Genomic DNA, 450,748 nt, shown 5'->3' on the forward strand with positions numbered 1-450,748 from the left:
GCGGCACTCGACGCGGGCGACGCGGTGGAGGCCCGGCGGCTGCTGACGGAGTGCGTGGAGATCAACCACGCGTTCCACGACCTGGTCGGGCTGGTGCTGGCCCTGGAGCTGCTGGCGCTGGTGACGGTCGCGGAGGGGGATCCGGCCGAGGCCGCGGTGCTCCAGGGCGCGGCCGAGCGGATGTGGGGCGGGGTGGGCCTGCAGCTCTTCGGCTCGGGCTACTTCAACGCCCCGCGGCTGATGTGCCGGGAGCGGGCGGGCGAGCTGCTGGGCGCGCAGTGCTACGAGGCGTACGCGGCGGAGGGGCGGGAGCTGAGCCGGGAGGCCCTGGTCGGGCGGGCCCGGTTCGGACGCGACGGCCGCGGTGGTGCGGGGCCCGTGCAGCGGCCGGTGCTCCGGGGCGGCGCGCGCGGGTCCCGGGCCGCGCGCCGTCCGGCGGCCGCGGACCAGCCGTGAGCCGTGAGCCGTGAGCCGTAGCGGACGCTCCCCGGGAACGGGAAAGCCCGCCGCCCCCCGGAGGGGACGGCGGGCCGACGGTCGGTGAGACCGCGCCTGCGTCAGCGGGCGTAGTACTCGACGACGAGCTGCTCGTCGCAGATGACCGGGATTTCCTTGCGGTTCGGGTCGCGGTCCAGGCGGAAGGCCAGGGCCTTCAGGTTGACCTGCAGGTAACGGGGGGTCTCGCCCTCGCCTGCGTAGCCACCCTCACGGGCGACCTGGAACGGAACCTTCTCGCGGCTGCGCTCGCGCACGGTGATGACGTCGTCCGGGCGGACACGGAACGACGGCTTGTCGACCTTGGCGCCGTTGACCTCGATGTGGCCGTGAACGACCATCTGGCGGGCCTGGTAGATCGTGCGGGCGATGCCCGAACGCAGGACCAGGGCGTCGAGACGACGCTCGAGCTCGACGACCAGCGCCTCGCCCGTCTTGCCCTCGGCCTTCTTGGCGCGGTCGTAGGCGCGGGCCATCTGGCGCTCGGAGATGTCGTACTGAGCGCGCAGACGCTGCTTCTCGAGCAGACGGACCTTGTAGTCCGAGTTCTGCTTGCGGCCACGGCCGTGCTCGCCCGGCGGGTAGGGGCGGGCCTCGAAGTACTTGACGGCCTTCGGCGTCAGGGCGATGCCGAGGGCACGAGACTTCTTGACCTTGGGTCGCTTCTGGTTCACGGGGAACCTACCTCCATGTAAGTTAGGTGAGGCTTACCTTAGCGAGGAGGACGTAATGTCTCGACCACATGGGATCCCCCTGCCCAGTGCGCAACGCAGTTCGGATTCCAACGAAACAGAATCCGCTTGCGCCGACGATAAGCAAGGTCAGCCGCGTCCCAGGGAAGGCGTTCGGCAGCTCACCGGAGCCGAACGCGTACGAACCCTCGTAGAGTCCAACGCCTCAGTATCCCTCACGGTCATCGGTGCTCGTGACAGTCACGGCTCCGATGAGTTCGGGACAGGGATGCCGGTCGCTCGGACCGTCACCCCGGACGGGGACGTGATTCTCCTTGTTTCCGGGGAATCCGCGGCTGCCAGGGCAGCCGCTCACGCCCAGGACGACGACCTCACCGCCGTGATCGAGATCACGGACGTGGCGCCGGTGTCCGTGCCCCATCGTATCCGAGGCCGCGCCTGGCTCGCGGGGTGGCTGACCCCCGTCCGCGGGGACGACCGGCCCGTGTGCGCCGCCCTGCTCGCGGAGCGCCAGCCGGTGGGCGAGCTGCTGGGCCTCGGCGAATCCCTCGACTCCCCCGCCGATCTCCGGCGGGGCGGCGGGCGGCCGGCCTGGATGATGCTGCGCCTGGAGGTCGGGGAGATCTCCGTGGACGACCTGTGGGGCGCCGAGCAGGTGGAACCGGACGACCTGGCCGCCGCCGAGCCCGACCCGGTCTCCCCGCACGAGGCGGAACTCCTCCAGCACCTGCACGCCGCCCACGGCGACCGGATCGGCGAGCTGTGCGGCCTCCTCGGGGCCCGCGAGGCCCGGGGGATGAGCGCCGTGCCGCTCTCCCTGGACCGGCTGGGCCTGCGGGTCCGCTTCTCGGGCGGGGCCGCCGGGTCCTTCGACGCCCGCTTCGACTTCCCCGAGCCCGTGGCCGACATCTGCGGCCTGCGCCGGGCGATGCGCACCCTCTTCGCCGCCGCCTCTCACTGAGGGCAGGTGGCGAGCATGTCCTGGAGGGCGGTCTTCTCCGGCGGGGTCACGGACAGGCCGTACCGGGCCTTGATGCCGGTGTAGCGGCGCGCGTACTCGCACCAGTACGCGCGCCGGGGCGGCTTCCACTTGTCGGCGGTCCGGCTGCCCTTGTCCTGGTTGGTCTGCTTGTCCACGGCGAGCAGGACGTCCAGGTCGTTGGCGTACTCCAGCCTGCGCTGCGCGGTCCACGCGTACGCCCCGGCCCGCCAGGCCGCGCCGAGCGCGACCACGTGGTCGGTCTGGATCTGCGACGCACGCCGGTAGGTGTAGGCGAGCCGTTTGCCGGTGTACGGGTCGTCCAGCACCCCGGAGAGCACGACGCACGGGTTCCGGTCCCCCTCGCGCAGCTCGTCCAGGTCCCGGCGCAGCACGTCGTCGCGGGTGTCGCAGCCGTTGCGCCCGCCGACGGCGTCGGTGTCGTCCGACCAGTACCGGCCGAACTCCTCCCGCCGGTAGGTCTGCCAGTTCCTGCCCCACTCGACCCTCAGTCCGGCCAGCAGGGCCTTCGCCGTGGCCGCGCCGGGCGGGAATCCGGGCCCCGCGAGCGGCACCCGCGCCACCGTCGCGGCCGCGCCGGCCCTGGCCGCCGGGGTGTCCCGGTGATGGCAGCCGGCCGCCGCGGGACCGGCGAGGACGAGGGCGAGGACGGCGGCGAGCGGCCGGGACGGACCCATGCCGGGAGCCTAGGACGTCCCCGTCCCGCGCCCCGGCGGGCACGCCGGGGCGGAGGAGGGCTAGAGGGTGTTCACGGCGTGGTCGAGCGAGCGCCAGATCCGCTGGGCCCAGGCCAGGTCGGCGGGGTCCTCGAAGGAGCAGAAGAGCCCGGCGGCGATTCCGGGGGTGACCGCCATCCCGTAGAACTCGTGCCGCGGGCGGCCGTTGTCCTGCGGGGTCAGCCAGAACGCGTACCGCACTCCCCCGCCCAGCGGTTCGCGGACGCGCTGCGCGGGCCGGGTGTCGGGGGCGCCGGCCAGCAGCTCCGTGAGGAAGTCGGCGGGGGCGCGGCCGGGGACGTCGTCCCGCATCAGGCTCACGGAGGCGCTGCGGTCCTCGGCGGTGAAGTGGTCCGCCCCGTCGGCGAAGGAGGCGCTGAGACCGGCGGTGCGCAGGACCGACCAGCGGCCGCCGAGGTCGGTGCGGACGTCCACCGGCAGCGGGGACGGGAAGCGGCTGAGGACGTGGTCGCGGTCCCAGGTCCGGGTCAGGATCCGGGCGGCCACCGGGTGGCGCACCTCCACGACGCAGGGCAGTTCCTCCGGGTCGGCGACCTTCGCGGTGACCGGGGCGCCGAGCAGGTCGTCGCCCCAGGGCTGGACCCGGTTGGCGAAGGTGCCCTCGACGGCGAGCTCGGCGTAGCCCGGCTGCTCCCACAGCTCGTGGGCGCGCCGCAGGGTGGCGTCGTCCACCTCCACCCAGGCCCCGAGGACCAGCTCGGTGTCGTGGCTCAGCCGGACGGGCAGCAGGCAGCGGATGAAGGAGCCGACCCCGTCCACCCGGAGCAGGGCGCGCACGCCGAGCCGGTGGAGGGACTCCTCCGGCACCCCGAGGGCGGCGTCGGGCAGGTCGAAGCCGAAGTCGATGCGGCGCCCGTCGGCGAGGGCGTCGCCGCAGCAGGCGCAGGTGGGGAGGTCCTTGGTCACCCGGACAGCCTAGTGTCGCGGCCGGGGCGCCCTTCGTGGGGCCGCCCTCAGCCGCGTTCGGTGCCCCGCAGGCGCTCGCGGACCTTCTCCACCACGTCCGCGTAGCGGGCCTCCGCGCCGTAGCGGGTGGGCTCGTAGTACCGCTTGCCGTGGATCTCGTCCGGTGCGTACTGCTGGGCGGCGATCGCGCCGGGCACGTCGTGCGGGTAGACGTACCCGGCCGCGTGGCCCAGCTTGGCCGCGCCCTTGTAGTGGCCGTCCCGCAGGTGCGTCGGGACCGCTCCGGCCAGGCCGGCCCGTACGTCGGCCAGCGCCGCGCCGATCGCGGTCGTGGCGGTGTTCGACTTGGGGGCCAGGGCGAGGGCGATCGTCGCGTGCGAGAGGGTCAGCGCGGCCTCGGGGAACCCGATCATCGCCACCGCCTGGGCCGCGGCCACCGCGATCGGCAGGGCCGTCGGGTCCGCGAGGCCGATGTCCTCGCTGGCGGAGATCATCAGGCGGCGGGCGATGAACCGGGGGTCCTCGCCCGCCTCGATCATCCGTGCCAGGTAGTGCAGCGCGGCGTCCACGTCGGAGCCGCGGATCGACTTGATCAGGGCGCTCGCCACGTCGTAGTGCTGGTCGCCGTCCTTGTCGTAGCGGACGGCCGCGCGGTCGACGGCCTCCTCCAGCGTGAGGAGGGTGATCTCGTCCTCGCCCTTGGCGATGGCCGCGCCGGCCCCGGCCTCCAGCGCCGTCAGGGCCCGCCGGGCGTCGCCGCCGGCGATCCGCAGCAGGTGCGCCTCGGCGTCCGGCGGGAGGGTGACCGCCCCGCCCAGGCCGCGCTCCTCGGTGAGGGCACGTCCCATCAGGGCGCTGAGGTCCGCGTCCGTCAGCGGCTCCAGCGTCAGCAGGAGGGAGCGGGAGAGCAGCGGCGAGATGACGGAGAAGTACGGATTCTCCGTGGTGGCCGCGATCAGCGTCACCCAGCGGTTCTCGACGGCGGGCAGCAGGGAGTCCTGCTGGGCCTTGCTGAAGCGGTGGATCTCGTCCAGGAAGAGGACGGTCTCCTTGCCGTACCCGCCGGCGGCGCGCCGCGCGCCCTCGATCACCGCGCGGACCTCCTTGACGCCCGCGGTGATGGCGGACAGCTCCACGAAGCGCTTCTGCGTGGCCTGGCTGACCACGTAGGCCAGGGTGGTCTTGCCGATGCCGGGCGGGCCCCAGAGGATCACCGAGGAGGCCCCGGCGGGACCGCCCGCCCCCTCCCCGACCAGCCGCCGCAGCGGCGATCCGGGCTTCAGCAGGTGCTGCTGGCCGACGACCTCGTCCAGGGTGCGCGGGCGCATCCGGACGGCGAGCGGGGAGCTCGCCGGGTCCTTCTCCTGGCGGTCTTCGGCAGCGGCGGTGAACAGGTCTGGTTCCACAACGGAAGCCTAAGCGAGCTCACTGACAGGGTGTGCTCGGCCGCCGGTGCGGGTCAGGAGGTCCAGAAGTCCCACCAGCGGGTCAGGATCAGCATGCCGATGATCCCGATGTGCAGGGCCGGCAGGACCCAGGTGAACTCCTCGAAGAAGGACCTGAGCCAGGACGGCGCCGGCAGGATGCCCGCGCGGACGTTGTGCGAGGTGACGTACCAGAACATCAGGATCGTGGCGACCCAGGCCAGGCAGCACCACAGGCAGAGCGCGTTGATGTTGTAGAGCGACTGGTAGGTGAGCCAGGCGCAGAAGACCACGCCGAAGAGGGTTCCGGCGTTGAGGGTGAGCCAGTACCAGGGGCGGAAGCGGGCACCGGCCAGGATGCTCATGCCGACGCAGACGACGATCCCGTAGGCGACCAGGCCGAGCATGGGGTTCGGGAAGCCGAAGACGGCCGCCTGGTCGCTCTTCATGATGTTGCCGCAGGAGACCACCGGGTTCAGGCTGCAGCCCGGCGTGAAGTTCGGGTCCTCCAGCAGCTTGAACTTGTCGATGGTGATCACCCAGGCGGCGAGCAGTCCCGCGGCTCCGGTGATGACCAGCAGCAGGGCCAGTGCCCTGCTCGCGCCGAAGGTCGTCCCCCGGGCGGTGTCCGCGTCAGTGTCCCGTGTCGTCATGCCGCCCGCTCCGCATCTGCCAGGTGATCAAGCAGGGAACATTGTGCCGTACCTGCCTGTGCGTCCACCGTTCGGCGCACATAAAGAGCCGGGGCGGGGCACCGGACCGCTCGGCTGTCCGGTGCCCCGCCCCGGCGGGCGGCTCGCGGGGAGCCTCAGGCCAGACGGGCCCTGACGGTCTCGACCAGGTCGGCCACGGCCACCGGGGACTGCTCCCCGGACTCCATGTCCTTGAGCTGGACCAGGCCCTCGGCCAGGTCGCGCTCGCCGGCGACCACCGCGAAGCGGGCTCCGGAGCGGTTCGCGTCCTTCATCGCGCCCTTGAGGCCCTTGCCGCCGAAGGAGAAGTCGGCCGCGACGCCCGCCCTGCGGAGCTCGGTGACCTTGCCGAAGAGCACCCGGCGGGCCTCCTCGCCCAGCGCCACCGCGAACACGGACGTGGCCGCCGGGATGTCGAGCTCGACCCCCTCCGCTTCCAGGGCCAGCACCGTGCGGTCCACGCCCAGCGCCCAGCCCACCGACGGCAGCGCCGGTCCGCCGATCATCTCGGACAGGCCGTCGTAGCGGCCGCCGCCGCCCACCGCGGACTGCGAGCCGAGACCGTCGTGCACGAACTCGAAGGTGGTGCGGGTGTAGTAGTCGAGCCCGCGCACCAGCTTCTCGTCGTCCTCGAAGGCCACCCCGGCCGCCGTGATCAGCGCCCGCACCTCCTCGTGGTACGCCTTGCACGCGTCGCACAGGTAGTCGCGCAGGACCGGTGCGCCGACGAGCTGCTTCTGCACGTCGGGCCGCTTGTCGTCCAGGACGCGCAGCGGGTTGATCTCGGCCCGGCGGACGGTCTCCTCGTCCAGGTCGAGGCCGCCCAGGAAGCCCTGCAGCGCCTCCCGGTACACCGGGCGGCACTCCTTGTCGCCGAGCGAGTTCAGCAGGATCCGGAAGTTGCGCAGGCCGAGCGAGCGGTAGGCCTGGTCGGCCAGGATGATCAGCTCGGCGTCCAGCGCCGGGTCCTCGGCTCCGATGGCCTCGGCGCCCACCTGCGAGAAGTGGCGGTAGCGGCCCTTCTGCGGACGCTCGTAGCGGTAGTAGGAGCCGGAGTACCAGAGCTTGACGGGCAGGTTGCCCTGCTTGTGCAGACTGGCCTCCAGGGCCGCGCGCAGCACGGAGGCGGTGCCCTCGGGGCGCAGGGCCAGCTGGTCGCCGCCCTTGGTCTCGAAGGCGTACATCTCCTTGGAGACGATGTCGGTGGACTCGCCCACGCCGCGGGCGAAGAGGCCGACGTCCTCGAAGCCGGGGGTCTCGATGTAGCCGTAGCCGGAGTTGCGCAGGGGCGCGGAGATGGCCTCGCGCACCGCCAGGTACTTCACGGAGACCGGCGGGATCAGGTCGTACGTGCCCTTGGGGGCCTTGAAAGTAGCCACGAAACTCTCGTCACATTCCTCGTCGTGGAGCGGCGGTCGGGTCCGCTGCCAGGCCGGCGGCGACTTCCCGCAGGTACGGGTTGGTCGCGCGCTCGCGGCCGATGGTGGTCTGGGGACCGTGGCCGGACAGCACCACGGTCGAGTCGTCGAGCGGCAGGCACACACGGGCCAGCGACTCGAGCATCTCGGCGTGGGAGCCGCCGGGCAGGTCGGTTCGTCCGATGGAGCCGGCGAAGAGCAGGTCGCCCGAGAAGAAGACCGGCGGGATGTCGGCCAGCTCGGGCATCCGGAAGGTCACCGACCCCTTGGTATGCCCGGGCGCGTGCGCGACGGAGAAGTCCATTCCGGCCAGTTTCAGGGCGGCGCCGTCGGTCAGCTCGCGGACGTCGTCCGGCTCGCCCACGGTCAGCTCGCCCATGAGCGGCATGCCGATGGAGCGGCCGAGGGCCTTCTCCGGGTCGCTCATCATGTAGCGGTCCTCGGGGTGGATCCAGGCGGGAACGTCGTGTGCTCCGCACACCGGGACCACCGAGGCCACATGATCGATGTGGCCGTGGGTCAGCACGACCGCGACGGGCTTGAGCCGGTGCTTCCTCAGCGTCTCCTCGACGCCCTGGGCGGCCTGGTGGCCCGGGTCGATGATGACGCACTCCTCGCCGGCGGCGGGGGCGACCACGTAGCAGTTGGTGCCCCAGGCGCCTGCGGGGAACCCGGCAATCAGCACGTTCGTCCTCAATCGTCGTCCGGTGGGGAGGCAGCAGGTCGGAATCTGCTGATCAGAGCCTACCGGCGCCCCTCATTACACAGCGAACCCATATACGGTACGGCCTATCCCAGCCCGGACAGCAGTAGCAGACACGTACAAGGAGACGACCCGGTGGTCACGAGCGATCAGCGGCGGCGACAGCTCGCCAGGGAGAAGTTCGAGCGCCAGCAGAAGCGCCGCGCCGAGGCCCGGAAGAAGAGCCGACAGCGGACGGCGGTGATCGGCGCGGCGGTGGCCGTGGTGGTCGCCGTGCTGGTGGGCCTGGTCGTGGGCGGCGTCTTCGACTCGGACAAGGACACCAAGGACACGGCGGCCGACCCGTCGGCGTCGGCGACCCCGCCGGAGCCCAAGCAGTCCCCCTCGCCGGAGATGGCGATCGACCAGAAGGCGAAGTACACCTTCGGGCTGAAGACCAGCGCGGGTGACATCAGCTTCACGATGGACGCGGCGAAGACCCCGCAGACCGTGAACTCCTTCAAGGCGCTGGCCGACAAGGGCTACTTCGACAACACCAAGTGCCACCGCCTGACGGCCGGCGGCATCTTCGTGCTCCAGTGCGGCGACCCCCAGGGCACCGGCACCGGCGGTCCGGGCTACACCATCCCGGACGAGAACCTCGACTCCCTGGGCAAGCCCAACGAGCAGGGCCAGGTCGTCTACCCGGCCGGCACGGTGGCGATGGCCAACACCGGCCAGCCCGGCTCGGGCGGCAGCCAGTTCTTCCTCGTGTACAAGGACAGCCCGCTGACCCCGACGTACACGCCGTTCGGCAAGATCGACGCGGCGGGCATGAAGGTCCTCGAGGAGATCGCGAAGGCCGGTACGGTCGACGGCGGCCAGGACGGTGCGCCCAAGAACGAGGTCAAGATCGAGAAGGGCACGGTCACCCAGAGCTGACCGGCTCGCGGCGGCCCCGGTGCCGGCCCGCGTCCCGCACGCCGATTATTGCGTCGTGCGGGATGCGGACAGCCGGCCCGGCGGTCGCCTATGTTGGCGTTGTGCAGGGCGGGCGATGCCCGCCCCAGGAAACTGTGGACGATGCCCAGGGGGTGAACCCCCCTCGCAGGCATCAGGTGGAGGAGGCGCTGTGAGCAGCGACCCGTGGGGCCGAGTCGACGAGACGGGCACCGTGTACGTGCGTACTTCCGATGGCGAGCAGGTCGTCGGTTCGTGGCAGGCCGGCACCCCCGAGGAGGCCCTGGCCTACTTCGAGCGCAAGTACGAGGGCCTGGTGGTCGAGATCGGCCTCCTCGAAAAGCGGGTGCGGACCACTGATCTGTCCGCCAAGGACGCCCAGACGGCCATCGACCACCTGCGGACGCAGGTGGACGAGCACCACGCCGTGGGCGACCTGGACGCTCTGCGCGTGCGGCTGGACAAGCTGGTCGCGACGGTGGAGTCCCGGCGCGAGGAGCGCAAGGTCCAGAAGGCCAAGCAGGCCGACGAGGCCCGGGCGGCCAAGGAGGCCCTGGTCACCGAGGCCGAGCAGCTGGCCCAGAGCGACCAGTGGCGCAGTGCCGGGGAGCGGCTGCGCGCCCTGGTGGACATCTGGAAGGGCCTGCCCCGGCTGGACCGCAAGTCCGACGACGAGCTGTGGCACCGGTTCTCGCACGCGCGTTCCGCCTTCTCCAAGCGCCGCAAGGCGCACTTCGCCTCGCTGGACGCGCAGCGCGAGGACGCCCGCAAGGTGAAGGAGAAGCTGGTCGCCGAGGCCGAGTCGCTGTCGAAGTCGACCGACTGGGGTCCGACGGCCGCCCGCTACCGCGAGCTGATGGCGGACTGGAAGGCGGCCGGGCGGGCGCAGCGCGACGCCGAGGACGACCTGTGGAACCGCTTCCGCGGTGCGCAGGACGTGTTCTTCGCGGCCCGCAGCGAGGTGTTCGCGGAGCGCGACGCCGAGCAGATCGAGAACCTGAAGCTGAAGGAGGAGCTGGCCGAGGAGGCCGAGAAGCTCGTCCCCGTGACGGACCTGAAGGCGGCCCGCGCCGCGTTCCGCTCCCTCAACGAGCGCTGGGAGGGCATCGGCCACGTGCCGCGCGACGCCCGGCCGAAGGTCGAGGGCCGGATGCACGCGGTGGAGCGGGCCATCCAGGAGGCCGAGGAGGGCGAGTGGCGCCGTACGAACCCGGAGGCGCGGGCTCGCGCGGCCGGTCTGACGGGTCAGCTCCAGGCCGCCGTGGACAAGCTGCGTGAGCAGATCGACGCGGCGCGCGCGGCCGGCAACAACGCGAAGGCCGACAAGCTGTCCCGGGAACTGGAGGGCCGCCAGGCCCTGCTGGACCAGGCGCTGAAGGGCCTGGAGGAGTTCGGCGGCTGACCGTTTCCGGTCCGCCGCCCCGCAGCGGGCGAGGGCCCCGGTACGGATCCGAGGATCCGTACCGGGGCCCTCGTGCGTGCGGGCCGGGCCGGCGGGGGGTCACAGCGGCGCGCGGCTGCCGTCCTCCAGCAGGTCCAGGGCGTGTTCGAGGACCACGCAGGCCTCGATGTGGTTGCCGGACTCCTGGAGCAGCCCGGCCAGCCGCCGGCACACCTGCACCGACTCGGGGCCGTAGAAGCGGTGCACCTGGTGGAAGGCCTGCTCCAGCACCTCGATCGCCTCCCGGGTGCGCCCGGTCTCCTCCAGCATCTCGGAGAGTTCCAGCTGTACGGCGAGCAGGTCGCCCTCGCCGTCGGGCGCCCGCTCCTGGAGGGCCAGGCGCAGGACGGGCAGGGCGTCGCCGCTGCGGCCCGCGGCGCGCAGGGAGCGGGCCAGCCCGATGCCCGCGGCGACCATGGCGGCGCGGACGTCGGCGTCCAGGACGGGGCCGGCCGGGGTGCCGGCGACGGCGCGCGCCCGGTTGCGGACGAGGCGCAGCCGTCCCATGCCGCGTTCCTGGGCGCTCTGCGGGAGCGGCCGGTTCTTGCTGCGCAGCCGGGCCTCCATCGTGCGGCACAGGGTGTCCAGGTCGAGGAGTTCGGGCCCGTCGTGGACCCCGTCGCGCAGGATCCTGAGCAGTTCCCCCGTGAACGCGGTGTGGCGTTCGCCGTCGGGGGCCAGCGCGGCCCGGTCGCGCGGGGACGCGGTGAGGACGTAGGCCCCTTCGACCGCGGCCTGCTCGGCGAAGGCCTCCTCCTCGGGCCCGAGGGTACGGGCGGCCCGGCCGCTGAAGCAGCAGTCGAGGACGACCACCTTGCGCTGGGCCCGGGAGTCACGCAGGGCGGACCGTACCTGTTGGTAGGCGACGGCCGTGTAGCCGATGTTCTGGCGGGAGCCCTGGAGCGCGAGGTACAGGTCGTCGGTGGCCGTGTCGCGCATCCCGTGACCCGCGAAGTAGACGAGGAGGGTGTCGGTGGCCTCCTCCCCGGCGCGGTGCACCGGGTCGAGCAGCTCGGCCGGGTGCTGGGGGTCGAGCACCGTCGTGCAGTGCTGGCCGGGGAGTCCCCAGATGGTGGCGTCGCACAGTTCGGCGGCGAGGTCCTTCACGTTGGCCTCCACCGCCGGGAGCGCCGCGAGGTGGCGGTATCCGGCGGTGCCGATGAGCACCGCGCGGGAGGTGGACGGGTCAGGCAGTCCCGTCATCGTCCCCGCCCTCCGGGGACGGTTCCAGCAGGGCGACGATGCGGCGCAGGGCTTCGGGGTCGTCGGCGGCCTCGCCCGTGAGTCTGACCTCGTAGCCGCCGCGGCTGACGGTGAGGGAGGGCGCCGGGCGGCGCGAGGCCTGCCACTGGAGCACGGAGAAGACCAGCGACCCGGTGGACAGACCGGAGCCCACGACCAGTTGGACGAGGTCCAGGCCGGTGCCCATGAGGGTGCCGGAGGTCGGGGTGCCGGAGGCGGGCGGCTCCGGGTCGGCGGCGAGGGTGCCGCGCAGGTCCCGGCCGAGGGATTCGTCGGCGTTCAGCCAGCGCAGCAGCGAACGCAGTTCGTCCTCGGCGTCGCCGCCCCCTCCGGGCGCGTCCACCCGTAAGGCGTACTCAGTCATCCGTTCCGTCCCTTCCGTCCGCGTGGTGTGCGCTGACCCGCGCGAAGAGCTCCAGTGCCTTCGCCGCCTCGCCGAGCCGGGCCATGCAGACAGCCTGCCAGTACTGGCAGGCGAGGGTGGTGGGATGGCCCGCACCCAGTGATTCGTGGCAGAGGGGGGTGACCCCGTCGAGGAGCTGGGCCGCCGCGTGGATGTCGCCGCGCAGGATCAGGCCGACGGCCTCGCGCTGGCGCGAGAGCGCGGTGCGCTCGGTCATCCGGCTGTGCACGAGGCGCCGGGTGACCTCGCTCAGGGTGGGCTGCTGCGGGCCTTCCTGGGCCTGGTCCGGGGACGTGGGGGCCGGCCGTGCGTCGGTCTCCGGGAGATCCTCCGCGTCCTGCTCCTCCGCGGCGTCCTCGTACGCTGCGTCCTCCTCCGCCGGGATCTGCGGCTCTGGGACGGGCACGGGGCGCGTGAGCGGCTCCCGGTCCGGGCCGGGCAGCCGTACCGGCGCCGGGGCGGGCTCCAGGACCGGGTCGCCGGTCGTGGTGTCGACCGCGTGCCAGGCGACGTGGGCCGCCGCGTCGAGGAAGACCGGGCCGGAGGCCTCGGGGGGCCGCTCGCGCGGTTCGGGGCGGGGGCTGCCCAGGGTCCGCCGCGCGAGGTGCCGGCCGACCAGCTCGGCGACCTGCTCCTCCCCTCCGCGTGCCCAGGGCCGCAGCAGGTCCGCCGCCTGCCCGGCGGCCGCCGGCCGGTCCTGCTGCTCTGCCGCGCCGAGCGCGTCCAGGACCTCCACCAGGGCCCGGGGGAAGGGGGGCCGCACGTCCCGCAGCGAGGGCAGTCCGTCGGCGGCCCGCAGCACGAGCACCCCGAGGTCCACGGGCACGTCCCCGAAGGGCGGGCTCCCGGTCAGCATGAAGTGCAGGCAGGCGCCGACCCCGTAGAGGTCGGTCGCGCCCGAGGGGGCCAGGCCGCGGATGCGTTCGGGGGCCATGTACTGGGCGGTGCCCAGCAGCCGGTGGCCGGCCGCGGTGGTGATCCGCGGTTCCTCGGTGACCAGCGCCAGGCCGAAGTCGTAGAGGACGACCCGGCCGTCCGCACGGACCCGGACGTTGCCGGGCTTGACGTCCCGGTGCAGGACTCCGCTGCGGTGGGCCTCTTCGAGGGCTTCGAGCATGTCGACGGCGATCCGACAGGCGGCGGGCGTCGGCAGCGGCCGCCCCGCGCCGAGGACCGCGAGGTCCTCCCCCTCCAGCAGCTCCATCACCAGGAACGGGGTGCCGCTGCCGGTGTCCACGCCGGAGTCGTGGATGACGACCACTCCGGGATGGCTGATCCGGGCCAGCGCGATGGCCTCGGCCACGAAGCGCCGCTGCATCTCGCGCGAGAGGCCCGGACCGGAGCTCGACAGCACCTTCACGGCCACCCGGCGGCGCAGCCGGGTGTCCTCCGCCTCGAACACCACGCCCATGCCGCCCCGGCCGAGGACGTCGAGGGGCCGGTAGCGGCGGGCGAGCCCCGCGGGGAACACGTCGGTGCCGGCCATGCGGTCCCCCCGGGGCGGCGGCGGAGCAGCGGTCAGGGTCTCCTTGCAGAGGTCACACGGTAGACGTCGTACACGCCCTCCACACCCCGTACGGCCTTCAGGACGTGGCCGAGGTGCTTGGGGTCGCCCATCTCGAAGGTGAACCGGGAGGTGGCCACCCGGTCGCGGGAGGTCTGCACGGCCGCCGAGAGGATGTTGACGTGCTGGTCCGAGAGGACCCGGGTGACGTCCGACAGGAGCCGGGACCGGTCCAGCGCCTCGACCTGGATGGCGACCAGGAAGACGGAGGACTGGGTGGGCGCCCATTCGACCTCCAGCATCCGTTCGGGCTGCTGGGAGAGCGAGTCGACGTTGACGCAGTCCGCGCGGTGGACCGACACCCCGCTGCCCCGCGTGACGAACCCGATGATCGGGTCGCCGGGCACCGGGGTGCAGCAGCGGGCCAGCTTGACCCACACGTCGTCGACGCCCTTGACGACCACGCCGGGGTCGGCGTTGCTGCGGCGCTTGCTGCGGGCGCGCGCCGGAGGGATCGATTCCTCGATGTCCTCGTTGGCCGCCTCCTCGCCGCCGAGGGCCGCCACCAGCTTCTGTACGACGCCCTGCGCGGCCACGTGGCCCTCGCCGATGGCGGCGTACAGGGAGGAGATGTCCGGGTAGCGCATCTCGTGCGCGAGGGTGACGAGCGAGTCCCCGGTGAGGATCCGCTGGATCGGCAGGTTCTGCTTGCGCATGGCCCGCGCGATGGCGTCCTTGCCGTGCTCGATGGCCTCGTCGCGGCGTTCCTTCGAGAACCAGGCGCGGATCTTGTTGCGGGCCCGGGGCGACTTGACGAAGCCCAGCCAGTCGCGCGACGGACCGGCCCCCTCCGCCTTGGAGGTGAACACCTCGACGAGGTCGCCGTTGTCGAGGTTCGACTCCAGCGGGACGAGACGGCCGTTGACGCGTGCGCCTATGGTCCGGTGGCCGACCTCCGTGTGGACGGCGTACGCGAAGTCCACGGGGGTGGCGCCGGCGGGCAGGGCGATGACATCGCCCTTGGGGGTGAAGACGAAGACCTCGTTGCGGGAGAGGTCGAAACGCAGCGAGTCGAGGAACTCCCCCGGGTCCTCGGTCTCCTTCTGCCAGTCCAGCAGCTGGCGCAGCCAGGCCATGTCGTTGACGGTGTCCTGGCCGGCGCTGCCCTTGGCGGCCTGGGGGACGTCGGTGCGGACCTTGGAGGTGCCGGCGACGGTCTGCTGCTTGTACTTCCAGTGCGCGGCGATGCCGTACTCGGCGCGGCGGTGCATGTCGAAGGTGCGGATCTGCAGCTCGACGGGCTTGCCGCTGGGTCCGATGACCGTCGTGTGGAGCGACTGGTACATGTTGAACTTGGGCATCGCGATGTAGTCCTTGAACCGGCCCGGGACCGGGTTCCACCGCGCGTGGACCGTGCCCAGGGCCGCGTAGCAGTCCCGGACGGTGTCGACGAGGACACGGATGCCCACCAGGTCGTAGATCTCCGCGAAGTCACGGCCGCGGACGATCATCTTCTGGTAGACGCTGTAGTAGTGCTTCGGGCGGCCGGTGACGGTGGCCTTGATCCGGGCGGCCCGCAGGTCGGTCTGCACCTCGTCGGTGACGACGGCGAGGTACTCGTCCCGCTTGGGCGCCCGCTCGGCGACCAGGCGCACGATCTCGTCGTACATCTTGGGGTAGAGGATCGCGAAGGAGAGGTCCTCGAGCTCCCACTTGATCGTGTTCATGCCCAGCCGGTGGGCCAGCGGGGCGTAGATCTCCAGGGTCTCGCGGGCCTTCTTCTCCTGCTTCTCCCGCTTGAGGTAGCGCATGGTGCGCATGTTGTGCAGGCGGTCGGCGAGCTTGATGACGAGGACCCGGGGGTCCTTGGCCATCGCCACGACCATCTTGCGGACCGTCTCGGCCTGGGCGGCCTCGCCGAACTTCACCCGGTCGAGCTTGGTGACACCGTCCACCAGGAGGGTCACGGCGTCGCCGAAGTCGCGCCGCAGGTCCTCCAGGCCGTAGTCGGTGTCCTCGACGGTGTCGTGCAGCAGGCCGGCCATGAGGGTGGCCGGGTCCATCCCGAGCTCGGCGAGGATCGTGGTCACCGCGAGCGGGTGGGTGATGTACGGGTCGCCGCTCTTGCGCTTCTGGCCCCGGTGCCAGCGCTCGGCCACCTGGTAGGCCTGCTCCAGCTGGCGCAGCGTCGCCGTCTCGATCTTCGGGTCGTTGCTGCGGACTATCCGGAGCAGCGGCTCCAGCACCGGGTTGTACGGGTTCGAGCGCTGTACGCCGAGCCGCGCGAGGCGGGCGCGCACCCGGTTGGAGGAAGCGGCCGACTTCGCCTGCGCGGGCTTGAGCGGCGCGGGCTTCACCGGCGGTGCCGGAGGGGGCGTCGCGGGGGCCGCCGTGGCCGGCTCGGCCTGCGGGTCGGGCTGCGCGGCGGAGATGGGCTGGACCTCGTCTGGCAAGAGCGCTCCTCACGGGGGTCCCCCCGGACGGAATCAGGGGGAGGGTCCGGTGCCCGTGTCCGGTCCGGACAACCCATCGTAGCGAGGGTTGCGCCACCTCGTTCGCCGAGGTTGCGCTACGGCCCGTACACGCGAGCGGCGGGCACCCGGGGAGTCCCCGGATGCCCGCCGCCCCGTGTCGGGGAACGCGGTCAGACCACGATCAGCGCGTCGAGCGGGGCCCCCGCCAGGGAGGTGACCAGCTTGGCCCGGCCCGGCAGGAACGACAGCTCCATGAGGACCGCCACGCCCGCCACCTCGGCGCCCGCGCGCCGGATCAGCGAGAGGGAGGCCTCCGCGGTGCCGCCGGTGGCCAGGACGTCGTCGATGACCATGACCCGGTCACCGGCGGACAGGTCCTCGGCGTGCACCTCGATCTCCGCCGTGCCGTACTCCAGCTCGTACGACTGCGCGAGGGTCGCGCCCGGCAGCTTCCCGGCCTTGCGGACCGGCACGAAGCCGATCCCGGCCTGCACGGCGACCGGGGCCGCGAGGATGAACCCGCGGGCCTCCAGTCCGACGATCTTCGTCGCGCCGTACCGTCCGGCCAGCTCCACGAGCGCGCCGGTCAGGGCGGCGAACGCCTCGGGGTCGGCGAGCAGCGGCGTGATGTCCTTGAACATCACCCCGGGCTTCGGGTAGTCCGCGACGTCCTTGATCCGGCTGACCAGCAGGTCCCGTACGCCGTCGGACAGCTGCCCGGTCAACGCCGCCGCCCCGGACGGCCCGAGACGACCTGCGGTTCGGCCGCGGAATCCGTGGCCGCGTCCGCGGAGTCGCCCTTGGCGGCCGCCGCGCGCTTGGCGAGGACCCGCTTCTTGAGCGCCTTCATCGCCGGCTCGCGCTCCTTGAGGTCCACGACCAGCGGGGTCGCGATGAAGATCGAGGAGTACGCACCGGCCGCGAGGCCGACGAACAGCGACAGCGAGATGTCGTTCAGCATGCCGGCGCCCAGGAAGCCGCCGCCGATGAACAGCAGGGCCGCGACCGGGAGCAGCGCGACGACCGTGGTGTTGATCGAGCGGACCAGGGTGCCGTTGATGCTGCGGTTGGCGATCTCGCTGAAGGTGAAGCGGGTCTGCTTGGTGATGTCCTTCGAGCCCTCCTTCAGACCGTCGAAGACGACGACGGTGTCGTAGAGGGAGTAACCGAGGATGGTCAGCAGACCGATCACGGTGCCCGGGGTGACCTCGAAGCCGACCAGCGCGTACACGCCGACGGTGATGGTGAGGTCGTGGATCAGGGCGATCAGCGCGGCGACGGCCATGCGCCATTCGAAGGCGATGGCGAGGTAGATCACCACGAGGACCATGAAGACGCCGAGGCCGGTCCAGGCCTTGTTCGCGATCTGCTCGCCCCAGCTGGGGCCGACCAGGTCGGCGTTGATGTCGGCCTCGGTCACCTTGAGGTCGGTGGCCAGTTCCTTCTTCACGTCGGCCGCGGCGTCGGTGTCCAGACCGGAGATCTGGATGCGCATGCCGCCGGTGCCGAGCTCCTGGACGATCGCGTCGTGCCCGGAGGCCTCTTCCGCGGCCTCCGTGACCTTGGCCACCGAGGCGGTCGTCTTCGGGGTGGTGAAGACGGCTCCGCCCTTGAACTCGATGCCCATGTTGAGGCCCTGGACGGCCACCGCCACGATCGCCGTGATGGTGATCAGGATGGAAACGCCGTACCAGAGAAAGCGCTTGCCGACGAAGTCGTAGCCGACCTCACCGCGGTACAGCTTGGCGCCGAGATCTCCCAGCTTCGACATCTCTCACGCCTCCTTTGCTTCGACGGGGGCGGGTGCGGCCGCGGTACGACGGGAGCTGCGCAGCGGGGGCTTGGCGCCCAGCCGCTTCGGGTCCAGCCCGGACCACGGGTGACCGCTGGAGAAGAACTTCGTACGCGCCAGCAGGGTCATGATCGGCTTGGTGAAGAGGAACACCACGACCACGTCGAGGAGGGTGGTCAGACCCAGCGTGAAGGCGAAGCCCTGCACCTTGCCGACGGTGACGATGAAGAGCACCGCGGCGGCGAGGAAGGACACGAAGTCGGAGACCAGGATCGTGCGGCGGGCACGCGGCCAGGCGCGCTCGACGGCGGGACGCAGGGTGCGGCCCTCGCGGATCTCGTCGCGGATGCGTTCGAAGTACACGATGAACGAGTCCGCGGTGATGCCGATGGCCACGATCGCACCGCAGACGGCCGGCAGGTTCAGCGCGAAGCCGATGCCCTTGCCGAGCAGCGCCATGATCGTGTAGGTCAGGATCGCGGAGACCAGGAGGCTGACGATCGCGATGAAGGCCAGGCCGCGGTAGTAGACCAGCAGGTAGATCACCACGAGGAGCAGACCGATCGCACCGGCGATCAGGCCGGCCCGCAGCTGCTCGCCGCCGAGGGCGGCGGTGACGGTGGTGACGCTGTCCTCCTGGAAGGACAGGGGCAGGGCGCCGTAGGAGAGCATGTTGCCCAGGTCCTGGGCGGACTGCTGGGTGAAGCCGCCGGAGATCTGCGCGTTGCCGCCGGTGATCGCGGTGCTGACGGACGGGTCGGAGATGACGTCGCCGTCGAGGACGATCGCGAACTGGTTCTGCGGCATCTGCTTGGCCGCCAGCTCGCCGGTGACCTTCGCGAAGGCGTCGGCGCCGTGGTCGTTGAAGTTCATCGTGACGATCCACTGACCCGACTGCGGGTCGATCTCGCCCTTGGCGCTCTTCACGTCCTTGCCCTCGACCGCGGCGGGTCCGAGGATCCACTTGCCCCACTGCTCACCGCGCTGGCCGCAGGCGAGCGTCGGGTCGGTGGGCTTGACGCCCTTGCCGACGTTGGCCCGCTGGGCCTCGTTCGTGCAGTCGAGCGCGGCGAACTTGGCCTGGAGGTCGGCGGCGGCCGGGTCGGGCGCGGGGGCGCTCGCGGAGGGCGAGGGGGCCGCGTTGTCGTCTGCCTTCTTCGACTCGCTCACCGAGGGCGAGGGAGTGGGCGCGTTCGGGGCCTTGAGGCCCTCGCTGAGCGCGCGGCCCTGGGAAGTGGCGCTGGACGACGGGGTGGCGGACGGGCTGTTCTTGTTCCCGTCCTGGGCCTTGGGAGCACCGGAGCCGCTCGCGGAGGGGCTCGGGCTCTGGGTGCCCTCGGGAGCGGCGGGGGCGCCATCCGCGAACGCGATGACCGGGCGGAAGTAGAGCTGGGCGGTGGTGCCGACCTGCTCGCGCGCCTGCTTCTCGTTCATCCCCTTGGGGATGTTGACGATGATGTGGTCGCGGCCCTGCGTCTGGACCTCGGCCTCGGAGACGCCGAGACCGTTGACACGGCGCTCGATGATCCCGACGGCCGTGTTCATGTTGGTCTCGTTGACGGCGTTCTCTTTGCCCGGTTCGCTCTTGGCCTTGAGCGTGATGCTCGTGCCGCCGGCGAGGTCGATGCCCAGCCGGGGAACCGTCTGCTTGGAGAGGAACATCCCCGCGGTCAGCGCCACCATCGCGATCAGGATGATCGCCAGGGCGCGCCCCGGCCTCCCCTGAGCCCCCGTGGGCCGCCGGCCCTTCTTCGGTGCTGCCACCTTGTCGTTTCTCCCTGTCCAACCGCCCCGCGCCGGGTCAGCGCGCGGACGGCCACGAAATGTGTGGTGGGGACCCCTGCCCCCCGCAGAAGTGTCACTGACGGCAACCGCGCCGGGCGCCGGTCGGGCGCCCGCACGGTCCCCGGCCGCGCGCTACTTCGCGCCGGCCTCGCCGTCGGTCTTGCCGTCCTCGGGCTTGTCCTCACCCTTGGGCTCGTCCTTCTTGCCCAGGTCCAGCTTCGGCGCCTCGTCCTCGTCCTTGGTGAGGGAGGAGGCGTCGTCCGGGACGACGGGCGTGTCGGTCGTCACGTCGTCGATGCCGTGGACGATGCGGTTGTACTCCGCGTCCTCCAGGACGGCACCGATGGCGTTCTTCGCGTAGATCGCGTGGACGCCCGGAGCCACCTCCAGGGTGACGGTGTCGTCACCGATCTCCTTCACCGTGGCGTACATGCCGCCGATGGTGCGGACCCCGGTGCCGGGCGTCATCTGGTCGCGCATCTGCGCGGCCTGCTGCTGCTTCTTCTTCGCGGAGCGGGTCATCAGGAACATCGCCCCGATGAGCACGATGAACGGGAGGAGTGTCACGAGATTCACGGGACGGAAATCCTTCGCACGACCGCGCGCGGACGGCGGCCTTTTCTACGGGGGTGGGCACACCGACCCGAAGGGTCGGCATCGGCGGAGTCTAGGCGAGTCCGCACCGATGGAACAACGCCCAGCATCCCACCGGCGTTCCCGACGGTGCCAACCTCCGCGCCGTCAGGCCCCGAACAGGCCCTGTTGTCCACTTGATCCGTTCCCGGCCTGCTGCGGGGGGACAAGTCCCAGGTGAGCCCATGCGGCGGGGGTCGCCACCCGCCCGCGCGGGGTCCGCGCGAGGAGTCCCTCGCGGACGAGGAAGGGCTCCGCGACCTCCTCCACGGTCTCCCGCTCCTCCCCGACCGCCACGGCGAGGGTGGACAGCCCCACGGGGCCGCCCCCGAACAGCTTGAGCAGGGCTTCCAGCACGGCCCGGTCCAGCCGGTCGAGCCCGCGCGCGTCCACCTCGTACACCTGGAGGGCGGTGGCGGCCACGTCCCGGTTGATCACCCCATCGGCCCTCACCTGGGCGTAGTCGCGGACCCGGCGCAGCAGCCGGTTGGCGATGCGCGGGGTGCCGCGGGAGCGTCCGGCGATCTCGGCCGCGCCGGCGGCGTCGATCTCCACGTCGAGCAGGCGGGCGGAGCGGTGGACGACGCGTTCCAGCTCCTCGGGGGCGTAGAACTCCATGTGGCCGGTGAAGCCGAAGCGGTCGCGCAGCGGCGGGGGCAGCAGGCCGGCCCGGGTGGTGGCCCCGACCAGGGTGAAGGGCGGCAGCTCCAGGGGGATGGCGGTGGCCCCGGGCCCCTTGCCGACGATCACGTCGACGCGGAAGTCCTCCATGGCCATGTAGAGCATCTCCTCGGCGGGCCGCGACATGCGGTGGATCTCGTCGAGGAAGAGCACCTCGCCCTCCTGGAGGGAGGAGAGGATCGCGGCGAGATCGCCCGCGTGCTGGATGGCGGGGCCGGAGGTGATGCGGATGGGCGCCCCCATCTCCGCGGCGATGATCATGGACAGAGTGGTCTTGCCGAGGCCCGGGGCGCCGGACAGCAGGACGTGGTCGGCGGTGGCCCCGCGCTGCTTGGCAGCCTTCAGGACCAGGTCGAGCTGCTGGCGCACCTTCTCCTGGCCGACGAACTCCCCGAGGTCCTTCGGGCGCAGCGCCGCCTCGACGGCGGTGTCCTCCCCGTCGGCCGCCGCGGCCACCAGCCGGTCCGGCTCGGTGGTGTCGGTCTCGTCGTCCCAGTTCACGGTGTCAGTCTGCCTTCTGCGTCGGTGCGGTGGTCGGTGCGGGGTCCGTGGCTGCGCGCGGGCCGCCGCGCGGCGGTGCCGGCCCGCGCGGCGTCCGGGGCGCACCGGGCGCGCAGCGGCCCGCGCCGCGGCGGAACGGTCAGCGGGCGCGGTTCAGGGACTGGAGGGCCGCCCGCAGCAGCTGGGGCACGGGGGCCGAGCCGCCGGAGGCGATGGCGGCCTCCGCCTGCGGGGTCACCGTCACCACGGCCTCCTCCGCCTCCCGGGAGGCGTAGCCGAGGCCGATCAGGGCGGCCGTGAGCTGCTCGGTCCAGGGCGCGGGCCCCGAGGCCACCGCACGCTGCGCGCCCACGACCGGGGCGGGGGCGCCCAGCTTGCCCTTGAGCTCCAGCAGCAGCTTCTGCGCGCCCTTCGGGCCGATGCCGGGCACCGCCGTCAGCGCCTTCGCGTCCCCGGCGGCGAAGGCGACCCGCAGGGCGTCCGGGGTGTGCACGCCGAGCATGGCCTGCGCCACCCGCGGCCCGACGCCGCTCGCGGTCTGGAGCAGCTCGAAGACCTGGCGCTCGTCGTCGTCGGCGAAGCCGTAGAGGGTGAGCGAGTCCTCCCGCACCACCAGGGAGGTCGCCAGCCGGCCCGGCTCGCCCACGCGCAGGCCGGCGATGGTGTTCGGCGTGCACTGGACGGCCATGCCCACTCCCCCGACCTCGATCACGGCGAGCGTGGGGGTGAGCGCGGCGACCACGCCGCTGACGAAGGCGATCATCGGGTACGGCCTTTCGGAGCGTGCTGGGCGACCGCCTGCTGGAGGCGGTTCTGGGCGGGGGCCCGCCAGATGTGGCAGATGGCGAGGGCGAGGGCGTCGGCGGCGTCGGCGGGCCTGGGCGGGGCGGCGAGCCGGAGCAGCCGGGTGACCATGGCGCCCACCTGGGCCTTGTCGGCGCGCCCGCTGCCGGTGACGGCCGCCTTGACCTCGCTGGGGGTGTGGAGGGCGACCGGTATGCCGCGCCGGGCGGCGCAGAGCATCGCGACGGCGCTCGCCTGGGCGGTGCCCATCACGGTGCTGACGTTGTGCTGGCTGAAGACCCGCTCCACGGCGACGACCTCGGGCCGGTGCGTGTCGAGCCACTCCTCGATGCCCCGCTCGACGGCGACCAGCCGGTCGCCCAGGTCGGCCTCGTGCGGCGTCCGTACGACCCCCACCCCGAGCATGGTCAGCGGGCGGCCGGCGACGCCTTCGACGACACCGACACCGCACCGGGTGAGCCCCGGGTCCACGCCCAGTACGCGCACCGCGCCCCCTTCTGCGGCTGGACCGCCGCCGCTCCCGCGGAGGTGGCCGAGCACCGTCGTGGCTGCTCAATGGATGGCTGCAGTCCGAGAACGGGCGCACACCTGGTTGACGCCGTCAGGCTATCCGCCCGCACCGACAATGCGACGGCGGGCCGACGGGGTGTGTCCCGTCGGCCCGCCGGTTCCGCTCGGCTCGCGGCAGCGTTACGCGTCGACCTTCTCCATGACCTCGTCGGAGACGTCGAAGTTGGCGAAGACGTTCTGCACGTCGTCGCTGTCCTCGAGGGCGTCGATCAGCTTGAAGATCTTGCGGGCGCCCTCTTCGTCGAGCTCGACCTGCATGGTCGGGACGAAGGAGGAGTCGGCCGAGTCGTAGTCGATCCCGGCCTCCTGGAGGGCGGTGCGGACCGCGACCAGGTCGGTGGCCTCGCTGATGATCTCGAAGGTGTCGCCGTTGTCGTTGACCTCTTCGGCACCGGCCTCCAGCACCGCGCCGAGGACGTCGTCCTCGGAAAGCTCGGCCTTGGGCAGGATGATGACGCCCTTGCGGTTGAACAGGTACGAGACCGATCCCGGGTCGGCCATGGAGCCGCCGTTGCGGGTCATGGCGACGCGGACGTCGGAGGCGGCACGGTTGCGGTTGTCGGTGAGGCACTCGATGAGCACCGCGACACCGTTGGGGCCGTAGCCCTCGTACATGATCGTCTCGTAGTCGGCGCCGCCGGCCTCGAGGCCGCCGCCGCGCTTGACCGCGGAGTCGATGTTCTTGTTCGGGACCGACTGCTTCTTGGCCTTCTGAACGGCGTCGAAGAGCGTCGGGTTGCCGTCGATGTCGGCACCGCCCATACGGGCCGCGACCTCGATGTTCTTGATCAGCTTCGCGAAGAGCTTGCCGCGCTTGGCATCGATCACGGCCTTCTTGTGCTTCGTCGTAGCCCATTTAGAGTGGCCGGACATCCGCCTGTCTCCTTCGCGTAACCAACAGTGTTCGGTCCCGATCCTACCGGGAGCTCGTCACAGACCCGCGCGCACCATCTCGACGAAGTACGCGTGGACGCGGTCGTCGCCGGTCAGTTCGGGGTGGAACGAGGTCGCCAGCACGTTGCCCTGGCGCACGGCGACCGTGTGGCCGTCGTAGGTCGCGAGGACCTCGGCGGCGCCGCCGACCGACTCGACCCACGGGGCGCGGATGAAGACGCCCTCGACCGGGCCGCCCTCGATGCCCGCGAAGTCGACCTTCGCCTCGAAGGACTCGTTCTGGCGCCCGAAGGCGTTGCGGCGCACGATCATGTCGATTCCGCCCAGGGTCTCCTGGTCCTCACGGCCGTCCAGGAGCTTGTCCGCCAGCATGATCATGCCGGCGCAGGTGCCGTACACGGGCATGCCGGCGGCCACGCGCTCGCGCAGCGGCTCCAGCATGCCGAAGAGCACGGCGAGCTTGGACATGGTGGTGGACTCGCCGCCGGGGATCACCAGGGCGTCCACCTCGGCGAGCTCCTCGGGGCGCCGGACCGGCCTGGCCACGGCGTCCGCCGCGGCCAGGGCGATCAGGTGCTCCCGGACGTCGCCCTGGAGGGCCAGGACACCGATCACTGGGGGCGCCCCCGCCGAAGGCAGGGGGAGGGTGTTCGTCATGTCGGGACTACCAGCCGCGGTTGGCGTAGCGCTCGGCCTCGGGCAGGGTGTCGCAGTTGATGCCGACCATGGCCTCGCCCAGGTTGCGGGAGGCGTCCGCGATGATCTTCGGGTCGTCGAAGAAGGTGGTGGCCTTCACGATGGCGGCGGCGCGCTTGGCCGGGTCGCCCGACTTGAAGATGCCGGAGCCGACGAAGACGCCCTCGGCGCCGAGCTGGCGCATCAGGGCGGCGTCGGCCGGGGTGGCGACGCCACCGGCGGAGAACAGCACGACCGGGAGCTTGCCGAGCTCGGCGACCTCCTTAACGAGCTCGTACGGGGCGCGCAGCTCCTTGGCGGCGGCGTACAGCTCGTTGTTGTCGAAGCCGCGCAGCTTGGCGATCTCGTTCTTGATCTGGCGCAGGTGGCGGACGGCCTCGACGACGTTGCCGGTGCCGGCCTCGCCCTTGGAGCGGATCATGGCCGCGCCCTCGGCGATGCGGCGCAGGGCCTCGCCCAGGTTGGTGGCACCACAGACGAAGGGGGTGGTGAAGGCCCACTTGTCGGAGTGGTTGACCTCGTCGGCCGGGGTCAGGACCTCGGACTCGTCGATGTAGTCGACGCCGAGGGACTGGAGCACCTGGGCCTCGACGAAGTGGCCGATGCGGGACTTGGCCATCACGGGGATGGACACGGCCTCGATGATCTCTTCGATCATGTTGGGGTCGGACATGCGCGCGACGCCGCCGTCCTTGCGGATGTCGGCGGGGACCCGCTCCAGGGCCATGACGGCCACGGCGCCGGCGTCCTCGGCGATCTTCGCCTGCTCGGCGTTGACGACGTCCATGATCACGCCGCCCTTGAGCTGCTCGGCCATGCCGCGCTTGACGCGGGAGGTGCCGATCGCCGACTCGGCGGACTGGGGGGAGGTGGGAAGCGTGCTCACGGATTGACCTCACTCGAAGGGAAGACGGGTACTACAGGGCCGAGGAAACCCGAACCGATCAGTCCACTACAAGGGCCAATGTGGAGCCTGTGGCCCCTTCTTTTGTCCCTCGCGGCCCTATGGACCCACCCGCCAACGGAGCCGCGCGCCCCGCCCGGGCCCCGGCGACACGGCTCAGGCGGGCCGTTCGGCCAGGTCGGCCGGGGGCTCGTCGTCCATCTCGAAGGCCAGCGGGAAGGGCGCGTGCCCGGCCAGCCGGAACCAGCGCACCTTGCGGTGGCGGCGCAGGGCGCGGGCGGCCCGTACGGCGTCGTTGTGGAAGCGGCGGGCCATGGGCACGCGGCGCACGGCCTCCGCCAGCTCCTCGGTGGCCTGCGCCCCGCCCGGGGCCGCCTTCAGCACCTCCACCTGGTCGGCGTCGGCGAAGACGGCCCGCAGTGCCTGGCTCAGCTCGCTCTCGGCGACCTCGCGGTGGTCCTCCTCGGCCTGCCGGGCGGCGTGCGCGGCCTCGTACAGCACCAGCGAGGAGGCCGGGTCCAGCGCCCCCGAGGTGGCCACCTCCACCACCACGGAGGCCCGCCGGACGAGCTGGGCATCGAGCGCGGCCCGCGCGGCGTCCATCCGGGAGTGCAGCCGGTCCAGGCGGCCGGCGGTCCAGCTGAGGTAGACGCCGATGACGGCGAGGGCCAGGGCGACCCACACAAGGGTTTCGATCACGCTGCGCGACCCTACCGCTCCGGCGTCCGCGGGCCCCCATCGGGCCTGGCCCCCGGCCGGTCGGCCCGCTTAGGCTGCGTGGTCCGCATCGTTCGGGGGGACCATGGACTTCACACGCTTCCGCAGGCCGTCGGCCTACCTGCTGCTGGCGACGGCCGTCGCGCTCGGCTGCACCGTCGTGGCCGCCGTGGAGGCGGCCGACGACGGCGGACTGGTGCTGCTGCGCCGGCTGGACGGGCACCTCGTCCCGCTGGCCTGGCTGGCCCTGGCCGCGCTGACCGGGGCCGTCCTGCTCGGGCCGCCGAAGTCCCCGCTGCGGGTGCCGCTGGCCGGCCTGGTGCTCGTCTTCGGCGTGCCGGCGCTGCTGCTCGCAGGCTTCCTCGCGGCGGTGACCGACGGCCCGGAGCCCCGGGTGGACACGGAGGCAGCCGCCCCCGGCCGGGCGGACCGGCGGCTCGTCGTGGTGTCCGTCCCGGGCTATCTCGACCCCGTCCGGTGCGTGTACATCCACGACGGGGGCCGGCTCCTGGAACGCAGCTGGCTGGCACGCTGCTTCAACGGTGACGCGCAGGAGAGCGGGCTCGCCGAAGCCGTCTGGGCGGCGGGCGACCGGGTGCGCATGACCACGGCCGGCGGGGCGGTCCACGAGCTGACCGTCGGCCCCGACGGGCGGCCGTACCGGACGGCCGGCGCCGGCTGACCCCGCGCCGTCAGGAGGGTGACGAGTCCTTCGAGAAGCCCAGACGGGTGCGGAGGGGGATGCGTTCGTCCGCGCCGACCGCCGCCGCGCCGTCCGTGACCGTCTCGTAGACCGCCAGGATGTCCGCGCCGACCGTGGACCAGTCGAAGCGGCGCACGTGGGCCGAGCCCCGCTCGCTGAGCCCCGCCCGCCGGTCCGGGTCGCGCAGCAGGGCGATGGCGCCCGCCGCGAGGGCGTCCGCGTTCTCGTTGGCGAAGAGGTCTCCGGCGCCGCCCTGGTCCAGGACCTGCGCGAAGGCGTCCAGGTCCGAGGCGAGCACGGCCGCGCCCGCCGAGAGGGCCTCGACCAGGATGATGCCGAAGCTCTCGCCGCCGGTGTTGGGGGCGACGTACACGTCCACGCTGCGCAGCAGCCGGGCCTTGTCCTCGTCCGAGACCATGCCGAGGAACTCCACCCGCGAGCGCAGCTCGGCGGGCAGCGAGGCCACCGCCTCCACCTCGTCGCCGCGGCCCGCGACGAGCAGCCGTACGTCCGGACAGGCCTCCACGATCTTCGGGAAGGCGGCCATCAGCACGGGCAGGCCCTTGCGCGGTTCGTCGATGCGGCCGATGAAGCCGAGGGTCTGCCCGGACCACTCGGGGTTGGCCTCGGCCTTGGCGAAGAAGTCCACGTCCACGCCGTTCGGGATCACCACGGCGTCCCCGCCAAGGTGCTCCACCAGCGTCCGCCGCGCGTACTCGCTCACCGCGATGCGGGCGCTGATCTTCTCCAGCGCGGGCTGGAGGATCGGGTACGCGGCGATCATCGCCCGGGAGCGCGGGTTCGAGGTGTGGAAGGTGGCCACGATCGGCCCCTGGGCCGCCCAGCAGGACAGCAGTCCCAGTGAGGGCGAGGCGGGCTCGTGGATGTGGATGACGTCGAAGGTGCCGTCGTGCAGCCAGCGCCGGACCCGGGCCGCCGACAGGAAGCCGAAGTTCAGCCGGGCCACCGAGCCGTTGTACGGGACGGGCACGGCCCGACCGGCGGACACCACGTACGGCGGCAGCGGGGTCTCGTCGTCGGCCGGGGCCAGGACGGAGACCTCGTGGCCGAGGCCGATCAGGTGCTCGGCCAGGTCCCGGATGTGGAACTGGACGCCGCCCGGCACGTCCCACGAGTACGGGCAGACGATGCCGATCTTCACTGTGTCCGCTCCCCCGCGTCCGTGCGCTCCTCCAGGTCGTCCAGCCAGAGGCGCTGGAGCATGTGCCAGTCCTCCGGGTGCTCGGCGATGCCCCAGGCGAAGGCGTCCGCCACCTGCTGGGTCATGGCGGTGGTCTTCTCGGCCCGGGTCCCGGTCTTCGGGACCTCCACCTCGGGGTGGATCCGGCCGTACATCTTCGGCGTCTCGCCGTAGGACAGGGTGGCGGGGAGCAGGACCGCGCCGGTCTGCTGCGCGAGCAGCGCCGGCCCGGCGGGCATCCGGGCGGTGGAGCCGAAGAAGTCCACCTCGACGCCCGAGGCGGACAGGTCCCGGTCCGCGACCAGGCAGACCAGGCCGCCGGAGCGCAGGCGCCGGGCCAGGGTGCCGAAGGCGGCGCCGCCGCTGTGCGGGAGGACCTCCATGCCCAGGCTCTCGCGGTAGGCGACGAAGCGGTCGTAGAGGCTCTCGGGCTTGAGCCGCTCGGCGACCGTGGTGAACGGCACCCCGACGTGGCCGATGGCCCAGGCGCCGGCGAGGTCCCAGTTGGCCAGGTGCGGGAGGGCCACGACGACGCCGCGCCCGGAGGCGAGCGCCTCGCGCAGGATGTGCTCGTCCTTGAACTCGACGTCCGTGCCGAACCGGTCCGTGGCCATGGTCGGCAGCCGGAAGGACTCCATCCAGTACCGCATGTACGAGCGCATGCCGGCCCGGGAGAGCTCGCGCAGCCGCTCCGGCCCGGCGTCGGGCACCACCCGGGCCAGGTTCGACTCCAGCCGGAGCACGCTCTTGCCGCGGCGCTTCCACGCGAAGTCGGCGATGCGGCGGCCGAGGGCCACGGCGGCCGGCTCGGGCAGCTTCTTGACCCCGGCCCAGCCGAGCCCGTACAGGGCGTCGACCAGCTTGTCCTGTGCGGCACCCATCAGGCCGCTCCCCCTTCGGACGCGGCAGCGGCGTCGGCCTCGGCCGCTTCGCGCCGTACGGTGACCACGCGCTGGATCAGCGTGACGAGCGAGCCGGCGGCGACGGCCCACAGGGCGATCGGCAGCAGGACGCCGATCCAGGACGGGACGCCGAAGGTCTGCAGGCCGGACAGGCCGGCCGCGACCAGTGTGATCACGAGGCGCTCGGCGCGCTCGACGAGCCCGTTGACGGCGACGGGGAGTCCGATCGACTCGCCGCGCGCCTTGGTGTAGGAGACCACCTGGCCGCTGGCCAGGCAGAAGATCGCGACCGCGCAGAGGGCGTTGTCGCTGCCGGTGCCCGCGTACCAGAGCGCGAGGCCGCCGAAGATCGCCGCGTCCGCCACCCGGTCCAGGGTGGAGTCGAGGAAGGCGCCCCAGCGGCTGGACAGGCCGGCCTGGCGGGCCATGTTCCCGTCGACGAGGTCGGAGAAGACGAAGAGGGTGATGGTGATGGTGCCCCAGAAGAACTCGCCGCGGGGGAAGAAGACCAGCGCGCCCGCCACCACTCCGGCCGTGCCGATCAGGGTGACCGCGTCCGGGCTCACCCCCCGCCGGAGCAGAAATGCGGCGAATGGCGTGAGAACACGCGTGAAGAATGCACGCGCGTACTTGTTCAGCATGGCCTTCCCGGAGGGTCGCTGGGCCGCACGGCCACCACGGCCACCGGCTGGCCCATCGTAGCCAGCACGCCGCCGCCCGGGCGCCGCGCACCCGCCGGTTCGCGCGGCCGGGACGCTCTTCGCGGCACGGACGGCGGCCGGGGCGCGCGGGCGGAGTCCGCCGAGGGGGTGCGCGGCGGGGGGTCCCCGAGGGAGCGGCGGGGGGTCCGCGAGGGAGCCGCGGGGGCCGTGACCGGAACGACGTATGGACGCGGTGTGACACCGGTGCAAAGCTCGAAGGACCGCGGAGCAGCACGTCCCCGTCGCCGCCGGGGAACCGATCAGCCCGTCGATCGCACCGCCGATCACGCCATCACAGGGAACCCATCCTCCTCACCGTCACCACCGGGAGGCACGATCATCATGGGAGCCACATCACACCACGCCGGAGCCGCCGGGAGGGCACTGACGGCCGACCGCCCCTCGTCCCTACGGAACGTCGTGCTGGTCGGCCACAGCGGATCCGGCAAGACCACCCTGGTCGAAGCCCTGGCCCTGACCGCGGGCGCGGTCAACCGGGCCGGGCGGGTCGAGGACGGTGCCACCGTCTCCGACTACAACGAGATAGAACACCGCCGACAACGCTCCATCCAGCTCTCCCTCGTCCCGGTCGAATGGGACGGGATCAAGATCAACGTCTTGGACACCCCCGGATACGCCGACTTCGTCGGGGAACTCAGGGCCGGTCTGCGCGCCGCGGACGCGGCCCTTTTCGTCGTCTCGGCCTCGGACGGGATCGACGGCGCGACCCGCATGGTCTGGGACGAGTGCGAGGCCGTCGGGATGCCCCGCGCCATCGTCGTGACGCACCTGGAGGCGGCCCGCTCCGACTACGCGCAGATGACCACCGTCTGCGGCGAGATCTTCGGCGCCGACGACCCCGACGCGGTCATCCCCCTCTACCTGCCCCTGCACGGCCCCGCCGGCCCGGACGGCCACGCCCCCGTCACCGGCCTGCTCGGCCTGCTCTCCCGGCGCGTCTACGAGTACGCCTCGGGCGAGCGCGTCGAACGCGACCCCGACCCGTCCGAGCTCGCACTGATCACCGAGGCCCGCGCGCGCCTCATCGAGGGGATCATCGCCGAGAGCGAGGACGAGACCCTCATGGACCGCTACCTCGCCGGCGAGGACATCGACCTCGAGACCCTCGTCGACGACCTGGAGCGCGCCGTCGCCCGCGGCACCTTCCACCCCGTGCTGATGGCGGCCCCAGCCGCCGAGGGGGCGCGTCAGGGCCTGGGCACCGTGGAACTCCTCGAACTGATCACCGGCGGCTTCCCGACCCCCCTGGAGCGCGCCCCCGTCCCCGTCACCCGCCCCGACGGCTCGCCCCGGCCGGACGCCACCTGCGATCCGGCCGGTCCGCTCGTCGCCGAGGTCGTCAAGACCTCCTCGGACCCCTACGTCGGGCGCGTCTCCCTCGTGCGCGTCTTCTCCGGCACCCTCAGCCCCGAGGCGACCGTCCACGTCAGCGGGCACGGCCTGGCCGACCGCGGGCACGAGGACCACGACGTCGACGAGCGCATCGGCACGCTGACGGCCCCGTTCGGCAAACAGCAGCGCGCCCTGTCCCGCTGCATCGCGGGCGACCTCGCCTGTGTGGCCCGGCTCGGCCGCGCGGAGACGGGCGACACCCTCTCCGCCAAGGAGGACCCGCTCCTGATGGAGCCCTGGACCATGCCCGATCCCCTGCTGCCCCTCGCCATCGAGGCCCACAGCAAGGCCGACGAGGACAAGCTCTCGCAGGGCCTGGCCCGGCTGGTCGCCGAGGACCCCACGATGCGGCTGGAGCAGAACCCGCACACCCACCAGGTCGTGCTGTGGAGCCTCGGCGAGGCCCACCAGGACGTCGCCCTGGAGCGGCTGCGCACCCGCTACGGCGTTCAGGTCGACCCCGTTCCGCACAAGGTCAGCCTGCGCGAGACCTTCGGGGTCAGGGCGGCGGGACGCGGCCGGCACGTCAAACAGTCCGGCGGGCACGGCCAGTTCGCCATCTGCGAGATCGAGGTCGAGCCGCTCCCGCCGGGCAGCGGCATCGAGTTCGTGGACAAGGTCGTCGGCGGCGCCGTGCCCCGGCAGTTCATCCCCTCGGTGGAGAAGGGCGTCCGCAGCCAGGCCGCCCGCGGGCTCGCCACCGGCTATCCCCTGGTCGACGTACGGATCACCCTCCTCGACGGCAAGGCCCACTCGGTGGACTCCTCCGACGCCGCGTTCCAGACCGCCGGGGCCCTCGCTCTGCGCGAGGCCGCCGCGGAGGCCCGCATCGACCTGCTCGAACCGGTGGCCGAGCTCGACGTCCTCGTGCCCGACGAGTACGTCGGCCCCGTGATGAGCGATCTCGCGGGCCGCCGGGGCCGGGTCGTCGGCACCGACCAGGCAGGTTCCGGACGCACCCGGGTCCGCGCCGAGATCCCCGAGATCGAGATCGGCCGCTACGCCGTGGAGCTGCGCTCCGTCTCGCACGGCACGGGCCGGTTCGCCAGGTCCTACGCCCGGCACGAGCCGATGCCGCCCCAGATCGCGGAAAAGGTGCGTGAACAGGCCCAGAAGGGAACCTAGTTGCTGTGAGGCACGGGAACGGCCGCCCACCCGAACGGCTTGCGGTGGGCGGCATTTCCCTGTCCCATGACCATGGGGCGAGATGCGCCGATAGGCTCTTCGGCGCACCGAATGAGCACGGAGGCACGGCGATGGGGGTGGGGACAGCGGTGGCGGACGACGGATTCGACTTCAGGCCCGGCGCGCAGATTCCTCTGCAGGGCGGCGGGGGCCAGACGGCGGCGACCAACGCCCTCGCCTCGGCCGCGTACCGCGACGGCGGCGCGGACAGCAAGCTCGAGGCGATACTCGGGGCCAACAGCGAGAACCACCCGGCCACGGTCAAGGCGCCGAGGATCTCCCTCTTCGAGCCCAGCCTCGGCGAGGCCTTCTGCCGGGCGGTCGAGGCCCGCACCCTGGGCGCGGGCCGCAAGCCGCTCATCCAGTCCTTCGGGGCCGATCCCCAGACGGTTGTGGAGCACTGCCTGTCCGCCTCCCGCATCCGCAAGGAGCGCGACCGCAGGCTCCGGGTGATCATGCTGGTCTGCGGCGTGCTCTTCCTGCCCGGCCTCCTGCTGTGGCTGGGCCTGTTCCAGCTGCGCAAGTCCCTGGCCTCCCGGGAGGGCCGCGGCTCCTGGCTGGGCACCGCGCTGCTGGTCGGCGTCGGGATCGTGGTGGCCGTGCTGATGTTCCGGCTGCCGCTCACCGGCTTCCTCGGCCTGTACGTGCGCGCCATGATCATCGCCCCCGCCCTGGGCTGGCTGCTGGCCCGCCGGACCTGCGAGGCCACCGCCCGGGACCTGCGCGCCCGCTGGGACGGCCTGCTCTCGGGCGACGGCGTGCCGGCCAAGATCCCGGAGGCCGTGCCCGGCAACCCCGACGAGAAGGCCCGCGAGGACCTGCGCCACCAGCTCGCCAAGCTCACCGCGGAGGACCGCAGCAACCAGGTCTTCTACGCCGGCCCCAAGGGCATCCTCGGCATGGGGACCCGCTGGGGCAGCTGGCAGATGGCGGAGGAGCTCGCCCCCCGCGACGAGGGCTCGGAGATCCACCCGTTCCGCAGCTGGGACGTCGTGCGCGCGATCGACGCCCAGCTGCGCAAGCTGGAGCGGGGCCCCCTGCACACCGGCGGTTTCCCGCCGGCCGCGATCCAGCACTGGATCGTCACCCCGGTCGGCGAGGGCGCCGGCGAGGTGGCCCGGCCCGCCGGCGAGAACGTCGACGCCTTCCTGATCAAGCCGCACGAGGTCACCCGGATCTGCAACGAGCAGCAGTTCAACGCGGGGAACCGGCACTACCTCGGCATCCAGTACCCGCTGTGGGACGGCCAGTTGGTCATCAACATGCTGGTCACGGTCACCGTGCTCTACAAGACCCTGCGCGTGGACGTCACCGCGCACGCCCTCGGCCCCGTGCACGGGCTGTTCACCACCAAGTCCAAGGCGCCGGTGGTGGAGGTGCCCAAGAGCATCCGCTTCTGGGAGACCGTGGAGCGGCCGCTGCCGCTGGTGGACGCCCAGGAGGTGGTGCGCCTGGCCGTGCGGGCCCCGCTGACCTGGTACCCGCCGCTCCTGGAGTACTTCGGCGGCAAGCTGGTCCTGCCCGAGCCCTTCGGCCTGCGGCACGTCTGGGCGAGCTCGATGTGGCGCCACCGCTTCATGGCGGACGACGCCCTGCGCACGGTGGCCCCGGTCCTGCGGTCGATCCACGCGGCGACCTTCAAGGTCCTGGAGGAGAACGGCGTGGACACCGAGCGCTTCACCAACCGCTCCTCGATCATGAGCGGTCTCATCCAGGAGCCGGCGCCGCGCAAGGCCGACGTGTACGACGCCTAGGGAGTGTCCCCTGCCTTCCCGGACGGCACCGGTCCGGGCCCGTCCGGGAAGGCAGCGCCCTGGTTAGGGTGGAGGGACCAGGAGACGGCTGGAGGAGGCGACCGTGACCGAGCGCAAACCGCCTGGCGTCGACTTCGAGTCCTTCGTGGACCGGCAGATCAGAGAGGCCACCGCACGCGGCGACTTCGCGGAGCTGCCGGGCTTCGGCAAGCCGATGGCCTCGCTGGACGCCCCGTACGACGAGCTGTGGTGGATCCGGGGCAAGATGCACCGGGAGGGCTTCGCCGTGCTGCCCGCGGCGCTCGCGCTGCGCAAGGAGGCCGAGGACGCCCGTGCGGCGGCCGCGGCGGCGCGCACGGAACGCGAGGCGCGGGCCCTGCTCACCGAGGTCAACGAGAAGATCCGGGCGGCCCTGCGGATGCCCCCGCCGGGCCCTCCCCTGAACCTCGAGGAGTTCGACGTGGAGGCCGAGCTGCGGGCACGGCGCGAGAACGGCGCCGCGTAGCCCCCGAAGGTCAGCCCTGGGGCCAGGCGTCGGCAAGCATCTGCCGCGTGTCCGCGAGGAGTTGCGGCAGCACCTTGGTGTGGCCGACGACCGGCATGAAGTTCGTGTCCCCGCCCCAGCGCGGCACGATGTGCTGGTGCAGGTGGGCGGCGATGCCGGCGCCGGCGGCGGCGCCCTGGTTCATCCCGATGTTGAACCCGTGCGCGCCCGAGGCCTTGCGCAGCGCGACCATGGCCCGCTTGGTGAGGTCGGCGAGCTCGGCCGTCTCCGCGGAGTCGAGCTCCGTGTAGTCGGCGACGTGGCGGTACGGCACGACCATCAGGTGGCCGCCGTTGTACGGGTAGAGGTTCAGCACGGCGTACACGTGCGTGCCCCGCGCCACGACCAGGCCGTCCTGGTCGGACATCTCCGGAATCCCGCAGAAGGGGCAGCCGTCCCCGGCCTCCGGGCCGGTCGGCTTGTTCTCCCCCTGGATGTAGGCCATCCGGTGGGGCGTCCACAGACGCTGGAACGCGTCCTGCGTGCCCACACCGATCTGCTGCTCCGGCTCAGTCGTCATGGCATGCAGCATATGACCTTGTCCGAGCGGACGAGGAAGGCCCCCGGAAAGTGATCACTTTCCGGGGGCCCTGATGGCCGGGTCAGACCTGGACGCGGTCCGCGACGACCTTCGCCAGCTTGGCGAGCGCCTCGTCCTTGGGGATGCCGTTCTCCTGCGAACCGTCGCGGTAGCGGAAGGAGACGGTGCCCGCGGCCATGTCCTCGTCGCCGACGATGATCATGAACGGGACCTTGAGCTTCTGGTGGTTGCGGATCTTCTTCTGCATGCGGTCCGAGGAGGCGTCCACCTCCACGCGCAGGCCCTGCTTCTTCGCGGCGGCGGCGAACTCCTGGAGGTACTCCACGTGACCGTCGCCGATCGGGATGCCGACGGCCTGGACCGGGGCCAGCCACGGCGGCATGGCGCCCGCGTAGTGCTCCAGCAGCACGGCGAAGAAGCGCTCGATGGAGCCGAACAGCGCGCGGTGGATCATCACCGGGCGCTGGCGGGAGCCGTCCGGGGCGGTGTACTCCAGGTTGAAGCGCTCGGGCAGGTTGAAGTCGAGCTGCACGGTCGACATCTGCCAGGTGCGGCCGATGGCGTCGCGCGCCTGCACCGAGATCTTCGGACCGTAGAAGGCGGCGCCTCCCGGGTCGGGGGTCAGCGGGAGGCCCTGCTTCTCGGCGACCTGCTGGAGGACCGCGGTGGCCTCCTCCCAGACCTCGTCCGAGCCGACGAACTTCTCCGGGTCCTTGGTGGACAGCTCCAGGTAGAAGTCGGTCAGGCCGTAGTCGCGCAGCAGGTTCAGCACGAAGGTGAGGGTGCGGTCGAGCTCGTCGGCCATCTGCTCACGGGTGCAGTAGATGTGCGCGTCGTCCTGGGTGAAGCCGCGGGCCCGGGTGAGGCCGTGCACGACGCCGGACTTCTCGTACCGGTACACGGTGCCGAACTCGAACAGGCGCAGCGGCAGTTCGCGGTAGGAGCGGCCGCGCGCGTCGAAGATCAGGTTGTGCATCGGGCAGTTCATGGGCTTGAGGTAGTAGTCGGTACCACCGTCGAGCTGCATGGGGGGGTACATGCCCTCCGCGTACCAGTCCAGGTGCCCGCTCTTCTCGAAGAGGGCGCCCTTGGTGGCGTGCGGGGAGTAGACGAACTCGTAGCCCTCCTCCTCGTGCCGGCGACGCGAGTAGTCCTCCATGACCCGGCGGATGATGCCGCCGCGCGGGTGGAAGACGGCGAGGCCGGAGCCGATCTCGTCCGGGACGGAGAAGAGGTCCAGCTCGTTGCCGAGCTTGCGGTGGTCGCGCTTCTCGGCCTCGGCGAGGAAGTCGAGGTGGGCCTTCAGCTCCTCCTTCGACGGCCACGCGGTGCCGTAGATGCGCTGGAGCATCGGGTTCTTCTCGCTGCCGCGCCAGTAGGCGGCGGCGTTGCGCATGAGCTTGAACGCCGGGATGTTGCGGGTGGTGGGCAGGTGGGGACCGCGGCAGAGGTCCTTCCAGCACAGCTCGCCGGTCTTGGCGTCCAGGTTGTCGTAGATGGTCAGCTCGCCGCCGCCCACCTCGACGTTCGCGCCGTCGTCGGTGGACGCGGAGCCCTTGATGCCGATGAGCTCGAGCTTGTACGGCTCGTCGGCGAGCTCCTCGCGGGCCGCCTCGTCGGTGACGACGCGGCGGGCGAAGCGCTGGCCGCGCTTCTGGATCTCCTGCATCTTCTTCTCGACGGCCTTCAGGTCCTCCGGGGTGAAGGGCCGGGCCACGTCGAAGTCGTAGTAGAAGCCGTCGCGGACCGGCGGGCCGATGCCGAGCTTGGCCTCGGGGAACAGCTCCTGCACGGCCTGCGCCATGACGTGCGCGGTCGAGTGGCGCAGGATGTTCAGGCCGTCTTCGGAGGAGATCTCCACGGGCTCGACGGTCTCGCCGTCCTGCACCGCGTACGAGAGGTCCTTGAGCTCGCCCGCGACGCGCGCGGCGACGATGGTGCGCTCGCCGGCGAAGAGCTCCGCCGCCGTGGTGCCCGTGGTCACCACGCGCTCGTCCCGCTCGGAATCGCGTTGGATGATCACACGGACGTCTGACACCGGTCTCTCCTGACTCAGGGGGCGCGCAAGCGAACGCTGCGCGCATGAATCGTACCGAGCCGACCGGCCGCGCCGCGAAACGGTTACCGACCGGTGCGGGGAACCCCTCTCCCGGGGCGGGCCGCGCGGAAGGGGGCCGGCGCCGCCGTCCGCCGCCCGTCCTCCGGTCAGCCCTTCGCGTCGCGGACGTCCTTGCCCTCCTCGGCGAACGCCTTGAAGTCGCGCATGTGCCGCAGCGACTGCTTGCGGAAGGAGCCGGGCATCAGCCGCCCCACCAGTCGCATCGGCAGGCTGCTGAACCGGTACTCGTTCTCGTTCTCCCACAGCGTCCGCCCGGGACCGGCCTCGGTGAGCCGGTCGCTCACGGCGCTCCACATGCCCTCGGCGACGATCTCGCGCTCGAAGCGGACGACGCCGCCCTCCGGGATCCGGTGCAGGTCCGCCGGTTCCCGGCGCGTGATCGTCTCGATGCACTCGAACGAACGCCGCCCCATCTGCATCACGACCCGCGAGGTGGTGCCCAGCTGCCCGTGCGCGCCGCTCACCGGTTCGTGCAGCACCAGGCCGCGCAGCCACTTCGGCAGCTGGGCCGGGTCGGCCAGCAGCTGGGCCGTCCTCTCCCGCGGCAGGGCGATCTCGACGGAGACGGTGTACTTCATGGCGGAGCCCTCCGGGTCCCTGGGTGAACGGGCGACTCCGAGATCCCTCACCCGCCCGCGGGGCGTCCTAACCGGCGCACCGCCGTTCGCCGCGGGTAGCGTGGGCCGGGCCGCCCGTCCGCGGGCCCCGCCGCCGCCCCGCCCCGCGCCCGTCCCCGGAGGGAAGCCCGCATGCCGAACCCGTCCCGCCCCCGGATACTCCCCCTCGACCTCGCGAGCGACCCGGGGGCCGCGGCCGCGGTGCACGGGATCGGGCGCGCCGCGTACGCGGTCGAGGCGGAGCTCATCGGCTTCGACGGGATCCCGGCCCTGCACGAGGACCTCGGGGAGATGCTGGCCCGGCCGCTGCACTGGCTCGGCGCGGTGCCGGAGGAGGGCGGGATCGCCGGTTTCCTCGCGTGGGAGGAGGCGGAGGACGGCGGCGTCGCGATCGACCGGCTGTGCGTGGCCCCGGCCTGGTTCCGCCGGGGCGTCGCCTCGGGCCTGCTGCGCCACGCCCTGGCCGAGGCTTTCCCCGGCCGGCGCGTCGAGGTCACCACGGGCGCGGCCAACACCCCCGCGGTGACCCTCTACACCCGCTTCGGCTTCGTCCGCGGCGCGGACTTCTCCCCCGCCCCTGGCCTGCGCATGGCCTCCTTCACCACCGGCCCGCGGCCCGGTCCCTGAGCCCGCCGTCCGGGCCCCGGGGCGACCGGCTCAGTCCTCGCCCGCCAGGACGTCCGCCGGGTCGAAGGAGTCGTCCAGGGACTTCATCAGCCGGTCCCGCTCGACCTCGTCGAGGGGTACGGGGCTGACGTCCGAGGCGTCCGTCAGCCGCCGGAAGCCCCCGCGGCGCTGGAGGTGTCCGCTGAGCCGGATGGGCAGGCCCACCAGGTGCGCGTGGCCGGCCACCCGGTACGCCTCCTCGTCGAGGGCCGCGCGGACGTACGGCACCTCCGCGCCGCCGAGCACCCGCAGCCGGACCGTGCCCCCGCCGCCCGGCGCCGAGCGTCGCATCCGGACCACCGCACCGGCCACGCGGACCCGTACGGTCGGTTCGTCGCGGGTGTAGCGGGCCGCCGCCTCGCGCAGCGCGGGCAGGTCCCCCGGCGAGAACTCCACCGGCTCGGGACGTGCCGCGCACCCGGTGGGGACCCCCGCCGCGGGGGCCCAGGCGAGGGCGATCCGGGCCCCCTCCGAGCCGCGGACCAGCGCGATCAGCGCCTGGGCCAGTTCCCTGCTGACCCCGGCCTGCACCGCGGCGTCGAAGGCTTCGGTGCCGCCGGTCGCCCGCTGGTAGTCCACGGCCTCGCGGGCCGCGTGCAGGGCGTGGTGCAGCCGGGTGACCACGCCGCGTCCGCCGTCCACCGGCACGTACGCGCTGAGCCGGCGGCCGCCCGGATGGGGCCCCACGAGCACGGGTTCCAGGGCGCGTTCGGCCTGCGCGCGGTGCCGCGCCCCGTAGTAGCCGGCCGTGGCGCGGGCGGCGAGCGCCCCGGCCAGCAGCAGTTTCCGGGCCGCGGTGCGCAGTTGCTCCTGGGCCGTCCAGGCGGCCTCGCCCCGGATCCCGTACGCGCCCTGCGGGGCCTCCCGTTCCCAGCGGACCTCGTCGCTGGGGACGCTGAGCCCGTAGAGCACCTCGCGGGCGGAGGGCAGCGCGCTGTGCGCGAGCGCGGCGAGCGCCTCCTCCAGCAGGTCCGCGCAGTCGGGGAAGGCCCGGCTCTCGGGGACGAGGAGGCTGGTGGCCGCGTGGCCGGGTGGCGTCCAGCGCCCGTAGCGGCCGGTGGCCCCGCCGCGGCGCAGCCAGCCGTGCCGGTGCAGCAGGGCGCCGAGCACGGCGGGGTCGATCTGCGCGGGGTCGGGGGCGGCCGGGCCGGCGGGGTGCGGGAAGCGCCCGTGGTCCGGGGACGGCAGTGGTTCGAGGTTCGGCGGGTGCCGGTGCATCAGGGTGTCCCTCCCGACCCGACCCGGGTCATGATCTCGCACAGCGCCCGGTCGTCGAAGATCCGCGTGGTCGGGATCCGTACGGTGGTCCGGCGCCGGCCGGTCACGGGGTGCCCGGCGAGATTGGTCCAGTAGCAGCAGTGCCGCAGGTCGAGCCGGTCGTGCCCGGCGGCGAGCCACTGGTCGCGCTCCCGCGGGACGAGCATCACGACGAGGATCTTGTGCACGGCGACCGGGGTGCGGGCCAGCTTCACCAGGTGCTCGTTGTCGAGGGTGAAGGCGAAGGTGGGCCCGGCCGGCCGGGGTGGTACCTGGTAGGTCGCCTTCAACTGCACCTTGATGGTGACCTCGTCGTCGACGACGTGCTCGGGGGCGCCGTGGCTGACGTGCCAGTCGACGCCGTTGTCGGGGAAGGGCTGGGACAGCGAGCAGCCGGCCGCGGCCGCGACGGCGTGCAGGTATCCCACCTGAAGGGTCTCCATGCATGCGGTGGTGGCGAGTGTGCCGCGCAGCGGTACCGCCCGCGTCCCGTCCGGCGCTCCTGCGCCCGTGGCGTTCCGCGGATCGATCTGCCCCGCCAGCACCCCGCCCTGTTCGGGCTGTGCGAGCGCCATGGCCGGCTCCCCATGCCTTCCGGGCTCTGCCGTGGTGGTGGGTGGATGGGGTGACGACCGGTCATGTGTGCGGTCCCCCAAGGTTGTTGTCTCCGCGCCCGGGTCGCCGCAAACGGCGTACGGGGCAAACAGCCCGGGTATCACCGTTTCGGGCAGGGGCAGCACGTTCCGCGGCGAGGCGCCCGACTGCACCCCGACTGCCGACCGGGAACGAGGAGTTCGCCATGACACGCTGGTACGAGGGCCCGCTGGCCGCATTCGACACGGAGACCACCGGGGTGGACGTGGAGCAGGACCGGATCGTGTCCGCCGCGCTCATCGTGCAGGAGTGCGCGGGCGGCCGGGTCCGCACCACGCGCTGGCTGGTCAATCCCGGCATTCCGGTGCCCGTGGGCGCGACGGAAGTGCACGGGCTCACCGACGAGCACCTGCAGCGTCACGGGCGCTGGCCGGCGCCGGTGGTGGAGGAGATAGCCAGGTCCCTCGGGGAGCAGCAGGTCGCGGGGCGGCCGGTGGTGGTGATGAACGCCCCCTTCGACCTGACGCTGCTGGACCGCGAGTTGCGCCGGCACCGGGCGTCGTCGCTGTCGAGGTACCTGGACAACCGGCCGCTGACGGTGCTGGACCCGCGGGTGCTGGACAAGCACCTGGACCGCTACCGCAAGGGCCGCCGGACGCTGACGGACCTGTGCGCGCACTACGGGATCGAGCTGGAGGGGGCGCACGACGCGGCGGCGGACGCGATGGCCTCGCTGGAGCTGGTCCGGGCGGTGGGGCGCCGGTTCGCCTCGCGGCTGGAGCGGCTGACCCCGGCGGAGCTGCACACGCTGCAGGCCGTGTGGCACGCGGCGCAGGCGCGGGGCCTCCAGGCGTGGTTCGCGCGGCAGGGGACGCCGGAGCCGGTGGATCCGCACTGGCCGCTGCGGCCGGACCTGTCGACGGCGGCCTGAGAAAGCGGGCGCGGCTCCCGGAGCCGCAGGGCCCGGGAATGCGGAAGGCCGGTCCGTCGATGACGGACCGGCCTGACCCGGTGGGCGATACTGGGATCGAACCAGTGACCCCTTCGGTGTGAACGAAGTGCTCTCCCGCTGAGCTAATCGCCCGGGAACGCACTGAACAATACAGAAGCCTCGGGGCTGGTTCAAACCGCTTCCCCCACGAGGTCCGTCGGGCCGCGCACCCGTGCGTACTCAGGGCGCACCTGAGTACGCACACCGATGTACCGGCCGGGTGGCGGGGGACACACTGCACCCATGAACGCGCCTCTGCCGCCGGCCGAAGAGCTGGCGCTCATCGACCGTGAGCTGGTCCAACTCGATTCCCGGCGGCTGTACTTGCTCGCCCGGCGGGACTGGCTGCTGCGCCTGCTGCAGCAGTCGGGACCGGCCCCCGTCCCGTGGGGGGCGGCCGTGCCCGGTGCCCACGGGGCTCCCGGCGGGCCCGCGAAGGACGCCTCCGCCCCGGGGGCGCAGAACGTGCTGCTGACCCTGGGTGCGGTGCTGCTGGCCGTCGCGGCGCTGGCGTTCACGCTGGTGAGCTGGGGGTCGATGGGGATCGCCGGCCGGTCCGCGGTGCTGTCCGTGGTGACGGCGGCCGCGCTGGGCGCGCCCGTCGTGCTGCTGCGCCGGGGGCTGCGGTCCACGGCGGAGTCGGTCGCCGCGGTGGGTCTGCTGCTGACCGTGCTGGACGCGTACGCCGTGTACGCGGTCGGCCTGCCGGACACGGACGGGACGGCCTACGCGGCGGGGGCGGCGGCCGTTCTCGCGGCAGCCTGGGCCGGGTACGGCTCGGCGCTGCGCGGGCTGCGGCTGCCGCTGCCCGCCGCGGTCCTGGCGGCGCAGCTGCCGCTGCCGCTGGCCGCGGCGGCCGCGGACGCGGGTGCGACGGGACTGGGCTGGGCTCTGCTGGTGACGGCCGCGCTGGACGCGGCGCTCGCGCTGCGGCTGCGGATGGCGGCCGTGCCGGCGGTCCTGCTGGGCTCGGCGGCACTGCTGACCGGGGTGGCCCGGTCGTGGTCGGCGGACTCCGCCGGCGGGGCGCTGGCTCCGGCGGCGCTGCTGCTGGCGGTGGCCGCCCTCGGGGTGGCGGTGGCCTGGCGGGAGCCCCGCGCGTGGGGGGCGGCCGTGGCCGGCGCGGTGGCGGCCGTGGTCGCCGTGGGCGGTGTGGCCCGTCCGGAGCTGACGGGCTCGGTCCGGGAGGCCTCCTGGACGGTGGTGGTCCACCTGCTGGTGGGGCTGCCGCTGCTGGCGGCGGTGCGGGTGTCCGCGCTGCCGCGCGGGGTGCGGCGGGGGCTGGCCGGCGGTGGCGCTCTGGTGGGTGCCGTCGGCGCGCTGGTGGCCGGTTCCGCGGCGGCGGTGGCCTTCCTGGCCCCGGTGCGGGTGCTGGGCGAGGTGTGGGGGGCGGGCAGCCCCGCGGCCATGCCGTACGCGCCGGTGGCGGCCGTATCGGTCGCGCTGCTGATGACGGCGGGGGCGGCGTGGTGGCTGTCGCGGGCGCTGGGGCGTTCCGAGGGCACGGTGGTGGCCGTGGTCCTGGCCTGGGCGGGTCTGGTGACGGCCCCGGTGCTGCTGGGGCTCCCGATGGCGGTGGTGCTGGTCGCGCAGCTGGTGGTGACGGCCGCGGTGGGCGTACTGGCGCTGCGCGCGCCGGGGCGCGGGATCCGGATCGCGGCGGCGGTCTGCGCGGCGGCCGGCGCCGCGGGGGTGTCCGTGGGGGCGCTGGACGGCCGGGCGGCGACCTTCGCGGTCTGGGGCCTGCTGGGTGCGGGCTGTGCGGCGGGAGCGGCGTACGGGCCCGCGTCCCGGCCGGTGCGCTCGGGTGCGGGCGTGTGCGCGGTCGGGTACGCCACGGGGCTGCTGGTGGCGGCGTCCGCGGCGGTGGAGCTGCCGGTGTCGCGCTGGTCGCTGCCGGTGCTCGCGGTCCCGGCCCTGGTGGCGGCGCTCGGTCCGCGTCTGGGCGTCGTGCGGACGCCCGTGGAGATCGCGGCGGCCTGTTCCGGGGTGCCCGCGCTGGCCTTCGCCGCGGGATCGCCGACGATGCTGGCGCTGGTCCTGGCCCTGGCCGGGGTGGTGTGCGCGGGAGCGGCGGTGCGGCCGGAGCGCCGTACGGCGGGCTGGGCGGCCGGCGCGCTGTTCACGGCGGCGACCTGGGTGCGCCTGGCGGAGGCCGGGGTGACGGCGCCGGAGGCCTACACCGTGCCGGTCACGGCGGCGGCCCTGGTGGTCGGGGTGCTGCGGCGCCGCCGGGACCCGGGAGCCTCCTCGTGGACGGCGTACGGTCCGGGGCTGGCGGCGACCCTGCTGCCGAGCCTGGTGGCCGCCTGGGGCGACCCGGGCTGGCTGCGGCCGCTGCTGCTGGGGGTGTCCGCGCTGGCGGTGACCCTGGCGGGCGCGCGGTGGCGGCTCCAGGCGCCGCTGCTGCTCGGCGGCGCGGTGCTGGCGGCGGTGGGACTGCACGAGCTGGCCCCGTACGTGGCGCAGGTCGCGGGGGCGCTCCCCCGGTGGGTGCCGCCGGCCCTGGCGGGCCTGCTGCTCCTGGTGCTGGGTGCGACGTACGAGAAGCGGCTGCGGGACGCCCGCAGGCTGCGCGACGCGATCGCCCGGCTCGGGTGACACCGGATAACGCCGAGGGCCCGGAGACTGTGACAGTCTCCGGGCCCTCGGTCCGGGTGGGCGATACTGGGTTCGAACCAGTGACCCCTTCGGTGTGAACGAAGTGCTCTCCCGCTGAGCTAATCGCCCGGACGCACCGCAAACATTACCCCATGTCAGCGGTGCTCTTTGACCATCACTGGTCCTTGAGGTCCCAGGGCAGGACGAGCCCGTACTTCCACAGGTAGAAGCCGATCAGCGCCGCCGCGATCACGAGGCCGGTGGTGGTCAGGATGAGGTTGCGCCTGCGCACCTTCGGGTCGAGCGCCTTCTGCGCGGCCTCGGTGACCTTGCGCTTGGTCCAGCGCAGCACGAGGTGGGCCCAGGCGAACTCGGTCGCCCAGATCGCCAGGCCCGCGAAGATCGCGACCCAGCCGGGGCCGGGCAGGACCAGCATGGCGATGCCCGCGGCGATCACGGCCAGGCCGACGATGAAGACGCCGACCTGCCAGCTGAGGTGCAGGCTCTTGTTGGCCTTGATGAAGGCGGGCGCCTTCGATACGTGCGGCGTCTGCTCGGCGGCTTCCGCCGCTGATGTGGCACTGGACTCCGCGCCGGACTCCCCTGCGGTCCCGGCGGCGGATCCCGCGCCGGTCGCGGTGGTGGTTGCGTCGGCGGCGGACTGGTTGGTTCCGCGGTCACTCCCCGTATTCATGTCCCCGAATCTACCCGAGCGCGAAGCACACGGGAACGGCCGTTTGGATCCGCCGTCCGAGGGACCCAGAGGTCCGCAAAACGGTCAGAGGGGTTTACAACGACACCGTAGGTGGCATGTCGATTTCGCCGACGTGCGAATCCCCGAGCGCACACTGAGCGAAAGGCCCTGGCGCTTATGAACACCACGGTCAGCTGCGAGCTGCACCTGCGCCTCGTTGTGTCGAGCGAGTCCTCACTGCCTGTTCCCGCGGGCCTGCGGTATGACACGGCCGACCCCTACGCCGTGCACGCCACCTTCCACACCGGCGCCGAGGAAACGGTCGAGTGGGTGTTCGCCCGCGACCTCCTCGCGGAGGGTCTCCACCGGCCCACCGGTACCGGCGACGTCCGCGTCTGGCCCTCCCGAAGCCACGGTCAGGGCGTCGTCTGCATCGCCCTGAGCTCACCGGAGGGAGAAGCGCTGCTCGAAGCACCCGCCCGAGCACTGGAGTCGTTCCTCAAGCGGACGGACGCCGCGGTCCCACCCGGGACCGAGCACCGGCACTTCGACCTCGACAAGGAGCTCTCCCACATCCTGGCCGAAAGCTGAGCCAGCCCACACAGCGGTCCGCCACCGTCCGACTCGGGGCGACGGTGCGTGCCGGACAACCACATATGCCTGCGCCGGCGCTGTTCCCGCGGAAGCCACCCGCGCGGACGGCGCCGTCGCGCTGTTCGGGGACCGGCTATTGTCGGGCGGCATCGGCGCCACACGTCGCCGCAGGCCCGGCCCCCGAGGGAGACACCGTGCAGATCCCACACGACACCCGTCGCGCGCTCGACGTCGTCGTCGCGCTGGTGAACACCGCGGCCGAGGCCGACCAGCCGGACGGACTCTCCGACGTCGGCGCGCTCCGCGGCTTCGTCCAGGAGTACTCGATCAGCGACGTGGGCGAACTCGGGGCCCGCGACCTGGCCGGCGTACGGACCGTGCGCGGCAAGTTCGCCCAGGTCTTCGCCGCGCCCACCGCCCGTGCCGCCTCCGTGCTGATCAACGAGCTCGTGGCGACGGCGGGCACCACCCCGCAGCTGACCGACCACGACGGCTACGACTGGCACGTGCACTACTTCGCCCCCGGGGCCTCGGTGGGCGACCACCTGGCGGCCGACGGCGGCATGGCGCTGGCGTTCATCGTGGTCTCGGGCGAGCGGGAGCGGCTGCGGCGCTGCGAGGCACCCGACTGCCGCCGCGCGTTCGTGGACCTCTCCCGCAACCGCTCCCGCCGCTACTGCGACAGCCGGACCTGCGGGAACAGGCTGCACGTGGCGGCCTACCGGGCCCGGCGCAAGGGGGTCGACGCCGGGACGTCAGAGCAGGAAGAGATCGTGCACGGCGGCGAGCAGCAGCAGGATCCCGATCACCGCTAGGAAGATCATCAGCGGCGGTTGGGAGAGCGCGAACAGGCAGCCTCGCGGCTCGTCGGCGACAGGGGCGGGTACCGGCACGGGAACCGCGGGATCACTCTGCGATGTCTCGAACATGTCGGGGCGATGATGGCGCAGGCCGGAACCGCGCAGCCCTCAACACGCCAACAACCGCGCGGCAGTTCGCTCGATCTCGTGGACGTACCGCGATCTCCGGGCCACCGCGCCGCCGGGCGTGCTGGGGCCCGGCGGCCGTAAGACGCGGCGCAGGACCTCAGAATGCCGTGCTTCTTGAGGATGGCCTCGATGTCCGAGAAGTCGTCCGCGGGAGCGGCCTCGGGCCGGCCGCCGCGTCCCTGGGCCGCGGGGCCGGTGGAACCGAGCGAGGGCCGCGAGGCCGCCGGGGCCACGGCGTCCGCGGGCGCGCCCCGGACCTTCTTCGCGGGCTTCCCGGACCCGCCGGACCTGCGGCGTTCGACGGCACGGGTGGTCACGAGGAGCAACGCGGCCAGGGCCAGCATCCCGAAGCCGACCCAGACGGCGGGGTCGAAGACGATGCCGGTCAGCCACTGGACGACCCCGGTCAGCGCCAGGCCGGCCGGCACGAGCGCGTACGCGGCGGTGCGCGCGGCGGCCAGGAAACGCCGGCGGTAGGCGGTCAGCGCGGCGATGCCCAGGCCCGCCGCGGATGCCGCGTAGCAAATGGTCTCGGCGAGCATGCGGTCCTCCGGACTCTCGGCGGGTCGACGATCCGTCCCTGTCCATCCTGCACCGCCCCGCGCCGTACGGGCCAGGTGCGCGGGCCCCGGCGGACGGATCTCCGGGAGATCTCGGGGTCGGCCCTCCTCCCCAGGTCCCGGTCGGTGCGGCGGGCGGGGGCTGGGAGACTGTCCGTATGACCGATTCCGTGATCCTCGACGTCTGGTGCGAACTCCAGTGCCCGGACTGCCACAGCGCGCTCGACGACGTGCGCGCCCTGCGGGCCCGCTACGGCGACCGGCTGGACGTCCGGCTGCGCCACTTCCCCCTGGAGAAGCACAAGCACGCGTTCGCCGCGGCGCAGGCGGCCGAGGAGGCGGTGGAGCAGGGACAGGGCTGGCCCTACGCCGAGGCGGTCCTCGCGCGCACCGCCGAGCTGGGCGAGCGTGGCGAGGCCGTGCTCCTGGACGTCGCCCGGGAACTGGGCCTCGACGTCGAGGAGTTCGACACCGCGCTGATCGACGGGCGGCACATCCTGATCGTCGACGCGGACCAGGCCGAGGGCAAGGCGATCGGCGTGACGGGCACGCCGACGTACGTGATCGACGGGCAGCGCCTCGACGGGGGCAAGAGCCAGGAGGGCCTGCGCGCCCGGATCGAGGAGATCGCGGACCGGCTGCTCGGGGCCTGACCGGCCCGGCCGGGGGGCCGTCCTCCGATCAGATCAGCTCCTTCGTCGCGTTGACCGCCGTGTCCCGGTACCCGAGGGACTCGTAGAGCCGGCGGGCCGGGGTGTTGCCCTCGGCCACGTGCAGGGCGAGGTGCCGGGCGCCGGCCTCCAGGGCGGTGCGCTCGGCCAGCAGCATCAGCGACCTGCCGTGCCCCCGGCCGCGGTGCGCGGGGTCCACGGCGACGTCGTAGACGTACGGGACCGGGCCGAGGCCGGGCAGGTCCCGCCGCCCCGTCCACACCGAGCCGAGGACGGTGCCGTCGGAGGCCTCCAGGAGCTGGAAGGACTGCTCCGGGGTGTCCGCCCCGTCGGGCAGCAGCCGGGCGTGCTCGGCCCGGGAGGCGGCCAGGCCCTGCTCGGCGGTCATGCCGGGCGCGGTGGTCCTCGGCGCGTACCCGACGACGGCGGTCTCCAGCCAGGTGTCGAACTCGGCCGGGGTCATCGGCCTTCCGGTGGTGCCCGGCGCGGGGGCGGGCGGCTCCTCCCCCAGTTCCTTGACCATGACCCGGCCGGTCTCCCGGTAGCCGAGCGCGGCGGCCAGCCGCAGCGCCGGCCCGGCGTCGGCGGGCACCGTCACGGCGATCCCGGTGCAGCGCCAGGAGCGCAGCACCTCCTCGGCGGCGAGGGCGGCGACCGTGCCGCGTCCGCGGCGGCGGTCGGGTTCGTCGATCCGGAGTGCCCGGATCACCCCGAGTCCCGGCCGGTCCGCGGATCGCGTGGCCAGTTCGAGGCTGCCGACGCGACGGCTGTTGACGCGGACCTCGTAGGTCCGCGACCGGGTGCCGTCGCCGTGCTGCTGGAGCGGCTGCGCGGGCCGCAGGGTGGTGGTCATCACTGTGAGTTCTACCTGCCCCGCGGCCCCGCGTCACCGGTGTGCGCGGACTTCGGCGCTCCGCTCGCCGCGGGACCCCGGGCAGCGGGCCTCAGGGATCGATGTCGGCGGCGGCCTTCACCTCGAAGATCCGCATGACCTCGGCCGTGACCGGTCCGGGGGCGCTGCCGAGCTCCCGGCCGTCGAGCCGCAGGACGGCCTGGGCGTCGCGCAGGGAGGAGGTCAGGAACACCTCCTCCGCGCGTTCCAGCACGTCGAAGGGCAGGTCGGTCTCCTTGGCACCGGCCCATTCCACGACGAGGGCGCGGGTGATCCCGGCCAGGCAGCCGGACTCCAGGGGCGGGGTGTGCAGTTCCCCGTCGAGGACGACGAAGACGTTGGAGCCGGTGCCCTCGCAGAGCCGGCCGGCGGTGTTGGCCATCAGCGCCTCGGAGGCGCCTTCCCGCTGGGCGGCGGCGAGGGCGACGACGTTCTCCGCGTACGAGGTGGACTTCAGGCCCGCCACGGCGGAGCGTTCGTTGCGCACCCAGGGCACCGTCACCGCGGCCGTGGTGTCCGGCCGGGGGTCGGACGCGACGACGGCGGCGATCAGCGTGGTCCCGGCGTCCCCGCGGTCGGAGCCGAGGGGGGCGACCCCGCCGGTGTAGGTGACGCGCAGCCGGCCGTGCTCGACCGGGTTGGCCTCCAGGACGGCCGCGCAGGCCCGGCGCACCTCGTCGAGGTCGGGGTCCGGGAGGCCGAGGCCCCGGGCGGAGCGGGTCAGCCGGTCCAGGTGGCGGGTGAGGGCGAAGGCCTTGCCGTGCCGGGCCTTCAGCGTCTCGAAGACGCCGTCGCCCACGGTCAGCCCGTGGTCGAAGACGGACACCCTGGCGCTGTCCGCGTCCCGCAGCTCTCCGTCGAGCCAGATCCTCATGCCGTGGTCCTTCCGGTGGTGCCGTCCGCTCCCTGGGGGCGGATCTCCTGGTGGCCGGCGGCCACCCGCAGCAGGCGGGCGGCCTTCAGTTCGGTCTCGGCCCATTCGCGGTCGGGGTCGGAGCCCCAGGTGATGCCCGCTCCGGTGCCGAAGAGCAGGCGCGGGCCGCCGGACGCCGAGCGGTCGATCCAGAACGTACGGATCCCGACGGCGAGCTCGCCCGTGCCCCGGTCCGCGTCGACCCAGCCGATGCCGCCGCAGTACGGGCCGCGCGGGGCGGTCTCCAGCGCTTCGATGATCCGCAGGGCGGAGGACTTGGGCGCGCCCGTAACGGAGCCGGGCGGGAAGGTGGCGGCGAGCAGCTCGGGCCAGCCGGCGCCGGCGGAGAGTTCACCGCTGACGGTGGAGACGAGGTGGACCAGGCCCGGGTGCTCCTCGACGGCGCACAGGGCGGGCACGGTGACGGAGCCCGTCGCGCAGACCCGGCCGAGGTCGTTGCGGACGAGGTCCACGATCATCACGTTCTCGGCGTGGTCCTTGGGGAGCAGGTCCGCGGCCGTGCGGCCGGTGCCCTTGATGGGTCCGGACTCGACGTGGCGGCCGGCGCGGCGCAGGTACAGCTCGGGCGAGGCGGTGGCGATCTCCACGCCGTGGGCCACGAGCCGAATCGTTCCCGCGAAGGGTGCCGGGTTGCCGCGCGCGAGGAGCGCGGTGAGGGCGTCGACGTCGGCGTGCTCCGGTCGGGGCAGCGGCGCGGACAGCACCCGGCAGAGGTTGGCCTGGTAGACCTCGCCGGCGGCGATGTGCTCGCGGATGCGGCGTACGCCCGCGACGTACGCCGCCCGGTCGAGCGAGGAGGTCCAGTGGTCGGCGTCGGGGCCGTGCCAGGCGCCGGGGACCGGCGCGGGGACGGGGTCGGGCCGTACGTCCCCGAAACGCGCGCAGACGAGGCGCCCTTCGAAATCGGCCGCCACGGCCCAGAAGCCGGTGGAGTCGAGGGCGGCGGGATCACTGGTGACATCCCGCAGGTCGGTCGCGAGGAGGCCGCCGAAGCGGGCCATGGGGGGCAGGTCGTGCACGGCTGCGAGTCTATGACCGGCGGCGCGCGGGCGCCGGTGCGGTCGGTCCGCGGGCGCCGGTCGCGGTGACGCCGGGGTGACCTGTGGTGATCGAGCGGCAGCACGCTGCGGAAACGCGTTTTTGAGCTGGCCCGGGAATCCGCTAGAGTTCAACACGTCGCCAGGGAGCGAAGGGGGAAAACCCCGGAGCGAACAAGGTGACCTGCGGACGTAGCTCAGTTGGTAGAGCACCACCTTGCCAAGGTGGATGTCGCGAGTTCGAGTCTCGTCGTCCGCTCGAAGTGGGGGATCTTCCCGAGAACCCCTGCAGCTCCATGGTGGAGTGGCCGAGAGGCGAGGCAACGGCCTGCAAAGCCGTCTACACGGGTTCAAATCCCGTCTCCACCTCCAAGGACGATTAGCTCAGCGGGAGAGCGCTTCCCTGACACGGAAGAGGTCACTGGTTCAATCCCAGTATCGTCCACTGATCCGCGAGGATCCCCGCGCGATTAGCTCAGCGGGAGAGCGCTTCCCTGACACGGAAGAGGTCACTGGTTCAATCCCAGTATCGCGCACGCAGTATCCGCACCACCTGCACGACCTGCGGCTTCCGAGCCGTGGAGCCCGCGCGATTAGCTCAGCGGGAGAGCGCTTCCCTGACACGGAAGAGGTCACTGGTTCAATCCCAGTATCGCGCACAGTCCGGAAGCCCCGGCCGTCCATCGGCCGGGGCTTCCGCGTTCCCCCCGCAGGTCCCACGTCGGGAAGCCCCACGTCAAAAAGGGTGCTGCCCGTGCGACTCCCCAGTCGCACGGGCAGCACCCTTCACCTGCCGTCCGTCGCTCCCCCGTCCCCACGGGGTGCTCAGGCCGATGTCCCGGTCCGGACCGCTCTCCCGGACCCGGGGCGCCGCTCAGCGCCCCGGCATCATGCCCACGGACGACGCCTGCGCCGCCAGCTGCTCGAACCCCCCGAAGAGGAAGAGCAGCAGGGCGGCCAGGGGGAGGACCATCGCCGCCGCCACCAGCGGGTGGCGGGTGCCGGACTCATGGCTGTTGAACGCGAAGGCCTTGCGTCCCTGCCGTGCGATGTCCGCCATGGTCCTCTCCCTGTCGTCTGGCAGCGGCGGGCTTTTGACCTCGGGGGACGAGTGCGCCACCCGCCGCTTGACCTCAACCCTAGGCGGGCGGGCGGCACGGGTCCTCATGCCCTCGTACCCATTGCCGGGCCTCCAGGAGGATGACGGCGACCGCGTGGCGTACTCCCCTGGGTGGAGACCTCTCCCCCGCAGTGGGGGTCATCCCGGAGGGGATGACCGGAGGGTGGTGACTTCCCTCACTTTCGTCACTCCCTGTTCGCACGTGTCCGCACAACGGGAACCCGCATGATCGACTCGGCCCCGCGGGGCCCCGTGCCGCCCCGCGCGCGCCCCCGGGCCGACCCCGGAGTCCAATCCCCTTGACCGGAAGGCCGTTTGGGCCGGACACCCCGCCGGGCCGGGCTCCCGGGCCGGTCCGCTGAGACTCCCTCAAGTGTGCTGCGCCGCACAGACAATCGAATCCTGCGGCGAGGGCGCGGCCTCTGAGCACGCATGCCGGATCGTCCGTAAGCTGTGCCAGGTCAACAGGACGAGCGGCCGGCGGGGTGGACATGGCGATGATGCGGCTCCGGCGCGAGGACCCGCGTGTCGTCGGCTCGTTCAGACTGCACAGGCGGCTCGGCGCCGGCGGCATGGGTGTGGTCTATCTGGGGTCCGACCGGCGCGGGCAGCGCGTCGCACTCAAGGTGATCCGCCCCGATCTGGCCGAGGACCAGGAGTTCCGCTCCCGGTTCGCCCGCGAGGTGTCCGCAGCCCGGCGGATCCGCGGGGGCTGCACGGCCCGCCTGGTGGCCGCGGACCTGGAGGCCGAGCGGCCGTGGTTCGCCACCCAGTACGTCCCCGGGCCCTCGCTGCACGACAAGGTGGCCGAGGAGGGCCCCCTGACGGCCGCGCAGATCGCCGCCGTCGGCGCCGCCCTCTCCGAGGGGCTGGTCGCCGTGCACGAGGCGGGAGTGGTCCACCGGGACCTGAAGCCCTCGAACATCCTGCTGTCGCCGAAGGGCCCCCGGATCATCGACTTCGGGATCGCCTGGGCCACCGGCGCGAGCACCCTCACCCACGTGGGCACGGCCGTGGGCTCCCCCGGCTTCCTCGCCCCCGAGCAGGTGCGCGGCGCCGCCGTCACCCCGGCCACCGACGTCTTCGCCCTCGGCGCCACCCTGGCCTACGCGGCCACCGCCGACTCCCCCTTCGGGCACGGGAGTTCCGAGGTCATGCTGTACCGCGTGGTCCACGAGGAACCGCACCTGCAGGGCGTTCCGGACGCCCTGGCCCCTCTCGTACGGGCCTGCCTGGCCAAGGACCCCGAGGAGCGGCCCAGCACCCTCCAGCTGTCGATGCGGCTCAAGGAGATCGCGGCCCGCGAGGCCCAGGGGCTGTCGGACGGCCGCCCGCCGGCCCAGCGCGCGCGGACCGACCGGCCCACGGGGCGGCTCCCCGAGGCGGCCGGACGCACCGGGGGCGTGGACCACGCGGAGCAGCGCACGGAGCGGCGTACGGGCGGCGGCAGCGCCCCCCGGCCGCAGGGCGGCCCCGGCTCCGTCGGCGGGCCGCAGTCGCGGCCGTCCTCGCCGCGCAATCCGCGCAGCCAGGGCGGTCCTTCGTCGCGCCCCACGGCGGGCCGTACGGGCGGACGCCCGGCTCCCCGGACGACGGGTACGGGCCGCCGGCCCTCCCGGCCGGACCCCCGGCTGCTGCGCCAGCGGCTGATCGTGTTCGTGGTGGTCACGCTGATCGTGGCCCTGGGCATCGCGGCGGCCCAGAAGCTCTAGGCCGGGAGCGGCGGCCGCCGGCCACGGCGGGCCGACGGCCGGGGCCCGCCCGGGCTAGGAGCGGCCCTGGGCCACCGCGTAGAAGGCGACGGCGGCGGCCGCGCCCACGTTCAGCGAGTCCACCCCGTGGGCCATCGGGATGCGGACCCACTCGTCGGCGGCGACCAGCGCCTGCGTGGAGAGCCCGTCGCCCTCGGCCCCGAGCATCAGCGCGACCCGTTCCAGGGACTGCGGGGCCGCCACGTCGATGGGCGAGGCCTTCTCGTGCGGGGTGAGGGCGAGCAGCTTGAAGCCCGCCTCGCGGACCGAGTCCAGGCTCTTGGGCCAGGCCTCCAGACGGGCGTAGGGCACGGAGAACACCGCCCCCATGGAGACCTTCACCGACCGGCGGTAGAGCGGGTCGGCGCAGTCCGGCGACAGCAGCACGGCGTCCATGCCGAGGGCCGCGGCGCTGCGGAAGATCGCGCCGATGTTGGTGTGGTCGTTGACCGCTTCCATGACCGCCACGCGGCGGGTCGTGGCCAGCAGCTCCTCGGCCGTCGGCAGCGGCTTGCGCTGCATGGAGGCCAGGGCGCCGCGGTGCACGTGGTAGCCGGTGACCCGCTCGGCGAGGTCGGGGCTGACGGCGTAGACCGGCGCCGGGAGCTCGTCGATGACGTCGCGCATGACGTCGACCCACTTGGCGGAGAGCAGCATCGAGCGCATCTCGTACCCGGCGTCCTTGGCGCGTCTGATGACCTTCTCGCCCTCGGCGATGAAGAGGCCCTCGGCGGGCTCGCGGCGGCGCCGGAGTTCGACGTCGGTCAGGCCCGTGTAGTCGCGCAGGCGGGGGTCGTCGGGGTCGTCGATGGTGATGAGATCAGCCACAGGGTGATACTGCCTTGTCCTGGGTGCGGTGCCAACGGCCTGTCAGGCGCCGGTGGCGGGGAGCTGCGCGGTTCCGACGCGGACGACCTCGCCGATGACGATGACCGCGGGAGGGCGGACCTCCTCGGCGCGGACCCGCTCGGCGACGGTGGCCAGGGTGGCGTCGACCCGGCGCTGAGCGGCCGTGGTGCCCTCCTGGACGACGGCGACGGGGGTGTCGGCGGACCGGCCGTGCCGGACCAGGGCCTCGGCGATCAGGCCGATCTTGTCGACGCCCATGAGGACCACCAGGGTCCCGGTGAGCTTGGCGAGGGAGGCCCAGTCCACGAGGGAACGCGGGTCGTCCGGGCCGACGTGTCCGCTGACCACGGTGAACTCGTGGGCCACGCCCCGGTGCGTGACCGGGATGCCGACGGCCGCGGGCACCGAGATCGAGCTGGAGATGCCGGGCACCACCGTGCAGGGGATGCCCTCGGCCGCGAGCGCCTGGAGCTCCTCCATCCCCCGCCCGAAGACGTACGGGTCCCCGCCCTTGAGCCGGACGACGGCCTTGCCGGCCTTGGCGTGCTCGATGAGCGCGTTGTTGATGGCCTCCTGGGCCATGAACCGGCCGTACGGGATCTTCGCCGCGTCGATGACCTCGACGTGCGGGGGCAGCTCGTCGAGCAGGTCGCGGGGGCCGAGCCGGTCGGCGATGACCACGTCGGCCTCGGCGAGCAGCCGGCGGCCGCGCACGGTGATCAGGTCCGGGTCGCCGGGACCGCCGCCGACGAGCGCGACGCCGGGGGCCGAGCGGTGGCGGTGGCCGGGGGCGGTGAGGGTGCCGTCGCGCAGGCCCTCGACGACGGCGTCGCGGACGGCCGCGGAACGGCGCGGGTCGTTGCCGGTGAGCACGGCGACGGTGACGCCCTCGACGCGGCCGGTGGCCGGGGTCCACGCGGTGGCCGCGGAGGCGTCGTCGGCCCGCACGCACCAGACGCGCTCCCGCTCGGCCTCGGCGGAGGCCAGCTCGTTGGCGTCCCGGTTCTGGGTGGCGATCAGCGCGTACCAGGCTCCGGCGAGGTCGCCGTCCTGGTAGCGGCGGCGCTCCCAGCGGATCTCGCCGGTCTCCGCCATGGCGTCCACGGAGGGGGTGGCGGAGGGCGACACGAGCAGGACGTCGGCGCCCGCGGCGACCAGTGCCGGGAGGCGGCGCTGGGCGACCTGGCCACCGCCGATGACGACGACGCGGCGGCCGGCGAGGCGGAGACCGACGGGGTAGGCGGGGTGTTCGGCCATTGCGGTGCGGCTCCTGGGGGCGGCGGTGCGTTCGTGCCGCTGCGACGGCGGAGCGGCGGTGTACTGACGTGCGGGTTCTTGGTGCGGGTCCACCATACGGCGCGGGCCGTCCCGCAGCGCGGACGGGGGCGTGCGGGGGGCTGTGCAGGGCTGCGGGGTACCGATCCGGCCGGAGGCGGGACGGGGCGAACCGGGGCGGGCCGGCTCGTACCGGGGAGGCCGTCGGGCGGGGTGCGGCAGGATCCGGCCGCGGGCGGTGATGGCTTCGGGGTGGGGAGGGGTCCCCCGGGATCTCTCCTCGGCTCGCGAACCCCGAGCCGGACCGGTCCGGCGCCCGGCGGTGGGTTCGCCCGGCCTGCGGGGAGACCCCGGTGTGCCCCCGCCCCACGGCAGTGCGCATCGGCGGCCCGCGCCGTTCCTGAGGAAGGGGCGCGGGCCGGTGGGCGGGCTACTTCTCGGTGACGCCCGCCGAGTCGAACGTGGCGACCTCGTGCATCGCGCGGGCGGCGCTCTGCACCAGCGGGAGGGCCAGCAGGGCGCCCGTGCCCTCGCCGAGGCGGAGGTCGAGGTCGACCAGGGGGCGCAGGCCCAGCTTGTTCAGGGCCGCCACGTGGCCCGGCTCGGCGCTGCGGTGGCCCGCGATGCACGCCGACAGGGACTCGGGCGCGATGGCGCGGGCCACCAGGGCGGCCGCACCGGCGCTGACGCCGTCCAGGATCACCGGGGTGCGCAGCGAGGCGCCGCCGAGGAGGAGCCCGACGATGGCCGCGTGCTCCAGGCCGCCGATGGCCGCGAGGACGCCGATCGGGTCCGCCGGGTCCGGCTGGTGGAGTTCGAGGGCGCGGCGGACGACGTCGACCTTGCGGGCGTGGGTCTCGTCGTTGATGCCCGTGCCGCGGCCGGTGACCTCGGACGGGTCGACGCCGGTGAAGACGGAGATCAGGGCGGCCGAGACGGTGGTGTTCGCGATGCCCATCTCGCCGGTGAGGAGGGCCTTGTTGCCGGCCGCGACCAGGTCGCGGGCCGTCTCGATGCCCACCTCGATGGCGGCGACGGCCTCCTCGCGGGTCATCGCCGGGCCGGTGGAGAGATCGGCCGTGCCGGGGCGGACCTTGCGGGGCAGCAGGCCGGGGGTGGCCGGGAGGTCGCCCGCGACGCCGACGTCGATCACGCAGACCTCGGCGCCCACCTGGTTGGCGAAGGCGTTGCAGACCGCACCGCCGCCCAGGAAGTTGGCGACCATCTGCGTGGTGACCTCCTGGGGCCACGGGGTGACGCCCTGGGCGTGGACCCCGTGGTCGCCCGCGAAGATCGCCACGGCGGCGGGCTCCGGGATCGGCGGCGGACAGACCCGGGAGAGGCCCGCGAGCTGGGCGGAGATGATCTCCAGCATGCCGAGGGCCCCGGCGGGCTTGGTCATGCGCTTCTGCCGCTCCCAGGCCTCGCCGAGCGCCTTCGCGTCGAGCGGGCGGATGCTGGCGACCGTTTCGGAGAGCAGGTCGTGCGGCTCCTCGCCGGGCAGCGCGCGGCGGCCGTACGTCTCCTCGTGCACGACCCAGGAGAGCGGGCGGCGCTGGGACCAGCCGGCCTGGGCCAGCTCGGGCTCCTCCGGGAACTCGTCGACGTACCCGACGCACAGGTAGGCGACGACCTCCAGGTGCTCGGGCAGGCCGAGCTCGCGGACCATCTCGCGCTCGTCGAAGAAGCTGACCCAGCCGACGCCGAGGCCTTCGGCGCGCGCGGCGAGCCAGAGGTTCTCGACGGCGAGGGCCGAGGAGTACGGGGCCATCTGCGGCTGGGTGTGCCGGCCGAGGGTGTGGCGGCCGCCGCGGGTGGGGTCGGCGGTGACGACGATGTTCACCGGGGTGTCGAGGATGGCCTCGATCTTGAGTTCCTTGAACTGCTTGGCCCGGCCCTTGGGCAGCGACTTGGCATAGGCCTCGCGCTGGCGCTGGGCGAGCTCGTGCATCGTCCGGCGGGTCTCGGCGGAGCGGATGACGACGAAGTCCCAGGGCTGCGAGTGGCCGACGCTGGGCGCGGTGTGGGCCGCCTCCAGGACACGGAGCAGCACCTCGTGCGGGATCGGGTCGGTCCGGAAGCCCTTGCGGATGTCGCGGCGCTCGCGCATGACGCGCAGGACGGCCTCGCGCTCGGCGTCGTCGTAGCCGGGGGCCGGCTCGCCCGGGGAGGGCTCGGCGGTCTCGGCGGGGGCCACGGGCTCGGCAGCGGCGGGCGCGTCGGCCGGCTCCGGCTGTGCGGCCTCGGGCTGCGACGGCTCGGGAAGAGCGGGCTCCGGCTGTACGGGCTCCACCACGACGGCCTCGGCCGCGGGCACCGGCTCGGGCTGCGCCTCGGCCGGGACGGCCGTCTCGGCGGGAGCGACGGGGGCGGCGGACTCGGTGGGCACCTGCGCGGCCTCGGCCGGCTGCGGAGCCTCGGCCGGGGCGGCCGGGGCGGGCTGCGCCGACTCGGCGGGGGCCACCGGCTCGGGCTGCTCCTCGGCCGGGGCCTCGGCCTGGACGGCGACCGGCTCCGGCTCGGCGGCGGGCGCGGGGACGGGCTCGAAGAGCTCCGGGGCGGCCTCGGCGGGCTCCGCCGGCGCAGCGGGCTCGGCGGCGGCGACCGGCTCGGCGGGAGCCTGCTCGGCGGCGACCGGCTCGGGACCGGCGGGGATCGGCTCGGCGGCCGCCCGCACGGGCTCGGCGGTCTCGGCGGCCGGGGCCGTCTCCTGCGCCGGGACGGGCTCGGCCGGGGCGGGCTCGGCCGGAACGGGCTGCTCGGGCTGCTCGGGCTGGGCGGCCTCCGGCTGGGCCGGCTGCTCGGGCTGGCTCGGGGCTTCGGGCTGGCTCGGGGCCTCGGGCTGGGCCGGAGCCTCGGGCTGGACCACCGTTTCTGCGGCGGCGGGCGCGGCGGGCGGCTGCTCCTGCTGCTGCTCGGCGGCGGGCTGCACGGGCTCGGCGGCCGGCACCGCGGCCGCCGGGTCGGGCGTCCACGGGGCTCCGGCCTGCAGCGGGATCTCACCGAGCTGGGCGGGGGCCTCGGGGGCCTCGGCGGCCTCCGTACGGGGTGCGTCGAGGTACTCGGGGCCCGGGGCGAGGGGACCGGCCTGGTGGAGGGGGGCCACAGGCTGGGCCACCGGCTGGGCGCCGAGCGGGGCGACCGTCACGGGGGCCGGTGCGGGCGCCGCGGCCGGGCCGCGGTCCGCGAGGGAGCGCACCACGCCGCCGGTGGCGTCGGGCACGGGCGGGCCCATGTGCAGCGGGCGGCGGGCGGGGGCCGGGGGTGCCGCCGGGGCGGCGGGCGCCGCCGGGGGCGGCACGACGAGGCCGCCGAGGTCGAGGGCGCCGGAGTCGCGGCCGCCCGCCTCGTGCGCGCCCGCGCTGTAGGAGTCGGCGAAGGAGGGTTGTGGGAACTCCTGGTAACCGGCGGGCTCGGGGTAGGCCTGCTGGGCGGCCGGGTAGCCGGGCTCGGCGCCGAAGGGGGCGTCGGCGTACGTCTGCGGCTCGACGGGGAAGGCGGGGACCTGCGGGACGACCTGGGGGTCGCTCCAGGAGCCCTGGGCGCTCGGCATGAGCAGCAGTTCCTCGTCCTCGGGCTCGGCCGGGTCGTCCACGAGGTCCTGGAAGGCGTAGCCCGTGGACATCGGTGCCTGCATCGGGACCGGGGCGGGCACGCCCTGCTGATCCACCATGCCCGTGTTGTCCGGGTGACCCTCGCCCGGGACCCGGCCGGTGTCAGTCATGCGTACCCCTCGCCCATCGGTGTTGCCTCTTCGTTCGCCCGGGGGCCCACGAGGCCGACGGGCGGTCCGCCGTGCCGGATCCCGGTGCGACGTACTCGTCCCACCTGCACCTGCACGACAACCACTAAGCATTGTCGCGCCCGTTAGCGATCGTGGCGGCCATAACCACCACGGTCCACTGTGGACTGCGCCACGTCGCGCGTCCGAGCGGTGTCGCCATGCCCCGAATCGTCCGGACAGTACGACGATCGGCCAGCCTACCCCCGCCCCGGTCTCACCGGTTCACAGGGCGCTGACCTGCCAGGAGGAACACCACGGAACGGTCCTGTTCCGCCCAGGTGCGGGTGTCCAGGCCGACGGACTGGAGCAGTGCGCATTCGACGGCGTAACCGTGTTCGGTCAGTACCCGGCCGATGGCCTCCGCCTCGTCGCGGGTGGAGGCGTGGCTGACGATGCGTTCGGGGCGGCGGTCGGCGACGGCGGCGACCACCTCGGCTCCGCCGCCGCCCACGCGGACCACGTCCGGTTCGGGCAGTCGCTCCAGTACGTGGGGGGCGCGTCCGGCGACGGCCTGGAGCTGTACTCCGCGGGCGCGGGCGGCGGCAGTTGCGCGCTCCAGGGCGGCCGGGTCGGCGTCGACCGCGATGACGGCGGCGCCGAGGGCGGCGGCGTCCACGGCGATGCCGCCGGATCCCGTGCCGATGTCCCAGACGAGGTCGCCGGTGCGCGGTCCCAGCCGGGCCAGTTGGGCGGCGCGCAGCAGGCCCGACTCCCCCTCCCCCGCGTCGGCCTGCGGGCGGGCCCAGCCGCGCTCGGCGGACAGGGCCGGGCTCTGGCCGAGGAGCCAGCCCGGGTCGGCGGAGAGGGTCTGGCCGCTGCCGCCGATGACGATGACGACGTTCGGGTCGCGCCAGCTGTGGTCGGCCGCCTTGTCGGAGGTGAGGACGCTCACCTGCTCCCGGTCCGTGCCGAGTTCCTCGCAGACCACGAAGGTGCGGTGGACCCCGTCGAGGAGCAGGGCGAGTTCGGCGGGACCGGCGCCGGGCGAGGTGAGCACGGCGACCTTCGGGTGGGCGCGGCAGACGTTGACGGCGCGGCGCAGAGTGCGGGGGTGCGCGACGACGACCCGGGCGTCGTCCCAGGGCATGCCGGCGCGGGCGAAGGCCGCGGCCACGGAGGAGACGGCGGGGACGACCTCGACCTCCAGGCCGTGCTCGGGGGCGCGCAGGGTGCGGACGACTCCGAAGAAGCCGGGGTCCCCGTCGGCGAGGACCACGGCGGTACCGCGATGGCCGGCGATGCGGCGGGCGGCGAGGCCGAGGCTGCCGAGGCGGATGCGTTCGGCCGCGGGCGGGATCTCGGGGAGGGCGAGGTGGTGGGCGGCACCGGCCACGAGGGTGGCGGCGGACAGCGCGGACCGGGCGGCCGCGGTGAGGGGCGAACCGTCCCAGCCGATCACCGTGACCCGGTCGGCCATGGTCGTCAGTCTCCTGGGGTGGGGCGGGCGGGAGGGGCGGGCACGGTGAGACTACCGGGTGACCGGTTCACTTCCGGTCGGCGCCCACGGGGTGGCCGGTCGCGTCGGGGCGCAGGCCGAAGGGGCTGCCGGGGGCGTGCCCGGCGGGGGTGGTGTAACTGTCGTAGCCGCCGTACGCGTCGAAGCCGTCGGCCTCGTCGAGGTCCTCGGGCAGCAGGCTCCAGACGATCAGGTCGGTGCGGGCGTCGGTCCAGGAGCCGTCGGCGGTCTGCGTGCGCACGATCCAGGCGTTGCGCAGGACGCCTTCGCTGATGCAGCCGATCTTCTGGGCCACTTGCTGGGAGGCGGTGTTGTCGGCCGCGGTGCGCAGTTCGAGGCGCTCGAAGCCCTGTTCGCGGAAGAGCCACTGGGCGACGGCGAGCACGGACTCGCTGGCGTAGCCCTCGCCGCGGGCCCAGGGGGCGGTGACGTAGCCCGCTTCGGTGGAACGGGTGCGCCAGTTGGTGTTCTTGAGGCGGACGATGCCGACAAGGCGCTGGGTGAGGAACTCGGTGACGGCGAAGACGATGCCGCGGCCCTCGGTGCGTTCGGTGTGGGCGTTCCGGGTGGCCCAGCGGTGGCCGTCGGCGCGGGTGTAGGGGTGGGGCGCGGAGGACCAGGCGGTGACGTTCTCGTCGTTCATCATCTCGGTGAGCGCGGTGACGTCGTCTTCCTCGAAGGGGCGCAGCACCAGCCGGTCCGTGCTGATGGTGACGTCCGGGAAGGTGGTAGTCATGCGCAGCTCCATGCCTGAGAACGTGGTGCGACCGTGGTGCGAGGCGACCGTCGGGCGGGGTCCTGGCGTGCCGGACCGTTCATGCGGGTCGTAGGCCACAGCATGCAGCATCGGCCGGGGGATGTGCAGGGCCGGGTTGCCCGGGAACGGGCAGAACTCGGCCCCGCGCGCCGTCAGGGGCGTACGGGGCCGAGATGCATGACCGTCCGGGCCCGGTGGTGCCGGGCGGCGGGGTCAGGAGGCGGGGGTGCCGAAGGCCGGGACGACCGAGCCCTGGTACTTCTCCTCGATGAACTTCTTGACCTCGTCGGAGTTCAGGAGCTTGGCGAGCTTCTGGATCCGCGGGTCGTTCTGGTTGCCGTCCTTGACCGCGAGGAAGTTGGCGTAGGGGTTGCCCTCGGCCTTCTCCAGGGCGATGGCGTCCTTGGCGGGCGCCAGGTCGGCCTCCAGGGCGTAGTTGCCGTTGATGACGGCGGCGTCCACGTCGTTCAGGGCGCGCGGGACCGTGGCGGCCTCCAGCTCCTTGAACTCCAGGCCCTTCTTGTCGGTGATGTCGGACAGCTTGGCGGCCGTGCCGACGCCTTCCTTCAGGGTGATCAGGTTGTTGGCGGCCAGCAGCTGGAGCGCGCGGCCCTCGTTGGTGGTGTCGTTGGGGACGGCGATGGTCTGACCGGGCTTGATGTCGGTCAGGGCCTTGGCCTTCTTGGAGTAGAGGCCGAGGGGCTCCAGGTGCACGTTCGCGACGGGCACGACGTGGGTGCCGTTCTTCTTGTTGAAGTCGTCGAGGTACGGCTTGTGCTGGAAGTAGTTGCCGTCGACCTGGCCCTGCTCGGTGGCGGTGTTGGGCAGGACGTAGTCCGTGAACTCCTTCACCTCCAGCTTGAGGCCTTCCTTGGCCGCGAGCTTGTCCTTGACGAAGTTCAGGATGTCGGCGTGGGGGCTCGGGGACGCCGCGATGACGAGCGGCTTGCTCTCGTCGGCCTTGCCGCCGTCCGCCTTGACGGAGGACGGGTCCGAGGAGCTGCCGCAGGCGGTGAGGCCCAGGGTCAGCGCGGTGGCGGTGGCGGCGAGGGCGGTGAGCTTGATGTTCTTACGCACGAAGAGTGCCTTTCTTGCGGAACAAGTACGGAGGACTTGCTGGTGGTGGCCCAAGCACGACAAGTGCGGGCTCTGGGGGAAATCGGGGGGGGGGGCGGTCCGGCGGTGTCAGGCCGTCCGGCCGCGGCGGGCCAGGAGGCGCACGACGCCGTCGCCGATCAGCTGGACCACGGTGACGAGGACGATCAGGACCACGACGGTGGCCACCATGAAGCCGGTCTCGAAGCGCTGGAAGCCGTAGGTGATGGCCTTGGAGCCGAGGCCTTCGCCGCCGACGGCGCCCGCCATGGCGGAGTAGCCGACGAGGGTGATGACGGTGGTCGTCACTCCGGCGACGAGCGAGGGCAGGGCCTGGGGCAGGAGCACCTTGCCGACCAGGGTGGGTACGCCGCCGCCCATGGACTCGACGGCCTCGACGAGACCGTGGTCCACCTCGCGGACGGCGGTCTCGACAAGCCGGGCGAAGAAGGGGATGGCACCGATGGCGAGCGGCACGATCATGGCGGTGGGGCCGATGAAGGTGCCGACCACGGCCGTGGTGACAGGGATCAGGAAGATCAGCAGGATGATGAACGGCAGCGAGCGGCCTATGTTCACGATCACGCCGAGCACCTTGTTCAGCGGCTGGTTCTGCAGCAGTCCGCCCTTGTCGGTGAGGACCAGCAGGATGCCGATGGGCAGTCCGCCGAGCACGGTCACCAGGGTGGACCACAGCACCATGTAGAGGGTGTCGTACGTGCCCTGGGTGAGCAGGGGCTGCATCTCGGACCAGGTCATTTGGCACCGTCCTTGGCCAGTTCGGCCAGTTCGGCCAGTTCGTTGTCGATCTCGTCCACGACGTCGACCTGGAGGCCCTGCTCGCGCAGGAAGCCCACGGGCACGACGTTGTCCTCGTAGCGGCCGGGCAGTTCGATGCGCATGCGGCCGATCAGCCGGCCGGCGACGGTGTCCATCGCGGCGCCGAGGATCGAGATGTCGATGTTGTACGTGCGGGAGAGCTGGGAGATGACCGGCTGGGCGGCGGCCTCGCCGTGGAAGGTGACGTCGACGACCGTGCGGTCGGGGCCCGAGGCGGCGCCGGTGACCGGGAAGAGCTCGCCGGCGAGCTCGGAGCCGGGGGTGGCGAGCAGCTCGGCGACGGTGCCGGACTCGACGATGCGGCCCTTCTTCATCAGGGCGGCCGAGTCGCAGACGGTCTTGACGACGTCCATCTCGTGCGTGATGAGGAGCACGGTGAGGCCGAGCTGCTGGTTGAGGTCGCGCAGCAGCTTCAGGATGGAGCGGGTGGTCTCGGGGTCGAGGGCGCTGGTGGCCTCGTCGGAGAGCAGCACCTTGGGGTCGCCGGCCAGGGCCCGGGCGATGCCGACGCGCTGCTTCTGCCCGCCGGAGAGCTGGGTGGGGTAGGCCTTGGCCTTGTCGGCGAGGCCGACCAGGTCGAGGAGTTCGAGGGCCTTGCGGGAGCGCTCGCGGCCGGAGACGCCGAGGATCTCCAGGGGCAGTTCGACGTTGGCCTGGACGGTGCGCGAGGACAGCAGGTTGAAGTGCTGGAAGACCATGCCGATGCGGCTGCGGGCCTCGCGGAGCTCCTTGCCCGCGCGGCGGCCCCGGCCGGCGAGCGCGGTGAGGTCGACGCCGTCGACGTGCACGGTGCCGGTGGTGGGTCGCTCCAGCAGGTTCACGCAGCGGATGAGGGAGGACTTGCCCGCGCCGCTCTGGCCGATGACGCCGTAGACCTCTCCCGGCCGGACGTGGAGGTCGACGCCGTCCAGGGCGGTGACCTCGCGGCCACGGGACTGGTAGACCTTCGTGAGGCCCGATGTGGTGATCACAGGAATTCCGTCGCTGTCGAGTGCGCGGCGCAGCGGGGTGCCGGCACGGGGCAAACATCTGGGGACGCGATACGGGACGAACCGTCAGAAATCGATGGTCTCTACGCATGCGCGGGGCAGCAGTGGGCCGAGCTGTTCATCAGCTGGTGACGTACTTGCGCGGCTGGTCCCGCTTCGGGGCGCGGGACTCAGGAAGGGGCCCTCAGAAGGCGCACATTCGACACATACAACGAGCACCGGGCGTCGTGGTCGCCTCGGTCGCAAGGGTGCGGCTGCTCGTCGTGGTCATGGGCCCCAGTAAAGCAGACACATCCCGTCACCGATCAAAGTTGTCCGGATAGCGGACGCATTTCGGCCGCATACCGGACACCGCAGGTCACCACCGGCACCCTGTCCCACGCCCGCGTCCCCGTACCTGACCTGCGCCGACGCCACCGGAAGGGCACCAGGCGAGGTGGTCTCGGGATGGCCCGTCAGGGGGTCCTTTGTGGTCAAGACCACGGCGTCCGGAGCGCTGCCCGGCCGGGGGCTCACGGACCCGCGCCCGGGCCGGCCCCGGCCCGTCGGCCGGGGCTCCGCAGGCGCCCCTCCCCAGGGGCGCGCACAGCGGCCCGCCGGGCCCGTAATACCCTCGCTGCATGCTCGACGCCCTGACGGTCGCCATCGGCGTGGCCGCTCTCGCCCTCGCCGCCTGGTGCGCCCACGCCGCCTGGCGGGACCAGCCGACCAAGGACTGGCACTTCATCGGCATGGCCGTCGTGACCGTGCTGGTCCTGGCCCAGCTGGTGATCGGACTGGTCCGGCTGGCCCGGGGGGAGAAGCCCGACGAGGGCTCGGTGATCTTCGTGGCGTACCTGCTCGGCGCCTTCGCCGCGGTACCGGCCGCCGGGCTGCTCTCGCTGACCGAGCGGACCAAGTGGGGCTCGGTGACGGTGGCCGCGGGCGCGGTCGTCCTCGCCGTCCTCGAGGTACGGCTCTACGACATCTGGGGAACCACCGGTGCCTGACGCTGACACGACCACCGCCACCCCCACCGGGCGCAAGCGGCTCGTCTCCGGGCCCGGACTGCTGCTGGTGTGGCTGTACGGGGTCATGGTGGTGGGCGCGGTGTCGCGTTCGGCCTACCAGATCTCCACCGAGTTCGACCGGGCCCCGCTGGCCTACTCGCTGTCCGCCGTGGCGGCACTGGCGTACGCGTTCATCACGTACTCGCTGGTGCGCGGCGGGGAGACCGCCCGCAAGGCGGCGCTGGTGTGCTGCGCGGTGGAGCTGGCGGGCGTACTGGCCGTGGGCACGTGGACCGTGCTGCGGCCCGATTCCTTCCCGGACACGACCGTGTGGTCCGAGTTCGGCATGGGCTACCTGTTCATCCCGGTGATCCTCCCGGTCACCGGGATGCTCTGGCTCCGGGCGAAGCGCTGACCCGGCCCTGATCAGGCCGGGTCCCGCCGGGTCCGGCGACCGGTCCTAGGCGCTGACCGCAAAATCGGTCGGGTCCTTGGCTTCCTTCTCCAGGATCACCAGCTGCACGCCGTCGGACGCCGTGCGGCCGCCGACCCGGACGTAGCCGGCCTTGCGGTAGAGGCGCAGGTTGGACTCGCTCTTGTGGCCGGTGTGCAGGCGGAAGCGGGTGGCGATGCCGGGACCGGCGAGGGCCTGCTCCACCGAGCGCAGCAGGCGGGCGCCGAGCCCGTGGCCCTGCAGGCGGGGGTGGACGCACAGCTTGGCGATCTTCGCCGTGCCGTCCTCGTCGACGCTGCCGCGCACGGTGCCGACCACCTCGTCGCCGAGCCGGGCGACCAGGACGGTGTCGGTCGCGAGCTCCCCCTTGAGGGAGTCGAGGGACTGGGTGAGCGGCTGGATGAGGTAGTTGCCGTACAGCTCGGCCTCGCGCTGGAAGGCCAGGTACTGCAGTTTGAAGATCTGCTCGGCGTCCTCGGCAGTCGCCGCCGAAATGGTCACGCTCATGCCCATGTGCGCATGCCTCCAGCTCACCTGGTAGCCCGTTGGTCTACCGCTCCTTTCCCCGAAGGTCAGGAGCCGCAACCTCTGCCGCGAGCATTCTGCGCAGACATCCCAGGCAACGGGAACGCACGGGCCCTAAACTTCCTTGTGAGATACCCAACTCTCCTGCGATTTCACGGTAGGTGAGGTCTCTGGGCGAAAGAAGTGCCTTCATGAGCTCCGGGCAGCGTCCGGGCAACCGGGCGACGGCCGATCGGAGGGCCCGGTTGTCCTCCCCGTTCAGCAGGGCGTGTTCCGGCTGCCGGCCGGCGTCGTCGGCACCGCCCCCGCCACCGGCCCGGTCTCCCGGCTCCCCGGGGTGCCGGCGCCGGCCGTAGGGGATCTCCCGCCGGGCGCGGCGCCGGGCCCGGCGGGCCTCGGCCCGGACGGCCCGGCGCAGCCAGCGCGCCGGTTCGGCGGGGTCCTCCGGGTCGGGGGCGCGGCGGCCGCTCTCCAGCAGCCTGACCCAGACGGCTTGTTCGAGGTCCGCGGCGTCCATGCCGGCGCCCGGTGCTTCCGCCGCCGCCTCCGCGGAGAGCAGCGGGCCCAGTTCGCTGACGAGATCGGGGTCCTTCAACAGGTCCATGCCGGGCGGGACGTGCGCGCCGGGGGCGGCGGTTTCACGTCCGCCGCCGGCCCACTCGTTCGGGAAGGTGCGCCTAGCGGTTGACGGGGCGGCGGCCCGGACGGAAGGCCTCCGCCGCGTACAGCCCGGTGTCGGGGTTGTCGGTGAAGATCCCGTCGATGCCCTGCTCGAAGTAGGTGCGGAAGGCGCCGAGGGCGTCCCCGTACCCGGCCGGATCGGTGCCCCTGCGGTACTCGGCCGGCAGGAAGGTGTTCTCGTTGCGCGCGGTATAGGGGTGCAGCAGCAGTCCGCGGGCGTGGGCGTCCCTGACCAGGGTGGTCGGCCGGCCCAGCCGGCCGTCGGCGTCCCGCGGCAGGATCAGGTCCATGGTCGGGCCGATGCCCTGGGCGAAGCCCGCGATCCACTTCAGGCCCTCGGGCCTGACCAGGTCCGCGACCGTGCGCGGGTCGCCGGCCTGCTCGAAGTCCCAGGGGCGGCTGCCGGCCGCGGACAGCAGGACGACGCGGGGCGCCGCGACCAGCCGGGAGAGCCGCTGGATGCTGGAGGGCTCGAAGGACTGGAGGAAGACCGCGGCGTTGCGGCCGTCGCGGCCGTACCGGCGCAGCAGCCGGGCCAGGGGCTCCTCCAGGCCGAGGCCGAGGCCGCGGAAGTAGCTGGGGTGCTTGGTCTCGACGTGCAGCCAGACCCGGCGGCCGCGGCGCCGGCCCTCGCGGTCGGCCCAGCGGAGCACCTCCTCGAAGGTGGGCACGGCCCACTGGCCGTCGTAGAGGGTGTTGCGCTGGCGGACGGCCGGGATGCGTTCCTTCGCGCGCAGGGTCCGCAGTTCGGCGAGGGTGAAGTCCTCGGTGAACCAGCCGGTGACGGAGACGCCGTCCACGGTCCTCGTCGTGCGCCGCGAGGCGAAGGCGGGGTGGTCGGCGACGTCGGTGGTCCCGCCGATCTCGTTCTCGTGGCGGCACACGAGGTGGCCGTCGCGGGTGGGCACCAGGTCCTGTTCGACGACGTCCGCGCCCAGGTCGAGGGCGAGCTGGTAGGAGCCGAGCGTGTGCTCGGGCCGGTAGCCGCTGGCGCCGCGGTGCCCGATGACGGTGGGGTACGGGAGGTCCCGGTAGCCGCCGTCACCGTCCGCTCCGCCGTCGCCCGCGGCGGCGGCCGGCACCGCCGAGAGCCCGGTGATGCCCGTCCCGGCCACGAGCGCGGCCGCCCCCAGGACCGTGCGCCGCGCTGCCCCACCCTGCGTCATGAGTGCCACTCCTCGTCATGGAGGCCCTACGGGCCGTGATGGTCGTGATCGGCGTGCCGATGGTAGGCAAACCCGGGTGTCCGCGGGGGGTGCGCGGGAGGCACGGGCGGAGAACTTGGCGAAAACGCGCGTCAACAATGCGTATCCGACACGTGAACCCGATGTGCGCTCGGAGCGGACCCGCGAGTATCGTCCTCACCTGCGCCCCTGCCGTCGGTCGGGGCGCGCGCCGCTTTTCGATGCCGGAGGGCCCACGTTGTTCCGTACGAAGCTCATCAAAGCCACTGTCGGACCGGTCATGCGCATGATGTTCCGCACCCGTGTGGAGGGCATCGAGAACATCCCCGGCTCCGGTCCGGTGATCCTGGCGGGCAACCACCTCACCTTCATCGACTCGATGATCCTTCCGCTGGTGTGCGACCGCACGGTCCACTTCATCGGCAAGGACGAGTACGTGACGGGCAAGGGCCTCAAGGGCCGCGCCATGGCCTGGTTCTTCACGGGCGCGGGGATGATCCCCGTCGACCGCGACGGGGCCAACGGCGGCGTCGCCGCGCTGATGACGGGCCGCCGGATCCTCGAGGAAGGCAAGATCTTCGGGATCTACCCGGAGGGCACCCGCTCCCCCGACGGCCGCCTCTACCGGGGCCGTACCGGCATCGCCCGCCTCACCCTGATGACGGGCGCCCCGGTGGTGCCGTTCGCGATGATCGGCACGGACAAGCTGCAGCCAGGCGGCGCCGGCATGCCGCGTCCGGGCCGGGTCACCGTCCGCTTCGGCGAGCCGATGGAGTTCTCCCGCTACGAGGGCATGGACCGCGACCGCTACGTGCTGCGGGCCGTCACCGACTCCGTGATGGCCGAGGTCATGCGCCTGTCGGGCCAGGAGTACGTCGACATGTACGCGACCAAGGCGAAGGCGGCCTAGCCCTCACCGCCGGCGCAGCCCTCACTGGCGGCGCAGGGACCGGCTGACGCCCGCCGCCGTGGTGGTGGCGAGGATCCAGCCGGTCACGATCAGCAGGTACGACAGCCACTGGTACCAGCCGGCCGGGGCGTAGGCGGCCTCCTGCCCGAAGCCGATGATCGGCAGCATCAGGTCGATGGTGTAGAAGACGGCGTTGAAGTCGGGGGCCTCCCCCGCCTTGAGCGGCCGCGGCGGGGTGAGCGCGTAGGCGACGGTGCCGGTCAGCAGGAGCGCGACCAGCCAGCCGGTGGCCCGCAGCGGCCGGAAGCCGTATCCGACGGTGGCGTCCTGGAGCAGTCCCCAGACCCGCGCGTGCCGGGGCAGGGTGCGCCGGTGGCGGCGCAGTTTGGCGAGCATGACCGTGCGTGCCGCCGCCTCGTCGCCGGCGGTGCGGTAGGCCGCGGCGAGCTGTTCGTAGGCGTATGGGAGGTAGCCGGACTCCTCGCGTTCCAGGGCGGGCAGCCGCTCCTCGGCGGGCAGGTGGGGGGCGAGGGTGCGGTAGGTCAGCCCGTCGATGCCGATGCGCGCGGGCCAGGTCTCGGGCCGCACGTGCAGCAGGTCGAGCTGGGAGCGGCGCAGGTTCATCGTTCCCTCGACGGTCTCGCAGCCCTTGAGCCACAGCTCGCCGACCACGCAGCTGGAGGCCCTCAGGGCGAAGCCGTCGGGGTGGGAGAACGAGGCGCGGCTGAGGTGGAGCTGCCCGGGTATCCGGGATCCGGTGAGGTTGACCATGCCGCGGGCCTCCATCCGGTGGGCCCGCAGGTCCGTGCCGACGGTCAGGGTCTCGGCGTGCAGGGCGATGCCCCCGGGGGCGAGCAGCCGGGCCCGGTCCAGGCTGACCTGGCCGCCGACGACGGCCCCGTTGAGGCGCAGCTGGCCGTGGACGGTGAGGTCGTTGGCGATGATGTCGGTGCCGATCTCGGCGTGGTTGAGCTGGAGGGCGGGCTCGTCCGCCTCCTCGCCGGCCGCGGGTCCGATGACGGCGCCCTGGAGGAAGAGGCCGCCCGACAGGCGGGCGCCGGCCAGGCGGACCGGGCCGCTGATGCGGCAGCAGCTGAGGCGGACGACGATGTCGACGCGGAGGTTGCCGGCCGTCATGCCCGGCAGGGTGGAGTAGCCGAGGACGAGGGCGCGGAGCTGGGCCCCGTACAGCAGCGGTTTGCGTTCGAACCAGCAGTCGCGCATCCGGATCGCGTGGTCGACGACCGCGTAGCGCAGGTCGAGCTTGCCGACGATCCTCGCGCCCTTGATCTTCAGTCCGGCGACGTGGCCCTCCACCGCCGGGGCGGCGCCCAGCAGGATGGCCCGCAGCACCTCGGCGCGCACCGTGCGCTGAGGTCCCCAGCCGGCTCCGTCGACGGAGCTGTCCTCCGGGTGCTCGCGGAAGTCGACGCCGTCGCCGCGCGGGAAGGCTTCCCAGATGCGGCGTTCGGCCGGGGTCAGGTCGTTGATCTCCATCGACTGGGATGGTGTCCCGGTGTTCGACGGACTGTCAACTCCGTTCGCGGAGGGACCCCTTGCGCCGGAGCGGCCGGATGCCGCCCCGGCCCGAACGCTCCCCCAGCGAAAGAATCTTCCAGCCCGGGCGCGTCGCAACGCCTCCCGACCAGTTCGAGAACATACACGGCGTGTTGGCCCGATGAAGGCCGATCAGCGTGGATGGCCACAAAAGGCCGGAAGATCATGTGATGTCTGAATCGCTACGGCACGGAAGTGCCTGCGGAGGGAGGCGATGCGGGTTCGCCACCGCGGCGGCGGACCGGCCGCGACGGCCGGTCCGCCCGCGCGGATCAATGCTGGAGGCCCTCCTGGAGCCGCTGGCCCTTGAGCAGGAACCAGGCGGCCGCGGCGGTGGCCAGGAGTACGGCCGCACCCACGCCGGAGGCGAGGCGCAGGCCGTCCACGAAGGCGTCCTGGGCGGCGCCCACCATCTGGCCGGCGGTGGCCGGGTCCAGGGACTTGGCCGCTTCGACGGCTCCGCCGAGGGAGTCGTGGGCGGCGTCGGCCACCGGCCCGGTGACGGACGTCGGGGCGGTGAAGGACTGGTAGACGCCGGTGACGATGGAGCCGAGCAGGGCGATGCCGAGGGCGGCGCCGAGCTCGTACGCCGTCTCGGAGACGGCGGAGGCCGAACCGGCCTGCTCCTTGGGCACGCTGGAGAGGATGACGTCGGCGGTGACGGTGAAGGAGAAGCCCGCGCCGAGGCCGACGACGAGCAGGGCCGCGCCGAGCAGCGGGTAGCCGGTCTCCTTGTGGATCACGGTGAGCACGCCGAGGGCCAGGCCGATGGCGGCCAGGCCGCCCGCGACGATCGACCGCACCGAGTACTTGCGGGCGTAGCGGCCCGCGACCAGTCCGGTGACCACGGCGCCGATGGCGGCGGGCAGTTCGGCCAGGCCCGCCTCCAGTGGGTCGCGGCCCTGGACGAGCTGCAGGAACTGGGAGAGGAAGAAGACCAGCCCGGAGAGGCCGAAGACGGTGAGGAGGTCGGCGAGGACGGCGCCGGAGAAGCCGCGGTGCCGGAAGAGCCGCATGTCGAGCAGCGGGGAGGACAGGGTGAGCTGGCGGCGGACGAAGGCGTACAGCGCACCGGCGCCGAGCAGCGCGGTGCCCGCGACCTCCCAGGTCAGGCCGTGGGTGGCGGCTTCCTTGACGGCGTAGACCACGCCGATGACGCCCACCAGGGACAGGGCCACGCTGACCAGGTCCCAGGGTCCGGCGACCGGGTTCTTGGACTCGGGCAGCAGCTTGCTGCCGACGACGACGAGGGCGATCATGACGGGGAGGTTGATCAGGAAGACCGAGCCCCACCAGAAGTGCTGGAGCAGGGCTCCGCCGACGACGGGTCCGACGGCCGCGCCGGCCGAGGCGGTGGCGCCCCAGATGCCGATCGCGAGGCTGCGCTCCTTGGGGTCGTGGAAGATGTTGCGGATGAGCGCGAGGGTGGACGGCATCAGGGTCGCGCCGGCCACGCCGAGCAGGGCCCGGGCGACGATCATCATCTCGGGGCTGGTGGCGTAGGCGTTCAGGACCGAGACCATGCCGAAGGCGGTGGCACCGGTCAGGAGCAGCTTCTTGCGGCCTATCCGGTCGCCGAGGGAGCCCATCGAGACCAGGAGTCCGGCGATGACGAAGGAGTAGATGTCGCCGATCCACAGGAGCTGGGTCCCGGACGGCTTGAGGTCCTCGCTGAGGGCGGGCGTGGCGAGTCCGAGGACCGTGGCGTCCACCGCGACCAGCAGCACGGCCAGGACGAGCACGGACAGGGCGAGCCAGCGTCCGCGACTCTTCCCCTCCACCCCCGTCTGACGGTTCAGCAGTTCGCTACGGGTCATTTCTCCACACTCCGTCGGGCGCCACCGAGCAGCAGCTCGGTGATCATGTACTGGAAGTCCTTGGCGGCGACCCGGCCGTCCATGACGGCCCAGGCGCAGCTGCCGACGAGGCCGTAGAGGGCCTCGGTGAGCCAGGCCGGGCTCAGGTCGATCCGGATGTCGCCCTCCTCCTGGCCGCGCCGGAAGAGCGCGGTGACGCGGGCGTCGAGCCGGGCCCAGCCCTCGTTGACCTCGTCGCCCTCGAAGAGCTGGTTCTCGGTGACGAGGAAGGCGAGGAGCTGGGCGTTGGGCTCGGTTTCGGCGACCAGGCGCCGGAGGGCCTCGGTCGCGGATCCCGCGTCGAGGCGGGCCCGGTCGAAGGCCGACTCGAACTCACGGATGCCGAGTTCCTCGAGGGCCCGAACGAGGGCGTCGCGTCCGGCGAAGTGCCGGTGGAGGGTCGCGCGGCCGATGCCTGCGGCGCGGGCGACCTCGTCCATCGTCGCGGTCGACTTGCGGGAAAGCAGGGCCGCGGCATCGCGGAGCACCTGGTCACGATCCATGGCCATGAGACAAGCATACCCCGAATGAGACTCCACTGTCTCATTCGGTCGAAAAATGAGCTGCCCCCGGGCGGCCGGAAGGACATCCTGCCGAGATGAAGCCCCTGCTGTTGATCGACGTGGACGGACCCCTGAACCCCTATGCGGCACAGCCGCAGCGCCGGCCCGAGGGCTACACCACCCACCGGATGCGCCCCACCGGCTGGAGCGCCAAGGAGAGCGTGAAGCCGCTGCGGGTCTGGCTGAACCACGACCACGGGGCCGAGCTGCTCGCCCTCGCCGACGCCTACGACCTGGTGTGGGCCACCACCTGGAAGGACGAGGCCAACGACTGGATAGGCCCGCACCTGGGCCTGCCCCGCCTCCCGTTCGTCGACTGGCCGCAGATGCACGGACGGGCGCCGCGCGGCACCTTCTGGAAGACGCAGTACGTCCTCGACTACGCGGGCGAGCGGCCCTTCGCCTGGATCGACGACGACATCACGCCGGCGGACCGCGAGTACGTCGAGCGGCACCACCCGGCACACGCCCTGCTGCTGCGCATCGACGAGCAGGTCGGACTGACCCGGGCGGACTTCGACACCCTGGCCGACTGGGCGCGGTGACCCGGCGGACGGACGCGTCGGCGAGCGGTCGCACCGGACGCGGACGCGCCGGAGGGGCGGCCGGAGCGCGATGCTCCGGCCGCCCCTCCGGGCATTCCGCCGCGTGCGGACGTACAGGCCCGGTACCGGTTCGACGGGCGTGCGGGACGCAGGGCGGCGGCGGCTTGTCGGGCAGTGACTCCTACTGCTTGTGGACCGCCCAGGCGTGCTGGATGACCAGGTCGGCCTTCAGCTCGGTGAGCTGGAGGGCGACCGCCGACGGCGCGGTGCCGCCGCGGCCGTTGCGGGAGGCCAGGGCGCCCGGCACGTTGAGGACGGTGCGGACCTCGGGGGTCAGGTGCTCGGAGATCTTCGCGAACTGGTCGTCCGACAGCTCGTCGAGCTCGATGCCGAGCGCCTCGCACTCCTTGACGCACTCACCGGCCACCTCGTGCGCGACCCGGAACGGCACGCCCTGCTTGACCAGCCACTCCGCGATGTCGGTGGCGAGCGAGAAGCCCGCCGGGGCCAGCTCCTCCATCCGCTCCCGGTTGACCGTGAGGGTCGCCATCATGCCGGTGAAGGCGGGCAGCAGGACCTCGAGGGTGTCGCAGGAGTCGAAGACGGGCTCCTTGTCCTCCTGGAGGTCCCGGTTGTACGCGAGCGGCAGCGCCTTCAGGGTCGCGAGCAGGCCCGTCAGGTTGCCGATGAGGCGGCCGGACTTGCCGCGGGCCAGCTCGGCGATGTCGGGGTTCTTCTTCTGCGGCATGATCGACGAGCCGGTGGAGAAGGCGTCGTGCAGGGTCACGAAGGAGAACTCCTTCGTGTTCCAGATGATGATCTCCTCGGCGATCCGGGAGAGGTTGATCCCGATCATCGCGGTCACGAAGGCGAACTCGGCGACGAAGTCCCGCGAGGCGGTGCCGTCGATGGAGTTGCCGACCGAGCCCCGCTCGAAGCCCAGGTCGGCGGCGACCGCCTCCGGGTCCAGGCCCAGCGAGGATCCGGCCAGCGCGCCCGAGCCGTAGGGGGAGACCGCGGTACGGGTGTCCCACTGCCGCAGCCGCTCCGCGTCCCGGGAAAGGGACTGCACGTGGGCGAGGACGTGGTGGGCGAAGAGCACGGGCTGGGCGTGCTGGAGGTGGGTCCGGCCCGGCATGGCGACGTCCGCGTGGCTCTCCGCGAGGCCGACCAGCGCGTCCTGGAGGTCGGCGATCAGCCCGCCGATGATCCGGGCGTGGTCGCGCAGGTACATCCGGAAGAGGGTGGCCACCTGGTCGTTGCGGGAGCGGCCGGCCCGCAGCTTGCCGCCGAGGTCGGCGCCGAGCCGCTCCAGCAGGCCGCGCTCCAGCGCGGTGTGGACGTCCTCGTCGGCGACGGTGCCGGTGAAGGAGCCGTCGGCGACGTCCGCCTCCAGCCGGTCCAGGCCGGCGATCATGCGTTCCAGCTCGTCGGCCGTGAGCAGGCCCGCCGAGTGCAGCACCCGGGCGTGGGCCCGGGAACCCGCGATGTCGTACGGCGCGAGGCGCCAGTCGAAGTGGACCGACGCGGACAGCTTCGCCAGGGCCTCGGCCGGGCCGTCGGCGAACCGGCCGCCCCAGAGCCGGACGTCACCACCGTTGTTGCTGCTCACCACTACTGCTCCTCAGGACCGCGTGCATGGTGTGGATGTGCGACGGCCTCCCCGCCGCGGAGGTAGCGGGAAGGCCGTCTTCGTACGCGTAACGACGGGGACCGGGCCGGGTCGCGCCCGGCCGGGATCTTCGGCGACAGGGCGCGGGATCCATCCAACGACAGGCATAACTATGCACTGCTCCGTATGTTTCGTCAATCCGCCCCTCCCCGGCACCCCTCCGGCACCCATCCCACCGGCGGATATCCGCGCGCACCGGCCCCGGGGGCGCGCCTAGGATCTGCGGACCGGAACGGGGACCGGGGACCGGGACAGGGGCCCGCGCAGGACCGGAGGACGGAAGAAGGGCGGGGCGGATGGGTGCCGGGACGGTACGGGAGGCGGCCGAGGGGCGGGACGCGGCGCGGGCCGTCCTGCGCGGCGAACGCGTGGGCATCGGCGGCGTCCGCCTCCCGGCGCAGCCCCTCGGGTGGCTCGCCTTCGACGGGGAGGTCCGCCGCGGCTCCGCGCCCCTCGGCTCCCCCGCCGCCGGACGGATCGAGGTCCGCCTGTGCCACCCGGACGGCCGGGTCCGCGCGGCGGCCCTGGACGCGCCCCGCCCGCCGCTCCCGCTCGTCGCGGTCCGCTGCGCGGACTGGGTCCCCGCGGTGCGCGGACGCGCCCGCGAGGTGCTCGCGCAGGCACTGGCCGACGACCCCGCCGGCACCCTGATCGGCCTCACGCCGCTCGTGCTCCGGCTGGCCCGGCGCGAGCGCGGGACATGGGCGCGCGACCTGTTCGCGGCGGCCCTGCGCGCCGACGACCCGGTGCTCGCCCCCTGGTGGCGGCCGCCGCGGCCCGCCCGGTGGTGGCGTCCGGCCCGGGCCGCGCGCACGATGACCGGCGAGGAGCCCGACACCGTCCTGGCCTGGCTGCGGCGCAGCGGCGACCTGCCGACCCGGCGGTTCGCCGCCGGACTCACCCTCGCGGCCGGAGCCTTCGGCGTACGGGAGCTCGCGCGCCGGGCGGGCGCGGAGCAGGATCCGGTCACCGCGGCCCTGTGGACCGACGCGGCCCTGGCCGCGATGGCCGCCGACGGGCCGGACGGCGCGGCCGTGGACTTCCTGCTGGCCGGGCACCTGCCCCTGGTCAGGGCCGCCGGGGTCACCGCCCTGCGCGGGGCCGGGCGCGGCGCCGAGGCCGCGGCCTTCCTGGCCGACCGCTCCGGGCCGGTCCGCGCCTGCGCCCGCTGGCTCGTCCGCCAGGAGGGCGGGGACCCCTACGACCACTGCCTGGCGCTGGTGACCGACCCCGGGCGGATCACCCCGTACGCCGTCACCGCTCTCGTCGAGTGCGGGGGGACGGGCGACGGCCCGCTGCTCCACGCGCTGCTGGCCCGGCCCGGCCGCGGCGGGGACGCCGTACGCGCCGCTGCCCTGGCCGGGCTGCGCGCCCTGGAGCTGCCGGACGTGGCACTGCTGCTGCCGCTGCTCGACGATCCGTCACCCTCGGTCGCCCGGGAGGCCTCGCTCTCCCTCGTTCCGGTCGCGGCGTCGCTGCCCGCCGACCTGCTGACGGCACGGATCGCCCCCGGGCGGCCCGTGCACACCCGCAGGGCCGCGCACCGGCTGCTGCACGCGCAGGGCGGGATCGGTGCGCTGCGGGCGTCGGTGGAGCTGCTGACGGACGAGGACCCGGGGGTGCGGCGGGCGGCCGCCGAACGGGCGCGGAACCTGCTGACGGACCCGTGGCCGCCGGCCCTGCCGCTCCTCGACCCGGAGGTGGGCGTGCTGCTGGACCGGTGCACGGGCCTGGTCGGCGAGAACGTGATGCGCAACCTCCGCCGCGCGCTGCTGGTTCCGGACGACGGAAGCGGTCCGGGCCGATAATCGGCCCATGGGAAAACTCCACGAACGCATAGACGACCGGCTGCGCAGCTTCATCGAGGCGCAGCCGGTCTTCTTCACCGCGACCGCACCCCTCTCCGGTGACGGCCACGTCAACCTGTCCCCCAAGGGCCGCGCCGGGACGCTCGTCGTCATCGACGAGGAGCGCCTCGCGTACCTGGACTTCGGCGGCAGTGGCGCCGAAACGATCGCGCACGTCCGCGAGAACGGCCGGATCACCCTGATGTGGTGCGCCTTCAGCGGGCCGCCGAACATCGTGCGCATCCACGGCGACGGCGAGGCCGTCTTCCGCGACGACCCGCGCTGGGCCGAGCTGATCGGTCTCTTCGCCGACGCCGACGGGCCCGGCGCCCGGGCCATCATCCTGGTGCGCGCCCGCCGGATCGCCGATGTGTGCGGCTACGCGGTCCCCCTGATGGAGTACCAGGGCGAGCGCACGCTCCACGCGGAGTTCCTGGGCCGCAAGACGGACGAGGAGTTCGCCGCGTACTGCGAGAAGAAGGACTTCATCGAGACGAGTGTCGACGGCCTGCCTGCGCTGCCCCTGCCCCTTCCGCCGCGTACGGTCTGACATGTGCTGCGTACCGTTCTCGTCACCGGCTCACTGATCGTCACCGCCCTTCTCCCGCAGGCCCCTTCGCCCGTGTCCGGCCCGCTGCCCGCGCGGCTGGCCGACACCGGGGGCGGGAGCCAGCTGGTCACCGCCGTGGCGCCCGCACCGGGGTCCACGACCGGCCGGCTCACCTGGTGGGACCTGCGGGCCGGGCACTGGTACGAGGCCGGGAGCGCGCCGGCCCGCTTCGGGAAGAACGGCCTGACCGAGGGCAGCACGCGGAGGCAGGGCACGAGCACCACCCCGGCCGGCCTGTACGCCCTCCCGTACGCCTTCGGCATCCGGCGGGCACCGGCCGGTACGCAGCTGGACTACCGGCCGGTGACCGAGGACTCCTGGTGGTGCCAGGACAACGGGTCGACGGCGTACAACCGCTGGGTGGAACCGCTCCCCGCGGACTGCGCGCCCGGCGAGGCCGAGCACCTGGTGACGTACGAGAAGCAGTACGCGCACGCGGTGCTGATCTCCTTCAACTACGACCGGCCGGTGCGCGGGCGGGGAGCGGGGATCTTCCTGCACGCCGACGGCGAGGGGTCCACGGCCGGCTGCGTGTCCGTGCCGGAGGAGGCCATGCGGGAGATCCTGCGCTGGGCCGACCCGGCACGCCGCCCGCACATCGCGATCGGCACGCAGTCCGGGGAACTGGACGTCACCCGCTACTAGCGCGCCGGAAGTTCCGGGTGGACGTCAGGACGGTGCCGTGTAGCAGGCGAGGGTCACCGTGCGGTGGTCCCAGTGCTGGTCGACCGTGGCCATCCGCTGCCAGCCGAGGCGCTCGTACAGGGCGGCCGCGGCGGTGTCGGAGGTGACGACGTCCAGCACCGGGTGCAGCCCGCGGTCGTGTGCCTCCCGGACCGCCCGGCCGATGAGGAGTGCGCCGATCCGGTGGCCCCTCGCGGCCGGGGCGACGAAGAGCCGGCCGACCACGGCGGCCGTCTCCCTTGCCGCGCCGCTCCGTTCGCTCCACAGGCCCGGGGCCAGGTCGTCGTCGCCGGCGCGGGAGAGGCTCACGTGCCCGGCGAGGCGGCCGTCGAGTTCCGCGACCCAGGAGCCCAGTACGGGTCCTTGGGACAGCCACGCGGCGGGGCGGTCGGGCCAGTCGAGCGGGTAGCGGTCCTGCGCATGGACCTCGGCGAGGACCCGCACGCACTCCGCGAGGTCGCCGTCGGTCCGCCGCCGGACGCCGGGGTGCGGGCCGGACCTCTCGGGGTTCTCCGTGTTCACCCCGGAAGGGAACCACGGGCCATGGCGTGACGGCGAGTCACTTCCGGGCGGGGCGGGCACCGGTCAGTACGCGCCCGGGAGGTCCATGCCGGTGTAGATCCGGTTGAGGATCGTGGGCAGCATGGCCTGGGCGGTGGTCCGGTCGTCGGGCGAGACGGTCAGGTTGGTCCAGACGACGAGGGTGACGTCGTTGTCCGGGTCGTGCCCGATGAAGGAGTTGAAGCCCGGCAGTTCCCCGCCGTGGAAGTACATCGAGGCCCGGGGACCGAAGCTCTGGCGGGCGATGCCGTAGCCGTAGCGCTGCCCGTCCGGCGCGGCCGGGTCCTCCGCCTGCGGGCTGTCGCGCCACTGCTGCTGGGCGGCGGGGCCGAGCACCCGGCCGGTGGTCAGGGCGCGGATCCAGGTGGCGAGGTCGTCCGCGGTGGAGACGGCGCCGCCCGCGGCGGTGGCGTACGAGGGGTTCTGGCGGGTGTAGTCCGTGGGCTTCAGCCGGCCCGCGCGGATGTCGGCCTTCATCCCGGCCGGATAGGGCTCGTCGACCAGCGCGTAGGCGGTGCCGCCGTACATGTAGCCGTGCGAGGAGGGTGCGGGGAGGGCCGTGTCGCGGATGCCGGGCAGTGAGGTCCCGGCGAGGCCGAGCGGGGCGAAGAGCCGGTCCCGGAACTGCTCCGCCAGGGGCCGGCCGCCCGCCTTCTCCGCGACGAGCCCCAGCAGGGCGTAGTTGGTGTTGCTGTAGGCGTACTCGGTGCCGGGCGCGAAGTCCGGCGGACGGGCGAAGGCGATCGCCAGCATCTCCTGCGGGGTCCGCGGCCGGCCCGGGTCGGCGTCCAGGGACGCGGCGAGTTCGGGCGCGTCCGTGTAGTTGTAGAGGCCGCTGCGCATCTTCAGCAGGTCGGCGACGGTGATGTGCTCGCCGTTCGGCACGCCCGGGACGTGGTCGGACACCGGGTCGTCCAGCCGGAGCCTGCCGTCCTGGGCGAGGAGGAGGATCAGGGCCGCGGTCATCGTCTTGGTGTTGGAGGCGATCCGGAAGTGGTCGGCAGCGGTGGGCGGCCGGTCGGCGCCGAGCTCGGCGGTGCCGATGGCCACCCGGAAGGTGTCCTGGGGGGTGCGGAGCAGCACCACGGCGCCGGGGACCGACAGGGCCTCGGCGGCGCGCTCCACCGCGGACCGGAGCTCGGCCGGGTCGATGCGTCGCAGGGCCGGCCCGGTGGGGTCGGGGGTGCTCGTCGGTGCCGCCGCGGCCGTCCCGGACGGCGGGGTCTGGCCGGGCTGGCCGGGGGGCAGCGAAAACCGGCACGATCTTATCATTTTCGGCACTGCCGAACCCGCGGGCCCGACGGCACCGCCGAACCCGCGGGCCCGGCGCGGCCGCCCCCTACCCCTCCTTCTGCGCCAGGCGCAGGAGGTGGTCGGCGAGGGCCTGGCCGCCGGTGGGGTCCCTGCTGATCAGCATCAGGGTGTCGTCACCCGCGATCGTGCCGAGGATCGCGCTCAGTTCCGCCTGGTCGATGGCGGAGGCCAGGAACTGTGCCGCGCCGGGCGGGGTGCGCAGGACCACGAGGTTGGCGGAGGCCTCCGCCGAGATCAGCAGCTCCCCGGAGAGGCGCCGCATGCGCTCCTCCTTCGCGGACTCGCCCAGCGGTGCCTGCGGGGTGCGGAAACCGCCCTCGCTGGGCACCGCGTAGATCAGCTCGCCGCCGGTGTTGCGGATCTTGACCGCGCCCAGCTCGTCCAGGTCGCGCGAGAGCGTCGCCTGGGTGACGCTCAGCCCGTCGTCGGCGAGCAGCTTCGCGAGCTGGCTCTGGGAGCGGACCGGCTGCCGGTTGAGGATGTCCACGATCCGGCGGTGGCGCGCGGTGCGGGTCTGGGGTACCGCCGGTCCGCCGTGCTCGTTGTCCTGCGCCTGGGTCATCGTCGTCTCATTCTCCGGATCCGTCCCCGCCTGCTGCGTCAAGGATGCCGGGCAGGGCCCCGACGAACGCGTCCGCCTCCGCCTCGGTGAGCACGTACGGGGGCATCAGGCGTACGACGTCGGGGGCGGGCGCGTTGACCAGGAAGCCGGCATCCTGAGCCGCCTGCTGCACCCGGGCGGCGAGCGGCTCGGTCAGCACGATACCCAGCAGCAGGCCGGCGCCCCTGACGTGGGAGACCAGCGGGTGGCCCGTGCCCTCGATCCCGGAGCGCAGCCGCTCCCCGCGGGCCTTGACCTGGTCGAGCAGCCCGCCGGTGGCGATGGTGTCGATGACGGCGAGGCCTGCGGCGCACGCGACCGGGTTCCCACCGAAGGTGGTGCCGTGCTGGCCGGGCCGCAGGAGGTCGGCGGTGGCGCCGAGGGCGAGCACCGCGCCGATGGGCAGTCCGCCACCGAGGCCCTTGGCGAGGGTGACGATGTCGGGCTCGACGTCCTCGTGGGCCTGGTGCTCGAACCACTGGCCACACCGGCCGATGCCGGTCTGCACCTCGTCGAGGACGAGCAGGGTGCCCGTGGCGCGGGTGATCTCGCGGGCCGCCGTCAGGTAGCCGGCGGGCGGTACGACGACCCCGTTCTCGCCCTGGATGGGCTCGATGACGACGATCGCGGTCTCCTCGGTGACCGCGGCCCGCAGGGCCTCCACGTCGCCGAACGGGACGTGCGTGACGTCGCCGGGCAGCGGCAGGAACGGCTCCTGCTTCTTCGGCTGGCCGGTGAGCGCGAGGGCGCCCATGGTCCGGCCGTGGAAGCCGCCGTCGGTGGCGACCATGTGGGTGCGTCCGGTGAGCCGGCCGATCTTGAAGGCGGCCTCGATGGACTCGGCGCCGGAGTTGCAGAAGAAGACCTTGCCGGGGCGGCCGATGAGCTGGAGCAGCCGCTCGCCGAGGGCCACGACCGGCTCGGAGATGAACAGGTTGGAGACGTGGCCGAGGGTGGAGACCTGTTCCGTCACGGCGGAGACGATCGCCGGGTGGGCGTGGCCGAGCGCGTTGACAGCGATGCCGCCGACGAAGTCGGTGTACTGCCTGCCGTCGGCGTCCCACACCTGGGAACCCTCGCCGCGGACGAGGGCGACCGCGGGCGTCCCGTAGTTGTCGGTGAGCGCGGCCTGCCAGCGCGCGCCGTAGGCCCGGTTGCCGGTGCCACTGGTCATTGCGTTCCCCCAGGCTTGCCGTCGGGCACGACCATCGTGCCGATGCCGGAGTCGGTGAAGATCTCCAGCAGGATCGAATGCGGGACCCGTCCGTCGAGTACGCGCGCGGTGCGCACGCCGCCCCGCACGGCGTGCAGGCAGCCCTCCATCTTGGGCACCATGCCGCTGGAGAGCTCGGGCAGCAGCTTCTCCAGCTCGCTGACCGTCAGCCGGCTGATGACCTCGTCGCTGTGCGGCCAGTCCGCGTACAGGCCCTCGACGTCGGTGAGGACCATCAGGGTCTCGGCGCCGAGGGAGGCGGCGAGCGCCGCGGCGGCCGTGTCGGCGTTGACGTTGTAGACGTGGTGGTCGTCGGCGCTGCGCGCGATGGAGGAGATGACGGGGATCCGGCCGTCCGCCAGCAGCGCCTCGATGGCGCCGGTGTCGACGGCGGTGATCTCGCCGACCCGGCCGATGTCGATGAGCTCGCCGTCGATCTCCGGGCTGTGCTTGGTCGCGGTGATCGTGCGGGCGTCCTCGCCGGTCATGCCGACGGCCAGCGGGCCGTGCTGGTTGAGCAGTCCGACCAGCTCGCGCTGGACCTGGCCCGCCAGCACCATCCGTACGACGTCCATGGCCTCCGGGGTCGTCACGCGCAGGCCGGCCTTGAACTCGCTGACCAGGCCCTGCTTGTCGAGCTGGGCGTTGATCTGCGGGCCGCCGCCGTGCACGACGACCGGCTTGAGGCCCGCCTGGTGCAGGAAGACCACGTCCTGGGCGAAGGCGGCCTTGAGGTCCTCGTCGATCATGGCGTTGCCGCCGAACTTGATGACGACGACCTTGCCGTTGTGGCGGCGCAGCCAGGGCAGGGCCTCGATGAGGATCTGCGCCTTCGGCAGGGCGGTGTGCTTGCGTGCGGTGCCGGGCTGCCCGGCCTTCTCGTCGCTCATGAGGAGTACGCGCTGTTCTCGTGGACGTATTCGGCGGTGAGGTCGTTGGCCCAGATGACGGCCGACTCGGTGCCGTGGGACAGGTCCGCGGTGATGCGGACCTCGCGGTCCTTCATGGAGACCAGGTCGCGGTCCTCGCCGACCGAGCCGTTCTTGCAGACCCAGACGCCGTTGATGGCCACGTTGAGCCGGTCCGGGTCGAAGGCGGCGCGGGTGGTGCCGATCGCGGACAGCACCCGGCCCCAGTTGGGGTCCTCGCCGTGGATGGCGCACTTGAGCAGGTTGTTGCGGGCGATGGAGCGGCCGACCTCGACGGCGTCGTCCTCGCTGAGCGCGCCGATCACCTCGATGCGGATGTCCTTGCTGGCGCCCTCGGCGTCGCCGATCAGCTGGCGTGCCAGGTCGCCGCAGACGCTCTGCACGGCCTCGGCGAACTCCTCGTACGCCGGGACCCGGCCGGACACGCCGGACGCCAGCAGCAGCACCGTGTCGTTGGTGGACATGCAGCCGTCGGAGTCGACCCGGTCGAAGGTGGTGCGGGTGGCCGCGCGCAGCGCCTTGTCGAGGGTGGCGCCGTCCACGTCGGCGTCGGTGGTCAGCACGACGAGCATGGTGGCCAGGCCCGGGGCGAGCATGCCCGCGCCCTTGGCCATGCCGCCGACCGTCCAGCCGTCGCGGGAGGCGGTGGCCGTCTTGTGCACGGTGTCGGTGGTCTTGATGGCGATGGCGGCGGCCTCGCCGCCGTCGGCGGACAGCGCCGCGGCCGCGGTGTCGATGCCCGGGAGGAGCTTGTCCATCGGGAGCAGGACGCCGATGAGGCCGGTGGAGGCCACGGCGATCTCGCCGGCGTTGTGCTCGGCGCCCGTGCCCGACCCGTTGAGGGTGGCGGCCACCTTCTCGGCGGTGGCGTGGGTGTCCTGGAAGCCCTTGGGGCCGGTGCAGGCGTTGGCCCCGCCGGAGTTGAGGACCACGGCGCTGACCGTCCCGCCGCGCAGGACCTGCTCGGACCAGTGGACCGGCGCGGCCTTGACGCGGTTGGAGGTGAAGACGCCCGCGGCGGCGAGGCGCGGCCCGTGGTTGACCACGAGGGCCAGGTCCGGATTGCCGTTGGCCTTGATCCCGGCGGCGATGCCCGCCGCCGTGAATCCCTGTGCAGCCGTAACCGTCACTGTGTCTCCTTGTTCGCTTCTGCGCCCGCGCGGCGTGCCGGTGCGGCCATGGTCGTCGTCTGCGGCCCGGTGGCCGCGCGTGCGACGCTCACGGTGCGACCCCGATCGTCGAGAGCCCGAGCTGCTCGGGGAGCCCGAGGGCGATGTTCATGCTCTGCACCGCGCCGCCGGCGGTGCCCTTGGTGAGGTTGTCGATGGCGCTGACGGCGATGATCCGCTGGGCGGAGGCGTCGAAGGCGACCTGTACGTGGACGGCGTTGGAACCGTGGACGGACTTGGTGGAGGGCATGCGGCCCTCGGGCAGCAGGTGCACGAAGGGCTCGTCCGCGTAGGCCTTCTCGTACGCGGCGCGCAGCGATTCGGCCGTGGTGCCGGGCAGGGCCTTGGCCGAGCACGTGGCGAGGATGCCGCGGGCCATGGGGACCAGGGTGGGGGTGAAGGAGACGGAGACCCGCTGCCCGGCGAGCGGGCTGAGGTTCTGGACCATCTCGGGGGTGTGCCGGTGGCCGCCGCCGACGCCGTACGGGGTGACGGAGCCCATCACCTCGGCGCCGAGCAGGTGCGGCTTGAGGGCCTTGCCCGCGCCGGAGGTGCCGGTGGCGGCGACGATCACGGCCTCCGGCTCGGCGAGGCGCGCCTGGTAGGCCGGGTAGAGCGCGAGGGAGACGGCGGTGGGGAAGCATCCGGGGACCGCGATGCGCCGGGTGCCCGCCAGCTCCGCGCGGCCGCCGGGGAGTTCGGGCAGGCCGTAGGGCCAGGTCCCGGCGTGCGGGGCGCCGTAGAAGGCGTCCCAGTCGGCGGAGTCCTTGAGCCGGTGGTCGGCGCCCATGTCGACGACGAGGACGTCCTCGCCGAGCCGGGCCGCGACGGCGGCGGACTGCCCGTGCGGGAGCGCGAGGAAGACGACGTCGTGGCCGGCGAGGACCTCGGGGGTGGTCGGCTCCAGGGTGCGGCCGGCGAGGGGCACGAGGTGGGGTTGGAGGGAGCCGAGAAGCTGTCCGGCATTGGAGTTGCCGGTCAGCGCGCCGATCTCCACCTCCGGGTGGGAGAGCAGCAGGCGCAGGACTTCTCCGCCCGCGTATCCGCTCGCTCCGGCCACCGCTGCACGTACCACCATCGGACCCTCCTCATCGATGGCATGACTATACGTACGTCCGCACTTTTATGCAATGTTTCTGATCTCCGCGGGAGGGCCCGGCCGGAGGAACGGGCGCGCAGCGCGCCCCAGGAAAGATGTCTAGCAGGAAAGCCCCCGTTCCGGCGGCGATTCCGCCGGTCGCGTCCGGACCCGGCCCCGGAGTTGGACGGCGCCGGACCGTCGGGTGCCGGTACGCGGTCAGGCCGGGGGCTGCAGGCTGAGGTGCCAGTCGCCGGACCAGCCCGTCAGGGTCACCGTGGACAGCGGCCGGACGTCGACGTTCCAGTACGTCGGCGGGGGCGCCTTCAGCGCGTACACCAGGGCCGCCCGGACCACCGCGGGCTCCGCCACCGCCACGATCGCGCCGCCGTCCTCGGCGGGCCGGGTGTCGAGCCAGCCGCCGATCCGGGCGATGAAGGACAGCAGGGACTCCCCGCCGTGCGGGGCCGAACGCGGGTCGCTCAGCCACAGGTCCACCGCGGCGGGCTCGCGCGCGGTCACCTCGGAGAGGGTCAGCCCCCGCCAGCGGCCCATGTCGCAGTCGCGCAGGGCGGGCTGGGCCAGGGGCGCGTACCCGAGGGCCTCCCCGGTGGCCCGGCTGCGCGGGGTCGGCGAGCAGTAGCGCAGCTCGGCCGCGCCGAGCGGCACCAGACCGCGGGCGGCGGACTCCACCGACCGCCACCCGGCCCCGTCCAGCGGGCGGTCGTCGTCGAAGCGCTCGGCGAGCAGCGCGGAACTGCGGGCTGCGGCCACCAGCGAAACCCGAACAGGCATGCGGTGATGGTGGGCCGCGCACGGCGAACGGTCAAGCGTTCCCGGCCGGGACCCCGGACGGCCCGGACGGCCGGGCGCCCCCCGGACCGGACCGCAGCCGCCGTACGGCCTCGGCGAGTTCTCCCGGGCCCGAGACCCCGGCGAAGCTCAGCCGGACGTACGGGGCCGGCGGCTCGGCGCAGAAGTAGGGGCGGCCGGGAGCCACCGCGACCCCGGCCCGCAGGGCGGCGCCCGCGAACTCCGTCTCGTCGCCCTCCGCCAGCCGCGCCCACAACTGGTAGCCGCCCGACGGCAGATGGGGAAGGGTCAGCTCGGGAAGCTCCCGCCGCAGGGCGCCCGCGAGCACGTCCCGGCGGTGGCGCAGCTCGGCGGCGACGGCGCGCAGGTGGCGCGGCCAGGCGGGCGCGCCCACGAGCTCCAGGGCGGCCTCCTGGAGCGGCCGGGGCACGAAGAAGCTGTCCACGACCTGGATGGCCCGCAGCCGTTCCACGACGGGGCCGCGGGCGGCCAGCGCGCCGACCCGGAGGCTGGGCGAGGTGGCCTTGGTGAGCGAGCGGACGTGCACCACGACCCCCTCGGCGTCCTCGGCGGCCAGGGTCGCGGGCAGCGGCCCGCAGTCCTCGTGCGCCAGCGCCCGGGCGTAGTCGTCCTCGACCACGAACGCGCCGGCGGCCCGGGCGATCCGCAGCACCTCGGCCCGCCGCCCGGGGGCCAGCACCGCCCCGGTCGGGTTCTGGAACAGCGGCTGACAGACGAACACCCGCGCGCCGGTCGCCTCGAACGCGGCGGCCAGCAGCTCGGGCCGGACGCCCTCGGGGTCCACCGGCACGGGCACGGGCCGGCATCCGGAGGCCCGGGCGATGGCGAGCAGCCCGGGATAGGTCGGGGACTCCACCAGGATCGGGGCGCCGGGCGGGGCGAGCGCCCGCAGCGCGGTGGCCAGGGCGCTCTGCCCGCCCGCGGTCACCAGCACGTCGGCGGCGCAGACCGCACCGCCGATCTCCCGGGCGAACCAGTCGCGCAGTTCGGGCAGCCCCTCCATCGGCGGCCGCTCCCAGGCCCCGGGGCGCCGGCCGGCCCTCGCGAGGGCGGCGGCCATGGCCCGCTCGGGCTGGATCGACGCGTGCAGGTAGCCGCTGTTGAGCCCGATCACGGACGGCGGCGGCGCGGCCAGGCACGCGAGCACCCCGGAGGCGTCGACCGAACGCGGCACGATCTCCCCGGAGGCCTCCGCGCTCAGTGCCACCTCCTGCCAGGAGGTGTCCCCGGAGGCCGCGGCCGTCGTGCGCGGCGCGGCGCGGAAGGCCCCGGCGCCGGGCCGGGTGACCACGAGGCCCTCGGCGGCGAGCTGGGCCAGGGCCCGGGACACGGTGACGGGGCTGACCCGGTAGCGCTCCACCAGGGCCCTGCTCGACGGCAGCTTTCCACCGATCGAGTAGCGGTCCAGCTCGGAACGCAGTGATTCCGCCAGTTCCGTCACACTGCTACGCTCATACATGACAGCACAGAATAGCGCTACTCTCCCGGACGCGATAGCGGTCCAGAGCCCCCTGCTCCGCGGGACCGCGCTGGCCGGGCTCGGCGTCGTCGCCTTCTCCCTGACCTTCCCCGCCACCGCCTGGGGGCTGGAGAGCTTCGGCCCGTGGTCGCTCGTCGCGCTGCGCAGCGTCCTGGCGGCCGCGCTCGCCGGCGCCTTCCTGCTGGCCCGGCGGGTCCCGCTGCCCGCCCGCGAGCACCGGGCCGGACTGGCGGTCGTCGCCGGCGGGGTCGTGATCGGCTTCCCGCTGCTGACGACCCTGGCCCTGCAGACCTCGACCAGCTCGCACGCGGCCGTGGTCGTCGGCCTGCTGCCGCTGACCACGGCCGCGCTGTCCGCGGCGCGCACCGGGAACCGGCCGCCGCGGGCCTTCTGGGCGGCGGCCGTCGCGGGAGCCGTGGTGGTCCTCGGCTTCACCCTGGCACAGAGCGGCGGATCCCTGTCGGCCGGCGACGGCTACCTCTTCGCCGCGCTCCTGGTGTGCGCCGCGGGCTACACGGAGGGTGGGCGTCTCGCCCGGGAGATGCCGGGCTGGCAGGTGGTCGGCTGGGCGCTGGTGCTGTGCCTGCCGCTGAGCGTGGCCGGCGCCGTGCTGGGGCTCGCGTACGAGCCGGTGCACCTCACCGGCCACGGGCTGGCCGGGCTCGTCTGGGCGGCGGCCGGCTCCACCTTCCTCGGCCTGTACGTCTGGTACCGGGGCATGGCGGAGATCGGGGCGCCCCGGGCCAGCCAGCTGCAGCTCGCCCAGCCGCTGCTGACCCTGGTCTGGTCGGTGGCGCTGCTGGGCGAGCGGCTCTCGCCCGCGGCGCCGGCCGCCGCCTGCGCGGTTCTCGTCTGTATCGCGGTCACCCAACGGGTCAAACAGCCGTAGAACGACCTAAACTGCTAGCACCGGATCGGAGCGCCACCGAGGGAGGTCAGTCATGCGAGCGACCGAGGGCGACCAGCTGGTGCAGCACGGCAGGATCGTCGGACAGCACGACAAGGTGGGCGAGATCACCCAGGTGCTCGGAGAGAACGGAACCCCCCCGTACCGGGTCCGTTTCGAGGACGGGCACGAGGCGCTGATGGCTCCCGGACCCGACTGCACGGTCCGCCACCCCGCAGAGCCCAGCCACTGAACCGGACAACCGGACCGGGCAACGACCGGGCACCGGATCAGCGCGGCGGCACCGCCGAGCCGTAGTGGTCGGCGACCACCCGCGCCATCGCACCGTTGGGGTCCGTGGCCACCTGCTTCGCCGAGAAGTAGACGTGGCCGCGGACCTCCGGGTATCCGCGGGCGAACCGGACGTGCTCGGACAGCTCCGCCGGATCGCGCCAGGCCGCCGTGGGGCTGTTGCGGTCGCAGCGGTAGAGCCCCTCCCCCACGTACAGGTCGACGCCGGTGCCCGCGACGGTCCGGGCCCACCAGGGGACGAGCACCGCGTAGTCGGCCGTCGGGTGCCCGATGTGCCAGTACGCCTGCGGCACGACGTAGTCGATCCAGCCCTGCCTGACCCACTTGCGGGTGTCCGCGTAGAGCTCGTCGTAGGCGGCGAGCCCGCGCGTCTGTGATCCGGCCGGGTCCCGGTCGGAGTTGCGCCAGATCCCGAAGGGGCTGATCCCGAAGCGGACCGCGGGCCGCAGGGCCCGCAGCCGTTCGGACATCTCCTTCACCAGGGTGTCGGTGTTGTTGCGGCGCCAGGCCGCCCGCGAGGAGAAGCCGGCCCCGTGCTCCTCGAAGGCCGCGTCGTCGTCGAAGTACTCGCCGTCGACCGGGTAGGGGTAGAAGTAGTCGTCCCAGTGGACGGCGTCCAGCGGGTAGCGGGTGACCGCGTCGAGCATGGCGTCCTGCACGAAGCGCCGCACCTCGGGCACCCCGGGGTTGTAGTAGAGCTTCCCGCCGTACGCGACCGTCCAGCCGTCCTGCCGCGCCGGGTGACCGGGCACCAGCCGGTCGAGGTCGGCGTGGTTGGCCACCCGGTAGGGGTTGAACCACGCGTGCAGCTCCAGACCGCGGGCGTGCGCCTCGGCCACCGCCGTGCCCAGGGGGTCCCAGCCCGGGTCCACGCCCTGCTGCCCCGTCAGCCACTGCGACCAGGGCTCGAACGGCGAGGGCCACAGGGCGTCGGCCGCCGGCCGGACCTGGAGGATCACCGCGTTGAGCCGCCGGCGGACGGCGGTGTCGAGCAGGGCCAGCAGCTCCTTGCGCTGCGTGGCGGCCGACAGCCCGGTGCGCGAGGGCCAGTCCACGTTCGAGACGGAGGCCACCCACATCCCCCGGAACTCCGCGGCACCCGCGCCGCCCGGCAGCGGGCCCGCGCTCCGCGGCCCCGCCAGCGCCGTCCCCCCGGTCGCGGCGGCGATCACCCCCGCCGCTCCGGCCAGCAGCGCCCGTCGACCGATGTACGCCATGTGATGACTCCGTTTCACTGAGTGACATTGAACGGTGTTCGCTCAGCATGCCCGCCCCGGGCCGCCGTCCCGCGCAAGGTCGGGAGTAACGTCGGGGGGCGTGGCGGGCGCCGGAATCGTACGGGGGACCCGCCGACGGATGAGCTGCGAAAGGCACGAAGTGACTGACCTCCCTTCCGACATCACACGGGTCGGCGTAGTGGGCTGTGGCCAGATGGGTGCGGGTATCGCCGAGGTGTGTGCCCGAAGCGGCCTTGAGGTCAAGGTCGCCGAGACCACCGGCGAAGCCCTGGAGATCGGCCGTACCCGGCTGCACAACTCCCTGACCAAGGCCGCCGAACGCGGCAAGATCACGGAGGAGGAGCGGGACGCCACCCTGGCCCGCCTCACCTTCACCACCGACCTCGGCGAGTTCGCCGACCGCGACCTCGTGATCGAGGCCGTCGTCGAGAACGAGCAGGTCAAGACCGAGATCTTCCAGATCCTCGACCAGGTGATCACCCGCCCGGACGCGATCCTCGCCTCCAACACCTCGTCGATCCCGCTGGTCAAGCTGGCCGTGGCCACCTCGCGCCCCGACCAGGTCATCGGCATCCACTTCTTCAACCCGGCCCCGGTCCAGAAGCTCGTCGAGCTGATCCCGGCGCTCACCACGGGCGAGGAGACGGTCAAGCGCGCGGAAGCCCTGGTGCGGGACGTGCTCGGCAAGCACGCGGTCCGCGCCCAGGACCGTTCCGGCTTCGTCGTCAACGCCCTGCTCGTCCCCTACCTCCTGTCCGCGATCCGCATGTTCGAGTCGGGCATCGCCAGCCGCGAGGACATCGACAACGGCATGGAGCTCGGCTGCGCCCACCCGATGGGCCCGCTGAAGCTGTCGGACCTGATCGGCCTGGACACCATCGCCTCCATCGCCGACTCGATGTACTCCGAGTACAAGGAGCCCCTGTACGCCGCTCCGCCGCTGCTCCAGCGGATGGTCGACGCGGGCCGCCTGGGCCGCAAGACGGGCGCGGGCTTCTACCCGTACAGCTGACCCGCCCGCCGGCCCGCGGGGTCTGCGTTCAGGTCCTGCCCAACCGCAGATGGTGCAGCAGGAGCAGCCCGGCCGCCATGTTGGCGGCCGGGATCTCCCCGCGCGCGATCATGTCCGGCACCAGCTTGAGCGGGACCCACTCCCGGCGCGAGGACTCGAAGTCGTCCTCGGGGTGGCCGGTGTAGGTGGCCCCGTCCGCCCAGTACAGGTGGTGGCGGGCGTCGGTGAGGCCGTTGGAGGGTTCGACGGTCATCAGGTGGTGGAGCGGGCCGGGCCGCCAGCCCGACTCCTCCTCCATCTCGCGGGCCGCGGCGGCCGCGACGTCCTCGCCGTCCTCCACCACTCCGGCGGGCAGTTCCCAGCCCCAGCTGTCCGTGATGAACCGGTGCCTCCACAGCAGCAGCACCTCGTCGGCCTCGTTGACGGCCGTCGCCACGGCGACCGGGCGCAGCCGGATCACGAAGTGGTCCAGGTGCCGCCCATCGGGGAGTTCGACATCCGCGAGGTTCACGTGGAACCAGCGGTTCTTGTACACGGTCTGCTCACTCAGGTTCGTCCACTGCACGACTGTGCCACCTTTCGTTCGAGTAGGTGGCAAACATGGCACCAGCTCACCTGTCACAGCGGAACGCGCAGCGCCCCGTCGATGAGCTGCGCGGTCTCCCGCGCGTCCGAACAACCGCTGGTCAGAAGCTGTTCGCGGACCGTCCGCAACCGGTCGCGCAGCCTCAGCGACTCCATGCCCCGGGCCCGCTCGGCCATCTCGGCCGCACCCGCCGCCGCCCGGTCCGGCTCCCCCTGGCGCAACTGGATCTCGCACAGCATCGCCAGCCGGTGCACCCGGCCCCGGTCGTGCGCCGGAGTGCCCACGGCGGCCGCCGCCTGCGCCCGTGCCGCGTCCAGGTCCCCCAGGCTGAGCAGGGCCTCGGCCACCTGTACGTTGACCAGACCCGGCTGCACGTAGCCGGTCTCGTCCGGTTCGCTCCCCGGGCTGATCTGCGCCGCCGCCTCCTCGGCCCGCCCGATGCAGGCCAGCGCCGCCCGGGAGTCGCCGAGTTGTGCGTACGCCTTGGCCTGCATCGCGTAGAGGTCGGCGGTGAGGGCCGCGGTGGTGTGCCCGCCGGCGGCGCGCAGCGCTGCCTCGGCGAAGGCGACGGCCTGGCGGTACTCGCGCAGGTGCAGGGACTGGTTGACGATCAGCGCGATGACGTAGGCGCCGAGCCCCCGGTCCCCGCTCGCCTTGGCCAGCCGCAGCGCCTGGTGGAAGTAGCGCTGGGCCAGCCCGTGCGCGTCCGAGTCGTACGCGCAGATCCCGGCCACCGCCACCAGCGATCCGGTCGCCCGGTGCAGTTGGCGGCCGAGGCCGTCGGAGTAGCTGCCCCGCAGCATGGGCGCCGTCTCGCTGCCGAGGAACCGGACGATCCGGTCGCGGGTGGCGAGCCCGCCCGCCCGGCGGTACATCAGCTCGTAGTGGGCGCGGGCGGTTTTGAGGACCTCGATGTGCTCGGGCCCGATCCGGTGCGGCCCCTCGCGCGAGACGTCGGCGTCCTCCGGCGGGTTCTCCCACTCCCAGACCGGGATGACGGCCGGTGTACCGGTGACCGCCTCCGCCGCGAGGAGCTGCGGCCGTGCCTGTCCGTCCGAGCGCCACAGGGCGGCGGCCCGGTCCACGAACCCGCTGAGCTGGGAGGCGTGCGGGGACGGCGGCCGGTCCGGCAGGCCCAGCCCGACGTCGTCCAGGGCCACGGGCCGGCCGAGCCGCCGGCCCAGCACCTCGCAGATCAGGTCGGGGACCTGGCCGCGCGGGCGCTGACCCTTCAACCACCGGGTGACGGCGGTGTGTTCGTAGCGCAGGGCGAGGCCGCGGGTGCGGCCCGCCTGGTTCACGTGCGCGGCCAGTCCCGCGTGGGACATGCCCGCCTCGGAAAGGAGGGCGTCGAGCAGGACGTTTGGCTGCATGGGCCGCTCCTGTGGCTCGTCGGTCTCAGGCTAGTGGGTGCGCGGTTCACACGGGGTGTGAAGTGAGTACGCGCATAAATGCGATGCGCACTCTGCCGCACGGACCCCTGCTCGCGCTTCACTTGAGTCCCTCGCCAAGAGGAGCTCGGGTCGTCGGCTCCCCCTCGAACAGTGCGACGACCCGTCACCGCGCCGCCCGTTCTGCTGTCTGCCCGACACTCCACGGCAGGCGGGCGGCGCGCCCCGGTTCCGCCGACGCCCGGTTGGTCGCCGCGCCCCGGCAGGAACCGGACCGGACGCGTGCCGGGCCCATCCACCGGGCCCGGCACGCGTGTTCGCGGCCGGACCGGTGCGCCGCCGGCCGCGCGACAGGAAAGGTCACGGACCCGGACCGCCCGCGTTCTCACCCGGACGGGTGAGCGTCTCCCGGCCGTCCCGGAACACGCGCAAGGGGCGCACCCGGTGCTCCGGATGCGCCCCCTGGGCGTGTGACCCTCGAACCGTGCCGAGGACCGAGGGCTACGCGCCCCGCAGCACCGCCCCGGTCCGCTCGCCAGCCAGCGCCACCGCCGCGTCACGCGCGGCCGTGGACTCCTCTGCGGTCAGCGTCCGGTCGGCCGCGCGGAAGCGCAGCGCGTAGGCCAGGGACTTCTTGCCCTCGCCGACCTGCTCACCGGTGAACACGTCGAAGAGCCGCAGGGACTCCAGCAGCTCCCCCGCGCCCTTGCGCAGGGCGGCCTCGACGGAGGACGCCGGGACCGACGCGTCCACGATCAGCGCGACGTCCTGGGTCGCCACCGGGAAGGAGGAGATCCGGGGCGCCTGGAGGGCCTCGCCCCCGGCCGCCGCGAGGCGGTCCAGGTCGAGCTCCATCGCGCTGGTGCGGGCCGGCAGGCCCATCGCCTTGACGACGCGCGGGTGCAGCTCGCCGGCGTGGCCGATGACCTGCTCGACGCCGTCGAGCGTGACGACGAGCTCCGCGCAGCGGCCCGGGTGCCAGGGACCGTACTGGCCCTGGCGGACGACCAGCTCGGCACCGGCCTCGACGGCCAGCGCGCGGGCGGCCTGGACGGCGTCCGCCCAGTCGGCCGGACGGCCCTTGCCCCACCAGCCGGCCTGCTCGCGCGCACCGGCCAGCACCACCGCGGCGTACCGCGGCTGTGCGGGCAGGGCCGCGTCGAGGGTGGCGATCTCCTCGTCGGTGGGACGCCGGTCGACGGGCAGCCGTACGGCGACGCCCGGCTGCGCGGCGGCCCGGAAGACCGAACCGGTCTCGAAGAGCGCGAGATCGTGGCTGCCCCGGCTGTCGTTGCGGCGCAGCGCGCCGAGCAGACCCGGCAGCAGCGTGGTGCGCAGCGCCGGCTCCTCGTCGGAGAGCGGGTTGACGAGGGTGACGACCTGGCGGGTCGCGTCGTGCTCCGGCAGCTGGAGCTGGTCGAAGACGCCCTCGCCGATGAACGGGTAGTTCAGCGCCTCGACGTAGCCGGCGCCGGCCAGCGCGCGGCCCACCCGGCGGTGCAGCTGCTGCCGGGCGGTCAGACCGCGGCCGGACGGGGCCTGCGGGAGGGTCGACGGCAGGTTGCCGTAGCCCTCCAGCCGGATGACCTCCTCGGCGAGGTCGTTGGGCGCGGCGAGGTCGGGCCGCCACGAGGGGACGGTGACGACGAGCTCGTCCTGGCCGTAGACGTCGCAGCCGATCTCCTGGAGGCGGCGGACGACGGTCTCGCGGCCGTACTCCATGCCCGCGACGCGGTCCGGGTGGTCCGCGGGCATCGCGATGGTGCGCGGGGCGCCCGGCGCGACGACCTCGGTGACGCCGGCCTCCGCGGTGCCGCCGGCGAGCAGCACGAGGAGGTCGACGGTCCGCTGCGCGGCGGCGGCCGCGGCCTGCGGGTCGACGCCGCGCTCGAAGCGCTTGGAGGCCTCGGAGGACAGCTTCATCCGGCGGGCGGTGCGCGAGATCGACACGGAGTCGAAGTGCGCGGCCTCGATGACCACCTCGGTGGTCCCGGTGACGAGGCCGGTCGCCGGATCGGTCACGGAGTCCGCGATCTCGGTGTCGGCGCCGCCCATGACACCGGCGAGGCCGATCGGCCCGCTGTTGTCGGTGATCACCAGGTCCTCGGCGTCGAGCGTGCGCTTGACGCCGTCGAGGGTGGTGAACTTCTCGCCCTGCTCGGCCCGGCGCACGCCGATGGCGCCGTCGATGCGCGAGCGGTCGTAGGCGTGCAGCGGCTGGCCGAGCTCCAGCATCACGTAGTTGGTGATGTCGACGGCGAGCGAGATCGGGCGCATGCCCGCCTTCTGCAGGCGGCGCTGGAGCCAGATCGGGGAACGGGCCTCGGGGTCGAGACCGGTCACCGTGCGGGCGGTGAAGCGGTCGCAGCCGGCCGGGTCGTCGATCGTGACCGGGTAGCCGTACGAGTTCGGCCCGGGCACGTCGAGCAGCGCCGGGTCGCGCAGCGGCAGGCCGTAGGAGGTGGCCACCTCGCGGGCGATGCCGCGCAGGGACATGCAGTAGCCGCGGTCCGGGGTCACGTCGATGTGCAGCACCTCGTCGACGAGCTGGAGCAGCTCGATCGCGTCGGTGCCGACCTCGTGCTCCGGCGGCAGCACGATGATGCCGTGCGTGCCGTCGTCGCCCATGCCCAGCTCCTCGCCGGAGCAGATCATGCCGTGCGAGGTCTTGCCGTAGGTCTTGCGCGAGGCGATCGCGAAGTCACCGGGCAGGACGGCGCCGGGCAGCACCACGACGACCTTGTCGCCGACGGAGAAGTTCCGGGCGCCGCAGACGATCTCCTGCGGCTGCCCGGTGCCGTTGGCCGCGCCGACGTCCACCGTGCAGAACCGGATCGGCTTGCGGAAGCCCTCGAGCTCCTCGATGGTCAGCACCTGTCCGACGACCAGCGGGCCCTGGAGCCCGGCGCCGAGCTGCTCGACGGTCTCGACCTCCAGGCCGGCGTCGACGAGCCTGGCCGCGATGTCGCGACCGGTCTCACCCGCGGGGAGGTCGACGTACTCCCGCAGCCACGAAAGCGGGACCCGCATCAGATCTCCATCCCGAAAGGCCGGGTGAAACGAACGTCACCCTCGACCATGTCTCGCATGTCTTCAACGTTGTGACGGAACATCAGCATCCGCTCGATGCCGAAGCCGAAGGCGAACCCGCTGTACTTCTCCGGGTCCACGCCGCAGGCGGTCAGCACCTTGGGGTTGACCATGCCGCAGCCGCCGAGCTCGATCCAGCCCTCGCTGGAGCAGGTGCGGCACGGGCGGTCGGGGTTGCCCACCGACTCGCCGCGGCACACGTAGCACTGCATGTCCATCTCGGCGGACGGCTCGGTGAACGGGAAGAAGTGCGGGCGCAGGCGGGTGGTGGTCTCCTCGCCGAACAGCTCCTTGACCATGTGGTCGATGGTGCCGCGCAGGTCCGCCATGGTCAGGCCCTCGTCCACGGCGAGCAGCTCGACCTGGTGGAAGACCGGGGTGTGCGTCGCGTCGAGCTCGTCGGTGCGGTACACGCGGCCCGGGCAGACGATGTAGACGGGGGGCTTGCGCTCCAGCAGCGAGCGCGCCTGCACCGGGGAGGTGTGGGTGCGCAGCACGACGCCGGACTCGTCGCCCTCGGTGCCCTCGGGGCCCTTGACGAAGAAGGTGTCCTGCATCTGGCGCGCCGGGTGGTCGGGCGTGAAGTTGAGGGCGTCGAAGTTGAACCACTCCGCCTCGACCTCGGGGCCCTCGGCGACCTCGTAGCCCATGGCCGTGAAGATGTCCGCGATGCGGTCCATCAGCGTGGTCAGCGGGTGCCGGGCGCCCGCGGGCGTGCGGTCGTGGGGCAGCGTGACGTCCACCGCCTCCTCGACCAGCACCCGCTCGTCGCGCTCGGCCTCGAGCTCGACGGTGCGGGCCCCGAAGGCCTTGTTCACGGCGCCGCGGGCCTGGCCCACGCGCTTGCCCGCCTCGGCCTTGGCCTGCGGGGGCAGGGCGCCGATCTCGCGGTTGGCGAGCGCCAGGGGCGAGCGGTCGCCCATGTGCGCGGTCTTCGCCTCGCGCAGCGCGTCGAGGTCGCCGGCGGCCGCGAAGGCGGCGAGCGCCTCGTCCCGCATGCGCTCGATCTCTTCCGGTTTCAGTGCCTCGACCTCGACAGGGTCGTACGACTTGTTCGGTGCCGACATCTCTTCCCGTACTTCCGATGGCTGGCTGGTTGGGTCCCCCGGGCGACGCGCAGGACGCGCTCGGCACAAGGACACAAAGGTGCCAAAGGACGAGTCTAAGGGCCGCCGGGGGTGGAGAAGCCCGTGGGCCGCCCGACGAGACGCTCCGCAGGACTACTGCGTGAGGTACGCCGGGGCGCTCACGGGCAGGATAAATCGGAACTCGGCGCCGCCGCCGGGTCCGCGGCCGACGGTGATGGTCCCGCCGTGGGCCTCGACGATGCCCTTGACGATGTACAGGCCCAGGCCGGTGCCGCCGCGCTTGCTCCCCCGCCAGAAGCGGGTGAAGACGCGGGCCATCGACTCGTCGGGGATCCCGGGGCCTTCGTCGCTCACGGTGACGGCGGTTCCTTTCTCGTGCGGCGATACCCCGATGGTGACCGTTCCTTCGCCGTGCCGCACCGCATTTTCGAGGAGGTTGCCGAGAATCTGGTCGATCTTGTCGGGATCGGCCCACAGGTCGGGCAGCGGGCGGGCGACGCTGACGAGGAACCGCTCGGGTGCCTGGCCGTTCGCGGTGAGCGCCTGGACGTGCCGGCCGACGGCGGTGGCGATGTCGACCGGCTGGCGGCGCACCTCCAGACGCCCGGAGTCGATGCGCGAGATGTCGAGGAGTTCGGCGATGAGACGGGTGACCCGGTTGGCGTCGGCGTCGACCGTCTCCAGCATCAGCCGCTTCTGGTCGTCGGTGAACCGCTCCCACTTGGCGAGCAGCGTCGCGGTGAACCCCTTGACGGAGGTCAGCGGGGAGCGCAGCTCGTGGGCGACCGTGGCGATCAGCTCGGCATGGCTGCGCTCGGTGCGCCGGCGGGCCTCGGTGCCGCGCAGGGTGACCACGAGGCGGCGGACCGGGCCGGTGGGGTGGGTACGGACGTAGCTGGCCGAGACGAGCACTTCACGGCCGCCGGGGAGCAGCAGGTTCCGCTCGGGCTGCCCGCGGCGGGTGGCCAGTCCCCCGTACGGGTCGGTGAGGGCCCACCAGCGGCGCCCCTCCAGGTCCTCCAGCGGCAGCGCGTGTTCGATCGGGGCGCCGAGCGCCCGGTCCGGGGCCAGGGCCGTGATGCGCGCGGCGGCGGAGTTGAAGCAGATCACGCGGCCGCGGGCATCGGCGACGACGAGCCCGTCGGGCAGGCTGTCGGGGTCCATCCCGAAACCCGGGCCGAACGCGTCGGCGGGGGGGGCCCCGGGGACCCCGGCGGTCCGGCCGCCGCGGGCGCCGGAGGCCCGGGCCGAGTCCACCGCCTGCGGTGGCACACCGCTCAGCCCGTCGCCCGCGGCGGCGGCCTCGGGGGCGTCCCGGTACTGCTCCTCGGCCGCGCCGGCGGCTCCGGGCGAGCTGTTCGTACCCACGGTCATGTCCCCGTACCCCACATCTCCGAGTAGCGCAGTGGGCCCCCGGGCCGCCACATTACTAGCTGGGGGTCACGGAGCGGCACCCTCCGGGCGCCCGCTGTGCACGGGCGGACGCGTAGAGACACACGGCGGCGGCCGTCGCGAGGTTCAGGCTCTCCGCCTTCCCGTGGATCGGGACGCGCACCACGGCGTCCGCGAGGGCCCGGGTCTCCTCGGGCAGGCCCCAGGCCTCGTTGCCGAAGACCCACGCCGACGGGCCGCCCATGGTGCCCGCGTCCAGTTCGGCGTCGAGGTCGTCCTCGCCGGCGCCGTCGGCCGCCAGGATCCGTACGCCGGCCGCGCGCAGCCCCTCGACGGCCTGCTCCACCGGTACGCCGACCGCGACCGGGAGGTGGAAGAGGGAGCCGACGGAGGCCCGGACGGACTTGGGGTTGTACAGGTCGACGGAGGCGTCCGTCAGCACGACCGCGTCGGCGCCCGCGGCGTCGGCGCAGCGCAGCACGGTGCCGGCGTTGCCGGGGTCGCGGACGTGCGCGAGGACGGCGACGAGCTTGGGTCCGGCCTTGAGGATCTCCTCGAAGGGGGAGTCCAGGAAGTGGCAGACACCGACGAGCCCCTGCGGGGTGACGGTCTGCGAGACCTCGGCCAGCACCTCGTCGGAGGCGTGGTGGACGCGGGCACCGGCCTCGCGGGCCGCCTCGACGATGTCGGCGTAACGCTCCGCCGCCTCGACGGTGGCGAACAGCTCGATCAGCGTCGACTCCCCCGTGGGGCCGCGGTGCTCGACGGCCTCGCGGACCGCCTGCGGGCCCTCGGCGATGAACCGGCGCTCCTTGGTGCGGAAGTTGCGCCGCGCCAGTCGCCTGGCGGCGGCCACCCGCGGGGATCGGGGGGAGATCAGCTCGGCGGGGGTACCCATGGTCTCTGCGGTTCTCTCTCGGGGTTGCCGGAGCGCGCGCGGGCGCGGCCGGCGCGGGCGGACGGGGTGCGGGGCGAAAGCACACGGACCCGCAGGCGAATGCCTGCGGGTCCGTGGGGGCCGGCCGCGTGATCGCGGGCCGGCTAGCCCTTAGGCAGCGGCCTTGGGGGCGTTGACGTCGGCCGGGAGGGCCTTCTGCGCGACCTCGACCAGCGCGGCGAACGCGTTGGCGTCGTTGACGGCCAGCTCGGCGAGGATCTTGCGGTCCACCTCGATGTTGGCGGCCTTCAGACCCTGGATGAGGCGGTTGTAGGTCATGCCGTTCTGGCGGGCAGCGGCGTTGATGCGCTGGATCCACAGCTGACGGAAGTCGCCCTTGCGCTTCTTGCGGTCGTTGAAGTTGTAGACCAGCGAGTGGGTGACCTGCTCCTTGGCCTTGCGGTACAGGCGCGAACGCTGACCGCGGTAGCCGGAGGCCGCCTCGAGGATCGCCCGGCGCTTCTTGTGGGCGTTTACTGCCCGCTTGACGCGTGCCACTTTTTAACTCCTTGTAGCGGGGCCGTGGATGTCTTCACACGGCCCGAAATTCGATGGGGTCCCGGTCTGACGTGGATCCGCTCCCTGCACCGGGAGCGGAGGACGTCAGATGCCGAGAAGCTTCTTGATCTTCGCGGCGTCGCCGGGAGCCATCTCCGCGTTGCCGGTGAGGCGACGGGTCAGGCGGGACGACTTGTGCTCGAGCAGGTGGCGCTTGCCGGCGCGCTCGCGGAGCACCTTGCCGGAGCCGGTGACCTTGAAGCGCTTCTTGGTACCGCTGTGCGTCTTGTTCTTCGGCATGGCGCCGTTATCTCCTCGTCGGTGGCGCTCCCACCGGCCCAGTCTCGGACCGGCTCGCGGGAGCGTCAGTTGTGTGGGTGATCAGGGACGGGGTGTCCCGGATCAGGCCTCGGCGTTCGGCCCGTCGGCGTCGGCGGAGGCGACCTCGGTGGCGTCCTCGGCCGGCTCGGTCTCCTTCGCAGGAGCCTCGTCACCGGCCGCGGCAGCACCCTGGCGCTCTGCCTTGCGGGCGGCCTGCGCCTCGCGGGCTTCGGCCATGGCCTCGGTCTTCTTCTTGTGCGGACCGAGGACCATGATCATGTTTCGGCCGTCCTGCTTCGGGTTCGACTCGATGAAGCCGAGCTCCTCGACGTCCGAAGCGAGACGCTGCAGCAGTCGGTAGCCGAGTTCCGGCCGGGACTGCTCACGACCGCGGAACATGATCGTGATCTTGACCTTGTCGCCCTGCTTGAGGAACCGAACGACGTGACCCTTCTTGGTGTCATAGTCGTGCGGGTCGATCTTCGGCCGGAGCTTCATTTCCTTGATGACCGTGTGCGCCTGGTTCTTGCGCGCCTCACGGGCCTTCATGGCCGACTCGTACTTGAACTTGCCGTAGTCCATGAGCTTGCAGACCGGCGGGCGTGCGGAGGCCGCTACCTCGACCAGGTCGAGGTCGTACTCCTGCGCGAGCTCAAGCGCCTTGGCAAGCGGCACGATGCCGACCTGCTCGCCGCTGGGACCGACAAGCCGTACCTCGGGAACGCGAATCCGGTCGTTGATGCGGGGCTCGGTGCTGATGGATCCTCCTCGGTAGCACCACACGACTGCCTGGCAGACAGCCGCTGACGTGTATTTCCGTCAGACCGACCACAGCGGGAGAATGAAAAAGCCCCGCCGGGCACAGGCAGGGGCTCCAAAACAACCGGAACACCGCCGCATGCATCACGCGGGGCGCAAAATCGGGCGGCTTTCCATCGTCCGTACGGAACGATGGATGCCACCTGACCGGTGACCCGCCGCCCCGGAGGGTGGTCGGGTGGGAGAACGGAGCCTCCACTTGTGGGCCGGACACGCGAGTATCCGGCCGGTCGAGCTACATACTAGCACCCGCGATGCAAGCCCGCCGCACGGCATATCGTGGGGCACATGACTGACGCGACCCCCTCCACCGACCCCGCCGCCGACGGCGCCCCCGACTACGACGCCATGACCCGCGACATCGCGGACGTGCCCGCCGTCGAGGTCATCACCACGGTGGCCGTGCACCTCCTGAGCGCCGCGGCGGTCAACCTGGGCCTGGACAAGCCGGACTCCGAGCACAAGGACCTCGACGAGGCCCGCAAGCTGATCACGGCCCTCGCCGGCCTGGTCACCGCGAGCGCCACCGAGGTCAGCTCCTTCCACGCCGCCCCGCTGCGCGACGGCCTGAAGTCGCTCCAGCTCGCCTTCCGCGAGGCGTCCCTCGTGCCGGACGAGCCGGGCCAGGGGCCGGGCGAGAAGTTCACGGGTCCCGTTTTCGCCTGATCCCACCCGGGAGAAGGAGAGGCGGGTCACACAGGAGTCCCTGTGTGACCCGCCTCTCTTCGTTCCCGCCTGCCGCCCGTGGCCGACGCCCTCAGCGGGTGAACAGGGGCTCGCCGGGCGGCACCGGGGCACCGGCCGGCAACAGCGCGAGGTCGAGCCCGCGCACCAGGCGGGCCCGCAGGGTGGTGTCGGCGGCCAGTGCCTCGGCGACCCGGCGGGCCGCGGCCTGCGCCCCCGGCTCGACGGCCAGCACGATGGCCAGGGTGCCGTCGGCGTCCGCGCCGCCCGGCCCGAGGTGGGCGCCCAGCACGGCGGGCTCCGCCGCCACGGCGGCCCGTACGGCCTCGCGCACCGCGGGGTCGGCCAGCGGGTCGGCGTCCGTACGGCCCTCGGCGAGGGCCAGCAGAGCCGGGCCGGTCAGCTGGTAGGACACCGGGCCGGCGAGGTCGATGACCACCGTGTCGGCCTTCTCGTGCGCGGCGGCCGCCAGGGCCTGGTGCAACGGGACCGCCACCGGCCGGGCGGCCGGGTCCCACAGCGCCAGCGAGGCGGTGGAGGTGAAGGCGGGCAGGGCCCGCCGGTCGCCCGCGCGCAGGGTCGGGACGGCCATGTCGCTGGTCTTCTCCCGCCGGAGGCCGGTCTCCGGATCGGTCTCCACCTCGCCGAGCACGGCGACCACGGGCACCAGCAGCCTGGCGCCCTTGAGCGCGGCCAGCACCCGCGGCTCCTGCGCGCGGTCCCCGGCCCACGCGGCGAGGGCCGCGGTCAGCTCGGGATCGGCGGTGCCGTCGTCGTCGGAGAAGCCCGGGTCGGGAATGTTCTTGTTCGCCATGTTCGCCACAGTTACCCGACCCTACTGTGCCGGGGCGGGGTCCCCGCCCCGGGTACCCCGCCGCGGGCGCCGCGCCAGTACGGCCGCCAGGACCAGCAGCACCGCCCCCGCGACCGCGGCCGCCCCGGCGACCGGCGCGGACCCCCGGCCGGCCGGCCGGGCCGGTTCGGGACCCGGCCCGAAGTACGGGGCTGCGGCCGCGGCCGGAGCGGGCACCGCGGCCTCGGGCCGCAGGGCCTCGGCGGCCTGGAGGGCGGCGACGGGGTCCACCGTGCCGTACCCGCGGGCGTCGTCGCGGCCGCCGGCCGGCGCATCGGTGGCGGTGTCCTCCAGCAGCTTCTTGATCTGCGCCGGGGACAGGTCCGGGTGGGCCGCCCTGACGAGGGCCACGGCCCCGGAGACGAAGGCCGCCGCGGCGCTGGTGCCCCAGCCCTCGTAGTAGGACCGGTCCGGGTCGGCGATCACCACGTCGACGCCGGGAGCGCTGACGGTGGCGTACCAGTTGCGCGTGGAGAACTTCGCCTTGCGGCCGCGGCGGTCCACCGCGGTGACGGCGATGACCCCCGGGTAGGCGGCCGGATAGGAGACGCGGTCGCCGGACTCGCCGCCGTTGCCGGCGGAGGCGACGACCACCACCCCCTTGGACAGGGCGTACTGCACGGCCTCGTCCTCGCCCGCCTCGTGGTGGGCGGAGTCGCTGTCGTCGCCGAGGGACATGTTGATCACGTCGGCCCCGTGGTCCGCGGCCCACCGGATGCCCTCGGCCAGCGCGCCGCCCTTGCTCTCGCGCGCCCGGGCGCGGCCGGGGTCGCCCTCCTCCAGGATCACGCGGACCGGCAGGATCCGGGCCTGCGGCGCGATGCCGAGGACGCCCTGGGAGCGGCTCGGCCCGTGGCCGTGTCCGGCGATGATGCTCGCCATGGCGGTGCCGTGCCGGGCCCAGGTGCGGTCCCCGCGGCCGGCGCCCATGCCGATGAGGTCGTGACCCTCCAGGACCTGCCCGGCCAGGTCGGGGTGGGAGTCGTCCACCCCGGTGTCCAGGACGGCCACCGTCACGCCGTCGCCGCGGGTGGTGCCCCAGGCCTCCTCCGCGCGCAGGGCCAGCAGGCCCCACTGGCGGTCCCGGGCGGTGTCGGCCGCGGCCGGGGAGGCGGTGGCGGCGACGAGCAGGGCGGCGGTGGCGGCCAGGGCGGCGGCGCCCCGGGTGCGGACCCGGGCGGGTGCCCCGCGCCCGGGTCCGCCGGGCGGGCCCGGGCGGCCGAGGGGTCCGCGGGCGTCGGGGGTCATCGTGCGGGCTCCGGGGCGGGTGCGGGGCGCGGCGGGGCGGCGAGCGCGGCCAGGGCGTCGTCGATGCGGGCGGCGACCGCCTTGGCCTCGTGGCCGAGGCCGGCCCCGGCGACCGCTCCGGTGGCGTCCTTCGCGGCGGCCTCCTCGGCGGGCAGGGGCGCTTCCACGGGCCGGCCGTCGGCGAAGGCGGAGACCGCGTAGACGACCACGGGGGCCTCGTCGCTCACGGAGGCGGCCCACGCGGCGCGCCGGGTCTCGGCGAACCCGTAGGCGGGCGGGGCGGTGAACCGGCCGGCGAGGGCGGCCATGGTGGGGGCGTCCGCGGGGGTGAAGACCATGCCGACGGCGACCAGGGAGCTGCGGGTGGCGTCCGTGTAGGTGGCGCGGAGCACGCGGGTGCAGCCGGCGGGGGCCAGCACGGCCTGCCAGTCGGCCGCGAGGACGGCCGGGCAGTCGGCGTCGGGGGCGAGCGCGATCCGGGTCCAGGTCCGGTCGGCTCCGCCCGGGCCGGTCGAGGGCCCGGTGAGGACGGGCGGGAAGAGGCTGTCGACGGGGGCGGAGCGCCACAGCGAACCGGCCGTGCGGTAGGCGGCCGCGGCGCTCGGGGGGCGTTGCGCGGCGCGGTGTTCGGCCCAGGTGGCGACGGCGGCTCCGCCGACGAGGGCGCCGCCGAGGAGGAGGCAGGTGGCAGCGGCGAGGATCCGGCCGGGGCTGCGGCGCGCGCGGGCGGGGAGGTCCGGGGGCGGCGGGGACCAGGGGTCGGGCTCGCCCGGCAGTGTGGTCCGCGGTGTCGTCGTGGTCATCCGGCGGCTCCGCCCCCCGTTCCGTACGGCTGCCTGTCCGTACTCTACGGGGTTCGCCGCGGGGGCCTGCCCGGGCGGCGGGCCGGGCCGGGAGCCGCAGCGCGGGACCGTGCACCCCTACCCACCGGTACGGACCTCTGGCAAGCTGCCGCCCATGAACTCCCCCGCCGCCGACCGCGCCCGGTACGACCGGGCGACCGCGCACCTGGACGCACCGTTGGCCGTCGTGGACCTCGACGCCTTCGACGCCAATGCCGACGACCTCGTGCGCCGGGCCGGCGGGAAGCCGGTCCGGGTCGCCAGCAAGTCGGTGCGGTGCCGCGCCCTGCTCGAACGGGTGCTGGCGCGGCCCGGGTTCGCCGGGATCATGTCGTACACGCTGGCCGAGTCGCTGTGGCTGGCGCGGTCCGGTTTCGAGGACGTGCTCCTCGCCTATCCCTCCGCCGACCGGGCCGGGTTCGGCGAGCTGGCGAACGACGCGAAGCTGGCCGCCGCGGTCACCGTGATGGTGGACGACCCGGCGCAGCTGGAGCTGATCGACGCGGCCCGCGACGGCGGCTCCGAGGAGGTCCGGGTCTGCCTGGAACTGGACACCGCCCTGCACCTGTTGGGCGGCCGGGTGCGGGTGGGGGCACGGCGGTCCCCGCTGCGCGAGCCGGCGCAGCTGGCGGCACTGGCCCGCACGGTCGCGGCCCGGCCCGGGTTCCGGGTGGTGGGGCTGATGGCGTACGAGGGGCATGTCGCGGGGGTCGGGGACGCGCTGGCCGGGCGGCCGCTGCGGTCGCGGGCGATCCGGCTGATGCAGGGCGCGGCCCGCAGGGAGCTCGCGGCGCGGCGGGCCGCGGTGGTGCGGGCGGTGCGGGAGGTCGTACCGGACCTGGAGTTCGTCAACGGCGGTGGCACGGGCAGCGTGCAGCAGACGGCGGCCGAGGACGCGGTGACGGAGATCGCCGCGGGGTCGGGTCTGTACGTGCCGCGGCTCTTCGACAACTACACGTCGTTCAGCGGGCGTCCGGCGGCCCTGTTCGCGCAGCCGGTGGTGCGCCGGCCCGGTGTGGGGGTGGTGACGGTGCTCGGCGGCGGCTACCCGGCGTCCGGTGCGGCCGGCCCGGACCGGCTGCCGGTCCCGTACCTGCCGCAGGGGCTGCGCTACGACCCCCAGGAGGGCGCGGGCGAGGTGCAGACGCCGCTGCTGGGGAGCGCGGCCGACGACCTGCTGATCGGGGACCGGGTGTGGTTCCGCCACGCCAAGGCGGGCGAGCTGTGCGAGCGGTTCGACGTGCTGCACCTGATCGAGGGCGACCGGGTGACGGCCACCGCCCCGACCTACCGGGGCGAGGGCCGCACCTTCCTGTGACGGCCTGGAGCACGGTCCGGAGCACGGCCTAGAACACGGTGTCCGCCTGGTCCGGGACGACGCTGGTGTCCGCGCGGCGGACCGGGCCGGGCGTGCCGTCGTGGTCGACGTAGCCCGTGGTGGAGCAGGGGTAGGGGCTGGTCCGCTGCTTCTTGGGCTCGATGAACATCGGGTTCACGATCCACTTGCCGTCGCTGTTGTCGTAGGCGCGGCACATCAGTTCGTTCTTGTTCCGGTTCACGACGAGCCGCAGGGCGGTGGCGTCCCGCAGGAACGAGATGTCGGTGTCGGAGTCCCCGGCCGCGAAGACCGGCCGGCGGGAGGCGGGCTGGACGTGCTCGGCGGCCGCGCCGCGCACTCCGTAGACCTCCTGGTTGATCCAGCAGCGCTTGCCGTCGATGTACGTGATCATCGTGTCGGCGCCGTCCCGGACGGATCCGCAGCCCTGGAGGCGGGTGGTGTAGGCCCCGCCGCGGGTCGTGGTGTTGCGGATGCCGATGACGCGGTCCGCGCCGATGCCGACGCCCTCGGCCCAGACCTCGACGACCGGTTGCGGGGAGGCCGAGCTGATCCAGACGTCGAAGCCGGCTTTCCGGAGGCTCTTGACCAGGTCCTTCTGCTGGTCGTAGTAGCGCACCCAGCCGGTGGCCCGGCCGGTGCCGACCTGCTGGGTGGCGCCGACGGGCGCGGCGAGGTTCTCGGCGCGGGCGGCGGCGGCGAAGCCGCGGATCTCGCGGGCGGTCCAGCCCTGCATCAGCTGGGGCAGCCAGGCGTAGGCCGGTTCCATGGTGCGGCGGTCCCAGCCGGCGAAGGCGGCGGCTCCGGTGCGGGTCGAGGCGGTGCCGTAGACCGCGTTGACCTCGTCCGCGCAGCCGGCTCCGGCGGGGGTCCCGGTGGGCAGCGGGGTGCCGGGGCGGGCCAGGGCGCCGCAGGCGTCGGCGAGGGCGCGGGCCGCCTCGGGGGTCAGGAAGCGGCTGGTGGTGCTCCAGTCGCCGTGGGCGGGCTGGCGGATCCTGGAGTTGCGGAGCAGCCAGAACATGGTGGCGTCGCCGACGTCGTTCTTGACGACGGTGTTGTCCCAGTCGAAGACGGCGACGGGGCGGGCGCGGCCGGGCCGGTGGGGGTCGCAGCGGCCGTGGCGGTCGACGAGCTCCTGCAGCCGGGCCCGGTTGGACCCGTACCAGCCGGGACCCACCTGTACGGCGCTACAGCCGGCGGTGGGGCGGGCGGCCTCGGCGTCGGGGGCGACGGCGACGAGGGCGGCCACGGTGAGCGCGGCGGCGGCGAGTGCCTGGAGGCGCCGGGTGGCGGTGCGTGGGGACATGGGTGAACGCTCCTTGGCGGTGAGGGAGGTCACGGGCGGTGGAGCACGACAGCCGGGCGTCGTGCGACGCCCGGCTGTGCGGTGGGGGGCTGGGTGGGGGTGGCGGCTACAGGGGGGTGACGTAGGCGCCGGAGATGCCGCCGTCGACGAGGAAGTCGGTGGCGTTGATGAAGGAGGAGTCGTCGCTGGCCAGGAAGGCGACGGCGGCGGCGATCTCGGTGGGCTCGGCGAACCGGCCGAGCGGGATGTGCACCAGCCGGCGGGCGGCGCGCTCGGGGTCCTTGGCGAACAGCTCCTGGAGGAGCGGGGTGTTGACGGGGCCCGGGCACAGGGCGTTGACGCGGATGCCCTCGCGGGCGAACTGCACGCCGAGTTCGCGGGACATGGCGAGGACTCCGCCCTTGGAGGCGGTGTAGGAGATCTGGGAGGTGGCCGCTCCCATGATCGCCACGAAGGAGGCGGTGTTGATGATGGAGCCGCGGCCCTGGCGCTGCATGTAGGGCAGTGCGGCCTTGCAGCAGAGGTAGACGGAGGTGAGGTTGACGTCCTGGACCCGCTTCCAGGCCTCCAGGCCGGTGGTGAGGATGGAGTCGTCGTCCGGGGGCGAGATGCCGGCGTTGTTGAAGGCGATGTCGACGGAGCCGTAGATGTCGAAGGCGGTCTTGAAGAGGGCCTCGACGTCCTCGGGGCTGGTGACGTCGACCTTGACGAAGGTGCCGCCCACTTCCTCGGCGGCGGCCTTGCCGGCGGTCTCGTCGATGTCGCCGCAGACGACGTTGGCGCCCTCGGAGGCGAGGCGGCGTGCGGTGGCGAGGCCGATGCCGCTGCCGGCTCCGGTGATGACGGCGGTGCGGCCGACGAGGCGGCGGCAGATGATCTCTTCGGTGCGGTCGGTCATGTCGGTTCAGGCCTCCGTGCTGATGAAGACGTTCTTGGTCTCGGTGAAAGCGGTGAGGGCGTCGGGGCCGAGCTCGCGCCCGAGGCCGGACTGCTTGTAGCCGCCGAAGGGGGTCCAGTAGCGGACGCTGCTGTGGGAGTTGACGGACAGGTTGCCGGCGGCGACGGCGCGCGAGACGCGCAGCGCGCGGCCGATGTCGCGGGTCCAGAGGGAGCCGGAGAGGCCGTACTCGGTCGCGTTGGCCAGCCGTACGGCCTCCTCCTCGTCCTCGAAGGGCAGGACGACGGCGACCGGGCCGAAGACCTCCTCGCGGGCGACGGGGTCGGTGGGGGCGGCGCCGGTGACGAGGGTCGGCGGGTACCAGAAGCCGGGGCCCTCGGGGCAGCTGCCGCGGACGGCGGTGAGGTCGTCGGTGACGAAGGAGCGGACGCGGTCGAGCTGGACCCGGGAGATCAGCGGGCCCATCTGCGTCTTGTCGTCGAGCGGGTCGCCCACGGCCACGGCCTGCACGGCGGGGGCGACGAGCTCCAGGAAGCGGTCGTAGGCGGAGCGCTGGACGAGGATGCGGGTGCGGGCGCAGCAGTCCTGGCCGCTGTTGTCGAGGAAGGACATGGGGGCGGCGGCCGCGGCGGCCTCCAGGTCGGCGTCGGCGAAGACGATGTTCGGGCTCTTGCCGCCGAGTTCGAGGGTGACCCGCTTCACCCGGTCCGCGCACTTGGCCATGATCTGCTTGCCGACGCGGGTGGATCCGGTGAAGACGATCTTCGCGACGCCGGGGTGTTCGACGAGGGCGTCGCCCGCGGTGTCGCCGTGGCCGGGCAGCACCTGGAAGAGGTGCTCGGGGATCCCGGCCTCGAGGGCGAGCTCGGCGAGGCGCAGCGCGGTCAGCGGGGTGGTCTCGGCGGGCTTGAGGATCACGGCGTTGCCGGCGGCGAGGGCCGGGGCGAGGCCCCAGGCGGCGATCGGCATGGGGAAGTTCCAGGGGGCGATCACGCCGATGACGCCGAGGGGTTCGAGGAAGGTGACGTCGATGCCGCCGGCGACGGGGATCTGCCGGCCGGAGAGCCGTTCCACTCCCCCGGCGGCGAATTCGAGCAGGTCGCGGACGTTGCCCGCTTCCCAGCGGGCGTTGCCGATGGTGTGGCCGGCCTCGCTGACCTCCAGCAGGGCCAGCTCCTCGACGTGCCCGTCGACGACGGCGGCGAAGCGGCGCAGCAGCCGGGCCCGGTCGGCGGGGGCGGCCGCCGCCCAGGCGCGCTGGGCGGCGGCGGCCCGGGCTACGGCGGCGTCGACGTCGTCCCGTGTGGCGGCCGGGACGACGGCGACGAGTTCCTCGGTGGCCGGATTCAGCACTCTCAGGTGGGAAGGGGCCAGCGCATCGGACACGTGGTGCCTCACAGTTTCGGTTCGGTGGCGTGGATGACTACAGGCGTTCGAAGGAGCGGCGCAGCTCCCAGTCGGTCACCGCGGAGTCGTAGGCGTCGAGTTCCACGCGGGCCATGTTGCGGTAGTGGGCGACGACCTCGGGGCCGAAGGCCGCCTTGGCGATCTCGCTGTTCTCCCAGAGCTCGGCGGCCTCCCGCAGGGTGGCCGGGACGTGCGCGTAGTCGCCGGTGTAGGCGTTCCCGGCGCAGACGGGCGGGAGCTCCAGCCGGTTCTCGATGCCGTAGAGACCGGCCGCGACCAGGCCGGCGACGGCGAGGTAGGGGTTGACGTCGCCGCCGGGGAGGCGGTTCTCGAAGCGCATGGAGCGGCCGTGTCCGACGACGCGGAGGGCGCAGGTGCGGTTGTCCACGCCCCAGGCGACGGCGGTCGGGGCGAAGGATCCCGGCCGGAAACGCTTGTACGAATTGATGTTGGGGGCGTAGAGAAGGGAGAAGTCGCGCAGCGCGGCGAGCTGGCCGGCCAGGAAATGGCGCATCACCGGTGACATGCCGTCCTGGTCGTCCCCGTCGCCGGCCATCGCGTTGCGTCCGTCGGCGTCGGTGAGCGAGAGGTGGATGTGACAGGAGTTGCCCTCGCGCTCGTCGTACTTGGCCATGAAGGTGAGCGAGACACCTTCCTGGGAGGCGATCTCCTTCGCGCCGGTCTTGTAGACCGCGTGCTGGTCGCAGGTGGTCAGCGCCTCGTCGTAGCGGAAGGCGATCTCGTGCTGCCCGAGGTTGCACTCGCCCTTGGCCGACTCGACGGTGAGGCCCGCGGCCTGCATCTCGTTGCGGATCCGGCGCAGCAGCGGCTCGATGCGGCCGGTGCCGAGGACGGAGTAGTCGATGTTGTACTGGTTGGCGGGGGTCAGGCCCTTGTAGTGGGCGTTCCAGGCCTGCTCGTAGGTGTCCTGGAAGACCATGAACTCCAGCTCGGTGCCGACCATGGCGGTGTAGCCGTGCTCGGCGAGGCGCTCCAGCTGGCGGCGCAGGATCTGCCGGGGGGCGGCCACGACGGGCGTGCCGTCGTTCCAGGCCAGGTCGGCCAGGAGGAAGGCGCTGCCGGGGTTCCAGGGGATGCGGCGCAGGGTGGCCGGGTCGGGGTGCATGGCGAAGTCGCCGTAGCCCCGCTCCCACGAGGACATCTCGTAGCCGTCGACGGTGTTCATGTCGGTGTCGACGGCGAGCAGGTAGTTGCAGCCCTCGGTGCCGTGCGTGAGGACCTCGTCCAGGAAGAACTGTGCGGCGAACCGCTTGCCCTGGAGCCGCCCCTGCATGTCGGGGAAGGCCAGGACCACTGTGTCGATCTCACCGCTGGCGACGAGGGCGCGGAGCTCCTCGGTCGCGAGCGGCGGCTTGCGGTCTACCACGGGATTCTCTCCTTCGGTGAGCCGAGGAGGCCTAAGGTATTGAACAGAACCATTGCTTGGGAAGGGGAGGAGCCGAGATGACCGATACGGCGAGCGAAGGTGACTCCGCGCGACGGCTGGATCCGGTACTGCGCCAGGTGCGGGCGGGCAACGGGTTCGAGGAGGCGCTGGAGCAGATCCTGCAAGTGGTCCGGCTGGGCCTGGTGCCCGGCGGGGAACGGTTGCCACCCGAGCGGGAGTTGGCCGAGCGGATGGGAATCAGCCGGGTCACGCTGCGCGAGGTGCTGAAGGTGCTCCAGGACCAGGGTTTGGTGGAGGCCCGGCGCGGGCGGTACGGCGGGACCTTCGTACGCCCCCGCCCCGACACCCCGGCCGGCGGCGTCGAGGAGGAACTGCGCCGGCGCGTCGCGGGCGTGGACATCGAGGACGTCCTGCGCTTCCGCGAGGTCCTGGAGGCGGGCGCGGCCGGGCTGTGCGCCTCCCAGGGGCTGACGCAGGAGGGCGCCCGGCGGCTGCGCGCCGCGCTGGCGGCCACCCACGACGCCCCGCTCGCCGACTACCGCCGCCAGGACACCCTCTTCCACCTCACCCTGTGCGAACTGGCCGGATCTGCCACCCTGACGGCCCAGTACGCGGCGGTCCGGGCCACCGTCAACGACCTCCTCGACTGCATCCCGCTGCTCGTGCGCAACCTGGAGCACTCGCAGCAGCAGCACAGCACGCTGGTCGAGGCGGTACTGGAGGGGGACGCCGACCGGGCCCGCGCGACCATGCGCGAGCACTGCTGCGGCACGGCGGCGCTGCTGCGGGGCTTCCTGGCCTGAGCGGCGCGGCGGGACGGATCCGGAGGGGGCCCGAGAGGTTTTCGTAACCTCTGTTTTACGCAGGGGTCTTGCGCGCTCCGCTTCACCAGTACAAAGGTACGCCCCACAACCATTGCCCTGAGGCAGGAGCGCACCGATGGCCGACGACATCGAAGCACGGCTGACCGCCGTGCCCGCACCCCCCACGTCCCCCGACGGCGGTGACGGCCGCGACGAGTACCTGGCCCGCCGCACCCTGCGCCGCGGCAGCGCCGGCTGGCTGCTCCTCACCGGCCTCGGCGTCGCCTACGTCGTCTCCGGTGACTTCTCCGGCTGGAACGTCGGCCTCGACAAGGGCGGGTTCGGCGGCCTCGCGATCGCCACCGTCCTCATGGGCGCGATGTACGCCTGCCTGGTCTTCTCCCTCGCCGAGCTGTCCACCATCCTGCCCACCGCGGGCGGCGGCTACGGCTTCGCCCGCCGGGCCCTCGGCCCCTGGGGCGGCTTCTGCACCGGCACGGCCATCCTGATCGAGTACATCCTGGCCCCGGCCGCGATCGTGATCTTCATCGGCGACTACGTCGAATCGCTCGGCCTCTTCGGCCTCACCTCCAGCTGGCCGGTCTACCTCGGCTGTTTCGTGATCTTCATCGGCGTCCACCTCTGGGGCGTCGGCGAGGCGCTCCGCTTCAGCCTCGTCGTGACCGCCGTGGCCGTCGCCGCGCTGCTGATCTTCGCCGTGGGGGCCTTCACCGAGTTCGACGCCTCCGGCCTCAACGACATCCCGGTCGACGCCGACGCCCTCGGCTCGAACTCCTGGCTGCCGATGGGCCTGCTGGGCATCTGGGCCGCGTTCCCCTTCGGCATGTGGTTCTTCCTCGGCGTGGAAGGCGTACCGCTGGCGGCCGAGGAGGCCAAGGACCCGGTCCGCTCCATGCCGAAGGCCCTGGCCATCTCGATGGGCGTCCTCGCCCTGCTCGCGCTCATCACCTTCTTCGCCGCCACCGGCGCGCAGGGCGCCGACGCCGTCAAGTCCGCCGGCAACCCCCTGGTCGTGGCCCTGGAGGGCGACGGCGGCCCCACCGCCCTCAGCCGCTTCGTGAACTACGCCGGCCTGGCCGGACTCGTCGCCTCCTTCTTCTCGCTCATCTACGCGGGCTCGCGCCAGCTCTTCGCCCTCTCCCGCGCCGGCTACCTCCCCCGCTTCCTGTCCCTCACCTCGAAGCGCAAGGCCCCCTATCTCGGCCTCGTCATCCCCGGCGCGATCGGCTTCGCCCTCGCCGCGGCCACCGGCAACGGCGCCCGCATGCTCAACATCGCCGTCTTCGGCGCCACCATCTCCTACGCGCTGATGGCCCTCTCGCACATCGTGCTGCGCCGCCGGGAACCCCACCTGGAACGCCCCTACCGCACCCCGGGCGGCATCCTGACCTCGTCGGTCGCCTTCGCGCTCGCCCTGTCGGCCCTGGTCGCCACCTTCCTGGTGGACAAGGACGCGGCATTCATCGCACTGGCCGTGTACGCCGTCGCCCTCGCCTACTTCGCGTTCTACAGTCGGCACCACCTCGTGGCCTCGGCGCCCGAGGAGGAGTTCGCGGCCCTCGCGGAAGCCGAGGCGGAGCTGTCCCGCGACTGAAACCCTGTCACCGTCCGCCCCCGCCCCCGCTGGAGGTAACGAACGTGCCCAGGCCGCTCATCGGCATCACCACCTACGTCGAGGAGTCCACCCGCTACGGGGTGTGGGACCTGCCGACGTCCCTCGTACCGTCCGGGTACCACCACCTCGTCCAGGCGGCGGGCGGCGCGGCCGTGCTGCTGCCCCCGGACGACCCCGGATCGGCCGCGGAGGTGCTGAGCCGGGTGGACGGCCTGGTCGTCGCGGGCGGCCCGGACGTGGACCCCGTCCACTACGGCGCCGCGCGCGACCCCCGTACGGGCGCCCCCGCGACGGTCCGCGACCACTGGGAGCTGGCCCTGATCGCGGCGGCACTCGACGCGGAACTGCCCCTGCTCGGCATCTGCCGGGGCATGCAGGCCCTCAACGTCGTCCTCGGCGGCACCCTGGTCCAGCACATCGACGGCCACGTGGACACCCCCGGCACCATGTCCTGGCACCCGGTCCGCCCGGTCCCCGGCACCCGGTACGCCGCGCTCGTCCCGGAGGAGGCGCAGGTTCCGACCTACCACCACCAGGCCGTCGAACGGCTCGGCAGCGGCCTGGTCGTCTCCGCCCACGCCACCGACGGGACCGTCGAGGCGATCGAGCTCCCGGACCCGGCGCGCTGGGTCCTCGGCGTCCAGTGGCACCCCGAGCGCGACACCGACACCCGGGTGATGTCCTCCCTGATCGAGGCCGCCTCCGTGCGCAGCGCGGTACCGGTGGCCTGACCGGCCGCCGGCCGCGGGGCACTGGCGCCTTCCCCAGCGCCGGTCCCCGCGGCCGGCCCTCCCCGCGCCCCGTACGAATGGCCCGACGGCCGACGGGCGGGCAGGCTGGAAGGGTGACGACCGAGGCGCACGGCACCGCCACCGGCCCCGTCTCCGGGTTCCTGGACAACCCGGTCGTGGGCATGGCGCCGTGGATCGTCTTCTCGTTGCTGGTGGGACCCGGGCGGTTCGAGCTCGCGGTCGGACTGGCCCTGGCCGCGGCCGTCGCCCTGGTCGCGCTGACCCACCTCGTGAACCGGGGCAGCTCCTGGAAGCTGCTGGAACTGGCCGACGTGGTCTTCTTCGCCGCGATGGCCGTCATCGGAGCACTCGCGAGCGCGGGCACGCTGCGCTGGCTGGAGACGTACGCGGGCGAGGTCGCCAACATCGCCCTCGCGGTGATCGCCTTCGGCTCCATGGCCGTGCGGATGCCCTTCACCCTGCAGTACGCCCGCGAGAAGGTCGATCCGGCGCTCTGGCACACCCGCGGCTTCCTGCGCACCAACTACATGATCACCGGGGCCTGGGGCATCGCCTTCCTCGTGGCGGCGCTCGCGGGAGCCTTCGGGGACCTCGTCCTGCACAACCCCAACAACATCTGGACCGGCTGGATCGTCCAGGTCCTGGCGATCGTCGCGGCCGTGAAGTTCACCGTCTGGTACCCGGACGTGGCCCGCGCCCGAGCGGTCCGCGAGGCCTCCGGACAGCCGCCCGGCCCGACCCCGTGGGCGGGCTTCCTCGTACCCCTGGCCGGTCTGCTCGTCCCCATCGGCATCGCGGTGCTGATCTTCGACAACATGTGGTGGCTGGGCGTCGCCCTGATCGTCGCGGGCTCCCTGCTGACCAAGAACCTCCGGGCGCGCAGCGGCGAGGAGGCCAACGCCTGAGCGGCGCGGTACGGGCGCGGGTGTCCGCCAGATCACAGTGACGCAAGGGGCGCCGGCTCCTACGATGCGTGATCAGTACACCCAATCCGGGCAGCCCTGCCCCGTCCGTGGAGGCCGAACCCGTGAGCACCGGCGCCGTCACACGCGAGAGCTACTACCAGCGGACCGGCGAACGGCGCTACAAGCCCACGGCGCACGCGGGCGGTGCCTGGAGCACCGACGACCAGCACTTCAGCCCCCTCGCCGGGCTCGTCGTCCACGCCCTCGACCGGCACCTCGGCGAGCGGGCCGACGGACTCGCCCTCTCCCGGATCAGCTACGACATCCTCGGCCGCATCGCCCTCGACGAGTGCGAGATCACCGTCGAGACGCTCCGCCCGGGCCGGACCATCGAGCTCCTGGAGGCGACCGTGGCCATCGGCGGCCGCCCCGTGGTCCGCGCCCGCGCCTGGCTGCTCGCCTCGCCCGACACCGCGGCCGTCGCCGACAGCCCCCATGAGCCCCTGCCCCGCCCCGAGGAGCTCGCCGTCTGGTCCATGGACCAGGAGTGGGCCGGCGGCTACGTGTCCTCCATCGAGGTCCGGCGCACTCCCCTCGTCCGCAGGGGCCGCTCCCGGGCCTGGGTGTCCTCCCCGCTGGACCTCGTCGCGGGCGAACCGAGCAGCGCCCTCGCCGCGTACGTCGGCCTCGTGGACACCGCGAACGGCATCGCCGTGCAGCAGGACCCGCGCAGCTGGATGTTCCCCAACCTCGACCTCACCGTCCACCTGCACCGCCCGCCGCGCGGCCCGTGGACCGGCCTGGACACCACCGTCTCCTTCGGCCCGTCCGGCCAGGGCCTGACCAGCAGCGTCCTGCACGACCTCGAGGGCCCCGTCGGCCACGCCACGCAGATCCTCACCGTCCGCCCGCTCCCCGCGGGCTGACCGCCGGCCCGCGGTCAGGGCCGGTGGTGGGTCAGGGAGAGCAGATCACGGGCCGGGCCCGCGGGACGGGAACCCGTGGGCCACACCGCCCGCAGCGCCCGGCCGAGCTCGGCCCCCGGCACCGGGACCTCCACCAGGCGGCGCGCCGCCAGCTCGTCCACCACCGCCAGCTCCGACAGCACGCACGGCCCCGCCCCGCTCAGCGCCGCCGCCTTCACCGCGGTGGTCGAGGCCAGCTCCAGCAGCGGCGCAGCCAGCCCGCCGCTCCCGGCCAGCGCCGCGTCCAGCACCTGCCGGGTCCCCGACCCCCGCTCCCGCAGGATCAGCGGGGTCGACGCGAGCTCCGCCGCCTCCACACCCCGCGTACGGCGCGCCCACGGATGGCCCGGCGCCACCGCCACCACCAGCCGGTCCTGGGCGATCACCGCCGAGTCCAGCCCGTCCGGCACCGTCAGCCCCTCCACGAACCCCAGGTCCGCCTCGTGCGCGAGGACCCGGCGGGCGACCACCGCCGAGTTCCCGGCGTGCAACGAGACCGCCGTGTCCGGCCGCTGCCCGCGCAGCGCGATCAGCCAGCCCGGCAGCAGGTACTCGGCGATGGTCATGCTCGCGGCCACCCGCAGCCGCGAATCCCGCTGCCCGCGCAATGCCTGCGCCCCCGCGTCGAAGGCCTCCGCCGCCTCCACCACCCGCCGCGCCCAGTCCGTGACCAGCGCACCCTCGGCCGTCAGCGTCGACCCCCGCGGCGAACGGTCCACGAGCGCCACCCCCAGCCGCGCCTCCATCGCCCGGATCCGGCTGCTCGCCGCAGGCTGGGTGATCCCCAGCCTGCGGGCCGCACCGCTCAGGCTCCCCACCCGGGCGACCGCCAGCAGCAGCTCCAGCGCACCGAGGTCCGGAACGCGGTACGCCAGCGGAACCCACTTCTCCTCACCCATAACATCAGTTTATGGCCTTATAGACAGATCACCTCTGCCGGACGGCCCGCCCCGACGGGACGCTGGACCCATGGCCACCACCCTCGTGCGACCCGTCACCGAACCCGCCCCCATCGCCCACAAGGCACCGGCGCTGCGGCACTTCGGCCCCAACTGGTACGCCCCCGTCATGGGCACCGCGATCATCGCCAACGCCGGCGCCACCCTCCCGTACCAGCTCCCCGGCCAGCGGGTGGCCTGCCAGCTCGTCTGGGCCCTGTCCGCCCTCGCCCTCGCCGCCGTGCTCACCGCCCGCACCGGGCACTGGATCCACCACCGCGACCAGGCCCGCGCCCACCTCCTCGACCCCGCCGTCGCCCCCTTCTACGGCTGCCTCGCCATGGCGCTCCTGGCCGTCGGCGGCGGCACCCTCATCGTCGGCAAGGACCTCATCGGGACGGACGCCGCCGTCGCCGTGGACGCCGTCCTCTACACCGCCGGCACCGCCATCGGCCTCACCGCCGCCGTGGCCGTCCCCTACCTCATGGTGGTCCGCCACAGGATCGAGCCCCGCCAGGCCACCCCCGTCTGGCTGCTCCCCCTGGTCGCCCCGATGGTCTCCGCCGCGCTCGGCCCGCTGCTGATACCCCACCTGCCCCCCGGCCAGCCCCGCGAGGCCCTGCTGCTCGCCTGCTACGCGATGTTCGGCATCAGCCTCCTGGCCACCCTGCTGATGCTCCCCCTGATCTTCGGCCGGCTCATCCTCGGCGGCCCCCTCCCCCTCGCCCTCACCCCGACCCTCTTCCTGGTCCTCGGCCCCCTGGGACAGTCCACCACCGCCGTGAACCAGCTGGCCGACGCCGCCCCCCAGGCCATCGGCGCCCCCTACGCCGACGCGCTCGGCGCCTTCGCGGTCGTCTACGGGGTCCCCGTGATGGGCTTCGCCCTCCTCTGGCTGGCCCTCGCCGGAGCCCTGCTGGTCCGGGCGGCCCGGGACGGCATGGGCTTCGCGATGACCTGGTGGGCCCTGACGTTCCCCGTCGGCACCTGCGTCACCGGCGCCGCCGGCCTCGCCCGCCACACCGGCCTCACCGCCCTCTCCTGGCTGGCGGCCGCCCTCTTCCTCGCCCTCCTCACCGCCTGGCTCCTGACCGCCACCCACACGGCCCGCTCCCTCCGGCGGGGCTAGCGGCTCCGCTCCCGCGGGGGGTCGCAGATCCGGGCCGGCCCACGGGGTCGGGATCGGCCTGTTCGAGGCGATGCGGATGCGGCCTGGTCGTGCGGATCCGGATCCAGAGGGTGCCGGGGTCGATACGTCGGTGTGCGGGTGGGGTGCGGGGCCGGGGAGGGGTGTCTCCTCGGCTCGCGCGTGCGGCGGGGTTCGTCCCGTACGAGGCGGTTGCACGCTCGTCCTGCGGGGACACCCCTCCCCGTCCCCGCACCGACAGCACAACCGGACGTCGTACCGGGAGTGGGTCGGCCCGGGGTGTCGAAGCACGGGCCGTGGGGTGGGGACACGGTGGAGTGTCCCCGCAGGACGAGCGCGCGACCCAGGCCGTCTCAGACCGCCCCACCCGCACGCGCCGAGCCGAGGAGACACTCCACCGGGGCCCCACCCCACACCACAGGCCGGCCGCACCGAAACCCGGCCCCACCGGCAGAACACCGACCCGGCGAAGCCAAAGCCACCCCGCCCCCGACACACCGTCAGCGCGAGCGCAACCGCTCCGCCAGGATCCGCGGCGCCCGCGCCAGCGACGGCCCGTACCACGTGAGGTGCCGCCCGCTGACGAGCGCCGCCCGGATGCCGGGAAAGGCCTCCGGGCCGTCCTCCGCCGTGAAGCGGTACGGCTCGTCCGGCAGCACCACCAGGTCGCAGCCGGACCCGGCCAGCTCCTCCAGCGGTATCCGCGGATACCGCTCCGCGTGCCCGGCGTAGAGGTTGCGCACCCCGAGCCGCGCCAGCAGGTCACCCGCGAAGGTGTCCCGCCCCAGCACCATCCACGGCTTCCGCCAGACCGGCACGAACGCGGTGAGCTCCCCCACCGGCTCCACGCGCGCCCACGCCACCTCCGCGTCCACCAGCCACCCCGGCCTCGCCAGCCCCAGCACCCCCACCAGCAGCAGGTCCAGTTCCCGCAGCGCCTGGGGGAGGTCCCGGACCTCCGTGACGAGCACCTCCAGCCCCGCGGCGCGCAGCGCCACCAGGTCCGGGGCCCGGTTCTCCTCCTCGTTGGCGATCACCAGGTCAGGGCGGAGTTCCACGATCGCCCGCACGTCGGGGTTCTTCGTCCCGCCGATGCGCACCGCACCGCCGAGGTCCTCGGGGTGCGTGCACCAGTCCGTGACCCCGACCAGCAGCCCCGGTGCGCTCACGGCGACCGCCTCGGTCAGGGACGGCACCAGCGACACGACCCTCCGCATACCGCTCAGCGTCCCGGCGCGGGGGGCTCGGACGTGGCATGGATGTGCTCGCCGACGGCGACGACCAGGATCCGGGTGTCCCCGGTGACGGCCCGCCAGCGGTGCCGCACGCCCCCGGACAGGAAGAGCGCGTCCCCGCTCTCCAGCCGGTAGGCGCGGCCCTCGGCCTCCACCTGGCAGGCGCCCTCGACCACGTACATCAGCTCGTCGTTGCGGTGCTGGTACTCCCGGCCCGCGTCCTGGTCCCCGGTGAACTCCAGTGCGTGCAGCTGGTGGTGGCCGCGGACCAGGGGGCGGACGCCCGGCACGGGGTTGAGCGCCGAGCCGTCGCCTGCCCGTACGAGGTCCACCGTGCGGGCGGTGTCGGAGGCGGCGAGCAGTTCGACGGCGGTGGTCTCCAGGGCGTCGGCGACCCGTTCGAGGGACCGCATGCTGGGCCGGGCACGCTCGTTCTCTATCTGGCTCAGGAAGGGCACCGACAGGCCGCTGCGCGCCGACACGGCGGCGAGCGTGAGGGACAGCGCGCGGCGCCGCTTGCGCACGGCCACGCCGACTCTCAGCGGCTCCTTGCCGTCCTTGTCCTTGCCCTTGTCGTCCCTGTCGTCCATCGTGCCGCGCGTACCGTCCGTACCGTCCCTGCTGTTCATTTCGGGGCTGCCCTCCCCATGTCCGTCGCACATCGGTGTGCTGTAAGCACCTTACGCAGCAACCGCCTCCGGTTTCGCCCGCACGGCTCTTCCCGTACCCACTCGCTCACGGACCGTGGCGGTCCGCGGCGCCCCGGCGCGGGCCCGCCGGCCGGGCCGGGGGCGCGGGGCGTTGCGGCATCATCGACTCCGTGACGACACGACGCCTGATGCTCCTGGACACCGCTTCCCTCTACTACCGCGCCTACTTCGGCGTTCCGGATTCCGTGAAGGCTCCCGACGGGACCCCGGTCAACGCCGTGCGCGGGCTGCTCGACTTCATCGGCCGGCTCGTCCAGGACCACCGGCCGGACGACCTGGTGGCGTGCATGGACGCCGACTGGCGCCCGCACTGGCGGGTGGAGCTGATCCCGTCGTACAAGGCCCACCGGGTCGCCGTGGAGACGGAGTCCGGACCGGACGTGGAGGAGACCCCGGACACGCTGGCCCCGCAGGTGCCCATCATCGAGGCCGCGCTGGACGCCTTCGGCATCGCGCGGGTGGGGGTGGCGGGTTACGAGGCGGACGACGTGATCGGCACGCTCACGGCCCGGGCGACGGGGCCGGTGGACATCGTCACCGGGGACCGGGACCTCTACCAGCTGGTCGACGACGCCCGGCAGCGCCGGGTGCTGTACCCGCTCAAGGGTGTGGGCACCCTCCAGGTGACGGACGAGGCCTGGCTGCGGGAGAAGTACGGGGTGGACGGCACCGGTTACGCGGACCTGGCGCTGCTGCGCGGGGATCCGAGCGACGGCCTGCCGGGGGTGGCGGGCATCGGCGAGAAGACGGCGGCGAAGCTGCTCGACGCCTACGGCGACCTGGCGGGGATCCTGGCCGCGGTGGACGATCCGACCTCGAAGCTCACCCCGACGCAGCGCAGGCGGCTGGACGAGTCGAGGCCCTATCTGGCCGTGGCTCCGAAGGTGGTCCGGGTGGCCTCCGACGTGCCGTTGCCGCAGTTCAGCGCGGCTCTTCCGGCTGCTCCGGCGCAGCCCGAGATGGTCGATGCACTAGCCCATCGGTGGGGTTTGGGTGGAGCCGTGTCCCGTCTGAGCGGCGCCTTGCACTCCTGAGGTGCTAACTTAGGTAAGGCTAAGTTTCGCAGGAGTTCAGGGGAGACACCGTGGCAGAAGGACGCGCCCGCACCGTCGGCACCGCCGTCGTCGTACGCACCGAGCGGCTCTCGCCGCACATGGTGCGGCTCGTGCTGGGTGGTGAGGAACTGGCGGACTTCGGCGCGGGCGCGTACACCGACCATTACGTCAAGCTCCTGTTCGCTCCCGCGGGTGTGAACTACCCCGCTCCCTGGGACCTCGAACGCATCCGCGCCGATTTCCCGCGGGCCCAGTGGCCGCGCCAGCGCGCGTACACCGTCCGCCACTGGGACCCGGTCCGCCTGGAGCTGACCCTCGACTTCGTCGTCCACGGCGACGAGGGCCTGGCCGGCCCGTGGGCGGCCCGGGTCCAGCCCGGTGAGGAGGTACGTTTCCTCGGCCCCGGCGGCGCCTACGCACCGGACCCGACGGCCGACTGGCACCTGCTGGTGGGCGACGAGAGCGCGCTGCCCGCCATCGCCGCCGCCATGGAGCGGATGCCGGCGGGCGCGGAGGTCCACGCCTTCATCGAGATCGAAGGCCCGGCCGACGAGCTGAAGGTCGCCACCCCCGACGGGATCACCCCGGTCTGGCTCCACCGCGGCGACCGCCCGGTCGGCCGGATGCTGGTGGAGGCCGTACAGGCCCTGGAGTTCCCCTCCGGCGACGTCCACGCCTTCGTCCACGGCGAGGCCGGCTTCGTCAAGGACCTGCGCCGGCACCTGCGCCTGGAGCGCGGTGTGGCACGCGAACGCCTCTCGATCTCCGGCTACTGGCGCCTGGGCGAGACCGACGAGGGCTGGCGGGCCATCAAGCGCGACTGGAACGCGACGGTCGAGGCGGAGCAGGAACACCGCGCCGCCGCCTGACCCTCCGGCGAGACGCCGTCCGGAGAAGCCCCCGCCCTCACCGGCGGGGGCTTCTCCCGCTCCGGTGCCCGCCCCCCGCCCAGGACGCGCGGGCCGGGGCGCCCCGCGCGACAATGTCCCCATGCGTACGCTCCGCGCACTCGGGGCCGCAGGCGCAGCGGTCCTGCTGACCGCCGCCGCTGCCACGGCCCCCGCGGCCGCGGCACCCTCTCCGCCGCCCGCCCCGCAGCCGCAGATCGACGACGCCGCCGTGGAGCGGGCCGTCGACCGGCTGGACCGGACCGTCACGGACATGATGCGCCGCACCGGCGTGCCGGGCGTCTCGGTCGCCGTCGTCCACGACGACGAGGTCGTCCACCTCGAGGCCTTCGGGGTCCGCCGCGCCGGCGGGAGCGCCGCCGTCGACCCGGACACCGTCTTCCAGATCGCGTCCCTCTCGAAGCCCGTCTCCTCCACGGTCGTGGCCGCCACCCTCACCGACCCCGACCAGTGGGACCGCCGCACCGAGCTGCCGGGCTTCGCCGTGAAGGACCCCTGGGTCACCGGGCACGTCACCACCGCCGACCTGTTCTCGCACCGCAGCGGGCTGCCCGACCACGCCGGCGACCTCCTGGAAGACCTCGGCTACGACCGGTCGTACATCCTCGACCACCTCCGGCTCGAACCCCTCTCGCCGTTCCGGTCGAGCTACGCCTACACGAACTTCGGCCTCACCGCGGCCGCCGAGGCCGTCGCCCGTGCCGAGGGCACCAGCTGGCAGAAGCTCGCCGAGGACACTCTCTTCAAGCCCGCCGGGATGACCTCCACCAGCACGGAGTTCTCCGCGTTCGCCGAACGTCCCGACCGGGCCTTCACGCACGTCAGGAACCCGGACGGCACCTGGAGCGCGGCCCACGTCCGCGACCCCGACGCCCAGGCCCCCGCGGGCGGTGTCAGCTCCACCGCCCGGGACATGTCGCGCTGGCTGCGCCTGCAGCTCGCCGACGGCACCCTCGACGGCAAGCGCATCGTCCCCTCCGACACCCTCGCCCGCACGCACGTCCCGCACGTCGTGTCCCAGCCGCCCGCGACCCCGACCGCCCGGACCGGCTTCTACGGCCTCGGCTGGAACGTCTCCTACGACGACGCGGGCCGCCTGCGCCTGAGCCACTCCGGCGCCTTCGAGCTCGGCGCGAACACCAACGTCACCATGCTCCCCCTGGAGAAGCTCGGCATCGTCGTCCTCACCAACGGCGCCCCCGTCGGCCTCGCCGACGCCGTCGCCCTGGACTTCTTCGACTTCGCCGAACACGGCAAGGTCACCACGGACTGGCTGGGACTCGCCGGCTCCCTCTACGCGCAGATGGACGCTGCGGGCCGCTCCCCCACCGACTACTCCCGCCCGCCCGCCGGCGCGAAGCCCGCCCGGGACGGCGCGGCGTACACCGGCAGCTACGACAACCCCTTCTACGGCGCGGCCACCGTGACCGCCGACCGCGCCGGAGCGCTCACCCTCGCGCTCGGCCCGGAGCCGCAGCGCTACCCCCTGACCCACTACGACGGCGACACGTTCAGCTTCGTCACCGCCGGGGAGAACGCCGTCGGCCGCACCGGCGTCACCTTCGCCGACGGCACGCTCCGCGTCGAGTACCTCGACGCCGACGGCCTCGGCACGTTCACCCGCCGGTAGCCGCATAGCCTGTCCCCGATGAGACGCAGAACCCAGGCACCGCCCTCGCCCCTCCCCCAGCGCGCCGGCATCGACCCGGTCCGCCTGCGGCTGCCCCCCGACCCGGACGGCGCCTGGCCCGACCTCGGCAGCTACCTGACGGACCGCTACGCCGGCACCCGCGGCGCGGAGTCGATGGCACGCCTGCTGGCCGCCGGCCGGGTCCTGGGCCCGGGCGGACGGGTGCTGTGCGCCCGGGACCCGTACGAGGCCGGCGCCTACCTGTGGTTCCACCGGGACATGGAACCCGAGCCGCCGGTGCCCTTCGCGCTGCGCGTCGTCCACCGGGACGCCCACCTGCTGGTCGTGGACAAGCCGCACTTCCTGGCGACGACGCCGCGCGGCAGCCACATCACCGAGACCGCGCTCGCCCGGCTGCGGGAGGAGCTGGGGCTGCCCGCCCTCAGTCCCGCGCACCGGCTGGACCGGCTGACGGCGGGACTGGTCATGTTCAGCGTCCGGCCCGAGGACCGCGGCGCCTACCAGCAGCTCTTCGAACGGCGCGAGGTCCACAAGGAGTACGAGGCCCTGGCACCCGTCGCCCCGGACCTCTCCCTGCCGCGCACCGTCCGCAGCCGGATCGAGAAGGTCCGCGGGGTCATCGCGGCGGCCGAGGTCCCCGGCACCCCCAACGCCGAGACCCGCGTGGAGCTGCTCGCGGACCGGGGCGGCCTGGGCCGCTACCGGCTCACCCCGTACACCGGACGCACCCACCAGCTGAGGGTGCACATGAACGGCCTGGGCCTGCCGATCCTGGGCGACCCGGTCTACCCGCGGGTGACCGACCCGGCCCCGGACGACTACCGCAGGCCGCTGCAACTCCTGGCCCGCACGCTCGCGTTCACCGACCCGGTGACCGGCGCAGCCCACCGCTTCGAGAGCGCCCGGACGCTGCGGGCCTGGGACGACCGCCCCGGCTGGGAGAACGGCCCCTGAGCCCAGGCTCCGGCCCGTACGGTGCACGGTGGCGGTCACGGCCCACCGGGTCACGACGACCCGGTGCCGCCCGCCCCACGGGCGGACGGCACCGGCGGGCGAGCACGCCCTAGCCCAGGGAGCTGTAGGCCACCACGCCGCGCAGCAGGGCGTCCACGGCCTTGCGGGCGTTCTTCGCGACCGTGCTGCCGCTGTCGCCCGTGGCCGACGGGGCGGCCGCGGCGATCTGCCCGAGGACGTCGATGACCTGCTTGCACCAGCGCACGAAGTCACCGGCGGGCATCTCCGCCTCCCGCAGCACCTCGTCCAGGCTCTTGTCGGAGGCCCACTGGTACGCCGCCCACGCGAAGCCGAGGTCCGGCTCGCGCTGGCCCACGCCCTCCGCCTGGTTGATGCGGTGCTCCTCCTCCAGTGCGTCGAGCCGGCCCCAGATGCGGACCATCTCGCCCAGCGCCACCTTCGCGGCGCCGCCCGGCACCTTGGGTGCGACCGCGTCGTCGGACTGCCGCGCCTCGAAGACCAGCGCCGAGACGCAGGCGGCCAGTTCGGCCGGGGACAGCCCCTCCCAGATCCGGGCCCGCAGGCACTCGGAGGCCAGCAGGTCGAGCTCGCCGTAGAGCCGGGCGAGCCGCCTGCCGTGGACGGTGACCTCGTCCTCGCGCAGGTAGTCCAGCTCGGTGAGGAGGGCGTGGATCCGGTCGAAGGTGCGGGCGATGGTGTTCGTCCGGCCCTCGATCCGCCGCTCCAGCGCCTGCGTGTCCCGCTTGAGCCGGTGGTAGCGCTCCGCCCAGCGGGCGTGGTCCTCGCGCTCGTCGCAGCCGTGGCAGGGGTGGGCCCGCAGCGCGGCGCGCAGCCGTGCGATCTCGCGGTCGTCGGCGGCCGCGGCACGGCCGCGGGCGCGCCGCTCCGGGGCGATGTGACCGGCCTTGCTGCGCAGTTGCGAGGCGAGGTCCCGGCGGGACTGCGGCGAGCGCGGGTTGAAGCTCTTCGGGATGCGCATCCGGTCGATGGCCTCGACGGGCACCGGGAAGTCGATCGCGGCGAGCCGCTTGACCTGCCGCTCGGCGGTGAGCACCAGCGGGCGCGGGCCCTCGGCGTACTCGTGGCCGCGGTGGCCGTGGACCCGTCCGGCGGGGACGCCCGGGTCCAGGACCAGCGCCAGCCCGGCGAACTTGCCCGTGGGGACGTGGATGATGTCGCCCGGCTTGAGCTTCTCCAGCGATCCGGCCGCCTGCACCCGCCGCTGGGCCGCGCCCTGCTTGGCCAGGTCCGTCTCGCGGTCCTTGAGGTCGCGGCGCAGCTGCGCGTACTCCTCGAAGTCGCCCAGGTGGCAGGTCATGCCCTCCTGGTAGCCCTCCAGGCCCTCCTCGTTGCGCTGCACCTGCCGAGAGATCCCGACGACCGAGCGGTCGGCCTGGAACTGCGCGAAGGAGGTCTCCAGCAGTTCGCGCGAACGGTGCCGCCCGAACTGGCTGACGAGGTTGACGGCCATGTTGTACGAGGGCCTGAAGCTGGAGCGCAGCGGATACGTACGGGTGCCCGCGAGTCCGGCGAGCCCGGCCGGGTCCATGCCGCGCTGCCAGAGCACGACCGCGTGGCCCTCGACGTCGATGCCGCGCCGGCCGGCCCGGCCGGTCAGCTGCGTGTACTCGCCGGGGGTGATGTCGGCGTGCTGCTCGCCGTTCCACTTGACCAGCTTCTCCAGGATCACCGTGCGCGCGGGCATGTTGATGCCCAGCGCCAGGGTCTCCGTGGCGAAGACGGCCTTCACCAGGCCGCGGACGAACAGCTCCTCGACGACCTCCTTGAAGGTCGGGAGCATGCCGGCGTGGTGGGCGGCGATGCCGCGCTCCAGGCCTTCCAGCCACTCGTAGTAGCCGAGGACGTGGAGGTCCTCGGCCGGGATGGAGGCCGTCCGCGCCTCGACGATCTCGCGCACCCGGACGCGCGCGGCCTCGTCGTTGAGGCGCAGGCCGGCGAACAGGCACTGCTGGACGGCGGCCTCGCAGCCGGCCCGGCTGAAGATGAAGTTGATGGCGGGCAGCAGCCCGTCGTTGTCGAGGCGGGCGATGACCTCGGGGCGGGACGGGGTCCAGATCCGGCCGCGGGAGCGCCGCTCGCGCTCGCGGTCGGCCTCGCGGACCATCTTGCCGCGCCGCCGGTCCTTGGGACTGTAGGTGCGGCTGTTCTCCTCGCGCGCCATGCGCAGCAGGTCGGGGTTGACCTCGCGGCGCGCGGAGCCGCGGCCGCCGTGGTCGGACTCCTCCTCGAAGAGGTTGTAGATGCGGCGGCCGGCCATGACGTGCTGCCACAGCGGGACGGGCCGCTCCTCGGAGACGATCACCTCGGTGTCGCCGCGCACGGTGTCCAGCCAGTCGCCGAACTCCTCCGCGTTGGACACGGTCGCCGAGAGGCTGACCAGGGTCACCGACGCGGGGAGGTGGATGATCACTTCCTCCCAGACGGCTCCGCGGAACCGGTCGGAGAGGTAGTGGACCTCGTCCATCACGACGTGGCCGAGGCCGCGCAGCGACTGGGAGCCCGCGTAGAGCATGTTGCGGAGCACCTCGGTGGTCATCACGACCACCGGCGCCTCGGAGTTGACGCTGTTGTCGCCGGTGAGCAGGCCCACCTTGTCGGCGCCGTAGCGCTTGACGAGGTCGGCGTACTTCTGGTTCGACAGGGCCTTGATCGGCGTCGTGTAGAAGCACTTGCGGCCCTGCTGGAGGGCCAGGTGCACGGCGAACTCGCCGACGATGGTCTTGCCGGAGCCCGTCGGGGCGGCGACGAGGACGCCCTTGCCGGCCTCCAGCGCCTTGCAGGCGTCGTCCTGGTACGCGTCGAGGTCGAAATCGTACATCTCGCGGAAGGGGGCCAGGGCAGTGGCGTCTTCGGCGGCGCGGCGCCGGGCAGCGGCGTACCGCTCGGCGGGGGAGAGTTCTTCGGTCATCTTGTTCTCGAGCCTACCCGCCCCCTCCGACAACAGTCGCGATCATTTATACGAGGAGACGGACCGCCCCGGGGACGCACTCCGCGACGGCCGGCAGCGCCCCCAGCGGCTCGCCGTCCGCGTACGCGGTCAGACCGGGGGCCTCCAGGGCGACCTTGCGGGCCCGGTGCACCGTGACCTTCGGGTGGCCGACGTGCCCGCCCCGGTAGACCTGCGGGAACACCCTGAGCAGGGTGGCCCGGCTGCAGTCGCCGACGACCGTCACGTCGAAGAGTCCGTCGTCGGGCACGGCGTCCGGGCAGATCCGCATGCCGCCGCCGTAGGAGGAGCCGTTGCCGACGGCCACCAGCGTCGCCTCGGTCTCGATCACCGGGCCGTCGTCCAGGGTGATCCGGTACGGGAACGGCCGGAAGGCGGCCAGTTCCGCGATCATCGCCAGGTCGTACGTGAACCGGCCCGCCGGAAGCCGCATCCGGTTGCCCCGGTCGTTGACCCTGGAGTCGAAGCCGGAGCACAGCACCGTCCCGTACCAGGTGGAGCCCACCCGCCCCAGGTCGACGGCGCGGGTGCGGCCCTCCTTGAGGGCCTCGGCCGCCGCCCGGCCCGCCCGCGCGGGCTCCCGTACGGGCAGGCCCGTGGCCCGTGCGAAGTCGTTGCCGGTGCCCACCGCCACCACCCCGAGCGGCACGGAGGTGCCGGCGAGCGCCTGGAGCGCCAGCGACACCATCCCGTCGCCGCCCACGGCGACGACCGCGCCGGCGCCCTCGCCGACGGCGGTCCTCAGCCGGGCCAGCGCGTCGCGGGCGTCGGTGCCCACGACGGTGCGTACGGAGAAACCGGCGTCCCGGAGCGCGGAAGCGGCCGGCTGCGCGGCGTGCGCGCCCCGGCCGCGTCCCGCGGTGGGATTGACGAAGAGGGTGACCTCGTGGCTCACCCGCCGGAATCTACCGGTCAGGTGGCGTCGTCGTAACCGTTGATCCGCTGGCGTCCGCCGTCGGCCTGCCCGGGCAGTGCCGTGGGGGCGGGTACGGCCTCCAGCTCACCGACCGGCTCGGGGGTGAGGTCCAGCTGCGAGGCCTCGTCGTCGCTCAGGCCCGCGTCGGGATCCTTGCGGCGGCGCCGCCGGTCGTTCAGCAGGCACAGGCCGAGCGCGAGGAAGTAGAGCGCGACGATGGGGGCGGCCAGCGCCAGCATGGTCGGCGGGTCACCGGTGGGCGTCGCGAACGCCGCGAAGATCGTGATGCCGAGCACGAACCCGCGCCACCAGCCCGCGAGCCGCTTGCCGGTGAGCACACCGGTGAAGTTCAGCAGGACCAGCAGGAGCGGCAGCTCGAAGGCCAGACCGAAGACGATCACCATGCGGGTGACCAGGTCCAGGTAGTCGTCGACGGGCAGCAGGTTCCGCGCGTGGTCGGGCGTGAACTCGAGCATGATCGTCGCGGTCTGCGGGAGGATCTTGTACGCGAGGACCGCGCCGGCCAGGAACAGGGGGGCGCCGACCGCGACGAAGCTGCGCGCGTACTTCTTCTCGTGGCTGTGCAGCCCGGGCGCGGCGAAGGCCCACAGCTGGTAGAGCCACACCGGCGCGGACAGCACCACGCCGGCCATCAACGAGACCTTGAGGGCGATCGAGAACGCCGAGATGAGGCCGTTCACGGTCATGTCGGCGCAGGGACGGCCGTTGCGCTGGGTCACCACGCCGTTGGTGCAGCCGACGGAGTCGAGCATCGGCTTCAGCAGGAAGTTGATGATGTCGCGGTAGAAGAAGGCGGCGACGATGGTGATCACCAGGATCGCCAGGACCGACTTCAGCAGGCGGTTTCGCAGCTCACGCAGGTGCTCGACGAGAGGCATGCGCCCTTCGGCGTCCTTCGCCTGTCGTTCTGGCTTCCCTTGCTTGCGGGCAGACTTGAGCAACCCACGTCCCTTGTCTCGTTGCAGATGACTGGAGTGCCGGGCGGCTGTCAGCCCTGGGCGGTGCGGTTCGGCTCGCCGACCGGACGGGAGCTCGTGACGTCACCGGGCGCGGCCTGGATGGTGCGCGGGGCGGGCTGCTGCGGCGCGGTCTGGTCCGCGGCCGGGGCGGCGGCGGCGTCCTCGTTCTCGCCGTCCTTCTTCATGGCCTTGGCCTCGCTCTTGAGGATGCGCGCCGACTTGCCCAGGGAGCGGGCCATGTCGGGGAGCTTCTTGGCGCCGAACAGCAGGATGATGACTCCGAGAATGACGAAGATTTCCCAACCCCTGAGGTTGCCGAACATAGGTATCTTCCTTTTCTCCGAGGTTCACAGCACACCGGCACGGGCGCCTAGGACTGTCTCTATGAGGATCGTAACCCCAGGGGGTTAACGCCCGGCAATCCCCGGGCGTCCCCTGTCTTGCGTCCCTCAAGGTCGGCAACCCTCCCGTCACACGGCTGTCGCGTTTGCTACTGCCGCACGCCGTGACCGGCCCTGGCCAGCCCCGCCGCGGCCTGCTCCAGGTCCCCCGACGCCTCGGTGATCCGGCGGCTGGCCCGGGCGACCTCGGCGGACAGCCTGCGGACCTCCACGAAGACCCGCACCGCCGCCACGGCGAGCACGACGAGCCCGAGGAATCCCAGAGCGATTGCAAACATCGGCCACAGCATGGGCCGAGCCTAGGCCACCACGGCCCTCAGATGCTGCGCAGGGTGCTCACTCCGCCACCGGTCAACAGCTCCACAATCCGCTCACCTGCGGGTTTCCGGACGGACACGCCGCATTCGGGACACGTGAAGGAGTAGAAAGTGGCTCTCCGGCTGCCGCCGATGGCCAGTCGCAGGGCGCTCGCGTCGAGCTCGAAGCGGGCTCGACAGTCGGGACAGGACGCCTTGAAGGCGACGGGTCCGGACGTTCGCGACATGGACCGCGCTCCCCTCAGACCTGTTCCCCGTACCCCGCGAGGGCCTCCCGCGCGGCGTTGCGCGCACTGTCCGCCAGCGCTGCGGGGGCCACGATCCGCCCCTCACGGCCCAGCCGCAGGGCGAGCCGGCGCAGCGATCCCGGGTCCGGGCTGCGCAGGGTGATCCGCAGACCGCCCTCCGCGAGCTCCTCGGCGCTGTCGTGCGGGTAGTACTCGGCGACCCAGCGGCCGCCCGGCCCCACCTCGACCACGACCTCCGGGTCCTCGGCGGAGGGCTGGACCAGCCCGACCGACAGGTCCCGCGGCTCGATGGCCGGGGGCTCCGCCCGCTCGTCCAGCAGCCGGATCTCCGCGACCCGGTCGAGCCGGAAGGTGCGGCGCGCCTCGGAGAGGTGGCACCAGCCCTCCAGGTAGGTGTGTCCCACGGCGAACAGCCGGATCGGGTCGACCTCGCGCTCGGTGAGCTCGTCCCGGGCGGGCGAGTAGTAGCGCAGCCACAGCCTGCGGCGCTCGGCGATGGCCCGGTCGACGTCCGCGAAGACGCCGCCCTCGGACTCGAAGGTCACCGACAGCCGGGAGCTGGCCCCCGCCGCCTCGCCGGCGGCCGCCTCCAGCTTCGCGGTCGCCCGCAGCAGGGCGTCGCGGTCGCTCTCGCGCAGACCGGGCAGGGTGGCCACGGCGCGCGCCGCGACCAGCAGCGCGGTCGCCTCGTCGGCGGCCAACCGCAGCGGCTCGGCGGTGGACTCGCCCGAGGCGTCGGGGTTGCGCCACCAGATGCGCTCCCCGTCGGTGTCGATGTCGAGCAGGTCCCCGCCCCGGAAGCTGGTCCCGCACATGGGCAGCACGTCGAGGTCGGAGATCAGCTCGTCCTCGGTGATGCCGAAGGCACGGGCGACGTCGGCGACGTGCGCACCGGGGCGCTCGCGCAGGTAGGTCACCAGGGACAGCATCCGGCGGGTCTGGTCGATGGCGTTGGCGGCCATGCTGGTACGTCTCCCCCTCAGGGCACGTCTGTGGATGTCGCGGTTCGGAAGAAAGGGCGCGGCGGCGGACCGGCCGCGCCGGAGGCGGTTCCCGGCGGGGCCGTCAGGCCCCGGCCACGGCCCGCAGCCGGTCGACCACGTCCGCCCGGAGGTCGGAGGGCCCGACCACGACGACGTCGGGACCGAATTCGACGAGCCAGGCGTCCAGCCCGTGCCCGTAGGGGATCTCCAGCTCGTCCCAGCCGTCCGCCCCCTCGCGGACCGCGGTGGCCCTGGCCCGCAGCGGGTAGCCCGCCCCGGCCCGCAGGCGGATCAGGGCGGAACGGTCCCCGCCCTCCCCCGCCCAGCCGGCCACGGTCTCCCGCACGGTCACCACGTCGGGGACCTCCGCGGTGTACTTCGCCGCCCGGGAGCGGACCTTCCCGGTGATCCGCGACAGCCGGAACACCCGCTCCGCCCCGCGGTCGCGGTCGTAGCCGGCCAGGTACCAGTGCCCGCGCCAGCACTCCAGCGCCCACGGCTCCACCTGCCGGGTCTCGGGCCGGGCCGCGGTGGACTTGCGGTAGTCGAAGACCACCGGGCGGCGGTCCCGGCAGGCCAGCATCAGCGGCTCGAAGGCCGCCTCGTGGACGGGGATGCGCGGCTCGATGGCGCTGCCCTGGGAGCCGTAGGCGTCCTCCGCCTCCGGCATCCCGCCGGCGCGCAGCTTCTGCAGGGCGCCGCTGGCGGCGCCGGCGAGCCGGGCCTGCTGCCAGACCTTCGCGGCGAGTCCCAGGGCCGCGGCCTCCTCGGCGTCCAGCGAGACGGGGGGCAGCCGGTTGCTGTCGCGGCGGGCCAGATAGCCGGTCTCGCCCTCCAGGTTCTCCACCGTCTCGATGACCAGGCCCAGTTCGCGCAGGTCGTCCTTGTCCCGCTCGAACATGCGGTTGAAGGACTCGTCGTTGCCGGCCTCCATGTACGCCTCGATGGAGCCGCGCAACTCGCGCTTGCTCAGCGGCCGGCGCGTCCCCAGCAGACACAGCGCCAGATTCATCAGCCGCTCGGCCTTGGCAATCGCCATGGACGCCCTTCCCCCCGTTCTCGACACACACTCGTGACCGTTGACCGTACCGTCCCGGCGGTCCCGGACAAAAGCGAGGGCCCCCGCCTCGGGCGGGGGCCCTCCACACACGACTGCCCGGGGTCAGGCGGCCATCAGGTCGCACACGAAGATCAGCGTCTCGCCCGGGGCGATCGCGCCGCCCGCGCCGCGGTCGCCGTAGGCGAGGTGGGCCGGGATCGTCAGCTTGCGACGGCCGCCGACCTTCATGCCCTGGACGCCCTGGTCCCAGCCGGCGATGACCTGGCCGACACCCAGCTGGAACTGCAGCGCGGAGCCGCGGTTCCAGGAAGCGTCGAACTCCTCGCCGGTGGAGAACGCCACGCCCACGTAGTGGACGGAGACGCGGGAACCGGCCTTGGCCTCGGCGCCGTCACCCAGCCAGATGTCCTCGATGACCAGGTCGGTCGGGGCCGGGCCCTCGGGGAAGTCGATCTCGGGCTTCTCGAGCTTGTCGCTCACGGAACTGCTCCTCAAAACTGATGGGACTACCGGGACAGTCTTACATCACGGCGAGGATGTCGAGGCTGAAGACCAGCGTCGAATTGGCCGGGATGGTGCCCTGCTCCTTGTCGCCGAAGCCCATGTCCGGCGGGATCACCAGCAGGACGCGGCTGCCGGCCTTCTTGCCGACGAGGCCGTCCTTCAGCCCCTTGACGGAGAGCTGCTCCAGCGGCCAGGTCACCGTCTGGTCCGAGGTGTAGGTGCTCTCGAACGTCTTGTCGTCCTTCCACGTCTTGCCGTTGAACTTGACGGTGACGGTGTTGGTGTCCTTCACCTCCGGCCCGTCGCCCTCGATGACGTAGTTCGAGACCAGCTTGGCCGGCGGGGTGACGTCCTTCGGGACGGTCACGGAGACTTCCTTGCCGTCCGTGTTCGTGCCGACCTTGGGCAGGTCCTTGTTGTCCTGGGCGACTTCCTTGCCCGCGGCCGAGGCCGGGACCGTGGTGCCCTTGACGATGTCCACGACGAAGACGAGCGTGGCGTTCGGCTGGATCTTCGGCGGCGAGCCCTGGGCGCCGTAACCGAGGTCCGGCGGAATCACCAGCTCCACGCGACTGCCGACCTTCTGGCCCTCCAGGCCCTGGTCCCAGCCCTTGATGACGGCGCCCGCGCCGATCGTCACGTCGAACGGCTTGCCCTTGCCGAAGCTCTGGTCGAACGGCTCCTTGCCGTCCCAGACCTGGCCGTAGTAGTTGACCTGGGCGATGTCGCCCTTCTTCAGCGCCGGGCCGGTGCCCTCGCTGACGGTCACCACCTTCAGCTCCTTGGGCGGCTCGCCCTTCCCCGTCGACAGGGTGGGCGTCTGCCCGAACTCGGCGCCCTTGGTGATGGCGGGCGCCCCGTTCTTCATCTGGGCGGAGTCGGAGCCGCTGTCATCGCCACACGCCGCTGTCGACAGCAGCAGAAGGGGTACGACAAGCAGGCCGGCAAGTCGGCGCACGTGTTCCTCAGATCTCAGACGGCAAGGTGGTCGCCCGCCACTCTAAGCCGTGCGAAGGGCCCCGCACGAGAAACGTACGGGGCCCTTCACAGAGTGCGATGTCACACACCAGGCCTACATGCCTGCGATCAGCTTCTCCACCCGGTCGTCCACCGAACGGAACGGGTCCTTGCACAGCACCGTCCGCTGCGCCTGGTCATTGAGCTTCAGGTGCACCCAGTCGACGGTGAAGTCCCGCCGCTGCTCCTGCGCCCGCCGGATGAAGTCGCCGCGCAGCCGCGCCCTCGTCGTCTGCGGGGGCACCGACTTGCCCTCGAAGATCTTGAGGTCGTTGCAGATCCGCGCCGCCTGCCCCTTCCGCTCCAGCAGGTAGTACAGCCCCCGCCGGCGGTGGATGTCGTGGTAGGCGAGGTCTATCTGCGCCACCCGCGGATTCGACATGGTCATGTTGTGCTTGGCCCGGTACCGCTCGATCAGCTGGTACTTCATGACCCAGTCGATCTCGGTCCCGATCCGGTCCAGGTCCTCCGCCTCGATCGCGTCCAGCGTGCGGCCCCACAGCTCCAGCACCTGGTCCACGACACCCGTACGGATGCCCCGGCGCTCGGCGAAGTCCACCGCCTTGTCGTAGTACTCCCGCTGGATCTCCAGCGCCGACGCCTCCCGGCCGCTCGCCAGGCGCACCTTGCGCTGGCCCGTGATGTCGTGGCTCACCTCGCGGATCGCCCGGATCGGGTTCTCCAGGGTGAGGTCGCGCATCACCGTGCCCGCCTCGATCATCCGCAGCACCAGGTCGGTCGCCCCGACCTTCAGCAGCATCGTCGTCTCCGACATGTTCGAGTCGCCCACGATCACGTGCAGCCGGCGGTACCGCTCCGCGTCCGCGTGCGGCTCGTCGCGCGTGTTGATGATCGGACGCGAACGGGTCGTCGCGGAACTGACGCCCTCCCAGATGTGCTCGGCCCGCTGGCTCACGCAGTACACCGCACCCCGCGGCGTCTGCAGCACCTTGCCCGCGCCGCAGATCAGCTGACGCGTGACGAGGAACGGAATGAGAATGTCCGCCAGACGGGAGAATTCCCCGTGCCGGGCCACCAGGTAGTTCTCGTGGCAGCCGTACGAGTTGCCCGCCGAGTCGGTGTTGTTCTTGAAGAGATAGACGTCGCCCGCGATTCCCTCCTCGTGCAGGCGGCGTTCGGCGTCGACGAGCAGTCCTTCGAGAATGCGCTCGCCGGCCTTGTCGTGGGTGACCAACTCGGTCACGTTGTCGCATTCGGGAGTTGCATATTCCGGATGCGAACCCACGTCCAGATACAGACGGGCACCGTTCCGCAGGAAGACGTTGCTGCTGCGGCCCCATGACACGACACGGCGGAAGAGGTAGCGCGCCACTTCGTCAGGAGACAGTCGGCGCTGTCCCCTGAACGTGCACGTGACGCCGTACTCGTTCTCCAGCCCGAAAATGCGGCGGTCCATGACTGAACATTACGCCTTCTGCCCTCTTCTGAAACCGGGTTCGCCTGCCCGGTTCGATCAGTTCCCCTCGGCGGACCCCCACATGCCGGGCGGACGGCGGCCGGACACCCCGGCGCGCCGCACCGCCGCGGCCCCGCCTCACTGCGCCGACCGGGCCTCCCCCGCGCCCTCGCGGACCCCGTCCGAAACCTCCCCGGACCCGGCCGCCACCGGCGCGGCCACGTGCCCGGCGGCCGACAGCGCCCGCTGAGTCAGCATCAGGACCACCAGCGCCGCGACACCTCCGGCACACGCCACGCCGAACCCCGCGGCGGCACCGCCCAGCTCCACCGCCGGACCCGCCGCGGCCGTACCGATGGCCGCCCCCACGCCGAAGAACGTCACCAGCCACGAGAACGCCTCCGTCACCGTGCCCGTCGGCGCGTGCCGGTCCACCACGATGAACGCGCACGCCAGCGACGGAGCCAGGAACACACCCGCCAGCGCCGACAGGGCCGCCATCGCCACCGGCCCCGGAACCAGCAGCAACGGCAGGTAACAGACCGCCAGCAGCGCCACCAGCACCCGCAGCCGGCCCTCGGCCGAACCGGGCCACGGCCGCGAACCGTAGAAGACACCGCCCACCAGGGCACCCAGCCCCAGGGCCGCCATCAGCCAGCCGTACACCGACTGCCCGCCGTGGTCGTCCGCGTACGCCACCGCGGCCACCGTGATCGACCCCAGCGCCATGCCCACGAAGAAGAACGCACCCAGCAGCGCCAGCAGCCCCCGCGAACGCAGGGCACCCAGCCAGTGCGCCTCACGCGGCTCCGAACGCCACTTCCGCGACGGCTCGCTCACCACGACCGACAGCGCACCCAGCACGCCGACCGCGTTCAGCGCCAGCAGCGCCCCCGCCGGCGACCACACCGCCACGAACAGCGTCACCAGCAGCGGACCGACCGTGAACATGATCTCCTGGGCCACCGCGTCCATCGCGTACGCCGCGTGCACCTTCTCCTCGCGGCCTCCGAGGACGCCCGGCCACAGCGCCCGCAGCCCGCCCTCCAGCGGCGGCGTGAAGAGCCCGGCCACCACCACCGCGGTGTACGCCGCCGGCGCCGATCCGGTCCCGGCGAACGCCAGCCACACCATGCCCAGCGCGGACAGCACCGCCGCGGGCAGCTGCACCCGCGGCTGCCCGAACAGGTCCACGGCCCGGCCCAGCAGCGGCTGGCCCAGCGCGTTCGCCAGCCCGTACGCCGCCGCCAGCGCGCCCGCCAGGCTGTAGCTGCCGCCCTCCGCCCGCGTGAACAGCACGATCGCGATCGGCGCGGTGGCATTGGGCAGCCGGCCTGTCAGCGTGCCCACCAGCAGCCTCGCGGCGTGCCGGGTCCCCAGCAGCTCCGCGTATCCCGCGGCCATCACAGCCCCCTTCTGCCCGGATCCAGCCGGGGTAATACGTATAACGTCAGGAGTCATACGTACCATGGCCGCAGTCGGCGGGTCCACCCCGCGAACCGCACGACCACCCCCGACCTCGCACGACAGGAGCCCCGTGTGACGAGACCCACCAGCCGCGACGTCGCCACCGCCGCCGGGGTCTCCCAGGCCACCGTGTCCCTCGTCCTCGGCGACAAGTGGACCGGCCGCGTCTCCCCGCGCACCGCCGACCTCGTCCGCGAGACCGCCGCCCGGCTCGGCTACCGCCCCAACCTCGCCGCCCGCAACCTCCGCCTCGGCTCCACCCGCACCGCCCTCCTCGTCGTCCCCGCCCTCACCAACGAGTTCTTCGCCCGCGTCTACACCGGCGCCGCCCGCGTCGCCGCCGCACACGGCTTCGGCGTCGTCCTCTACCCCTCCCCCGACGGCACCGGCCCCGCCCGCGACCCCTTCGCCTCCGCCCGCGCCGCCCTCGACGGCGTCATCGCCTCCTCCATGGCCGCCGACGCCCTCCACGCCATCGGCGGCGACACCCTCCCCCTCGTCATGCTCGACAGCGACCCCGCAGCCGGAGCCGCCTCGGCCCACGTCAACCTCGCCATGGCCGACGGCATGCGCCAGGTCACCGAACACCTCCTCGCCCTCGGCCACCGACGCTTCCTCCACCTCGCCCCCGACGTCGACTCCTGGACCTTCGACACCCGCGCCGACGCCCTCAGCGCCCTCCTCGGCCCCGGCCGCGCACTGCGCACCGTCCGGGCGCCCCTCACCGTCGACGGCGCCCGCACGGCCATGGAGGCCGCCCTCGCGGCCCCCGAGGACCGCCCCACCGCCATCGTCTGCGACGACGACATCCTCGCCGCCGGCGCCTGCAAGGCCGCCCGCCGCCTCGGCCTGCGCGTCCCCGAGGACCTCTCCGTCACCGGCTTCGACGACCTCGCCCTCGCCACCGCCGTCGACCCCGAGCTCACCACCGTCCACCTCCCCGCCGAACGCGTCGGCGAACAGGGCATGACCGCCCTCCTCGCCGTCCTCGACGGCACCCCCTGGACCGCCCCCGACATCCCCGTCCACCTCGTCGTCCGCGACTCCTGCGGCCCCGCCCCCGCCCCCTGACCGGACAGCGCCCCGCCCGGACACGACGAAGCCCCGGCCACCCCCGAAGGGGCGGCCGGGGCCGCGTCCTCACACCCTGCCCGGCGTCCTACTCGGCGTCGTCCTCCGGCGCCTCGTCATTGGACACCGCGTCCGCCTGCGCGGCCGCCGGCACGTCCGCCTCCAGCAGCCGGGACAGCTGCCGGCCCCGGATCCGCTTGAACTTGCGCTGCTGCGACCGGGTCCGGTCCAGCACCGCCACCTCCAGCCGCTCCGCCGGGATCGCCTTGTCGGCACCGTTCGCCTGACTGGACAGCGCCGCCACCGCCAGCTTCAACGCCTCGGACAGCGTCATCCCGTCCTGGTGACGCTGGTCCAGATAGGTGCTGATCTGCTCGGCGTTGCCGCCGACCGCGACCGAGCCGTGCTCGTCCACGATCGAACCGTCGTGCGGCAGCCGGTAGATCTGGTCACCGGCCGCCGTGGCACCGACCTCGGCCACCACCAGCTCCACCTCGTACGGCTTCTCGCCGGCCGAGGAGAAGATCGTGCCGAGGGTCTGCGCGTACACGTTCGCCAGCCCACGGGCCGTCACGTCGTCGCGGTCGTAGGTGTACCCCCGCAGATCCGCGTAACGCACACCGCCGATCCGCAGGTTCTCGTACTCGTTGTACTTGCCGGCGGCCGCGAAGCCGATCCGGTCGTAGATCTCGCTGAACTTGTGCAGCGCGCGGGACGGGTTCTCGCCGACGAACACGATGCCGTCGGCATACTGCAGCACGACGAGGCTGCGACCGCGGGCGATGCCCTTGCGGGCGTATTCCGCCCGGTCGGCCATGGCCTGCTGGGGTGACACATAGAACGGAGTCGACACCGGTATCCGTCCCTTTCTACTGGGCTCCTGGAGGGCTGATCGGATCAGAGCAGGGCGGCGCGCGGGCCGTCCGGCTCCTGGAGACGGCGGTCGGTGACCTTGCGGGCGAGCTCCTGGGACTCGCCCTCGGTCAGCCGCCGGAAGCCCTCGTCGGTGATGACGGTGACGATGGGGAAGATCTTGCGGTACAGGTCCGGGCCACCGGTCGCCGAGTCGTCGTCGGCGGCGTCGTACAGCGCCTGCACGACCAGCGTGGTGGCCTGATCCTCCGTCAGGTCGGGGCGGTAGAGCTTCTTCATGGAACCGCGGGCGAAGATGGAGCCCGAGCCCGTCGCCGCGTAGCCGTGCTCCTCGGAACGGCCGCCGGTGACGTCGTAGGAGAAGATGCGCCCCTTCTCCTTGCTCTCGTCGTAGCCCGCGAAGAGCGGCACCACGGCCAGGCCCTGCATGGCCATGCCGAGGTTGCTGCGGATCATCGTCGAGAGCCGGTTGGCCTTGCCCTCCAGGGAGAGCGTCGCCCCCTCCACCTTCTCGAAGTGCTCCAGCTCCAGCTGGAACAGCTTCACCATCTCCACGGCGAGGCCGGCCGTACCGGCGATGCCGACGGCGGAGTACTCGTCCGCCGGGAACACCTTCTCGATGTCCCGCTGCGCGATCATGTTCCCCATGGTGGCCCGCCGGTCACCGGCGAGCACGACCCCTCCGGGGAAGGTGGCGGCGACGATGGTCGTCCCGTGCGGGGCCTCGACGACCCCCTCGGGCAGCTGCCGCTTCCCCGGCAGCATCTCCGGCGCGTGCGCGCCCAGGAAGTCCATGAAGGACGACGACCCCGGCGTCAGGAAGGCTGCCGGTAGACGCCCTGTGCTACGAGTGTTGGGTTCCACAGGTTTCCTTCCACGTAAGCGGCTGCACGCCTCATGACGTCCGGCCGATCCTTGAACTGCCCCAGGGCTGCGTTACAGCTGAAGCACAGTACGCCTCGGACCTTACCCGTCTGATGATCGTGATCCACATGCTCTGCCGGGCCTTCTTGGCAGATCACGCAGACCCCGCCCTGAGCAACGAGCTGGCCCATCCCTCCGGGGTGGTTCCATTCGCTTCCCATTCGGAATGCGGCTTGATCTCCTCACACTGAGGACATCGTTTGTGGCCTGACGGCACGGCCACCTTCACCCGCACCGTCCGCCCTTGCGCTTCCTGGCGGGCTTTGCAGTACTCCGCCCAGCACGTGCGGCAGTACGCCTGTAAGCCGTCGGCGTTGGAGCGGTTGCTCGCGTATTCCGCCCGCGGCCTGTCCTGCTTACAGCGCGAACACCGCTTCGTACCCTCGGACAACCACCCAACCACCGAACCTTCGATTCGAAGGTCAAACGGCCCTACTGGCCACCCTTCTGCACGAAGGACCGCACGAAGTCCTCAGCATTCTCCTCGAGTACATCGTCAATCTCGTCAAGTACGGAGTCGACGTCGTCGGAGAGCTTTTCCTGGCGCTCCTTGAGGTCGGTCGATTCCTCGACCGCCGCCTCCTCGACCTCCTCGGTCGAGCGCGTCGCCTTCTGCTGTCCGCCGCCGGTGTCCTTGGTCGCCATGTCTACCTCACCCCGCTCGGTTCGCACGCTCATGTCGAGAGACCCCGGGATTCGGGATCTCTCAAGATCAGACCCTACGTCGGACCCTATAGGGAGGGTCCGACATTCGTCCCCGTACTTTCGCAGTCCGGTTCTCCTCATGATTCCCGGACAGCCGGCATTTCAGCCGCGTTCACTGCCCCGAAAGCACCCGCACCAGGTCCTCCGCCGTGCGGCAGCGGTCCAGGAGCTCCTTGACGTGGTTGCGGGTCCCCCGCAGGGGCTCCAGCGTCGGGACGCGCTGGAGCGAGTCCCGGCCCGGGAGGTCGAAGATCACCGAGTCCCAGGAGGCCGCCGCCACGTCGTCCGCGTACTGCTCCAGGCAGCGGCCGCGGAAGTAGGCCCTGGTGTCCTCCGGGGGCTTGCTCTGAGCCCGCTCCACCGCGGTCTCGTCCACCAGCCGCTTCATCTTGCCGCGGGCCACCAGGCGGTTGTACAGGCCCTTCTCGGGCCGTACGTCCGAGTACTGGAGGTCCACCAGGTGCAGCCGCGCCGCGTCCCAGTCGAGGCCGTCCCGGCGGCGGTAGCCCTCCAGGATCTCCCGCTTCGCGATCCAGTCCAGCTCCCCCGAAAGGCTCATCGGGTCGCTCTCCAGCCGGCCCAGCACGTCCTCCCAGCGGGCCAGCACGTCCTTGGTCTGCTCGTCGGCGTCGGAGCCGAAACGCTCGTCCACGTACTTCCTGGCCAGCTCGAAGTACTCCATCTGGAGCTGCACCGCAGTCAGTGTCCGGCCGCTGCGCAGCGTGATCAGGTAGCTCAGCCCGGGGTCGTGGGAGACGTGGTGGAGGGTGCGTACGGGCTGGTCGACGGCCAGGTCGACGCTGATGAACCCGTCCTCGATCATGGACAGGACGAGCGCCGTCGTGCCGAGCTTGAGGTAGGTGGAGATCTCGGACAGGTTGGCGTCGCCGATGATCACGTGGAGCCGGCGGTACTTCTCGGCGTCCGAGTGGGGTTCGTCGCGGGTGTTGATGATGGGGCGCTTGAGGGTGGTCTCCAGGCCGACCTCGACCTCGAAGTAGTCCGCGCGCTGGCTGATCTGGAAGCCGTGCTCGCGGCCGTCCTGGCCGATGCCGACGCGTCCGGCGCCGGTGACGACCTGGCGGGAGACGAAGAAGGGAGTCAGGTGGCGCACGATGTCCGAGAAGGGGGTCTCCCGCTTCATCAGGTAGTTCTCGTGCGTGCCGTAGGAGGCGCCCTTGTTGTCGGTGTTGTTCTTGTAGAGGTGGATCGGCTGGGCGCCGGGGAGCTGGGCGGCGCGTACGGCCGCCTCGGCCATGATCCGTTCGCCGGCCTTGTCCCAGAGGACGGCGTCCAGGGGGTTGGTGATCTCCGGGGAGCTGTACTCGGGGTGCGCGTGGTCGACGTAGAGCCGGGCACCGTTGGTGAGGATGACATTGGCGAGGCCGATGTCCTCGTCGGTGAGCTGACTGCTGTCGGCGGCCTCGCGGGCGAGGTCGAAGCCGCGGGCGTCCCGCAGCGGGTTCTCCTCCTCGAAGTCCCAGCGGGCGCGTCGCGCCCGGTGCATCGCCGCCGCGTAGGCGTTGACGATCTGGGACGAGGTGAGCATGGCATTGGCGTTCGGGTGACCGGGGACGGAGATCCCGTACTCCGTCTCGATCCCCATTACTCGCCGTACGGTCATGCGGCCCTCCTTGCCCGGCGGCGCCCCCCTCCGGGGGCGGCGCTCAAGTACCGCTGGTGCTCCGGTGCGTGTGACTGTGCGGTGCCCGTCCCCGCACTGCGCGTCCGGCGGTACGGAAGAGCCTAGAACCACTGCGCGCTCGTGGGGAGATCATTTCCGTCATTGAATCTGCCCTGTCACCGGCTGAAAAGCGGCCGGTTAAGCGGTGGGGTAAAGCAGGCGGCTGCGGATGCCCGGGGAGGGCATCCGCAGCCGCTCCGCCTCAGAGGTACTGACCGGTGTTCGCCACCGTGTCGATGGAGCGTCCGGTGTCCGCGCCCTGCTTTCCGGTGACGAGGGTGCGGATGAATACGATCCGCTCGCCCTTCTTTCCGGAGATTCGGGCCCAGTCGTCCGGGTTGGTGGTGTTGGGCAGGTCCTCGTTCTCCTTGAACTCGTCCACGCACGCCTGGAGGAGGTGGGAGACCCGGAGGCCCTTCTGGTTGTGCTCGAGGAAGGCCTTGATGGCCATCTTCTTCGCACGGTCGACGATGTTCTGGATCATCGCGCCCGAGTTGAAGTCCTTGAAGTAGAGGACTTCCTTGTCGCCGTTGGCGTACGTGACCTCGAGGAAGCGGTTCTCCTCGGTTTCGGCGTACATCTGCTCGACGACGGTCTGGATCATGCTGTGGACGGTGCCGGCCGTGGAGCCCTGGTGTTCGGACAGGTCGTCCGTGTGCAGGGGCAGCGAGGCCTTGAGGTACTTCGCGAAGATGTCCTTCGCGGCCTCGGCGTCCGGACGCTCGATCTTGATCTTCACGTCGAGGCGGCCGGGGCGCAGGATGGCCGGGTCGATCATGTCCTCGCGGTTGGAGGCGCCGATGACGATGACGTTCTCCAGGCCCTCGACGCCGTCGATCTCGGCGAGGAGCTGCGGGACGATGGTGTTCTCGACGTCCGAGCTGACTCCGGATCCGCGGGTGCGGAAGAGGGATTCCATCTCGTCGAAGAAGACGATGACGGGGGTCCCCTCGCTCGCCTTCTCGCGTGCGCGCTGGAAGACGAGGCGGATGTGGCGCTCGGTTTCGCCGACGTACTTGTTGAGGAGCTCGGGTCCCTTGATGTTCAGGAAGTACGACTTCCCCTGGGCCTGTCCGGTCACCTCGGCGACCTTCTTGGCAAGGGAGTTGGCGACGGCCTTGGCGATGAGCGTCTTGCCGCAGCCGGGCGGGCCGTAGAGCAGGATGCCCTTCGGGGGCCGCAGTTCGTGTTCCTTGAACAGGTCGGGGTAGAGGTACGGGAGCTCGACCGCGTCGCGGATCAGCTCGATCTGGTCGCCCAGGCCGCCGATCTTGTCGTAGTCGATGTCGGGGACCTCTTCGAGGACGAGGTCCTCGACCTCGCTCTTGGGGACGACCTCGTAGACGTAGCCGGAGCGGGGTTCGAGCAGGAGGGCGTCGCCGGGGCGGATGGTGATGTCCAGGAGCGGCTCGGCGAGCCTCACCACCCTCTCCTCGTCGGTGTGCCCGACGACCAGGGCGCGCTCGCCGTCCTCGAGGATCTCCTTGAGGGTGACGATGTCCCCGGCCCGCTCGAATTCCATGGCCTCGACCACGTTGAGGGCCTCGTTGAGCATGACCTCCTGGCCGCGCCGGAGGTCTTCCGGGTCGACGCTGGGGCTGACGTTCACGCGGAGCTTTCGGCCTCCGGTGAAGATGTCGACGGTGCCGTCCTCGTTCGACTGCAGGAAGACACCGAAGCCGGCCGGCGGCTGTGCGAGCCGGTCGACTTCCTCCTTGAGGGCCACGATCTGATCGCGGGCCTCACGGAGGGTATTCGCGAGTCGTTCGTTCTGTGCGGAGACGCCGGCCAGATTTGTCTGGAGCTCGACGATCCGCTCTTCGAGAATCCTCGTGTGTCGCGGAGAGTCGGCGAGCTTTCGTCGCAGGACGGCGATTTCCTGCTCGAGATAGGCAACCTGACCGGCGGGGTCCTCGGACCCTCGCGCGGGCCGGATGCCGCGGTTGATGTCGTCGTCGTGGGCTGCCACGGTCCTCACCTCCTCCAAGGGGAGCTGGACGCTTCCTGACCCTACCTGGGCTGGTGGTGATTGAAACCCCTAGATCACAAAGACGATAGGGGTGTGTCCGATCTTCACCCTTGCGTACTCCCTCACGCCAAGGAAATACCCACCCATCAAACTCGGGAAGCAGCCGGTTGTAAGGTCGAAGTGTTCAACACCCGTCAGGGCCCGCGCGACTTGCTTCGGGTCGTGACCGGGATGGATCACTCACCGCAGGGAACGGCAGGAGATATGAGCGTGCAGCAGGAGGCTCCGACGGGTGGCGCCGATGGGGCCGGCGAGCCGCTTGAGGTCTGGATCGACCAGGACCTCTGCACCGGGGACGGCATCTGTGCGCAGTACGCGCCGGAGGTGTTCGAGCTGGACATCGACGGTCTGGCGTACGTGAAGAGCGCGGACGACGAGCTGCTGCAGGACGTGGGGGCGACCACTCCGGTTCCCTTGACGCTGCTGCAGGACGTGGTCGACTCGGCGAAGGAGTGCCCGGGTGACTGCATTCACGTAAGGCGCGTTTCGGACAGGGTGGAGGTATACGGCCCGGACGCGGAGTGACGGTTCAAACACTCCTGGCGGCCGAGTCCGTAAGCTCCTGGCGGAATTTTCCGTCGGTCCAGCGCCACTTGGCGAGCTGGGTCTTGTCGGGGCAGCAGCGGGGTACGTCGGGGCCCGAGTAGCCGAGCAGGGTGGCGGAGACGGTCCGGTCGCTCACGGTGAGTTCCGTGGCGCTCTGGCGCTGGGGGGTGTCCAGGAGGGTGGCGACGACGCGGGCGCCCGCGGGGTCGGTGCGGTCCTGGGTGAGGACGTAGATCGCGTGCGGCGGGGTGCCGGATCCGGCCTGGCAGCGGACGGCCGCGACGGTTTCGGGGCGGCCGTCGCCGTCGAGGTCGCCCTGGGCGCTGGCGGTGACGGCGCGGGGGGCGCCCTTGCAGTCGAGGGGGTAGGCGGCGGCCGCGGGGTCGGGAGCGGCGGCCTGGGGGCCCGGGGCGGCGGCGGTGCCGGTGGTGGCCGCGGGGGTGCCGGTGGCCGGCTGGACGAGTCCCGCGGTGGCTATGACGGCTGCCATGGCGGTGGCCGTGGCGAGCCAGTGGAGGGTCTTGGTCCGGGTGTGGTCCAGGTCCGTGTTCGGTGCCGGCGCGGCGGGGCTGTGCAGCACGCGGGGTGTCTCCTGTGCGACGGGTGACGGGGAGCCAGCATCGTGCCACACCTCACACGGGGGTGGAACGGGCGGGTCCGGGGCCGTTGCGGGGCAACGAAAAGGCGCTGCGGCGCAGTTCCCGGGTGGTCGGGGGAACTGCGCCGCAGCGCCGTGGTGTTGGGTGGGCCCGGGGCTCAGGCGGAGCGGTCGCTGCCGGGGCCCTCGTAGTCCTCGCCGTAGGCGCCCTTGGCGGGGCGGCGGCGGCGCATCGGGGGTTCGACGCCGTCCGCGAGGCGGCGGGCGGTGACGAGGAAGCCGGTGTGGCCGATCATCCGGTGGTCCGGGCGGACGGCGAGGCCTTCGACGTGCCAGTTGCGGATCATCGATTCCCAGGGCTGCGGTTCGGCGAAGCAGCCGATCTCGCGGATGGACTCGACGGTCTTGGACAGCTGGGTGGTGGTGGCCACGTAGCAGCAGAGGATGCCGCCGGGGACGAGGGCCTTGGAGACGGCCTCGAGGCATTCCCAGGGGGCGAGCATGTCGAGGATGACCCGGTCGACGTCGGTGTCGGAGAGGTTGTCCTGGAGGTCGCCGACGGTGAGCTGCCAGGCCGGGTGGGGGCCGCCGAAGTAACGTTCCACGTTGGCGGTGGCGATCTCGGCGAAGTCCTGGCGGCGCTCGTAGCTGTGGAGCATGCCCTGGTCGCCGATGGCGCGCAGCAGGAAGCTGCTCAGGGAGCCGGAGCCCACGCCCGCTTCCACGACGCGTGCGCCGGGGAAGATGTCGGCGAAGGCCAGGATCTGGCCCGCGTCCTTGGGGTAGACCACGGCGGCGCCGCGGGGCATGGACAGGACGTAGTCGGGGAGCAGGGGGCGCAGCGCGAGGTAGGCGACGTTCCCCGTGGTACGGACAACACTGCCTTCGGGAGCGCCGATCAGCTCGTCGTGGGGGAAGGAACCCTTGTGGGTGTGGAAATTCTTCCCGGCTTCGAGCGTGAACGTGTAGTGGCGGCCCTTGGGGTCGGTGAGCTGAACCTGGTCCCCGACCTTGAAGGGCCCGCGTCGGCGGGCGGCACCGGTCGGTTCGGACATGTGACCAGTGTATTGGCTTCAGGACCGGGGCCGTGCCATGGCCTTCACGAAGGCGGTCTCGACGTCGAGGGTGGACAGGACGCCGTAGACGGCTCCGCCGGGTTCGAGGACGAGGTACTCGGTGGCGGGGGTGGCGCGGAGGTGGTCGAGGAGTTCTTCGCCGGTGAGGTCCGCGGAAACCTTCATGCCGTCGGTGAGGTCCTGGGCGAGGGTGCTGACGGCGACCCAGGGGCGGCGGTGTTCGGGGACGGAGGCGATGGCGCTTTCGCGGACGATGGCGACGGGGTCGCCGTGGCCGTCGACGACGACGAGGGCGCGGGCTCCGGCTTCGTTGGCGCGGCGGAGGGCCTCGGAGAGGGGGGTGGCGTTCTCGACGGGGATGGCGCGGCGGGTGAGGGTGCGGGCGCGGAGTTCGGGGAGGTGTTCGCGCAGGCGGGCCATGCGCAGGCTGTTGCCGGCTCCGGTCCAGATGATGGCGGCGAGGATCGCGGCGAGGAGGGCGTCCATGACGGTGTCCATGCCGCCGATCTCTTCGGTGCGGTTGCCGAGGAGTCCGGTGTGGGTGAGCAGGGGCAGGCCGAGGAGGACGGCGACGGCGAGGGCGCGGCCGACCCAGGCGGCGGCGATGGTGCCGGTCATGGGTTTGCCGGTGATGCCCCAGATGACGGCGCGGAGCATGCGGCCGCCGTCGAGGGGGAGGCCGGGGAGGAGGTTGAAGAAGGCGACGAGGAGGTTCGAGATCATCAGGCCGGCGAGGAGGACGCCGGGGACGGTGGCCGGGTCGACGGCTTTCATGCCGAGGTAGAAGGCTCCGGCGAGGAGGAGGGAGAGGAGGGGGCCGACGAAGGCGAGGACGAATTCGCGGCCGGGTGTCTCGGACTCCTTCTCGATCTCGGAGACGCCGCCGAAGAACTGGAGCTGGATGCGGCGGACGGGGAGTTTGAAGCGGAGGGCGGCGACGGTGTGGGCGAGTTCGTGGACGAGTACGGAGGCGTAGAAGGCGACGGCGAAGAAGAGGGAGACCAGGTAGCGGACGGGGCCGAGGTCGGGGAGGACGCGGTCGAGCTGGTCGCCGAAGACCCAGGTGATGAGGGCGGCGACGAGGAACCAGCTGGGCGAGACGTAGACGGGTACGCCGAAGGGGCGGCCCATGAGGAGTCCGCCGCCCGGTCCTGAGCGGCGGTTTCCGCGCTCGCCGGTTTGGTCGGTGTCTGCCACGGCTGTCCTTCGTTCGGTGCTGGTGGTTCGTGTGGGGTGTGCGTCGCGTTCGGTGGTGGGGGGCGCTGTGCTGTGGCGCCGGGTGATGCTCCGATCATGCAGTGCGAGGGGGCTTGGCGTCGATGGTATGCGCGTGCTGTCCGTGGCGGGTCGTAGGGTTTTGTGCATGACGATGACCCCTGGGGCCGAGCCGGGTGCGGCCGTGCCTGCCGTGCCGGCCGCCGTGGCGCCTTCTTCGCTCTCTCCTTCCCGGGCGAGCGATTTCATGCAGTGCCCTTTGCTGTACCGGTTCCGGGTGATCGACCGGCTGCCGGAGAAGCCGAGTGCGGCGGCGACGCGGGGGACGCTGGTGCACGCGGTGCTGGAGCGGCTCTTCGACGATCCCGCGCAGGAGCGGACGGCTCCGCGGGCGAAGGCGCTGGTTCCGGGGCAGTGGGACCGGTTGCTGGAGTCGAAGCCGGAGCTGACGGAGCTGTTCCCGCCGGGGGACGAGGGGGCGGGGCTGGCGCGGTGGCTGACGGAGGCGGAGGCGCTGGTCGAGCGGTGGTTCACGCTGGAGGACCCGACGCGGCTGGAGCCGGTGGAGCGGGAGTTCTTCGTGGAGACGGAGCTGGAGTCGGGCTTGCGTCTGCGGGGGATCATCGACCGGGTGGACGTGGCGCCGACGGGTGAGGTGCGGATCGTCGACTACAAGACGGGGAAGGCGCCGCGGCCGGAGTACGCGGAGGGTGCGCTGTTCCAGATGAAGTTCTACGCGCTGGTGGTGTGGCGGCTGAAGCAGGTCGTGCCGCGGCGGTTGCAGCTGGTGTACCTGGGCAGTGGGGACGTGCTGACGTACGACCCGGTGGTGGCGGATCTGGAGCGGGTGGAGCGCAAGCTGCTCGCGCTGTGGGAGGCGATCCGGGAGGCGACGCTGACGGGTGAGTGGCGGCCGCGGCCGACGAAGCTGTGCGGCTGGTGTGATCACCAGGCGGTGTGTCCGGAGTTCGGTGGTACTCCCCCGGTGTATCCGCTGCCGGTGGTGCCGCGGCCGGCCGGGGAGCCCGGGCTGCCGCCGGGGGCGTGAGTCCTTGATCGTCGGGCCAGGGCAGAATGGGCGGTCCGACGAATCGCGACGAATACGAGGTATCCCCCGTGGCCATCCGCGTCCTTCTGGTCGACGACCAGCCACTGCTGCGCACGGGCTTCCGGATGATCCTGGAGGCGGAGGGGGACCTGGCGGTGGTCGGCGAGGCCGGGGACGGTCTGCAGGCGCTGGACCAGGTGCGGGCGCTGCAGCCGGACGTGGTGCTGATGGACATCCGGATGCCACGGATGGACGGGGTGGAGGCGACCCGGCAGATCACGGGTCCGGGCCGGGACGGTCCGGCGAAGGTGCTGGTGCTGACCACGTTCGATCTGGACGAGTACGTGGTGGAGGCGTTGCGGGCGGGGGCGAGCGGGTTCCTGCTGAAGGACGCGCCGGCCGCCGAGCTGGTGCAGGCGATCCGGGTGGTGGCGGCGGGCGAGGCGATGCTGGCTCCGAGCATCACGCGGCGGCTGCTGGACAAGTACGCGGGGCACCTGCCGTCGGGTGAGGAGTCCCTGCCGGACACGCTGGGGACGCTGACGGAGCGCGAGGTCGAGGTGCTGCGGCTGGTGGCGCGGGGGCTGTCGAACGCGGAGATCGCGGCGGACCTGTTCGTGAGCGAGACGACGGTGAAGACGCATGTGGGTCACGTGCTGACGAAGCTGGGTCTGCGGGACCGGGTGCAGGCCGCGGTGTACGCGTACGAGAGCGGTCTGGTGCGGCCGGGGGCCCAGTAGGGCCGCAGGTACGGCGGAGGGGCACCCCGCGGCGGTCGCCGCGGGGTGCCCCTCTTTCCGCTGTTTCCGGTGCGGTGCCGGCTCAGCCCTTGCTGATCTCCCAGAAGCGGAAGACGGTGGAGGCGTCGAGGGACCACTGCAGGCCGGTGACGTTCTGGCGGGTGACGGCGTACTGCTTGCCCTGCCAGAGCGGGATGAGCGGGAGCTCGTCCGCGACGATGTCCTGGAGGCGGTTGTAGTCCGTGTTGGCCGCGGTGCGGTCGGACTTGGCGGAGGTCGACGGGATGATGGTCCCGGTGATCTCCTTGTTGTCGTAGTTGTTGTTCAGGACGTTGCCCGGGCCGAAGAACGGCTGGGTGAAGTTGTCGGCGTCCGGGTAGTCGGGGACCCAGCCCTTGACGTAGATGCCGTACTTGCCGGCCTGGATGTCCTTCTCGTACTGCTCGTACTCGACGGACTTGACGTCGGCCTCGAAGAGTCCGCTGTCGTTGAGCTGCTTGGCGATGATCTCGAACTGCTGGTCGGTGGAGGGACCGTAGCGGGACGGGGTCGAGTAGAGGGTGACCTTGACCTTGCCGTTGATGTTGGCGGCCTTGAGGACGGCCTTGGCCTTCTCGGGCTGCGGGGTGCCGCCGTAGCGGTCGAAGAACGGCGTGGTGTGGCCGGCGATGCCGGTCGGGACGATGGAGTACAGGGCGGTGGCGGTGCCCTGGTAGACGTCCTTGACGAGCGCTTCGCGGTCGATGAGGTAGGCGATGGCCTTGCGGACGGGGAGCTTGCCGACGACCGGGTCGTTCACGTTGAAGACCATGTGCTCGACCTCGGCGCCGGTGCCCTGGACGACGTCGATCTTGTCGTCGCCGGTCTTGCTGGAGGCGAGGGCGGCGATGTCCTTGGCGGCGAGGCCGCGGAAGGCGAAGTCGACGTCTCCGCTTTCGAGGACGGTCTTGAGACCGGCCTGGTCGCCGTTGAAGAACTTCAGCGTGACGCCGGTGTTCTTGGGCTTGGCCTTGCCGGTGTAGGACTCGTTGACGGAGAAGGTGGCGCTCTTCTCGCCGAAGGAGTCCAGCTTGTAGACGCCGGAGCCGATGGCCTTGTTGTCGGTGCGCAGCTTGTCGGCCGGGTATTCGCGGTGGTCGACGATGGAGCCGGCACCCGACGCGATCTTGCTGGGGAAGGTGGCGTCGGAGGTCTTGAGGCGGAAGACGATCGTCTGCTCGTCGGGGGCGTCGATGCCGGCGATCGACGAGAGCATGACGGCGGGGCCGTTCTCGTCGTTGATCTTCAGGGTGCGCTCGAAGGAGAACTTGACGTCCTTGGAGGTCAGCTTGTTGCCGTTGCTGAACTTCAGGTCGGTCCGCAGGGTGCACTTGAAGAGCTTGCTGTCGGCGCCCTCGAACGCGCAGGACTGGGCGGCGTCCGGCTCGGGGGCGATGCCGCCCTTGGGGAAGCTCAGCAGCGACTGGTAGACGTTGTTGAAGAGCAGCCAGGAGCCCGGGTCGTAGCCGGATGCCGGGTCGGTGGACTTCACCTTGTCGGATATGCCCATGACCACGCCCTTGCCGCTGCCGGCATTGGAGCCATCGGTCGAACCGCAACCGCTGAGCAGCGCGGCGGCGGTGGCTGCGCCGAGCGGGGCCGCCAGCCACTGGTTACGTCGATTCACGCGAACGTCCTTCACAGTCGAACTGTTTCGTTGCTCCGGCCCGCGACATCCGCTGCCGGTCTCTGCCTTTCTCAGCCGCTCACACCGCGGCCGAGCTCCCACAGCTGGAGGTCGGAGATGGCGTTGACCGACCACTCCACTCCGGTGATCCCGTCGCGTGCGGCGACGTACTGCTTGCCCTGCCACAGGGGCAGGACGGGCACGTCCTCGGCGACGATGTCCTGTATCTCCGCGATCGCGGGGGCGGCGACGCTGCGGTCGGCCGCCCGCCGGGATTCGGGGAGGAGCCTGGTGCGCACCGTGCTGTTGGCGTACGGGGTGCCCAGGAAGTTGTCCTGCTCCAGGAACGGGGCGAGGAAGTTGTCGGCGTCCGGGTAGTCGGGGAACCAGCCGAGCCCGTAGGCGGCGTGGTCGCCCTTCTTCTGGGTGGGGCGGAAGCTGTTCCACTCGCTGCCCTGGACGGTGATGTCGAAGAGCTGGGTGGAGTTGAGCTGGGCCTTGAGGGCCTCGAACTCGGCCGCCGTGCCGTCGCCGTAGTGGTCGTTGGTGTAGTGCAGGGTCAGCTTGACCGGGGTCTTGATCCCGGCGTCCTTCAGCAGCGCGGCGGCCTTGGCGGTGTTGGCCTCGCCGTACTTGTTGTAGAAGGAGTTGACGTGGCCGGTCACCGAGGTGGGGACCAGCGAGTAGAGCGGCTGCGCGGACTTGCCGTAGACCTTGGAGATGAGGGACCCGCGGTCGACGGCGGCGGCCAGGGCCTGGCGTACGGCCTTGTCCTTGACGACGGGGGCGTCGGTGTTGAAGCCGAGGTAGCGGATCTCCAGGCCGGGCATCGGGACGAGCTTGACGCCCTTGGGCGGGTTCGCGCTGAGGTCGGTGATCTGGGCGGGCGACAGGGTGCGGGAGACCATGTGGATCTTCCCGTCGGTGAGCGCCTTGCCCATGGTCTCGGAGTCGTCGAAGGTGCGCAGTTCGACCTTGTCGTTCTGCAGCTTGATGTCGCCCTTGTAGTGGGGGTTCTTGCTGAAGACGGCGCGGACGAGGTGGTTGTCCTTGGCTTCGGCCTTCATCGTGTAGGGGCCGGATCCGTCGACGGTGAAGCCCTCGCGGAGCTTCTTGGCGTCGTAGTTCTTCGCGCTGACGATGCCCGCGGCGGGGGTGGAGAGCTTGTACGGGAAGGTCGCGTCGGCGGTCTTCAGGTGGAAGACGACGGTGTCGGTGCCCTTGACCTCGACGTTGTCGAGGGTGGAGAGCAGCGAGGAGGGGCCGTTCTCGTCCTTGATGGCGAGGACGCGGTCGATGGAGAACTTCACGTCCTTGGCGGTGAGCGGCTCGCCGTCGGCGAACTTCAGGCCGGGGCGGAGGGTGCAGCGGTAGCTCTCGTTGCCGGTGTCGGTGAAGCGGCATCCGGAGGCCGCTTCGGGGACGGGCTGGCCGCCGCCGCGGGGGGTGCGCATGAGCGTCTGGACGGTCTGGCGCAGGACGTTCCAGGCGCCGGCGTCGTAGGCGTACGCGGGGTCGAACGGGGCGGGAGCGAAGTCTGCGGCCTCGAACCGGTCGGTGGTCCCGACGACGATCGCTCCGGATCCTGCTCCTCCGCCGGTCGCGCTGCCGCATGCGGTCAGCGTCGGGGCGAGCAGTCCGGCCGCGGCCGTCAGCACCATGGTCTTGCGGTTCATGCTGGAAGTACTCCCTGTAACCGGCACTTGGTTGAAGCGGCGTAGAGGGCTCTTCGCGGCGGTCGCCCGTTCGGGGCGGAACGATCGGGCCGGTGGTATGACGATCGGTCCACGCGGTTCCGGCACAGGGGTGTGTGTCCGGGACGGCTGGGTGCGGCGCAGTGCCCGGCCCGACACTAGTGGTCCGGGGCGGGATGGCTGGAACTGGCCGGACTTGGTGCGTAATCGCACTGTGATGGGAGGGAACTGCCTGTCCACGCGTGAGGCCGCGGAGATTCGGTCAGTGACTGATCAATCCGGACACAAGGGAAGGCCCCGGGGGCCCCTTGAGGGCCCCCGGGGGGTGCGGCAGGTGACCAAGGTCACGCTGAGCGACGGCCGCGGAGGGGATGGAATTTCAGCCTCCGGGGCATCCCGCGGAAGATCCTTCCGTCAGGCATCGGAAGGACCGAGGTTCTGTTCGGTACGGAGTGTGCCCGGAGGGTTCCTGTCCGTATTGGTGCATACGGATGAAAGTGCCCGCATACCAATGTATGCGGGCTGAGTGCACGCTCACGCAGCGTAGCCGCGCGGGGGGCGTTCCGGGCCGGGCACTCAGTTCATCGGGGCGATGAGCGAGCGCAGGAAAGCGAGGTCGACGTCCTCCAGCGAGCCGACGACCGTACGGCCGGGAGCCGCTTCGATCATCCCGACGGAGGGCACGGCCACCACCCGGCAGCCGGCGGCCTCGGCGGCGGCCACCCCGGTGGCGGTGTCCTCGATGACGGCGCAGCGCGAGGGGTGGGCGCCCAGCGTGCGCGCGGCGAGCAGGTACGGGTCCGGGTGCGGCTTGGTGCGGACCACCTCGTCGCCCGCGACCGTCAGGGTGAAGCGGTCGCGGCCCAGGGTGAGCAGCACCTGGTCGATGACCCGGCGGTGCGAGGCGGAGACGAGGGCAGTGGGCACGTTGTGCCGGGCCAGCTCGGACAGCAGCCGCTCGGCACCGGGCATCAGCGGGACGTCGTCGGCGATGCGGGCCTCGAAGCGCTCGTTGAGCAGGACGCTCAGCTCGCCGACGGTGATGGCAGCTCCGGTGGCCTCGATGAGGAAGGCCGCGCTGCGGCTCATGGGGCCGCCGACGACCACGTCGCGCCAGGACTCCTCCAGCCGGTGCCCCAGCTCGCGGAAGACCTCCGCCTCGATCTCCCACCAGAAGCCCTCGGTGTCGACCAGCGTGCCGTCCATGTCGAGCAGCACCGCCTGCAGGGCCGAGCCGTCGGCCGTGCGGGGGACGGGTGCGGGAACGGTGCTCGTCATGCGCGTACCTCTTCTGGGGGACGAGAAGGCCGGTCACCTCTTCCCGCGGGGCAACCCCCGGGGAACAGGCGACCGGCCTGTATGGGACCGACAAGTGTACGTCGGCGGAGCTCAGCGTGCGTTGAAATACTTCGCTTCGGGGTGGTGGATCACGATCGCGTCGGTGGACTGCTCCGGATGGAGCTGGAACTCCTCCGACAGGTGGACGCCGATCCGCTCCGGCTGGAGGAGGTCGGCGATCTTGGCGCGGTCCTCCAGGTCGGGGCAGGCGCCGTAGCCGAGGGAGAAGCGCGCGCCGCGGTACTTGAGGTCGAACATGTCCTCGACCTTGGCCGGGTCCTCACCACCGAAACCGAGCTCGGCACGGACCCGGGCGTGCCAGTACTCGGCGAGGGCCTCGGCGAGCTGGACGGACAGGCCGTGCAGCTCCAGGTACTCGCGGTAGGAGTCGGACTCGAACAGCTTGGCGGTGGCCTCCCCGATCCTCGAGCCGACCGTGACGACCTGGAGGCCGACGACGTCGGTCTCGCCGGACTCCTCGGGGCGGAAGAAGTCCGCGAGGCACAGGCGGCGGCCGCGGCGCTGGCGTGGGAAGGTGAAACGGGTCCGCTCGTTGCCGGCGTCGTCGAGGAGGATCAGGTCCTCGCCCTTGGAGACGCAGGGGAAGTAGCCGTAGACGACGGCGGCCTCCAGCAGGTTCTCCGTGTGCAGCTTCTCCAGCAGGCCGCGCAGCCGCGGCCGGCCCTCGCTCTCGACGAGCTCCTCGTACGTGGCTCCGCCGGCGCGGGCCTGCTTCAGACCCCACTGGCCCTTGAAGAGGGCGCCCTCGTCGAGCCAGGAGGCGTAGTCCTTGAGCGGGATGCCCTTGACCACGCGGGTCCCCCAGAACGGCGGGGTGGGCACCGGGTTGTCCACGGAGGTGTCGGAACGGCCGCCGGTCTCCTCGGGCTCCTCCACCTGGAGGGCGGGCGTGTCGCGACGGGCGACACGGCGCTGCTTCAGCTCGGGCAGGGTGGCGCCGGGGACACCACGCTTGACGGCGATCAGGGCGTCCATCAGGCGCAGGCCTTCGAACGCGTCGCGGGCGTAGCGGACCTCGCCCTCGTAGATCTCGTGGAGGTCCTGTTCGACGTAGGCGCGGGTGAGGGCGGCGCCGCCGAGGATGACGGGGTAGTCGGCGGCCAGCTTGCGCTGGTTGAGCTCTTCCAGGTTCTCCTTCATGATCACGGTGGACTTCACCAGGAGGCCGGACATGCCGATGACGTCGGCCTTGTGCTCCTGGGCGGCCTCGAGGATCGCGGAGACCGGCTGCTTGATGCCGATGTTGACCACGTTGTAGCCGTTGTTCGACAGGATGATGTCGACGAGGTTCTTGCCGATGTCGTGGACGTCGCCGCGGACCGTGGCCAGCACGATGGTGCCCTTGCCCTCCGCGTCGGACTTCTCCATGTGCGGCTCCAGGTAGGCCACCGCGGTCTTCATGACCTCGGCGGACTGGAGCACGAACGGCAGCTGCATCTGTCCGGACCCGAACAGCTCACCGACGACCTTCATGCCCTCCAGCAGGGTGTCGTTGACGATGTCCAGCGCCGGCCGCGTCTCCAGCGCCTCGTCCAGGTCGGTTTCGAGGCCGTTCTTCTCGCCGTCGATGATGCGTCGCTGGAGGCGTTCGTCCAGGGGCAGGGCGAGGAGTTCCTCCGCGCGGCCGGCCTTGAGGGACTTGGTGTTCACGCCCTCGAAGAGGGCCATCAGCTTCTGCAGCGGGTTGTAGCCCTCGCGGCGCCGGTCGTAGATCAGGTCCAGGGCCGTGTCGACCTGCTCCTGGTCGAAACGCGCGATCGGCAGGATCTTCGACGCGTGCACGATCGCCGAATCCAGGCCCGCCTTCACACACTCGTCCAGGAAGACCGAGTTCAGCAGGACACGGGCCGCCGGATTCAGACCGAAGGAGATGTTCGACAGGCCCAGGGTGGTCTGGACGTCGGGGTGGCGGCGCTTGAGCTCACGGATCGACTCGATCGTCGCGATGCCGTCCCCACGGGACTCCTCCTGACCGGTGCAGATGGTGAAGGTCAGGGTGTCGATGAGGATGTCGGACTCACGGATCCCCCAGTTCGTCGTGAGATCCTCGATCAGGCGCTGCGCGATGGCGACCTTGTGCTCGACGGTGCGGGCCTGGCCCTCCTCGTCGATGGTCAGCGCGATCAGCGCGGCGCCGTGCTCCTGCGCCAGCCGCGTGACCTTCGCGAAGCGGGACTCGGGCCCGTCGCCGTCCTCGTAGTTCACCGAGTTGATGACCGCACGCCCGCCCAGCTTCTCCAGACCCGCCTGGATGACGGGGACCTCGGTGGAGTCCAGCACGATCGGCAGCGTGGAGGCCGTCGCGAAACGGCCGGCGAGCTCCTCCATGTCGGCGACGCCGTCACGGCCCACATAGTCCACGCACAGGTCGAGCATGTGCGCGCCCTCACGGATCTGGTCCCGGGCCATCTCCACACAGTCGTCCCAGCGCGCCTCCAGCATCGCCTCACGGAACTTCTTCGACCCGTTCGCGTTCGTCCGCTCACCGATCGCCATGTACGAGGTGTCCTGCCGGAACGGCACCGTCTGGTAGAGGGAGGCGGCGCCCGGTTCGGGGCGGGGGTCGCGGGGGCCGGGTGCGCTCCCCCGGACGCGTTCGACGACGTGGCGCAGGTGTTCGGGGGTGGTGCCGCAGCAGCCACCGACCAGGGAGAGCCCGTACTCCTGGACGAAGGTCTCCTGGGCGTCGGCCAGCTCCGGGGCGGTCAGCGGGTAGTGGGCGCCGTCCTTGGTCAGGACGGGCAGGCCGGCGTTGGGCATGCAGGAGATCGGGATGCGGGCGTTGCGGGCGAGGTAGCGCAGGTGCTCGCTCATCTCGGCCGGGCCGGTCGCGCAGTTCAGACCGATCATGTCGATGCCCAGCGGTTCCAGGGCGGTGAGGGCGGCGCCGATCTCCGAGCCGAGGAGCATGGTGCCGGTGGTCTCGACCGTGACCGAGCAGATCAGGGGGACGTCGATGCCGAGGGCGTCCATGGCGCGGCGGGCGCCGATGATGGAGGACTTGGTCTGCAGGAGGTCCTGGGTGGTCTCCACCAGCAGGGCGTCCGCGCCGCCCGTCAGCAGGCCCTCGGCGTTGGTCTGGTAGGCGTCGCGGATCTGGCCGTAGGTGATGTGGCCCAGCGTCGGCAGCTTCGTGCCCGGCCCCATGGAGCCCAGCACCCAGCGCTGCTGGCCCGTCGAGGCGGTGAACTCGTCGGCGACCTCGCGGGCGACCCGGGCGCCGGCCTCCGACAGCTCGAAGTTGCGCTCGGCGATGTCGTACTCGGCCAGCGCCGCGTGGTTCGCGCCGAAGGTGTTGGTCTCCACGCAGTCCACACCCACCGAGAAGTACGCCTCGTGGACCGAGCGCACGATGTCGGGGCGGGTGACGTTGAGGACCTCGTTGCAGCCCTCCAGCTGCTGGAAGTCCTCCAGCGTCGGGTCCTGCGCCTGGAGCATCGTTCCCATGGCCCCGTCGGCGACGACCACGCGGGTCGTGAGCGCCTCTCGGAGGGCATCGGCCCGGGTCTGGGTGTCGGCGGGCGGGTTCGGCAACGAGGCCATGGTTGAGCTCCCTGGGATGCGACGGCTGTCGGCTTTGCACCCCCGCTGTGTCAGGGGTGCACGCGGCCAGGGTAACCGCGGGGCCCCGGCCCCGGTGTGGGTGTCCCACGTGGCGGACTGCATTCTGTGGCGGGGACGTGCCGCGGGACGAGCCCGCGCGGGTACGGCGAACAGATCTCCGACGGTGCGGGAGGTCGGCATCGACCGATAGTGTTCAGCATTGTCGAACCGCGTCAAGATGGTCAGTAACACCGAAGGTCAGCAGGAGGCTGCGCGATGGCACGGAACATCCAGTCGCTCGAACGAGCCGCTGCGATGCTGCGACTCCTGGCGGGCGGCGAGCGCCGGCTGGGGCTCTCGGACGTGGCGTCCTCGCTGGGCCTGGCCAAGGGTACGGCCCACGGCATCCTGCGCACCCTGCAGGCCGAGGGCTTCGTGGAGCAGGACCCGGCCTCCGGCCGCTACCAGCTGGGCGCGGAGCTGCTGCGCCTGGGCAACAGCTATCTCGACGTGCACGAGCTGCGCGCCCGCGCGCTGGTCTGGACGGACGACCTGGCCCGCGCGAGCGGCGAGAGCGTGTACGTGGGCGTGCTGCACCAGAGCGGGGTGCTGATCATGCACCACGTGTTCCGGCCCGACGACAGCCGCCAGGTGCTGGAGGTGGGGGCGATGCAGCCACTGCACTCGACGGCCCTGGGCAAGGTGCTGTCCGCCTACGACCCCGTCGCGCACAGCCAGGCGGTGGACGTGGAGCGCGAGGCGTTCACCCCGCGGACGGTCACGGACGGGGCCGGCTTCGAGCAGGTCCTGGACCTGACGCGGGCGCGCGGCTGGGCCGCGGACGTCGAGGAGACCTGGGAGGGCATCGCCTCCGTGGCCGCGCCGATCCACGACCGGCGGCGGATGCCGGTGGGCGCGGTGGCGGTGGCGGGTGCCGTGGAACGGGTCTGCGGCGAGTCCGGCGAGCCCCGTGCGGCCCTCGTGGCGTCGGTCCGGGACTGTGCGCGTGCGGTTTCACGCGATCTCGGCGCAGGCCGGTTCTGAGCTTCCTTTAGCAGCCTCGGGCTGCCCCTGGGCCTCTTTCTGCCCACTTTTCGCCATATCCCGACCTTCGTATGGCCGGTTTTGGCTGATCGCACCGCGTGGTAACGATCCGACACATTGGCCTGGCCGACCCTTGACGCGTTCTTCACTTGGGCGGAAAACTGCCGTTCACCGGTCGACATTGTCGAACACCTACCGGCAATACGCGCTAGGATGCGACAAGGCCACGGACCGGTGCAGCACTCACCGAGTGCGCGGAACCACCGGAGGGACCCGGTGTCCGCCCACCCCTGGACGTACAAAGGAGTCGCGGGTGTCCAGCTCCGACATCTTCATCGGCGAGACCATCGGTACCGCCCTGCTCACCCTTCTCGGCGGTGGCGTCTGCGCCGCAGTGACGCTCAAGAGCTCCAAGGCACGCAACGCGGGCTGGCTCGCCATCACGTTCGGCTGGGGCTTCGCCGTTCTGATCGCCGCCTACGTCTCCGCGCCGCTGTCGGGGGCCCACCTGAACCCGGCGGTCACCGTCGGCCTCGCCGTCAAGACCGGCGAGTGGGGCGACACCCCGGTCTACTTCGCCGGCCAGCTGCTGGGCGCCATGCTCGGCGCCGTCCTGATGTGGATCACCTACTACGGGCAGTTCCGCGTCCACCTGGCCGACCCGGAGCACATCCGCGACGCCACGCTCGGCCCGGAGGACCCGCACCCGCACGACGTGGCCGGCCCGGTGCTCGGCATCTTCTCCACGGGCCCCGAGATCCGTAATGTCGTCCAGAACCTCGCGACGGAGATCATCGGTACCGCCGTCCTGGTCCTGGCGATCCTGACCCAGGGCCTCCAGGACGACGGCAAGGGCCTCGGCGTCATCGGTGTCCTGATCACCTCCTTCGTGGTCGTCGGCATCGGCCTCTCCCTGGGTGGCCCGACCGGCTACGCCATCAACCCGGTGCGCGACCTCGGTCCGCGCATCGTGCACGCCCTGCTGCCGCTGCCCAACAAGGGCGGCTCCGACTGGGGTTACTCCTGGATCCCGGTGGTCGGCCCGCTCGTCGGCGCCGTTCTCGCCGGCGGTCTCTACAACATCGCGTTCGCCTGATCAGCAGTACCGGCACGATCGCAAGATCCGCACCGCCCTCCTGATTCCGCCTACTCACCAGATCTGCCAGGAGCAGCCACTATGACCACGAGCACCGGCCCCTTCATCGCCGCGATCGACCAGGGCACCACCTCTTCCCGCTGCATCGTCTTCGACCGCGACGGCCGCATCGTCGGCGTCGACCAGAAGGAGCACGAGCAGATCTTCCCGAAGCCCGGCTGGGTCGAGCACGACGCCAACGAGATCTGGACCAACGTCCAGGAGGTCGTCGCCGGAGCCATCGCCAAGGCGGAGATCACCGCGGCCGACGTCAAGGCCGTCGGCATCACCAACCAGCGCGAGACCACCCTGCTGTGGGACCGCCACACGGGCGAGCCGGTCCACAACGCGCTGGTCTGGCAGGACACCCGTACCGACGCGCTCTGCAAGGAGCTCGGCCGCAACGTCGGCCAGGACCGCTTCCGCCGCGAGACCGGCCTGCCGCTGGCGAGCTACTTCGCGGGCCCGAAGGTCCGCTGGCTGCTCGACAACGTCGAGGGCCTGCGCGAGCGCGCCGAGGCAGGCGACATCCTCTTCGGCACCATGGACTCCTGGGTCATCTGGAACCTCACCGGTGGCACCGAGGGCGGTGTGCACGTCACGGACGTCACCAACGCCTCGCGCACCATGCTGATGAACCTGCACACCCTGGCCTGGGACGAGAAGATCGCCGAGTCCATGGGCGTCCCGCTCAACGTGCTCCCCGAGATCAAGTCCTCGGCCGAGGTCTACGGCCACGTCAAGGACGGCGTCCTCGCCGGTGTCCCGGTCGCCTCGGCGCTCGGCGACCAGCAGGCCGCCCTCTTCGGCCAGACCTGTTTCGCCGAGGGCGAGGCCAAGTCCACCTACGGCACCGGAACGTTCATGCTCATGAACACCGGCGACAAGGTCATCAACTCCTACAGCGGCCTGCTGACCACGGTCGGCTACCAGATCGGCGACCAGAAGCCGGTCTACGCGCTGGAGGGCTCCATCGCCGTCACCGGCTCGCTCGTCCAGTGGATGCGCGACCAGATGGGCCTGATCAAGTCCGCGGCCGAGATCGAGACCCTGGCCTCCTCCGTGGAGGACAACGGCGGCGCCTACTTCGTGCCGGCCTTCTCCGGCCTGTTCGCCCCGTACTGGCGTGCCGACGCCCGCGGTGTGATCGCCGGCCTCACCCGGTACGTCACCAAGGCGCACATCGCCCGTGCCGTCCTGGAGGCCACCGCCTGGCAGACCCGTGAGATCACCGACGCCATGACCAAGGACTCGGGCGTCGAGCTCGCGGCCCTCAAGGTCGACGGCGGCATGACCTCCAACAACCTGCTGATGCAGACGCTCTCGGACTTCCTGGACGCCCCCGTGGTCCGTCCGATGGTCGCCGAGACCACCTGCCTCGGCGCCGCCTACGCCGCCGGCCTGGCCGTCGGCTTCTGGCCCGACACCGACGCCCTGCGCGCCAACTGGCGCCGCGCGGCCGAGTGGACCCCGCGGATGCCCGCCGAGCAGCGGGAGCGCGAGTACAAGAGCTGGCTCAAGGCCGTGGAGCGGTCCATGGGCTGGGTCGACGACGAAGACGCCAGCTGACCGCACCAGCTGAGTCAATCGACGAGGAGCTGAAAGAGATATGAGCACCCTGCAGAGCGTTCCCGCCCTGGGTACGCACCCGACCGCCGGCGCGAACGCGAGCCGTGCCGAGACCCGCGAGCAGCTGGCGAAGGCCACGTACGACCTGCTGGTCATCGGTGGTGGAATCCTGGGCACCTCGGTGGCCTGGCACGCCGCGCAGTCGGGTCTGCGGGTTGCCATGGTGGACGCCGGCGACTTCGCCGGCGCCACCTCGTCGGCCTCCTCCAAGCTCGTCCACGGCGGTCTGCGCTACCTGCAGACCGGCGCGGTCAAGCTGGTGGCGGAGAACCACCACGAGCGGCGGGTGCTGGCCAAGGACGTGGCCCCGCACCTGGTCAACCCGCTCACGTTCTACCTGCCGGTCTACAAGGGCGGTCCGGTGGGTGCGGCCAAGCTGGGCGCGGGCGTCTTCGCCTACTCCGCCCTCTCGGCCTTCGGCGACGGCATGGGCAAGGTCATATCCCCGGCCCGTGCCGTCGCCGACAACCCCGGTCTGAAGACCGACAACCTCAAGGCCGTCGCGGTCTACTACGACCACCAGATGAACGACTCCCGCGTCGCCGTGATGACGGTCCGCGCGGCCGTCGAGTCCGGTGCGGTCGTCCTCAACCACGCCGAGGTCACCGGGCTGCGCAAGACCGGCGGCCGGGTCACCGGTGCCGAGCTCAAGGACCGCCTGGACGGCACCGAGTTCGGGGTCGACGCCCGCGTCGTGCTCAACGCCACCGGCCCGTGGGTGGACCACCTGCGGCGCATGGAAGACAAGCACTCGCTGCCGTCGATCCGCCTCTCCAAGGGCGCGCACATCGTCATGAAGCGCAAGTCGCCGTGGAAGGCCGCCATGGCCACCCCGATCGACAAGTACCGCATCACCTTCGCCCTCCCGTGGGAGGACCAGCTGCTGCTCGGCACCACGGACGAGGTGTACGAGGGCGACCCGGCGGACGTGCGCGCCACCGAGTCCGACATCCAGCAGATCCTGGACGAGGCGGCCTTCTCGGTGAAGGACGCCGACCTCGACCGCTCGCTGATGACCTACGCCTTCGCCGGCCTGCGGGTGCTGCCCGGCGGTCCCGGCGGGGTGGAGAAGGCCAAGCGCGAGACGGTCGTCTCCGAGGGCGCGGGCGGCATGCTGTCCGTCGCCGGCGGCAAGTGGACCACGTACCGGCACATCGGCCGCGTCGTCATGGACAAGCTGGCCAAGCTCCCCGGCAGCCCGCTGACCGAGGACATGGAGCCGGTGAAGTCCCTCGTGCGGCGCGTTCCGCTGCCCGGTGTCGCCAACCCCAACGCGGTCGCCCACCGGCTGCTGGTGGACCGCGAGCCGGGCGCCCGGATGGACCCGCTGACCGCGCGCCACCTGGCCTCGCACTACGGCTCGCTGGCCTTCGACATCGCGCGCATAGCGAACGAGGACCCGGCGCTGGCCGAGCGCATCCACCCGGACGGTCCGGAGATCTGGGCGCAGGTCGCCTACGCCCGGGACCACGAGTGGGCCGAGACGGTCGACGACGTGCTGCGCCGCCGTACGACGGTCACGATCCGCGGTCTGGACGACGACGCGGTGAAGGCCCGGGTCGAGGAGATGCTGGGCCGCAAGGCATAGCTCCCACGCAGGTGGGGAAGAGGGGCGGTTCCGAGGGGAACCGCCCCTCTGTCGTGGGCTGTGGCCGGTGTCCCCACAAGGCTTAGGCTGACCCACGTACGCAAGGAACTTCGGAAGGAGACCTGGGTGATCGAGCTTGAGGGCGTGCCCGAGCTGATCGACCCGGTCATGGTGGCCGCGTTCGAGGGCTGGAACGACGCGGGTGACGCGGCCTCCGGTGCGGTCGCACACCTGGACCGGGAGTGGAAGGGCGAGGTCTTCGCGGCTCTGGACGCCGAGGACTACTACGACTTCCAGGTCAACAGGCCCACGGTGTGGCTGGACAACGGGGTACGGAAGATCACGTGGCCCACGACCCGGCTGTCCGTGGTCCGGATCGGCGGGGCCAAGCCGCGGGACCTGGTGCTGGTGCGCGGAATCGAACCGTCCATGCGGTGGCGGTCGTTCTGCAACGAGATCCTCGGCTTCGCGCACGAGCTGGGCGTGGAGATGGTGGTCATCCTGGGGGCGCTCCTCGGGGACACCCCGCACACCCGGCCGGTGCCGGTGAGCGGGGTCACCTCCGACGCCGACCTGGCGCGGACCATGGAACTGGAGGAGACCAAGTACGAGGGCCCCACGGGCATCGTGGGCATCCTCCAGGAGGCCTGTACGCACGCGGGGGTGCCGGCGGTGTCGCTGTGGGCGGCGGTGCCGCACTACGTGTCGCAGCCGCCGAACCCGAAGGCGACGCTGGCACTGCTGAACCGGCTGGAGGACCTGATCGACATCAGGATCCCGCTGGGCGAGCTGCCCGAGGACGCGCGGGCGTGGCAGCTGGGCGTGGACCAACTGGCCGCCGAGGACAGCGAGGTGGCGGAGTACGTCCAGACGCTGGAGGAGGCGCGGGACACCGCGGACCTGCCGGAGGCGTCGGGCGACGCGATCGCCCGCGAGTTCGAGCGGTACCTGCGCCGCCGTGACCCGGCGGCGGGCCCGGCGGCGGATCCGGGCGACGGCTCGTACCTGCGGGACACGGGCGGGGGTCTCCCCCGGCCCCCGAAGCCGCAGCCGCCGGTGTCTCCACCGCCCCCGGAGGCTCCGCCGGAGGAACCGGGCGAGGACACCCCGGGCTCGTAGCGGGGCGGGGCCGGGCCGGGGCCTCGTGGGGCTCCGCCCCACACCCCGCGCCTCGAACGTCGGCGGGGCTGGATCTTCCAGCCCCGCCGACGTTCGAGGTGTGCGGGCGGCGTTACAGGGCCACGCCCAGGAGGGCGTCCACGGTCCGGGAGACCAGGCCGGGGGCCGACTCGTCGTCGCCGTCGGTGGCGTTCTGCCGCTCCACCCAGCGGTCGACGGCGGCCAGGGCCGCGGGGGCGTCGAGGTCGTTCGCCAGGGCCTCGCGGACCTCCTCGACCAGGCCGTCGGCCGGGATGCCGTCGGGGCGGGAGACGGCCGCGCGCCACCGCTCCAGGCGGGCCACGGCCTCGGCGAGGACGGCGTCCGTCCACTCCCAGTCCGCCCGGTAGTGGTGCGACAGCAGGGCCAGGCGGATCGCCGCCGGGTCCACGCCGGCGCGCCGCAGCGCGGACACGAAGACGAGGTTGCCCTTCGACTTGGACATCTTCTCGCCGTGCAGGGCGACCATGCCCGCGTGGACGTACGCCTTGGCCATCGGGAACTCGCCCGTCAGGGCCTGCGCGTGCGAGGCGCCCATCTCGTGGTGCGGGAAGGCCAGGTCGGATCCGCCGCCCTGGATGTCGAAGCCCATGCCCAGGTGGTCGAGGGCGATCGCGACGCACTCGATGTGCCAGCCCGGCCGGCCGCGGCCCAGCGAGCCGCCGTCCCAGCTCGGCTCGCCGGGGCGGGCCGCCATCCACAGCATCGGGTCCAGCGGGTTCTTCTTGCCGGCCCGGTCGGGGTCGCCGCCGCGCTCGGCGGAGAGCAGGCGCATCGCCTCGGCGTCGAGGTGGGAGACCCCGCCGAAGTGCGGGTCGGCCTCGACGGAGAAGTAGATGTCGCCGTCGAGCTCGTAGGCGGCGCCGGCGTCCCGGAGCCGCTCGACCAGGGGCACGATGCCCGGTATGGCCTCGACGGCGCCGATGTAGTGCTGCGGCGGCAGCATCCGCAGGGCGGTCATGTCCTCGCGGAAGAGCGCGGTCTCGCGTTCGGCGAGCTCGGTCCAGTCGTGGCCGTCGCGCTGGGCCCGCTCCAGGAGCGGGTCGTCCACGTCCGTGACGTTCTGGACGTAGTGGACCTGCCGCTTGGTGTCGAGCCACACGCGCTGCACGAGGTCGAACGCGTTGTAGGTCGCCGCGTGACCGATGTGGGTCGCGTCGTACGGGGTGATGCCGCAGACGTAGATGCGGGCGACGGGACCGGGGTCGAGGGTGATCTTCCCCTGGGTCGCGGTGTCGTGGATCTGGAGGTCGCGGCCCTTGCCGGGAAGGGCGGGGACCTCAGAAGCGGGCCAGGCATGCATGTCTCGAGCCTAACCGGACGCATGTTCCGGTAACGAACCGGACCTGCACTGTTGTCTGGATCGGCGCTCTTGCGGTCCGGCCGGTTCTGTGCGTCCGGCCGGTGGCCGGTTCAGACCGGTGGCCAGGGGATCGCGGGCCACTGCCCGGACGGGTGGGGGTGGGTGCCGGTGCTCAGCAGGTGCGCCACCCGGTCCCGTACGGCGGCCAGCTCGGCCGTGGTGATCAGTTCGGCCAGCCGGGTGGCGAGGGGGGCTCCCTCGGCCAGATCGGCGGCGAGGCGGGTGAGCGTGTCGCGGGCCTCGTCGGTCAGCGGCTCCCCCGCCCACCCCCACAGCAGGGTGCGCAGCTTGTCCTCGGAGTGGAAGGTCACGCCGTGGTCGATGCCGTAGAGCCGTCCGTCGGTCGCGGGCAGCAGGTGGCCGCCCTTGCGGTCACCGTTGTTGATCACGGCGTCGAGGACGGAGAGGCGGCGCAGCCGCGGGTCGTCGGCGTGCACGAGGAGGGCGGTGCGGCCTTCGCCGACCTCGGCGAGGGCCACGGGCTTCCAGCCGTCCCCGGCCTCCTCGCCCTCGACGAGCGCGAGGAGGGCTCCCTCCGGGGATTCGCCCTCCGGCCCCGCCGATGCGATCCACTGCTGGACCATGCCCTCGCCGTAGGGTCCGTCGCGCAGCACGGTGGCGGGGACCAGGTCCCATCCGGTGGCGCGGGAGACCAGGTAGGCGGCGACCTCGCGGCGGGCGAGGTTGCCGTCGGGGAAGTCCCACAGCGGGCGCTCGCCCTTGACCGGCTTGTAGACGCACTCGGTGCTGGTGCCGTCGCGGGTCACGGTGCAGAGCAGGACGGCGTTGGACGCCTCCCTGATCCGGCCCACGACGGTCAGCTCGCCCTCGGCGAGCAGTTCCTCGATGTCCCCCGGGTCCGTCACGCCTGGCGCCGGTAGCCGTTCTGGCGCGGGCACACGTGTCCCTCCGGGTCCAGTGGCAGGCTGCACAGGGGGCAGGGCGGGCGGCCCGCGTTGACCACGTCCAGGGCCCGCTTGGCGAAGGCGCGGGCCTGGGCGCCGGTGAGGCGGACACGCAGCATCGGCGGGCCGTTCTCCTCGTCCTGGAGGAGCCGTTCCTCGGCCTCGGCGAGGTCCTCGTCGGAGTCCGCGTCGAGCTCCACGAGGGCCTGGGCCTCGACGATCATGCGCTGTTCCTCGCCGTCCCAGGCCAGGGCCATGGTGCCGACGCGGAACTCCTCGTCGACCGGGACGTCCAGGGGCGCGGTGTCGGCGGCCTCGGCGGGGGCGACGGCGGGGACCGGGGCGTTGCCGCCGGTGCGCCGCACGACCTCGTCGAGCAGCTCGTCCATCCGCTCGGCCAGCGCGGCGACCTGGGTCTTCTCCAGGGAGACGCTGGTGACGCGGGGGCCGGAGGAGGCCTGGAGGAAGAACGTCCGGCGTCCCGGCAGACCGACCGTGCCGGCCACGAAGCGGTCCGGGGGGTCGTAGAGGAACACCTGACGGGGCACGTCCAGTCTCCAAGTCTCGGCGGTGGGGGCAGGTCTGCGCCCTTGTGTTGGCCCGTCCACCCTACTGCGCCCGCCGATCACGCCGCGCCCGCGCCGCCCCCTACGACGGCGTCCCCGGCGTCCTCGGTGTCCTTGTCGGAGGCGACCGGTTCGGCGGCGGGGCGGCGTACGAGCCCGCCGAAGTCGCCGGTGTCGCCGAGCCGGAAGACGAAGGGGCGGGTCGGGGTGTAGCGGATGGCCGTCACGGAGCAGGGGTCGACGTGGATGCGCTGGAAGAGGTCCAGGTGCATGCCCAGGGCGTCCGCGACAAGGGACTTGATGATGTCTCCGTGGGAGCACATCAGGAAGACGGCGTCGCTGCCGTGCTGCTCCTCGACGCGGTCGTTCCAGTCCCGTACGGCGTCCACGGCGCGGGCCTGCATGGCGCGCATGGACTCGCCGCCGGGGAAGGCGGCCGCGGAGGGGTGCTGCTGGACGATCTTCATGAGGGGTTCTTCGGAGAGCTCGGCGAGTTTGCGGCCGGACCAGTCGCCGTAGTGGCACTCGCCGATGCGCTCGTCCGTGTGGAGTTCCAGTTCCGGCCGGGCGGCCAGCAGGGGCGCGAGGGTCTCGCGGCAGCGTTGCAGCGGGCTGGTGACGGCGGCGGCGAGCGGTACGCCCGCGAGCCGTCCGGGCAGCGCGGCGGCCTGCTCGGCCCCCCGCTCGTCGAGGGCCACGCCGGGGGTCCACCCGGCGAGGAGCCCTGCGGTGTTGGCGGTGGACCGCCCGTGCCGTACGAGGATCAGCGTGGCCATGGGGGCCAGCCTAGGCGGTCGCGGGGGCGTGCGGGCGGGGCCGGGGCGGGTGAGAATACTGCGTGTGATTGTGGATTGCGCGATCTACCGCGGCGGGCGCCGCATCGAGGGGCCCGGGGACCTCTCCGACGCGCTGGACGCGGCGCGGGCGAGCGGTGACGCGTTCCTGTGGATCGGCATGTACGAGCCGACGGAAGCGGAATTCGATCACGTCAGCCGTGAGTTCGGCCTGCATCCGCTGGCGGTGGAGGACGCGCTGACCGCGCACCAGCGTCCGAAGCTGGAGGTGTACGACGACTCGCTGTTCGTGGTGCTGAAGCCGGTGCTCTACGACGAGGCGACGGACACGGTGTCGGCGGGCGAGCTGATGCTGTTCATCGGGGATTCCTTCGTGGTCACGGTCCGGCACGGCGAGGGGGCTCCGCTGGCCGCCGTGCGCCACCGGCTGGAGGAGGATCCGAAGGTGCTGCGGCACGGGCCGACGGCGGTGCTGTACGCGGTGTCCGACGCGGTGGTGGACCACTACATCGAGGTGGCGGCCGAGCTCCAGGCGGACCTGGAGGAGCTGGAGGCGGACGTGTTCGCGCCGAACGCCTCGGACACGAAGAACACGGCCGCCCGGATCTACGCCTTCAAACGGCAGGTGCTGGAGTTCCGGCGGGCGACGAACCCGTTGCTGCAGCCGATGGACCGCCTGGCCTTCGGGGAGGTGCCGTTCGTCCACGAGCACGCGCAGCCGTTCTTCCGCGACGTGGCGGACCACCTGACCAAGGCGAGCGAGTACATCGAGGGCCTGGACCGGCTGCTGTCGGACGCGCTCGCCGCCCATCTGGCGCAGACGGGCCTGCGACAGAACGACGACATGCGCAAGATCTCGGCCTGGGCGGCCATGGCGGCGGTGCCCACGATGGTCGCGGGGATCTACGGGATGAACTTCGAGCACATGCCGGAGCTCCGGCAGGTCTGGGGCTATCCGGTGGTGGTGCTGGTGATGGTGGGCGTCTGCCTGGGCCTGCACCGGATGTTCAAGCGGCGGGGCTGGCTGTAGCGGCCGGTCCCGCGCGCGGGACGGGGCTAGGCCAGGCCGGAGGCGGGAAGGGGGGCGCCGCCGAGGGCGTTGCGGCGCTGCGGCATCCGCAGGTCCACCATCCGGTGCCAGCCGCTGAAGCGCTCGTAGGCGTACAGGGCGCGGATGCCCGCGGCGAGGAGGGCGGCCTTGGGCGCGGGCCAGTGCAGCAGGCGTCCCATGTGGTCCATGACGGCGAGGCTGACGTCGCGGTAGACGGAGATCTCGGCGAGCGCGCTCTCGCGGAGGACCTGCTGGATGGTCCGGCCGTGGCCGGCGCGGGCCAGGCGGAGCAGTTCCTCGTGGCAGTAGGCGAGGTGGTTGTCCTCGTCGTTGCTGATCATGTGGATGGCCCTGCCGACCTCGGGGTGGTCGCCGAAGTACCTGACGAGCATGTCCATCTGGTCGGCGGCGCGCTGTTCGGTGACGCGGCTGTGCGCGAGGTAGACGACGATGTCGCGCTCGCTCAGCGGTTCCCGGCGGCGCAGTTTTTCGTGTGCGAGGCCGATGCCGCGGCGTTCCAGCAGCATGGTGTAGTCGGTCTCGGGCGGGACGGGCACGGGGGGCAGGCCGCGCTTGCGCAGCAGGGCGTTGAAGATCCGGCCGTGCTTGTCCTCGTCGGCGCCGTGGCGGACGATCTTCGGCGCGAGGTCGCGCATGCCGTCGGGCACCAGGGCCGCGATGCGCGCGTTCTCCCAGCCGCCCTGGGCCTCCCCGCTGGCGGCGATGGAACAGAACAGCTGGAAGGAGTCGTCGTTGTCGACGATCTCCTGGAACAGGCTGCGGGCAGAGAGCATGGAACGAGTCAAACGCCGGTCGCCGGGGCGGGCAACCGCGCGCCCGCGCGGCTCGTCCGAATGAACGAACCGAAGGCGCGGGGCGCGGCGCGTAACCCCGGGGGTCCCCCGCGCGTTGTGGGGGTGTCGGCCGTGGCGGGGAAGACCCCCGAGCCCCCACCACGGCCGCAGGTCCACCCCATCAGGCGAGGCCCGCGCGCTCCATGGCTTCGGTGCCGGCGCGCAGGGCGGCGATCCGCTCGTCGAGCGTGAATCCGGCCGGGGCCAGGGTGAGGGTGGTGACTCCGGCCTCCGCGTAGGCGCGCATCCCGTCGGCGATGCGCTCGACCGGTCCGAGCAGGGTGGTCGAGTCGATCAGCGCGTGCGGGACGGCCTCGGCGGCGCCGTTCTTGTCGCCCGCCAGGTACTTGTCCTGGATCTCGGCGGCTTCCTTCTCGTAGCCCATGCGCCCGGCGAGCTGGTTGTAGAAGTTCTGCTTGCGGCTGCCCATGCCGCCGACGTAGAGGGCGGTGTACGGGCGGAACATGTCGGCGAGGGCGTTCACGTCGTCGCCGAGGGCGAGCGGCACGGTCGGGCAGACGTCGAAGCCGTCCATGGTCAGGCCGGCCTTCTCGCGGCCCGCCCGGATGTGGGTGAGCGCGGTGGCCTCCAGGTGCTCGGCGGCCGGGAAGATCAGCAGGGCGCCGTCGGCGATCTCGCCGGTCTGCTCCAGGTTCTTGGGCCCGATGGCCGCGATGTAGAGCGGGATGTGCTCGCGCTCCGGGTGCACGGTGAGCTTGATCGGCTTGCCCGGGCCGCCGGGCAGCGGCAGCGTCCAGTGCTCGCCCTCGTAGGTGAGGCGCTCGCGGCTCATGGCCTTGCGGACGATCTCCACGTACTCGCGGGTGCGGGCGAGGGGCTTGTCGAAGGTGACGCCGTACCAGCCCTCGGAGACCTGCGGTCCGGAGACGCCCAGGCCGAGGCGGAAGCGGCCCTTCGTGAGGGAGTCCAGGGTGGCCGCCGTCATGGCGGTCATCGCGGGCTGGCGGGCCGGGATCTGCATGATCGCGGAGCCGACGTCGATGCGCTCGGTCTGGGCGGCGACCCAGGAGAGCACGGTCGGAGCGTCGGATCCGTAGGCCTCCGCGGCCCAGCAGACGTCGTATCCCAGGCGGTCGGCCTCCTGGGCGACGGCGAGGTTGTCGCCGTCCATGCCCGCGCCCCAGTACCCCAGATTGATGCCGAGCCGCATGTGTCGTCCCCTTACCGGTGTACCGATCAGTAACGTAGGTGTGCGGGGACTCTAGCGCGCCCCGGTGCTCCGCGTCAGCGCCCCAGTAGTCTCAGCGCTCATGGAGCACAGGCATCTCGGCCGCACCGGACTGCGCGTCTCCCGGATCGGCCTCGGCACCCTGACCTGGGGCCGCGACACCGGCGAGGAAGCCGCCGCCGAGCAGGTGAAGACCTTCTGGGAGGCGGGCGGCACGCTCGTGGACACCGCCGACGTCTACGGCGGCGGGGAGGCGGAGTACCTCCTCGGAAGGCTGATGGACGGGCTCGTGCCGCGCCGGGACCTGGTGATCGCGACGAAGGCGGGCAGCGTCCGGGACCCGGACCGGCGCTTCGACGGCTCCCGCGGGCACCTGCTGGCGGCCCTGGACGCCTCGCTGGACCGCCTGGGCACCGACCACGTCGACCTCTGGCAGCTGCACGCCTTCGACCCGGACACCCCGCTGGAGGAGACCCTGCAGGCGCTGGACCTGGCCGTGAGCAGCGGCCGGGCCCGCTACGCGGGTGTGGCGGGCTACTGCGGCTGGCAGCTGGCGAAGGCGGCCACCTGGCAGCTGGCCGCGCCCGGCGTGCGGACCAGGATCGCCTCGACGCAGATGGAGTACTCGCTGCTGCAGCGCGGTGTGGAGCGGGAGGTGCTGCCGGCCGCGCTGGACCTCGGGGTGGGGCTGCTGCCGTCCTCGCCGCTGGGCCGCGGGGTGCTGACGGGCAAGTACCGCGACGGCACCCCGGCCGATTCGCGGGGCGCCTCCCCCTCCCTGGCCGCGCTGGTGGACCCGTACCTCGACGAGGCGGCGGGCCGGATCGTGGACGCGGTGGTCACGGCGGCCCAGGGGCTGGCCGTCACCCCGCTGCAGGTGGCCCTGGCCTGGGTCAGGGACCGGCCCGGCGTGGTCGCCCCGATCGTCGGCGCGCGGACATCGGCGCAGCTCGCGGCGGCGTTGTCGGTGGAGGCCCTTAGTCTTCCCGAGGAGATCTGCCGGGCTCTGGACGACGTCTCGGCACCGCTGCACCGCTACCCCGATCAGGACTGGAGCACGCTGTGAGTACGGACCCTCAGGCCGACACCGCCGCCGCGGAGGACCCGGCCGCCCCGGAGGCCGGGCCGTCCGCGGCCCCGGAGGGCCCGCACGGGCCGGACGCGGACCCGGCGGGCGCGGACCCCGCCGCCGGCGGGGACGGGACTGCCGAGGAGTCCGCGGCGGACGGCACCGGGGCCGCCGCCGGGCAGGACGGCAGCGCCCCGGCCGCACCCGAACTCAGCGAGGCGCAGGCCGAGCTGGCCGCGCAGCGGGTCGAACGGGAGCGGATCGCCCGCCGCAGGGCCGAGCGGGAGGCGCCCGTCGAGGCCGGCGGCAAGCTGAGCGGGAAGGCCGCCGACCTGCTGGCCGCCGTACGGGCCGTGGAGAGCGGGACGCAGCCCTCCGCCGGATACTTCGACGACGCCCCGGCCGCCCCCCGCAAGGCGGCGCCCGCTCCCCCGCCGCCGCGCCGGGCGGCCCCCGCCCCGGAGCCCACGGCTCCCTCCGCCGACACCGTGGACGGCGTCCGGGCCGTCCTGGCACGCGGGGGCGCCCCCGAGACCCTGGCCGCTGCCGCCGCCGCGGCCCTCGGCGACGGGGCGGCCCGCGAGCTCGCGGCGAATCCCTGGCGGCTGCTGGCCGTCGCTTCGGTGCGTCCCGCCCAGGCGGACGGTTTCGCGCGCGCCCTGCTGGGTGCCGAGGCCGGCCCCGGCGACGAGCGGCGCACGGCCGTCCTGGTGGGCTGGCTGCTGGAGCAGGCCGGGCTGAAGGGGCACACCGTTCTGGAGGCGCCGCTGCTGGAGAAGGCCCTCGCGCAGTACGGCGTCCCGGATCCGTCGGAGGCCCTGGAGGGGGCCGTCGCGGACGGTTCGGTCCTGGTCTTCCACGAGCCCCTCGGCCCGCCGGTGGAGGAGGGCGAGGAGCAGCCGGTACGCATCCTCGTGGGCCTGGAGGGGGCCGCGATGGCCGAGGAGAGCCTCGCCGACGGCCTCGCCCGGCTGAGCAGCACCTTCGAGAGCCCGGCGGACTGGAAGGAGGCCGCCGCGTCGGCGCCGGGGCCCTCCGCCGCCGAGCTGATCCGTGCGGCCGCCGGCCACGGCCTGGTCGCGCACACCGGCGGCGAGGCCGCCCGCGCCGAACCGCTGGCCCTGGTCACGGCGGCGCGGGCCCTGGGCCTGCGGGTCTGCCTGGCCGCGCACGCCCCCGGCGGCGGCCCGGACGCGGTCACCGTGGCCGGGCTGCTCGCCGGTACGGAGGGCCCGGGGCGGGACGCCGACGGGCAGTTCGCCGTGGACCTGCTGGTGGTGCTGGACGCGCCGCAGCTCGACGTGGAGGGCGCGGCCGCCCTCGTGGAGTCCGTGCCGGACGGGGCCCGGCTGGTGCTGTCCGGGGACCCGGGCGTGCTGGGGTCGGCGGGGGCCGGGCAGGTGTTCGCCGATGTGCTGGCAGCCCGTACGTGCCCGCAGGTGGTCTCCCGTACCCCGGATCCGGGGCCGGTCGGCGAGCTGGTCTCCGGCATCGGGATCGGCGAGCTGAACCAGGTCGACGCGCCCGGCAAGGAGGTCGTCATCGTCCCGGTGCAGGACGCCGGGGAGGCCGTGCACCGCACCGTGCAGCTGGTGGCCGAGTCGGTCCCGCGGGCCTTCGGCGTCCGCGCCGACGAGGTGCAGGTGATCACCCCGGGGCACGGCGGGGCCGCCGGGACGCGGGCTCTGAACGCGGCGCTGAAGGAGCGGCTGAACCCGGGCCCGGGCCGGTTCGGCGGCTTCGACCCGGGCGACCGGGTCGTACACGTGCCGGCGCCGGGACGGGCCGAGCCGGCCAGGGTGGTCTCCGCGGACGCGGAGGGCCTGCACCTGGAGCGCGGGGACGTACGCATCGTGGTGCCGAAGGAGTTCGTCGAGGCCCGGGTGCGGCACGGCTGGGCGGTGACGGCACATCAGGCGGTGGGCGGGCGCTGGCCCGCGGTGGTGGTGGTGCTCCCCGGGGACGCGGCGCAGGCCCTTTCGCGGGACTGGGTGTACACGGCGTTCGGGCGGGCCGAGCGGCACCTGTCGGTGGTGCACGGCGTCGACCAGGCGCTGCCCCGCGCGGTGGCCGAGGTCCCGGCGAAGCCGCGCACGACCCGGCTGGCGGGTCTGCTGAAGTCCCTGACGGCCGCCGACGGGCAGGACGGCTAGGTGTTCTGTCCAGGGAGGTTGTGGCCGGGTGATGCAGGTCTCGGCTGAGGGATCTTGAATGGGTGAGGGCCTTCCGGGTTCGGTGTGGATTGCGACGTCTACACCAACCGGCAGAAGGCCCTCATGCCCCACCGTAATGCACCCCTGACCGAGACCGGACGACTGCGCCTGGCCCGCTGCGTGGTCGAAGACGGCTGGCCGCTGCGACGCGCGGCCGACCGGTTCCAGGTCTCGCCCACCACTGCCCAGCGGTGGGCCGCCCGCTACCGGACCCTGGGCGAGGCCGGCATGTACGACCGGTCCTCCCGCCCGCACCACAGCCCGCGCCGCACCCTGACCCGCACCGAACGCCGGATCATCAAGGTCCGCGTCCTGCGCCGGTGGGGACCCGCCCGCATCGCCCACCTGCTCGGCCTGGTGCCCTCCACCGTGCACCGAGTGCTGACCCGGTTCGGCCTGGCCCGCCTGTCTCACCTGGACCGGGCCACCGGCCGGCCCATACGACGCTACGAACGCGACAAGCCCGGCGAACTCGTCCACGTCGACATCAAGAAGCTCGGCAACATCCCCGACGGCGGCGGTCACAAGGCCCTCGGCCGACAGGCCGGCCGCAAGACCAGGTCCGGCACGGGCTACAGCTACATCCACACCGCCGTCGACGACCACTCCCGCCTCGCTTACAGCGAGATCCACACCGACGAGAAGAAGGAGACCGCCACCGCGTTCTGGGCCCGGGCACAGGCCTACTTCACCAGCGTCGGGATCACCGTCGAACGCGTCCTGACGGACAACGGCGCCTGCTACAAGTCCCACGCCTGGCGCGACACCCTGGCGGCGGCCGGGATCACCCACAAACGAACCCGGCCCTACCGGCCCCAGACCAACGGCAAAGTCGAACGCCTCAACCGCACCCTGCTCGACGAATGGGCCTACGCCCGCCCCTACCAGTCAGAGCAGGAACGACGTGACGCGTTCCCCGGCTGGCTGCACTCCTACAATCACCACCGCGGACACACCGCGCTCGCAGGCAAACCACCCGCCAGCCGCGTCCCCAACCTCACAGGGCAATACAGCTAGGGCCTGGTGGGCCGGAGCGGCCCCGGACGGCCGTGGCCTCCCACCCCGAGGGGTGGGAGGCCACGGCCGTCGTGCCTCCGCCGGGGCAGGCGGACCTTCTCGGTCGCGGCACCGGCGGCGGGAGCACGGTCAGGCGGGGGCCAGCCCCGGCTGCGCGGCTCCCTCCTCCTCGTCCTCTTCCCCGTCGAAGTCGTCGGCGTCCTCGTCGAAGACGGAGCTGACGTCGAAGCGGTGCAGGACGTCCTGCGGGTCGATCGGCGCGAAGGGCGCTCCCAGCCACTCGCCCGGCTCGGTGGCCTCCGTGGAGGCGGCGATCCACAGGGTGGAGTCGCCCTCCTCCAGCCCGAAGTCCTTGTAGCGGGAGGCGATCTCGTCGGGTTCGTACTCCGCGAAGAGCACGCCCAGGGCGTCGGCCGTGCCGCCGTCGTGGACGAACTCGGGGTCGCGCTCGTGCGTGGCGACCCGTTCCGCCTGGGCGATCAGCCGCGGCGGTTCGACCACGGCGTAGTCCCGGCGGATGAGCACGCTGAAGGCGGCCGGCTCGGCGGGGCCGGTGTACGGGACGCCGTCCTCGGGGGTCGGGATCTCGAAGGGGGTGACCTCGTCGTAGCGGTCGTAGAGGAGTTCGTCGTACTCCTCGGCGGCGGCGGCGAGTTCGTTGAAGGCGGCGTAGACGTCCGGATCCTCGTCCCCGATCCTGCGCTCGACCGCGGCGAGGTGGCGGTCGAGCGCGGCCTTGACCGCCTCGGCGGCGGTGCGGACCTCGGCAACAGTGGGCAGAGCGGCATCAGACATACAGCAGACGCTATCCGTAGCAGGCCTGTGCCCGCACAATAGATACCGATGCCGGAATACGAATTTGTCGATGTGTACGTGCCCCGCGGGGTCCCCCGCAAGGAGGCGACCCGCCTGCTGACCGACCATGCCGAGTACGGGAACTGGGAGCTGGACAGGCTGAGCCTGCTCCGGGACGGCAGCCGCCGCGTACGGCTGCGCCGCCGGATCATCCGTCAGGTCCGCGCGACCTGGTGAGGCGTGAGGCGCGGGCCCCCGGGTGCGGGGCCCGCGCCGTGAGCGACCGTCAGGCGGCGCTGCGGGCACGCCGGTAGAGCACGGTGCCGGCGAGCAGCAGGCCGCCGGCGATCGGCAGACCGGCGGTCAGCACGTCACCGGACCCGGTGGCGGCGAGACCGGGTGCCGGGGGGACCGAACCGGTGCCGGGAGTACCGGGGTTGGCCGGAGTCTCGGGGGTCCCGGGAGTGCCCGGGTTGCCGGGGTTGCCCGGGTTCCCAGGATTGCCGGGGTTACCGGGGTTACCCGGGTTGCCGGGGTTCCCAGGGTTACCGGGAGTGCCGGGGTTACCCGGGTTGCCGGGGTTCCCAGGATTGCCGGGGTTACCCGGGTTGCCGGGGTTACCCGGGTTACCGGGGTTGCCCGGGCTACCGGGGTTGCCCGGGTTACCGGGGTTGCCCGGGTTACCGGGGTTGCCCGGGTTGCCCGGGTTACCGGGGTTCCCAGGGTGGTCGTCGCACGGTTCGTCGTCGCCCGGGTGGGTCGGCGGGTTCGGCTCCGGCTGGTTCGAGATGTTGGAGCAGTGGTTCCCGAAGACGGGGTTGAGGGCTCCCACCACCGTGACGGAGTTCCCGCAGACGTTCACCGGCGCGTCCACCGGCGCCTGAACGGTGTTCCCGGACAGCAGGCCCGGAGAGTTGGCGGCGTGGCCCTTCGCGCCGGAATCCGCGTGCGCGTAGCCCCCGCCCAGGGCGAGGACACCCCCCGCGGCAGCCATCGTGATCAGGGTCTTCCTGGTGACCTGTGCCGGTCGTCGCATCTGTACTCGTCCCCTGGTGTGTACGTTCGGCCGGCGCTCCACGGCCCGGCCGTCCAGGCTCCCCCGCCTGGTATGCCGAAAGATGTGATTCCGGGCCTGAAAGCCCGGTGGCCCCGGAGCGCTGGAATGCGCTCCGGGGCCGAAGACTTCAGACGCGTCAGGCGTTGACGCAGGTGTTGCCGAAGGCCGGGTTCAGCAGGCCGATCACGTTGATCGTGTTGCCGCAGACGTTGACCGGGATGTGGACCGGGACCTGGACGACGTTGCCGGACAGGACACCGGGGGAGCCGATGGCCGCACCCTGGGCACCAGCGTCGGCGACGGCCATGCCGGCACCCGCGAGAACCAGACCACCGGTGGCAGCCGCAGCGGCGACAACCTTCTTGAGCATTGTTCCTCCTAGTAGGCAATGCGGTCCCAGCCGCGGACCGCACCACCTGTAACGAGGAGGGATCACCGGGGCTACGAGCGTATGAGTGCATTCACTCTTCTCAGTGGAATGCGCACACCTTCCCGAATCTCAGGCGTTGTCGATGAATCGGTCGAGCACCCGCGCGCCGAACTTCAGTCCCTCCACGGGCACCCGCTCGTCCACGCCGTGGAACATCCCCGCGAAGTCCAGCTCCGGCGGGAGCTGCAGCGGGGCGAAGCCGAAGCAGCGGATGCCGAGGTCGTCGAAGGACTTGGCGTCCGTACCGCCCGAGAGCATGTACGGGACCGCGCGCGCGATCGGGTCCTCGGCCTTGAGGGCGCCCTGCATCGCGTCCACCAGACGGCCGTCGAAGTCCGTCTCCAGGGCCTTGTCCCCGTGAACGTCCTCGCGCTTCACACGCGGCCCGAGGATCCGGTCGAGGTCGGCGAAGAACTCGTCCTCGTAGCCGGGCAGGAAGCGGCCGTCGACGTGGGCGGTGGCCTGCCCGGGGATGACGTTGACCTTGTAACCGGCGCCGAGCATCGTCGGGGCCGCCGAGTTGCGCAGGGTCGCGCCGACCATCTTGGCGATGCCGCCCAGCTTGGCCAGGGTGGCGTCCATGTCGTCCGGGTCCAGGGGCGTGCCGAGGGCGTCGGACAGCTCGTCCAGGAAGGACCGCACGGTCTTGGTGACGCGGACCGGCCACTGGTGGCGGCCGAGGCGTCCCACGGCCTCGCACAGCTCGGTGATGGCGTTGTCGTTGTTGGTCATGGAGCCGTGGCCCGCGGTGCCCTCGACGGTCAGCCGCATCCAGTGCATGCCCTTCTGCGCCGTCTCGACGAGGTAGAGGCGCAGGTTCTCGTTGACCGTGAAGGAGAAGCCGCCGACCTCGCCGATCGCCTCGGTGACGCCCTCGAAGAGGCCCGGGTGCTTGTCGACGAGGTGCCGGGCCCCGTAGATGCCGCCCGCCTCCTCGTCGGCGAGGAAGGCCAGGACGATGTCACGCGGGGGCTTGCGGCCGCTGCGCATCCGGTCGCGGACGACGGCCAGGGTCATCGCGTCCATGTCCTTCATGTCGACGGCGCCCCGGCCCCACACGCAGCCGTCGGCGATCTCGCCCGAGAAGGGGTCGTACGTCCAGTCGGCGGCGTTGGCGGGCACCACGTCGGTGTGCCCGTGGATCAGCAGGGCGGGCCGCGAGGGGTCCTCGCCCTCGATCCGCGCGACGGTGGAGGCGCGGCCCTTGTGCGATTCGAAGATCTGCGGCTCCAGGCCCACCTCGGCGAGCTTCTCGGCGACCCACTCCGCCGCCTTGCGCTCCCCCGGGCCCGAATGGTCTCCGTAGTTGCTGGTGTCGATCCGGATGAGGTCCCGGCAGAGGTCGACGACCTCGTCCTCGCCGGAGACGGTCCTGCCCGCGCTCGAGTCGCTCACGCTGCTTCCTCCCACTGGTCGGTACCGGACCTCCCCATCCTCCCGCCCCCGGCCGCTCTCCCCAAGGGCGATCCCCGGCCGTCGGGGGGTGTGATCGAGGACCCCGGAATGTTTGGTAATGTTTTCCACGTCGGAACGGCCCGCGAGGGACGCGAGACAGACACCTTGTCCGGGTGGCGGAATGGCAGACGCGCTAGCTTGAGGTGCTAGTGCCCTTTATCGGGCGTGGGGGTTCAAGTCCCCCCTCGGACACCACGGTCCCAGGACCAGAAAGAGCCGGTCGGAAGCGATGTGACATCGCTTCCGACCGGCTCTTTCGCATGTTGTTACGTTGGGACCACATCGGACGGGCAGACCGGCCGAGGGAGGTCCTCGACGGCGCCCGGGCGGGCATCGCCCTCCTGGACACCGACCTGCGCTACCTGTACGTGAGCCCCCACATGGCCGTGATGAAAGGGGTGCCCGCGCGGGCCATGCTCGGGCGGACGCTGGGCGAGGTGCTGCCGGACGTGGAGCGCCCCGACGAGGTGCTGCGCCAGGTGCTGCGCGACGGGCGGCCCCGGGAGCTGATCCTGGAGGGCCGGACCCACGCGGACTCCCCCTACGCGTCCCGGGACGTACCACCGGCTGGAGGAGGACGGGCGGGTACTGGGGCTGGCGGGGATCGGGCTGGAGGTCAGCGGGCCCCGGGAGCGGCAGCGGGCGCTGTCCCGCACCAACCGGCGCCTGCTCCTGCTGGACACCGCGGCGGTGCGGGTGGGCACCACCCTGGACGTGGACACGACCTGTCGCGAGCTGACCGGGTTCCTGGTGTCGGAGCTGGCCGACGCGGCGAGCGTGGAGCTGCTCCCCCGGGACCCGCCGGGCGGCGGCCGGCCGGACGTCGGGAGCGGGCAGTGCGCCGCCGGGGCCGCCGTGCGGCTGCGGCGGGTGGCCGTGGCGGCGGTGCGTGACCTGGCCCCGCGGGTGCGGGCGCTGGGCGCGGCCGGGGAGTACGTGGAGTACCGACCGTGGCTCGGCGGTGCGGCAGAGCCTGGAGAGCGGCGAGCCGTGGGTCGGGAACTTCTCCTCCGACGAGGTCCTCGGCCGGGCGGCGCCGAGCAGCGGCCGGGTCGCCGCGTACCGGGAGGCGGGCATCCGTTCGGGCGTGGTGGTGCCGCTGGTCGCCCAGGACCGCCCGATCGGCACGTTGACCCTGGTGCGGGCCGGCGACTCCCCGGCCTTCGGGCGGGAGGACGTGGTGGTGGCCCGGACCCTCGCCGAGCGGGCGGCCGCCGGCCTGGCGAAGGCGGCGCGGTTCGCCCGGGAGCGGGGGATGGCCCTGGAGCTGCAGCAGGCGCTGCTGTCGGAGCCGATGTTCCCGCACGACGACCTGGTGGTGGCCTCGCGGTACCTCCCGTCGGGGACGGGCGTGCTGGTCGGCGGGGACTGGTTCGACTGCCTGGCCCTTCCGGGGGGCCGGACGCTGCTGGTGATGGGCGACGTGATGGGGCACGGGGTGGAGGCGGCGGTGGCGATGCGCCACTACCGCTCGCTCGTCCGGGCGCTGGCCGCCTCCGGGCAGCAGCCGGCGGACATCCTGCGGGAGGCCGACCAGGTGGTGCCGGCGGGCGGCCTGGACCGGATGGCCACGTGCCTGCTGGTGCTGGTCGACCGGGCGGCCGGACGGTGCGTCCACGCGAGTGCGGGGCACCTGCCCGCGATGGTCGTCGGCCGCGGGCGGGGACCGTTCCTCGTGCCGGTGCCGGTGGGCCCGCCCCTGGGCGCCGGCTTCGGACGGTACGAGGCCGCCTCCTTGCCGCTGGAGCCGGGCTGCGTCCTGATGCTGTTCACCGACGGGCTGGTCGAACGCCGCGGGGAGGACATCGACACCTCGCTGCGCCGGCTGACGGGTGTGGAGCTGCCGGTGGGCGGGGCCCTGCCGGAGTTCCTCGACACGGTGCTCGCGGCGCTGGGGGTCGCGCGGGCGCAGGACGACGTGACGGCGCCGGCGGCCCGGGCCGCGGCGCGGCGGAGCTGAGGGCGGGAACGGGACGGGCCCCCGCGGTGGAGGGGTGCTCCGGCGCGGGGGCCCGTGAGGTGGGGTGCAGGTGGGTCAGCGGCGGGCGGCGAGCTCGGCCACCCGGCCGCGGACCAGGAACCAGCCGCCGACCAGGAGGGCGGCGATGGCCGGGACGAACATGACGGTGGTGCGGCCGACGCCGCCGTCGCACCACATCAGGACCAGGACCGTGAGGAGGAAGCCGAGGGTCACGATCTGGGTGTAGGGCGCCCAGGGCAGCCGGTACGCGGGGCGGTCGACCTTGCCCTCCTTCGCGCGGCGCCAGAAGAAGAGCGAGCAGAGCATGACCATGGCCCAGGTGCCGAGGATGCCCAGGGAGGCGAGGTTGAGGACGATCTCGAAGGCCTCGCCGGGCATCCAGGCGTTCAGGCCGACGCCGGCCACGCCGAACGCTGCGGTGAACAGGACGCCGCCGTAGGGGACCTTGCCCTTGTTCATGACGCCGGTGAACTTGGGTGCGGAGCCCGCGAGGGACATCGAGCGCAGGATGCGGCCGGTGGAGTAGAGGCCGGAGTTCAGGCTGGAGAGCGCCGCGGTCAGGACGACGAGGTTCATGATGCCGGCGGCGCCGGGGACACCGAGCTTGTCGAAGACCGTGACGAAGGGGCTCTGGTCGGAGGAGTACGCCGTGTAGGGCAGGAGGAGGGCGAGGAGGACCACGGAGCCGACGTAGAAGAGGCCCACGCGCCACATGATCGAGTTGATCGCCTTCGGCATGATCTTCTCGGGGTTCTCGGTCTCGCCGGCGGCGACTCCGCAGAGCTCGACGGAGGCGTACGCGAAGACGACGCCCTGGATCACCAGGAGCATCGGCAGTACGCCGGCGGGGAAGATGCCGCCGTTGTCGCTGATGTTGGCGAAGCCGGGGGTGGTGCCGCCGATGTCGTGGCTGGTGGCGACGAGCCAGATGCCGACGATCAGGAAGATCACCAGGGCGGCGACCTTGACCAGGGAGAACCAGAACTCCATCTCGCCGAAGTACTTCACCGAAATCAGGTTCGCGGTGAGGACGACGGCGAGGGCGATGAAGGCGAGGACCCACTGGGGGACGTCGGTGAACATCGACCAGAAGTGGGCGTAGGTCGCGGCGGCCGTGATGTCGGCCACGGTGGTCGTGGACCAGTTGAGGAAGTACAGCCAGCCGGCGGTGTAGGCGCCCTTCTCGCCCATGAACTCGCGGGCGTAGCTGACGAAGGCGCCGGAGGACGGGCGGTAGAGGACCAGCTCGCCGAGGGCCCGTACGACGAAGAAGGCGAAGACGCCGCAGACCGCGTAGGCGATCGCGAGGGAGGGGCCCGCGCCGGCGAGGCGGCCGCCCGCACCGAGGAAGAGGCCGGTGCCTATCGCGCCGCCGATCGCGATCATGTTGATGTGGCGGGACTTGAGGTCCTTGCTGTAACCCTCGTCACCCGCGTCGACATGTCGGGAGGGCGCCGGGGCGGGAGCCTCGGTCAAGGTGCGGTCACTCATGTACGACTTCGCCTTCGTGGGTGGGACAGGCACCTGCCGGAGCGCCTCGCGAGGGAGCGGGGTGATGTCCCCTGTGATGCGGTCCGGGCGGTTTGATCGCCCCAGGAGACCACGAGGCCCGGCCGGCCGCCAAAATCAGCCCCTGAACGCCGAAGCCCCCGACGACCTTGGAAACGGGTGTCGGGGGCTTCGTCGGAGCTGGAAACCGCGGTCAGTCGACCGGTGTCGCCTCTGCTGCCTGATCGAGGCGGAAGGCTTCGTTGCCGAGGCCGATCCGGGCGTGGACCTCTGGCCGGCTGCGGCGCAGCATCGCCCCGTAGAGCAGGCCGCCGAGGCCTGCGGCCCCGATGATGCCGGGCAGGATCCAGCTGAGGACGGAACCCTTCTCGGCGCCGACCAGGACCGCGAAGTCCTTGACGGTGTAGACGGCGATGGCGAGCAGCGCGAGGCCCGCCGCGCCGGCGGCGACCAGGCGCCAGACCTGGGCGCCGGCGGTGCCGCGGCGGACGAAGAAGGCGATCACGGCGAAGGAGGCGGTGGCCATGAGGAGCGTCACACCGAGGGCGCCGACGCTGCCCATCCAGGTGAACAGGTGCAGGACGGGGGCGGTGGGGTCGCCTGTGGGCAGGTCGTCGGTGACGGCGAAGGCGAGGACGACCAGGGTGGCGACGCCGGTCTGCAGGAGGGAGCCGGTGGCGGGGGCCCCGGTGCCGGCGTTGGTGCGGCCGAAGGCGGCGGGGAGCAGGCCCTCGCGGCCCATGGCGAAGGCGTAGCGGGCGACGACGTTGTGGAAGCTGAGCATGGCGGCGAACATGCCGGTGACGAAGAGGACGTGCAGGACGTCGGTGAAGGTGGCGCCGAGGCGGGACTCGGTGAGCTGGAAGAGCAGGCCGGGGCCTGCTTCGGCGGAGGTCTTCACGACCTCGCCGGGGCCGGTCGCCACGGTGAGGGCCCAGGCGCTGAAGGCGAAGAACAGCGCGACGAAGCCGACGGCGAGGAACATCACGCGGGAGACGACGATGTGCGGCTTGCTGGTCTCCTCGGCGTAGACCGGGGACTGCTCGAAGCCGACGAAGGCGGCGATGCAGAAGCACAGGGCGGTGCCGAGGCCGGGGCCGCTGAGGGTCTCGGGGTTGAAGGCGTGCAGGGAGAGGCCTTCGGGGCCGGGCTTGGCGAGGGCGGCGGCGTCGAAGGCGACGACCAGGGCGCACTCGATCAGGAGGAGGACGCCGAGCACCTTGGCGTTGAGGTCGATCTTGAGCCAGCCGAGGGCGCCGGTGGCGGCGACCGCGAGCAGGGCGGGTATCCACCAGGCGAGCTCGATGTCCAGGTAGGTGGCGAAGAGGCCGGAGATCTCGAAGCCGAGGATGCCGAAGACGCCGACCTGCATGGCGCTGTAGGCGACGAGGGCGACGAGGGCGGCACCGGCGCCGGCGGTGGGGCCGAGGCCGCGCGCGATGTAGGCGTAGAAGGCGCCGGCGTTGTGGACGTGGCGGCTCATCTCGGCGTAGCCGACGCTGAAGAGCGCGAGGACGAGTCCCAGCACGACGAAAAGGAGGGGCTGGCCGACGACGCCCATCAAGCCGAAGGTCGTGGGCATGACACCCGCGACGACCATCAGGGGGGCGCTGGCGGCGAGCACGGAGAGCAGCAGGCCGGCCGTGCCGAGGCGGTCGGCGCGCAGGGCGCGGTCCTGACCCTTGTACGTGCGTATCTCGGCCGGCTCGTGGAGCGTGGTGGATCTTCCCGTCGGCATGGCGGCGTCCTTTCGGGAGCGCGGTTCTCTCGGGGGTGGGGGCGTACGGAGTGCGTGCGGCGGGTGCGGCGCCGGTGGTGCGGGCGGGGCGTCGGGGGCGCGTCGGTCAGGCGGTGCGTCAGGCGGTGCGTCAGGCGGTGCCCAGCGCGACGCTGCGCGCCGCGAGGAAGGCCTTCTGCGGGTCCCGGTCCGGATAGGACCAGGGGGCGCGGGTCGCATGGCTGCCGATGCGGTGGAAGAGGGCGGCGGCCTCGGCGGGCCGGCCCTCGCAGAGCTTGGCGTGGGCGAGGAAGTTGAGGTCGACCCGGTTGCGGGGGTGGTCCTCGCGCTCCCACTCCAGCCACCAGTCGAAGGCGGAGCGCAGGACCTGGCGGGCCCGGCGGCCGGCCCAGTGGGCGGCGGCCGCCTCCTGGCTGTGGCCGCGGGTGGCGGCGAGCACCCGGTAGCGCTCGGCGTGGGCGACGACGGGGAGCACGGCCAGCGGGGAGTCCGCCGGGGACTCCTCGGCTGCCCATGCCGCGAAGTCGTAGACCTCGTGGAGCGGGTCCTGGGCTGGGGCGGGCATACGTTCGGCGAGCCGGGCGACCATCAGGTGGTGGGCGTGGTGGTGTTCGCGGTGGCGTGCCCGGACCTGGTCGAAGTGGCGGCTGAACTCCTCCTCGGTGCCGAAGGCGCGGGACAGCAGGAGCAGGCCGAGCCAGGGCGTGGGGTCGTCGGGGAGCAGGGCGGCGGCCCTGCGGCAGGCCTCCTCGGCGGCGGCCGGCGCGCCCTTGTGGCGCAGGGCGCCGAAGACGGCGGCGCAGGCGAGGAGGGTGGCGGCGTCGGCGCTCTCCGGTTCGGCGAGCAGCCACTCGCGGGCCCAGGCGGTGGCCGCCGGGGTCTGGGCGAGGACGACGACACGGTGGCCCCGGCGGTCCCAGTCGTCGCCGGTGCCGACCAGGAGCGCCCGGGCCCTGGACCATCTGCCCTGGGCGAACTGGGTGCGCACGTCGACGAGTTCGGTGTCGCAGAGGGCCGGGTCGAAGAGCTGGGCCTGCCGCTTGCGGGCGCGGCCGAGGGGCGGCGGAGGCGGGGACATCCGCGGTTTTCCCTCCAGGACACGGGCGGACGAAGGCCGGCGGCGACTCGCGCGCGCGGGGGCGGGCGGTGGTGCGGCCGGGCGGGTCGGGGCGGCACCGGAGGGGTTCTTCGGACAGACTCCGGTGAGCACTCCGGTGATCACGCACAGCAAACCGGTAGGCGCAGCTCCGAGTCAAGGTCCGGTCCATGCGCTGGCGGGTTTCAACTGCACTGACGCCCGTGTGAGTTGGGTTGGTTGTGGCGGTTCCGGCAGGTACCGGCGGGCATCGTAGGGTGATCACATGACTGCACACGACGATCTTCCGCCGTACCTGCTCGGCTTCCCCGGTCCGCTGCGCGACCAGCTGGTCGCGGCCGTCCTGAGCGGGGCGAAGACCAGCACCACGGGCCTGCTCGCGGAGTACGAGGCGGAGCGGGAGCCGCTGCCGGAGCCCGGCGCCCGGTCCCTGCTCGTCGACTCCGCCGGGAAGGGGGTCGCTGTGGTGGAGGTCACCGCCGTCGAGGTGCTGCGGCTGGGGGACGTCGGACTGCAGCACGCGCTGGACGAGGGCGAGGGGTACGCGTCGGTGGCCGAATGGCGCACGGCGCACGAGGAGTTCTGGCACAGCGAGCCGGTGCGCGCGGCGGTCGGCGACCCGGCCTTCACGGTCGACGACGACAGCCGGGTCGTGGCGGAACGGTTCCGCGTCGTGCAGCTGCTGCCGTAGGCCCGCCCGTCGACGGGCGGGCCGGGGCGGGAGCGGTGCCGGGGCTGGGTCCCGCGACCGCTGCCGGGGCCGTGGCACGGCCCCGGCAGCGGTCGCGGGTCAGCCGACGGCCTGGGCCGCGGCGCGGCCCGCGGCCCGGCCGGAGAAGATGCAGCCGCCGAGGAAGGTCCCCTCCAGGGCCCGGTAGCCGTGCACCCCTCCTCCGCCGAACCCGGCCGCCTCGCCGGCCGCGTAGACGCCCGGCAGCGGTTCGCCGGCGGCGGTCAGGACCCGGGAGGACAGGTCGGTCTCCAGGCCGCCGAGGGACTTGCGGGTGAGGATCGAGAGCCGTACGGCGATCAGGGGGCCCGCGGCAGGGTCCAGGATCCGGTGCGGGGCGGCTGTGCGGATGAGCCGGTCGCCGAGGTACTTGCGGGCGCCGCGGATCGCCGTGACCTGGAGGTCCTTGGTGAAGGGGTTGGCGATGCCCCGGTCGCGGGCGACGACCGCGGCGCGGACGGTGGCCTCGTCGAGGAGGTCCTCCTTGGTCACCGCGTTCATCCCGCGCACCAGTGCGGAGAGGTCCTTCTCGACGACGAAGTCGGCACCGTGGTCCATGAAGGCCTTCACGGGGGCCGGTACGGCCTGGCGCGCGCGGTCGATGACGTCGCGGACGGAACGGCCGGTGAGGTCCGGGTTCTGCTCGGAGCCGGAGAGGGCGAACTCCTTGCCGATGATGCGCTGGTTGAGCACGAACCAGGTGTGGTCGTGGCCGGTGCGCATGATGTGGTCGAGGGTGCCGAGGGTGTCGAAGCCGGGGAAGAGCGGCACGGGCAGCCGCTTGCCCGTCGCGTCGAGCCAGAGCGGGGAGGGGCCGGGCAGGATGCGGATCCCGTGCCGGTGCCAGATCGGGTCCCAGTTCTGGATGCCCTCGGTGTAGTGCCACATCCGGTCCTTGTTGATGTGGCTGGCGCCCGCCCGCTCCGCGATCCCCAGCATCAGGCCGTCGACGTGCGCGGGGACGCCGGAGAGCATCCGCTGCGGCGGGGTGCCGAGCCGGGCGGGCCACTGGGCCCGTACGAGGTCGTGGTTGCCGCCGATGCCGCCGCTGGTGACGATCACCGCCTGGGCCCGCAGGGAGAAGGAGCCGGTGCTCTCGCGGCTGCTGGCGGTGCCGCGTACCGCGTCGGAGGGTTCGAGCAGCTCTCCGGTGACGGTGTCCACCGCCCCGGCGGTGGCGCCCAGGCCGGTGACCCGGTGGCGGAAGCGCAGCCGGACCAGGCCGCGCGCGACCCCCTCGCGGACGCGCCGCTCGAAGGGTTCCACCAGGCCCGGGCCGGTGCCCCAGGTGATGTGGAAGCGGGGGACGGAGTTGCCGTGGCCGTTCGCGTCGTAGCCGCCGCGCTCGGCCCAGCCGACCACGGGGAAGAAGCGGACGCCGCGCGCGTGCAGCCAGGAGCGCTTCTCGCCGGCCGCGAAGTCCACGTAGGCCTCGGCCCAGCGGCGGGGCCAGGCGTCCTCCTCGCGGTCGAATCCGGCGGTGCCGTGCCAGTCCTGGAGGGCCAGCGCGTGGCTGTCCTTGATCCGCATCCGGCGCTGCTCGGGCGAGTCCACCAGGAACAGCCCGCCGAAGGACCAGTGCGCCTGTCCGCCGATGGACTGCTCCGGTTCCTGGTCGAGCAGGATGACCCTGCGGCCGGCGTCGACGAGCTCCGCGGTGGCCACGAGGCCCGCGAGCCCGGCTCCGATCACGATCACGTCTGCGTCGTACGTCATGCGGATACCCGTCCTCCGTCGGTGGTGGGGCAGATCCTTTGCTACGGAGCGGTAACCAGTCAACAGCGGTGGTTGGATGAACAGGTGAGTGCCGCTGATGAAGTGCTGGACGTGGTGGACCGGGACGACCGGGTGACGGGGCGGGCCCCGCGCGGCGAGGTGTACGCCCGCGGGCTGCTCCACCGCTGTGTGTTCGTGCAGGCCAGGGATGCCGAGGGGCGGATCTTCGTGCACCGGCGGACCGCCTCGAAGCTGGTCTTCCCCGCGTACTACGACATGTTCGTGGGCGGGGTGGTGGGCGCCGGCGAGAGCTACGCCCGGGCCGCGCTGCGGGAGGCCGGGGAGGAGCTGGGCGTACGGGGGCTGCCGCAGCCCGAGCCGTTGTTCAAGTTCCTGTACGAGGGCCCGGGCGGTGCCTGGTGGTCGTACGTGCACGAGGTGCGGTGCGCGCTCCCGGTGTCCCCGCAGGAGTCCGAGGTCGACTGGTACGCCTTCCTCACGCAGGAGGAGCTGGACCGGCGGATCGGGGACGGTGAGTGGCCGTGGGTGCCGGACGGGCTGGAGGCGTACCGGCGGCTGCGCGCGTCCGGACCGCCGCCAGTAGATTGATCGGGTGATCGACTTCGTCAAGGACGTACGGCTGTGGTTCGCGCCCGCGCGGCTGGAGGACGAGGGCGAGACCCCCGACTACCGCTTCTCGCTGGCCAACGAGCGGACGTTCCTGGCCTGGATCCGCACCGCGCTGGCGCTGGTGGGCGGCGGCTTCGCCGTCGACCAGTTCCTGCCCGACCTGCGGTGGGGGGTGCGGGTCGGGATGGCCCTCGCGCTGCTCGCGGTCGGTGCGGCCTGCGCCCTGCGGGCGGTGAACCACTGGGTGCGGTGCGAGCGGGCGATGCGGCGCGGCGCGGACCTTCCGCTCTCGCGTTTCCCGGTGGTCCTGAGCCTGGGCGTGGGGCTGGTGGCGGTGGCCATGGTGGTGGTGGTCCTGCTGGGCTGGACGTCGGGGCGGTGAGCACGGCGGGCGCGGACCGCGACGCGGGGCTGCAGCCCGAGCGGACCCGGCTGGCGTGGCGGCGTACGACGCTGGCCGCCTCGGTGGTGGCCGTGCTGGCGATGCGGCAGATGCTGCGGGGGTCCGGTTCCTCGGCGGAGGTGGGCGGGGCCGCGGTGATCGTGCTGCTGTGGCTGGCCTTCCTGGGGGTGGCGCACCGGCGGATCCGGGCGCTGGCCGCGGTCCGGCCGCGGGCGCTGGCACCGCGGGCGGCCCTGGCGGTGGTGGTGTGCACGGCCGGTCTGGCCGTGTTCGCGGTGACGGTCGTCCTCTGAGGGGCGGCCGGCCGGTGCGACGATCCGACTTCATCGGACCACACCGGACAGAACGGGCGATATCCCACCATTCGCACTAGTCTCGGCGCCATGACGACCCTTCACCACGAACATCCCACGCACCAGCACGCCCACGGAGCGGACTGCGGCCACCGGGCGGTCCCGCACGGCGACCACGTCGACTACGCGCACGACGGCCACCTGCACCGGGAGCACTCGGGGCACTGGGACGAGTGCGAGCCCTCCGGCCACACCGCCCACGCGGGCCACGCCCACGCGCACGGCGAGGGCTGCGGCCACGACACGGTCCGGCACGGCGACCACCTGGACTACCTGCACGACGGCCACCGGCACGCCGAGCACGACGGTCACTACGACGACCACTGACCGCTCCGACACCCGCCCTCCCCCGGCGCGCCGCCGGCTGACAGGATGCCGCTCACCTGTCGGAGCGAGCCGGGGAGAGCGCCCATGTCCGTCGATGCACCGTACGTCGTCCAGCCCGCGCGGGGGGTGTACGCGTACGTCCAGCCGGACGGCGGCTGGTGCCTGAACAACGCCGGTTTTGTCGCCGGCGGCGACCGGACCCTGCTCGTGGACACCGCGGCCACCGAACGCCGCGCGCTCGCCCTGCGCGACGCGCTGACCGCCACCGGTCTGCCGCTCCCCCGCACCGTGGTCAACACCCACCACCACGGCGACCACACCTACGGGAACGGGGTCTTCACCCCCGGGGCCCTGGTGCTCGGCCACGACAACGCACGGGCCGAACAGCTCGCCGCCGGGCACCAGCTGGAGGCCATCTGGCCCGGCACCGACTTCGGGAAGATCGCCATCGTGCCGCCCGACGTCACCTACAGCGACCGGATGACCCTGTACACAGGAGAGACCGAGGTCCAGGTCATCCACCCCGGCGTCGCCCACACCACCGGGGACTCGGTGGTGTGGCTGCCCGAACAGCGGGTGGTCTTCACGGGCGACCTGGTGTTCGCCGGGGGGACGCCGTTCCTCGCGATGGGCTCGCTCGCGGGCTCCCTGCGCGCGCTGGAGCTGCTGCGGTCGCTGGACGCGGAGACCGTCGTGCCCGGCCACGGCCCCCTCACCGACGGCTCCGCCTACGACGCCACCGAGCGCTACCTGCGCCGCGTGGCGGAGCTCGCCGCGGAGGGCCGGGCGCGGGGGCTCACCCCGCTGGAGGTCGCCCGGCGGGCCGACCTCGGGGAGTTCGCCGCCTGGCGCGAGAGCGAGCGGCTGGTGGCGAACGTGCACCGGGCGTACGCGGAGCTGGAGGGGCGGCCCGAGGGTGCGCCGCTGGACCTGCTCACCGTCCTCGGGGACATGACCGTGATGAACGGGGGGACGCCGATCCTCTGCCACGCCTGAGACCGGCGGGCCGGAGGCGTCGTTCCGGCCCGCCCTCTGGACGACATACCGACTGGTCGGCATGATGGGCGTCGGCGGTGCACCGACGCGCCGCCGCTCGTCCCTCACCGACTCTCCGCACGGAGGTGCGTCCATGACCTCAGCCCCCGCCGACCCGCGCGGCCTGGACCTGGAGCGGCTGCGCGGCCATCTCGACCGGGTCCGGCCCGGTCTCGCGGCCGGCCCGCTGCGCGGCCGGCTGATCGAGGGCGGCCGGTCGAACCTCACCTACGAGGTCACCGACGGAGCCGCCCGCTGGGTGGTGCGACGCCCGCCGCTCGGCCACGTCCTGGCCACCGCGCACGACATGAAGCGCGAGCACCGGGTCATCGCGGCCCTGCACGGGACGGCCGTGCCGGTACCCGAGCCGGTGCTGCTGTGCGAGGACGAGGCGGTGCTCGGCGCCCCGTTCTACGTCATGGAGTACGTGGACGGGGTCCCCTACCGGACGGCGGACCAGCTCGCCGCGCTCGGCCCCGACCGCACCCGGCGGGCGGTGCTGGGCCTGGTCGACACCCTGGTGGACCTGCACGCGGTGGACCCGGAGGCGGTGGGGCTGGGCGACTTCGGCCGGCCCGAGGGCTTCCTCGACCGGCAGCTGCGCCGCTGGGGCAAGCAGCTCGCGGCCTCGCGGGGCCGGGAGCTCGCCGGGATCGACGAGCTGCACGCGGCCCTCGGCCGCGGCCTGCCCCGCTCCCCCGCCGCGGCCGTGGTGCACGGGGACTTCCGGCTGGACAACGTGCTGATCGGCGGGCCGGACGACGGCATCCGGGCGGTGCTGGACTGGGAGATGTCCACGCTCGGCGATCCGCTGACCGACCTCGGGCTGCTCGTGATGTACAGCGCCGACCTGGGCCTGGCCGGGTCCCCGGTCAGCACGACGAGCGGGGCGCCCGGCCATCCGGCACCCGCCGAGCTGGTGGAGCGCTACGCGGCCCGGTCCGGGCGGGACACCTCGGCCATCGCCTGGTACACGGCGTTCGCCTGGTTCAAGCTCGCGGTGATCCTCGAGGGCATCCACTACCGCTACACGCTCGGCCAGACGGTCGGGGCGGGCTTCGACCGGATCGGCGAGCTGGTCCCGGTCTTCATCGCACACGGACTGACCACCCTTCAGGAACTCAAGGAAGGCTGAGCCACACCCATGGACTTCGCATTCGACGCCCGGACCGAGGAACTCCGCGAGCGGCTGCTCGCGTTCATGGAGGAGTACGTGTACCCGGCGGAGGCCGTCGCCGCCGGGCAGCGCGCCCGGCTGGCCTCGCCCTGGGACACCCCGGCCGTCTTCGGCGAGCTGAAGGCCGAGGCGCGCCGCCAGGGCCTGTGGAACCTCTTCCTCCCGGACCCGGAGCACGGCGCCGGGCTGACCAACCTCCAGTACGCCCCGCTGGCGGAGATCACCGGCCGCAGCCCGCACCTGGCCCCGACGGCGACCAACTGCGCCGCCCCGGACACGGGGAACATGGAGCTGCTCGCCCAGTTCGGGAACGAGGAGCAGAAGAAGCAGTGGCTGCACCCGCTGCTGGCGGGGGAGATCCGCTCCGCCTTCGCGATGACGGAGCCGGAGGTCGCCTCCTCGGACGCGACGAACGTCGAGACGCGCATCGAGCGCGACGGCGACTCGTACGTGATCACCGGGCGGAAGTGGTTCATCTCCGGTGCCATGAACCCCGACTGCCGGATCTTCATCGTCATGGGCAAGACCGACCCCGAGGGCGCCGACCCGCGCCGCCAGCAGTCGATGGTCCTGGTCCCGCGGGACACCCCGGGGGTCGAGGTGCGCCGGGCGATGACGGTGTACGGGTACGAGGACCACGACCACGGCGGGCATGCGGAGGTGGTCTTCGACGGGGCGCGGGTCCCGGTGGCGAACCTGATCGGCGAGGAGGGCGGCGGCTTCGCGATCGCCCAGGCGCGGCTGGGGCCGGGCCGCATCCACCACTGCATGCGGCTGATCGGCATGGCGGAGCGGGCCGTCGAGCTGATGTGCCGGCGCGCGCTGGACCGTACGGCCTTCGGCAAGCCGCTGGCAGCCCAGGGCGTCGTGCAGAACTGGATCGCGGACGCCCGGGTGACGGTGGAGCAGCTGCGGCTGCTGGTGCTGAAGACCGCCTGGCTGATGGACACCGTCGGCAACCGGGGTGCGCACACCGAGATCCAGGCGATCAAGATCGCGACGCCGCGGGCGGTGGTGGGGATCCTCGACCGGGCGGTGCAGCTGCACGGTGCGGGAGGGGTGAGCCAGGACTTCCCGCTGGCGGAGCTGTGGGCGGCGGCCCGGACCCTGCAGCTGGCGGACGGCCCGGACGAGGTCCACCAGAGGTCCCTCGCGCGGCGGGAGTTGGCGAAGTACCCGGGCCGGCCGTGAACGTGGGGCATTGGTGCGGGAGTTCGGGTGAACGTGTGTACGACGTGAAGGCGGTGCGGGGGGCCCTTTAAGAAACCTTGTTGAATATGGCCGGACGGCCTGGGCGGCCTTGATTTGCTCCTGTCAATCGGAAGAGGGTTTTCCAGAAGGTTTGACGCCCCACACGTCAACACGAGGAGAACCCTCTCTATGTCAACTCACAAGCGTTCGCGCGGTTTCCGGTACGCGGCCATCGGTGCGGGAGCTGCCACGGCGGCCGCCGCGACCCTGTTCGCGTCCCCCTTCGCGGGGGCGGCCGCACCGCCCGAGGGCACGGTGTACGGACTGGGTGCGCCCGGTGCGATCAGCGGTAGCTACGTCGTCATGCTCGACGCATCCGCGAACAAGGAGGAGCTGGCCCGCAAGTACGGTGGCGAGCTGAAGCGGTCGTACGGCTCCGGGGTCAACGGATTCTCGGCCTCGGGCCTGACCGAGACGGAGGCCAAGCGGCTCGCCGCGGACCCGGCCGTAGGCAAGGTCGTGCAGAACAAGAAGTTCACCATCAACGCCACCCAGGACAACCCGCCTTCGTGGGGGCTGGACCGGGTCGACCAGAAGGAAACCGCGGGCGACAAGAAGTACACCTACCCCGACAGCGCGGGTGAGGGCGTCACCGCCTACGTCATCGACACCGGAGTCCGCACCACGCACAAGGACTTCGGCGGGCGGGCCACGAGCGGCTTCGACGCCATCGACAACGACGACAGCGCCGACGACGGCAACGGCCACGGCACGCACGTCGCCGGCACCATAGCGGGCACCGAGCACGGCATCGCCAAGAGGGCGAAGATCGTCGCGGTGCGCGTGCTGGACGACAACGGCTCCGGCAGCACCGAGCAGGTCGTCGCGGGGATCGACTGGGTCACCCAGAACCACTCGGGGCCCTCGGTCGCCAACATGAGCCTGGGCGGCGGCGCCGACGAGGCGCTCGACGAGGCGGTGCGCCGGGCGATCGCCTCGGGCGTCACCTTCGCCGTCGCGGCCGGCAACGAGTCGAGCGACGCCGGGCAGGGCTCGCCCTCCCGCGTCCCCGAGGCGGTGACCGTCGCGTCGAGCACGGAGGACGACGCCCAGTCCTCGTTCTCCAACTTCGGCTCGGTGGTGGACCTGTACGCGCCGGGCTCGGACATCACGTCCGCCTGGAACGACAGTGACACCGGCACCAAGACCATCTCCGGCACCTCCATGGCCGCGCCGCACGTGGCGGGCGCCCTGGCGGTCTACCTGGCCGGGAACCCGTCCGCGACCCCGGCGCAGGCGTCCGCCGCACTGACGGCCGCCGCGACCACGGGCGCGGTGACCAACCCGTCGGCGGGCACGCCGAACAAGCTGCTCAAGGTCGCCCCGTAACGGGAGGCCCGACCACAGCGACGGCCCGTCCTCCGGCCGCCCCGCCAGGGGCGCCCGGAGGACGGGCCGCCCGCCGTCGTGCGCGCCGTACGCACCGGGGACGGGGCCCGGGCCGGCCTACGGGCGCAGGGCCCGGAGCAGCAGGTCCGCGAGGTGGTCGGCGACCTGCTGCGGGGTGAGCGGGCCGTCCGCCCGGTACCAGGTGGACAGGTGGTGCACGGAGCCGAAGTGGTAGTCGACCACCAGGTCGGCGGGGGTGGCGTCGGAGAACACGCCGGTGCGCTGCCCCTCCTCGACGAGGGCCCGGAAACGTTCGTGGTAGCGCCGGCGCTCCGCCCGCACCTGCTTGTACTTCTCCGGGCTGAGCTGGTGCATCGACCGGAAGAAGATCATCGCGTCGTCGAGGTTCTCGATGGTGGTGACGACCACGTCGGCGGCGGCGGCCCGGAGCCGCTCCTCGACGGGCGCGCCGGACTCCGCCACCGCGTCGAGCCGCTGCTGCTGCAGGCGCAGCATGCGCGCGTACACCTCGTGCAGCAGGTCGTCCTTGGAGCCGAAGTAGTGGTAGAGCGCCCCCTTGGTGACGCCGGCCGCCTCGACGATCTCCTGCACGGAGGTGCGGTCGTAGCCGCGCTCGGCGAAGAGCCGGGTGGCGACGGCCAGCAGCCGCTGCGGTACCGGGGCCTCGTGCGTGCCTGCGGGTTCCGTGGTCCTGGCCGCCATGTCGCTGACCTTCCCTTCCTCGTTCCTGCCTGGTCACCGCGACCAGCTGTACGAGCGAACGACTGTTTTCAGCCGCGATCGCGCAATTCCCGTCGCAGGATCTTGCCACTGGTCGTCTTCGGAAGGACAGGCAGGATCTCCACCTGCCGCGGGTATTTGTACGCGGCCATGCGCGCGGCGCAGTGGGCGGCCAGCTCCTCCGGCCCCGCCGAGGCGCCGGGACGCAGGCTCACGTACGCCTTGACGCTCTCCCCCCGGTAGGGGTCGGGGACGCCCACCACGGCGGCCTCGCGCACGGCGGGATGGGCGTGCAGCACGTCCTCGACCTCGCGCGGCCAGACCTTGAAGCCCGAGGCGTTGATCATGTCCTTCTTGCGGTCGACGACGTACAGCCAGCCGTCCCGGTCCATGAAGCCGACGTCCCCGGTCCGCAGCTCGCCGCCGGGGAAGGCGCGGGCGCTCTCGGCGGGCAGGCCCCAGTAGCCGGGCACGACCTGGGGTCCGCGGACGGCTATCTCGCCGGTCTCGCCGAGGGGGACCTCGGCCCCCCGCTCGTCGAGGATGCGCACGACCGTGTCGGCTCCGGGCAGGCCCACGGCGAGGGTCCCGGACGCCGGGTCGACGGGGGCCTCACGGTGCACCGGCACGCTGGCGCAGGGCGCGGTGCACTCGGTGAGGCCGTAGCCGTTGCGCAGGTAGAAGCCGAAGGCGGCGCGGAGCCGTTCGACGAGGGCGGGCGGCAGCGGGGCGCCGCCGGAGGAGACGACCCGGAACGAGGCGAAGTGGTCGGGGGTCGCCGCGGGGTGGGCGGCGAGGGCCATGAACGCGGTCGCCGGGCCGACGGTGTAGGCCGGACGGTGTTCGAGGAACGCGTCGAGGACGGTGCCGGCGTCGAAGCGGTGGGCGAGGACGAGGGTGCCGGCGTTCACGAAGCAGGCGGTCAGCTCGCAGACCATGCCGGTGATGTGGAAGAGCGGCGCGAGGGCGAAGTAGCCGGCCCCCTCGGCCAGCGGGTGGGAGGTGACCTGCCGGACCGCGTTGTAGGTGAGGGCGCCGTGCGGGTTCATCGCGCCCTTGGGGGTGCCGCTGGTGCCGGAGGTGTAGCTGATGAGGGCGGTGTCGGCGGCGGTGAGCCGCGGGTCCCGGGGCGGCCGGTGCCCCAGCCGGGCGACGGCCGCGAGGTCGGCCGGCTCCGGGGCGGCCTCGTGGGCGCCCTCCGGGACGCCCGGCGCGGACGGTACCGCGGCCGGGGCCCGGTCCCCGGCGGGGAAGACCCGCGGGTCGTCGCGCGTCTGGAAGTCCCGGTCCGAGGCGGTCAGCACGGTCCGCACGGCGCTGCCCCGCACCGCGTCGCGCAGGTACGCCGTCCAGGCGGGGCCGTCGCAGACCAGCGCGGCGGCCCCGGAGTCGCGCAGGGCGTGCCCGGCCTCCCCGGACTTGTACATGGGGTTGAGGGGCACGACGACGGCCCCGGCCTTCCACGCGGCGAGGACGGCGAGCACGAACTGCGGGGTGTTCTGCAGCATGACCGCGACCCGGTCGCCGCGCCGGACGCCCCGCGCCGCGAGGTGTCCGGCGACGGAGTCGGAGAGCGCGTCGGCCTCGGCGTAGGAGATCCGGCCGTCGAAGTAGGCGAGCGCGGTGTGCCCGGGGGCGCGGGCGGCGGCGGCCCGGAAGGCGTGCAGCACGCTGGGCGGCGGTGTCACGGGCTGCCGCTGGGCCGGGGAGAGCCGCGCGAGCCAGGGCCTGGCCGCGTACACCGAGGCGGTCACCTGGTCTCCCATGTCTGCTGGAGGTGGTTCATGCCGTCGAGCCAGCGGTCCGGCTCGGTGGCGCGCACCGCGTAGTACCCGGCGACCTCGGGGTGCGGGAGGATCAAGAAACGGCCCTTCTCCATGCCGTCGAACAGCGCGTCCGCGACCGCTTCCGGCTCGATCGCGGTCGGTGCGAGGACGAGTTCGCCCGCCGAGCCCGCGGCGGTCAGCATGTCGGTGCGCACCCCTTGCGGGCAGATGGCGTGGACCTGGACACCGCGGTGCCGGTAGGTCAGCGAGAGCCACTCCGCGAAGGCGAGCGCACCGTGCTTGGTGACACTGTACGGGGCCGCTCCGATCATGGTCAGCAGCCCTGCGGCCGAGACGGTGGAGACGAACCGGCCGCTCCCCCGCTCCAGCCAGTCCGGCAGGAGCAGCCGGGCCGCGCGGACGTGGGCCATGACGTTGACGTCCCAGGCGGCCTCCCAGACGGCCTCTTCGGCGTCGGCGCCGCCGCCCGAGGCGAGACCGGCGTTGGCGCAGTAGACGTCGACGGTCCCGCCGAGCGCCTCGCGGGCCTCGGCCACGATCTGCGAGGCGTCGCCGGGCACGGCGACGGCCCGGTCCCCGATCGACGCGGCCACGGCGGCGGCCCGTGCGGGGTCGAGGTCGTTGACGACGACCCGGGCGCCCTCGGCCGCGAAGCGGTGGGCGAGGGCGGCGCCGATGCCGCCGCCCGCTCCGGTGACGACGATTCGCTGGTCCTGGTACGCGCTCACGGGGATCACCTCTCGCAGGGCGGACGGCATGCTGCCGGATCCGGATCAGCGGCAGACTAACCAGTCGGTATGTGCGGGCGGAAGGGGCGCGGCCCCTAGCGTGGCCGGATGACGGTGACGCGACGCGGGGTGCTGGGTCTGGCGGGGGCCGTGGGGTCGGCGGGCGCCCTGGGCGCGGCGGGCGCGGGCGCGGCGGCCGGGGCGACGCCCTCGGGGAACGCCGGGCAGCCGCGGGGGCGCCGGGTGCGGACCGGCTTCGAACGGCTCGCGGCGGACGGCTACGGGGTGCTCGCCGGGCAGCGGGTGGGGGTGGTCACCAACCCCACCGGGATCACCTCCGACGCCCGGCACCTCGTCGACGTACTGCACGCGGACGAACGCGTCGACCTGGGGGCGGTGTTCGGCCCCGAGCACGGTTTCCGGGGGACGGCGCAGGCCGGGGGTTCCGAGGGCGCCTCGACGGACCCGGCGACGGGCCTGCCGGTGTACGACACGTACGGCCGCAGCGGGCAGCGGCTGGCCGAGGTGTTCACGGCGGCCGGTGTCGACACGGTCGTCTTCGACATCCAGGACGTCGGGGCGCGCTTCTACACCTACGTCTGGACGCTCTACGACTGCATGCGCGCGGCCGCGCTCGCCGGCAAGGCCGTGGTGGTGCTGGATCGCCCGAACCCGGTGGGCGGCCGCCGGGCCGCGGGGCCGGTGCTGGAACGGGCGTACGCCAGCTTCGTGGGCCGTGAGCCGATCGCCCTCGCGCACGGGATGACGGCGGCGGAGCTGGCGCGGCTGTTCAACGGCGAGTTCCTGGCCGACGCCCCGGTGCGGCTGACGACGGTGGCGATGTCCGGGTGGCGCCGGGGCTCCTTCTTCGGGGACACCGGGCTGCCGTGGGTGCCGCCGAGCCCGAACATGCCGACCCCGGACACGGCTCTCGCGTACGCCGGCACCTGCCTGTTCGAGGGGACGAACCTCTCCGAGGGGCGCGGGACGACCACTCCGTTCGAGGTGGTGGGCGCCGAGGGCGTCGACCGGCGGTGGGCGGAGGCCGCGAACGGGCTGGGCCTGCCCGGGGTGTGGTTCCGGGAGACGTACTTCACGCCCTCCTTCTCCAAGCACGCGGGGCGGGTGTGCGGCGGGGTCCGGCTGGTCGTGCACGACCGGGCCGCCTTTGATCCGGTGCGGGCCGGGATCGGGCTGCTGGTGACGGCCCGCCGGGTGTGGGGCGGCTTCGCGTGGCGGGCGGACCACTGGATCGACCGGCTGACCGGCTCGGCCCGGGTGCGTGAACTCGTCGACGCGGGGGCCGGGGTGGAGGACGTGGCGGGCGACTGGGCCGCGGAACTCGCGCGGTTCGAGGCGCTGCGCGGGGAATACCTCCTGTACCGGTGAGCCGGCCCGGAGCCTGGCCGGTGGCCGGGCGGGCCCGGCGGCAGGGTGCCGGGGCGTACCGGAGGGCACGGCGTGAAGGGGGACGTCATGGCGGACACGGGTGGCCCGGTGGCCGGGCCGGTGGGTACGGCGGCGGGCGGGGCGGTGGGTGCCGCCGTGCGCGGGGCAGCGGGTGTGGCGGCGGGGGCGGCGGTGGGCGTGGCGCCGTACGCGGAGCTGACCTTCGACTCCGAGGGGGACGTCGACCGGGTCACGCAGGGGGCGGTGGCCCGGATGGAGGCCACGGACGTCCTCGTCTTCGCCCACGGGTGGAACAGCGACCGCTCGACGGCGACACGGCTCTACGACCGCTTCTTCGCACCCTTCCCCTCCCTCGTGGGGGCGGGGGTACGGCTCGGCTACGTCGGTGTCGTATGGCCCTCGATGCGGTTCTCCGTCGAGCCGATACCCGACTTCGACCCGCCCGGCGCGCGCGCGGGAGGGGCCGGGGGCAGCGCGCTGGACCCCGGTACCCGGCGGGCGCTCGGGGAGTTCTGGCCGGGCCGGACCGCGGAACTGGACCGGGTGGCGCACCTGCTGGCGGAGCGGCCGGGGTCACCGGCCGCCTTCGTGGAGTTCGGCGCGCTGGTGCGGGAGCTGGCGGGGGTGGACGCGGTGACCACCACGGCGGCGGGGGCCGCGGCGACCGCCACCCAGGTGCCGGCGATCTTCACGCAGGACGTGCTGGAGGTGTGCGCGGCCTTCTCCCGCGCCCTGGCGAGGGCGGGCGGCCCGTCCGCCGCGGGGCCGCACGGGCCGGCGGCCGAGGGGCCGGACGGTCCGGCTGCCGCGGCCGACGGCGACCCCCACGGGCTGTGGGGCGGCGCGAAGGAGCTGCTGCGGCAGGCGGCGTACTACAGGATGAAGAAGCGGGCCGGCATCGTCGGCGAGCGCGGGCTCGGACCGGTGCTGGCGGGGCTGGCCGCCGCCCGCCCCGCCCTGCGGTTCCATCTGATCGGCCACAGCTTCGGCGCCCGTGTGGTGTCCTTCTCGCTGCGCTCCGTGCCGGACGGGGCCCGGTACGTGAAGTCCGTGACCCTCCTCCAGGGCGCCTTCTCCCACTACGCGTTCTCCGACCGGCTGCCCCACGACAAGGGCCGCGGCGGCGCCCTGCGCGGACTCCAGCGCAGGGTCGACGGGCCGGTGGTGGCCTGCCACTCCCCGCACGACTCGGCCCTGCGGGTCTTCTATCCGCTGGCCTCCCGGATGGCGGGGGATTCGGCCGGACTTCTGGGTTTCGACGAGCGGTGGGGCGCGATCGGTCACGACGGGGTCCAAGCGGTACCGGGGACTCCGCGGCTCGCCCTCGACACGGCCCTGCGCGCGGGGGTGCCCGCGGCCGGTTGCGTCAGCGTGGACGCGGGCTCCGTGGTCCGGCGCGGCGGCGCCCCCTCGGGGGCGCACAGCGACATCTGCCACGAGGAACTGGCCCGGCTCGTGGTGGCTGCGGGGCGCATGGGGCGCTGAGATCCGGCCATGTGCCACCCGCACGCCTCGACCGCCCCCGCATGCGCCCAGGGTGAGCAGGGCATGTTGGGCACATCGGCGGAGGTGATGGTGTGATGGCGGGATTTCGGAGTCTGGCCTACCAGGTGCGGGACGCACGCAACGACCGGGCTCTGCGGCGCCACTCGCTGCGCCGCTGCCTGGAGCGGTTCGCGCCCTACGGGCACCGGGCCACGTGGTGGCACCTGTGCGACCGGCACGGGATCGCCCCCGAGGACCGGGGTGCGGATCCCCTGCGGCTGGTCGCGGCGCTGGAGGAGCTCGAGGACGCGCGCAGGGTGTGGCTGGAGTACGAACGGCAGTTCGCGGAGCGGAGACGGCGCGAGAAGCACCACGGGCTGCGGCGCCCGGAATGGGCCTGGGGCGGCAGCGGGGACGCCGTGGTGCGGTGCGCGGATCCGGGCGTGCGGCCGGAGGGGACGCTGGGCGAGGTGCTCAGGCGGCTGGTCCACGCGCTGGAGTCGGAGCCGGGTACCGGGTGCCCGGTCTGCGGGGACAGTGAACTGCACTGGCCGCAGGTGACCTCGCTCTGCGCCTGGCCGGGGGCCCAGGGCTGGGACGGTCCGGTGTGCGCGGGCTGCGGGATCGTGGTTCCCAGACCGGCCCTGGCCGACACCCCGTCGGCAGGGGCCGCGTGAGACCGCTGCCCGTGGTGTCCCTGAACGGCTCGCGCGGGGCCGCGGACGGCCCGGCCGTGCCGATGTCGCCCGAGGACCTCGCGCGGTCGGCGGCGGAGGCGGTCGCAGCCGGGGCCGGCGAGGTGCTGGTGCACCCGCGGACCCCGTGCGGGCGGGAGAGCCTCTCCCCGCGGGTGGTCGGGCCGGTGCTGCGGGCGTTGCGGGACGCGGGGGTGGGCGTACCGCTGGCGGTGCCGGTGAGCGTCGCGACGGAGCCGGATCCCGCGGGGCGGGTGGCGCGCGTACGGTCCTGGACGGTCCTGCCGGACCGGGCGGTGGTGCGGTGGACGGAGCCGGGGGCGGCGGAGCTGGTACGGGCGCTGCTGCTCCGGGGGATCGCGGTGGACGCGGCCCTGCCGGCCGCGGAGGCGGACGGGCCGGCCGCGGAGGCGGACGGGCCGGCGCCCTGGGGGCGGAAACTGCCCGGGGAGGTCCGGCCGGTGGTGGACCTGACGGGCCGCGGGACGACCGCGGGCGAGCCGACGTGGGGTGGGGCGTGGGGGCCGGGGCCGGCCGGGACCCGGCAGGCGGCGCGGGGAGCCGGGTGGGGTGGGACGCGGGAGGCTGCACCGGGGCCCGGACGGGGCAGAGCGCCGGAGGCGGCTCGGGGGCCCGGGTGGGACGGAGTGCGGGAGGCGGTCCCGGAGGCGGCCGTGCTGCGGATCGGGGACGGTGACGACGGCCCCCCGCGGTGGCTGCGCGAACCGCCGGCGGCGGGCTGGGTGCTGTTCGGGCGGGACGCGGCCGCCTGGCCGGCGGCGCGTCTCGCCGTACGGTGGGGTGCGGTCGTACGGACCGGCGTGGGGGACGTACTGCGCCTCCCCGACGGCCGGCCCGCCCGGTCCAACGCCGAACTGGTCGCCGCTGCGCGGGAGATCGAGCGCACGGAACCCCGCTGCGGGCCTACAGCCGCGAGCCGGTGATCCGTTCGCCGAAGACGTCGTCGGGGTTGGACAGCGCGCAGGTCTCCATCGACAGGCAGCCGCAGCCGATGCAGTCGGTCAGGTGGTCGCGCAGCCGGCCGAGCCGGCTGATCCGTTCGTCGAGTTCGGCGCGCCAGGCCTCCGAAAGGCGGGCCCAGTCCTCGCGGTTGGGGGTGCGCTCCTCGGGGAGCTGCGCCAGGGCGTCGCGGATGCTGGCCAGCGGGATGCCCACGCGCTGGGCGGCGCGCACGAAGGCGACCCGGCGCAGGGCGTCTCGGGTGTAGCGGCGTTGGTTGCCGGCGGTGCGGCGGCTGCTGATCAGGCCCTTGGTCTCGTAGAAGTGGAGCGCGGAGACCGCGGCGCCGCTGCGGGCGGACAGCTGGCCGACGGTGAGCTCGTGGACTTTTTCGGGAATCTGCGGCACCCGGCCGAGCGTAGTCGGGCGTCCGTTGACATACACATGCGGTCCCAGCATGCTGAGCAAGCGCTTATTCGTCCGGGATCGATCAGTGGTCCGCCCAGGATCCGTCCCGCGACCCGTCCGCGATCCGTCCGCGATCATCCGCGAGAGGCAGGAACAGGGCATGGCCGAACCGAGGGTCTTCACGTCCGCCGAGCAGCTGCACGCCGGGGTCGGCGAACCGCTCGGCCCCAGCGGATGGCTGGAGGTGGACCAGAAGCGGATCGACCTCTTCGCCGACGCGACCGGCGACCACCAGTGGATCCACGTGGACCCGGAACGCGCGGCGGACGGCCCCTTCGGGTCCACCATCGCCCACGGCTACCTGACCCTGTCGCTGCTGCCCAGCCTCGTCCCGCAGATCATGCGGGTCGAGGGCATGCGGATGGGCCTCAACTACGGGACGAACAAGGTCCGTTTCCCCGCGCCGGTGCCGGTCGGTTCACGGCTGCGCGCGACGGCCGTGATCACGGAGGTCACGGAGGCGGGCGGCGGCGTACAGGTCACGGCCACGGTCACGGTGGAACGCGAGGGCGGCGACAAGCCGGTGTGCGTGGCGGATTCGGTGTCGCGGTACTACTTCTGAGGCGCGCGCGGAGGCGCGGCCGCGCCTCCCACCATGCGCAGGACGAGGTCGGAGTAGAGCGCGCCGACCTCGTCGGGGGTGCGCCGGCCCGCCGCACTGAACCAGCGGGCCACGTCGATGCACAGCGACAGCACCGCGAGGGTGGTGCCGGGGACGTCGGGGACGTCGAACTCCCCCGCCGCGACCCCGTCGGCCAGGATGCGGCGCACGGCGGCGTCGCTCAGCCGCCGCAGCTCCACGATCTCCGCGCGGTGCTCGGGGGCGAGGGCGTCGAGCTCGTACTGGACCACCCGCGCGGTGGTGTGGTGCGCCGCGTGCCACCGTACGAAGGACCGTACGGCGGCGTCGAGCCGCTCGGCGGCGCAGCCGGGGCCCTCGGCGGCGGTGGTGAGGATCTCCAGCGCCTTGTCGTGGCCGATCCGGCTGATGCGGTGGAGCAGCTCTTCCTTGGTCTTGTAGTGGATGTAGAGCGCGGCCGGGCTCATCCCGGCGCGGCCCGCGATGTCGCGCGTGGTGGTGGCGTGGTAGCCGCGCTCGGCGAAGGCGTCGACGGCGGCGATCAGCAGCCGCCGCGCGGCGTCGGGGGTGACCTCGGACCACGGCCGGTAGCCGTCGACCGTGTCCTCCGCGCTCTCCATCGCTCACTCACCTCTTCGCCGTATGGGAGTGAACACCTTACCGGAGGGTGAGCAAGCGCTTAGCCTTCTCGCGCGGGCGCCCAGGCTACTTCGGCGTGAAGGGGTCGTAGTCCGCCATGATCTTCTCCATCCTGGCCTGGTCGACCCGGTTGACGATCTGCCCGACCTCCTGCCGGTCCCGGATCACCTTGGCCAGGGTGAAGGCGGAGGTGGTGAGGTAGAGGACGGCGATCCCGAGGAAGGCCCGGACCCAGCCGTCAGCCTCCAGCTGGTAGATCCCCACGGCGACGGCCACGAGGGCGATGCCGAAGGACGCGACGGCCTGGCCGTAGTAGGCGCCCGTGTTCTGCTGCTTGACCGGTGTCTCGTTCATGGGACGAATATCGGGCGGGCGGCGGCCGAGCACATCCGCACACGTACTCAGGCCGGTACTCAGCAGTTGCGCCCTCCCTCAGGGCTCAGAAGGCGGAGACCCCGGTGCGGGCGCGGCCGATGAGCAGCTTCTGGATCTGGCTGGTGCCCTCGTACAGGGTCATGACCCGGGCGTCGCGCAGCAGCTTCCCGGCCGGGTACTCGTCGATGTAGCCGTAACCTCCGTGCACCTGGAGGGCGTTGCTCGCGGCGCGCACGGCGGCCTCGGAGGCGAAGAGCTTGGCGGTGGAGGACTCGGTGGCGAAGGGCAGGCCGCGGTCGACGAGGTCGGCCACCCGCCAGGTCAGCAGCCGCGCGGCGTCCACGTCGACGGAGATGTCCGCGATCAGTTCCTGGACCAGCTGGTGGTGGGCGATAGGCCGGCCGAACTGCTCGCGCTGCGCCGCGTACGAGACGGCCGCGTCCAGCGCCGCCTGGGCGATGCCGACACAGCCGGCGGCGACCGACATCCGCCCCTTGGCCAGGGCGGACATGGCCACCGAGAAGCCCTTGCCGGCGGGGCCGAGCATCGCGGAGGCGGGCACCCGGACGCCGTCGAGGGTGAGCTCGGCGGTGGCCTGGCCGCGCAGGCCCAGCTTGCCGTGGATCTCGCGGCGGGTCAGGCCGGGGGTGTCGGTGGGGACGAGGAAGGCGGACACCCCGCGGTGCCCGGGCTCCTCGCCGGTACGCGCGAAGAGGAGCGCCACGTCGGCCCAGGTGCCGTTGGTGATGAACATCTTGCTGCCGTCGAGGACGTACGCGTCCCCCTCGCGCACGGCGCGGGTGGCCAGGCTGCCCGCGTCGGATCCGCTGCCGGGCTCGGTCAGGCCGAAGCAGCCGAGCACGTCGCCGGAGCACAGGCGGGGCAGCCAGTCCCGCTTCTGCTCCTCGGTCCCCCAGGCGGCGATGGTCTTGGCCACCAGCCCGAGGGAGACGGAGACGATGCCGCGCACGGCGGAGTCGCCGCGCCCGAGCTCCTCGGTGACGAGGACGTAGGAGAGGTGGTCGCCGCCCGAGCCTCCGTACTCCTCGGGAACGGTGAGGCCGAGGAAGCCGACCGCGCCGAGCTTCTTCACGACGGCCCGGTCCACGCTCTCCGCGCGGTCCCACGCGGCGGCGTACGGGACGATCTCGCGCTCGGTGAACGCGCGGGCGAGCCCGCGTACGGCGCTCTGCTCGTCGCTCAGCTGCAGATCCACCGGGACCTCCTCCGGGGGGCGGCCGACCGGCGGCTTTAACTAGCACCGGTAGTTTATTGGGGGCAGGCCCTACTATGTGGCGCATGGCCAGACCGCGCAAGCCCCTTCTCAGCCGGGACCGCATCGTGGAGGCGGCCGGAGCCCTGGTCGACGCGGAAGGCCTGGAAGCGGTGTCGACCCGGCGGCTGGCGGCGGCGCTCGGGGTGAGCGGCCCGTCCCTCTACAACCACTTCCGCACCAAGGACGAGATCCTGGACGCGGTCGCGGACGCGGTGAGCGTGCGGGTCGACCTGTCCGTGTTCGACGACGGCCGGGACTGGCGGGACTCGCTGCGCGCGTGGGCGCACTCCTACCGGAACGCCCTGTCGGACCACCCCAACATCGTGCCCGTCCTCGCGCGCGGCCCGGGCCGCCGTCCGGCCGGACTGCGGCTGGCCGACGCGGTGTTCGGCGCCATGACGGCGGCGGGCTGGCCGCCGGCGCAGGCGACCCGGATCGGCGCGCTCATGCGGTACTTCATCCTCGGCTCGGCCGTCGGCTCCTTCGCCGGGGGGTTCGTGGACGACCGCGCGGCCTACGACCCGGCGGACTACCCGCACCTGGGCCAGGCCCACCTGCTGGCCGAACGGCAGCGCGAGGTGGACGACGGCGCGTTCGAAACGGGCCTGACGGCCCTGCTGGACGGCCTGGCCCTGCAGTACGACGCCCTGCGGCACGAGGACCGCACGCCGCCGGGACCGGGACCGGGCCCTCTGCCGGCGCACGGCGGGTGACCGGGGCCGTCGCTACGGCGACCCGGCGGAACGGCGGTGGACCGGTAGGGCGGTAGGGCGGTAGGCCCGTGGCGGCGCGCTTCCCGGCCCGGCCGGCGGCCCCGGCAGGGCGGGCCTACGGGAGGACCACGAGGGAGCGGCCCCCCTTGCCCGCCAGCATCGCGTCGAACGCGGCCGGAATGTCGTCAAGACCGATCCGGTCGGTGACCAGGGCCCCCAGGTCCATCCGGCCAGCGCGGACGTGCTCGGCGATCACCGGCAGGTCGCGGGCCGGATCGCTGTTGCCGTACACGCAGCCGGTCAGGGTCCGGGCGAAGTGGAAGATCTCCAGCGCGTGGAAGGTGACCTGCTGCTCCTTGCCGCCGATCCCGACGACCGTCGTGCGGCCGCCGCGCCGGGTGGATTCCCAGGCCGCGCGAATGCTCTCCGCCCACCCGACGCACTCGACCGCGACGTCCGCTCCGTGGCCGCCGGTCAGCGCACGGACCTGCCGGGCGGCACCCTCGGCACCGGCGAGCACGAACTCCGTGGCCCCCGCCGCGCGCGCCAGCTCCTCCTTCGCCGGGGACACGTCGACGGCGATCACCGGGCCCGCCTCGGCCACCCGGGCGGCCTGGAGGGCGGCCAGGCCGACCCCGCCGACTCCGAACACGGCCACCGACTCGCCCGGGCGGACCTGCGCACTGTGGTGCACCGCTCCGTAGCCGGTCAGGACGGCGCAGCCGAGCAGCGCGGCCTCCTCGAGCGGGATGCCCTCGGGCGCGGGCAGGACGCAGCCGGCCGCGACGACGGTCTCCTCCGCGAAGGCGGCCACGTTCAGCCCGGGGTGCAGCTCGGTGCCCCGGGCGTCGTGGGCGTGGACGTTCCCCACTCCGGTCAACGCGTTCGCGCAGAGCCAGACCTCGCCCATGGCGCAGTGGTGGCACTGCCCGCACGACGGCGCCCAGTTGAGCACGACGCCGTCGCCGGGGGCGACGTGGGTGACACCCTCCCCGACGGCGAGGACGGTGCCCGCGCCCTCGTGGCCGAGGACGGCCGGCACGGGCACCCGCAGGGTGCCGTTGGTCAGGGAGAGGTCGGAGTGGCAGACCCCGGCCGCGGCGAGGCGGACCCGGACCTGCCCGGGGCCGGGATCGGGCAGCACGATGTCCCGGATCTCCAGCGGGGCTCCGACGGCGGGCAGGATGGCGGCGCGGACCATGGGCGTCGTCTCGACTTTCCGGTACGGGGTGCGGGCGGCAGGGGAAGGGGCGGAACGGGGCGGCCGGACGGAACCGAAGCCCGCGCCGGGGCGGGCAGAGGCTCCGGTCGGTCGGTCGGTCGGCCGGCCGACCGGGTCAGAACTGCAGGGACTTGGTCTGGAGGTACTCGGCCAGTCCGTGGCTGCCCAGCTCGCGTCCGACGCCCGACTGCTTGTGGCCGCCGAAGGGCGCGAGCACGTTGTAGCGACCGCCGTTGATGTCCACCTGGCCGGTCTCCATACGGCGCGCGAACGCCACGGCCGTCTCCTCGTCCGCGGCCCAGACCGCGCCCCCGAGCCCGTAGACGGTCCCGTTGGCGATGCGCAGGGCCTCCTCCTCGTCCTCGTAGGAGAGGATCGACAGCACCGGGCCGAAGATCTCCTCCTGGGCGATCGCCATGTCGGGGGTGACGTCGGCGAAAACCGTCGGGGCCACGAAGTAGCCCTGCTCGTGCGGGGCGTCCGGGCCCCCGGCGACCAGCCGGGCGCCCTCCTCGATGCCCCGGGCGATGTAGCCGAGGACGCGCTCGTGCTGCTGGGCGTTGACGACCGGGCCGAGGCGGGTGTCGTCCTGGCGGGGGTCGCCGGAGGGGTACTTGGCGACGGCGGCGGCCGCGAGCGAGACGGCCTCCTCGTACTGGTCCCGGTGGACGAGCATGCGGGTGAGCGCGTTGCAGCGCTGACCGGTGTTGGCCATGACATGGCCCACGCCGGTCGCGACGGCCTTGGCCAGGTCGGCGCCGGGCAGGACGACGTTGGCCGATTTGCCCCCCAGTTCGAGGGCGACCCGCTTGACGGCGGCGCCCGCCGTGGCGCCGATCTTCCTGCCGACGGCGGTCGAGCCGGTGAAGGAGACGAGGTCCACCCCTTCGTGCGCGGCCAGCGCCTGCCCGGCCACCGGACCCGTACCGGTCACCAGGTTGAAGACTCCGGCCGGGACGCCCGCCTCGTGCACGGCCCGGGCGAAGAGCTGTGCGGTCAGCGGGGTGTCCTCGGCCGGCTTGAGGACGAGGGTGCAGCCGGCGGCGAGAGCGGGCGCCACCTTGGCAACGATCTGGTAGAGCGGGTAGTTCCAGGGCGTGATGGCCGCGACGACGCCCACCGGCTCCAGCAGCACGGTGGAGTTCCCGATCCGTTCCTCGAAGGCGTACGAGGCGGCCAGCTCGGCGAAGGAGGAGGCGACGGCGGTCGACCCGCCGACGTGGACCGCCTTCGCGAAGGCGAGCGGCGCGCCCAGCTCCGCCGTGATGGTGTCGGCCAGCTCGTCCTTGTGCGCCACCAGCGCGTCGCGCAAGGCGCCCACCAGGGCGGCGCGTTCGGCCTGCGGGGTCGCCGCCCAGCCCGGGAGCGCCGCACGGGCCGCCCGTACCGCCGCGTCCACGTCCTCCTCGTTGCCGGCCGGGACGGAGGCGATGACCTGGCCGTCGGCCGGATTGACGACGTCGATCAGGTCGCTCCCGGCGGCGGGCCGCCACGCGCCGTCGATGTACATCCCGTCCTGGGCCTTCATGGCATTCCTCCCGAGTGCGCACGAGCGTGCGCGGACCGCGTGCAGGGACCACGTGCGTGGGTCCGACCTCCGACACCCTACAAACTAGCGCCGGTAGTTTTCCTCGGCCAGAGGGCACCGGACATCAGATGATGCCGAAAAGCATCCCTGCCGCGAGGACGACGAGGGAGGTGAGGGCCGCCCACTTCACGGTGAACCGGGTGTGGTCGCCGAACTCCACCTTGGCCATGCCGACCAGGACGTAGACGGCCGGAACCAGCGGGCTCGACATGTGCAGCGCCTGACCGACCAGGGAGGCGCGGGCGATCTCCAGCGGGGACACCCCGTGGGCGGCGCCGGCCTCGGCGAGGACGGGCAGCACCCCGAAGTAGAAGCCGTCGTTCGACATGAAGTAGGTGAGGGGCAGGCTGAGCAGCCCGGTGACCAGCGCCATGTGCGGGCCCATGCCCTCGGGGATGGCACCGACGAGCCAGTCGGCCATGTGCTTGACCATGCCGGTGCCGGTGAGGACGCCGGTGAACACGGCGGCGGCGAAGACCATGCCGGCGACGTTCAGGACATTGTCGGCGTGGGCAGCGATCCGGGCCTTCTGGTCGGGCATGTGCGGGAAGTTGACCGTCAGGGCGAGGGCGGCGCCGAGCAGGAACAGCACGGGGATGGGCAGCAACTCCATGATCATCGCGGTGAGGAGGGCGACGGTGAGACCCGCGTTGAACCAGTACAGCCGGGGGCGCAGGGTGGGGCGGTCCGGGTCGAGCCCCTGGAACCCGTCCTCGGCGCCGGCCGGCGCCGCCTCCCCCGGCGGCGCCGCACCGGAGACGGGGTCGGAGGTGGCGGGCACGGGGGCGGCCGAACCGGAGGCGGGGGTGGCAGTCCCCGCGGTCGTGGCGGTGGCGGTGGCGGTGGCGGCAGTCGGGGTGGCGGCGGCCGGAACGAGATCCTCCGACTCGGGCTCCGCTCCGCGCGCGCCCGGCAGGGCCAGCACGCCGACGCGGCGCCGCTCCTTGAGGCCCAGGACGTAGGCCAGGGCGAACACGAAGACCAGGCCCGCCGCGAGGGCCGGGATCATCGGGACGAAGATGTCGGCGGCGTCCAGCTTGAGGGCGGTGGCCGCCCGGGCCGTGGGGCCGCCCCAGGGCAGGGTGTTCATCACGCCGTTGGCGGTGGCCGCGACCCCGGTCATGACCACCAGGCTGAGGCCGAGCCGCTTGTAGAGCGGGTACATGGCCGAGACCGTGATCATGAACGTGGTCGATCCGTCGCCGTCGAGGGAGACGATCGCAGCGAGGACGGCGGTGCCGACCACCACCCGCATCGGGTCCGCCTTGCAGAAGCGCAGGATGCCCCGGACGATCGGGTCGAAGAGGCCGACGTCGATCATCACGCCGAAGTAGACGATGGCGAACATCAGCATGGCGGCCGTCGGCGCGAGCTTGCCCACGCCGTCGATGACGTAGTCGCCGAGGTGCGCCCCCCTTCCCGGCGAAGACGCAGAAGAGCGCGGGGATGAGGACGAGCGCCGCGATGGGCGACATTTTCTTCATCATGATCAGGACGAGGAACGTCGCGATCATGGCGAAGCCGAGGAAGGTCAGCATGGGGGGAACGTAGGGGGCACCTCCCGGGGCCAACAAGGTGTCGACGCGTGAGCAATACGAGCAAAACCCCAGCTCAGGGCAGGGGCGCGAGCTGCACGGGGAACCCGTTGAGCACCGCCGTGCCGGAGAGCCGGTCGAGCAGGGTCCCGTCGAGCAGCTGGTTGACGTTGGCCCCCGGGACGGTCGCGGCCACCTCCAGGCGGGCTCCGGCGCGGTCGTGTCCCCAGCCGTGCGGAAGGCTCACCACACCGGTGCGGACGGCGTCGGTGACCTCGACGGGGACGTCCAGGCTGCCGCCGGCGGCGGTGACCCGGGCCCGCCCTCCGTGGGCGAGGCCCAGCCGGGCCGCGTCCTCGGGGTGGACGTGCAGGGTGCAGCGGTTGGAACCTCCTGTGAGGGCCGGGACGTTGTGCAACCAGCTGTTGTTGGACCGCAGGTGGCGGCGGCCCACGAGCACCAGGGCGGCGGGGCGCTCGGCGAGCGCCGCGCGCAGCCTGGGGAGCTCGGCCGCGACCGGTTCCGGGAGCAGCTCGATCCTGCCGCTGCGGGTCCTCAGCACCTCGGGGAGCCGGGGCCGCAGCGGGCCGAGGTCGATGCCGTGCGGGGCGCGTCGCAGGTCGTCGAGGCCGAGTCCGTAGGGGCCGAGGCGCAGCATGAGGTCCAGCCGCCGCTCCGGGCCCGTACGGCCCGTCAGGGTGCGGGCGTACGCCGTGGCGTCGGCGCCGTGCAGCGGCGAGTGCGGGTCGCCGACGGCCCGGGCGAGGGTGTCGGCGATGACGCGCTCGTCCACCGCTTCCGGCGGGGCTCCGTGCAGTCCCGACACGGCGAGGACCAGGCGCGCGTGGATCTCGCACTCGTCGAGGCGCCCTTCCTCCAGGGGCACGGCGGGGGGTGAGTAGCGGACCTGGTTGCGTATGGCGAAGGCGTTGAACGCGAAGTCGAAGTGCGCGCTCTGGGCGGGTGGCGGCGGGGGCAGCACCACGTGGGCGTGGCGGGAGGTCTCGTTCAGGTACGGGTCGACCGAGACCATGAAGTCGAGGCCGACCAGTGCCCGGTCGAGGCGGTCGCCGTCGGGGGCGGACAGGACGGGATTCGCGGCGATGGCGATCAGGGCGCGGATCCGCCCCTCCCCCGGCGTTTCGATCTCCTCGGCCATGGCGGCGGTGGGCAGTTCGCTCTTGACCTCCGGGTGGCCGCTGACCCGGCTGTGCCAGCGGCCCACCGTGAACCCCCGGCCGGGCCCGGCCGGCCTCGGTGCGCGGTCGGTGGCGGAGAGCGGGAAGAGGGCTCCGCCGGGCCGGTCGAGGTTGCCGGTGAGGATGTTGAGCACGTCGACCAGCCAGCTGGCGAGCGTGCCGTGCTCGACGGTGCAGCTGCCGATCCGGCCGTAGACGGCGGCGGTGGGCGCGGCGGCGAGCTCGCGGGCGAGTGTGCGGATCTCGTCGGCCGGGAGGTCGCAGGCGGGGGCCACGGCCTCGGGAGTGAAACTCGCGAGGGCGACGCCGAGTTCCCGGATGCCCAGGGTCGTTTCCTCCAGCGGGCCGGGAGCGGCGAGCCCCTCGGCCAGCAGGGTGTGCGCGAGAGCGGCGAGGAGCAGCGCGTCGCTGCCGGGGCGCGGGGCGAGGTGGCGGTCGGCGAGGGCCGCCGTCCGGGTCCGGCGCGGGTCGACGACCACCAGGGTCCCGCCGCGGGCGCGCAGTGCCTTGAGCCGGCCGGGGAAGTCGGGGGCGGTGCAGAGGGAGCCGTTGGACTCGACCGGGTTGGCGCCCAGGAGGAGCAGGAAGTCCGTCCGGTCGAGGTCGGGGACCGGGATGGCGAAGGGGTCGCCGAAGAGCAGTCCGCTGGAGACGTGCTTGGGCATCTGGTCGAGGGTGCTGGCGGTGAAGAGGTTGCGGGTGCCGAGGGCCTTGATCAGCAGCGGGGGGTAGAGGGCGCCGGCCATGGTGTGGACGTTCGGGTTGCCCAGCACCACGCCCACGGACTGGGGTCCGTGCTCCCGGAGCAGGGCGGGGACGGCCGCGGCGACGGCATCGTACGCCTCCTCCCAGGTGGCCTCGCGCAACCTGCCGTCGCGGCGCACCAGGGGCGTGCGCAGCCGGTCGGGATCGGCGTCGAGCTGCCCGAGGGCGGCCCCCTTGGGGCAGATGAAACCGCGGCTGAACACGTCCTCGCGGTCACCGCGGGCGCCGGTGACGGTGGTGCCCTCGATGGTGAGGGTGAGCCCGCAGGTGGCTTCGCAGAGGGGGCAGATGCGCAGGGCGGTGCGGGGCATGGGCCCTCCAGGGCGGGCAGGCTGCGGCACGGGCACACGGGCGCCCCGAGCATACCGACCGGTAGGCACGATGACGAGGGCCGTGCGCGGCCGGCTGCCACGGACTGCGGGGGCGAGGCGAGGGGGCGCGGCCGGGAGGTCAGTCCAGGACGCGGGCCAGATAGGCGTGCATCATGGCGCGGGTCTCGGTGACGATCCCGGGGTCACCGGCCGGGTCGGTCCGGAAGGCCAGCTGGATCAGCGCGTCGGTGGCCTCGACGGCAACGAGGACGGCGCGTTCGAGTTCGGCGTCGGGGGTCAGGCCGAGGTGGGCGGAGAGCAGTTCGGTCAGCCGGGCGGCGACCTGGCGGTTGGGCTCTCCCTCCGCGTCCTCGGACGGGGGCGCCGGCACGCCGAAGTCGACCAGCGCGAAGCCGGGCACGCTGCGCTTCATGGCCAGGTACTCGTCGAGGACCGCGTCCACGACCGGCCGCCAGTGCGTGGCCGCGGGGAGTTCGGCGAGCCGGTCCGCGATGCCGTCGACGTAGCGGTCGAGGTTGCGGTGGGCGAGGGCGACGGCCATGGCCCGCTTGTTGCCGAAGAAGCGGTACACGGAGCCGATCGGGACGCCGGCCCGCTGGGCGACGGTACGGGTGGTGAGGTTCTCGTAGCCGGTCTCGTCCAGCAGCTCGGCGCAGGCGTCGAGGATCCGGGCGAGCCGGTCGGCGCTGCGCTGCTGGATGGGCGTACGGCGCAGGGAGGGGGCGGGAGGCACGGGGTCCATCATGCCGCTCCTCGCTTCCGGGTCCGGCGGCGGCCTCAGTTCAGCAGGAGACTGAGGCCGCCGAGGGTGTACGTGATCATCAGGGCGAGCAGCGGCAGTTGGCCGGCCACGGCCCGGGCGGGCGGGAAGAGGCGCACGGAACGGTCGTGAGCTGCGACGACGCCGAGTACGTGACCCACGACGACGGCGATGACCTGGAGGGCGGCGAGGCCGCCCGGCCCCAGGGGCGGGTCGGGTGCGGAGGCGTTGTCAGTGCCGAGTGCCATGCTTACCGTGCGTGGTCCTTCGACTACCAGGAGGGAGAAGTAGTGGGCGATGAGATAGCCGAGTGCGATCGGTACGAGTGAGTGCGCGAAGGCCGTCAGCGGGCGGGGGTGCGGGCCGCTGACGAGGCGGGTGGCCGCGGCGCAGAGGCAGTACAGGGTGGCGACGAGGGCGACGGAAGCGAGCAGTCCGAGGGTGGCCGTGGGGGTGCGGCCGAGGGGGGAGGTCTGAAGGGTGTCGATCCAGGCGGGGTTGTCGGAGAAGCCGTCGTAGGCGGTCGATCCGAGGAGGACGCAGACGGTGGCGACGAGTCCGGGCCGCTCGGGTGTCGCGTCGAGTCCGTGGAAGGGGTTGCGGAGTACGAGGCGGCCGTCGTCGCGGCGGCCGAGGGGGGAGAGCCGGGCCAGGAGGGTGGAGTACGCCTCGAAGGCGTCGCCGTCGTCGAACCAGCGCTCGCCGAAGCGGGCGGCGAGCAGGAGTTGGACGACGGCGTAGGAGGTGAGGGCGATGAGGAGGGTGGTGGTGGATGCGGGATCGGGTGAGACGAGTTCGAGCCAGGTGAAGGCGAACAGTCCGGCTGCGGCCGGCCATTGCCCAAGCCGGGCGGGCAGGGGGTGGTAGGGGGTGCGGCGGCGCAGGGCCCGGGCGGCGAGGCGGTGCAGGGTGCGGAGCGGATTGAGCAGGCGCCAGACGGGACCGAGGAGGAGGGAGGCGGGGACCAGTCCGACCCAGAGGAGGACGTAGACGGCGCCGGGAGCGGGGTTGCGCGCCGGATCGTCGGGACCGAGCAGGAGGTGGAGCAGGACGGCGAGAGCGGCGGTGAGGCCCAGGGCGCGCAGGGCCGTGCGGACGGCCGGTGCGTCGGCCGCCCGCTGGAACGCGGCGGGGAGGGCGAGCCCCGACCGCGTCCCGCGGAAGCGGGAGGCGGACCAGAGCAGGCCGAGTGCGAGGAAGGAGACGAAGAGGGCGGCGAAGGCCCCCGCGAACGCGTAGAAGGGGGAGATCGGCAGATCGTGCTGCGACCCGATGCCGTGCGCGAGCACGGTCACGGCGTCGGAGCCGAGGTCGGCTGCGGAATCGGAGGCGGAGGCGGGATCGGAGGCGGGGACGGCCGGGTGTAGGACCACGCCCTGGCCGTGCCCGGCGCCGTCGGCGCCCAGGAGGGACACCGGTCCCATGGGCGTCACCACCGCCCCGCCGAGGGGGTGTTCCTGCCGACGGCCTGCCCCTCCCGGTACGGGAGGGTGCGGGTCCGGGCCCGCCGGGCCCGTCGGACCCGTCGGGGCGGGATCGTCGTGCGGGTCACCGGACGAGGAGCTGGGTCAGGACGAGGCGGGACTCGTGCGTCTCGACCTCGAAGAGGCCCGTGCGGTCGGCCGTCAGGGTCAGGGTGGCCTCCTGGCCCGCGGGCAGGGCGACCTCCTTGTCGTAGCCGTGGACGTGCAGGGTGTCGGCGCGGTCGCTGGTGACGCGCAGGGCGACCCGCTCCCCGCGCCGCAGCTCGGTGCGGGCGGGGGCGGGGGTGACCTTGCCGTCCCGGACGGTGATGGTCACCGTCCGGTCGGCCTGCTCGGAGGCCGGCGGGTCCGGCTGTGCCGAGGGCGGTGCGCTGCCGTGGCCGTGGCCGCCCGATGCCCCCGGGGCGGCGGTGAGCGCGGCCGTCGCCTCGACCGGCTTGCCGGACACGGCCCAGGCGGTGTGGTCGTCCGCGTAGAGGCGGACGGTCAGGGTGTGCTCCCCCTCGGGCACCTGCGCCGCGGACAGGTGGAACCACGGGCCGTAGAGCCGTGCCAGTTTGCGGCCGTCGAGCTCGAGGTGGGCGTGGCCCGCGCCGGTGAGGGCCGCGCCGCCGGTGCTGTCAGGGGTGAAGCGGAAGTTCTTCACCGCCAGTTGGAGGTTCCATCCGTCCTCGGAGTCGGGGCGGACGACCAGCCGGACCTCGGGGGCGCCGTCGGCCGGGACCTCGCGCAGCTTGTGGCCGGCGGGGTCGGCGACGTCGAGCAGGGTCCCGGCGGTGCCGGAGGCCTGCTCGTGGCTGGTGCCGGGCTTGTGGTGGGTGGTGGCCCGCCCGCCGCAGCCGGTCGCCGCGCCACCGGCCAGGACCAGGGCGAGGGTGATCAGGGCCGCCGTCCGGGCGGCCCGGCGGTTCCGGCCGCCCGCCCGCCCCGGACCCGCCGCGCGTGCTGTCCGGGCCGCCCGGGCCGTGCGACCGGGACGGGCTGCGCGGCTCGCCCCCGCCGCGCTCGCCTCGCCGGCCGTGCTCCGACGGCCGGGCGCCGCCCCTGCAGCGCCGGGCGCACCGGGCCCGGCCCCGTCCGCGCAGGTGACGCAGGTGACGCAGGTGACGCAGGGGTCGATGGCCTCCGGGCTGTCGGTCACGACCGGCCCCCTTCGGCCGGGCCCGCCCCCGGTTCCGCGGCGGCGCGGGGTACACGCGAGCCGTGATCGGGCGTACCGGCCGGGGTGCCGTCCGGGCGGTGCCCCCGGCCTTCGTCCGAGCCGTGTCCGGGGCCGTCGCCCGGGCCGTCACCCGGACTGCCGTCCGGGGTGCCGTCCGGGGTGCCGTTCGGGGTGTGGTCCGGCGGTGCGGGGCTGGACGGGGCGGGGTCCGGGCGGGACGAGGCGACGGCGGCCCAGAGGACCCAGACCACGACCAGCAGGGCGCGGGCCCAGGCGGGGCTGAGCGGGGTCCACGGGATCATCAGGACGGCCTTGTCGAAGGCGTCGAGCAGGGTGAGTGCGGCGAGGAGCAGGGTGAGGCGGGCCAGCCACGGGCGGGTGGGCCGCAGGACCAGACCGGCGCCCGTCCACCACAGGCCGAGCAGGAGGAGGGCGAGGGCCGGGACGAAGGTCGCGGTGAGCGGGGTGGTGGAGCCGGCCACGTCGAGGACCAGGCCGGCCAGGCCGAGCAGGGAGGCGGCCGTGCCCAGGCCGGAGCACCGCAGCCGGCGCCACCACAGCACCCCTCCGACCAGGAGCAGGACCGCGGCGACGGCCAGCGCGAGCTGGGTCTCGACCCGTTCGAGGCCGCGGGCCCCGTACCAGTCGCAGCCGGCCGGGAGTTTGCGGGCCTGGACGTTGTAGTCGGCGCAGACGAGGAGCTGGACGAGCTTGACCGGTTCGCCGACGAGGCGGGCCGATGCGCCCGTGAGGTCGCCGCGGCGTTCGCCGCATTGCGGGACCGTTCCGGGGGTGGAGCCGTCGGGTCCGTCCTGCCAGCAGTTCCCGCGGCCCTGGCCGTCCCACCAGACGTCCATGCCGTTGGGGCGGGAGGCCCCGGCCTTGTCCTTGCCGAGCACGTTGCCGGCGTACCGGTTGTGGTGGGAGGTGTCGGCCTGCTTGGACCAGGCCTCCTCGCCCCGGATGAAGGCGGGGACCGCGCTGAGGAAGAAGCCGGCGCGCTCGTGCCCGTAGACCCAGTTGCCCTCGTAGAGGTTCCAGTTGCCGCCGGCGGTGATGATGCCGGTGCCCGGGGGCATGGAGATCTGCGGGCAGACGACGCCGCGCTCGTAGCCGCGCTCGACCGGCGGTTTGGCGCAGGTGCCATCGGCGACGTGACGGTAGTAGTCCTGGTTGTTGTCGTGGATGAGGTTCCGCTCGAACTTGGCGTGGTTCTGCGGGAGTCCGGGGTGTCCGGGGAAGGCGCTGTCCATGGAGGCGCCGCCCATGTTGTGGTCGAACTCGTTGTCGTGCACCCACACCGAGTCGCCCGCGGTCCCCGAGTAGCCGACCATGTTGTGGTGGCTGCGGCAGCCGGTGATCTCGATGGAGTAGCGGGGGACCTCGTAGCCCCGTCCGTCGTTGATGTTCGAGGCGCTGCCGGGGTAGATGCCGGAGTCGCCGTTTCCGTACGACTCGCAGTTCTTGTAGAGGCCGTGGTCGCTGGCGAAGGTCAGGAAGCCGTACTCGTCGTTCCAACGGGTGAGGACGTCGTCGATGACGAAGCCGTCGGCGGCGAGGACGTACAGCGAGTTGAAGGTGGTGCGCTGGGCGGTGAAGTTGCGGAAGTAGACGCCGTCGGACTTGTCGGCCCGGATGGCGTTCAGCTTCTGGTACTTGGCGTCGATCACCACGTCGAGCCGTGACGCTCCGGTGCCCTCGATCTGCAGGTTCTTCTTGCCGAGGATGGCGACGAGGTTCTGGTTGTGGCGGCACTGCACCTGCTGCTCGTACGACAGGATCTGGTAGCCGAGCGCGGAGTCGGGCGCCTTGAGCGCGGCGCACTCCCCCGTCGGCTTCGGCAGCGAGGGCTCCTCCTCGTAGAGGCCGGGAAGGATCGCGATGTTCATTCCGGGCCGGTCGACGGCGTCGACGGCCTCCTGGAGGTGGCGGTAGCCGCTCTGCTCGCAGCGCTCGTACAGGGCGAGGTTGCGGGCCCGCAGTTCCTCGGGGAAGGCGGATATGCGCCGCTCGAAGGCCTGCCGGTCCGTCTTGCAGACGATGAGGTCGGGTTCGGTCGTGCGGTGTTCCGGGACGGAGCCGGAGCCGTCCGGGAAGGTGACCGGGCGCTCTTCGTGCGCGAGGGCGGCGGGCGCCGCGACGAAGAGGGACAGGAGCGCGAGGAGGGCGGCGAGGAGCGCCGCCGGCACGGCAGGAAACCTGCGGGTCCACGACATGCGCGTGAGAGTAGAGCAATGTTCATCTTTTGGGATCCCCCCGCGCACGGATCGGGGTCCCGGGTTCGCGCATCAGACCCCCGAGCGCGCATCCGCCACCCGGAGTCCGCCCGCCGCCCGTCCGTCCGGCCGTCCGGGTTCACCGTTGACGCGGGAGCCGCGGAATCCTACTGTCGACCATAGGATTCCTTCGACGGAGCGGGAGCAGCACATGAGCGAGCAGGCCGGCAGCGAGCAGGCCCGGAAGACGGCCGAGGCCCTGGAGTACCTCACCGGCTTCGGCAACGAACACAGCTCCGAGGCCGTCCCCGGCGCACTGCCGCTCGGCCGGAACTCGCCCCAGCGCGCACCCCTCGGCCTCTACGCCGAGCAGCTCAGCGGTAGCGCCTTCACCGAGCCGCGCAGCCACAACCGCCGCTCCTGGCTCTACCGGATCCGCCCGTCGGCCGCCCACCCGCCGTTCACGCGCGTCGACAACGGGGCCCTGCGCACCGCCCCCTTCACCGAAGCCCCGGCGGACCCCAACCGGCTGCGCTGGAACCCGCTGCCCGACCCGGCCCCCGGCACCGACTTCCTGGACGGCCTGTGGACCCTCGGCGGCAACGGCGACGCCGCGCAGCGCGCCGGCATGGCCGTCCACCTCTACTCCGCCAACGCCTCCATGACCGACCGGGTGTTCAGCGACTCCGACGGCGAGCTGCTGATCGTTCCCGAGCGCGGCGGGCTGCTGCTGCGCACCGAGCTGGGCCTGCTCGCCGCCCGTCCGGGCGAGGTGGCGCTCATCCCGCGGGGCGTCCGCTTCCGCGTGGAGCTGCTGGACGCCGACGCCCGCGGCTACGTCTGCGAGAACTACGGCCGGCCCTTCGTCCTCCCCGACCTGGGCCCGATCGGCGCCAACGGCCTGGCGGCCGCCCGCGACTTCCGGGCGCCCGTGGCCGCGTACGAGGACGTCGAGCGCCCGGTCGAGGTGGTCAACAAGTTCTGCGGCAACCTCTGGTCGGCCACCTACGGCCACTCGCCGCTCGACGTCGTCGCCTGGTACGGCAACCACGTGCCCTACGTCTACGACCTGCACCGCTTCAACGTCCTGGGCACCATCAGCTACGACCACCCGGACCCGTCGATCTTCACCGTCCTGACCTCGCCCTCGGACACCCCGGGCCTGGCGGGCGTGGACTTCGTGGTCTTCGCGCCGCGCTGGCTGGTCGGCGAGGACACCTTCCGCCCGCCGTACTTCCACCGCAACGTGATGAGCGAGTACATGGGCCTGATCGAGGGCGCGTACGACGCCAAGGCCGAGGGGTTCGTCCCGGGCGGCGGTTCGCTCCACAACATGATGTCCGCGCACGGCCCCGACCACGAGACCTTCGACCGGGCGAGCGCGGCCGAGCTCAAGCCGCAGAAGATCGACGACGGGCTGGCCTTCATGTTCGAGACCCGCTGGCCGATCACCGCCACCGCCCAGGCCGCGGGCGCGGAGCACCTCCAGCGCGGCTACGACGACGTGTGGCAGGGTCTGCAGCGGCACTTCCGCGCCTGACCTGCGCTGCATACCCTGCATGCGCCGCACCCCCGCCCTGCCCAGCCGTTCGGAGATCCACCCGTGACCGCCTTCGCCCCCGACTCGCTGGTCCTGAACCGGAAGCTGCCCCTCTGGTACCAGGTCTCGCAGTCACTGCGCGCCTCGATACTGGGGCGCACCCCGGACGCCTCGCTGCGCCTGCCCACCGAGGAGCAGCTGGCCGAGCACTACGGGGTGAGTGTGCTGACCATGCGGCAGGCGCTCAAGGAGCTCGAGGGCGAGGGCCTGATCAGCCGGCACCGGCGGCGCGGCACCTTCATCGAGCCGGGAGCGCTGCGCAGCACGCCGGTACGGCTGCTGGGCTCGGTCGACGCGATCGTGGCCCAGCAGTCGGGCGACCGGACGACGATCCTCGGCCACGGGCGGACGCCCGTGGCCGGGGAGCTGCTGGAGCACTTCCCGGACGTCCCCGAGGTGATGACGTACCGGAGGCTGCGCCTGGACCGCGAGAGCGGCGAGCCCACGAACTGGGCGGAGAACGCGCTGCTGCCCGAGTTCGCGGAGGCGGTGGACCTCGCCGACCTGGAGCGCTGGCCGATGACGAAGGTGCTGCGGGACGTGGTGGGGGTGCGGATCAGCCGGATCACGGACACGGTGGAGGCCCGGCTGGCCGACCCGGAGACGGCGGAGCTGCTGAGGGTTCCGCTGCTCAGCCCGATCCTGCACTACACGGGCGTGACCTACGACGAGGACGGCCGGGTGGTGGACGTGGCCCGGATCCGCTACCGGGGCGACCGGTTCTCCTTCACGGTGACCGTCGACGCGCACTGAGCACCCGCCCGGCCCCTGGCCCCGGCCGGCGACGAGGGCTACTTCCGGCGACGGGGTCTACTTCTCGTCGTCCTCCGCGGTGCGTTCGCCCTCCGCCTGGGAGGGCGTGGTCCGCATCGTCAGGGGGTGGCGCTGCCTGCGCTGGGCCTCGTCCATGTCCTCGTCGAGGCGTTCGCCCTCGGCCTGCGACGGAGTCGAGTATTCGTCGTACTGACTCATGACCTCTCCTCGGTTGACCTCTCCTCGGTCGGTCGGCGGTCCGGCACGTGTGCGCGCACCCGGCACACGTGCCCACACAAGGAGCGTAGCTCTTCGGCCCGGGGCGAGCCCGGCCGCGCGGGCCCGTCGCTACCATCGGCGGCGTGAGCGACGACGTAGCGCTGCTGGACGATCTGATGCCCTGGGCAGTGGGCGGTCTGCGCCTGGGCCGGGACTGGGTGGCCGCGCCCGATCCGGCGACCCTGCGCACCCGCTGGGCCGTCCTGGCCGGCTCCGAAGGGGCCGAGCGGGACAGGCTGTTCCGCCCGAGCCGGAGCCGTACGCCCACCGCCTCCGTCGCCGCGCTGCCCGGTCAGCGTTCGGCGGCCACGGCCCGCTTCGCCGACGCCCCGGGGCCGTGCCCCGAACCCGTGCGCGTGCTCCGCGAGCCCTTCGACGAGCAGTGGCTGCTGCCCGACCAGCGGCTGATCGACAGCGCCCGCCCGGAGCTGTGGCGGGTCCGCGACGAGCACCAGCTCTTCCTGGTGGAGGGCCCGGAGGTGCTGGTCACCGCCCACCTGCCGGTGGGGCGGCTCGGCCGGATCCGCCCCCTGCACCGGCGCCCCGGGGGCGCCGAGCCGAACCTGGCCCCCGGCCTGCTGCCGCTGCTGGGCGAGCGGTACGGCGGCCGGGTCACCTCGGAGGACGTGCTGTGCTGGATCCTCGCGGCGGGCCGTCCGGGGCCCCGCGGCCACGAGGTCCCGCTGCCCGCCGATCCCGGGCGCTGGCGGGCGGGGCTGGAGCTGGGCCACCGGCTGCTCACCGTCCGCCTGCGCGGTGCGCGCGGCGGCGAGCCGCCCCGGCTGCCCGGCGGGCACCGCCCGTACGTCCGCTCCGCGGTCGGGTCCTGGCCGCGCGGGCTGGCGTACGACGCGGAGACGCGGACGCTGGGTGTCGGCGACGGCACGGTCTCGCCGGTGCCGACGGGCGCGTGGGAGTACGAGGTGCAGGGCGTGCGGGTCCTGGAGGCGTGGTGCGCCGCGCGTACGGCGCACCGGGAGCCCGGGGCGGAGGGGCTGGCGGCCCTGGGCCCGGACCGGTGGCCGCAGGGCTGGACCTCGGAGCTGCTGGCCCTGGTGACCACGCTGGGCCTGCTGGCCGGGCTGGCCCCGGAGCGGGCCGCGTTCGAGCCGGGCCCGCTCCTGCCGGCCGAGGCGCTGCGGGCGTCGGGGGTGCTTCCGCCGCCGTCCTGGAGTCGTCGGCCGGCCTCGGTGCTGGACCATCAGGAGGAGGGCCCGGGCGGCCAGTTCGCCCTGCTCTGATCCGACCGCGGCGGGGCCCCGGCGCGCGCCGAGCCCCGTCCGCTGCTGCCGGACGCGCCGCGGCCGGCCCGCCACGCCCGGACGCTCTCCGGCCGGACCTGCCGCTACCCGCCCCAGGCGGACAGCAGCCGGGACACCGAGCGGTCGAAGACCGCGGACATGTCCAGGCCCGTACCGGGCACCGGACCGCCGCCGGCCAGGGCCGCGGCCAGGCGCGGGTACTCCCCCGTGGCCAGCCGGGAACCGAGCCAGGCCGCGCGCACGCCCTGCTCCTCGCCCTCGCTCCAGGGCAGCGACCTGGCGCGTTCGGCGAGGGCGAGCTCTCCCGCCACATAGGTCGCGACCGAGCCGTTGACCGCGGCGACGAGCTCCAGCTTCTCGGCCTCCGGGATCTCCAGCGGGGCCAGGCACTCCAGGATGTGCTCCAGGTAGCGCAGGGCGTGGGGGCTGAAGCCGTACACGGGGGTCAGCAGACGCGGCAGCCAGGGGTGGCGGTGCATCAGGGCCCGCGTCTGCCGGGCCAGCGCGAGCAGGTCGGCGCGCCAGTCGCCGCTGGGCGGGGGGTAGTCGTACTCGGCGCTGACGGCGTCGACCATCAGCTCGTACAGCTCCTCCTTGCGCGGCACGTAGTTGTAGAGGGACATGGTCCCCGCGCCGATGCCCGCGGCGACGCGGCGCATGGAGGCGGCCTCGATCCCCTCGGCGTCGGCGATGCGCACGGCCTCGGCCGCGATGGACTCACGGCTGTGCGCGGGCCGGGGGCCGCGGCCGGCCCGCTGGGGCCTGGACCAGATCACTTCGGGTTCAGCGGGTCGCCCGCCGGCTGTCATCGCTCAGACCACCTCGTCGTCTCGCCACCATCTTAGTTACGTACGCCGTACGTAGTGCGGTACGGTGACGCCATGACGACGACTACGTACGCTGCACTTAGTTAAGGCCAGGAGAAGTCCTACGGGCGGGTGCACGCCCTGCGCGGCCTCGACCTGGCCGTCCCCGAGGGCGCCGTCTGCGGCCTCCTCGGCCCCAACGGCGCCGGCAGGACCACCGCGGTCCGGATTCTGAGCACCCTGACCGCCCCCACCGGCGGACGCGCCCTCGTCGCGGGACACGACGTCGTCCGCGACCCGGCCGCCGTCCGCCGCGCCATCGGCGTCACCGGCCAGCAGGCCTCCGTGGACGGGGACCTGACGGGGCGGGAGAACCTCCGGCTGTTCGCACGGCTCAGCGGGCTGCGCGGATCCGCGGGGCGCCGCCGCACCGACGAACTGCTGGAGCGGTCCGGGCTCGGCGATGCCGCCGACCGGGTGGCCTCCACCTGGTCGGGCGGGATGCGGCGGCGCCTGGACCTCGCCGCCGGACTGATCACCCGCCCCCGGGTGCTGTTCCTCGACGAACCCACCACGGGCCTGGACCCCGCCTCGCGCGAGCGCATCCGGGCCGCCGTCCGCACCCTCGCCGACGAGGGCACCACCGTGCCTGGTCACCACCCAGTACCTGGAGGAGGCCGACCGGCTCGCCGACTCCGTCGCCGTCCTCGCGGACGGCCGGGCCGTCGCCACCGGCACGCCCGCCGGGCTCAAGGAGCGGATCGGCGCCCGCGCCGAGGCCGTCGTCACCTCGCCCGAGGCGCTCGCCGGCGCCGCCGCCGTGCTCGACCGGCTCACGGGCGGCCGGCCCGAACTCGACGCCGAACGGCTGACCGCTGGGGTGAGTGTGCTCGACCCCGCCCTCACCCTGCCCCGCATCGTCCGCGCCCTCGACGGCGCCGGCGCCCCCGTCACCGACGCCCGCCTGCGGCCGCCCACCCTGGACGAGGTGTTCCTGCGCCTCACCGGGGCCCTGACGGCGGCTCCGCCCGAACCGACGGCGGCCCGGCCGGAGCGGGAGACCGCCGCATGAGCACCCTGCCGTACGACGGCGCCGCCGTCCTCGTCCGCCAGCTCCAGAAGGCACGGCACGCCCCGGCCCTGCCGGTCCTCACCCAGACCATGCCGATCACCATGCTGCTGTTCTTCGGCTACGCCTTCGGCAGCGCGCTCGCCATGCCGGGGGCCGAGCACCGGGAGTTCCTGGTCCCCGGACTGCTGGCGGCCACCGCCGCCAACGGGGTGATGACCGGCATGTTCACGGCCGCGCAGGACGCCCACCGCGGGGTGACGGACCGCTTCCGGACCCTGCCCGTGAGCCGCGCCGCCGTCCCGCTCGGCCAGACCGCGGCCGACCTCCTCACCACGGGCGTCTCCATGGTGCCGCTGATGCTGGTGGGACTGGCAATGGGCTGGCGGATCGAGACCGGCCTGCCCGGCGCACTGGGAGCACTCGGCGTGCTGCTGCTCTTCCGCTTCGCCACCGCCTGGGCCGGCACAAACCTGGGCCTGCCGAGCCGGAGCGAGGAGGCGGCGGGGCAACTGGGCAGTGCCACCTTCGTCCTGCCGATGCTGTCGAGCGCGTACCTGCCCCCGGCCGGACTGCCCGGCGGGCTGCGCACGGTCGCCGAGTGGAACCCGATCAGCGCCGCCGCCACGGCCGTGCGCCACCTGTGCGGGAACGCCGGGGCGCAGGCCGCCGACGGCGCCGCGTGGCCGGCCGCGCACCCGGTGGCCGCGGCGCTGCTGTGGTCGCTGCTGCTCCTCGCCGTGTGCGTCCCGGCGGCCACCCGCCGGTTCGCCCGAGGCGCCTGAGCCGGTCCGGACGGGTGACAGGGCCCCGTCCGACCGGGTAGGCAGGGCCCATGACCATCGAACCGCTCCCGCTGGACGGCATCACCGTCGTCGCCGTCGAACAGGCCGTCTCGGCCCCCTTCGCCACCCGGCAGCTCGCCGACCTCGGCGCCAGGGTGATCAAGGTGGAACGTCCCGACGGCGGCGACTTCGCCCGCCACTACGACACCGCCGCGCACGGCCTCGCGTCGCACTTCGTGTGGGCGAACCGCGGCAAGGAGTCCCTCGCCCTGGACCTGAAGGACCCGCGCGGCCGGGAGGTGCTGCACGGACTGCTGGCCGACGCCGACGTGTTCGTGCAGAACCTCGCGCAGGGCGCCGCCGCCCGGCTCGGGCTCGACGCGGCGACGCTGTGCGCGCGGTACCCGCGGCTGGTCGCCGTGGACGTCTCGGGCTACGGCGCGCAGGGACCGTACGCCCACAAGCGCGCCTACGACATGCTCGTGCAGTGCGAGGCCGGGCTGGTGTCGGTGACCGGCACCCCGGAGCAGCCCGTCAAGGCGGGTGTTCCGGCGGCGGACATCGCGGCGGCCATGTACGCCTTCTCGGGCGTACTGGCCGCGCTGCTGCGCCGCGGGGTCACCGGGCGTGGCGGCCGGGTGGAGGTGTCGATGCTGGACGCGCTGGCCGAGTGGATGGGGCACCCGCTGCACCACACGATGCACGGCGGGCGGGAGCCGGTGCGCACCGGGCTGGCGCACGCGGTGATCGCGCCCTACGACGCCTATCCGACGGCGGACGGGGACCGGGTGCTGCTGTCGGTGCAGAACGACCGCGAGTGGCGTCGGCTCGCCGAACAGGTGCTGGACCAGCCGGAGTTGGCCGAGGATCCGGAGTACGCGACGAACACGGCGCGCACCGCGAACCGGGAGAAGACCGACGCCGTGGTGGCCGGTGCGCTGGGCGCGCTGGGAGCGGAGGAGGCCGTACGGCGACTGGAGGCGGCGGGCATCGCCTGCGCGCGGCTGAACTCGGTGGCGCAGCTGGCGGCGCATCCGCAGCTGGCCGCGCGGGACCGGTGGCGCGAGGTGGGATCGCCGGCCGGCCCGTTGCGGGCGCTGCTGCCGCCGATCGTGCTGCCGGGCGGCGCGGCACCGCACATGGGTGCGGTGCCCGCGCTGGGTGAGCACACCGAGGCACTGCTGCGCGGCCTGGGGATGGCGGGCACGCAGATCTCGGAGCTGCGCCGGGACGGTGTGATCGCTTAGGGCCGGGTGACCGGGGCCGCCGGGGGAACGGCCACGGGTGCGGGGGCGGTTACGAGCGGCGGCTGCCGAAGAGCGAGCGACGCAGGCGGCGCAGCGGCGCGAAGAGCGAGACGCGCGCGCTCCGGCTCCGCAGGCGGTGCGTGTGGTCGCGGGAGGTGAGTTCGCGCATGAGCGAGGTCGCCTCGGCGGCCTCCCGGTGCGGGACGGCGGGTCCGCCCAGCACGGCGAGGTGGCGGTCGAGGCGCGAGCTGGTCGCACCACTGCCGCAGGTGATGGCAGGCACGCGGGGCGGCCTGCTGCGCATTGCTATCTGTTCCATGATCTCTCCCCACCCGTACGAGGGCACCCGGCCCGGGCAGGTTAACCCTATCGCCCCTGCAACGCCCGCGGGTATCCCGGTGGTGTGAATTACCCCTGTGGCGACGGGTAGTTGACGGTTACTCAGCGGAGTCATTCGTCACTCTCCGCACAGATCGGGTGATTTCGGGGGCTGTTGACGCAAGTCAGCCCGCAGCAGGCGCCATGGAGGGCGCTCTGCGCTAACTTGAAGTGACCGCCTCATCACGCATGGGCGCACAGGAACACACATGGGGGCGCACGCATGAGTGGGAACGTGTCGGACACGGACGGGGAAGCGGGTGGGGCGACGCCCCCCGATCGTGTCGTCTCGGGCCGCTACCGGCTGCTGGAGCCGATCGGCCGCGGCGGGATGGGCGTCGTGTGGCGGGCCCGGGACGAGGTCCTGGCCCGCGAGGTCGCCGTCAAGGAGGTCCGGGCGCCGGCCGGGCTGCAGCCCGCCGAACTGGAGCGGATGTACCGCCGGCTGGAACGGGAGGCCTGGGCCGCCGCCAGGGTCTCGCACCGCGGGGCGGTGACGGTCTACGACGTGGCCGCGGACAGCGGGCGCCCGTGGATCGTGATGGAGCTGGTGCGCGGGCTGTCGCTGGCGGACGTCCTGGAGGCCGAGGGGCCGATCCCCCCGCAGCGCGCCGCCCACATCGGGGAGCAGGTCCTGGCGGCACTGCGGTCCGCGCACGGTTCCGGGGTGCTGCACCGGGACGTGAAGCCCGCGAACGTCCTGATCGCCAACGACGGGCGGGTGGTCCTCACCGACTTCGGGATCGCCAGCCTGGAGGGCTCCTCGGCGATCACCATGACCGGCGAGGTGGTGGGCTCCCCCGAGTTCCTGGCACCGGAACGGGCCCTGGGACGCGACCCGGGACCCGCGTCGGACCTGTGGTCGCTGGGCGTCCTGCTGTACACCGCCGTCGAGGGGCGGCCGCCGTTCCGGGGCGCCGGCCCGCTGGAGACCCTCCGGGCGGTGGTGGACGAGGAGCCGCCCGCGCCGCGCCGGGCGGGTCCGCTGGAGCCGGTGCTGGAGGGGCTGCTGCGCAAGGACCCGGCCGCGCGGCTGTCGGCCGCGGAGGCCACCGGGATGTTGCGGGTCGTCGGCGCGGGCGGCGGCGTACGGGCCTCCGGCGGGCCGGTGTCGGGTCCGGACCCGGCGGCGGTCACGGCCGTCGCGGAACGGGATCCGCGGGGCGGCGGTCCGGGCGGCCCGCCCGCGTCGGCGCGGACCGTCCCGCTGCCCGCCGGCCGGGGGCCGGGCGGCGGACCGGCGCAGGAGCGCCGCGGCGGCGGGGCCGCACTGGTGCCGGCCTCCGGGATCGCGCTGATGCTGCTCGCCGTGGCCGCGCTGGTCTGGCTGCTCGTCAAGGACCGCGGGGACGGGGAGGGTCCGGCCGGCGGCGCCCCGGCGGTGACGCCCACCACCGCACACGCCTCCACCCCCGCCGCGCCGCCCGCGCCGCCCGCGACGGCGGCCGCCTCCGCCACCGCCGGTGCGGGACAGCACCTCGCCGTGCACGTGGTGGCCGTGCGCTCCGCCTACACCGGCGCCTGCCCGCCGCCCGCCGCGGAGGCGCCCGCCTTCACGGCGACGGTGGGGGTGGAGCGGCTGCCGGTGGTCCTGGAGTACCGCTGGGCCACGCGCGGCGGCCGTACGTCGGGGCCGGGCTGGCAGTCCGTCACGTACGGGGTGGACGGGCCGAAGAGCCGGGGCCTGGAGCACACGGAGCTGACGCACGTGCCCGGCGCGGTGTACGACGACGCGGTCCGGCTGGAGGTGCGCGGACCGGCGGAGGTCACCACCGAGTGGGTGGGGACCTCCGTGAGGTGCGTGGAGGAGAGCCCGACGGGCGGGGCCTCCTCCCCCGCTCCGAGCCCGTCGCCGGCCTCGCCGACGCCGAGCGCCGCGGAGACTCCGGGGGCGAGCCCCGTGGAGAGCTCCGCGGCCGGTGGCACGGATCAGGCGGCGTTGGTGAAGACGGGCAGGTAGCCGCCGGACTGTCCGGCGGCGGTCGGGTGGTAGGACTCCCCGATGTTCAGCCAGTTGACGCTGTGCAGCCAGGCGCTGCCGGAGCAGATCTCGTGGCCGGTGAAGGCGCCTGCGACCGAGGCGAAGGTGAAGCCGTGGTCGGCGGCGCGTTTGGCGATGGCGGCGTTGAGGTGGTCGGCGGCGCCGTTGATGGCGGCGCGTTCGCCCTCGGTCAGGCCGGTGGTGCAGGTGCCGTTCAGCTTGTAGAAGCGGGGGTATCCGATGACGACGACCCGGGCGGAGGGGGCCCGGCTGTCGATCGCGTTGTAGACCTGGTCGAGGAGGCCGGGGAGGGTGGAGGTGACGTAGGCCTTGGCCTGGTTGACGCGGTTGACGCAGGTGGACTCGGACTGGAGGACACAGGTCGTCATGACGTCGGCGAATCCTGCGTCGTTGCCGCCGATGGTGATGCTGACCAGGTCGGTGCCGGAGTTCAGCGGGCCGAGCTGGCCGGAGAGGACATCACCCGTACGGGCGCCCGAGCAGGCGGTGAAGGCGAAGCTCTGGGGAGAGTGGGCGGCAGCCCACAGAGCGGGGTAGGCGCGGCTGGTGCGCTTGCAGTTGCCGCTGCCGCTGTCGTAGTTGCCGGCTCCGACGCCGGAGGAGTACGAGTCTCCGAGGGCGACGTAGCCGAAGTCGGCCGCGGCGGATGCCTGGCCCGCACCGAACAGGGCGGCGCCCGCGGCGAGGAGGAGGGAGGAGGTCAGGGCGGCGAAGCGCGACATTCTCATGCTCATGTGTGCGGCTCCTTGTGGGGGTTACTCCTGAGTCCGTGGTACAAGCAGCCGCCCCATCCCGGAAGTGTCCATGCCAAGAATCTTCGGGGTGGAGTTGCGGGGGAATCTTCACCCGCCCTGCGTTTGAAGGGGGAACTTGCGCACCCGATCCGGCGAAACACGGGTGCACGAGGGCAACTCGTGCCGGATCATGGGCGCCATGCCAGCCAACCCTCATGACGCGCTGCCGATCCGGCTCAACGTCGACGACAGCGATTCACCGTCGGACGTCGTCGACGCGCTGTTCCTCGGCCGGTTCGCGTCCGGAGAGCAGCCCTACTCGCACAGCGTGTCGATCGAACGGGTCAAGGCCGAGGCCACCCTCCTCCCTGCGGAGGCCACCGTGCTGCGCTCGGCGCGCGACAGCGACCGCAGCGCGACCCTCGCCGAGGGCAAGGGCTGGACGATGCTCGTCTCCCGCTGGAGCCGCGGCGCGGACGTCACCGTGACGGCCGTCAGCGACGAACTCGCCTCCACCGTGCTCGGCGAGGCCACGGAAGGCGTGCAGGACGAACCCGAACCGCAGCCGGAGAACGTCACCATGGGGTTCTGGTACGTCTCCCCGCGCCGCGGCCCGTACCGGACGACCCGCCAGATCGCCGCCGGCACCTGGCCCGAGGTACGGCCCAACTACACCGCGCCGGTGGCCACGGCGATGGACCGGCTGATGAAGGTGACCCCGGACGACATCGCGGGCCGGCTCCTGCTGCTGCACGGGCCGCCGGGAACGGGCAAGACCTCGGCCCTGCGCACCCTGGCCCGGTCCTGGCGCGACTGGTGCCAGGTGGACTGCGTCCTCGACCCGGAGCGGCTGTTCAACGACGTCGGTTACCTGATGGACATCGCCATCGGCGAGGACGAGGGCACCGCGAAGGGGCGCTGGCGGCTGCTGCTCCTGGAGGACTGCGACGAACTGATCCGCGGCGAGGTCCGCCACACGGCCGGCCAGGCCCTGTCGCGGCTGCTGAACCTGACCGACGGACTGCTGGGACAGGGCCGCAACGTCCTGGTCGGCGTCACCACCAACGAGGACCTGGAGCGGCTCCACCCGGCGGTGGTCCGCCCCGGCCGCTGCCTGGCCCGCATCGAGGTCGGCCGGCTGACCCACGGCGAGGCGGTGGACTGGCTGGGCACGGACGAGGGCGTCTCCCGCGAGGGCGCGACCCTGGCCGAGCTGTTCGCCCTCCGGCGCGGCACGGGACCCGCGGCCGTCCTCCCGCCGCAGTCCCACTCGGAGGCCGGCCTCTACCTCTGACCCGTGCGCCCGGCGGCCGGCCGGCCCGGCACCGGCGCGCGGGAACCCTACTGCGCGTACCGCGCGCGCAGGGCCTCGTCGGCGGCCGCGCGGGCGTCCTCCAGGGTCAGCCCCAGCCGCCTCGCCCGGTCGGCGAAGGCCTGCGCCGCCGCCGCGGCCTCACGGGCGGCCGCGTCCCCGGCCGCCGCGACGAAGGTCCCGTTCCGGCCCCGCGTCTCGATCACCCCGTCGGCCTCCAGCGCCCGGTAGGCCTTGGCCACCGTGTTCGCCGCCAGGCCCAGCTCCTCCGCCAGGCCGCGGACGGTCGGCAGTTTGAAGCCCGCGGGCAGCCGGCCCGTGCGGGCCCGGTCGGCGATCTGCGCGCGCAGCTGTTCGTACGGGGCGGCCGCACCGGCCGAGCCGTCGATGGTGACCTTCAGGTTCGTCGAGCTCACGGGGCCGATTCTCCCCCATCGCCGGTTAATTCGGAGGCGCGGCCCCTGGCGGCCCGCCTAGCGTCTGGACCATGACCGTTCTGATCCGCGACATCCGCCCGGCCGACGCGTCCGACCTGGAGTCGGTGGTACGGGTGCGCCGGGCAGCCCTGCCGTACCTGATCACCACACCCGCGGAGGTGGCCTTCGAGGTCGCCGCCGCCCACCCCGCCCGCCACCACCGCGTGCTCGTCGCCGAGACCCCGGACGGCGAGGTCGTCGGCGTGACCCGGGCGGGCATCGCGCACGACAGCCCGGAGCCCGGCAAGGGCTACGCCAACACCTACGTCGACCCCGCCCGGCGCGGCCTCGGCGCCGGACGGGGCCTGCTGCGCGCGGCCGAGGAGCACCTGGCCGCCCACGGCGCGACCGACGTCTACACCTGGGTCCTCGACGAGCCCGCCCACCGGGCCTTCGCCGAGCGCCGCGGATACCGTCCGGGCCGCTCGGCGCACTTCCTGCGCCTGGACCTCGCCGCGGCCCCGCTGCCCGCACTGCCCGGCACCCTCCCGCCGGGGGTGGAGCTGCGCCCCGGCTCCGCCTTCGCCGCCGACCCGCGCCCCCTCTTCGAGGCCGACGCCGAGGCCACCTCCGACGAACCGGGCGACGTACAGGCCGAGCTGGACGACTACGAGGACTGGCTCGCGCACACCTGGAACAGCCCGTCCCTCGACAAGGAGCTGACGGTCGTCGCCCTGGTGGACGGCACGGTGGCCTCCTTCAGCGCCGCCGCCACCGACGGAGCCACCCGCTACGCCTCGGCCATGACCGGCACCCGGCGCGCCTTCCGCGGCCGGGGCCTGGCGAAGCTCGCGAAGACGGCCTCCCTGCACCGGGCGCGCGCCGCCGGGTACACCGAGGCCTTCACCGGCAACGACGCCGGGAACGGACCGATGCTCGCGATCAACGAGTGGTTCGGCTACGGGATCTGCGCGACCGAGACGCGCTACACGAGGAAGCTGGGAGCCGCATGAGCCTGCCACTGACCGTCCACCTGACCAAGGCCGGCCGGACCAAGATCCGCTACCCGGCGGTGCAGGTCGCCGACGACGGGGACCGGATCTCGGTGCGCGCGCCCTGGGCGGCCGAGGGAGTACGGGACTTCGGCTTCGTGCGCTTCGAGCCGGGGGACGTGTTCGTCGAGCACTTCTGGCGCACCCGCTGGTACGCCGTCAAGGAGGTGCGGGCCGGCGACGGCACCCTCAAGGGCTGGTACTGCGACATCACGCGCCCCGCCGTGGTGCGCAGCGGCGAGATCCACGTGGAGGACCTGGACCTCGACCTGTGGGTCTCCGCGGACGGGGGCTCCGTACTGCGCCTGGACGAGGACGAGTTCGCGGCGAGCGGGCTCGCGAGGACCGATCCGGAGGCGGCGGCCCGGGCCGTGCGCGCCCTCGACGCCCTGGACGACCAGGCCCGCACACCGGAGGGCCTGGCGGCGCTCCTGCCGTGACCGGGCGGTTCCTGATCTGCCTCTTACCCCTTCCTTAAGCGGATCGTAAGGATCCCCGCACGGGGGCCCGGCGGGGTGGAACGCGGGGTCCCGCGGGCTAGCGTGGCCGAGCCGGCGGAGGGCCGGGGGCGGTGCCGTCGGGGCGCCGCCGCACCGCCCCGACCGCCGGCGAGCCCACCCCCTGCCCGAAGGAGATCCACCCATGCCCGCACGCCGCCGTACCGTGACGCCGATCCGTGTCGCCGCCGTCGCGCTGGCCCCGCTCGCGCTCGCCGCGTACGCCGCGGCCCCCGCGGCCGCGCACGGTTCGATGACGGACCCCGTGAGCAGGGTGGCCGCGTGCTACGCGGAGGGACCGGAGTCGCCGCGCACCGCCGCGTGCAAGGCGGCCGTCGCCTCCAGCGGCGCGCAGGCGTTCTACGACTGGAACGCGGTCAACATCGCCAACGCCGCGGGGAACCACCGCTCGCTGATCCCGAACGGCAAGCTGTGCTCGGCCGGCAACGACAAGTACCGGGGGCTCGACCTGGCCCGCGCCGACTGGCCCGCGAGCCCGATGTCCGCCGGCGCGCACACCTTCCGCTACAAGGGGACGGCCCCGCACAAGGGCTCCTTCGAGCTGTACATGACGAAGGACGGCTACGACCCGACGAAGCCGCTGAAGTGGTCCGACCTGGAGCCCGCGCCGTTCGCGAAGGCCACCGACCCCGGCATGCAGAACGGCGACTACGTGTTCTCCGGGACCGTCCCGAACAAGTCCGGGCGCCACCTCGTCTACAGCATCTGGCAGCGCTCCGACAGCCCGGAGGCCTTCTACACCTGCTCGGACGTGGTCTTCGGCAAGGACAACGGGGGCGGCGGCAACGGGGGCGGCAACGGCGGCAGCACCGCCGGACCGAGCACGAAGCCCGGGACCGGCGGCGAGCCTTCCGGGAAGCCCTCCGAGAGGCCGGCCGACAAGCCCTCGGCCCCGACGGACCAGCAGATCGCCGACGGCGCCGGCAAGTCCGGCGTCGAGCACAACGGGCACGGCGACAACGACCCGAAGACGAACGGCACGGCGGGCGGCAACGCCTCCCCGATCGCCGCGCAGGCCGCCCCCTCCGCCCCGGCGAACGGAAACCTCGCCGAGACGGGCGGCAACAGCGCCACCCCGTCGATCGCGCTCGCCGGGGCGGCCGCCCTGGCCGTGGGCGCGGGCGTGCTGTTCGCGGTGACCCGCCGCCGTGCGACGACGGCGGGACGCCACGGCCGCTAGTCCGCGGACGCAGCCTGCCGGACGGACCGTCCGCGCCTCTTCGACGAGTCGGACGGCTCAGTCGAAGACCGAGGCGCAGGTGGTCCGTTCGGCGTTGGCCGGGTCGAGGGCGTTGACCGCCTCGTGCCAGGCGATCCGGTCGACGAGCCCGATGGCCACGTGCTCCGAGAGGTCCACGGCGCACAGGTCCTGGAGCACGACGTTGCGTACGTTCGGCCCTTCCAGGAAGCCGCTCCGGTACGGCGTGACCACCTCGTCGTACTTGGTCGCGATCACCGTGTACTTGACCCCGGGCACGGTGTCCCCGCCGGCGTTCAGCTTCTGCAGGAAGGCCGATCCGGCGATCTGGTCGGCGAGGCCCGGTGTCGCGGTGCTGATCAGGTGCTCGGCCCCGGGGAAGTAGGGCAGCAGCTTGGTGAAGCCGAGCAGGGTCGTGCCGTGGTTGTCGGGGGCGAGGCCGACCAGCGCGTTCACCTTCTGCGCGCCCCCGAGGAACTTCAGGTAGTAGCGCGGCATCATGCCGCCCTGCGAGTGCCCGATGATGTCGGTCTTGGACGCCCCGGTGGCGGCGAGGACCTTGTCGACGAAGACGTCGAGCTGTTCGGCGGACTTGTCGATGGGGCCGAGCCCGTTGAAGAAGGGGACGCCGGGCAGCTGGCCGTAGTCGAGCGAGTAGACGCAGTACCCGCGGTGGACGAGGTAGGGGGCCAGGCCGAGCCAGTTGTCCCAGGAGTTGCCGAAGGTGCCGTGGACGAGGACGACGGGGCGCGGGTGCGCGGCGGACGGCTTGCAGGACCAGTTGTTCCAGCCGCTGCCGGGGGCGGCGGCCTGGGCCGTTCCGGTGGGGGCGACGAGGGCGGCGGCGGTGAGGGCGAGGACGGCCAGCGGGCGGAGCAGACGTCTCCAAGGCAGCATCGGGTGATCTCCTTGCGGGTCGACTCAAGGGGATGAGCGTGGGGGTTCGTCCCGTGATCCGGATCACAAGGGGGGCTGCTGCCGTCAAATTACGGGCGAGTAGCAAAACAGGGAAGTTACGCGTCGGTAAAAACTGACGTGTCGTCCGGCGGGGCCGGCGGGCCGTCAGGCGGCGAGCGTGCCGCGGGCGATGGCCCGGTGGCCGAACCGCGCGCGCACCCGGTCGGTGACCGCCTCCAGACGACGGGCCTTCTCGTCCTCGGGGTCCAGGCTGAGCTGCCGCGCGGCCCGCTCGGCCGGGAGCAGCTCCTCCGCGCGCAGCGAGAGCGCGCGGACGCGGGCCCGTTGCAGGCCGAGCCCCTCGTAGAGGGCGTAGGCCACGGCGGTCAGCGCCGCCGAGTGCGCGGTGGGTTCGGCCAGGGTGCGGGTGCGCGTCAGGGTGGTGCGGTCGGCGCAGCGGACGGTGAGCGCGAGGCCACGGCACACCTGCCCGCCCCCTTGGGTACGGAGCTTCGCACCGAGCTCCTCCGTCAGCGAGAGCAGCGCCCGCCGGTGCCGTACGGGATCCAGCTCGTCCCGCTCGAAGGAGCGCTCGGCGGCGACGGCGCGGGCGGCGGCGCCCGGCCGGACGGGGGTTCGGTCGATCCCGAGGGCGCGCTCGTGCACCTCCCGGCCGAGCCGGGCGCCGAGGATCCGCCGCAGGGCGGCGGGCGGGGCCGCGGCGACCCTGCCGACGGAATCGAGGCCGTAGGAGCACAGGGTGCGGGCGGCCTTGGGCCCGACCCCGTCGAGGGTGACGACGGGCTTGTCCGCGAGGAAGTCCCGTACGGCGGAGGCTTCCCCGGGAACGACCAGGGTGGCGCCGGGCGCCGCCTCCCGGGCCGCGGCCCGGGCCAGCATCGGGTTGCCCGCCACGCCGACGGCGGCGTCCACCCCGTACAGGGCGAGGGCCCGCACCCGGACCAGGGCGGCGAGCCGGACCGCGTCGCACCCGAAGTACCGCAGCGCGCCCCGGACGTCCGCGAGGGCGGCGTCGGGCGGCAGGGCCTGCACGGCCGGGGTGATCCCGCCCAGCAGCGCGAGGACCCCGGCGTACTCCCGTGCCCCGAGCGGGCCTCCGTCGGCGGGGCGCAGCCGCAGGCACATCACGGTCCGTGCCGGCGCGTTCATCCGGCGCTCCCCGGGCTGGAGTGCCACAGCTTGCGGCCCGTCGCGGGGCCCGTGCCGGGCGGCTGGAGATCGGCCCAGGGGTTCATCTCGTACCCCGTGGACATGCGGATCGTGCGGCCGGGGGCCGTCGTCGCCGGACCTGCGCCGTCCGCGCCGTCACCGGCCGGCGGGTCCTGGTCGCCTTCGCCGGGGGCGGCGGGCTCCTTCGCGGCCGGCTCGGCGAGACGGGCCGCGACCGCGTCCAGGCCTCCCTCGGCCCGCAGTTGCGCCAGCTCGGCCAGGTTCCACGCCGCCGCCCCGACGATGCTCAGGCTCTGCGGGCCCCTGCGCTGCACGACGCCGCGCACCAGCAGCAGGAAGGAGTGGAAGACGGTGTGCGCGCACCGCTCGTGGCTGTCGTCGAAGAAGGCCAGGTCGACCAGGCCCGTCCCGTCGTCCAGCGTCGTGAAGATGACGCGCCTCCCCGACCGGATCGGCGGGGTCTGGGTGGCCGCCTTGGCCCCCGCGACCAGCACCGTCCGCCCGTGCTCGGCGTCCCGCAGCCGTGCGGCGGGGATCGCTCCCAGCTCGGCCAGGAAGGCGTGGTGGTCACCCATCAGATGGCGCGAGGCGTCCATGCCGAGGACTCCCAGCTCGGCACTGAGCCGCTCCGCGTCGGTCAGGTCGGGCAGGCCGACGGAGGCGGTGGACCGGCCCCCCTCCAGCGGGAGCTGAGGGCCGCGCAGGCCCGCGGCCCGCTGCGCCCCGTGCAGTTCCGCCAGGTGCAGCAGCAGGTCGCGCCGGTTGGCGCCGAAGGCGTCCAGCGCGCCGACCTGCGCGAGCCGTTCGGCCACCGGCCGGCCCGGGTGCGCCCGGTCCCAGAAGTCGCGCAGGGAGGCGTAGGGGCGGCCGGAGTCGATCCGGCCGGCCTCGGCCCCGCTGATGCCGTGGACGTCGGACAGTCCCAGCCGCAGCCCCCACACCCCGCCCGCACCGGACCCTTCACCGGACACCAGTTCGATACGGTGGTCGACCGCCGAGCGGTTGACGTCCAGCGGCAGCACCGGGACGCCCCGCCGCCGCGCGTCGGCCAGCAGCAGCCGCTTGGGGTACATGCCCGGATCGTGGGTGAGCAGACCGGCGTAGAAGGCCGCCGGGTGGTGCGCCTTCAGCCACGCCGACTGGTAGGTGGGCACCGCGAAGGCCACCGCGTGCGCCTTGCAGAAGCCGTAGCTGCCGAAGGCCTCCACGATCTCCCAGGTCCGCCCGATCACCTCCGCCGGATAGCCGCGCTCCGCCGCCTTCGCCGCGAACCAGACCTTGATCCGGGCCTGCGACTCGGGGTCGGACAGGCCGCGCCGGACCCGGTCCGCCTCGTCCCGCCCGCAGCCGGTCATCACGTGCACGATCTCGATGACCTGCTCGTGGAAGACCACCACCCCGTACGTCTCGCGCAGCGCGTCGGCCAGGTCGGGGTGCGGGAAACGGACCGGCGCCCGGCCGTGCCGGGCCTCGATGAAGGGTCGCACCATGTCGGCGGCCACCGGCCCCGGCCGGAACAGCGAGATGTCGACGACCAGATCGTGGAAGGTGGCCGGCTGCAGCCTGCCCACCAGGTCCCGCTGGCCCGGTGACTCGATCTGGAAGCAGCCCAGCGTCTCCGCCGAGCGGATCAGTTCGTACGTGGCCCGGTCGCCCGGCGGCACCTGCGCCGGGTCGTCCAGGTCGAGCTCGCGCCCCGTGCCGCGCCGGACCTCCGCGACCGCGTGCGCCATCGCCGACTGCATCCGCACGCCCAGCACGTCCAGCTTGAGCAGCCCGAGCTCCTCCACGTCGTCCTTGTCGAACTGGGACATGGGGAAGCCCTCGCCGCTGGTGGGCACCACCGGCGTACGGCCGAGCAGCGAGGCGTCCGAGAGCAGCACCCCGCACGGGTGCATGGCGGTCCCGCGCGGCAGCGCGTCCAGCGCTTCGACGAGCTCCCACAGCCGCCCGTACGACTCCCCGCGCACATCGCGCAGTTCGGGCAGCTCCTGCAGCGCGGCACGGGCGTCGCGGGCCCTGATGTGCGGGAAGGACTTGGCGAGCCGGTCGACGGTGGCCGGGTCCATGGACAGGGCGGCGCCGACGTCCCGGACGGCGTGCCGCACGCGGTAGGTCTCGGGCATGGAGACGGTGGCGACGCGCTCGGAGCCGAACCGGTCGATGATCCGCCGGTAGACCTCCAGCCGGCGCGCGGACTCCACGTCGATGTCGATGTCGGGCAGGACCCGCCGCCGCTTGGACAGGAAGCGCTCCATGAGCAGGCCGTGCTCGACGGGGTCGGCGTGCGCGATCCCGATCAGGTGGTTGACGAGGGAGCCCGCGCCGGAGCCCCGGGCGGCCACCCGGATGCCCATCTCCCGTACGTCGTCGACGACCTGCGCGACCGTCAGGAAGTAGGTGGCGAAGCCGTGGTACTCGATGATGTCGAGCTCCCGGTGCATCCGGTCCCAGTAGGCGCGGTCCTCCGCGTAGCCGCGCAGCACCATGCCCGCCGAGGCCCGGGAGGCGAGGACCCGCTGGGCGCTGCGGTGGGCCGCGCCGACGAGCCGGGCCTCGGGGAAGTGCACGGATCCCATGCCCAGGTCGTCCTCGGGGTCGACACGGCAGGCCTCGGCGGTACGCCGGGTCTCCGCGAGCAGCCGCCGGGCGTCGGCGGGGCCCAGGCCGGCGGCGCGGGCGATCAGCTCGGCGGACCCGGCCATGGCGGCGGGGTCCTTCAGCCAGCGCTCGCCGCCGTCGAGCGGGTAGCGGGAGCTCCGCGGGTCGACGGGGACCAGGCGGCGGGCCGCGTCGAGGACGTCGGCGACCGGTCCCTGGCCGGGATCGGCGTAGCGGACGGCGTTCGTGAGCACGGCCGGGACGCCCTGCTCGGCGGCAAAGCCGACGGTACGGGCGGCGAGCCGGAGCGAGCCGGACCCCGTGCCGGCACGGCCGTGGTGGACGGCCTCCAGCCGCAGGGAGTCGCCGTAGACCTCCCGCCAGGGCGCGAGCAGCCGGGCGGCCCGGTCGGGACGGCCCGCGGCAAGGGCGCGCCCCACCTCGGAGCCCGGCCCGAGGAGGACGAACACGCCCTCCCCGCGCAGCGCCTCCCACGGGACCACCGGGACCTCTGGGGCGCCCGCGTGGGCGGCGGTGACCATCCGGCACAGCTCGGCCCAGCCCGCGGCCCCGTCCCGGGCCAGGAACACGGCCCGCGCGGCGGACTCGTCCAGGAAGGCCCCGCCCTTGACGGGGGTGCGCCTGCGGTACGAGGCCTCCGGGCCCGCGCCGTCGGCCCCGCGGCCGGTGCCCGCGGCGGGCCCCGTCGGGCCCCCCGGCCCGGCCGGACCCGCCACGTGCGTCCCGGGGGCGGCCGACACGGCCATGTCCACGCCGAACAGGGGCCGGATCCCCGCCTTCGCCGACGCCTTCGCGAAGCGCACCGCGCCCGCGAGGGTGTCGCGGTCGGTCAGCGCGAGGGCGTCCATGCCGCGCTCGGCGGCACGCTCCGCCAGCCGTTCCGGATGCGAGCCCCCGTAGCGCACGGAGAACCCCGAAACGGTGTGCAGATGCGTAAAACCGGGCACCCGCGGCCTCCTGCTTCGCTCGTTTCGACCACCCCCGCTTCCACCATAGAGCAATTCGAATACCCGTGCGAAACACATGTTCGACCACCTGGGTCATCCATTCGGCTCGCCCCTGCTGCGCCCGCCCGCCGGTCCGCCGAGCGTGTGGAACATGACCCAGCCCCCCGAAAACGCCGAGAGCACCGCCCCGAGCCCGCCCACGGGCTTCCTCGCCGAGGTCAAGGACGCCGTGACCACCCGGGCGGCACTGCTCGTCCTGGGAGTCCTGGTCCTCCAGCTCGCCTTCGTCACCTCCTACATCGGGGCCTTCCACCTGCCGAAACCCCACGAGATCCCGATCGCCGTGGCCGCCCCCGCCGCACCCGTCGCCGAACGGTCCGCCCAGCAGCTCGGCGCCCTCCCCGGAGACCCGCTCGACCCCCACGTGGTCAAGGACGGGGCCGAGGCGCGCGCCCAGGTCGAGAACCGCGACGTCGACGGCGCACTGGTCATCGACCCGGCCGGCCGGACCGACCTGCTGCTGGTCGCCTCCGGCGCCGGAGCCTCGCTGTCCCAGGCCCTGGAAGAGGTCGTCGGCCGCGCCGAACAGGCCCAGGGCCGGACCGTACGGGTCACCGACGTCGCCCCGGCCGCCAAGGGCGACAGCCGCGGCCTGAGCTCCTTCTACCTGGTGATCGGCTGGTGCGTCGGCGGCTACCTGTGCGCCGCGATCCTCGCGATCAGCGCCGGCGCCCGGCCCGCGAACCCGCACCGCGCCGTCATCCGGCTCGGCGCGCTGCTCGGCTACGCCCTGGCCGCCGGTCTGCTCGGCGCGCTCATCGCCGGCCCGGTCCTCGACGCGCTGCCCGGCAGCATCTGGGGCCTGTGGGGGCTCGGCACCCTGGTCGTCTTCGCGGTCGGCGCGATCACCCTCGCCTTCCAGGGGCTGGCGGGCGTGATCGGCATCGGCCTCGCGATCCTGGTGATCGTGGTGCTGGGCAACCCGAGTGCGGGCGGCGCCTACCCCTATCCGCTGCTGCCGCCGTTCTGGAGCGCCATCGGCCCGGCCCTGCCACCGGGCGCCGGCACGTACGCCGCCCGCTCCATCACCTACTTCGGCGGCAACGGCGCGGGCGGCCCGATGCTGGTCCTGTCGGCCTGGGCGGTGGTGGGCGCGGCCGTCACCCTGGCCTGCGCAACGACCCGCCGCCGGTAGCTCCCGCGGGGGGTCGCAGATCCGGGCCGGCCCGCGGGCTCGGGATCGGCCGGTGCGGGGTGGTGCGGGTGCGGCCTGGTCCCCCGGTGCCCGGATCAGCCCGTGCGGGGCAATGCGGGTGCGGCCTGGTCCTGTGGGGTCCGGATCCAAAGGGGTGCGGGGTCGATCCGTTCCTGTGCGGGTGGGGTGCGGGGCCGGGGAGGGGTGTCTCCTCGGCTCGCGCGTGCGGCGGGGTTCGTCCCGTACGAGGCGGTTGCACGCTCGTCCTGCGGGGACACCCCTCCCCGTCCCCGCACCAACAGCACAACCCCCGCTCCGCCACACCAGCCCCGCCGAAGCCATGGCATCGCAGTGCGGCCAGGTCCCGCACGGGACGGCGAGGGGATCGGCCCGGGGTGTCGAAGCCTCGGCGTGGGGTGGGGACACGGTGGAGTGTCCCCGCAGGACGAGCGCGCAACCACCCCGCCACAGACCGACCCACCCGCACGCGCCGAGCCGAGGAGACACTCCACCGGGGCCCCACCCCACACCCCCACAGGCCACCCGCACCCCAACCCCGCCCCACAGACAGAACACCGACCCGGCGAAGCCAAACCCAACCCGCCGACGCCCAGCGCGCAGCGACCCGGCCGAGGAGACACTCCACCGGGGCCCCACCCCACACCACAGGCCGGCCGCACCGAATCCCGGCCCCACAGGCAGAACACCGACCCGGCGCAGCCAAGCCCCAACCCGCCAACGCACAGCGCGCCAGCGACCCGGCATGATCGGGGCGTGATCACCACCCTCGCCGTCGAGAACTACCGCTCCCTCCGCCGCCTCGTCGTCCCCCTCGGCCGGCTCACCGTCGTCACCGGCGCGAACGGCACGGGCAAGTCCAGCCTGTACCGCTCCCTGCGTCTGCTCGCGGACTCCGCCCGGGGTGGTGCCGTCGCCGCGCTGGCGCGGGAGGGCGGGCTGCCGTCGACGCTGTGGGCGGGCCCGGAGACGCTGTCGCGCGCCGTACGCGAGGGGCTCCGGCCGCTGGAGGGCACGGTCCGTAGCGAGCCGGTCAGCCTGCGGCTCGGCTTCGCCGGGGAGGAGTTCGGGTACGCGGTCGACTTCGGGCACCCCGTGCCGGTGGGGCAGTCGCTGTTCTCCCTGGATCCGGAGATCAAGCGCGAGTGCACCTGGGCCGGGCCCGTGCTGCGTCCGGCGGCGGTGCTGTCGGACCGGTCGGGGCCCGCCGTGCGGACCCGTACGGCGGACGGGGGCTGGCACCGTACGCAGAACGCCCTGCGCCCGTACGACTCGATGCTGAGCGAGCTCGCGGACCCCCAGCTGGCCCCGGACCTGCTGGCGCTGCGGGAGCGGATCCGGTCCTGGCGGTTCTACAACCACCTCCGCACCGATGCCGCCGCGCCGGCCCGGATCCCGCGGGTCGGGACCCGTACGCCCGTGCTGGCCGCCGACGGCTCCGACCTGCCGGCCGCGCTGCAGACGATCCGGGAGACCGGGGACGCGGCCGCCCTGGACGCGGCGGTGGACGCCGCGTTCCCCGGTACGCGGGTGTCCGTCACGGACCGGGACGGCCGCTTCGGGCTGGAGCTGCACCAGCACGGGCTGCTGAGGCCGCTGGGCGCGGCGGAGCTGTCCGACGGGACCCTGCGCTACCTGCTGTGGGTGGCGGCGCTGCTGACGCCGCGCCCGCCGGCGCTGATGGTCCTGAACGAGCCGGAGACCAGCCTCCATCCGGATCTGCTGGCCCCGCTGGCGGACCTGGTGCTGACGGCCGCGCGCGACACCCAGACGGTGGTCGTGACGCATGCGGCCCCGCTGGCCGAGGCCCTGGCCGCGGGCACCCGGCGGCACCGGGTGGACCTGCGGACGGTGGAGCTGGTCAAGGAGTTCGGCCGGACGGAGGTCGCCGGCCGTGAGGGGCCGCTCGACGAGCCGCTCTGGTACTGGCCCAAGCGGTGAGCGGCCGGGCCGTCACGGCGCGCGGTGGACGATCTCTCCCGCGACGACGACGGTCTCGGCGATCGTGCCGGGGATCTCGTCGGCCGGGACGGTGAGGATGTCGCGGGAGAGGACCACGAAGTCGGCGGCCTTGCCGACGGTGAGGGAGCCGCGTTCCCCGTCGAGGAAGTTGGCGTGCGCGGAGCCCATCGTGTAGCCGTGCACCGCCGTCTCCACGTCGACCGTCTCGGCGGGCTGCCAGGCGGGGCCGTCGCCGGTGAGGGGGCGGCGGGTGACCGCCGTGTAGATGCCGATCATGGGGTCCATCTCGGCGACGTTCCAGTCGCTGGAGAAGGCCAGTACGGCCCCGGCCTCGTGCAGGCTGCGCATCGGCCAGGCCTTGTGCCAGCGCTGTTCGCCGACGTTCTCGGCCCAGTCCTGGCCCGGTCCGGCGATCTCCGGTGCGCAGTGCCGCGGCTGCATGCAGGCGACCACGCCGAGCCGTGCGAAGCGGGGCACGTCCTCGGGGTCGAGGCATTCCACGTGTACGACCTGGTGGCGGGCGTCGCGCGGGCCGTTGAGCGCGCGGGCGTGCTCGACCGCGTCCAGGACGGTGCGGATGCCGCGGTCGCCGGTGGCGTGCACGAAGCACTGGAATCCGCGGGCGTCCAGCTTGGCCAGCAGCTCCGCGAACTCCTCGGCGGGGTAGAAGGTGTCGCCGCGGTGGGAGCCGCAGCCGGTGTAGGGCTCCAGCAGGGCTGCCGTGCGTGGTTCGACGACGTCGTCGATGTACAGCTTGAGGGGGCCGACGCGCAGCCGGTCGTCGGCGAAGCGCTGTGCGGCGGAGGCGAAGTCGTCGAGGTCGGCGTCGTCGGTGCCGCGCGGGTGGAAGAGGGCGGCGACGATCCGGGAGCGCAGGCGGCCTTCTGTCCGGGCGCGTGCGAAGAGTTCGAGGTCGTCGAGGGAGTTCTGCGGCTCGACGACGGTGGTGATGCCGAAGCCGATGGCGTCGTCGAGGCTCTTGGCGAGGCGCCCGTACTGCCGGTCGGGGGAGGCCCAGGGGACGCCGAGTTCGCGCAGGGCGCGGTGGCCGTCGCGGGAGAGTCCCTTGATGGCGAAGTCGGTGACGAAGCCGGTGGGTTCGCCGGTCCCGGGGTCGACGGCGGCGGTACCGAAGGGCAGGTCGGTGCGGTCGCGGGTGACGCCGAGGCGACGCAGGGCGGCGGTGTTCAGCCAGGCGGTGTGGACGTCGTAGGAGAGGACCAGTGCGGGGGTGTCGCCGGTGACGGGGTCGAGGTCGGCGGCGCGGGGCATGCGGCCGCCGGGGATGGCGGAGTAGTCGAAGGCCTCGGCCTCGATCCAGGGGGCGTCGGGGTTGGCCTCCCGCCAGGCCAGGATGCGTTCGTGGATGCCGTCCAGGGTGCGGACGCCGGCGAGCTGGACGCAGGCGTCGTCGGAGCCGAGGCGGACGTGGTTGTGGGCGTCGATGAAGCCGGGCAGGACGAGCTTGCCGCCGGCGTCGATGCGGCGGGTGCCGGGTCCGGCCCAGGCCTCGGCCCCGGTGTCGGGTCCGACCCAGACGATCAGTCCGTCGTGGACGGCGAGGGCCTGGGCCTCGGGCAGGTCCGGGTCGACGGTGTGGATGCGGGCTCCGGTGAGCAGCAGGTCGGCGGGGAAGGGGTGGCGGGTCATGCGGGGGGTCTCCCTCGGGGGCGGTGGGGTGGTTCAGGCGGCCGGGACGTAGGCGGGGAGGCTGCGGCGGGCGAGGGCCCAGTAGGTGAGTCCGGAGACGACCGAGCCGAGGAGGGTGAGGTCGGCGCCGCCGAGCGGGGCGACCAGGGGGCCGGTCCACAGCTCGGAGTCGCAGGTGAGGGCGGCGAAGGCCATGCCGGCGAGGAGGGCGGTGAGGCCGGCGGGGTGGTAGCCGGAGCGGTACCAGTAGGTGCCGGCGCGGCCGGCGTGCAGGGCGTCGGCGTCGTAGCGGCAGCGGCGCAGCAGCATGTCGGCGAGGAAGACGCCGCCCCAGGGGGCGAAGACGATGATCAGGAGGGAGAGGAAGGAGAGCAGGGAGGTGGTGAAGTCGGTGAGGAAGAGGGCGGCGAGCGAGCCGAGGGCGGTGACGGCGGCGCTGATGACGATGGCGCGGGCGCGGCTCCAGGGGATGCCGAGGACCTGGAGGTTCAGGCTGGAGGAGTAGAGGGTGATGATCGAGTTGGTGACGGATCCGCCCAGGACGAGGGCCAGGAACAGCGGCTGGAACCAGCCGGGCAGGAGGCTCTCGGTCCCGGCGACGGCGTCGGTCATGTCGGTCTGGGTGGCGGCGGCGACGCCCGCGACGCCGAGGGCGACGGAGGAGAGGAAGCCGCCGAGGGCTCCGGTCCAGGTGATGGACCTGAGCGTGGTGGTGCGGGGCAGGTAGCGGGTGTAGTCGGCGGGCATCGGGACGTAGGAGAACGGTCCGGCGAACACGACGACGAGGGCGAGGCTCCAGCCGGATATGCCGGGGGCTTCGGCGGCGCGGGTGGCGGTGTCGGCTCCGGGGAGGACGAAGAGGAGCAGGGCGCCGAAGCCCGCGGCGAGGACGTAGGCCATCCAGCGTTCGGCGAACTGGACGGTGGCGTGGCCCCACATCGCGACGGCGAAGGTGAGGGCGAGGGTGAGGAGCAGGGCGAGTGCCCGTCCCGTGGTGCCGCCGTTCCAGCCGGCCTCGGCGAAGAACACTTCGAGGGCGAGGGTGCCGACGACGGTGTTGACGATGGTGTAGCCGATGCTGACGACCCAGTTGAGGACGCCGGCGGGGATGTTGCCGCGGACTCCGAAGGCGGCGCGGGAGACGACGAGGGTGGCGGTGCCGGTGCGGATGCCGCTGAGGCCGGCGGCGCTGATGGCGAAGAAGGACAGGCCGCCGAGCACGACGACGGCGGTGGCCTGCCAGAAGGAGAGCCCGAAGGCGACGGCGAGGGCGCCGTTGATGACGTAGGTGAAGGTGAGGTTCGAGCCGAACCAGAGCCAGAACAGGTCCTTGGCGCTGCCGTGGCGTTCGGCGTCGGGAATGGGGTCGATGCCGTGGGTCTCGACCCGGAACACCTCGTCGACGTCGGCTGTCTCCTGCTGTCCCATGGCGGGGCCCCTGACCTTGAGCGATCTTGAATGGCGTTCTAGGTTATTGAATGGCATTCAAGATGAGGGGTGGATGCGGACGGCGTCAAGACCCTGTCCGGGATAAGGTCGGGCGCACGAGGATCCGGAGGGCGGGACTGGTGGCGGGAGCGGCGCGACGGCGCGACGGGCGGATCGCCCAGGAGCGGATGCTCGAGGAGGCCATGGCGGCGATCGCCGAGGACGGGCTGGCCACGCTGACGATGTCCGCGCTCGCGGAACGGCTCGGCACCAGCGGCGGCCACATCCTGTACTACTTCGGCAGCAAGGACCGGCTCCTGCTGGAGGCCCTGCGCTGGAGCGAGGATCGGCTCGCCGTGGAACGCGGCGAACTGCTGGGCCGCCGGGTGACCGCCGCGCGCAAGCTGGACCTGTTCCTGGAGCTGTACCTCCCGCTGGGGCCGCGGGACCCGCGCTGGACCCTGTGGATCGAGCTGTGGGCCCGTACGGCCTCCAACGAGCCGCTGAAGGCCGCGCAGGAGGAGATCGACGAGGGCTGGCAGCGGGATCTGGAGGCGCTGCTGGCCAAGGGCGCGGACCAGGGCCGCTTCGCCCCCCTCGACGTGCCCGCACGGGCCTCCGAGCTGCTCGCGCTGCTGGACGGCCTCAGCACCCGCGTGGTCCTCGGCCAGCGCGGCGCGGACCGCGCCCTGGCCCTGGCCCGGGCCCGTTCGGCGGCCGCGGCCCTGATCCCCCCGGCCTGACCGGACGCACCGCCCCCGGCCCGGCGCGAGGGGGCGCTCCCACCCGTTCACGCACGTTCACGCCCCTCCGGACACGGCGTGAGCTGCGCATGCGCGGGAGCGGCAGGAGCGCGGACGGCCCCGCGAGGGCCTTCGCGGGAATTTCCCCCGAAGTGCGCCCTACCGCACTCCTCCCCCAGCGAGCACAATCGCCGTGACGACCCGCACCGACACGTGAGGGAGGGAGCGCGTGCGCCATCAGGTGCGCACAGCCGACGGGCGCGCTCTGACCGTGGAGCGCTGGGGGGACCCGGACGGCAAGCCCGTCTTCCTCCTGCACGGCATGCCCGGCAGCCGCCTGGGCCCGGCCCCCCGGGGCATGGTCCTCTACCAGCGCCGCATGCAGCTCATCGCCTACGACAGACCCGGCTACGGCGGCTCCGACCGCCACCCGGGCCGCACCGTCGCCGACGTGGCCGAGGACGTGGCGGCCGTCGCCGATGCCCTGGGACTGGACCGGTTCGCGGTGGCCGGCCGCTCCGGCGGCGCCGCCGGGGCCCTGGCCTGCGCCGCCCTGCTCCCGGACCGGGTCACCCGCACCGCGGCGATGGTCGGACTGGCCCCCCGCGACGCCGAGGACCTGGACTGGTTCGCCGGAATGGCCGCCTCGAACGTCCAGGAGTACACCACCGCCACCACCGACCCGGAGGAGCTGGCGGCGCGCCTGATCCCGCGGGCGGACGGCATCCGCAGGAACCCGGGCCGTCTCCTGGACGAGCTGCGCCAGGAGCTCACCGACAACGACCGCATGATCGTCTCCGACGCCGGGCTGCGGTCGATGCTGCTGCGCAACTACCGCGAGGGGCTGCGGCATTCGGCGTACGGGTGGATCGACGACGTGCTCGCGTTCAGCCGCCCCTGGGGCTTCGACCCGGCCGACATCCGCTGCCCGGTGCTGATCTGGCACGGGGAGCTCGACGTCTTCTCCCCCGTGGGCCATTCCCGCTGGCTGGCGCGGCGCATCCCGGGGGCGACCGCCACCATCGAACCGGCCGCCGCGCACTTCGCGGCCCTGCGCGCGCTGCCGGACGTGCTGACCTGGCTCCTGCGCGATCTCCCCGCCCCCGACCTCACCGAACAGCAGCCCGCGTAGGGCCCGTCCGCGACGTCCCGCCCCTCACCGGCGGGACCCCGCCCGCCCCTCCGCCCCCCATCTCCCCTGAGGCACAGACCCGTTGGCGAGCCACCGGCCGGGCCTCCCGCACCCGCCCCGGGCACGCGCACCCCGACACCGGCCCCCGGAGCGGCACTTGAGCACGACGACGAGGAGGAGGAGGCCCCCGGTGTGCGAGCCGGCGCGCACGCCTCCCGCGCCGGAGGTCGCGGCGGCGCGATCCGGCAGGTCAGCGGCTCGCGGCCGGGGCGGGTGCAGCGGGTTCGCGACCGGGCGGAAATGCTTTCCGCGGGACGGCCCCGGTGAAAAGGATCTTGCCGTCCGGCAAACGGCCGAATCCCGCTCCCGGGCCCGTCCCCCGGGCCGCCTTTAGAACGGTTGACCAGGCGTCATGTCTTCAGTTGCCAATGGGGTGCGGCCGAGTAAAGTCCTCGATTGACGGCAGCGCGTCGCTGTTGTCATTCACATGCCCATTCCACATGGCTTCCCCGAGGACGGTGTCGTGAACACTTCCGCAACCCCCCCGACCAGCACGGTCAAGGCCCGCCGGATCCCGCTCGCCAAGATCGACGTCGAGACCGCCTCCGCGGCCGCGACGCTCGGTCGGATGATGCCGTCCGCATCGCGCCGCCCCATTCAGGCACCTATCTTCAACTCCGCGCTCTGACGCCGTATCAGGAGCCCTAGACTGGCGGAATGACCGGCCTGATCGCATTTCGCGAGATCGTCCTGAAAGTTCACAGCAGATGCGATCTTGCTTGTGATCACTGCTACGTCTACGAACACGCTGATCAGAGCTGGCGGGCCCGGCCGAAAGTGATCTCCCCCGAGGTTATTTCACGTACCGCGTCGCGACTCGCCGAACATGCCCGTGACCATGCACTCCCCTCCGTCACGGTGATTCTCCATGGAGGGGAACCCCTGTTGGCGGGCACGGCACGGCTCCGGCTCGTGTGCGAGGAGTTCCACCGGGCGCTGTCCGGGATCGCGGACCTCGACCTGCGGATCCACACCAACGGGCTCCAGCTGGGCACCCGCTTCCTCGACCTCTTCGCCGAGTTCGGCGTCCGCGTCGGCGTCTCCCTCGACGGGGACCGCGCCGCCAACGACCGCCACCGCCGCTTCGCCGACGGCCGCACCAGCCACCCCCTCGTCCTGGCCGCCGTCGCCCGGCTGCGCTCCGCGCCCTACCGCCACCTCTACCAGGGCCTGCTCTGCACCGTGGACGTGGCCAACGACCCCGTCGCCGTCCTTGACGCGCTGGTCGAACTGGAGCCTCCGCGGGTGGACTTCCTCCTCCCGCACGCCACCTGGGAGACTCCCCCGGTCCGCCCCGACGGGGCCCCCGACGCCTACGCGCGCTGGCTGCTGCGGGTCTTCGACCACTGGGAGCGGCTGGGCCGCCCGGTGCCCGTCCGGCTCTTCGAGTCCCTCCTGTCCACCCTGCGCGGCGGCCCCAGCCTCACGGAGTCGCTGGGCCTGGCCCCGACGGACCTCGTCGTCGTCGAGACCGACGGGACGCTGGAGCAGGTCGACTCGCTCAAGAGCGCCTTCGAGGGGGCCGCGGCCACCGGCTTCAACGTCTTCGACCACGCCTTCGACGAGGTCGCGGCCCACCCCGGGGTGCGGGCCCGCCAGCTCGGCCTGGACGGTGTCAGCGACTCGTGCCGCCGCTGCCCCGTCGTACGTTCGTGCGGCGGCGGTCTCTACACCCACCGCTACCGGGACACGGGCGCGGGCGGCACCGCGGACTTCGACCACCCCTCGGTGTACTGCACCGACCTGCGCGAGCTGGTGGACGGCGTCGAGGGCCGCACCGCGCCGCGCGAGACCGCCCCGGAGCTGTCCGACGCCGCCGCACTCGCCCGTTCCCAGGAGGAGCTGACCCGGATCCTGCTGGCCCGGCTGCACACCGACCTGGCCGGCGACCGGGCCTGGGCCCGCGCGTGGGACCTGGTGGCAGCGGTGGAGGAGGCCGGGGACGCGGGCGCGGACGCGCTGGACGCCGTACTGGACCACCCGTTCACCCGGACCTGGGTGCTGGCCGCCCTGGACGCCGCGCGGGAGGGCCGCCAGGACGGCCCCGCGGCGGCGCGCAGGCTGACCGCGCTGGCCGCCGCCGCGGTGCTGCGCGGCGGACTGGACCTGCCGGCCGAGGTGGCCTACCGGGACGGCGAGGTGTACCTGCCGACGCTGGGGCTGCTGAGGCTCGGGGAGCCCGGGACGCAGGGCGTGGCCTCGCTGCGGGTGTCCGGCGACGGGTACGCGGTACGGGACGGCCGCGCCGAGCACCGCTTCGGCCCCGCGGCCGGGGACGCGCGCTGGCAGCCCGTACGGACCTGGTCGCCCGGGCCGGACGCGGCCCCGGTGGCGCTGGAGGACCTGGACCCGTACCGCAACTGCTTCGCCCGGCCGCCCAGGCTGCGGCTCGGGGCCGGGGAGGCGCAGGAGTGGCGGGGCACGCTCGACCGGGCGTGGGCGCTGCTGCACCGGGCCGTGCCCGGGTTCGCCCGGGAGGCGGCGGAGGGGCTGACCACGCTGACGCCGCTGGCGGGCGGGCCGCTGGCGGTCGGCTGGGGCGAGGCAGGGCGGCACGGGCCGGGGGCGCTCGGCGTGCCGTACGCGGCGGGGGTGCGGGAGACGGCGCTCGCGCTGCTGACGGGGCGGCGGCGGGCCAGGCTGCGGGCGCTGACCGAGGTGGCCGACCTGTACGCGCTGGACGGCGAGTGGAGCCATGCGTCGCCGTGGCGGGAGCGGCCGGTGCCGGTGTCCCGGCTGCTGGCCGACGTGCACGAGCGGGTGGCCGTGGAGGCGTACGAGCGGGCGACGGCCCGGCCCGCGCCGGGCGGCTCGGACCGTCTCCACGAGGCCCTGGACCGGTTGTCGGACGCGGCCGAGCTGACGGTCACGGGCAAGCGTCTGGTGGCGGAGCTGCGTTACGAACTGAAGGCGGTGGACGCGTGAGCGCCCCCTCCCCCGCGCCGGGTCCGGCGGGTCCGGGCCGGGGCCGGCGGGCCTCCGGTGCCCTCCAGCTGCCGGTGCAGCTGCGGCTGCTCGGGGTGCGGCCGGGCATGCGGCTGCTGGTGCACGCCTCGCTGGGCGGGACGGGGCTGCGCGCGGAGCAGCTGCGGGACGCCCTGACGGGTGTCCTGGGTCCGCAGGGCACGCTGGTGGTGCCGGCGTTCACCCCGGAGAACTCCCGGACCTCGGCCGCGCACCTGGAGCGGATCGAGGGGATGGACGAGGCGGAGGTCCGGGCCTTCCTGGACCGGATGCCGGCCTTCGACCCGGCGAGCACCCCGAGTCAGGGGATGGGGTCGCTGGCGGAGGCCGTCCGGACCGCTCCGGGCGCCGCGCGCAGTGCGCACCCGCAGACCTCGTTCGCCGCGCTCGGCGCGGATGCGCGGCGGCTGTGCGCGGGTCATCGCCTCACCTGTCATCTGGGTGAGGAGTCTCCCCTGGGAAAGCTGTGCTGGGAGGGTGGCCAGGTACTCATGATCAATGTGGGGTTTTCCGTCTGTACCGCTTTCCATCTCGCGGAGTATCGAATTCCGAAGCCCCCCTTGCGCATGTACGAGTGTGTGGTGAAGGTGAATCTTCCGGGGGGCCGCTCGGGGTCCCGCCGGGAGGGGGAGTGGACCGCGTACGAGGACGTCGCGCTGGACGACGGGGATTTCGCGGAGATCGGCAGGGCGTTCCCGGATTCCCGGGTGCGCCGGGGGCGGATCGGAGGGGCGTCGACCATGCTGTTCTCCCTCCCCGATGCCGTCGACCACGCCCTTGACTGGATGACCGAAAACCGATGCTGATTGACTGAACCATGAGGGGATGTGGCGAAGCAGCTCCGGAATGATGTTTCTTCGCTTTGCATCTTCGGGACGGGGGGCGTGTGCCCGCATCAGTGCAGCCGTATTTCTTTCTCAGCTACGCGCATACACCGAGATTCGGGGCCGGGGGGCCCGACCCCGACATGTGGGTCGAGCGCCTCTACCGCGATCTCTGCAGTCATGTCATGGCACTGACGGATCTGCCCGCCGGGGCCGAAGCGGGTTTCATGGACCGGGAGATACGCAGCGGCGAGGGCTGGTCGGAACGGCTCGGAGCGGCGCTCGCCACCTGCCGGGTGTTCGTCCCCCTGTTCTCGCCCCGGTACTTCGCCAGTGAGATGTGCGGGAAGGAGTGGTTCGCCTTCGCCCAGCGCGCCATCCACCAGGGGGCGGTCAGCAACCAGCCGGCCGAGGCCATCGTGCCCGCCCTGTGGGTACCGGTCCCACCCTCCCAACTCCCTCGCCCGGCTGAGCGGTTGCAGTTCAACCACAACACCTTCGGCGAGCGCTACGTCACCGACGGGCTGTACGGCCTGATCAAACTGCGCGGGTACGCCGAGCAGTACGAGCGAGCGGTGTACGAGCTCGCCAAGCGCATCGTCAGGGTCGCCGAGACCGTCCGCCTCACCCCGGTCCGCCCCGTGGACTACCGCGTGGTGCCGAGCGCCTTCGGTCCCGCGGGCGGTCATGCCGGCGGGGTGTCGCGCAGCCTGCACGTGACGGTGGCCGCCGCCTCCCGCCACGACCTGCCCGACGGGCGCAGCCCCGAGTACTACGGGGACAGCGCCCTGGAGTGGAACCCGTACCACCCGGTGTCCCGGCGGCCCGTCGCCTACGTCGCCGAGGAGCTGGTCAAGAACCTCAACTACCAGACGAGCATCGGCTCCTTCGACGACGAGGCCGGGCACTTCGACAGCAAGCAGCCGCCGACCCGCCCGGAGATCCTGATCGTGGACCGGTGGGCGGTGGAGGATCCCGACCGCCGCCAGCGCCTGGCCGCCTTCGACCAGGAGTCCCGCCCGTGGATCAACGTGGTCGTGCCGTGGAACCGGTACGACCACCAGAGCCGGGCGAAGGAGAACGAGCTGGCGCAGCGGCTGGAGGAGACCCTGCCCGTCAAGATGGGCCAGGGCCGGGCGGCGTGCCGGGCCGCCGCCAACGGTGTCGCCAACATGGAGACCCTGGGACAGATCCTGCCGCAGGTCGTCGAGGCCGCGGCCCAGCAGTACCTCAGACACGCCCAGGTCTACCTGCCGGCCGGCACCCAGTCCGAGCGCCCTCGGCTGCTCGGGCCGATGGGGATGGGCGGGCCTCCCGTACCGCCTCCGGCCCCTTTCCCGCCCGACACGTTCGGCGGCCACAACGACGGCAACGACAGCAACGACACCGACCGGGGGGACGCGGATGACAGCGAGTCGTGACAGCATCGACAGCCGTGACGGACGCATCGTCACCTTCTACTCGTACAAGGGCGGTACGGGCCGCACCATGGCGCTCGCCAACACCGCCTGGATCCTCGCGGCGAACGGCAAGCGGGTGCTCGCCGTGGACTGGGACCTGGAGGCGCCCGGCCTGCACCGCTTCTTCCACCCCTTCCTGGACCCGTCCACGCTGGGGGCCACCACCGGGGTCATCGACCTCATCAGCGAGTACGCCTGGGCCGCCACCAGTCCGGTGCAGCGGGCCGACGACTGGCACAAGGACTACGCGCGGATCCAGCCGCACGCCGTCTCCCTCACCCCGGAGACGCTGGGCTGGGAGTTCCCGGACGGCGGCACGCTGGACTTCGTCTCCGCCGGCCGGCAGAACCGCGAGTACTCCGCGACCGTCTCGACCTTCGACTGGGACAACTTCTACAACCGGCTCGGCGGCGGCCTGTTCTTCGACGCCCTGCGCGCCGACATGAAGCGGAACTACGACTACGTCCTGATCGACAGCCGCACCGGCCTGTCCGACATCGCGGACATCTGCACGGTGCACCTCCCGGACGTCCTCGTGGACTGCTTCACCCTCTCCGACCAGTCGATCGACGGGGCCGCCTCCGTGGCCCGGCAGATCGACGAGCGCTTCAACGACCGCGGCATCAAGATCTACCCGGTCCCGATGCGCATCGACGAGGGCGAGAAGGAGAAGGCGGACGCGGGGCGGGCGCTGGCCCGGCTGAAGTTCGACCGGTTCCCCGGCGGTCTGGTCGGGGACGAGCTGACCTCCTACTGGGGCGCGGTGGAGATCCCCTACCGGCCGTACTACGCGTACGAGGAGACGCTGGCCACCTTCGGCGACGAGGCGGGGCTGACCAACTCCCTGCTGTCGGCCTTCGAACGGCTCACGTCCGTGGTGACGGGGGGCGAGATCACCTCCATGCCGGCCATAGGCGAGGAGGTCCGGCTGCGCATCCGGGACGCGTTCACCCGGCGCCGGCCGGCCCTGCCCGCCGACCTCTTCCTCTCCTACGTCGCGGAGAACCGGATGTGGGCGGACTGGATAGAGTCCGTGCTGACCCGCGCGGGCTTCCGGGTCGTCCCCAAGGACGTCTCGGCGGAACGGCCCGCGGACACCGGCCCGGGCTCCGGCTCGGGCGGCGACACCCTGGGCGGGGCGGGCATCAGCGTGGACACCGCCGCCCGGACGGTGGTGCTGCTCTCCAGCGCGTACCTCAAGTCCACGCGGGCCGTGGACGTGTGGGAACGCGCCGCCGCGGAGGATCCGACGGGGGGCCGGCGCCACCTGGTGCCGCTGAGGGTGGGCGACGTCCGCCTGTCCACCCCGTACATCGACCGCAACCCGGTGGACCTGTTCCGGCTCGACGAGGTGCACGCCACCGCCGCGCTGCTGCGTGCGGTCGAGCGGCCGATGGCCCTGCCCGACAGCGTGGCCAGCGCCTCCCAGCCCGGCCCCCGCTTCCCGGGGACGGTCCCGAAGATCTGGAACGCGCCGCCGCGGAACCCGGGGTTCACGGGGCGCAGCATCGTCCTGGAGCGGATGCGCGACCAGCTCGGCGGCGGGATGGCCGTGGTGCTGCCGCAGCCGCAGACCCTGTTCGGGCTGGGCGGTGTCGGCAAGACGCAGGTGGCCCTGGAGTACGTGCACCGGTTCATGGCCGACTACGACCTGGTGTGGTGGATCTCCTCGGAGCAGACCGACGACGTGGTGGCGGCCCTCGCGGAGCTGGCCGTGCGGCTGGGCGTGCAGACCGGCGAGGACATGGCGGCCGCCTCCCAGGAGGCGATCGACCTGCTGCGGCGCGGGGTGCCCTCCTCGCGCTGGCTGCTGGTCTTCGACAACGCCGACGACCCCGAGACCCTCAAGCGGTTCTTCCCTCCGGGCGGCCCGGGGCACGTGCTGGTGACCTCCCGCAACCAGTCGTGGTCGCAGTACGGCGACGCCCTGCCGGTGGACGTGTTCCTGCGCGAGGAGTCCATCGAGCACCTCCAGCGCCGGGCCCCGGGGCTCAGCAAGGACGACGCCGAGCAGGTCGCGGTGGCGGTGGGCGACCTGCCGCTGGCCGTGGAGCAGGCGGGTGCCTGGATCGCGGAGACGGCGACGCCGGTGTCGGCGTACATCGAGCAGCTGGCGCAGCAGGCGGCACGGGTGCTGGCGCTGAACCAGCCGCCCGGCTACCCGGAGCCGGTGGCGGCGACCTGGAACATCTCCATCGAGCGGCTGCAGTCCCGCTCCCCCGCCGCGGTGCGGCTGCTGCAGCTCTGCGCGTTCCTGGCGCCGGAGCCGATCTCCGCGAACCTGCTCTACAGCAAGGAGATGATCGACGCGCTCAAGCCCTACGACTCCTCGCTGCAGGAGAAGCTGGTGCTGGGGCGGGTGATCCGGGAGATCGGCCGGTTCGCGCTGGCCAAGGTCGACCAGGTCAGCAACAGCATCCAGGTGCACCGGCTGGTCCAGGCGGTGATCCGGGCCCAGCTGAGCGAGGAGGAGCAGCGGGAGGCCCGGCATGCGGTCCACCGGATCCTGGCGGGGGCCCGGCCGGACGACGACGAGCCGATCGACAATCCGGAGACGTGGCCGCGGTTCAACACCATCTGGTCGCACCTGGCCCCGTCCGAGGCGCGGTACTGCAAGGAGCCGGAGACCCGCCGGCTGCTGATCGACCGGGTGCGCTACCTGTGGAAGCGCGGCGACTTCAAGGCCGCCTACCAGCTCGGCGAGGAGCTGCGCGACTCGTGGAAGGAGATGCTGGGCAACAACGACCTCCAGTACCTCTACCTGCGCTTCCACCTGTCGAACATCCTGCGCTCGCAGGGCCGGTTCGTGGAGGCGAAGGAGCTGGACGAGGTCACGCTGGAGCGCCAGAAGGCGGTGCTGGGGCACTCGCATCCGCACACGTACATGACCATGAGCGGTCTGGCCAACACCCTGGGCGCGCTGGGCGACTACGGGCAGGCGATGGAGCTGGCGACGGAGGCGCACGAGGGCTTCAGCCAGATCTTCCACGAGGCGCACCCGCGCACGCTGGCGGCCGCGAACAACCTGGCGCTGAACCTGCGGCTGGTGGGGCAGTACACCAGAGCCCGCGAGATCGACCAGGAGGTGCACGACCTGCGTACGGAGGTGCTGGGGCCGGAGCACCCGTACACGCTGTCGTCGGCCCAGAACCTGGCGCGCGACCTGCGCGAGGTGGGCCGGTACGAGGACTCGGTGCAGTTGCTGAGCCGGACGTACGAGATCTACAAGCGGACCCTGGGGCGGGCCTTCCCCGGCACCCTGTCGGCCGCGAAGAACCTGGCGGTGTCGCTGCGCAGGGCGGGCCAGCTGGAGGACGCGCTGCGGCTGACCACGGCGACCAGGGCCCGCTACCGGGCCAAGTACACCTCGGTCAACCCGGACCTGCTCTCCTGCGAGCTGAACCTGGCCTCGGACCTGTTCGCGACCGGCGATCCGGGTGGGGCGCGGGACCTGGCGCAGGAGGTCGTGGACGAGTACATGAAGGTGCCGGGCGAGCGGCACCCGTACACCCTGGCGGCCGTGAACAACCTGGCGGTCTTCCACTGGGGCACGGGCGCGGCGGAGGCGGCCGGGACGATGCTGCGGCAGACGATCCGGCTGATGCGGGACGTCCTGGGCGACAACCACCCGCACACGGTCTTCGCCCATCTCAACCTGGCGAACGCGCTGGCCGACCTGGGCGATCCCGAGGGTGCCCTGGAGCTGGAGCGGCTCTCGGTGATGCGGCTGCGCGAGGCGCTCGGGGCGCACCATCCCGAGACCCTGGCGAGCAGCTCGAACATGGCGGTCAGCCTGGACTCGATGGGGCGCAAGGAGGAGGCCGCCCGGCTGCGTGCGGAGGCGGTGTCCGAGCTGACCCGGCTGCTCGGCGAGGACCACAGTCTGACCCGCTACGCCCGTGACGAGCGGCGGATCCACCGGGACCTGGAACCGCTCGCCGTGTGATCCGACGGGGGACGGCGGGGGTCTTCGGCCCCCGCCGCCCGCCACCCGACCTCAGGGGGGCGCTGTGACCGACAGCTTGACCTTTCGAAACGAGGACCTGCCGGCCCTCTTCCACCACACGGACCAGGCGGCGATCTCCCGGCAGCGGGAGTCCACGCAGGCCACGCGGGCGCAGTTGCTGCTGCTGGTCGCGGCGGCGGGGGCGGCGGCGCTGCCCCCGGGGCCGAAGCTGGGGCCGCTGCACTTCTTCGGACTGCTGAGCGCGCTCGCGTACGCGGGGGTGCTGGGCGTGGGGGTGCGGGCGACGCGGCGGCGGGCCCGCCCGCAGTGGCAGCTCAACCGCAGTGCCGCCGAGTTCATCAAGTCCCTGGCCTGGCGGTACGCGGTTCACGGGGCGCCGTTCGGGAGCGAGGTCCGCGCTCCCGAGGAGGTGTACCGGACGCGGCTGGAGGCGGGTCTGGCGGAGCTGCGGAAGATGGGCTGGGAGGATCCGCGGGCGTCCGGGGCGGTGCCGGAGGGCGCGGAGATCACCGGTGCGATGCGGCGGCTGCGCGAGAGCGACTACCAGGCGCGGCGGGAGACGTACGTCCGGGACCGGCTGATCGAGCAGCGCAACTGGTACCGGCGGCGGACGGAGGTGTCGCGGCGGGCGACGCACGTGTGGTCGTGGACGATCGTGCTGCTGACCTGTCTGGCCCTGCTGTTCTCGTTGCTGGGGGCGCTGGACTCCGGTCCGGGTGCGGGTACGACCGGGGTGCTGAGTGCGGCGGCGGCGGCCGGCATCGCCTGGAACGAGGTGCGCCGGCACCATCCGCTGATCGAGGCGCACAGTCTGATCGAGCAGGACCTGGCGGCGATGATGGTGGTGATGCAGACGACGATCACCGAGTCGCAGTGGCCGTCGTCGGTGTACGAGACCGAGCGGTACGTCTCTCCGCAGCACACGGACTGGCTGGCCCGGCACAGCAGTTGAGGCGGCCGCACGGGAGTGCGGGGGCCGTGGGTGGGGGCGTGGCTCAGTCGCGGGTCACGCCCTCGCGCCACAGGACGGTGACGGGCTTGCCGATGGCCCGGGCGTAGGCGACGATCTCGGCGGTGCCGCCGTGTCCGCGGGCGGGCTGCCCGTCCCAGACGGCGACGAGCCGGTCGCAGGAGTCGGCGATGTAGGTGCCGGCGGCGTAGTAGGCCTCGTCCGTGGAGCGGGGGAAGTCCATGCGGACCTCCTGGGCGGCCCGCGTCCGCAGCCGCCGGTAGCGGGCCAGGGCCTCGGCGCTCTCGAAGCCGTCCTCGTAGTCCCCGCTGGGGATCACCACGGTGAGGTCGGCTCCGCATTCGAGGGCGACGGAGGCGAAGAGCTGGTCCGCGCCCTCGGCGAGGCTGGAGAGGGCCTCCAGCGGTCCGTCGTGCCCGCCGAGCACGGCCCGCAGGCCGCTCTCCACGGGGCCGAGCACCGAGTCCGGGAGGGACCGGTGCCCGGTCACGCCGATGCGTTTCATGCAGGTACCTGCTTCCCCCGGGGACACGGCCGCCCTGGACATCCTCCCAGAAGGGCGGAGGACGTCCAGGGTGCCGACGGGGGCGTACGGGTGTCGGTTCGGCGCCGGCTCCCGGGGGTCAGTAGACGCTGACCCCGTAGGCGTTGAGGGCCTCGACCACGGGCTGGAAGAAGGTCGTGCCGCCCGAGGAGCAGTTGCCGCTGCCCCCGGAGGTCAGGCCGACGGCGCGGGTGCCCGAGTAGAGCGGGCCGCCGCTGTCGCCGGGTTCGGCGCACACGTTGGTGCGGATCATGCCGTAGACGACGTCGCCGCCGCCGTAGTTGACGGTGGCGTTGAGGCCGGTGACCCGGCCGCTGTGGGTGCCGGTGGTGGAGCCGCGCCGGGTCACGGACATGTTGACCGTGGCGTTGACGGCGCTGGTGATGTCCTGGCTGCCGACGGTGCCGGGCGGCACGGGCGTGTTGCTGGCGTACTTGACGAGCCCGTAGTCGTTGTTCGGGAAGCTGGAGCCGACGGTGGAGCCGAGGACGGTGGTGCGGGCGGAGTTGGTCCACCAGGTGCCCGCTCCGTCGGTGCAGTGACCGGCCGTCAGGGCGTAGTAGGTGTTTCCGCTGCGTACGTTGAAGCCGAGGGAACAGCGCCAGCTCGACGCGTAGATCGCGTCGCCGCCGGAGGCGAGCCGGGTCAGCTTGCCGGGGATGCGTTCGATGCGCAGGGCTCCGGCGTCGGCTCCGGCCTCGCGCTTGATCCTCGCGATGCCGGCGGCGGAGACGGTGGAGTCGGCGGAGACCACGAGGGTTCCGGTGGCGGGGTCGGTGTGCCAGGCGGTGCCCGCGACGTCGGCGCGCAGGACGGATGCGCCGGCCGCGGCGAGCCGGTCGGCGCCGAATCCGCCGTCCTGGGAGTCCGCGCTCGCCGCCGTCGGTGCGGCGAGCGCTGCGGCGGCGGCCAGGCCGGTGGCCACCGCGAGCAGCCTGTTACGGGTGGTGCGCTTGATCCTCACTTCTCGTCCTCCTGGAGAGGTTCGGGGGCCCGGCGGTCGTGGGGGTGCGCGGACCCGTGAGGCGCAGCCGGGGGCACGGCGGGCCGAACGGGGATTGGCCGTGTCCCTGACAAGCGCTGTCGGGAGTGTCCTGTGGTCGGATACCGGTCGCAAGAGCGGCTTTCGGCCTCTCCCGGCCCACCGTCACCGCGCGGGGCGACGGGTTCCCGGAAGGCCGGAGGGGCCGGAGCGAGGGGTGCGGGAAGGCGCGGTCCGGTGGCGCGGCGAAGCCCGGTCGGGATCCGCGGTGCTCGCGCCCCGCGCGTCGGATATGCCGTTCCCGGGGTGCCGCGGAGGGCGCCGCCGATGTCCTGCGGCGGTCGCGCGAAAGGCCGCCCGGGGGGCGCGTGCCGCGCTCCCGCGCGGGCCGGCCGCCGCGGCCGCGCGGGACTGCGGGCTCCCACCGGATCGCGCCACTGCCTGGCCGGTCCGGTCGGGGCGGGGCGCGGCGGGAGGCTCCGGGCGGGCCGGTGCCGGACGTCCCGTCAGGAGTCGGGCTCCCGCGGCGTACGGACGGGGGCGGGCCGGCGTCCGTACGCTCCCGGGCGCCGCGTCGGCGGGCCGGGCACGCCGCTCGCGGCGCGGGCGGGGCGCGGTCCGCGACGCCGTCGCGGCCGGCCGGGACCGGTCCGCCCGGGGCGCGCCGTGCCGGTGTGCGGGCGGGTCGCAGACAACCCTCCGGGCGGCTCCCCCGGCGGCGGCGCGCCGGGGCCCCGGAACGGCCGGAATTCGACCTTCCGGGTATCCGGCGGCACGTGCGGCACCGTCGGCCCGGAGCGGCGCGCACGACGGGAGCGGCGCGCACGGGCCGGACGCCGCCGGGGCCCCGTGCACGCGCCGTGTCCGCCTGGCGGCCGGGTGCGGATCGTCTGCGTCGTCGCTCATCCCGCTCAGCCCTTCCACGCGGGCCGGGGCGGGAATCCCCGCATACGCCGTCCGGGCGGCCGGAGCTGACGCGACCTCAGTCGCAGCAGCAGTTGCAGTCGCAGCAGCCCCCGCCACCACCGCCGCCACCGCCCCCGCCGGATCCGCCCCCGGAGCCGCCGGAGCCCCCGGTCGGGGAGGAGTTCGGCCGGCAGCAGTTGCAGCACTCACAGGCGTCGCACCACGGGTCCCGCTTCTTGCGCGACCAGGGGCCCTCGTGCTCGGTGCAGCAGATCTGGCAGGTGCAGAAGAGCCCGATGGCGACCGCGCAGCCGGCCAGCAGCCCGCGGCGGGGGCGCTGCTGGTGCGGACCGCCGCCGCCGAAACCACCGCCACCACCACCGAAGCCGCCGCCACCGAAGCCGCCGCCCGGCCCCCCGGGCGGCGGTCCGGCCGGACCGCCGGGAGCCTGGGGGGCGTTCGGGCCGTGGGGGCCGCCCGCGTAGGGGTTCCCGCCGTGGGGCGCGCCGCCGTAGGGGGTGCCGGGGGTCTGGCCGTACGGGTTCTGCCCGTACGGGTTCGGGCCCTGTCCGGTGGATGCGGTGACGGTGTGGCCGCAGCTGCCGGTGCCGAAGGCTCGGTCGACGGAGGTGCGCAGCTCGTGCACGAGCAGCCGGTGGGCGAGTCCGGCGTCCGTGAACTCGACCTCGTCCAGCGCCAGCCTGATGCCGTGCAGGGCGTCGTCGCAGAGCCTGCGGGCCTCGGTGAGCGGGGTCCCGGTGGCGGTCAGCGGGTTCCAGGCCCCGGCGACCGCGTCGGCGCCCTGGTCCTCCACCGCGTCCAGCAGGTGCGCGAGGCGGCCGAAGTACCGGCCCGCCTCGGCGAGGGCCGCGGCGTTGCCTGGCCGGCCCGCGAGCTGCGCGGTATGGGCGAAGGCGGCGGCCGTCGCCGTCTCGGTCGGCTCGGTGACGACGAGCACGGGCGTGCCGCGGCCGGCCAGCGTCTCGATGCCCGCCTGCCGGTCCACCGCGTCCACGAGCACGGCGGTGTCGAAGCCGAGGGAGGCGCCGGTGCGGGCGCCGGCCCGGTCCCAGCCCCGGGCCACCCGGCGCGCGGCGGCGGCGATCGGGGCGCGGGCCAACAGGCCGTCCCGGTCGGCCACGTGGTCGCGCACCTTGGCGGAGGCCAGCACCAGCGAGACGGCGGCCGCGAGCCGGGCGCCCTCGCCCTTGGCGACCGCAGCCGTGCGCATGCCGCGCAGGGGACAGGGTCCGGCGGTGCGCCGGGACCCGGGCACGGGACCCGACTGAGCCTCCGTCAGAACGGAGACCAGCAAACCGTCGTAGTTCGTGACGATCCTGGCGAACTGCCCGTGGTCCCCGCGAAGTGCCAGGCAGAGCCCGCACAGATGGGCCATCCACTCCGTCTTGAACCGCTCTCCCAGCCGGTGCGTGCAAGGTCTGACTATGCCGAACAAACCGCTTCCCCCGTGAGTCGTGCGCGTGCTTGCCGGGCATCGTATCGACCCGCGCGCTTCACCCGTACGTCCCCGCCGCCCACCCGTACGGCGGTGGCAGTCGTATTTTCACTCAGTCAGCAGCGGTAGCGACCGGGATCCTTGTCCGTGCAACGGATGTTCTGCACCAGTACCGTCACGAAACACTTGCGCGGCGACTATCCACTTGGCGCGTTGTCAGCATCATGGACGAGCATAGGGGCAGCGGAGAGAAGACAGACTGACCGCGGTGAAAGGAGGCAGTCCATGGGTTCGGTGCGCAAGGCGAGTGCCTGGCTGGGTCTCGTGGAGGACGGCGACGACGAGCGCTACTACGACGACGACTACGCGGAGGCCGCTCACGGATCGGTGGCCGGCCCCGGTGACCAGTGGGTCACCGACCCCCGGGTCAAGGTGGCCTCCGAGTCGGCGGTGGAGCACGGCCGCCGGATCGCCACGGTCACCCCGGACGGCTTCCGGGACGCGCGCGGCATCGGCGAGCTGTTCCGCGACGGCGTCCCCGTGATCGTCAACCTGTCGTCCATGGACCCGGGTGACGCGAAGCGCGTGGTCGACTTCGCCGCCGGACTGACCTTCGGTCTGCGCGGTTCGATCGAGCGGGTGGCGACCAGGGTCTTCCTGCTGACCCCGGCCGACACCCAGATCGTGAGCGGCGAGCCCGGCGGGCGCTCCCGCGACTTCTTCAACCAGAGCTGAGCGGGGCCCTCACCGGAAGGCGTCGAGACCGGTGAGCGCCTTGCCCAGCACCAGCTGGTGCATTTCGACGGTGCCCTCGTAGGTGAGCACCGATTCGAGGTTCGTGGCGTGCCGCATGACGGGGTATTCCAGGGAGATCCCGTTGGCGCCGAGGACCGTCCGCGCGGTGCGGCAGATCTCGATGGCCTCGCGGACGTTGTTGAGCTTGCCGAAGCTGATCTGCTCCGGCCGCAGGGTGCCCGCGTCCATCCGCCGGCCGAGGTGGTGGGCGAGCAGGATCCCCTTGTGGAGTTCGAGGGCCATGTCCGCGAGCTTGGCCTGGGTGAGCTGGAAGCCGCCGATCGGCCTGCCGAACTGCTCGCGGGTGCGCGCGTAGTCGAGTGCCGCCTCGAAGCTGGCCCGCGCCGCGCCCATCGAGCCCCAGACGATCCCGTACCGCGCGTGGCTGAGGCAGCCCAGCGGGCCCTTGAGCCCGGTGACGTGCGGCAGCACCGCGTCGGCGGGCAGCCGGACGTCGTCCATCACCAGCTCGCTGGTGACGCTCGCCCTCAGCGACCACTTGTGCTTGATCTCGGGCGCGGAGAAGCCGGGGGTGTCGGTGGGCACCGCGAACCCGCGGATCCCGTCGTCGGTCTGCGCCCACACCACGGCCACCGAGGCGACGGAGCCGTTGGTGATCCACATCTTGCGCCCGTTGAGGACCCAGTCGCCGCCGTCGCGCTTGGCGTACGTGCGCATGGCGGCCGGGTCGGAGCCGACGTCGGGCTCGGTCAGGCCGAAGCAGCCGATCAGCTCGCCCGCGGCCATGCCGGGCAGCCAGCGCTGCTTCTGCTCCTCCGAGCCGTACTTCCAGATCGCGTACATGGCCAGCGAGCCCTGGACGGAGACCAGGGAGCGGATGCCGGAGTCTGCGGCCTCCAGCTCCAGGCAGGCCAGGCCGTACTGCACGGCGCTGGCGCCGGCGCAGCCGTAGCCCTCCAGGGACATGCCGAGCGCGCCGAGGGAGCCGAGCTCCCGCGCCAGCTCCCGGATCGCGGGCAGCTCCCCGCTCTCGTACCACTGGGCGATGTGGGGCAGCACACGGTCCGCGGCCCAGGAGCGGACGGTGTCGCGGACCGCGAGCTCCTCGGGTCCGAGGAGCTCGTCGAGCCCGAGCGGATCGGTGGGTACGAAGGACACGGGGCCTCCCGGCGGCCTGAGCTGGAACCTAGCGGCGCAAGTTTTCCGCGCCCGGCCGACGCTATTGGCCCGGGGCCCTCAAATCCAGCCCCTCCCGGCGGGGCCGGCGCGGTCAGCCGGCCTGTTCCACGGCGGCGGGCCGGACCTTCTCGCCCTTCGCCTGCGCGGGCAGCCGCACCGGCTCGGCCTCGTCGGCGGAGGCACCGCAGTCCATCACCCGCGGGAGCTTCAGTGCCATGACGGCCCCGGCGAACAGCAGACCCGCGCTGACCAGCAGGGTCACGTGCAGCCCGTGCACGAAGGCGTGCCGCGCGGCGGCGTGCAGGGAGGCGCCCGCCGGACCGCCGAGGGCCGCGGCGATCTGGTAGGCCTCGCCCAGGGAGTTCGCGGCGCCCGCGGAGTCGGCCGCCGAGACCCCCGGCACGGACGCCAGGCCCGGCCGGTACGCGGCGTTCATCACACTGCCGAGCAGCGCGATGCCGATGCCCGCGCCCAGCTGGTAGGAGGTCTCGCCGATCGAGGCCGCGCCGCCCGCGGTCTCGGCCGGGGCCTCGCTCAGCATCGACTCGTAGGCCGCGAACAGGGTGGTCTGCAGGCCGAAGCCCAGCAGGACGAAGCCGACGGTGAGCAGCACCGGGCGGTCCTGCTGGCCCATCAGCGTCAGCAGCAGCACGGCGAAGCCGGTGAGCACGAAGCCCAGGGACACCATGGTGCGCGGCCCGACGCGGGCCAGGGTGTACGAGCCGGTCGCGCCGGCGGCCATCGCGGCGAAGGTCAGCGGCAGCAGCCGCAGGCCGGTCTCCAGCGGGCTCAGGTGCAGCACCAGCTGGAGGTACTGGACGGCGATCAGCTCCAGGCCGACGAGGGCCAGCATGGCGAGCACGATGCAGGCGACGGAGGTCGAGAAGGCCGCCCGCGAGAACATCCGCATGTCGATCAGGGGGTGCTCGCGCCGCTTCTGGCGCCGCACGAACAGCACGAGCAGCACCGCGCCGGTCAGCAGCGGCACCAGTGCCTCGGCGTCGAGGAGGTGGCGTTCGGCGCCGAGCCGCTTGATCCCGAGCACGGCGCCGAGCACGCCCGCGGCGGCCATGAGCGCGCCGAGCACGTCCCACGGCCCGTCCGCGGAGCCGCGCGACTCCGGGAGCAGCCAGCGGCCGAGCGGCAGGATCAACGCCATCAGCGGGATGTTGATGAGGAAGACCGAACCCCACCAGAAGTGCTCGATGAGGAACCCGCCGAGGACGGGGCCGCTGGCCGCGCCGATCGCGGCGACGGCCGTCCAGATGCCGATGGCGAGCGCCCGCTCGCGGCGGTCGGGGAAGACCTGCCGCAGGATCGACAGGGTGGCGGGCATGATCATCGCGCCGCCGATGCCGAGCAGGGCGCGCGCGGCGATGAGGACCTGGGCGTTGTCGGCGAAGGCCGCGATCGCGGAGGCGGCGCCGAAGAGCCCGTAGCCGAGCAGGAGGATGCGGCGGCGGCCGACGCGGTCGCCGAGGGTGCCGAAGAGGATCAGCAGCGAGGCGCAGACGAGCGGGTAGGCGTCGACGACCCAGAGCAGCTCCATCGGCCCGGGACGGAGGTCCTCGGTGACGGAGGGGACCGCGACGTGCAGGATCGTCGCGTCGAGGGCGACGAGCACCAGGCTGACGCAGAGAACCGCCAGGACGACCCAGCGGTTGGCACCGCCGGAGACGGCGCCCAGCCGCTGCCAGGGCGAAGGGGTCCCGGCCGTGGCCGCGTTCGTCCCCGCCATGCATGTACCTCCCAGGTGATCCCCCCGCGTTCGGCGGACCAGCGTCGTGGAGCCGCGGGGTGTGGTGCGCTGTGCGGCGTCCAACGGGGTCCGGCATCGACACGCGAGTGAACGGTCAGCGTACGCGAGTTCGTGTGTCCGACACGTGGTCAAGCTCTCATCCCGGAGACGGCCCGCGTGTGGCGTGCGCCACTCCCCCGCACCAACCCCTCCCCCGTGTACACGCCCGATCACGCACCGTGGTTCTCGGCCCCGACCCCGATCCGGCGCCGTCGATAATCATGCCCGTGGAAGATCTTGGATTTCGCCGGGCCGCGCCCGCCCTGGCCGCCTTCGCCGCGGTCCGGCTCCTCGGGCTGGCCGTGCTCGCGGTGTGGGGCGCGGTGGCCGGCAGCAGCCCGCACACGCTGCTGTCGGCCCGCTGGGACTCGCTCTGGTACGCCCGCATCGCGGGCGGGGGGTACGGGTACGAGGTGGTCCTCCCGAACGGGGACGTGCACTCGAACCTGGCGTTCTTCCCGCTGCTGCCGTGGCTGGAGCGGCTGGTGTCGGCGGCGACCGGACTGTCGTACGGCTCGGCCGGCCTGGTGGTGTCGGCGTTCGCCGGTCTCGCCGCGGCCTGGGGGATCTTCGCGGTGGCGGACCTGCTGTACGGCCGGCGCACCGGCGTGTTCGCGGTCGCCGTGTGGGCGGCGCTGCCGGTCGGGATCGTGCAGTCGATGGCCTACAGCGAGTCGCTGTTCACCGCCCTGGCCGCCTGGGGCCTGTACGGGGCGCTGCGCGGCCGGTGGGTGACGGCGGGGCTGCTGGCGGCGGGGGCCGGGCTGACCCGCCCGGTCGGCGCGGCGGTCGTCGTGGCGGTGTGGGTGGCCGTGGCCCTGGCGCTGCGGCGCGGCGAGCGCTCGTGGCGGATGGCCGCGGGGGCGCTGCTGGCTCCGGCGGGCGCGGCGGCGTACGTGCTGTGGGTGGGGGCGCACACCGGGGGCGGCCTGTTCGGCTACCTCGACGTGCAGGCCGGCTGGGGCAACGGCTTCGACGGCGGCTGGGCCTTCGCCCGGTTCGTCGGGGAGAAGCTGGCCTCGTCCGCGTTCCCCGCGGGGCTGGGCCTGACGGCCGGGGTGGTGCTGGTGGTGTGGCTGTACGTGCTGTGCGTGCGGCGGCGGCAGCCCGCCCCGCTGCTGGTGTACTGCGGGATCGTCGTCGCGCTGGCGCTGTGCGCGTCCGGGTACTTCGGGTCGAAGCCGCGGCTGCTGCTGCCGGCGTTCCCCCTGATGCTGGTGCCGGCGGCGGCGCTGGCGGGGTGGCGGACCCGGTGGGCGGTGCTGGTGGTGGGAGCGGCCGCGGTGGGCTCGGCGGTGTACGGGGCGTTCTGGCTGAACGGCTCCGGGCCGCCGTAAGCGGTGTCCCGGCTTTCCGCGGGCATTGGAATCCACCTGCGCCAATAAAGTCGAAATAAGTACCCGAAACCTTTTTCGGACTCGGGATCGAAGGGCATCCAACCCCTCCCGAAATACCGGCAATTAAGCACCGCGTGAGACCAACTCCACATCACATGGTCATCACAAAGCCCGCGATTCGCCCGGGCCGACCATCGCCGGGCGGTAACGTCGATTGAGTGCGTACCGATCAAATCCTGACCCGTCTGGAGCGGGTCTTCGCCCGGCTGGACCGGGAACCGGAGCGACCGGCTCATCTGCAGACCCCGCAGATGAGCCGGCACCGCGTCGTGCTCCTGGGGTCGACCCTCGCGTTCTACCTGGCCATCGTGGTGGCCGTGCTGACCACGTCCTGGCTGGTCCGCCTGGACTGGCAGATCATGTTCTTCCGCCCGTACGAGCAGTGGCCGCAGCTGCACGCCTTCCTCGACTACCTGGTCGTGCTCGGCCAGCGCGGCCCGACGGCCGTCATGGTCGCCGCGTGGCTCGGCTGGCGCTCCTGGCGGCAGCACACCCTGCGCCCGCTGATCACCCTCGGCGTCGCGCTGCTCCTGCTGAACGTCACCGTCGGCTCGGTCAAGCTGGGACTCGGCCGGCTCGGCCCGCACTACGCCACCGAGATCGGCTCCGCCGAACTCTTCGCGGGCGGCGATATATTCCCTTCCGGCCACACCGCCAACGCCGTCGTGACCTGGGGAATCCTGGCCTACCTGGCGTCCACGGTGGTCACCCGGCGGGTGCTGTCGGTGGTGTCCGCGGTCGTATCGCTGAGCGTCGGCGCCACGACCGTGTACCTGGGCACGCACTGGGTGAGCGACGTCCTGCTGGGCTGGTCCGCGGGTCTGCTGATCATGCTGGCCCTCCCCTGGTTCGAGCCGCTCATCGCCCGGACCGAGGCCTACGTCTTCGACGTGCGCGAGGCGCTGCGCCGCCGGGCCGAGACCGGCCGGATGCCGGCCCCGGTCGTCGCCGCGCTCACCCCGCTGCTCTCCGCGGGCGGCAAATGGCAGTTGAGGCCCGCGGCGGAGGGCGCCGGCCAACCGGCCCCCGCTCCGGCCCCGGCCCCGGCCGCACCCTCGGGCACCGCCGCGGCGACCCCGGGCGGGCACTCCCCGGCGCCCCGGCCCGCCGCGCACACGGCCGGACGCCAGCACGTGATCCGCTCCGAGCGGACGCCCGTCACCCCGGCCGGCAGCCGCCGCCCCGCGCACACCGAGCGGGCCGCGGCACGGGGCACGGCGGCCCGTCCGGTCGCCGGAGGCTGAGACCGCGGCGCGGGGCGGTACGCACCACGTGCCCCGCGCGGAGAAGGCGGGCCGGGTCCTGGACCCGGCCCGCCTTCGGCGTTCGTCAGCGCCACGCCCGGACGTTCGTCCATCCCGGGTCACGCTTGTGTCACAGAATATCTACAGTCGCCAATTGCTTTCCGACCCGCGACACGCCCGGCCCACGAACGCATTGGAATTCCCGTCGATATCGGCGCGATTGACGCATCCGATTTGGACCCGAAGCACGGACCGGCGGGGCTGAACCCTCCTCAGATCCCCTACATTTCCTTCACTTCGCCCTGGTCCAGGGCACGCCCGAGGAGATCTCGCGCGGCCCGGATCCGGTCCGTCAGCTCGGGCGGTTCCACGACTTCGAACTCACAGCCGAGCAGCATGATGTGAATGACCAGGACGTCCAGGTTCGCCGCGCCGGTGCGCAGGAGGCAGGAGCGGTCGTCGACCGGTTCCAGCACCCCGTCGCTCGGACCGACCACCTGCGCCGCCTCGTGCGCGGACATCCTGAGCCGCACCACCGCCTGCGCCGCGTAGACCCGCTGCGACACCCCCCGGGAGACGTAGGCGGCCAGGTCCTCGGCGGGCGGCGGGCGCGGCACGAACCGCGGTCCGTGCGGCGGCCGGGGCTCGATCCGGTCGGCGCGGAAGGTCCGCCAGCCGGCCCGGTCCAGGTCCCAGGCCACCAGGTACCAGCGCCGTTCCGTGCACACCAGCCGGTGCGGCTCGACGGTGCGGCGGGTGCTGTTGCCGTCGTGGTCCCGGTAGTCGAAGCGCAGCCGCTCCGCGTCCCGGCACACGGCGGCCAGCCCGCTCAGGACCGAGGCGTCCACCGTGGAGCGCTGGGCCCGGCGCAGCATCGGCACGGTGAACTCGTTGAGCGCGGAGATCCTGCGCCGCAGTCGGGAGGGCAGGACCTGCTCCAGCTTCGCGAGGGCGCGTACGGAGGCCTCCCCGATGCCCTCGACGCCGTTCCCGGCGGCCGTCCGCAGCCCGACGGCGGCGGCGACGGCCTCGTCGTCGTCCAGCAGCAGCGGCGGCAGCTCGGCCCCGGCGCCCAGGCGGTAGCCGCCGCCGGTGCCGGGGGTGGCGTTCACGGGGTAGCCGAGCTCCCGCAGCCGGTCCACGTCGCGCCGGACCGTCCGCGGGGTGACCCCGAGCCGCTCGGCGAGTTCGGGGCCGCTCCAATCGCGTCGGGCCTGGAGGAGGGACAGCAGGCGCAGCAGCCGGGCGGAGGTATCGGGCACCCCCCGAGTCTGCCAGGGCCGCGGTCGCGGCCGGGGGGCGGTCAGCGGTGCGGCACCGGTCCCGGTACGGGGGCCCGTCCCGGGTCCGGGACGGGACCGGGGTCCGGAGCCGGTGCGGGCGCGGGTGCCGGCTCGGGCTTCGGCTGCGGCGCCGGGCGCGGCTCCGGGAGGAGGAGCAGGGTGCCCACCGCGATCGCGGCCGGACTCACCCCGATCACCTCCCGGTTGGCCTCGTACAGGGCCTGCCAGCCCCCCTTCACCCCGCGCTTGCGGGCGATCGTCGCCAGGGTGTCCCCGGGCCGGACGGTGTGCATCCGCCCCGCCAGCCCGTACCGCTTCGAGCACACCGGCCACGCGTTCCACCCCTGCGCGGCGAGGACCTCCTCAGCGACCCGGATCTGCTGGGCGCGGCTCGCCAGGTCGGCGCGCCGGGCGAAGGCGAGCCCCCCGTACTCCTCCCAGGTCGGCTGCCAGAACTGCAGCCCGCCGTAGAAGCCGTTGCCGGTGTTGACCGCCCACCGCCCACCGCTCTCGCAGTCGGCCACGCAGTCCCAGGGCCACTGCCCGCCCGGACCGCAGTCCCCCGGGCCGCTCCCGATCACCCCGGGCGAGCCGGGGTGCGCGGCTCCGGCCGGTCCGGGGGCGGGCGGGGGCGGGGCCGCGTCCGCCCGCCCCCCGGGGAGGGCGAGCACCAGCACGGCGGCGGCGACCCCGGCGGCCCGGGCGATCCGGAGGTTCGGCATCGGATCACGCTAGGCAGACCCCGGCCGCCCGCCGGGGCCCGCCACGCGGCGGACCGGCGCTCCCCACCCGGTCGGCCGAGCCGCCACACCCCTCCAAACGGCCACCCCCGGCCATCAACTGCGCACAATCGGATGCACGTTGACACGTTTCCGAAACCGAGGTCGGGCAGTTCACCCTTCCGGGCGCCCGGTTCGAATCCGTTCCCTCAAATGGCGTGACCCCGGCCGCCGCTGTCCCGTTGAGCCCGGCGAGCCGGGAGCCTCCCGGACCCGCACCTATGCCGAGGAGCCACCCCGTGCCGCGCATGCTCGACGTCAGTGATGAGGTACGTGCCGAGATCGGCGACGAAGAAGCCGACAGGCTGCTCGTCGGCGACGACGCGCCGCGCAGTTACGACTGCACCTCCTGCCGCACCCCGGGCGACCCCGAGAACGAGCGCACCAGCACGGTGCTGTTCGTCGGCGAGGAGACCGCCGTGCTCGCCTTCGCCCACGCCGCCTGCATCCCCTCGCAGGTCGTCTCCGTCTCCGAGGAGCAGCTCCAGGGCGCCGTCCGCAGCATCACCGGCGACAGTCCGGCCGCCCCCGAGGGCACGGCCGCCCCGCAGAACGTGCCGGGCGGCCAGGCCGTCCTCGGCATCACCAGCGGCCTGGTCCTGATCGGCGGCGAGCTGCACCCCGCGCTGGTCGTCGAGCCGACCGCGCCGATCGCCCGCCCCGGCAGCGACGGCCCCGGCGACGACTTCCTCCCGCTGCTGATCGAGCAGGGGTTCATCCCGGTCACCGACACCTCCGAGCTGCCCACCCTGCTGGGCGGCTGGTCGGTGCTGCTGGCCGCGGGCCAGCTGCACGCCGTCCTGCAGCCGGGCGCCGAGGGCGGCGGCCAGGTCGCCTGGTGGCAGGCCCACCAGGCCCTGTCGGTCACCGAGGGCTGGCGGACCGCGGTCAACAAGACCCAGCGCGTCCTCGTCTACGCCGCCCCGGTGGGCTCCATCGGCCAGCAGCCCCGGGAGGACCTGCTGCGCGACGCGCTCGACAAGGCGGCCGCGGCCGGCAAGCTCGTCGCCGCCGCGATGCCGCTGGCGGGTACGTCCGGCGCCTGATCCCGGCCGGAACCGGAACGGCCGCCCGGCCCCCTGCCATGGGGGCCGGTGGGCATGCGCCGGGGGTGTGCGGTCCGTCCCGCACACCCCCGGCGATCTGTGTTTCCGGGCCCGTCACCCCGCATCCGCAGCGCGCCGGTTTCGTTGGCTGATACGTGCATCCATACGACTCCTCCCGCGCCCCGTCCTATCCGAGCGCCGTCCCCGCCATGCGTCCCGTACGCGACCGGGACAGCTCGCCGGCCGTCTCGCACACCCCGATCTACGACACGCTGTACTCGGAGTACCTGCGCGCCTTCCGGGCCCTGCCGGGCGACCGCACGGGCGAGGAGAACCTCGGGTTCACGGCCTTCTCGTACGGCGGCGGCTACACCGTCGGCTCGTACGGGGGCGCCTGGAGCGGCTCCGCCTGGCAGCGGACGGACTGGCAGCCCTCCTACCCGGCGCAGGCCCCGCAGCAGGACGGGAGCCAGGGCCAGGCACCCGCGCAGACCCCGGCCCAGCCGGCCTACTCCTACGCGGGCGGGTCCGGATACGGCGGCGGGCGGCAGCACCAGACCGGTATGACGACCGTCCCGGCGGCCCTGCCGCCCGCTCCGCGCCGGGGCTACTGACCCCGGCACCGCCCGCTACTTCTTCTTGTACTGGGCGCCGCGCTTCTCGCGCACCCGCACCGAGATGTGGATCGGGGTGCCCTCGAAGCCGAACTCCTCGCGCAGCCGGCGCTCGATGAAGCGCCGGTAGCCGTGCTCCAGGAAGCCGGAGGCGAAGAGGACGAAGCGCGGCGGCTTGCTGCCGGCCTGGGTACCGAACAGGATGCGGGGCTGCTTGCCGCCGCGGATCGGGTGCGGGTGGGCCGCGACGACCTCGCCGAGGAAGGCGTTCAGCCGGCCGGTGGGGACGCGCGTCTCCCAGCCCGCGAGGGCGGTCTCGATCGCCGGGACCAGCTTCTCCATGTGGCGGCCGGTGAGCGCCGAGACGTTCACCCGGGGCGCCCAGGAGACCTGCTGCATCTCGGTCTCGATCTCGCGCTCGAGGTAGTAACGGCGCTCCTCGTCCAGCTCGTCCCACTTGTTGTAGGCGATCACGATGGCGCGGCCGGCGTCGACGGCCATGGTGATGATGCGTTGGTCCTGGACGCTGATGGTCTCGGTGGTGTCGATCAGGATGACCGCCACCTCCGCCTTCTCGACGGCCGCGGCCGTGCGCAGGGAGGCGTAGTAGTCGGCGCCCTGCTGGAGGTGGACCTTCTTGCGGATGCCGGCGGTGTCGACGAACTTCCAGGTGACGCCGCCGAGCTCGATCAGTTCGTCGACCGGGTCACGGGTGGTGCCGGCCAGCGGGTTCACGACGACCCGCTCCTCCTTCGCGACCTTGTTCAGGAGCGAGGACTTGCCGACGTTCGGGCGGCCGATCAGGGCGATGCGGCGCGGACCGCCGGGGGCGGTGCCGCCGAAGGTCTGCGCGGGGGCCTCCGGCAGGACCTCCAGGACCGCGTCCAGCATGTCACCGGTGCCGCGGCCGTGGAGCGAGGAGACCGGGTAGGGCATGCCGAGGCCCAGCGACCACAGGTAGGCCGCGTCGGACTCGCCGCTCTGGCCGTCGACCTTGTTGGCGCACAGGACGACGGGCTTGCCGGACCGGCGCAGCAGCTTGACGACGGCCTCGTCGCTGTCGGTGGCGCCGACCTTGGCGTCCACGACGAAGACGACCGCGTCGGCGGTCTCGATGGCGTACTCGGCCTGGGCGGCGACGGCGGCGTCGATGCCGAGGACGTCCTGCTCCCAGCCGCCGGTGTCGACGACCTTGAAGCGGCGGCCGGCCCACTCCGCCTCGTAGGTGACGCGGTCGCGGGTGACGCCGGGCTTGTCCTCGACGACGGCCTCGCGGCGGCCGATGATGCGGTTCACCAGGGTCGACTTGCCCACGTTCGGGCGGCCGACGACGGCGAGGACGGGCAGCGGGCCGTGGCCCGCCTCCTCGATGGCACCTTCGACGTCGTCGAGGTCGAAGCCCTCTTCCGCGGCGAGCTCCATGAACTCCGCGTACTCGGCGTCGCCGAGTGCTCCGTGGTCGTGCTGGTCGTTCATGAAGTCCGTTCCTCGTCGTTCGTGGTGATCGGTGGTGCCCGCGCAGCGCGGTTCCACTACTGGGTCAAGTCTCGCTCAGCGCCCGGTGAGGCGCTTGGCGTCGGCCAGGTGGGCGGTCAGCCGGTCCTGGATGCGTACGGTGGCCTCGTCCAGTGCGGTACGGGTCCGGCGGCCACTGCCGTCCCCGGCGTCGAAGGCCGAGCCGAAGACGACGTCGACCCGGCTCTTGAAGGGCGGGAGCCCCGGTATGAGCCTGCCGCGTCCGTCACCGCTGCCGAGGACGGCCACGGGGACGACGGGCGCGCCGCTGCGGACCGCGAAGTACGCGAGGCCCGCGCGCAGCGAGGCGAAGTCGCCCTCGCCCCGGGAGCCCTCGGGGAATATCCCGAGTGCGCCGCCCTGGTCGAGGACGGCCAGGGCGCGGCCCACCGCGGTGCGGTCGGTACCGCTGCGGTCGACCTTGACCTGCCCGATCCCGTCCAGGAAGGGGCCGAGCGGGCCCACGTACGCTTCCTTCTTGATCAGGAAGTGCAGCGGTCGCGGCGCGGTCCCCATGACCATCGGGCCGTCGATGTTGTGCGTGTGGTTCACGGCGAGGATGACGGGGCCCGAGGCGGGCACCTTCCAGGCGCCCAGTACGCGCGGCTTCCACAGCCCGTACATGAGGCCGATGCCGATGCGCCTGCCGACCGCCGCACCCTTGAGGGAGGGCGCTTGGCTCACTTGCCGGCCGCCCGCTTCTCCGCGCCCGCGTCCCGGCGGTCCGCGACCAGGGTCACGACGCATTCGATCACCTGGTCGAGCGTGAGCTCGGTGGTGTCCACCTCGACGGCGTCGTCCGCCTTGGCCAGCGGGGAGGTCTTGCGGCCGGAGTCGGCGGCGTCGCGCCTGATCAGCGCTTCCTTGGTGGCCGCGAGGTCGGCGGCCTCCTTGCCGCGGAGCTCGCCGCTGCGCCGGGCGGCGCGCGCCTCGGCGGAGGCCGTGAGGAAGATCTTGAGGTCGGCGTCGGGCAGGACGGTGGTGCCGATGTCCCGGCCCTCGACGACGATGCCGGTGGCTCCTTCGGCCGCCTCGGCGGCGATGGAGCGCTGGAGTTCGGTGATCAGGGTGCGCACCTCGGGGACGGCGCTGACGGCGCTGACCTTCGAGGTGACCTCCTGGGTGCGGATGGGGCCGGAGGCGTCCAGGCCGTCCACGGTGATCGTGGGGGCGGCCGGGTCGGTGCCGGAGACGATGGCGGGCTTGCCGGCGGCCAGGGCGATGGCCTGCGGGTCGTCGGTGTCGATGCCGTTGGTGATCATCCACCAGGTGATGGCCCGGTACTGGGCGCCGGTGTCCAGGTAGCGCAGCCCGAGCTTGGCGGCCACGGCCTTGGAGGTGCTGGACTTGCCCGTGCCGGAGGGACCGTCGATGGCGACGATCACGGCGGACGGAGCTGCGGTTTCCACGGTGTGGGCACCTTCCTGGTTGCGCCTACGTGTCCGGGCGCGGCAAAGCGCCCCTCTCCAAGGTTACCGGGCCCCGGCGCCCGCCGGTTCCGCACGTACGTTCCGGTCCGCCACCGGGCCGGCGATCCGCCTCACCCCGTGCGGATCCCGGCCGTCCGGCCGGGACCGCGTCGCGCGGGGGGCCTCACTGCTGGCGCAGCGCCCAGCCCCGCTCGCGCAGCTCGGCCGTGAGCCCGGCGGCCGCCCGCGGCTCGACCATCAGCTGGACCAGACCGGCCTGCTGGCCGGTGGCGTGCTCGATGCGGACGTCCTCGATGTTGACACCCGCCCGGCCCGCGTCGGCGAAGATCCGCGCCAGCTCGCCCGGCTGGTCGCTGATGAGCACGGCGACCGTCTCGTAGACGGTCGGCGCCGCGCCGTGCTTGCCCGGCACCCGCACCCGGCCCGCGTTGCCGCGGCGCAGCACGTCCTCGATGCCCGCGGCGCCGCCGCGGCGCTTCTCCACGTCGGCCGACTGCAGGCCGCGCAGGGCCTCCACGGTCTCCTCCAGGTCGGCCGCGATCCCGGCGAGGACGTCGGCCACCGGTCCGGGATTGGCCGAGAGGATCTCCACCCACATCCGCGGGTCGGAGGCGGCGATCCGGGTCACGTCGCGGATGCCCTGCCCGCACAGCCGCACCGCGGTCTCGTCGGCCTCCTCCAGGCGGGCGGCGACCATGCTGGAGACGAGCTGCGGGGTGTGCGAGACGAGGGCCACGGCCCGGTCGTGGGCGTCGGCGTCCATGACCACGGGTACGGCGCGGGCCAGCGCGACCAGTTCCAGGGCGAGGTTGAGGACCTCGTGGTCGGTGTCGCGGGTGGGGGTCAGCACCCAGGGGCGGCCCTCGAAGAGGTCGGCCGTCGCGGCGAGGGGGCCGGACTGCTCCTTGCCGGCCATCGGGTGGGTGCCGATGTAGGCGGTGGTGTCGACGCCGAGCGCGGCCAGTTCCCGGCGCGGTCCGCCCTTGACGCTGGCGACGTCGACGTAGGCGCGGGCCGCCCCGCGCCCGATCAGGTCGGCCAGGGTCGCGGCGACGTGCGCGGGCGGGACGGCGACGATCGCGAGGTCCACCTGGCCCTGGGGCGGCTCGTCGGTGCCGGCGCCGAGCGCGGCGGCGGTGCGGGCCCGGTCGGGGTCGTGGTCGGCGAGGTGCACGGTGATCCCGCGGGCGGCCAGGGCGAGCGCCGCGGAGGTGCCGATCAGTCCGGTTCCGATGACGGCGGCGGTTCTCACGGGATGCTCCAGGGGTGCGGACGGGCGGTGACGATCTTCGGTCACAGACTAGCCAGCCCGTGCGCGGCGGGGCCCGGCCGTCCGCCCGGTGGGACGGCGGCCGGGCCCCGTGCTCCGGTGCCGGCCGTCAGAGCCGCTGGGAGCGGATGATGTCCTCCAGCGAGCCGGTCGGCAGCTGTCCCTGGGGGGAGAGCTTGTCGACGGCCGTCGGCAGGGTCTGGGCGATCTGGTCGGCGGCGGCCTGCGGGGTGACCCCGGCCTGTTCGGCCACCTGCTGCAGGGTCTGGTCCGGGAGGGCCTCGGCGATCTGGGCGCCGCTGACGGGCTTGTTGTCTCCGGTGCCGATCCAGGACTGGGCCTGGTCGGCGAGCCCGGACTTGGTGAGCATGTCCAGGAGGCCGCCGAGGGGGTTGCCGCCGTTGCTCGCGCCCGCTCCTCCGGCGCCTTGTGCCCCGCCGGCGCCGCCCATGAGCGAACCGAGGAGCGCGCCGAGGATGTTGCCCCCGCCGCTCCCGCCCTGGCCGCCGCCGAGGAGGCCGCCCAGGAGCGAGCCGAGGTCGTTTCCTGCCATGGTCCTGCCCTTCCGCAGAGGGCCGGGTCGCGCGGACCGCGCCGTACCCGGTTGAGAGACACGGACAATGTCACCCGAAGCGGATGGTGCCGCCACTTGGCCCACACGCCCCCGCCCGCTGCGGTAGAACGATCGGCATGATCTTCCACATCGTCACCCTGGCCGACTGGGCCGCGCAGCCCGGCCTCCCGTACGCCCCCTCCTCCCTGCGTTCGGAGGGGTTCGTGCACTGTTCGGCCGACCGGGCTACGGCCCTGGAGATCGTGGACTCGCACTACCGCGCGGTGCGGGGGACCCTGCTGGCGGTGGGACTCGACGAGGACGCGCTCACCGCGGAGGTCCGCCGGGAAGGTGATTCCGGTGGCCGCTATCCACACGTCCACGGCCCGTTGAACCGGGACGCCGTGGTCCGCGTGTGGGAGGTCGTAAGAACACCCGGCGCACCCGCCTCACTGGCACCGTGGGAGCCGGGCCCGTGAATCGGCGCGGCAGGCTTCACCCGGAGCCCGCCGCAGGCCAGGATGCTGCACGCTGATCCGGCCACAGAGCGAGGAGAGACTCATGAGTGACCTCACGCACACCGCCCGGCGCACGGTACTGGCGGCGGGCGCGGCCGCCGTGGCCGGCGGTGCGCTCACCGCCTGTGGCGGCGGGGACGGCGGCTCGGCGCCGCAGGGGGAACAGGGGGCCGCCACTCCGCCGGCCTCCGCTCCCGCCGCGGCGGACCCGGCCGCGGGCAGCGCCCAGGTGATCGCCAAGGCCGCGGACGTCCCGGTGGGCGGCGGCAAGATCCTCAAGGAGGAGAAGATCGTGGTCACCCAGCCCACGGCCGGCTCCTTCCGCTGCTTCACGGCGGTCTGCCCGCACCAGGGCTGCCTGGTGACCAAGGTCGGGAACGGCACCATCGACTGCGCCTGCCACAACAGCGAGTTCAACGCCACCGACGGGGCGCGGATCAAGGGCCCGGCCACCAAGGGCCTGGCCGAGAAGAAGATCAAGGTGGCCGCGGACGGGAACATCACCCTCGCCTGACGGGCCCGCTCCCCGCCCCTCCCGCCCTCCGTTCGGCCGGCCGTACGCGATGCCCGGCCCTCCGGCCGGGAAAAAGGGGAGGGCGGGGCCGGGGAGCCGTCCCGTACGCTCCCCGAATGGACGATCTTTCACTGGTGCGGGACCACTCGGTCTACCGGTGCGTGATGGGCTCCCGCGCGTTCGGGCTGGCGACGGAGGCGAGCGACACCGACCGGCGCGGGGTCTACCTCGCCCCGACGCCGCTGTTCTGGCGGTTCGACAAGCCCCCCACCCATGTGGAGGGTCCGCGGGAGGAGCAGTTCTCCTGGGAGCTGGAACGATTCTGCGAGCTCGCCCTGCGGGCCAACCCGAACATCCTGGAGTGCCTGCACTCGCCCCTGGTGGAACACCTGACCCCGCTCGGCGAGGAACTGCTGTCCCTACGGGGCGCCTTCCTCTCCCGGCGGGCCCACGTCAGCTTCGGCCGGTACGCGGCCTCCCAGCACGGCAAGCTCCTCGCGGACGTCCGGCTCCACGGCGCCCCGCGCTGGAAGCACGCCATGCACCTGCTGCGCCTGCTGCAGTCCTGCCTGGACCTCCTGCGCACGGGCCGTCTGACCATCGACGCGGGCCCGCACCGCGAACGCCTCCTCGCGGTACGGCGCGGCGAGCTCGGCTGGGACGAGGTCGACGCCTGGATGACCCGTCTCCAGGAGGAGACGGAGCGGGCCCTGTCCGGGACGCCGCTGCCCGCCGACCCGGACACCGCCCGTGTGGAGGACTTCCTGATCCGCGCCCGCCGCGCCTCGGCCGCCTAGCCGGGGTCAGGCGTCCCAGAGGGCGCCGAAGGCCAGGAGCTCGTCGCGGTACTCGATGCGGCCCTCCCACTCGTGGGGCCACACCTCGGCGCCGAGGTGGGCTCCCGCGAAGGCGCCGGCCAGGCAGGCCAGGGAGTCGGAGTCGCCCTTCGTGCAGGCGGCCCGGCGCAGGGCGAGCAGGGGCTCGTCCGGGAAGAGCAGGAAGCACTGCAGCGCGGTGGCGAGGGCCTCCTCCGCGATCCACCCCTCGCCGGTGGTCAGGCAGGGGTCGGTCTCCGGGGAGGGCGTGCGCAGGGCCGCGGCGAGCCGCTCCAGGACGGCGAGGCATTCGTCCCAGCCGCGGGCGATGAAGGACTCGGGGGAGGCGTCGGAGGCGGTGCGCATCCAGAGGTCGCCGAGCCAGCGCTCGTGGTAGCGGGTGCGGTTCTCCAGGGCGTACGAGCGCAGCCGGCCGACGAGGCCGGTGACCTCGGTCCCGGAGGCCAGCAGGTGCACCGCGCGGGCGGTCAGGTCGGAGGCGGCGAGGGCGGTCGGGTGGCCGTGGGTGAGGGCGGACTGGAGCTGGGCGGCGCCGGCCCGTTCCTCGTCGGTCCAGCCGGGCACCAGCCCGATCGGGGCCACGCGCATGTTGGCGCCGCAGCCCTTGGAGCCGATCTGGCTGGCGTCGCGCCAGTCCAGGCCGTCCTGCTGCAGCAGGGAGCAGGCGCGCAGGCAGGTGTTGCCGGGGGCGCGGTTGTTCTCGGGCGACCGGTACCAGTCGACGAACTCCTCGCGCACCGGCCGGGCCAGCCGGAGCGGGCCGACGGGGCCGCGTCCGGCGGCGGTGCGCATACCGCGGGCGAGGGCGAGGGTCATCTGGGTGTCGTCGGTGACGACCGCCGGGCGGGGCAGTTCCATCCGGCGCCACGGACCGGTCTTGGCGAGGATCGCGGGCACGTCGTTGAACTCGGTGGGGAAGCCGAGGGCGTCGCCGAGGGCCAGGCCGATCAGGGCGCCGGTGGCGGCGCGCTTCGGGGTGGTCGTCATCGCTGGTGTCCTTCCGTGGGACGGAGCAGGGGCGGGTGCAGGGTGGTCGCCGGGCCGCGGCGGTGGAGGGCGGCCGGTTTGCCGCGGCCCCCGGTGAGGCGCGCGGCGCCCGGTACGGGTTCGACGAAGCCGGGGGTGGCGAGGACCTTGCGGCGGAAGTTGGGGCGGTCGAGGACGGTGTCCCAGACGGTCTCGTAGACGGCCTGGAGCTCTCCGAGGGTGAATTCGGGCGGGCAGAAGGCGGTGGCCAGGCAGGTGTACTCGAGCTTCGAGCGGATCCGTTCGCGTGCGTCGGCCAGGATGTCCGCGTGGTCGAAGGCCGGCCGGGTGACGTCGCCGACCGGCACCCAGCGGGCGCGGTCGGCGTCGCCGCCGCCCTCCGCGGCCGGTTCCGGCATGTCGGGGACCAGTGCGGTGAAGGCCACCGACACCACCCGCATCCGGGGGTCCCGGTCCGGTTCGCTGTAGGTGCGCAGTTGTTCGAGGTGGAGGCCGGCGACGACCCGGTCCGGCAGGCCGGTCTCCTCGGCCAGTTCGCGCCGGGCGGCCGTCTCGGCGGACTCTGCGGGCAGGACGAAGCCGCCGGGCAGCGCCCAGGAGCCCGCGTACGGCTCCTGGGCGCGCCGGATCAGCAGCACGTGCAGGGCTCCGGCCCGGACGGTGAACACGGCGAGGTCGACGGCGACCGCGAAGGGGGCGAAGGCGTGCGGGTCGTACTCCGGCCCCGCTCCCCCGCTCACCGGTTCTCCGGGAGCGGGTCGGCGAACCGCCAGCCTTCGGCGAGGAGTCCGTCCACGGCCGCGACGGCCACGGCGAGCCGCTCCCGCCGGTCCCCGCGGAGGGCGAGGAAGCGCCTGCCGGTCGCCTCCAGCTCCTCGCGGAACCGCCCGGTCATCCAGGGCCGCAGCTCGGGGCCGTCGCGCAGGCCGTCGTCCTCGAAGGGCACGTCGGCGTCCTCGGTCAGCAGGTACAGGTCGCGGTCGGTGAGCGCGGCGATGCGTTCCACCTCGGGGTTGCGGCCGCCCATGTACCGCTCGTGCCAGATGCCGGTGGCGAAGGAGTCGGTGTCGCAGATCAGCACCGGGGAGCCGAGGCGGGCCGCCGCCTCCTCCGACGCGTCCTGGCGGCGGGCGATGAGCGGGAACTCCTCCGAGGTGAAGGTGACGTCCGCCCAGGTGGCCGACGGGTCGGCGGCGCGGGCCGCGGCGAGCCGCTCCTCGCTGTACCGGCGGCCGTACTCCTCGACCCAGCCGGTGGCGGCCCAGACCCCGCCGCGGGCCCGGTAGTGCGCGGCCAGGTCCCGGGAGAGGGTGGTCGTGCCGGTGGACTCGGCGCCGAGGACGACGACGCGGCGGGCGAGCCGGGCCCGGACGGACGGGCCGAGGAAGTCCCAGCAGGCGGCCGGGTCGGCCCGGACGGCCGTCCCGGAGACCGGGAACAGGGTACGGGCGGGGTCCACGCACACCTCCTCGGCGCCGAACCGGCGCGCGAGCTCGGTCCCGTACTCCTCGGAGGTGAAGACGGCGTCGACGGGCCGGCCGACGGCGGCCCGGAAGATCGCCATGTGGGCCTCCCAGACCTCCGGGTCGTGCAGGTCGACGGGGATGTCGTCGACGGCTCCGACGACATCCGCGCCGGGGTGCGCCTCGCGCATCCAGGCGACGCGGTCGGCGAGCGGCACGGATTCCACGGAGGAGGCGCAGACCAGGACGGTCAGCCGCTCGCAACGGTCCTGGGCGGTGCGCACCAGGTGGTGGTGGCCGGCGTGCGGCGGGTAGAACTTGCCGAGCACCAGCCCGTGGCCGAAGCGCCTCATGCCGTCGCCCCCAGGGCCGCGGGGGTGGTGCGCTCGCGGAGCGTCCGGCGCCAGCCGAGCAGGCCGGCGACGCAGAGGGCGAGGAAGCCGACGTACAGCAGGGCGGTGAGGTGCAGCCCCTTGTGGACGTACAGCGGGACGTAGACGAGGTCGGCGGCGATCCACAGCCACCAGGACTCGACGAGCTTGCGGCACTGGCCGTAGGTCGCGGTCAGGGACAGCGCGGTCGTGACCGCGTCCCAGAAGGGGACGGTCGAGTCGGTGGCGTGGTCGAGCAGCAGGGTCAGGCCGAGGGTCGTCACCGCCCCCGCCGCGGCCAGCCACACCCATTCGGTGCGCGTGGTGCGGCGCACCGGCAGGGCTCCGGTGCTTCCCGGTCCACCCCCGTGGGTCCAGGACCACCAGCCGTACGCGGCGAGGGCGATGAAGACGATCTGCAGCCCGGCGTCGGCGTAGAGGCCGGCCTGGGTGAACAGCACGATGAAGAAGACGTTGTTGGCGATGCCGACGGGCCAGTTGGCCACGTGCTGGCGGGCTACCAGCCAGACGCACACGGCGCCGGTCGCGAAGCCGAGCACCTCGGTCCAGCTCAAGGTCCAGTTCATACCGGCCCCCACTTCCCTTAATAGTCACAGTGACTATAAACAGCGGCGTGGGGTCGGGGCAAGGGAAAAGCCCGCGGCGCCGGGGCGCTGCGGGCTCTTCTCGTGGGGCCGGGTCCTGCCGGACGTACTACAGGCCGACCTCGCGCATCAGCATGCCGACCTCGGTGTTGGTCAGGCGGCGCAGCCAGCCGGACTTCTGGTCGCCCAGCTCGATGGGACCGAAGGAGGTCCGGACGAGCTTGTCGACCGGGAAGCCCGCCTCGGCCAGCATGCGGCGGACGATGTGCTTGCGGCCCTCGTGGAGGGTCACCTCGACCATGTAGTTCTTGCCGACCTGGTCCAGGACGCGGAAGTTGTCGGCGCGGGCCCAGCCGTCCTCCAGCTCGATGCCGTCCTTGAGCCGCTTGCCGATGTCACGCGGCAGCGAGCCGGTGATGGCGGCGACGTAGGTCTTCTTCACGCCGTACTTCGGGTGCGTGAGGCGGTGGGCCAGCTCACCGTGGTTGGTGAGCAGGATGATGCCCTCGGTCTCGGTGTCGAGCCGGCCGACGTGGAAGAGGCGGGTCTCGCGGTTGGTGACGTAGTCGCCCAGGCACTGGCGGCCGTCCGGGTCCTCCATGGTGGAGACGACGCCGGCCGGCTTGTTCAGCGCGAAGAACAGGTACGACTGGGTCGCGACCGTCAGACCGTCCACCTTGATCTCGTCCTTCGGCAGGACGCGCTTGCCCTGCTCGGTGACGATCTCGCCGTTGACCTCGACACGGGCCTGCTCGATGAGCTCCTCACAGGCACGGCGCGAGCCCATGCCGGCGCGTGCGAGGACCTTCTGCAGCCGCTCGCCCTCCTGCTCGGCGCCCGGGAAGGTCTTCGGGGTGCGGATCACCGGCTTGTCGGCGTACCGGTCGCGCACGCGCTCCTCGATCCGCGCGTCCAGCTCGCGCGGCCGGGACTGGCCGCTGCGGCTGCCCGGACCGCGGCGCGGGCCCCCCGCGCCGCCGATGCCCGGGGTGCGGGAGGCCTTGGGGCCGCCCTTGGCACCGCCGCGCGCCTCCGCGCCGCGGGCGCCGCGGGTGCGCTCGCCCTCGGGGCCTACGTCGTAGCGGCGCTCCTCCGGGCGCGGGTTGCGGGGGCGCTGGGGCGCCTGGTCGCGGTCACGGTCGCGCGAGCCGCCCTGGCCGTCGCGCGAGCCACCCTGGCCGCTGCCGCCGCGGTAACCGCCGCCGCCACCCGAGCCGCTGCCGCCGCGGTAACCGCCGCCACCGCCCGAACCGCTGCCGCCGCGGTAGCCACCGCCGCCGCCGGAGCCGCCACGGGCGCCACCGCGCCCGCCGCCTCCGCCGCTGTTCCTGTTGCCACCGTTTCCGCTGCCGCTGCTTCGCATCAAAGTTCCGTCGTCTTGTCGTCTTCAGAAGTATCCGGCGCGTACGGTGCGTCCGGATCGAACGACGGCACACCTTCTTGCGTCTCGGCTTCGATCGCGTCCGCCTCGGGGAGGAAGGGCGCGAGCTCCGGGAGCTCGTCCAGGCCGCGCAGGCCCATCCGCTCCAGAAAGTAGTTCGTCGTCCTGTATAGGATCGCACCTGTTTCGGGTTCCGTCCCCGCCTCCTCCACCAGACCGCGCTGGAGGAGGGTCCGCATGACCCCGTCACAGTTGACCCCGCGCACCGCGGAGACCCTCGACCGGCTCACCGGCTGGCGGTACGCGACGACCGCCAGGGTCTCCAGCGCCGCCTGGGTGAGCCGGGCCTGCCGGCCGTCCAGTACGAAGCCCTCCACGGCCGGGGCGTACTCCGCGCGGCTGTAGAACCGCCACCCGCCCGCGACGAGCCGCAGCTCGAAGCCGCGGCGGGCGGCCGTGTACTCGTCGGCGAGCTCGCGCAGGGCCTGCGCGACCTCGCGGGGCGTGCGCTCCAGCACCTTGGCGAGGTGCGCCTCGGTCGCGGGCTCGTCCACCACCATGAGGACGGCCTCCAGGGCCGGCTTCAGCTCCAGCGCGGCCACCGCGCCGCCCCCGCGGCCCTCACGGTCGCCGTGGTCGTCGCGGTCGCGGTCTTCGTGGTCGTCGCCGTTCAATCCTTCGCCTCCACGATCCGGTCGAACTCGTCGGTCACGGTCGGCATGCCGTCGCCGTCCCCGCCGCTCCAGCGCACGGTGAGGGCGCTCAGGGCCTCCTCCTGGTCGAGGACGACCGCCTTCTCCCGGTAGAGCTCCAGGAGGGCCAGGAAGCGCGCCACGACGGTGAGGGTGTCCCCGGCGTCCTCGGTGAGCTCCTGGAAGGTGGCCTCGCCGCGCGCCTTCAGCATCCGCACCACGAGCCCGGCCTGCTCGCGCACGCTGACCAGGGGGGCGTGGATGTGGTCCACGTACACCTGGGGCTCGGCCTTGGGCTGCATGGCCTTGACGGCGAGCCGGGCGAAGCCCTCCGGGCCGATGCTGATGACGACGTCGGGCAGCAGGTCGGCGTGGTGCGGCTCCAGGCCCACGGTACGGGGGTGGCGCCGGCCCTCGTCGTCCGCCCGCCGCTCGAAGATCTCGGCGATGCGCTTGTACGCCCGGTACTGCAGCAGGCGCGCGAAGAGCAGGTCCCGGGCCTCCAGCAGGGCGAGGTCGCCCTCGTCCTCGACCTCGGCGACGGGAAGCAGCCGGGCGGCCTTGAGGTCGAGCAGGGTGGCGGCGACGACGAGGAACTCGGTGGTCTGGTCGAGGTCCCAGTCGGGACCCATGGCCCGGATGTACGTCATGAACTCGTCGGTGACCCTGGACAGCGCGACCTCGGTGACGTCGAGCTTGTGCCGGGAGATCAGCTGGAGCAGCAGGTCGAAGGGGCCCTCGAAGTTGTCGAGCCGCAGGGTGAACCGTCCGTCGCCCCCGGCGGGGGCCGCCGCCACACCGTCCGCGGGCTCCCGCGACCCGGGTACGGGGGTCTCGGCCCCGACCGTGTCCGTCTCCCCCGGTACGGCAGCCGGTGCGGGCCCGTCCGGCTCCGCGGCCGGTTCCGCCCGCTCCGGCCCGGCGGCGGCTCCCGGACCGCGGCCCAGGGTCCGGCGGGCCGGGCGGGCGGCGTCGTGGTCGAGGGGCATGGCGGTCCAGGTGGGTACGGGAAGAAACGGCAGGTCGGCCACGAAGAGCCTAGGCCCTGCCAGAACGTTTTCCCGCCGCGGCGGGCCGGGGCGGGCACGGCCGCAACGCCGAGAGGCCGCCGACGGCGGGTCGGCGGCCTCTCGGCAGGACGTTCGGGCGGCACGGCCCCGTCAGGACCGGCGCGGGCCCCTCTAGCGGCCGCGCAGGCGGCGCACCAGGATGCTCGCGTCCCCGCGGGACTCCAGGTCGGCCAGGACCACGGCGACCGCCTCGCGGACGATGCGGCCGCGGTCGACGGCCAGCCCGTGCTCTCCGCGGAGCACCAGCCGCGCGTGCTCCAGGTCCATGAGCTCCTCGGCGGAGACGTAGACCGTGATCTTCTCGTCGTGCCGTTCGCGGCCGCTGGGCCGCCGGTTCGCACCGCGGCCCTGGCCCTTGCCGCGCCGGGCGGGGCCGCCCTGCGCGGCGGGCGCCCCCGGTCCCGCCGGGCTGACAGAACCTTCCTGCGGTCGCCTGGGCTGGCCCACCACGGGTGCGCCGGTCTCCGTCGTGGCCTCCGCCTCCCGGCTGCGGCCCTCCCCCGCCGTGCTCCCGGCCGGTGCGGCCGAGTGTTCCGCGGCGGCAGCCTCCTCGCCCCCGCGGCGCGGCGAGGACGACTGGAGCGCCATCCCACCGGTCGTACGGAACAGTTCGTCGGCTCCGGGCAGACTCACTCGGCGTGACACCGGGCGAGCACCTCCCTGGCGAGCTGGCGGTAGGCGGCGGCGCCGACGGAGTTGGAGGCGTACGTCGTGATCGGCTCGCCGGCGACCGTGGTCTCCGGGAAGCGGACCGTCCGGCCGATGACCGTGTGGTAGACGTGGTCGTCGAAGGCCTCGACGACGCGCGCCAGCACCTCGCGGCTGTGCACCGTGCGGGAGTCGTACATCGTCGCGAGGATGCCGTCGAGCTCCAGCTCGGGGTTGAGCCGCTCCTGCACCTTCTCGATGGTCTCGGTCAGCAGCGCCACGCCGCGCAGCGCGAAGAACTCGCACTCCAGCGGGACGATGACCTTGTGAGCCGCCGTCAGGGCGTTCACGGTCAGCAGACCGAGCGAGGGCTGACAGTCGATCACGATGTAGTCGTAGTCGGCCATCAGGGGCTTCAGGGCCCGCTGCAGCGTCGACTCGCGCGCGACCTCGCTGACCAACTGCACTTCGGCAGCGGACAGGTCGATGTTGCTCGGCAGCAGGTCCATGTTGGGGACCGCGGTCTTGAGCAGCACCTCGTCGGCCGACATGCCCCGCTCCATGAGCAGGTTGTAGACCGTCAGGTCGAGTTCCATCGGGTTCACGCCGAGACCCACGGACAGCGCGCCCTGGGGGTCGAAGTCGACGAGCAGCACCCGTCGTCCGTACTCGGCGAGTGCGGCGCCCAGGTTGATGGTCGACGTGGTCTTGCCCACGCCGCCCTTCTGGTTGCACATCGCGATGATCTTCGCCGGACCGTGGTCGGTCAGCGGACCCGGGATCGGGAAGTACGGGAGCGGGCGTCCGGTCGGGCCGATCCGCTCACGGCGCTGGCGGGCAGCGTCGGGGGCGAGGGTGGCCGCGTACTCGGGGTCCGGTTCGTACTCCGCGTCGGGGTCGTAGAAGTGCCCCTCGGGCACATTGTCGTAGTCGGCGAATCCCGTGGGCGTATCGCCGCTCAGGTCGCCGGCCCTGGAGTTCACGTCTAGGCCGTCCATGCTCTTTTGGGGCGTCGTCATGTGCTGGTGGTTTGCGAAGGTGCGTACTGCGACGGAGCCGACAGCTTCGAGCCCGGCAGGGCCCTGGCCCCGCTCAGGCATGTCTGCTCGACCACCCCCAGGAGAAAATGTCGACTCATTCACAAGTCGTCTTACCTCCTCGGACGTGACCTGGACACTTATCGATAGGTCAGCGTGGCACCATGCCGACGGTTGGCGACTCTATGGCGTGTCACCACCCAGCGGCAACACAATCCGCCGGACCCGGCACGATGTGTCGGCAACCGAACACCACTCTGTCAAGGGCGTCCGAGGTGTCGCTGCGAAGTTTCGCGGGTGTGCGAAAGGGTTAAAGGGTTACGTTCGAGGCGAGTTGAGCCGGATCCGGGGTCGGCCCGCAAACGCGTCCGGCCGGACCTTGCGGGCAAGGTCCGGCCGGATACGTGAGATTGACGTCAGTCGTTGACGGGTCAGCCGAGCAGCGTGCTCAGCTCGAGGGTCTCCAGGCCGTGGGCCTCGGCGACGGGACCGTAAACGACCTGTCCGTCATGGGTGTTGAGGCCCAGGGCGAGCGCCGGGTCGCGGCGCAGCGCCTCGACCCAGCCCAGGTTCGCGAGCTGCACGATGTAGGGCAGCGTGGCGTTGGTCAGCGCGTAGGTGGAGGTGTTCGGCACCGCGCCCGGCATGTTGGCGACGCAGTAGAAGACCGAGTTGTGGACCTGGAAGGTCGGCTCGGCGTGGGTGGTCGGACGGGAGTCCTCGAAGCAGCCGCCCTGGTCGATCGCAATGTCGACAAGGACACTTCCGGGCTTCATCTTGGCGACGAGCTCGTTGGTGACCAGCTTCGGGGCCTTCGCACCCGGGATCAGGACGGCGCCGATGACGAGGTCGGCCTCGACGACGGCCTTCTCCAGCTCGTAGGCGTTGGAGACGATCGTCTTGATCTTCGTGCCGAAGATCTTGTCGGCCTCGCGGAGCTTGTTGATGTCGCGGTCGAGCAGGGTCACGTGGAAGCCCATGCCGATGGCGATCTGCGCGGCGTTCCAGCCGGAGACGCCGCCGCCGATGACGACGCACTCGCCGGCGTGGGTGCCGGGGACACCGCCCGGGAGGACGCCGCGGCCGCCGGCCGAGCGCATCAGGTGGTAGGCGCCGACCTGCGGGGCCAGGCGGCCCGCGACCTCGGACATGGGGGCGAGCAGCGGGAGCGCGCGGTTGGCGAGCTCGACCGTCTCGTACGCGATGGCGGTGGTGCCGGACTCGAGCAGGGCGTCCGTGCACTCGCGGGAGGCCGCGAGGTGCAGGTAGGTGAAGAGCGTCTGGTCCTTGCGAAGGCGGTGGTACTCCTCCGCGATCGGCTCCTTGACCTTGAGCAGCAGGTCGGCGGTGGCCCAGACCTCGTCGGCGGTACCGAGGATCTCCGCGCCGGCCGCGACGTACTCGGCGTCCGTGATCGAGGAGCCGACGCCGGCGTTCTGCTCGATGAAGACCTGGTGGCCGTTGCGGACCAGCTCATGCACGCCGGCGGGCGTGATGGCGACCCGGAACTCGTTGTTCTTGACCTCGCGGGGGATGCCGACCTTCATCGTCGATCACGGTCCTTGACTCGGGGGGATTTAACGGGTCACTTCCATACATACCCGCCCACAAGTACGCGCAACGGGATGCACCACGAGATGACGTGGTGAACCCAGTTTAATGAAGGACGACGCGCTGTCTAGCCTTGCAAACCAATAATCTCAGTCGGATCCACTGCGGATTTCGCAGGCCGCAGGGTCATCTCCCAGCAGTCTGTCCGCTGCGGATCGGTGCAGCCTGGCGGCGGCGGGGTCCCCCAGCCGGTCCAGCGTGTCGGCCAGCCTGACCTGCAGCGCGGCCTGAAGTCGCTGGTCCCCGGCCCGGCGCGCGAGCTCCACCGCCTCGCGGCAGGTGTGCAGCGACTCCTCCGGCCGGCCGGCGTACTCCTGGACCCGGGCCATCTCGCTCAACGCCTTTGCCTGACCGGGCACATCGGCGAGTTTGCGGTAGCCCGCGGCGGCCGCCCGCCAGCTGCGCAGCGCCTCTCCGTAGCGGCCCGCGTACGTGTGGACGTTGCCGAGCCGGCCGTAGAGCCGGGCCTCGTCCGCCCGCTCCCCGCGTGAGAGGGCGTGGGCCAGCGCCCGGCCGAACCAGTCGGAGGCCCGGTGCCAGTCGGCGAGCTCCTGGTAGGCGCCTCCTACGGATTCCATCGCCCGGCCGATCGCGTACGGGTCCTTCGCGGCCCGCCCGGCGTCCAGCGCGGCCCGGTAGCGCTCCAGCGCCTCCTGGGTCCGGCCGGTCTCGGCGTCCAGGTCGGCGAGGTTCAGCAGGGCGGCGGCCTGTTCCCGGTGCAGGGAGCGCCGCTCGGCGACGTCCAGCACCAGGCGGTGCAGGCCGTACAGCTCGGGGGCCGCCTCCGCGGTCCCCCGGTGCTCCGCCAGGGCCCGGACGAGGGCCGCCACGAGCCGCCGGGCCAGCGTGTCCAGGTCCCCGTCGGCCACGGCCAGGGTGGCGGCGGCGGTCAGGGCGGGCAGCCGGGTGTCCAGCCAGGTGGCGGCGGCCCGCCGGTCGGGGAAGCGCAGGGCGCGCGGCAGGCCGTCCAGCAGCTCCCGCAGGTCGTCGTCCAGGTCGGGTCCCTCGGCCGCGGCCATGGCCCGGCAGGAGTGCAGCAGCCGTACGGTGCGCTCCAGCATGCGGGCCCGGGCCAGTTGGACCTCGGCGGGCCGCTCCTTGGCCTCCAGCAGGGAGCGCAGCAGGGGCGTGAGGCAGCCCGGCAGCAGGTAGAGGCCGTCCTGGGCGTGGCGCAGCAGGCCGAGCCCGGCGAAGTCGTCGAGCGTGGACTGGGCGGCGGCCACGGAGCAGCCGGCCAGCGCGGAGGCGGTGTGGGAGTCGACGAGCCCGGCGGGGGCGAGCGGCAGCAGCCGGAGGGTGCGCTGGGCGGGCTGCGGGAGGGAGTCGTAGACGAGCCGGAAGCCGCGCGCCAGTGGGCCGCCCGCGACGGCCGGCATGTCGTGCAGCTGCTTGGCGACGTCGGCGACGGCGGCCTTGGGGCGGGCGGCGAGCCAGCCGCCGACGAGGGCGAGGGCGGCGGGCTGGCCGCCACAGGCTTCGGCGAGGGTCTCCGCGGCGCGGGGGTCGGCGCTGATCCGGGTGTCGCCGATGCGGCGGGCGAGAACCCCCACGGCGGACTGGGGGTCGAGCCCGCCCAGGGTGCAGGGCCGCACGTCGGGGATGCCCGTGAGCGGGCCCTCGGCGGTGACCACGACCAGGCACTCGGGGGTGTCGGGCAGGAGGGCGTCGACCTGGTGGGGGTCGGCGGCGTCGTCGATGAGGACGATCGCCCGGCGGCCTTTCAGCGCGGTGCGCAGGGTGGAGCTGAGCTCGTCCTCGCCGGCTCCGGGCGGGGTGCGCTGCCCGAGGCCCTCCAGCAGGTCGCGGACGGCCCGCCCGGTGTCGACGGTCTCGCCGCCGGGGGCCGTGAGCCGGGTGCGCAGCACCCCGTCGGGGTACTGGTCGGCGACCTCCCGCACGAAGGCCTCGGCGAGGGCGGTGCGGCCCGAGCCCGGGCGTCCGGCGACGAGCAGCACCCGGGCGCGGGGCGCTTTGGCCTTGCGGCCGGAGAGGGTGTCGAGCCCGGTCCGTGCGATGTCCTCGCGCAGCTCCTTGAGCTCACGCCGCCGCCCGACGAAATCCGTCACGGATCCGCTCCTCTCCCTGCCTCCGGACTGCGAGCGTAGTTCACGCAGAGCGACGGTCCGTGGGGAGCGCGGCGGGTAAATCCCCCAATCGGATCAGCGGATGGTCGGCTTTATCCCGCGCGGTCCCGGCGCGGCGCCGGTCCGTGCCCCGCCCGTCGTCCACCGGGGCTCTGCCCCGTACCCCGCGCGCCATGCGGCCGGCGGGGAACCGGTCCTCCGGGCGGGCCCGGAGGACCGGGTGCGGGCGCGGGCCCGGCACGGTCCGGAGGAGCCGGCCTAGGCCTCGTACGGGCGGGCCGGCCAGGGCGCGAGGGCGGGGCGCAGCGCGTCGGGGCCGCCCTCCGAGGCCCGTGCGGCCGAGAGCGCGAGCACACCCGTGACCAGGCCGGGGTTGCCGAGCTCGCCGGCCAGGACCCCGCGCACCAGCTCGGCGAGCGGCACCCAGGTGACCTCCATGTCCGCCTCCTCCGAGCCGGACTCCGTGTACCGCTCGCCGTCCGCCTCCGATACGCCCCGGGCGAGGAAGACGCGGATCGCCTCGTCCGAGCCGCCGGGCGAGGCGTAGAAGTCGACGAGGACCCGCCAGTCCTCGGCCTTGACGTACGCCTCCTCGTACAGCTCGCGCTGGGCGCCGAGCAGGGGGTTCTCCCCCGGTACGTCCAGCAGCCCGGCCGGGAGCTCCCACAGCCGCCGCCGGACCGGGTGGCGGTACTGGCTGAGGACCAGCACGCGGTCCTGCTCGTCCAGGGCCAGCACGCACACCGAGCCGGGGTGCACCTGGTAGTCGCGGCGGGCGGTGGATCCGTCCGGCATGCGGACCTCGTCGGAGTCCACCGCCGTCTTGGCGCCCTGGAAGGGCCGCCGGGTCGACAGCGTCTCCCAGGTTTCCGGCGTGTCCTTGATGTTCATTCCCCGTAGCCCTCCACGAACGCGACAGCCGGGGTACGGATCTTCCGTACCCCGGCCGTCTACGTTATGCGGTCAGGCGCTCACTTCGCGGACTGCTGCCGCTCCACGGCCGCCTTGACCAGGCCCGCGAAGAGCGGGTGGGGGCGGGTCGGGCGGGAGCGCAGCTCCGGGTGGGCCTGGGTGGCCACCAGGTAGGGGTGCACCTCGCGCGGGTACTCGACGTACTCGACGAGCTTGTTGTCCGGGGAGGTGCCGGAGAAGACGATGCCCGCCTTCTTCTCCAGCTCGCCGCGGTAGGCGTTGTTGACCTCGTAGCGGTGGCGGTGGCGCTCGTCCACGTACGCCTGGTCGCCGTAGACCTCGCGCACGATGGAGCCCTCGGCGAGCTTCGCCGGGTACATGCCCAGGCGCATGGTGCCTCCGAGGTCGCCCGCGCCCTCGACGAAGGCCAGCTGCTCCTCCATGGTCGAGATGACGGGGTGCGGGGTGGAGGCGTCGAACTCGGTGGAGTTGGCGTCCTCGATGCCCGCGAGGTTGCGCGCGGCCTCGATGACCACGCACTGCAGGCCCAGGCACAGGCCGAGCAGCGGGATCCTGTTCTCGCGGGCGTAGGTGATCGCGCCGACCTTGCCGTTCACGCCGCGGTCGCCGAAGCCGCCGGGCACGCAGATCGCGTCCACGTCGCCGAGCACCGCCGCCGCGCCCGCGGGGGTCTTGCAGTCGTCGGAGGTGACCCACTTGATCTGGACGCGGGCCTTGTTGGCGAAGCCGCCGGCGCGCAGCGCCTCGGTCACCGACAGGTAGGCGTCGGGCAGGTCGATGTACTTGCCGACGAGCGCGACCTTGACCTCGTGGTCGGGGTTGTGGACCCGGTCGAGAAGGTCCTCCCAGACGGTCCAGTCGACGTCGCGGAAGGGCAGGTCGAGCTTGCGCACGACGTAGGCGTCCAGGCCCTCGGTGTGCAGGACCTTGGGGATGTCGTAGATCGACTTGGCGTCGATGGCCGCGACCACGGCCGCCTCGTCCACGTCGCACATCAGCGAGATCTTGCGCTTGATGCTGGTGGGCACGTCGCGGTCGGCGCGCAGCACGATGGCGTCGGGCTGGATGCCGATGTTGCGCAGGGCGGCGACGGAGTGCTGGGTGGGCTTGGTCTTCAGCTCGCCGGAGGGGCCGATGTAGGGCAGCAGCGAGATGTGCACGACGAAGACGTTGTCGCGGCCGACCTCGTGGCGGACCTGGCGGACGGTCTCCAGGAACGGCAGCGACTCGATGTCGCCGACGGTGCCGCCGACCTCGGTGATGACGACGTCGACGTCCTCGGTCGCCATGCGGCGGATGCGGTGCTTGATCTCGTTGGTGATGTGCGGGATGACCTGCACGGTGTCACCGAGGTACTCGCCGCGGCGCTCCTTGGCGATGACCGTGTTGTAGACCTGGCCGGTGGTGACGTTGGCCGAGCCGTCGAGGTCGACGTCGAGGAAGCGCTCGTAGTGGCCGATGTCCAGGTCGGTCTCGGCGCCGTCGTTGGTGACGAACACCTCGCCGTGCTGGAACGGGTTCATCGTGCCGGGGTCGACGTTCAGGTACGGGTCGAGCTTCTGCATCGTGACCCGCAGACCGCGCGCCTTCAGGAGTGCACCCAGGCTGGAGGCCGTGAGGCCCTTGCCGAGGGAGGAAGCGACACCCCCGGTGACGAAGATGTGCTTGGTCGTCATGGATTTGGGCGGCATCGCCAAGAGGGGGCTCCCGTGGTCGCGAGGTGAGGTGCGTCCGGCGCGGGCCGCCGTCGATCCGGAAGGGTCTCAGGGGGCGCCGAAGCTGCGGTTTCGGGGCCCCTGATTCGCACAGGCAGACCACCGGTCCACGGGGTACCAGCCTATCAGCGCCCGGGCCGGTCCGCCTCCGGCCACGCGCCGCACACGGCCGGTAGCAGGGCGCCGAACTGCGCCGGGCCGGGAGCCCTCGGCCTCACCCGTTCGGCGTAACGGCATTCCTCGCGGGCTCGTCGAGATCACTAGGGTGCCGTCATATCCTGCTCGGATATTGCACACATCACCGCCGGGCAGTCCGTCGGACGGCCTAACCGAGCCGATATACGGAATCATGGGCTCACGCGGGGATCCCTGCACACAGGAGACCGCGCAAACGCGCATTGCAAGCGCCCTTCGGGGCGGACGTGGCCGTTCGACTGGAGATGCACGTGTCCGGGCGCATCGAGGATTACGCACTGATCGGGGACATGCAGACCGCTGCGCTGGTCTGTCGGGACGGGGCAGTGGACTGGCTGTGCCTGCCACGTTTCGATTCCCATGCCGTGTTCGCCAGCCTCCTGGGCACCGAGGACCACGGGTTCTGGCGGATCGGCCCCGCTGTCCCGGCGGGCGCCGAGGCCCCGCGCGCCACCCGCCGCCGCTACCGCGGCGACTCGCTGGTGCTGGAGTCGGAGTGGGACACCCCGCGCGGCAACGTCCGCGTGATCGACTTCATGCCGCCGCGCGAGGACCACGCGCCGCAGCTGATCCGCATCGTGGAGGGCGTCAGCGGGCGCGTCCCGATGCGCTCGACGCTGCGGATGCGCTTCAGCTACGGCCGGGTCGTGCCCTGGGTGCACAAGATCGACGGGCGCACCGTGGCCGTCGCCGGACCGGACTCGGTCTGGCTGGACACCGACGCGCAGACGTACGGCAAGGACCTCACCACGTACTCCGACTTCACCGTCGGGCCCGGCGACCGGGTGGCCTTCAGCATCAGCTGGCAGCCCTCGCACCGCGGGGCGCCGGAGCCCCCGGACGCCGAGGCGGCGCTGGAGTCGACCGCCGAGTTCTGGCGCGAGTGGGTGGACCAGTGCACCTACCACGGGCCCTACCGGGAGGCCGTGGTCCGCTCCCTGATCACGCTCAAGGCCCTCACCTACGCCCCCACCGGCGGCATCGTCGCGGCGCCGACCACCTCCCTGCCCGAGGAGATCGGCGGGGTCCGCAACTGGGACTACCGCTACACCTGGCTGCGAGACGCCGCCATCACCCTCTCCTCGCTCCTGCGCACCGGCTACCGCGAGGAGGCCCGCGCCTGGCGCGAGTGGCTGCTGCGCGCGGTGGCCGGCGACCCGGAGAACCTCCAGATCATGTACGGGATCGCGGGCGAGCGCGAGCTCGGCGAGACCGAGCTCGACTGGCTGCCCGGCTACGAGGGCTCCCGCCCGGTCCGGGTCGGCAACGGGGCGGCCGGCCAGCTCCAGCTCGACGTGTACGGCGAGGTCACCGAGGCTTTGCACCTGGGCCACATGACGGGCCTGGCCCGCAGCGACTACGCCTCCCTGCTCCAGCTGAAGCTGATCCGCTACCTGGAGACGCACTGGTCCGAGCCGGACGAGGGCATCTGGGAGGTGCGCGGCCCGCGCCGGCACTTCGTGCACTCGAAGGTGATGGCGTGGGTGGCCGTGGACCGCACGATCAAGCTGATCGAGAGCGGCGACGCGGACGGCCCGCTGGAGCGCTGGCGGGAGCTGCGCGACGAGATCCACCAGGACGTGTGCGAAAAGGGCTACGACAAGGAGCGCAACACCTTCACCCAGTCGTACGGGTCGAAGGAGCTGGACGCCTCCCTGCTGCTCATCCCGCAGATGGGCTTCCTGCCGCCGGACGACAAGCGGGTGATCGGGACCATCGAGGCGATCCAGCGCGAGCTGTCCACCCCCGACGGCTTCATCCTGCGCTACCCGACCGCGGGCGACGAGGCCGGTGTGGACGGCCTGGAGGGGGACGAAGGGGCCTTCCTCGCCTGCTCGTTCTGGATGGCCGACGACCTGGCCATGATCGGCCGGGTGGACGAGGCGCGGCGGCTGTTCGAGCGGCTGCTGGCCCTGCGCAACGACCTCGGACTGCTGGCGGAGGAGTGGGACCCGCGGCTCCAGCGGCAGGTCGGGAACTTCCCGCAGGCCTTCAGCCACGTTCCGCTGATCGACACCGCGCTGCGGCTGACGGCGAGCGGCGCGTACGGGGGCTGAGACCCGCGCGGCCGGCGGGCGGCCGGCGCCCCGGGGTGCGGTGCCGTTCGCCGCGCCCCGGTGATCGGCGCCGCCTACGCTGGAATGGTCCCACGCCCTCCGTCCGGTGGAAGGGGGCAGCCATGGCTCCCCTCTCGAAGGCGGGCGCGGCCCTGACCGCGCTCCGCGAGGATCTGTCCGGTGAGGTGTTCGCCCCCGGCGACCCCGGGTACGACGGGGCCCGGACCGTCTTCAACGCGATGATCGACCGCAGGCCGGCCGTCATCACCCAGTGCGAGAGCGCCGAGGACGTGGCGACCGCCGTCCGCTTCGCGCGGGACCTCGACCTGAAGATCGCCGTGCGCGGCGGCGGGCACAGCGTCTCCGGTTCCGCCCTCGGCGACGGGGCGCTGGTGGTCGACCTGCGCCGGATGCACGAGGTCACCGTCCACCCGGGGGCCCGTGCGGTACGGGTCGAGGGCGGGGCGACGATGAGCCACCTGGACCGGGCCTGCGCCCCGTACGCGCTGGCGACCACCGGCGGCCGGGCCTCGACCACCGGGGTGGGCGGCTTCGTCCTGGGCGGCGGCAGCGGCTGGCTGGACCGCAAGTGCGGGCTCGCCGTGGACAACCTGCTGGGCGTGGAGCTGGTGACGGCCGACGGCTCGGTCGTGGAGACCACCTCCGAGGAGCACCCGGAGCTGTTCTGGGCCCTCCACGGCGGCGGCGGGAACTTCGGCGTGGCCACCGCCCTCACCCTGCGCCTGCACGAACTGCCCGCCATGGCGATCGCGTTCGTCCTGTACCTGCCCGAGCACGGCGCCGAGGTGCTGCGGACCTACCGCGACCTGCTGGAGGGCGGTCCGGTGGAGGCGAGCGGCGGGGTGATCTTCCTGACCGGTCCGCCGGACGACGAGTTCGTGCCGGCGCACCTGGCGGGCAGGCTGGTGTGCGCGGCACTGCTCACGTACGCGGGCCCGGAGGAGCGGCTGCGGGAGCTCGCGCGGCCGCTGCTGGCGGTGCCGCACGAGGCCGCGATGGTCACCGCCATCCCGTACGCCGATCTCCAGTGCATGATCGACGACCCGCCGGGGATGCGGAACTACTGGTCGGCGGAGTACCTGAGCTCCGCGCCGGACGCGTTCGTCGACGTGTTCTGCGCCCGCGCCGCGTCCATGCCGGTGCCGACGGGCACCCAGCACATCCTCTTCCCGCAGGGCGGGGCGATCGCCTCCGGTCCCGCGGACTACCCGGTGCCGTACCGGGGATCGCCCTGGGTGGTGCACCCGTTCGGCATCTGGGAGGATCCGGCCGACGACGAACGCTGCCGGCAGTGGGTCAAGGACGTCCGGGCGGACGTGGAGCCGTGGAGCACCGGCGCGGTGTACCTGAACTTCACCGGGGACGAGGGCTCGGACCGGGTGGTCTCCGGGCTCGGCGCGGACAACATGAGGCGGCTGGGCCGGGTGAAGCGGGAGTACGACCCGGACAACGTCTTCCGCTTCAACCACAACATCCGGCCCGCCTGAGGGCCCTGATAGCGTCCCGCGTCATGGAGAACCAGGGCGGGATCACCGTTCAGCGGGCACTGGAACTGCCGGGACTGCGCAGCGGCCTGCCGGAGGTGGTGGCCTGCGCGGACCGGCTCGGCCGGACGGTCCGCTGGGTGCACGCGGGCGAGGTCCCGAACATCGCCTCCCTGCTCAAGGGCGGCGAGCTGCTGCTGACCACCGGGCTCGGCCTCGGCACCCGGCCCGCCGAGCAGCGGGCGTTCGTACGCCGCCTCGCGGACCGGGGTATCGCCGCGCTGGTCGTCGAGCTGGGCCCGCGCTTCACCCGGCTGCCCGCGACCCTGGTGGAGACGGCCCGGTCGGCGGGGCTGCCGCTGGTCCAGCTGCACCGGGAGGTCCCCTTCGTCACCGTCACGGAGGAGGTCCACACCGAGATCGTCAACGGCCACTACGCCCTCCTCCAGCGGGCCGAGGAGGTCCACCGGCGCTGTACGGAGGCCCTGTTGGGCGGCGGCGGCATCCCGCAGGTGCTGCGCATCCTGGCGGACTTCACCGGGAACCCGGTCTTCCTGGAGACCCCGGACGGGCAGCTGCTCTACGCGGCCGCCAGCTCGGCCGGGGACGCGGGCGCGGACCCGCTCCAGGTGTGGGAGGGGCTCCGGGGCCAGCGCGAGGCGGAGCCGTCGGCGAACACGGTGGTGGTCGACGTGCCGGGCGGGGGCCACGGCGCGGGCTCGGTCCGGGCGCGCTTGGTCCTGGTCGGGGTCTCGGCGCCGCTGCTGCCGGTGCACCGGATGGCGGCGGAGCGGACCGCCGGCGTGCTGGCGGTGGTGCTGATGCAGGCGCGGCAGGAGGAGGAGCTGGCGGCGCGCGGCCGGGGCGACTTCCTGACGGACCTGGCGGAGGGCCGGATCTCCGCGGAGGACGCCCCGGCCCAGGCCCGGGTCCTGGGCTTCCGGCCGGGCGGCGGCCCGCTGCTGCCGGTGGTGATGCGGCTGTCCACGGATCTCGGCCCGTCGGGCAACTGGGCCGTGCTGGCCCGGGCGGTCCTGGAGGAGCTGTCCTCGGTGGGGGTGCCGGTGCTGCTGGGCGTCCGCCCGGTGGAGGGCCGGGTGCCGCTGCTGGTGTCGCTGCGCGCGGAATCGGAGCGCACGGCGGTGGCCGACCGGGTCGCGGCGGCACTGCGGGCGGGCGTCGAACGCGCGGGCCTGGACCGGGCCACCGCCCCGCCCGCCGTGGTCGTCGGGGTGGCGGGCGGCTGGGCGGCCGCCTCGGCGGGGCTGCGGCACGCGGCGGAGACGGCCACGGCGGCGCACGGTCTGCCGGCCCGCCCCTGGTACGACGCCCGCCGGCTCGACATCGACCTGCTGCTGTGGCGGCTGCGCGAACACCCGGACCTGGCGGCCTTCGTGGACCGGGCGATCGGCCCGCTGCGCACGCACGACCAGACCTCCCGCCCGCCGCTGCTGCCGACCCTGGAGACGTACCTGGCGCACGCGGGACGCAAGGCGGAGACGGCCCGTGAGCTCCACCTGAACCGCCAGACCCTCTACAACCGGCTGGCCCGCATCGCGGAGCTGCTGGGCACGGACCTGGACGATCCGGAGACGGTGCTGTCGCTGAGCCTGGCGCTGCGCGCCCGGCGCCACGCCTCCCCGTCCTGACCGGCTCGCCGACCGCCCGTCCCCACCCGCCGGGTCCGGCCGCCTCGTCCCGGCCGGCGGGTCCGGCCGGTCCTCAGCGGCGGCGTTCGGTCAGTTCGTCGTAGACGGACAGGACCTGGGCCACGGTGTCGTCCTCCGACGGCCAGGTCGCGGCCTGGGTGCGTCCGGCGACCGCCAGGGCGGCCCGGCGGTCGGGGTCCGCCAGCAGGTCCGTCACGGCCGCGGCGAGGGGGCCGGGCCGGCCGGGCGGGACCAGCACCGCGCCCTCCCCCACCAGCTCCGGGACCCCGCCGACGGCCGTGGCCACCAGCGGCACCCCCGACCGCAGGGCCTGCTGCGCGAGGAGCGCCCGCGCCTCCCAGCGGCTGGGCAGGACCGCCAGGTCCGCGGCGGCGAGCAGCTGCGCCGCGTCCCGACGGCGGCCCAGCAGCCGGACGGGCAGGCCCTCCGCCTCGATGCGGCGGGCCAGTTCGGGCCGCAGCGGCCCCTCCCCCGCGATGACCAGCAGGGGTGCGGGCTCCAGGCCCCGCCATTCGCGTGCCGCGTCGAGCAGGACGGAGTAGCCGCGGTGGGGCACCAGGCTGCCGACCGCGATCAGCAACGGCCTTTCCACCGCGCCGAGTTCCGCGCGCACCTTGCCCGGGTCCACCGTGTCGCCGCCCGTGGACGCCACCGGTACGGCCACGGGGGCCAGCCGTGCGTCCCGGGCGCCCCGCAGCCGGGCCAGGTCCACCAGGTCCGAGGAGGCGCCGAGGACCACCGCCGCGGCCTTGGCCACGCGGCGTTCCAGCAGCCGGGCGAGCCGGCCGAGCGCGCCGGGCGCCGCCGGGTCCTCGCCGTGCCAGCTCACCACCAGCGGCACCCGGCGCCCGCGCAGGGCAAGGGCGGCCCGCAGACCGGCCCGTACGCCGTGCGCGTGGACGACGTCCGCCGCGGCGCACGCGGCGCGCAGGACGCTCACGGCGTCGGGGGCGAACTGCGCGCCCGCGCCGGTGAAGTCGTACTCGCCCTCGGCGCGGACGGGTGCGCAGACGGTGACCCGCACCCCGCGGGCGGCGAGGCCGGTGGACAGCGACCGCACGTGTGCGCAGTTGCCCGCGCCCGCGCCGGGGCCGAGCACCTGGACGGTGCGCAGCGGCGGGCGTCCGTAGGGCTGTGCCGGGGCGGTGGTGGAGACCGGGGAGCTGCTCACGGGCCGAAGCTCCAGGGTGAGATGACGTCGGGACCTCGCCAAGGATGCCAGTCCGCACGCGCGTTCCGGGACCATACGGGTGCGGATCCCGCAGGAGATGCGGCGATGCCCCCTCCGGCCTCACCCACACGGCGTAAGCGGAACCTGCCGTGCTGACCCGGTCCGGGACAGGTGGAGGGCCTGGAACGCACGCGTTCCGGGCCCTCCACCTGCCGTCCGCGCGGCGCGGGGCGCGCTCAGAGGTCCGCGCGCGCCGCCGCCAGCAGCTCCTCGGCGTGGGCCCGCGCGGAAACGGAGTCCTCGTGACCGGCGAGCATGCGCGACAGTTCCCTGATCCGGTCCTCGCCCTCCAGGACGGTGACGCCGGACCGGGTGACGGAGCCGTCGTTGGTCTTCTCGACCAGCAGCTGGCGGTCGGCGAAAGCCGCCACCTGCGGCAGGTGCGTGACGACCACGACCTGCGCCGACTTGGCGAGCTGGGCGAGGCGCCGGCCGATCTCGACCGCCGCCTTGCCGCCGACTCCGGCGTCCACCTCGTCGAAGAGGTAGGTGGGCACCGGGTCGGTGCCGGCGAAGACGACCTCGACGGCGAGCATCACCCGGGAGAGCTCGCCGCCCGAGGCGCCCTTGGCGATCGGCCGGGGCTGCGCCCCGGGGTGCGGGGCCAGGAGCAGTTCGACCTCGTCGGCGCCGGAGGGGCCGTAGGCGACCGGGCGGCCGTCCACTTCCACTCCTTCGGGGTCCTCGGTCTGCCGGATGTCGATCGTCACCCGTGCGTGGGGCATCGCGAGCGAGGCCAGTTCCTCGGTCACCGCGGTGGCGAAGCGGGTGGCGGCCTCGACCCGGGCGTCCGTCAGGGTCTGTGCCAGGAGGGACAGTTCGGCGCGCAGTCCGTCGCGTTCGGCGGTCAGCTCGGTGATCCGCTCGTCGTCGCCGTCCAGCTCCAGCAGCCGGGAGGCGCCCTGCTCGGCCCACTCCAGGACGCCGTCCACGGTGCCCGCGGTGCCGTACTTGCGGGTGAGCTGCGTCAGCGCCGCCCGCCGTTCCTCGACGGCGGCGAGCCGCAGCGGGTCGGCGTCCAGGTCGTCGGCGTAGCCCGCGAGCTCGCCCGCGACGTCGGACAGCAGGATGCCGATCTCCCCGATCCGCTCGGCGAGCGCGCCGAGGGCCGGGTCGTGGGAGCGTACGGCCTCCAGGGCCCGGTGGGAGCCCGCGACGAGGAGGTTGGCGTCGACGGCCTCGGGGTCCTCCGGGTTGCCCGCGAGGGCGGCGTGGGCGGCCTGCGCGGCGGAGGCCAGGGACTCGGCGTGGCCGAGGCGCTCGGCCTCGGCCGCGAGCTCGGCGTCCTCGCCGGCCACGGGCTCGACGGCGGCGATCTCGTCCAGCCCGAACCGCAGCAGGTCGGCCTCCTGGGCCCGCTCCCGGGCCCGGGTGGTGATCTCCTCCAGTTCGACGGACGCGGCGCGCAGCCGGCGGTAGGCGGCCGCGTACTTCTCCAAGGGGACGGAGACGGCGTCGCCGGCGTACCGGTCGAGCGCCTGCCGCTGTCGGGCGGGCCTCAGCAGTCCCTGCTGGTCGGTCTGCCCGTGCACGGCCACGAGGTCGTCCGCGAGCTCGCCGAGCAGGCCCACGGGCACGGAGCGGCCACCGACGTGGGCACGCGAGCGCCCCTCGGCGGACACGGTCCGGCTGATCAGCAGGGCGCCGTCGTCGAACTCGGCTCCGGCCTCCTCGGCGCGTACCGCGGCGGGGGCGTCCGGGCGCACGACGACGCGGCCCTCGACCACCGCCGCCTTGGCGCCGATCCGCACCAGGGCCGGGTCGGCGCGCCCGCCGAGCAGCAGGCCGAGGCTGGTGACGACCATCGTCTTGCCCGCGCCGGTCTCGCCGGTCACCGCGGTGAAACCGGGCGACAGCTCGACCACCGCGTCGTCGATGACCCCGAGCGACCGTATCCGCATCTCCTCAAGCACGGGACGACCATACCGAGGTTTCCCGGGTGCCATGTGACGTCGCCACCCGGGAATCTTTCGAACGTGTGTGCTATTACTGGAGGCGCGACGGCAACACCCGTCCGCGCGGCCGGGCTTGTGACGGATGAGGGTCCCCGCACCCGGCCGCGCGGGCGAACCCGTCAGTGCGGCGCGCCGCGCCACCCCGACACCGGCAGCGCGAACTTCGCGACCAGCCGGTCCGTGAACGAGGCGTGGTGCAGCCGGGCCAGCCGCACGGGCACCGCCCCGCGCCGGACCTCGACCCGGGCGCCGGCCGGCAGGTCCAGCATGCGCCGCCCGTCGCACCACAGCACACCGTGCGGGGTGCCGCTCTGCACCTCCACCGCCAGCACCGAGTCCGGCGAGGTCACCAGCGGCTTCGCGAACAGCGCGTGCGCGCTGATCGGCACCATCAGCAGTGCCTCCACCTCCGGCCACACCACCGGACCGCCCGCCGAGAAGGCGTACGCCGTCGAACCGGTCGGCGTGGCGCAGACGATGCCGTCGCAGCCGAAGCCCGTCACCGGACGCCCGTCGATCTCCAGCACCACCTCGAGCATCCGCTCGGGGGAGATCTTCTGCACCGCGGCCTCGTTCAGCGCCCAGTCCCGGTGGAGCACGTCGCCGTTGGTCCGCACGATCACGTCGAGGGTCATCCGCTCCTCGACCTCGTACGCGCGCGTCACCACCCGGTCGACGACCTTGTCCAGGTCGTCGCGCTCGGCCTCGGCCAGGAAGCCCACCCGGCCCAGGTTGACGCCCAGCATGGGCACCCCCGAGGCGCGCGCGAACTCCGCGCCGCGCAGCAGGGTCCCGTCCCCGCCCAGCACGATCAGCAGCTCGCACCCGTCCAGCACGCCCGGCGTGGACTCGGTCACGAGCTCCACCTCGGGCGGCAGCGGCAGGTCCACCGCCTCGTGGTCGAAGACCCGTACACCCAGTCCACAGCGCAGCAGCCCCTTGACGACCAGCTCGGCGCTGCGGATGGCCGCAGGCCGCCCGGTGTGCGCCAGCAGGAAGACGGTGCGCTGCCCGGAAACCCCCGAAGAATCTGTCACTGCGGCCCCTCCGCCACTGCACGGTCAACATCCGCCGGGTCGAGCGCCGGAGCCCCCGCCCTCAGCCACAGAAAGTACTCGACGTTGCCGGACGGCCCCGGCAGCGGACTGGCCGTCACCCCGACCACGCCCAGCCCCAGCCCGGCCGCCTGCGCCGCCACCTCGCGCACGGCCTCGGCCCTCAGCTCGGGACTGCGGACCACGCCGCCGCTTCCCAGCCGGTCCTTGCCCACCTCGAACTGCGGCTTGACCATCAGCACCAGGTCGGCGTCCGGCGCCGTGCACCGCACCAGCGCCGGCAGCACCAGTCCGATCGAGATGAAGGACAGGTCGCCGACCACGATGTCCGCCGGGACCCCGTCGATCTGCTCGACGGTCAGCTCGCGCACGTTCGTCCGGTCCTTGACCGTGACCCGGTCGTCGCTCTGCAGGGACCAGGCGAGCTGGCCGTAGCCGACGTCGACGGCCACGACGTGCGCCACGCCCGCCCGCAGCAGCACGTCGGTGAAGCCGCCGGTGGACGCGCCCGCGTCCAGCGCCCGGCGCCCCTGGACCCGCAGCCCCTGCGGCACGAAGACCGCGAGGGCCCCGGCGAGCTTGTGCCCGCCGCGGGAGACGTAGTCGGGGTCGCTGTCGTCCTTGAGGACCACGAGGGCCGCGCTGGTCTCCACCTGGGTGGCGGCCTTCGTCGCGGTGGTGCCGCCGACGGTCACCCGGCCCGCGGCGATCAGCTGCGCGGCGTGCTCCCGCGAGCGGGCCATGCTGCGGCGTACCAGTTCGGCGTCCAGGCGGCGGCGTGCCACTCCTGCCACGTTCGGTTCAGCTCCTGTTTTCGTACGGACCGGGGAGGGGCGGTGCGTCCAGCGCGTCCAGCGCCTCGCGCAGCCCCCGGTGGACATCCTCGTACACCTCGAGGTGTCCGTCGGCCTCGAGGTGGTCCGCGTCGGCCAGCCGCGCCAGGTGCGCGTCCACCCCGGCGTGGCCGGTGGGCGTGCGCACGACACCCAGCGGTGCGGGCCCCGCGGCGTCCCCGGCCTCCGGCCCGGCCGCCGCCACGGCCCCGCCGGGGATCCCGGCTGCTTCGTCGCTCATGCCCCGACGCTACCCCGAAGCCCCCCGCGACCGCGCACGCCTCTGCGGTACGGTCGTGATCACGATGGCTACGATCCATGAGTGCCGAGCAGCACTCGACACCCTCTCCGACAACCTCGCCCGGGCCGACGACGGCGTACGCGGCGCGGCCGCCTTCGACCGCTCCCTGAGCTGCCACATCACGGACCTGGACCAGACCTTCACGGGCCGCCTCGACGCGGGCCGGATCCGGGTGGACGCGGTCTCCCCCGGCCCGCCCGCCACCAAGGCCGAGATCCGGCTCGCGATGACCGGCGACGACCTGGTGGCGATGGTCGGGGGCGAGCTGAAGTTCGCGAAGGCCTGGGCCTCCGGCCGGGTCCGGCTGGAGGCGGGCTTCCGCGACCTGCTGCGGTTGAAGAGCCTGCTCTGACGCGCGCCCGCGGCGGAACGGGCCCTCCCCCGCGGACCGGTGGCCCGGTCTAGGCCGGCACGACGGCCGTACGGGCCTTGCGCGCGGCCGGGACCACCAGCGGCGTCCCGGTCTCCGGGTCGTCGATGACCTGGCAGCGCAGCCCGAACACCTTCTCCACCAGCTCCGCGGTCACCACCTCCTGCGGCGGCCCCTCGGCGACGACCTTCCCGCCGCGCATCGCGATCAGGTGCGTGGCGTAGCGGGCCGCGTGGTTGAGGTCGTGGAGCACCGCGACGAGCGTGCGCCCCTGCTCCTCGTGCAGCTCGGCACACAGGTCGAGGACGTCGATCTGGTGCTGGATGTCGAGGTAGGTCGTCGGCTCGTCGAGAAGCAGCAGCGGGGTCTGCTGGGCCAGCGCCATCGCGATCCACACGCGCTGGCGCTGCCCGCCCGACAGCTCGTCCACGGCCCGGTCGGCGAGCTCGGCGACACCGGTGGAGGCCATCGACTCCTGCACCACCCGCTCGTCCTCCGCGGACCACTGCCGCAGCAGGCCCTGGTGCGGGTACCTGCCGCGCGAGACGAGGTCGGCGACGGTGATGCCGTCCGGCGCGATGGAGGACTGCGGGAGCAGCCCCAGCGTCTTGGCGACCTTCTTGGCCGGCAGCGAACCGATCACCTGCCCGTCCAGCAGCACCCGCCCCGCCGACGGCTTCAGCATCCGGGACAGGGCCCGCAGCAGCGTCGACTTCCCGCAGGCGTTGGGGCCGACGATCACCGTGAAGGAGTTGTCGGGGATCTCCACCGACAGGTCCTCGGCGATGACCCGCTGGTCGTAGCCGAGCGTCACGTTCTCCGCGGTCAGCCGCTGCACTTCCGTACTCCTCAGGTTGCTGTCAGTCGCACTCATATGCGCCCGGCCTTGCGCTCGGTGACGAGCAGCCAGAGCAGGTAGACGCCGCCGACCAGACCGGTCACCACGCCCACCGGGAGCTGGTCGGCGCCGAAGGCCCGCTGGGACGCCCAGTCGGACACCATCAGCAGCACCGAGCCCATCAGCGCGGCGGTCATCAGGTTCCCGCCGGGCGAGCGGGTCAGCCTCCGGGCCAGCTGCGGCGCGGCCAGCGCGACGAAGCTGATGGGCCCCGCCGCGGCGCTCGCCGCCGTCGTGAGCAGGATCGCCGCGAGCATCAGCAGCATCCGGGTGCGCTCCACGCGCACCCCGACCGCGTACGCCGCGTCGTCGCCCATCTCCATCATCCGCAGCGCCCGGCCCTGGCCGAGGACCAGCGGGAAGAGCACCGCGCAGACCGCGAGCAGCGGCCACACCTGCGCCCAGTCCCGGCCCGCCAGCGAGCCCGTCAGCCACACCATCGCGCGGGTGGCCTCGATCATCTGGGCCTTCGTGATCAGGTACTGGATCGCGGCCATGAGCATGGCCGAGGCGCCGATGCCGACGAGCACCAGCCGGTAGCCCTGGATGCCCTTCTTGTACGCCAGCAGGTAGACGGCGGCTCCGGCCAGCAGACCGCCGACCAGCGCGCCGACCGCCACCGCGGTGGCGTCGCCCTTGAACAGGATGATGACGACGAGCGCGCCCACCACCGAGCCGTAGCCGAAGCCCAGCAGGTCGGGGGAGCCGAGCGGGTTGCGGGAGACGGACTGGAAGACCGCTCCGGCCATGCCGAGGGCGGCGCCGACCAGCAGGGCGACCAGGACCCGCGGGAGGCGGAGGTCGTTGACGATGAAGTCGTTGGCCGGGGTGCCGTTGCCGAGCAGGGTCTGCACGACGTCCCACGGCGCGATGTCGAAGTCGCCGGTGCCGATCAGCAGCACCGCCATCCCGAGGGCCGCGGCGGTCAGCAGCACGGCCGCGCTCAGCGCGCGCCGCTCGATCCGCAGCGAGAACCCGCCGGGCAGGCGCAGCGGGCGGGGTCCCTGCCGGCTCCCCGGGGGCACGGGCTTCCCCGGCGTGCGGGAGGTGTCGGTCACGGTCGCGGTCACAGCTGGGCCATCCTCTTGCGCCGAACCAGGTAGATGAAGACGGGGCCGCCGATGAGCGCGGTCACCACGCCGACCTGCAGTTCGGCCGGGCGCGTGACGACCCTGCCGACGACGTCGGCGCCGAGCAGGAGGACGGGCGACAGCACGGCCGAGTACGCGAGCACCCAGCGCATGTCCGGCCCGGTGAAGGCCCGGACCAGGTGCGGGATCATCAGCCCGATGAAGACGATCGGCCCGCACGCCGCGGTCGCCGCGCCGCAGAGCAGGGTGACGGCGACCATGGCGCCGATCCGGGTCCGGGTCAGGTGGGCGCCGAGGGCCCGGGCCGTGTCGTCGCCCATCGCCATCGCGTTGAGCGGCCGGCCCAGGGTCAGCGCCAGCAGCGCGCCCACCACGAGGAAGGGCGCCACCTGGCGGACGGTGTCCAGGTTGGCCGAGGCCAGCGAACCCACCGTCCAGAAGCGCAGCTTGTCCAGCGCCTTGCTGTCCATCAGCTGCACCGCGTTGATGTAGCCGACCAGGGCCGCGCTGGCCGCCGTACCGGCGAGCGCGAGGCGGACCGGTGTGGCGCTGCGGCTGCCGCCCAGCACGTAGACGACCACCGAGACGACCGCGGCACCGAGGAAGGCCCACCACACGAACTCGCTGAGCGAGGTCGCGCCGAAGAAGCTGATCGCGGAGACCACGGCCGCGGCCGCACCGGCGTTCACGCCGAGGATGCCGGGCTCGGCCAGCGGGTTGCGGGTCAGCGCCTGCATCACCGCACCCGACAGGCCGAGTCCGAGCCCGACCATCAGGCCGAGCAGGGTGCGCGGGATCCGCAGGTCGCGGACCACCACGTCGGAGGGCGTCCCCGTGTAGTCGAAGAGGCCGTGCCAGACCTCGTCCAGGGGCATCTGCTTGGCGCCGACGGCGATGCTCAGCACGGCGACCAATGCCAGCACGACGAGGGCGGCGGCCAGTCCGGCGATGCGCGGAGCACGGCGAGGACGGGCTACGGCGGCGTCGGCGCCCTGCTCGGGCACCGCGTTCCGTTCGGGTTCGGGGGGACTCTCGACCAACACGCAGGTTAGGTTAGCCTAGCCTCCACCCCGAACGGGTCACCCGTACGGCCCTAAAGCCCCAGTCTGGCCAGCGCCTTCGCCGCGTCCAGCGTGCAGGCACCGTCCCCGGCCGCCGTCCAGGCCGCCGCGCACAGCGCCCGCAGCCCGTCGAGCGGATCCGCACCCGACCCGCCGTCACCGCCGGATCCGCCGTCACCGCCCGCCTCGTCGGCTTCGCGCAGCTCCAGCACGCCGTTGTTCAGGGCGACCGCCGTCCAGCCCCCGCACCGGAAACCCTCCTCGACCGGCACCACCTCCGGCTGCCCCGCCATCAGCCCGCGCAGGTCCCGGTCCACGTACGTCGGCCGGTGCCGCGGCTCGGCCCGCAGCAGCTGCGCGGCGTCCGTCACCCCGGTCAGCACCAGCAGCGAGTCCACCTCGCCGTTGAAGGCCCCCTCGATGTCGGTGTCCAGCCGGTCCCCGACCACCAGCGGCCGCTCCGCCCCGGTCCGCAGCACCGTCTCGCGGTGCATCGGCGGCAACGGCTTGCCCGCCACTTGCGGCTCCGCGCCCGTGGCGATCCGTACGACCTCCACCGCGGCCCCGTTACCGGGCGCGATCCCCCGCGCCCCCGGAATGGTCAGGTCGGTGTTCGACGCGAACCACGGCACCCCGCGGTTGATCGCGTACGAGGCCTCCGCGAACCGCCCCCACGGCAGGTCCGGACCCCCGTAGCCCTGCACGACCGCCGCGAGCCCCTCCTCGTCCGCCGACTCCACGGGCACCAGACCCCGCTCGCGCAGCGCGACCCGCAGCCCCTCCCCGCCGATGACGAGCACCTTCGACCCCGGCTCCACCTGCTCCGCGATCAGCCGGGCCACGGCCTGCGCCGAGGTGATCACCTCGCCCGCCTCGGTCGGGACGCCCAGCTCGCCCAGGTGCTCGGCGACGGCGTCCGGCGTCCGCAGCGCGTTGTTCGTGACGTACGCGAGGTGCATGCCCGCGGCACGGGCCGCCCCCAGGGACTCCACCGCGTGCGCGATGGCCGCACCGCCCGCGTACACCACACCGTCCAGGTCCAGCAGAGCGGTGTCGTACGCCTGGTGCAGACTCTGCTCACACGCCGCCGGACTGGTCCTGATCTGCCGGGTCATCCTTGCCGCTCCTCACGCGATCGATCATGTCCGATTCCGTACTGCCCCGATCATCCCGCATGGCGAGACGCGATTTACCATGCACCAATGACCACTTCTGGCACCGCGGACCACGGCCTGCGCCTGATCCCTTTCCATGGCCTGCGCTACGTCCCGGAGCGTGTCGGCAGCCTCGCCGCCGTCACCTCGCCCCCCTACGACGTGGTCGTGCGCCCCGACGGAGTGGACCACCTCCAGTCCGCGGACCCGCACAACATCGTCCGGCTCATCCTCCCCCAGGCCGGCACCCCGGCCGCCCGCAACGAGCAGGCCGCGCGGACCCTGCGGGAGTGGCTCGCCGAGGGCGTCCTCAGCGCCGACCCCGAGCCCGCCCTGTACGTGTACGAGCAGCGCCGGGCCGGACTGCTCCAGCGCGGCGTCATCGGCGCCCTGGCCCTGTCCACCGCCGACGCCGGCATCGTCCTGCCCCACGAGGACGTCATGCCCGACGTGGTCACCGACCGGGCCGGCCTGATGCGCGCCACCTCGGCGAACCTCGAACCGCTCCTGCTCACCTACCGGGGCGACGACCCCGCCGCCGGCGCGGCCGCGGTCGTCGAGCGCACCGCCCGGCGCGAACCGCTCCTGTCGACCACCACCGAGGACGGCATCCAGCACCGGCTGTGGGCCATCACGGACCCCGCCGAGCTGGCCGTCGTCACCGCGGACCTCGGGCACCGCCAGGCCCTCATCGCCGACGGCCACCACCGCTGGGCGACCTACCTGCGCCTCCAGGAGGAGCACGGCTCCCCCACGGCCTGGGACTTCGGCCTGGTCCTCCTCGTGGACACCGCCCGCTACCCCCTCCAGGTCCGCGCCATCCACCGGATGCTGCGCCGCCTCCCGGCCCCCGACGCTCTGGCGGCGGCCCGGGACCACTTCCGGACCCGCCCCGTCGACGGCCCGCTGCCCCTGGCCCTGGAGGCCCTCGCGGACGCCTCGGAACGCGGCAACGCCTTCCTCCTCGCCGGTGACGGCAGCTTCCACCTGGTCACCGATCCGGACCCGGAACTCCTCGACCGCACGGTCCGCCACGACCGGCCCGAGGCCTGGCGCCGGCTGGACGCCACCGTACTGCACTCGACGCTGCTCGACACCATCTGGAACGTGCCCGACACCCCCGACCAGATCACGTACATCCACGACGCCGCCGCCACCGTGGCCATGGCGGAGCGCCACGGGGGCACCGCGGTCCTGCTCCACCCGGTCCGCGAGGAGGTCGTACGCGACCTGGCCCGCCAGGGCGTCACCATGCCGCGGAAGTCCACCTCCTTCGGACCGAAGCCGGCCACGGGCCTGGTCCTGCGCGGCCTGGCCTGACGGGTCTGACGGGCCCGACGACGCAAGAAGGGCGGTACCCCTGCCGGGGTACCGCCCTTCTTGTGTTCACGTCAGCGCTCAGGCCTTGCGGTCCTGCGCGTCGGTGTCGCCCGCGGATTCGTCGAGGGGCTCGTACTCCTCGTCGTCCTCGTCGTAGTACTCGGTGACGTCGGTCGCGCGCTCGGCCGCGGCGACCTCCGCCGCGTCCTGCTCCTCGTCGTCCTCGTCGTCCTCGTCGTCCTCGTCCTCGTCGAAGTCGCGGTCCCGGTCGTCGTCCTCGTCCTCGGCGCGGTCGTCGTCCGCGTCCTCGTCGGCCGGGTCGACCGAGGCGTCGACGAACTCGACGCCGTCGAGCTCGGCGAGACGGTCGGAGGCGTCGGTGGCCCCGTCCTTGTCCGCCTCCAGGGCCTTGCCGAACCACTCGCGGGCCTCGTCCTCACGGCCCGCCGCCAGCAGGGCGTCGGCGTAGGCGTACCGCAGGCGCGCGGTCCAGGGCTGCACGGAGCTGGAGGCCAGCTCGGGGCTCTGCAGGGTCACGATGGCCGCGTCGAGCTGCCCCTGGTCGCGCCGGGCGCCGGCGGCGACGAGACGCATCTCGACCTGACCGGCCTTGTCCAGCTTCTGCACCTCGGGCTCGCCGGCCATGGCCAGCGCCCGCTCGGGGCGGCCGAGGCCGCGCTCGCAGTCGGCCATCACGGGCCACAGCTCGACGGAGCCGGTCATGCGCTTGGCGGCGCGGAACTCGGCGAGGGCCTCGCTGTACTTCTGCGTGGCGTACGCGGCGAAGCCGGCGGCCTCGCGGACGGCGGCGACGCGGGAGGCCAGGCGCAGGGCGATGCGCGAGTACGCGTACGCCTGCTCCGGGTCCTCGTCGATCAGCCGGGCGACCATGACCAGGTTCTTGGAGACCTCTTCGGCCAGGCCCTTGGGCAGGCTCAGCAGCTCCTGACGCACGTCGGCGTCGATCTCCAGGCCGGTGACGTCCTCGTCGATCGGGAGGCGCTTGACCGGGTCCCGGTCGCGGTCCGCGCGGTAGCCGCGGTCGCCACCACGGTCGTCACGGCCCCGGTAGCCACCGCGGTCGTCACGGCCGCCACGGAACCCGCCACGGTCGCCACCGCGGTCGTCGCGGCGCGGGTAGGACGGACGGTCGCCCCGGTCGTCACGGCGGAAGGCCGGACGGTCCCCGCGGTCGCCGCGGTCGTCGCGACGGGGGTAGGACGGGCGGTCGCCGCCGCGGTCGTCACGGCCGCCGCGGTACCCACCACGGTCGTCATCACGGCGCGGGTACGAGGGGCGGTCGCCTCCTCGGTCGTCGCGGCGCGGGTAGGAGGGGCGGTCGCCGCCGAAGGAACGCTCGCCGCGGTCGCCGCGGTCGTCACGGCGGGGGTAGGACGGGCGGTCGCCGCCGCGGTCGTCACGGCCGCCGCGGTACCCACCACGGTCGTCATCACGGCGCGGGTACGAGGGGCGGTCCCCACCACGGTCATCACGGCGCGGGTAAGAGGGACGGTCGCCGCGGTCGTCACGGCGGAAGGCCGGACGGTCCCCGCCACGGTCATCGCGGCGCGGGTAGGAGGGGCGGTCGCCTCGGTCGTCGCGACGGAACGAGGGACGGTCGCCACCTCGGTCGTCACGACGGGGGTACGACGGACGGTCGCCCCGGTCGTCACGACGGAAACCGCCGCGGTCGTCATCGCGGCGCGGATACGAGGGGCGGTCGCCTCCTCGGTCGTCGCGGCGCGGGTAGGAGGGGCGGTCGCCGCCGAAGGAACGCTCGCCGCGGTCGCCGCGGTCGTCACGGCGGGGGTAGGACGGGCGGTCGCCGCCGCGGTCGTCACGGCCGCCGCGGTACCCACCGCGGTCGTCATCACGGCGCGGGTACGAGGGGCGGTCCCCACCACGGTCATCACGGCGCGGGTAAGAGGGACGGTCGCCGCGGTCGTCACGGCGGAAGGCCGGACGGTCCCCGCCACGGTCATCGCGGCGCGGGTAAGAGGGACGGTCGCCTCGGTCGTCGCGACGGGGGTAGGACGGGCGCTCGCCGCCGCGGTCGTCACGGCCGCCGCGGTACCCACCACGGTCGTCATCACGGCGCGGGTACGAAGGACGGTCCCCACCACGGTCATCACGACGCGGGTACGACGGACGGTCGCCACCGCGATCGTCACGACGGAAGCCGCCGCCACCGCCGGCGGGACGCCCGCCACGGTCGTCACGACGGAAACCGCCGCCGCCACCGCCGGCCGGCCGACCACCACGGTCGTCACGACGGAAGGCGGGACGGTCGCCACCACGGTCGTCACGGCCCCCGCGGTAGCCGCCCCTGTCACCGCCGTCGTTGCGCCGAGGCTCGCGCTCCGGACGATCGTCGGGAGAGTTGGACATGGGTGTGACTCCTGTCTTCGGGGTACCGCTAGTCATTCTCGCGCAACCAACCCATGGCCGCGCTTCGACGTAAAGAGGTGAAAAACAAAAAAGGACCTTTGGTCCAGCGTTGAACGCTGGACCAAAGGTCCTTTGAAAGATTGTTCGGCGGCGTCCTACTCTCCCACAGGGTCCCCCCTGCAGTACCATCGGCGCTGAAAGGCTTAGCTTCCGGGTTCGGAATGTAACCGGGCGTTTCCCTAACGCTATGACCACCGAAACCCTATCGGTTTCGAGCGAACAAGCACACTCTGTAGTTATGTGTTCCAGCTCTAGAAACCAGCAACTGTTCGTTGCTTCAGAACTAACACAGTGGACGCGAGCAACTGAGGACAAGCCCTCGGCCTATTAGTACCAGTCAGCTTCACCCGTTACCGGGCTTCCACATCTGGCCTATCAACCCAGTCGTCTACTGGGAGCCTTACCCTCTCAAGGAGGTGGGAATACTCATCTTGAAGCAGGCTTCCCGCTTAGATGCTTTCAGCGGTTATCCCTCCCGAACGTAGCCAACCAGCCATGCCCTTGGCAGGACAACTGGCACACCAGAGGTTCGTCCGTCCCGGTCCTCTCGTACTAGGGACAGCCCTTCTCAATATTCCTACGCGCACAGCGGATAGGGACCGAACTGTCTCACGACGTTCTAAACCCAGCTCGCGTACCGCTTTAATGGGCGAACAGCCCAACCCTTGGGACCGACTCCAGCCCCAGGATGCGACGAGCCGACATCGAGGTGCCAAACCATCCCGTCGATATGGACTCTTGGGGAAGATCAGCCTGTTATCCCCGGGGTACCTTTTATCCGTTGAGCGACGGCGCTTCCACAAGCCACCGCCGGATCACTAGTCCCGACTTTCGTCCCTGCTCGACCCGTCGGTCTCACAGTCAAGCTCCCTTGTGCACTTACACTCAACACCTGATTGCCAACCAGGCTGAGGGAACCTTTGGGCGCCTCCGTTACCCTTTGGGAGGCAACCGCCCCAGTTAAACTACCCATCAGACACTGTCCCTGATCCGGATCACGGACCGAGGTTAGACATCCAGCACGACCAGAGTGGTATTTCAACGGCGACTCCACAACCACTGGCGTGGCTGCTTCAAAGTCTCCCACCTATCCTACACAAGCCGAACCGAACACCAATATCAAACTGTAGTAAAGGTCCCGGGGTCTTTCCGTCCTGCTGCGCGAAACGAGCATCTTTACTCGTAGTGCAATTTCACCGGGCCTATGGTTGAGACAGTCGAGAAGTCGTTACGCCATTCGTGCAGGTCGGAACTTACCCGACAAGGAATTTCGCTACCTTAGGATGGTTATAGTTACCACCGCCGTTTACTGGCGCTTAAGTTCTCAGCTTCGCAACCCCGAAAGGTCACTAACCGGTCCCCTTAACGTTCCAGCACCGGGCAGGCGTCAGTCCGTATACATCGCCTTACGGCTTCGCACGGACCTGTGTTTTTAGTAAACAGTCGCTTCTCGCTGGTCTCTGCGGCCACCCCCAGCTCACGGAGCAAGTCCGATCACCAGTGATGGCCCCCCTTCTCCCGAAGTTACGGGGGCATTTTGCCGAGTTCCTTAACCATAGTTCACCCGAACGCCTCGGTATTCTCTACCTGACCACCTGAGTCGGTTTAGGGTACGGGCCGCCATGAAACTCGCTAGAGGCTTTTCTCGACAGCATAGGATCATCCACTTCACCACAATCGGCTCGGCATCAGGTCTCAGCCTTGTATGAGGGACGGATTTGCCTACCCCTCGGCCTACACCCTTACCCCGGGACAACCACCGCCCGGGCTGGACTACCTTCCTGCGTCACCCCATCGCTTACCTACTACAAGTCTGGTTCGTCGGCTCCACCACTTTCCTTTCCCCGAAGGGTCCGGAACGGCTTCACGGACTTAGCATCGCCTGATTCGATATTGGGCGTTTCAAAGCGGGTACCGGAATATCAACCGGTTGTCCATCGACTACGCCTGTCGGCCTCGCCTTAGGTCCCGACTTACCCTGGGCAGATCAGCTTGACCCAGGAACCCTTAGTCAATCGGCGCACACGTTTCTCACGTGTGTATCGCTACTCATGCCTGCATTCTCACTCGTGAACCGTCCACAACTAGCTTCCGCTGCTGCTTCACCCGGCACACGACGCTCCCCTACCCATCACAGCCTCCGTTGGGAGTATTGCTGCAATGACACGACTTCGGCGGTACGCTTGAGCCCCGCTACATTGTCGGCGCGGAATCACTTGACCAGTGAGCTATTACGCACTCTTTCAAGGGTGGCTGCTTCTAAGCCAACCTCCTGGTTGTCTCTGCGACTCCACATCCTTTCCCACTTAGCGTACGCTTAGGGGCCTTAGTCGATGCTCTGGGCTGTTTCCCTCTCGACCATGGAGCTTATCCCCCACAGTCTCACTGCCGTGCTCTCACTTACCGGCATTCGGAGTTTGGCTAAGGTCAGTAACCCGGTAGGGCCCATCGCCTATCCAGTGCTCTACCTCCGGCAAGAAACACACGACGCTGCACCTAAATGCATTTCGGGGAGAACCAGCTATCACGGAGTTTGATTGGCCTTTCACCCCTAACCACAGGTCATCCCCCAGGTTTTCAACCCTGGTGGGTTCGGTCCTCCACGAAGTCTTACCTCCGCTTCAACCTGCCCATGGCTAGATCACTCCGCTTCGGGTCTAGAGCGTGCAACTCAATCGCCCTGTTCGGACTCGCTTTCGCTACGGCTTCCCCACACGGGTTAACCTCGCTACACACCGCTAACTCGCAGGCTCATTCTTCAAAAGGCACGCAGTCACGACCCATTGGGTAAACCCAATGAGCGACGCTCCCACGGCTTGTAGGCACACGGTTTCAGGTACTATTTCACTCCGCTCCCGCGGTACTTTTCACCATTCCCTCACGGTACTATCCGCTATCGGTCACCAGGGAATATTTAGGCTTAGCGGGTGGTCCCGCCAGATTCACACGGGATTTCTCGGGCCCCGTGCTACTTGGGAGATGAGCAAGCAAGCCGTACAGATTTCAGCTACGGGGGTCTTACCCTCTACGCCGGACCTTTCGCATGTCCTTCGCCTATCCATACGGTTTCTGACTCGCCTCACAGCCGGCAGACTGTGAAAGCTCATTCCCACAACCCCGCATGCGCAACCCCTGCCGGGTATCACACGCATACGGTTTGGCCTCATCCGGTTTCGCTCGCCACTACTCCCGGAATCACGGTTGTTTTCTCTTCCTGAGGGTACTGAGATGTTTCACTTCCCCTCGTTCCCTCCACACTGCCTATGTGTTCAGCAGTGGGTGACAGCCCATGACGACTGCCGGGTTTCCCCATTCGGACACCCCCGGATCAAAGCTCAGTTGGCAGCTCCCCGGGGCCTATCGCGGCCTCTCACGTCCTTCATCGGTTCCTGGTGCCAAGGCATCCACCGTGCGCCCTTAAAAACTTGGCCACAGATGCTCGCGTCCACTGTGTAGTTCTCAAACAACGACCAGCCACCCATCACCCCACCAGACAAGCTAGTGAGTTCACTGGGGCCGGCACTGAAGAACAGCCGTACGGCCGTACCTTCAGGACCCAACAACGTGCCAAGCACGATTCCGTCGACTTTCGCTGCGTTCCACGCCGAAGCAGTACTTGCAGGAAGTGTCAGAAACCGTGCCAACTAATCAACGTTCCACCCATGAGCTGACCGTGCAGAACGTTTGTCTGCAATCGGTACTGTGCTCCTTAGAAAGGAGGTGATCCAGCCGCACCTTCCGGTACGGCTACCTTGTTACGACTTCGTCCCAATCGCCAGTCCCACCTTCGACAGCTCCCTCCACAAGGGTTGGGCCACCGGCTTCGGGTGTTACCGACTTTCGTGACGTGACGGGCGGTGTGTACAAGGCCCGGGAACGTATTCACCGCAGCAATGCTGATCTGCGATTACTAGCGACTCCGACTTCATGGGGTCGAGTTGCAGACCCCAATCCGAACTGAGACCGGCTTTTTGAGATTCGCTCCACCTCACGGTATCGCAGCTCATTGTACCGGCCATTGTAGCACGTGTGCAGCCCAAGACATAAGGGGCATGATGACTTGACGTCGTCCCCACCTTCCTCCGAGTTGACCCCGGCGGTCTCCTGTGAGTCCCCATCACCCCGAAGGGCATGCTGGCAACACAGGACAAGGGTTGCGCTCGTTGCGGGACTTAACCCAACATCTCACGACACGAGCTGACGACAGCCATGCACCACCTGTATACCGACCACAAGGGGGGCACTATCTCTAATGCTTTCCGGTATATGTCAAGCCTTGGTAAGGTTCTTCGCGTTGCGTCGAATTAAGCCACATGCTCCGCCGCTTGTGCGGGCCCCCGTCAATTCCTTTGAGTTTTAGCCTTGCGGCCGTACTCCCCAGGCGGGGAACTTAATGCGTTAGCTGCGGCACCGACGACGTGGAATGTCGCCAACACCTAGTTCCCAACGTTTACGGCGTGGACTACCAGGGTATCTAATCCTGTTCGCTCCCCACGCTTTCGCTCCTCAGCGTCAGTAATGGCCCAGAGATCCGCCTTCGCCACCGGTGTTCCTCCTGATATCTGCGCATTTCACCGCTACACCAGGAATTCCGATCTCCCCTACCACACTCTAGCTAGCCCGTATCGAATGCAGACCCGAGGTTAAGCCTCGGGCTTTCACATCCGACGTGACAAGCCGCCTACGAGCTCTTTACGCCCAATAATTCCGGACAACGCTTGCGCCCTACGTATTACCGCGGCTGCTGGCACGTAGTTAGCCGGCGCTTCTTCTGCAGGTACCGTCACTTTCGCTTCTTCCCTGCTGAAAGAGGTTTACAACCCGAAGGCCGTCATCCCTCACGCGGCGTCGCTGCATCAGGCTTTCGCCCATTGTGCAATATTCCCCACTGCTGCCTCCCGTAGGAGTCTGGGCCGTGTCTCAGTCCCAGTGTGGCCGGTCGCCCTCTCAGGCCGGCTACCCGTCGTCGCCTTGGTGGGCCGTTACCCCACCAACAAGCTGATAGGCCGCGGGCTCATCCTTCACCGCCGGAGCTTTCAACCCCTGCCCATGCGGACAGGAGTGGTATCCGGTATTAGACCCCGTTTCCAGGGCTTGTCCCAGAGTGAAGGGCAGATTGCCCACGTGTTACTCACCCGTTCGCCACTAATCCACCCCGAAGGGCTTCATCGTTCGACTTGCATGTGTTAAGCACGCCGCCAGCGTTCGTCCTGAGCCAGGATCAAACTCTCCATGAATGTTTACCCGTAATCGGGTCCACACATCACGTTGAGCGGGCACGTCATGTCGGAATATGACCGACGTACCACTGCGTCCTCGCTGTGTTTGGTTGCCTGCAAGCATCACCCGAAGGCGACCTCACAGGTCTTTTTCAAAGGAACCTCATCCACCGAAGTGGACGGGGTATCAACTTCTGGCGTTGATTTTTGGCACGCTGTTGAGTTCTCAAGGAACGGACGCTTCCTTCGTACTCACCCTCAGCAACACTGGCTGGGGCTTTCCTCCGGGCTTTCGCTCTGTTGTCCTGCTGTGTTCTTGCGTTTCCAACTCTACCAGATCATTTCCGCCGCCGTTTCCGGCTTGGATTTGAATTCGGTGACCGTTGGGGGTCTTTGCCTTTCGGCGCTCCACCACGTTAGCGCTTGTCCCTTGCAACTCATAATCGAGCCGCAGGCCGGGAATTCGGGCATGCCGAATACAGCCCCGCCAGGGGTAAGTCGTAGGTGTGGTTTGGCCGCTCCGGGGGTCCGCCGATGGCGGTGCCCCGTAAAAGCGGCTCGAGCAACGTTAGGCGCCCCGTCGGGGCGAGTCAAGTTGAGCGGCGGCGCGGCGCGTGAGCGCGGTACGGGCTCACCGTCGGGTCGCCTGTGAGCCAGAAGCGGTACGGGTGTTCCGCGCCGGCACCGCCGACGCCCGTCCGCGGACCCCTGCTCACCAGGTCGGACGAGGTGCGGGTGCCGGCCAGGAGGGACAGGGGTGCGTCGGGGCCGCCGCACAGGTCCGCGCCGTCGAGGCTGCGGTCCACGTCCAGGGCCGTGGCCAGACGGGCCGGCCCTTTGGCGAGATCAACAGGTTTTCTGGCTGAAACTCGACGTTTGGCGGCCAGCTCCGCGCCCACCGTGATCTCCCCGGCCCGCACCAGAACACCACTGGCCAGGCCCGGCGGGCCGCACACCAGGTTGAGGCTGAACCACATGCCGTAGATGAAGTAGACGTACGCGTGTCCGGGCGGGCCGAACATCGACGCGTTGCGGGCGGTCCGGCCCCGGTAGGCGTGGGAGGCCGGATCGGACTCGCCCTCGTACGCCTCCACCTCCGTGATGCGGAGCTCCAGGGGGCCGTCCGGGGTGCGGCGGACCAGGGTGCGGCCCAGCAGGTCCGGGGCCACCGTGAGGACCGGGCGGTCGAAGAAGGACCTGGGCAGGGGCGTACGGTCGAGACGCGCGCTCATCCGGTCGAGCGTAGTGGACCGCACTCCCCTGCAACCGGGACCTAGGGTTCCGCGTTTGTAAGGGGTAGTCGCGGCGTAGTCGCCAGATCGTTCAAGGGGAGTTTGAGCATGGGCTTCAAGAAGCTGTTCGCGAGCCTGGGTGCCGGTGGTGCTTCGGTGGACACGATCATCACCGAGCCGAACGTCGTCCCGGGCGGGATCGTCCAGGGCGAGGTCCGGATCCAGGGCGGATCCGTGGAGCAGCAGATCGAGGGGCTGTCCGTCGGGCTGCAGGCGCGGGTCGAGGTCGAGGGCGGGGACCAGGAGTACAAGCAGGACGTCGTCTTCACCAAGCAGCGGCTCGGCGGTGCGTTCCAGGTCCAGGCCGGCGCGCTGCACGTGGTGCCGTTCGCCATGGAGATCCCCTGGGAGACGCCGATCACCCACTTCGGCGGTCAGCACCTGCACGGCATGAACATCGGCGTCAGCACGGAGCTGGAGATCGCGCGCGCGGTCGACGCCGGCGACCTCGACGCGATCAACGTGCACCCGGTGCCGGCGCAGCAGGCGATCCTGGACGCCTTCCGCCAGCTGGGCTTCACCTTCCGCAGCGCGGACATGGAGCGGGGTCACATCCGGGGCACCCGCCAGACGCTGCCGTTCTACCAGGAGATCGAGTTCCTGCCGCCGTCGCAGTACCGCGGGCTGAACCAGGTCGAGCTGACCTTCATCTCCGACGGCCGGGAGATGGACGTCGTCCTGGAGATGGACAAGAAGCCCGGTCTGTTCAGCGAGGGCAGCGACACCTACCGCTGCTTCCAGGTGGGGCTGCAGTCGTACGAGGGGACGGACTGGGCGGCGTACCTGAACCAGTGGATCGCCGGAGTCGGTTCGCAGCGCAACTGGTTCTAGGCTCGGCAGTGCGGCCGTCCGCGGACGGCCGCACGGTCCGATGTCTTTCCCCCGCTTCCGGAGGTTCAGCAGTGTCAGAGCAGAGCAGGGCGCCCCTTCCGCACGACTTCCACCCCGAGGTCGCGTCCTTCACGGTGACGAGCGAGGACGTCGCCCACGGGGCCGATCTGCACGCGGCACAGGTCCTCACGGGCAAGAACGTCTCGCCGCAGCTGCGCTGGGAGGGCTTCCCCGAGGGCACCAAGAGCTTCGCCGTGACCTGCTTCGACCCGGACGCGCCCACGGGCAGCGGGTTCTGGCACTGGGTGCTCTTCGACCTGCCCGTGTCCGTGACGGAGCTGCCGGCCGGCGCGGGCAGCGGGGACTTCCCGGGGCTGCCCGAGGGAGCCGTGCACGCGCGCAACGACTACGGCACGCGGGACTTCGGCGGCGCGGCCCCGCCGCGCGGGGAGCGGCACCGCTACGTCTTCACCGTGTACGCGGTGGACCGCGAGCAGCTCGGCCCGGACGAGGACTCCTCGCCGGCGGTCGTCGGGTTCCATCTGCGGTTCCACGCCCTCGGGCGGGCGCAGCTCGTCGGTGAGTACGAGGCGCCGCTCGCGCGCTGATCGTTCTCCGAGCGTTTGCCCGGTCCTGGTCTAAAGAAGGCCAGGACCGGGCATTTTTATTGCGTTGTCCCGCGTGGCGCGCGCGGCCAGAGTGGTTGCGGGCCCTGCCGCCAGGGAGGTCGCGGGCCTGCACACGGGAGGTGGGCGAGATGCGGGACACGCTGGTGCTGAATGCGAGCTTCGAGCCGCTGTCGACGGTGACGCTGAATCGAGCCGTGGTCCTGGTCCTCCAGGACAAGGCCGTGGTCGAACAGTCGCATCCCGATCTGCGTGTGCGCGCCGCGACGATGGACCTCCCGATGCCCCGGGTGATCAGGCTCTGCCGGTACGTACGGGTGCCCTTCCGAAGACATGCTCCGTGGTCGCGGAGGGGGGTGCTGGTCCGTGACCAGCACAGATGCGCGTACTGCGGGAAGCGCGCGACGACGGTGGACCATGTGCTGCCCCGGGCCCAGGGCGGTGGGGACACCTGGCTGAACACGGTGGCCTCCTGCGCGGAGGACAACCACCGCAAGGCGGCCCGGACTCCGGAGGAGGCGGGGATGCCGCTCCTCCGGAAGCCGTTCGTGCCGTCTCCGGCGGACGCCATGCTGCTGGCGCTGGGTGTGGCCGGGCAGGATGCGCTGCCGGACTGGCTGGAGCGGTCCGCCTCGTAGGGGTCCTGTGCTGGGCGACGTCGGTGACGTAGTTCTTCTACGTATGTCTCCGTACGCCTACGTCGCTCAGCGGACCAGGAGTTGCACGATCGCGACGAGTCCGACGGTCACGATGACCCCGCGCAGGACGGTCGGCGACAGCCGCCGGCCGACCTTGGCCCCGATCTGTCCACCGATGGTGGAGCCCACGGCGATGAGGAGCACGGCCGTCCAGTCGAACTCCGCGACGAAGAGGAAGAAGACGGCCGCGATGCCGTTGACGAGTGCGGCGATGACGTTCTTGACGGCGTTGATCCGTTGCATGTCGTCGCGGAGCAGCAGCCCCATCAGGGCCAAGTAGAGAACCCCTTGGGCGGCGCCGAAGTAGCCGCCGTAGGCGCTGGAGAACAGCATGCCGCCGAGCAGGGCGGGGCCTCCGTCGGGGTGTCCCGCGTCGCCTCCGGCGGCTTCCTGGCGTCTGCGCAGCGCGGCGGCGAGCCGGGGCTGGAGCACGACGAGGACCAGGGCGAGTCCGATCAGGACGGGCACGATCGTGTCGAAGGAGTCGGACGGCAGGGCGAGGAGCAGGGCCGCGCCGGCCAGACCGCCGACGAGGGAGACCGAGCCGAGGCGCAGGATGCGGGAGCGCTGCCCCTTGAGCTCCCTGCGGTAGCCGATGGCTCCGCTGATGGAACCGGGCACCAGTCCCAGGGTGTTGGAGACGTTGGCGGTGACCGGTGGCAGGCCCGTGGCCAGCAGCACCGGGAAGGTGATGAGGGTGCCGGAGCCGACGATGGTGTTGATGGTGCCGGCTCCGACACCGGCGGCGAAGACCGCGAGCATTTCCCAGACGGACATGGACGGTGCCATCCCCTTTGCATGAGTGAGTCGCCTCCCCGCCATGAAGGTCGAGGGGCCTCACTGATCATGCAGGAGGGGGTGGTGGTCAGTCGATCGGGGGCTGTTCGCGGCGTTCAGCGCCGCCCTTGTCGGCCGTGCCGGCGCCGCCGCCGGAGCCCTTGCCGGAGTTCTGCGGGTTGAAGCCCGAACCTCCGCCCAGCGGGCCGAAGTTGCCCATGGCTCCGGACAGGCCCTTGAGCGCGTCGCCGATCTCGCTGGGGACGATCCAGAGCTTGTTGGCGTCTCCCTCGGCGATCTTCGGGAGCATCTGGAGGTACTGGTAGGCCAGGAGCTTCTGGTCGGCGTCGCCGGCGTGGATGGACTCGAAGACGGTGCGGATCGCCTGGGCCTCGCCCTCGGCCTTGAGGGCGGCGGCCTTGGCCTCGCCTTCGGCGCGCAGGATCGAGGACTGCTTCTCGCCCTCGGCGCGCAGGATCTCCGACTGGCGGACACCCTCCGCCTGGAGGATCGCGGCGCGCTTGTCGCGGTCGGCGCGCATCTGCTTCTCCATCGAGTCCTGGATGGAGGTCGGCGGCTCGATGGCCTTGAGCTCGACGCGGTTGACGCGGATGCCCCACTTGCCGGTGGCCTCGTCGAGGACTCCGCGCAGGGCCGCGTTGATCTCCTCGCGGGAGGTGAGGGTCCGCTCCAGGTCCATGCCGCCGATGATGTTGCGCAGCGTGGTGACGGTGAGCTGCTCGATCGCCTGGATGTAGCTGGCGACCTCGTAGGTCGCGGCCCGCGCGTCGGTCACCTGGTAGTAGATGACGGTGTCGATGTTGACGACCAGGTTGTCCTGGGTGATGACGGGCTGCGGCGGGAACGGGACGACCTGTTCACGCAGGTCGATCCGGTTGCGGATGGAGTCGATGAACGGGACGACGATGTTGAGTCCCGCGTTGAGCGTGCGGGTGTAGCGGCCGAACCGCTCGACGATGGCGGCGCTGGCCTGCGGGATCACCTGGATCGTCTTGACCAGTGCGATGAAGACCAGAACCACCAGAATGATCAGGACGATGATGATCGGTTGCATGCGGTTCCCCGTGCCCTTCCGGCTGTCTGTGCTGCCCCGTTGATCGGAGTCTCGCAGACCTGTGGGCCGCGAGCAGGCTGCTTGTCACATCACGACGGCGGTCGCCCCGTCGATCTCCACCACGTCGACGGACTGGCCGGGTTCGAAGCTGGTGTCCGCGTCGAGGCTGCGCGCGGACCAGATCTCCCCGGCGAGCTTGATGCGTCCTCCGCTGCCGTCGACGCGTTCGAGGACGACGGCGGTCCTGCCCTTCAACGCGTCGACACCGCTGCGGTGTTGGGGACGCTGGTCGCGGTGCCGGTTGGCGATGGGGCGGACCACGGCGATGAGCGCGACCGAGACCACCACGAAGACCAGGACCTGGGCCACCACTCCCCCGCCGAGGGCCGCCGTGACGGCGGCCGCGACCGCCCCGACGGCGAACATGCCGAATTCCGGCATGGCGGTCAGGACCAGGGGGATGCCCAGTCCGACCGCGCCGATGAGCCACCACACCCACGCGTCGATGTCCACGTGTTCATGGTAGGTCGGCCGGGCGCGGTCGGGACAGGGTGCGGTGGCGCGATGTCCGTTGTGCGGGACGGGTGTTCGGATCCGGGGCCCGTCGGCGGCGCGGGCCCGGCAGGATCCGGAGGACGGCCTAGCGCAGGGGCAGGCCCTGGGCGGACCAGCGGTCGTGCTCCGTGCGCTCGACGACCAGCGGGAGGCCGAAGCAGAGGGAGAGGTTGCGGGAGGTCAGTTCGAGGTCGATGGGGCCGGCGGCGACGACCTTGCCCTGGCGGATCATCAGCACGTGGGTGAAGCCGGGCGCGATCTCCTCGACGTGGTGCGTGACCATGATCATGGAGGGGGCGAGCGGGTCGCGGGCGAGCCGGCCGAGACGGCGTACGAGGTCCTCGCGGCCGCCGAGGTCCAGGCCGGCGGCGGGCTCGTCGAGGAGCAGCAGCTCGGGGTCGGTCATCAGGGCGCGGGCGATCAGGGTGCGCTTGCGCTCGCCCTCGGAGAGGGTGCCGAACTTCCGGTCGAGGTACTCGGTCATGCCGAGGCGGTCGAGGAAGGCGCGGGCACGCAGCTCGTCGACCTCCTCGTACTCCTCCTGCCAGGTGGCCGTCATGCCGTAGGCGGCGGTGAGCACGGTCTGCAGGACGGTCTGCCGCTTGGGCAGCTTGTCGGCCATGGCGATGCCGGCCACGCCGATGCGAGGGCGCAGCTCGAAGACGTCGACCTTGCCGAGGGTGCTGCCGAGGATGGTGGCGCTGCCCTTGGTGGGGAAGAGGTAGCTGGAGGCGAGGTTGAGCAGTGTGGTCTTGCCGGCGCCGTTGGGGCCGAGGATCACCCAGCGCTCCCCCTCCTTCACCGACCAGGAGACCTGGTCCACGAGAGCCCGGCCCTCGCGGACCACGGATACGTCCACCAGCTCCAGAACATCGCTCATGAGCGTGTTGTCACCCCTTGCAGTCACGGTTGTCTGTGCGCCGGTAGACCCAGCCCCAGGGGAAAACCTACGCCACTCGGGGCGGGCTCCGGGGCCGGGGCCCGATGCGGGTGGCGATCCGTAAAGTGGGGGGATGCTTTTCGAACCACGTTCAGGGCGGCTGGCCGCCTGGGGGAACGCGCTGCTGGCCGGTCTGGTCTCGCCCGACGAGGCCGCGATGTCGATCGTGGGCGAGGACGCCGTGCACCGGGTGGAGGGGCTGCCGGGCGAGACGGGTCCGGTCGGGCTGACCCTGGCGCTGGGCCGGCTGCGGGCGCTGGGGGTGAGCGGGATGCGGGTGGCACTGCCGGTGCCGGGGCATCCGCTGGGGCTGAGCGGGCCGCCGGAGTTCAACGCGCGGGCCCTGGAGGCCGAGGAGGCGGTCGTCGCGGTGGGGGCGGCGCTCGGGCTGGTGCCGGAGGTCTCGGAGGCGGGGCCGGCCGGGGACGTCCACGTGTCGGTGACGTGGCACTGCCTGCCGGTACGGGAGGCCCCGCCGGCGGACGTGCCCTCGCTCGGCGAGGCGGAGCGGGAGCTGGCAGAGGCGCTGCGCGAGGCGACGGTGGTGCTGACCCGGCTGGACGTGGCGGGTTCGGGTCCGGCGGCGGAGGCCGCGCTGTCGGCGTACCGGGCGCGGGCGGAGGCGGGGCGGGACACCCTGGCCCCGGGCTATCCGCCGCGGGCGGTCCGGGTGCTGGCGCTGGCGCAGCGGGTGGACCTGATGGTGTCGCTGGCGTGCGAGAGCGGGCACGGGGGTGCGGTGGCCGCGTCGGAGATGGCGGCGCGGGCGGAGGCCCTGCGTCCGGTGGAACGGGTGGCCCGGCGGGCGCTGGTGGCGGCGTACAACGCGGCGGTGGAGCAGCACTAGGTCCGGCGGACCAGGTTCGGTGGGGCCGCGGGGCCCGGTGCGGTGCGTCGCAGGGCGCCGGAGCGCCCCGATGGCGGAGCTGTCCGGGCGTTTCGGCAACGCGGCGAGGTGCCGTGCCGGGCCCCGCGGCCCCGGATCAGGGGTGTGGGGTGGTGGCCACGCCGGTGGGGCCGGAGCCCACCGGGACGGTGCGGAGGGTCGTGGCCGTGCGGGTGTCGATCACCGAGAGGGTGTCCGAGCCGAAGTCGGCGACGTGGACGCGCGAGCCGTCCGGGGCGACGGCGAGGCCGTTGGGGGTGTCGCCCACGGGGACGGTGTCCGTGACGGTGCCGGCGCGCGGGTCGATGACGGACACCGTGTCCGATCCGAGGTCGGCGACGTAGACGCGGCGGCCGTCCGGTCGTACCCCGATGCCCGCGGGCTGGTCGCCGACCGGGACGCGGGCCGTTTCCGTGCCGCGCCGGAGGTCGAGGACCGACACGTCGTCGGTGGTGAGGTTCGAGACGTAGAGGTGGCGGCCGTCGGGTGCCAGGGCGAGGGCGGTGGGTCCGCCGCCCGCGGGCAGGGTGCCGGTGACCGTGCCGTCGGCGGTGCGGATCACCGCGACCTCGTCGGAGCCCGCGTCGGCGACGTACAGGGTGCGGGAGTCCGGTGTGACGGCGAGGCCCAGGGGGGCGCCGCCCACGGCGATGGTGTCCGTGACGGTGCGGGTGCGGGTGCTGATGACCGAGACCTCGCCCGAGGCGACGTTGGAGACGTAGACCTTCCGGTTGTCCGGGGAGACGGTCACCCTGCTCGGTTCGCGACCGACCGCGACCGTTCCCGTGACGGTCATGGTGCGGGTGTCGATCACGGACACGGTGTCCGCCGCGGAGTTCGTGACGTAGACGCGGGCGCCGTCGGGGCTGACGGCCACGCTGTCGGGGGCGTCGCCCACGGGGACGGTGTCCGTGACGGTGCCCGTGCGGGGGTCGACGACGGAGACGGTGTCGGAGTGGAGGTTCGCGACGTACACCCGGCCGGGGGCGGCCCGGTCGGGGCGCACGGCGGGACCGGTCACGGCGGGGCCCGTGGCCGCGTGGGCCTGCGGTCGGTCCGGCAGGCCGGTCAGGGCCAGCGTCACGGCGAGTGCGGCGGCGGCGCGGCGGCAGACGTCCCGGTTCCTGGTCATGCGGGGCACGGTAGGGCCGACTGCGGTGTGCCCGGGTGAGGCTCGCGCCGGGGGCGCGGGACGGCCCCCGTCCGCCCCGTGGCCGTCACCCGGACGCACCGACGCGGCCCCGCTTCCCGGGGAGAGGGGAGGAAGCGGGGCCGCGCGGGCGGGGTCAGGCCGTGCGGGGGGTCAGGCGTTCACGCCGCTGTTGCCGAAGGCGGGGTTGAGCAGGCCGATCACGGTAGCGGTGTTGCCCACGACGTTCACGGGGACCTGGACCGGGACCTGAAGGAGGTTTCCGGAGGCCACGCCGGGCGAGTTCAGGGCCTCGCCCTCCGCCGACGCACCGCCGTGCGCCGAGGAGACACCGGCGCCGGCGGCGAGGAGCCCGCCCGCGATCATGGTGACTGCTGCGGCCTTCTTGAAGTTCTTCACGTTCTCGTCCTCCAGTACGTCGTCCGCGACCAGCCGTCGCGGCACGCCATGGAGAACGGTCGCCCGGCGCCCCGGATACGCCATGTGGGCTACATACACCCGACCGTATGAATCCCTGACCGGAAGCAGACGGTCCGATTGGGGCATCCCTACGCGCCGATTCCGTGCCTGACCGCCCACAATGCGGCCTGGGTCCGGTCGGAAAGGTCCAGCTTCATCAGGATGTTCGAGACGTGGGTCTTGACCGTCTTCTCCGACAGGACCAGGGCGCGCGCGATCTCACGGTTGGAGCGGCCGTCAGCGATCAGGCACAGGACCTCGCGCTCCCGGTCGGTCAGCGAGCCCGGCCGGCCCGCCGCCGGACCCTGCTCCTCCTGTGCGAGCAGGGCCTCGGCCACCTCCGGCTGGAGCAGGACGTGGCCGGCGTGGACCGAGCGGACGGCCCCGGCGAGGGCGTCGGGGTCGATGTCCTTGTAGACGTAACCCGCCGCGCCGGCCCGCAGGGCGGGGACCGCGGTCCGCTGTTCCGTGAAGCTGGTGACGATCAGCACCCGGGCGGGGTTCGCCAGCGCGCGCAGCCGGCGCAGCGCCTCGATGCCGTCGGTGCCGGGCATCTTGACGTCCATGAGGACCACGTCGGGGCGCAGTTCCTCGGCGCGGGCGATGCCCTCCTCCCCGTCGGACGCCTCTCCGACCACCTCGATGTCGTCCTGGACCTCCAGGAAGGTGCGCAGGCCCCGGCGGACGACCTGGTGGTCGTCCACGAGCAGGACGCGGATACGGCTGCCGGTTCGGCCGGTGCTGTCAGCCACCGGGGACCTCCATCTCGATCGTGGTGCCCCGTCCGGGCGCCGAGTGCACGGCGAGCCGGCCGCCGGCCCCGGCGGCGCGGTCCCGCATGGACACGAGTCCGAGGTGGCGGCCCGCCCGCCGGACCGTGCCCGGGTCGAAGCCCTTGCCGGAGTCGGTGACCGCGAGGACGGCGCCGCCCGCGGGCGTCCGGGTCAGGGTCACCTCGACGCGGTCCGCGTCCGAGTGGCGCAGGGCGTTGTGGAGGGCCTCCTGGGCGACGCGCAGCAGTGCTTCCTCCTGGGCCGCGGGCAGCGCCCGTACGCCGTCGCAGGTGAAGGTGACGCGGGCGGTGTGCGCGCGGTCGAGGACCTGGACGTGGGTGCGCAGGGTGGCGACGAGGCCGTCGTCGTCGAGGGCGGCCGGGCGCAGCTCGGTCACGGCGGCGCGCAGTTCGTCGGCGGCCTCCGCGGCGAGGACGGCCACCTGCTGGAGCTCGTCCTTGGCGCGGCCCGGGTCGCGGTCGACGAGGGCGGCGGCGGCCTGGGCGGTGAGGCGCAGCGAGAAGAGCTTCTGGCTGACGGCGTCGTGGAGCTCGTGCGCGAGGCGGGAGCGTTCCTCCGCGATGGTGAGTTCGCGGCTGCGTTCGTAGAGGCGGGCGTTGGTGAGGGCGATCGCGGCGTGCTGGGCGAGGAGGGAGAGGAGTTCCTGGTCCTCGTCGGTGAAGCCGCCGCCGTGCGGCGTGCCGCGCTTGTTCGCCAGGAAGAGGGCGGCGAGGGTCTCCTCGCCGTCGCGGACGGGCATGCCCAGGAAGTCCGACATCTCGGGGTGTGCGGAGGGCCAGCCCTCGAAGCGGGGGTCCTGGCGCACGTCGGCCAGGCGCTCGGGGCCGTCCTCGTGGAGCATCGCGGCGAGGATGCCGTGCTGGCGGGGCAGCGGGCCGATGCTGCGCCACTGTTCGGCGCTGATCCCGTCGACGACGAACTGGGCGAAGCCGCCGTGGTCGTCCGGGACGCCCAGGGCCGCGTACTCGGCGTCCAGGAGTTCGCGGGCCGACACGACGATCGTGCGCAGGACGTCGCGGACCTCCAGGCGGCGGCTCATGGCGAGCAGCGCGGTGCTCACGGCGGCGAGGCCGCTGTGGGGTCCGCCCTGCGGGTGGCTGGCGGTCATGGGGTCACCGTACCCGCGGCCGTGACCTGCGGGGATCGGGCGCGGGAGGGAGGGGGGAGGGGGCCTGTGGGCGTAGGTCCAAGGTCCTTCCGGGGTGGGGCCGGCGACCGATCCGGCGGCGGGTGGCCCGTTCCTACGGTGGGGTCATCTGTTGATCGGTACGAAGGATGAGGGTGCGGTCATGTCGGTGGCGATCGTGACGGGGGCTTCGCGGGGGCTGGGCCGGGCGCTGGCCGGGGAGCTGGCCGCGCGCGGCTGGGACCTGGTGCTGGGTGCGCGCGGTGGGCGGGCGCTGGAGGAGGCGGCGGCGGGGTTGCGGCGGCCGGGCGGGGAGGGGCCGCGGGTGGTCGCGGTGGCCGGGGACGTGTCCTCGGGGGCGTACCGGGCGGCGCTGGTGGCCGCGGCGCGGGAGCTGGGCGGGCTGGACCTGCTGGTGAACAACGCGGGGGTGCTGGGGGCGGAGCCGCTGGTGCCGCTGGCCGCCCAGCCGCTGTCGGGGCTGCGGGAGGCGTTCGAGGTCAACGTGGTGGGTGCGCTGGGACTGGTCCAGGAGGGGCTGCCGCTGCTGCGGGCGGCGCGGGCCGGGGCGGTGCTGAACATCAGCTCGGACGCGGCGGTGGTGGCGTACGCGACGTGGGGGGCGTACGGGGCGACCAAGGCGGCGGGGGACCTGGTGTCGGCGGTGCTCGCGGCGGAGGAGCCGGGGCTGCGGGTGTGGTGGGCGGATCCGGGGTCGATGCGGACGCGGATGATGGCGGCGGCCGAGCCCGGCGAGGATCTGGCGGGGCTGCCGGCGCCGGAGGAGGTGGCCGCGGTGCTGCTGCGGCTGCTGGACGAGGGCCTGCCGGGCGGGCGGTACACGGCGGAGGGTCTGGCCGCTGGGGCGGGGCGATGAGCGGGGTCACGGGCCGGGGGTCGGTCCGGGAGGAGGGGGGACTGTATATAAGGGACATTCCTCGCGAACTACTGGCGCGCGTCCCGGCCGAGCAGCGGAGTCCGGGTGCAGGGCGGGACGCCGTGCGGCTCCTGGTGTCCCGGGGCGCGGAGCGGGTGTCGCTGCACGCCTTCCGGGAGCTGCCGGGGCTGCTGCGGGCCGGGGACGTGCTGGTGGTGAACACCTCGGCCACCCTGGCGGCCGCGGTCGACGCCCGGCTGGGCGGCGAGGACCTGGTGGTGCACTTCTCGACCCGGGGGGACGACGGGCGCTGGGCGGTGGAGCTGCGCACCCCGGCCGGCCGGGGGACGACCCGGCCGCACGCCGGGGGGCCGGCGGGGGCGGTGGTGGAGCTGCCGGGCGGCGGCCGCCTGGTCCTGGAGGAGCCGCTGGCCGCGGGCGCGGACCGGCTGTGGTGGGCCCGCCCCTCCCCCGTGCCGTACGGGGTGCCGGCGCTGCTGCGGGAGCACGGGCGGCCGATCCGGTACGCGTACACGGAGCGGGACCAGCCGCTGTCGGCGCACCAGACGGTGTTCGCGCTGCCGGCGGCCGACGGGTCGGGGTCGGCGGAGATGCCGAGCGCCGGGCGGCCGTTCACGGCGGAGCTGGTGGCGCGGCTGGTGAGCCGCGGGGTGCAGTTCGCGCCGCTGACCCTGCACACGGGGGTGGCCTCGCAGGAGGCGCACGAGCCGCCCTTCCCGGAGCGGTACGCGGTCCCGGCGACGACGGCGGCGCTGGTGAACGCCGCCCGGGCGGCGGGAGGGCGGGTGATCGCGGTGGGGACCACGGCGGTACGGGCCCTGGAGTCGGCGGCGGACGGGCGGGGGCGGGTGGGGCCCGCCGCGGGGTGGACGGATCTGGTGGTGACCCCGGAGCGGGGGGTGCGGGTGGTGGACGGGCTGCTGACCGGGCTGCACGAGCCCGAGGCGTCCCACCTGCTGATGCTGGAGGCGGTCGCGGGGCGGGCCGCCGTACGCCTCGGGTACACCCAGGCGCTGGCCCGGGGGTGCCTCTGGCACGAGTTCGGCGACGTCCATCTGCTACTCAAGGATGAGAACCGTCACGGAATGAATTGCTGAAGCCACTCATAGTGAAGCAGGCGGGTGTCCGGTGTGAGCCCCGGCATAGGACCCACATCACTTACGAAGCTCCCTAGTGGATACATAAAGGACCTGTCAGTGCGGGTGGGCCTAGCGCCGGGGCCGTATATCGAGCCTCGGCGCGCGGCCCTGATCCACTAAGCGGGATCGTACGTCACACCTTTGCCACAGGATTTTGCCGCCGCTAAGAATTGCTCCCGTCGCCAGGCGCCGCGGATCCCGGATCCGTACGGCGCCTCCCTGCGGCCCCCGCTATTCGAAGAGGTTGCCCCGCCATGTCTGCTTCCCGCACCCCCGGTCACAGTCGTCTGACGAAGGCACACAAGCTGTCCATCGCCGGTGTCGCGACGCTCAGCGCCGCCGCCGTCGCCTTCTCCCTGGTTCCCGCCGACGCCGCGGAGACGGAGACCACCATCTCCGCCGCCCCCGTCGCCTGGGCCCAGGCCGTGAACGGCACCCAGACGAAGGCGCTGTACGGCCACCTCTCCACCCAGCAGGTCATCGCCGACGCGAACGCCAAGGCCGCCGCCGTCGCCGCGAAGGCCAAGGCCGACGCCGACGCCAAGGCGAAGGCCGCTGCCGCCGCCAAGAAGGCGCGCGAGCAGAAGGCCGCCGCGAGCCGCGCCGCCGCCCGCACCCCGGTGTTCGCCAACAACCTGGACGGCTGGATCAAGGAAGCCCTCTTCATCATGAAGAAGGAGGGCATTCCGGGCAGCTACGCCGGCATTCACCGCAACATCATGCGTGAGTCCAGCGGCAACCCGATGGCGATCAACAACTGGGACATCAACGCCCGGAACGGCATCCCCAGCAAGGGTCTGCTCCAGGTCATCTACCCGACCTTCAAGGCGTACCACGTCAAGGGCACCAAGTTCGACCAGTACGACCCGGTCGCCAACATCGTCGCCGCCTGCAACTACGCGGCCGACCGCTACGGCTCGATGGACAACGTCAACAGCGCCTACTAGGCCTGCGGCGGTCCTCGCCCCACCCCACACACGCCGAAGGGCGGCACCCGGATCCCGGGTGCCGCCCTTCGGCGTGTGTGTCGTCCGGTGTCACTTGCCGGCGCGCATGACCTCCGGCTCGTGGCGGCGCAGCAGGCGCTGGACCAGGAAGCCGCAGGCGATGCCCAGGGCCAGCAGGATGATGATGTTCAGGCTCCACTGGCCGACCGTGGCGTCCCAGAGCGGGTCGGTGTTGGTCGGGTTGTCGTGGTCCCACGGCGGCATGAGCTTGCCGAGGTTCAGCGTGGTGCCCGCGGCGGCGACGGCCCAGCGGGACGGCATCAGCCAGGCGAACTGCTCCAGGCCCGGGGAGTCGTAGACCTGGAAGAGGATGCCGGTGAAGACGACCTGGACGATCGCGAACATGACCAGCAGCGGCATGGTCTTCTCGGCGGTCTTCACCAGCGAGGAGATCACCAGGCCGAACATCATCGAGGTGAAGCCGAGCGCGATGACCGACACGCACAGCTCGACGGCCGGCGGCATCAGCAGGCCCTCGGCGGGAAGCTCGCGCGGGGCGAAGCCGATCGCGCAGATGATCACGCCCTGGATGGCCGTGATGAAGCCGAGGACGATCACCTTCGACATGAGGTACGCCGACCGGGACAGGCCGGTGGCGCGTTCCCGCTCGTAGATGACCCGTTCCTTGATCAGCTCACGGACCGAGTTGGCGGCGCCCGAGAAGCACATGCCGACCGCGAGGATCAGCATGATCGTGCCCGCGTCGCCGTTGAACCGCGACGGCGGGGTCGGCGGCGCCAGGCCGAAGGTCGCCGGGATGACCGTGGAGACCACGCCCAGGACCGCCGGCAGGATCAGCATCAGGCCCATGAAGCCCTTGTCCGAGGCGATCACCGAGACGTAGCGGCGGATCAGCGTCCACAGCTGCGAGCCCCAGCCCTGCGGCTTGGTCGGGCGCATCTGCTGGGCGGAGGGCATGACGACCGGCTGCGGGGCGACCGCGTCGAGCTCGGCGGCGTAGAGCTGGTAGTGCTGGGAGCCCTTCCAGCGGCCGGCCCAGTCGTAGTCGCGGTAGTTCTCGAAGGCCGAGAAGACGTCCGCCCACGTGCTGTAGCCGAAGAAGTTCAGGGCGTCGTCCGGCGGGCCGAAGTAGGCGACGGACCCGCCCGGGGCCATGACCAGCAGCTTGTCGCAGAGCGACAGCTCGGCGACGGAGTGCGTGACGACGAGGACCGTGCGGCCGTCGTCGGCGAGGCCGCGCAGCAGCTGCATGACGTCGCGGTCCATGCCCGGGTCCAGGCCGGAGGTGGGCTCGTCCAGGAAGATCAGCGACGGCTTGGTGAGCAGCTCCAGCGCGACGGAGACGCGCTTGCGCTGGCCACCGGAGAGCGCGGTGATCTTCTTGTCCTTGTGGATGTCCAGCTTGAGCTCGCGCAGCACCTCGTCGATGCGGGCGGCGCGCTCGGACTCGGCGGTGTCGCCGGGGAAGCGGAGCTTGGCCGCGTACTTGAGCGCGGTGCTGACCCTCAGCTCCTTGTGCAGGATGTCGTCCTGCGGGACCAGGCCGATGCGCTGGCGGAGCTCCGCGAACTGCTTGTACAGGTTGCGGTTGTCGTACAGGACGTCGCCCTGGTCGGCGGGCCGGTAGCCGGTCAGCGCCTTGAGCAGGGTGGACTTGCCGGAGCCGGACGGGCCGATGACGCCGATCAGCGACTTCTCCGGGACGCCGAAGGTGACGTCCTTGAGGATCTGCTTGCCGCCGTCGACCGTGACCGTGAGGTGGCGGGCGGAGAAGGAGACCTCACCGGTGTCGACGAACTCCTCGAGGCGGTCGCCGACGATCCGGAACGTCGAGTGGCCGACGCCGACGATGTCGTTCGGGCCGAGGAGCTGGGTCCCGGACTTGGGCAGCGCCTGGCCGTTGACGTAGGTGCCGTTGTGGCTGCCGAGGTCGCGGATCTCGAAGCGGCCGCCGGGCATCGAGTGGAACTCGGCGTGGTGGCGGGAGACCTGGAGGTCGGAGACCACCAGCTCGTTCTCCAGCGCACGGCCGATCCGCATGACGTGGCCCAGCGACAGCTGGTGGAAGGTGGTCGGGCTGCGGTCGCTGTAGCCCGGCGTCGCACCCTGGGCCGGGTGGGCCGCGGCGGCGCCGCCCTGCTGGTGCGGAAGGTGCGCCTGCGGCTGGTGCTGATGCGCCTGCTGCTGCGGCTGCTGGTTCCAGGCCTGCTGGGCCTGCTGCTGGGGCTGCTGCGGGACCTGGTAGGCCGGGGCCTGCGGCTGGGCGTACGCCTGGGGCGCGGCCTGCTGCGCCTGCTGTCCCTGCTGGGCCACGGCCGGCTGCGGCGCGGTGGCGCTGAAGTTCAGCCGCGGGCCGTCGGTGGCATTGCCCAGGTGGACGGGCGTGCCGGGCACCAGCGCCGTCTGCTGGACCCTGGCACCGTGCACGTAGGTGCCGTTGGTGCTGCCGTGGTCCTCGATGCCCCAACCCTGGCCGTTCCAGGCGATGGTGGCGTGCCGCCACGACACCCGGGCATCGTCGATCACCACGTCCCCCTGGGGATCGCGCCCCAGCGAGTACGACCTGGACGGATCGAGCGTCCAGGTCCTTCCGTTCAATTCCAGTACGAGTTCCGGCACTCCAGCCCCACTTAAGTCCCCCGAGATTCCCCCATGACGTCAGGGAGTCTAGGGATGGCGAACATCCGGGGGAACTATTTCAGGCCCGCAGCCGTATGTGGAATCCGGGCCGTGTCCGGGCGTCCGCGGCCGCCGGGCGGCGGGGGCGAAACGCACCCGGAGGGGGAGATAGAGGACGTCTCGCCCCGGGTGGAACCACGCGCCGCCGGGACGGCGTCCCGGTACTCGGGGTCGCGGATGCGGGGAGCCGGGAACACCGCCCGCCGTCATGCCCCGGGCCGGCTTCCGGCCGGGGTGCGGTGACCACCGGCGGGACGGCCGGTTACGGGCGGGTGACCGGCACGTTCAGGAAGTGGGACGGGGGTCCTGCCGGGGGTGCCGGGAAGATACGGTGAGGGGACCATGAGCGCATCGCAGACCTCCGCCGTCCCCACCCTCCTCGTCAAGATCTTCGGCAAGGACCGTCCCGGGATCACCGCCGGGCTGTTCGACACCCTCGCCGCCTACTCCGTCGACGTCGTCGACATCGAGCAGGTCGTCACCCGTGGCCGCATCGTCCTGTGCGCCCTCGTCACCATGCCCGTCGGCGGCACCGAGGGCGACCTGCGGGCCACCGTCCACAGCTGGGCCGAGTCGCTCAAGCTGCAGGCGGAGATCCTCTCCGGTACGGGCGACAACCGGCCGCGCGGCAGCGGCCGCTCCCACGTCACCGTGCTGGGACACCCCCTCACGGCGGAGTCCACGGCCGCCATCGCCGCGAAGATCACCGGCACCGGCGGCAACATCGACCGTATCTTCCGGCTGGCGAAGTACCCGGTGACGGCGGTGGAGTTCGCGGTCTCCGGCGTGGAGACGGAACCGCTGCGCACCGAGCTGGCCACGTCGGCCTCGCACATCGGCGTGGACGTGGCCGTGGTGTCGGCCGGGCTGCACCGCCGGGCCCAGCGGCTGGTCGTGATGGACGTGGACTCCACGCTCATCCAGGACGAGGTCATCGAGCTGTTCGCCGCCCACGCCGGCTGCGAGGCGGAGGTCGCCGAGGTCACCGAGCGGGCCATGCGCGGCGAGCTGGACTTCGAGCAGTCGCTGCACGCCCGGGTGGCGCTGCTGGCGGGCCTGGACGCCTCCGTGGTGGACAAGGTCCGCGCCGAGGTGCAGCTGACGCCGGGCGCGCGGACGCTGATCCGCACGCTGAAGCGGCTGGGCTACCAGGTGGGCGTGGTCTCCGGCGGGTTCACCCAGGTGACGGACGACCTGCGGGAGCGGCTGGGACTGGACTTCGCCTCGGCGAACACCCTGGAGATCGTCGACGGGAAGCTGACGGGCCGGGTCACCGGCGAGATCGTGGACCGGGCGGGGAAGGCCCGGCTGCTGCGCCGTTTCGCCACCGAGGCGGGTGTGCCGCTGGCCCAGACCGTGGCCATCGGCGACGGGGCCAACGACCTGGACATGCTGAACGCGGCGGGGCTGGGCGTGGCGTTCAACGCCAAGCCGGTGGTCCGCGAGGCGGCGCACACGGCGGTGAACGTGCCGTTCCTGGACGCGGTGCTGTACCTGCTCGGGATCACCCGCGAAGAGGTCGAGGCCGCCGACCTGGCCTGACGGCCGCGTTGCGGAGGCATGCGAAGGGCCCCGGCGGCCGGTCCGGCCGCCGGGGCCCTTCGCATGCCTCCGGGGTCAATGCCCCTTGGGGGTCCAGTAGTCGAGCAGGGTGCCGACCCCGTGTTCCACGGACTTCCACGTGCCGGTGAACGAGACGATGGCGAGCGCCGCGGTCGGGAAGCCGGTACGGGTCATGCGGGCCAGGGTGTCGCCCTCGGCGCGTGCCGTGAGCAGGTCGGCGAGGGCGTGCATGCCGGGGTTGTGGCCGATGACGAGGAGGTCGCGGACCTCGTCGGGGGTCTCGTTGAGCAGCGCGACGAGCTCGCCCGGGGAGGCGTCGTAGATCCGCTCCTCGTAGTGGGTCCTGGGCCGGTGCGGCATCTCCTGGACGGCGAGCTTCCAGGTCTCCCGGGTGCGGGCGGCGGTGGAGCAGAGGGCCAGGTCGAAGGCGATGCCGGTCTCGGCGAGCTTCAGACCGACGGCCGGCGCGTCCTTGCGGCCTCTGTCGGCCAGCGGCCGGTCGTGGTCGGACACATCGGGCCAGTCGGCCTTGGCGTGCCGGAGGAGGGCGATCCTGCGGGGTGTGTCGGCGCTCATGGCTCCCAGCTTCGCACGAAACGGGCCACGGGGCGCAGGGTGTTGAGGGGGCTCATCCCTGGTGGTGAGGGCGCTCGGGAGGTCACTCGACGGCGCGCAGGAGCTGCTCCGCGACCTGGACGAGACCGGAGACCTCGCCGGTCGCCGCGTGTGCCTCGCCGGATCCGGCGAGGAGCAGCAGGAGCAGGCAGAAGCCGAGGGCGGGCAGGGCCAGCGCCCACCAGTGCAGGCGGGTGCTCGGGCCGATGGCGGTCCGCGTACGGCGGGGGGCGGGGAGGGGCCGGATGTGCGTGGGGGCCGACATGGCCGCCTCCGTGGGTGTGGTGGACCGGACTGGCTCGCTGCCTTCGAATCTATGGATTCGCGGCGGCGGTTCCCATCCGGGGCACACCCCACTTCACCCTGAGCCCTGCCCCCTAGGGGTTGGTGGGGTTATCCCCACCAACCCTCGGGGAGAGGCGCCCTCAGGGGGAGGCGACGGTGGCGATCACGGAGATGACCACGGTGATGGCGAGGATGGCGCCGAGGACGAGGCCGAGCTTGCGGCGGCCGCCCTCGGGGTTCGGTTCGAGTACGGGGGACATGCCCGTCAGTCTCGCACGCCGCATTCGTCCTCGATCGTGCGGTCCCTGCCTGCGAGCACGCCCAGGGCGATCTGCGGTACGAGCAGGGCCGCCATCAGGGCGAGCGGGAGGTCCCAGCCGCCGCTGTGCTGGTAGAGGGTGCCGACGACGAGCGGGCCGGGGATGGAGATCAGGTAGCCGGTGCTCTGGGCGAACGCGGAGAGCTTGACCACGCCGGCCGGGGACTTGGCGCGCAGTCCGATCATGGTGATGACGAGCGGGAAGGCGCAGTTGGAGACGCCGAGCAGGAGGGCCCAGGCCCAGGCTCCGGCGACGGGTGCGGCATAGAGGCCGGCGTAGCCGATGAGGCCGAAGACGCCGAGGGTGACGGCGATGGCGCCCTGGTTCTTCATCCGGCCGGCGAGCCCGGGGATGACGAAGGCCAGCGGGACGCCCATGACCATGGTGACGGCGAGGAGCACGCCGGCGGTGGAGGCGGAGACCCCGGCGTCGCGGAAGATCTGCGGGAGCCAGCCCATGGTGATGTACGCGCCGGTGGCCTGGAGGCCGAAGTAGCAGGCGAGGGCCCAGGCGGTGCGGCTGCGGACGATGCGGGGTCCGGCCGCGGTGTACCGGGGCGCGCCGACGGCGGGGTGCGCGGGAGCGACGGCCCGGTCGGCGTTCCGGGCGGCGCGGGCGATGGGCAGCCACAGCAGGACGGCGGCCAGGGCGAGGGAGGCCCATACGAGCAGGCCGGTGCGCCAGCTGCCGCCGAGGGCCTGGGTCAGGGGCACGGTGGCGGCCGCGGCGAGCGAGGTGCCGGCGGCGAGGGCCATGGAGTAGAGGCCGGTCATGGTGCCGACGCGGTCCGGGAAGTAGCGCTTGACGATCACCGGCAGCAGCACGTTGGTGAGGGCGATGCCGGCCAGGGAGAGGGCGCTCGCGGCGAGGAAGCCGGCGGCGCCGGTCGCGAAGGGCCGTACGAGCAGTCCGGCGGCCACGGCGGCCATGCCGGCGCAGACGACGGAGACCGGGCCGAAGCGGCGGGAGAGGCGGGGCGCGGTGACGCCGAAGACGGCGAAGCACAGGGCGGGGACGGAGGTGATGAGTCCGGCGACGGTGCCGCTCATGCCGAGGCCGGTGCGGGTCTCCTCGAAGAGGGCGCCGAGGCTGGTGATGGCGGGGCGCAGGTTGAGGGCGGCCAGCACGATTCCGACGATGAGCAGCGGGCCGAGCCAGGCCGGCGGGGAGGTCTCGGCGGGGGTGGGGGTCGTGGTGCGGGCCGTCGTGGGCCGGTCGAGGGTCTGTATATCTTCGTCGGACATCCATCCATCATAGAATCATGGGATGATTGGTTGTCCAGTCGTCCGCTGGCCGTATCGAGAGGGACCCATGCCACTGTCCTCGCCCCGGCGCTCCGCGCTCGTCGATCAGGTGATCGCCCAGCTGCGCAACCAGATCACCTCCGGCGAGTGGCCGGTCGGCGCCCGCATCCCCACCGAGCCGGAGCTGGTGGAGCTGCTGGGCGTCGCCCGCAACACCGTGCGCGAGGCCGTGCGGGCCCTGGCGCACAACGGCCTCCTGGACATCCGGCAGGGTTCGGGGACGTACGTCCTGGCCACCAGCGAGCTGGCCGGGGTCATGCACCGCCGCTTCGCCGGGGCCGACCCCCGGCACATCGCGGAGCTGCGTTCGACGCTGGAGTCCTCGGCCGCCCGGCTGGCGGCCGAGCGGCGCACCGAGCGGGACCTGGCGCAGCTGGACTCCCTGCTGGCGCGCCGGGAGGAGGCGTGGGCGGGCGGTGACGCCGAGGTGTTCGTCGCGGCGGACGTCGGCCTGCACATGGCGGTGGTGACGGCTTCGCACAACGAGGTGCTGATCGAGCTGTACGCGGACCTCGGGGACCTGGTGGCGGACTGGCTGCGCACCGACGTGGGCACCGAGCTGCACCCGGCGGCCCACCTGGACCACGCCCGGCTGATCGAGGCGATCCGGCGGGGTGACGGGGACACGGCGGCCTCGGAGGCGGCGGGCTATCCGTTCGCCTGCCTCGGCGAGGGCGGGCGGGGGGACGCGGTCACGGCCGCCGGTGGCTGACCCACGCGGCGCGGACCTCTTTCCAGCACCGGCCGGTGAGCTCGACGCGCCCGGCCGGGCCGACGGCCACGGCGGCGCCGTCGCCGTCCAGGTCCCACCAGCGGTCGCACTCGATGTGCAGGCGTACCAGGTCGGTCTCGGGATAGGCGTTGTGGCAGTGCGCCGTCACCTGGGAGCCCTCGACGGACGTGTCGCAGTCGGCGCCGAAGAGCTCGCCGGCGGCGGGCCGCGGGGGCGGGGCGGGGGGTTCCGCGGGGATGTCGGAGAGGTCCACCACGGCCGGCGCCACCGCCTCCGGGCCGGTGGTCGGTTCGTCCCCCGCGGGCTGCGCGGCGACCGCCGGGATCAGGAGTCCGGTCAGGATCACCGACGTGACCAGTATCGATACCGCTCGGCTCGGCCTCGTACGCACTCCCACTCCTCCCCGCAGGAGCCGGGGCGATCCCGACCTGGCCAGTTTGCAGGCATCTGTCCGGGTTTTCGACTCGGGAAGATCCCATCGGCCGGTGAACATCCGATCGAGCACCCCGGTGGACCGGCACGCGGGAACGGCGACGGCCGCGCCCCCGGCAGGGGGGCGCGGCCGTCGCCGTCGTGAGCACGGGGCCTGATCGGGGATCAGGCACCCATCGCGTGCAGACCGCCGTCCACGTGGACGATCTCGCCGGTGGTCTTCGGGAACCAGTCCGACAGCAGGGCGACGACGCCGCGGCCGGTGGGCTCCGGGTCGCTCATGTCCCACGACAGCATGGAGCGGTGGTTCCAGGTGTCCGCGAGGTCCGAGAAGCCCGGGATGGACTTCGCGGCCATCGAGCCGAGCGGACCGGCCGAGACCAGGTTGCAGCGGATGTTCTCCTTGCCCAGGTCGCGGGCGAGGTAGCGGCTGGTGGCCTCCAGCGCGGCCTTGGCCGGGCCCATCCAGTCGTACTGCGGCCAGGCGAACTGCGCGTCGAAGGTGAGGCCGACGACGGCCGCGCCCTCCGCCGGGAAGAGCGGCTTGCAGGCCATGGTCAGCGACTTCAGCGAGAACGCCGAGACGTGCATGGCGGTGGCCACCGACTCGAACGGGGTGTTCAGGAAGTTGCCGCCGAGGGCGTCCTGCGGGGCGAAGCCGATCGAGTGGACGACGCCGTCGAGGCCGCCGAGCTCGTCGCGGACGAGGCCCTCGAGGCGGTCGAGGTGCTCCTGGTTGGTGACGTCGAGCTCGATCACCTTGACCGGCTTGGGCAGCTTCTTGGCGATGCGCTCGGTCAGCGACGGGCGCGGCCACGCGGTGAGGATGACCTCGGCGCCCTGCTCCTGGGCCAGCCGGGCGGTGTGGAACGCGATGGAGGACTCCATCAGCACGCCGGTGATGAGGACGCGCTTGCCCTCGAGAATTCCGCTCATGGTGATCAGTGACCCATGCCCAATCCGCCGTCAACGGGAATGACGGCTCCGGTGATGTACGCGGCGTCGTCGGACGCCAGGAAGCTGACGGCGGCCGCGATCTCCTCGGGCTGCGCGTAGCGGGCGAGCGGCACCTGAGCCACGATGCCGGCGCGCTGCTCGTCGGTGAGGACCTTCGTCATGTCGGTGTCCACGAAGCCGGGGGCGACGACGTTGAAGGTGATGTTGCGGGAGCCCAGCTCGCGGGCGAGGGAACGGGCGAAGCCGACGAGCGCGGCCTTGGAGGCCGCGTAGTTGGCCTGGCCGGCCGAGCCGAGGAGGCCGACGACCGAGGAGATCAGGACGACGCGGCCCTTCTTGGCGCGCAGCATGCCACGGTTCGCGCGCTTGACCACGCGGAAGGTGCCGGTGAGGTTGGTGTCGACGACCGAGGCGAAGTCCTCCTCGGACATGCGCATCAGCAGCGTGTCCTTGGTGATGCCCGCATTGGCCACGAGGACCTCGACCGCGCCGTGCGCGTCCTCGATCTGCTTGTAGGCCTGCTCCACCTGCTCGGAGTCGGTGATGTCGCACCGCACCGCCAGGACGCCGAGCGAGGTGAGCGCCTCCGGGGGCTCCCCCGACCGGTACGTGATCGCGACCTTGTCGCCGGCCTCCGCGAAGGCTCGGGCGATGGCGAGGCCGATGCCCCGGTTTCCTCCGGTGACGAGAACCGAGCGGCTCAACGGATCACCCTTTCGCTAGCGGTCTGAATACCGAAAACCTATAGGTCGGCGCGGTCGTACGGAGAATCGACCCCCGACAGGGCCTTGGGACGCGCTCTGTCGAATCCCTACAGAAAGATGTAGGCACGAGGCCCCCGATCGCGACATGATCGGGGCGACCGTCCCCGACCCCTGGAGGACCTCCGTGCCCCATTCCATCGACGCGGCCTTCACCGCGCTGCCCCTGCGGGCGCTCGCCGACGCGGCGCTCGCCCGGGCCCGCGCGCTGGGCGCCGAGCATGCCGACTTCCGGCTGGAGCGGATCCGCAGCGCCTCGTGGCGCCTGCGCGACGCCAAGCCCGCCGGCGGATCCGACACCACCGACCTCGGATACGCGGTCAGGGTGGTGCACGGAGGCAGCTGGGGCTTCGCCTCCGGCGTCGACCTGACCATGGACGGCGCCGCCCGGGTGGCGTCGCAGGCCGTGGCGATGGCGAAGCTGTCCGCGCAGGTGATCAAGGCAGCCGGTTCGGACGAGCGCGTCGAGCTGGCGGACGAGCCGGTGCACGCGGACCGGACGTGGATCTCGGCCTACGACGTCAACCCCTTCGAGGTGCCGGACGCCGAGAAGGCCGCCCTGCTCGCCGACTGGAGCTCGCGGCTGCTGGCGGCCGACGGGGTCGCGCACGTCGACGCCTCGCTGCTCGCCGTCCACGAGAACAAGTTCTACGCCGACACCGCGGGCACCACGACCACACAGCAGCGGGTCCGCATCCACCCGCAGCTCACGGCGGTGGCCGTCAACGGCTCGACCGGCGAGTTCGACTCCATGCGCACCATCGCCCCGCCCGCCGGCCGCGGCTGGGAGTACCTGACGGGCACCGGCTGGGACTGGGACTCCGAGCTGGAGGAGATCCCCGGCCTGCTGGCCGAGAAGATGCGGGCGCCGAGCGTGCAGGCCGGGCGCTACAACCTGGTGGTGGACCCGTCCAACCTGTGGCTCACCATCCACGAGTCCATCGGCCACGCCACCGAGCTCGACCGGGCGCTGGGCTACGAGGCGGCGTACGCGGGCACCTCCTTCGCCACCTTCGACCAGCTCGGCAAGCTCACGTACGGCTCCCCGATCATGAACGTGACGGGTGACCGGACCGCGGAGCACGGGCTGGCCACCGTCGGCTTCGACGACGAGGGCGTCGAGGCGCAGAGCTGGGACCTGGTCAAGGACGGCACCCTGGTCGGCTACCAGCTGGACCGGCGGATCGCGAAGCTGACCGGGCTGGGCCGCTCCAACGGCTGCGCCTTCGCGGACTCCCCCGGGCACGTACCCGTCCAGCGGATGGCGAACGTCTCCCTCCAGCCGGACCCGGGCGGGCTGTCCACCGAGGACCTGATCGGCGGGGTGGAGCGCGGGATCTACGTGGTCGGCGACCGCTCCTGGTCGATCGACATGCAGCGCTACAACTTCCAGTTCACCGGGCAGCGCTTCTTCCGGATCGAGAACGGCAGGCTGGCCGGTCAGCTGCGCGACGTCGCCTACCAGGCCACCACCACCGAGTTCTGGGGCTCCATGGAGAAGGTCGGCGGCCCGCAGACCTACGTCCTGGGTGGCGCCTTCAACTGCGGCAAGGCCCAGCCGGGCCAGGTCGCGGCCGTCTCGCACGGCTGCCCGTCCGCGCTGTTCCGCGACGTGAACATCCTGAACACCACGCAGGAGGCCGGCCGATGAGCGCGCACGCCCACCACGGGATCCGCCGGGGGTCCGGGGGTCGCCACCCGGGACAGCACAGTCTGAACACCACGCAGGAGGCCGGCCGATGAGCCGATCGACCAAGCCGCACGAGATCGTCGAGCGGGCCCTGGAGCTGTCCACCGCCGACGGATGCGTCGTCATCGCCGACGAGGAGTCGAGCGCCAACCTGCGCTGGGCCGGCAACGCCCTCACCACCAACGGGGTCACCCGCGGGCGGACCCTGACGGTCATCGCCACCGTGGACGGCAAGGAGGGCACGGCCTCGGGGGTCGTGTCGCGTTCGGCGGTCACCGCCGACGAGCTGGAGGAGCTGGTGCGGTCCGCCGAGGCGGCCGCGCGGGGCGCGGGTCCCGCCGAGGACGCCCGGCCGCTGGTCACCGGGACCCCGGCCTCACCGGACTTCGCCGACGCCCCGGCCGAGACCGGCTCCGCCGTGTTCGCGGACTTCGCCCCGGCCCTCGGCGAGGCCTTCGCCCGGGCCCGGGCGGGCGGCCGGGAGCTGTACGGCTTCGCCCACCACGAGCTGGTCTCCACGTACGTGGGCACCTCCACGGGGCTGCGGCTGCGCCACGACCAGCCCACCGGCACCCTGGAGCTCAACGCGAAGTCGCCGGACCGCCGGCGCTCGGCCTGGACGGGCCGGTCCACCCGGGACTTCAAGGACGTGGACCCCACCGCGCTGGACGCGGAGCTCGCCGTCCGGCTGGGCTGGGCGGAGCGGAAGATCGACCTGCCCGCGGGCCGGTACGAGACGCTGCTGCCGCCGACGGCCGTGGCGGACCTGATGATCTACCAGATGTGGTCGGCGGCGGCCCGGGACGCGGTGGAGGGCCGTACGGTCTTCTCCAAGCCCGGCGGCGGCACCCGGCTCGGCGAGCGGCTGACCGAGCTGCCGCTGACCCTGCGCAGCGACCCGAACGCGCCGGGCCTGGAGTCCGCGCCGTTCGTCGTGGCGCACAGCTCCGGCGACGACGCCTCGGTCTTCGACAACGGCCTGCCCGTCCCGGCGACCGAGTGGATCAAGGACGGCGTGCTGTCCCGGCTGTCCACGACCCGGCACACGGCCGGCCTGACCGGCCTGCCCCTCTCCCCCGGCTTCGGCAACCTCATCCTGGACGGCGGGGGCGAGAAGTCCCTCGACGAGATGGTCGCCGAGACCGAGCGGGGCCTGCTGCTGACCTGCCTGTGGTACATCCGCGAGGTGGATCCGGCGACGCTGCTGCTCACGGGCCTGACCCGGGACGGCGTCTACCTGGTGGAGAACGGGCAGGTCGTGGGCGAGGTCAACAACTTCCGGTTCAACGAGTCCCCCGTGGACCTGCTGTCCCGGGCCTCGGAGGCCGGCCGCACCGAGAAGACCCTGCCGCGCGAATGGAGCGACTGGTTCACGCGGGCCGCGATGCCCGCCGTCCGCATCCCGGACTTCAACATGAGTTCGGTGAGCAAGGGCGTCTGACGGACCTAGACTGAGCACGGCATTTCCACAAATCGTAAGGAGTCGAGAGATCGTGACGGACATCGTCGACGAACTGAAGTGGCGCGGGCTCTTCGCCCAGTCCACCGACGAAGAAGCGCTGCGCAAGGCCTTCGCGGACGGTCCCGTCACCTTCTATTGCGGCTTCGACCCGACGGCGGCCTCGCTGCACGTGGGACACCTGGTGCAGGTGCTCACCGTGCGCCGGCTCCAGCAGGCCGGCCACCGGCCGCTGGCGCTGGTCGGCGGGGCCACCGGGCAGATCGGTGACCCGCGGCCGACGGCCGAGCGGACGCTGAACGACCCGGAGACCGTCGCGAACTGGGTGGCGCGCCTGCGCACCCAGATCGAGCCCTTCCTGTCCTTCGAGGGCGAGAACGCTGCCCTGATGGTCAACAACCTGGACTGGACGGCGGGCCTGTCCGCCATCGAGTTCCTGCGGGACATCGGCAAGCACTTCCGCGTGAACAAGATGCTGACGAAGGACTCCGTCGCCAAGCGGCTGGATTCCGACCAGGGCATCAGCTACACCGAGTTCAGCTACCAGCTGCTCCAGGGCATGGACTTCCTGGAGCTGTACCGGCGCTACGGCTGCGTGCTGCAGCAGGGCGGGTCCGACCAGTGGGGCAACCTGACGGCCGGGCTCGACCTGATCCACCGGGTCGAGCCGGGCGCGGTCGTGCACGCGCTGGCGACGCCGCTGATGGTCAAGGCGGACGGCACCAAGTTCGGCAAGTCCGAGAGCGGGGCCGTGTGGCTCGACCCGGAGATGACCACGCCGTACGCGTTCTACCAGTTCTGGCTGAACGTGGACGACCGGGACATCTCCACCTACATGCGGATCCTGTCCTTCAAGTCCCGTGAGGAGCTGGAGGAGCTGGAGGCGCAGACCGCCGAGCGGCCGCAGGCGCGTGCCGCCCAGCGGGCGCTGGCGGAGGAGCTGACCACCCTGGTGCACGGCGCCGAGCAGTGCGCCGCCGTGATCGGCGCGTCGAAGGCGCTGTTCGGCCAGGGCGACCTGGCGGAGCTGGACGCGGCCACGCTCGCCGCGGCCCTGTCGGAGCTGCCGCACGCCCAGGTGGCGGAGCTCGGCCCGGTGGTGGACCTGTTCGCGGAGACGGGCCTGGTCGCGAGCAAGTCGGCCGCCCGCCGGACCGTGAAGGAGGGCGGCGCCTACGTGAACAACACGAAGGTCACCGCCGAGGACGCGGTCGCGTCGCGGGAGGATCTGCTGCACGGGCGCTGGCTGGTGCTGCGCCGCGGCAAGAAGAACCTGGCGGCGGTCGAGGTCACCGGCGCCTGACGGCACACGCCGGAGGGGCCGGTTCGGACGTCCTGTCCGGCCGGCCCCTCCGTCATGTGCCGCGGGTGCCCCGGGCGGTTCAGCTCATCTGGCGACTGCCTCCGCGCATCGCCTTGTAGACCATTTCGCCGAGGAAGACGAAGAGGACGGCTCCCGCGAGCTGCAGCAGGTGCCGGGTCCAGTCGATGCCCCGGGTGTCGGCGACCCCGATCCAGGCCGCGACGGCGTTGCCGAGGACGCTGCCGATGATGCCCATCAGGGTGGTCAGCCAGAGGGGCTGGTGCTGTTTGCCGGGCAGGATGGCCTTGGCTATCAGCCCCAGCACGAAACCGACGATGATCGCCCACAACCAAGACATGTCGATCCTCCTCCTGGCGCGGTGTGCGCACGTGGGCCCAGTTTCGACCCGCCCGGCGTACCGCGCATTTCGGACGGCGCCAGGTGGGGTCCCCCTGTCCCGCCGGACGCGGGGGCCGCGTACCGTGGGAGGGTCCGGGCCGGGAAGCGCCCGGCCGGCGATCGGGTGGTAGGACATGGAACGGGTGAAGCGGCAGAAGCGGAACGGGTCCGAGGTCTTCCGGATCACCGGTGCCCGGATGGGTCTCGCCGAGGACGTGCGCGGCCGTCAGCGCCGTTATGTGATCTCCATGGGAATCAGGACCCTGTCAATCATCGCCACGGTGCTGTTGTGGAACGTCCAGCGGCCGGTCGCGATCATCACGCTCGTCGCGGGCGCGCTGCTCCCGTACGTGGCCGTGGTCATCGCCAACGCGGGGCGCGAGTCGACGCCCTCGCTGCCGTCCCACTTCGTCCCGGCCCCGGTGCACCCGGCGCTGGAGGCGGGAAACCTCAGGAAAAGCTCAGATCAATCATGAAGTTCCGGTGCACTGCACCGGGTCCTGCGTGACATACTGCTCACGCGCTCCGCATCCCCCGTCGGAGCGACGGACCGACGCCGGGCAGCTCCCCCCGTGGCTGCTCGGCGTCGCCATTCCGTTCCGCGGGCAGCCCTGCCGTCGCCGGCGGCTCACCCTTTAGGGTGGGGTCGTGACTTCCTCCGACGCCTCCGGCCCCGACGAGATCCCCAGCTGTTCGGCCAAGGGCTGCCGCGACGCCGCCGTCTGGGTCCTGGCGTGGAACAACCCCAAGCTGCACACGCCCGAACGGCGCAAGACGTGGCTGGCGTGCGAGGAGCACCGCGAGCACCTGTCGCAGTTCCTCGGGGTCCGCGGATTCCTCAAGGACGTGGTGGCGCTGGGCGAGTGGGTGCAGCCGGAGGGCTCGGAACGCCCCCGCTGAGCGGGGGCCGTCCGCGGCTCAGCCGCCGATCGCCGACATGGGGCGGTCGGGCTGGAGGAAGGACGGGTCGTCCAGACCGGAACCGGCCTTCTTGCCCCACATCGCCACCTTCCACAGCCGGGCGATCTCCTCGTCCGGGGCGCCCGAGCGCAGGGCGGCGCGCAGGTCGGACTCCTCGGTGGCGAACAGGCACGTACGGATCTGGCCGTCGGCCGTGAGCCGGGTGCGGTCGCAGGCTCCGCAGAAGGGGCGGGTCACCGAGGCGATGACGCCGACGGTGGCGGGGCCGCCGTCGACCACCCAGCGCTCGGCGGGGGCGGAACCCCGCTCCTCCGCGCCTTCCTCCGTGAGGGTGAAGCGGGTGCGCAGGGACTGCAGGATGTCCCCGGCGGTGATCATGCCGTCGCGCTTCCAGCCGTGCTGGGCGTCGAGCGGCATCTGCTCGATGAAGCGGAGCTCGTAGGCGTTCTCGACGGCCCAGGCCAGCAGGTCGGGGGCCTCGTCCTCGTTGAGCCCGGGCATCAGCACGGCGTTGACCTTGACCGGGGTCAGGCCCGCGTCGCGGGCGGCGGCCATGCCCTCGATGACGTCCTTGTGCCGGTCGCGGCGGGTGAGGGTCTTGAAGACCTCGGGGCGCAGCGTGTCGAGGGAGACGTTCACCCGGTCCAGGCCCGCGGCCTTGAGCGCCTGCGCGGTGCGCTTGAGGCCGATGCCGTTGGTGGTCAGGGACATCCGGGGGCGCGGCTCCAGGGCCGCGCAGCGTTCGACGATCCCGACCAGCCCGGGGCGCAGCAGGGGCTCGCCGCCGGTGAAGCGGACCTCGGTGATCCCCAGGTGCGTGACGGCGATGCGGATCAGCCGGACGATCTCGTCGTCGGTGAGCAGGTCGGACTTGCCGAGCCACTGCAGGCCTTCCTCTGGCATGCAGTACGTGCACCGCAGGTTGCACCGGTCGGTGAGCGAGACGCGCAGGTCAGTGGCCACGCGGCCATAGGTGTCGAGAAGCACTGTGGGCCCCCTCCCCTGTCCGGATCTAGAGGTTCGCGTGCGACGGGATCTACGTCACGCGTTCTATTTCGAGACTACGTGACGCGTGTGTCCGGGAGAGCTGCCCGAATGAACGATACGTAACGTGGCCGCGTCGTAGGAACCTACGACGCGGCCACGCTGGGTGTTCGGACGATGTCAGTGCGCCCCTGTCCCGGTGAGGGAGCGCACCTCCAGCTCGGCGAACTTCTGGGGGTCGGCCTTCTCCTTGGACAGGACGGTTCCCAGCCACCCGAGCAGGAAGCCGAGGGGGATCGAGATGATGCCCGGGTTCTCCAGGGGGAACCAGTAGAAGTCGGCGTCCTTGAACATCGAGGTGGGCTTGCCGGAGACGACCGGGGAGAAGAGCACCAGGCCGACCGCCGAGACCAGGCCTCCGTAGATGGACCAGAGCGCGCCCCGGGTGGTGAAGCGCTTCCAGAAGAGGCTGTAGAGGATCGTCGGCAGGTTCGCGGAGGCGGCGACCGCGAAGGCGAGCGCGACCAGGCCGGCCACGTTCATGTCGCGGGCGAGGGCGCCGAGGCCGATGGCGACCGCGCCGATGACGACGGTGGACCAGCGGGCGGCGCGGACCTCCTCCTGCTCGGTGGCCTTGCCCTTGCGGATCACGTTGACGTACAGGTCGTGGGCGAAGGACGAGGAGGAGGCGAGGGTCAGGCCCGCGACGACGGCGAGGATGGTGGCGAAGGCGACCGCGGAGATCACGGCGAGCAGGATCGCGCCGCCGGTGGAGTCCGGGCCGCCGCCGACGGCCTGGGCGAGCAGCGGCGCGGCGGTGTTGCCGGCCTTGTTGGAGGCCAGGATGTCCGCGCGGGAGAGCAGGGCGGCGGCGCCGAAGCCGAGGGCGATGGTCATCAGGTAGAAGGCGCCGATGATGCCGATGGCCCAGTTCACGGACTTGCGGGCGGCCTTGGCCGTGGGGACGGTGTAGAAGCGGATCAGGATGTGCGGCAGGCCCGCGGTGCCGAGGACGAGGGCGATGCCGAGGGAGAGGAAGTCGAGCTTCGAGGTGGAGTCCTTGCCGTACTTGAGCCCGGGCTCCAGGAACTTGGCTCCCTGTCCGCTGTTCTCGGCGGCCTTGCCGAGCAGGTCGGAGACGTTGAAGTCGAACTCCAGCAGCACCAGGAGGGTGATGAGGAGGGCGCCCGCGATCAGCAGGACGGCCTTGATCATCTGGACCCAGGTGGTGCCCTTCATGCCGCCGATGGTGACGTAGAGGATCATCAGGACGCCGACCAGGGCGACGACGGCGACCTTGCCCCCGTCGCTGGTGATGCCGAGGAGCAGGGAGACCAGGACGCCGGCCCCGGCCATCTGGGCGAGCAGGTAGAAGATCGAGACCACGATGGTGGAGGTGCCGGCGGCGGTGCGGACGGGCCGCTGGCGCATCCGGTACGCGAGGACGTCGCCCATCGTGTAGCGGCCGGAGTTGCGCAGCGGCTCGGCGACGAGCAGCAGGGCGACCAGCCAGGCGACGAGGAAGCCGATGGAGTAGAGGAAGCCGTCGTAGCCGAAGAGGGCGATGGCTCCGGCGATGCCGAGGAAGGACGCGGCGGACATGTAGTCGCCGGAGATGGCCAGGCCGTTCTGGAAGCCGGTGAACTGGCGGCCGCCGGCGTAGAAGTCGGCGGCGCCCTTGGTCTGGCGGCCGGCCCGGACGGTGATGATCAGGGTGGCGACGACGAACAGCCCGAAGAGGGTGATGATCAGCGGCCGGTGCTCGGTGGCACCCGCCGCGAGCGTCGTCACGGGGAGCGCGCCGCTCATGCGCCGCCCTCCATCCGCGCCTTGATGGCCTCGGCCTTGGGGTCGAGCTTGGCCGCGGCGTGCCGTGCGTAGAGCCAGGCGATGAGGAAGGTCGTCGCGAACTGTGCGAGGCCGAGGACGAGGGCGACGTTGATGTTGCCGAAGAGCCTGGTCCCCATGAAGCCGCCCGCGTAGTTGGACAGCAGGACGTAGAGCAGGTACCAGGCGATGAAGGCCACGGTGAGCGGGAAGGCGAAGGAGCGGTAGGAGCTGCGCAGTTCTGCGAACTCGGGGCTCTGCTGGACGCTCGTGAAGTCTTCGGGCGCGGGGGTCGCGGGGGGCGTTCCCGCGCCGCCCGGGGGCGGCGCTGCTTCGGTGGTCACGGGGGGCTCTCCTTGTGACGCGGGTGCGGTGGGGACGACGGACAAAACAACCTCCGTGTGGGGGGGACGGTGGTGCCGAGCCCCCCTGTCAACGGCACGTACGGCGCGTCCGGACGGTTCAACACCCGTGGATTCCCGGAGAACTGATTTCTCGAACAGATGGCGGAGAGGGGAACGACGGCACTAGGTTCGGTTGTCATGGACCCGTCCAACGCGACCGCGTACGGACGGCTTTTTCACGATGATCTGGAGAACCCATGGCTCATCTGGGACCCCGCCGTCGGCGTGCCCTCGCCGTACCGGTCGGACTGGCGCTCACCGCATCGCTCGCCTTCCTGCCCACGGCCGCGGCCACCGCCGCCGAGGGCGGCAGCACGGCCGGCGCGGCGACGGCCGCAGGGGCCGCGGTCTCCGGTCCCGAGCTGTCCTACGTGGCCAACCTGAACGCGTACGCCAACGTGAAGGCGGCCAGGAAGGCCGTCGAGCGGGCCGGCGGCACGGTGGTCACGGCCTATGAGCAGATCGGGGTGGTGGTCGCACACTCCCAGAACCCGGACTTCGCCAAGCAGCTGCGCACCCAGCGCGGCCTGTTCGTGTCGGTCGGAGCCACCCGGACGGCCCCGCTCAAGGCCGTGCAGACCACCGAGGAGGGCGCCACCCAGCGGCTGGACGCGGCCGACGCGGCCAAGGCGGCGGCGCGGGCCCGGCAGGGTCAGGAGCCGCTGGAGCCCAACCAGTGGGACCTGCGGACGATCAAGGCCGACGAGGCTCACAAGATCAACGATGGCAGCCGGAACGTCACCGTGGGCGTCATCGACACGGGCGTGGACGACACCCACCCCGACCTCGCCCCGAACTTCTCCAAGGGCCAGTCGGCCAACTGCGTCGGCGGCGTCGCGGACACCACCGAGGGCGCCTGGCGCCCGTACGCCGACGGCAGCGACCACGGCACGCACGTGGCCGGCACCATCGGCGCCGCACGCAACGGCCTCGGCATCAGCGGTGTCGCCCCCGGCGTGAAGATCGCCGCGATCAAGGTGAGCGAGCCCACGACCAGCCTCTTCTACACCGAGGCGGTCGTCTGCGGCTTCATGTTCGCCGCCGAGAAGGGGATCGAGGTGACCAACAACAGCTACTACGTCGACCCCTGGCTGTTCAACTGCGGCTCCGACGACGACCAGAAGGCGCTGGTGGAGGCCATCGGCCGGGCGACCAAGTACGCCGAGCGCAAGGGCACCCTCCACGTGGCCTCGGCCGGCAACTCCAACCAGGACCTGGCCGCGCCCTCCCTCCAGGACGTGACCAGCCCGAACGACACCACGCCGGTCCCCCGCACCGTCGACCCGAAGGTCTGCCTGGACCTGCCCACGCAGCTGCCCGGCGTGGTCACCGTCTCCGCGACCGGCGACAAGGGCCTGCGCTCGTACTACTCCAGCTACGGCCTCGGAGTGGTCGACGTCGCGGCCCCCGGCGGCGACAAGTGGCAGGTGCCGGCCACCCCGGACGCCAACGGCCGCGTGCTGTCGACCCTCCCGGGCGGGGAGTACGGCTACAAGCAGGGCACCTCCATGGCCGCCCCGCACGTGGCCGGCGTCGCGGCCCTGCTCAAGAGCGCCCACCCCTCGGCCACCCCGTCGCAGCTGCGGGCGATGCTGAAGGCGCAGTCCACCAAGGCGGCCTGCCCGACGCAGATCTACGACTCCACGGGCGCGCTGATCGACGCCACCACCTGCCAGGCCAAGTGGGGCCAGACCGGCTACTACGGCGCCGGCGTCGTGGACGCCCTCAAGGCCGTGAAGTAGTCCTCCGGACGGACGGAAGGGCCGGGCGGGGATCACCCCGCCCGGCCCTTCCGCGTCCGTGCCCGACGACGGTCAGGGCTTGATCAGCACCTTCAGCGCGCTGCGGTCGTCCATCGCGCGGTAGCCCTCCGGGACCTCGTCCAGCGGGACGGCGCGGTCGAAGACGGGCGCGGGGTCGACGGCCCCGCTGAGCACGTCCTCCAGCAGCTCCGGTATGTAGGCCCGGACGGGGGCGACGCCGCCGCGCAGGGTGATGTTGCGGTCGAACATGACGCCCAGGTCCAGGCCCGTGCCGCTGCCGTGCGGGACGCCGACGTAGCCGATGGCGCCGCCGTCGCGGGTGATGTTCACCGCGGTCCGCATCGACTGCTCCGTGCCGACCGCTTCGATGACCGCGTGCGCGCCCCGGCCGCCGGTCAGCTCGCGCACGGCCTCCTCGGCGGCCTCGCCGCGCTCGGCGACGACGTCGGTGGCCCCGAAGAGCCGGGCCGTGTCGGTACGGACGGTGTGGCGGCCCAGCGCGATGATCCGCTCGGCGCCCAGGCGCTTGGCGGCCAGGACGCCGCACAGGCCCACCGCGCCGTCGCCGACCACGGCGACCGTGGAGCCGGGGCGCACGCCCGCGCCCAGCGCGGCGTGGTGCCCGGTGCCCAGGACGTCGGAGAGCGCCAGCAGGCCGGTCAGCAGGTGGTCGTCGGACAGCGCCTCGGCGGGCAGCCGGACCAGGGTGCCGTCGGCGTGCGGGACGCGGACGGCCTCGCCCTGGCCGCCGTCGTGGCCGACCGAGCCCCAGAAACCACCGTGGTCGCAGGAGGTGTAGAGGCCTTCCTTGCAGAATTCGCAGGTACCGTCCGACCACATGAACGGGGCGACGACGAGGTCTCCGGCGCGCACGCCGGAGACGCCGGAGCCGGTCTCCTCGACGACGCCCAGGAACTCGTGTCCGATCCGCTGGCCCGGCTGGCGCTGGGCCTCACCGCGGTAGGCCCACAGGTCGCTGCCGCAGATGCAGGCGCGCAGGACGCGGACGACGGCGTCCTCGGGGCGCTGGATCGCAGCGTCGGGCACCTCCTCCACGCGGATGTCGTACGGGGCGTGGATGACGGTGGCGCGCATGGTGGTGCATTCCTCCGGTAGAGATGGTTCAGTCTTGTACGACTGACGTCCGTCCTACCGTACGCCTGCTCCGCGGGTGGGTGTCGAGCCGGTGGCCAGCAGGTACTGGGCGGCCGCGTACGTGGCCATGATCCAGAAGTCCGGACGGGGCAGCTGGGGCCAGTCGGCGACGCCGGACGCGATGAGGGTGTCGGACAGCAGGAACAGCGCGCCGCCGATGCCCGCCCGCAGGCCGAGCGCGCTGGAGCGGAAGGCCATGGCGGTCAGCAGCAGGCTGTAGCCGGCGACGGGGATCCGCAGGTCCGGGGGCAGGTCGCCCCAGAGCAGGACCACGGTCCCGGTCAGGGCGAGCAGGTAGGCGCCGCCGAGCAGCGGGTTCGCGGGCCGCCTGCCGAAGAGGACCAGGTAGCAGACGTGCCCCACGGCGAAGGAGCCCATGCCGACGAGGAAGGCGGCCTCGGCGTCGAAGAGCAGCGCGAGGTCGCCGCCCCAGCCGAAGAGCAGGGCGGCCACGAGCAGGCGGGGCGCGCCGCGCGTGATCACGTGGGCGACGAGCAGCGGCATCAGCAGCGGCTTGGCGATGACGTGCCCGAGGTCCCAGCCGGCCAGCAGCGAGCCCAGGTCGGCGGCGGTGGCGACGGCGAAGGCCCAGAGGGCGAGGCGGCCGAGACGCTCCCGGTCGGCCGTCGGCCGCGGGGCGGCCCAGGTGGGGGCGGGGCGGCCCGGGGACTCGGTGCTCACGCGGTGCTCTCCTGTACGGCGGCCGGGTCGGCGACGGGTGCGGATGCGGATGCGGCGGGTGCCGGGGCTGCGGGCGCGACCGCGGGAGCCGCGGCCGGGACCGCGGCGGAGGCGGCCGGTGCCGGGGCCGGGGCCGCGGGCTGCCAGCCCGGGCCGCGGAAGACCCGGCCGGCCCGCTCGCTCCAGGTCCGGGCGGCGCGTACGTCCCGGGCGATGGCGGCGTACTCGTGGGTGGCCACGCGCAGCGGGTTGTAGGTCTCGATGTTCTTGGTGAGGCCGTAGACGGGCCTGTCGGTCTCGCCCACCCAGGAGCCGAACATCCGGTCCCAGACGATCAGGATGCCGCCGTAGTTGCGGTCCAGGTAACCGCCCTGGGAGGCGTGGTGGACGCGGTGGTGGGAGGGGGTGTTGAAGACGTACTCGTAGGCGCGGGGCAGCTTGCCGATGCGCTCGGTGTGCACCCAGAACTGGTAGAGCAGGTTGATGCCGTAGCAGAAGGGGATCACCGCCGGGTGCACCCCGAGGGCCACCATCGGCAGGTAGAACCAGTACGTGGTGGCGCTGGTCCAGGGCTGCCGCAGGGCGGTGGTGAGGTTGAACTTCCGGCTGCTGTGGTGGACCACGTGACAGGCCCACAGGATGCGGATGACGTGGTGGCCGCGGTGCTGCCAGTAGTAGAGGAAGTCCTGCGCGAGCAGCATCAGCGGAAGGGTCCACCACAGCAACGGCACCCGCAGCGGGGTCAGTTCGTAGACGGCGGTGAAGACCAGGACCACCGGGATCTTCCACAGCAGGTCGAAGCCGATGCTGCCGAGCCCCATGGTGATGCTGGTGGCGGCGTCCTTGGTGTCGTAGCCGGCGGTGTCGTCGTCGGGGTGGAGCCGGTAGCTCACCACCTCGATGACGGTGAGCAGCACGAAGGCAGGTATGGACCACAGCACGACATCGGGCAGGTTCGGCATGTCCCGCACCATAGAGGCGCCCTCGGGGGTGCCGCTAGGGGTTGTTACCGATCGGTATCCATCGGGGTTACCGGCGGTTCGACGAGGGTGGGGAATCGCCGGCCCGCCGGGGCGGCTCCGCTGCTTAGCCGGGCCGCCCGCGGCGGGGCGCCGGATCACCAGACGCGGACCGAGCTGCCCCGGGCGAAGGCCGGACTGGTGGCCCCCGGCGGGATCTCCGTCAGGGGCCGCGCGATCTCCGGGACCGTCGGCCCGTGCTTCGCCGCGACCGCGTCGAGCAGGGTGAGGTCGAAGCCGTACACGCGGGCCGCGTTGCCGCCGACCATCGCGGCGACCTCCTCGCGCGGGAGGCCCGCGTAGGCGATGCGGAGGCCTTCGCGGGAGAAGGGGGTGGTGCCCTCGTCGTGGGGGTAGTCGCTGCCCCACATGATCTTGTCGAGGCCGATCCGTTCCCGCAGCGGGACCTCGTGGGGGCGCATGAAGCTCGCCCCGACGAAGCAGTTGTCCCGCCAGACCTCGCTCGGACCCCGCCCCATCGACTCCGCGAGGCCCGCCCCGAACTTGGACTCGGCCGTCGCCGACGCCGCGACCAGCCGCCCGTGGTAGTAGTCCAGCATCTCCAGCACCCCGGGGATCCACCCGGAGCCCTGCTCCGTCAGGACCAGCTTGAGGCCGGGGTGGCGGCGGAAGGCTCCGCCGAAGACGAGGTGCCACAGGGCGCGGTGGGAGAACCAGGTCGTCTCCACCATGAAGACGGCGCGGGCCGCCGGCTCCTCGCCCAGCGGCGGTGAGGCCGAGCCGCCGTGGTGGTTGACCGGGACGTCCAGCTCGTCGCACACCGCCCAGATCGGGTCGTACACCGCCGAGTACAGCTCGGGCACCGTGGAGCCGGGCGGGACGCCGGGCAGCAGGATGCCGCCCGTCAGGCCCGCCGCCTTCGTACGGCGGATCTCCCGCACCGCCGCGTCCACGTCGTTGAGGAGGATCTGCGCGACGCCCGCCCGCCGTCCCGGGGCGTCCGCGCAGAAGTCCGCCAGCCAGCGGTTGTGGGCCTGCAGCCCGGCCCAGCGCAGCTCGTACTCGGCGGCCGTCGGGGGCTGGGCCATCAGGGAGGCCTTGGGGAAGAACGGCGGGACGGTGTTGGGGAAGAGGACTTCCGCGACGATGCCGTCCGCCTCCAGCTCGGCGAGGCGGCGCGCCGAGTTCCAGTTGCGGTCGGCGGTGTCCGCGAGGAGGTCCTCGTACGGGTTCACGTACGTGGCGGCCCAGGCGTCGAACTCCTCGTGGTGGCGCTTCTCCAGGTACGGCCTGTAGTCCAGCAGGTCGGCGCCCGCGTGGCAGTCCGCCGAGATCACCGTGTAGCGGTCGTCGCCCGTCACCGCGAAACCCCCAGTACCGGGAAGTCGTGCTCGGTCAGCCAGTGGCGGCCCACCTCGCGGGAGCGCGCCCAGGAGGCCTCCACCGCCGCCTGGTCCGGCGACTGGCCCAGCTCCGCCGGGGTGGGGCCGATCCGGCGGGCGGTCGCGGCGAGCTTCGCGGTGTCGAAGCCGAACACCTCGGCCGCCGCCAGCCCGAGCATCCGGCGGGTCTCGGCGACCGGGATGTCGTGGAAGGTGTTCCTCAGCCAGGTCCGGGTGTTGGGCCAGGTGCCCTCGGGGTGCGGGAAGTCCGATCCCCACAGGATGTTGTCCACGCCGATCTCGTAGCGCTGCGCGAGCTCGCGGCGCTTGGTGTTCGTGGCGCAGACGAACACCTGGCGGTCCAGGTACTCGCTCGGCGGCCGCTTCAGCTCCTCGAACGGCGAGAGCTTCTTGCCGCCGTGCGCGCCGAGGTAGAGCCGGTCCATGAACCACAACTGGTTCGGCAACCACCAGCAGCCCGACTCGGCGACGCCGAACCTCAGCCCGGGGTGGCGTTCGAAGACGCCCGACCAGAGCAGGAACCACAGCGGGCGGGCCGGCCACCAGGTGACCTCGGAGACGAAGATGCCCAGGTGGTCGCCGTACTCGTGGCGGGGCGAGGAACCGGAGTGGGTGACGATCGGCATCCGCGTCTCGGCGGCCGCCGCCCAGACGGGGTCGTAGCGGCGATCGTGGTAGGGCGCCTTGTCCACCCACATGGCCGGGATCATCAGCGCGCCCAGCCCGGACTCCTTGGCCCGGTGGACCTCGGCCACGACCGTGTCCGGGTCGCCCGTGACGGGCAGCAGGGCGACGCCGCAGTGGCGCTCGGGGGTCTGCGAGACGAACTCGGCGAGCCAGCGGTTGTGCGCCTGCGCGCCCGCCATGCCGAGCTCTGGGTCCTGGTCGCCGGAGAGGCCGAGACCGACGCCGAAGGGGGCGGCGGTCTGGCTGTCGACGGCGTCCGCGTCGGGGAAGACCACCTCGGCGGCCACCCCGTCGCCGTCGAGTTCCTTCAGCCGCTGCCCGGTGTCCCAGCCGCCCTTGAGCCCTTCCTCGTGGTCGCGGAACCACTTCTCGGCGAAGGCCTCGTTGCGGATGCCCAGGCGGGTGGCCTCCGCGCGGCGGGCGTCGCGCTGGCCGAGGAACTCGTCGAACCGGCGGTGGAAGCGGGAGTCGAGGTAGGGGCGGTACTCCTCGGTGGGCAGGCCCGCGTGGCAGTCGGAGGAGATGATCAGGTACGGGTCCTCGTACGGTGTGCGACCCGTACCGGCGCTCGTGCCGGCGCTCGTGCTGTCGTGCGTGCTGTCGTGCGTGCTGTCGCTCATGGCGGACGCTCCTCAGTCGAGGATGAAGCTCTCCAGGTAGGCGGGATCGGCGCGGTCGAGCATCGACCGCGACCGGGCGCGGATCTGCCGGTCGCTGTGCTCGTTCGGCGGCAGCATCCAGAAGCGGTCGGCGCGGATGCCGTCGACGACGTGCTCCGCGACCTCCTCGACGGGGGTGAATTCCACCTCGTGGCCGGCCTGCCTCATCGCGGCCTCGTACTGGTCGAGGGTGCGGTACGGGGTCCTGCGCGGGCGCTGCTTCGCGTACCGCTCGGGCCGGTTGCGGTGGGACTCCCACAGCCCGGTGCGCAGCATGTGCGGGCCGGGGAAGAGCACGGAGGCGCCGACGGCCGCGCCCTCGGCCTTGAGGTGGGCGTAGAGGGACTCGGTCATGGTGACCACGGCCGCCTTGGTGACGGCGTAGACGGAGGCGGTGGGCAGCGGCGCGATGCCGCCGTCGCCGGAGGAGGTGTTGACGACGTGTCCGGGGGCGCCGCCCGCGATCATGCGGGGGACGAAGGCCTGGATGCCGTGGAAGACGCCCCACACGTTGACGGAGAAGGCCCACTTCCAGTCGTTGGGCTCGTGCTCCCACATCCGGCCCTCGGCGCCGGAGCCGACGCCCGCGTTGTTGCAGAGCACGTGGACGGCGCCGAAGGCTTCGTAGGCCGCGTCGGCGAGGGCGAACACGGAGTCGCGGTCGCTGACGTCGACGGTCCGGGCGTGTACCTGCGCGCCGTCCGCGGCGAGCTCGTCGGCGGCCTTGCGCAGGGCGGCCTCCTCGACGTCGGCGAGGACCACCTTCAACCCCTCGGCGGCGAAGCGCCGGGCCATGGCGAGGCCGATGCCGCTCGCCGCGCCGGTGACGACGGCCGTCTGTCCCGCTTCGAGCCGCATCTCACAGGCTCCCTTCCGGCGGGCCGTCGAGGATCTGCATCGGGTCGTCGTAGCGCTGGTGGATGTACGGGAGCAGGGCCCGGGCGCTGACCCGCTCGACGACCCGGCCCTGCTGGTCGGTGGTCTTCTCGCCGAGGGTGATCTCGACGATCCGGCGGACGGGGAGGTCGGCGACGGGATCGAACATCGACTCCCGCAGGACGATGTCACCGGTGACGTGCTCCAGCTTGCGGACCTTCTCGTTGCGGACGCAGTGCACGAGGACCGGGTCGGTGTCGAGCCCCGACCCGTCGACGGCGGGCAGGAACTTGAAGTAGAAGTCGGTCTTCAGGCTGGGCCCGGGCAGCGGGAGCGGGCGGTCCACGGCGCCGCGCACCTCGACGAAGGCGATGCCGTGCCGGGCGAGGGCGGCCCGTACGACGAGGCCGTCGCGCTCGACGGTGACCTCGCCCAGCTTCTTCGGCTCGCCGAAGACCTCGCGGCCGCCGGTCAGGGCCCGCTCGTGGGTCATCGGCATGACCAGCGGGTACCAGCCCTCGACGCCGTCGTGCCGGGCGGCGACGGCCACCGAGCCGGCGCCGAGCGGGTAGCCGGGCAGGTCGACCTTGCTGATGTTCGCCCGTACCAGGGGCCGCCCGGCCGGTTTGAGCGGCGGCGGGAGGACCGCGGCGACCACGTCGGGATCGGTCTCCCAGACGGCGACCACGCCGGTGGACCAGATGTCGGGGAGCTTGGAACTCCTCTCGCGCGACGCGGCGATCTCGGCCTCGGTGCGCGCTCCGTACCGTACGCGTGCCATGTATCGCACCACCTCTCGGTTCGGGTCTGTAACACAGTTACACCGCGGGCGATGAAGGGTAAAGCCCCCTGCACACACCAGAACTGACGGATCAACAGATCGGTGGACCACCGACATGACCAGATCCCCGACGACCCGGGACGAGGTGCTGGACGCCGCCGCGTCCCTGGTCAGGCAGCACGGGCCGGCCGCCCTCACCATGCGCCGGCTCGCCGCCGAACTGGGCACCGCGGTGACCTCCATCTACTGGCACGTCGGCAATCGCGAGTCCCTCCTCGACGCCCTCGTCCGGCGCACCGTCGAGGAAATGGGCGCCCTCCGCCCGGTCGGCCGCACCCCCGCCGAGCGGATCCTGTCCGTCGCCCGGACCCTCCGCCACGAGCTGCGCGAACGCCCCCACCTGATCGCGATGGTCCACGAACGGGGCCTCACCGAGCGGATGTTCCTGCCCGCGCAGCAGGCGCTCGTGCACGAGGTGCACGCCGCCGGACTGCGCGGGGCCAGAGCCGCCGACGCGGTGCGGGCGGTGCAGTTCCAGATCGTCGGCTTCCTGCTGGTGGAGCGCAACCGCGAACGCGCGCCCGCCCAGTCCCCCGCGGAGAGCGAGCTCTGGGACCCCGCCGCCGCCCCGGACGACCCCTCGCTGGCCCGGGCCCTGGCCCGCCCGGCCGATCCCGAACGCCTCTTCCTGCTCTCCGTACGGGCGCTGGTGACGGCTCTGCTGGCACCCGCGGCCGACGGGTCCGGCTCCTCCTCCGCCCCGGGCTGACCCAGGGTGGGGCCACGGTGTCGGTGCGTGCCGATATCCTCTGTGACCATGCTCGACGACCGTACGACCGCAGAGACGACGTGGCCGACCGCGTACCCCGAGGGGTACGCGGTCGTCGACGTGGAGACCACCGGGCTCGCGCGCGACGACCGGATAGTCTCCGCCGCGGTCTACCGGCTGGACGCGCAGGGCAACGTGGAGGACCACTGGTACAGCCTGGTCAACCCGCAGCGGGATCCGGGGCCGGTGTGGATCCACGGGCTGACGAGCGCGATGCTCGAGGACGCCCCCCTCTTCCGGGACATCGCCGAGGAGTTCGCCGACCGGCTCGCGGACCGGGTGCTGGTCGCGCACAACGCCATCTTCGACTGGCAGATGATCGCCCGGGAGTACGCGCGGGCCGCCACGACGGCCCCGGTCCGCCAGCGGCTGTGCACCATCGCCCTGTCGAAGGAACTGAACCTCCCGCTGCCCAACCACAAGCTGGAGTCGCTAGCCGCCCACTTCGGCGTGGTCCAGCAGCGCGCCCACCACGCCCTCGACGACGCCCGCGTCCTGGCGGAGGCCTTCCGCCCCTCGCTGCACGCCGCCGCGCGGGACGGGGTAAGGCTGCCCCTGCTGGAGTGCCGGCCGCTGACGGAGTGGTCGGACTCCGCCGTCACCCCGCGGATCGGCCACCAGGCCTCGTACCGGGGCAACAGCTGGCGGCCCTCGCGCAAGCGGCCCCCGTGCCCCCACCCCAATCCGGGCCGTTTCGAGGACGGCAGCCCGCTGAAGCAGGGCATGCGGATCGCCTTCTCCGGTGACACCTCGGTCGAGCGCGAGCTGCTGGAGGACCGGGCGGTCGAGGCGGGGTTGCACGTGGCGACGAGCGTGTCGCGGCTCACCAGCCTGCTGGTGACCAACGACCCGGACTCCGCGACCTCGAAGACGGTCAAGGCGAAGTCCTTCGGCACCCCGGTCGTCGACGAGGCGGCCTTCACCCAGCTGCTGCGGGACGTGGCCCCGGCCGACTCCTGATCCCGGCGGGCGGCGCCGGCACGCGGAGCGCGGCCGTTGCGCCGCCCGGGTGCAGGCGCGGCGACTCACCACACCGGATCTTGTTCCGGTCCTCCGCCGTGCGCAGCATTCGGCGCATGGCACGTTGTGAGGTCTGCGGAAACGATTACGGCATGTCCTTCGAGGTGCACGCGCAGGGCGCGGTGCACGTCTTCGACTGCTTCTCCTGCGCCATCCACCGCATGGCGCCCGTCTGCGAGCACTGCCGGGTCTCCATCATCGGGCAGGGCGTCGAGGTCCAGGGCCAGTGGTTCTGCGGGGCGCACTGCGCCCGCTCGGAGGGGAAGGTGGGCATCGTCGACCGCGTCTGACCCCCGGGCGCTCCCCCGCCCTCTCCCCCTCCACCCGTCGACGTGACCCCGGACGGCCACCCGGCCGCCGGGGTCCTGCGCGCTGGGGGTACCGTCGTGGGCGTGTACCGCTTTGTGCTGACCCGGCAGTGGGTGTCCCTCACCCTCATCGCGCTCGTCCTCATCCCCGTGATGATCAAGCTCGGGTTCTGGCAGTACCACCGGCACGAGCGCCGGGTCGCGCAGAACCAGCTGATCGAGACGAACCTGCGGGCGAAGCCGGTCCCCATGACCGAGGTGACCTCCCCCGGCCACCGGGTCCCGCGGGCGGACTACTGGCGCGCGGTCACCGCGACCGGCACCTACGACAGCGCCCACGAGGTCGTCGTGCGCATGCGCACCGACAACGACGACAAGGTCGGCTTCCACGTCCTGACCCCGCTCGTCCTCGCCGACGGACGCGTGGTCCTCGTCAACCGCGGCTGGGTGGCCGGCGGGGACGACCCGCGCGCCTATCCGCCGGTGCCGCCCGCGCCGGCCGGCGAGGTCACGGTCACCGGCCGGCTGAAGGCCGACGAGACCAGCGGCGGCAGCGGCATCAAGGACCGCAAGGGCCTGCCCGACCGCCAGGTGATGCTGATCAACAGCGAGCGCCAGGCGGAGTACCTGGGCAAGCCGGTCCTCGGCGGGTACCTGGAACTGACCTCCCCGGCACCGGCGGACGGCAGCCCGCAGCCGGTCGGCGAACCGGACCACGACTCGATCGGCGCGCACATGGCCTACGCGGTCCAGTGGTGGCTGTTCGCGTCGAGCGTGCCGGTGGGCTGGGTGGTCCTCGTCCGGCGCGAGAAGCGCGACCGCGAGCAGGCCGCCGCCGCGGCGGATGCCGCCGAAGCCTCGGAAGCCGCTCCCGCGACGGCGTAGCGTGGCGGCATGGATCTTGGACTGAAGGACCGCGTCTACATCGTCACCGGGGCCACGCGCGGGCTCGGCCTGGCCTCCGCCCGGGAGCTGACCGCCGACGGCGCGAAGGTCGTCCTCACGGGCCGGGACGCGAAGCGGGCGGCCGATGCAGCCGCCGAGCTCGGCCCGGACGCCGTGGGCGTGGCCGCCGACAACTCCGACCCGGCCGCGGCCGCACGGCTGATCGCCACCGCGCGCGAGCGCTTCGGCCGCTTCGACGGCATCCTCATCAGCGTCGGGGGTCCGGCGCCGGGCACGGCGGCCGGCAACACCGACGAGCAGTGGACCGCGGCCTTCGAGTCGGTCTTCCTCGGCGCGGTCCGCCTGGCCCGGGAGGCCGCGGCCGAGCTGGGCGAGGGCGGCGTCATCGGTTTCGTCCTGTCGGGTTCGGTGCACGAGCCGATCCCCGGCCTGACCATCTCCAACGGCCTGCGGCCGGGTCTCGCGGGCTTCGCCAAGTCCCTCTCCGTGGAGCTCGGCCCGCGCGGGATCCGCGTCGTCGGCCTGCTGCCGGCCCGCATCGACACCGACCGGGTCCGGGAGCTTGACGCGCTGTCGGGCGACGCGGCGGCGGCGCGTGCGGGGCACGAGTCACGCATCCCGCTGCGCCGGTACGGGGCGCCGGAGGAGTTCGGACGGACGGCGGCCTTCCTGCTGTCGCCGGCCGCCTCGTACCTGACGGGCGTGATGCTCCCCGTCGACGGCGGCTTCCGGCACGGTTTCTGACCGGCCGCCCGCATACTCCGGCGTCCGCGCACCCCGGGGCGGGTGCGCGGAACCGGTCGGTCAGCTCACGCGCCGGGCCCGGTGGGAGCCGACCTTGAAGCGGGCCTCCGCGGGGAGGTCCGCCAGGCCCGCCGAGTCCCGGGCGTGACCGAGCACCGGCCCGGCCAGCCCGGCCAGCGCGTCGGCGGGCACCGCGTGGGGCTCCAGCTCCACCTTCACGCGCAGCCGGGGCGAACCGCGCCGGCCGCGCAGCACCACCCGGCAGCCGGAGACCCCGTCCAGGGCGCCGGCCTCGGCGGCGACCGCGTCCGCCAGGGCGCGACCGCGCAGTACGGCGAAGGCCCCGTCCCCGGTGTCGACGGGCACGGTCCGCAGCCGCGAACGCCTCAGCTGGGCCAGCAGCCACCACAGCGCCAGCAGCAGGCACACGGCCAGGGCCGCGGCGAGCAGCCACCACCACCAGCCGTCGGCGTGCAGGTAGCGGCGCCGGTCGGCGGCGGTCAGCAGCGGCGCGGTCCGGCCGTGGAGCGGCCGTACGCCCGTCAGCAGGACGGCCCCGGCCACCAGGAGCACCACCCCGGCCACCGCCAGCAGGATCCGGTTCACCGTTCCGAGCATCCGCTCACCTCCTGACCCGTACGCGCGGCCGCGGCGGGCGCGCCAGGCCCAGCTCGTCGATCCCGACGGCCATGACCTCGTCCAGGTCGGCCCGTACCTCGTCCAGTTCGCGGAAGTGCGAGGTGGCCCGCACCCGCACCCGCGAACGGCCCATCCGGACCCGCACGGACCGTACGCCGGGTACCTCCATGGCCCGGTCCCGCAGCACCATCGCGGCGTCCTTGCGGCCGATCCCGGCCCGCAGTGCGGGGCCGGGGGCCTCCTCGCCCTCGCGCTCGGGGCCGCGCATCATCAGGATCCGGCGGATCCCGGGGGTGAGGGCGAGCACCAGGAGCACCAGCCCGAGCAGCGCGAGCACCCCACCGGCCAGCCGCACCACCGCGTCGTCCGGGGTGTACGTCTCCAGCCGGAGGGCGAGTTCGCGGCGCCAGGCCATGGCGGGGCGGCCGGCCCGTACGGCGGCCAGGTCGTAGAGGAACAGCCCGGTCACGCCGATCACCAGCAGGGCGACGAGGGCCGCGGGGATACGGCGGGCGGACCGGAAGCGGCCGGCGGTCACCGCAGCCGCCGGTCCCGCCCGGCGGCGGTCCGGGTGTGGGCGGAGTGCAGCCGCTCGATGTCGATGTCCACCTCGGGCACGGCCATCTGCGCGTACTCCTCGACCAGGCGTACGACCCGGCCGCGCACGGCGGCGCACTGTGCGGCGAGGTCGGAGGGGTAGCCCAGCTCCAGGCCGATGTGCACCCGGGCGATGTCGTGGTGGACGGTGACGGTGGCGTGCGGGGGTGCGCCCGGGACCGCGGTGAGCGCCTCCCGGGCGGCCTGGGCCGCGATCTTGGCGACGACCCGGTCCGCGATGCGCGTGGCGCCGCGGTCGGCGGCGGGCACCGCGGCCGGGTTGCCCCGCGCGGCGGGGCCCGGCGAGGTGGTGGCCTGCGGCGGGGTGCTCATCGCGGGCTCACCTCCGCCGGTCGTCGCGGCGGCGGAACAGGTCCCCGGCGTCCAGGTCCCCGTCGAGGAAGCGTCCGACGACGAACCCGACGGCTCCGAGGGCCGCCACCAGCAGGAAGGCACCGAATCCGCCGAAGTATCCGGCGAACCCCAGGGCCATGCCGGCCAACAGGCCGGCGACCGCCATGCTCATGTGGATCCTCTCGGCTACTGGAGTCGGGACTCCGGCTCGTCGTCGGGCTCGTCGGGCAGTTTGACGTCGCCCACGGCGATGTTGACCTCGACGACCTCGAGGCCGGTCATGCGCTCGACCGCGGAGACGACGTTCTCACGGACCGCCCGGGCCACGTCACGGATCGACACGCCGTAGTCGACGACGATCTCCAGATCGAGGGCGGTCTGCACCTCGCCGACCTCGGCCTTGACCCCGCGGGTGACCGCGGCGTCCTTCCCGCCTCCGGGGACCCGGTCGCGGACGGCGCCGAGGGTGCGGGAGAAGCCGCTGCCCAGGGCGTGGACTCCAACCACCTCACGGGCGGCAAGGCCGGCGATCTTCTCGACCACTCCGTCCGCGATGGTGGTGCGTCCCCGTTCGCCGGGTGCCTTGTGGGAGCCCCCTGATGCGCTCTCGGTCATCGCGTGTCCCTTCACGTGTACGGACTCACTCCGCACCACGTTAGGCGCGTGGGGACAGAACGGCGCCCCGGGACTACGCCGGTCGGCGTAATCCCGGGGCGCGGCACGGCACGCACGGCCCGTTCGGTCAGTCGGAGAGTCCCGCCAGGTCCCGCAGCCGGCGGGCCTGGGCCGCGCGCTCGGCGGCGCGCTGGTCGTCGTACGTGCGGGAGAGCGCACCGCGCAGCAGGGCCTTGGTCTCGATCACGGCGTCCCGCGGCGGGGCGAGCAGGGCGGTGGTGAGGTCCTGCACGGCGGCGTCGAGCTCGTCCGCGGGGACCACGAGGTTGGCGAGGCCGACCCGCTCCGCCTCCTCGGCGTGCACGAAACGGCCCGTGGCGCAGATCTCCAGCGCACGGGCGTAGCCGACGAGGGAGGCCAGCGGCTGGGTGCCGGCCAGGTCGGGTACGAGCCCCAGGCTGGTCTCGCGCATGGCGAACTGCACGTCGTCCGCGACGACGCGCAGATCGCACGCGAGCGCGAGCTGGAAGCCGGCGCCGATCGCGTGCCCCTGCACGGCGGCGACGGAGATGATGTCGTTACGCCTCCACCAGGTGAACGCCTCCTGGTACTCGGAGATCGTGGCGTCGAGCGGTTCGTCGGCACCGCGCGCCAGGTCGAGGAAGGACGGCTCGCCCTCGAATCCCTCGGGGGTGAACGCCTGCCGGTCTAGCCCTGCGGAGAAGGACTTGCCCTCGCCGCGCAGCACGACCACGCGGACGGTCCCCGGCAACGACCTGCCCGCCTCGGCCAAAGCCCGCCAGAGCGCGGGGGATTGGGCATTTCGCTTGGCCGGATTGGTCAGTGTCACCGTGGCGACCGTGTCGTCGACGGTGAGTCGTACGCCGTCCTTGTCGAGCAGAGCCATCTGTGTGCCTCCGGTGTGCAGTCGGCCGCAAGCCCGGCCTAAGTGACTGCACAGTAACCACCCGGACGGCCTGAGGGCCGACCGGGGGTCACCGAAGGAACCGTCGGATCATGTGGGCCTCGGAGCGGTTGGGGCATTGGAACCGGTGGAGCCGGGGTCAGGGTGTAGCGGCCTTCTTGCCGCGCGTGGCGCCACCGCGCCCGCGCAACGAGACCCCGGACTCGCTGAGCATCCGGTGGACGAATCCGTAGGACCGGCCGGTTGCCTCGGCCAGTGCCCGGATGCTCTCACCGGAGTCGTACTTCTTCTTCAGGTCTGCCGCGAGCTTTTCACGCGCGGCGCCGGTCACCCGGCTGCCCTTCTTCAGAGTCTCGGCCACCCGTGCCTCCTCATGGGAAGTGCGCTCTGGACTTCTCATGATCACCCCTCCCCGGCTTCCTGGCCACCCATTCAGCAAGGTCGGTACGGCGGCATTTCCCGAGGGGTGGACGCACACGCAGAACGGAATCCCCTCTTCCGCTGAATGACTTCCGTCACACTTCACCCCCCGCCGGAGGAATCTCCAGGTCAGGGGCCGGACGGAGGAAAACGGAAGGCCCCGGCGGGGCACCGCGAGAGGTGCGGCCGGGGCCGTCGGACGACGCGCGACGGTACGAGACCGTCTCACTCAGATGATGGATCACCCCTGAGCCGAATGATCCATAAGGAATTGGATCAGTCCCGGGGGCGCGGCCGGGCGGGGCCGCGGCGGGCCCCCTCGGGGGCGGAAGCGGAACCCCGCGGGGGCCGCTCCGGGGATCAGGCGAGGGCGACCAGGTCCCGGTAGTCCGGGCCCCAGAGGTCCTCGACGCCGTCCGGGAGCAGGATGATCCGCTCAGGCTCCAGCGCCTCCACGGCCCCCTCGTCGTGGGTGACGAGGATGACCGCGCCCTTGTACGTCCGCAGGGCGCCGAGGATCTCCTCGCGACTCGCCGGGTCGAGGTTGTTCGTGGGCTCGTCGAGGAGCAGCACGTTCGCCGAGGAGACGACCAGCGTGGCCAGGGCCAGACGGGTCTTCTCGCCGCCGGAGAGCACACCGGCCGGCTTGTCCACGTCGTCGCCGGAGAACAGGAAGGAGCCCAGCGTCTTGCGCACGTCGACCAGGTCCAGGTCGGGCGCGGAGGAGCGCATGTTCTCCAGGACCGTGCGGTCCGGGTCCAGGGTCTCGTGCTCCTGGGCGTAGTACCCGAGCTTCAGGCCGTGTCCCGGTACCACCGAGCCGGTGTCGGGCTGCTCGGCGCCCGCGAGCAGCCGCAGCAGGGTGGTCTTGCCGGCGCCGTTGAGGCCCAGGATGACCACGCGCGAGCCCTTGTCGATGGCCAGGTCGACGTCGGTGAAGATCTCCAGCGAGCCGTAGGACTTCGACAGTCCCTCCGCGGTCAGCGGGGTCTTGCCGCAGGGCGCCGGGTCCGGGAAGCGCAGCTTGGCGACCTTGTCGGAGACGCGGACGGCCTCCAGCCCGGACAGCAGCCGCTCGGCGCGCTTGGCCATGTTCTGGGCGGCGACGGTCTTGGTCGCCTTGGCGCGCATCTTGTCGGCCTGCGAGTTCAGGGCCGCGGCCTTCTTCTCGGCGTTCTGGCGCTCGCGCTTGCGGCGCTTCTCGTCGGCCTCGCGCTGCTGCTGGTAGAGCTTCCAGCCCATGTTGTAGACGTCGATCTGGGACCGGTTGGCGTCCAGGTAGAAGACCTTGTTCACGACGGTCTCGACCAGGTCGACGTCGTGGGAGATCACGACGAAGCCGCCGCGGTAGTTCTTCAGGTAGTCCCGCAGCCACACGATCGAGTCGGCGTCGAGGTGGTTGGTGGGCTCGTCGAGGAGCAGGGTGTCGGCGTCCGAGAACAGGATCCGGGCGAGCTCCACACGGCGGCGCTGGCCGCCGGAGAGGGTGTGCAGCGGCTGGCCGAGGACCCGGTCCGGGAGGCTGAGGGCGGCCGAGATGGTCGCCGCCTCGGACTCGGCCGCGTAGCCGCCCTTGGTGAGGAACTCGGTCTCCTGGCGCTCGTACTGCTTCAGGGCCTTCTCGCGGGTGGCGCCGGAGCCGGTGGCGATGCGCTCCTCGTTCATCCGCATCTTCTTGATCAGGACGTCGAGGCCGCGGGCGGACAGGATCCGGTCGCGCGCGAGGACGTCCAGGTCGCCGGTGCGGGGGTCCTGCGGGAGGTAGCCGACCTCGCCCGAGCGGGTGATCGTGCCGCCGGCGGGCATGCCCTCGCCGGCGAGGCACTTGGTCAGGGTGGTCTTGCCCGCTCCGTTGCGGCCGACCAGGCCGATGCGGTCGCCCTTGGCGATGCGGAAGGAAGCGGACTCGATGAGGATGCGGGCGCCGGCGCGCAGCTCGATGCCGGTGGCGGTGATCACGGAAATACTCCAGGGCGGTCGGGACGGCGGAAGGGGGGCAGGACGCGATGCTTCGACGCCGCTAATCCGCGAGGAGATTTGCCATGGGAGACATTCTACCGGGGGTGCGCAACCGGTTTCCGGGGCGCCGTACGGGCCGCCCGCCGGGCCGGGACACCGCCGGGCGCCACCCGTTCGGCCCAGGGACGTACCCGGAAGGGCCGGGGCGCAGATCAGGACGAACGGGTTGATACTCGCGGGAGGTGCGGCCGCGGGACCGCGTCCACTTCACGAGGGCGGTGCGGGATGCAGTTCGACGACAACGCCAATCTGGACACGTCCGAGGTCAAGGACGTGCGCGGCAGCCGCATCCCCGGCGGCAGGGCCACCATCGGCGGCGGTCTCGTCGGCATCCTCGCGGTGATCCTGGGGCTGATCTTCGGGGTGGGCCCGGACCAGCTGGGCCTTTCCTCGGGGGACCAGGAACCCGCACCGGCGGCGTCCTCGGTGAACCAGGTGCAGCAGGCGTGCCGGACGGGCCAGGACGCGAACTCACGGGAGGACTGCCGGCTGGTCGCGGTGGTCAACAGCACCCAGGACTACTGGCGCCAGGAGTTCGCCCGGCGGGGCGGGAAGTACGCCCCGGCGTCGACGGTGTTCTTCACCGGCCGGGTGAACACCGCCTGCGGGGCGGCCACCTCGGCGGTGGGCCCCTTCTACTGCCCGGCCGACCGGCAGGTCTACCTGGACCTGGGGTTCTTCGACGAGCTGCGGACGAAGTTCGGCGCGAGCGGCGGCCCCTTCGCCCAGGCGTACGTGGTCGCCCACGAGTACGGGCACCACATCCAGAACCAGCTGGGCACCCTCCAGCGCGCGCAGGACGGGCAGCAGGGGGCGAACAGCAACGCCGTCAAGGTCGAGCTGCAGGCCGACTGCTACGCGGGCGTCTGGGCGCACAACGCCACGCGGACCCCGGACGAGTCCACAGGACGCCCCCTGATCACCAACCTCACCGACCAGGACATCCGCGACGGGCTGGACGCGGCGGCCGCGGTGGGCGACGACCGGATCCAGGAGAAGTTCCAGGGGCGGGTCAGCCCGGAGTCCTGGACGCACGGCTCGGCCGAGCAGCGCCAGCAGTGGTTCTACCAGGGCTACCGGACCGGCGACATGGCCCAGTGCAACACCTTCCGCTGACCGTCGGCCTCGCCTGCCATGCTGTGTGACGCGGGTCACCATCACGAGAGGGAGTGATCGTCATGGCAGGCGTTCCGTCCATCTGTCCCACGCTGGTCTACCGCGACGCGAAGGCGGCCATCAGGCTGCTGACCGAGGCCTTCGGCTTCAGCCAGGTCGCGGTGTACGAGGGCGAGGACGGCTCGGTGGTGCACGCGGAGCTGGCGTACGGCAACGGCATGGTGATGCTGGGCAGCAAGGGCACCGGCAGCGTCTTCGACAAGGCCATGGAGGGCGGCGGCCCCTCGGGGGTCTACGTGGTGGTCGAGGACGTGGACGCCCACCACCGGCGGGCCGCCGAGCACGGCGCGGAGATCCTCATGGAGCCCACCGACCAGGACTACGGCTCCCGGGACTACATGGCCCGGGACGCCGAGGGCAACATCTGGAGCTTCGGGACGTACGCGCCGCAGGTCTGAGCCCCGCGGCGCGTACGCGCGTAGCGCGGCGGTCAGACGCCGCCGGTGTGGACCTGGAAGGCCGCCCGGCGGACCGCCTTGGCCAGGGCCGGGTCCGGGTGCGCCGCGGCCAGCGCGACGAGCACCTGCACGGTGCGCGGGTGGCCGACCGCGCGGACCTCGTCCAGCAGCCGCGGCACGGTGGTGCGCACCGCCGAGTCCAGGTGGCGGGCCAGCAGGTCGGCCTCGCCGTGGTCGGCGATGGCCGCGGCGGTGTCCACCCAGAGCCAGGTGGACTCCTCCGCGGTGAGGACGTCCTGCGCCTCCTCGGGGTCGATTCCGTCGTGCTCGGCGAGCCAGAGCAGGGCGTACGGCCGCAGGCCGGGCTCCCGTACGGCGGCCCGCACCTCGGGCTCGGCGGGGGCCCCGACCACCCGCAGCGCCTCGAAGGCGAGCCCGCGTAGCAGGGCGTCCTCGCCGCGGGCGGCCTGGAGGAGCTCGGCGACGGCGTGGCCGACGGGCCGGGCGGCCAGCCAGGCGCGGTACTCGGCCCGGGCCGGGCCGGGGGTGAGCCGGGCGCAGCCGTGGAGCATGGCGGCGGCGGACTGCTCGATGTTGCCGGCGGGGCTCTGCGCCGCGACGCAGATCTGCTCCAGCTTGACCCAGACGGCCCAGCTGCCGAGCGGGGTGAGGGTGGCCCGGGCGGGGCCGAGGGTGACGGCGTCGACGGCGGCGAGCCCGCCGAGCGCCCAGCGCAGCAGCCGGGCGAGGGGCAGGGCGCGGCCCTCCGCGGAAACGGAGGCGGAAGCGGAGGCCGGCGCGGGAGCGGCGGACGCCGGGGGCGCCGCGAGCGTGGTGGCCGGGGCCGCGGAGCAGGCGGCCGGGGCAGGCGGGCGGGCGGGGGCCGCCCGGTCCTCCACCGCGGGGGAGGTCGCCCGTACCGCGGCCTGTTCGGCCTCGTAGGGGATCTCGCAGCGCTCGTCGCGCAGCTCGCTGACCCGCTGCCCGAGCAGGTCGAGCAGGTCCGGCACGGTCACCGGACCGGCGGACAGCTGAAGCAGCGAGAGGAGTTGGGGCATCGCCTCGACGACCTCGGCGACGGCCGCGGGGGCGATGTCGGCGGGGGCGGGGTGGACGAGCGACCAGGCGTCGAAGAGGGCGACCCAGCCGCGCAGCACGGCGGTGTCGTCGCGGTCCCAGGCGCGCAGCCGCCAGCCCGGACGGGCGTGCCCGCCGTGCACCTCGACCAGGCCGGCGAGCCGGGCGCGGTCCCAGCCGACCCGGATCTGACCGTGCGTCAGCCCCAGTTCCTCGGCGGCGCGTTCGACGTAGGCGGCGGGAAGGGCTCCCGTGGGGGCCGGACTTCCGCCGTCACGCGCGCCGAGGTTGAGCTCGGCCCAGCGGGTCAGCCGGACGGCGTCGGCGAGCGAGGCCCGTGCCCGGTTCGCGAGGTCGGCCGTGGCGGGCGTGCCCGCGGGGGGCCTCGGGGCGGGCCGGGTCCGGCGGTCGGTCACCGCCTTGCGGGCCGCCGCGACGGAGCGCGGGGAGACGAGTCGGAGTCTGGAGTCGCGAGCCAACTGCTCATCAGGCTTTCGGGACGTCACGGAAGCAGTCTCGCCCGTCACTGGCCGAAAGCCCAAACGGAATGGCCCCCTGCCGCCGGAGGCCCGAGGGGCAGACCGGGACAAGCCGCCCGGAGGGCCCGCTCCGTCACACGGCCTTCACATCGTCCCCGGCGGCCGGCACCGCGCCGCGCCTCACATCAGGGGGGTGAGGAAGCGGCGCAGGGCCTCCTCGTAGCCGGCCGGATCGGCGTTCCACATCGCGCCGTGCCCGGCGCCCGGGACGGTGTGCAGGGTGATCAGGTCGGGGCGGGCCTCGGCGAGCCTGCGGGAGGGTTCCCACGGGGCGAGCGCGTCGTCGGGCCCGTGGAAGATCAGTACGGGGACGCGCAGCGCGCCGGGGTCGGCACCCGGGGGCCGGCGGTCGGCCCGCAGGCCGGTGCGTCCCTCGGCGGACCGCACCGCGAGCGGCAGCACCACGGCCGGGGTGCGGTGCGCCGCGGCGAGTCCGCGCAGGGTGGTGTGCCAGTCGAGCACCGGGGAGTCGAGCACCAGCCCGGAGATGCGGTCGGCCAGCGCCGAGCGCTCGAGGGCGTGCAGGGCCATGGTGGCGCCGGTGGACCAGCCGTGCAGGATCACCCGCCGGGCGCCGTAGCGCAGGGCGTAGCGGATGGCGGCGTCCAGGTCCCGCCATTCGGACTCGCCGAGGTGGCCGAGGCCGTCCGGGGAGGCGGGGGCGCCGAGGTCGCCGCGGTAGGCGAGGTCGAGGACGGGCAGCCGGTGGCGGTGCAGGAAGGGCATCACCACCATCGGGTGCTCCCGGGTGCCGCCCAGCCCGTGGACGGTGATCACCCAGGTGTCCCGGACGGCGGGCACGAACCAGGCGGGGAGCGCGCCGAGCTCCCCGGGGACGTCCACGTCGGCGTGGTCGAGCCCGAGGGCGCTGCGCGGGTTGCCGGCGTACACCTGGGGGGTCAGGGTGACGCGGGTGCCGGGGTCGAGCCTGCCGTGGGTGACGGAGAGGAGCCGGCGCACGACGGTGTCCGGGTCGTGGTCGGCGTCGGGCAGGACGGGCCCGACGGCGGCGTGCACCCCGGGGGCGGCGAGTCCGTAGGTGCCGGGGCGGAGCGAGACGAGGGAGCGCGTCAGCGCGACGCGGTCCTCCCCCGCGGAGTGGACGCTCAGCCGGGGCCCGCCGGGGAGCGGGCGGCCGGGTTCGGGCCGCAGGGCGGCGTCGGCGGCGTACCTGCCGATCGCCACGGCGGCAGCACCCGCGCAGAGAAGGGTCGTGGTGACGGCCGCTGCCGTCGCAGTCACGGTACGCACTGCTCCAGTGTCGGGCTGCGAGGGCCTGGGGGCCACCCGAAGCGGAATCCGGCGGGTCGGTGCCGGGGGCGGCCCCCGCGTCAGCCGGGGGCGTACGTGATCTGGATCTCTTTGGAAGGACGGGAGGAGGGGCCGGGGGTGCTTGCGGGTAGCGGCGCGGGGGTTCGTTCACCCGGCTCTGACGTGCATCAATGGCAGTATCGACGGATGAATCAGGACGAATGTCCGGATCACGCCCCGTGCCCGTACACCGCTCCGCCCGAGCCAGTTCATCTTCCGTTCATCCAGGTTGCCTACGTTCACCGAGCCACTGACGCCAAACAGAAGCCTGGGTAAATGGAGCACATAACGCTTCTCCTCGGGATCGTGATCATCACCGCTCTCGTGTTCGACTTCACGAACGGTTTCCACGACACGGCCAACGCGATGGCCACCACCATCTCGACCGGCGCCCTCAAGCCCAAGACCGCGGTGGCCATGTCCGCCGTGCTCAACCTCGTCGGCGCGTTCATGTCCGTGGAGGTCGCCAAGACGATCTCCAAGGGACTGGTCAACGAGGAAGGCATCCAGCCAGAGGTGATCTTCGCCGCGCTGGTCGGCGCGATCCTCTGGAACCTCGTCACCTGGCTGGTCGGACTCCCGTCCAGTTCCTCGCACGCCCTGATGGGCGGCCTGATCGGTGCCGCGGTAGCTTCCGCCGGCATCGGCGCGGTGAACGGCGGGACCGTCGTGACCAAGGTGCTCATCCCCGCGATCGCCGCCCCGCTGGTCGCCGGCATCGCCGCGTACCTCGCCGCCAAGCTCACCTACAAGCTGGGCGACAAGGTCGGCGAGAAGACCTCCGCGAAGGGCTACCGCGCCGGCCAGATCGCCTCGGCCGGTCTGGTCTCCCTCGCGCACGGCACCAACGACGCGCAGAAGACGATGGGCATCATCACCCTGGCCCTGATCGCCGGCGGCGCGCTCGCACCCGACGCGAACCCGCCGGTGTGGGTCATCGTCTCGGCCGGTGTGGCCATCGCGCTCGGCACCTACCTGGGTGGCTGGCGCATCATCCGCACCATGGGCAAGGGCCTGACCGACCTCCAGCCGCAGCAGGGCTTCGCCGCCCAGACCTCGGCCGCGTCCGTCATCCTCGCCTCCTCCAACCTCGGCTTCTCGCTCTCCACCACCCACTCGTGCTCCGGCGCGGTCATGGGTGCGGGGCTGGGCCGCAAGGGCGGTGTGGTCCGCTGGTCCACCGCGACCCGCATGTTCGTGGCCTGGGGCCTGACCCTGCCGGCCGCCGCGCTGGTCTCGGCCGGTGCCGAGCTGGTCATGCGCGTCGGTGACGTCGGCGTCGCCGCGGTCACGGTCTTCCTGGTCGGCTCCTGCCTTGCCATCTGGCTCATCTCGCGCCGCCAGGTCGTCGACCACAACAACGTCAACGAGGTGGAGCCGGCCGGCACCACCGAGGACCCGGGCGTCGTCACCACCGCGATGGCGGCCGTCACCGTCCCGCCGACCGTCGCCGCCGCCGGCACCGCCGCCGCCGTCACGGACGAGGACCTCAGGGCCACCATCCCGGCCGCGACGCAGACCGAGACGGCTCCGGCCGCCAAGGTCTGACCGAGACCACAGACACAGAGGAACCGGCAGTATGAAGATCGACTGGGCAGCGCTCGGCTCCGTTTTCGGGGTCAGCCTCCTCGCCACCGTCGCCCTCGTGGCCCTCTTCACCCTGGGCCTGGTGGGCCTGTCCAAGCACGAGACGGCCACCGAGCAGGGCGGCACCGCCACCCTCGCCCGCAGCGGCGCCTACGCCTGCTTCGCGCTCGTCACGGCGGCCGTGTGCTACGGGATCTACCTGATCGTCGCCTGATCCGCCGCCCCGCGGCGGACACGGCGTGAAAGCTCCCTCCGGGTTTGTCCCGGAGGGAGCTTTTCGCATCCCCGCCCCGGCCGCGTCGCAGGTCAACGGCGAGTTGACGGGCCTTCGCGGTGCGTGGTGGACTGCCCGAGCCAATACGGCGGCATGGAGAGGAAGTCCGGTGCGAATCCGGCGCGGTCCCGCCACTGTCACCGGGCGGCGCACGCCCCGCGCGCGCCTCCCCCGGGAGCCAGGAACTCTCGCCGCCGGACACGTCGAACCAGGGCGCGGACCCTGAGTGAGGACATACCTGCCACCATGCGTGCCGATCGCGTCTTCGCGTACGGCGCCACGGCGGGCCTGATCGGCGACCGGATCCTCGGTGATCCCCGCCGAGGGCACCCCGTGGCCGCCTTCGGACGAGCCGCCGCCGCCGTCGAGCGCACCCTGTGGCGCGACGACCGCGCCCGGGGCGTCCTGCACACCGCGCTGTGCGTCGGGGGCGCGGCCGCCGTCGGAGCGCTCGGCGCCCGCGCCGTGCGCTCCCGGCCCGCGGCCGCCCGCATCGCCCTGACCGCGGCCGCCACCTGGGCCGTCGTCGGCGGCACCTCGCTGGGCCGGGAGGCCCGCGCCATCGGCGGCGCGCTCGCCGCGGGGGACGTCGAGGTCGCCCGCGAGCGGCTGCCGCACCTGTGCGGCCGCGACCCCCAGGCACTGGACGGGCAGCAGATGGCCCGCGCCGTCGTGGAGTCCGTCGCCGAGAACACCTCCGACGCCGTCGTGGGAGCCCTGGTGTGGGGTGCCGTCGGCGGGGTCCCCGGGCTGCTCGCCTTCCGCGCCGTGAACACCCTGGACGCGATGGTCGGCCACAGGTCCCCGCGCCACCTGCGCTACGGCTGGGCCTCCGCCCGGCTCGACGACCTGGCCGGCTGGCCCGGGGCCCGGCTGACGGCCCTCGCCGCCGTCCTGGCCGGCCCCGACCGGCGGGGAGCCGCACGGGCCTGGCGCGCCGACGCCGCCGCCCACCCCAGCCCGAACGCCGGACCGGTGGAGGCATCCTTCGCCGGGGCCCTCGGCGTCCGCCTGGGCGGAACGCTGGCGTACGGCGGACGCGTCGAGCACCGGGCCGTGCTCAACGGCGGGACGGGACGGCCGGTGGAGGTCGGGGACATCGACCGGGCGGTACGGCTGTCACGGCAGGTGACCTGGCTGGCGCTGGGGGCCTGCGTGGCCGCGCGGACGCTGGCCGCGGCGGCACGAGGACGAGGGGGACGCGCATGAGCGGCGCGAAGCGGGGCGGCGGGCTGCTGGTCGCCGGCACGACGTCGGACGCGGGCAAGAGCGTGGTCACGGCGGGCATCTGCCGCTGGCTGGCCCGCCGGGGCGTGAAGGTGGCGCCCTTCAAGGCGCAGAACATGTCGCTGAACTCCTTCGTCACCCGGGAGGGCGCCGAGATCGGGCGCGCCCAGGCGATGCAGGCCCAGGCGGCCCGGGTGGAGCCCACCGCGCTGATGAACCCGGTGCTGCTCAAGCCCGGCAGCGACCGCAGCAGCCAGGTGGTGCTGCTGGGCAAGCCGGTGGGCGAGATGAGCGCCCGCGGCTACCACGGCGGACGGCAGGAGCAGCTGCTCGGCATCGTCACGGACTGCCTGGAGCAGCTGCGGGGCACGTATGACGCCGTGATCTGCGAGGGGGCGGGCAGTCCGGCCGAGATCAACCTGCGCCGGACCGACATCGTGAACATGGGGATCGCGCGGGCCGCGCGCTTCCCGGTGGTCGTGGTCGGCGACATCGACCGCGGCGGTGTCTTCGCCTCCTTCTTCGGGACGACGGCGCTGCTCTCCCCCGAGGACCAGGAGCTGATCGCCGGCTACGTGGTCAACAAGTTCCGCGGCGACGTCTCGCTGCTGGAGCCGGGCATGGAGATGCTGCGCGGCCTGACCGGGCGGGCCACCTTCGGTGTGCTGCCCTTCCGGCACGGGCTGGGCATCGACGAGGAGGACGGCCTGCGCGTCTCGCTGCGGGGCGCCGTCCGCGAGTCCGTGGTGGCGCCGCCCGTGGGCGCGGACGTGCTGCGGGTCGCCGTGTGCGCGGTGCCGCTGATGTCGAACTTCACGGACGTGGACGCGCTCGCGGCCGAGCCGGGGGTCGTGGTGCGCTTCGTGGACCGCGCCGAGGAGCTGGCCGACGCGGACCTGGTCGTCGTACCGGGCACCCGCGGCACGGTGAAGGCCCTGACCTGGCTGCGCGAACGCGGTCTGGCGGACGCGCTGGCCCGGCGGGCCGCCGAGGGGCGGCCGGTGCTGGGCATCTGCGGCGGCTTCCAGGCCCTGGGCGAGCACATCGAGGACGAGGTCGAGTCCAGGGCGGGCTCGGTGGAGGGTCTCGGCCTGCTGCCGGTGCGGGTCCGCTTCGAGCGCGAGAAGACCCTGGCCCGCCCGACCGGGACCGCGCTCGGCGAGCCGGTCGACGGGTACGAGATCCACCACGGGGTCGCCGAGGTCCTGGGCGGGGAACCGTTCCTGGACGGGTGCCGGGTCGGTGCCGTGTGGGGCACCCACTGGCACGGCTCGCTGGAGTCGGACGGCTTCCGCCGGGCCTTCCTGCGCGAGGTGGCGGCCGCGGCCGGGCGGCGGTTCGTGCCGTCGCCGGACACCTCGTTCGCGGCGCTCCGGGAGGAACAGCTCGACCTGCTGGGCGACCTGATCGAGGAGCACGCGGACACGGACGCGCTGCTGCGGCTGATCGAGACGGGCGCCCCGCCGGGCCTGCCCTTCCTCCCGCCGGGCGCCCCGTGACGCCCGGGGCCGCGCACCCCCCGCCACGGCGCCGCACCGGCACGGGGAACAGCCCGCGCCCGCACACCCGAACCCGTACAGAGAGAGGCAACGCATGAGCACGCCCTATCCGTTCACCGCGGTGGTCGGCCAGACCGACCTGCGGCTGGCGCTCCTGCTGAACGCCGTGAGCCCGTCGGTCGGCGGGGTGCTCGTGCGCGGCGAGAAGGGGACCGCAAAGTCCACCGCCGTGCGCGCGCTCTCCGCGCTGCTGCCGGCCGTCGACGTCGTCCCGGGCTGCCGGTTCTCGTGCGCGCCCGGTGCACCGGACCCGGGCTGCCCGGACGGTCCGCACGAGGCGGGATCGGGCGACACCCGGCCCGCCCGCATGGTGGAGCTGCCCGTCGGTGCCTCCGAGGACCGTCTCGTCGGCGCCCTCGACATCGAACGGGCCCTCGCCGAGGGCGTGAAGGCCTTCGAGCCGGGCCTGCTCGCCGACGCCCACCGCGGGATCCTGTACGTGGACGAGGTCAACCTGCTCCACGACCACCTGATCGACCTGCTGCTGGACGCCGCCGCGATGGGCGCCTCGTACGTCGAGCGCGAAGGCGTGTCCGTCCGGCACGCCGCCCGGTTCCTGCTCGTCGGCACCATGAACCCGGAGGAGGGCGAGCTGCGCCCGCAGCTCCTCGACCGGTTCGGGCTGACCGTGGAGGTCGCCGCCTCCCGCGAGCCCGCCCAGCGGGTGGAGGTGGTCCGCCGCCGGCTCGCCTACGAGGACGACCCCGCGGGCTTCGCCGCCCGCTGGTCGGGGGACGAGAGCGAGGTCCGCGCCCGGGTCGTGGCCGCGCGGGCGCTGCTGCCGCAGGTCCGCCTCGGCGACAACGCGCTGCTGCAGATCGCCGCGACCTGCGCGGGCTTCGAGGTCGACGGGATGCGCGCCGACATCGTCATGGCGAGGACCGCGACCGCGCTGGCCGCGTGGGCCGGGCGGACCTCCGTGCGCAAGGAGGACGTGCGGCAGGCCGCGCTGCTCGCGCTCCCCCACCGGCGGCGGCGCAACCCCTTCGACGCGCCGGGGCTGGACGAGGACAAGCTGGACGAGATCCTGGACCGCTTCCCCGACGAGGAGTCGGACGACGAGCCCGATCCGGAGCCGGACCCGGGCCCCGAGGGCGGCCCCGGGGGCGACGGCGGTCCCGACGGCGGCGGTGTGCCCCCGCAGGCCGACGGCCCCCAGGACGCGCAGTCCCCGGCCGGGTCCCCGCAGGACCCCGGGTCCCCCGAACCGGCCCCGCCCGCCGGGTCGCAGGCGGACTCCCCCGGCTCGCCGCAGCCCTCGGCCCAGGGGCCGGACGGCCCCGAGCAGGCCGCCGTGGGGGCCGCCGAGCCCTTCCGCACCCGGATGCTGAGCGTGCCGGGTCTCGGCGAGGGCGCGGCCGGGCGGCGTTCGCGCGCCCGCACCGCCCACGGCCGTACCACCGGCTCCCAGCGGCCCCGCGGGCACCTCACGAAGCTGCACCTGGCAGCCACCGTGCACGCCGCGGCCCCGCACCAGAAGGCGCGCGGCCGGGCCGGGCGCGGGCTGGTGATCCGCAAGGACGACCTGCGCCAGGCCACCCGCGAGGGCCGCGAGGGCAACCTCGTCCTCTTCGTGGTCGACGCCTCCGGCTCGATGGCGGCGCGGCAGCGGATGAGCGCGGTCAAGGGTGCGGTGCTGTCCCTGCTCCTGGACGCCTACCAGCGCCGGGACAAGGTCGGCCTGATCACCTTCCGGGGCGCCCGCGCCGAGCTGGCGCTGCCGCCGACCTCTTCGGTCGACGCGGCCGCCGCCCGGCTGGAGAAGCTGCCCACCGGCGGCCGGACCCCGCTGGGCCCGGGCCTGCTCAAGGCGCACGAGGTGCTGCGGATCGAGCGGCTCAGGGACCCGTCGCGGCGGCCGCTGCTGGTCGTCGTCACCGACGGGCGGGCCACCTCGGCCGGTGAGGCCGGCGGCGACCCGCGCGAGCTGTCGGCGCGCAGCGCCCGGCTGCTGGCGGCCGAGGGGGTCGCTTCGGTGGTCGTGGACTGCGAGTCGGGGCCCGTCCGGCTCGGCCTCGCCGGGGCCCTGGCGGCCGATCTCGGCGGGCCGGCCGTGACCCTGGACGGGCTGCGGGCCGACTCGCTGGCCGGGCTCGTGAAGGACGTACGTACCGCGGTGTCATCCCCCGCTCCCGCATCCCACACCCACAGGAGGGTCGCGTAATGCCCCAGGGACAGCCGTCCGTCGTTCCGGACGACGGACTCACGACGCGTCAGCGCCGCAACCGCCCGCTCGTCTTCGTGCACACAGGCCCCGGCAAGGGCAAGTCCACGGCGGCCTTCGGCCTGGCGCTGCGCGCCTGGAACCAGGGCTGGCCGATCGGGGTGTTCCAGTTCGTCAAGTCGGCGAAGTGGAAGGTCGGCGAGGAGAACGCGCTGAAGGTGCTCGGTGCCTCCGGCGAGGGCGGCCCGGTCGTCTGGCACAAGATGGGCGAGGGCTGGTCCTGGGTGCAGCGCGACGCGCAGCTCGACAACGAGCAGGCGGCCAAGGAGGGCTGGGAGCAGGTCAAGCGCGACCTGGCCGCGGAGACGCACAAGCTGTACGTGCTGGACGAGTTCGCGTACCCGATGCACTGGGGCTGGATCGACGTCGACGAGGTCATCGAGGTGCTGCGGGGCCGTCCCGGCACCCAGCACGTGGTGATCACGGGCCGCAACGCGCCGGAGAAGCTGGTGGAGTTCGCGGACCTCGTCACCGAGATGACCAAGGTCAAGCACCCGATGGACGCCGGCCAGAAGGGCCAGAAGGGCATCGAGTGGTGACCTCGTTCGACATGCCCCGGCTGGTCGTCGCCGCGCCGTCGTCCGGCAGCGGCAAGACCACCGTGGCCACGGGCCTGATGGCGGCCTTCGCGGAGCGCGGCCTCGCCGTGTCCCCGCACAAGGCCGGGCCCGACTACATCGACCCCGGCTACCACGCGCTGGCCACCGGCCGGCCCGGCCGCAACCTGGACGCCTTCATGTGCGGGCCGGAGCTGGTCGCTCCGCTCTTCGCGCACGGGGCGGCCGGCTGCGACCTCGCCGTGGTCGAGGGCGTGATGGGCCTCTACGACGGGGCGGCGGGACGGGGCGAGCTGGCGTCGACGGCGCAGGTGGCGAAGCTGCTGCGGGCGCCGGTGGTGCTGGTCGTCGACGCGTCCTCGCAGTCGCGGTCGGTGGCGGCGCTGGTGCACGGCTTCGCGTCCTTCGACCCGCAGGTGCGTCTGGGCGGCGTCATCCTCAACAAGGTCGGCTCCGACCGGCACGAGGTGATGCTGCGGGAGGCCCTGGAGGAGGCGGGGATGCCGGTGCTCGGTGTCCTGCGGCGGGCTCCGCAGGTGGCGACGCCCTCGCGGCACCTGGGCCTGGTGCCGGTGGCCGAGCGGCACGCCGACGCGCTGGCGGCGGTCGCGGCGCTGGCCGACCAGGTGCGGGCGGGCTGCGACCTGGACGCCCTGATGGCGCTGGCCCGTACGGCCCCGCCGCTGGCCTGCGAGGCGTGGTCGCCGCAGGGCGCGCTGGCGGCGTCCGGGCCGCGGCCGGCGGTCCCGCCGGCGTCCGGGGCGCGGGGTCCGGGGTGGCGCCCCGGCGGTGGGGCCGCGCCGCACGACCGGCCCGTCGTCGCCGTCGCCGGCGGAGCCGCGTTCACCTTCTCGTACGCCGAGCACGCGGAACTGCTCACCGCGGCCGGCGCGGAGGTCGTCACCTTCGACCCGCTGCGCGACGAGGCGCTGCCCGAGGGCACGGCCGGTCTGGTGATCGGAGGCGGCTTCCCCGAGGTCTACGCGCCCGAGCTGTCCGCCAACGCGCCGCTGCGGGCGGCCGTCGCGGAGTTCGCGGCGGCCGGGGGCCCGGTGGCGGCCGAGTGCGCCGGGCTGCTGTACCTGGCGCGGTCGCTGGACGGCCGGCCGATGTGCGGGGTGCTCGACACCGACGCGCGGATGTCGGAGCGCCTGACGCTCGGCTACAGGGAGGCGGTGGCGGTCTCCGACAGCGTCCTCGCGGCGGCCGGGACCCGCCTGCGCGGGCACGAGTTCCACCGGACGGTGACCGATCCGGGTGCCGGGGAGTCCCCGGCCTGGGGGTTCACGCACCCGGAGCGCCGGGTGGAGGGTTTCGTCCGGCAGGGCGTGCACGCGAGCTACCTGCACACGCACTGGGCCGCGGAACCCTCCGTCGCCCGCCGTTTCACGCAGGCCGCGGCCTCGGCGGCGGCGGCACGGGAAGTCCCGGCAGCGGGCCGGTGAACCCGGCCGGATCACTCCGCGATGCCCACCACGAGCCAGATGCCGGCCACACCGCCCACCGTGCACAGCAGCGTGGACAGGGCGGGGTGGCGGTGGTGGGCCTCGGGCAGGATCTCGGCCGACGCGAGGTAGAGCAGGGCGCCGCCGAAGAAGCCGAGGTACGCGCCGAGCGGTTCCTCCGGAAGGGTGAACAGCAGAGTGGACGCCGCGCCCACGACCGGGGCGAGGGCGTCCGCGAACAGCATCAGCAGGGCCTTGCGGCGGTCGTTGCCGTAGAGGCTGGTCAGTGTGTACGTGTTGAAGCCGTCGGCGAAGTCGTGGGTGATGACGGCCAGCGCCACGGCGACGCCCATGCCCCCGCCGACCTGGAAGGCGGCGCCCAGCGCCACCCCGTCGGCGAGGCTGTGGCCGACCATGGCGGCGGCCGCGGTGAGCCCGACCTGCGGGACGCGGGCGCCGTCCTCGGCGCCGTGCGCGGCATGCCGTACGGCCAGCAGGCGTTCGACGACGTGGGCGACGAGGAAGCCGGCCACGAAGAGCAGCAGGGCGAGCGGGACGCCGAAGATCTCGTCGCCCGCCGCGTGCAGGGCCTCGGGCAGCAGGTCGAGGCCGACGACGCCGAGCATCAGCCCGCCGGCCAGTCCCAGCACGAGGTGGCGGCGGTCGGTGACGCGCTGCGCCGTCCATCCGCCCGCGAGGGTCATCAGGAACGCGCCCAGCGCCACGATCACGGCCATGTGCCCCTGCATACAGATTTCCCCGCCGCCGCGCACGTCCGCTCCGGCGGGGCGGGCGGAGAACGGTTGACGCCGACGGCTCGTCACCGGCGGCCGGACGCGCGAGACTCACGACGCACGGCGCCCGTGTCGCAGCGGCGGCCGCGGCCGGGGGACGGGTGGACGACAGGTGTCCGGTGAGGTGCCGGTGACCGTGACGACGGAGGGAGGGCCCCCGGTGGGCGAGGACAGGACCCGGCTGGTGGTCGGGGTCGGCGGACGGGCGGGGGTCTCCGTCGCGGAGGTGTGCGCCCTGGTGGAGGAGACCCTGCGGGGTGCCGGACTGGCCCCGGAGGCCGTGACGGCGCTGGCCACGGTGGACTCGAAGACGGGCGAGCCGGGGCTCGTGGGGGCGGCGGAACGTTTCGGCGTGCCCCTGGTCGGCTATCCGGCCGACCGGCTGGCCGCCGTCGACGTACCGGACCCCTCGGAGACCGTGCGGAGCGCGGCCGGCACCCCGTCGGTGGCGGAGGCCGCGGCCCTCGCGGCGGGCGGGGAACTGCTCGTGCCGAAACGGCGGTCGGTGTCGGCGACCTGCGCGGTGGCCACGGCCCAGGACCACGACCTGCGCCACCACGGGGACGCCGAGGTGATCGACGCGGGCTCGGGGCTCGTGGACCTCGCGGTCAACGTCCGTACGCAGACCCCGCCGGAGTGGCTCCGGCAGCGGATCGCCGGCTCCCTCGGGGACCTCGCCGCCTACCCCGACGGGCGCGCCGCCCGCGCGGCGGTGGCCGCCCGGCACGGGCTCCCCGTCGAGCGGGTGCTGCTGACCGCCGGGGCGGCGGAGGCCTTCGTGCTGATCGCGCGGGCCCTGGACGCCGTACGGCCGGTCGTGGTGCATCCGCAGTTCACCGAGCCGGAGGCGGCGCTGCGGGACGCGGGGCACCGGGTGGAGCGGGTGGTACTGCGGGCGGAGGACGGCTTCCGGCTGGACCCGGAGCAGGTGCCGCAGGACGCCGACCTGGTGGTGATCGGCAACCCGACGAACCCGACGTCCGTGCTCCACCCGGCCGCGACCCTGGCCGCGCTGGCCCGGCCGGGCCGGATCCTGGTGGTGGACGAGGCGTTCATGGACGCCGTTCCGGGCGAGCGGGAGGCCCTGGCCGGGCGGACGGACCTGCCGGGGCTCGTGGTGCTGCGCAGCCTGACGAAGACCTGGGGGCTGGCGGGGCTGCGGATCGGCTACGTGCTGGCCGAGCCCGCGGTCGTGGCGAAGCTGGCGGCGGCGCAGCCGCTGTGGCCGGTGTCGACGCCGGCCCTGGTCGCGGCGGAGGCCTGCGTGGCGCCGACCGCGCTGGCCGAGGCCGAGGAGGCGGCGAGGCGGATCGCGGTGGACCGGGCGCACCTGCTGGCCGGTCTGGCGGAGTTCGACGAGGTGGAGGTGGCGGGGGTGGCGGAAGGGCCGTTCGTGCTGATCCGGGTCGCGCAGGCCGCGGAGGTCCGCACCCGGCTGCGCGCCCTGGGCTTCGCCGTCCGGCGCGGGGACACCTTCCCGGGCCTGGACCGCTCCTGGCTGCGGCTGGCGGTCCGGGACCGGGCGACGACGGGCCGGCTCCTCCAGGCACTGGACCGGGCCCTCACCCTCACCTCCCGCTGACCCGCGGCAGGGGGTCACCCGGACGGCCCGCCTACGATGGCCCGGGGCGCGGGGTCGCGTGACGATCCCCGCATCGGGACGCATCACCGGGGGTCGGGAATGAAGGCATCCGCCAGAGCGGGCGTGGTGCTCGCCGGGGTGGCGATCGTGGGCGGCGGCGTGCTCGCCGCACCGGGGCTGTTCGGCGGGGGCGGTGCGCCGGACTCCCGGCAGCGGCTCGGCGCCGAGCCGGGCCCCGGTACGCCGGCCCCGTCGCGGGACGCGGTCACGGGCCGGCCGTTCACCCTCGTGGCGACCGGCGACATCATCCCGTACCCCTCGATCGTCCGGCGCGCGGCGGCCGACGCCGGGAAGTCCGGGGAGTACGACTTCCGCGAGATATTCGCCGGGGTCGCACCGCTGGTCTCCGCGGCCGACCTGGCGCTGTGCCACCACGAGATACCGTACGGGCGCCCCGGCGGCCCCTACACCGGCTACCCCGCCTTCAAGGCCCCGCACCAGCTGGCGGACGCGCTCCACGACGCCGGGTACGACGGGTGTTCCACCGCCTCCAACCACACGCTGGACGACGGCTACGACGGTCTGGCCCGCACCCTGGAGCACCTCGACCGGGTCGGCATCGCGCACACCGGGTCGGCGCGCAGCCCCGAGGAGGCCGCGGCACCGGCGCTGCTCTCGGCGGGCGGCGCGAAGGTCGCCCAACTCTCGTACACGTACGGCACGAACGGCATACCGCTCCCCGAGGGCAAGCCGTGGGCCGTGAACCTGATCGACCGGGACCGGATCATCGCCGACGCGCGTGCCGCCCGGGCCCGCGGGGCGAACGTGGTGGTGCTGAGCGTCCACTGGGGCACCGAGTGGCAGACGGCCCCCGACCGGCAGCAGACGGAACTGGCGCAGGAGCTGACCGCCTCCCGTGCCGCCGACGGCCTCCCCGACATCGATCTGATCATCGGCACCCACAACCACGTTCCACAGCCCTACGAGAAGATCAACGGGACGTGGGTGGTCTTCGGCATGGGCGACCAGGTCGCCAGCTTCGTCCCGGCGGACAAGCTCCGCGGCAACCGGTCCTCGGTGCCCCGCTTCACCTTCGCCCCGGCCGCGGACCGGCCGGGGCGCTGGGAGGTGGTGAAGGCGGAGTACCTCACGCAGTACTCGGACACGGGCCCGCCCTTCCGTGTCGTCTGCGCCTCCTGCGCCGCCGCCGACGGATCGCTGCCGGCCGCCAAGCGCACCGAGTACGCCCGGATCGACCGGCAGGTCACCGAGGCGGTCACCTCGCGCGGGGCCGAGGGCCAGGGGCTGACGCACGCCACCCGTTGAGCACTCCCCTCCGTGTGCTCCCCGGGCGACGGCACCGGCGCCCCGGCCCTCGGGTCCGGCCCTCGGGTCCGGCACGTCCCGCCTGGCGGGCGGGGCCTGCCGGACCCGGCTCAGGAGGTCCGGCCGCGCCGCGTCAGGTAGAGCGCGCCGCCGCCGAGGGCCAGCAGGGACAGCGCGCCGCCGGTGATGTAGGGCGTCATCGAACCGCCGCCGGTCTCGGCGAGGTTGGCGCCGGCCGGGGTCCCGGAGCCGGCCGGCGTGCCGGGCGCCGTGCCCGTACCCGTCCCGGTGCCCGTCTGGGTCTTGACGTCGGGGTCCCCGGGCTCCTGCGCGGGCGGGTTCGCGGCGGCCGCGGTGCCCTTCGGGGTCTCGCAGCGCGCCTCCGCGAGCACGATCTCGCCGTCCACCTGCGCCACGTTCAGGTTGAGGGGGTTCACCGCCACCTTGAGGCGGAGCGCGGCCGCGGCGGCCGTGGTGGAAGTGGTCTGGGTGCCGGACAGTTCCATGCGGACGCTGCCCACGCCCGGGACGTCCAGCGTGGTGGGGCCGCCCGCGGACAGGGTGACCCTCTTGCCGAGCGCGGTCACCGTGCCGAGGACGTTCGCGCTGGCCACCGGCTTCTTCCCGGCCTCGCAGACGGCCTTGGAGGTGACCTTCTCCACCTCGATCAGGGACAGCAGGGGCAGGCCGGGCACGTGCACGGTGGCCTTGGCCAGGTTCGCCTCGGCCTCCGCCCGCTTCCGGTCCGCGGACGCCTTGGAGGTGGCCACGTCGGCGCGCAGGACCCTGACCGGCTTGTTGCCCTCGACCCCGTCCAGGGTGACGGTCAGCGCGGTCTTCTCGGCCGGGGCCGCCGGGGCCTCGACCTCGTTGAGGGTCGTCTTCAGGGGGACGTGCACGGTCTTGTTGAGCAGCCCCACGTCGAGGCCGGCCCGCAGGACGACGGCACCGGCCTTGCCCTCGGAGCCGCCCCCGCCGCCGGTGGCGTGGGCGGGGGGCGCGGTGAGCAGGGCGACCGCTCCCGTGGCGAGCAGCGCGGCCGCGGGCATGCGGAAGGTATTGCTGTTCAAGGTGGTGGAACCCCCGAGGAGTTGGGTGCCGTCGCGCGGCCAATGGGGGACATCGCGCGCGCCGACGGCTTCGACCCTCGGAATCCTTACTCAATGTGGGTGAACGGGCAGCGATCCAACGGCACTTCACCCCAAAGGGTGGTTTCCGTGCGTGGATTCGAATTGTGCTCCGCCCTCAGGCCCGCCCCGTCCTCAGGCCCGCACCGTCCCGTTCACGACCACCCGCATCGGCTGGGCGAGGCTGCGCACGTCGGCGCGCGGGTCGGATCCGTAGACCACCAGGTCCGCCGGCGCCCCTTCGGTGAGCCCCGGCCTGCCGAGCCACTCGCGCGCCCCCCAGGTCGTCGCGGAGAGCGCGGCCTGCGGCGGGATCCCGGCCTTCACCAGCTCCCCGACCTCAGCCGCGACCAGCCCGTGCGGCAGCGAGCCGCCCGCGTCGGTGCCGACGTAGACGGGGACGCCCGCCTCGTAGGCGGAGCGGACGGTGTCGTAGCGCCGCTCGTGGAGCCTGCGCATGTGGGCGGACCAGCGCGGGAACTTGGCCTCGCCGCCCGCCGCCAGCTTCGGGAAGGTCGCGATGTTCACGAGGGTGGGCACGATGGCGACCCCGCGGTCCGCGAAGAGCGGGATGGTGTCCTCGGTCAGGCCGGTCGCGTGCTCGATGCAGTCGATGCCCGCCTCGACGAGGTCGCGCAGCGAGTCCTCGGCGAAGCAGTGGGCCGTGACCCGGGCGCCCAGCCGGTGCGCCTCGGCGATGGCCGCCTCGACCTCGGCGCGCGGCCAGCACGCCGTGAGGTCCCCGGCGTCCCGGTCGATCCAGTCCCCGACGAGCTTCACCCAGCCGTCGCCGCGCAGCGCCTCGCGGCCCACGTACGCGACGAGGTCGGCGGGCTCGATCTCGTGGGCGTAGTTGCGGATGTAGCGGCGGGTGCGCGCGATGTGCCGGCCCGCCCGGATGATCTTCGGCAGGTCGTCGCGGTCGTCGATCCAGCGGGTGTCGGAGGGCGATCCGGCGTCGCGGATGAGCAGGGTGCCCGCGTCGCGGTCGGTGAGGGCCTGGCGCTCGGCGGTCTCGGCGTCGACCGGTCCGTGGGCGTCGAGCCCGACGTGGCAGTGCGCGTCGACCAGCCCGGGCAGGGCCCAGCCGGTGACCGTGGTGATCTCGCGGGCGGCCGGCGGCCGGTCGTAGGAGATCCTCCCGCCGACCACCCAGAGCTCGTCGCGGACCTCGTCGGGCCCGACCAGCACCCGTCCCTTCACGTGCAGCACATCGCTCATGGCGGCACTGTACGCGCGGCCCGCGGAGCGCGGGCGGGCGCCAGCTGCCGGTGCGGTGCCCGGCCGGCGCGGGGCCCGTCACAGGGGCAGGACGGGCCGTGTGGAGAAGTCCTCGTACAGGCCGTCGCCGTCCGGTCCGTGCACGAACTCGGCCATGGACGGGTTGCGGTTGGCGGTGGCCAGAGGGAGCCAGCCCAGCAGGTTGCCGTAGCCCCCGCACACCGACTCGCCGCCGTCCCCTCCGTGCACGGCCGCGGGGTCGCCGGTCAGTTCCGCGCGGTAGGTGTCGTGGGCGATGCGCAGCCCGAAGGCGCTCGGCCCGTTCTGCGGGCCGCCGCGGTCCCCGTACGGGATCCGGTCCAGCGGGCAGTCGTCGCCCCAGCGGAAGAGGGTGGCCGCACCGGCGCCGCAGGCGTACTCCCATTCGTCGGGGGTGGGCATCCGCAGGCCGCGGGCGGCGAGGACGTCCGGGACCTCGGCGGGCGGGACGGTCAGCTCCTCGTCCTCCACCGCCACGAGCAGCGCGGGCAGATCGGCGCTGCGCCGCGGGCTCAGCAGGCCGGCGAGGTGGGCGCGCAGGTCGGGGCCGGAGCCGAAGCCCTGCTCCAGGCTCGCCGCGTAGTCGGCCTCCTGACCGGGCGCCGGCCGCCAGCGGTCGAGGTCGAAGCCGACGGACACCGTGCCCCCCGGCACGAGGGCGAACGCCTGCCCGTCCCGTTCGATGCGGACCCGGTGCAGGGGCGCGCCCCGGTGCGGAGCGGTCTCGAAGCCCGTCAGGCGGCCGTCGGCCGCGTCGGCGGCCCGCTGCGCGAGGCGCCGGGCCGCCGCCGGGTCGAGGGAGCACCAGTGGCTGAGGGTGAGTTCGGCGAGGGACATGGCGCGCAGTCTGGCACCCGGGTCCGACAACGGGACCCGTGCTCGCGCGCGGGGTTTCAGGCCCGGTCCTCCAGGGCGTTCAGCAGCCGGTCCACGTCCGCCTCCGTGGTGTAGAGATGGAACGAGGCGCGCAGCAGGCCGGCCCGGGCCGAGGTGGCGATCCCCGCTGCCTGGAGGGAGGCCTGGCGGCCGGCGAGTCCGGGGACCGAGACGATGGCCGCCCGGCCGGGCACCGGCTCGTGGCCCAGGCGGGCGAGACCGGCGCGGTAGCGGGCGGCGAGGGCGGTGTTGTGGGCGTGGACGGCGTCGATGCCGATCCGTTCGAGCAGCGCCAGCGAGGGCTCGGCCGCGTGGTAGGCGAGGAAGCCCGGCGACTCGTCGAACCGGCGGGCCCCGTGGGCCAGTTCCGGCATGGGGCCGTAGGTGGCGTCCCACATGGACTCGGCCGCGACCCAGCCGGCGTGGAGCGGGACGAGGGAGTCCTGGGCCTCACACGACACGGTCAGGTACGAGGCGCCGCGCGCGCCGAGCAGCCACTTGTAGCCGGCGGTGACCGTGTAGTCGTACGGCGAGGCGTCGAAGGGGAACCAGCCCGCCGCCTGGGTCGCGTCCACGAGCATCCGGGCGCCGTGTGCGGCGGTGGCGGCGCGCACGGCCGCCAGGTCGGCGATCCGGCCGTCGGCGGACTGCACGGCGCTGAGCGAGACGAGGGCGGTGTCCGGGCCGACGGCCTCGGCGAGGGCGGCGAGCGGCGCGTAGCGCACCGTGAGGTCGCCGCGCACCACGAAGGGGTTGATCACGGAGGCGAAGTCGCCCTCCGGGCAGAGGACTTCGGCGCCGGACGGCAGGGAGGCGGCGACGAGGCCGACGTGGGTGGCCACGGCCGAGCCGACGGCCACCCGGCCGGTGTCCACGCCGACCAGGCGGGCGAAGGCCGCCCTGACCCGGTCGACGCGGTCGAAGTCCCCGAAGCCCGCGGGGGCGCCGGCCCCCGCGGCCTCGGCCAGCTCACGTACGGCCGCGACGGCGGACAGCGGGAGGACGCCGCAGGTGGCGGTGTTGAGGTAGGTGGTGGAGGGAGCGAACTCGGCACGGGTCGCCTCGGCGAGCGGAAGATCCATGCCCTCCACTCTGCGTGAGGGGGGACCCAAAGTCCATTGCCGATTTTTACGCGTCCACCCCAAGGAATACTTATACCTGTGGGACCGCGCAGGACCCGTCGGGCTCGCACGCGTCGGCGGGGTCGGCCGGCTCCTCCACGGCCCGGCCGGCCCACGCCTGCTCCAGGGCCCGGGTGAACACCTCGGCCGGCTGGCCGCCCGAGATCCCGTAGCGGCGGTCCAGGACGAAGAACGGCACGGCGTTCGCGCCCAGCTCCGCGGCCTCGCGCTCGTCGGCGCGGACCTCGGCGGCGTAGGCGGAGTCGTCGGCGAGGACGGCGCGTACCTCGGCCTCGTCCAGCCCGGCCTCCACGCCGAGGGCGGCCAGCACCTCGGGGTCGAAGACGGAGCGCTCCTCGCCGAAGTTGGCCCGGAACGCGAGGTCGAGCAGTTCTTCCTGGCGGCCCCGGGCGGCCGCCAGGTGCAGCAGCCGGTGGATGTCGAAGGTGTTGCCGTGGTCACGGCCCTCGGTCCGGTACGTCAGCCCCTCGGCGCGGGCGCTCTGCGCGACGTGCTCCTCCATCGCGCGCGCCTCGTCGAGGGTGCGGCCGTACTTCCGGGCCAGCATCTCCACGACCGGGGCGGTCACGCCCTTGGCGCCGCCCGGGTCGAGCTCGAAGGACCGGAAGACGACCTCCACCTCGTCGCGGTGGGCGAACTCCGCCAGCCCCTTCGCGAAGCGGGCCTTGCCTATGTAGCACCACGGGCAGGCGATGTCGCTCCAGATCTCGACGCGCATGTTCCTTCTTCTCTCCGGGGTCGCGGGGTACGGGGTACCGGGTACGGGGTACCGGGACGAAACGGTTTCTTCGGCCAAGGGTGGTCAACCGTCCGCCCCCGCGTCTCATTCCCCGGACGCCGCGGGGCCGGGACCGATCTCCAGCCGGAGGATGCGGTGGGTGCCGGCGGCCCCGTCGTCGGCGGGGTCCGGGGTCCAGCCCTGGGCGGCGTAGAAGGCCTGGGCGCGCAGGTTGTGCTCGTAGACCTCCAGCCGGACGCGGCGGACCCCGGTGCGGCGCCAGGCCTCCAGGCAGGCGGCGTGCAGGGCGGCGCCGGTGCCGCGGCGCCAGTGGTCAGGGTCGACGTGCAGCTGGGTGAGCGTGGTCACACCGTCCTCGGTCCGGTAGGCGGCCACTCCGGTGAGCCGTCCGTCCTGTTCGGCGCAGAGGACCCCGCCCTCGGCGGGGTCGCGGGCCACCGCGCGGGTCCAGCCCTCGCGGGTCCGGTCCCGTTCGGCCTGCCCGGCGTAGGCCTCCTCGGGTATGTGGCCCTGGTAGTAGGTGGCGCGGGCCCGGGTGTGGAGGGCTGCGATGGCGTCGAGGTCGGCGGGGTGCGCGGTCCTGATCATGGATGAGGACACGCGCCGGGAACCTCCGGCGGTTCCCGGCGCACGGCGGCCGCGGCGGCCGCGGCGGGCCGGGCTACTTCTTCAGCCAGGCCTGCATCATCTTCTGGGCGATCGGGGCGGCCAGCTTGCCGCCGCCGATCTCGGAGCGGTCGGTGTCGGAGTTCTCGATGACCACGGCGACGGCGATCTGCTTGCCGCCCTGCTTGCCGTAGGAGGTGAACCAGGCCAGCGGCGCGAGGCTGTTGTTGACGCCGCGCTGCGCGGTGCCGGTCTTGCCGCCCACTTCGGCACCCGCGACCTGCGCCGGCTTCCCGCCGCCCTCGGTGGCCACCGTGCGCATGGCGTCGCGGATCATCGAGGCCGTGCTCTCCTTCATGACCTGCTGGGACTTGGGGTCCTTGAAGCTCTCCAGCACGTTGCCGTTGGCGTCGGTGACCTCCGAGACCATGTGCGGGGCGACGAGCTTGCCGCCGTTCTCGACGGCCGCCGTCACCATGGCCATCTGCAGCGGGGTGGCCTGCACGTCGAACTGGCCGATGCCGGTCTGGGCGACCTGGTCGACGGACATCTTCTTCGACGGGTACTTGCTCGGCGGGTTGGTGCGGACCGGGGTGTCGATCTGCGTGTTGAAGCCGAGCTTCTCGGCGGTCGCGCGCATCTTGTCCTGGCCGAGCTTGTACGCGAGCTCGGCGAAGACGTTGTTGCAGGACAGCCGCAGGGCGGTGCGCACCGAGACGTTGTTGCAGGCCGCGGAGCCCGCCTCGCTGGGCAGCAGGGTGCGGGTGCCGGGGATCGTGTACGGGTCGGGGATCCCGGTCGGCCGGTCGATGTCGGAGACGAGCCCGTTCTCGATGGCCGCGGTGAGGGTGACCAGCTTGAAGGTGGAACCGGGCGCCTGGGGCTTGCGGAGCGCCACGTTCTCCATGGCCTTGCCCTTGTCCGCGGAGAGCTCGGTCCAGGCCTTCTCGTCGTTGGCCCCGGCGATGGTGCCCGGGTCGAAAGAGGGGTTGTTCACGACGGCGAGGATCTCGCCGGTCCCGGGGTCCAGGGCCACGGCCGCGCCCTGCTTGCCCTGGAGGGCGTCGTAGGCGGCCTTCTGCACGTCCTTGTCGATGGTGGTGAGGACGTTGCCCGGGGCGGCCCGCTTGTTGGTGAGCATGTCCATCACGGTCTTCAGCCGGCTGTCGGAGCCGTTGAGGACGTTCTTGTAGATGCCCTCCAGCATGCTCGTGCCGTAGACCTGGGAGCTGTAGCCGGTCACCGGCGCGTAGAGGGGGCCGTCGACGTAGGTCCGCTTGTAGCCGAAGTCCTTGCCGCCCGTCTTCTCCGAGCCGGTGATCGCCTCCCCGCCCACGATGATGTTGCCCAGCGGGTTCTCGTACTGCCCGATGACATTGCGGCGGTTGTTCTTGTCTTCTGCGAGGGCCCGGCCTTGGTACGCCTGCACCCAGGTGACCCGCACCAGCAGGGCCAGCACCAGGAGCAGACAGAAGACCGACGCACGCCTGATCGTCTTGTTCATCTCCCGGAGAGACGTCCCAGCGGCCCGGGCCGTTCCGCTCTGCCCCGATTGTGGCCGGGTTCTCAGCTTTTCTTCATGATGGCGTCGGCGCTCCCCGCTGCCCCGCGCGGCGGCCGCGCCCCGCCTCACATCCGGCGCGTCACCATCGTCAGCCGGTCCCGCGCCTCGAACAGCGCCGCCTTGATGACCTGTTCGTGCGCCGGCGTCAGCCGCGCCACCGGGACCGAGCAGCTCACCGCGTCCCGGGCCGGCGTGCGGTAGGGCACGGCCACCCCGAAGCAGCGCAGCCCGAGCGTGTTCTCCTCCCGGTCCACCGCGTAGCCCTGTTCCCGCACCAGCGCCAGCTCCTCGATGAGCAGCTCACGGTCGGTGGTGGTGTGCTCGGTCACGGCCTCCAGCCTCCGCGGCAGCAGCGCCCGCACCTCCGCGTCCGTGTGCGTGGCCAGCAGGGCCTTGCCGAGGGCCGTCGAGTGCACGGGAAGCCGCCGCCCGACCCGGGTGAAGGGCCGCAGGTAGTGCCGGGACGGCCGGGTGGCCAGGTAGACCACGCTGGTCCCGTCCAACCGGGCCAGGTGGATGGTCTCCGTGGTGTCGTCGGACAGCCGGTCGAGGGTGGGCCGGGCCGCGGCGACGACCTCGTCGCCGTCGATGTAGGAGCTGCCGACCAGGAGGGCCCGCACGCCGATGCCGTAGCGGGTGCCCGTCGCGTCCGTCTCCACCCAGCCCAGGTTCACCAGCGTGCGCAGCAGCATGTAGAGGCTGGACTTGGGGAGGGAGAGGTCGTTCTGGATGTCGGCGAGGCTGTGCAGGCCCGGGCGTGCGGCGAAGTGCTCCAGCAGCAGGACCGTCCGTACCGCCGATTTGACCGGTGCCGCCTGGGCGGGGACCCCCGACTCGGCCGTCGTCATACGCCTGCTTCCCCTCTGGTCGCCTCTTGTCACGCGGAGGACCCGGAAATAGAGTCCGCAGCAGATGTGATCATTCATCCACCGGAACGGCGTTCAGAATACTGAACGATCCAGGAGGCAGTGGGCCATGACAGCGACACCAGTCTGGAGTGTGGACCCCCGCACCGGGAAGCAGCGCGAACAGGTTGCGGTGGAGGCCACACCCCACGAGGTGGACGAAGCCGTACGCGCCGCCCACGCGGCCCGCGGCGCCCTCGCGGACGCCCCCGCGCGGGCGGCCTTCCTGCGCGCCGCCGCCGCGCTCCTCGACGAGTCCGCCGCGCACGTCATCGAGGCCGCCGACGCCGAGACCGCACTCGGGCCGGGCCGGCTCACCGGCGAACTGGCGCGCACCAGCGGCCAGCTGCGCGCGTTCGCCGACGCCGTGGACGAGGGGTCCCACCTCGACATCAGGATCGACCGCGCCGACCCCACCCTCAGCCCGCCGCGCCCCGAGCTGCGCCGCTACAAGGTCCCGCTCGGCGTCGTGGCCGTCTACGCCGCCTCCAACTTCCCCCTCGCCTTCTCCGTACCCGGCGGTGACACGGCGAGCGCGCTGGCCGCGGGCTGCCCGGTGGTCGTCAAGGCGCACCCCGACCACCCCGCCACCTCCGAGCTGTGCGCCTCGCTGCTGCGCCGGGCCGCCGTCGCCGCCGGACTGCCCGCCGACGTGGTGCGCGTGGTGCACGGCTTCGACGCGGGCCTGGAACTGATCCGGCACCCGCTGGTGTCCGCCGCCGGGTTCACCGGATCGGTCCGGGGCGGGCGCGCCCTGTTCGACGCGGCCGCCGCCCGGCCCGTCCCCATCCCCTTCCACGGCGAACTGGGCTCCCTCAACCCGGTCGTGGTCACCCCGGCCGCCGCCGCCGAACGCGCCGAGGAGATCGGTGCCGGGCTCGCGGGCTCGGTCACGCTCGGCGTCGGCCAGTTCTGCGTGAAGCCCGGCCTGGTGCTGGTCCCCGAGGGCACCGACGGCGACCGGCTCACCACCGAACTCACCAAGGCACTCGGCGAGACCGAGCCGGGCGTGCTGCTCGACCACCGCATGCGGGAGAACTTCGTCTCCGGGGTCCGCGAACGCGCCGCCCTGCCCGGCGTGGAGGCGCCCGTGACGCCCGGCTCCGGCGGGGAGCACACCGTCGGGGCCGGATACCTGAGCGTGAGCGCCGCGGACCTGCTGGCGGGCGAGGGGTACGAGCTCCTCCTGGAGGAGTGCTTCGGCCCGGTGACCGTCGTGGTGCGCTACGCCGGCCAGGACGAGGCCGACGCGGTCCTCGGACGGCTGTCCGGCAACCTGAGCGCCACCCTCCAGCTGTCGGCCGCCGAGGCGGCGGGCGCCCCGGGCCCGGCGCGCGCGCTGATCGAACGGGTCACCGCGCTGGCAGGCCGAATCGTGGTCAACGGCTGGCCGACCGGTGTGGCGGTGGCCCCCGCCCAGCACCACGGCGGCCCGTACCCGGCCGCCACCTCGCACTCCACCTCGGTGGGGGCGACGGCGATCGAGCGCTGGCTGCGCCCGGTGGCCTACCAGTCGATGCCGGACGCCCTCCTTCCGCCCGAGCTCCGCGAGGCCAACCCGCTGGGTCTGCCCCGCCGGGTGACCGGCGCCTGACCACGGCCGGCCGGGGGAAACACCGGGTGAGGCAAGGGAACGGCACGGCACCTCCGGTCGTTCTTGGGGCATGACCGCTATGACCCCTGGATCCAACCTGCCGCTCAATGCCGTCCGCGTGACGGTGGACGTGGCCGCGCCGGTGCGGCTCGACGTATCGGCCCTGCTCCTGACGGCCGACGGCAAGGTGCGCTCCGACGCCGACTTCATCTTCTTCAACCAGCCCACCGGGCCCGGTGTCGTCTACCGGTCCGGCGGGGGCGCGGCGCCGGACTCGGTCACCGTGGACACTTCCGCGGTGCCCCCGGGCATCGAGCGGATCGTGGTCACGGCCAGCCCGGACGCCGCCGGGCAGACCTTCCAGGGCATCGAGCCCACGGCCACCGTGCGCAACGCCGACGGCGGCGCGGTGATCGCCGCCTTCACCCCGCCGCAGCTCGCGACCGAGACCGCGCTCGTCGTCGTCGAGATCTACCAGCGGGGCGGCGTGTGGAAGGTGCGCGCCGTCGGCCAGGGGTACGCGAACGGCCTCGCCGGCATCGCCACCGACTTCGGCGTCTCCGTCGAGGAGGAGCCGGCTCCCGCGGCGGCCGCCCCGGTGGCCCCGCCCGCCCCCGCCGCTCCCCCGGCGCCGCCGGCCCCGGCCGCCTCCTACCCGCCCTCCCCCTGGCTGGGCGGCGCCACGACGCCCGCCGCCCCGCAGGCTCCGGCCCCCGCGCCGGCCGCGCCCCCGGCCGCACCGGCCGCCTCCGGGAAGATCAACCTGGACAAGGGGCGGATCAGCCTCCAGAAGAACCAGACCGTGTCCCTGGTCAAGGGCGGCCGCCCGCTGCTCTCGCAGGTCAAGATGGGCCTGGGCTGGGAGCCGGCCTTCCGCGGCGGGGACATCGACCTCGACGCCTCCGTCATCGCCTACGGCCCGCAGCGCAACCACATCGACAGCTGCTACTTCGGCAAGCTGTCCATCCTGAACGGCGCCATCAAGCACTCCGGGGACAACCTCACCGGCGAGGGCGCCGGTGACGACGAGGTCATCGTCGTGGACCTCGGCCGGCTCCCCGCCGAGGCCACCGGCCTGGTCTTCACGGTGAACTCCTTCTCCGGCCAGAAGTTCACCGACGTCGCCAAGGCCTACTGCCGTCTGATCGACGCGGCGAGCGGCGAGGAGCTGGTGCGCTTCGACCTGACCTCCGCCGAACCGCAGACCGGCGTGATGATGGCGAAGCTCATCCGGCAGTTCTCCGGGGAGTGGGAGATGACGGCCATGGGCGAGTTTGTGAAGTCGCGCACAGTGCGCGGCATGGTCAAGCCCGCCGCGCAGGCACTCTGAGCAGGTGGGCGGGCACGTGCGGCCACCGGGGCGCGGGGCGGGTGATGGAAACCACGCGTCATACGCGAGTCGCTGTCCGTGCCCGCCCGTAGCCTTGTAGGCATGCACCAGACACTCACACCCGCGGGGCCCGCCCGCCCGTCCGCCGCCGAGGCGAACGAGGCGATACGGCACCTCGTCGAGACCCGGGTGGACGGCGAGTGGCCTTCGGAGGCGTACGAGTTCCTGCTCTCCGAGTGGGCCGAGGCCTCCCGTGCGGAGGTTTCCGCCGTCCCGTGACACGGCAGCGGCGCGGACCCGAAGGCCCGCGCCGCCCGCCTGTTGCCGCCCGTCACCGCCCGGCAGGGCGTCAGTGTGCGCGCCGCCACGGCCCGGTGACGGCCAGCATGATCCCCGGGTCCTGGATGTTGGCGTAGAGGGTGCGCCCGTCCGGGGCGAAGCAGACCCCGGTGAACTCCGCGTACTCGGGCTCCTCGGGCGTTCCGATGTTCAGCTCGTTGCGGGCCAGCGGGTAGGTGCGGCCGGACTCGGTCGCGCCGAAGAGGTGCTGCAGCCCCGAGCCGTCCTCCGCGATGACGAGGCCTCCGTACGGGGACACCGTGATGTTGTCGGGGCCGTCGTACCCGCCGTCCGCCGAGGGATCGGCGTTCACCCCGATCAGCACGGTCAGCCTCATGGTGCGCCGCTTGGGGTCGTAGAACCAGACCTGACCGTCGTGTGCGCCGCCGGGGCTCTCCTCACGGGCGTAGGAGGAGACGAAGTAGGCGCCGCCGTCGGCCCACCACATGCCCTCCAGCTTCCGCCCGCGGGTCACCTCGTGGTCCGCGAACTGCCGGCGCACCGGCACCGTCCGGGCGTCGCGGTCCGGCACGTCCACCCAGTCGACCCCGTAGACGGTGCCGATCCGCGTGGCGCGCGAGAGGTCGTCGACGAACCGCCCCGAGCTGTCGGTGCACTTGGCCGCCTGGAGCGCCCCCGCGTCGGGGGCGAGCGTACGGAGCCGGCCGCGTCCGTGCCGGAAGCCGCGCGGCGGGGTCCAGCGGTAGAGCAGGCCGTTCGGGCCGGAGGCGTCCTCGGTCAGGTAGGCGTGGCCCTGGCGCGGGTCGATGACCACGGCCTCGTGGTCATAGCGGCCGAAGGCCTTGACCGGCCGCGGGTCCCGGTTGGCGCGGCGGTCGTGCGGGTCGACCTCGAAGACGTAGCCGTGGTCCTTGGTCATGCCGTTCTTGCCCGCGAGGTCGGAGTTCTCCTCGCAGGTCAGCCAGGTGCCCCAGGGGGTGGCTCCGCCCGCGCAGTTGGTGGAGGTGCCGGCGATGCCCACCCATTCGGCGACCTCGCCGCCGCGCCGGACCTCGACGACGGTGCAGCCTCCGGCCGCGGCCGGGTCGTAGACCAGGCCCTCCGCGAGCGGGACGGGGCGGTCCCAGGTCTCCCGCCGGCCCTTCAGCTCGTGGTTGTTGACCAGGAGGGTGACGCCGCGTTGGCCCTCGAACGCGGCCGTCCCGTCGTGGTTCGACGGGGTGGTCTCGCCGGACTCCAGCCGGGTGACACCGCTGTGCGTGATGACGCGGTAGGTGAATCCGGCGGGGAGGGCGAGGATCCCGGCCGGGTCGGGGACCAGCGGGCCGTAGCCGGGCTCGCAGGGCCGGCCGCGCTCGTCGCGGTGGGTGCCGTCGTCGGCCGCCAGCGCCCCCGGGGCGGTGGCGAGCGCGCCGACCGTCCCGGTGAGCGCCACGCCCGCACCGGCGATGACGGTGCGGGCGGTGAAGTCTCTACGGCTGAGCGGCATCGGGTCTCCAGGGGTGGGGAGTGGTGCGCCTGTCGTGCGGTCGTCGGCGCACACGCTCCCGCCCGCACGTGAACGGCGGCTGAACTACCCACGAAGGGGAACCGACCCCTTGCCGGTCGGCGGAATGGCCAACTCCGCACCAGGAACGGCGCATTGTCGCCACCGCCCCGGATCGGCCCTAGGGGCGCCGGGAGCGTGCCTTGAAGGCCGCCTTGCGGGCCTCCTTCGCCGTCTTCCGGTCCGGGTGCAGCCGCCCCATCGCCTCCAGGACGTACGCCGTCGAGGGGTGGTCGACCCGCCACACCTGCTCGAAGAACTCCGCGTGGTGGGCGGTCAGGGTCTCCATGAGCAGCGGCAGTTCCTCCGTCTCCCCGTCGGCGGCGAGCTGCGCCGCGATGGTGTCGACGGTCAGCCAGAACACCATCTCCGGGTCGGGTGCCGGTACGTCGGCCGCCCCGCGCTCCGCCAGCCAGACCCGGGCGAGCCCGCCGAGCTCCGCGTCGTCCAGGACGGAGCGCACCGCCGCTTCGGCCTCCGGTCCGGCGGGGGCCAGGGCTTGCTGGCAGCGCAGCCGGCGCAGCGGGCCACCCTCGTCGTCGCCGCGGGCCGCGGCCAGCAGTTCCGTGACGGCCGCGGGCAGTTCGCGGCCGGCCAGCCACTGCTCGATCTCGGCCTGCGCGGCGCCCTCGGGGTAGTGGGAGACGGCGTCGAGGAGCGCGTCGGCGCCCTTGTCCGCCAGCTCGCCGACGGCGGGCGCCTCGGCCCCCGCCTCCAGCAGCCGGGCCCGGATCCCGTACAGGCCGAGCGGGGTCAGGCGGACCATGCCGTAGCGGGAGACGTCCTCGTCCTCGTCGGCTCCGTCACCGCCCGCCGTACCCGCGGCGATCTCCTCGTCCCCGGCCTCCGCCATGAGCTCCTCGTCGACCGGGCGGAACTCCACCAGCCCGATGGGCTCCAGCTGCCGGAACTGGTCGTCGAGGCGCATCATCGCGTCCGACACCTGTTCCAGCACGGCGTCGGTCGGGTCGCCCATCCCGTCGGGCACGACCATGGACGCGGCGAGCACCGGCAGCGGCACCGGGCGGTCCGCCGCCCCGCCCCCGGCGACGGTGAGCAGGTAGAGGTTGGTGAGGACCCCGTCGAGGAAGTCCGCCTCGCGTCCCGGGTTCCAGTCGAGGCGGTGGAAATCGATCTCGCCGCCGGCGTCCAGGGCGTCGACCAGGTCGTCCAGGTCGGGCACCGCCGCGTCGGCGAGCACGGTGTCCAGGGCGGCGAGCCACAGGTCGAGGACGTCTCCGGGGGCGCCGCCCGTCACCAGCGCGAGGTCCTCGCCGGGCGCGGCCGTGCCGAAGGCCTCGTCGGCTTCCGGCGCGCTCCCGCCGTCAGCGGCGTCCTCGTCCGGCTCGGTCACCTCCACCAGCCCGGTGTCGAGGGCCACCCGCCACGCCTGGCTCGCGTACCCGGCGGAGTCCGCGTCGCCGGTGTCGAGGCCGAGGTGCGCCGCGGCCTCGGACAGCTGCTCGGCGGCGAGCTCGCCGCCGGCGCCGACGCGCGTCGCGGGCCCGGCCCACCGGGCGAGCCGCACGGCCCGGGCGAACAGCGGGGCGCCGAGCGCGTCGCGGGCCAGCTCCGCGTCGGAGTGCAGCCGTACCGGCGGCAGTGTGGGGTGCGACTCAGCGGACATGCGGCGGGTCTCCTCGCGGACGCGGTGGGGTGGAGCGGGCAGTGACGGGCGCCACTGCGGCCGCTCCGTCATGTACGCCCGAAAACCGGCGACATGGCCGACATGACGGGCGGTGCGGGCATGGCGGATGTGGCGCAGACGACACTCCCGGCCGCCATGCGGCGCTCCAGCGTAGACGCATATCGGGCACCCCTGCCGGGCCATCCCCTTTGGTTCATCCCACAGTCGGCTGCCGTCTTCCCTGGAGGGCTTGACAACTTTGCTGACCAACCAGGAAATTGACGCGCGTAGACGTATCGGGGGCGGCAAGACCACCGCGGACCCCGATGCCGCACCCCCCTCCTTGACCCTCTCCCACACCGGAGTTCCTGACCATGCGCTCCTCGCATCCCCGTTCCGCCGCCGTCGCGGCCCTCGTCGCCTCCGCGCTGGCCACCGGCCTGCTCGCGGGCTCCGCCGACGCGGCCGAGGGCGCGGCGTCCGCCGAGCCGGTCCGCATCCACGACATCCAGGGCACCACCCGCATATCCCCGCTCAACGGCAAGCAGGTCGCCGACGTCGAGGGCATCGTCACCGGCGTGCGCACCTACGGCTCGCGCGGCTTCTGGATCCAGGACCCGGACGCCGACGACGACGCCGCCACCAGCGAAGGCGTGTTCGTCTTCACCAACGCGGTCCCGACCGTCGCCGTCGGCGACGCGGTCAAGGTCTCCGGCACGGTCGGCGAGTACGTCCCCGGAGGGGTGAACTCCGGCAACCAGTCGGTCACCCAGATCTCCAAGCCCGCCGTCACCGTGGTCTCCTCCGGCAACGCGCTGCCCGAGGCCACCGCGATCAACGAGTACACCGTGCCCGCCGAGTACACCCCGGCCGGCGACCCGGCCGCCGGCGGCAGCATCAACGGCCTGACCCTGGACCCCGCGCGCTACGCCCTGGACTTCTACGAGTCCCTCGAGGGCATGAACGTCAAGATCGGCACCTCGCGGGTCGTCGGCGCCACCGACCCGTACTCGGAGCTGTGGGTCACCGTGAAGGGCTGGGAGAACGCCGCCAAGCGCGGCGGCACCGTCTACGGCTCCTACGAGTCCCAGAACACCGGCCGCCTGCAGATCCAGCAGCTCGCGCCCATCGCGCAGCAGCCCTTCCCGGTGGCCAACGTCGGCGACAAGCTGACCGGTACGACCGAAGGCCCGCTGGACTTCAACCAGTTCGGCGGCTACACGCTGGTGGCCCGCACCCTCGGCACCGTCAAGGCGGGCACCCTCGCCCCCGAGAAGACCAAGCCGCAGACCGAGCAGGAGCTCGCGGTCGCCACGTACAACGTGGAGAACCTCGACCCGACGGACCCGCAGGAGAAGTTCGACGCGCTGGCGAAGGCGGTCGTCGAGAACCTCGCCTCGCCCGACATCCTCGCCCTGGAGGAGATCCAGGACGACAACGGCGCCAAGAACGACGGCACGGTCTCGGCCGAGCAGACCCTGACCAAGTTCACCGCGGCCATCGCGGCTGCCGGCGGCCCCGCCTACCAGTGGCGGACCGTCAACCCGGAGGACAAGAAGGACGGCGGCGAGCCCGGCGGCAACATCCGTCAGGTCTTCCTCTTCAACCCCGCCCGCGTCTCCTTCACCGAGCGCGCCCCGGGCGACGCGGTGACCGCCACGGGCGTCGTCAAGGAGAACGGCAAGACCCACCTGACCCACTCCCCCGGCCGCGTGGACCCCGCGAACCCGGCGTGGGCCGACAGCCGCAAGCCCCTCGCGGGCGAGTTCGTCTTCCGCGGAAAGACGGTCTTCGTGATCGCCAACCACTTCGGCTCCAAGGGCGGCGACGAGGGCCTGACCTCCCACCACCAGCCGCCGCTGCGCTCCTCGGAGGCCAAGCGCCTCCTCCAGGCGCAGGCCGTGAACGGCTTCGTGAAGCAGATCCTGGCGGAGGACAAGAACGCCAACGTCCTCGTCCTCGGCGACATCAACGACTTCGAGTTCTCGGCGACCACGGACGCGCTGGCGGACGGCGGGGCCCTGTACCCGGCGATCAAGTCGCTGCCGAAGGCGGAACGGTACTCCTACGTCTACCAGGGCAACGCCCAGGTGCTGGACCAGATCCTGACCAGCCCGGCGATCAAGAAGTTCACGTACGACAGCGTCCACATCAACGCGGAGTTCGCCGCCCAGAACAGCGACCACGACCCGCAGGTGCTGCGCTTCCGCCCGTGACCCCGGGGCGATGAGCAGCAGGGGGCCCGCCCGCCGTCCCGGACGGGCCCCCTGCCACACGAACGGGCCTTCGCCGCCATCTCGTCGGACGCCCGCAACGAGATGCTGGTCCTCACGGACGGGGACGCGGACGCCGGCGCGGATGCGGGCGAGGTCGTCCTCGGCTGCCTGCAGCCGACGTACGTACCGGGCCTGGGCCAGGGCGGCCGGGATCGGGCCCTGGTGGAGGCCGTACGGGTCCGCGCGGACCGGCGGGGCGAGGGCCTGGGCGCGGAGCTGATGCGGCTGGCCGTGGAGCGGGCCCGCGGGCGCGGCTGCGGCCTGGTCCAGCCCACCAGCAACAAGCAGCGGGGCGCGGCCCACCGCTTCTACGAGCGGCTGGGCTTCGCCCGCAGCCACGAGGGGTTCAAGCTGCACCTCTGAAACCCGTACGAGGCCGCCACGGGACCTTCTCGGCGGAGTCGGGGACTTTCGACCCTGGCGTGACGTGCGCCACATCTTCACCGAATAGACCGGTTGTGGTGTTGAGTATCTGCACGCCCGATCTTGTCCCGGCTCGTACCGACCGCTCTCCCCGGAGGATCCTGGTGTTCCCCTCGATCTCCCTCGCCCAGGAAATCGGCCTCGCCGTCCTGCTGACGGCCGTACTCGTCTGGTTCGGCGTCGGCCGCATGGTGCGGGACGGCCGGTCCCACCGCCCGCAGCCGGGAGCCCCGCAGGCCCTTCCGCTGATCCCGGCCCAGCGCAGCGCGGCCGGGCACCCGATGGAGACCGTCCAGCTGACCGAGGCGGAGGAGCAGGCCTTCGCCGGCCTGGTCCGCACGATTCCGCTGCACTGAGCACCCGTACGAAGCGGCGAGGTGCCCCGATGACGGTGTTCGCGTGCCGTGCGTGCCGACGCGCGGTGACCCCGGCCGTCGCCGAGCGGCCCCTGCCGGATCCGGGAACCGACGACGGGTGGTTCCGGCCCGAAGTGTCGCCGGCGGACGCCGACGGCCACACCGACGCGCCGATCGTGCGGATGGCTCCGGGGACGTTCGCCGTAGATCCCGAACCGTCCGGCCCCCCGTACGTGCTGGAGGCCTCCTCCGGCCTCCTCGTCGAGTCCGGCCCGACGGGCACCGTGGTCCTCCATCCCGGCGACGGCATCCACCTGGAGGCGCACCCCGACCCGGAGCTGCGCCGCGGGTACTGCTGCGGGATGGACGGCGAGTGGGGACCGAACCTGGTGTGCGTCTGCGGAGCCGTGGTGGCCACCGTGTACTCGGACTGCTACCAGGTCCAGGAGCTGAGGCTGCAGCCCGGCGCCGTCGAACGCCGCGACTGACGGCGCGGACCCCAGGGCCGGGCCGGCGGGCGGGCGGAACGCGCCGAGCGCCGTCCGGGACCGCGGTGGGTCCGGGACGGCGCTCGGGGACGTCGGCTGCGCCGGGGCGTCAGTCGTTGCTGTGCAGGACCTCGTTCAGGCCGCCCCAGTTCGCCTTGTACGGGCGGGCCTCGACGGCGCCGGTGACCGAGTTGCGGCGGAAGAGGATGTTGTCGGCGCCGGAGAGCTCCAGGGCCTTGACGACCTGGCCGTCCGGCAGGGTGACGCGGGTGCCCGCGGTCACGTAGAGGCCGGCCTCGACGACGCACTCGCTGCCGAGGGCGATGCCGATGCCCGCCTCGGCCCCGACCAGGGTGCGCTCGCCGATCGAGATGATCTGCTTGCCGCCGCCCGAGAGGGTGCCCATGGTGGACGCGCCGCCGCCGATGTCGGAGCCGTCGCCGACGACGACGCCCGCGGAGATGCGGCCTTCGACCATGGAGGTGCCGAGGGTTCCGGCGTTGAAGTTGACGAAGCCCTCGTGCATGACGGTGGTGCCCTCGGCGAGGTGCGCGCCGAGGCGGACCCGGTCCGCGTCGGCGATGCGCACGCCCTTGGGCGCGACGTAGTCCGTCATGCGCGGGAACTTGTCGATCGAGGTGACCTGGAGGTGCAGGCCCTCGGCGCGCGCCTTGAGGCGGACGGTCTCGACCTGGTCGACGGCGACGGGGCCGAGCGAGGTCCAGGCGACGTTGGTCAGCAGGCCGAAGACGCCGTCGAGGTTCTGGCCGTGCGGCTTGACCAGGCGGTGGCTGAGCAGGTGGAGGCGCAGGTACGCGTCGTGCGCGTCCAGCGGCTTGTCCTCCAGGGAGGCGATGACCGTGCGGACGGCTACGACCTCGACCCCGCGGACCTCGTCGCTGCGGATCGCCTTGGCGGCGGCGGCCCCGAGGAGCTCCACGGCCTGCTCGGCGGTGAGGCGCTCGGTGCCGGCCGGGCCGGGCTCGGCGACCAGCTCGGGGGCGGGGAACCAGGTGTCGAGGACGGTGCCGTCGGCGGTGAGGGTGGCAAGTCCGGCGGCGACGGCGCCGGTGGTACGCGTAGCAGTCATATCCGAAACCTAACCGGCGACGGCCCGAGGTTGCGAACCGGTCTCATGTGCCGGTCGGGCCACGTGTCGCCGCTGCCGTGCCGAGGCCCACAGCACCACCCCGCCGGCTCCCGCCGCCAGCACCGCGCACGCCGGCCACAGCATCCCCGGCGCGTGGGAGTACAGCGTTCCGCCCAGGGTCGGCCCGAGGACGACCCCGCTGACCGAGACGCCCGCGTACAGGCTCTGGAACCGCCCGACGGCGTGCTCGGGCGACTCGTCGGCGACATGGGCGGTGGCCGTGGTCTTGTAGAGGATCTCCCCGAGGCTCAGCAGCACCATCATCGCCACCGCGGTGCCGATCCCGGGGCCGAGCAGCAGCACGGCGTGGGCGGCGCCGACCAGGAGCATGCCCGTGCCGATCACCGGCAGCGCGGGCCGGCGGCGCAGGGCCACGGCCGCGGGCAGCTCCAGGAGCAGGATCACCCCGCCGTTGAGGGCGATGACGAGCCCGAAGACCCTGGCGTCCAGGCCGTGGTCGGCGAGGAAGACGGGGAAGGTGGAGTACTGCTGGCGGTAGACGACGTCGGTCACGAGGACCGCGCCGAGCAGGGCCAGGAGGGCCGGACGTGCGCGCAGTTCGGCCAGTGTGCCGCGGCCCCGACCCCCGTCCGGGGCCGCGGGGTCCTTGCGGGCGGCGCCGCGCGCCGGGACGACGCGCGCGGTCCAGACGGCGAAGAGCAGGGTGCCGAGGCCGTCGGCGACGAACAGCCAGTCGTAGGAGAGGCCGACCGCGACCAGGGCGCCGATCGGCGGCCCGAGGGTGAACCCGCCGTTCGAGGCGCAGCGCACCAGGGCGAAGGCCTGCCGGCGGGCCCCCTCGGGGACGGTGACCGCGACCAGCGCCGCATTGGCGGCCCTCACCACGCCGGAGGCGTACTGGGCGGCGGGCAGCGCCACCCAGAGCAGCGGCAGGGGCAGCAGCGGGAGTGCGGAGAGCACCAGTCCGCCCACGACGGAGGCGGCGAGCAGGACCCGACGGTGCCCGAAGCGGTCCCCGTACCAGCCGCCGGTGAAGTTGCCGACGACCAGGCCGACTCCGCCGATCCCGCTGATGAGGCCGGCCTCGGAGGTGCCCAGTCCGCGCGGGCCGGTCAGGTAGAGGAAGACGAAGACGAACGTGAAGCTGACGACGGCGTTGACGAAGACCCCCGCAGCCAGCAGCCACACGACCCTCGGTATGTCCTTGAACCCCTGCAGCACACCCGTGCCCCCCTGCGTTCCGAGTAAGTTCCTTTTGGGAACGGACTATGTCAGCATGACAGCCTTGGGTCAACGGACAAAGGGAGTGCCCATGGCCCAGCGCACGCACCTCGGCGACGCGGACTGCTCCATCGCCCAGGCCCTCGACGTCGTGGGCGACTGGTGGACGCTGCTCATCGTGCGCGACGCCGCGCGCGGTCTGCACCGCTTCGACGAGCTCCAGCGCGAGCTCGGGGTCTCCCGCAAGGTCCTCGCGGAGCGGCTGAAGCTGCTCGTGGAGGCCGGGGTGCTGTCGCGCGAGCCGTACCAGGACCGTCCGGTACGGCACGAGTACCGGCTGACCCCGCGCGGGCGGGCGCTGCTGCCGGTCCTGGTGGCCCTCCAGGACTGGGGAGACACCTGGGTCCTGGGAGACGGAGAGATGACGGCGACGACCGACGAGGCATCGCGCGAGGCGGAACGGGTGCACGCGCTGCGGGGCACCCGGGTGCCGGAGCTGCTGCTGCCGGACCGTTTCGGCGGGCTGGGCGACCCGGTGGCGGACACCCCCTTCACCGTCCTGTACTGCTTCCCCGGCGCCTACGCGCGCGCCGAGTCCTACCCTCCGGGCTGGGGCGGGATCCCGGGCGCGCGGGGCTGCACCCTGGAGTCCTGCACGTACCGCGACCAGCTCGCGGAGTTCACCGCGGCCGGCGCCACCGTGCACGGGGTGTCCACCCAGCGGCCCGACGAGCAGCGGGAGTTCGCGGAGCACGAACGGCTGCGCTTCCCGCTCCTGTCGGACGCCGAGCTGACGCTGACGGCCGCGCTGCGCCTGCCGACCTTCCGCGCGGCGGGCGTGAGCCGCATCAAGCGGCTGACCCTGGTGATCGACCGCGAGCGCACCGTCCGCGAGGTGTTCTACCCGGTCCTGGACATCGAGGCGAGCGTCCGGGCGGCCCTGGACTGCGTCCGCTCGGGCGGGCACGGCGACGCCTAGGCCGCGCGATCCGCACCGGGCAGGGCCGGATGGCGCGGGCGGGATCGGGCGGGATCGGTCACGGGTGGCGGATCCGCCGGGGCGGGCCGGGCCCGGTCGCCGGATCCCGCCGGGCCGGGGCTCCGTCGCCGGATGTCAGGCCGTGCGCAGGACCCGGGACAGGACCTCGCGGGCGTACGCCTCGTCGTACGCGGTGTCGGTCAGCAGGACCTGGAGGGTGATGCCGTCCATCACCGCCACCAGCGCCCGGGCCGTCACCGGATCGGTCCGCCGGGTCAGCTCCTCGGAGGCCGCCGCGTACCACTCCGCGGCCACCGGCCGCAGGGCCGGGCGACGCAGGGCGGCGACGTAGAGCTCGTACTCCAGCTCCGCCCGGGCGCGGTCCGGCGCGAGGAACTCCCCCAGCAGCCGGGCGAGCGCCCCCGCGAGGTCGGTGTCCGGGTCCGCCAGCGCCGGCGAGTCGGCCACCGTGCGCGCGAGGCCCTCGTTGGCCTGCCGCAGGGCCGCGACCAGCAGGTCGTCGAGCGTCTTGAAGTGGTAGGTCGTCGACCCCAGCGGCACGTCCGCCTCCGCGGCCACACTGCGGTGGCTGAGCCCGGCGATCCCCTTGTCGCCCACCACGCGGATCGCCGCGTCGATGATCCGCTGGGCCCGCTCGGGGTCGTGGCGCCGCCTGGCCGGGGACATCAGTGCGCCCCGCCGAGGTTCAGCAGGACCACGCCCGCGATCACCAGGGCGATCCCGGCGATCTTCGCCGCGGTGGCCTGCTCCCCGAGGAAGACCATGCCGATCGCGGCGATGGCGGCGGTGCCGACCCCGGCCCAGATCGCGTAGGCCGTGCCGACGGACAAGGACTTCAGGGTCTGCGCGAGGAGGGTGAAGGCGATGGCGTAACCGAGCAGGGTGCCCAGCGAGGGCCAGAGCCGGGTGAAGCCTTCGCTGTACTTCATGGCGGTGGTTCCGGCGACCTCGGCGGCGATGGCCGCGGCAAGCAGCGCGTAGGGCATGCGTACAACTGTACACAGCGATGCGTACGGCCGTACACAAGCCCGGGGAATTCACTGCTGTGCCCCTGACAAGCTGGGATACGGTGTGCGTTCGACGGGGGAACGAGAGTACGGAGCACATGCATGACGCAGAACACAGGGTGGGGACCCGCGGGGGCACCCGGTCCCGGCGGCTGGGGCGGTCCCCAGCCGTGGGGAGGATGGGCCCCGCCGCAACCGCCCAAGCCGGGGGTGATCCCGCTGCGGCCCCTGGGCCTCGGGGACATCGTGAACGCCTCGTTCGCCACCCTCGGACGCCACTGGAAGCCCCTGGCCGGCGCGATGCTGGCGGTGCAGGGCGCCTGCCTGCTGGTGATGGCCCTGCTGGCGGGCGCCGCGCTCGCCGTCGTCCACGAGCACATCGAGCCGGTCTTCGACCCGCCCTACGGGCAGGACCCGGCACCCGAGCACCTCACCCCGTTCCTCGTCGCCGCGGTCGTCCTCTTCGTGCTGCTGCTCGCCGTGGGACTGGTGGCCCTGGCGATGCTGACGGCGCTCTTCCCGGCGGTGCTCCGCGAGTCGGTGATGGGCCGGCCCACCACCTTCCGCGCCATGTGGAGCGAGGCCCGGCGCAGGACCCCCGCGGTCCTGGGCACGCTGGCCCTCACGATCCTGATCGCGGGAGCCCCCCTGCTCGCCGCGCTGGCGGTCGCGGTCCCGCTGATGATCGTCTCGCTCGCGGGCGACGACCCCTCCTCCGGAGCCGTCGCGCTGCTGCCCGTCCTCCTGCTGGCCGCCCTGCCGGTGACCGTCTGGCTCCAGGTCCGGCTCAGCCTGGCCCCCGCCGCGGCGGTCATGGAGGAGGCCGGCCCGGTCACGGCGCTGCGCCGCTCGGCCGCCCTGGTCAAGGACCACTGGTGGCGGGTCTTCGGCATCGGCATGCTGGGCGGGATGATCGGCGCGAGCATCGCCTACGTGATCCAGATGCCCTTCCAGTTCATCGGCATGTTCGGGCTGATCCCGCTCATGGCCGAGTCGGGCGGCGGTTCCGAGAGCGTCGACATCGCCGGGATGACGGTCGCGATCGGGTTCGGCCTCCTCTGCGTGCTGGTGGGCGGCACCCTGGGCCAGATGTTCCAGACCGGCTACACCCAGCTGGTCACCGGCCTGCTCTACGTGGACCGGCGCATCCGGCACGAGAATCTCGTCCCCCACATGCTCGCCGAACTCGCCGCGCAGGCCCCGGGGACCGCTCCCGCATCCCCCGTGCCCCCGCAGCCGGACCCGACGCAGCCCCACCCGCCGCAGTCCCACCCGACGCAGCCGGACCCCCGCGCGGACGGCTGAGCGGCGCGCGCACACGAGAAGGGCCCCCGGCGATCGTGCCGGGGGCCCTTCTCCGTGCCATGACGGCCCGGGGGGACGTCGGTAGGTCTCAGACGTTGAAGCCGAGCGCGCGCAGCTGCTCGCGGCCGTCGTCCGTGATCTTGTCCGGACCCCACGGCGGCATCCAGACCCAGTTGATCCGGAGCTCGTTGACGATGCCGTCCGTGGCCGACTTCGCCTGGTCCTCGATGACGTCCGTCAGCGGGCAGGCCGCCGAGGTCAGGGTCATGTCGAGGGTGGCGATGTTCGCGTCGTCGATGTGGATGCCGTAGATCAGGCCCAGGTTGACGACGTCGATGCCCAGCTCGGGGTCGACCACGTCGTAGAGGGCCTCGCGGACCTCCTCCTCGGTGGCCGGCTTGGTCGACGCTTCGGGCGTCGCGTTCTCGGTCATGCCGTCTTCCTCTCCGCGTCGCCCAGGGCCTGGGCGGTCGCGTCCTTCCACGCCATCCAGCTCAGCAGGGCGCACTTCACACGGGCGGGGTACTTGGAGACGCCGACGAACGCGACCGCGTCCTCCAGCACCTCCTCCATGGCCTCGTCGGGCTCGATCTTGCCCTTGGACTGCATCATCTCCAGGAACACGGCCTGGATCTTCTGCGCCTCGGCCAGTTCCTTGCCCACGAGCAGCTCGTTCAGCACGGAGGCGCTGGCCTGGCTGATGGAGCAGCCCTGGCCCTCGTAGCTGACATCCGTCAGCGTCTCACCGTCGTACTTCACGCGCAGCGTGATCTCGTCGCCGCACGTCGGGTTGACGTGGTGCACCTCGGCGTCGCCGTCGCGCAGGCCACGCCCGTGCGGGTGCTTGTAGTGGTCCAGGATCAGTTCCTGGTACATCGAATCCAGCTTCACTGCGTCCTCGTCGCCTCGTCCGTCAGCCGAAGAAGTTCCGTACGTGCTCCAGCCCGTCGATCAGCGCGTCGACGTCCGCCGGAGAGGAGTACAGGTAGAAAGACGCTCGCGTCGTCGCCGGAATTCCGTACCGCAGGCAGACCGGGCGTGCGCAGTGGTGTCCCACGCGGACCGCGATGCCCTGCTCGTCCAGGACCTGGCCGACGTCGTGCGGGTGGATGTCGCCGAGCACGAAGGAGATCGCGGCGCCGCGGTCCTCGGCCGTGGTGGGGCCGATGATCCGCAGGTCGGGCACCTCGGCGAGGCGCTTGATCGCGTACTCGGTGATCGCGTGCTCGTGCGCGGCGATCTTGTCCATGCCGATCGCGGACAGGTAGTCCACGGCCGCGCCGAGGCCGACGGCCTGGGCGATCGGGGGCGTACCGGCCTCGAACTTGTGGGGGGCCGGGGCGTAGGTCGAGGCGTGCATCGACACCGTCTCGATCATCTCGCCGCCACCGAGGAACGGCGGCAGGTCCTCCAGGAGCTCCTGGCGGCCCCACAGGACGCCGATGCCGGTCGGGCCGCACATCTTGTGGCCGGTGAAGGCCACGAAGTCGGCGCCGAGCGCCTGCACGTCCAGCGGCATGTGCGGAGCGGCCTGGGAGGCGTCGATGAGCACCAGCGCGCCGACGTCCTGGGCGCGCCGGACGATCGCCTCGACCGGGTTGACCGTGCCCATGATGTTGGAGACCAGCGTGAAGGAGACGATCTTCGTCTTCTCCGTGATGACCTCTTCGATGTTCGACAGGTCGAGCCGGCCGTCGTCGGTGAGGCCGAACCACTTCAGCTTCGCGCCGGTGCGCTGCGCGAGCAGCTGCCACGGGACGATGTTGGAGTGGTGCTCCATCTCGGTGATGGCGATCTCGGTGTCGCGGTCGACCCGGTAGGGCTCGTCGGCCCAGCCGAGCATGTTCGCGACCAGGTTGAGCGACTCCGAGGCGTTCTTGGTGAAGATCACCTCGTCGCGGCTCGGCGCGTTGATGAAGGCGGCGACCTTGTCGCGGGCGCCCTCGTACAGCGCCGTGGCCTCCTCGGCCAGCACGTGCACGCCGCGGTGGACGTTGGCGTTGTGCTGTTCGTAGTACTCGCTCAGCGCGTCGAGTACCTGGCGCGGCTTCTGCGAGGTCGCAGCGTTGTCCAGGTAGACGATCTTCTTCCCGTCGTGGACCACACGATCCAGCAGGGGGAAGTCCTTGCGGATCGCCTCGATGTCGAGGAGGCCAGGCAGCTGTGTCACGCGGTCGCGCCACCCTTCACGTACTTGTCGTAGCCCTCGTTCTCCAGCTGGTCGGCGAGCTCGGCGCCGCCGGACTCGGCGATGCGGCCGTTCGCGAACACGTGCACGAAGTCGGGCTTGATGTAGCGCAGGATGCGCGTGTAGTGGGTGATCAGCAGGGTGCCGACCTCACCGGACTCGCGGACGCGGTTGACGCCCTCGGAGACGATGCGCAGCGCGTCGACGTCGAGGCCGGAGTCGGTCTCGTCGAGGATCGCGATCTTCGGCTTCAGGAGCTCCAGCTGCAGGATCTCGTGGCGCTTCTTCTCACCGCCGGAGAAGCCCTCGTTGACGTTGCGCTCGGCGAAGGCCGGGTCCATCGACAGCTGCTCCATCGCGGACTTGACCTCCTTCACCCAGGTGCGCAGCTTGGGGGCCTCGCCGCGGATGGCGGTGGCGGAGGTGCGCAGGAAGTTGGAGACCGAGACGCCGGGGACCTCGACCGGGTACTGCATGGCGAGGAAGACGCCGGCGCGGGCGCGCTCGTCGACGGACATCTCGAGGACGTCCTCGCCGTCGAGGGTCACCGTGCCGCCGGTGATCGTGTACTTCGGGTGGCCGGCGAGCGAGTAGGCCAGCGTGGACTTGCCGGAGCCGTTCGGACCCATGATGGCGTGCGTCTCACCCTGCTTGACGGTGAGGTCGACGCCCTTGAGGATCTCGCGGGCGCCGTTCTCGGCCTCGACGGAGACGTGCAGGTCGTGGATTTCAAGCGTTGCCATGGATACCTCAGGACTCCTGGGTGAGGGAGACGAGCACGTCGTCCCCTTCGATCTTTACGGGGTATACGGGGACGGGGCGCGTCGCGGGCAGACCCGAGGGCTTGCCGGTGCGCAGGTCGAAGGCCGATCCGTGCAGCCAGCACTCGATCATGCAGTCCTCGACCTCGCCCTCGGAGAGCGAGACGTTCGCGTGCGAGCAGATGTCGTTGATCGCGAACACCTCCCCCTCGGTGGACACGATGGACACCGGCGTGCCGTCGAGTTCCACCCGCTTGGGGGTGTCCTCCTCCAGCTCGCTCAGCGCACAGGCCTTGACGTAGTTCATCAGACGGAACCCTGGAGCTCGGCCTCGATCTTGGCGATCAGGCGCTCCTCGATGTCGTCGACACCGATCTGCTGGACGAGCTCGGCGAAGAAGCCGCGGACGACCAGGCGGCGGGCCTCGTCGGCCGGGATGCCGCGGGCCTGGAGGTAGAAGAGCTGCTCGTCGTCGAAGCGGCCGGTGGCGGAGGCGTGGCCGGCGCCGACGATCTCGCCGGTCTCGATCTCCAGGTTCGGCACGGAGTCGACCCGCGCCCCGTCCGTGAGGACGAGGTTGCGGTTCATCTCGTACGTGTCGGTGCCCTCGGCGCTCTTCTCGATGAGAACGTCGCCGATCCAGACCGCGTGGGCGTCCTGGCCCTGGAGCGCGCCCTTGTAGACCACGTTGGACGTGCAGTGCGGGGCGTCGTGCGTGACCAGGAGGCGGTGCTCCTGGTGCTGGCCGGCGTCCGTGAAGTACAGGCCGAGCATCTCGGCCTCGCCGCCGGGGCCCGCGTAGGTGACGCGCGGGTGCAGGCGGACGAGGTCGCCGCCGAAGGTGACGACGACGGACTTGAAGCTCGCGTCACGGCCGACGAGGGCGTTGTGCTGCGAGGTGTGGACGGCGGTGTCGTCCCAGTCCTGGACGGACACGAAGGTGACCTTGGCGCCGTCGCCGACGAGGATGTCCACGTTGGCGGCGCGCACGCCGTCGCCGGTGTGGTCGATCACGATGATCGCCTCGGCGAAGGGCTTCACGTCGAAGACGGTGTGCCCGAAGGTCGTGCCGCCCTCGCCGTGCAGGGCGACGCGGATGGGCTCGGCGAGCACGGTCTCCTTGGGCACGGTGACGACCGTGGCCTTGGCGAACGCGGAGAAGGCCTGCGCGGCGACGCGGTCGACGGGGGTGCCGGCCTTGCCGATCCGCTCGTCGCCGCGCTCCACGGACTCGACGGTGACGCCCTCGGGCGCGTCGATCTGGGCCTTCATCGTGCCGTTGGCGACCGCGGTGCCGTCGTGCAGGCCCTTGAGGCGGGCGAGCGGGGTGAAGCGCCACTCCTCCTCACGGCCGTGCGGGACCGGGAAGTCGGCCACGTCGAAGGACGGGGGCGCGCTCATCCGGGTGGCGACGGTGGACTCGGCGGCCACCGCGATCGCGCCGGCGGTGGTGGAGCCCGCCGCGGGGGTACCGCCCTGAACCGTCAGGTTCTTGGGGGCGTTCTGAGCCTCAGCCATGGCTGTCGTCTTGCTCTCTTCCTACGTCTACAGAATCGTCGCTGTACTGCGGTACGGGGGCGTGCGGCCGGTCAGCCGACCGAGCCCTCCATCTGCAGCTCGATCAGCCGGTTGAGCTCCAGCGCGTACTCCATGGGCAGCTCCTTCGCGATCGGCTCGACGAAGCCGCGCACGATCATGGCCATGGCCTCGAACTCGGTGAGGCCGCGCTGCATCAGGTAGAAGAGCTGGTCGTCGGAGACCTTGGAGACGGTCGCCTCGTGGCCCATCGTGACGTCGTCCTCGCGGACGTCCACGTACGGGTACGTGTCCGAGCGGGAGATCGTGTCGACGAGCAGTGCGTCGCAGAGCACGTTGGACTTCGATCCGGCCGCGCCCTCGCCGATCTCGACGAGTCCGCGGTAGGAGGTGCGGCCGCCGCCCCGGGCCACCGACTTGGAGACGATGTTCGAGGAGGTGTTCGGCGCCATGTGGACCATCTTGGAGCCGGCGTCCTGGTGCTGGCCCTCGCCGGCGAAGGCGATGGACAGGGTCTCGCCCTTGGCGTGCTCGCCCATCAGGTACACGGCCGGGTACTTCATCGTGACCTTGGAACCGATGTTGCCGTCGATCCACTCCATGGTCGCGCCCTCGTACGCCACGGCGCGCTTGGTGACCAGGTTGTAGACGTTGTTCGACCAGTTCTGGATCGTCGTGTAGCGGCAGCGGCCGCCCTTCTTCACGATGATCTCGACCACGGCGCTGTGCAGCGAGTCCGAGGAGTAGATCGGGGCGGTGCAGCCCTCGACGTAGTGGACGTAGGCGTCCTCGTCGACGATGATCAGCGTCCGCTCGAACTGGCCCATGTTCTCCGTGTTGATGCGGAAGTAGGCCTGGAGCGGGATGTCCACGTGGACACCCTTGGGGACGTAGATGAAGGAGCCGCCGGACCACACCGCGGTGTTCAGCGAGGCGAACTTGTTGTCGCCGACCGGGATGACCGTGCCGAAGTACTCCTGGAAGAGCTCCGGGTGCTCCTTGAGCGCGGTGTCCGTGTCGAGGAAGATGACGCCCTGCTCCTCCAGGTCCTCGCGGATCTGGTGGTAGACGACCTCGGACTCGTACTGGGCGGCGACACCGGCGACGAGGCGCTGCTTCTCCGCCTCCGGGATGCCGAGCTTGTCGTACGTGTTCTTGATGTCCTCGGGCAGGTCCTCCCAGGAAGCGGCCTGCTTCTCGGTGGAACGCACGAAGTACTTGATGTTGTTGAAGTCGATGCCGGAAAGGTCGGAACCCCACATCGGCATGGGCTTCTTGTCGAAGAGCCTCAGGCCCTTGAGGCGGAGGTTCAGCATCCACTCGGGCTCGGACTTCTTCGCCGAGATGTCGCGGACGACGTCCTCGGACAGACCCCGCTTGGCGGCGGCGCCGGCCGCGTCGGAGTCGGCCCAGCCGTACTCGTAGTTGCCCAGACCCTCGAGCTCAGGGTGAGCAGTCTCCGTGGTCATGCGGGGTTCCTCCCGGCCGTACTTGCTGATGTGTCGGTCTGTGTGGTGCTCGCGCCTCGCGGAATGAACGTCGTGCACACTCCGTCGCCGTGGGCGATCGTGGCGAGGCGCTGCACGTGCGTCCCGAGCAGGCGTGAGAAGACTTCGGTCTCCGCCTCGCAGAGCTGCGGGAACTGCTCGGCCACGTGGGCGACCGGGCAGTGGTGCTGGCAGAGCTGTTCACCGCTGTGCGGACCGGGAGCGCTCTTCGCCGTAGCAGCGTACCCGTCCGCGGTCAACGCCTTGGCCAGGGCCCCTGCGCGGTCCGCGGGTGCGGCCGCCTCGACGGCCTCCCGGTAGGCGCGCGCCTGCGTCTCCATGCGTGCCCTGGCGAACGCGGCGACCGCCGCCTCGCCCCGCTCGCCGCCGCCGGCCGACTGCGCGATCCAGCGCAGGGCGTCCGCGGCGAGCGTGTCGTAGGACTGGTCGAAGGCGTCGCGGCCGCAGTCGGTGAGCGCGAAGACCTTGGCGGGCCGGCCCCGGGTGCGTGCGCCGTACACACGCTGCTCACGGGGTTCGACCACGTCGTCGGCGACGAGCGTGTCGAGGTGGCGGCGGACGGCGGCCTGGGTGAGGCCGAGACGCCGGGCGAGGTCGGCGACGGTGGACGGACCGTGGTCCAGGATCGAGCGCGCCACGCGGTTGCGGGTTGACCGCTCCCCGGTGGCGAGCTCCCCCTGGGGGGTCTCGATCATCCGTTCGCCGTTTTTCACAACGCCATTGTTGCGTAATTAACCGAGCCCGGACAAGCCGTGACGGACGCCACTACCGGTGGTCTCCATCACTAAGGGTTACCTTATCTATCGACGGAGAGTTATTCGGAAGAGTTAATTCCGCAATGCCCCCGAACCCTCCGGACCTCGGCCGAACAGCCTCCCACCAGCATTCCTTCACCCGCCGCCGAGCCCGCCCGCGGAAACGGAACCACCCGGAAAGGATCACGCAAACCCACTGAGCCGTCCGGGGCCCGCCGCAAGGAAAAGAACCGCATTCGCGACGTGGCGTTCGAATACCCCGGGCGACCGGACCCGGAACCGGGGACCCCCGCGCACGCTCCGTAGACTCACCCCCCATGAGCAACGACCCCGCCGTGGAGATCCGCGGACTGGTGAAGCGGTACGGCACCAAGACAGCGGTGGACGGCCTGGACCTCACCGTCCGCAGGGGCTCCGTCACCGCGGTCCTCGGTCCCAACGGCGCGGGCAAGACGACCACGGTGGAGACCTGCGAGGGCTACCACCGCCCCGACGACGGCATCGTCCGCGTCCTCGGCCTCGACCCGGTCGCCCAGGCCGCGGCCCTGCGCCCGCGGATCGGGGTGATGCTGCAGTCCGGCGGGGTCCACTCCGGAGCGCGCGCCGTCGAGATGCTGCGCCACATGGCCACGCTGTACGCCCACCCGGTCGACCCGGACCTCCTGGTCGAGCGCCTCGGCCTCGGCAGCTGCGGCCGCACCCCCTACCGCCGACTGTCCGGCGGCCAGCAGCAGCGCCTGTCCCTGGCCATGGCGGTCGTGGGCCGCCCCGAGCTGGTCTTCCTCGACGAGCCCACCGCCGGTCTGGACCCGCAGGCCCGCCGCGCGACCTGGGACCTCGTACGGGAACTGCGCACCGACGGGGTCACCGTCGTGCTCACCACCCACCACATGGACGAGGCCGAGCAGCTCGCGGACGAGGTGGCCATCGTGGACGCCGGCCGGGTCGTCGCCCACGGCAGCCCCGGGCAGCTGTGCCGGGGCGGCGCCGAGAACACCCTGCGCTTCACCGGCCGCCCCGCCCTGGACCTGGCCTCGCTGCTGAAGGCCCTGCCCGACGGCACCCGGGCCGCCGAGGTCACCGCGGGCGTCTACCGGGTCACCGGCGACGTCGACCCGCAGATGCTGGCCACCGTCGCCTCCTGGTGCGCCCAGAACGGCGTGCTGCCGGACAGCCTCTCGGTGGCCCGGCACACCCTCGAAGACGTCTTCCTCGAGCTCACAGGCAAGGAGCTGCGCTCATGAGCGCCGGCACGTTCACCCCCGCCCCGGGGGCCGCGCCCGTGTCCCGCATGATCCTCGCCCAGACGGCGCTGGAGACCCGGATGCTGCTGCGCAACGGGGAGCAGCTGCTGCTCACCGTGATCATCCCGTCGCTGCTGCTGGTGCTGTTCTCGGCCGTCGACGTCATCGACACCGGCGCGGGCGCGTCCGTGGACTTCCTGGCCCCGGGGATCCTCGCGCTCGCGGTGATGTCCACCGCCTTCACCGGCCAGGCCATCGCCACCGGCTTCGACCGCCGCTACGGCATCCTCAAGCGGCTGGGCGCCTCGCCGCTGCCCCGCTGGGCCCTGATGACGGCCAAGACCCTGTCCGTCCTGGTCACCGAGGTGCTCCAGGTCGCCCTGCTCACGGTGATCGCGCTGGCGCTGGGCTGGTCGCCGCACGGCAACCCGCTCGCCGTGGCGGCGCTGCTGCTGCTGGGCACCGCGGCGTTCTCGGGCCTCGGGCTGCTGATGGCCGGCACGCTCAAGGCCGAGGCGACCCTGGCGGCCGCGAACCTGGTCTTCCTCCTGCTGCTGGTCGGCGGCGGGGTGATCGTGCCGATGGAGAAGTTCCCGGACGCCGTGCAGTCGGTGCTGGGTCTGCTGCCCATCTCGGCCCTCTCCGGCGGTCTGCGCGAGGTGCTCCAGCACGGGGCCGCGCTGCCCTGGGGCGACGCCGCCGTCCTCGCGGCCTGGTCCGTACTCGGTCTGGGCGCGGCGGCGCGGCTCTTCCGCTGGGAATGAAACCCTTTCCCTCGCGGCGGCGCAGCCGCGAGGATGGGCGCCTCCACACATGAAGCCGGGGGGCGGACATGGTGCAGCGGGAGGCCGTTCTACGGCTGGACGACCGGTGGGCGCGGGTACGGGCGGGGGACGGGCCCACGGAGCCGGCGGAGCACCAGCAGCTGCTCGACGAACTGATCGGCGCCCTGCGCGCCCTCCCCGACGACCCGGAGTGCACCGCGCTCCTCGGCCTGCGCCTGGCCGACCGGGCCGCCCTGCGGTTCGCCGCGGGGGACCGGGCGGGCGCCCTCGCCACGATCGAGGAGGGCCTGCACAGTTCCGAACGCGCGGCCCGGCACTCCCCCGAGTTCGCCCGCTGGTACGCCCGGGGGCTGATCAACCACGGGGTGTGGCTCGCCTGGCCGCTGAGCGACGGCGACCGGCTGCCGAGGCATCCACTGGGGCCGGGGGCCGGCGAGGGCCCGAGCGCCATGGAGCGCGCCGCCGGTGAGCGCGCCCGCGACCTGACCCGGACCGCGGTGGAGGTGTGGACCGGGCTGGACCAGGGCGATCCGGTCAACCGGCGCGGGCTCGCCCAGGCGAAGGTCTTCCTCGGGGACCGCCTGGCCGAGCTGGGTGCCACCGAGGACGCCGTGGCGTGGGCCGTCGACGCCGAGGCCGACTTCCGGCGGCTGCTGCTGTCCGGGCCCGCGGAGCGGGGCGCCGAGGAGGCCGAGGAGGCCCTGGACCACCTCGGTCGCCAGCTCGAACTGCGCCTGCGCTTCCTGGGCTTCGACGCCCTGGTCGGCCTGCGCGCGCGGGGGCTGCTGCCCGAACGGCTGCTGCCGCAGGCGGTGGTGGCCGCCCGTATCCGGTCGGTGGAGGAGCCGGAGATCTCCGCCCGGCTGCGCCTCGGCGGGGAGCAGGTGCGGACGATGCTGGAGGTGACGCCGTGGCTCGCCGTGTGGCGCTTCGACGTGCGCGGCCCCGACGGCCTGTGGAACGCGCTGCCGCATCCCTGGCACAGCACCACAGAAGTGAGGAACCGGACGGCTGCAGACGTAGCGGACGAATTGATACGGGGGTTCACCGGCTCGCCCGCTCACCCCGGAGACGGCGCCCCCTGGCGCGTCCACGTGTGGTGGCACGAGGAGGGCGACCCCGCGGGAGCCGCCTTCCGGTGGGCGGCGGGGCCGGACCCGGCGACCGGCACCCCCTCGTGAAAGTTTGCACAAGGGGTCGCCTACGATATGGGACGTGTTGAACCCCCTCGCCCACATCGCCAGCCGCTGGACCCCGTCACCCCGGACCGTCCAGCGGGCCGCACTCGCCGCGCTCGTCATGAGCGTGGTCATCGTCGTCACCGGCGGCGCGGTTCGGCTGACCGGATCCGGCCTCGGCTGCGACACCTGGCCCAAGTGCACCGACGACAGCCTCTTCGTGACGCAGGAGCAGGGCTTCCACGGCGCCATCGAGTTCGGCAACCGCATGCTGACCTACGTGCTCAGCGCGGCCGTCGGCTGGGGCATCGTCGCCGCCCGCTCGGCCGAGCCGTGGCGGCGCTCCGTGACGAAGCTCGGCTGGGTGCAGTTCTTCATCGTGCTGGCGAACGCGGTGCTCGGCGGCATCACCGTCCTGACGGGGCTCAACCCCTACAGCGTGGCCGGGCACTTCCTGCTCGCCACCCTGCTGATCACCGTGACGACGCTCACCTGGCAGCGCATCCGCGAGGGCGACGGCGCCCCGAAGCCGCGGGTGCCCGGCCCGGTGCGCAAGCTGTCCTGGGCGCTGCTCGCCACCACCTTCGTCCTGATCGCGGCGGGCACCGTCGTGACCGGCTCCGGTCCGCACGCCGGCGACAGCAGCGAGATCAAGCGGATGCCCTTCGACTGGGACACCACCGCCCACGTCCACGCCGTGGCCGCCTGGCTGGTGTGCGCGCTCGCCGTCGCGATGTGGCTGGTCCTGCGCGTCGTGGACGCCCCCTCCGACACCCGGGCCCGCGCCCGGGACCTGCTGGTCGTCCTGCTCGCCCAGGGCGCGATCGGCTACGTGCAGTACGCCACCCAGGTGCCCGAGGCCCTGGTCGCCGCGCACATGCTCGGCTCCTGCCTGGTGTGGATCGCCGTGCTCCGGCTGGCGCTGAGCCTGCGCGAGCGGCCGTCCGAGCAGGCCGTGGCCCCGGCGGAGGACGACGCCCGGCTCTCGACGGTCTGAGCCCTCCCCCTCAGTCCCCGTCCAGGCGGTAGACGCGGCGAGCGTTGCCGGCCGCGACCATGGCGGCCACCCGCTCCGCGTCCCGCCAGGACCAGGACCCCTCGGCGACCCAGCCGCCGAGCACGCGGGTGAGCGCGTCCCGGAACACCAGCGCGCCGACCGCGTGCAGCTCCGGCAGCCGCCGGCCGCCGCTGGAGAACATCACCTTCCCGAACGGCGCGTGCTCCAGCAGCTCGGCCAGCACGCCCGCGGCCCGCGCCCCGCTCCGCCCCAGGGCGGCGCCGGCGTCGGCGTACACGTGGGGGAACGCCTCCGCGAGGGCGGCCGCCTGCCGGTGGTACGGGTGTCCCCCGAGCAGGACCAGCCGTGTGCCCAGGCCCGCCGTCGCCCGGAGGAACCCGGTCAGCGGTACGGGATCCGCCGCGCCCGTGCGCAGCTGGAGCGGCAGCCCGGACGCCACCGCGCTCCACAGCAGGTGCCGCAGGAGGACCGGGTCACGGACCTCGCCGCCCCGGGGCCGCCCGGCCAGCCACCGCCCGGCGGCCCCGCGCACCTCGCCCGGACCGGGCGGGCCCGGGGCGCAGGCCGGGCCGCCGGGGCGGTCGAGGGCCGTGGCGCAGGTGAAGGCCGCGGCTCCGGCGGCGGCGTGGTGGACGGCCTCGGCGAGGTTGGCGAGGAAGGCGGCGACCGTGCCGGAGGTGTCCGCGACCTGCTCGGCGAGGGGCTCCAGCCGGACGGTCTCGAAGGCCTCCGCGTCGGCGGCGAGCGCCAGCTCCTTGGGGCCGGTGCGCTCGCCGTCGGGGTCGTCGGCCGCCGGCCCGGGGTCGACCAGGTAGGCGGCCACTCCGGAGCCCCTCAGCAGCCTGCGCGCCGATTCGGCGGGGCCGAGCTCGCGCCGCCGGGCCAGATAGCGGGCGGGGGCGGCGTGCGGCTCCAGGCCCAGCAGCGGCGGGCACCAGCGGCGGACGGCGAAGCCGGTCTGGGTGTCGAAGAAGGTGGTGCCCGCGGCGGGCGGGCCCGCCGAGCGGATCAGGTGGGTCTCGAAGGTGCCCAGGCCCGGCTCCGTACGGAGGAATCCGTGGCAGTACTGGTCCACCAGGGGCGGCGTTTCGATCATCCGGGCATCCCGTTGCGGACGTGGGGAAGGCGCTTCCACACGTCCTAACGGGTGAGCGGGGTGTGAGGTGTTGCTCGGGCTGTTGACCGAGACGCACTCCGCCCCCGGACGGGTCCGGGGGCGGGAGGGTCAGGCAGCCGGGTTCGCGGGCCCGCCGAGCTGGAGGCCGGCCATCCGCGTCCACTCGTACGGACCGGTTCGCACCCGCAGGGCGAACTCGCCGTCGAACTCGTCGTGGAGGGTCAGCCCGGCCTTCTGGGCGGCGAGCTCCGCCACCGCGTAGGTCGGCGCCACCAGGTCGCCCCATCCGCCGTCGGTGCCGACGAGCACGATGCGGGTGCCCGCCTGGCCGATGTGGGCGAGCTGGCCCTCGGCGCCGCCGTGCTCCTTGGCGAACGCGCCGATCTGCTTGGCCAGCTTCGCCGCCTTGCGGTCCTGCTTCTTGTCCGCGGCGCCTGCGGCGGCGGCGGTGTCTGCGGTGTCTCCCATGGAAGCCATGCTACCGGCGAGTAATCAGCGGAGGAAGGGATCCACGGCCACCGCCACGAACAGCAGCGACACGTAGGTGATCGACCAGTGGAACAGACGCATCTCCTTGAGCTTCGCGCCCGTCACGCCCGCCTTGGCCCGCGCGTGCAGCGCGTGCGCCTCCCACAGCCACCAGCCGCCGGCCAGCAGCGCCACCGAGGTGTAGAACCAGCCGGTGTAGCCGAGCGGGGTCAGCAGCAGCGAGACGCCGACCATCACCCAGCTGTAGAGGACGATCTGCCGCGCCACGACCTTGTTGCCCGCGACGACGGGGAGCATCGGCACGCCGACGCGCGCGTAGTCGTCGGCCACCTTCATCGACAGCGGCCAGTAGTGCGGCGGCGTCCAGAAGAAGATGACGAGGAAGAGGATGACGGCGGCCCAGGAGACCTCGTTGCGGACCGCGGACCAGCCGATGAGCACCGGCAGGCAGCCCGCGATGCCGCCCCAGACGATGTTCTGGGTCGTGCGCCGCTTCAGCAGCATCGTGTAGACCACGACGTAGAAGAGGAGCGCGCCCAGCGACAGCGCCGCCGACAGCCAGTTGATCAGCAGGCCGAAGAACAGGGTCGACACCACACCGAGGGTGATGCCGAAGACCAGGCACTCCCGCGGGCTGACCATGCCGGTCACCAGCGGGCGCTGCGCGGTCCGGTCCATCAGCGCGTCGATGTCGCGGTCGATGTACATGTTCAGGGCGTTGGCGCCGCCCGCGGACAGGTAGCCGCCGACGCAGGTGGCCAGAACCAGCCACAGCGACGGCACGCCCTGCTCCGCCAGGAACATCACCGGCACTGTGGTGATCAGCAGAAGTTCGATGATCCGCGGCTTGGTCAATGCCACGAAAGCCATGACGCGGGTCCCGAACGGCCGGTGACCGGGGCTCGTCCCGAGCACCCCCGCTGGACGGGATTCGACGGCCGTCACGCACACCCCTGAGAGAGAATCCAGCAAGCTCCGACTCGGGCCGCCCAGAAGGTCGGCGCCCGGCTAAGGCTTGCGCGTACCACGCCACTCTAGACGTTGCCCTCACCCCGCCCTGCGCCGGGGTCGCTTCGTGTTGGGCCGATCGGACCGTGCGTACCTACGGGCGACGGCGCCCCCCGCGCACGCGTGGGCGGGTGAACGGCGACGGGCGGCACGGTGACGGACTGCCTGCACTCGAATAGCTGCACGCCGTTGCGGGGGTAGGCTCGGAATCGCCGGTGCACCGTTCGTCACCGGGATACAACATGTGGAGAGGAGCCCTGACCCACGGTGAGCACCAAGCCGACCACCACAGAGCTCGAGTGGACCGAACTGGACCAGCGGGCCGTCGACACCGCCCGCATCCTGGCCGCCGACGCGGTCCAGAAGGTCGGAAACGGCCACCCCGGTACGGCGATGAGCCTGGCCCCCGCCGCGTACACCCTCTTCCAGAAGGTGATGCGGCACGACCCGGCGGACCCCGAGTGGGTGGGCCGCGACCGTTTCGTGCTCTCCGCGGGGCACTCGTCCCTCACCCTGTACACCCAGCTGTACCTGGGCGGGTTCGGGCTCGAACTGGACGACCTGAAGGCGTTCCGCACCTGGGGCTCGAAGACCCCGGGCCACCCCGAGTACGGCCACACGACCGGCGTCGAGACCACCACCGGCCCCCTCGGCCAGGGTGTCGCCAACGCGGTGGGCATGGCCATGGCCGCCCGCTACGAGCGCGGTCTGTTCGACCCCGAGGCCGCCCCGGGCACGTCGCCGTTCGACCACATGGTCTACGCGATCGCCGGTGACGGCTGCCTCCAGGAGGGCATCTCCCACGAGGCCTCCGCCCTCGCCGGCCACCAGAAGCTCGGCAACCTCGTCCTCCTCTGGGACGACAACCACATCTCCATCGAGGGTGACACGGAGACGGCCGTCTCCGAGGACACCATGAAGCGCTACGAGGCCTACGGCTGGCACGTCCAGCGCGTCGAGCAACAGGAGAACGGCGACCTCGACCCGAAGGCCCTGTTCGCGGCGCTCCAGGCGGCCAAGGCCGTCACCGACCGCCCGTCCTTCATCGCGGCCCGCTCGATCATCGCCTGGCCCGCCCCGCACGCCCAGAACACCGAGGCCGCCCACGGCTCGGCGCTCGGCGACGACGAGGTCGCGGCCACCAAGCGCGTGCTCGGCTTCGACCCGGAGCAGACCTTCGAGGTCGCCGACGAGGTCATCGCCCACACCCGCAAGGCGCTGGACCGGGGCCGCGAGGCCAAGGCCGCCTGGGAGAAGGACTTCTCCGCCTGGCGCACCGCCAACCCGGAGCGCGCCGCCTCCTTCGACCGCATCAACGCCAACGAGCTGCCCGCGGGCTGGGAGGACGAACTCCCCTCCTTCGAGGCCGGCAAGGCCGTCGCGACCCGCGCCGCCTCCGGCAAGGTCCTCCAGGCGCTCGGCGCGGTCATCCCGGAGCTGTGGGGCGGCTCGGCCGACCTCGCCGGCTCCAACAACACCACCATCGACAAGGATTCCTCGTTCCTGCCGGTGGGCAACCCGCTGCCGGAGGCCGACCCGTACGGCCGCACCATCCACTTCGGCATCCGCGAGCACGCCATGGCCGCGGCCATGAACGGCATCGCCCTGCACGGCCACACCCGCATCTACGGCGGCACCTTCCTGGTGTTCTCCGACTACATGCGCAACGCCGTGCGCCTGTCCGCCCTGATGCACCTGCCGGTGACCTACGTGTGGACGCACGACTCCATCGGCCTCGGCGAGGACGGCCCGACCCACCAGCCGGTCGAGCACCTGGCCTCGCTGCGCGCCATCCCGGGCCTGACGATCGTCCGCCCGGCCGACGCGAACGAGACCGCGATCGCCTGGCGCGAGATCCTCAAGCGTCACACCAAGGTGTTCGGCAAGGGCACCCCGCACGGTCTGGCCCTCACCCGTCAGGGCGTGCCGACGTACGAGGCCGACGAGAACACCGTCAAGGGCGGCTACGTGCGCTTCGAGGCGGAGGGCGGCGACGCCCAGGTCGTCCTCATCGGCACCGGTTCCGAGGTGCACGTGGCCGTCGAGGCGCGCGAGCAGCTCCAGGCCGCCGGCATCCCGACCCGCGTGGTCTCGATGCCGTCCGTCGAGTGGTTCGAGGAGCAGGACCAGGCGTACAAGGACAGCGTCCTGCCGCCCTCCGTCAAGGCCCGGGTCGCGGTCGAGGCGGGCATCGGCCTGACCTGGCACCGCTACGTCGGTGACGCGGGCCGGATCGTGTCGCTGGAGCACTTCGGTGCCTCGGCCGACGCGAAGGTGCTGTTCCGCGAGTTCGGGTTCACGCCGGAGGCCGTCGCCGCCGCCGCCCGCGACTCCCTCGCCGCCGCCGCGCGCTGACGCCCGTACTACACCAGTAGGAGATGCAATTCCCATGACAGACGCACTCAAGCGCCTCTCCGACGAAGGCGTGGCGATCTGGCTGGACGACCTGTCCCGCAAGCGCATCACGTCCGGCAACCTGGCCGAGCTCATCGACCAGTCGCACGTGGTCGGTGTCACCACCAACCCGGCGATCTTCCAGAAGGCGATCAGCGGCGGCGAGGGCTACGAGCAGCAGCTCACCGACCTCGCGACCCGCAAGGTCACCGTGGACGAGGCGCTGCGCATGATCACGACGGCGGACGTCAGGGACGCCGCCGACATCCTGCGCCCCGTCTACGACCGCACCGACGGCCAGGACGGCCGCGTCTCGATCGAGGTCGACCCCCGTCTGGCCCACAACACCGCGGCGACGATCGCCGAGGCCAAGCAGCTCGCGTGGCTGGTGGACCGGCCGAACACGCTCATCAAGATCCCGGCGACGAAGGCCGGCCTGCCGGCGATCACCGAGGTCATCGGCAAGGGCATCAGCGTCAACGTCACGCTGATCTTCTCGCTGGAGCGCTACCGCGAGGTCATGGACGCCTACCTGGCGGGCCTGGAGAAGGCCAAGGCCGCAGGCCTGGACCTCTCCCTGATCCACTCGGTCGCGTCCTTCTTCGTGTCCCGCGTGGACAGCGAGATCGACAAGCGCCTGGACGCCGTCGGCACCGACGAGGCGAAGGCCCTCAAGGGCAAGGCGGCGCTCGCCAACGCCCGTCTGGCCTACGAGGCCTACGAGGAGGTCTTCTCCTCGGACCGCTGGACCGCCCTGGAGCGCGCCGGAGCCAACAAGCAGCGCGCGCTGTGGGCCTCGACGGGCGTCAAGGACCCGGCGTACAAGGACACCCTGTACGTGGACGACCTGGTCGCCCCGAACACGGTGAACACCATGCCGGAGGCCACCCTGGAGGCCACCGCGGACCACGGCCGGATCACGGGTGACACCGTGCGCGGCACCTACGAGCAGGCCCGCGCCGAGCTCGACGCGGTCGCGAAGCTGGGCATCTCGTACGACGATGTGGTTCAGCTGCTGGAAGACGAGGGCGTCGAGAAGTTCGAGGCGTCCTGGAACGACCTGCTGAAGTCGACCGAGGCGGAGCTGCAGCGCCTCGCCCCCACGGAGGCCTGACCACTTTGTCTGTAAACGGAGCGAACCCGCTTCGTGACGCACAGGACCGGCGGCTCCCGCGTATCGCGGGGCCGTCCGGCCTGGTCATTTTCGGCGTTACGGGTGACCTGTCGCGCAAGAAGCTGATGCCTGCCGTCTACGACCTGGCCAACCGCGGCCTGCTCCCCCCGGGCTTCTCGCTGATCGGGTTCGCCCGCCGCGAGTGGGAGCACGAGGACTTCGCCCAGGAGGTGTACGAGGCGGTCAAGGAGCACTCGCGCACCCCCTTCCGTGAGGAGGTCTGGGCGCAGCTGGTGCAGGGCTGCCGGTTCGTGCAGGGCGACTTCGACGACGACGCCGCCTTCGAGACCCTGAAGGCGACGATCGAGGACCTGGACAAGGCGCAGGGCACGGGCGGCAACTTCGCCTTCTACCTGTCCGTCCCGCCCAAGTTCTTCCCCAAGGTGGTCCAGCAGCTCAAGGACCACGGCCTGGCCCAGAAGGAGGGCTCCTGGCGGCGCGCCGTCATCGAGAAGCCCTTCGGCCACGACCTGAAGAGCGCCGAGGAGCTCAACAAGGTCGTCCACGAGGTCTTCCCCCGTGACGAGGTCTTCCGCATCGACCACTACCTCGGCAAGGAGACCGTCCAGAACATCCTGGCGCTCCGCTTCGCGAACACGATGTTCGAGCCGATCTGGAACCGGTCGTACGTCGACCACGTGCAGATCACCATGGCCGAGGACATCGGCATCGGCGGCCGGGCCGGCTACTACGACGGCATCGGCGCCGCCCGCGACGTCATCCAGAACCACCTGCTCCAGCTGCTCGCGCTGACGGCGATGGAGGAGCCCGGCTCCTTCCACCCCAAGGCGCTGGTGGCCGAGAAGCTCAAGGTGCTGACCGCGGTGGAGCTGCCCGAGGACCTGGGCAAGCACACCGTGCGCGGCCAGTACTCGGCGGCATGGCAGGGCGGCGAGAAGGTCGTCGGCTACCTCGAAGAGGACGGCATCGACCCCAAGTCGAAGACCGACACCTACGCGGCCGTCCGTCTGGAGATCAACAACCGCCGCTGGGCGGGCGTCCCCTTCTACCTGCGGACCGGCAAGCGCCTGGGCCGCCGGGTGACGGAGATCGCGGTGGTCTTCAAGCGGGCCCCGTACCTGCCGTTCGAGTCGGGCGCGACCGAGGAGCTGGGGCAGAACGCCCTGGTCATCCGGGTGCAGCCGGACGAGGGCGTCACGGTCCGCTTCGGCTCCAAGGTCCCGGGCACCTCCATGGAGGTCCGGGACGTCACGATGGACTTCGCCTACGGCGAGTCCTTCACGGAGTCGAGCCCCGAGGCGTACGAGCGGCTCATCCTCGACGTGCTCCTCGGCGACGCGAACCTCTTCCCCCGCCACCAGGAGGTCGAGCTGTCCTGGAACATCCTCGACCCGATCGAGGAGTACTGGGACAAGCACGGCAAGCCCGCGCAGTACCCGGCGGGAACCTGGGGGCCGGTCGAGGCGGACGAGATGCTCGCACGAGACGGACGGAGCTGGCGCCGGCCATGAAGATCGACCTCACGGAGACCAACTCCAGCAAGATCAATGCCGCGATGGTGCAGGCACGCCGGGACATCGGCACGCCGGCCGTGGGCATGGTCCTCACGCTGGTGATCGTGACCGACGAGGAGAACGCGTACGACGCGCTCAAGTCGGCGAACGACGCGTCCCACGAACACCCCTCGCGGATCGTCGTCGTCATCAAGCGGGCCAGCCGCTCCCCACGCAGCCGCCGTGACGCCCGGCTCGACGCGGAAGTCCGCGTCGGGGCGGACGCCGGCAGCGGTGAGACGGTCGTGCTCCGCCTTCACGGCGAACTGGTCGACCACGCCCAGTCGGTGGTTCTCCCGCTGCTCCTCCCGGACGCCCCCGTGGTCGTCTGGTGGCCGGACGGTGCCCCGACGGACCTGGCGGGCGACCCGCTGGGCGCGCTGGGGCAGCGCAGGATCACGGACACCTACTCCTGCGAGGACCCCGTGGGGACGCTCGGCGCCCGGGCGGGCGCCTACGCCCCCGGTGACACGGACCTGTCCTGGACCCGGATCACCCCGTGGCGTTCCATGCTGGCCGCGGCACTGGACCAGCAGGCCCTGGGCGTCGTCTCGGCGACCGTCGAGGGCGAGGCCGACAACCCGAGCTGCGAGCTGCTGGCGATGTGGCTGGCCGACCGGCTCCAGGTCCCGGTCCGGCGCACGCTGTCGGCGGGTCCGGGCCTGACGGCCGTACGTCTGTCGACCAAGGACGGCGACATCGTCCTGAACCGCGCGGACGGCGGCCTGGCGACGCTGTGCATGCCGGGGCAGCCCGACCGGAACGTGGCGCTCAAGCGCCGTGACACGGCCGAGCTGCTGGCGGAGGAGCTGCGCCGGCTGGACCCGGACAACACGTACGAGGCCTCGCTGAAGTACGGCGTGTCCCAGCTGGCGGCGGCCTCCTCGAAGCCGGAGGCCGAAGCTCCGGCCACGGATGAGGCGGTCGCTCCGGCCAAGGCCGAGCCTTCGAAGCCGGCCGCCAAGCCGTCGAAGAAGACCCCGGCCAAGTAACCACCCGCTGCGCGGAGCTTCTCCCCGCCCTTTCGCCGGGTCCGGGCGGGGACGGGCTCCGCGCAGCGGCATGCGCACCCCCGGAACTCCACAGAAGGCGGCAGCACATGGGTATGACGACTCCCCAGGTCGTCGTCCACCGGGACAAGGAGCTGATGGCGCAGGCCACGGCCGCCCGGCTCATCACGAAGATCGTGGACGCGCAGGCGGCCCGCGGCACCGCGTCCGTGGTGCTCACCGGCGGACGCAACGGCAACGGCCTGCTCGCCGCGCTCGCCGCGGCCCCGGCCCGCGACGCGGTCGACTGGCAGCGGCTCGACCTGTGGTGGGGCGACGAGCGCTACGTGCCCGCCGACGACCCCGAGCGCAACCACACCCAGGCCCGTGAGGCCCTGCTCGACTCCGTCCCGGTGGACTCGGCGCGCGTCCACGTGATGCCGGCCTCGGACGGCCCGTACGGGGCCGACGTGGACGCGGCCGCGGCGGCCTACGCGGCCGAGCTCGCGGCGGCGGCGGGTCCGGAGGACCACGGGCCGGTGCCCCGGTTCGACGTGCTGATGCTGGGCGTAGGCCCGGACACGCACGTGGCCTCGCTCTTCCCCGAGCACCCGGCGGCCCGCGAGACCGAGCGGACGGTGGTCGGCGTCCACGGGGCCCCGAAGCCCCCGCCCACCCGGGTCTCGCTGACGCTTCCGGCGATCCGCGCGGCCCGCGAGGTCTGGCTGCTGGCGGCCGGCGAGGACAAGGCCGGGGCGGTCTCCATCGCCCTCGGCGGGGCGGGCGGGGTGCAGGCCCCGGCCGCCGAGGCCTACGGGCGCTCGCGGACCCTGTGGCTGCTGGACCGGGCCGCCGCGGCCAAGCTCCCGGCCGGGATGTATCCGCCGGTCTCCTCCTGACGACACGCACCCCCACGTACGCGAAGGGCCCGCTCTCCCGGAGAGAGCGGGCCCTTCGCGTACGTGACGTACGTGACGTACGTGCCGGTCAGCCGCGGCCGCGCAGCGTCCGGTAGGTGGCCACGAGGGCCTTGGTGGAGGCGTCCAGGCCGGGGACGTCGGCACCCTCGGTCAGGGCGGGCTCGACGCGCTTGGCGAGGACCTTGCCGAGCTCGACGCCCCACTGGTCGAAGGAGTCGATGTTCCACACGGCACCCTGGACGAACACCTTGTGCTCGTAGAGGGCGATCAGCTGACCGAGCACGCCCGGGGTGAGCTCGGGGGCCAGGATGGTAGTCGTCGGGTGGTTGCCGTGGAAGGTCTTGTGCGGGACCAGCGGCTCCGGGACCCCCTCGGCGCGCACCTCGTCGGCGGTCTTGCCGAAGGCCAGGGCCTGGGTCTGCGCGAAGAAGTTCGCCATCAGCAGGTCGTGCTGGGCGGCCGGGGCGGCCTCCAGCTCCGCGACCGGGCGGGCGAAGCCGATGAAGTCGGCGGGGATCACCTTGGTCCCCTGGTGGATGAGCTGGTAGTAGGCGTGCTGCCCGTTGGTGCCGGGGGTGCCCCAGACCACCGGGCCGGTCTGCCAGTCCACCGGATGGCCGTCGCGGTCCACGGACTTGCCGTTGGACTCCATGTCCAGCTGCTGCAAGTACGCGGTGAAGCGCGAGAGGTAGTGGCTGTACGGGAGCACCGCGTGCGACTGGGCGTCGAAGAAGGCCCCGTACCAGATCCCCAACAGGCCCATCAGGAAGGGGGCGTTCTCCTCCGCGGGGGCGGTGCGGAAGTGCTCGTCCATCAGGTGGAAGCCTGCGAGCAGCTCGCGGAAGGCGTCCGGGCCGATCGCGATCATCAGCGACAGGCCGATGGCGGAGTCGAAGGAGTAGCGGCCGCCGACCCAGTCCCAGAACTCGAACATGTTGGCCGGGTCGATGCCGAACGCGGTGACCTTCTCGGCGTTGGTCGAGAGGGCCACGAAGTGCCGGGCCACGGCCGCACTGTCGCCGCCCAGGCCGGCCAGCAGCCAGCCGCGCGCCGACGTCGCGTTGGTGATGGTCTCGATGGTGGTGAAGGTCTTGGAGGCGATGATGAACAGCGTCTCGGCCGGGTCCAGGTCCCGTACGGCCTCGTGCAGGTCCGCGCCGTCGACGTTGGAGACGAAGCGGACGGTCAGGCCGCGGTCGGCGAAGGCGCGCAGCGCCTCGTAGGCCATGGCCGGACCGAGGTCGGAGCCGCCGATGCCGATGTTGACGACGTTCCTGATGCGCTTGCCGGTGTGGCCCGTCCACTCCCCCGACCGGATGCGGTCGGAGAAGTCCGCCATCTTGTCCAGGACCTCGTGCACGTGGGGGACGACGTTCTCGCCGTCCACCTCGACGACGGCGCCCCTGGGGGCGCGCAGTGCGGTGTGCAGGACGGCCCGGTCCTCGGTGGTGTTGATCTTCTCGCCGCGGAACATGGCGTCGCGCAGCGCGGCCACGCCCGTGGCCGCGGCCAGCTCGCGCAGCAGTGCGAGCGTCTCGTCGGTCACGAGGTGCTTCGCGTAGTCGATGTGCAGGTCGCCGACCCGCAGGGTGTATCCGGCTCCCCGGCCGGGGTTCTCCTCGAAGAGCTCCCGCAGGTGCGTCTGCCCGAACTCCTCCCGGTGCTTGCCGAGTGCCAGCCACTCCGGCGTCCGGTTGAGCTTCGCCCTGCTCTCTGCGTTCATCTCGGACATCAACCCGTTTCTTCCGTCCTGTCGTGCCCCGCCGTGCTCCAACCTAAGGGATCACAAGCGGGACAACACACACAAAGAGGCCCGGTCGCGCAGGAGATGTTCCTGCGCGACCGGGCCTCACGTCCTTCACGCCCCCGGCGTCAGATCTCGCCCCGGAGCTTGGCGAGGGCCTCGGCGAGGATCGCCTCGCCGTCGGCGTCCGAGCGCCGCTCACGGACGTACGCCAGGTGCGTCTTGTACGGTTCGGTGCGCGGCGGCGCGGGCGGGTTGTCCCGGTCCTGGCCTGCCGGGAACCCGCAGCGCGGGCAGTCCCAGGTGTCCGGCACCTGCGCGTCGCTGGCGAAGCTCGGCTGGGTCTCGTGCCCGTTCGAGCACCAGAAGGAGATGCGCAGGCGGGGCGCGGATTCGCCGCGCTCCGCCTCACCCATCGGGCCCGCTCCGACCCGGCTACCACGGATCGCGTTGCCACTTGCCACGGTCGTAACTCCCTGCGTGATGGTGCCGCGGAGCGTGAGTGGAAATTCCGCCGCGGAGCGCCCAAGTCTACGTAAGGCCCAACGCACGTCCAGTGACCGGAGTTACTGATTCCAGGTCATGGACGCAGGACCTCATGATAGGCCTGGCGGTATCGACCGGACTGCCGGAATGGCGAGATCCGTCAGCTGCTCGACTTCATCAGGAGGCCGAGCGCGACGATGCAGGCGAACCAGAGCAGACCCACGACGACGGTGATGCGGTCCAGGTTCCGCTCCGCGACGGAGGAACCGCCGACCGACGACTGCATACCGCCACCGAACATGTCGGAGAGGCCGCCGCCCTTGCCCTTGTGCATCAGCACGAGCAGCATCAGCAGGGCGCTGAAGACGATCAGGGCGATCGAGAACCCCATAATCACGGCTGATTCCTACTTTCTGGCGTTTCAGGCTTTCCGGCTTTGCGGGATGTGCGCGGGGGCCAGCGGCTGGTGGTTCAGCCTCTGGCCCCCGCAAGGGTACGACGGATCGGTCCTACCGCATACTCACTGGTCGCGGAAGCGGACGATCTTGACGAACTCGTCCACGTCGAGCGCCGCGCCGCCGATCAGGGCGCCGTCCACGTCGGGCTGGGCCATGATCGCCGCGATGTTGCCGGACTTCACGGAGCCGCCGTACTGGATGCGGACCTTGTCGGCCAGCTCCTGGGAGTACAGCTCGGCCAGCCGGCCGCGGATCGCCCCGCAGACTTCCTGGGCGTCCTCGGGGGTGGCGACCTCACCGGTGCCGATGGCCCAGACGGGCTCGTAGGCGATCACGATGGACTCGACCTGCTCGGCCGGGACGTCCTTCAGGCCGCCGTCGACCTGGGCGAGGGTGTGCGGGACCTGCTGTCCGGCCTTGCGGACGTCCAGGCCCTCGCCGACGCACAGGATCGGGGTGATCCCGTGCTTGTACGCGGCCTTGACCTTGGCGTTGCAGATCTCGTCGTCCTCGCCGTGGTACTGGCGGCGCTCGCTGTGGCCGACGGCCACGTACGTGCACTTCAGCTTCGCCAGCATCGGGCCGGAGATCTCGCCGGTGTAGGCACCGGAGTCGTGCGCCGAGACGTCCTGGGCGCCGTACTTGATCTTCAGCTTGTCGCCGTCGACCAGGGTCTGGACCGAGCGCAGGTCGACGAAGGGCGGCAGGACCGCGACCTCGACGGCGTCGTAGTCCTTGTCGGCGAGCGCGAACGCGAGCTTCTGGACGTGGGCGATGGCCTCGAGGTGGTTGAGGTTCATCTTCCAGTTGCCCGCCATGAGCGGGGTGCGGGTGGTCATGCGGTTCAGCCCTCCAGGGCGGCGAGGCCGGGGAGCGTCTTGCCCTCGAGGTATTCGAGGGAGGCGCCGCCGCCGGTGGAAATGTGGCCGAAAGCGTTCTCGTCGAAGCCCAGGGTGCGGACCGCGGCGGCGCTGTCGCCGCCGCCCACGACGGTGAAGGCGTCGCTGTCGACGAGGGCCTGCGCGATCGCGCGGGTGCCTCCGGCGTAGTCGGGGTGCTCGAAGACGCCCAGGGGACCGTTCCAGAAGACGGTCTCCGCGTCGGCGATCTTCGACGCGTACAGCTCGCGGGTCTTCGGACCGATGTCCAGACCCTCCTTGTCGGCGGGGATCCCGTCCGCGTCGACGACGGTGAAGTCGGCCGGGGCCTTGGTCTTCAGGTCGGGGAACTCGGCCGAGGCCAGGATGTCCACCGGCAGGACCAGCTCCACGCCGTTGGCCTCGGCGCGGGCCATGTACTCCTTGACGACGTCGACCTGGTCCTTCTGGAGCAGGGAGATGCCGACCTCGTAGCCCTTGGCGTAGAGGAAGGTGTAGGCCATGCCGCCGCCGATGAGCAGGCGGTCGGCCTTGCCGAGCAGCTCGTCGATGACGGCGAGCTTGTCGGAGACCTTGGCGCCGCCGAGGACGACGACGTAGGGGCGCTTGACCTCGTCGGTCAGCTTCTTCAGGACGCCGACCTCGGTGGCGATCAGGTAGCCGGCCGCGTGGGGCAGGCGCCCAGGCAGGTCGAAGACCGAGGCGTGCTTGCGGTGGACGGCGCCGAAGCCGTCGCCGACGTAGAGGTCGGCGAGCTCCGCCAGCTGCTCGGCGAAGGCGCCGCGCTCGGCGTCGTCCTTCGAGGTCTCGCCGGCGTTGAAGCGGAGGTTCTCGATGACGGCCACACGGCCGTCGGTGAGGGCGCCGACGGTCTCCTTGGCGGAGGAACCGACGGTGTCGGTGGCGAACGCGACCTCCGCGCCGAGCAGTTCACCGAGTCGCGCGGCGGCGGGCGCCAGGGAGAAGGCCGGGTCCGGGGCGCCCTTGGGGCGGCCGAGGTGCGAGGCCACGACGACGCGGGCGCCGGACTCGGCGAGCTTCGCGATCGTGGGCAGGACGGCGCGGATGCGGCCGTCGTCGGTGATGGTGCCCTCGGCGAGCGGGACGTTGAGGTCCGCGCGGACGAAGACCCGCTTGCCCTTGACGCCTTCGGCGAGCAGTTCGTCGATCGTCTTCATGTGTTTCTGACTCCTTTGGGCGCCCGTGTCGGGGGCGAAGAACGACTGGCAAGCTACAGGGTCCGGTCCGCGCATCGTCGCGCGGCCCGGACCCTGTGCTTCACATCGTGGTGTCAGCCCTGGAAACTCAGAGCCGGCCGCCGACGAAGACCGTGAGGTCCACGAGACGGTTCGAGTAGCCCCACTCGTTGTCGTACCAGCCGACGACCTTGACCTGCTTGCCCTGGACCATGGTCAGGGAGGAGTCGAAGGTGCAGGACGCCGGCCAGTTCACGATGTCGGAGGAGACGATCGCGTCCTCGGTGTAGTCGAGGATGCCCCGCAGCTGGCCCTCCGCGGCCTTCTGGAAGGCGGCGTTGATCTCGTCGCGGGTGACCTCGCGGTCGAGCTCCAGGACGAGGTCGGTGACCGAGCCGGTGGGGACCGGGACGCGCATCGCGATGCCGTCCAGCTTGCCCTTCAGCTGCGGGAGGACCAGCGCGGTGGCCTTGGCGGCACCGGTGGACGTCGGGATGATGTTCTCGGCGGCGGCGCGGGCGCGGCGCAGGTCCGAGTGCGGGAAGTCCAGGATGCGCTGGTCGTTCGTGTACGCGTGGACCGTCGTCATCATGCCCTTGACGATGCCGAAGTTCTCGTCGAGGACCTTGGCCATCGGCGCCACGCAGTTCGTGGTGCAGGACGCGTTGGAGATGACGTGGTGCGCGGCCGCGTCGTACTTGTCGTGGTTGACGCCCATCACGATGGTGATGTCCTCGTCCTTGGCCGGGGCCGAGATGAGGACCTTCTTCGCGCCGGCCGCGAGGTGCTTGGCGGCGTCGGCCTTCTTCGTGAAGATGCCGGTCGACTCGATGACGATGTCGGCGCCCAGCTCGCCCCAGGGGAGGTTGGCGGGGTCGCGCTCGGCGAAGGTCTTGAAGGTGTTGCCGCCGACGGTGATGGTGTCGTCGGTGTGGGAGACCTCGGCCTTGAGGCGGCCCAGGATGGTGTCGTACTTGAGAAGGTGCACCAGGGTGGCGTTGTCAGTCAGGTCGTTGACACCGACGATCTCGATGTCCGCTCCCTGCTCCAGGAGCGCCCGGAAGTAGTTGCGACCAATTCGGCCAAAACCATTGATGCCTACGCGGATCGTCACGAACCGATCTCCTCGTTGGTGCGCCGGTAAGAGCGCCGGCGAGCTGAAATGGGATGTCCCCGACCGCTTACGACCCTACCTCTCCGTGAGCTTTTGGGTCACATCGGTCGGGGCCTGACACTCCCCCCGCTTCACGGGGGTACCCGCGCCGGGGCCGCGTACCGGACGCTCCGGCACGGGCCCCGGGGCCCCGGTCCCGGTCACTCAGGGTGAGCGCCGGAGGGGTCGTCGATCAGCGGTCGAGCGCCCGGAGCGCCTTACCGACGAGTACCGCGCGGTCCTTCGCCGCGGGCAGGTGTTCCAGGCCGAATCCGAGGAGCACGGTGTCACGCGTGGTCACGGAGGCGTAGGAACGGAAGAGCTCCCCGGTGCGCGACCAGTCGCCCGCGACCTCGGGGCTCCCGGCCGGTGCGCCCCCGGCCGCCCAGGCCCCGAGGGAGGTCTCGAAGCCCTCGACGGCCTGCTCCCCCGCGGTCGTCGCGAGCCGGACCTCGTCCGCGAAGACGCCGCGGCCGCCCGAGCCGGGGTCGGTGATGGAGGACAGCGAGAGCTCCACGGACCTGCCCGCGTACGCGCTCAGGTCGAAGGAGACCTGCTTCCAGCCGCCGGAGGACCCGGTGAAGGTGTTCCACCGCCCGCTGGTGCCCTGCGCGGTGCAGCCGCCGGCGTCCAGGGTCAGGTAATGGCGCAGGAACGGGTGGCCGTTGACGAAGAACCCGGCCTCGCACTCCTCCGGGACGGCCGCGCTGCTCAGGCCGCCCGCCTCGGGCAGCATGGTCCAGTCCTCGCCGCCCGCGGTACGGGCCTCCAGCGCGGCGTGGTCGTAGCCCTCCTCGGTGTTCCAGTTGAGGGCGAGCTTCAGCTGCGGCTTGTCGCCCGCGGTGACGCCGGTGAGGTCGACGGTGCGCACCAGCCGCTTCCAGTCGCTGTCGGTGTGCAGCGCGGACGCCATCCCGGTGCCGGCGTAGGGGGCGTACGGGTTGGTGATGCCGGTGTACTGGCCCGCCTGCGCGCTCTTGAACTGCGGGAACTGCGCGGGGGCCAGGGTGTCGGAGGTCACCGTGTAGGCGCCGGGGGCGTTCAGCGGGTTGCCGGCCGCGTCGCCGAGGCCGCCGCCCGCGCCGTTCAGGGCGCCGGCGCCGGCGAAGCCGGTGGCACCGGGGGTGCTCGTACGGCCGTAGGCACCGAGCCAGTACTGGCTGAAGTCGTTGGTCACGGCGCGGCCGACCTGGGCGTTGCCGCCGGCCAGCTCGCCGGCCTCGACCAGCCGGCCGCCCTCGTTGAGGAAGTCGCGGATCGCCGACTGCGTGTCCCCGCCCGGGGACTTGGCCCCGGTGTAGTGGACGGCCGCACCGAAGTGGGACAGGACCCCGAGGTGGTGCGGGACGCCCTGGACGGCGACGTCCCAGACCGCGGCCGAGCGGCCGCCCGCGCGCAGCGCGTCGACGTACTTCTGGGCGTGCTGGGCGGCGGCCCCCTCCTCGGCGATCACCAGGACGTCGGCGCGCGGCCGCTCGGCCACCGTGTACGTGAAGTGCTCGCTGGAGACCTGCCTGCCGGAGCCGTCGCGGCCGGTGAACCAGACCTCGACCCTGTCGCCGGGCCGGGCGCCCTCGACCTCGGCGCGGTACTCGTCGAACCAGTTGTTGTCCTCGCCGCCGTAGACCTCCCCGCCCTTCCAGGCCTTCAGGTCCTCGTCGTGCGTGCGGCCGCCGTTGATCCGGTAGTTGAGCTCCTTGTCCTTCAGCGCCTTGCGGGCCGTGACGGCGACCTCCTGGTCCTGGCCGCGGGCCGCGTAGGAGGTGGTGAAGGGGTCCGTGGTGAAGTCGGCCGCGCTCAGGCCGACGGAGGAGACCGGGCGGTCCGGGCGGGCGGCGCTCTCGCCGACCGCGAGGGCGAAGGGGACGTTCTTGGCGAACTCCGCCTGGATGAGCTTCTCGTCGTCGGGGAAGTTGAAGCCGGAGGCACAGTCCTCGGGCTTCCACCGGTCGTCCGGGTCGATCGCCGAGGCGGTCTGGCAGGTGGTCATCTCCGGCGTGAACATCATGATGCCGTTGACGTTGGCGCCGTGGCCGTCGGCCTCGCCGTTGGTGGTGTAGAGCTCCGAGGACACCTGCGGGTAGTAGCCCGGGACCGCGGGGTTCTCGGGGGTGCCGGCGAGGGCCTTGTAGGCGATGTCGTCGGGCGTGGGGGTGGCCACCTGCCAGCCGACGCCGTAGAGGATCAGCTCGGCGGCGGAGTGGTAGTTGATGGCGTAGTCGAAGCCGATGCGCTTCTCGAAGGCGTCGAGGGCGACGGTCTCGGGCTCGGAGGACGCGGTGGGGCCGCGGTAGGTCTCGCTCGCCGGGTCGGGCGAGGAGCCCTCGTTGTCGTAGCCCCACTTGTAGGCGAAGTTGCGGTTGAGGTCCACGCCGTCGCCGGCGGTGATCTTCCCGTCGCCGTTGGTGTCGCGCAGGTTCTTGCGCCACAGCCGACGGCCCTCGGCGGCGTGCGTGAAGTCGTAGCCGTCGGGGTTGGCGGAGAGCAGGAACCACAGCTCGCTGGAGTCCACGAGCTTCGTGATCCGCTGGTCCTTGCCGTAGTTGTCGAGGGTGTGGTGCATCAGCCGCCGGGTCATCTCGGGGGTGATCCACTCACGGGCGTGCTGGTTGGACATGTAGAGCACGGAGGGCTTGGAGCCGTCCCTGGTCCTCTTCGCGTTCTTGCTGACCTTGAGGGCGAGGATGTCCTTGCCCTGGACGGTCTTGCCGATGGAGACGACCTTGGTGAGCGCCGGGTTCTCCCGGGCGGTGCGCAGGATCTCCTCCTGGAGGCCGCCCTTGCCGCTGTACGGGCGGAAGACGCCGTCCCCGGCGGCCTCGGCGCGGGCGCGTCCCCGGTCGGCCGGCTTCCGCTCGGCGAGCTCGATCCCCTGGGCGGTGAGACCGGCCGCCTGGCCGGCGGTGAGGTAGAGCTCGACGTGGGCGGTGCCGGTCTCCGGGGCGCGTTCGGCGAGCTCGTGGGCGTCCTGGCCGGCGGCGAGGACGAGCGGGACCTGTTCCCGGGTGATGTCGGCGTCGTAGACGCGTACCTCGTCGGCGCCGGACGCGGCGCCGGGAGCGGGCTGGGCCTGGGCGGCCGCGGGCAACGCGGCGAGTGTGGTTCCGAAGACGAGTGCGCTTGCGGCGAGGATGACTCTCGCGCGGTGACTCATGTGCCCCCCTGGGCGTCGTCTGCCACGAAAGGTTCGGACGCCAGACTCAAGACCACCCATGCTCATGTCAATGGGGCGTGCGGCGAAGGGGCCCGCACGAGTGATCGCGCGGACCCCTTCTGCCGTAGGGCTTCGGGCTAACCGGCCATGTTGTCGGCCATTTCCTCACTGAGGTCCAGGTTCGACTCCGTGCCCGGGATGCCGAGGTCCTGGGCGCGCTTGTCGGCCATCGCCAGCAGGCGCCGGATCCGGCCCGCGACCGCGTCCTTGGTCAGCGGCGGGTCGGCCAGGGCGCCCAGCTCCTCCAGGGAGGCCTGCTTGTGCTCCATGCGCAGCCGGCCGGCGGCCGCGAGGTGCTCGGGCACCTCCTCGCCGAGGATCTCCAGGGCGCGCTGCACGCGGGCTCCGGCGGCCACGGCAGCCCGGGCCGAGCGGCGCAGGTTGGCGTCGTCGAAGTTGGCGAGGCGGTTGGCCGTGGCGCGGACCTCGCGCCGCATCCGCCGCTCCTCCCAGGCCAGCACCGACTCGTGCGCGCCGAGCCGGGTGAGCAGGGCACCGATCGCGTCGCCGTCGCGGACGACGACCCGGTCCACCCCGCGCACCTCGCGCGCCTTCGCGGCGATGGAGAGCCGACGGGCGGCACCCACCAGGGCCAGGGCGGCCTCCGGGCCGGGGCAGGTGACCTCCAGGGAGGAGGACCGGCCGGGCTCGGTGAGCGAGCCGTGGGCCAGGAAGGCGCCGCGCCACGCCGCCTCGGCGTCGCAGGTCGCTCCGGACACCACCTGGGGCGGGAGGCCCCGGATGGGGCGCCCGCGGCCGTCCACGAGGCCCGTCTGGCGCGCCAGCTGGTCGCCGCCGGCGACCACGCGCACCACGTAGCGGCTGCCGCGGCGCAGTCCGCCGGGTGCCATCACGACCAGGTCCGAGGAGTGGCCGAAGATCTCCAGGATGTCCTTGCGCAGGCGCCGGGCGGCGATCCCCGTGTCGAGCTCCGCCTCGATGACGATCCGGCCGCTCACCAGGTGCAGCCCGCCCGCGAACCGAAGGATCGCCGAGACCTCCGCTTTCCTGCAGCAGGTCCGGGTGACGGGGAGCCGGGAGATCTCATCCTTCACCGCTGGCGTCATCGCCATGGGCCGATCCTTCCATGCATCCGAAAAATACGGTCGTACGCGGCGGCCAGCAGCTCCGGGTCGTGCTTCGGCGAGCCGTCCTGCCTGGCCACGGGGGCCAGCTCGACCGCGGCTCCGAACCGTTTCGCGGCATCGGCGAGGGACTCGCGGTCGGGCACGGCGGCCTCGTCGGCCAGCACCACGTCCAGGGCGAGTTTAGGGGCGTGTCGGGCCAAAACCTCCAAATGACGCTGCGGAGAGAAGCCCTCTGTTTCGCCGGGCTGCGGCGCGAGGTTCAGCGACAGGACCCGTCGGGCCTTCGTCTCGATCAGCGCGTCGAGCAGTTCCGGCACCAGCAGGTGCGGGATGACGGAGGAGAACCACGACCCCGGACCCAGCACCACCCAGTCGGCGTCGAGCACCGCCGCGACGGCCTCGGGCACGGCCGGCGGGGCCGTCGGCACCAGCTGTACGGATTGCACCTCGCCCGGGGTGAGGGCCACCGTGGCCTGTCCGCGGACGGTGTCCACGTCCTCGGGTCGGGCCGGGTCGTGGCCCCGCACCAGCGCCTGGAGCTCCAGGGGCACCGCCGACATCGGCAGCACGCGGCCCTGGGCGCCGAGCAGCCTGCCCACCAGGTCCAGGGCCTGGACGGGGTCGCCGAGCTGCTCCCACAGGGCGACGATCAGCAGGTTGCCGACGGCGTGCCCGTGCAGGTCGCCCTCGGACTGGAAGCGGTGCTGGATGACGCGCGCCCAGGTCTGCCCCCAGTCGTCGTCCCCGCAGAGCGCGGCCAGCGCCTTGCGCAGGTCTCCGGGCGGCAGCACGCCGAGCTCCTCGCGGAGCCGGCCGCTGGAGCCGCCGTCGTCGGCGACGGTGACCACGGCGGTGAGGTCACCGGTGATGCGGCGCAGCGCGGCGAGGGAGGCCGACAGCCCCTGTCCGCCTCCGAGCGCGACCACCTTGGGCGTCGCGCCGCGCCGGCGGCCGGAGCGTCCCGCGCCGTCCTCGCCCCGTCCCGGGGTGAGGCGGCGCAGGCGGCTCAGCCGCGGGGTCCGTGCGGTCACTCGCGCCCCATGTCCCGGTGGACGACGACGGTCTCGACTCCCTCGGAGGCGAGGCGGGCGGCGAGCTTCTCGGACATGGCGACGCTGCGGTGCTTGCCGCCCGTGCACCCGACCGCGATGGTCACGTAGCGCTTGCCCTCGCGGCGGTAGCCGGTGGCGATGAGCTGGAGCAGCTCGCTGTAGCGGTCGAGGAACTCCTTGGCGCCGGGCTGGCTGAAGACGTACCCCGACACCTCCTCGTTGAGCCCGGTGAAGGGGCGCAGCTCCGGCACCCAGTGCGGGTTCGGGATGAAGCGGCAGTCCACGACCAGGTCGGCGTCGACGGGGAGGCCGTACTTGAAGCCGAAGGACATGACGGTGGCCCGCAGCTCGGGCTCCTCGTCCCCGGCGAACTGGGCGTCCATCTTGGCGCGCAGCTCGTGCACGTTGAGGCTGGAGGTGTCGATCACCAGGTCGGCGTCGCCGCGCAGCTCGCGCAGCAGGTCGCGCTCGGCGGCGATGCCGTCGGTGATGCGGCCGTCGCCCTGGAGCGGGTGCGGGCGGCGGACCGACTCGAAGCGGCGGACCAGCGCGTCGTCGGAGGACTCCAGGAAGACGATGCGGCGGGTGACGCCCTTGCTGTCGAGGTCGGCGAGCGACTCGCGCAGGGCGTCGAAGAACTGGCGTCCGCGGACGTCGACGACGACGGCGATGCGCGCCACGTTGCCCTGGGAGCGGGCGCCGAGCTCCACCATGGTGGGGATCAGCGCCGGCGGGAGGTTGTCGACGACGAACCAGCCGAGGTCCTCCAGACACTTGGCCGCCGTGCTGCGGCCGGCCCCGGACATACCGGAGATGATCACCAGCTCGGGGATGGCCGCCTCTGCGGTCTCACCGGGCTCCACTGTCGTGCCGGTACTCACCTGTGCTCCGTCTCGGTCGTGCGTGCTGTTCGGCTCGGTCATTGCTCGGTCCCCCGTTCGGACGGTGTCCCCCGGCTGTCGCCGGGGGCGCCTCCGCCGGCCGGGGCGGAGGTCTCGTCCTCAATGATCTCTCCTGTGGCCGTGTTCACGGCAGGACCGGCGGGGACCGCCCCGGCGAGGGCCGCGGCCACGGTCTCGGCCGTCTTGCGGCCGACACCCGGGACCTCGCAGATCTGCTCGATTGTCGCCTGTCTCAGCTTCTTCACCGAACCGAAGTGCTTCACCAGGGCCTGCTTGCGGCTCTCGCCGAGGCCCGGCACCTCGTCCAGCGGCCCCGATTTCAGGCGCTTGCCGCGCTTGCTGCGCTGGTACTGGATGGCGAAGCGGTGGGCTTCGTCACGCACCCGCTGGAGCAGGTAGAGGCCCTCGCTGGTGCGGGGCAGCACGACCGGGTCGTCCTCACCCGGCAGCCAGACCTCCTCCAGCCGCTTGGCCAGCCCGCACACGGCGACGTCGTCGATCCCCAGCTCCTCCAGGGCCCGCTTGGCGGCGGCGACCTGCGGCTGCCCGCCGTCGACCACGACGAGCTGCGGCGGGTACGCGAAGCGCTTGGGCCTGCCGTCGTCCTCCGGCGCCGCTCCCTCGCCTTCCTCGGCCTCCCACTCGCCGGTCCTCAGCTTCTCCTGGAGGTAGCGGCGGAAGCGGCGCGAGACCACCTCGTGCATGGAGCGGACGTCGTCCTGGCCGGCGAAGGACTTGATCTGGAAGCGCCGGTACTCGCTCTTGCGGGCGAGTCCGTCCTCGAAGACGACCATGGAGGCGACGACGTCGTCCCCCTGGAGGTGGGAGATGTCGAAGCACTCGATGCGCAGCGGCGCGCCGTCCAGGTCGAGGGCCTCGGCGATCTCCTCCAGGGCCCGCGAGCGGGTCGTGAGGTCCGCGGCGCGCTTGGTCTTGTGCAGGGCGAGGGACTGCTGCGCGTTGCGGTGGACGGTCTCCATGAGGGCCTTCTTGTCACCGCGCTGCGGTATCCGGAGGCTGACCTGCGAACCGCGGCGCCCGGCGAGCCACTGGGCCATCGCCTGCGTGTCCTCGGGGAGGGCCGGGACCAGCACCTCCTTGGGGACGGACTCGCCCTTCTCCTCGCCGTACAGCTGCTGGAGGGCGTGCTCGACCAGGCCGGCGGTGTCGACGGCCTCGACCTTGTCGGTGACCCAGCCGCGCTGGCCCCTGACCCGGCCGCCGCGGACGTGGAAGATCTGCACGGCGGCTTCGAGCTCGTCCTCGGCGACCGCGATCAGGTCGGCGTCGGTGGCGTCGGCGAGGACGACGGCGTTCTTCTCCATGGCCCGGCGCAGCGCCCCGATGTCGTCGCGCAGCCGGGCGGCCTTCTCGTACTCCATGTCCTCGGCCGCGAGGTGCATCTCCTTCTCCAGCCGGGAGAGGTAGGCGCCGGTGCGGCCGGCCATGAAGTCGCAGAACTCCTCGGCCAGTTCGCGGTGCTCCTCGGGGGTGACCCGGCCGACGCAGGGCGCGGAGCACTTGCCGATGTAGCCGAGCAGGCACGGCCTGCCGATCTGGGCGGAGCGCTTGAACACCCCGGCGGAGCAGGTCCGTACGGGGAACACCCGGAGCATCAGGTCGACGGTCTCGCGGATGGCCCAGGCGTGCGCGTACGGCCCGAAGTAGCGCACGCCCTTCTTCTTGGGGCCGCGCATGACCTGGACGCGCGGGTACTCCTCGCCGAGGGTGACGGCGAGGGACGGGTAGCTCTTGTCGTCGCGGTACTTGACGTTGAACCGGGGGTCGTACTCCTTGATCCAGGAGTACTCCAGCTGCAGCGCCTCGACCTCGGTGGACACCACGGTCCACTCGACGGAGGCGGCGGTGGTGACCATGGTGGCGGTGCGGGGGTGCAGTCCCGCGACGTCCTGGAAGTAGTTCGCCAGGCGCTGGCGCAGGCTCTTGGCCTTCCCGACGTAGATCACCCGGCGGTGCTCGTCGCGGAATCGGTAGACCCCCGGGGAGTCGGGGATCTGACCCGGCTGGGGACGATAGCTGGAAGGGTCGGCCATGCCGCCCACCCTACTGGCGCGCACCGACAACGCCCCGCAGCCCTTTGGCCTCCGGCGCGGTACGCGGGCAGGGGCCGCCGGGCCGGGTTTCAGCCCGTCCGGCGACTGAGGCGCGGGGTCCGGGGCGGAGCACCGGGGCACCCCGACCAGCCCCGCCGGCGATTGAGGCGCGGGGTCGGGGGCGGAGCCCCGGGGAACGGGGGAAGGGCGGGGCGGGGAGAGCCGCCCGCGGGGCCCGGCCCCGGGGTGGGGGGCGGGCCGGGCCCCGCGGGGGCGGCCGCTCAGGCCCGCGGGCCCGCCCGGCGGGAGCGCCGCACGGCGGCCGCACCCAGCACCCCGAGCGCCAGCACACCGGCCCCCGCCGCCCAGGGCACCTCGGCCCCCTCGGCGGCGGCCGGCGCAGCGACCGGCGCAGGGACCGGCACCGCACCGGCCTCCGCGTAGCCGCCCGCCGCGCCGCGTTCCGCGTACGGGGAACCGGGGAGCTTGTCCCCGTACGCCCGGGCGACCCGCGTCCGGTAGGCGTCCAGCGTCGTGCCCGCGGCACCCACCGCGCGCTCGGCGTCCTCGTCCAGCGGCAGCACCCTTGCGCCGTCGGCCACGTACCAGGCGTCGATCTGCGGTTCGCGGAACACCGTCCCGCCGGGCAGTTTCGCGGCGCCCTGTCGCGCATAGCGGAACTCGTCGTCGCCGGTCGCGATGTTCACGACCTGCCAGCCGGCCTCCGTCCGCGCGGTCCACAGGGCGGCCTGCTGCCCGTCGGAGGAGACGGCCCGGCTGGCGAGGAACTCCAGGCGGGCCACGGGGGCCTCCGCCCGGCCCGCGACGAACTCCGGGGAGAGGTGGTGGACCGGTATCGCCTCGCCCTCGATGCGGGGCCGTGCGGCGGCGAGGGACACCTTGCCCTCCCGGGCGAAGAACCGGGAGAGCGTGGCCAGGGTGTCGGGGGCGGCCGCCGCCCGCCCGGCGGCCGCCCTGTTCTCGGCGGTGGCCGCGGCGGGCTGCGGCACGGGGGCCGCGGTGGCGGCCTGCGGGGCGGCGAGCCCGAGGAGGGCGGTGGCCGCGAGGACGGCCGCGGCGGCCGAAGCGCGCAGGGTCATGGCGGTCACGCCCCGATCCGGTAGAGAGAGTGGGTCCAGGAGAAGGTGTTGTTGTTGACGTACCAGGCGTGGGAGGCCCAGTTGTAGCGGTCGCTGGAGGGCCAGGGGTCGCCCCAGTAGACCCAGTTGGAGGCGGTGTCGTAGCCGTAGACGACGTGCATGTGGCCGCCGCCGCCCGACCACTGGATACGGGTCTCGATCGGCCGGTTCGCGTTGATCTCGGTCTGGACGGTGGAGTACTGCAGCCAGCCGGTGACGTAGGAGCCGGGGCTGACGCCCGCCCAGCGCAGCCCGGTCTGGACGTTGCCGAGGGTGGCCTGGTTGTTGGGGCAGTCGGTGCCCTGCTGGCGGTTGAAGGCGGCGTTGCAGAACTGGTTCTGGCTGTGGTCACGGCCGAACCAGGTGGCGATGGTGTTGCCTCCCGCGGCCCAGCACCAGTTGGTCTTCTGCTGGGCCTGCATCGTGATGTTGAGCCGCTTGGTGGCGAGGGCGGAGTCGGTGCCGGCCTGCGCCGCGGTGGCGGTCGCGGCGCCGGGCAGGACGAGGATCAGGGCGCTGAGCAGGGCGGTGACGGCGGCGGCCGGGGAGAGCCGCCGGTTTCGGGTGCGCATCGCGTTCCTCCCGATGGGGGGAGTGGGGGGGGTGGAGGAGCGCGTCCGGACGCTGTGCAGGAGCATCAGGGAGTTGTCGCGATCAGGTCAACACGCTTCAATACGCGATGACGTTGCAGTGTGAACGGTGGGACTGCGGTGTGAACGGTTGCTGTCGTTTCACCTGGCCCCCCCGACGCTGCCGCCGTGACCCCCACCACGGCGCGTGTGAACGTTCACAGAGGAGTCGCGATGCGGCCTTCCACCGACCCCGCGAGTACCGCCGAACTGAACCGGCTGCTGCGCGGCGGCCCCTTCCACCTCGCCCTGCGCGCCGCACTCGCCGCGCGCGGGCTGCCCCTGCACCGGGTCCAGCACCGCCTCGCGGCGCAGGGCATCAAGGTCGGGGTGACCAGCCTCAGCTACTGGCAGCGCGGCGCCCGCCGGCCGCACCACCCCGAGTCCCTGCGGGCCGTCACCGCACTGGAACGGATCCTGGAACTGCCCGACGGGTCCCTGGTCCGCCTGCTGGCCGACCCCCGGCCCGCGGGCGGCGGCGCACGCCGCCCGCCCGGCCGCTCCTACCGGGCGCTGCTCGGCGTGGGCGGGACGGTGGAGCACCTGCTGGACGGGATGGACCTCCCGCCGGACGGCGGCCTGCACTCGGTCGGGCACCACGAACGGGTCCGCATCGGAGCGGCGGGTGAGCTGCGGACCCGCGAGTCGCAGCAGATCGTCCGCGCCCACCGCGACGGCGTCGACCGCTATCTCGCGGTCCACCAGGGCGACCCCGGCTGCGACGTGTCCCGGGTCCGCGTCACCGCGTACGAGAACTGCCGCACCGGACGCGTGCGGTGCCATCCGGAAGCCGGGATCGTGGTCGCCGAGCTGCTCTTCGACGCCCGGCTGCGGCGCGGGGACACGTACGTGTTCGGCTACGGCGTCGAGGACGGCACGGGGCCGCGCAGCGGCGAGTACGTCCGCGGCTTCAGCTACGCGGGCGGGCAGTACATGCTCCAGGTCCGCTTCGACGAGGCGGCGCTGCCGGTGCGCTGCCGGCGCTTCGCCCGCAGCGGACCGCAGTCCCCGCACACCGGCGTGGCGGACCTGACGCCGAGCGGCCGGCACCGCGCCGTGCACCTGGTCGACCAGTCGGTCCGGCGCGGCATCCTGGGCATCGCCTGGGACTGGGACTGACCGGCTCCCGCGCACCTGGTGCGGGCCGGTGCGGGCTCAGCCCGCGACGAGCCGGCCGTTCTCGGCCTTGACCGGGACCTCGGGCAGCGGCTGGGCGGCGGGGCCGCGCAGGACGGCGCCGGTGGCCACGTCGAAGCGGCTGCCGTGGCAGGGGCAGTTCCCCTCACCCTCGACGATCTTGTCCAGGACGCAGCCGGAGTGCGTGCACTGGGCGCTGAAGGCCTTGTAGCGTCCCTCCGCCGGACAGCTGACGACCAGCTTCTCCTCGCGGTACAGCTTCGCGCCGCCCACCGGCACCTCGGCGGCCGCGCCCAGGTCCACGGGGGCGGTGGGGGTGGCGGGCGTGCCGCCGCCGCTGTTGGTCTGCGTGGAGCAGGCCGTGAGCACCGCCGCCGCCCCGGCGGCACCGGCGAGCGCGGCGGCGCCCTTGAGGACGGTACGGCGGGCGGCGGGCTGCGGCGCGGACATGCGGATCTCCTGGGGTACGGGCGCGGTCGGGCGGCGTGCGGAACGCGGACGCGGGAGGGATCCCGGCCCGGGCACCGGCGGCCCACCCGACGATACCGCCGCCGTATGGGGTACCTTCCCCCGCGTGATCGTCGTCGGCGGAGAAGCCCTCATCGACCTGGTGCCCCTCGCGCAGCCGCCGGGCGCGCTGCTCCCCCGGCCGGGCGGGGGGCCGTACAACACCGCGGTCGCGCTCGGGCGGCTCGGCGCCGAGGTGGCCTTCTGCTCCCGGGTCTCGGCGGACGGGTTCGGCGAGGGCCTGCTGGCCGGGCTGCGCGCGGCCGGGGTGGACGTGTCGCTGGTGCAGCGCGGGCCGGAACCGACCACCCTCGCCGTGCCGTCGCTGGCCCCGGACGGCTCGGCGTCGTACGGGTTCTACGTGGAGGGCACCGCGGACCGGCTCTTCGGCCTGCCGGCCGCCCTCCCGGACGCGGCCCGGGCCCTCGCCCTCGGCACCTGCTCGCTGGTCCTGGAACCGGGTGCGAGCGCCTACGAGGCCCTGCTGCGCCGGGAGTCGCGGCGCGGGCTGCTGACCCTGCTGGACCCCAACATCCGCCCCGCGCTGATCGCGGACCCGGCGGCCCACCGCGCCAGGTTCGCCGAGCGGCTGCTGCCGCACACGAGCGTGCTGAAGCTGTCGGAGGAGGACGCGGCCTGGCTGGGAGGGCGGGTCGACGACTGGCTGGCGGCCGGGCCGTCGGCGGTGGTCCTCACCCGTGGCGCGGCCGGCCTGACGGTCCGCACGCGGGACGGCCGGGAGTACTCGGCGGCGGCCCGCCCGGTCGCGGTGGCGGACACCATCGGCGCGGGCGACACCGTGAACGCCGCCCTGCTGCACCGGCTCACGGCCGCTCCCGGCGGGCCGGTGGACTGGCCGGAGGTCCTGGCGTACGCCGCCCACGCGGCGGCCCTGACCTGCACCCGCCCGGGCGCCGAACCCCCGTACGCGGCGGAGCTCGGCGCCTAGCCTCCCGGCCGGCGGCGGAACCCGGCGCACAGCCGCCGGACGGCACGAGCGCCGCGCCACCGGCCCGCCGGGTCCGGCCGCGCAGCCCCCGCACCGGCCCCGGGCCCCTTCCGCCCGGCCACGGCGCGGTGGGGTCTCCGCCGAACGGGGACCGGGGCAGGCCCCGGGACGGCGGGAGGGGCCCGGTACGACGGCCGGGCCCCTCCTGTGCTGCCGAGCCGAGCGCAGCGACTAGGCCTTGCGGGCCCTCGCCGTCGTCTTCTTGGCCACCGTCTTCTTGGCGGGAGCCGCCTTCTTCGCGGCGGCCGCCTTCCTGGCCGGGGTCTTCTTCGCGGCGGCCCGCGCCGGAGGCGCCCCCGCGTCGGAGACCCGGTCCGCCCCGAGGATGTCCCGCAGGAACTTGCCGGTGTGGCTCGCGCCCACCGACGCGACCTGCTCGGGGGTGCCCTCGGCCACCACCTGGCCGCCGCCGTAGCCGCCTTCGGGGCCCATGTCGATGACCCAGTCCGCGGTCTTGATGACGTCCAGGTTGTGCTCGATGACGATCACCGAGTTGCCCTTGTCGACCAGCCCCGACAGCACCTTGATCAGCTTCGAGATGTCCTCGAAGTGCAGGCCCGTCGTCGGCTCGTCCAGCACGTAGACCGTCCGGCCCGTCGAGCGCTTCTGCAGCTCGGAGGCCAGCTTCACGCGCTGCGCCTCACCGCCCGAGAGGGTCGGCGCGGACTGGCCGAGCCGGACGTAGCCGAGGCCGACCTCGTTCAGCGTCTTCAGGTGCCGCGCGATCGTCGGGACCGCCTCGAAGAAGCCCAGGGCCTCCTCGATCGGCATGTTCAGCACCTCGGCGATCGACTTGCCCTTGTAGTGGACCTCCAGCGTCTCCCGGTTGTACCGGTCGCCGTGGCAGACCTCGCAGGGGACGTAGACGTCCGGCAGGAAGTTCATCTCGATCTTGATCGTGCCGTCGCCGGCGCAGTTCTCGCACCGGCCGCCCTTGACGTTGAAGGAGAAGCGGCCCGGCAGGTAGCCGCGCACCTTCGCCTCCATCGTCTCCGCGAAGAGCCTGCGGACGTGGTCGAAGACACCGGTGTACGTGGCCGGGTTCGACCGGGGGGTCCGGCCGATCGGCGACTGGTCGACGTGCACCACCTTGTCGACGAGCTCGTCGCCGTCCACCCGCGTGTGGCGCCCCGGCACCGAACGGGCGCCGTTCAGCTCGCGGGCCAGGTGCGTGTAGAGGATGTCGTTGACCAGGGTGGACTTGCCGGAGCCCGACACGCCCGTCACGGCCGTGAGCACGCCGAGGGGGAAGGAGACGTCGATGTCCCGGAGGTTGTTCTCCTTGGCCCCGTGGACGGTGAGCCTGCGCTCGCCGTTCACCGGGCGGCGGACGTCCGGGATCTCGATGGACTTCTTGCCCGAGAGGTACTGCCCGGTCATCGACTCGGTGTTCTTCAGCAGCTCCTTCAGGGAACCGCTGTGGACCACCTTGCCGCCGTGCTCACCCGCGCCCGGGCCGATGTCCACCACCCAGTCGGCCACCTTGATGGTGTCCTCGTCGTGCTCGACGACGATGAGCGTGTTGCCCATGTCGCGCAGCCGGACGAGGGTCTCGATCAGCCGGTGGTTGTCCCGCTGGTGCAGGCCGATGGAGGGCTCGTCCAGCACGTACAGCACGCCGACCAGGCCGGAGCCGATCTGGGTGGCGAGCCGGATGCGCTGGGCCTCGCCGCCGGAGAGGGTGCCGGCGGCGCGGTTGAGCGAGAGGTAGTCCAGGCCGACGTCCACGAGGAAGCGGAGCCGCTCGTTGACCTCCTTGAGGACCCGCTCGGCGATCTTCTTGTCGCGGGCGTCGAGGCGCAGGCGGCCGAGGAAGTCGGCGCACTCGCTGATCGACATGGCGGCGACCTCGGCGATGGACTTCTCCATCACCGTCACGGCGAGCACGATCGGCTTGAGGCGGGTGCCCTCGCAGGTCGGACAGGGCACCTCGCGCATGTAGCCCTCGAAGCGCTCGCGGCTGGCGTCGCTCTCGGACTCGGCGTGCCGGCGCTTCACGAACGGCACGGCGCCCTCGAAGGCCGTCGTGTAGGCCCGCTCGCGCCC

The 450,748-nt window shown here is 72.8% G+C and carries 408 protein-coding genes, 8 tRNA genes, 3 rRNA genes and 3 pseudogenes (2 of these 422 only partly in view); 159 read left to right on the forward strand and 263 right to left on the reverse strand.

Features of this window, described 5'->3' with window-relative positions:
• Positions 1-456 carry the 3' portion of an ATP-binding protein gene (locus tag ACPU2J_RS06670; protein ID WP_423832947.1) on the forward strand. Its footprint begins 1,749 nt before the window's first position, so 456 of the gene's 2,205 nt are visible here — the last part of the coding sequence; the start codon falls outside the window, past its left edge; it ends in the stop codon at positions 454-456.
• Between the two features lie 101 nt (positions 457-557).
• On the opposite strand, the gene rpsD is transcribed toward ACPU2J_RS06670, so the two are convergent.
• Positions 558-1,169, reverse strand: a complete 612-nt coding sequence (gene rpsD / locus ACPU2J_RS06675; RefSeq protein WP_030026606.1) for a 30S ribosomal protein S4 — start codon at positions 1,167-1,169, stop codon at positions 558-560.
• Between the two features lie 55 nt (positions 1,170-1,224).
• On the opposite strand from rpsD, the gene ACPU2J_RS06680 reads away from it, so the two are divergent.
• Complete coding sequence (locus ACPU2J_RS06680; protein WP_420081369.1) at positions 1,225-2,148, forward strand: DUF2470 domain-containing protein; 924 nt, start codon at positions 1,225-1,227, stop codon at positions 2,146-2,148.
• On the opposite strand, the gene ACPU2J_RS06685 is transcribed toward ACPU2J_RS06680, so the two are convergent.
• The 6 genes from ACPU2J_RS06685 to ACPU2J_RS06710 form a co-directional block, all read right to left on the reverse strand.
• On the reverse strand, positions 2,142-2,864 hold the full coding sequence (locus ACPU2J_RS06685; RefSeq protein WP_423832948.1) for an HNH endonuclease family protein: 723 nt from the start codon (positions 2,862-2,864) through the stop codon (positions 2,142-2,144). The genes ACPU2J_RS06680 and ACPU2J_RS06685 overlap by 7 nt on opposite strands.
• Before the next feature lie 60 nt (positions 2,865-2,924).
• Complete coding sequence (locus ACPU2J_RS06690) at positions 2,925-3,830, reverse strand: DUF2199 domain-containing protein (RefSeq protein WP_423832949.1); 906 nt, start codon at positions 3,828-3,830, stop codon at positions 2,925-2,927.
• A 47-nt stretch (positions 3,831-3,877) separates the two neighbouring features.
• Positions 3,878-5,236 carry a replication-associated recombination protein A gene (locus ACPU2J_RS06695; RefSeq protein WP_420081366.1) on the reverse strand — a complete coding sequence of 453 codons (1,359 nt, stop codon included), beginning with the start codon at positions 5,234-5,236 and terminating at the stop codon, positions 3,878-3,880.
• Between the two features lie 53 nt (positions 5,237-5,289).
• Positions 5,290-5,907: a vitamin K epoxide reductase family protein gene (locus tag ACPU2J_RS06700; protein ID WP_365136471.1), complete on the reverse strand. Its 618-nt coding sequence runs from the start codon at positions 5,905-5,907 to the stop codon at positions 5,290-5,292.
• A 155-nt stretch (positions 5,908-6,062) separates the two neighbouring features.
• Positions 6,063-7,325 (reverse strand): histidine--tRNA ligase, encoded by a 1,263-nt coding sequence (gene hisS, locus ACPU2J_RS06705; protein ID WP_420081365.1) that lies wholly within the window; start codon positions 7,323-7,325, stop codon positions 6,063-6,065.
• Between the two features lie 10 nt (positions 7,326-7,335).
• Positions 7,336-8,049, reverse strand: coding sequence for an MBL fold metallo-hydrolase (locus ACPU2J_RS06710; protein WP_361593675.1), 714 nt, complete (start codon positions 8,047-8,049; stop codon positions 7,336-7,338).
• Between the two features lie 153 nt (positions 8,050-8,202).
• Between ACPU2J_RS06710 and ACPU2J_RS06715 the strand changes: the two genes are divergently transcribed.
• Together ACPU2J_RS06715 and ACPU2J_RS06720 are read left to right on the forward strand one after the other, a co-directional pair.
• Positions 8,203-8,988, forward strand: coding sequence for a peptidylprolyl isomerase (locus ACPU2J_RS06715; RefSeq protein WP_420081364.1), 786 nt, complete (start codon positions 8,203-8,205; stop codon positions 8,986-8,988).
• 190 nt (positions 8,989-9,178) lie between these two features.
• On the forward strand, positions 9,179-10,408 hold the full coding sequence (locus ACPU2J_RS06720) for a DUF349 domain-containing protein (RefSeq protein ID WP_365136475.1): 1,230 nt from the start codon (positions 9,179-9,181) through the stop codon (positions 10,406-10,408).
• 99 nt (positions 10,409-10,507) lie between these two features.
• Here ACPU2J_RS06720 and ACPU2J_RS06725 read toward each other — a convergent pair whose 3' ends face one another.
• From ACPU2J_RS06725 to ACPU2J_RS06795, 15 genes are all read right to left on the reverse strand, one after another.
• Positions 10,508-11,650 (reverse strand): caspase, EACC1-associated type, encoded by a 1,143-nt coding sequence (locus ACPU2J_RS06725; protein WP_361593670.1) that lies wholly within the window; start codon positions 11,648-11,650, stop codon positions 10,508-10,510.
• A complete protein-coding gene (locus tag ACPU2J_RS06730) occupies positions 11,634-12,053 on the reverse strand; it encodes an effector-associated constant component EACC1 (protein WP_420081363.1) in 420 nt (139 codons plus the stop codon). The genes ACPU2J_RS06725 and ACPU2J_RS06730 overlap by 17 nt, the downstream gene beginning before the upstream one ends.
• Complete coding sequence (locus ACPU2J_RS06735; protein WP_423832950.1) at positions 12,046-13,578, reverse strand: protein kinase domain-containing protein; 1,533 nt, start codon at positions 13,576-13,578, stop codon at positions 12,046-12,048. Before ACPU2J_RS06735 ends, ACPU2J_RS06730 begins: the two co-directional genes overlap by 8 nt.
• A 32-nt stretch (positions 13,579-13,610) precedes the next feature.
• Entirely contained in the window at positions 13,611-16,049 is a 2,439-nt protein-coding gene (locus ACPU2J_RS06740) for a RelA/SpoT family protein (protein WP_399820840.1), read from the reverse strand.
• Positions 16,050-16,240: 191 nt separating this feature from the next.
• Positions 16,241-16,795 (reverse strand): adenine phosphoribosyltransferase, encoded by a 555-nt coding sequence (locus ACPU2J_RS06745; protein WP_420081361.1) that lies wholly within the window; start codon positions 16,793-16,795, stop codon positions 16,241-16,243.
• Positions 16,792-17,841 (reverse strand): protein translocase subunit SecF, encoded by a 1,050-nt coding sequence (gene secF / locus ACPU2J_RS06750; RefSeq protein WP_365136481.1) that lies wholly within the window; start codon positions 17,839-17,841, stop codon positions 16,792-16,794. Before secF ends, ACPU2J_RS06745 begins: the two co-directional genes overlap by 4 nt.
• A gap of 3 nt (positions 17,842-17,844) precedes the next feature.
• Entirely contained in the window at positions 17,845-19,626 is a 1,782-nt protein-coding gene (gene secD, locus ACPU2J_RS06755) for a protein translocase subunit SecD (RefSeq protein WP_399820834.1), read from the reverse strand.
• Between the two features lie 153 nt (positions 19,627-19,779).
• Positions 19,780-20,223: a preprotein translocase subunit YajC gene (yajC, locus tag ACPU2J_RS06760; RefSeq protein ID WP_361593658.1), complete on the reverse strand. Its 444-nt coding sequence runs from the start codon at positions 20,221-20,223 to the stop codon at positions 19,780-19,782.
• Positions 20,224-20,388: 165 nt separating this feature from the next.
• Entirely contained in the window at positions 20,389-21,462 is a 1,074-nt protein-coding gene (ruvB, locus tag ACPU2J_RS06765; RefSeq protein ID WP_361593656.1) for a Holliday junction branch migration DNA helicase RuvB, read from the reverse strand.
• Between the two features lie 139 nt (positions 21,463-21,601).
• Entirely contained in the window at positions 21,602-22,225 is a 624-nt protein-coding gene (ruvA, locus tag ACPU2J_RS06770; RefSeq protein ID WP_420081360.1) for a Holliday junction branch migration protein RuvA, read from the reverse strand.
• Complete coding sequence (ruvC, locus tag ACPU2J_RS06775) at positions 22,222-22,752, reverse strand: crossover junction endodeoxyribonuclease RuvC (RefSeq protein ID WP_423832951.1); 531 nt, start codon at positions 22,750-22,752, stop codon at positions 22,222-22,224. The genes ruvA and ruvC overlap by 4 nt, the downstream gene beginning before the upstream one ends.
• A 204-nt stretch (positions 22,753-22,956) precedes the next feature.
• Complete coding sequence (locus tag ACPU2J_RS06780; RefSeq protein ID WP_030656159.1) at positions 22,957-23,709, reverse strand: YebC/PmpR family DNA-binding transcriptional regulator; 753 nt, start codon at positions 23,707-23,709, stop codon at positions 22,957-22,959.
• 57 nt (positions 23,710-23,766) lie between these two features.
• The gene (pdxT, locus tag ACPU2J_RS06785; protein ID WP_423832952.1) at positions 23,767-24,387 is read right to left on the reverse strand and encodes a pyridoxal 5'-phosphate synthase glutaminase subunit PdxT; all 621 of its coding nucleotides are present in this window, start codon (positions 24,385-24,387) and stop codon (positions 23,767-23,769) included.
• A 7-nt stretch (positions 24,388-24,394) separates the two neighbouring features.
• A complete protein-coding gene (gene pdxS, locus ACPU2J_RS06790; RefSeq protein WP_030656154.1) occupies positions 24,395-25,312 on the reverse strand; it encodes a pyridoxal 5'-phosphate synthase lyase subunit PdxS in 918 nt (305 codons plus the stop codon).
• A 174-nt stretch (positions 25,313-25,486) separates the two neighbouring features.
• The gene (locus tag ACPU2J_RS06795) at positions 25,487-26,029 is read right to left on the reverse strand and encodes a hypothetical protein (protein WP_361601510.1); all 543 of its coding nucleotides are present in this window, start codon (positions 26,027-26,029) and stop codon (positions 25,487-25,489) included.
• 103 nt (positions 26,030-26,132) lie between these two features.
• On the opposite strand from ACPU2J_RS06795, the gene ACPU2J_RS06800 reads away from it, so the two are divergent.
• On the forward strand, positions 26,133-26,729 hold the full coding sequence (locus tag ACPU2J_RS06800) for a hypothetical protein (protein WP_423832953.1): 597 nt from the start codon (positions 26,133-26,135) through the stop codon (positions 26,727-26,729).
• A gap of 10 nt (positions 26,730-26,739) precedes the next feature.
• Here the strand turns inward: ACPU2J_RS06800 and ACPU2J_RS06805 are convergent, their stop codons facing one another.
• Genes ACPU2J_RS06805 through pgsA form a run of 3 tightly spaced genes read right to left on the reverse strand, consistent with a single transcriptional unit; the run spans position 26,740 to position 29,494 of the window.
• On the reverse strand, positions 26,740-27,912 hold the full coding sequence (locus tag ACPU2J_RS06805; protein ID WP_391346256.1) for a glycosyltransferase family 4 protein: 1,173 nt from the start codon (positions 27,910-27,912) through the stop codon (positions 26,740-26,742).
• A complete protein-coding gene (locus ACPU2J_RS06810; protein WP_361601495.1) occupies positions 27,909-28,832 on the reverse strand; it encodes a phosphatidylinositol mannoside acyltransferase in 924 nt (307 codons plus the stop codon). The genes ACPU2J_RS06805 and ACPU2J_RS06810 overlap by 4 nt, the downstream gene beginning before the upstream one ends.
• On the reverse strand, positions 28,832-29,494 hold the full coding sequence (gene pgsA / locus ACPU2J_RS06815) for a phosphatidylinositol phosphate synthase (protein ID WP_361601492.1): 663 nt from the start codon (positions 29,492-29,494) through the stop codon (positions 28,832-28,834). The genes ACPU2J_RS06810 and pgsA overlap by 1 nt, the downstream gene beginning before the upstream one ends.
• Positions 29,495-29,896: 402 nt before the next feature.
• Here pgsA and ACPU2J_RS06820 point away from each other — a divergent pair, with 402 nt between their 5' ends.
• The 3 genes from ACPU2J_RS06820 to ACPU2J_RS06830 all read left to right on the forward strand — a co-directional run bounded on the left by ACPU2J_RS06820 (position 29,897) and on the right by ACPU2J_RS06830 (position 34,411).
• A complete protein-coding gene (locus ACPU2J_RS06820; RefSeq protein ID WP_423832954.1) occupies positions 29,897-32,092 on the forward strand; it encodes an elongation factor G-like protein EF-G2 in 2,196 nt (731 codons plus the stop codon).
• Between the two features lie 149 nt (positions 32,093-32,241).
• On the forward strand, positions 32,242-33,906 hold the full coding sequence (locus ACPU2J_RS06825) for a hypothetical protein (protein WP_420082487.1): 1,665 nt from the start codon (positions 32,242-32,244) through the stop codon (positions 33,904-33,906).
• A 103-nt stretch (positions 33,907-34,009) separates the two neighbouring features.
• Positions 34,010-34,411, forward strand: a complete 402-nt coding sequence (locus tag ACPU2J_RS06830) for a DUF1992 domain-containing protein (RefSeq protein ID WP_420081354.1) — start codon at positions 34,010-34,012, stop codon at positions 34,409-34,411.
• Positions 34,412-34,421: 10 nt separating this feature from the next.
• Here ACPU2J_RS06830 and ACPU2J_RS06835 read toward each other — a convergent pair whose 3' ends face one another.
• The 3 genes from ACPU2J_RS06835 to ACPU2J_RS06845 all read right to left on the reverse strand — a co-directional run bounded on the left by ACPU2J_RS06835 (position 34,422) and on the right by ACPU2J_RS06845 (position 37,688).
• Complete coding sequence (locus ACPU2J_RS06835; protein ID WP_420081353.1) at positions 34,422-34,982, reverse strand: HIT family protein; 561 nt, start codon at positions 34,980-34,982, stop codon at positions 34,422-34,424.
• A gap of 70 nt (positions 34,983-35,052) precedes the next feature.
• Positions 35,053-37,029: a threonine--tRNA ligase gene (gene thrS, locus ACPU2J_RS06840; RefSeq protein ID WP_361601480.1), complete on the reverse strand. Its 1,977-nt coding sequence runs from the start codon at positions 37,027-37,029 to the stop codon at positions 35,053-35,055.
• Between the two features lie 167 nt (positions 37,030-37,196).
• On the reverse strand, positions 37,197-37,688 hold the full coding sequence (locus ACPU2J_RS06845; RefSeq protein ID WP_423832955.1) for an SRPBCC family protein: 492 nt from the start codon (positions 37,686-37,688) through the stop codon (positions 37,197-37,199).
• Between the two features lie 171 nt (positions 37,689-37,859).
• On the opposite strand from ACPU2J_RS06845, the gene ACPU2J_RS06850 reads away from it, so the two are divergent.
• Entirely contained in the window at positions 37,860-38,354 is a 495-nt protein-coding gene (locus ACPU2J_RS06850) for a GNAT family N-acetyltransferase (protein WP_420082486.1), read from the forward strand.
• 30 nt (positions 38,355-38,384) lie between these two features.
• On the opposite strand, the gene ACPU2J_RS06855 is transcribed toward ACPU2J_RS06850, so the two are convergent.
• Both ACPU2J_RS06855 and ACPU2J_RS06860 read right to left on the reverse strand, forming a co-directional pair.
• A complete protein-coding gene (locus ACPU2J_RS06855; RefSeq protein WP_423832956.1) occupies positions 38,385-39,611 on the reverse strand; it encodes a hypothetical protein in 1,227 nt (408 codons plus the stop codon).
• Positions 39,611-40,225 (reverse strand): DUF4365 domain-containing protein, encoded by a 615-nt coding sequence (locus tag ACPU2J_RS06860; protein WP_420081351.1) that lies wholly within the window; start codon positions 40,223-40,225, stop codon positions 39,611-39,613. Before ACPU2J_RS06860 ends, ACPU2J_RS06855 begins: the two co-directional genes overlap by 1 nt.
• Positions 40,226-40,449: 224 nt before the next feature.
• Between ACPU2J_RS06860 and ACPU2J_RS06865 the strand changes: the two genes are divergently transcribed.
• Complete coding sequence (locus ACPU2J_RS06865; protein ID WP_420081350.1) at positions 40,450-41,175, forward strand: 3'-5' exonuclease; 726 nt, start codon at positions 40,450-40,452, stop codon at positions 41,173-41,175.
• 81 nt (positions 41,176-41,256) lie between these two features.
• On the opposite strand, the gene ACPU2J_RS06870 is transcribed toward ACPU2J_RS06865, so the two are convergent.
• Positions 41,257-41,328: transfer RNA gene (locus ACPU2J_RS06870), tRNA-Val, on the reverse strand.
• Between the two features lie 150 nt (positions 41,329-41,478).
• On the opposite strand from ACPU2J_RS06870, the gene ACPU2J_RS06875 reads away from it, so the two are divergent.
• The gene (locus ACPU2J_RS06875) at positions 41,479-43,836 is read left to right on the forward strand and encodes an SCO7613 C-terminal domain-containing membrane protein (RefSeq protein ID WP_423832957.1); all 2,358 of its coding nucleotides are present in this window, start codon (positions 41,479-41,481) and stop codon (positions 43,834-43,836) included.
• Between the two features lie 57 nt (positions 43,837-43,893).
• Here ACPU2J_RS06875 and ACPU2J_RS06880 read toward each other — a convergent pair.
• Together ACPU2J_RS06880 and ACPU2J_RS06885 are read right to left on the reverse strand one after the other, a co-directional pair.
• A tRNA-Val gene (locus ACPU2J_RS06880) sits at positions 43,894-43,965 on the reverse strand.
• 46 nt (positions 43,966-44,011) lie between these two features.
• Positions 44,012-44,530, reverse strand: coding sequence for a TIGR02611 family protein (locus ACPU2J_RS06885; RefSeq protein ID WP_399820811.1), 519 nt, complete (start codon positions 44,528-44,530; stop codon positions 44,012-44,014).
• Between the two features lie 177 nt (positions 44,531-44,707).
• On the opposite strand from ACPU2J_RS06885, the gene ACPU2J_RS06890 reads away from it, so the two are divergent.
• Positions 44,708-45,121, forward strand: a complete 414-nt coding sequence (locus tag ACPU2J_RS06890; RefSeq protein ID WP_030011909.1) for an SsgA family sporulation/cell division regulator — start codon at positions 44,708-44,710, stop codon at positions 45,119-45,121.
• A 197-nt stretch (positions 45,122-45,318) separates the two neighbouring features.
• The gene (locus ACPU2J_RS06895) at positions 45,319-45,939 is read left to right on the forward strand and encodes a CGNR zinc finger domain-containing protein (RefSeq protein ID WP_420081348.1); all 621 of its coding nucleotides are present in this window, start codon (positions 45,319-45,321) and stop codon (positions 45,937-45,939) included.
• Positions 45,940-45,947: 8 nt separating this feature from the next.
• Here ACPU2J_RS06895 and ACPU2J_RS06900 read toward each other — a convergent pair whose 3' ends face one another.
• Positions 45,948-46,655, reverse strand: coding sequence for a hypothetical protein (locus ACPU2J_RS06900; protein WP_423835053.1), 708 nt, complete (start codon positions 46,653-46,655; stop codon positions 45,948-45,950).
• A 176-nt stretch (positions 46,656-46,831) separates the two neighbouring features.
• On the opposite strand from ACPU2J_RS06900, the gene ACPU2J_RS06905 reads away from it, so the two are divergent.
• Positions 46,832-47,326, forward strand: coding sequence for a DsbA family protein (locus tag ACPU2J_RS06905; RefSeq protein ID WP_399820805.1), 495 nt, complete (start codon positions 46,832-46,834; stop codon positions 47,324-47,326).
• A 28-nt stretch (positions 47,327-47,354) separates the two neighbouring features.
• On the opposite strand, the gene ACPU2J_RS06910 is transcribed toward ACPU2J_RS06905, so the two are convergent.
• From ACPU2J_RS06910 to ACPU2J_RS06920, 3 genes are all read right to left on the reverse strand, one after another.
• A complete protein-coding gene (locus ACPU2J_RS06910) occupies positions 47,355-48,197 on the reverse strand; it encodes a GNAT family N-acetyltransferase (RefSeq protein ID WP_420081346.1) in 843 nt (280 codons plus the stop codon).
• Between the two features lie 91 nt (positions 48,198-48,288).
• Entirely contained in the window at positions 48,289-49,110 is an 822-nt protein-coding gene (locus ACPU2J_RS06915) for an aminotransferase class IV (RefSeq protein ID WP_361601441.1), read from the reverse strand.
• Entirely contained in the window at positions 49,107-50,189 is a 1,083-nt protein-coding gene (locus ACPU2J_RS06920; RefSeq protein ID WP_361601438.1) for a chorismate-binding protein, read from the reverse strand. The genes ACPU2J_RS06915 and ACPU2J_RS06920 overlap by 4 nt, the downstream gene beginning before the upstream one ends.
• 204 nt (positions 50,190-50,393) lie before the next feature.
• Here ACPU2J_RS06920 and ACPU2J_RS06925 point away from each other — a divergent pair.
• From ACPU2J_RS06925 to ACPU2J_RS06945, 5 genes are all read left to right on the forward strand, one after another.
• Positions 50,394-50,466 (forward strand) — tRNA-Gly (locus ACPU2J_RS06925).
• Positions 50,467-50,505: 39 nt separating this feature from the next.
• Positions 50,506-50,579, forward strand: a tRNA-Cys gene (locus tag ACPU2J_RS06930).
• 1 nt (position 50,580) lies between these two features.
• A tRNA-Val gene (locus ACPU2J_RS06935) sits at positions 50,581-50,652 on the forward strand.
• A gap of 19 nt (positions 50,653-50,671) precedes the next feature.
• Positions 50,672-50,743: transfer RNA gene (locus ACPU2J_RS06940), tRNA-Val, on the forward strand.
• A 51-nt stretch (positions 50,744-50,794) separates the two neighbouring features.
• A tRNA-Val gene (locus tag ACPU2J_RS06945) sits at positions 50,795-50,866 on the forward strand.
• Positions 50,867-51,081: 215 nt separating this feature from the next.
• On the opposite strand, the gene ACPU2J_RS06950 is transcribed toward ACPU2J_RS06945, so the two are convergent.
• Entirely contained in the window at positions 51,082-51,291 is a 210-nt protein-coding gene (locus ACPU2J_RS06950; RefSeq protein WP_389077720.1) for a hypothetical protein, read from the reverse strand.
• A gap of 521 nt (positions 51,292-51,812) precedes the next feature.
• On the opposite strand from ACPU2J_RS06950, the gene ACPU2J_RS06955 reads away from it, so the two are divergent.
• Positions 51,813-53,039, forward strand: a complete 1,227-nt coding sequence (locus tag ACPU2J_RS06955) for a serine/threonine-protein kinase (protein WP_361601435.1) — start codon at positions 51,813-51,815, stop codon at positions 53,037-53,039.
• 54 nt (positions 53,040-53,093) lie between these two features.
• Here the strand turns inward: ACPU2J_RS06955 and ACPU2J_RS06960 are convergent, their stop codons facing one another.
• From ACPU2J_RS06960 to ACPU2J_RS06995, 8 genes are all read right to left on the reverse strand, one after another.
• Positions 53,094-53,906 (reverse strand): TrmH family RNA methyltransferase, encoded by an 813-nt coding sequence (locus tag ACPU2J_RS06960; RefSeq protein ID WP_361601432.1) that lies wholly within the window; start codon positions 53,904-53,906, stop codon positions 53,094-53,096.
• Between the two features lie 42 nt (positions 53,907-53,948).
• Entirely contained in the window at positions 53,949-55,184 is a 1,236-nt protein-coding gene (gene cobA / locus ACPU2J_RS06965; RefSeq protein ID WP_420081343.1) for a uroporphyrinogen-III C-methyltransferase, read from the reverse strand.
• 448 nt (positions 55,185-55,632) lie between these two features.
• Complete coding sequence (gene cobT / locus ACPU2J_RS06970) at positions 55,633-58,926, reverse strand: nicotinate-nucleotide--dimethylbenzimidazole phosphoribosyltransferase (RefSeq protein WP_423832958.1); 3,294 nt, start codon at positions 58,924-58,926, stop codon at positions 55,633-55,635.
• Positions 58,927-59,200: 274 nt separating this feature from the next.
• Positions 59,201-60,403 carry a precorrin-6y C5,15-methyltransferase (decarboxylating) subunit CbiE gene (gene cbiE / locus ACPU2J_RS06975; protein ID WP_361601423.1) on the reverse strand — a complete coding sequence of 401 codons (1,203 nt, stop codon included), beginning with the start codon at positions 60,401-60,403 and terminating at the stop codon, positions 59,201-59,203.
• A 67-nt stretch (positions 60,404-60,470) separates the two neighbouring features.
• Positions 60,471-61,178 (reverse strand): GNAT family N-acetyltransferase, encoded by a 708-nt coding sequence (locus ACPU2J_RS06980; RefSeq protein WP_420081341.1) that lies wholly within the window; start codon positions 61,176-61,178, stop codon positions 60,471-60,473.
• 234 nt (positions 61,179-61,412) lie between these two features.
• Positions 61,413-62,276: a MetQ/NlpA family ABC transporter substrate-binding protein gene (locus tag ACPU2J_RS06985; protein WP_420081340.1), complete on the reverse strand. Its 864-nt coding sequence runs from the start codon at positions 62,274-62,276 to the stop codon at positions 61,413-61,415.
• A 108-nt stretch (positions 62,277-62,384) separates the two neighbouring features.
• Positions 62,385-63,053: a methionine ABC transporter permease gene (locus ACPU2J_RS06990; RefSeq protein WP_361601414.1), complete on the reverse strand. Its 669-nt coding sequence runs from the start codon at positions 63,051-63,053 to the stop codon at positions 62,385-62,387.
• Complete coding sequence (locus ACPU2J_RS06995) at positions 63,050-64,105, reverse strand: methionine ABC transporter ATP-binding protein (RefSeq protein ID WP_361601411.1); 1,056 nt, start codon at positions 64,103-64,105, stop codon at positions 63,050-63,052. The genes ACPU2J_RS06990 and ACPU2J_RS06995 overlap by 4 nt, the downstream gene beginning before the upstream one ends.
• 638 nt (positions 64,106-64,743) lie before the next feature.
• On the opposite strand from ACPU2J_RS06995, the gene ACPU2J_RS07000 reads away from it, so the two are divergent.
• Both ACPU2J_RS07000 and ACPU2J_RS07005 read left to right on the forward strand, forming a co-directional pair.
• Positions 64,744-65,112 carry a hypothetical protein gene (locus tag ACPU2J_RS07000; RefSeq protein ID WP_420081339.1) on the forward strand — a complete coding sequence of 123 codons (369 nt, stop codon included), beginning with the start codon at positions 64,744-64,746 and terminating at the stop codon, positions 65,110-65,112.
• Positions 65,105-65,527: a hypothetical protein gene (locus tag ACPU2J_RS07005; protein ID WP_365136527.1), complete on the forward strand. Its 423-nt coding sequence runs from the start codon at positions 65,105-65,107 to the stop codon at positions 65,525-65,527. Before ACPU2J_RS07000 ends, ACPU2J_RS07005 begins: the two co-directional genes overlap by 8 nt.
• 45 nt (positions 65,528-65,572) lie before the next feature.
• Here the strand turns inward: ACPU2J_RS07005 and ACPU2J_RS07010 are convergent, their stop codons facing one another.
• The 3 genes from ACPU2J_RS07010 to ACPU2J_RS07020 form a co-directional block, all read right to left on the reverse strand.
• Entirely contained in the window at positions 65,573-66,079 is a 507-nt protein-coding gene (locus ACPU2J_RS07010; RefSeq protein ID WP_420081338.1) for a GNAT family N-acetyltransferase, read from the reverse strand.
• A gap of 37 nt (positions 66,080-66,116) precedes the next feature.
• Positions 66,117-66,695 (reverse strand): RNA polymerase sigma factor, encoded by a 579-nt coding sequence (locus tag ACPU2J_RS07015; protein WP_365493153.1) that lies wholly within the window; start codon positions 66,693-66,695, stop codon positions 66,117-66,119.
• A 73-nt stretch (positions 66,696-66,768) separates the two neighbouring features.
• Entirely contained in the window at positions 66,769-67,938 is a 1,170-nt protein-coding gene (locus ACPU2J_RS07020; protein WP_420081337.1) for a glycerophosphodiester phosphodiesterase, read from the reverse strand.
• A 298-nt stretch (positions 67,939-68,236) separates the two neighbouring features.
• Here ACPU2J_RS07020 and ACPU2J_RS07025 point away from each other — a divergent pair, with 298 nt between their 5' ends.
• Positions 68,237-68,866, forward strand: coding sequence for a lysophospholipid acyltransferase family protein (locus tag ACPU2J_RS07025; protein WP_361601393.1), 630 nt, complete (start codon positions 68,237-68,239; stop codon positions 68,864-68,866).
• 21 nt (positions 68,867-68,887) lie between these two features.
• Here the strand turns inward: ACPU2J_RS07025 and ACPU2J_RS07030 are convergent, their stop codons facing one another.
• The 3 genes from ACPU2J_RS07030 to ACPU2J_RS07040 form a co-directional block, all read right to left on the reverse strand.
• Positions 68,888-70,363, reverse strand: a complete 1,476-nt coding sequence (locus ACPU2J_RS07030) for a membrane-associated oxidoreductase (RefSeq protein WP_423832959.1) — start codon at positions 70,361-70,363, stop codon at positions 68,888-68,890.
• A gap of 332 nt (positions 70,364-70,695) precedes the next feature.
• On the reverse strand, positions 70,696-72,240 hold the full coding sequence (locus ACPU2J_RS07035; protein ID WP_420081335.1) for an MFS transporter: 1,545 nt from the start codon (positions 72,238-72,240) through the stop codon (positions 70,696-70,698).
• Positions 72,237-72,788: a TetR/AcrR family transcriptional regulator gene (locus ACPU2J_RS07040; protein ID WP_361601381.1), complete on the reverse strand. Its 552-nt coding sequence runs from the start codon at positions 72,786-72,788 to the stop codon at positions 72,237-72,239. Before ACPU2J_RS07040 ends, ACPU2J_RS07035 begins: the two co-directional genes overlap by 4 nt.
• 89 nt (positions 72,789-72,877) lie before the next feature.
• Between ACPU2J_RS07040 and ACPU2J_RS07045 the strand changes: the two genes are divergently transcribed.
• Positions 72,878-73,387, forward strand: a complete 510-nt coding sequence (locus ACPU2J_RS07045; RefSeq protein ID WP_423832960.1) for an HAD domain-containing protein — start codon at positions 72,878-72,880, stop codon at positions 73,385-73,387.
• 181 nt (positions 73,388-73,568) lie between these two features.
• On the opposite strand, the gene argH is transcribed toward ACPU2J_RS07045, so the two are convergent.
• Positions 73,569-74,999, reverse strand: coding sequence for an argininosuccinate lyase (gene argH / locus ACPU2J_RS07050; protein WP_361604972.1), 1,431 nt, complete (start codon positions 74,997-74,999; stop codon positions 73,569-73,571).
• Positions 75,000-75,355: 356 nt separating this feature from the next.
• Between argH and ACPU2J_RS07055 the strand changes: the two genes are divergently transcribed.
• Genes ACPU2J_RS07055 through ACPU2J_RS07065 form a run of 3 tightly spaced genes read left to right on the forward strand, consistent with a single transcriptional unit; the run spans position 75,356 to position 78,161 of the window.
• Entirely contained in the window at positions 75,356-76,867 is a 1,512-nt protein-coding gene (locus ACPU2J_RS07055) for a hypothetical protein (RefSeq protein WP_423832961.1), read from the forward strand.
• 7 nt (positions 76,868-76,874) lie between these two features.
• On the forward strand, positions 76,875-77,456 hold the full coding sequence (locus tag ACPU2J_RS07060; protein ID WP_365078451.1) for a pyridoxamine 5'-phosphate oxidase family protein: 582 nt from the start codon (positions 76,875-76,877) through the stop codon (positions 77,454-77,456).
• 6 nt (positions 77,457-77,462) lie between these two features.
• A complete protein-coding gene (locus tag ACPU2J_RS07065) occupies positions 77,463-78,161 on the forward strand; it encodes a L,D-transpeptidase family protein (RefSeq protein WP_389077718.1) in 699 nt (232 codons plus the stop codon).
• Between the two features lie 24 nt (positions 78,162-78,185).
• Here the strand turns inward: ACPU2J_RS07065 and ACPU2J_RS07070 are convergent, their stop codons facing one another.
• From ACPU2J_RS07070 to ACPU2J_RS07110, 9 genes are all read right to left on the reverse strand, one after another.
• Entirely contained in the window at positions 78,186-78,722 is a 537-nt protein-coding gene (locus ACPU2J_RS07070) for a GNAT family N-acetyltransferase (RefSeq protein ID WP_420081331.1), read from the reverse strand.
• A 63-nt stretch (positions 78,723-78,785) separates the two neighbouring features.
• Entirely contained in the window at positions 78,786-80,033 is a 1,248-nt protein-coding gene (locus ACPU2J_RS07075) for a serine hydrolase domain-containing protein (protein ID WP_423832962.1), read from the reverse strand.
• A gap of 67 nt (positions 80,034-80,100) precedes the next feature.
• Complete coding sequence (locus ACPU2J_RS07080; protein WP_361604984.1) at positions 80,101-80,637, reverse strand: arginine repressor; 537 nt, start codon at positions 80,635-80,637, stop codon at positions 80,101-80,103.
• Positions 80,638-80,644: 7 nt separating this feature from the next.
• Positions 80,645-81,850, reverse strand: coding sequence for an acetylornithine transaminase (locus ACPU2J_RS07085; protein WP_361604987.1), 1,206 nt, complete (start codon positions 81,848-81,850; stop codon positions 80,645-80,647).
• The gene (argB, locus tag ACPU2J_RS07090; RefSeq protein WP_361604990.1) at positions 81,847-82,779 is read right to left on the reverse strand and encodes an acetylglutamate kinase; all 933 of its coding nucleotides are present in this window, start codon (positions 82,777-82,779) and stop codon (positions 81,847-81,849) included. The genes ACPU2J_RS07085 and argB overlap by 4 nt, the downstream gene beginning before the upstream one ends.
• Entirely contained in the window at positions 82,776-83,948 is a 1,173-nt protein-coding gene (gene argJ / locus ACPU2J_RS07095; protein WP_423832963.1) for a bifunctional glutamate N-acetyltransferase/amino-acid acetyltransferase ArgJ, read from the reverse strand. Before argJ ends, argB begins: the two co-directional genes overlap by 4 nt.
• 88 nt (positions 83,949-84,036) lie before the next feature.
• Entirely contained in the window at positions 84,037-85,065 is a 1,029-nt protein-coding gene (argC, locus tag ACPU2J_RS07100) for an N-acetyl-gamma-glutamyl-phosphate reductase (RefSeq protein WP_423832964.1), read from the reverse strand.
• 219 nt (positions 85,066-85,284) lie between these two features.
• Positions 85,285-85,860 (reverse strand): histidine phosphatase family protein, encoded by a 576-nt coding sequence (locus ACPU2J_RS07105; RefSeq protein WP_365078443.1) that lies wholly within the window; start codon positions 85,858-85,860, stop codon positions 85,285-85,287.
• 31 nt (positions 85,861-85,891) lie between these two features.
• The gene (locus tag ACPU2J_RS07110) at positions 85,892-87,358 is read right to left on the reverse strand and encodes a PLP-dependent aminotransferase family protein (RefSeq protein WP_420081326.1); all 1,467 of its coding nucleotides are present in this window, start codon (positions 87,356-87,358) and stop codon (positions 85,892-85,894) included.
• Between ACPU2J_RS07110 and ACPU2J_RS07115 the strand changes: the two genes are divergently transcribed.
• Entirely contained in the window at positions 87,357-88,268 is a 912-nt protein-coding gene (locus ACPU2J_RS07115) for a DMT family transporter (RefSeq protein WP_420081325.1), read from the forward strand. The two genes, ACPU2J_RS07110 and ACPU2J_RS07115, sit on opposite strands and share 2 nt — an antisense overlap.
• A gap of 52 nt (positions 88,269-88,320) precedes the next feature.
• The gene (locus ACPU2J_RS07120) at positions 88,321-88,518 is read left to right on the forward strand and encodes a DUF1918 domain-containing protein (protein WP_361605008.1); all 198 of its coding nucleotides are present in this window, start codon (positions 88,321-88,323) and stop codon (positions 88,516-88,518) included.
• 37 nt (positions 88,519-88,555) lie between these two features.
• Here the strand turns inward: ACPU2J_RS07120 and ACPU2J_RS07125 are convergent, their stop codons facing one another.
• Positions 88,556-89,794, reverse strand: coding sequence for a glycoside hydrolase family 10 protein (locus ACPU2J_RS07125; protein WP_420081324.1), 1,239 nt, complete (start codon positions 89,792-89,794; stop codon positions 88,556-88,558).
• Between the two features lie 139 nt (positions 89,795-89,933).
• Between ACPU2J_RS07125 and ACPU2J_RS07130 the strand changes: the two genes are divergently transcribed.
• On the forward strand, positions 89,934-90,827 hold the full coding sequence (locus tag ACPU2J_RS07130; RefSeq protein ID WP_361605014.1) for a 3-hydroxybutyryl-CoA dehydrogenase: 894 nt from the start codon (positions 89,934-89,936) through the stop codon (positions 90,825-90,827).
• 28 nt (positions 90,828-90,855) lie between these two features.
• Here ACPU2J_RS07130 and ACPU2J_RS07135 read toward each other — a convergent pair whose 3' ends face one another.
• The 9 genes from ACPU2J_RS07135 to infC all read right to left on the reverse strand — a co-directional run bounded on the left by ACPU2J_RS07135 (position 90,856) and on the right by infC (position 100,913).
• Positions 90,856-91,392 (reverse strand): NUDIX hydrolase, encoded by a 537-nt coding sequence (locus ACPU2J_RS07135; protein ID WP_420081323.1) that lies wholly within the window; start codon positions 91,390-91,392, stop codon positions 90,856-90,858.
• 53 nt (positions 91,393-91,445) lie between these two features.
• Entirely contained in the window at positions 91,446-92,786 is a 1,341-nt protein-coding gene (locus ACPU2J_RS07140; protein ID WP_423832965.1) for a transcriptional regulator, read from the reverse strand.
• A 519-nt stretch (positions 92,787-93,305) separates the two neighbouring features.
• Positions 93,306-95,834, reverse strand: a complete 2,529-nt coding sequence (pheT, locus tag ACPU2J_RS07145; RefSeq protein ID WP_420081321.1) for a phenylalanine--tRNA ligase subunit beta — start codon at positions 95,832-95,834, stop codon at positions 93,306-93,308.
• Positions 95,834-96,961 carry a phenylalanine--tRNA ligase subunit alpha gene (pheS, locus tag ACPU2J_RS07150; RefSeq protein WP_361605026.1) on the reverse strand — a complete coding sequence of 376 codons (1,128 nt, stop codon included), beginning with the start codon at positions 96,959-96,961 and terminating at the stop codon, positions 95,834-95,836. Before pheS ends, pheT begins: the two co-directional genes overlap by 1 nt.
• A gap of 153 nt (positions 96,962-97,114) precedes the next feature.
• Entirely contained in the window at positions 97,115-98,146 is a 1,032-nt protein-coding gene (locus ACPU2J_RS07155; RefSeq protein ID WP_361605047.1) for a sensor histidine kinase, read from the reverse strand.
• 265 nt (positions 98,147-98,411) lie between these two features.
• Positions 98,412-99,272, reverse strand: a complete 861-nt coding sequence (locus ACPU2J_RS07160) for a TrmH family RNA methyltransferase (RefSeq protein WP_361605029.1) — start codon at positions 99,270-99,272, stop codon at positions 98,412-98,414.
• Positions 99,273-99,422: 150 nt separating this feature from the next.
• Positions 99,423-99,809 carry a 50S ribosomal protein L20 gene (gene rplT / locus ACPU2J_RS07165; protein ID WP_007263143.1) on the reverse strand — a complete coding sequence of 129 codons (387 nt, stop codon included), beginning with the start codon at positions 99,807-99,809 and terminating at the stop codon, positions 99,423-99,425.
• Between the two features lie 105 nt (positions 99,810-99,914).
• A complete protein-coding gene (gene rpmI, locus ACPU2J_RS07170; RefSeq protein ID WP_030770466.1) occupies positions 99,915-100,109 on the reverse strand; it encodes a 50S ribosomal protein L35 in 195 nt (64 codons plus the stop codon).
• Positions 100,110-100,211: 102 nt separating this feature from the next.
• Entirely contained in the window at positions 100,212-100,913 is a 702-nt protein-coding gene (infC, locus tag ACPU2J_RS07175) for a translation initiation factor IF-3 (protein ID WP_361605032.1), read from the reverse strand.
• A 324-nt stretch (positions 100,914-101,237) separates the two neighbouring features.
• Between infC and ACPU2J_RS07180 the strand changes: the two genes are divergently transcribed.
• Entirely contained in the window at positions 101,238-101,615 is a 378-nt protein-coding gene (locus ACPU2J_RS07180) for a DUF1844 domain-containing protein (protein ID WP_361605035.1), read from the forward strand.
• A 91-nt stretch (positions 101,616-101,706) separates the two neighbouring features.
• On the opposite strand, the gene ACPU2J_RS07185 is transcribed toward ACPU2J_RS07180, so the two are convergent.
• Genes ACPU2J_RS07185 through ACPU2J_RS07195 form a run of 3 tightly spaced genes read right to left on the reverse strand, consistent with a single transcriptional unit; the run spans position 101,707 to position 104,537 of the window.
• A complete protein-coding gene (locus ACPU2J_RS07185; RefSeq protein ID WP_420081320.1) occupies positions 101,707-102,447 on the reverse strand; it encodes an SseB family protein in 741 nt (246 codons plus the stop codon).
• 21 nt (positions 102,448-102,468) lie between these two features.
• Positions 102,469-103,734 carry a type VII secretion-associated serine protease mycosin gene (gene mycP / locus ACPU2J_RS07190; protein ID WP_423832966.1) on the reverse strand — a complete coding sequence of 422 codons (1,266 nt, stop codon included), beginning with the start codon at positions 103,732-103,734 and terminating at the stop codon, positions 102,469-102,471.
• Positions 103,731-104,537 carry a hypothetical protein gene (locus tag ACPU2J_RS07195; RefSeq protein ID WP_420081318.1) on the reverse strand — a complete coding sequence of 269 codons (807 nt, stop codon included), beginning with the start codon at positions 104,535-104,537 and terminating at the stop codon, positions 103,731-103,733. Before ACPU2J_RS07195 ends, mycP begins: the two co-directional genes overlap by 4 nt.
• Before the next feature lie 154 nt (positions 104,538-104,691).
• On the opposite strand from ACPU2J_RS07195, the gene ACPU2J_RS07200 reads away from it, so the two are divergent.
• The gene (locus ACPU2J_RS07200; RefSeq protein ID WP_365083692.1) at positions 104,692-105,894 is read left to right on the forward strand and encodes an amino acid deaminase/aldolase; all 1,203 of its coding nucleotides are present in this window, start codon (positions 104,692-104,694) and stop codon (positions 105,892-105,894) included.
• A gap of 28 nt (positions 105,895-105,922) precedes the next feature.
• Here ACPU2J_RS07200 and ACPU2J_RS07205 read toward each other — a convergent pair whose 3' ends face one another.
• From ACPU2J_RS07205 to ACPU2J_RS07220, 4 genes are all read right to left on the reverse strand, one after another.
• Positions 105,923-107,218: a haloacid dehalogenase-like hydrolase gene (locus ACPU2J_RS07205; protein ID WP_423832967.1), complete on the reverse strand. Its 1,296-nt coding sequence runs from the start codon at positions 107,216-107,218 to the stop codon at positions 105,923-105,925.
• Positions 107,219-107,324: 106 nt separating this feature from the next.
• Positions 107,325-108,116: a 3-oxoacyl-ACP reductase gene (locus ACPU2J_RS07210; protein WP_420081316.1), complete on the reverse strand. Its 792-nt coding sequence runs from the start codon at positions 108,114-108,116 to the stop codon at positions 107,325-107,327.
• A gap of 6 nt (positions 108,117-108,122) precedes the next feature.
• Entirely contained in the window at positions 108,123-109,502 is a 1,380-nt protein-coding gene (locus ACPU2J_RS07215) for an aldehyde dehydrogenase family protein (protein ID WP_420081315.1), read from the reverse strand.
• 37 nt (positions 109,503-109,539) lie between these two features.
• The gene (locus tag ACPU2J_RS07220; RefSeq protein ID WP_420081314.1) at positions 109,540-110,910 is read right to left on the reverse strand and encodes a glutamine synthetase family protein; all 1,371 of its coding nucleotides are present in this window, start codon (positions 110,908-110,910) and stop codon (positions 109,540-109,542) included.
• Between the two features lie 77 nt (positions 110,911-110,987).
• On the opposite strand from ACPU2J_RS07220, the gene ACPU2J_RS07225 reads away from it, so the two are divergent.
• The 5 genes from ACPU2J_RS07225 (at position 110,988) to ACPU2J_RS07245 (ending at position 115,953) form a co-directional block, all read left to right on the forward strand.
• Complete coding sequence (locus ACPU2J_RS07225; protein ID WP_361607655.1) at positions 110,988-111,734, forward strand: FadR/GntR family transcriptional regulator; 747 nt, start codon at positions 110,988-110,990, stop codon at positions 111,732-111,734.
• 136 nt (positions 111,735-111,870) lie between these two features.
• Positions 111,871-113,349, forward strand: coding sequence for an ethanolamine permease (eat, locus tag ACPU2J_RS07230; RefSeq protein ID WP_361607652.1), 1,479 nt, complete (start codon positions 111,871-111,873; stop codon positions 113,347-113,349).
• A 44-nt stretch (positions 113,350-113,393) separates the two neighbouring features.
• On the forward strand, positions 113,394-114,101 hold the full coding sequence (locus ACPU2J_RS07235; protein ID WP_420081313.1) for a gamma-glutamyl-gamma-aminobutyrate hydrolase family protein: 708 nt from the start codon (positions 113,394-113,396) through the stop codon (positions 114,099-114,101).
• 113 nt (positions 114,102-114,214) lie between these two features.
• Positions 114,215-115,027, forward strand: coding sequence for a hypothetical protein (locus ACPU2J_RS07240; RefSeq protein WP_423832968.1), 813 nt, complete (start codon positions 114,215-114,217; stop codon positions 115,025-115,027).
• A gap of 122 nt (positions 115,028-115,149) precedes the next feature.
• Positions 115,150-115,953, forward strand: coding sequence for a thioesterase family protein (locus ACPU2J_RS07245; protein WP_423832969.1), 804 nt, complete (start codon positions 115,150-115,152; stop codon positions 115,951-115,953).
• Between the two features lie 14 nt (positions 115,954-115,967).
• Here the strand turns inward: ACPU2J_RS07245 and ACPU2J_RS07250 are convergent, their stop codons facing one another.
• Positions 115,968-116,891, reverse strand: a complete 924-nt coding sequence (locus tag ACPU2J_RS07250; RefSeq protein ID WP_361607640.1) for a LysR family transcriptional regulator — start codon at positions 116,889-116,891, stop codon at positions 115,968-115,970.
• A 70-nt stretch (positions 116,892-116,961) separates the two neighbouring features.
• Here ACPU2J_RS07250 and ACPU2J_RS07255 point away from each other — a divergent pair, with 70 nt between their 5' ends.
• The gene (locus ACPU2J_RS07255) at positions 116,962-118,059 is read left to right on the forward strand and encodes a TDT family transporter (protein ID WP_423832970.1); all 1,098 of its coding nucleotides are present in this window, start codon (positions 116,962-116,964) and stop codon (positions 118,057-118,059) included.
• A gap of 518 nt (positions 118,060-118,577) precedes the next feature.
• Here the strand turns inward: ACPU2J_RS07255 and ACPU2J_RS07260 are convergent.
• Positions 118,578-119,294, reverse strand: a complete 717-nt coding sequence (locus ACPU2J_RS07260; RefSeq protein ID WP_423832972.1) for a helical backbone metal receptor — start codon at positions 119,292-119,294, stop codon at positions 118,578-118,580.
• Between the two features lie 5 nt (positions 119,295-119,299).
• Positions 119,300-119,902 carry a helix-turn-helix domain-containing protein gene (locus ACPU2J_RS07265; protein ID WP_420082485.1) on the reverse strand — a complete coding sequence of 201 codons (603 nt, stop codon included), beginning with the start codon at positions 119,900-119,902 and terminating at the stop codon, positions 119,300-119,302.
• Between the two features lie 248 nt (positions 119,903-120,150).
• Here ACPU2J_RS07265 and ACPU2J_RS07270 point away from each other — a divergent pair, with 248 nt between their 5' ends.
• The 4 genes from ACPU2J_RS07270 to ACPU2J_RS07285 all read left to right on the forward strand — a co-directional run bounded on the left by ACPU2J_RS07270 (position 120,151) and on the right by ACPU2J_RS07285 (position 124,590).
• The gene (locus tag ACPU2J_RS07270) at positions 120,151-121,056 is read left to right on the forward strand and encodes a 5'-3' exonuclease (RefSeq protein ID WP_420082484.1); all 906 of its coding nucleotides are present in this window, start codon (positions 120,151-120,153) and stop codon (positions 121,054-121,056) included.
• Between the two features lie 50 nt (positions 121,057-121,106).
• Complete coding sequence (locus tag ACPU2J_RS07275) at positions 121,107-121,946, forward strand: siderophore-interacting protein (protein WP_420081308.1); 840 nt, start codon at positions 121,107-121,109, stop codon at positions 121,944-121,946.
• Positions 121,947-122,067: 121 nt separating this feature from the next.
• Positions 122,068-123,615 (forward strand): serine hydrolase, encoded by a 1,548-nt coding sequence (locus tag ACPU2J_RS07280; RefSeq protein WP_420081307.1) that lies wholly within the window; start codon positions 122,068-122,070, stop codon positions 123,613-123,615.
• A gap of 18 nt (positions 123,616-123,633) precedes the next feature.
• Positions 123,634-124,590 (forward strand): RluA family pseudouridine synthase, encoded by a 957-nt coding sequence (locus tag ACPU2J_RS07285; RefSeq protein WP_420081306.1) that lies wholly within the window; start codon positions 123,634-123,636, stop codon positions 124,588-124,590.
• A gap of 109 nt (positions 124,591-124,699) precedes the next feature.
• On the opposite strand, the gene ACPU2J_RS07290 is transcribed toward ACPU2J_RS07285, so the two are convergent.
• The 12 genes from ACPU2J_RS07290 to ACPU2J_RS07345 all read right to left on the reverse strand — a co-directional run bounded on the left by ACPU2J_RS07290 (position 124,700) and on the right by ACPU2J_RS07345 (position 136,826).
• Positions 124,700-127,540: a DEAD/DEAH box helicase gene (locus ACPU2J_RS07290; RefSeq protein WP_423832973.1), complete on the reverse strand. Its 2,841-nt coding sequence runs from the start codon at positions 127,538-127,540 to the stop codon at positions 124,700-124,702.
• A gap of 46 nt (positions 127,541-127,586) precedes the next feature.
• Positions 127,587-128,474, reverse strand: a complete 888-nt coding sequence (locus tag ACPU2J_RS07295) for a diacylglycerol kinase (protein WP_423832974.1) — start codon at positions 128,472-128,474, stop codon at positions 127,587-127,589.
• 17 nt (positions 128,475-128,491) lie between these two features.
• The gene (tatC, locus tag ACPU2J_RS07300) at positions 128,492-129,457 is read right to left on the reverse strand and encodes a twin-arginine translocase subunit TatC (protein ID WP_361601341.1); all 966 of its coding nucleotides are present in this window, start codon (positions 129,455-129,457) and stop codon (positions 128,492-128,494) included.
• Between the two features lie 47 nt (positions 129,458-129,504).
• Positions 129,505-129,798, reverse strand: coding sequence for a Sec-independent protein translocase subunit TatA (gene tatA, locus ACPU2J_RS07305; protein ID WP_365083240.1), 294 nt, complete (start codon positions 129,796-129,798; stop codon positions 129,505-129,507).
• A 167-nt stretch (positions 129,799-129,965) separates the two neighbouring features.
• Positions 129,966-130,166, reverse strand: a complete 201-nt coding sequence (locus ACPU2J_RS07310; RefSeq protein WP_361601335.1) for a hypothetical protein — start codon at positions 130,164-130,166, stop codon at positions 129,966-129,968.
• A 26-nt stretch (positions 130,167-130,192) separates the two neighbouring features.
• Positions 130,193-130,420 (reverse strand): hypothetical protein, encoded by a 228-nt coding sequence (locus ACPU2J_RS07315; RefSeq protein WP_420081305.1) that lies wholly within the window; start codon positions 130,418-130,420, stop codon positions 130,193-130,195.
• A 14-nt stretch (positions 130,421-130,434) separates the two neighbouring features.
• Positions 130,435-131,403, reverse strand: coding sequence for a helix-turn-helix transcriptional regulator (locus ACPU2J_RS07320; protein WP_361601329.1), 969 nt, complete (start codon positions 131,401-131,403; stop codon positions 130,435-130,437).
• Between the two features lie 103 nt (positions 131,404-131,506).
• Positions 131,507-132,463, reverse strand: coding sequence for a helix-turn-helix transcriptional regulator (locus tag ACPU2J_RS07325; protein WP_361601326.1), 957 nt, complete (start codon positions 132,461-132,463; stop codon positions 131,507-131,509).
• Between the two features lie 123 nt (positions 132,464-132,586).
• On the reverse strand, positions 132,587-132,964 hold the full coding sequence (locus ACPU2J_RS07330) for an FKBP-type peptidyl-prolyl cis-trans isomerase (protein ID WP_389078308.1): 378 nt from the start codon (positions 132,962-132,964) through the stop codon (positions 132,587-132,589).
• A gap of 40 nt (positions 132,965-133,004) precedes the next feature.
• A complete protein-coding gene (locus tag ACPU2J_RS07335) occupies positions 133,005-133,946 on the reverse strand; it encodes an FKBP-type peptidyl-prolyl cis-trans isomerase (RefSeq protein WP_423832975.1) in 942 nt (313 codons plus the stop codon).
• A gap of 114 nt (positions 133,947-134,060) precedes the next feature.
• A complete protein-coding gene (gene pafA / locus ACPU2J_RS07340) occupies positions 134,061-135,422 on the reverse strand; it encodes a Pup--protein ligase (RefSeq protein ID WP_073920416.1) in 1,362 nt (453 codons plus the stop codon).
• Positions 135,423-135,560: 138 nt separating this feature from the next.
• Entirely contained in the window at positions 135,561-136,826 is a 1,266-nt protein-coding gene (locus tag ACPU2J_RS07345) for an MFS transporter (RefSeq protein WP_420081304.1), read from the reverse strand.
• Between the two features lie 135 nt (positions 136,827-136,961).
• Here ACPU2J_RS07345 and ACPU2J_RS07350 point away from each other — a divergent pair, with 135 nt between their 5' ends.
• On the forward strand, positions 136,962-137,960 hold the full coding sequence (locus tag ACPU2J_RS07350; RefSeq protein WP_420081303.1) for a LacI family DNA-binding transcriptional regulator: 999 nt from the start codon (positions 136,962-136,964) through the stop codon (positions 137,958-137,960).
• A gap of 88 nt (positions 137,961-138,048) precedes the next feature.
• On the opposite strand, the gene prcA is transcribed toward ACPU2J_RS07350, so the two are convergent.
• The 6 genes from prcA to arc form a co-directional block, all read right to left on the reverse strand.
• Positions 138,049-138,813: a proteasome subunit alpha gene (gene prcA, locus ACPU2J_RS07355; protein WP_030655938.1), complete on the reverse strand. Its 765-nt coding sequence runs from the start codon at positions 138,811-138,813 to the stop codon at positions 138,049-138,051.
• A gap of 44 nt (positions 138,814-138,857) precedes the next feature.
• The gene (gene prcB, locus ACPU2J_RS07360) at positions 138,858-139,697 is read right to left on the reverse strand and encodes a proteasome subunit beta (protein WP_420081302.1); all 840 of its coding nucleotides are present in this window, start codon (positions 139,695-139,697) and stop codon (positions 138,858-138,860) included.
• Complete coding sequence (locus tag ACPU2J_RS07365; protein ID WP_423832976.1) at positions 139,649-139,918, reverse strand: endonuclease VII domain-containing protein; 270 nt, start codon at positions 139,916-139,918, stop codon at positions 139,649-139,651. Before ACPU2J_RS07365 ends, prcB begins: the two co-directional genes overlap by 49 nt.
• Before the next feature lie 271 nt (positions 139,919-140,189).
• Positions 140,190-140,402: a ubiquitin-like protein Pup gene (locus ACPU2J_RS07370; RefSeq protein WP_030016348.1), complete on the reverse strand. Its 213-nt coding sequence runs from the start codon at positions 140,400-140,402 to the stop codon at positions 140,190-140,192.
• A gap of 172 nt (positions 140,403-140,574) precedes the next feature.
• On the reverse strand, positions 140,575-142,086 hold the full coding sequence (dop, locus tag ACPU2J_RS07375; RefSeq protein WP_365083258.1) for a depupylase/deamidase Dop: 1,512 nt from the start codon (positions 142,084-142,086) through the stop codon (positions 140,575-140,577).
• Positions 142,087-142,348: 262 nt separating this feature from the next.
• Positions 142,349-144,115, reverse strand: coding sequence for a proteasome ATPase (gene arc / locus ACPU2J_RS07380; protein ID WP_361601300.1), 1,767 nt, complete (start codon positions 144,113-144,115; stop codon positions 142,349-142,351).
• 264 nt (positions 144,116-144,379) lie between these two features.
• Between arc and ACPU2J_RS07385 the strand changes: the two genes are divergently transcribed.
• Entirely contained in the window at positions 144,380-144,700 is a 321-nt protein-coding gene (locus ACPU2J_RS07385; RefSeq protein WP_361601297.1) for a ferredoxin, read from the forward strand.
• 4 nt (positions 144,701-144,704) lie between these two features.
• On the opposite strand, the gene ACPU2J_RS07390 is transcribed toward ACPU2J_RS07385, so the two are convergent.
• The 3 genes from ACPU2J_RS07390 to ACPU2J_RS07400 all read right to left on the reverse strand — a co-directional run bounded on the left by ACPU2J_RS07390 (position 144,705) and on the right by ACPU2J_RS07400 (position 147,760).
• Entirely contained in the window at positions 144,705-145,298 is a 594-nt protein-coding gene (locus ACPU2J_RS07390; RefSeq protein ID WP_389078333.1) for a hypothetical protein, read from the reverse strand.
• A 179-nt stretch (positions 145,299-145,477) separates the two neighbouring features.
• Entirely contained in the window at positions 145,478-146,374 is an 897-nt protein-coding gene (locus ACPU2J_RS07395; protein ID WP_361601294.1) for a tRNA (adenine-N1)-methyltransferase, read from the reverse strand.
• A gap of 18 nt (positions 146,375-146,392) precedes the next feature.
• The gene (locus tag ACPU2J_RS07400) at positions 146,393-147,760 is read right to left on the reverse strand and encodes a site-2 protease family protein (protein WP_420081300.1); all 1,368 of its coding nucleotides are present in this window, start codon (positions 147,758-147,760) and stop codon (positions 146,393-146,395) included.
• Here ACPU2J_RS07400 and ACPU2J_RS07405 point away from each other — a divergent pair.
• Positions 147,759-148,658: a RecB family exonuclease gene (locus ACPU2J_RS07405; protein WP_389078298.1), complete on the forward strand. Its 900-nt coding sequence runs from the start codon at positions 147,759-147,761 to the stop codon at positions 148,656-148,658. The two genes, ACPU2J_RS07400 and ACPU2J_RS07405, sit on opposite strands and share 2 nt — an antisense overlap.
• Positions 148,659-148,726: 68 nt before the next feature.
• Positions 148,727-149,398, forward strand: coding sequence for a response regulator transcription factor (locus ACPU2J_RS07410; protein WP_361601289.1), 672 nt, complete (start codon positions 148,727-148,729; stop codon positions 149,396-149,398).
• 82 nt (positions 149,399-149,480) lie between these two features.
• On the opposite strand, the gene ACPU2J_RS07415 is transcribed toward ACPU2J_RS07410, so the two are convergent.
• From ACPU2J_RS07415 to metH, 4 genes are all read right to left on the reverse strand, one after another.
• The gene (locus tag ACPU2J_RS07415; RefSeq protein WP_361601286.1) at positions 149,481-151,064 is read right to left on the reverse strand and encodes an ABC transporter substrate-binding protein; all 1,584 of its coding nucleotides are present in this window, start codon (positions 151,062-151,064) and stop codon (positions 149,481-149,483) included.
• Positions 151,065-151,135: 71 nt separating this feature from the next.
• Complete coding sequence (locus ACPU2J_RS07420; RefSeq protein ID WP_423832977.1) at positions 151,136-152,740, reverse strand: ABC transporter substrate-binding protein; 1,605 nt, start codon at positions 152,738-152,740, stop codon at positions 151,136-151,138.
• A 594-nt stretch (positions 152,741-153,334) separates the two neighbouring features.
• The gene (locus tag ACPU2J_RS07425; protein WP_420081297.1) at positions 153,335-154,036 is read right to left on the reverse strand and encodes an HAD family hydrolase; all 702 of its coding nucleotides are present in this window, start codon (positions 154,034-154,036) and stop codon (positions 153,335-153,337) included.
• Positions 154,037-154,147: 111 nt separating this feature from the next.
• Positions 154,148-157,660 (reverse strand): methionine synthase, encoded by a 3,513-nt coding sequence (gene metH, locus ACPU2J_RS07430; protein WP_423832978.1) that lies wholly within the window; start codon positions 157,658-157,660, stop codon positions 154,148-154,150.
• Positions 157,661-157,936: 276 nt separating this feature from the next.
• Between metH and ACPU2J_RS07435 the strand changes: the two genes are divergently transcribed.
• From ACPU2J_RS07435 to ACPU2J_RS07455, 5 genes are all read left to right on the forward strand, one after another.
• Positions 157,937-158,704, forward strand: coding sequence for an IclR family transcriptional regulator (locus ACPU2J_RS07435; RefSeq protein WP_361601274.1), 768 nt, complete (start codon positions 157,937-157,939; stop codon positions 158,702-158,704).
• 313 nt (positions 158,705-159,017) lie between these two features.
• Positions 159,018-159,800 carry an MIP/aquaporin family protein gene (locus ACPU2J_RS07440; RefSeq protein WP_361601271.1) on the forward strand — a complete coding sequence of 261 codons (783 nt, stop codon included), beginning with the start codon at positions 159,018-159,020 and terminating at the stop codon, positions 159,798-159,800.
• Positions 159,801-159,881: 81 nt separating this feature from the next.
• Entirely contained in the window at positions 159,882-161,408 is a 1,527-nt protein-coding gene (gene glpK, locus ACPU2J_RS07445) for a glycerol kinase GlpK (protein ID WP_365083585.1), read from the forward strand.
• Between the two features lie 40 nt (positions 161,409-161,448).
• The gene (locus ACPU2J_RS07450) at positions 161,449-163,056 is read left to right on the forward strand and encodes a glycerol-3-phosphate dehydrogenase/oxidase (protein ID WP_361601265.1); all 1,608 of its coding nucleotides are present in this window, start codon (positions 161,449-161,451) and stop codon (positions 163,054-163,056) included.
• Between the two features lie 126 nt (positions 163,057-163,182).
• Complete coding sequence (locus tag ACPU2J_RS07455; RefSeq protein ID WP_423832979.1) at positions 163,183-164,175, forward strand: PAC2 family protein; 993 nt, start codon at positions 163,183-163,185, stop codon at positions 164,173-164,175.
• Between the two features lie 112 nt (positions 164,176-164,287).
• Here the strand turns inward: ACPU2J_RS07455 and mshC are convergent, their stop codons facing one another.
• The 4 genes from mshC to ACPU2J_RS07475 all read right to left on the reverse strand — a co-directional run bounded on the left by mshC (position 164,288) and on the right by ACPU2J_RS07475 (position 167,824).
• The gene (gene mshC / locus ACPU2J_RS07460) at positions 164,288-165,517 is read right to left on the reverse strand and encodes a cysteine--1-D-myo-inosityl 2-amino-2-deoxy-alpha-D-glucopyranoside ligase (protein ID WP_361601259.1); all 1,230 of its coding nucleotides are present in this window, start codon (positions 165,515-165,517) and stop codon (positions 164,288-164,290) included.
• A 110-nt stretch (positions 165,518-165,627) separates the two neighbouring features.
• Positions 165,628-166,476, reverse strand: a complete 849-nt coding sequence (locus tag ACPU2J_RS07465; RefSeq protein WP_423832980.1) for an SCO1664 family protein — start codon at positions 166,474-166,476, stop codon at positions 165,628-165,630.
• Positions 166,440-167,030 (reverse strand): DUF3090 domain-containing protein, encoded by a 591-nt coding sequence (locus ACPU2J_RS07470; protein ID WP_030723320.1) that lies wholly within the window; start codon positions 167,028-167,030, stop codon positions 166,440-166,442. The genes ACPU2J_RS07465 and ACPU2J_RS07470 overlap by 37 nt, the downstream gene beginning before the upstream one ends.
• A gap of 77 nt (positions 167,031-167,107) precedes the next feature.
• Positions 167,108-167,824, reverse strand: coding sequence for a histidine phosphatase family protein (locus ACPU2J_RS07475; RefSeq protein ID WP_420081292.1), 717 nt, complete (start codon positions 167,822-167,824; stop codon positions 167,108-167,110).
• A 55-nt stretch (positions 167,825-167,879) separates the two neighbouring features.
• Between ACPU2J_RS07475 and ACPU2J_RS07480 the strand changes: the two genes are divergently transcribed.
• Positions 167,880-168,872 carry a magnesium and cobalt transport protein CorA gene (locus ACPU2J_RS07480; protein ID WP_420082483.1) on the forward strand — a complete coding sequence of 331 codons (993 nt, stop codon included), beginning with the start codon at positions 167,880-167,882 and terminating at the stop codon, positions 168,870-168,872.
• A 26-nt stretch (positions 168,873-168,898) separates the two neighbouring features.
• Here ACPU2J_RS07480 and ACPU2J_RS07485 read toward each other — a convergent pair whose 3' ends face one another.
• Together ACPU2J_RS07485 and ACPU2J_RS07490 are read right to left on the reverse strand one after the other, a co-directional pair.
• Positions 168,899-169,687: a ferritin-like domain-containing protein gene (locus ACPU2J_RS07485; protein WP_423832981.1), complete on the reverse strand. Its 789-nt coding sequence runs from the start codon at positions 169,685-169,687 to the stop codon at positions 168,899-168,901.
• A 181-nt stretch (positions 169,688-169,868) separates the two neighbouring features.
• A complete protein-coding gene (locus ACPU2J_RS07490; RefSeq protein WP_420081290.1) occupies positions 169,869-170,918 on the reverse strand; it encodes an LLM class F420-dependent oxidoreductase in 1,050 nt (349 codons plus the stop codon).
• A gap of 100 nt (positions 170,919-171,018) precedes the next feature.
• Here ACPU2J_RS07490 and ACPU2J_RS07495 point away from each other — a divergent pair, with 100 nt between their 5' ends.
• The 3 genes from ACPU2J_RS07495 to ACPU2J_RS07505 all read left to right on the forward strand — a co-directional run bounded on the left by ACPU2J_RS07495 (position 171,019) and on the right by ACPU2J_RS07505 (position 175,235).
• A complete protein-coding gene (locus ACPU2J_RS07495; RefSeq protein WP_361601244.1) occupies positions 171,019-172,002 on the forward strand; it encodes an aldo/keto reductase in 984 nt (327 codons plus the stop codon).
• Positions 171,987-174,158, forward strand: coding sequence for an ATP-dependent DNA helicase (locus tag ACPU2J_RS07500; protein ID WP_423834935.1), 2,172 nt, complete (start codon positions 171,987-171,989; stop codon positions 174,156-174,158). The genes ACPU2J_RS07495 and ACPU2J_RS07500 overlap by 16 nt, the downstream gene beginning before the upstream one ends.
• Positions 174,159-174,281: 123 nt before the next feature.
• Entirely contained in the window at positions 174,282-175,235 is a 954-nt protein-coding gene (locus ACPU2J_RS07505) for an IS481 family transposase (RefSeq protein WP_423832982.1), read from the forward strand.
• 129 nt (positions 175,236-175,364) lie between these two features.
• On the opposite strand, the gene ACPU2J_RS07510 is transcribed toward ACPU2J_RS07505, so the two are convergent.
• Positions 175,365-176,030 carry a hypothetical protein gene (locus tag ACPU2J_RS07510; protein WP_420081287.1) on the reverse strand — a complete coding sequence of 222 codons (666 nt, stop codon included), beginning with the start codon at positions 176,028-176,030 and terminating at the stop codon, positions 175,365-175,367.
• 48 nt (positions 176,031-176,078) lie between these two features.
• Here ACPU2J_RS07510 and ACPU2J_RS07515 point away from each other — a divergent pair, with 48 nt between their 5' ends.
• Positions 176,079-176,267, forward strand: a complete 189-nt coding sequence (locus tag ACPU2J_RS07515; protein ID WP_361601935.1) for a DUF5703 family protein — start codon at positions 176,079-176,081, stop codon at positions 176,265-176,267.
• Positions 176,268-176,316: 49 nt separating this feature from the next.
• Here the strand turns inward: ACPU2J_RS07515 and ACPU2J_RS07520 are convergent, their stop codons facing one another.
• The 3 genes from ACPU2J_RS07520 to ACPU2J_RS07530 form a co-directional block, all read right to left on the reverse strand.
• Entirely contained in the window at positions 176,317-177,066 is a 750-nt protein-coding gene (locus ACPU2J_RS07520; RefSeq protein ID WP_423832983.1) for a chaplin, read from the reverse strand.
• 157 nt (positions 177,067-177,223) lie between these two features.
• Positions 177,224-177,457: a chaplin ChpH gene (chpH, locus tag ACPU2J_RS07525; RefSeq protein ID WP_361601941.1), complete on the reverse strand. Its 234-nt coding sequence runs from the start codon at positions 177,455-177,457 to the stop codon at positions 177,224-177,226.
• Positions 177,458-177,586: 129 nt separating this feature from the next.
• Entirely contained in the window at positions 177,587-178,912 is a 1,326-nt protein-coding gene (locus tag ACPU2J_RS07530; protein ID WP_361601944.1) for a M20/M25/M40 family metallo-hydrolase, read from the reverse strand.
• A gap of 167 nt (positions 178,913-179,079) precedes the next feature.
• On the opposite strand from ACPU2J_RS07530, the gene ACPU2J_RS07535 reads away from it, so the two are divergent.
• From ACPU2J_RS07535 to ACPU2J_RS07545, 3 genes are all read left to right on the forward strand, one after another.
• Positions 179,080-179,167 (forward strand) — tRNA-Leu (locus ACPU2J_RS07535).
• 65 nt (positions 179,168-179,232) lie between these two features.
• Positions 179,233-179,865 (forward strand): PAS domain-containing protein, encoded by a 633-nt coding sequence (locus ACPU2J_RS07540; protein WP_423832984.1) that lies wholly within the window; start codon positions 179,233-179,235, stop codon positions 179,863-179,865.
• 68 nt (positions 179,866-179,933) lie between these two features.
• Positions 179,934-180,932, forward strand: a complete 999-nt coding sequence (locus ACPU2J_RS07545; RefSeq protein WP_423832985.1) for a PP2C family protein-serine/threonine phosphatase — start codon at positions 179,934-179,936, stop codon at positions 180,930-180,932.
• A gap of 75 nt (positions 180,933-181,007) precedes the next feature.
• Here the strand turns inward: ACPU2J_RS07545 and ACPU2J_RS07550 are convergent, their stop codons facing one another.
• The 3 genes from ACPU2J_RS07550 to ACPU2J_RS07560 form a co-directional block, all read right to left on the reverse strand.
• Positions 181,008-182,444: an amino acid permease gene (locus tag ACPU2J_RS07550; RefSeq protein WP_365499523.1), complete on the reverse strand. Its 1,437-nt coding sequence runs from the start codon at positions 182,442-182,444 to the stop codon at positions 181,008-181,010.
• 211 nt (positions 182,445-182,655) lie between these two features.
• Positions 182,656-184,200: an APC family permease gene (locus tag ACPU2J_RS07555; RefSeq protein WP_361601953.1), complete on the reverse strand. Its 1,545-nt coding sequence runs from the start codon at positions 184,198-184,200 to the stop codon at positions 182,656-182,658.
• Positions 184,201-184,330: 130 nt separating this feature from the next.
• Complete coding sequence (locus ACPU2J_RS07560; RefSeq protein ID WP_420081285.1) at positions 184,331-185,278, reverse strand: hypothetical protein; 948 nt, start codon at positions 185,276-185,278, stop codon at positions 184,331-184,333.
• A 283-nt stretch (positions 185,279-185,561) separates the two neighbouring features.
• Between ACPU2J_RS07560 and ACPU2J_RS07565 the strand changes: the two genes are divergently transcribed.
• The gene (locus tag ACPU2J_RS07565) at positions 185,562-185,987 is read left to right on the forward strand and encodes an ASCH domain-containing protein (protein WP_420081284.1); all 426 of its coding nucleotides are present in this window, start codon (positions 185,562-185,564) and stop codon (positions 185,985-185,987) included.
• A gap of 99 nt (positions 185,988-186,086) precedes the next feature.
• Here ACPU2J_RS07565 and ACPU2J_RS07570 read toward each other — a convergent pair whose 3' ends face one another.
• Positions 186,087-187,742: an FAD-binding dehydrogenase gene (locus ACPU2J_RS07570; protein WP_420081283.1), complete on the reverse strand. Its 1,656-nt coding sequence runs from the start codon at positions 187,740-187,742 to the stop codon at positions 186,087-186,089.
• 84 nt (positions 187,743-187,826) lie between these two features.
• On the opposite strand from ACPU2J_RS07570, the gene ACPU2J_RS07575 reads away from it, so the two are divergent.
• The 8 genes from ACPU2J_RS07575 to ACPU2J_RS07610 all read left to right on the forward strand — a co-directional run bounded on the left by ACPU2J_RS07575 (position 187,827) and on the right by ACPU2J_RS07610 (position 194,247).
• Positions 187,827-188,351: an NUDIX hydrolase gene (locus tag ACPU2J_RS07575; RefSeq protein ID WP_361601965.1), complete on the forward strand. Its 525-nt coding sequence runs from the start codon at positions 187,827-187,829 to the stop codon at positions 188,349-188,351.
• Between the two features lie 4 nt (positions 188,352-188,355).
• Complete coding sequence (locus tag ACPU2J_RS07580; RefSeq protein WP_420081282.1) at positions 188,356-188,754, forward strand: YidH family protein; 399 nt, start codon at positions 188,356-188,358, stop codon at positions 188,752-188,754.
• A complete protein-coding gene (locus ACPU2J_RS07585) occupies positions 188,751-189,068 on the forward strand; it encodes a DUF202 domain-containing protein (protein WP_361601971.1) in 318 nt (105 codons plus the stop codon). Before ACPU2J_RS07580 ends, ACPU2J_RS07585 begins: the two co-directional genes overlap by 4 nt.
• 90 nt (positions 189,069-189,158) lie before the next feature.
• On the forward strand, positions 189,159-189,455 hold the full coding sequence (locus tag ACPU2J_RS07590) for a hypothetical protein (protein WP_361601974.1): 297 nt from the start codon (positions 189,159-189,161) through the stop codon (positions 189,453-189,455).
• 84 nt (positions 189,456-189,539) lie between these two features.
• Entirely contained in the window at positions 189,540-190,451 is a 912-nt protein-coding gene (locus ACPU2J_RS07595; protein WP_423832986.1) for an MBL fold metallo-hydrolase, read from the forward strand.
• A 133-nt stretch (positions 190,452-190,584) separates the two neighbouring features.
• Entirely contained in the window at positions 190,585-191,625 is a 1,041-nt protein-coding gene (locus ACPU2J_RS07600; RefSeq protein WP_399822046.1) for a phosphotransferase family protein, read from the forward strand.
• 9 nt (positions 191,626-191,634) lie between these two features.
• A complete protein-coding gene (locus tag ACPU2J_RS07605) occupies positions 191,635-192,858 on the forward strand; it encodes an acyl-CoA dehydrogenase family protein (RefSeq protein WP_420081280.1) in 1,224 nt (407 codons plus the stop codon).
• Between the two features lie 189 nt (positions 192,859-193,047).
• Positions 193,048-194,247 carry a S8 family peptidase gene (locus tag ACPU2J_RS07610; RefSeq protein ID WP_423832987.1) on the forward strand — a complete coding sequence of 400 codons (1,200 nt, stop codon included), beginning with the start codon at positions 193,048-193,050 and terminating at the stop codon, positions 194,245-194,247.
• Between the two features lie 117 nt (positions 194,248-194,364).
• Here the strand turns inward: ACPU2J_RS07610 and ACPU2J_RS07615 are convergent, their stop codons facing one another.
• The 3 genes from ACPU2J_RS07615 to ACPU2J_RS07625 form a co-directional block, all read right to left on the reverse strand.
• On the reverse strand, positions 194,365-194,970 hold the full coding sequence (locus tag ACPU2J_RS07615; RefSeq protein ID WP_361601989.1) for a TetR/AcrR family transcriptional regulator: 606 nt from the start codon (positions 194,968-194,970) through the stop codon (positions 194,365-194,367).
• Positions 194,971-195,038: 68 nt separating this feature from the next.
• Complete coding sequence (locus ACPU2J_RS07620) at positions 195,039-196,754, reverse strand: AMP-binding protein (RefSeq protein ID WP_423832988.1); 1,716 nt, start codon at positions 196,752-196,754, stop codon at positions 195,039-195,041.
• Positions 196,739-197,533 carry an SDR family oxidoreductase gene (locus ACPU2J_RS07625; RefSeq protein WP_361601995.1) on the reverse strand — a complete coding sequence of 265 codons (795 nt, stop codon included), beginning with the start codon at positions 197,531-197,533 and terminating at the stop codon, positions 196,739-196,741. Before ACPU2J_RS07625 ends, ACPU2J_RS07620 begins: the two co-directional genes overlap by 16 nt.
• Positions 197,534-197,611: 78 nt before the next feature.
• Here ACPU2J_RS07625 and ACPU2J_RS07630 point away from each other — a divergent pair, with 78 nt between their 5' ends.
• The 4 genes from ACPU2J_RS07630 to ACPU2J_RS07645 all read left to right on the forward strand — a co-directional run bounded on the left by ACPU2J_RS07630 (position 197,612) and on the right by ACPU2J_RS07645 (position 202,037).
• Positions 197,612-198,892, forward strand: a complete 1,281-nt coding sequence (locus tag ACPU2J_RS07630; RefSeq protein ID WP_420081277.1) for an exo-beta-N-acetylmuramidase NamZ family protein — start codon at positions 197,612-197,614, stop codon at positions 198,890-198,892.
• 87 nt (positions 198,893-198,979) lie between these two features.
• The gene (locus tag ACPU2J_RS07635; protein ID WP_423832989.1) at positions 198,980-200,398 is read left to right on the forward strand and encodes a serine-threonine protein kinase; all 1,419 of its coding nucleotides are present in this window, start codon (positions 198,980-198,982) and stop codon (positions 200,396-200,398) included.
• A gap of 95 nt (positions 200,399-200,493) precedes the next feature.
• Positions 200,494-201,075, forward strand: a complete 582-nt coding sequence (locus ACPU2J_RS07640) for a hypothetical protein (protein ID WP_361602004.1) — start codon at positions 200,494-200,496, stop codon at positions 201,073-201,075.
• The gene (locus tag ACPU2J_RS07645; RefSeq protein WP_423832990.1) at positions 201,072-202,037 is read left to right on the forward strand and encodes a 3-keto-5-aminohexanoate cleavage protein; all 966 of its coding nucleotides are present in this window, start codon (positions 201,072-201,074) and stop codon (positions 202,035-202,037) included. The genes ACPU2J_RS07640 and ACPU2J_RS07645 overlap by 4 nt, the downstream gene beginning before the upstream one ends.
• On the opposite strand, the gene soxR is transcribed toward ACPU2J_RS07645, so the two are convergent.
• Positions 202,018-202,461, reverse strand: a complete 444-nt coding sequence (gene soxR, locus ACPU2J_RS07650) for a redox-sensitive transcriptional activator SoxR (protein WP_361602010.1) — start codon at positions 202,459-202,461, stop codon at positions 202,018-202,020. The genes ACPU2J_RS07645 and soxR overlap by 20 nt on opposite strands.
• Positions 202,462-202,621: 160 nt before the next feature.
• Between soxR and ACPU2J_RS07655 the strand changes: the two genes are divergently transcribed.
• The gene (locus tag ACPU2J_RS07655; RefSeq protein WP_420081274.1) at positions 202,622-203,083 is read left to right on the forward strand and encodes a MaoC family dehydratase; all 462 of its coding nucleotides are present in this window, start codon (positions 202,622-202,624) and stop codon (positions 203,081-203,083) included.
• On the opposite strand, the gene ACPU2J_RS07660 is transcribed toward ACPU2J_RS07655, so the two are convergent.
• From ACPU2J_RS07660 to ACPU2J_RS07670, 3 genes are all read right to left on the reverse strand, one after another.
• The gene (locus tag ACPU2J_RS07660; protein WP_365081380.1) at positions 203,074-203,721 is read right to left on the reverse strand and encodes a TetR/AcrR family transcriptional regulator; all 648 of its coding nucleotides are present in this window, start codon (positions 203,719-203,721) and stop codon (positions 203,074-203,076) included. The two genes, ACPU2J_RS07655 and ACPU2J_RS07660, sit on opposite strands and share 10 nt — an antisense overlap.
• An 85-nt stretch (positions 203,722-203,806) precedes the next feature.
• Positions 203,807-204,094: a YiaA/YiaB family inner membrane protein gene (locus tag ACPU2J_RS07665; RefSeq protein WP_361602019.1), complete on the reverse strand. Its 288-nt coding sequence runs from the start codon at positions 204,092-204,094 to the stop codon at positions 203,807-203,809.
• Positions 204,095-204,179: 85 nt separating this feature from the next.
• Positions 204,180-205,331: an acyl-CoA dehydrogenase family protein gene (locus ACPU2J_RS07670; RefSeq protein WP_423832991.1), complete on the reverse strand. Its 1,152-nt coding sequence runs from the start codon at positions 205,329-205,331 to the stop codon at positions 204,180-204,182.
• 83 nt (positions 205,332-205,414) lie between these two features.
• On the opposite strand from ACPU2J_RS07670, the gene ACPU2J_RS07675 reads away from it, so the two are divergent.
• Complete coding sequence (locus ACPU2J_RS07675; RefSeq protein ID WP_423832992.1) at positions 205,415-206,104, forward strand: TetR/AcrR family transcriptional regulator; 690 nt, start codon at positions 205,415-205,417, stop codon at positions 206,102-206,104.
• Positions 206,105-206,219: 115 nt separating this feature from the next.
• Here ACPU2J_RS07675 and ACPU2J_RS07680 read toward each other — a convergent pair whose 3' ends face one another.
• The 8 genes and pseudogenes from ACPU2J_RS07680 to ACPU2J_RS07715 all read right to left on the reverse strand — a co-directional run bounded on the left by ACPU2J_RS07680 (position 206,220) and on the right by ACPU2J_RS07715 (position 218,367).
• Positions 206,220-207,305 (reverse strand): Zn-dependent alcohol dehydrogenase, encoded by a 1,086-nt coding sequence (locus ACPU2J_RS07680; RefSeq protein ID WP_423832993.1) that lies wholly within the window; start codon positions 207,303-207,305, stop codon positions 206,220-206,222.
• Between the two features lie 136 nt (positions 207,306-207,441).
• The gene (locus ACPU2J_RS07685) at positions 207,442-208,854 is read right to left on the reverse strand and encodes an aldehyde dehydrogenase family protein (RefSeq protein WP_423832994.1); all 1,413 of its coding nucleotides are present in this window, start codon (positions 208,852-208,854) and stop codon (positions 207,442-207,444) included.
• Positions 208,855-208,978: 124 nt separating this feature from the next.
• Positions 208,979-210,452, reverse strand: a pseudogene (locus tag ACPU2J_RS07690) (CitMHS family transporter).
• 73 nt (positions 210,453-210,525) lie between these two features.
• A complete protein-coding gene (locus ACPU2J_RS07695) occupies positions 210,526-212,724 on the reverse strand; it encodes a molybdopterin-dependent oxidoreductase (protein ID WP_423832995.1) in 2,199 nt (732 codons plus the stop codon).
• A 139-nt stretch (positions 212,725-212,863) separates the two neighbouring features.
• Positions 212,864-213,487: a TetR family transcriptional regulator gene (locus ACPU2J_RS07700; RefSeq protein WP_423832996.1), complete on the reverse strand. Its 624-nt coding sequence runs from the start codon at positions 213,485-213,487 to the stop codon at positions 212,864-212,866.
• Positions 213,488-213,522: 35 nt separating this feature from the next.
• Positions 213,523-214,800: a hypothetical protein gene (locus ACPU2J_RS07705; protein WP_420082482.1), complete on the reverse strand. Its 1,278-nt coding sequence runs from the start codon at positions 214,798-214,800 to the stop codon at positions 213,523-213,525.
• 253 nt (positions 214,801-215,053) lie between these two features.
• Positions 215,054-215,872, reverse strand: coding sequence for a hypothetical protein (locus tag ACPU2J_RS07710; RefSeq protein WP_423834936.1), 819 nt, complete (start codon positions 215,870-215,872; stop codon positions 215,054-215,056).
• 254 nt (positions 215,873-216,126) lie between these two features.
• The gene (locus ACPU2J_RS07715) at positions 216,127-218,367 is read right to left on the reverse strand and encodes a right-handed parallel beta-helix repeat-containing protein (protein WP_423832997.1); all 2,241 of its coding nucleotides are present in this window, start codon (positions 218,365-218,367) and stop codon (positions 216,127-216,129) included.
• Positions 218,368-218,578: 211 nt separating this feature from the next.
• On the opposite strand from ACPU2J_RS07715, the gene hmgA reads away from it, so the two are divergent.
• Both hmgA and ACPU2J_RS07725 read left to right on the forward strand, forming a co-directional pair.
• On the forward strand, positions 218,579-219,907 hold the full coding sequence (hmgA, locus tag ACPU2J_RS07720; RefSeq protein WP_420081265.1) for a homogentisate 1,2-dioxygenase: 1,329 nt from the start codon (positions 218,579-218,581) through the stop codon (positions 219,905-219,907).
• 63 nt (positions 219,908-219,970) lie between these two features.
• Positions 219,971-220,720: a GntR family transcriptional regulator gene (locus ACPU2J_RS07725; protein ID WP_420081264.1), complete on the forward strand. Its 750-nt coding sequence runs from the start codon at positions 219,971-219,973 to the stop codon at positions 220,718-220,720.
• A 57-nt stretch (positions 220,721-220,777) separates the two neighbouring features.
• Here ACPU2J_RS07725 and ACPU2J_RS07730 read toward each other — a convergent pair whose 3' ends face one another.
• Positions 220,778-220,939: a hypothetical protein gene (locus ACPU2J_RS07730; protein ID WP_361602052.1), complete on the reverse strand. Its 162-nt coding sequence runs from the start codon at positions 220,937-220,939 to the stop codon at positions 220,778-220,780.
• 176 nt (positions 220,940-221,115) lie between these two features.
• Here ACPU2J_RS07730 and ACPU2J_RS07735 point away from each other — a divergent pair, with 176 nt between their 5' ends.
• On the forward strand, positions 221,116-222,240 hold the full coding sequence (locus tag ACPU2J_RS07735) for a type ISP restriction/modification enzyme (RefSeq protein WP_420082481.1): 1,125 nt from the start codon (positions 221,116-221,118) through the stop codon (positions 222,238-222,240).
• A 104-nt stretch (positions 222,241-222,344) separates the two neighbouring features.
• Here ACPU2J_RS07735 and ACPU2J_RS07740 read toward each other — a convergent pair whose 3' ends face one another.
• Positions 222,345-223,070 (reverse strand): TetR/AcrR family transcriptional regulator, encoded by a 726-nt coding sequence (locus tag ACPU2J_RS07740; RefSeq protein ID WP_423832998.1) that lies wholly within the window; start codon positions 223,068-223,070, stop codon positions 222,345-222,347.
• A 129-nt stretch (positions 223,071-223,199) separates the two neighbouring features.
• Between ACPU2J_RS07740 and ACPU2J_RS07745 the strand changes: the two are divergent.
• The 3 genes and pseudogenes from ACPU2J_RS07745 (at position 223,200) to ACPU2J_RS07755 (ending at position 226,168) form a co-directional block, all read left to right on the forward strand.
• Positions 223,200-224,139: pseudogene (locus ACPU2J_RS07745) on the forward strand (ATP-binding cassette domain-containing protein).
• On the forward strand, positions 224,136-224,921 hold the full coding sequence (locus ACPU2J_RS07750; RefSeq protein ID WP_420081262.1) for an ABC transporter permease: 786 nt from the start codon (positions 224,136-224,138) through the stop codon (positions 224,919-224,921). The pseudogene ACPU2J_RS07745 and the gene ACPU2J_RS07750 overlap by 4 nt, the downstream one beginning before the upstream one ends.
• Positions 224,922-224,971: 50 nt before the next feature.
• Positions 224,972-226,168, forward strand: a complete 1,197-nt coding sequence (locus tag ACPU2J_RS07755; protein WP_420081261.1) for a CaiB/BaiF CoA transferase family protein — start codon at positions 224,972-224,974, stop codon at positions 226,166-226,168.
• Between the two features lie 49 nt (positions 226,169-226,217).
• Here the strand turns inward: ACPU2J_RS07755 and ACPU2J_RS07760 are convergent, their stop codons facing one another.
• Positions 226,218-226,487 carry a hypothetical protein gene (locus ACPU2J_RS07760; protein ID WP_361602067.1) on the reverse strand — a complete coding sequence of 90 codons (270 nt, stop codon included), beginning with the start codon at positions 226,485-226,487 and terminating at the stop codon, positions 226,218-226,220.
• 282 nt (positions 226,488-226,769) lie between these two features.
• Between ACPU2J_RS07760 and ACPU2J_RS07765 the strand changes: the two genes are divergently transcribed.
• Positions 226,770-228,506, forward strand: coding sequence for a serine/threonine-protein kinase (locus ACPU2J_RS07765; RefSeq protein ID WP_423832999.1), 1,737 nt, complete (start codon positions 226,770-226,772; stop codon positions 228,504-228,506).
• Here ACPU2J_RS07765 and ACPU2J_RS07770 read toward each other — a convergent pair.
• Positions 228,476-229,276 carry an SGNH/GDSL hydrolase family protein gene (locus tag ACPU2J_RS07770; RefSeq protein WP_361607224.1) on the reverse strand — a complete coding sequence of 267 codons (801 nt, stop codon included), beginning with the start codon at positions 229,274-229,276 and terminating at the stop codon, positions 228,476-228,478. The two genes, ACPU2J_RS07765 and ACPU2J_RS07770, sit on opposite strands and share 31 nt — an antisense overlap.
• Positions 229,277-229,481: 205 nt before the next feature.
• On the opposite strand from ACPU2J_RS07770, the gene ACPU2J_RS07775 reads away from it, so the two are divergent.
• Entirely contained in the window at positions 229,482-230,576 is a 1,095-nt protein-coding gene (locus ACPU2J_RS07775; protein WP_423833000.1) for a DUF5925 domain-containing protein, read from the forward strand.
• 47 nt (positions 230,577-230,623) lie between these two features.
• Here the strand turns inward: ACPU2J_RS07775 and ACPU2J_RS07780 are convergent, their stop codons facing one another.
• Positions 230,624-231,010 (reverse strand): GntR family transcriptional regulator, encoded by a 387-nt coding sequence (locus ACPU2J_RS07780; protein WP_361607215.1) that lies wholly within the window; start codon positions 231,008-231,010, stop codon positions 230,624-230,626.
• Between the two features lie 71 nt (positions 231,011-231,081).
• On the opposite strand from ACPU2J_RS07780, the gene ACPU2J_RS07785 reads away from it, so the two are divergent.
• The 3 genes from ACPU2J_RS07785 (at position 231,082) to ACPU2J_RS07795 (ending at position 233,760) form a co-directional block, all read left to right on the forward strand.
• A complete protein-coding gene (locus ACPU2J_RS07785) occupies positions 231,082-232,023 on the forward strand; it encodes a GNAT family N-acetyltransferase (protein ID WP_361607212.1) in 942 nt (313 codons plus the stop codon).
• Positions 232,020-232,502 (forward strand): DUF402 domain-containing protein, encoded by a 483-nt coding sequence (locus tag ACPU2J_RS07790; RefSeq protein WP_361607209.1) that lies wholly within the window; start codon positions 232,020-232,022, stop codon positions 232,500-232,502. Before ACPU2J_RS07785 ends, ACPU2J_RS07790 begins: the two co-directional genes overlap by 4 nt.
• Positions 232,503-232,704: 202 nt before the next feature.
• Positions 232,705-233,760 (forward strand): lytic polysaccharide monooxygenase auxiliary activity family 9 protein, encoded by a 1,056-nt coding sequence (locus ACPU2J_RS07795; RefSeq protein ID WP_423833001.1) that lies wholly within the window; start codon positions 232,705-232,707, stop codon positions 233,758-233,760.
• A 57-nt stretch (positions 233,761-233,817) separates the two neighbouring features.
• On the opposite strand, the gene ACPU2J_RS07800 is transcribed toward ACPU2J_RS07795, so the two are convergent.
• From ACPU2J_RS07800 to ACPU2J_RS07810, 3 genes are all read right to left on the reverse strand, one after another.
• A complete protein-coding gene (locus tag ACPU2J_RS07800; protein WP_361607203.1) occupies positions 233,818-234,675 on the reverse strand; it encodes an esterase/lipase family protein in 858 nt (285 codons plus the stop codon).
• Between the two features lie 165 nt (positions 234,676-234,840).
• Positions 234,841-235,845 (reverse strand): DNA polymerase Y family protein, encoded by a 1,005-nt coding sequence (locus tag ACPU2J_RS07805; protein WP_420081255.1) that lies wholly within the window; start codon positions 235,843-235,845, stop codon positions 234,841-234,843.
• Positions 235,842-239,435 carry a DNA polymerase III subunit alpha gene (locus tag ACPU2J_RS07810; protein WP_423833002.1) on the reverse strand — a complete coding sequence of 1,198 codons (3,594 nt, stop codon included), beginning with the start codon at positions 239,433-239,435 and terminating at the stop codon, positions 235,842-235,844. Before ACPU2J_RS07810 ends, ACPU2J_RS07805 begins: the two co-directional genes overlap by 4 nt.
• A gap of 151 nt (positions 239,436-239,586) precedes the next feature.
• Here ACPU2J_RS07810 and ACPU2J_RS07815 point away from each other — a divergent pair, with 151 nt between their 5' ends.
• Both ACPU2J_RS07815 and ACPU2J_RS07820 read left to right on the forward strand, forming a co-directional pair.
• Positions 239,587-240,630, forward strand: coding sequence for a DUF3533 domain-containing protein (locus tag ACPU2J_RS07815; protein ID WP_420081253.1), 1,044 nt, complete (start codon positions 239,587-239,589; stop codon positions 240,628-240,630).
• Between the two features lie 774 nt (positions 240,631-241,404).
• On the forward strand, positions 241,405-242,589 hold the full coding sequence (locus ACPU2J_RS07820; protein WP_423833003.1) for an AAA family ATPase: 1,185 nt from the start codon (positions 241,405-241,407) through the stop codon (positions 242,587-242,589).
• Positions 242,590-242,601: 12 nt separating this feature from the next.
• On the opposite strand, the gene ACPU2J_RS07825 is transcribed toward ACPU2J_RS07820, so the two are convergent.
• Both ACPU2J_RS07825 and ACPU2J_RS07830 read right to left on the reverse strand, forming a co-directional pair.
• The gene (locus ACPU2J_RS07825) at positions 242,602-244,260 is read right to left on the reverse strand and encodes an amidohydrolase (RefSeq protein WP_361604569.1); all 1,659 of its coding nucleotides are present in this window, start codon (positions 244,258-244,260) and stop codon (positions 242,602-242,604) included.
• 33 nt (positions 244,261-244,293) lie between these two features.
• A complete protein-coding gene (locus ACPU2J_RS07830) occupies positions 244,294-245,688 on the reverse strand; it encodes a purine-cytosine permease family protein (RefSeq protein WP_420081252.1) in 1,395 nt (464 codons plus the stop codon).
• 140 nt (positions 245,689-245,828) lie between these two features.
• Here ACPU2J_RS07830 and ACPU2J_RS07835 point away from each other — a divergent pair, with 140 nt between their 5' ends.
• The 8 genes from ACPU2J_RS07835 (at position 245,829) to ACPU2J_RS07870 (ending at position 257,790) form a co-directional block, all read left to right on the forward strand.
• Complete coding sequence (locus ACPU2J_RS07835) at positions 245,829-246,431, forward strand: TetR/AcrR family transcriptional regulator (RefSeq protein WP_423833004.1); 603 nt, start codon at positions 245,829-245,831, stop codon at positions 246,429-246,431.
• A 229-nt stretch (positions 246,432-246,660) separates the two neighbouring features.
• Positions 246,661-247,563 carry an alpha/beta fold hydrolase gene (locus ACPU2J_RS07840; protein ID WP_361604560.1) on the forward strand — a complete coding sequence of 301 codons (903 nt, stop codon included), beginning with the start codon at positions 246,661-246,663 and terminating at the stop codon, positions 247,561-247,563.
• Positions 247,564-248,086: 523 nt separating this feature from the next.
• Positions 248,087-248,251, forward strand: coding sequence for a hypothetical protein (locus ACPU2J_RS07845; protein WP_420081251.1), 165 nt, complete (start codon positions 248,087-248,089; stop codon positions 248,249-248,251).
• Positions 248,252-248,280: 29 nt separating this feature from the next.
• Positions 248,281-250,548 (forward strand): radical SAM/SPASM protein FxsBH, inactivated beta-hydroxylase extension form, encoded by a 2,268-nt coding sequence (fxsBH, locus tag ACPU2J_RS07850; RefSeq protein ID WP_420081250.1) that lies wholly within the window; start codon positions 248,281-248,283, stop codon positions 250,546-250,548.
• Positions 250,549-250,655: 107 nt separating this feature from the next.
• Entirely contained in the window at positions 250,656-251,393 is a 738-nt protein-coding gene (locus ACPU2J_RS07855) for an AAC(3) family N-acetyltransferase (protein ID WP_361604551.1), read from the forward strand.
• Positions 251,394-251,449: 56 nt separating this feature from the next.
• Positions 251,450-252,832, forward strand: a complete 1,383-nt coding sequence (locus ACPU2J_RS07860; protein ID WP_420081249.1) for a TIR-like protein FxsC — start codon at positions 251,450-251,452, stop codon at positions 252,830-252,832.
• Complete coding sequence (gene fxsT / locus ACPU2J_RS07865; protein WP_423833005.1) at positions 252,816-256,817, forward strand: FxSxx-COOH system tetratricopeptide repeat protein; 4,002 nt, start codon at positions 252,816-252,818, stop codon at positions 256,815-256,817. The genes ACPU2J_RS07860 and fxsT overlap by 17 nt, the downstream gene beginning before the upstream one ends.
• Before the next feature lie 76 nt (positions 256,818-256,893).
• The gene (locus ACPU2J_RS07870; RefSeq protein WP_389079025.1) at positions 256,894-257,790 is read left to right on the forward strand and encodes a DUF4231 domain-containing protein; all 897 of its coding nucleotides are present in this window, start codon (positions 256,894-256,896) and stop codon (positions 257,788-257,790) included.
• A 43-nt stretch (positions 257,791-257,833) separates the two neighbouring features.
• Here ACPU2J_RS07870 and ACPU2J_RS07875 read toward each other — a convergent pair whose 3' ends face one another.
• The 3 genes from ACPU2J_RS07875 to ACPU2J_RS07885 all read right to left on the reverse strand — a co-directional run bounded on the left by ACPU2J_RS07875 (position 257,834) and on the right by ACPU2J_RS07885 (position 261,696).
• Complete coding sequence (locus tag ACPU2J_RS07875) at positions 257,834-258,313, reverse strand: hypothetical protein (RefSeq protein WP_361604539.1); 480 nt, start codon at positions 258,311-258,313, stop codon at positions 257,834-257,836.
• 118 nt (positions 258,314-258,431) lie between these two features.
• The gene (locus ACPU2J_RS07880; RefSeq protein WP_365081284.1) at positions 258,432-259,316 is read right to left on the reverse strand and encodes a S1 family peptidase; all 885 of its coding nucleotides are present in this window, start codon (positions 259,314-259,316) and stop codon (positions 258,432-258,434) included.
• Positions 259,317-260,316: 1,000 nt separating this feature from the next.
• Complete coding sequence (locus ACPU2J_RS07885) at positions 260,317-261,696, reverse strand: DUF5685 family protein (RefSeq protein WP_423833006.1); 1,380 nt, start codon at positions 261,694-261,696, stop codon at positions 260,317-260,319.
• 285 nt (positions 261,697-261,981) lie between these two features.
• On the opposite strand from ACPU2J_RS07885, the gene ACPU2J_RS07890 reads away from it, so the two are divergent.
• Positions 261,982-262,431 (forward strand): cell division protein SepF, encoded by a 450-nt coding sequence (locus ACPU2J_RS07890; protein ID WP_361604530.1) that lies wholly within the window; start codon positions 261,982-261,984, stop codon positions 262,429-262,431.
• A gap of 9 nt (positions 262,432-262,440) precedes the next feature.
• On the opposite strand, the gene ACPU2J_RS07895 is transcribed toward ACPU2J_RS07890, so the two are convergent.
• Positions 262,441-263,610 (reverse strand): acyl-CoA dehydrogenase family protein, encoded by a 1,170-nt coding sequence (locus ACPU2J_RS07895; RefSeq protein WP_361604527.1) that lies wholly within the window; start codon positions 263,608-263,610, stop codon positions 262,441-262,443.
• A 112-nt stretch (positions 263,611-263,722) separates the two neighbouring features.
• The gene (locus tag ACPU2J_RS07900) at positions 263,723-265,369 is read right to left on the reverse strand and encodes an MFS transporter (protein ID WP_420081246.1); all 1,647 of its coding nucleotides are present in this window, start codon (positions 265,367-265,369) and stop codon (positions 263,723-263,725) included.
• A gap of 281 nt (positions 265,370-265,650) precedes the next feature.
• Between ACPU2J_RS07900 and ACPU2J_RS07905 the strand changes: the two genes are divergently transcribed.
• Positions 265,651-266,766, forward strand: a complete 1,116-nt coding sequence (locus tag ACPU2J_RS07905; RefSeq protein ID WP_420081245.1) for a hypothetical protein — start codon at positions 265,651-265,653, stop codon at positions 266,764-266,766.
• Positions 266,767-266,984: 218 nt separating this feature from the next.
• Complete coding sequence (locus tag ACPU2J_RS07910; protein WP_423833007.1) at positions 266,985-268,070, forward strand: phosphatase PAP2 family protein; 1,086 nt, start codon at positions 266,985-266,987, stop codon at positions 268,068-268,070.
• A 281-nt stretch (positions 268,071-268,351) separates the two neighbouring features.
• Here ACPU2J_RS07910 and ACPU2J_RS07915 read toward each other — a convergent pair whose 3' ends face one another.
• The gene (locus tag ACPU2J_RS07915) at positions 268,352-269,332 is read right to left on the reverse strand and encodes a helix-turn-helix transcriptional regulator (RefSeq protein WP_423833008.1); all 981 of its coding nucleotides are present in this window, start codon (positions 269,330-269,332) and stop codon (positions 268,352-268,354) included.
• Positions 269,333-269,373: 41 nt separating this feature from the next.
• Complete coding sequence (locus ACPU2J_RS07920; protein ID WP_423833009.1) at positions 269,374-270,075, reverse strand: transglycosylase family protein; 702 nt, start codon at positions 270,073-270,075, stop codon at positions 269,374-269,376.
• A 296-nt stretch (positions 270,076-270,371) separates the two neighbouring features.
• Here ACPU2J_RS07920 and ACPU2J_RS07925 point away from each other — a divergent pair, with 296 nt between their 5' ends.
• Both ACPU2J_RS07925 and ACPU2J_RS07930 read left to right on the forward strand, forming a co-directional pair.
• Positions 270,372-271,178 (forward strand): hypothetical protein, encoded by an 807-nt coding sequence (locus ACPU2J_RS07925; RefSeq protein WP_423833010.1) that lies wholly within the window; start codon positions 270,372-270,374, stop codon positions 271,176-271,178.
• Positions 271,179-271,387: 209 nt separating this feature from the next.
• The gene (locus ACPU2J_RS07930; protein WP_420081242.1) at positions 271,388-271,792 is read left to right on the forward strand and encodes a hypothetical protein; all 405 of its coding nucleotides are present in this window, start codon (positions 271,388-271,390) and stop codon (positions 271,790-271,792) included.
• 15 nt (positions 271,793-271,807) lie between these two features.
• Here ACPU2J_RS07930 and der read toward each other — a convergent pair whose 3' ends face one another.
• The 5 genes from der to ACPU2J_RS07955 form a co-directional block, all read right to left on the reverse strand.
• Positions 271,808-273,268 (reverse strand): ribosome biogenesis GTPase Der, encoded by a 1,461-nt coding sequence (gene der / locus ACPU2J_RS07935; protein ID WP_365081263.1) that lies wholly within the window; start codon positions 273,266-273,268, stop codon positions 271,808-271,810.
• Between the two features lie 75 nt (positions 273,269-273,343).
• Positions 273,344-274,054, reverse strand: coding sequence for a lysophospholipid acyltransferase family protein (locus ACPU2J_RS07940; RefSeq protein WP_361603210.1), 711 nt, complete (start codon positions 274,052-274,054; stop codon positions 273,344-273,346).
• Positions 273,988-274,716, reverse strand: coding sequence for a (d)CMP kinase (gene cmk / locus ACPU2J_RS07945; protein WP_420081241.1), 729 nt, complete (start codon positions 274,714-274,716; stop codon positions 273,988-273,990). The genes ACPU2J_RS07940 and cmk overlap by 67 nt, the downstream gene beginning before the upstream one ends.
• A gap of 184 nt (positions 274,717-274,900) precedes the next feature.
• Positions 274,901-275,989: a prephenate dehydrogenase gene (locus tag ACPU2J_RS07950; RefSeq protein WP_361603204.1), complete on the reverse strand. Its 1,089-nt coding sequence runs from the start codon at positions 275,987-275,989 to the stop codon at positions 274,901-274,903.
• A gap of 127 nt (positions 275,990-276,116) precedes the next feature.
• On the reverse strand, positions 276,117-276,560 hold the full coding sequence (locus ACPU2J_RS07955) for a YidB family protein (protein ID WP_399822149.1): 444 nt from the start codon (positions 276,558-276,560) through the stop codon (positions 276,117-276,119).
• Positions 276,561-276,697: 137 nt separating this feature from the next.
• Between ACPU2J_RS07955 and ACPU2J_RS07960 the strand changes: the two genes are divergently transcribed.
• The 3 genes from ACPU2J_RS07960 (at position 276,698) to ACPU2J_RS07970 (ending at position 278,389) form a co-directional block, all read left to right on the forward strand.
• Positions 276,698-277,039, forward strand: coding sequence for a DUF952 domain-containing protein (locus ACPU2J_RS07960; protein ID WP_420081240.1), 342 nt, complete (start codon positions 276,698-276,700; stop codon positions 277,037-277,039).
• 82 nt (positions 277,040-277,121) lie between these two features.
• Positions 277,122-277,592, forward strand: a complete 471-nt coding sequence (locus ACPU2J_RS07965; RefSeq protein WP_365081251.1) for a Rieske (2Fe-2S) protein — start codon at positions 277,122-277,124, stop codon at positions 277,590-277,592.
• 116 nt (positions 277,593-277,708) lie between these two features.
• The gene (locus ACPU2J_RS07970) at positions 277,709-278,389 is read left to right on the forward strand and encodes a nucleotidyltransferase domain-containing protein (RefSeq protein WP_423833011.1); all 681 of its coding nucleotides are present in this window, start codon (positions 277,709-277,711) and stop codon (positions 278,387-278,389) included.
• A gap of 6 nt (positions 278,390-278,395) precedes the next feature.
• Here the strand turns inward: ACPU2J_RS07970 and ACPU2J_RS07975 are convergent, their stop codons facing one another.
• The 13 genes from ACPU2J_RS07975 to ACPU2J_RS08035 form a co-directional block, all read right to left on the reverse strand.
• Positions 278,396-279,415, reverse strand: a complete 1,020-nt coding sequence (locus tag ACPU2J_RS07975) for an ADP-ribosylglycohydrolase family protein (RefSeq protein ID WP_423833012.1) — start codon at positions 279,413-279,415, stop codon at positions 278,396-278,398.
• Positions 279,412-280,155 (reverse strand): NUDIX hydrolase, encoded by a 744-nt coding sequence (locus tag ACPU2J_RS07980; RefSeq protein WP_399822157.1) that lies wholly within the window; start codon positions 280,153-280,155, stop codon positions 279,412-279,414. The genes ACPU2J_RS07975 and ACPU2J_RS07980 overlap by 4 nt, the downstream gene beginning before the upstream one ends.
• Positions 280,152-281,231 (reverse strand): AAA family ATPase, encoded by a 1,080-nt coding sequence (locus tag ACPU2J_RS07985; protein ID WP_423833013.1) that lies wholly within the window; start codon positions 281,229-281,231, stop codon positions 280,152-280,154. Before ACPU2J_RS07985 ends, ACPU2J_RS07980 begins: the two co-directional genes overlap by 4 nt.
• A complete protein-coding gene (gene pnuC, locus ACPU2J_RS07990) occupies positions 281,228-281,836 on the reverse strand; it encodes a nicotinamide riboside transporter PnuC (RefSeq protein ID WP_420081236.1) in 609 nt (202 codons plus the stop codon). Before pnuC ends, ACPU2J_RS07985 begins: the two co-directional genes overlap by 4 nt.
• A gap of 127 nt (positions 281,837-281,963) precedes the next feature.
• Entirely contained in the window at positions 281,964-283,217 is a 1,254-nt protein-coding gene (locus ACPU2J_RS07995) for a pseudouridine synthase (RefSeq protein WP_423833014.1), read from the reverse strand.
• Positions 283,217-283,837, reverse strand: a complete 621-nt coding sequence (gene scpB / locus ACPU2J_RS08000; protein ID WP_361603234.1) for an SMC-Scp complex subunit ScpB — start codon at positions 283,835-283,837, stop codon at positions 283,217-283,219. Before scpB ends, ACPU2J_RS07995 begins: the two co-directional genes overlap by 1 nt.
• Before the next feature lie 68 nt (positions 283,838-283,905).
• Entirely contained in the window at positions 283,906-284,916 is a 1,011-nt protein-coding gene (locus ACPU2J_RS08005; protein WP_423834937.1) for a segregation/condensation protein A, read from the reverse strand.
• 192 nt (positions 284,917-285,108) lie between these two features.
• Positions 285,109-285,642, reverse strand: a complete 534-nt coding sequence (locus ACPU2J_RS08010; protein WP_420081234.1) for a hypothetical protein — start codon at positions 285,640-285,642, stop codon at positions 285,109-285,111.
• Positions 285,627-286,745 (reverse strand): ParA family protein, encoded by a 1,119-nt coding sequence (locus ACPU2J_RS08015; RefSeq protein ID WP_365081229.1) that lies wholly within the window; start codon positions 286,743-286,745, stop codon positions 285,627-285,629. The genes ACPU2J_RS08010 and ACPU2J_RS08015 overlap by 16 nt, the downstream gene beginning before the upstream one ends.
• A gap of 368 nt (positions 286,746-287,113) precedes the next feature.
• Positions 287,114-288,229, reverse strand: coding sequence for an alanine dehydrogenase (gene ald / locus ACPU2J_RS08020; protein WP_420081233.1), 1,116 nt, complete (start codon positions 288,227-288,229; stop codon positions 287,114-287,116).
• 153 nt (positions 288,230-288,382) lie between these two features.
• Complete coding sequence (locus ACPU2J_RS08025; RefSeq protein ID WP_389079065.1) at positions 288,383-290,359, reverse strand: tetratricopeptide repeat protein; 1,977 nt, start codon at positions 290,357-290,359, stop codon at positions 288,383-288,385.
• Positions 290,360-290,635: 276 nt separating this feature from the next.
• Positions 290,636-291,268 (reverse strand): NUDIX hydrolase, encoded by a 633-nt coding sequence (locus tag ACPU2J_RS08030; protein WP_361603162.1) that lies wholly within the window; start codon positions 291,266-291,268, stop codon positions 290,636-290,638.
• Positions 291,269-291,348: 80 nt separating this feature from the next.
• A complete protein-coding gene (locus ACPU2J_RS08035; protein ID WP_361603159.1) occupies positions 291,349-293,001 on the reverse strand; it encodes a CTP synthase in 1,653 nt (550 codons plus the stop codon).
• Between the two features lie 446 nt (positions 293,002-293,447).
• On the opposite strand from ACPU2J_RS08035, the gene ACPU2J_RS08040 reads away from it, so the two are divergent.
• From ACPU2J_RS08040 to ACPU2J_RS08050, 3 genes are all read left to right on the forward strand, one after another.
• Positions 293,448-295,277 carry a glycoside hydrolase family 15 protein gene (locus tag ACPU2J_RS08040; RefSeq protein ID WP_420081231.1) on the forward strand — a complete coding sequence of 610 codons (1,830 nt, stop codon included), beginning with the start codon at positions 293,448-293,450 and terminating at the stop codon, positions 295,275-295,277.
• A 122-nt stretch (positions 295,278-295,399) separates the two neighbouring features.
• Positions 295,400-296,785, forward strand: coding sequence for an FAD-binding oxidoreductase (locus tag ACPU2J_RS08045; protein ID WP_420081230.1), 1,386 nt, complete (start codon positions 295,400-295,402; stop codon positions 296,783-296,785).
• 23 nt (positions 296,786-296,808) lie between these two features.
• On the forward strand, positions 296,809-298,431 hold the full coding sequence (locus tag ACPU2J_RS08050) for a PucR family transcriptional regulator (RefSeq protein ID WP_365081213.1): 1,623 nt from the start codon (positions 296,809-296,811) through the stop codon (positions 298,429-298,431).
• 73 nt (positions 298,432-298,504) lie between these two features.
• On the opposite strand, the gene ACPU2J_RS08055 is transcribed toward ACPU2J_RS08050, so the two are convergent.
• From ACPU2J_RS08055 to ACPU2J_RS08075, 5 genes are all read right to left on the reverse strand, one after another.
• Positions 298,505-299,623 carry a glycosyltransferase family 4 protein gene (locus ACPU2J_RS08055; protein ID WP_365081210.1) on the reverse strand — a complete coding sequence of 373 codons (1,119 nt, stop codon included), beginning with the start codon at positions 299,621-299,623 and terminating at the stop codon, positions 298,505-298,507.
• A 236-nt stretch (positions 299,624-299,859) separates the two neighbouring features.
• A complete protein-coding gene (recN, locus tag ACPU2J_RS08060) occupies positions 299,860-301,584 on the reverse strand; it encodes a DNA repair protein RecN (RefSeq protein WP_389079091.1) in 1,725 nt (574 codons plus the stop codon).
• 173 nt (positions 301,585-301,757) lie between these two features.
• Positions 301,758-302,675, reverse strand: coding sequence for an NAD kinase (locus ACPU2J_RS08065; protein WP_365499253.1), 918 nt, complete (start codon positions 302,673-302,675; stop codon positions 301,758-301,760).
• Complete coding sequence (locus tag ACPU2J_RS08070; protein WP_420081229.1) at positions 302,672-303,487, reverse strand: TlyA family RNA methyltransferase; 816 nt, start codon at positions 303,485-303,487, stop codon at positions 302,672-302,674. Before ACPU2J_RS08070 ends, ACPU2J_RS08065 begins: the two co-directional genes overlap by 4 nt.
• Positions 303,488-303,494: 7 nt before the next feature.
• A complete protein-coding gene (locus ACPU2J_RS08075; RefSeq protein WP_361603139.1) occupies positions 303,495-303,767 on the reverse strand; it encodes a hypothetical protein in 273 nt (90 codons plus the stop codon).
• Between the two features lie 64 nt (positions 303,768-303,831).
• Here ACPU2J_RS08075 and ACPU2J_RS08080 point away from each other — a divergent pair, with 64 nt between their 5' ends.
• Positions 303,832-304,179: an SCP2 sterol-binding domain-containing protein gene (locus ACPU2J_RS08080; RefSeq protein ID WP_361603136.1), complete on the forward strand. Its 348-nt coding sequence runs from the start codon at positions 303,832-303,834 to the stop codon at positions 304,177-304,179.
• 49 nt (positions 304,180-304,228) lie between these two features.
• On the opposite strand, the gene ACPU2J_RS08085 is transcribed toward ACPU2J_RS08080, so the two are convergent.
• The 4 genes from ACPU2J_RS08085 to ACPU2J_RS08100 are packed head-to-tail and all read right to left on the reverse strand — an operon-like array spanning position 304,229 to position 308,362.
• On the reverse strand, positions 304,229-305,071 hold the full coding sequence (locus ACPU2J_RS08085; protein ID WP_420081227.1) for an ABC transporter ATP-binding protein: 843 nt from the start codon (positions 305,069-305,071) through the stop codon (positions 304,229-304,231).
• On the reverse strand, positions 305,068-306,165 hold the full coding sequence (locus ACPU2J_RS08090) for a FecCD family ABC transporter permease (RefSeq protein ID WP_420081226.1): 1,098 nt from the start codon (positions 306,163-306,165) through the stop codon (positions 305,068-305,070). Before ACPU2J_RS08090 ends, ACPU2J_RS08085 begins: the two co-directional genes overlap by 4 nt.
• Positions 306,162-307,229, reverse strand: a complete 1,068-nt coding sequence (locus ACPU2J_RS08095) for a FecCD family ABC transporter permease (RefSeq protein WP_423833015.1) — start codon at positions 307,227-307,229, stop codon at positions 306,162-306,164. Before ACPU2J_RS08095 ends, ACPU2J_RS08090 begins: the two co-directional genes overlap by 4 nt.
• A gap of 50 nt (positions 307,230-307,279) precedes the next feature.
• Positions 307,280-308,362, reverse strand: coding sequence for an HAD hydrolase-like protein (locus ACPU2J_RS08100; protein ID WP_365141253.1), 1,083 nt, complete (start codon positions 308,360-308,362; stop codon positions 307,280-307,282).
• Between the two features lie 87 nt (positions 308,363-308,449).
• Between ACPU2J_RS08100 and ACPU2J_RS08105 the strand changes: the two genes are divergently transcribed.
• Positions 308,450-309,721 (forward strand): DUF1015 family protein, encoded by a 1,272-nt coding sequence (locus ACPU2J_RS08105; protein ID WP_420081223.1) that lies wholly within the window; start codon positions 308,450-308,452, stop codon positions 309,719-309,721.
• A 78-nt stretch (positions 309,722-309,799) separates the two neighbouring features.
• On the opposite strand, the gene ACPU2J_RS08110 is transcribed toward ACPU2J_RS08105, so the two are convergent.
• The 6 genes and pseudogenes from ACPU2J_RS08110 to ACPU2J_RS08135 form a co-directional block, all read right to left on the reverse strand.
• The gene (locus ACPU2J_RS08110) at positions 309,800-310,675 is read right to left on the reverse strand and encodes a tetratricopeptide repeat protein (protein ID WP_420082475.1); all 876 of its coding nucleotides are present in this window, start codon (positions 310,673-310,675) and stop codon (positions 309,800-309,802) included.
• 210 nt (positions 310,676-310,885) lie between these two features.
• Positions 310,886-312,109 (reverse strand): annotated as a pseudogene (locus tag ACPU2J_RS08115) (hypothetical protein); the annotation flags it as partial.
• 142 nt (positions 312,110-312,251) lie between these two features.
• Positions 312,252-312,368: ribosomal RNA gene (gene rrf / locus ACPU2J_RS08120) — 5S ribosomal RNA — on the reverse strand.
• Between the two features lie 108 nt (positions 312,369-312,476).
• Positions 312,477-315,600: ribosomal RNA gene (locus ACPU2J_RS08125) — 23S ribosomal RNA — on the reverse strand.
• Positions 315,601-315,882: 282 nt separating this feature from the next.
• Positions 315,883-317,406, reverse strand: a 16S ribosomal RNA gene (locus ACPU2J_RS08130).
• The 16S, 23S and 5S rRNA genes sit together here, the layout of an rRNA operon.
• 572 nt (positions 317,407-317,978) lie before the next feature.
• On the reverse strand, positions 317,979-318,620 hold the full coding sequence (locus tag ACPU2J_RS08135; RefSeq protein WP_420081222.1) for a DNA-3-methyladenine glycosylase: 642 nt from the start codon (positions 318,618-318,620) through the stop codon (positions 317,979-317,981).
• A 108-nt stretch (positions 318,621-318,728) separates the two neighbouring features.
• Between ACPU2J_RS08135 and ACPU2J_RS08140 the strand changes: the two genes are divergently transcribed.
• From ACPU2J_RS08140 to ACPU2J_RS08150, 3 genes are all read left to right on the forward strand, one after another.
• A complete protein-coding gene (locus ACPU2J_RS08140; RefSeq protein WP_361604714.1) occupies positions 318,729-319,511 on the forward strand; it encodes a sporulation protein in 783 nt (260 codons plus the stop codon).
• A gap of 71 nt (positions 319,512-319,582) precedes the next feature.
• A complete protein-coding gene (locus tag ACPU2J_RS08145) occupies positions 319,583-320,119 on the forward strand; it encodes a YbhB/YbcL family Raf kinase inhibitor-like protein (RefSeq protein WP_420081221.1) in 537 nt (178 codons plus the stop codon).
• Between the two features lie 149 nt (positions 320,120-320,268).
• Positions 320,269-320,775 carry an HNH endonuclease gene (locus tag ACPU2J_RS08150; protein WP_361604708.1) on the forward strand — a complete coding sequence of 169 codons (507 nt, stop codon included), beginning with the start codon at positions 320,269-320,271 and terminating at the stop codon, positions 320,773-320,775.
• 66 nt (positions 320,776-320,841) lie between these two features.
• Here the strand turns inward: ACPU2J_RS08150 and ACPU2J_RS08155 are convergent, their stop codons facing one another.
• From ACPU2J_RS08155 to ACPU2J_RS08170, 4 genes are all read right to left on the reverse strand, one after another.
• Positions 320,842-321,612, reverse strand: a complete 771-nt coding sequence (locus ACPU2J_RS08155) for a sulfite exporter TauE/SafE family protein (RefSeq protein ID WP_365073929.1) — start codon at positions 321,610-321,612, stop codon at positions 320,842-320,844.
• Between the two features lie 88 nt (positions 321,613-321,700).
• Positions 321,701-322,687 (reverse strand): SPFH domain-containing protein, encoded by a 987-nt coding sequence (locus ACPU2J_RS08160; RefSeq protein ID WP_361604702.1) that lies wholly within the window; start codon positions 322,685-322,687, stop codon positions 321,701-321,703.
• Between the two features lie 84 nt (positions 322,688-322,771).
• The gene (locus tag ACPU2J_RS08165; protein WP_420081219.1) at positions 322,772-323,200 is read right to left on the reverse strand and encodes an NfeD family protein; all 429 of its coding nucleotides are present in this window, start codon (positions 323,198-323,200) and stop codon (positions 322,772-322,774) included.
• Positions 323,201-323,327: 127 nt separating this feature from the next.
• Entirely contained in the window at positions 323,328-324,122 is a 795-nt protein-coding gene (locus tag ACPU2J_RS08170; protein ID WP_420081218.1) for an ABC transporter ATP-binding protein, read from the reverse strand.
• Positions 324,123-324,255: 133 nt separating this feature from the next.
• Here ACPU2J_RS08170 and ACPU2J_RS08175 point away from each other — a divergent pair, with 133 nt between their 5' ends.
• Positions 324,256-325,029: a hypothetical protein gene (locus ACPU2J_RS08175; protein ID WP_420081217.1), complete on the forward strand. Its 774-nt coding sequence runs from the start codon at positions 324,256-324,258 to the stop codon at positions 325,027-325,029.
• A gap of 136 nt (positions 325,030-325,165) precedes the next feature.
• Here ACPU2J_RS08175 and ACPU2J_RS08180 read toward each other — a convergent pair whose 3' ends face one another.
• The 4 genes from ACPU2J_RS08180 to ACPU2J_RS08195 form a co-directional block, all read right to left on the reverse strand.
• Positions 325,166-326,200 carry a beta-propeller fold lactonase family protein gene (locus ACPU2J_RS08180; RefSeq protein ID WP_423833016.1) on the reverse strand — a complete coding sequence of 345 codons (1,035 nt, stop codon included), beginning with the start codon at positions 326,198-326,200 and terminating at the stop codon, positions 325,166-325,168.
• A gap of 171 nt (positions 326,201-326,371) precedes the next feature.
• Complete coding sequence (locus tag ACPU2J_RS08185) at positions 326,372-326,617, reverse strand: chaplin (RefSeq protein ID WP_420082474.1); 246 nt, start codon at positions 326,615-326,617, stop codon at positions 326,372-326,374.
• Between the two features lie 149 nt (positions 326,618-326,766).
• Positions 326,767-327,429 (reverse strand): response regulator, encoded by a 663-nt coding sequence (locus tag ACPU2J_RS08190; RefSeq protein ID WP_420081215.1) that lies wholly within the window; start codon positions 327,427-327,429, stop codon positions 326,767-326,769.
• The gene (locus ACPU2J_RS08195; RefSeq protein WP_361604684.1) at positions 327,422-328,579 is read right to left on the reverse strand and encodes a GAF domain-containing sensor histidine kinase; all 1,158 of its coding nucleotides are present in this window, start codon (positions 328,577-328,579) and stop codon (positions 327,422-327,424) included. Before ACPU2J_RS08195 ends, ACPU2J_RS08190 begins: the two co-directional genes overlap by 8 nt.
• 181 nt (positions 328,580-328,760) lie before the next feature.
• On the opposite strand from ACPU2J_RS08195, the gene ACPU2J_RS08200 reads away from it, so the two are divergent.
• The 3 genes from ACPU2J_RS08200 (at position 328,761) to ACPU2J_RS08210 (ending at position 331,581) form a co-directional block, all read left to right on the forward strand.
• The gene (locus ACPU2J_RS08200; RefSeq protein ID WP_420081214.1) at positions 328,761-329,474 is read left to right on the forward strand and encodes an SDR family NAD(P)-dependent oxidoreductase; all 714 of its coding nucleotides are present in this window, start codon (positions 328,761-328,763) and stop codon (positions 329,472-329,474) included.
• Positions 329,471-330,592: an S-adenosylmethionine:tRNA ribosyltransferase-isomerase gene (locus ACPU2J_RS08205; RefSeq protein WP_420081213.1), complete on the forward strand. Its 1,122-nt coding sequence runs from the start codon at positions 329,471-329,473 to the stop codon at positions 330,590-330,592. Before ACPU2J_RS08200 ends, ACPU2J_RS08205 begins: the two co-directional genes overlap by 4 nt.
• 296 nt (positions 330,593-330,888) lie before the next feature.
• Entirely contained in the window at positions 330,889-331,581 is a 693-nt protein-coding gene (locus ACPU2J_RS08210; protein ID WP_420081212.1) for a transglycosylase SLT domain-containing protein, read from the forward strand.
• A 90-nt stretch (positions 331,582-331,671) separates the two neighbouring features.
• Here the strand turns inward: ACPU2J_RS08210 and ACPU2J_RS08215 are convergent, their stop codons facing one another.
• Positions 331,672-334,221 (reverse strand): FHA domain-containing protein, encoded by a 2,550-nt coding sequence (locus ACPU2J_RS08215; RefSeq protein WP_420081211.1) that lies wholly within the window; start codon positions 334,219-334,221, stop codon positions 331,672-331,674.
• A gap of 402 nt (positions 334,222-334,623) precedes the next feature.
• Between ACPU2J_RS08215 and serB the strand changes: the two genes are divergently transcribed.
• Complete coding sequence (serB, locus tag ACPU2J_RS08220) at positions 334,624-335,823, forward strand: phosphoserine phosphatase SerB (RefSeq protein ID WP_365073954.1); 1,200 nt, start codon at positions 334,624-334,626, stop codon at positions 335,821-335,823.
• Positions 335,824-335,898: 75 nt separating this feature from the next.
• Here serB and ACPU2J_RS08225 read toward each other — a convergent pair whose 3' ends face one another.
• The 4 genes from ACPU2J_RS08225 to ACPU2J_RS08240 all read right to left on the reverse strand — a co-directional run bounded on the left by ACPU2J_RS08225 (position 335,899) and on the right by ACPU2J_RS08240 (position 338,308).
• Positions 335,899-336,420, reverse strand: a complete 522-nt coding sequence (locus tag ACPU2J_RS08225; protein WP_361604666.1) for a SixA phosphatase family protein — start codon at positions 336,418-336,420, stop codon at positions 335,899-335,901.
• Positions 336,421-336,502: 82 nt separating this feature from the next.
• Complete coding sequence (locus ACPU2J_RS08230; protein WP_420081210.1) at positions 336,503-336,724, reverse strand: hypothetical protein; 222 nt, start codon at positions 336,722-336,724, stop codon at positions 336,503-336,505.
• 160 nt (positions 336,725-336,884) lie between these two features.
• Positions 336,885-337,004 (reverse strand): SGM_5486 family transporter-associated protein, encoded by a 120-nt coding sequence (locus tag ACPU2J_RS08235; RefSeq protein WP_361604660.1) that lies wholly within the window; start codon positions 337,002-337,004, stop codon positions 336,885-336,887.
• A gap of 5 nt (positions 337,005-337,009) precedes the next feature.
• Positions 337,010-338,308, reverse strand: a complete 1,299-nt coding sequence (locus ACPU2J_RS08240) for a CynX/NimT family MFS transporter (protein WP_420081209.1) — start codon at positions 338,306-338,308, stop codon at positions 337,010-337,012.
• Positions 338,309-338,375: 67 nt separating this feature from the next.
• Between ACPU2J_RS08240 and ACPU2J_RS08245 the strand changes: the two genes are divergently transcribed.
• Entirely contained in the window at positions 338,376-339,080 is a 705-nt protein-coding gene (locus tag ACPU2J_RS08245; protein ID WP_420081208.1) for a FadR/GntR family transcriptional regulator, read from the forward strand.
• On the opposite strand, the gene ACPU2J_RS08250 is transcribed toward ACPU2J_RS08245, so the two are convergent.
• From ACPU2J_RS08250 to fabG, 3 genes are all read right to left on the reverse strand, one after another.
• Positions 339,061-339,447, reverse strand: a complete 387-nt coding sequence (locus ACPU2J_RS08250) for a hypothetical protein (protein ID WP_399315480.1) — start codon at positions 339,445-339,447, stop codon at positions 339,061-339,063. The genes ACPU2J_RS08245 and ACPU2J_RS08250 overlap by 20 nt on opposite strands.
• A 251-nt stretch (positions 339,448-339,698) precedes the next feature.
• Complete coding sequence (gene fabI, locus ACPU2J_RS08255; protein WP_361604651.1) at positions 339,699-340,469, reverse strand: enoyl-ACP reductase FabI; 771 nt, start codon at positions 340,467-340,469, stop codon at positions 339,699-339,701.
• Positions 340,470-340,474: 5 nt separating this feature from the next.
• Positions 340,475-341,194: a 3-oxoacyl-[acyl-carrier-protein] reductase gene (gene fabG, locus ACPU2J_RS08260; protein WP_361604648.1), complete on the reverse strand. Its 720-nt coding sequence runs from the start codon at positions 341,192-341,194 to the stop codon at positions 340,475-340,477.
• A gap of 145 nt (positions 341,195-341,339) precedes the next feature.
• Between fabG and ACPU2J_RS08265 the strand changes: the two genes are divergently transcribed.
• The 3 genes from ACPU2J_RS08265 to tyrS all read left to right on the forward strand — a co-directional run bounded on the left by ACPU2J_RS08265 (position 341,340) and on the right by tyrS (position 345,703).
• On the forward strand, positions 341,340-342,902 hold the full coding sequence (locus ACPU2J_RS08265) for a TldD/PmbA family protein (RefSeq protein ID WP_423833017.1): 1,563 nt from the start codon (positions 341,340-341,342) through the stop codon (positions 342,900-342,902).
• Positions 342,903-342,990: 88 nt separating this feature from the next.
• Positions 342,991-344,382: a metallopeptidase TldD-related protein gene (locus ACPU2J_RS08270; protein ID WP_420081207.1), complete on the forward strand. Its 1,392-nt coding sequence runs from the start codon at positions 342,991-342,993 to the stop codon at positions 344,380-344,382.
• 52 nt (positions 344,383-344,434) lie between these two features.
• Complete coding sequence (tyrS, locus tag ACPU2J_RS08275; RefSeq protein WP_361604638.1) at positions 344,435-345,703, forward strand: tyrosine--tRNA ligase; 1,269 nt, start codon at positions 344,435-344,437, stop codon at positions 345,701-345,703.
• 79 nt (positions 345,704-345,782) lie between these two features.
• Here tyrS and ACPU2J_RS08280 read toward each other — a convergent pair whose 3' ends face one another.
• On the reverse strand, positions 345,783-346,061 hold the full coding sequence (locus tag ACPU2J_RS08280) for a GlsB/YeaQ/YmgE family stress response membrane protein (RefSeq protein ID WP_420081206.1): 279 nt from the start codon (positions 346,059-346,061) through the stop codon (positions 345,783-345,785).
• Positions 346,062-346,236: 175 nt separating this feature from the next.
• Here ACPU2J_RS08280 and ACPU2J_RS08285 point away from each other — a divergent pair, with 175 nt between their 5' ends.
• Positions 346,237-346,578 carry a DUF3099 domain-containing protein gene (locus ACPU2J_RS08285; RefSeq protein WP_423833018.1) on the forward strand — a complete coding sequence of 114 codons (342 nt, stop codon included), beginning with the start codon at positions 346,237-346,239 and terminating at the stop codon, positions 346,576-346,578.
• Positions 346,579-346,750: 172 nt separating this feature from the next.
• Positions 346,751-347,002: a hypothetical protein gene (locus ACPU2J_RS08290; RefSeq protein WP_361604629.1), complete on the forward strand. Its 252-nt coding sequence runs from the start codon at positions 346,751-346,753 to the stop codon at positions 347,000-347,002.
• 18 nt (positions 347,003-347,020) lie between these two features.
• Here the strand turns inward: ACPU2J_RS08290 and moaA are convergent, their stop codons facing one another.
• The 3 genes from moaA to ACPU2J_RS08305 all read right to left on the reverse strand — a co-directional run bounded on the left by moaA (position 347,021) and on the right by ACPU2J_RS08305 (position 350,178).
• Positions 347,021-348,010, reverse strand: a complete 990-nt coding sequence (gene moaA, locus ACPU2J_RS08295; protein WP_365073975.1) for a GTP 3',8-cyclase MoaA — start codon at positions 348,008-348,010, stop codon at positions 347,021-347,023.
• A gap of 177 nt (positions 348,011-348,187) precedes the next feature.
• Positions 348,188-349,816, reverse strand: coding sequence for a solute symporter family protein (locus ACPU2J_RS08300; protein WP_423833019.1), 1,629 nt, complete (start codon positions 349,814-349,816; stop codon positions 348,188-348,190).
• Positions 349,813-350,178, reverse strand: a complete 366-nt coding sequence (locus ACPU2J_RS08305) for a DUF485 domain-containing protein (protein ID WP_420081202.1) — start codon at positions 350,176-350,178, stop codon at positions 349,813-349,815. Before ACPU2J_RS08305 ends, ACPU2J_RS08300 begins: the two co-directional genes overlap by 4 nt.
• A gap of 257 nt (positions 350,179-350,435) precedes the next feature.
• Between ACPU2J_RS08305 and ACPU2J_RS08310 the strand changes: the two genes are divergently transcribed.
• Complete coding sequence (locus ACPU2J_RS08310; protein ID WP_423833020.1) at positions 350,436-351,980, forward strand: S8 family serine peptidase; 1,545 nt, start codon at positions 350,436-350,438, stop codon at positions 351,978-351,980.
• A 72-nt stretch (positions 351,981-352,052) separates the two neighbouring features.
• Here the strand turns inward: ACPU2J_RS08310 and ACPU2J_RS08315 are convergent, their stop codons facing one another.
• From ACPU2J_RS08315 to ACPU2J_RS08345, 7 genes are all read right to left on the reverse strand, one after another.
• Positions 352,053-353,096, reverse strand: a complete 1,044-nt coding sequence (locus ACPU2J_RS08315; protein WP_420081200.1) for a zinc-dependent alcohol dehydrogenase family protein — start codon at positions 353,094-353,096, stop codon at positions 352,053-352,055.
• 54 nt (positions 353,097-353,150) lie between these two features.
• Complete coding sequence (locus ACPU2J_RS08320) at positions 353,151-353,837, reverse strand: lysoplasmalogenase (protein ID WP_391346908.1); 687 nt, start codon at positions 353,835-353,837, stop codon at positions 353,151-353,153.
• Positions 353,834-354,799, reverse strand: coding sequence for a sterol desaturase family protein (locus ACPU2J_RS08325; protein ID WP_420081199.1), 966 nt, complete (start codon positions 354,797-354,799; stop codon positions 353,834-353,836). The genes ACPU2J_RS08320 and ACPU2J_RS08325 overlap by 4 nt, the downstream gene beginning before the upstream one ends.
• 155 nt (positions 354,800-354,954) lie before the next feature.
• Entirely contained in the window at positions 354,955-356,178 is a 1,224-nt protein-coding gene (locus ACPU2J_RS08330) for an amidohydrolase family protein (RefSeq protein WP_420081198.1), read from the reverse strand.
• Positions 356,175-357,527 (reverse strand): amidohydrolase family protein, encoded by a 1,353-nt coding sequence (locus ACPU2J_RS08335; protein WP_423833021.1) that lies wholly within the window; start codon positions 357,525-357,527, stop codon positions 356,175-356,177. Before ACPU2J_RS08335 ends, ACPU2J_RS08330 begins: the two co-directional genes overlap by 4 nt.
• A 12-nt stretch (positions 357,528-357,539) precedes the next feature.
• A complete protein-coding gene (locus ACPU2J_RS08340) occupies positions 357,540-358,424 on the reverse strand; it encodes an SDR family NAD(P)-dependent oxidoreductase (RefSeq protein WP_423833022.1) in 885 nt (294 codons plus the stop codon).
• A gap of 1 nt (position 358,425) precedes the next feature.
• Positions 358,426-359,223 carry an acetoacetate decarboxylase family protein gene (locus tag ACPU2J_RS08345; RefSeq protein WP_420081195.1) on the reverse strand — a complete coding sequence of 266 codons (798 nt, stop codon included), beginning with the start codon at positions 359,221-359,223 and terminating at the stop codon, positions 358,426-358,428.
• Between the two features lie 115 nt (positions 359,224-359,338).
• Here ACPU2J_RS08345 and ACPU2J_RS08350 point away from each other — a divergent pair, with 115 nt between their 5' ends.
• The 5 genes from ACPU2J_RS08350 to ACPU2J_RS08370 all read left to right on the forward strand — a co-directional run bounded on the left by ACPU2J_RS08350 (position 359,339) and on the right by ACPU2J_RS08370 (position 363,030).
• Complete coding sequence (locus ACPU2J_RS08350) at positions 359,339-359,992, forward strand: TetR/AcrR family transcriptional regulator (RefSeq protein WP_420081194.1); 654 nt, start codon at positions 359,339-359,341, stop codon at positions 359,990-359,992.
• A 42-nt stretch (positions 359,993-360,034) separates the two neighbouring features.
• Entirely contained in the window at positions 360,035-361,012 is a 978-nt protein-coding gene (locus ACPU2J_RS08355; protein WP_361592038.1) for a DEDDh family exonuclease, read from the forward strand.
• Positions 361,013-361,128: 116 nt separating this feature from the next.
• Positions 361,129-361,362 carry a hypothetical protein gene (locus ACPU2J_RS08360; protein ID WP_361591736.1) on the forward strand — a complete coding sequence of 78 codons (234 nt, stop codon included), beginning with the start codon at positions 361,129-361,131 and terminating at the stop codon, positions 361,360-361,362.
• A gap of 102 nt (positions 361,363-361,464) precedes the next feature.
• Positions 361,465-362,265: an SURF1 family protein gene (locus ACPU2J_RS08365; protein WP_361591738.1), complete on the forward strand. Its 801-nt coding sequence runs from the start codon at positions 361,465-361,467 to the stop codon at positions 362,263-362,265.
• A 9-nt stretch (positions 362,266-362,274) separates the two neighbouring features.
• Positions 362,275-363,030, forward strand: coding sequence for an SDR family oxidoreductase (locus tag ACPU2J_RS08370; RefSeq protein WP_399315487.1), 756 nt, complete (start codon positions 362,275-362,277; stop codon positions 363,028-363,030).
• 60 nt (positions 363,031-363,090) lie between these two features.
• Here ACPU2J_RS08370 and amaP read toward each other — a convergent pair whose 3' ends face one another.
• From amaP to ACPU2J_RS08405, 7 genes are all read right to left on the reverse strand, one after another.
• Positions 363,091-363,648 (reverse strand): alkaline shock response membrane anchor protein AmaP, encoded by a 558-nt coding sequence (amaP, locus tag ACPU2J_RS08375; protein ID WP_423833023.1) that lies wholly within the window; start codon positions 363,646-363,648, stop codon positions 363,091-363,093.
• Between the two features lie 4 nt (positions 363,649-363,652).
• Positions 363,653-364,345: a DUF6286 domain-containing protein gene (locus tag ACPU2J_RS08380; RefSeq protein ID WP_423833024.1), complete on the reverse strand. Its 693-nt coding sequence runs from the start codon at positions 364,343-364,345 to the stop codon at positions 363,653-363,655.
• A gap of 261 nt (positions 364,346-364,606) precedes the next feature.
• Positions 364,607-364,792, reverse strand: coding sequence for a hypothetical protein (locus ACPU2J_RS08385; RefSeq protein ID WP_361591748.1), 186 nt, complete (start codon positions 364,790-364,792; stop codon positions 364,607-364,609).
• A gap of 14 nt (positions 364,793-364,806) precedes the next feature.
• Positions 364,807-365,235: an Asp23/Gls24 family envelope stress response protein gene (locus tag ACPU2J_RS08390; RefSeq protein WP_420081190.1), complete on the reverse strand. Its 429-nt coding sequence runs from the start codon at positions 365,233-365,235 to the stop codon at positions 364,807-364,809.
• 127 nt (positions 365,236-365,362) lie between these two features.
• Positions 365,363-366,142, reverse strand: a complete 780-nt coding sequence (locus tag ACPU2J_RS08395; RefSeq protein WP_361591752.1) for an enoyl-CoA hydratase/isomerase family protein — start codon at positions 366,140-366,142, stop codon at positions 365,363-365,365.
• A 157-nt stretch (positions 366,143-366,299) separates the two neighbouring features.
• Positions 366,300-366,521: a helix-turn-helix domain-containing protein gene (locus ACPU2J_RS08400; protein WP_360869157.1), complete on the reverse strand. Its 222-nt coding sequence runs from the start codon at positions 366,519-366,521 to the stop codon at positions 366,300-366,302.
• A gap of 419 nt (positions 366,522-366,940) precedes the next feature.
• Positions 366,941-368,539, reverse strand: a complete 1,599-nt coding sequence (locus tag ACPU2J_RS08405; RefSeq protein WP_361591754.1) for an ABC-F family ATP-binding cassette domain-containing protein — start codon at positions 368,537-368,539, stop codon at positions 366,941-366,943.
• A gap of 285 nt (positions 368,540-368,824) precedes the next feature.
• Here ACPU2J_RS08405 and ypfJ point away from each other — a divergent pair, with 285 nt between their 5' ends.
• Both ypfJ and ACPU2J_RS08415 read left to right on the forward strand, forming a co-directional pair.
• Positions 368,825-369,715: a KPN_02809 family neutral zinc metallopeptidase gene (gene ypfJ, locus ACPU2J_RS08410; RefSeq protein ID WP_420081189.1), complete on the forward strand. Its 891-nt coding sequence runs from the start codon at positions 368,825-368,827 to the stop codon at positions 369,713-369,715.
• A gap of 62 nt (positions 369,716-369,777) precedes the next feature.
• On the forward strand, positions 369,778-370,173 hold the full coding sequence (locus tag ACPU2J_RS08415) for a VOC family protein (protein WP_361591758.1): 396 nt from the start codon (positions 369,778-369,780) through the stop codon (positions 370,171-370,173).
• A 32-nt stretch (positions 370,174-370,205) separates the two neighbouring features.
• On the opposite strand, the gene ACPU2J_RS08420 is transcribed toward ACPU2J_RS08415, so the two are convergent.
• Entirely contained in the window at positions 370,206-371,756 is a 1,551-nt protein-coding gene (locus ACPU2J_RS08420; protein ID WP_423833025.1) for a hypothetical protein, read from the reverse strand.
• Between the two features lie 153 nt (positions 371,757-371,909).
• Positions 371,910-373,040, reverse strand: coding sequence for an alpha/beta hydrolase family protein (locus tag ACPU2J_RS08425; RefSeq protein WP_423833026.1), 1,131 nt, complete (start codon positions 373,038-373,040; stop codon positions 371,910-371,912).
• A 336-nt stretch (positions 373,041-373,376) separates the two neighbouring features.
• Here ACPU2J_RS08425 and ACPU2J_RS08430 point away from each other — a divergent pair, with 336 nt between their 5' ends.
• The 7 genes from ACPU2J_RS08430 to ACPU2J_RS08460 all read left to right on the forward strand — a co-directional run bounded on the left by ACPU2J_RS08430 (position 373,377) and on the right by ACPU2J_RS08460 (position 381,973).
• Positions 373,377-374,648, forward strand: coding sequence for an inorganic phosphate transporter (locus ACPU2J_RS08430; protein WP_361591761.1), 1,272 nt, complete (start codon positions 373,377-373,379; stop codon positions 374,646-374,648).
• Between the two features lie 31 nt (positions 374,649-374,679).
• Positions 374,680-374,901 carry a hypothetical protein gene (locus ACPU2J_RS08435; protein WP_361591763.1) on the forward strand — a complete coding sequence of 74 codons (222 nt, stop codon included), beginning with the start codon at positions 374,680-374,682 and terminating at the stop codon, positions 374,899-374,901.
• A 306-nt stretch (positions 374,902-375,207) separates the two neighbouring features.
• Entirely contained in the window at positions 375,208-376,170 is a 963-nt protein-coding gene (locus tag ACPU2J_RS08440; RefSeq protein ID WP_423833027.1) for a cobalamin biosynthesis protein, read from the forward strand.
• Positions 376,167-377,687, forward strand: a complete 1,521-nt coding sequence (locus ACPU2J_RS08445; RefSeq protein ID WP_420081186.1) for a cobyric acid synthase — start codon at positions 376,167-376,169, stop codon at positions 377,685-377,687. The genes ACPU2J_RS08440 and ACPU2J_RS08445 overlap by 4 nt, the downstream gene beginning before the upstream one ends.
• Positions 377,688-377,781: 94 nt before the next feature.
• A complete protein-coding gene (locus ACPU2J_RS08450) occupies positions 377,782-379,911 on the forward strand; it encodes a putative cobaltochelatase (protein ID WP_423833028.1) in 2,130 nt (709 codons plus the stop codon).
• On the forward strand, positions 379,911-380,510 hold the full coding sequence (cobO, locus tag ACPU2J_RS08455; protein WP_361591771.1) for a cob(I)yrinic acid a,c-diamide adenosyltransferase: 600 nt from the start codon (positions 379,911-379,913) through the stop codon (positions 380,508-380,510). Before ACPU2J_RS08450 ends, cobO begins: the two co-directional genes overlap by 1 nt.
• A gap of 11 nt (positions 380,511-380,521) precedes the next feature.
• Entirely contained in the window at positions 380,522-381,973 is a 1,452-nt protein-coding gene (locus ACPU2J_RS08460) for a cobyrinate a,c-diamide synthase (RefSeq protein WP_420082473.1), read from the forward strand.
• 11 nt (positions 381,974-381,984) lie between these two features.
• Here ACPU2J_RS08460 and ACPU2J_RS08465 read toward each other — a convergent pair whose 3' ends face one another.
• Positions 381,985-382,710 (reverse strand): ZIP family metal transporter, encoded by a 726-nt coding sequence (locus tag ACPU2J_RS08465; RefSeq protein ID WP_361591773.1) that lies wholly within the window; start codon positions 382,708-382,710, stop codon positions 381,985-381,987.
• Between the two features lie 187 nt (positions 382,711-382,897).
• Between ACPU2J_RS08465 and cobC the strand changes: the two genes are divergently transcribed.
• Positions 382,898-384,349, forward strand: a complete 1,452-nt coding sequence (cobC, locus tag ACPU2J_RS08470; RefSeq protein WP_420081184.1) for an Rv2231c family pyridoxal phosphate-dependent protein CobC — start codon at positions 382,898-382,900, stop codon at positions 384,347-384,349.
• A gap of 99 nt (positions 384,350-384,448) precedes the next feature.
• A complete protein-coding gene (locus ACPU2J_RS08475; protein WP_423833029.1) occupies positions 384,449-385,675 on the forward strand; it encodes a CapA family protein in 1,227 nt (408 codons plus the stop codon).
• A gap of 110 nt (positions 385,676-385,785) precedes the next feature.
• Here ACPU2J_RS08475 and ACPU2J_RS08480 read toward each other — a convergent pair whose 3' ends face one another.
• The 8 genes from ACPU2J_RS08480 to ACPU2J_RS08515 all read right to left on the reverse strand — a co-directional run bounded on the left by ACPU2J_RS08480 (position 385,786) and on the right by ACPU2J_RS08515 (position 393,837).
• Positions 385,786-386,745, reverse strand: coding sequence for an SCO1860 family LAETG-anchored protein (locus ACPU2J_RS08480; RefSeq protein ID WP_420081182.1), 960 nt, complete (start codon positions 386,743-386,745; stop codon positions 385,786-385,788).
• Between the two features lie 192 nt (positions 386,746-386,937).
• Positions 386,938-388,023 (reverse strand): amidohydrolase family protein, encoded by a 1,086-nt coding sequence (locus ACPU2J_RS08485; RefSeq protein ID WP_420081181.1) that lies wholly within the window; start codon positions 388,021-388,023, stop codon positions 386,938-386,940.
• Positions 388,024-388,101: 78 nt separating this feature from the next.
• Positions 388,102-388,899, reverse strand: coding sequence for a hypothetical protein (locus tag ACPU2J_RS08490; RefSeq protein WP_423833030.1), 798 nt, complete (start codon positions 388,897-388,899; stop codon positions 388,102-388,104).
• 56 nt (positions 388,900-388,955) lie between these two features.
• Positions 388,956-390,020 carry an aminotransferase class V-fold PLP-dependent enzyme gene (locus ACPU2J_RS08495; protein ID WP_423833031.1) on the reverse strand — a complete coding sequence of 355 codons (1,065 nt, stop codon included), beginning with the start codon at positions 390,018-390,020 and terminating at the stop codon, positions 388,956-388,958.
• 70 nt (positions 390,021-390,090) lie between these two features.
• Positions 390,091-390,798 carry a DsbA family oxidoreductase gene (locus ACPU2J_RS08500; protein ID WP_420081178.1) on the reverse strand — a complete coding sequence of 236 codons (708 nt, stop codon included), beginning with the start codon at positions 390,796-390,798 and terminating at the stop codon, positions 390,091-390,093.
• Between the two features lie 105 nt (positions 390,799-390,903).
• On the reverse strand, positions 390,904-391,419 hold the full coding sequence (locus ACPU2J_RS08505; protein WP_420081177.1) for a GNAT family N-acetyltransferase: 516 nt from the start codon (positions 391,417-391,419) through the stop codon (positions 390,904-390,906).
• 61 nt (positions 391,420-391,480) lie between these two features.
• A complete protein-coding gene (locus tag ACPU2J_RS08510; protein ID WP_361591788.1) occupies positions 391,481-392,929 on the reverse strand; it encodes a peptidoglycan D,D-transpeptidase FtsI family protein in 1,449 nt (482 codons plus the stop codon).
• 125 nt (positions 392,930-393,054) lie between these two features.
• A complete protein-coding gene (locus ACPU2J_RS08515; RefSeq protein ID WP_361591796.1) occupies positions 393,055-393,837 on the reverse strand; it encodes an IclR family transcriptional regulator in 783 nt (260 codons plus the stop codon).
• A gap of 127 nt (positions 393,838-393,964) precedes the next feature.
• On the opposite strand from ACPU2J_RS08515, the gene ACPU2J_RS08520 reads away from it, so the two are divergent.
• The 3 genes from ACPU2J_RS08520 to ACPU2J_RS08530 all read left to right on the forward strand — a co-directional run bounded on the left by ACPU2J_RS08520 (position 393,965) and on the right by ACPU2J_RS08530 (position 397,097).
• Positions 393,965-395,488 carry an aldehyde dehydrogenase (NADP(+)) gene (locus ACPU2J_RS08520; RefSeq protein WP_361591798.1) on the forward strand — a complete coding sequence of 508 codons (1,524 nt, stop codon included), beginning with the start codon at positions 393,965-393,967 and terminating at the stop codon, positions 395,486-395,488.
• A gap of 70 nt (positions 395,489-395,558) precedes the next feature.
• Positions 395,559-396,818: a TerD family protein gene (locus ACPU2J_RS08525; protein ID WP_361591800.1), complete on the forward strand. Its 1,260-nt coding sequence runs from the start codon at positions 395,559-395,561 to the stop codon at positions 396,816-396,818.
• A 102-nt stretch (positions 396,819-396,920) separates the two neighbouring features.
• Positions 396,921-397,097 carry a hypothetical protein gene (locus ACPU2J_RS08530; protein WP_361591801.1) on the forward strand — a complete coding sequence of 59 codons (177 nt, stop codon included), beginning with the start codon at positions 396,921-396,923 and terminating at the stop codon, positions 397,095-397,097.
• A gap of 70 nt (positions 397,098-397,167) precedes the next feature.
• Here the strand turns inward: ACPU2J_RS08530 and ACPU2J_RS08535 are convergent, their stop codons facing one another.
• Positions 397,168-398,607 carry an alkaline phosphatase PhoX gene (locus tag ACPU2J_RS08535; RefSeq protein WP_423833032.1) on the reverse strand — a complete coding sequence of 480 codons (1,440 nt, stop codon included), beginning with the start codon at positions 398,605-398,607 and terminating at the stop codon, positions 397,168-397,170.
• Positions 398,608-398,785: 178 nt separating this feature from the next.
• On the reverse strand, positions 398,786-400,291 hold the full coding sequence (locus tag ACPU2J_RS08540; RefSeq protein ID WP_420081175.1) for a hypothetical protein: 1,506 nt from the start codon (positions 400,289-400,291) through the stop codon (positions 398,786-398,788).
• A 374-nt stretch (positions 400,292-400,665) separates the two neighbouring features.
• Between ACPU2J_RS08540 and ACPU2J_RS08545 the strand changes: the two genes are divergently transcribed.
• The 4 genes from ACPU2J_RS08545 to ACPU2J_RS08560 all read left to right on the forward strand — a co-directional run bounded on the left by ACPU2J_RS08545 (position 400,666) and on the right by ACPU2J_RS08560 (position 403,834).
• On the forward strand, positions 400,666-402,507 hold the full coding sequence (locus ACPU2J_RS08545) for an endonuclease/exonuclease/phosphatase family protein (protein WP_423833033.1): 1,842 nt from the start codon (positions 400,666-400,668) through the stop codon (positions 402,505-402,507).
• Between the two features lie 102 nt (positions 402,508-402,609).
• Entirely contained in the window at positions 402,610-402,930 is a 321-nt protein-coding gene (locus tag ACPU2J_RS08550; protein WP_420081173.1) for a GNAT family N-acetyltransferase, read from the forward strand.
• A 164-nt stretch (positions 402,931-403,094) separates the two neighbouring features.
• Positions 403,095-403,346, forward strand: coding sequence for a hypothetical protein (locus ACPU2J_RS08555; protein WP_361591811.1), 252 nt, complete (start codon positions 403,095-403,097; stop codon positions 403,344-403,346).
• Between the two features lie 29 nt (positions 403,347-403,375).
• Positions 403,376-403,834, forward strand: a complete 459-nt coding sequence (locus tag ACPU2J_RS08560) for a hypothetical protein (protein ID WP_423833034.1) — start codon at positions 403,376-403,378, stop codon at positions 403,832-403,834.
• Between the two features lie 109 nt (positions 403,835-403,943).
• Here the strand turns inward: ACPU2J_RS08560 and dapD are convergent, their stop codons facing one another.
• Both dapD and ACPU2J_RS08570 read right to left on the reverse strand, forming a co-directional pair.
• Positions 403,944-404,924 (reverse strand): 2,3,4,5-tetrahydropyridine-2,6-dicarboxylate N-succinyltransferase, encoded by a 981-nt coding sequence (gene dapD / locus ACPU2J_RS08565; protein ID WP_420081171.1) that lies wholly within the window; start codon positions 404,922-404,924, stop codon positions 403,944-403,946.
• A 9-nt stretch (positions 404,925-404,933) separates the two neighbouring features.
• Entirely contained in the window at positions 404,934-406,163 is a 1,230-nt protein-coding gene (locus ACPU2J_RS08570; protein ID WP_423834938.1) for an MFS transporter, read from the reverse strand.
• A 94-nt stretch (positions 406,164-406,257) separates the two neighbouring features.
• Between ACPU2J_RS08570 and ACPU2J_RS08575 the strand changes: the two genes are divergently transcribed.
• A complete protein-coding gene (locus ACPU2J_RS08575) occupies positions 406,258-407,145 on the forward strand; it encodes a winged helix-turn-helix transcriptional regulator (RefSeq protein ID WP_420081170.1) in 888 nt (295 codons plus the stop codon).
• Between the two features lie 135 nt (positions 407,146-407,280).
• On the opposite strand, the gene ACPU2J_RS08580 is transcribed toward ACPU2J_RS08575, so the two are convergent.
• The gene (locus tag ACPU2J_RS08580) at positions 407,281-407,832 is read right to left on the reverse strand and encodes a TetR/AcrR family transcriptional regulator (protein ID WP_420081169.1); all 552 of its coding nucleotides are present in this window, start codon (positions 407,830-407,832) and stop codon (positions 407,281-407,283) included.
• Positions 407,832-408,152, reverse strand: coding sequence for a DMT family transporter (locus ACPU2J_RS08585; protein ID WP_420081168.1), 321 nt, complete (start codon positions 408,150-408,152; stop codon positions 407,832-407,834). Before ACPU2J_RS08585 ends, ACPU2J_RS08580 begins: the two co-directional genes overlap by 1 nt.
• A gap of 123 nt (positions 408,153-408,275) precedes the next feature.
• On the opposite strand from ACPU2J_RS08585, the gene ACPU2J_RS08590 reads away from it, so the two are divergent.
• Positions 408,276-409,478, forward strand: a complete 1,203-nt coding sequence (locus ACPU2J_RS08590; RefSeq protein ID WP_420081167.1) for a hypothetical protein — start codon at positions 408,276-408,278, stop codon at positions 409,476-409,478.
• Positions 409,479-409,566: 88 nt separating this feature from the next.
• Here ACPU2J_RS08590 and ACPU2J_RS08595 read toward each other — a convergent pair whose 3' ends face one another.
• The 8 genes from ACPU2J_RS08595 to ACPU2J_RS08630 all read right to left on the reverse strand — a co-directional run bounded on the left by ACPU2J_RS08595 (position 409,567) and on the right by ACPU2J_RS08630 (position 416,166).
• Positions 409,567-409,911, reverse strand: a complete 345-nt coding sequence (locus tag ACPU2J_RS08595) for a metal-sulfur cluster assembly factor (protein ID WP_030027092.1) — start codon at positions 409,909-409,911, stop codon at positions 409,567-409,569.
• Entirely contained in the window at positions 409,908-410,369 is a 462-nt protein-coding gene (gene sufU / locus ACPU2J_RS08600) for a Fe-S cluster assembly sulfur transfer protein SufU (RefSeq protein ID WP_030027090.1), read from the reverse strand. Before sufU ends, ACPU2J_RS08595 begins: the two co-directional genes overlap by 4 nt.
• 22 nt (positions 410,370-410,391) lie before the next feature.
• Complete coding sequence (locus ACPU2J_RS08605; protein WP_361591825.1) at positions 410,392-411,648, reverse strand: cysteine desulfurase; 1,257 nt, start codon at positions 411,646-411,648, stop codon at positions 410,392-410,394.
• The gene (gene sufC / locus ACPU2J_RS08610; RefSeq protein ID WP_361591827.1) at positions 411,645-412,409 is read right to left on the reverse strand and encodes a Fe-S cluster assembly ATPase SufC; all 765 of its coding nucleotides are present in this window, start codon (positions 412,407-412,409) and stop codon (positions 411,645-411,647) included. Before sufC ends, ACPU2J_RS08605 begins: the two co-directional genes overlap by 4 nt.
• 7 nt (positions 412,410-412,416) lie before the next feature.
• Positions 412,417-412,734, reverse strand: a complete 318-nt coding sequence (locus tag ACPU2J_RS08615; protein WP_030388907.1) for a bifunctional 3-phenylpropionate/cinnamic acid dioxygenase ferredoxin subunit — start codon at positions 412,732-412,734, stop codon at positions 412,417-412,419.
• Entirely contained in the window at positions 412,734-413,945 is a 1,212-nt protein-coding gene (sufD, locus tag ACPU2J_RS08620; protein ID WP_389076427.1) for a Fe-S cluster assembly protein SufD, read from the reverse strand. Before sufD ends, ACPU2J_RS08615 begins: the two co-directional genes overlap by 1 nt.
• A 71-nt stretch (positions 413,946-414,016) precedes the next feature.
• Positions 414,017-415,432 carry a Fe-S cluster assembly protein SufB gene (sufB, locus tag ACPU2J_RS08625; RefSeq protein ID WP_361591831.1) on the reverse strand — a complete coding sequence of 472 codons (1,416 nt, stop codon included), beginning with the start codon at positions 415,430-415,432 and terminating at the stop codon, positions 414,017-414,019.
• Entirely contained in the window at positions 415,429-416,166 is a 738-nt protein-coding gene (locus tag ACPU2J_RS08630; RefSeq protein WP_365494082.1) for a helix-turn-helix transcriptional regulator, read from the reverse strand. Before ACPU2J_RS08630 ends, sufB begins: the two co-directional genes overlap by 4 nt.
• A gap of 377 nt (positions 416,167-416,543) precedes the next feature.
• Here ACPU2J_RS08630 and ACPU2J_RS08635 point away from each other — a divergent pair, with 377 nt between their 5' ends.
• The 4 genes from ACPU2J_RS08635 to ACPU2J_RS08650 all read left to right on the forward strand — a co-directional run bounded on the left by ACPU2J_RS08635 (position 416,544) and on the right by ACPU2J_RS08650 (position 420,430).
• Positions 416,544-417,470, forward strand: a complete 927-nt coding sequence (locus ACPU2J_RS08635; protein ID WP_420081166.1) for an ABC transporter ATP-binding protein — start codon at positions 416,544-416,546, stop codon at positions 417,468-417,470.
• Complete coding sequence (locus ACPU2J_RS08640) at positions 417,467-418,234, forward strand: ABC transporter permease (protein WP_420081165.1); 768 nt, start codon at positions 417,467-417,469, stop codon at positions 418,232-418,234. Before ACPU2J_RS08635 ends, ACPU2J_RS08640 begins: the two co-directional genes overlap by 4 nt.
• Before the next feature lie 68 nt (positions 418,235-418,302).
• Positions 418,303-419,436: a hypothetical protein gene (locus ACPU2J_RS08645; RefSeq protein ID WP_420081164.1), complete on the forward strand. Its 1,134-nt coding sequence runs from the start codon at positions 418,303-418,305 to the stop codon at positions 419,434-419,436.
• Positions 419,437-419,440: 4 nt separating this feature from the next.
• A complete protein-coding gene (locus ACPU2J_RS08650; RefSeq protein WP_420081163.1) occupies positions 419,441-420,430 on the forward strand; it encodes a COX15/CtaA family protein in 990 nt (329 codons plus the stop codon).
• Positions 420,431-420,440: 10 nt separating this feature from the next.
• Here the strand turns inward: ACPU2J_RS08650 and ACPU2J_RS08655 are convergent, their stop codons facing one another.
• The 3 genes from ACPU2J_RS08655 to ACPU2J_RS08665 all read right to left on the reverse strand — a co-directional run bounded on the left by ACPU2J_RS08655 (position 420,441) and on the right by ACPU2J_RS08665 (position 423,008).
• The gene (locus ACPU2J_RS08655) at positions 420,441-421,547 is read right to left on the reverse strand and encodes an amidohydrolase (RefSeq protein WP_420081162.1); all 1,107 of its coding nucleotides are present in this window, start codon (positions 421,545-421,547) and stop codon (positions 420,441-420,443) included.
• A 129-nt stretch (positions 421,548-421,676) separates the two neighbouring features.
• Entirely contained in the window at positions 421,677-422,036 is a 360-nt protein-coding gene (locus tag ACPU2J_RS08660) for a hypothetical protein (protein WP_361591843.1), read from the reverse strand.
• A 24-nt stretch (positions 422,037-422,060) separates the two neighbouring features.
• Positions 422,061-423,008, reverse strand: coding sequence for a heme o synthase (locus ACPU2J_RS08665; RefSeq protein ID WP_420082472.1), 948 nt, complete (start codon positions 423,006-423,008; stop codon positions 422,061-422,063).
• A gap of 324 nt (positions 423,009-423,332) precedes the next feature.
• Between ACPU2J_RS08665 and tkt the strand changes: the two genes are divergently transcribed.
• The 5 genes from tkt to pgl all read left to right on the forward strand — a co-directional run bounded on the left by tkt (position 423,333) and on the right by pgl (position 430,035).
• Entirely contained in the window at positions 423,333-425,420 is a 2,088-nt protein-coding gene (gene tkt / locus ACPU2J_RS08670; protein WP_365074132.1) for a transketolase, read from the forward strand.
• Between the two features lie 34 nt (positions 425,421-425,454).
• On the forward strand, positions 425,455-426,573 hold the full coding sequence (gene tal / locus ACPU2J_RS08675) for a transaldolase (protein WP_365074135.1): 1,119 nt from the start codon (positions 425,455-425,457) through the stop codon (positions 426,571-426,573).
• 5 nt (positions 426,574-426,578) lie between these two features.
• Positions 426,579-428,105 carry a glucose-6-phosphate dehydrogenase gene (gene zwf / locus ACPU2J_RS08680; RefSeq protein ID WP_420081161.1) on the forward strand — a complete coding sequence of 509 codons (1,527 nt, stop codon included), beginning with the start codon at positions 426,579-426,581 and terminating at the stop codon, positions 428,103-428,105.
• Positions 428,102-429,139, forward strand: a complete 1,038-nt coding sequence (gene opcA, locus ACPU2J_RS08685; RefSeq protein WP_420081160.1) for a glucose-6-phosphate dehydrogenase assembly protein OpcA — start codon at positions 428,102-428,104, stop codon at positions 429,137-429,139. Before zwf ends, opcA begins: the two co-directional genes overlap by 4 nt.
• 113 nt (positions 429,140-429,252) lie before the next feature.
• The gene (gene pgl, locus ACPU2J_RS08690; RefSeq protein ID WP_420081159.1) at positions 429,253-430,035 is read left to right on the forward strand and encodes a 6-phosphogluconolactonase; all 783 of its coding nucleotides are present in this window, start codon (positions 429,253-429,255) and stop codon (positions 430,033-430,035) included.
• 88 nt (positions 430,036-430,123) lie between these two features.
• On the opposite strand, the gene pgi is transcribed toward pgl, so the two are convergent.
• From pgi to ACPU2J_RS08755, 13 genes are all read right to left on the reverse strand, one after another.
• Entirely contained in the window at positions 430,124-431,779 is a 1,656-nt protein-coding gene (gene pgi, locus ACPU2J_RS08695; protein ID WP_420082471.1) for a glucose-6-phosphate isomerase, read from the reverse strand.
• Positions 431,780-431,928: 149 nt separating this feature from the next.
• Positions 431,929-432,264 (reverse strand): RNA polymerase-binding protein RbpA, encoded by a 336-nt coding sequence (locus ACPU2J_RS08700; RefSeq protein WP_010352468.1) that lies wholly within the window; start codon positions 432,262-432,264, stop codon positions 431,929-431,931.
• A gap of 182 nt (positions 432,265-432,446) precedes the next feature.
• Positions 432,447-432,677: a preprotein translocase subunit SecG gene (gene secG, locus ACPU2J_RS08705; protein WP_030388924.1), complete on the reverse strand. Its 231-nt coding sequence runs from the start codon at positions 432,675-432,677 to the stop codon at positions 432,447-432,449.
• 129 nt (positions 432,678-432,806) lie between these two features.
• Positions 432,807-433,583, reverse strand: a complete 777-nt coding sequence (tpiA, locus tag ACPU2J_RS08710; RefSeq protein WP_361591852.1) for a triose-phosphate isomerase — start codon at positions 433,581-433,583, stop codon at positions 432,807-432,809.
• A gap of 5 nt (positions 433,584-433,588) precedes the next feature.
• Complete coding sequence (locus ACPU2J_RS08715; RefSeq protein WP_423833035.1) at positions 433,589-434,800, reverse strand: phosphoglycerate kinase; 1,212 nt, start codon at positions 434,798-434,800, stop codon at positions 433,589-433,591.
• Positions 434,801-434,927: 127 nt separating this feature from the next.
• Complete coding sequence (gene gap, locus ACPU2J_RS08720) at positions 434,928-435,932, reverse strand: type I glyceraldehyde-3-phosphate dehydrogenase (protein WP_391346984.1); 1,005 nt, start codon at positions 435,930-435,932, stop codon at positions 434,928-434,930.
• Between the two features lie 232 nt (positions 435,933-436,164).
• Positions 436,165-439,125 carry a M14 family zinc carboxypeptidase gene (locus ACPU2J_RS08725; RefSeq protein WP_423833036.1) on the reverse strand — a complete coding sequence of 987 codons (2,961 nt, stop codon included), beginning with the start codon at positions 439,123-439,125 and terminating at the stop codon, positions 436,165-436,167.
• Between the two features lie 137 nt (positions 439,126-439,262).
• Positions 439,263-440,258 carry a DNA-binding protein WhiA gene (gene whiA, locus ACPU2J_RS08730; protein ID WP_030009075.1) on the reverse strand — a complete coding sequence of 332 codons (996 nt, stop codon included), beginning with the start codon at positions 440,256-440,258 and terminating at the stop codon, positions 439,263-439,265.
• The gene (locus ACPU2J_RS08735) at positions 440,249-441,304 is read right to left on the reverse strand and encodes a gluconeogenesis factor YvcK family protein (protein WP_399818337.1); all 1,056 of its coding nucleotides are present in this window, start codon (positions 441,302-441,304) and stop codon (positions 440,249-440,251) included. Before ACPU2J_RS08735 ends, whiA begins: the two co-directional genes overlap by 10 nt.
• On the reverse strand, positions 441,301-442,248 hold the full coding sequence (gene rapZ, locus ACPU2J_RS08740; protein ID WP_361591861.1) for an RNase adapter RapZ: 948 nt from the start codon (positions 442,246-442,248) through the stop codon (positions 441,301-441,303). The genes ACPU2J_RS08735 and rapZ overlap by 4 nt, the downstream gene beginning before the upstream one ends.
• A complete protein-coding gene (gene uvrC, locus ACPU2J_RS08745; RefSeq protein ID WP_420081156.1) occupies positions 442,245-444,281 on the reverse strand; it encodes an excinuclease ABC subunit UvrC in 2,037 nt (678 codons plus the stop codon). Before uvrC ends, rapZ begins: the two co-directional genes overlap by 4 nt.
• 281 nt (positions 444,282-444,562) lie before the next feature.
• Complete coding sequence (locus tag ACPU2J_RS08750) at positions 444,563-445,381, reverse strand: hypothetical protein (protein ID WP_420082470.1); 819 nt, start codon at positions 445,379-445,381, stop codon at positions 444,563-444,565.
• A 5-nt stretch (positions 445,382-445,386) separates the two neighbouring features.
• A complete protein-coding gene (locus tag ACPU2J_RS08755; protein ID WP_420081155.1) occupies positions 445,387-445,992 on the reverse strand; it encodes a papain-like cysteine protease family protein in 606 nt (201 codons plus the stop codon).
• A gap of 231 nt (positions 445,993-446,223) precedes the next feature.
• On the opposite strand from ACPU2J_RS08755, the gene ACPU2J_RS08760 reads away from it, so the two are divergent.
• Positions 446,224-447,168, forward strand: a complete 945-nt coding sequence (locus ACPU2J_RS08760; RefSeq protein WP_365493812.1) for a hypothetical protein — start codon at positions 446,224-446,226, stop codon at positions 447,166-447,168.
• Between the two features lie 36 nt (positions 447,169-447,204).
• Here the strand turns inward: ACPU2J_RS08760 and ACPU2J_RS08765 are convergent, their stop codons facing one another.
• The gene (locus ACPU2J_RS08765; RefSeq protein WP_365074152.1) at positions 447,205-447,636 is read right to left on the reverse strand and encodes a Rieske (2Fe-2S) protein; all 432 of its coding nucleotides are present in this window, start codon (positions 447,634-447,636) and stop codon (positions 447,205-447,207) included.
• A 124-nt stretch (positions 447,637-447,760) separates the two neighbouring features.
• On the opposite strand from ACPU2J_RS08765, the gene ACPU2J_RS08770 reads away from it, so the two are divergent.
• Entirely contained in the window at positions 447,761-448,642 is an 882-nt protein-coding gene (locus ACPU2J_RS08770) for a carbohydrate kinase family protein (protein WP_365138692.1), read from the forward strand.
• 231 nt (positions 448,643-448,873) lie between these two features.
• Here the strand turns inward: ACPU2J_RS08770 and uvrA are convergent, their stop codons facing one another.
• On the reverse strand, positions 448,874-450,748 hold the 3' portion of the coding sequence (gene uvrA / locus ACPU2J_RS08775; protein ID WP_420081154.1) for an excinuclease ABC subunit UvrA. The gene runs 1,107 nt beyond the window's last position; only the last 1,875 of its 2,982 coding nucleotides appear in the window; its start codon lies beyond the right edge, outside the window; it ends in the stop codon at positions 448,874-448,876.

Source organism: Streptomyces manipurensis, from assembly GCF_049570255.1.
GTDB classification, from domain to species: Bacteria; Actinomycetota; Actinomycetes; order Streptomycetales; family Streptomycetaceae; genus Streptomyces; species Streptomyces manipurensis.

Excerpts from the sequence above, each read along its gene's own strand:
- ACPU2J_RS06680 (WP_420081369.1), top strand. The coding sequence starts at position 1,225 with ATGTCTCGACCACATGGGATCCCCCTGCCCAGTGCGCAACGCAGTTCG.
- ACPU2J_RS06685 (WP_423832948.1), bottom strand. The coding sequence starts at position 2,864 with ATGGGTCCGTCCCGGCCGCTCGCCGCCGTCCTCGCCCTCGTCCTCGCC.
- ACPU2J_RS06700 (WP_365136471.1), bottom strand. The coding sequence starts at position 5,907 with ATGACGACACGGGACACTGACGCGGACACCGCCCGGGGGACGACCTTC.
- ACPU2J_RS06725 (WP_361593670.1), bottom strand. The coding sequence starts at position 11,650 with ATGACGGGACTGCCTGACCCGTCCACCTCCCGCGCGGTGCTCATCGGC.
- ACPU2J_RS06730 (WP_420081363.1), bottom strand. The coding sequence starts at position 12,053 with ATGACTGAGTACGCCTTACGGGTGGACGCGCCCGGAGGGGGCGGCGAC.
- ACPU2J_RS06735 (WP_423832950.1), bottom strand. The coding sequence starts at position 13,578 with ATGGCCGGCACCGACGTGTTCCCCGCGGGGCTCGCCCGCCGCTACCGG.
- secF (WP_365136481.1), bottom strand. The coding sequence starts at position 17,841 with ATGTCGAAGCTGGGAGATCTCGGCGCCAAGCTGTACCGCGGTGAGGTC.
- ruvA (WP_420081360.1), bottom strand. The coding sequence starts at position 22,225 with ATGATCGCCTTCGTCAGCGGCGTGGTCGCCGCGCTCACCCCCACGCTC.
- ACPU2J_RS06780 (WP_030656159.1), bottom strand. The coding sequence starts at position 23,709 with ATGTCCGGCCACTCTAAATGGGCTACGACGAAGCACAAGAAGGCCGTG.
- pdxT (WP_423832952.1), bottom strand. The coding sequence starts at position 24,387 with ATGACGAACACCCTCCCCCTGCCTTCGGCGGGGGCGCCCCCAGTGATC.
- ACPU2J_RS06800 (WP_423832953.1), top strand. The coding sequence starts at position 26,133 with ATGGACTTCACACGCTTCCGCAGGCCGTCGGCCTACCTGCTGCTGGCG.
- ACPU2J_RS06810 (WP_361601495.1), bottom strand. The coding sequence starts at position 28,832 with ATGGGTGCCGCACAGGACAAGCTGGTCGACGCCCTGTACGGGCTCGGC.
- pgsA (WP_361601492.1), bottom strand. The coding sequence starts at position 29,494 with ATGCTGAACAAGTACGCGCGTGCATTCTTCACGCGTGTTCTCACGCCA.
- ACPU2J_RS06820 (WP_423832954.1), top strand. The coding sequence starts at position 29,897 with ATGGGAGCCACATCACACCACGCCGGAGCCGCCGGGAGGGCACTGACG.
- ACPU2J_RS06835 (WP_420081353.1), bottom strand. The coding sequence starts at position 34,982 with ATGCTGCATGCCATGACGACTGAGCCGGAGCAGCAGATCGGTGTGGGC.
- ACPU2J_RS06845 (WP_423832955.1), bottom strand. The coding sequence starts at position 37,688 with ATGAAGTACACCGTCTCCGTCGAGATCGCCCTGCCGCGGGAGAGGACG.
- ACPU2J_RS06850 (WP_420082486.1), top strand. The coding sequence starts at position 37,860 with ATGCCGAACCCGTCCCGCCCCCGGATACTCCCCCTCGACCTCGCGAGC.
- ACPU2J_RS06855 (WP_423832956.1), bottom strand. The coding sequence starts at position 39,611 with ATGCACCGGCACCCGCCGAACCTCGAACCACTGCCGTCCCCGGACCAC.
- ACPU2J_RS06860 (WP_420081351.1), bottom strand. The coding sequence starts at position 40,225 with ATGGCGCTCGCACAGCCCGAACAGGGCGGGGTGCTGGCGGGGCAGATC.
- ACPU2J_RS06865 (WP_420081350.1), top strand. The coding sequence starts at position 40,450 with ATGACACGCTGGTACGAGGGCCCGCTGGCCGCATTCGACACGGAGACC.
- ACPU2J_RS06875 (WP_423832957.1), top strand. The coding sequence starts at position 41,479 with ATGAACGCGCCTCTGCCGCCGGCCGAAGAGCTGGCGCTCATCGACCGT.
- ACPU2J_RS06885 (WP_399820811.1), bottom strand. The coding sequence starts at position 44,530 with ATGAATACGGGGAGTGACCGCGGAACCAACCAGTCCGCCGCCGACGCA.
- ACPU2J_RS06890 (WP_030011909.1), top strand. The coding sequence starts at position 44,708 with ATGAACACCACGGTCAGCTGCGAGCTGCACCTGCGCCTCGTTGTGTCG.
- ACPU2J_RS06900 (WP_423835053.1), bottom strand. The coding sequence starts at position 46,655 with ATGCTCGCCGAGACCATTTGCTACGCGGCATCCGCGGCGGGCCTGGGC.
- ACPU2J_RS06905 (WP_399820805.1), top strand. The coding sequence starts at position 46,832 with ATGACCGATTCCGTGATCCTCGACGTCTGGTGCGAACTCCAGTGCCCG.
- ACPU2J_RS06910 (WP_420081346.1), bottom strand. The coding sequence starts at position 48,197 with ATGACCACCACCCTGCGGCCCGCGCAGCCGCTCCAGCAGCACGGCGAC.
- ACPU2J_RS06915 (WP_361601441.1), bottom strand. The coding sequence starts at position 49,110 with ATGAGGATCTGGCTCGACGGAGAGCTGCGGGACGCGGACAGCGCCAGG.
- cobA (WP_420081343.1), bottom strand. The coding sequence starts at position 55,184 with ATGGCCGAACACCCCGCCTACCCCGTCGGTCTCCGCCTCGCCGGCCGC.
- cobT (WP_423832958.1), bottom strand. The coding sequence starts at position 58,926 with ATGACTGACACCGGCCGGGTCCCGGGCGAGGGTCACCCGGACAACACG.
- cbiE (WP_361601423.1), bottom strand. The coding sequence starts at position 60,403 with ATGGCCGACCGGGTCACGGTGATCGGCTGGGACGGTTCGCCCCTCACC.
- ACPU2J_RS06980 (WP_420081341.1), bottom strand. The coding sequence starts at position 61,178 with ATGACTACCACCTTCCCGGACGTCACCATCAGCACGGACCGGCTGGTG.
- ACPU2J_RS06990 (WP_361601414.1), bottom strand. The coding sequence starts at position 63,053 with ATGACCTGGTCCGAGATGCAGCCCCTGCTCACCCAGGGCACGTACGAC.
- ACPU2J_RS07000 (WP_420081339.1), top strand. The coding sequence starts at position 64,744 with ATGCTCGACGCCCTGACGGTCGCCATCGGCGTGGCCGCTCTCGCCCTC.
- ACPU2J_RS07010 (WP_420081338.1), bottom strand. The coding sequence starts at position 66,079 with ATGGGCATGAGCGTGACCATTTCGGCGGCGACTGCCGAGGACGCCGAG.
- ACPU2J_RS07015 (WP_365493153.1), bottom strand. The coding sequence starts at position 66,695 with ATGGACCTGTTGAAGGACCCCGATCTCGTCAGCGAACTGGGCCCGCTG.
- ACPU2J_RS07020 (WP_420081337.1), bottom strand. The coding sequence starts at position 67,938 with ATGACGCAGGGTGGGGCAGCGCGGCGCACGGTCCTGGGGGCGGCCGCG.
- ACPU2J_RS07025 (WP_361601393.1), top strand. The coding sequence starts at position 68,237 with ATGCGCATGATGTTCCGCACCCGTGTGGAGGGCATCGAGAACATCCCC.
- ACPU2J_RS07030 (WP_423832959.1), bottom strand. The coding sequence starts at position 70,363 with ATGGAGATCAACGACCTGACCCCGGCCGAACGCCGCATCTGGGAAGCC.
- ACPU2J_RS07035 (WP_420081335.1), bottom strand. The coding sequence starts at position 72,240 with ATGACCCGTAGCGAACTGCTGAACCGTCAGACGGGGGTGGAGGGGAAG.
- ACPU2J_RS07040 (WP_361601381.1), bottom strand. The coding sequence starts at position 72,788 with ATGGCCATGGATCGTGACCAGGTGCTCCGCGATGCCGCGGCCCTGCTT.
- ACPU2J_RS07045 (WP_423832960.1), top strand. The coding sequence starts at position 72,878 with ATGAAGCCCCTGCTGTTGATCGACGTGGACGGACCCCTGAACCCCTAT.
- ACPU2J_RS07055 (WP_423832961.1), top strand. The coding sequence starts at position 75,356 with ATGGGTGCCGGGACGGTACGGGAGGCGGCCGAGGGGCGGGACGCGGCG.
- ACPU2J_RS07060 (WP_365078451.1), top strand. The coding sequence starts at position 76,875 with ATGGGAAAACTCCACGAACGCATAGACGACCGGCTGCGCAGCTTCATC.
- ACPU2J_RS07075 (WP_423832962.1), bottom strand. The coding sequence starts at position 80,033 with ATGATAAGATCGTGCCGGTTTTCGCTGCCCCCCGGCCAGCCCGGCCAG.
- ACPU2J_RS07080 (WP_361604984.1), bottom strand. The coding sequence starts at position 80,637 with ATGACCCAGGCGCAGGACAACGAGCACGGCGGACCGGCGGTACCCCAG.
- ACPU2J_RS07085 (WP_361604987.1), bottom strand. The coding sequence starts at position 81,850 with ATGACCAGTGGCACCGGCAACCGGGCCTACGGCGCGCGCTGGCAGGCC.
- argB (WP_361604990.1), bottom strand. The coding sequence starts at position 82,779 with ATGAGCGACGAGAAGGCCGGGCAGCCCGGCACCGCACGCAAGCACACC.
- argC (WP_423832964.1), bottom strand. The coding sequence starts at position 85,065 with ATGGTGGTACGTGCAGCGGTGGCCGGAGCGAGCGGATACGCGGGCGGA.
- ACPU2J_RS07105 (WP_365078443.1), bottom strand. The coding sequence starts at position 85,860 with ATGCCTGTTCGGGTTTCGCTGGTGGCCGCAGCCCGCAGTTCCGCGCTG.
- ACPU2J_RS07115 (WP_420081325.1), top strand. The coding sequence starts at position 87,357 with ATGACAGCACAGAATAGCGCTACTCTCCCGGACGCGATAGCGGTCCAG.
- ACPU2J_RS07110 (WP_420081326.1), bottom strand. The coding sequence starts at position 87,358 with ATGTATGAGCGTAGCAGTGTGACGGAACTGGCGGAATCACTGCGTTCC.
- ACPU2J_RS07120 (WP_361605008.1), top strand. The coding sequence starts at position 88,321 with ATGCGAGCGACCGAGGGCGACCAGCTGGTGCAGCACGGCAGGATCGTC.
- ACPU2J_RS07125 (WP_420081324.1), bottom strand. The coding sequence starts at position 89,794 with ATGGCGTACATCGGTCGACGGGCGCTGCTGGCCGGAGCGGCGGGGGTG.
- ACPU2J_RS07130 (WP_361605014.1), top strand. The coding sequence starts at position 89,934 with ATGAGCTGCGAAAGGCACGAAGTGACTGACCTCCCTTCCGACATCACA.
- ACPU2J_RS07140 (WP_423832965.1), bottom strand. The coding sequence starts at position 92,786 with ATGCAGCCAAACGTCCTGCTCGACGCCCTCCTTTCCGAGGCGGGCATG.
- pheT (WP_420081321.1), bottom strand. The coding sequence starts at position 95,834 with ATGCGGGTCCCGCTTTCGTGGCTGCGGGAGTACGTCGACCTCCCCGCG.
- pheS (WP_361605026.1), bottom strand. The coding sequence starts at position 96,961 with ATGTCGGCACCGAACAAGTCGTACGACCCTGTCGAGGTCGAGGCACTG.
- ACPU2J_RS07155 (WP_361605047.1), bottom strand. The coding sequence starts at position 98,146 with ATGGACCCCGACAGCCTGCCCGACGGGCTCGTCGTCGCCGATGCCCGC.
- ACPU2J_RS07160 (WP_361605029.1), bottom strand. The coding sequence starts at position 99,272 with ATGGGTACCCCCGCCGAGCTGATCTCCCCCCGATCCCCGCGGGTGGCC.
- rpmI (WP_030770466.1), bottom strand. The coding sequence starts at position 100,109 with ATGCCGAAGAACAAGACGCACAGCGGTACCAAGAAGCGCTTCAAGGTC.
- ACPU2J_RS07180 (WP_361605035.1), top strand. The coding sequence starts at position 101,238 with ATGACTGACGCGACCCCCTCCACCGACCCCGCCGCCGACGGCGCCCCC.
- ACPU2J_RS07185 (WP_420081320.1), bottom strand. The coding sequence starts at position 102,447 with ATGGCGAACAAGAACATTCCCGACCCGGGCTTCTCCGACGACGACGGC.
- mycP (WP_423832966.1), bottom strand. The coding sequence starts at position 103,734 with ATGACCCCCGACGCCCGCGGACCCCTCGGCCGCCCGGGCCCGCCCGGC.
- ACPU2J_RS07195 (WP_420081318.1), bottom strand. The coding sequence starts at position 104,537 with ATGACCACGACGACACCGCGGACCACACTGCCGGGCGAGCCCGACCCC.
- ACPU2J_RS07200 (WP_365083692.1), top strand. The coding sequence starts at position 104,692 with ATGAACTCCCCCGCCGCCGACCGCGCCCGGTACGACCGGGCGACCGCG.
- ACPU2J_RS07205 (WP_423832967.1), bottom strand. The coding sequence starts at position 107,218 with ATGTCCCCACGCACCGCCACCCGGCGCCTCCAGGCACTCGCCGCCGCC.
- ACPU2J_RS07210 (WP_420081316.1), bottom strand. The coding sequence starts at position 108,116 with ATGACCGACCGCACCGAAGAGATCATCTGCCGCCGCCTCGTCGGCCGC.
- ACPU2J_RS07225 (WP_361607655.1), top strand. The coding sequence starts at position 110,988 with ATGACCGATACGGCGAGCGAAGGTGACTCCGCGCGACGGCTGGATCCG.
- eat (WP_361607652.1), top strand. The coding sequence starts at position 111,871 with ATGGCCGACGACATCGAAGCACGGCTGACCGCCGTGCCCGCACCCCCC.
- ACPU2J_RS07250 (WP_361607640.1), bottom strand. The coding sequence starts at position 116,891 with ATGGGTGAGGAGAAGTGGGTTCCGCTGGCGTACCGCGTTCCGGACCTC.
- ACPU2J_RS07255 (WP_423832970.1), top strand. The coding sequence starts at position 116,962 with ATGGCCACCACCCTCGTGCGACCCGTCACCGAACCCGCCCCCATCGCC.
- ACPU2J_RS07260 (WP_423832972.1), bottom strand. The coding sequence starts at position 119,294 with ATGCGGAGGGTCGTGTCGCTGGTGCCGTCCCTGACCGAGGCGGTCGCC.
- ACPU2J_RS07265 (WP_420082485.1), bottom strand. The coding sequence starts at position 119,902 with ATGGACGACAGGGACGACAAGGGCAAGGACAAGGACGGCAAGGAGCCG.
- ACPU2J_RS07270 (WP_420082484.1), top strand. The coding sequence starts at position 120,151 with ATGCTCCTGGACACCGCTTCCCTCTACTACCGCGCCTACTTCGGCGTT.
- ACPU2J_RS07280 (WP_420081307.1), top strand. The coding sequence starts at position 122,068 with ATGCGTACGCTCCGCGCACTCGGGGCCGCAGGCGCAGCGGTCCTGCTG.
- ACPU2J_RS07285 (WP_420081306.1), top strand. The coding sequence starts at position 123,634 with ATGAGACGCAGAACCCAGGCACCGCCCTCGCCCCTCCCCCAGCGCGCC.
- ACPU2J_RS07290 (WP_423832973.1), bottom strand. The coding sequence starts at position 127,540 with ATGACCGAAGAACTCTCCCCCGCCGAGCGGTACGCCGCTGCCCGGCGC.
- tatA (WP_365083240.1), bottom strand. The coding sequence starts at position 129,798 with ATGTTCGGCAACCTCAGGGGTTGGGAAATCTTCGTCATTCTCGGAGTC.
- ACPU2J_RS07310 (WP_361601335.1), bottom strand. The coding sequence starts at position 130,166 with ATGCTGTGGCCGATGTTTGCAATCGCTCTGGGATTCCTCGGGCTCGTC.
- ACPU2J_RS07315 (WP_420081305.1), bottom strand. The coding sequence starts at position 130,420 with ATGTCGCGAACGTCCGGACCCGTCGCCTTCAAGGCGTCCTGTCCCGAC.
- ACPU2J_RS07320 (WP_361601329.1), bottom strand. The coding sequence starts at position 131,403 with ATGGCCGCCAACGCCATCGACCAGACCCGCCGGATGCTGTCCCTGGTG.
- ACPU2J_RS07325 (WP_361601326.1), bottom strand. The coding sequence starts at position 132,463 with ATGGCGATTGCCAAGGCCGAGCGGCTGATGAATCTGGCGCTGTGTCTG.
- pafA (WP_073920416.1), bottom strand. The coding sequence starts at position 135,422 with ATGGACCGCCGCATTTTCGGGCTGGAGAACGAGTACGGCGTCACGTGC.
- ACPU2J_RS07345 (WP_420081304.1), bottom strand. The coding sequence starts at position 136,826 with ATGGCCGCGGGATACGCGGAGCTGCTGGGGACCCGGCACGCCGCGAGG.
- ACPU2J_RS07365 (WP_423832976.1), bottom strand. The coding sequence starts at position 139,918 with ATGGGAAGCGAATGGAACCACCCCGGAGGGATGGGCCAGCTCGTTGCT.
- ACPU2J_RS07370 (WP_030016348.1), bottom strand. The coding sequence starts at position 140,402 with ATGGCGACCAAGGACACCGGCGGCGGACAGCAGAAGGCGACGCGCTCG.
- dop (WP_365083258.1), bottom strand. The coding sequence starts at position 142,086 with ATGACCGTACGGCGAGTAATGGGGATCGAGACGGAGTACGGGATCTCC.
- ACPU2J_RS07385 (WP_361601297.1), top strand. The coding sequence starts at position 144,380 with ATGAGCGTGCAGCAGGAGGCTCCGACGGGTGGCGCCGATGGGGCCGGC.
- ACPU2J_RS07395 (WP_361601294.1), bottom strand. The coding sequence starts at position 146,374 with ATGTCCGAACCGACCGGTGCCGCCCGCCGACGCGGGCCCTTCAAGGTC.
- ACPU2J_RS07405 (WP_389078298.1), top strand. The coding sequence starts at position 147,759 with ATGACGATGACCCCTGGGGCCGAGCCGGGTGCGGCCGTGCCTGCCGTG.
- ACPU2J_RS07400 (WP_420081300.1), bottom strand. The coding sequence starts at position 147,760 with ATGCACAAAACCCTACGACCCGCCACGGACAGCACGCGCATACCATCG.
- ACPU2J_RS07420 (WP_423832977.1), bottom strand. The coding sequence starts at position 152,740 with ATGAACCGCAAGACCATGGTGCTGACGGCCGCGGCCGGACTGCTCGCC.
- ACPU2J_RS07425 (WP_420081297.1), bottom strand. The coding sequence starts at position 154,036 with ATGACGAGCACCGTTCCCGCACCCGTCCCCCGCACGGCCGACGGCTCG.
- metH (WP_423832978.1), bottom strand. The coding sequence starts at position 157,660 with ATGGCCTCGTTGCCGAACCCGCCCGCCGACACCCAGACCCGGGCCGAT.
- ACPU2J_RS07435 (WP_361601274.1), top strand. The coding sequence starts at position 157,937 with ATGGCACGGAACATCCAGTCGCTCGAACGAGCCGCTGCGATGCTGCGA.
- glpK (WP_365083585.1), top strand. The coding sequence starts at position 159,882 with ATGACCACGAGCACCGGCCCCTTCATCGCCGCGATCGACCAGGGCACC.
- ACPU2J_RS07450 (WP_361601265.1), top strand. The coding sequence starts at position 161,449 with ATGAGCACCCTGCAGAGCGTTCCCGCCCTGGGTACGCACCCGACCGCC.
- mshC (WP_361601259.1), bottom strand. The coding sequence starts at position 165,517 with ATGCATGCCTGGCCCGCTTCTGAGGTCCCCGCCCTTCCCGGCAAGGGC.
- ACPU2J_RS07475 (WP_420081292.1), bottom strand. The coding sequence starts at position 167,824 with ATGGCCACGCTGATCCTCGTACGGCACGGGCGGTCCACCGCCAACACC.
- ACPU2J_RS07485 (WP_423832981.1), bottom strand. The coding sequence starts at position 169,687 with ATGCTCTCTGCCCGCAGCCTGTTCCAGGAGATCGTCGACAACGACGAC.
- ACPU2J_RS07490 (WP_420081290.1), bottom strand. The coding sequence starts at position 170,918 with ATGCGGCTCGGCATCAATCTGGGGTACTGGGGCGCGGGCATGGACGGC.
- ACPU2J_RS07495 (WP_361601244.1), top strand. The coding sequence starts at position 171,019 with ATGGAGCACAGGCATCTCGGCCGCACCGGACTGCGCGTCTCCCGGATC.
- ACPU2J_RS07505 (WP_423832982.1), top strand. The coding sequence starts at position 174,282 with ATGCCCCACCGTAATGCACCCCTGACCGAGACCGGACGACTGCGCCTG.
- ACPU2J_RS07510 (WP_420081287.1), bottom strand. The coding sequence starts at position 176,030 with ATGTCTGATGCCGCTCTGCCCACTGTTGCCGAGGTCCGCACCGCCGCC.
- ACPU2J_RS07515 (WP_361601935.1), top strand. The coding sequence starts at position 176,079 with ATGCCGGAATACGAATTTGTCGATGTGTACGTGCCCCGCGGGGTCCCC.
- ACPU2J_RS07520 (WP_423832983.1), bottom strand. The coding sequence starts at position 177,066 with ATGCGACGACCGGCACAGGTCACCAGGAAGACCCTGATCACGATGGCT.
- chpH (WP_361601941.1), bottom strand. The coding sequence starts at position 177,457 with ATGCTCAAGAAGGTTGTCGCCGCTGCGGCTGCCACCGGTGGTCTGGTT.
- ACPU2J_RS07540 (WP_423832984.1), top strand. The coding sequence starts at position 179,233 with ATGTTGTTACGTTGGGACCACATCGGACGGGCAGACCGGCCGAGGGAG.
- ACPU2J_RS07550 (WP_365499523.1), bottom strand. The coding sequence starts at position 182,444 with ATGAGTGACCGCACCTTGACCGAGGCTCCCGCCCCGGCGCCCTCCCGA.
- ACPU2J_RS07555 (WP_361601953.1), bottom strand. The coding sequence starts at position 184,200 with ATGCCGACGGGAAGATCCACCACGCTCCACGAGCCGGCCGAGATACGC.
- ACPU2J_RS07560 (WP_420081285.1), bottom strand. The coding sequence starts at position 185,278 with ATGTCCCCGCCTCCGCCGCCCCTCGGCCGCGCCCGCAAGCGGCAGGCC.
- ACPU2J_RS07565 (WP_420081284.1), top strand. The coding sequence starts at position 185,562 with ATGACTGCACACGACGATCTTCCGCCGTACCTGCTCGGCTTCCCCGGT.
- ACPU2J_RS07570 (WP_420081283.1), bottom strand. The coding sequence starts at position 187,742 with ATGACGTACGACGCAGACGTGATCGTGATCGGAGCCGGGCTCGCGGGC.
- ACPU2J_RS07590 (WP_361601974.1), top strand. The coding sequence starts at position 189,159 with ATGACGACCCTTCACCACGAACATCCCACGCACCAGCACGCCCACGGA.
- ACPU2J_RS07595 (WP_423832986.1), top strand. The coding sequence starts at position 189,540 with ATGTCCGTCGATGCACCGTACGTCGTCCAGCCCGCGCGGGGGGTGTAC.
- ACPU2J_RS07600 (WP_399822046.1), top strand. The coding sequence starts at position 190,585 with ATGACCTCAGCCCCCGCCGACCCGCGCGGCCTGGACCTGGAGCGGCTG.
- ACPU2J_RS07605 (WP_420081280.1), top strand. The coding sequence starts at position 191,635 with ATGGACTTCGCATTCGACGCCCGGACCGAGGAACTCCGCGAGCGGCTG.
- ACPU2J_RS07610 (WP_423832987.1), top strand. The coding sequence starts at position 193,048 with ATGTCAACTCACAAGCGTTCGCGCGGTTTCCGGTACGCGGCCATCGGT.
- ACPU2J_RS07615 (WP_361601989.1), bottom strand. The coding sequence starts at position 194,970 with ATGGCGGCCAGGACCACGGAACCCGCAGGCACGCACGAGGCCCCGGTA.
- ACPU2J_RS07620 (WP_423832988.1), bottom strand. The coding sequence starts at position 196,754 with ATGGGAGACCAGGTGACCGCCTCGGTGTACGCGGCCAGGCCCTGGCTC.
- ACPU2J_RS07625 (WP_361601995.1), bottom strand. The coding sequence starts at position 197,533 with ATGCCGTCCGCCCTGCGAGAGGTGATCCCCGTGAGCGCGTACCAGGAC.
- ACPU2J_RS07630 (WP_420081277.1), top strand. The coding sequence starts at position 197,612 with ATGACGGTGACGCGACGCGGGGTGCTGGGTCTGGCGGGGGCCGTGGGG.
- ACPU2J_RS07635 (WP_423832989.1), top strand. The coding sequence starts at position 198,980 with ATGGCGGACACGGGTGGCCCGGTGGCCGGGCCGGTGGGTACGGCGGCG.
- ACPU2J_RS07640 (WP_361602004.1), top strand. The coding sequence starts at position 200,494 with ATGGCGGGATTTCGGAGTCTGGCCTACCAGGTGCGGGACGCACGCAAC.
- ACPU2J_RS07655 (WP_420081274.1), top strand. The coding sequence starts at position 202,622 with ATGGCCGAACCGAGGGTCTTCACGTCCGCCGAGCAGCTGCACGCCGGG.
- ACPU2J_RS07660 (WP_365081380.1), bottom strand. The coding sequence starts at position 203,721 with ATGGAGAGCGCGGAGGACACGGTCGACGGCTACCGGCCGTGGTCCGAG.
- ACPU2J_RS07665 (WP_361602019.1), bottom strand. The coding sequence starts at position 204,094 with ATGAACGAGACACCGGTCAAGCAGCAGAACACGGGCGCCTACTACGGC.
- ACPU2J_RS07675 (WP_423832992.1), top strand. The coding sequence starts at position 205,415 with ATGGCCAGACCGCGCAAGCCCCTTCTCAGCCGGGACCGCATCGTGGAG.
- ACPU2J_RS07680 (WP_423832993.1), bottom strand. The coding sequence starts at position 207,305 with ATGGTCCGCGCCGCCATCCTGCCCGCCGTCGGAGCCCCGCTGGAGATC.
- ACPU2J_RS07685 (WP_423832994.1), bottom strand. The coding sequence starts at position 208,854 with ATGAAGGCCCAGGACGGGATGTACATCGACGGCGCGTGGCGGCCCGCC.
- ACPU2J_RS07695 (WP_423832995.1), bottom strand. The coding sequence starts at position 212,724 with ATGCCCCGCACCGCCCTGCGCATCTGCCCCCTCTGCGAAGCCACCTGC.
- ACPU2J_RS07700 (WP_423832996.1), bottom strand. The coding sequence starts at position 213,487 with ATGGACCCCGTGCCTCCCGCCCCCTCCCTGCGCCGTACGCCCATCCAG.
- ACPU2J_RS07715 (WP_423832997.1), bottom strand. The coding sequence starts at position 218,367 with ATGTCGTGGACCCGCAGGTTTCCTGCCGTGCCGGCGGCGCTCCTCGCC.
- hmgA (WP_420081265.1), top strand. The coding sequence starts at position 218,579 with ATGAGCGAGCAGGCCGGCAGCGAGCAGGCCCGGAAGACGGCCGAGGCC.
- ACPU2J_RS07730 (WP_361602052.1), bottom strand. The coding sequence starts at position 220,939 with ATGAGTCAGTACGACGAATACTCGACTCCGTCGCAGGCCGAGGGCGAA.
- ACPU2J_RS07735 (WP_420082481.1), top strand. The coding sequence starts at position 221,116 with ATGCCCTGGGCAGTGGGCGGTCTGCGCCTGGGCCGGGACTGGGTGGCC.
- ACPU2J_RS07740 (WP_423832998.1), bottom strand. The coding sequence starts at position 223,070 with ATGACAGCCGGCGGGCGACCCGCTGAACCCGAAGTGATCTGGTCCAGG.
- ACPU2J_RS07750 (WP_420081262.1), top strand. The coding sequence starts at position 224,136 with ATGAGCACCCTGCCGTACGACGGCGCCGCCGTCCTCGTCCGCCAGCTC.
- ACPU2J_RS07755 (WP_420081261.1), top strand. The coding sequence starts at position 224,972 with ATGACCATCGAACCGCTCCCGCTGGACGGCATCACCGTCGTCGCCGTC.
- ACPU2J_RS07760 (WP_361602067.1), bottom strand. The coding sequence starts at position 226,487 with ATGGAACAGATAGCAATGCGCAGCAGGCCGCCCCGCGTGCCTGCCATC.
- ACPU2J_RS07765 (WP_423832999.1), top strand. The coding sequence starts at position 226,770 with ATGAGTGGGAACGTGTCGGACACGGACGGGGAAGCGGGTGGGGCGACG.
- ACPU2J_RS07770 (WP_361607224.1), bottom strand. The coding sequence starts at position 229,276 with ATGAGAATGTCGCGCTTCGCCGCCCTGACCTCCTCCCTCCTCCTCGCC.
- ACPU2J_RS07775 (WP_423833000.1), top strand. The coding sequence starts at position 229,482 with ATGCCAGCCAACCCTCATGACGCGCTGCCGATCCGGCTCAACGTCGAC.
- ACPU2J_RS07785 (WP_361607212.1), top strand. The coding sequence starts at position 231,082 with ATGACCGTTCTGATCCGCGACATCCGCCCGGCCGACGCGTCCGACCTG.
- ACPU2J_RS07790 (WP_361607209.1), top strand. The coding sequence starts at position 232,020 with ATGAGCCTGCCACTGACCGTCCACCTGACCAAGGCCGGCCGGACCAAG.
- ACPU2J_RS07795 (WP_423833001.1), top strand. The coding sequence starts at position 232,705 with ATGCCCGCACGCCGCCGTACCGTGACGCCGATCCGTGTCGCCGCCGTC.
- ACPU2J_RS07800 (WP_361607203.1), bottom strand. The coding sequence starts at position 234,675 with ATGCTGCCTTGGAGACGTCTGCTCCGCCCGCTGGCCGTCCTCGCCCTC.
- ACPU2J_RS07805 (WP_420081255.1), bottom strand. The coding sequence starts at position 235,845 with ATGAACGCGCCGGCACGGACCGTGATGTGCCTGCGGCTGCGCCCCGCC.
- ACPU2J_RS07815 (WP_420081253.1), top strand. The coding sequence starts at position 239,587 with ATGACCCAGCCCCCCGAAAACGCCGAGAGCACCGCCCCGAGCCCGCCC.
- ACPU2J_RS07825 (WP_361604569.1), bottom strand. The coding sequence starts at position 244,260 with ATGACCCGCCACCCCTTCCCCGCCGACCTGCTGCTCACCGGAGCCCGC.
- ACPU2J_RS07830 (WP_420081252.1), bottom strand. The coding sequence starts at position 245,688 with ATGGGACAGCAGGAGACAGCCGACGTCGACGAGGTGTTCCGGGTCGAG.
- fxsBH (WP_420081250.1), top strand. The coding sequence starts at position 248,281 with ATGACCGGCCTGATCGCATTTCGCGAGATCGTCCTGAAAGTTCACAGC.
- ACPU2J_RS07855 (WP_361604551.1), top strand. The coding sequence starts at position 250,656 with ATGCGGCTGCTGGTGCACGCCTCGCTGGGCGGGACGGGGCTGCGCGCG.
- fxsT (WP_423833005.1), top strand. The coding sequence starts at position 252,816 with ATGACAGCGAGTCGTGACAGCATCGACAGCCGTGACGGACGCATCGTC.
- ACPU2J_RS07875 (WP_361604539.1), bottom strand. The coding sequence starts at position 258,313 with ATGAAACGCATCGGCGTGACCGGGCACCGGTCCCTCCCGGACTCGGTG.
- ACPU2J_RS07890 (WP_361604530.1), top strand. The coding sequence starts at position 261,982 with ATGGGTTCGGTGCGCAAGGCGAGTGCCTGGCTGGGTCTCGTGGAGGAC.
- ACPU2J_RS07900 (WP_420081246.1), bottom strand. The coding sequence starts at position 265,369 with ATGGCGGGGACGAACGCGGCCACGGCCGGGACCCCTTCGCCCTGGCAG.
- ACPU2J_RS07905 (WP_420081245.1), top strand. The coding sequence starts at position 265,651 with ATGCCCGTGGAAGATCTTGGATTTCGCCGGGCCGCGCCCGCCCTGGCC.
- ACPU2J_RS07920 (WP_423833009.1), bottom strand. The coding sequence starts at position 270,075 with ATGCCGAACCTCCGGATCGCCCGGGCCGCCGGGGTCGCCGCCGCCGTG.
- ACPU2J_RS07930 (WP_420081242.1), top strand. The coding sequence starts at position 271,388 with ATGCGTCCCGTACGCGACCGGGACAGCTCGCCGGCCGTCTCGCACACC.
- der (WP_365081263.1), bottom strand. The coding sequence starts at position 273,268 with ATGAACGACCAGCACGACCACGGAGCACTCGGCGACGCCGAGTACGCG.
- ACPU2J_RS07940 (WP_361603210.1), bottom strand. The coding sequence starts at position 274,054 with ATGCGTCGTGACCCTGGTCGCGGACCGCCGGGACGCGGGCGCGGAGAA.
- ACPU2J_RS07955 (WP_399822149.1), bottom strand. The coding sequence starts at position 276,560 with ATGGCAGGAAACGACCTCGGCTCGCTCCTGGGCGGCCTCCTCGGCGGC.
- ACPU2J_RS07960 (WP_420081240.1), top strand. The coding sequence starts at position 276,698 with ATGATCTTCCACATCGTCACCCTGGCCGACTGGGCCGCGCAGCCCGGC.
- ACPU2J_RS07965 (WP_365081251.1), top strand. The coding sequence starts at position 277,122 with ATGAGTGACCTCACGCACACCGCCCGGCGCACGGTACTGGCGGCGGGC.
- ACPU2J_RS07970 (WP_423833011.1), top strand. The coding sequence starts at position 277,709 with ATGGACGATCTTTCACTGGTGCGGGACCACTCGGTCTACCGGTGCGTG.
- ACPU2J_RS07975 (WP_423833012.1), bottom strand. The coding sequence starts at position 279,415 with ATGACGACCACCCCGAAGCGCGCCGCCACCGGCGCCCTGATCGGCCTG.
- ACPU2J_RS07985 (WP_423833013.1), bottom strand. The coding sequence starts at position 281,231 with ATGAGGCGCTTCGGCCACGGGCTGGTGCTCGGCAAGTTCTACCCGCCG.
- pnuC (WP_420081236.1), bottom strand. The coding sequence starts at position 281,836 with ATGAACTGGACCTTGAGCTGGACCGAGGTGCTCGGCTTCGCGACCGGC.
- ACPU2J_RS07995 (WP_423833014.1), bottom strand. The coding sequence starts at position 283,217 with ATGCGAAGCAGCGGCAGCGGAAACGGTGGCAACAGGAACAGCGGCGGA.
- ACPU2J_RS08005 (WP_423834937.1), bottom strand. The coding sequence starts at position 284,916 with ATGCCCCTCGACCACGACGCCGCCCGCCCGGCCCGCCGGACCCTGGGC.
- ACPU2J_RS08015 (WP_365081229.1), bottom strand. The coding sequence starts at position 286,745 with ATGCCTGAGCGGGGCCAGGGCCCTGCCGGGCTCGAAGCTGTCGGCTCC.
- ald (WP_420081233.1), bottom strand. The coding sequence starts at position 288,229 with ATGAAGGTCGGCATCCCCCGCGAGGTCAAGAACAACGAGTTCCGGGTC.
- ACPU2J_RS08030 (WP_361603162.1), bottom strand. The coding sequence starts at position 291,268 with ATGAACATCAAGGACACGCCGGAAACCTGGGAGACGCTGTCGACCCGG.
- ACPU2J_RS08035 (WP_361603159.1), bottom strand. The coding sequence starts at position 293,001 with ATGCCGCCCAAATCCATGACGACCAAGCACATCTTCGTCACCGGGGGT.
- ACPU2J_RS08045 (WP_420081230.1), top strand. The coding sequence starts at position 295,400 with ATGGCTCCCCTCTCGAAGGCGGGCGCGGCCCTGACCGCGCTCCGCGAG.
- ACPU2J_RS08050 (WP_365081213.1), top strand. The coding sequence starts at position 296,809 with ATGGAGAACCAGGGCGGGATCACCGTTCAGCGGGCACTGGAACTGCCG.
- recN (WP_389079091.1), bottom strand. The coding sequence starts at position 301,584 with ATGCGGATACGGTCGCTCGGGGTCATCGACGACGCGGTGGTCGAGCTG.
- ACPU2J_RS08075 (WP_361603139.1), bottom strand. The coding sequence starts at position 303,767 with ATGAGCGACGAAGCAGCCGGGATCCCCGGCGGGGCCGTGGCGGCGGCC.
- ACPU2J_RS08080 (WP_361603136.1), top strand. The coding sequence starts at position 303,832 with ATGGCTACGATCCATGAGTGCCGAGCAGCACTCGACACCCTCTCCGAC.
- ACPU2J_RS08085 (WP_420081227.1), bottom strand. The coding sequence starts at position 305,071 with ATGAGTGCGACTGACAGCAACCTGAGGAGTACGGAAGTGCAGCGGCTG.
- ACPU2J_RS08100 (WP_365141253.1), bottom strand. The coding sequence starts at position 308,362 with ATGACCCGGCAGATCAGGACCAGTCCGGCGGCGTGTGAGCAGAGTCTG.
- ACPU2J_RS08105 (WP_420081223.1), top strand. The coding sequence starts at position 308,450 with ATGACCACTTCTGGCACCGCGGACCACGGCCTGCGCCTGATCCCTTTC.
- ACPU2J_RS08135 (WP_420081222.1), bottom strand. The coding sequence starts at position 318,620 with ATGAGCGCGCGTCTCGACCGTACGCCCCTGCCCAGGTCCTTCTTCGAC.
- ACPU2J_RS08140 (WP_361604714.1), top strand. The coding sequence starts at position 318,729 with ATGGGCTTCAAGAAGCTGTTCGCGAGCCTGGGTGCCGGTGGTGCTTCG.
- ACPU2J_RS08150 (WP_361604708.1), top strand. The coding sequence starts at position 320,269 with ATGCGGGACACGCTGGTGCTGAATGCGAGCTTCGAGCCGCTGTCGACG.
- ACPU2J_RS08155 (WP_365073929.1), bottom strand. The coding sequence starts at position 321,612 with ATGTCCGTCTGGGAAATGCTCGCGGTCTTCGCCGCCGGTGTCGGAGCC.
- ACPU2J_RS08160 (WP_361604702.1), bottom strand. The coding sequence starts at position 322,687 with ATGCAACCGATCATCATCGTCCTGATCATTCTGGTGGTTCTGGTCTTC.
- ACPU2J_RS08170 (WP_420081218.1), bottom strand. The coding sequence starts at position 324,122 with ATGAGCGATGTTCTGGAGCTGGTGGACGTATCCGTGGTCCGCGAGGGC.
- ACPU2J_RS08175 (WP_420081217.1), top strand. The coding sequence starts at position 324,256 with ATGCTTTTCGAACCACGTTCAGGGCGGCTGGCCGCCTGGGGGAACGCG.
- ACPU2J_RS08180 (WP_423833016.1), bottom strand. The coding sequence starts at position 326,200 with ATGACCAGGAACCGGGACGTCTGCCGCCGCGCCGCCGCCGCACTCGCC.
- ACPU2J_RS08195 (WP_361604684.1), bottom strand. The coding sequence starts at position 328,579 with ATGACCGCCAGCCACCCGCAGGGCGGACCCCACAGCGGCCTCGCCGCC.
- ACPU2J_RS08200 (WP_420081214.1), top strand. The coding sequence starts at position 328,761 with ATGTCGGTGGCGATCGTGACGGGGGCTTCGCGGGGGCTGGGCCGGGCG.
- ACPU2J_RS08205 (WP_420081213.1), top strand. The coding sequence starts at position 329,471 with ATGAGCGGGGTCACGGGCCGGGGGTCGGTCCGGGAGGAGGGGGGACTG.
- ACPU2J_RS08210 (WP_420081212.1), top strand. The coding sequence starts at position 330,889 with ATGTCTGCTTCCCGCACCCCCGGTCACAGTCGTCTGACGAAGGCACAC.
- serB (WP_365073954.1), top strand. The coding sequence starts at position 334,624 with ATGAGCGCATCGCAGACCTCCGCCGTCCCCACCCTCCTCGTCAAGATC.
- ACPU2J_RS08225 (WP_361604666.1), bottom strand. The coding sequence starts at position 336,420 with ATGAGCGCCGACACACCCCGCAGGATCGCCCTCCTCCGGCACGCCAAG.
- ACPU2J_RS08230 (WP_420081210.1), bottom strand. The coding sequence starts at position 336,724 with ATGTCGGCCCCCACGCACATCCGGCCCCTCCCCGCCCCCCGCCGTACG.
- ACPU2J_RS08235 (WP_361604660.1), bottom strand. The coding sequence starts at position 337,004 with ATGTCCCCCGTACTCGAACCGAACCCCGAGGGCGGCCGCCGCAAGCTC.
- ACPU2J_RS08240 (WP_420081209.1), bottom strand. The coding sequence starts at position 338,308 with ATGTCCGACGAAGATATACAGACCCTCGACCGGCCCACGACGGCCCGC.
- ACPU2J_RS08245 (WP_420081208.1), top strand. The coding sequence starts at position 338,376 with ATGCCACTGTCCTCGCCCCGGCGCTCCGCGCTCGTCGATCAGGTGATC.
- fabI (WP_361604651.1), bottom strand. The coding sequence starts at position 340,469 with ATGAGCGGAATTCTCGAGGGCAAGCGCGTCCTCATCACCGGCGTGCTG.
- ACPU2J_RS08265 (WP_423833017.1), top strand. The coding sequence starts at position 341,340 with ATGATCGGGGCGACCGTCCCCGACCCCTGGAGGACCTCCGTGCCCCAT.
- ACPU2J_RS08270 (WP_420081207.1), top strand. The coding sequence starts at position 342,991 with ATGAGCCGATCGACCAAGCCGCACGAGATCGTCGAGCGGGCCCTGGAG.
- ACPU2J_RS08280 (WP_420081206.1), bottom strand. The coding sequence starts at position 346,061 with ATGTCTTGGTTGTGGGCGATCATCGTCGGTTTCGTGCTGGGGCTGATA.
- ACPU2J_RS08285 (WP_423833018.1), top strand. The coding sequence starts at position 346,237 with ATGGAACGGGTGAAGCGGCAGAAGCGGAACGGGTCCGAGGTCTTCCGG.
- ACPU2J_RS08300 (WP_423833019.1), bottom strand. The coding sequence starts at position 349,816 with ATGAGCGGCGCGCTCCCCGTGACGACGCTCGCGGCGGGTGCCACCGAG.
- ACPU2J_RS08310 (WP_423833020.1), top strand. The coding sequence starts at position 350,436 with ATGGCTCATCTGGGACCCCGCCGTCGGCGTGCCCTCGCCGTACCGGTC.
- ACPU2J_RS08315 (WP_420081200.1), bottom strand. The coding sequence starts at position 353,096 with ATGCGCGCCACCGTCATCCACGCCCCGTACGACATCCGCGTGGAGGAG.
- ACPU2J_RS08325 (WP_420081199.1), bottom strand. The coding sequence starts at position 354,799 with ATGCCGAACCTGCCCGATGTCGTGCTGTGGTCCATACCTGCCTTCGTG.
- ACPU2J_RS08335 (WP_423833021.1), bottom strand. The coding sequence starts at position 357,527 with ATGAGCGACAGCACGCACGACAGCACGCACGACAGCACGAGCGCCGGC.
- ACPU2J_RS08340 (WP_423833022.1), bottom strand. The coding sequence starts at position 358,424 with ATGCGGCTCGAAGCGGGACAGACGGCCGTCGTCACCGGCGCGGCGAGC.
- ACPU2J_RS08345 (WP_420081195.1), bottom strand. The coding sequence starts at position 359,223 with ATGGCACGCGTACGGTACGGAGCGCGCACCGAGGCCGAGATCGCCGCG.
- ACPU2J_RS08350 (WP_420081194.1), top strand. The coding sequence starts at position 359,339 with ATGACCAGATCCCCGACGACCCGGGACGAGGTGCTGGACGCCGCCGCG.
- ACPU2J_RS08360 (WP_361591736.1), top strand. The coding sequence starts at position 361,129 with ATGGCACGTTGTGAGGTCTGCGGAAACGATTACGGCATGTCCTTCGAG.
- ACPU2J_RS08370 (WP_399315487.1), top strand. The coding sequence starts at position 362,275 with ATGGATCTTGGACTGAAGGACCGCGTCTACATCGTCACCGGGGCCACG.
- amaP (WP_423833023.1), bottom strand. The coding sequence starts at position 363,648 with ATGCTCGGAACGGTGAACCGGATCCTGCTGGCGGTGGCCGGGGTGGTG.
- ACPU2J_RS08385 (WP_361591748.1), bottom strand. The coding sequence starts at position 364,792 with ATGAGCATGGCGGTCGCCGGCCTGTTGGCCGGCATGGCCCTGGGGTTC.
- ACPU2J_RS08390 (WP_420081190.1), bottom strand. The coding sequence starts at position 365,235 with ATGACCGAGAGCGCATCAGGGGGCTCCCACAAGGCACCCGGCGAACGG.
- ACPU2J_RS08395 (WP_361591752.1), bottom strand. The coding sequence starts at position 366,142 with ATGGCTCTGCTCGACAAGGACGGCGTACGACTCACCGTCGACGACACG.
- ypfJ (WP_420081189.1), top strand. The coding sequence starts at position 368,825 with ATGCAGTTCGACGACAACGCCAATCTGGACACGTCCGAGGTCAAGGAC.
- ACPU2J_RS08415 (WP_361591758.1), top strand. The coding sequence starts at position 369,778 with ATGGCAGGCGTTCCGTCCATCTGTCCCACGCTGGTCTACCGCGACGCG.
- ACPU2J_RS08430 (WP_361591761.1), top strand. The coding sequence starts at position 373,377 with ATGGAGCACATAACGCTTCTCCTCGGGATCGTGATCATCACCGCTCTC.
- ACPU2J_RS08435 (WP_361591763.1), top strand. The coding sequence starts at position 374,680 with ATGAAGATCGACTGGGCAGCGCTCGGCTCCGTTTTCGGGGTCAGCCTC.
- ACPU2J_RS08440 (WP_423833027.1), top strand. The coding sequence starts at position 375,208 with ATGCGTGCCGATCGCGTCTTCGCGTACGGCGCCACGGCGGGCCTGATC.
- ACPU2J_RS08445 (WP_420081186.1), top strand. The coding sequence starts at position 376,167 with ATGAGCGGCGCGAAGCGGGGCGGCGGGCTGCTGGTCGCCGGCACGACG.
- ACPU2J_RS08450 (WP_423833028.1), top strand. The coding sequence starts at position 377,782 with ATGAGCACGCCCTATCCGTTCACCGCGGTGGTCGGCCAGACCGACCTG.
- cobO (WP_361591771.1), top strand. The coding sequence starts at position 379,911 with ATGCCCCAGGGACAGCCGTCCGTCGTTCCGGACGACGGACTCACGACG.
- ACPU2J_RS08460 (WP_420082473.1), top strand. The coding sequence starts at position 380,522 with ATGCCCCGGCTGGTCGTCGCCGCGCCGTCGTCCGGCAGCGGCAAGACC.
- ACPU2J_RS08465 (WP_361591773.1), bottom strand. The coding sequence starts at position 382,710 with ATGGCCGTGATCGTGGCGCTGGGCGCGTTCCTGATGACCCTCGCGGGC.
- ACPU2J_RS08475 (WP_423833029.1), top strand. The coding sequence starts at position 384,449 with ATGAAGGCATCCGCCAGAGCGGGCGTGGTGCTCGCCGGGGTGGCGATC.
- ACPU2J_RS08485 (WP_420081181.1), bottom strand. The coding sequence starts at position 388,023 with ATGAGCGATGTGCTGCACGTGAAGGGACGGGTGCTGGTCGGGCCCGAC.
- ACPU2J_RS08490 (WP_423833030.1), bottom strand. The coding sequence starts at position 388,899 with ATGTCCCTCGCCGAACTCACCCTCAGCCACTGGTGCTCCCTCGACCCG.
- ACPU2J_RS08495 (WP_423833031.1), bottom strand. The coding sequence starts at position 390,020 with ATGGATCTTCCGCTCGCCGAGGCGACCCGTGCCGAGTTCGCTCCCTCC.
- ACPU2J_RS08500 (WP_420081178.1), bottom strand. The coding sequence starts at position 390,798 with ATGCGCGTCGAGATCTGGAGCGACATCGCCTGCCCGTGGTGCTACATA.
- ACPU2J_RS08510 (WP_361591788.1), bottom strand. The coding sequence starts at position 392,929 with ATGAACAAGACGATCAGGCGTGCGTCGGTCTTCTGTCTGCTCCTGGTG.
- ACPU2J_RS08515 (WP_361591796.1), bottom strand. The coding sequence starts at position 393,837 with ATGACGACGGCCGAGTCGGGGGTCCCCGCCCAGGCGGCACCGGTCAAA.
- ACPU2J_RS08520 (WP_361591798.1), top strand. The coding sequence starts at position 393,965 with ATGACAGCGACACCAGTCTGGAGTGTGGACCCCCGCACCGGGAAGCAG.
- ACPU2J_RS08525 (WP_361591800.1), top strand. The coding sequence starts at position 395,559 with ATGACCGCTATGACCCCTGGATCCAACCTGCCGCTCAATGCCGTCCGC.
- ACPU2J_RS08530 (WP_361591801.1), top strand. The coding sequence starts at position 396,921 with ATGCACCAGACACTCACACCCGCGGGGCCCGCCCGCCCGTCCGCCGCC.
- ACPU2J_RS08535 (WP_423833032.1), bottom strand. The coding sequence starts at position 398,607 with ATGCCGCTCAGCCGTAGAGACTTCACCGCCCGCACCGTCATCGCCGGT.
- ACPU2J_RS08540 (WP_420081175.1), bottom strand. The coding sequence starts at position 400,291 with ATGTCCGCTGAGTCGCACCCCACACTGCCGCCGGTACGGCTGCACTCC.
- ACPU2J_RS08545 (WP_423833033.1), top strand. The coding sequence starts at position 400,666 with ATGCGCTCCTCGCATCCCCGTTCCGCCGCCGTCGCGGCCCTCGTCGCC.
- ACPU2J_RS08550 (WP_420081173.1), top strand. The coding sequence starts at position 402,610 with ATGCTGGTCCTCACGGACGGGGACGCGGACGCCGGCGCGGATGCGGGC.
- ACPU2J_RS08560 (WP_423833034.1), top strand. The coding sequence starts at position 403,376 with ATGACGGTGTTCGCGTGCCGTGCGTGCCGACGCGCGGTGACCCCGGCC.
- dapD (WP_420081171.1), bottom strand. The coding sequence starts at position 404,924 with ATGACTGCTACGCGTACCACCGGCGCCGTCGCCGCCGGACTTGCCACC.
- ACPU2J_RS08575 (WP_420081170.1), top strand. The coding sequence starts at position 406,258 with ATGGCCCAGCGCACGCACCTCGGCGACGCGGACTGCTCCATCGCCCAG.
- ACPU2J_RS08580 (WP_420081169.1), bottom strand. The coding sequence starts at position 407,832 with ATGTCCCCGGCCAGGCGGCGCCACGACCCCGAGCGGGCCCAGCGGATC.
- ACPU2J_RS08585 (WP_420081168.1), bottom strand. The coding sequence starts at position 408,152 with ATGCCCTACGCGCTGCTTGCCGCGGCCATCGCCGCCGAGGTCGCCGGA.
- ACPU2J_RS08590 (WP_420081167.1), top strand. The coding sequence starts at position 408,276 with ATGACGCAGAACACAGGGTGGGGACCCGCGGGGGCACCCGGTCCCGGC.
- ACPU2J_RS08595 (WP_030027092.1), bottom strand. The coding sequence starts at position 409,911 with ATGACCGAGAACGCGACGCCCGAAGCGTCGACCAAGCCGGCCACCGAG.
- sufC (WP_361591827.1), bottom strand. The coding sequence starts at position 412,409 with ATGGCAACGCTTGAAATCCACGACCTGCACGTCTCCGTCGAGGCCGAG.
- ACPU2J_RS08615 (WP_030388907.1), bottom strand. The coding sequence starts at position 412,734 with ATGAACTACGTCAAGGCCTGTGCGCTGAGCGAGCTGGAGGAGGACACC.
- sufD (WP_389076427.1), bottom strand. The coding sequence starts at position 413,945 with ATGGCTGAGGCTCAGAACGCCCCCAAGAACCTGACGGTTCAGGGCGGT.
- sufB (WP_361591831.1), bottom strand. The coding sequence starts at position 415,432 with ATGACCACGGAGACTGCTCACCCTGAGCTCGAGGGTCTGGGCAACTAC.
- ACPU2J_RS08630 (WP_365494082.1), bottom strand. The coding sequence starts at position 416,166 with ATGATCGAGACCCCCCAGGGGGAGCTCGCCACCGGGGAGCGGTCAACC.
- ACPU2J_RS08635 (WP_420081166.1), top strand. The coding sequence starts at position 416,544 with ATGAGCAACGACCCCGCCGTGGAGATCCGCGGACTGGTGAAGCGGTAC.
- ACPU2J_RS08640 (WP_420081165.1), top strand. The coding sequence starts at position 417,467 with ATGAGCGCCGGCACGTTCACCCCCGCCCCGGGGGCCGCGCCCGTGTCC.
- ACPU2J_RS08645 (WP_420081164.1), top strand. The coding sequence starts at position 418,303 with ATGGTGCAGCGGGAGGCCGTTCTACGGCTGGACGACCGGTGGGCGCGG.
- ACPU2J_RS08655 (WP_420081162.1), bottom strand. The coding sequence starts at position 421,547 with ATGATCGAAACGCCGCCCCTGGTGGACCAGTACTGCCACGGATTCCTC.
- ACPU2J_RS08660 (WP_361591843.1), bottom strand. The coding sequence starts at position 422,036 with ATGGGAGACACCGCAGACACCGCCGCCGCCGCAGGCGCCGCGGACAAG.
- tal (WP_365074135.1), top strand. The coding sequence starts at position 425,455 with ATGACAGACGCACTCAAGCGCCTCTCCGACGAAGGCGTGGCGATCTGG.
- opcA (WP_420081160.1), top strand. The coding sequence starts at position 428,102 with ATGAAGATCGACCTCACGGAGACCAACTCCAGCAAGATCAATGCCGCG.
- pgl (WP_420081159.1), top strand. The coding sequence starts at position 429,253 with ATGACGACTCCCCAGGTCGTCGTCCACCGGGACAAGGAGCTGATGGCG.
- pgi (WP_420082471.1), bottom strand. The coding sequence starts at position 431,779 with ATGAACGCAGAGAGCAGGGCGAAGCTCAACCGGACGCCGGAGTGGCTG.
- secG (WP_030388924.1), bottom strand. The coding sequence starts at position 432,677 with ATGGGGTTCTCGATCGCCCTGATCGTCTTCAGCGCCCTGCTGATGCTG.
- tpiA (WP_361591852.1), bottom strand. The coding sequence starts at position 433,583 with ATGACCACCCGCACCCCGCTCATGGCGGGCAACTGGAAGATGAACCTC.
- ACPU2J_RS08715 (WP_423833035.1), bottom strand. The coding sequence starts at position 434,800 with ATGAAGACGATCGACGAACTGCTCGCCGAAGGCGTCAAGGGCAAGCGG.
- ACPU2J_RS08725 (WP_423833036.1), bottom strand. The coding sequence starts at position 439,125 with ATGAGTCACCGCGCGAGAGTCATCCTCGCCGCAAGCGCACTCGTCTTC.
- whiA (WP_030009075.1), bottom strand. The coding sequence starts at position 440,258 with ATGGCGATGACGCCAGCGGTGAAGGATGAGATCTCCCGGCTCCCCGTC.
- rapZ (WP_361591861.1), bottom strand. The coding sequence starts at position 442,248 with ATGACCGAGCCGAACAGCACGCACGACCGAGACGGAGCACAGGTGAGT.
- uvrC (WP_420081156.1), bottom strand. The coding sequence starts at position 444,281 with ATGGCCGACCCTTCCAGCTATCGTCCCCAGCCGGGTCAGATCCCCGAC.
- ACPU2J_RS08750 (WP_420082470.1), bottom strand. The coding sequence starts at position 445,381 with ATGACCCTGCGCGCTTCGGCCGCCGCGGCCGTCCTCGCGGCCACCGCC.
- ACPU2J_RS08755 (WP_420081155.1), bottom strand. The coding sequence starts at position 445,992 with ATGCGCACCCGAAACCGGCGGCTCTCCCCGGCCGCCGCCGTCACCGCC.
- ACPU2J_RS08760 (WP_365493812.1), top strand. The coding sequence starts at position 446,224 with ATGCGGCCTTCCACCGACCCCGCGAGTACCGCCGAACTGAACCGGCTG.
- ACPU2J_RS08765 (WP_365074152.1), bottom strand. The coding sequence starts at position 447,636 with ATGTCCGCGCCGCAGCCCGCCGCCCGCCGTACCGTCCTCAAGGGCGCC.